The 461,373-nt window shown below is 42.9% G+C and carries 431 protein-coding genes, 7 pseudogenes, 1 riboswitch and 3 other annotated features (1 of these 442 cut by a window edge); of the genes and pseudogenes, 86 read left to right on the top strand and 352 right to left on the bottom strand.

What is annotated here, in order from left to right; translation table 11 throughout:
* Positions 1-79: 79 nt before the first annotated feature.
* The 6 genes from IGI84_RS02690 to IGI84_RS02665 all read right to left on the bottom strand — a co-directional run bounded on the left by IGI84_RS02690 (position 80) and on the right by IGI84_RS02665 (position 7,183).
* Entirely contained in the window at positions 80-898 is an 819-nt protein-coding gene (locus IGI84_RS02690) for a MerR family transcriptional regulator (RefSeq protein ID WP_252708162.1), read from the bottom strand.
* Positions 899-1,076: 178 nt separating this feature from the next.
* A complete protein-coding gene (locus IGI84_RS02685; RefSeq protein WP_252708163.1) occupies positions 1,077-1,976 on the bottom strand; it encodes a haloacid dehalogenase-like hydrolase in 900 nt (299 codons plus the stop codon).
* Position 1,977: 1 nt separating this feature from the next.
* Positions 1,978-3,258, bottom strand: a complete 1,281-nt coding sequence (celB, locus tag IGI84_RS02680; protein WP_077453683.1) for a PTS cellobiose transporter subunit IIC — start codon at positions 3,256-3,258, stop codon at positions 1,978-1,980.
* 707 nt (positions 3,259-3,965) lie between these two features.
* Positions 3,966-4,709 carry a hypothetical protein gene (locus IGI84_RS02675; RefSeq protein ID WP_074934368.1) on the bottom strand — a complete coding sequence of 248 codons (744 nt, stop codon included), beginning with the start codon at positions 4,707-4,709 and terminating at the stop codon, positions 3,966-3,968.
* A gap of 481 nt (positions 4,710-5,190) precedes the next feature.
* Positions 5,191-5,526, bottom strand: a complete 336-nt coding sequence (locus IGI84_RS02670; RefSeq protein WP_005227477.1) for a nucleotide pyrophosphohydrolase — start codon at positions 5,524-5,526, stop codon at positions 5,191-5,193.
* Positions 5,489-7,183 carry a DUF2075 domain-containing protein gene (locus IGI84_RS02665; RefSeq protein WP_430600697.1) on the bottom strand — a complete coding sequence of 565 codons (1,695 nt, stop codon included), beginning with the start codon at positions 7,181-7,183 and terminating at the stop codon, positions 5,489-5,491. The genes IGI84_RS02670 and IGI84_RS02665 overlap by 38 nt, the downstream gene beginning before the upstream one ends.
* An 893-nt stretch (positions 7,184-8,076) precedes the next feature.
* Here IGI84_RS02665 and IGI84_RS02660 point away from each other — a divergent pair.
* The gene (locus IGI84_RS02660; RefSeq protein ID WP_008377858.1) at positions 8,077-8,385 is read left to right on the top strand and encodes a hypothetical protein; all 309 of its coding nucleotides are present in this window, start codon (positions 8,077-8,079) and stop codon (positions 8,383-8,385) included.
* 270 nt (positions 8,386-8,655) lie between these two features.
* On the opposite strand, the gene IGI84_RS02655 is transcribed toward IGI84_RS02660, so the two are convergent.
* Positions 8,656-9,942 carry a hypothetical protein gene (locus IGI84_RS02655; protein ID WP_430600696.1) on the bottom strand — a complete coding sequence of 429 codons (1,287 nt, stop codon included), beginning with the start codon at positions 9,940-9,942 and terminating at the stop codon, positions 8,656-8,658.
* Positions 9,943-9,955: 13 nt separating this feature from the next.
* Entirely contained in the window at positions 9,956-10,471 is a 516-nt protein-coding gene (locus IGI84_RS02650) for a hypothetical protein (RefSeq protein ID WP_008377855.1), read from the bottom strand.
* Positions 10,472-10,861: 390 nt separating this feature from the next.
* Here IGI84_RS02650 and IGI84_RS02645 point away from each other — a divergent pair, with 390 nt between their 5' ends.
* Complete coding sequence (locus IGI84_RS02645; protein WP_430600695.1) at positions 10,862-11,932, top strand: MATE family efflux transporter; 1,071 nt, start codon at positions 10,862-10,864, stop codon at positions 11,930-11,932.
* 320 nt (positions 11,933-12,252) lie between these two features.
* A pseudogene (locus tag IGI84_RS02640) lies at positions 12,253-13,546 on the top strand (ISL3 family transposase).
* A gap of 318 nt (positions 13,547-13,864) precedes the next feature.
* Here the strand turns inward: IGI84_RS02640 and IGI84_RS02635 are convergent.
* The 4 genes from IGI84_RS02635 to IGI84_RS02620 form a co-directional block, all read right to left on the bottom strand.
* Positions 13,865-16,417, bottom strand: a complete 2,553-nt coding sequence (locus IGI84_RS02635; protein ID WP_008376024.1) for a DEAD/DEAH box helicase family protein — start codon at positions 16,415-16,417, stop codon at positions 13,865-13,867.
* 17 nt (positions 16,418-16,434) lie between these two features.
* Entirely contained in the window at positions 16,435-16,953 is a 519-nt protein-coding gene (locus tag IGI84_RS02630; protein WP_430600694.1) for a hypothetical protein, read from the bottom strand.
* 14 nt (positions 16,954-16,967) lie between these two features.
* Positions 16,968-17,924 (bottom strand): hypothetical protein, encoded by a 957-nt coding sequence (locus IGI84_RS02625; protein WP_430600693.1) that lies wholly within the window; start codon positions 17,922-17,924, stop codon positions 16,968-16,970.
* Positions 17,925-18,340: 416 nt separating this feature from the next.
* Positions 18,341-19,009, bottom strand: coding sequence for a DUF4767 domain-containing protein (locus IGI84_RS02620; protein WP_008376027.1), 669 nt, complete (start codon positions 19,007-19,009; stop codon positions 18,341-18,343).
* 156 nt (positions 19,010-19,165) lie between these two features.
* On the opposite strand from IGI84_RS02620, the pseudogene IGI84_RS02615 reads away from it, so the two are divergent.
* A pseudogene (locus IGI84_RS02615) lies at positions 19,166-19,441 on the top strand (tyrosine-type recombinase/integrase); the annotation flags it as partial.
* An 83-nt stretch (positions 19,442-19,524) separates the two neighbouring features.
* Here IGI84_RS02615 and sufB read toward each other — a convergent pair.
* The 15 genes from sufB to IGI84_RS02540 form a co-directional block, all read right to left on the bottom strand.
* Entirely contained in the window at positions 19,525-20,916 is a 1,392-nt protein-coding gene (gene sufB, locus IGI84_RS02610; RefSeq protein WP_005232103.1) for a Fe-S cluster assembly protein SufB, read from the bottom strand.
* Positions 20,917-20,945: 29 nt separating this feature from the next.
* A complete protein-coding gene (gene sufU / locus IGI84_RS02605) occupies positions 20,946-21,440 on the bottom strand; it encodes a Fe-S cluster assembly sulfur transfer protein SufU (RefSeq protein WP_005232105.1) in 495 nt (164 codons plus the stop codon).
* Positions 21,418-22,662, bottom strand: coding sequence for a cysteine desulfurase (locus IGI84_RS02600; RefSeq protein WP_368256538.1), 1,245 nt, complete (start codon positions 22,660-22,662; stop codon positions 21,418-21,420). Before IGI84_RS02600 ends, sufU begins: the two co-directional genes overlap by 23 nt.
* Entirely contained in the window at positions 22,659-23,963 is a 1,305-nt protein-coding gene (gene sufD / locus IGI84_RS02595; RefSeq protein WP_016619703.1) for a Fe-S cluster assembly protein SufD, read from the bottom strand. Before sufD ends, IGI84_RS02600 begins: the two co-directional genes overlap by 4 nt.
* A gap of 13 nt (positions 23,964-23,976) precedes the next feature.
* Positions 23,977-24,750, bottom strand: a complete 774-nt coding sequence (gene sufC / locus IGI84_RS02590) for a Fe-S cluster assembly ATPase SufC (protein WP_201705721.1) — start codon at positions 24,748-24,750, stop codon at positions 23,977-23,979.
* 305 nt (positions 24,751-25,055) lie between these two features.
* Positions 25,056-25,406: a type II toxin-antitoxin system PemK/MazF family toxin gene (locus IGI84_RS02585; protein ID WP_016611353.1), complete on the bottom strand. Its 351-nt coding sequence runs from the start codon at positions 25,404-25,406 to the stop codon at positions 25,056-25,058.
* A complete protein-coding gene (mazE, locus tag IGI84_RS02580; protein WP_371860490.1) occupies positions 25,399-25,623 on the bottom strand; it encodes a type II toxin-antitoxin system PemI/MazE family antitoxin in 225 nt (74 codons plus the stop codon). Before mazE ends, IGI84_RS02585 begins: the two co-directional genes overlap by 8 nt.
* A gap of 186 nt (positions 25,624-25,809) precedes the next feature.
* Entirely contained in the window at positions 25,810-26,352 is a 543-nt protein-coding gene (locus IGI84_RS02575) for a GNAT family N-acetyltransferase (RefSeq protein WP_008376042.1), read from the bottom strand.
* A 60-nt stretch (positions 26,353-26,412) separates the two neighbouring features.
* Entirely contained in the window at positions 26,413-27,069 is a 657-nt protein-coding gene (locus tag IGI84_RS02570; protein ID WP_430600692.1) for a DUF624 domain-containing protein, read from the bottom strand.
* Positions 27,070-27,080: 11 nt separating this feature from the next.
* Positions 27,081-27,953: a carbohydrate ABC transporter permease gene (locus tag IGI84_RS02565; protein ID WP_005232123.1), complete on the bottom strand. Its 873-nt coding sequence runs from the start codon at positions 27,951-27,953 to the stop codon at positions 27,081-27,083.
* A 13-nt stretch (positions 27,954-27,966) separates the two neighbouring features.
* Positions 27,967-28,869: a carbohydrate ABC transporter permease gene (locus IGI84_RS02560; protein WP_325907444.1), complete on the bottom strand. Its 903-nt coding sequence runs from the start codon at positions 28,867-28,869 to the stop codon at positions 27,967-27,969.
* A gap of 86 nt (positions 28,870-28,955) precedes the next feature.
* On the bottom strand, positions 28,956-30,227 hold the full coding sequence (locus IGI84_RS02555) for an ABC transporter substrate-binding protein (RefSeq protein ID WP_325907445.1): 1,272 nt from the start codon (positions 30,225-30,227) through the stop codon (positions 28,956-28,958).
* Between the two features lie 45 nt (positions 30,228-30,272).
* A complete protein-coding gene (locus IGI84_RS02550; protein WP_087626862.1) occupies positions 30,273-31,424 on the bottom strand; it encodes a glycoside hydrolase family 88 protein in 1,152 nt (383 codons plus the stop codon).
* A complete protein-coding gene (locus IGI84_RS02545; RefSeq protein ID WP_325907446.1) occupies positions 31,408-33,249 on the bottom strand; it encodes a DUF2264 domain-containing protein in 1,842 nt (613 codons plus the stop codon). The genes IGI84_RS02550 and IGI84_RS02545 overlap by 17 nt, the downstream gene beginning before the upstream one ends.
* Positions 33,212-33,634 carry a hypothetical protein gene (locus IGI84_RS02540; protein ID WP_325907447.1) on the bottom strand — a complete coding sequence of 141 codons (423 nt, stop codon included), beginning with the start codon at positions 33,632-33,634 and terminating at the stop codon, positions 33,212-33,214. Before IGI84_RS02540 ends, IGI84_RS02545 begins: the two co-directional genes overlap by 38 nt.
* A gap of 177 nt (positions 33,635-33,811) precedes the next feature.
* On the opposite strand from IGI84_RS02540, the gene IGI84_RS02535 reads away from it, so the two are divergent.
* Entirely contained in the window at positions 33,812-34,855 is a 1,044-nt protein-coding gene (locus IGI84_RS02535) for a LacI family DNA-binding transcriptional regulator (protein ID WP_005232137.1), read from the top strand.
* Positions 34,856-34,914: 59 nt separating this feature from the next.
* Here the strand turns inward: IGI84_RS02535 and IGI84_RS02530 are convergent, their stop codons facing one another.
* Both IGI84_RS02530 and IGI84_RS02525 read right to left on the bottom strand, forming a co-directional pair.
* Entirely contained in the window at positions 34,915-36,582 is a 1,668-nt protein-coding gene (locus IGI84_RS02530) for a hypothetical protein (RefSeq protein WP_430600691.1), read from the bottom strand.
* Positions 36,579-37,427, bottom strand: coding sequence for a hypothetical protein (locus IGI84_RS02525; protein ID WP_430600689.1), 849 nt, complete (start codon positions 37,425-37,427; stop codon positions 36,579-36,581). Before IGI84_RS02525 ends, IGI84_RS02530 begins: the two co-directional genes overlap by 4 nt.
* A gap of 169 nt (positions 37,428-37,596) precedes the next feature.
* On the opposite strand from IGI84_RS02525, the gene IGI84_RS02520 reads away from it, so the two are divergent.
* Positions 37,597-39,432 carry a DUF2264 domain-containing protein gene (locus IGI84_RS02520; protein WP_325907450.1) on the top strand — a complete coding sequence of 612 codons (1,836 nt, stop codon included), beginning with the start codon at positions 37,597-37,599 and terminating at the stop codon, positions 39,430-39,432.
* 248 nt (positions 39,433-39,680) lie between these two features.
* Here IGI84_RS02520 and IGI84_RS02515 read toward each other — a convergent pair whose 3' ends face one another.
* Together IGI84_RS02515 and IGI84_RS02510 are read right to left on the bottom strand one after the other, a co-directional pair.
* The gene (locus IGI84_RS02515; RefSeq protein WP_430600688.1) at positions 39,681-40,166 is read right to left on the bottom strand and encodes a hypothetical protein; all 486 of its coding nucleotides are present in this window, start codon (positions 40,164-40,166) and stop codon (positions 39,681-39,683) included.
* 91 nt (positions 40,167-40,257) lie between these two features.
* Entirely contained in the window at positions 40,258-41,025 is a 768-nt protein-coding gene (locus IGI84_RS02510) for a helix-turn-helix domain-containing protein (protein ID WP_086293929.1), read from the bottom strand.
* 101 nt (positions 41,026-41,126) lie between these two features.
* Between IGI84_RS02510 and IGI84_RS02505 the strand changes: the two genes are divergently transcribed.
* Positions 41,127-42,659, top strand: a complete 1,533-nt coding sequence (locus IGI84_RS02505; RefSeq protein WP_430600686.1) for an alpha-N-arabinofuranosidase — start codon at positions 41,127-41,129, stop codon at positions 42,657-42,659.
* Between the two features lie 242 nt (positions 42,660-42,901).
* On the opposite strand, the gene adhE is transcribed toward IGI84_RS02505, so the two are convergent.
* The 8 genes from adhE to IGI84_RS02465 all read right to left on the bottom strand — a co-directional run bounded on the left by adhE (position 42,902) and on the right by IGI84_RS02465 (position 52,206).
* Complete coding sequence (gene adhE, locus IGI84_RS02500; protein ID WP_008376050.1) at positions 42,902-45,493, bottom strand: bifunctional acetaldehyde-CoA/alcohol dehydrogenase; 2,592 nt, start codon at positions 45,491-45,493, stop codon at positions 42,902-42,904.
* 384 nt (positions 45,494-45,877) lie between these two features.
* Positions 45,878-46,396, bottom strand: a complete 519-nt coding sequence (locus IGI84_RS02495) for a GrdB-related putative oxidoreductase (RefSeq protein WP_368256799.1) — start codon at positions 46,394-46,396, stop codon at positions 45,878-45,880.
* Between the two features lie 17 nt (positions 46,397-46,413).
* Positions 46,414-47,769: a PTS cellobiose transporter subunit IIC gene (gene celB, locus IGI84_RS02490; protein WP_008376054.1), complete on the bottom strand. Its 1,356-nt coding sequence runs from the start codon at positions 47,767-47,769 to the stop codon at positions 46,414-46,416.
* Positions 47,770-47,837: 68 nt separating this feature from the next.
* Entirely contained in the window at positions 47,838-48,170 is a 333-nt protein-coding gene (locus IGI84_RS02485) for a PTS sugar transporter subunit IIB (protein ID WP_005227348.1), read from the bottom strand.
* 39 nt (positions 48,171-48,209) lie between these two features.
* Positions 48,210-49,157 carry a N(4)-(beta-N-acetylglucosaminyl)-L-asparaginase gene (locus IGI84_RS02480; RefSeq protein WP_411415710.1) on the bottom strand — a complete coding sequence of 316 codons (948 nt, stop codon included), beginning with the start codon at positions 49,155-49,157 and terminating at the stop codon, positions 48,210-48,212.
* 124 nt (positions 49,158-49,281) lie between these two features.
* Entirely contained in the window at positions 49,282-50,583 is a 1,302-nt protein-coding gene (locus IGI84_RS02475; protein WP_428219054.1) for a Sapep family Mn(2+)-dependent dipeptidase, read from the bottom strand.
* 25 nt (positions 50,584-50,608) lie between these two features.
* Entirely contained in the window at positions 50,609-51,337 is a 729-nt protein-coding gene (locus IGI84_RS02470) for a GntR family transcriptional regulator, LSA1692 subfamily (protein ID WP_016609636.1), read from the bottom strand.
* A gap of 26 nt (positions 51,338-51,363) precedes the next feature.
* Complete coding sequence (locus IGI84_RS02465; RefSeq protein WP_005227341.1) at positions 51,364-52,206, bottom strand: YitT family protein; 843 nt, start codon at positions 52,204-52,206, stop codon at positions 51,364-51,366.
* Positions 52,207-52,453: 247 nt separating this feature from the next.
* Between IGI84_RS02465 and IGI84_RS02460 the strand changes: the two genes are divergently transcribed.
* Entirely contained in the window at positions 52,454-52,885 is a 432-nt protein-coding gene (locus tag IGI84_RS02460; RefSeq protein ID WP_005227339.1) for an Hsp20/alpha crystallin family protein, read from the top strand.
* A gap of 131 nt (positions 52,886-53,016) precedes the next feature.
* Here IGI84_RS02460 and yajC (IGI84_RS02455) read toward each other — a convergent pair whose 3' ends face one another.
* Both yajC (IGI84_RS02455) and tgt read right to left on the bottom strand, forming a co-directional pair.
* On the bottom strand, positions 53,017-53,358 hold the full coding sequence (gene yajC / locus IGI84_RS02455; RefSeq protein ID WP_005232170.1) for a preprotein translocase subunit YajC: 342 nt from the start codon (positions 53,356-53,358) through the stop codon (positions 53,017-53,019).
* A gap of 83 nt (positions 53,359-53,441) precedes the next feature.
* Positions 53,442-54,587: a tRNA guanosine(34) transglycosylase Tgt gene (gene tgt / locus IGI84_RS02450; protein WP_005227333.1), complete on the bottom strand. Its 1,146-nt coding sequence runs from the start codon at positions 54,585-54,587 to the stop codon at positions 53,442-53,444.
* 198 nt (positions 54,588-54,785) lie between these two features.
* On the opposite strand from tgt, the gene IGI84_RS02445 reads away from it, so the two are divergent.
* Positions 54,786-55,496 carry a DUF975 family protein gene (locus IGI84_RS02445; RefSeq protein WP_010748743.1) on the top strand — a complete coding sequence of 237 codons (711 nt, stop codon included), beginning with the start codon at positions 54,786-54,788 and terminating at the stop codon, positions 55,494-55,496.
* 448 nt (positions 55,497-55,944) lie between these two features.
* Here the strand turns inward: IGI84_RS02445 and queA are convergent, their stop codons facing one another.
* Positions 55,945-56,976, bottom strand: a complete 1,032-nt coding sequence (queA, locus tag IGI84_RS02440; protein ID WP_428219052.1) for a tRNA preQ1(34) S-adenosylmethionine ribosyltransferase-isomerase QueA — start codon at positions 56,974-56,976, stop codon at positions 55,945-55,947.
* Between the two features lie 352 nt (positions 56,977-57,328).
* On the opposite strand from queA, the gene IGI84_RS02435 reads away from it, so the two are divergent.
* From IGI84_RS02435 to IGI84_RS02420, 4 genes are read left to right on the top strand one after another with little or no spacing between them, the layout of a single operon-like run.
* Complete coding sequence (locus IGI84_RS02435) at positions 57,329-58,504, top strand: betaine/proline/choline family ABC transporter ATP-binding protein (RefSeq protein WP_005227327.1); 1,176 nt, start codon at positions 57,329-57,331, stop codon at positions 58,502-58,504.
* Between the two features lie 3 nt (positions 58,505-58,507).
* Positions 58,508-59,143 carry an ABC transporter permease gene (locus IGI84_RS02430; protein WP_016609633.1) on the top strand — a complete coding sequence of 212 codons (636 nt, stop codon included), beginning with the start codon at positions 58,508-58,510 and terminating at the stop codon, positions 59,141-59,143.
* Complete coding sequence (locus tag IGI84_RS02425; RefSeq protein WP_060792624.1) at positions 59,143-60,063, top strand: osmoprotectant ABC transporter substrate-binding protein; 921 nt, start codon at positions 59,143-59,145, stop codon at positions 60,061-60,063. The genes IGI84_RS02430 and IGI84_RS02425 overlap by 1 nt, the downstream gene beginning before the upstream one ends.
* A gap of 4 nt (positions 60,064-60,067) precedes the next feature.
* Positions 60,068-60,730 (top strand): ABC transporter permease, encoded by a 663-nt coding sequence (locus IGI84_RS02420; protein ID WP_005227316.1) that lies wholly within the window; start codon positions 60,068-60,070, stop codon positions 60,728-60,730.
* Positions 60,731-60,860: 130 nt separating this feature from the next.
* Here the strand turns inward: IGI84_RS02420 and IGI84_RS02415 are convergent, their stop codons facing one another.
* From IGI84_RS02415 to IGI84_RS02395, 5 genes are all read right to left on the bottom strand, one after another.
* The gene (locus IGI84_RS02415) at positions 60,861-63,692 is read right to left on the bottom strand and encodes an endo-beta-N-acetylglucosaminidase (RefSeq protein ID WP_430600682.1); all 2,832 of its coding nucleotides are present in this window, start codon (positions 63,690-63,692) and stop codon (positions 60,861-60,863) included.
* Between the two features lie 191 nt (positions 63,693-63,883).
* On the bottom strand, positions 63,884-64,150 hold the full coding sequence (locus IGI84_RS02410) for a Txe/YoeB family addiction module toxin (protein ID WP_002294198.1): 267 nt from the start codon (positions 64,148-64,150) through the stop codon (positions 63,884-63,886).
* Entirely contained in the window at positions 64,150-64,413 is a 264-nt protein-coding gene (locus IGI84_RS02405) for a type II toxin-antitoxin system Phd/YefM family antitoxin (RefSeq protein WP_086293915.1), read from the bottom strand. The genes IGI84_RS02410 and IGI84_RS02405 overlap by 1 nt, the downstream gene beginning before the upstream one ends.
* Before the next feature lie 155 nt (positions 64,414-64,568).
* On the bottom strand, positions 64,569-66,509 hold the full coding sequence (locus IGI84_RS02400) for a glycoside hydrolase family 127 protein (RefSeq protein ID WP_430600678.1): 1,941 nt from the start codon (positions 66,507-66,509) through the stop codon (positions 64,569-64,571).
* Positions 66,510-66,559: 50 nt separating this feature from the next.
* A complete protein-coding gene (locus IGI84_RS02395; protein WP_140966214.1) occupies positions 66,560-67,459 on the bottom strand; it encodes a helix-turn-helix domain-containing protein in 900 nt (299 codons plus the stop codon).
* A 120-nt stretch (positions 67,460-67,579) separates the two neighbouring features.
* Here IGI84_RS02395 and IGI84_RS02390 point away from each other — a divergent pair, with 120 nt between their 5' ends.
* Positions 67,580-68,842 (top strand): glycoside hydrolase family 27 protein, encoded by a 1,263-nt coding sequence (locus IGI84_RS02390; protein ID WP_140966215.1) that lies wholly within the window; start codon positions 67,580-67,582, stop codon positions 68,840-68,842.
* A gap of 66 nt (positions 68,843-68,908) precedes the next feature.
* On the opposite strand, the gene IGI84_RS02385 is transcribed toward IGI84_RS02390, so the two are convergent.
* Genes IGI84_RS02385 through IGI84_RS02345 form a run of 9 tightly spaced genes read right to left on the bottom strand, consistent with a single transcriptional unit; the run spans position 68,909 to position 78,047 of the window.
* The gene (locus IGI84_RS02385; RefSeq protein WP_189372340.1) at positions 68,909-70,099 is read right to left on the bottom strand and encodes an arabinan endo-1,5-alpha-L-arabinosidase; all 1,191 of its coding nucleotides are present in this window, start codon (positions 70,097-70,099) and stop codon (positions 68,909-68,911) included.
* A gap of 51 nt (positions 70,100-70,150) precedes the next feature.
* Positions 70,151-70,417, bottom strand: a complete 267-nt coding sequence (locus tag IGI84_RS02380; protein WP_140966217.1) for a DUF6171 family protein — start codon at positions 70,415-70,417, stop codon at positions 70,151-70,153.
* Positions 70,418-70,420: 3 nt separating this feature from the next.
* Positions 70,421-71,866: an alpha-N-arabinofuranosidase gene (locus IGI84_RS02375; protein ID WP_430600675.1), complete on the bottom strand. Its 1,446-nt coding sequence runs from the start codon at positions 71,864-71,866 to the stop codon at positions 70,421-70,423.
* Entirely contained in the window at positions 71,867-72,850 is a 984-nt protein-coding gene (locus IGI84_RS02370) for a glycoside hydrolase family 43 protein (RefSeq protein ID WP_430600673.1), read from the bottom strand. It lies immediately after the preceding gene.
* A 3-nt stretch (positions 72,851-72,853) separates the two neighbouring features.
* On the bottom strand, positions 72,854-74,281 hold the full coding sequence (locus tag IGI84_RS02365; RefSeq protein WP_218193157.1) for a glycoside hydrolase family 43 protein: 1,428 nt from the start codon (positions 74,279-74,281) through the stop codon (positions 72,854-72,856).
* Positions 74,278-74,886 (bottom strand): DUF624 domain-containing protein, encoded by a 609-nt coding sequence (locus IGI84_RS02360; RefSeq protein WP_005232198.1) that lies wholly within the window; start codon positions 74,884-74,886, stop codon positions 74,278-74,280. Before IGI84_RS02360 ends, IGI84_RS02365 begins: the two co-directional genes overlap by 4 nt.
* Positions 74,887-74,890: 4 nt before the next feature.
* The gene (locus IGI84_RS02355; RefSeq protein WP_005232200.1) at positions 74,891-75,724 is read right to left on the bottom strand and encodes a carbohydrate ABC transporter permease; all 834 of its coding nucleotides are present in this window, start codon (positions 75,722-75,724) and stop codon (positions 74,891-74,893) included.
* 11 nt (positions 75,725-75,735) lie between these two features.
* Positions 75,736-76,650 (bottom strand): carbohydrate ABC transporter permease, encoded by a 915-nt coding sequence (locus tag IGI84_RS02350; RefSeq protein ID WP_034872060.1) that lies wholly within the window; start codon positions 76,648-76,650, stop codon positions 75,736-75,738.
* 56 nt (positions 76,651-76,706) lie between these two features.
* The gene (locus IGI84_RS02345; protein ID WP_015508887.1) at positions 76,707-78,047 is read right to left on the bottom strand and encodes an ABC transporter substrate-binding protein; all 1,341 of its coding nucleotides are present in this window, start codon (positions 78,045-78,047) and stop codon (positions 76,707-76,709) included.
* Positions 78,048-78,422: 375 nt separating this feature from the next.
* On the opposite strand from IGI84_RS02345, the gene IGI84_RS02340 reads away from it, so the two are divergent.
* Positions 78,423-79,313, top strand: a complete 891-nt coding sequence (locus tag IGI84_RS02340; RefSeq protein WP_195265337.1) for an ArsR/SmtB family transcription factor — start codon at positions 78,423-78,425, stop codon at positions 79,311-79,313.
* Between the two features lie 71 nt (positions 79,314-79,384).
* Here the strand turns inward: IGI84_RS02340 and IGI84_RS02335 are convergent, their stop codons facing one another.
* The 11 genes from IGI84_RS02335 to IGI84_RS02285 all read right to left on the bottom strand — a co-directional run bounded on the left by IGI84_RS02335 (position 79,385) and on the right by IGI84_RS02285 (position 93,277).
* Positions 79,385-81,208: an APC family permease gene (locus tag IGI84_RS02335; protein ID WP_140966222.1), complete on the bottom strand. Its 1,824-nt coding sequence runs from the start codon at positions 81,206-81,208 to the stop codon at positions 79,385-79,387.
* Between the two features lie 217 nt (positions 81,209-81,425).
* The gene (locus tag IGI84_RS02330) at positions 81,426-84,131 is read right to left on the bottom strand and encodes a YhgE/Pip domain-containing protein (protein WP_195265339.1); all 2,706 of its coding nucleotides are present in this window, start codon (positions 84,129-84,131) and stop codon (positions 81,426-81,428) included.
* Positions 84,132-84,146: 15 nt separating this feature from the next.
* Positions 84,147-84,371 carry a hypothetical protein gene (locus tag IGI84_RS02325; protein WP_223347157.1) on the bottom strand — a complete coding sequence of 75 codons (225 nt, stop codon included), beginning with the start codon at positions 84,369-84,371 and terminating at the stop codon, positions 84,147-84,149.
* A gap of 47 nt (positions 84,372-84,418) precedes the next feature.
* Entirely contained in the window at positions 84,419-85,093 is a 675-nt protein-coding gene (locus tag IGI84_RS02320) for an HAD family hydrolase (RefSeq protein ID WP_086293902.1), read from the bottom strand.
* Positions 85,094-85,139: 46 nt separating this feature from the next.
* Positions 85,140-85,940 carry a pyrroline-5-carboxylate reductase gene (proC, locus tag IGI84_RS02315; protein ID WP_430600670.1) on the bottom strand — a complete coding sequence of 267 codons (801 nt, stop codon included), beginning with the start codon at positions 85,938-85,940 and terminating at the stop codon, positions 85,140-85,142.
* Between the two features lie 61 nt (positions 85,941-86,001).
* Positions 86,002-86,703: a GntR family transcriptional regulator gene (locus tag IGI84_RS02310; RefSeq protein ID WP_005232219.1), complete on the bottom strand. Its 702-nt coding sequence runs from the start codon at positions 86,701-86,703 to the stop codon at positions 86,002-86,004.
* Between the two features lie 41 nt (positions 86,704-86,744).
* A complete protein-coding gene (locus tag IGI84_RS02305) occupies positions 86,745-89,183 on the bottom strand; it encodes an FtsK/SpoIIIE family DNA translocase (RefSeq protein WP_195265343.1) in 2,439 nt (812 codons plus the stop codon).
* A gap of 164 nt (positions 89,184-89,347) precedes the next feature.
* Entirely contained in the window at positions 89,348-90,151 is an 804-nt protein-coding gene (locus IGI84_RS02300) for an amino acid ABC transporter substrate-binding protein (RefSeq protein WP_005227273.1), read from the bottom strand.
* A gap of 13 nt (positions 90,152-90,164) precedes the next feature.
* Complete coding sequence (locus tag IGI84_RS02295) at positions 90,165-90,797, bottom strand: amino acid ABC transporter ATP-binding protein (RefSeq protein ID WP_005227272.1); 633 nt, start codon at positions 90,795-90,797, stop codon at positions 90,165-90,167.
* A gap of 12 nt (positions 90,798-90,809) precedes the next feature.
* On the bottom strand, positions 90,810-91,454 hold the full coding sequence (locus IGI84_RS02290) for an amino acid ABC transporter permease (RefSeq protein WP_010748717.1): 645 nt from the start codon (positions 91,452-91,454) through the stop codon (positions 90,810-90,812).
* Between the two features lie 307 nt (positions 91,455-91,761).
* Positions 91,762-91,996: a binding site (T-box leader), on the bottom strand.
* A gap of 126 nt (positions 91,997-92,122) precedes the next feature.
* Positions 92,123-93,277, bottom strand: coding sequence for a cobalamin-independent methionine synthase II family protein (locus tag IGI84_RS02285; RefSeq protein ID WP_195265345.1), 1,155 nt, complete (start codon positions 93,275-93,277; stop codon positions 92,123-92,125).
* A gap of 126 nt (positions 93,278-93,403) precedes the next feature.
* On the opposite strand from IGI84_RS02285, the gene IGI84_RS02280 reads away from it, so the two are divergent.
* Positions 93,404-94,324 carry a LysR family transcriptional regulator gene (locus IGI84_RS02280; RefSeq protein WP_005227268.1) on the top strand — a complete coding sequence of 307 codons (921 nt, stop codon included), beginning with the start codon at positions 93,404-93,406 and terminating at the stop codon, positions 94,322-94,324.
* Positions 94,325-94,452: 128 nt separating this feature from the next.
* Here the strand turns inward: IGI84_RS02280 and IGI84_RS02275 are convergent, their stop codons facing one another.
* The 5 genes from IGI84_RS02275 to IGI84_RS02255 form a co-directional block, all read right to left on the bottom strand.
* Complete coding sequence (locus IGI84_RS02275) at positions 94,453-96,819, bottom strand: phosphoketolase family protein (protein ID WP_005227267.1); 2,367 nt, start codon at positions 96,817-96,819, stop codon at positions 94,453-94,455.
* A gap of 196 nt (positions 96,820-97,015) precedes the next feature.
* Positions 97,016-98,440: an L-arabinose isomerase gene (gene araA, locus IGI84_RS02270; protein ID WP_142424148.1), complete on the bottom strand. Its 1,425-nt coding sequence runs from the start codon at positions 98,438-98,440 to the stop codon at positions 97,016-97,018.
* Between the two features lie 19 nt (positions 98,441-98,459).
* Complete coding sequence (locus IGI84_RS02265) at positions 98,460-99,155, bottom strand: L-ribulose-5-phosphate 4-epimerase (protein ID WP_008376133.1); 696 nt, start codon at positions 99,153-99,155, stop codon at positions 98,460-98,462.
* A 19-nt stretch (positions 99,156-99,174) separates the two neighbouring features.
* Positions 99,175-100,770 (bottom strand): xylulokinase, encoded by a 1,596-nt coding sequence (locus IGI84_RS02260; protein ID WP_220426287.1) that lies wholly within the window; start codon positions 100,768-100,770, stop codon positions 99,175-99,177.
* A 4-nt stretch (positions 100,771-100,774) separates the two neighbouring features.
* Complete coding sequence (locus IGI84_RS02255; RefSeq protein WP_081118302.1) at positions 100,775-101,881, bottom strand: GntR family transcriptional regulator; 1,107 nt, start codon at positions 101,879-101,881, stop codon at positions 100,775-100,777.
* Positions 101,882-102,046: 165 nt separating this feature from the next.
* On the opposite strand from IGI84_RS02255, the gene IGI84_RS02250 reads away from it, so the two are divergent.
* From IGI84_RS02250 to IGI84_RS02240, 3 genes are all read left to right on the top strand, one after another.
* A complete protein-coding gene (locus IGI84_RS02250) occupies positions 102,047-102,886 on the top strand; it encodes an SHOCT domain-containing protein (RefSeq protein WP_081118301.1) in 840 nt (279 codons plus the stop codon).
* A 331-nt stretch (positions 102,887-103,217) separates the two neighbouring features.
* The gene (locus tag IGI84_RS02245; protein WP_228078822.1) at positions 103,218-103,922 is read left to right on the top strand and encodes a helix-turn-helix domain-containing protein; all 705 of its coding nucleotides are present in this window, start codon (positions 103,218-103,220) and stop codon (positions 103,920-103,922) included.
* 107 nt (positions 103,923-104,029) lie between these two features.
* Complete coding sequence (locus IGI84_RS02240) at positions 104,030-105,139, top strand: ABC transporter ATP-binding protein (RefSeq protein WP_077453935.1); 1,110 nt, start codon at positions 104,030-104,032, stop codon at positions 105,137-105,139.
* Between the two features lie 132 nt (positions 105,140-105,271).
* Here the strand turns inward: IGI84_RS02240 and IGI84_RS02235 are convergent, their stop codons facing one another.
* The 5 genes from IGI84_RS02235 to chvE all read right to left on the bottom strand — a co-directional run bounded on the left by IGI84_RS02235 (position 105,272) and on the right by chvE (position 111,333).
* Positions 105,272-106,729 carry an alpha-L-fucosidase gene (locus IGI84_RS02235; protein ID WP_241508736.1) on the bottom strand — a complete coding sequence of 486 codons (1,458 nt, stop codon included), beginning with the start codon at positions 106,727-106,729 and terminating at the stop codon, positions 105,272-105,274.
* A 281-nt stretch (positions 106,730-107,010) separates the two neighbouring features.
* Positions 107,011-107,346 carry a PTS sugar transporter subunit IIB gene (locus IGI84_RS02230; RefSeq protein ID WP_008376144.1) on the bottom strand — a complete coding sequence of 112 codons (336 nt, stop codon included), beginning with the start codon at positions 107,344-107,346 and terminating at the stop codon, positions 107,011-107,013.
* 12 nt (positions 107,347-107,358) lie between these two features.
* Positions 107,359-108,555, bottom strand: a complete 1,197-nt coding sequence (gene mmsB, locus IGI84_RS02225; protein WP_005227258.1) for a multiple monosaccharide ABC transporter permease — start codon at positions 108,553-108,555, stop codon at positions 107,359-107,361.
* A gap of 1 nt (position 108,556) precedes the next feature.
* Positions 108,557-110,086: a multiple monosaccharide ABC transporter ATP-binding protein gene (mmsA, locus tag IGI84_RS02220; protein ID WP_005231476.1), complete on the bottom strand. Its 1,530-nt coding sequence runs from the start codon at positions 110,084-110,086 to the stop codon at positions 108,557-108,559.
* A gap of 146 nt (positions 110,087-110,232) precedes the next feature.
* Positions 110,233-111,333: a multiple monosaccharide ABC transporter substrate-binding protein gene (gene chvE / locus IGI84_RS02215; protein WP_005231478.1), complete on the bottom strand. Its 1,101-nt coding sequence runs from the start codon at positions 111,331-111,333 to the stop codon at positions 110,233-110,235.
* A 234-nt stretch (positions 111,334-111,567) separates the two neighbouring features.
* Between chvE and IGI84_RS02210 the strand changes: the two genes are divergently transcribed.
* From IGI84_RS02210 to IGI84_RS02200, 3 genes are read left to right on the top strand one after another with little or no spacing between them, the layout of a single operon-like run.
* A complete protein-coding gene (locus IGI84_RS02210) occupies positions 111,568-112,572 on the top strand; it encodes an ABC transporter substrate-binding protein (RefSeq protein WP_081118299.1) in 1,005 nt (334 codons plus the stop codon).
* A gap of 10 nt (positions 112,573-112,582) precedes the next feature.
* Positions 112,583-114,031: a sensor histidine kinase gene (locus IGI84_RS02205; protein ID WP_081118298.1), complete on the top strand. Its 1,449-nt coding sequence runs from the start codon at positions 112,583-112,585 to the stop codon at positions 114,029-114,031.
* Positions 114,009-115,562 (top strand): response regulator, encoded by a 1,554-nt coding sequence (locus tag IGI84_RS02200; protein ID WP_081118297.1) that lies wholly within the window; start codon positions 114,009-114,011, stop codon positions 115,560-115,562. The genes IGI84_RS02205 and IGI84_RS02200 overlap by 23 nt, the downstream gene beginning before the upstream one ends.
* An 81-nt stretch (positions 115,563-115,643) precedes the next feature.
* Here IGI84_RS02200 and IGI84_RS02195 read toward each other — a convergent pair whose 3' ends face one another.
* Together IGI84_RS02195 and IGI84_RS02190 are read right to left on the bottom strand one after the other, a co-directional pair.
* The gene (locus IGI84_RS02195) at positions 115,644-117,728 is read right to left on the bottom strand and encodes a DNA topoisomerase III (RefSeq protein WP_430600664.1); all 2,085 of its coding nucleotides are present in this window, start codon (positions 117,726-117,728) and stop codon (positions 115,644-115,646) included.
* Positions 117,661-118,038: a DUF1033 family protein gene (locus IGI84_RS02190; protein ID WP_005227251.1), complete on the bottom strand. Its 378-nt coding sequence runs from the start codon at positions 118,036-118,038 to the stop codon at positions 117,661-117,663. The genes IGI84_RS02195 and IGI84_RS02190 overlap by 68 nt, the downstream gene beginning before the upstream one ends.
* Positions 118,039-118,350: 312 nt before the next feature.
* Between IGI84_RS02190 and IGI84_RS02185 the strand changes: the two genes are divergently transcribed.
* Entirely contained in the window at positions 118,351-119,211 is an 861-nt protein-coding gene (locus tag IGI84_RS02185) for an AAA family ATPase (RefSeq protein ID WP_081118295.1), read from the top strand.
* A 56-nt stretch (positions 119,212-119,267) separates the two neighbouring features.
* Here the strand turns inward: IGI84_RS02185 and IGI84_RS02180 are convergent, their stop codons facing one another.
* Both IGI84_RS02180 and mnmA read right to left on the bottom strand, forming a co-directional pair.
* Positions 119,268-119,558 carry a hypothetical protein gene (locus tag IGI84_RS02180; RefSeq protein WP_241508735.1) on the bottom strand — a complete coding sequence of 97 codons (291 nt, stop codon included), beginning with the start codon at positions 119,556-119,558 and terminating at the stop codon, positions 119,268-119,270.
* A 197-nt stretch (positions 119,559-119,755) separates the two neighbouring features.
* On the bottom strand, positions 119,756-120,874 hold the full coding sequence (gene mnmA, locus IGI84_RS02175) for a tRNA 2-thiouridine(34) synthase MnmA (protein ID WP_081118293.1): 1,119 nt from the start codon (positions 120,872-120,874) through the stop codon (positions 119,756-119,758).
* A gap of 368 nt (positions 120,875-121,242) precedes the next feature.
* On the opposite strand from mnmA, the gene IGI84_RS02170 reads away from it, so the two are divergent.
* On the top strand, positions 121,243-121,956 hold the full coding sequence (locus IGI84_RS02170; RefSeq protein WP_081118292.1) for a C39 family peptidase: 714 nt from the start codon (positions 121,243-121,245) through the stop codon (positions 121,954-121,956).
* A gap of 86 nt (positions 121,957-122,042) precedes the next feature.
* On the opposite strand, the gene IGI84_RS02165 is transcribed toward IGI84_RS02170, so the two are convergent.
* The 25 genes from IGI84_RS02165 to IGI84_RS02045 all read right to left on the bottom strand — a co-directional run bounded on the left by IGI84_RS02165 (position 122,043) and on the right by IGI84_RS02045 (position 149,062).
* Entirely contained in the window at positions 122,043-122,561 is a 519-nt protein-coding gene (locus IGI84_RS02165) for an Asp23/Gls24 family envelope stress response protein (RefSeq protein ID WP_005232258.1), read from the bottom strand.
* Between the two features lie 56 nt (positions 122,562-122,617).
* Complete coding sequence (locus IGI84_RS02160; RefSeq protein ID WP_005232259.1) at positions 122,618-122,812, bottom strand: DUF2273 domain-containing protein; 195 nt, start codon at positions 122,810-122,812, stop codon at positions 122,618-122,620.
* Positions 122,813-122,823: 11 nt separating this feature from the next.
* Positions 122,824-123,387 carry an alkaline shock response membrane anchor protein AmaP gene (gene amaP, locus IGI84_RS02155; RefSeq protein WP_081118291.1) on the bottom strand — a complete coding sequence of 188 codons (564 nt, stop codon included), beginning with the start codon at positions 123,385-123,387 and terminating at the stop codon, positions 122,824-122,826.
* A gap of 205 nt (positions 123,388-123,592) precedes the next feature.
* On the bottom strand, positions 123,593-124,198 hold the full coding sequence (locus IGI84_RS02150; protein WP_081118289.1) for a metallophosphoesterase: 606 nt from the start codon (positions 124,196-124,198) through the stop codon (positions 123,593-123,595).
* A gap of 42 nt (positions 124,199-124,240) precedes the next feature.
* Entirely contained in the window at positions 124,241-125,086 is an 846-nt protein-coding gene (locus IGI84_RS02145; protein ID WP_081118288.1) for an aldo/keto reductase, read from the bottom strand.
* A 177-nt stretch (positions 125,087-125,263) separates the two neighbouring features.
* Positions 125,264-125,605, bottom strand: coding sequence for a DUF1831 domain-containing protein (locus IGI84_RS02140; RefSeq protein WP_005232263.1), 342 nt, complete (start codon positions 125,603-125,605; stop codon positions 125,264-125,266).
* 68 nt (positions 125,606-125,673) lie between these two features.
* Positions 125,674-126,813 carry a cysteine desulfurase family protein gene (locus IGI84_RS02135; RefSeq protein ID WP_081118287.1) on the bottom strand — a complete coding sequence of 380 codons (1,140 nt, stop codon included), beginning with the start codon at positions 126,811-126,813 and terminating at the stop codon, positions 125,674-125,676.
* Positions 126,814-127,012: 199 nt separating this feature from the next.
* Positions 127,013-127,966, bottom strand: coding sequence for a mannose-6-phosphate isomerase, class I (gene manA, locus IGI84_RS02130; protein WP_170920124.1), 954 nt, complete (start codon positions 127,964-127,966; stop codon positions 127,013-127,015).
* 45 nt (positions 127,967-128,011) lie between these two features.
* Positions 128,012-129,028, bottom strand: coding sequence for a serine hydrolase domain-containing protein (locus tag IGI84_RS02125; RefSeq protein ID WP_081118286.1), 1,017 nt, complete (start codon positions 129,026-129,028; stop codon positions 128,012-128,014).
* Positions 129,029-129,147: 119 nt separating this feature from the next.
* The gene (locus IGI84_RS02120; protein WP_081118285.1) at positions 129,148-129,849 is read right to left on the bottom strand and encodes a YesL family protein; all 702 of its coding nucleotides are present in this window, start codon (positions 129,847-129,849) and stop codon (positions 129,148-129,150) included.
* Positions 129,850-129,886: 37 nt separating this feature from the next.
* Positions 129,887-131,518, bottom strand: a complete 1,632-nt coding sequence (locus tag IGI84_RS02115; RefSeq protein WP_081118284.1) for an extracellular solute-binding protein — start codon at positions 131,516-131,518, stop codon at positions 129,887-129,889.
* Between the two features lie 62 nt (positions 131,519-131,580).
* A complete protein-coding gene (locus IGI84_RS02110; RefSeq protein WP_081118283.1) occupies positions 131,581-132,474 on the bottom strand; it encodes a carbohydrate ABC transporter permease in 894 nt (297 codons plus the stop codon).
* A 22-nt stretch (positions 132,475-132,496) separates the two neighbouring features.
* Positions 132,497-133,411: an ABC transporter permease gene (locus IGI84_RS02105; RefSeq protein ID WP_081118282.1), complete on the bottom strand. Its 915-nt coding sequence runs from the start codon at positions 133,409-133,411 to the stop codon at positions 132,497-132,499.
* A gap of 410 nt (positions 133,412-133,821) precedes the next feature.
* The gene (locus IGI84_RS02100) at positions 133,822-134,643 is read right to left on the bottom strand and encodes a VOC family protein (protein WP_081118281.1); all 822 of its coding nucleotides are present in this window, start codon (positions 134,641-134,643) and stop codon (positions 133,822-133,824) included.
* 175 nt (positions 134,644-134,818) lie between these two features.
* On the bottom strand, positions 134,819-135,580 hold the full coding sequence (gene argB, locus IGI84_RS02095; protein ID WP_081118280.1) for an acetylglutamate kinase: 762 nt from the start codon (positions 135,578-135,580) through the stop codon (positions 134,819-134,821).
* A 35-nt stretch (positions 135,581-135,615) separates the two neighbouring features.
* Positions 135,616-136,806 carry a bifunctional glutamate N-acetyltransferase/amino-acid acetyltransferase ArgJ gene (gene argJ / locus IGI84_RS02090; RefSeq protein ID WP_081118279.1) on the bottom strand — a complete coding sequence of 397 codons (1,191 nt, stop codon included), beginning with the start codon at positions 136,804-136,806 and terminating at the stop codon, positions 135,616-135,618.
* Between the two features lie 79 nt (positions 136,807-136,885).
* Positions 136,886-137,908, bottom strand: a complete 1,023-nt coding sequence (argC, locus tag IGI84_RS02085) for an N-acetyl-gamma-glutamyl-phosphate reductase (protein ID WP_220426289.1) — start codon at positions 137,906-137,908, stop codon at positions 136,886-136,888.
* Positions 137,909-138,054: 146 nt separating this feature from the next.
* Complete coding sequence (locus IGI84_RS02080) at positions 138,055-139,200, bottom strand: acetylornithine transaminase (protein WP_081118277.1); 1,146 nt, start codon at positions 139,198-139,200, stop codon at positions 138,055-138,057.
* Between the two features lie 205 nt (positions 139,201-139,405).
* Positions 139,406-141,286, bottom strand: a complete 1,881-nt coding sequence (locus tag IGI84_RS02075; RefSeq protein ID WP_430600656.1) for an ABC transporter ATP-binding protein — start codon at positions 141,284-141,286, stop codon at positions 139,406-139,408.
* Positions 141,283-143,010, bottom strand: coding sequence for an ABC transporter ATP-binding protein (locus tag IGI84_RS02070; RefSeq protein WP_081118275.1), 1,728 nt, complete (start codon positions 143,008-143,010; stop codon positions 141,283-141,285). Before IGI84_RS02070 ends, IGI84_RS02075 begins: the two co-directional genes overlap by 4 nt.
* Positions 143,003-143,671, bottom strand: a complete 669-nt coding sequence (locus tag IGI84_RS02065) for a TetR/AcrR family transcriptional regulator (protein ID WP_077453958.1) — start codon at positions 143,669-143,671, stop codon at positions 143,003-143,005. The genes IGI84_RS02070 and IGI84_RS02065 overlap by 8 nt, the downstream gene beginning before the upstream one ends.
* A gap of 265 nt (positions 143,672-143,936) precedes the next feature.
* A complete protein-coding gene (locus tag IGI84_RS02060; RefSeq protein ID WP_081118274.1) occupies positions 143,937-144,968 on the bottom strand; it encodes an LPXTG cell wall anchor domain-containing protein in 1,032 nt (343 codons plus the stop codon).
* Between the two features lie 128 nt (positions 144,969-145,096).
* Positions 145,097-147,097 carry a glucose PTS transporter subunit IIA gene (locus IGI84_RS02055; RefSeq protein WP_081118273.1) on the bottom strand — a complete coding sequence of 667 codons (2,001 nt, stop codon included), beginning with the start codon at positions 147,095-147,097 and terminating at the stop codon, positions 145,097-145,099.
* Entirely contained in the window at positions 147,097-148,005 is a 909-nt protein-coding gene (gene murQ, locus IGI84_RS02050) for an N-acetylmuramic acid 6-phosphate etherase (protein ID WP_081118272.1), read from the bottom strand. The genes IGI84_RS02055 and murQ overlap by 1 nt, the downstream gene beginning before the upstream one ends.
* On the bottom strand, positions 147,998-149,062 hold the full coding sequence (locus IGI84_RS02045) for a DUF871 domain-containing protein (protein ID WP_170920122.1): 1,065 nt from the start codon (positions 149,060-149,062) through the stop codon (positions 147,998-148,000). Before IGI84_RS02045 ends, murQ begins: the two co-directional genes overlap by 8 nt.
* 246 nt (positions 149,063-149,308) lie before the next feature.
* Here IGI84_RS02045 and def point away from each other — a divergent pair, with 246 nt between their 5' ends.
* Positions 149,309-149,872: a peptide deformylase gene (gene def, locus IGI84_RS02040; protein WP_005227211.1), complete on the top strand. Its 564-nt coding sequence runs from the start codon at positions 149,309-149,311 to the stop codon at positions 149,870-149,872.
* 93 nt (positions 149,873-149,965) lie between these two features.
* Here the strand turns inward: def and IGI84_RS02035 are convergent, their stop codons facing one another.
* The 8 genes from IGI84_RS02035 to IGI84_RS02000 form a co-directional block, all read right to left on the bottom strand.
* The gene (locus tag IGI84_RS02035; protein WP_430600652.1) at positions 149,966-151,174 is read right to left on the bottom strand and encodes a M20 family metallopeptidase; all 1,209 of its coding nucleotides are present in this window, start codon (positions 151,172-151,174) and stop codon (positions 149,966-149,968) included.
* A gap of 59 nt (positions 151,175-151,233) precedes the next feature.
* Positions 151,234-152,073, bottom strand: a complete 840-nt coding sequence (locus IGI84_RS02030) for a MetQ/NlpA family ABC transporter substrate-binding protein (protein ID WP_081118269.1) — start codon at positions 152,071-152,073, stop codon at positions 151,234-151,236.
* 52 nt (positions 152,074-152,125) lie between these two features.
* Positions 152,126-152,806, bottom strand: a complete 681-nt coding sequence (locus tag IGI84_RS02025; RefSeq protein ID WP_010748680.1) for a methionine ABC transporter permease — start codon at positions 152,804-152,806, stop codon at positions 152,126-152,128.
* Positions 152,807-153,883, bottom strand: a complete 1,077-nt coding sequence (locus tag IGI84_RS02020; RefSeq protein ID WP_081118268.1) for a methionine ABC transporter ATP-binding protein — start codon at positions 153,881-153,883, stop codon at positions 152,807-152,809.
* 359 nt (positions 153,884-154,242) lie between these two features.
* Positions 154,243-154,481 (bottom strand) — a binding site (T-box leader).
* A 53-nt stretch (positions 154,482-154,534) separates the two neighbouring features.
* A complete protein-coding gene (locus tag IGI84_RS02015; protein WP_077453965.1) occupies positions 154,535-155,053 on the bottom strand; it encodes a cysteine hydrolase family protein in 519 nt (172 codons plus the stop codon).
* Positions 155,054-155,064: 11 nt separating this feature from the next.
* On the bottom strand, positions 155,065-155,589 hold the full coding sequence (locus IGI84_RS02010) for a transcription repressor NadR (protein ID WP_081118267.1): 525 nt from the start codon (positions 155,587-155,589) through the stop codon (positions 155,065-155,067).
* Positions 155,586-156,434, bottom strand: a complete 849-nt coding sequence (locus IGI84_RS02005) for a chorismate mutase (RefSeq protein ID WP_081118266.1) — start codon at positions 156,432-156,434, stop codon at positions 155,586-155,588. The genes IGI84_RS02010 and IGI84_RS02005 overlap by 4 nt, the downstream gene beginning before the upstream one ends.
* Positions 156,435-156,447: 13 nt before the next feature.
* Positions 156,448-157,140, bottom strand: coding sequence for an NAD-dependent protein deacylase (locus IGI84_RS02000; protein WP_081118265.1), 693 nt, complete (start codon positions 157,138-157,140; stop codon positions 156,448-156,450).
* 157 nt (positions 157,141-157,297) lie between these two features.
* Between IGI84_RS02000 and IGI84_RS01995 the strand changes: the two genes are divergently transcribed.
* Positions 157,298-157,828, top strand: coding sequence for a response regulator transcription factor (locus tag IGI84_RS01995; protein WP_081118264.1), 531 nt, complete (start codon positions 157,298-157,300; stop codon positions 157,826-157,828).
* Here IGI84_RS01995 and IGI84_RS01990 read toward each other — a convergent pair.
* Positions 157,826-158,119 (bottom strand): annotated as a pseudogene (locus tag IGI84_RS01990) (ATP-binding cassette domain-containing protein); the annotation flags it as partial. The gene IGI84_RS01995 and the pseudogene IGI84_RS01990 overlap by 3 nt on opposite strands.
* Positions 158,120-158,435: 316 nt before the next feature.
* Here IGI84_RS01990 and IGI84_RS01985 point away from each other — a divergent pair.
* The 6 genes from IGI84_RS01985 (at position 158,436) to IGI84_RS01960 (ending at position 165,411) form a co-directional block, all read left to right on the top strand.
* Entirely contained in the window at positions 158,436-158,738 is a 303-nt protein-coding gene (locus tag IGI84_RS01985) for a hypothetical protein (RefSeq protein ID WP_005227198.1), read from the top strand.
* Positions 158,739-158,885: 147 nt separating this feature from the next.
* A riboswitch (Lysine riboswitch) is annotated at positions 158,886-159,059 on the top strand.
* Between the two features lie 115 nt (positions 159,060-159,174).
* Positions 159,175-160,764 carry an ABC transporter permease subunit gene (locus tag IGI84_RS01980; RefSeq protein WP_077453979.1) on the top strand — a complete coding sequence of 530 codons (1,590 nt, stop codon included), beginning with the start codon at positions 159,175-159,177 and terminating at the stop codon, positions 160,762-160,764.
* An 11-nt stretch (positions 160,765-160,775) separates the two neighbouring features.
* On the top strand, positions 160,776-161,510 hold the full coding sequence (locus tag IGI84_RS01975) for an amino acid ABC transporter ATP-binding protein (RefSeq protein WP_005227196.1): 735 nt from the start codon (positions 160,776-160,778) through the stop codon (positions 161,508-161,510).
* A gap of 204 nt (positions 161,511-161,714) precedes the next feature.
* Complete coding sequence (gene brnQ / locus IGI84_RS01970) at positions 161,715-163,067, top strand: branched-chain amino acid transport system II carrier protein (RefSeq protein ID WP_430600647.1); 1,353 nt, start codon at positions 161,715-161,717, stop codon at positions 163,065-163,067.
* A gap of 118 nt (positions 163,068-163,185) precedes the next feature.
* Entirely contained in the window at positions 163,186-164,691 is a 1,506-nt protein-coding gene (locus IGI84_RS01965) for a helix-turn-helix domain-containing protein (protein ID WP_081118263.1), read from the top strand.
* Positions 164,692-165,051: 360 nt separating this feature from the next.
* Positions 165,052-165,411 (top strand): iron chaperone, encoded by a 360-nt coding sequence (locus IGI84_RS01960; protein WP_081118262.1) that lies wholly within the window; start codon positions 165,052-165,054, stop codon positions 165,409-165,411.
* A gap of 64 nt (positions 165,412-165,475) precedes the next feature.
* On the opposite strand, the gene IGI84_RS01955 is transcribed toward IGI84_RS01960, so the two are convergent.
* From IGI84_RS01955 to IGI84_RS01895, 13 genes are all read right to left on the bottom strand, one after another.
* Positions 165,476-165,829, bottom strand: coding sequence for a hypothetical protein (locus IGI84_RS01955; RefSeq protein ID WP_077453983.1), 354 nt, complete (start codon positions 165,827-165,829; stop codon positions 165,476-165,478).
* A gap of 106 nt (positions 165,830-165,935) precedes the next feature.
* The gene (locus IGI84_RS01950; RefSeq protein ID WP_077453984.1) at positions 165,936-166,394 is read right to left on the bottom strand and encodes a low molecular weight protein-tyrosine-phosphatase; all 459 of its coding nucleotides are present in this window, start codon (positions 166,392-166,394) and stop codon (positions 165,936-165,938) included.
* 3 nt (positions 166,395-166,397) lie between these two features.
* Positions 166,398-166,967 (bottom strand): TetR/AcrR family transcriptional regulator, encoded by a 570-nt coding sequence (locus IGI84_RS01945; protein WP_430600643.1) that lies wholly within the window; start codon positions 166,965-166,967, stop codon positions 166,398-166,400.
* 210 nt (positions 166,968-167,177) lie between these two features.
* Positions 167,178-168,638 carry a helix-turn-helix domain-containing protein gene (locus tag IGI84_RS01940; protein WP_077453986.1) on the bottom strand — a complete coding sequence of 487 codons (1,461 nt, stop codon included), beginning with the start codon at positions 168,636-168,638 and terminating at the stop codon, positions 167,178-167,180.
* Complete coding sequence (locus IGI84_RS01935) at positions 168,616-169,107, bottom strand: hypothetical protein (RefSeq protein WP_077453987.1); 492 nt, start codon at positions 169,105-169,107, stop codon at positions 168,616-168,618. Before IGI84_RS01935 ends, IGI84_RS01940 begins: the two co-directional genes overlap by 23 nt.
* A 43-nt stretch (positions 169,108-169,150) precedes the next feature.
* Positions 169,151-169,945, bottom strand: a complete 795-nt coding sequence (locus IGI84_RS01930; protein WP_081118352.1) for a class A sortase — start codon at positions 169,943-169,945, stop codon at positions 169,151-169,153.
* Positions 169,935-171,017 (bottom strand): DUF916 and DUF3324 domain-containing protein, encoded by a 1,083-nt coding sequence (locus IGI84_RS01925; RefSeq protein ID WP_081118261.1) that lies wholly within the window; start codon positions 171,015-171,017, stop codon positions 169,935-169,937. The genes IGI84_RS01930 and IGI84_RS01925 overlap by 11 nt, the downstream gene beginning before the upstream one ends.
* A gap of 67 nt (positions 171,018-171,084) precedes the next feature.
* Positions 171,085-171,825 (bottom strand): WxL domain-containing protein, encoded by a 741-nt coding sequence (locus tag IGI84_RS01920; RefSeq protein WP_077453989.1) that lies wholly within the window; start codon positions 171,823-171,825, stop codon positions 171,085-171,087.
* An 11-nt stretch (positions 171,826-171,836) separates the two neighbouring features.
* A complete protein-coding gene (locus IGI84_RS01915) occupies positions 171,837-172,637 on the bottom strand; it encodes a WxL domain-containing protein (RefSeq protein WP_194194944.1) in 801 nt (266 codons plus the stop codon).
* Positions 172,638-172,674: 37 nt separating this feature from the next.
* Positions 172,675-173,397 (bottom strand): WxL domain-containing protein, encoded by a 723-nt coding sequence (locus tag IGI84_RS01910; RefSeq protein WP_081118260.1) that lies wholly within the window; start codon positions 173,395-173,397, stop codon positions 172,675-172,677.
* Entirely contained in the window at positions 173,330-173,698 is a 369-nt protein-coding gene (locus tag IGI84_RS01905; RefSeq protein ID WP_077453992.1) for an LPXTG cell wall anchor domain-containing protein, read from the bottom strand. Before IGI84_RS01905 ends, IGI84_RS01910 begins: the two co-directional genes overlap by 68 nt.
* Positions 173,699-173,712: 14 nt before the next feature.
* On the bottom strand, positions 173,713-178,584 hold the full coding sequence (locus tag IGI84_RS01900; protein WP_241508734.1) for a hypothetical protein: 4,872 nt from the start codon (positions 178,582-178,584) through the stop codon (positions 173,713-173,715).
* A gap of 1,025 nt (positions 178,585-179,609) precedes the next feature.
* Positions 179,610-179,999: a hypothetical protein gene (locus IGI84_RS01895; RefSeq protein WP_081118258.1), complete on the bottom strand. Its 390-nt coding sequence runs from the start codon at positions 179,997-179,999 to the stop codon at positions 179,610-179,612.
* A gap of 465 nt (positions 180,000-180,464) precedes the next feature.
* Between IGI84_RS01895 and IGI84_RS01890 the strand changes: the two genes are divergently transcribed.
* Entirely contained in the window at positions 180,465-181,358 is an 894-nt protein-coding gene (locus IGI84_RS01890; protein ID WP_081118873.1) for a hypothetical protein, read from the top strand.
* A 24-nt stretch (positions 181,359-181,382) separates the two neighbouring features.
* Here IGI84_RS01890 and IGI84_RS01885 read toward each other — a convergent pair whose 3' ends face one another.
* From IGI84_RS01885 to IGI84_RS01750, 28 genes are all read right to left on the bottom strand, one after another.
* On the bottom strand, positions 181,383-181,640 hold the full coding sequence (locus IGI84_RS01885) for a hypothetical protein (protein WP_430600638.1): 258 nt from the start codon (positions 181,638-181,640) through the stop codon (positions 181,383-181,385).
* Positions 181,641-182,097: 457 nt separating this feature from the next.
* On the bottom strand, positions 182,098-183,057 hold the full coding sequence (locus IGI84_RS01880) for a LacI family DNA-binding transcriptional regulator (RefSeq protein WP_081118872.1): 960 nt from the start codon (positions 183,055-183,057) through the stop codon (positions 182,098-182,100).
* A 13-nt stretch (positions 183,058-183,070) separates the two neighbouring features.
* Positions 183,071-186,361: a GH36-type glycosyl hydrolase domain-containing protein gene (locus tag IGI84_RS01875; protein ID WP_430600636.1), complete on the bottom strand. Its 3,291-nt coding sequence runs from the start codon at positions 186,359-186,361 to the stop codon at positions 183,071-183,073.
* Between the two features lie 15 nt (positions 186,362-186,376).
* Positions 186,377-188,527, bottom strand: coding sequence for a glycoside hydrolase family 3 N-terminal domain-containing protein (locus IGI84_RS01870; RefSeq protein ID WP_081118870.1), 2,151 nt, complete (start codon positions 188,525-188,527; stop codon positions 186,377-186,379).
* A gap of 6 nt (positions 188,528-188,533) precedes the next feature.
* Entirely contained in the window at positions 188,534-189,313 is a 780-nt protein-coding gene (locus IGI84_RS01865; RefSeq protein ID WP_081118869.1) for an endonuclease/exonuclease/phosphatase family protein, read from the bottom strand.
* Positions 189,310-190,224 (bottom strand): acetylxylan esterase, encoded by a 915-nt coding sequence (locus IGI84_RS01860; protein ID WP_081118868.1) that lies wholly within the window; start codon positions 190,222-190,224, stop codon positions 189,310-189,312. The genes IGI84_RS01865 and IGI84_RS01860 overlap by 4 nt, the downstream gene beginning before the upstream one ends.
* The gene (locus tag IGI84_RS01855) at positions 190,217-190,819 is read right to left on the bottom strand and encodes a DUF624 domain-containing protein (RefSeq protein WP_081118867.1); all 603 of its coding nucleotides are present in this window, start codon (positions 190,817-190,819) and stop codon (positions 190,217-190,219) included. Before IGI84_RS01855 ends, IGI84_RS01860 begins: the two co-directional genes overlap by 8 nt.
* A 369-nt stretch (positions 190,820-191,188) precedes the next feature.
* A complete protein-coding gene (locus IGI84_RS01850; protein ID WP_005227174.1) occupies positions 191,189-192,790 on the bottom strand; it encodes a sugar ABC transporter substrate-binding protein in 1,602 nt (533 codons plus the stop codon).
* 14 nt (positions 192,791-192,804) lie between these two features.
* Complete coding sequence (locus tag IGI84_RS01845) at positions 192,805-193,686, bottom strand: carbohydrate ABC transporter permease (RefSeq protein WP_005227173.1); 882 nt, start codon at positions 193,684-193,686, stop codon at positions 192,805-192,807.
* Between the two features lie 11 nt (positions 193,687-193,697).
* Positions 193,698-194,609, bottom strand: a complete 912-nt coding sequence (locus tag IGI84_RS01840) for an ABC transporter permease (RefSeq protein ID WP_005232388.1) — start codon at positions 194,607-194,609, stop codon at positions 193,698-193,700.
* 352 nt (positions 194,610-194,961) lie between these two features.
* Entirely contained in the window at positions 194,962-195,963 is a 1,002-nt protein-coding gene (ruvB, locus tag IGI84_RS01835) for a Holliday junction branch migration DNA helicase RuvB (RefSeq protein WP_005227171.1), read from the bottom strand.
* A gap of 14 nt (positions 195,964-195,977) precedes the next feature.
* Positions 195,978-196,568 carry a Holliday junction branch migration protein RuvA gene (gene ruvA, locus IGI84_RS01830; RefSeq protein ID WP_005232405.1) on the bottom strand — a complete coding sequence of 197 codons (591 nt, stop codon included), beginning with the start codon at positions 196,566-196,568 and terminating at the stop codon, positions 195,978-195,980.
* 181 nt (positions 196,569-196,749) lie between these two features.
* Positions 196,750-197,181 (bottom strand): peptide-methionine (R)-S-oxide reductase MsrB, encoded by a 432-nt coding sequence (msrB, locus tag IGI84_RS01825; RefSeq protein ID WP_008376288.1) that lies wholly within the window; start codon positions 197,179-197,181, stop codon positions 196,750-196,752.
* A gap of 88 nt (positions 197,182-197,269) precedes the next feature.
* Positions 197,270-197,668, bottom strand: coding sequence for a GFA family protein (locus IGI84_RS01820; protein WP_081118865.1), 399 nt, complete (start codon positions 197,666-197,668; stop codon positions 197,270-197,272).
* A gap of 2 nt (positions 197,669-197,670) precedes the next feature.
* Complete coding sequence (locus IGI84_RS01815) at positions 197,671-198,231, bottom strand: Maf family protein (protein ID WP_077453872.1); 561 nt, start codon at positions 198,229-198,231, stop codon at positions 197,671-197,673.
* Positions 198,228-200,336 (bottom strand): DNA mismatch repair endonuclease MutL, encoded by a 2,109-nt coding sequence (gene mutL, locus IGI84_RS01810; RefSeq protein ID WP_220426290.1) that lies wholly within the window; start codon positions 200,334-200,336, stop codon positions 198,228-198,230. The genes IGI84_RS01815 and mutL overlap by 4 nt, the downstream gene beginning before the upstream one ends.
* 15 nt (positions 200,337-200,351) lie before the next feature.
* Positions 200,352-202,904, bottom strand: a complete 2,553-nt coding sequence (mutS, locus tag IGI84_RS01805; RefSeq protein WP_430600631.1) for a DNA mismatch repair protein MutS — start codon at positions 202,902-202,904, stop codon at positions 200,352-200,354.
* Positions 202,888-203,277, bottom strand: coding sequence for a YlbF family regulator (locus IGI84_RS01800; protein WP_142424756.1), 390 nt, complete (start codon positions 203,275-203,277; stop codon positions 202,888-202,890). The genes mutS and IGI84_RS01800 overlap by 17 nt, the downstream gene beginning before the upstream one ends.
* A 7-nt stretch (positions 203,278-203,284) precedes the next feature.
* Entirely contained in the window at positions 203,285-204,082 is a 798-nt protein-coding gene (locus IGI84_RS01795; RefSeq protein ID WP_005227163.1) for a TIGR00282 family metallophosphoesterase, read from the bottom strand.
* Positions 204,083-204,232: 150 nt separating this feature from the next.
* Entirely contained in the window at positions 204,233-205,468 is a 1,236-nt protein-coding gene (pepT, locus tag IGI84_RS01790) for a peptidase T (protein ID WP_220426291.1), read from the bottom strand.
* A 37-nt stretch (positions 205,469-205,505) separates the two neighbouring features.
* Entirely contained in the window at positions 205,506-205,928 is a 423-nt protein-coding gene (locus IGI84_RS01785; RefSeq protein WP_081118861.1) for a methylglyoxal synthase, read from the bottom strand.
* Positions 205,929-206,045: 117 nt separating this feature from the next.
* Entirely contained in the window at positions 206,046-206,822 is a 777-nt protein-coding gene (locus tag IGI84_RS01780) for a Cof-type HAD-IIB family hydrolase (protein ID WP_081118860.1), read from the bottom strand.
* Positions 206,823-206,957: 135 nt separating this feature from the next.
* A complete protein-coding gene (locus IGI84_RS01775) occupies positions 206,958-207,707 on the bottom strand; it encodes a 5'-methylthioadenosine/adenosylhomocysteine nucleosidase (RefSeq protein ID WP_241508768.1) in 750 nt (249 codons plus the stop codon).
* Entirely contained in the window at positions 207,689-208,561 is an 873-nt protein-coding gene (locus IGI84_RS01770) for a MetQ/NlpA family ABC transporter substrate-binding protein (protein WP_081118859.1), read from the bottom strand. Before IGI84_RS01770 ends, IGI84_RS01775 begins: the two co-directional genes overlap by 19 nt.
* Positions 208,562-208,594: 33 nt before the next feature.
* Entirely contained in the window at positions 208,595-209,368 is a 774-nt protein-coding gene (locus IGI84_RS01765) for an SDR family oxidoreductase (protein WP_081118858.1), read from the bottom strand.
* An 8-nt stretch (positions 209,369-209,376) separates the two neighbouring features.
* Positions 209,377-209,850, bottom strand: coding sequence for an S-ribosylhomocysteine lyase (locus IGI84_RS01760; RefSeq protein WP_081118857.1), 474 nt, complete (start codon positions 209,848-209,850; stop codon positions 209,377-209,379).
* A 25-nt stretch (positions 209,851-209,875) separates the two neighbouring features.
* Positions 209,876-211,006, bottom strand: a complete 1,131-nt coding sequence (locus IGI84_RS01755) for a 5-methyltetrahydropteroyltriglutamate--homocysteine S-methyltransferase (protein WP_081118856.1) — start codon at positions 211,004-211,006, stop codon at positions 209,876-209,878.
* Positions 211,007-211,056: 50 nt separating this feature from the next.
* Positions 211,057-211,314: a binding site (T-box leader), on the bottom strand.
* Between the two features lie 98 nt (positions 211,315-211,412).
* Positions 211,413-212,210 (bottom strand): formate/nitrite transporter family protein, encoded by a 798-nt coding sequence (locus IGI84_RS01750; RefSeq protein ID WP_077453877.1) that lies wholly within the window; start codon positions 212,208-212,210, stop codon positions 211,413-211,415.
* Between the two features lie 368 nt (positions 212,211-212,578).
* Between IGI84_RS01750 and rpsD the strand changes: the two genes are divergently transcribed.
* A complete protein-coding gene (gene rpsD, locus IGI84_RS01745; RefSeq protein WP_005227158.1) occupies positions 212,579-213,190 on the top strand; it encodes a 30S ribosomal protein S4 in 612 nt (203 codons plus the stop codon).
* 155 nt (positions 213,191-213,345) lie between these two features.
* Here rpsD and spx read toward each other — a convergent pair whose 3' ends face one another.
* From spx to IGI84_RS01725, 4 genes are all read right to left on the bottom strand, one after another.
* Positions 213,346-213,795: a transcriptional regulator Spx gene (gene spx / locus IGI84_RS01740; RefSeq protein ID WP_010748641.1), complete on the bottom strand. Its 450-nt coding sequence runs from the start codon at positions 213,793-213,795 to the stop codon at positions 213,346-213,348.
* Positions 213,796-213,845: 50 nt separating this feature from the next.
* On the bottom strand, positions 213,846-214,247 hold the full coding sequence (locus tag IGI84_RS01735; protein ID WP_005227156.1) for an Asp23/Gls24 family envelope stress response protein: 402 nt from the start codon (positions 214,245-214,247) through the stop codon (positions 213,846-213,848).
* Between the two features lie 287 nt (positions 214,248-214,534).
* Entirely contained in the window at positions 214,535-215,989 is a 1,455-nt protein-coding gene (locus IGI84_RS01730) for a peptidoglycan DD-metalloendopeptidase family protein (RefSeq protein WP_081118855.1), read from the bottom strand.
* A 253-nt stretch (positions 215,990-216,242) separates the two neighbouring features.
* Positions 216,243-217,604 (bottom strand): citrate/2-methylcitrate synthase, encoded by a 1,362-nt coding sequence (locus tag IGI84_RS01725; protein WP_185932301.1) that lies wholly within the window; start codon positions 217,602-217,604, stop codon positions 216,243-216,245.
* Between the two features lie 234 nt (positions 217,605-217,838).
* Between IGI84_RS01725 and acnA the strand changes: the two genes are divergently transcribed.
* From acnA to IGI84_RS01705, 4 genes are all read left to right on the top strand, one after another.
* Entirely contained in the window at positions 217,839-220,535 is a 2,697-nt protein-coding gene (acnA, locus tag IGI84_RS01720) for an aconitate hydratase AcnA (RefSeq protein ID WP_220426292.1), read from the top strand.
* On the top strand, positions 220,528-221,778 hold the full coding sequence (icd, locus tag IGI84_RS01715) for an NADP-dependent isocitrate dehydrogenase (protein ID WP_081118853.1): 1,251 nt from the start codon (positions 220,528-220,530) through the stop codon (positions 221,776-221,778). Before acnA ends, icd begins: the two co-directional genes overlap by 8 nt.
* Before the next feature lie 104 nt (positions 221,779-221,882).
* Positions 221,883-222,737 carry a helix-turn-helix domain-containing protein gene (locus IGI84_RS01710; protein ID WP_081118852.1) on the top strand — a complete coding sequence of 285 codons (855 nt, stop codon included), beginning with the start codon at positions 221,883-221,885 and terminating at the stop codon, positions 222,735-222,737.
* A gap of 106 nt (positions 222,738-222,843) precedes the next feature.
* Complete coding sequence (locus IGI84_RS01705; RefSeq protein WP_086293796.1) at positions 222,844-223,383, top strand: biotin transporter BioY; 540 nt, start codon at positions 222,844-222,846, stop codon at positions 223,381-223,383.
* A gap of 91 nt (positions 223,384-223,474) precedes the next feature.
* On the opposite strand, the gene IGI84_RS01700 is transcribed toward IGI84_RS01705, so the two are convergent.
* From IGI84_RS01700 to IGI84_RS01675, 6 genes are all read right to left on the bottom strand, one after another.
* Entirely contained in the window at positions 223,475-224,041 is a 567-nt protein-coding gene (locus IGI84_RS01700) for a nucleotidyltransferase family protein (RefSeq protein WP_081118850.1), read from the bottom strand.
* A gap of 30 nt (positions 224,042-224,071) precedes the next feature.
* On the bottom strand, positions 224,072-224,821 hold the full coding sequence (locus tag IGI84_RS01695) for a 3-oxoacyl-ACP reductase (RefSeq protein ID WP_081118849.1): 750 nt from the start codon (positions 224,819-224,821) through the stop codon (positions 224,072-224,074).
* Positions 224,818-225,039: a DUF2829 domain-containing protein gene (locus IGI84_RS01690; RefSeq protein WP_005227147.1), complete on the bottom strand. Its 222-nt coding sequence runs from the start codon at positions 225,037-225,039 to the stop codon at positions 224,818-224,820. The genes IGI84_RS01695 and IGI84_RS01690 overlap by 4 nt, the downstream gene beginning before the upstream one ends.
* An 84-nt stretch (positions 225,040-225,123) precedes the next feature.
* Positions 225,124-226,017, bottom strand: coding sequence for a metallophosphoesterase (locus tag IGI84_RS01685; RefSeq protein WP_081118848.1), 894 nt, complete (start codon positions 226,015-226,017; stop codon positions 225,124-225,126).
* Position 226,018: 1 nt separating this feature from the next.
* On the bottom strand, positions 226,019-226,396 hold the full coding sequence (locus IGI84_RS01680; RefSeq protein WP_430600624.1) for an iron-sulfur cluster biosynthesis family protein: 378 nt from the start codon (positions 226,394-226,396) through the stop codon (positions 226,019-226,021).
* 15 nt (positions 226,397-226,411) lie between these two features.
* A complete protein-coding gene (locus IGI84_RS01675; protein WP_081118847.1) occupies positions 226,412-226,981 on the bottom strand; it encodes a GNAT family N-acetyltransferase in 570 nt (189 codons plus the stop codon).
* Between the two features lie 107 nt (positions 226,982-227,088).
* Between IGI84_RS01675 and IGI84_RS01670 the strand changes: the two genes are divergently transcribed.
* Entirely contained in the window at positions 227,089-227,541 is a 453-nt protein-coding gene (locus IGI84_RS01670) for a YueI family protein (RefSeq protein ID WP_081118846.1), read from the top strand.
* A gap of 14 nt (positions 227,542-227,555) precedes the next feature.
* A complete protein-coding gene (locus tag IGI84_RS01665; protein WP_005232469.1) occupies positions 227,556-227,975 on the top strand; it encodes a hypothetical protein in 420 nt (139 codons plus the stop codon).
* A 71-nt stretch (positions 227,976-228,046) separates the two neighbouring features.
* Here IGI84_RS01665 and gshAB read toward each other — a convergent pair whose 3' ends face one another.
* On the bottom strand, positions 228,047-230,311 hold the full coding sequence (gshAB, locus tag IGI84_RS01660) for a bifunctional glutamate--cysteine ligase GshA/glutathione synthetase GshB (protein ID WP_081118845.1): 2,265 nt from the start codon (positions 230,309-230,311) through the stop codon (positions 228,047-228,049).
* 246 nt (positions 230,312-230,557) lie between these two features.
* Between gshAB and IGI84_RS01655 the strand changes: the two genes are divergently transcribed.
* Complete coding sequence (locus IGI84_RS01655) at positions 230,558-230,926, top strand: BlaI/MecI/CopY family transcriptional regulator (RefSeq protein WP_077453891.1); 369 nt, start codon at positions 230,558-230,560, stop codon at positions 230,924-230,926.
* Between the two features lie 282 nt (positions 230,927-231,208).
* Here IGI84_RS01655 and ftsY read toward each other — a convergent pair whose 3' ends face one another.
* The 14 genes from ftsY to IGI84_RS01585 form a co-directional block, all read right to left on the bottom strand.
* Positions 231,209-232,501 carry a signal recognition particle-docking protein FtsY gene (gene ftsY, locus IGI84_RS01650; protein WP_081118844.1) on the bottom strand — a complete coding sequence of 431 codons (1,293 nt, stop codon included), beginning with the start codon at positions 232,499-232,501 and terminating at the stop codon, positions 231,209-231,211.
* A gap of 1 nt (position 232,502) precedes the next feature.
* Positions 232,503-233,321 carry a Cof-type HAD-IIB family hydrolase gene (locus IGI84_RS01645; protein WP_081118843.1) on the bottom strand — a complete coding sequence of 273 codons (819 nt, stop codon included), beginning with the start codon at positions 233,319-233,321 and terminating at the stop codon, positions 232,503-232,505.
* A 12-nt stretch (positions 233,322-233,333) separates the two neighbouring features.
* Positions 233,334-236,912 (bottom strand): chromosome segregation protein SMC, encoded by a 3,579-nt coding sequence (gene smc / locus IGI84_RS01640; RefSeq protein WP_081118842.1) that lies wholly within the window; start codon positions 236,910-236,912, stop codon positions 233,334-233,336.
* Between the two features lie 15 nt (positions 236,913-236,927).
* Positions 236,928-237,620 (bottom strand): ribonuclease III, encoded by a 693-nt coding sequence (gene rnc / locus IGI84_RS01635; protein ID WP_005227136.1) that lies wholly within the window; start codon positions 237,618-237,620, stop codon positions 236,928-236,930.
* Positions 237,621-237,834: 214 nt separating this feature from the next.
* Positions 237,835-239,619: an oligopeptide ABC transporter substrate-binding protein gene (locus tag IGI84_RS01630; protein ID WP_200125808.1), complete on the bottom strand. Its 1,785-nt coding sequence runs from the start codon at positions 239,617-239,619 to the stop codon at positions 237,835-237,837.
* A gap of 16 nt (positions 239,620-239,635) precedes the next feature.
* Complete coding sequence (locus IGI84_RS01625; protein ID WP_153883525.1) at positions 239,636-240,505, bottom strand: ABC transporter permease; 870 nt, start codon at positions 240,503-240,505, stop codon at positions 239,636-239,638.
* Between the two features lie 63 nt (positions 240,506-240,568).
* Complete coding sequence (gene opp4B, locus IGI84_RS01620; protein WP_005227132.1) at positions 240,569-241,525, bottom strand: oligopeptide ABC transporter permease; 957 nt, start codon at positions 241,523-241,525, stop codon at positions 240,569-240,571.
* Positions 241,525-242,469, bottom strand: a complete 945-nt coding sequence (locus IGI84_RS01615) for an ABC transporter ATP-binding protein (RefSeq protein WP_077453896.1) — start codon at positions 242,467-242,469, stop codon at positions 241,525-241,527. Before IGI84_RS01615 ends, opp4B begins: the two co-directional genes overlap by 1 nt.
* Positions 242,470-243,477 (bottom strand): ABC transporter ATP-binding protein, encoded by a 1,008-nt coding sequence (locus tag IGI84_RS01610; protein WP_060791587.1) that lies wholly within the window; start codon positions 243,475-243,477, stop codon positions 242,470-242,472.
* 323 nt (positions 243,478-243,800) lie between these two features.
* Positions 243,801-244,043, bottom strand: coding sequence for an acyl carrier protein (gene acpP / locus IGI84_RS01605; protein ID WP_005227129.1), 243 nt, complete (start codon positions 244,041-244,043; stop codon positions 243,801-243,803).
* A 110-nt stretch (positions 244,044-244,153) separates the two neighbouring features.
* Positions 244,154-245,173 carry a phosphate acyltransferase PlsX gene (gene plsX / locus IGI84_RS01600; RefSeq protein ID WP_077453897.1) on the bottom strand — a complete coding sequence of 340 codons (1,020 nt, stop codon included), beginning with the start codon at positions 245,171-245,173 and terminating at the stop codon, positions 244,154-244,156.
* Positions 245,174-245,218: 45 nt separating this feature from the next.
* Complete coding sequence (gene recG / locus IGI84_RS01595; RefSeq protein ID WP_081118840.1) at positions 245,219-247,249, bottom strand: ATP-dependent DNA helicase RecG; 2,031 nt, start codon at positions 247,247-247,249, stop codon at positions 245,219-245,221.
* Between the two features lie 111 nt (positions 247,250-247,360).
* On the bottom strand, positions 247,361-249,043 hold the full coding sequence (locus IGI84_RS01590) for a DAK2 domain-containing protein (protein ID WP_081118839.1): 1,683 nt from the start codon (positions 249,041-249,043) through the stop codon (positions 247,361-247,363).
* Between the two features lie 46 nt (positions 249,044-249,089).
* On the bottom strand, positions 249,090-249,452 hold the full coding sequence (locus IGI84_RS01585) for an Asp23/Gls24 family envelope stress response protein (RefSeq protein WP_005227125.1): 363 nt from the start codon (positions 249,450-249,452) through the stop codon (positions 249,090-249,092).
* 266 nt (positions 249,453-249,718) lie between these two features.
* On the opposite strand from IGI84_RS01585, the gene rpmB reads away from it, so the two are divergent.
* On the top strand, positions 249,719-249,907 hold the full coding sequence (rpmB, locus tag IGI84_RS01580; protein ID WP_003128045.1) for a 50S ribosomal protein L28: 189 nt from the start codon (positions 249,719-249,721) through the stop codon (positions 249,905-249,907).
* Positions 249,908-250,069: 162 nt separating this feature from the next.
* Positions 250,070-252,718: a YfhO family protein gene (locus IGI84_RS01575; protein ID WP_077453901.1), complete on the top strand. Its 2,649-nt coding sequence runs from the start codon at positions 250,070-250,072 to the stop codon at positions 252,716-252,718.
* Between the two features lie 202 nt (positions 252,719-252,920).
* Here the strand turns inward: IGI84_RS01575 and IGI84_RS01570 are convergent, their stop codons facing one another.
* Positions 252,921-253,907: a helix-turn-helix domain-containing protein gene (locus IGI84_RS01570; protein WP_430600622.1), complete on the bottom strand. Its 987-nt coding sequence runs from the start codon at positions 253,905-253,907 to the stop codon at positions 252,921-252,923.
* A 303-nt stretch (positions 253,908-254,210) separates the two neighbouring features.
* Between IGI84_RS01570 and IGI84_RS01565 the strand changes: the two genes are divergently transcribed.
* Entirely contained in the window at positions 254,211-255,524 is a 1,314-nt protein-coding gene (locus tag IGI84_RS01565) for an MFS transporter (protein WP_081118836.1), read from the top strand.
* 57 nt (positions 255,525-255,581) lie between these two features.
* Here the strand turns inward: IGI84_RS01565 and truA are convergent, their stop codons facing one another.
* From truA to thiD, 34 genes are all read right to left on the bottom strand, one after another.
* The gene (gene truA, locus IGI84_RS01560) at positions 255,582-256,328 is read right to left on the bottom strand and encodes a tRNA pseudouridine(38-40) synthase TruA (protein ID WP_010748617.1); all 747 of its coding nucleotides are present in this window, start codon (positions 256,326-256,328) and stop codon (positions 255,582-255,584) included.
* Between the two features lie 155 nt (positions 256,329-256,483).
* Complete coding sequence (locus IGI84_RS01555) at positions 256,484-257,281, bottom strand: energy-coupling factor transporter transmembrane component T family protein (protein ID WP_005227113.1); 798 nt, start codon at positions 257,279-257,281, stop codon at positions 256,484-256,486.
* Positions 257,271-258,137 carry an energy-coupling factor ABC transporter ATP-binding protein gene (locus tag IGI84_RS01550; protein WP_081118835.1) on the bottom strand — a complete coding sequence of 289 codons (867 nt, stop codon included), beginning with the start codon at positions 258,135-258,137 and terminating at the stop codon, positions 257,271-257,273. Before IGI84_RS01550 ends, IGI84_RS01555 begins: the two co-directional genes overlap by 11 nt.
* Positions 258,113-258,949 carry an energy-coupling factor ABC transporter ATP-binding protein gene (locus IGI84_RS01545; protein ID WP_077453906.1) on the bottom strand — a complete coding sequence of 279 codons (837 nt, stop codon included), beginning with the start codon at positions 258,947-258,949 and terminating at the stop codon, positions 258,113-258,115. The genes IGI84_RS01550 and IGI84_RS01545 overlap by 25 nt, the downstream gene beginning before the upstream one ends.
* A gap of 271 nt (positions 258,950-259,220) precedes the next feature.
* Entirely contained in the window at positions 259,221-259,601 is a 381-nt protein-coding gene (gene rplQ, locus IGI84_RS01540) for a 50S ribosomal protein L17 (RefSeq protein ID WP_003128038.1), read from the bottom strand.
* Positions 259,602-259,671: 70 nt separating this feature from the next.
* The gene (locus IGI84_RS01535) at positions 259,672-260,610 is read right to left on the bottom strand and encodes a DNA-directed RNA polymerase subunit alpha (protein ID WP_008376367.1); all 939 of its coding nucleotides are present in this window, start codon (positions 260,608-260,610) and stop codon (positions 259,672-259,674) included.
* A gap of 79 nt (positions 260,611-260,689) precedes the next feature.
* Complete coding sequence (gene rpsK, locus IGI84_RS01530) at positions 260,690-261,079, bottom strand: 30S ribosomal protein S11 (protein ID WP_005227104.1); 390 nt, start codon at positions 261,077-261,079, stop codon at positions 260,690-260,692.
* A 27-nt stretch (positions 261,080-261,106) separates the two neighbouring features.
* Positions 261,107-261,472: a 30S ribosomal protein S13 gene (gene rpsM, locus IGI84_RS01525; protein WP_005227102.1), complete on the bottom strand. Its 366-nt coding sequence runs from the start codon at positions 261,470-261,472 to the stop codon at positions 261,107-261,109.
* A gap of 17 nt (positions 261,473-261,489) precedes the next feature.
* On the bottom strand, positions 261,490-261,606 hold the full coding sequence (gene rpmJ / locus IGI84_RS01520) for a 50S ribosomal protein L36 (protein WP_002288710.1): 117 nt from the start codon (positions 261,604-261,606) through the stop codon (positions 261,490-261,492).
* 32 nt (positions 261,607-261,638) lie between these two features.
* A complete protein-coding gene (gene infA, locus IGI84_RS01515; RefSeq protein WP_002288695.1) occupies positions 261,639-261,857 on the bottom strand; it encodes a translation initiation factor IF-1 in 219 nt (72 codons plus the stop codon).
* Positions 261,858-262,045: 188 nt separating this feature from the next.
* The gene (locus tag IGI84_RS01510) at positions 262,046-262,690 is read right to left on the bottom strand and encodes an adenylate kinase (protein WP_005227100.1); all 645 of its coding nucleotides are present in this window, start codon (positions 262,688-262,690) and stop codon (positions 262,046-262,048) included.
* Between the two features lie 60 nt (positions 262,691-262,750).
* Positions 262,751-264,046, bottom strand: coding sequence for a preprotein translocase subunit SecY (gene secY, locus IGI84_RS01505; protein ID WP_081118834.1), 1,296 nt, complete (start codon positions 264,044-264,046; stop codon positions 262,751-262,753).
* Positions 264,046-264,486 (bottom strand): 50S ribosomal protein L15, encoded by a 441-nt coding sequence (gene rplO, locus IGI84_RS01500; protein ID WP_003128016.1) that lies wholly within the window; start codon positions 264,484-264,486, stop codon positions 264,046-264,048. Before rplO ends, secY begins: the two co-directional genes overlap by 1 nt.
* 40 nt (positions 264,487-264,526) lie before the next feature.
* A complete protein-coding gene (gene rpmD / locus IGI84_RS01495; protein ID WP_003128015.1) occupies positions 264,527-264,706 on the bottom strand; it encodes a 50S ribosomal protein L30 in 180 nt (59 codons plus the stop codon).
* A 13-nt stretch (positions 264,707-264,719) separates the two neighbouring features.
* Positions 264,720-265,220, bottom strand: a complete 501-nt coding sequence (gene rpsE, locus IGI84_RS01490; protein ID WP_003128014.1) for a 30S ribosomal protein S5 — start codon at positions 265,218-265,220, stop codon at positions 264,720-264,722.
* 20 nt (positions 265,221-265,240) lie between these two features.
* Positions 265,241-265,597, bottom strand: coding sequence for a 50S ribosomal protein L18 (rplR, locus tag IGI84_RS01485; protein ID WP_081118833.1), 357 nt, complete (start codon positions 265,595-265,597; stop codon positions 265,241-265,243).
* 57 nt (positions 265,598-265,654) lie between these two features.
* On the bottom strand, positions 265,655-266,191 hold the full coding sequence (rplF, locus tag IGI84_RS01480; protein WP_005227095.1) for a 50S ribosomal protein L6: 537 nt from the start codon (positions 266,189-266,191) through the stop codon (positions 265,655-265,657).
* 31 nt (positions 266,192-266,222) lie between these two features.
* A complete protein-coding gene (gene rpsH / locus IGI84_RS01475; protein WP_005227093.1) occupies positions 266,223-266,621 on the bottom strand; it encodes a 30S ribosomal protein S8 in 399 nt (132 codons plus the stop codon).
* A gap of 32 nt (positions 266,622-266,653) precedes the next feature.
* On the bottom strand, positions 266,654-266,839 hold the full coding sequence (locus IGI84_RS01470; protein ID WP_003128010.1) for a type Z 30S ribosomal protein S14: 186 nt from the start codon (positions 266,837-266,839) through the stop codon (positions 266,654-266,656).
* Positions 266,840-266,857: 18 nt separating this feature from the next.
* Positions 266,858-267,397: a 50S ribosomal protein L5 gene (rplE, locus tag IGI84_RS01465; protein ID WP_005227088.1), complete on the bottom strand. Its 540-nt coding sequence runs from the start codon at positions 267,395-267,397 to the stop codon at positions 266,858-266,860.
* Between the two features lie 27 nt (positions 267,398-267,424).
* Complete coding sequence (gene rplX / locus IGI84_RS01460; protein WP_003128007.1) at positions 267,425-267,736, bottom strand: 50S ribosomal protein L24; 312 nt, start codon at positions 267,734-267,736, stop codon at positions 267,425-267,427.
* A 35-nt stretch (positions 267,737-267,771) separates the two neighbouring features.
* Positions 267,772-268,140, bottom strand: coding sequence for a 50S ribosomal protein L14 (gene rplN, locus IGI84_RS01455; RefSeq protein ID WP_003128006.1), 369 nt, complete (start codon positions 268,138-268,140; stop codon positions 267,772-267,774).
* A gap of 60 nt (positions 268,141-268,200) precedes the next feature.
* Positions 268,201-268,467, bottom strand: a complete 267-nt coding sequence (gene rpsQ, locus IGI84_RS01450; RefSeq protein WP_003128005.1) for a 30S ribosomal protein S17 — start codon at positions 268,465-268,467, stop codon at positions 268,201-268,203.
* A gap of 24 nt (positions 268,468-268,491) precedes the next feature.
* The gene (gene rpmC / locus IGI84_RS01445; protein WP_002288664.1) at positions 268,492-268,680 is read right to left on the bottom strand and encodes a 50S ribosomal protein L29; all 189 of its coding nucleotides are present in this window, start codon (positions 268,678-268,680) and stop codon (positions 268,492-268,494) included.
* Positions 268,670-269,104, bottom strand: coding sequence for a 50S ribosomal protein L16 (gene rplP, locus IGI84_RS01440; RefSeq protein ID WP_005226918.1), 435 nt, complete (start codon positions 269,102-269,104; stop codon positions 268,670-268,672). The genes rpmC and rplP overlap by 11 nt, the downstream gene beginning before the upstream one ends.
* 2 nt (positions 269,105-269,106) lie before the next feature.
* Positions 269,107-269,763: a 30S ribosomal protein S3 gene (gene rpsC, locus IGI84_RS01435; RefSeq protein WP_005226916.1), complete on the bottom strand. Its 657-nt coding sequence runs from the start codon at positions 269,761-269,763 to the stop codon at positions 269,107-269,109.
* 13 nt (positions 269,764-269,776) lie between these two features.
* Positions 269,777-270,124: a 50S ribosomal protein L22 gene (gene rplV, locus IGI84_RS01430; protein ID WP_003127973.1), complete on the bottom strand. Its 348-nt coding sequence runs from the start codon at positions 270,122-270,124 to the stop codon at positions 269,777-269,779.
* Between the two features lie 23 nt (positions 270,125-270,147).
* The gene (rpsS, locus tag IGI84_RS01425) at positions 270,148-270,426 is read right to left on the bottom strand and encodes a 30S ribosomal protein S19 (protein WP_005226914.1); all 279 of its coding nucleotides are present in this window, start codon (positions 270,424-270,426) and stop codon (positions 270,148-270,150) included.
* Between the two features lie 42 nt (positions 270,427-270,468).
* Positions 270,469-271,302: a 50S ribosomal protein L2 gene (gene rplB / locus IGI84_RS01420; protein WP_005226912.1), complete on the bottom strand. Its 834-nt coding sequence runs from the start codon at positions 271,300-271,302 to the stop codon at positions 270,469-270,471.
* Positions 271,303-271,341: 39 nt separating this feature from the next.
* Complete coding sequence (locus tag IGI84_RS01415) at positions 271,342-271,635, bottom strand: 50S ribosomal protein L23 (RefSeq protein WP_005226911.1); 294 nt, start codon at positions 271,633-271,635, stop codon at positions 271,342-271,344.
* Entirely contained in the window at positions 271,635-272,258 is a 624-nt protein-coding gene (rplD, locus tag IGI84_RS01410) for a 50S ribosomal protein L4 (protein WP_005226910.1), read from the bottom strand. Before rplD ends, IGI84_RS01415 begins: the two co-directional genes overlap by 1 nt.
* Positions 272,259-272,287: 29 nt before the next feature.
* A complete protein-coding gene (gene rplC, locus IGI84_RS01405; RefSeq protein WP_003127967.1) occupies positions 272,288-272,917 on the bottom strand; it encodes a 50S ribosomal protein L3 in 630 nt (209 codons plus the stop codon).
* A gap of 22 nt (positions 272,918-272,939) precedes the next feature.
* Positions 272,940-273,248 (bottom strand): 30S ribosomal protein S10, encoded by a 309-nt coding sequence (gene rpsJ, locus IGI84_RS01400; protein ID WP_003127966.1) that lies wholly within the window; start codon positions 273,246-273,248, stop codon positions 272,940-272,942.
* A 339-nt stretch (positions 273,249-273,587) separates the two neighbouring features.
* Positions 273,588-274,418: a bifunctional hydroxymethylpyrimidine kinase/phosphomethylpyrimidine kinase gene (gene thiD / locus IGI84_RS01395; protein WP_081118831.1), complete on the bottom strand. Its 831-nt coding sequence runs from the start codon at positions 274,416-274,418 to the stop codon at positions 273,588-273,590.
* A 107-nt stretch (positions 274,419-274,525) separates the two neighbouring features.
* On the opposite strand from thiD, the gene IGI84_RS01390 reads away from it, so the two are divergent.
* Positions 274,526-275,971: a PLP-dependent aminotransferase family protein gene (locus tag IGI84_RS01390; RefSeq protein ID WP_081118830.1), complete on the top strand. Its 1,446-nt coding sequence runs from the start codon at positions 274,526-274,528 to the stop codon at positions 275,969-275,971.
* A complete protein-coding gene (locus IGI84_RS01385; protein ID WP_081118829.1) occupies positions 275,955-276,680 on the top strand; it encodes a nitroreductase family protein in 726 nt (241 codons plus the stop codon). Before IGI84_RS01390 ends, IGI84_RS01385 begins: the two co-directional genes overlap by 17 nt.
* A gap of 130 nt (positions 276,681-276,810) precedes the next feature.
* Here the strand turns inward: IGI84_RS01385 and tuf are convergent, their stop codons facing one another.
* The 4 genes from tuf to rpsL form a co-directional block, all read right to left on the bottom strand.
* On the bottom strand, positions 276,811-277,998 hold the full coding sequence (tuf, locus tag IGI84_RS01380; RefSeq protein WP_005226902.1) for an elongation factor Tu: 1,188 nt from the start codon (positions 277,996-277,998) through the stop codon (positions 276,811-276,813).
* Between the two features lie 148 nt (positions 277,999-278,146).
* Positions 278,147-280,231, bottom strand: coding sequence for an elongation factor G (fusA, locus tag IGI84_RS01375; RefSeq protein ID WP_077453910.1), 2,085 nt, complete (start codon positions 280,229-280,231; stop codon positions 278,147-278,149).
* A gap of 80 nt (positions 280,232-280,311) precedes the next feature.
* Complete coding sequence (rpsG, locus tag IGI84_RS01370) at positions 280,312-280,782, bottom strand: 30S ribosomal protein S7 (protein WP_003127957.1); 471 nt, start codon at positions 280,780-280,782, stop codon at positions 280,312-280,314.
* A gap of 70 nt (positions 280,783-280,852) precedes the next feature.
* Positions 280,853-281,266 carry a 30S ribosomal protein S12 gene (rpsL, locus tag IGI84_RS01365; protein ID WP_003127956.1) on the bottom strand — a complete coding sequence of 138 codons (414 nt, stop codon included), beginning with the start codon at positions 281,264-281,266 and terminating at the stop codon, positions 280,853-280,855.
* 303 nt (positions 281,267-281,569) lie between these two features.
* Here rpsL and rpiA point away from each other — a divergent pair, with 303 nt between their 5' ends.
* The 4 genes from rpiA (at position 281,570) to IGI84_RS01345 (ending at position 284,605) form a co-directional block, all read left to right on the top strand.
* A complete protein-coding gene (gene rpiA / locus IGI84_RS01360; protein WP_081118828.1) occupies positions 281,570-282,244 on the top strand; it encodes a ribose-5-phosphate isomerase RpiA in 675 nt (224 codons plus the stop codon).
* A gap of 151 nt (positions 282,245-282,395) precedes the next feature.
* Positions 282,396-282,977, top strand: a complete 582-nt coding sequence (locus tag IGI84_RS01355; RefSeq protein WP_077453912.1) for a recombinase family protein — start codon at positions 282,396-282,398, stop codon at positions 282,975-282,977.
* A gap of 192 nt (positions 282,978-283,169) precedes the next feature.
* Positions 283,170-283,856 (top strand): 2,3-diphosphoglycerate-dependent phosphoglycerate mutase, encoded by a 687-nt coding sequence (gene gpmA, locus IGI84_RS01350; protein WP_005226871.1) that lies wholly within the window; start codon positions 283,170-283,172, stop codon positions 283,854-283,856.
* Between the two features lie 101 nt (positions 283,857-283,957).
* Positions 283,958-284,605, top strand: coding sequence for an SGNH/GDSL hydrolase family protein (locus IGI84_RS01345; protein WP_077453913.1), 648 nt, complete (start codon positions 283,958-283,960; stop codon positions 284,603-284,605).
* Between the two features lie 53 nt (positions 284,606-284,658).
* Here the strand turns inward: IGI84_RS01345 and IGI84_RS01340 are convergent, their stop codons facing one another.
* From IGI84_RS01340 to IGI84_RS01280, 13 genes are all read right to left on the bottom strand, one after another.
* Positions 284,659-285,846, bottom strand: coding sequence for an iron-containing alcohol dehydrogenase (locus tag IGI84_RS01340; RefSeq protein WP_081118826.1), 1,188 nt, complete (start codon positions 285,844-285,846; stop codon positions 284,659-284,661).
* Between the two features lie 198 nt (positions 285,847-286,044).
* Positions 286,045-286,749, bottom strand: a complete 705-nt coding sequence (deoD, locus tag IGI84_RS01335; protein WP_005226852.1) for a purine-nucleoside phosphorylase — start codon at positions 286,747-286,749, stop codon at positions 286,045-286,047.
* Between the two features lie 25 nt (positions 286,750-286,774).
* Positions 286,775-287,593, bottom strand: coding sequence for a purine-nucleoside phosphorylase (locus tag IGI84_RS01330; RefSeq protein ID WP_008376402.1), 819 nt, complete (start codon positions 287,591-287,593; stop codon positions 286,775-286,777).
* Between the two features lie 10 nt (positions 287,594-287,603).
* Entirely contained in the window at positions 287,604-288,770 is a 1,167-nt protein-coding gene (gene deoB / locus IGI84_RS01325; RefSeq protein ID WP_005232555.1) for a phosphopentomutase, read from the bottom strand.
* A gap of 194 nt (positions 288,771-288,964) precedes the next feature.
* Positions 288,965-289,918, bottom strand: coding sequence for an ABC transporter permease (locus IGI84_RS01320; protein ID WP_005232556.1), 954 nt, complete (start codon positions 289,916-289,918; stop codon positions 288,965-288,967).
* Complete coding sequence (locus IGI84_RS01315) at positions 289,918-291,069, bottom strand: ABC transporter permease (protein WP_005226844.1); 1,152 nt, start codon at positions 291,067-291,069, stop codon at positions 289,918-289,920. Before IGI84_RS01315 ends, IGI84_RS01320 begins: the two co-directional genes overlap by 1 nt.
* Positions 291,062-292,672 (bottom strand): ABC transporter ATP-binding protein, encoded by a 1,611-nt coding sequence (locus IGI84_RS01310; protein ID WP_372443572.1) that lies wholly within the window; start codon positions 292,670-292,672, stop codon positions 291,062-291,064. Before IGI84_RS01310 ends, IGI84_RS01315 begins: the two co-directional genes overlap by 8 nt.
* 137 nt (positions 292,673-292,809) lie before the next feature.
* Positions 292,810-293,928 (bottom strand): BMP family lipoprotein, encoded by a 1,119-nt coding sequence (locus tag IGI84_RS01305; protein WP_077453918.1) that lies wholly within the window; start codon positions 293,926-293,928, stop codon positions 292,810-292,812.
* A 64-nt stretch (positions 293,929-293,992) separates the two neighbouring features.
* The gene (locus IGI84_RS01300) at positions 293,993-294,391 is read right to left on the bottom strand and encodes a cytidine deaminase (protein ID WP_081118824.1); all 399 of its coding nucleotides are present in this window, start codon (positions 294,389-294,391) and stop codon (positions 293,993-293,995) included.
* A gap of 52 nt (positions 294,392-294,443) precedes the next feature.
* Positions 294,444-295,106, bottom strand: coding sequence for a deoxyribose-phosphate aldolase (gene deoC, locus IGI84_RS01295; RefSeq protein ID WP_005226835.1), 663 nt, complete (start codon positions 295,104-295,106; stop codon positions 294,444-294,446).
* A gap of 13 nt (positions 295,107-295,119) precedes the next feature.
* Complete coding sequence (locus IGI84_RS01290) at positions 295,120-296,421, bottom strand: pyrimidine-nucleoside phosphorylase (protein WP_005226834.1); 1,302 nt, start codon at positions 296,419-296,421, stop codon at positions 295,120-295,122.
* Positions 296,422-296,544: 123 nt separating this feature from the next.
* Positions 296,545-297,564, bottom strand: coding sequence for a LacI family DNA-binding transcriptional regulator (locus tag IGI84_RS01285; protein ID WP_005226832.1), 1,020 nt, complete (start codon positions 297,562-297,564; stop codon positions 296,545-296,547).
* A 249-nt stretch (positions 297,565-297,813) separates the two neighbouring features.
* Positions 297,814-298,419, bottom strand: coding sequence for a class I SAM-dependent methyltransferase (locus IGI84_RS01280; protein WP_220426294.1), 606 nt, complete (start codon positions 298,417-298,419; stop codon positions 297,814-297,816).
* Between the two features lie 336 nt (positions 298,420-298,755).
* Here IGI84_RS01280 and coaA point away from each other — a divergent pair, with 336 nt between their 5' ends.
* From coaA to IGI84_RS01240, 8 genes and pseudogenes are all read left to right on the top strand, one after another.
* Positions 298,756-299,679 (top strand): type I pantothenate kinase, encoded by a 924-nt coding sequence (gene coaA, locus IGI84_RS01275; protein WP_005226828.1) that lies wholly within the window; start codon positions 298,756-298,758, stop codon positions 299,677-299,679.
* A gap of 80 nt (positions 299,680-299,759) precedes the next feature.
* Complete coding sequence (gene guaA, locus IGI84_RS01270; RefSeq protein ID WP_074934454.1) at positions 299,760-301,325, top strand: glutamine-hydrolyzing GMP synthase; 1,566 nt, start codon at positions 299,760-299,762, stop codon at positions 301,323-301,325.
* Positions 301,326-301,532: 207 nt separating this feature from the next.
* Positions 301,533-302,699, top strand: coding sequence for a DNA methyltransferase (locus tag IGI84_RS01265; protein WP_252704498.1), 1,167 nt, complete (start codon positions 301,533-301,535; stop codon positions 302,697-302,699).
* Positions 302,692-303,618, top strand: coding sequence for a Bpu10I family restriction endonuclease (locus IGI84_RS01260; protein WP_252704497.1), 927 nt, complete (start codon positions 302,692-302,694; stop codon positions 303,616-303,618). The genes IGI84_RS01265 and IGI84_RS01260 overlap by 8 nt, the downstream gene beginning before the upstream one ends.
* 1,076 nt (positions 303,619-304,694) lie before the next feature.
* A pseudogene (locus tag IGI84_RS01255) lies at positions 304,695-304,823 on the top strand (CsbD family protein); the annotation flags it as partial.
* 84 nt (positions 304,824-304,907) lie between these two features.
* Positions 304,908-305,084 carry a hypothetical protein gene (locus tag IGI84_RS01250; RefSeq protein ID WP_252704495.1) on the top strand — a complete coding sequence of 59 codons (177 nt, stop codon included), beginning with the start codon at positions 304,908-304,910 and terminating at the stop codon, positions 305,082-305,084.
* 419 nt (positions 305,085-305,503) lie between these two features.
* Positions 305,504-305,852, top strand: a pseudogene (locus IGI84_RS01245) (DUF6176 family protein).
* 21 nt (positions 305,853-305,873) lie between these two features.
* The gene (locus IGI84_RS01240) at positions 305,874-306,191 is read left to right on the top strand and encodes a MazG nucleotide pyrophosphohydrolase domain-containing protein (protein ID WP_430600617.1); all 318 of its coding nucleotides are present in this window, start codon (positions 305,874-305,876) and stop codon (positions 306,189-306,191) included.
* Between the two features lie 823 nt (positions 306,192-307,014).
* Here the strand turns inward: IGI84_RS01240 and IGI84_RS01235 are convergent.
* From IGI84_RS01235 to IGI84_RS01210, 6 genes and pseudogenes are all read right to left on the bottom strand, one after another.
* A pseudogene (locus IGI84_RS01235) lies at positions 307,015-307,379 on the bottom strand (transposase); the annotation flags it as partial.
* Between the two features lie 621 nt (positions 307,380-308,000).
* Complete coding sequence (locus IGI84_RS01230; RefSeq protein ID WP_252704493.1) at positions 308,001-308,510, bottom strand: thioredoxin family protein; 510 nt, start codon at positions 308,508-308,510, stop codon at positions 308,001-308,003.
* A 44-nt stretch (positions 308,511-308,554) separates the two neighbouring features.
* Positions 308,555-308,962 carry a thioredoxin family protein gene (locus IGI84_RS01225; RefSeq protein ID WP_252704492.1) on the bottom strand — a complete coding sequence of 136 codons (408 nt, stop codon included), beginning with the start codon at positions 308,960-308,962 and terminating at the stop codon, positions 308,555-308,557.
* An 11-nt stretch (positions 308,963-308,973) separates the two neighbouring features.
* Complete coding sequence (locus IGI84_RS01220) at positions 308,974-310,224, bottom strand: hypothetical protein (protein ID WP_252704491.1); 1,251 nt, start codon at positions 310,222-310,224, stop codon at positions 308,974-308,976.
* Positions 310,224-312,347, bottom strand: coding sequence for an ATP-binding cassette domain-containing protein (locus IGI84_RS01215; protein ID WP_429946958.1), 2,124 nt, complete (start codon positions 312,345-312,347; stop codon positions 310,224-310,226). The genes IGI84_RS01220 and IGI84_RS01215 overlap by 1 nt, the downstream gene beginning before the upstream one ends.
* Entirely contained in the window at positions 312,337-313,671 is a 1,335-nt protein-coding gene (locus tag IGI84_RS01210) for a glycosyltransferase (RefSeq protein ID WP_430600614.1), read from the bottom strand. Before IGI84_RS01210 ends, IGI84_RS01215 begins: the two co-directional genes overlap by 11 nt.
* 36 nt (positions 313,672-313,707) lie before the next feature.
* On the opposite strand from IGI84_RS01210, the gene IGI84_RS01205 reads away from it, so the two are divergent.
* A complete protein-coding gene (locus IGI84_RS01205; RefSeq protein WP_252704769.1) occupies positions 313,708-314,403 on the top strand; it encodes a MurR/RpiR family transcriptional regulator in 696 nt (231 codons plus the stop codon).
* A gap of 432 nt (positions 314,404-314,835) precedes the next feature.
* On the opposite strand, the gene IGI84_RS01200 is transcribed toward IGI84_RS01205, so the two are convergent.
* From IGI84_RS01200 to IGI84_RS01190, 3 genes are all read right to left on the bottom strand, one after another.
* Entirely contained in the window at positions 314,836-315,024 is a 189-nt protein-coding gene (locus tag IGI84_RS01200; protein ID WP_194193859.1) for a sublancin family glycopeptide, read from the bottom strand.
* A gap of 624 nt (positions 315,025-315,648) precedes the next feature.
* Positions 315,649-319,290, bottom strand: a complete 3,642-nt coding sequence (locus tag IGI84_RS01195; protein ID WP_430600612.1) for a hypothetical protein — start codon at positions 319,288-319,290, stop codon at positions 315,649-315,651.
* A gap of 60 nt (positions 319,291-319,350) precedes the next feature.
* On the bottom strand, positions 319,351-320,214 hold the full coding sequence (locus IGI84_RS01190; RefSeq protein WP_429946954.1) for a helix-turn-helix domain-containing protein: 864 nt from the start codon (positions 320,212-320,214) through the stop codon (positions 319,351-319,353).
* Positions 320,215-320,393: 179 nt separating this feature from the next.
* Here IGI84_RS01190 and IGI84_RS01185 point away from each other — a divergent pair, with 179 nt between their 5' ends.
* The 5 genes and pseudogenes from IGI84_RS01185 to IGI84_RS01165 all read left to right on the top strand — a co-directional run.
* Positions 320,394-320,723 (top strand): hypothetical protein, encoded by a 330-nt coding sequence (locus IGI84_RS01185; RefSeq protein WP_252704854.1) that lies wholly within the window; start codon positions 320,394-320,396, stop codon positions 320,721-320,723.
* Positions 320,724-320,970: 247 nt separating this feature from the next.
* Entirely contained in the window at positions 320,971-321,813 is an 843-nt protein-coding gene (locus IGI84_RS01180; protein WP_252704853.1) for a rolling circle replication-associated protein, read from the top strand.
* Positions 321,814-321,858: 45 nt separating this feature from the next.
* Entirely contained in the window at positions 321,859-322,053 is a 195-nt protein-coding gene (locus tag IGI84_RS01175; protein ID WP_252704852.1) for a DUF3173 domain-containing protein, read from the top strand.
* Between the two features lie 2 nt (positions 322,054-322,055).
* The gene (locus IGI84_RS01170; protein ID WP_252704851.1) at positions 322,056-323,258 is read left to right on the top strand and encodes a tyrosine-type recombinase/integrase; all 1,203 of its coding nucleotides are present in this window, start codon (positions 322,056-322,058) and stop codon (positions 323,256-323,258) included.
* Positions 323,259-323,503: 245 nt separating this feature from the next.
* Positions 323,504-323,622 (top strand): annotated as a pseudogene (locus IGI84_RS01165) (transposase); the annotation flags it as partial.
* A 342-nt stretch (positions 323,623-323,964) separates the two neighbouring features.
* Here the strand turns inward: IGI84_RS01165 and IGI84_RS01160 are convergent.
* Together IGI84_RS01160 and IGI84_RS01155 are read right to left on the bottom strand one after the other, a co-directional pair.
* Positions 323,965-324,177: a hypothetical protein gene (locus IGI84_RS01160; RefSeq protein ID WP_034859177.1), complete on the bottom strand. Its 213-nt coding sequence runs from the start codon at positions 324,175-324,177 to the stop codon at positions 323,965-323,967.
* Between the two features lie 796 nt (positions 324,178-324,973).
* Positions 324,974-326,749 (bottom strand): ABC transporter ATP-binding protein, encoded by a 1,776-nt coding sequence (locus IGI84_RS01155; protein WP_016609137.1) that lies wholly within the window; start codon positions 326,747-326,749, stop codon positions 324,974-324,976.
* A gap of 43 nt (positions 326,750-326,792) precedes the next feature.
* On the opposite strand from IGI84_RS01155, the gene IGI84_RS01150 reads away from it, so the two are divergent.
* Positions 326,793-328,001, top strand: coding sequence for a lanthionine synthetase LanC family protein (locus IGI84_RS01150; RefSeq protein WP_016609136.1), 1,209 nt, complete (start codon positions 326,793-326,795; stop codon positions 327,999-328,001).
* An 85-nt stretch (positions 328,002-328,086) separates the two neighbouring features.
* Here the strand turns inward: IGI84_RS01150 and IGI84_RS01145 are convergent, their stop codons facing one another.
* The 6 genes from IGI84_RS01145 to IGI84_RS01120 all read right to left on the bottom strand — a co-directional run bounded on the left by IGI84_RS01145 (position 328,087) and on the right by IGI84_RS01120 (position 336,165).
* Entirely contained in the window at positions 328,087-331,014 is a 2,928-nt protein-coding gene (locus tag IGI84_RS01145) for a thiopeptide-type bacteriocin biosynthesis protein (RefSeq protein ID WP_220426295.1), read from the bottom strand.
* A 1,800-nt stretch (positions 331,015-332,814) separates the two neighbouring features.
* Entirely contained in the window at positions 332,815-332,994 is a 180-nt protein-coding gene (locus IGI84_RS01140) for a hypothetical protein (protein ID WP_230472277.1), read from the bottom strand.
* A 9-nt stretch (positions 332,995-333,003) separates the two neighbouring features.
* Positions 333,004-333,126 (bottom strand): hypothetical protein, encoded by a 123-nt coding sequence (locus IGI84_RS01135; protein WP_259280098.1) that lies wholly within the window; start codon positions 333,124-333,126, stop codon positions 333,004-333,006.
* Between the two features lie 354 nt (positions 333,127-333,480).
* Positions 333,481-334,290, bottom strand: coding sequence for a PTS system mannose/fructose/sorbose family transporter subunit IID (locus tag IGI84_RS01130; protein ID WP_220426296.1), 810 nt, complete (start codon positions 334,288-334,290; stop codon positions 333,481-333,483).
* Complete coding sequence (locus IGI84_RS01125; RefSeq protein WP_005226797.1) at positions 334,274-335,062, bottom strand: PTS mannose/fructose/sorbose/N-acetylgalactosamine transporter subunit IIC; 789 nt, start codon at positions 335,060-335,062, stop codon at positions 334,274-334,276. Before IGI84_RS01125 ends, IGI84_RS01130 begins: the two co-directional genes overlap by 17 nt.
* Before the next feature lie 143 nt (positions 335,063-335,205).
* Positions 335,206-336,165 (bottom strand): PTS mannose/fructose/sorbose transporter subunit IIAB, encoded by a 960-nt coding sequence (locus tag IGI84_RS01120; RefSeq protein WP_220426297.1) that lies wholly within the window; start codon positions 336,163-336,165, stop codon positions 335,206-335,208.
* A 190-nt stretch (positions 336,166-336,355) separates the two neighbouring features.
* On the opposite strand from IGI84_RS01120, the gene IGI84_RS01115 reads away from it, so the two are divergent.
* Positions 336,356-337,063 carry a GntR family transcriptional regulator gene (locus tag IGI84_RS01115; protein ID WP_060791605.1) on the top strand — a complete coding sequence of 236 codons (708 nt, stop codon included), beginning with the start codon at positions 336,356-336,358 and terminating at the stop codon, positions 337,061-337,063.
* Positions 337,064-337,087: 24 nt separating this feature from the next.
* On the opposite strand, the gene IGI84_RS01110 is transcribed toward IGI84_RS01115, so the two are convergent.
* The 31 genes from IGI84_RS01110 to IGI84_RS00960 all read right to left on the bottom strand — a co-directional run bounded on the left by IGI84_RS01110 (position 337,088) and on the right by IGI84_RS00960 (position 370,575).
* A complete protein-coding gene (locus IGI84_RS01110; RefSeq protein ID WP_220426298.1) occupies positions 337,088-338,863 on the bottom strand; it encodes a glycoside hydrolase family 35 protein in 1,776 nt (591 codons plus the stop codon).
* Positions 338,864-338,876: 13 nt separating this feature from the next.
* The gene (locus tag IGI84_RS01105) at positions 338,877-340,040 is read right to left on the bottom strand and encodes a glycoside hydrolase family 88 protein (RefSeq protein ID WP_220426299.1); all 1,164 of its coding nucleotides are present in this window, start codon (positions 340,038-340,040) and stop codon (positions 338,877-338,879) included.
* 149 nt (positions 340,041-340,189) lie between these two features.
* A complete protein-coding gene (locus IGI84_RS01100; protein WP_220426300.1) occupies positions 340,190-341,017 on the bottom strand; it encodes a hypothetical protein in 828 nt (275 codons plus the stop codon).
* A complete protein-coding gene (locus IGI84_RS01095; protein ID WP_430600609.1) occupies positions 340,992-342,758 on the bottom strand; it encodes a DUF2264 domain-containing protein in 1,767 nt (588 codons plus the stop codon). Before IGI84_RS01095 ends, IGI84_RS01100 begins: the two co-directional genes overlap by 26 nt.
* A 445-nt stretch (positions 342,759-343,203) precedes the next feature.
* Positions 343,204-344,661 carry a glycoside hydrolase family 1 protein gene (locus IGI84_RS01090; RefSeq protein ID WP_220426302.1) on the bottom strand — a complete coding sequence of 486 codons (1,458 nt, stop codon included), beginning with the start codon at positions 344,659-344,661 and terminating at the stop codon, positions 343,204-343,206.
* Positions 344,662-344,680: 19 nt separating this feature from the next.
* Entirely contained in the window at positions 344,681-346,537 is a 1,857-nt protein-coding gene (locus tag IGI84_RS01085) for a beta-glucoside-specific PTS transporter subunit IIABC (RefSeq protein WP_220426303.1), read from the bottom strand.
* Positions 346,538-346,624: 87 nt separating this feature from the next.
* Complete coding sequence (locus tag IGI84_RS01080) at positions 346,625-347,440, bottom strand: PRD domain-containing protein (RefSeq protein WP_259280099.1); 816 nt, start codon at positions 347,438-347,440, stop codon at positions 346,625-346,627.
* A gap of 382 nt (positions 347,441-347,822) precedes the next feature.
* Complete coding sequence (locus IGI84_RS01075; protein WP_220426305.1) at positions 347,823-348,317, bottom strand: GNAT family N-acetyltransferase; 495 nt, start codon at positions 348,315-348,317, stop codon at positions 347,823-347,825.
* Positions 348,318-348,594: 277 nt separating this feature from the next.
* The gene (gene lacD / locus IGI84_RS01070; RefSeq protein ID WP_321205990.1) at positions 348,595-349,590 is read right to left on the bottom strand and encodes a tagatose-bisphosphate aldolase; all 996 of its coding nucleotides are present in this window, start codon (positions 349,588-349,590) and stop codon (positions 348,595-348,597) included.
* Between the two features lie 178 nt (positions 349,591-349,768).
* Positions 349,769-350,944 (bottom strand): SIS domain-containing protein, encoded by a 1,176-nt coding sequence (locus IGI84_RS01065; RefSeq protein WP_220426307.1) that lies wholly within the window; start codon positions 350,942-350,944, stop codon positions 349,769-349,771.
* Between the two features lie 179 nt (positions 350,945-351,123).
* Entirely contained in the window at positions 351,124-351,858 is a 735-nt protein-coding gene (locus IGI84_RS01060) for a GntR family transcriptional regulator (RefSeq protein WP_005226773.1), read from the bottom strand.
* A gap of 214 nt (positions 351,859-352,072) precedes the next feature.
* A complete protein-coding gene (locus tag IGI84_RS01055) occupies positions 352,073-353,101 on the bottom strand; it encodes a PTS system mannose/fructose/sorbose family transporter subunit IID (RefSeq protein WP_220426308.1) in 1,029 nt (342 codons plus the stop codon).
* The gene (locus IGI84_RS01050) at positions 353,091-353,897 is read right to left on the bottom strand and encodes a PTS mannose/fructose/sorbose/N-acetylgalactosamine transporter subunit IIC (protein WP_005226770.1); all 807 of its coding nucleotides are present in this window, start codon (positions 353,895-353,897) and stop codon (positions 353,091-353,093) included. Before IGI84_RS01050 ends, IGI84_RS01055 begins: the two co-directional genes overlap by 11 nt.
* 26 nt (positions 353,898-353,923) lie before the next feature.
* Entirely contained in the window at positions 353,924-354,406 is a 483-nt protein-coding gene (agaV, locus tag IGI84_RS01045; RefSeq protein ID WP_061053601.1) for a PTS N-acetylgalactosamine transporter subunit IIB, read from the bottom strand.
* Positions 354,407-354,425: 19 nt separating this feature from the next.
* Positions 354,426-354,701 carry a preprotein translocase subunit YajC gene (gene yajC, locus IGI84_RS01040; protein WP_016611533.1) on the bottom strand — a complete coding sequence of 92 codons (276 nt, stop codon included), beginning with the start codon at positions 354,699-354,701 and terminating at the stop codon, positions 354,426-354,428.
* Between the two features lie 2 nt (positions 354,702-354,703).
* Complete coding sequence (locus tag IGI84_RS01035) at positions 354,704-355,135, bottom strand: PTS sugar transporter subunit IIA (protein WP_220426309.1); 432 nt, start codon at positions 355,133-355,135, stop codon at positions 354,704-354,706.
* A 494-nt stretch (positions 355,136-355,629) separates the two neighbouring features.
* Positions 355,630-357,750, bottom strand: coding sequence for a BglG family transcription antiterminator (locus tag IGI84_RS01030; RefSeq protein ID WP_411415670.1), 2,121 nt, complete (start codon positions 357,748-357,750; stop codon positions 355,630-355,632).
* Positions 357,751-357,863: 113 nt separating this feature from the next.
* Complete coding sequence (locus tag IGI84_RS01025) at positions 357,864-358,910, bottom strand: 2-hydroxyacid dehydrogenase (protein ID WP_220426311.1); 1,047 nt, start codon at positions 358,908-358,910, stop codon at positions 357,864-357,866.
* Positions 358,910-360,331: a PTS transporter subunit IIC gene (locus IGI84_RS01020; RefSeq protein WP_220426312.1), complete on the bottom strand. Its 1,422-nt coding sequence runs from the start codon at positions 360,329-360,331 to the stop codon at positions 358,910-358,912. The genes IGI84_RS01025 and IGI84_RS01020 overlap by 1 nt, the downstream gene beginning before the upstream one ends.
* Before the next feature lie 32 nt (positions 360,332-360,363).
* On the bottom strand, positions 360,364-360,663 hold the full coding sequence (locus IGI84_RS01015) for a PTS sugar transporter subunit IIB (RefSeq protein WP_081117714.1): 300 nt from the start codon (positions 360,661-360,663) through the stop codon (positions 360,364-360,366).
* A 16-nt stretch (positions 360,664-360,679) separates the two neighbouring features.
* Entirely contained in the window at positions 360,680-361,513 is an 834-nt protein-coding gene (gene rhaD, locus IGI84_RS01010) for a rhamnulose-1-phosphate aldolase (RefSeq protein WP_081117738.1), read from the bottom strand.
* Positions 361,514-361,526: 13 nt separating this feature from the next.
* On the bottom strand, positions 361,527-362,000 hold the full coding sequence (locus IGI84_RS01005) for a PTS sugar transporter subunit IIA (protein WP_220426313.1): 474 nt from the start codon (positions 361,998-362,000) through the stop codon (positions 361,527-361,529).
* Between the two features lie 242 nt (positions 362,001-362,242).
* Positions 362,243-362,839, bottom strand: coding sequence for an alpha/beta hydrolase (locus IGI84_RS01000; protein ID WP_220426314.1), 597 nt, complete (start codon positions 362,837-362,839; stop codon positions 362,243-362,245).
* Between the two features lie 13 nt (positions 362,840-362,852).
* Positions 362,853-363,461: a flavin reductase family protein gene (locus tag IGI84_RS00995; protein WP_430600608.1), complete on the bottom strand. Its 609-nt coding sequence runs from the start codon at positions 363,459-363,461 to the stop codon at positions 362,853-362,855.
* A 15-nt stretch (positions 363,462-363,476) separates the two neighbouring features.
* The gene (locus tag IGI84_RS00990; RefSeq protein WP_430600606.1) at positions 363,477-364,370 is read right to left on the bottom strand and encodes a VOC family protein; all 894 of its coding nucleotides are present in this window, start codon (positions 364,368-364,370) and stop codon (positions 363,477-363,479) included.
* A 13-nt stretch (positions 364,371-364,383) separates the two neighbouring features.
* Positions 364,384-365,346: a ring-cleaving dioxygenase gene (locus IGI84_RS00985; RefSeq protein ID WP_430600605.1), complete on the bottom strand. Its 963-nt coding sequence runs from the start codon at positions 365,344-365,346 to the stop codon at positions 364,384-364,386.
* A 10-nt stretch (positions 365,347-365,356) separates the two neighbouring features.
* A complete protein-coding gene (locus IGI84_RS00980; protein WP_430600604.1) occupies positions 365,357-365,785 on the bottom strand; it encodes a MarR family winged helix-turn-helix transcriptional regulator in 429 nt (142 codons plus the stop codon).
* Positions 365,786-366,084: 299 nt separating this feature from the next.
* Positions 366,085-367,149, bottom strand: coding sequence for a bifunctional transcriptional activator/DNA repair enzyme AdaA (locus tag IGI84_RS00975; RefSeq protein ID WP_201705625.1), 1,065 nt, complete (start codon positions 367,147-367,149; stop codon positions 366,085-366,087).
* 295 nt (positions 367,150-367,444) lie between these two features.
* Positions 367,445-367,957: a hypothetical protein gene (locus IGI84_RS00970; RefSeq protein ID WP_015508786.1), complete on the bottom strand. Its 513-nt coding sequence runs from the start codon at positions 367,955-367,957 to the stop codon at positions 367,445-367,447.
* A 12-nt stretch (positions 367,958-367,969) separates the two neighbouring features.
* Positions 367,970-369,076 (bottom strand): glycosyltransferase, encoded by a 1,107-nt coding sequence (locus IGI84_RS00965; protein ID WP_220426316.1) that lies wholly within the window; start codon positions 369,074-369,076, stop codon positions 367,970-367,972.
* A gap of 11 nt (positions 369,077-369,087) precedes the next feature.
* The gene (locus tag IGI84_RS00960) at positions 369,088-370,575 is read right to left on the bottom strand and encodes a phytoene desaturase family protein (RefSeq protein ID WP_140965191.1); all 1,488 of its coding nucleotides are present in this window, start codon (positions 370,573-370,575) and stop codon (positions 369,088-369,090) included.
* Between the two features lie 310 nt (positions 370,576-370,885).
* Between IGI84_RS00960 and IGI84_RS00955 the strand changes: the two genes are divergently transcribed.
* The 5 genes from IGI84_RS00955 to IGI84_RS00935 all read left to right on the top strand — a co-directional run bounded on the left by IGI84_RS00955 (position 370,886) and on the right by IGI84_RS00935 (position 375,673).
* Entirely contained in the window at positions 370,886-372,292 is a 1,407-nt protein-coding gene (locus tag IGI84_RS00955) for an ABC transporter permease (RefSeq protein WP_220426317.1), read from the top strand.
* Positions 372,293-372,375: 83 nt separating this feature from the next.
* On the top strand, positions 372,376-373,005 hold the full coding sequence (locus IGI84_RS00950; RefSeq protein ID WP_185938618.1) for an ATP-binding cassette domain-containing protein: 630 nt from the start codon (positions 372,376-372,378) through the stop codon (positions 373,003-373,005).
* A 19-nt stretch (positions 373,006-373,024) separates the two neighbouring features.
* The gene (locus tag IGI84_RS00945; protein ID WP_220426319.1) at positions 373,025-373,693 is read left to right on the top strand and encodes a response regulator transcription factor; all 669 of its coding nucleotides are present in this window, start codon (positions 373,025-373,027) and stop codon (positions 373,691-373,693) included.
* Positions 373,674-374,999 (top strand): sensor histidine kinase, encoded by a 1,326-nt coding sequence (locus IGI84_RS00940; protein ID WP_220426320.1) that lies wholly within the window; start codon positions 373,674-373,676, stop codon positions 374,997-374,999. Before IGI84_RS00945 ends, IGI84_RS00940 begins: the two co-directional genes overlap by 20 nt.
* A 296-nt stretch (positions 375,000-375,295) precedes the next feature.
* Positions 375,296-375,673: a DUF7006 family protein gene (locus tag IGI84_RS00935; protein WP_096742070.1), complete on the top strand. Its 378-nt coding sequence runs from the start codon at positions 375,296-375,298 to the stop codon at positions 375,671-375,673.
* 234 nt (positions 375,674-375,907) lie between these two features.
* Here the strand turns inward: IGI84_RS00935 and IGI84_RS00930 are convergent, their stop codons facing one another.
* The gene (locus IGI84_RS00930; RefSeq protein ID WP_220426321.1) at positions 375,908-377,401 is read right to left on the bottom strand and encodes a helix-turn-helix domain-containing protein; all 1,494 of its coding nucleotides are present in this window, start codon (positions 377,399-377,401) and stop codon (positions 375,908-375,910) included.
* Between the two features lie 451 nt (positions 377,402-377,852).
* Here IGI84_RS00930 and IGI84_RS00925 point away from each other — a divergent pair, with 451 nt between their 5' ends.
* On the top strand, positions 377,853-379,340 hold the full coding sequence (locus tag IGI84_RS00925; protein ID WP_081117696.1) for a helix-turn-helix domain-containing protein: 1,488 nt from the start codon (positions 377,853-377,855) through the stop codon (positions 379,338-379,340).
* A gap of 143 nt (positions 379,341-379,483) precedes the next feature.
* On the opposite strand, the gene budA is transcribed toward IGI84_RS00925, so the two are convergent.
* From budA to IGI84_RS00910, 3 genes are all read right to left on the bottom strand, one after another.
* Entirely contained in the window at positions 379,484-380,200 is a 717-nt protein-coding gene (gene budA, locus IGI84_RS00920) for an acetolactate decarboxylase (RefSeq protein WP_081117695.1), read from the bottom strand.
* Between the two features lie 18 nt (positions 380,201-380,218).
* Positions 380,219-381,871 (bottom strand): acetolactate synthase AlsS, encoded by a 1,653-nt coding sequence (gene alsS / locus IGI84_RS00915; protein ID WP_220426322.1) that lies wholly within the window; start codon positions 381,869-381,871, stop codon positions 380,219-380,221.
* Positions 381,872-382,124: 253 nt separating this feature from the next.
* Entirely contained in the window at positions 382,125-383,084 is a 960-nt protein-coding gene (locus tag IGI84_RS00910; RefSeq protein ID WP_086293658.1) for an alpha/beta hydrolase, read from the bottom strand.
* 218 nt (positions 383,085-383,302) lie between these two features.
* On the opposite strand from IGI84_RS00910, the gene IGI84_RS00905 reads away from it, so the two are divergent.
* Positions 383,303-384,232, top strand: a complete 930-nt coding sequence (locus IGI84_RS00905) for a methyl-accepting chemotaxis protein (RefSeq protein WP_220426323.1) — start codon at positions 383,303-383,305, stop codon at positions 384,230-384,232.
* A gap of 79 nt (positions 384,233-384,311) precedes the next feature.
* Here IGI84_RS00905 and IGI84_RS00900 read toward each other — a convergent pair whose 3' ends face one another.
* Together IGI84_RS00900 and IGI84_RS00895 are read right to left on the bottom strand one after the other, a co-directional pair.
* Positions 384,312-385,070 carry a hypothetical protein gene (locus IGI84_RS00900; RefSeq protein WP_220426324.1) on the bottom strand — a complete coding sequence of 253 codons (759 nt, stop codon included), beginning with the start codon at positions 385,068-385,070 and terminating at the stop codon, positions 384,312-384,314.
* A 4-nt stretch (positions 385,071-385,074) separates the two neighbouring features.
* Complete coding sequence (locus tag IGI84_RS00895; protein WP_430600602.1) at positions 385,075-386,460, bottom strand: hypothetical protein; 1,386 nt, start codon at positions 386,458-386,460, stop codon at positions 385,075-385,077.
* A gap of 421 nt (positions 386,461-386,881) precedes the next feature.
* Between IGI84_RS00895 and IGI84_RS00890 the strand changes: the two genes are divergently transcribed.
* Entirely contained in the window at positions 386,882-388,018 is a 1,137-nt protein-coding gene (locus IGI84_RS00890) for a serine protease (RefSeq protein ID WP_220426374.1), read from the top strand.
* A 109-nt stretch (positions 388,019-388,127) separates the two neighbouring features.
* Here the strand turns inward: IGI84_RS00890 and IGI84_RS00885 are convergent, their stop codons facing one another.
* The 4 genes from IGI84_RS00885 to IGI84_RS00870 form a co-directional block, all read right to left on the bottom strand.
* Positions 388,128-388,628: a hypothetical protein gene (locus IGI84_RS00885; RefSeq protein WP_220426326.1), complete on the bottom strand. Its 501-nt coding sequence runs from the start codon at positions 388,626-388,628 to the stop codon at positions 388,128-388,130.
* 242 nt (positions 388,629-388,870) lie between these two features.
* Positions 388,871-389,299 (bottom strand): DUF1761 domain-containing protein, encoded by a 429-nt coding sequence (locus IGI84_RS00880; protein WP_081117688.1) that lies wholly within the window; start codon positions 389,297-389,299, stop codon positions 388,871-388,873.
* 105 nt (positions 389,300-389,404) lie between these two features.
* Positions 389,405-390,751, bottom strand: coding sequence for an amino acid permease (locus IGI84_RS00875; protein ID WP_081117687.1), 1,347 nt, complete (start codon positions 390,749-390,751; stop codon positions 389,405-389,407).
* A 295-nt stretch (positions 390,752-391,046) separates the two neighbouring features.
* Entirely contained in the window at positions 391,047-391,415 is a 369-nt protein-coding gene (locus IGI84_RS00870) for a YxeA family protein (RefSeq protein ID WP_081117736.1), read from the bottom strand.
* Between the two features lie 320 nt (positions 391,416-391,735).
* On the opposite strand from IGI84_RS00870, the gene IGI84_RS00865 reads away from it, so the two are divergent.
* The 6 genes from IGI84_RS00865 (at position 391,736) to IGI84_RS00840 (ending at position 397,757) form a co-directional block, all read left to right on the top strand.
* Complete coding sequence (locus IGI84_RS00865; protein ID WP_081117686.1) at positions 391,736-392,287, top strand: GNAT family N-acetyltransferase; 552 nt, start codon at positions 391,736-391,738, stop codon at positions 392,285-392,287.
* A 75-nt stretch (positions 392,288-392,362) separates the two neighbouring features.
* Positions 392,363-393,289, top strand: a complete 927-nt coding sequence (locus IGI84_RS00860; RefSeq protein WP_081117685.1) for an ROK family protein — start codon at positions 392,363-392,365, stop codon at positions 393,287-393,289.
* Positions 393,290-393,346: 57 nt separating this feature from the next.
* Positions 393,347-394,105: a MurR/RpiR family transcriptional regulator gene (locus IGI84_RS00855; protein WP_081117684.1), complete on the top strand. Its 759-nt coding sequence runs from the start codon at positions 393,347-393,349 to the stop codon at positions 394,103-394,105.
* 158 nt (positions 394,106-394,263) lie between these two features.
* Positions 394,264-395,574, top strand: a complete 1,311-nt coding sequence (locus tag IGI84_RS00850) for a PTS sugar transporter subunit IIC (RefSeq protein ID WP_081117683.1) — start codon at positions 394,264-394,266, stop codon at positions 395,572-395,574.
* Positions 395,575-395,606: 32 nt separating this feature from the next.
* Positions 395,607-397,046: a 6-phospho-beta-glucosidase gene (locus IGI84_RS00845; protein ID WP_279612815.1), complete on the top strand. Its 1,440-nt coding sequence runs from the start codon at positions 395,607-395,609 to the stop codon at positions 397,044-397,046.
* A gap of 207 nt (positions 397,047-397,253) precedes the next feature.
* Positions 397,254-397,757: a GNAT family N-acetyltransferase gene (locus tag IGI84_RS00840; protein WP_220426327.1), complete on the top strand. Its 504-nt coding sequence runs from the start codon at positions 397,254-397,256 to the stop codon at positions 397,755-397,757.
* 43 nt (positions 397,758-397,800) lie between these two features.
* Here IGI84_RS00840 and araD read toward each other — a convergent pair whose 3' ends face one another.
* From araD to ulaG, 7 genes are read right to left on the bottom strand one after another with little or no spacing between them, the layout of a single operon-like run.
* Complete coding sequence (gene araD, locus IGI84_RS00835) at positions 397,801-398,487, bottom strand: L-ribulose-5-phosphate 4-epimerase AraD (protein WP_081117735.1); 687 nt, start codon at positions 398,485-398,487, stop codon at positions 397,801-397,803.
* Positions 398,459-399,358 (bottom strand): L-ribulose-5-phosphate 3-epimerase, encoded by a 900-nt coding sequence (locus IGI84_RS00830; protein WP_220426328.1) that lies wholly within the window; start codon positions 399,356-399,358, stop codon positions 398,459-398,461. The genes araD and IGI84_RS00830 overlap by 29 nt, the downstream gene beginning before the upstream one ends.
* A gap of 6 nt (positions 399,359-399,364) precedes the next feature.
* Entirely contained in the window at positions 399,365-400,003 is a 639-nt protein-coding gene (locus IGI84_RS00825) for a 3-keto-L-gulonate-6-phosphate decarboxylase UlaD (protein WP_194195007.1), read from the bottom strand.
* A gap of 60 nt (positions 400,004-400,063) precedes the next feature.
* The gene (locus IGI84_RS00820; protein WP_008376531.1) at positions 400,064-400,357 is read right to left on the bottom strand and encodes a PTS sugar transporter subunit IIB; all 294 of its coding nucleotides are present in this window, start codon (positions 400,355-400,357) and stop codon (positions 400,064-400,066) included.
* Between the two features lie 23 nt (positions 400,358-400,380).
* Positions 400,381-401,847 carry a PTS ascorbate transporter subunit IIC gene (locus tag IGI84_RS00815; RefSeq protein ID WP_016609056.1) on the bottom strand — a complete coding sequence of 489 codons (1,467 nt, stop codon included), beginning with the start codon at positions 401,845-401,847 and terminating at the stop codon, positions 400,381-400,383.
* Positions 401,848-402,321 carry a PTS sugar transporter subunit IIA gene (locus tag IGI84_RS00810; protein WP_081117734.1) on the bottom strand — a complete coding sequence of 158 codons (474 nt, stop codon included), beginning with the start codon at positions 402,319-402,321 and terminating at the stop codon, positions 401,848-401,850.
* Positions 402,322-402,368: 47 nt separating this feature from the next.
* Positions 402,369-403,433, bottom strand: a complete 1,065-nt coding sequence (ulaG, locus tag IGI84_RS00805; RefSeq protein ID WP_074934297.1) for an L-ascorbate 6-phosphate lactonase — start codon at positions 403,431-403,433, stop codon at positions 402,369-402,371.
* A 329-nt stretch (positions 403,434-403,762) separates the two neighbouring features.
* Here ulaG and IGI84_RS00800 point away from each other — a divergent pair, with 329 nt between their 5' ends.
* On the top strand, positions 403,763-404,530 hold the full coding sequence (locus IGI84_RS00800; RefSeq protein WP_081117676.1) for a DeoR/GlpR family DNA-binding transcription regulator: 768 nt from the start codon (positions 403,763-403,765) through the stop codon (positions 404,528-404,530).
* A gap of 165 nt (positions 404,531-404,695) precedes the next feature.
* Here the strand turns inward: IGI84_RS00800 and IGI84_RS00795 are convergent, their stop codons facing one another.
* Complete coding sequence (locus IGI84_RS00795) at positions 404,696-405,718, bottom strand: YeiH family protein (protein WP_430600600.1); 1,023 nt, start codon at positions 405,716-405,718, stop codon at positions 404,696-404,698.
* Positions 405,719-405,783: 65 nt separating this feature from the next.
* On the opposite strand from IGI84_RS00795, the gene IGI84_RS00790 reads away from it, so the two are divergent.
* Together IGI84_RS00790 and uvrC are read left to right on the top strand one after the other, a co-directional pair.
* On the top strand, positions 405,784-406,635 hold the full coding sequence (locus IGI84_RS00790) for a LysR family transcriptional regulator (protein WP_194195009.1): 852 nt from the start codon (positions 405,784-405,786) through the stop codon (positions 406,633-406,635).
* A 233-nt stretch (positions 406,636-406,868) separates the two neighbouring features.
* Complete coding sequence (uvrC, locus tag IGI84_RS00785; RefSeq protein ID WP_220426331.1) at positions 406,869-408,659, top strand: excinuclease ABC subunit UvrC; 1,791 nt, start codon at positions 406,869-406,871, stop codon at positions 408,657-408,659.
* Positions 408,660-408,732: 73 nt separating this feature from the next.
* On the opposite strand, the gene IGI84_RS00780 is transcribed toward uvrC, so the two are convergent.
* From IGI84_RS00780 to IGI84_RS00770, 3 genes are all read right to left on the bottom strand, one after another.
* On the bottom strand, positions 408,733-409,473 hold the full coding sequence (locus IGI84_RS00780; protein WP_005226685.1) for a GntR family transcriptional regulator: 741 nt from the start codon (positions 409,471-409,473) through the stop codon (positions 408,733-408,735).
* A 186-nt stretch (positions 409,474-409,659) separates the two neighbouring features.
* The gene (locus IGI84_RS00775; protein WP_061053571.1) at positions 409,660-410,940 is read right to left on the bottom strand and encodes a PTS sugar transporter subunit IIC; all 1,281 of its coding nucleotides are present in this window, start codon (positions 410,938-410,940) and stop codon (positions 409,660-409,662) included.
* A gap of 246 nt (positions 410,941-411,186) precedes the next feature.
* Positions 411,187-412,575: a glycoside hydrolase family 1 protein gene (locus IGI84_RS00770; protein ID WP_371875328.1), complete on the bottom strand. Its 1,389-nt coding sequence runs from the start codon at positions 412,573-412,575 to the stop codon at positions 411,187-411,189.
* A 159-nt stretch (positions 412,576-412,734) separates the two neighbouring features.
* Between IGI84_RS00770 and celB (IGI84_RS00765) the strand changes: the two genes are divergently transcribed.
* Both celB (IGI84_RS00765) and IGI84_RS00760 read left to right on the top strand, forming a co-directional pair.
* Positions 412,735-414,006: a PTS cellobiose transporter subunit IIC gene (celB, locus tag IGI84_RS00765; protein WP_005226670.1), complete on the top strand. Its 1,272-nt coding sequence runs from the start codon at positions 412,735-412,737 to the stop codon at positions 414,004-414,006.
* A gap of 108 nt (positions 414,007-414,114) precedes the next feature.
* A complete protein-coding gene (locus tag IGI84_RS00760) occupies positions 414,115-414,831 on the top strand; it encodes a GntR family transcriptional regulator (RefSeq protein ID WP_081117671.1) in 717 nt (238 codons plus the stop codon).
* Positions 414,832-414,904: 73 nt separating this feature from the next.
* Here IGI84_RS00760 and IGI84_RS00755 read toward each other — a convergent pair whose 3' ends face one another.
* The 50 genes from IGI84_RS00755 to flgB all read right to left on the bottom strand — a co-directional run bounded on the left by IGI84_RS00755 (position 414,905) and on the right by flgB (position 460,738).
* Positions 414,905-417,367: a heavy metal translocating P-type ATPase gene (locus tag IGI84_RS00755; RefSeq protein WP_368255676.1), complete on the bottom strand. Its 2,463-nt coding sequence runs from the start codon at positions 417,365-417,367 to the stop codon at positions 414,905-414,907.
* 262 nt (positions 417,368-417,629) lie between these two features.
* Positions 417,630-419,066, bottom strand: a complete 1,437-nt coding sequence (locus IGI84_RS00750; RefSeq protein WP_005226667.1) for a glycoside hydrolase family 1 protein — start codon at positions 419,064-419,066, stop codon at positions 417,630-417,632.
* A gap of 167 nt (positions 419,067-419,233) precedes the next feature.
* Positions 419,234-421,000 (bottom strand): ABC transporter ATP-binding protein, encoded by a 1,767-nt coding sequence (locus IGI84_RS00745; RefSeq protein WP_216696215.1) that lies wholly within the window; start codon positions 420,998-421,000, stop codon positions 419,234-419,236.
* On the bottom strand, positions 420,966-422,708 hold the full coding sequence (locus tag IGI84_RS00740; protein WP_220426335.1) for an ABC transporter ATP-binding protein: 1,743 nt from the start codon (positions 422,706-422,708) through the stop codon (positions 420,966-420,968). The genes IGI84_RS00745 and IGI84_RS00740 overlap by 35 nt, the downstream gene beginning before the upstream one ends.
* On the bottom strand, positions 422,705-423,145 hold the full coding sequence (locus tag IGI84_RS00735) for a MarR family winged helix-turn-helix transcriptional regulator (RefSeq protein ID WP_087626720.1): 441 nt from the start codon (positions 423,143-423,145) through the stop codon (positions 422,705-422,707). The genes IGI84_RS00740 and IGI84_RS00735 overlap by 4 nt, the downstream gene beginning before the upstream one ends.
* A gap of 166 nt (positions 423,146-423,311) precedes the next feature.
* The gene (locus tag IGI84_RS00730; protein ID WP_220426336.1) at positions 423,312-425,063 is read right to left on the bottom strand and encodes a hypothetical protein; all 1,752 of its coding nucleotides are present in this window, start codon (positions 425,061-425,063) and stop codon (positions 423,312-423,314) included.
* A gap of 165 nt (positions 425,064-425,228) precedes the next feature.
* Positions 425,229-425,597: a flagellar export chaperone FliS gene (fliS, locus tag IGI84_RS00725; RefSeq protein WP_034859136.1), complete on the bottom strand. Its 369-nt coding sequence runs from the start codon at positions 425,595-425,597 to the stop codon at positions 425,229-425,231.
* 13 nt (positions 425,598-425,610) lie between these two features.
* Positions 425,611-425,940 carry a hypothetical protein gene (locus tag IGI84_RS00720; RefSeq protein WP_005232745.1) on the bottom strand — a complete coding sequence of 110 codons (330 nt, stop codon included), beginning with the start codon at positions 425,938-425,940 and terminating at the stop codon, positions 425,611-425,613.
* Between the two features lie 73 nt (positions 425,941-426,013).
* A complete protein-coding gene (gene fliD, locus IGI84_RS00715) occupies positions 426,014-427,435 on the bottom strand; it encodes a flagellar filament capping protein FliD (protein ID WP_005226644.1) in 1,422 nt (473 codons plus the stop codon).
* 4 nt (positions 427,436-427,439) lie between these two features.
* Positions 427,440-427,853 carry a flagellar protein FlaG gene (locus IGI84_RS00710; protein ID WP_368255672.1) on the bottom strand — a complete coding sequence of 138 codons (414 nt, stop codon included), beginning with the start codon at positions 427,851-427,853 and terminating at the stop codon, positions 427,440-427,442.
* A 102-nt stretch (positions 427,854-427,955) separates the two neighbouring features.
* Entirely contained in the window at positions 427,956-429,038 is a 1,083-nt protein-coding gene (locus tag IGI84_RS00705; RefSeq protein ID WP_005226642.1) for a flagellin, read from the bottom strand.
* A 136-nt stretch (positions 429,039-429,174) separates the two neighbouring features.
* Positions 429,175-430,095, bottom strand: coding sequence for a flagellar hook-associated protein FlgL (flgL, locus tag IGI84_RS00700; RefSeq protein ID WP_016619541.1), 921 nt, complete (start codon positions 430,093-430,095; stop codon positions 429,175-429,177).
* 3 nt (positions 430,096-430,098) lie between these two features.
* The gene (gene flgK / locus IGI84_RS00695; protein ID WP_269924188.1) at positions 430,099-431,622 is read right to left on the bottom strand and encodes a flagellar hook-associated protein FlgK; all 1,524 of its coding nucleotides are present in this window, start codon (positions 431,620-431,622) and stop codon (positions 430,099-430,101) included.
* A gap of 11 nt (positions 431,623-431,633) precedes the next feature.
* Complete coding sequence (locus IGI84_RS00690) at positions 431,634-431,990, bottom strand: hypothetical protein (RefSeq protein ID WP_016609029.1); 357 nt, start codon at positions 431,988-431,990, stop codon at positions 431,634-431,636.
* Positions 431,991-432,266, bottom strand: a complete 276-nt coding sequence (gene flgM / locus IGI84_RS00685) for a flagellar biosynthesis anti-sigma factor FlgM (protein WP_086293585.1) — start codon at positions 432,264-432,266, stop codon at positions 431,991-431,993. It abuts the gene before it with no gap.
* Between the two features lie 95 nt (positions 432,267-432,361).
* The gene (gene fliY / locus IGI84_RS00680; RefSeq protein WP_086293583.1) at positions 432,362-433,420 is read right to left on the bottom strand and encodes a flagellar motor switch phosphatase FliY; all 1,059 of its coding nucleotides are present in this window, start codon (positions 433,418-433,420) and stop codon (positions 432,362-432,364) included.
* Positions 433,417-434,427 carry a flagellar motor switch protein FliM gene (gene fliM / locus IGI84_RS00675; protein ID WP_008376586.1) on the bottom strand — a complete coding sequence of 337 codons (1,011 nt, stop codon included), beginning with the start codon at positions 434,425-434,427 and terminating at the stop codon, positions 433,417-433,419. Before fliM ends, fliY begins: the two co-directional genes overlap by 4 nt.
* A gap of 17 nt (positions 434,428-434,444) precedes the next feature.
* On the bottom strand, positions 434,445-434,834 hold the full coding sequence (locus IGI84_RS00670; RefSeq protein ID WP_005232757.1) for a chemotaxis protein CheW: 390 nt from the start codon (positions 434,832-434,834) through the stop codon (positions 434,445-434,447).
* Between the two features lie 19 nt (positions 434,835-434,853).
* Positions 434,854-435,216: a response regulator gene (locus tag IGI84_RS00665; RefSeq protein WP_003129084.1), complete on the bottom strand. Its 363-nt coding sequence runs from the start codon at positions 435,214-435,216 to the stop codon at positions 434,854-434,856.
* A gap of 14 nt (positions 435,217-435,230) precedes the next feature.
* The gene (locus IGI84_RS00660) at positions 435,231-435,818 is read right to left on the bottom strand and encodes a chemotaxis protein CheC (protein WP_005226634.1); all 588 of its coding nucleotides are present in this window, start codon (positions 435,816-435,818) and stop codon (positions 435,231-435,233) included.
* On the bottom strand, positions 435,815-437,866 hold the full coding sequence (locus IGI84_RS00655) for a chemotaxis protein CheA (RefSeq protein ID WP_195265578.1): 2,052 nt from the start codon (positions 437,864-437,866) through the stop codon (positions 435,815-435,817). The genes IGI84_RS00660 and IGI84_RS00655 overlap by 4 nt, the downstream gene beginning before the upstream one ends.
* 21 nt (positions 437,867-437,887) lie before the next feature.
* Entirely contained in the window at positions 437,888-438,661 is a 774-nt protein-coding gene (locus IGI84_RS00650) for a CheR family methyltransferase (protein ID WP_195265580.1), read from the bottom strand.
* A 5-nt stretch (positions 438,662-438,666) separates the two neighbouring features.
* Entirely contained in the window at positions 438,667-439,677 is a 1,011-nt protein-coding gene (gene cheB, locus IGI84_RS00645) for a chemotaxis-specific protein-glutamate methyltransferase CheB (protein ID WP_216682145.1), read from the bottom strand.
* Between the two features lie 15 nt (positions 439,678-439,692).
* Entirely contained in the window at positions 439,693-440,202 is a 510-nt protein-coding gene (locus tag IGI84_RS00640; RefSeq protein ID WP_005226629.1) for a chemotaxis protein CheD, read from the bottom strand.
* A complete protein-coding gene (locus tag IGI84_RS00635) occupies positions 440,174-440,677 on the bottom strand; it encodes a chemotaxis protein CheW (protein WP_010748543.1) in 504 nt (167 codons plus the stop codon). The genes IGI84_RS00640 and IGI84_RS00635 overlap by 29 nt, the downstream gene beginning before the upstream one ends.
* An 18-nt stretch (positions 440,678-440,695) precedes the next feature.
* A complete protein-coding gene (locus IGI84_RS00630; protein ID WP_005226627.1) occupies positions 440,696-441,991 on the bottom strand; it encodes a methyl-accepting chemotaxis protein in 1,296 nt (431 codons plus the stop codon).
* A gap of 154 nt (positions 441,992-442,145) precedes the next feature.
* Entirely contained in the window at positions 442,146-442,856 is a 711-nt protein-coding gene (locus IGI84_RS00625) for a cell division ATP-binding protein FtsE (RefSeq protein WP_077453115.1), read from the bottom strand.
* Between the two features lie 12 nt (positions 442,857-442,868).
* The gene (locus IGI84_RS00620) at positions 442,869-443,651 is read right to left on the bottom strand and encodes a flagellar hook-basal body protein (RefSeq protein ID WP_220426338.1); all 783 of its coding nucleotides are present in this window, start codon (positions 443,649-443,651) and stop codon (positions 442,869-442,871) included.
* Between the two features lie 10 nt (positions 443,652-443,661).
* Entirely contained in the window at positions 443,662-444,363 is a 702-nt protein-coding gene (locus tag IGI84_RS00615) for a flagellar hook-basal body protein (RefSeq protein ID WP_220426339.1), read from the bottom strand.
* Entirely contained in the window at positions 444,360-445,067 is a 708-nt protein-coding gene (locus tag IGI84_RS00610) for a sigma-70 family RNA polymerase sigma factor (RefSeq protein ID WP_220426340.1), read from the bottom strand. Before IGI84_RS00610 ends, IGI84_RS00615 begins: the two co-directional genes overlap by 4 nt.
* 30 nt (positions 445,068-445,097) lie before the next feature.
* Positions 445,098-447,173 carry a flagellar biosynthesis protein FlhA gene (flhA, locus tag IGI84_RS00605; protein WP_086293571.1) on the bottom strand — a complete coding sequence of 692 codons (2,076 nt, stop codon included), beginning with the start codon at positions 447,171-447,173 and terminating at the stop codon, positions 445,098-445,100.
* A 19-nt stretch (positions 447,174-447,192) separates the two neighbouring features.
* Complete coding sequence (locus IGI84_RS00600; RefSeq protein WP_368255666.1) at positions 447,193-448,260, bottom strand: flagellar biosynthesis protein FlhB; 1,068 nt, start codon at positions 448,258-448,260, stop codon at positions 447,193-447,195.
* Positions 448,261-448,290: 30 nt separating this feature from the next.
* Complete coding sequence (fliR, locus tag IGI84_RS00595; RefSeq protein WP_086293567.1) at positions 448,291-449,040, bottom strand: flagellar biosynthetic protein FliR; 750 nt, start codon at positions 449,038-449,040, stop codon at positions 448,291-448,293.
* A 12-nt stretch (positions 449,041-449,052) separates the two neighbouring features.
* Complete coding sequence (fliQ, locus tag IGI84_RS00590) at positions 449,053-449,316, bottom strand: flagellar biosynthesis protein FliQ (RefSeq protein WP_005226613.1); 264 nt, start codon at positions 449,314-449,316, stop codon at positions 449,053-449,055.
* Positions 449,317-449,341: 25 nt separating this feature from the next.
* On the bottom strand, positions 449,342-450,106 hold the full coding sequence (gene fliP, locus IGI84_RS00585) for a flagellar type III secretion system pore protein FliP (protein WP_086293565.1): 765 nt from the start codon (positions 450,104-450,106) through the stop codon (positions 449,342-449,344).
* A complete protein-coding gene (locus IGI84_RS00580; RefSeq protein ID WP_005231716.1) occupies positions 450,103-450,468 on the bottom strand; it encodes a flagellar biosynthetic protein FliO in 366 nt (121 codons plus the stop codon). Before IGI84_RS00580 ends, fliP begins: the two co-directional genes overlap by 4 nt.
* Before the next feature lie 14 nt (positions 450,469-450,482).
* Positions 450,483-450,986, bottom strand: coding sequence for a flagellar basal body-associated FliL family protein (locus IGI84_RS00575; protein WP_005472968.1), 504 nt, complete (start codon positions 450,984-450,986; stop codon positions 450,483-450,485).
* A gap of 11 nt (positions 450,987-450,997) precedes the next feature.
* Entirely contained in the window at positions 450,998-451,195 is a 198-nt protein-coding gene (locus tag IGI84_RS00570) for a flagellar FlbD family protein (RefSeq protein ID WP_005226609.1), read from the bottom strand.
* A gap of 35 nt (positions 451,196-451,230) precedes the next feature.
* Positions 451,231-452,127 (bottom strand): flagellar hook-basal body complex protein, encoded by an 897-nt coding sequence (locus IGI84_RS00565; RefSeq protein WP_010748537.1) that lies wholly within the window; start codon positions 452,125-452,127, stop codon positions 451,231-451,233.
* 78 nt (positions 452,128-452,205) lie between these two features.
* Entirely contained in the window at positions 452,206-452,568 is a 363-nt protein-coding gene (locus IGI84_RS00560; protein ID WP_368255663.1) for a flagellar protein, read from the bottom strand.
* The gene (locus tag IGI84_RS00555) at positions 452,565-452,996 is read right to left on the bottom strand and encodes a flagellar hook capping FlgD N-terminal domain-containing protein (RefSeq protein ID WP_003129052.1); all 432 of its coding nucleotides are present in this window, start codon (positions 452,994-452,996) and stop codon (positions 452,565-452,567) included. The genes IGI84_RS00560 and IGI84_RS00555 overlap by 4 nt, the downstream gene beginning before the upstream one ends.
* Positions 452,997-453,008: 12 nt before the next feature.
* On the bottom strand, positions 453,009-454,346 hold the full coding sequence (locus IGI84_RS00550) for a flagellar hook-length control protein FliK (RefSeq protein WP_430600596.1): 1,338 nt from the start codon (positions 454,344-454,346) through the stop codon (positions 453,009-453,011).
* Positions 454,347-454,411: 65 nt separating this feature from the next.
* Positions 454,412-454,831 carry a flagellar export protein FliJ gene (gene fliJ, locus IGI84_RS00545; protein ID WP_005226592.1) on the bottom strand — a complete coding sequence of 140 codons (420 nt, stop codon included), beginning with the start codon at positions 454,829-454,831 and terminating at the stop codon, positions 454,412-454,414.
* Positions 454,832-454,853: 22 nt separating this feature from the next.
* Positions 454,854-456,206 (bottom strand): flagellar protein export ATPase FliI, encoded by a 1,353-nt coding sequence (gene fliI, locus IGI84_RS00540; protein ID WP_005226590.1) that lies wholly within the window; start codon positions 456,204-456,206, stop codon positions 454,854-454,856.
* A complete protein-coding gene (locus IGI84_RS00535; protein ID WP_081117649.1) occupies positions 456,203-456,961 on the bottom strand; it encodes a hypothetical protein in 759 nt (252 codons plus the stop codon). Before IGI84_RS00535 ends, fliI begins: the two co-directional genes overlap by 4 nt.
* The gene (fliG, locus tag IGI84_RS00530; RefSeq protein ID WP_005226586.1) at positions 456,945-457,949 is read right to left on the bottom strand and encodes a flagellar motor switch protein FliG; all 1,005 of its coding nucleotides are present in this window, start codon (positions 457,947-457,949) and stop codon (positions 456,945-456,947) included. Before fliG ends, IGI84_RS00535 begins: the two co-directional genes overlap by 17 nt.
* Positions 457,950-457,959: 10 nt before the next feature.
* Positions 457,960-459,582, bottom strand: a complete 1,623-nt coding sequence (gene fliF / locus IGI84_RS00525; RefSeq protein ID WP_220426375.1) for a flagellar basal-body MS-ring/collar protein FliF — start codon at positions 459,580-459,582, stop codon at positions 457,960-457,962.
* A 27-nt stretch (positions 459,583-459,609) separates the two neighbouring features.
* Positions 459,610-459,933 carry a flagellar hook-basal body complex protein FliE gene (fliE, locus tag IGI84_RS00520; RefSeq protein WP_081117647.1) on the bottom strand — a complete coding sequence of 108 codons (324 nt, stop codon included), beginning with the start codon at positions 459,931-459,933 and terminating at the stop codon, positions 459,610-459,612.
* 7 nt (positions 459,934-459,940) lie between these two features.
* Positions 459,941-460,357, bottom strand: a complete 417-nt coding sequence (gene flgC, locus IGI84_RS00515; RefSeq protein ID WP_003129038.1) for a flagellar basal body rod protein FlgC — start codon at positions 460,355-460,357, stop codon at positions 459,941-459,943.
* A 21-nt stretch (positions 460,358-460,378) separates the two neighbouring features.
* Positions 460,379-460,738, bottom strand: coding sequence for a flagellar basal body rod protein FlgB (flgB, locus tag IGI84_RS00510; protein WP_017144455.1), 360 nt, complete (start codon positions 460,736-460,738; stop codon positions 460,379-460,381).
* Positions 460,739-461,358: 620 nt separating this feature from the next.
* On the opposite strand from flgB, the gene motA reads away from it, so the two are divergent.
* Positions 461,359-461,373, top strand: partial view of a flagellar motor stator protein MotA gene (gene motA, locus IGI84_RS00505; protein WP_005232810.1) — the start only. The gene runs 750 nt beyond the window's last position; 15 of the gene's 765 nt are visible here — the first part of the coding sequence; the start codon lies at positions 461,359-461,361; its stop codon lies off the right edge, out of view.

Genomic DNA, 461,373 nt, shown 5'->3' with positions numbered 1-461,373 from the left:
CCTCCATTTCCTCTTGGTGCTCTCAGAATAGTGCCTGACACAGTGTGAGAGTCAAGAAAAAACAGAAAAAATCTGCTACTCAACGTTTTATGAGCGGTATTTGTATTTCAGTCAAATAATTACGTTCTTCCTGCTCATTCCAAGGACCGCGATGCACGATTTGCCTGTCTGGTCCGTCCATTTGGTAATAAGGATGTTCTTGTAGCCACTCAGCCAAGGACAAATAGACGTTGGCTATGTTGGAGAATGCACCGTACACCATCGTGCACGCCATCATTGGCACTGCCTCCGTTTCGTAGATGGAAAATACTTTGGAATCTACTTGCAGGCCTGCTTTCACTTGCACACACAATTCAACATCGACATTTTTTTCTTTAAACTCTTGGTCGTGATAAATCGAAAATGATTGTCCGAAATTCTTTATTTTCTGATTTTCCATAAAAGTGGCTAGTTCTCTCCACAGTTCCTCTTCAGAAAAATAATTTGGTATGACTTTGCGAAGGGAGAGCACATGATAACTCGGGACTGCTTTCATTGTAACCTGATAATGGCGCTCTGTTCGTTTCTTCGTCAATTCTAATTTAGCCACTTCTAGTTTGATTAGTTTTTGTTTTTCCGCCTCAATAGTCGACTTAATCTCATCTCGTTTTCTTTCTAATTGTTCTGCAAGGAAGTCCTGCTCTTGGTTTTTCAGTAACACCGCAATTTCTGCTACACTAAAGCCGCTATCACGCAAATAGAGTATTTTATTGAGTTCAGGCAATTGAGCAGCCGAATACAGTCGATAACCAGTAAACGTATCAATCCTATCGGGCTTTAATAGGCCCATCTCATCATAGTAACGTAACATTCTGATACTCACTTGAGAGAGCTTTGAAAATTCACCTATCTTAAACATATGCACCTCCGATAGATTTATTATAAAAACACTTTAACCACACTTCAATGCTACTTACTATAAAAAACCGAAACAAAGAGTTCACTCTCTGTTTCGGTCTTGCTTCATTATTCAATATTCAACGAAAAATTCTTCTAACAATTCTTGCCTTTCATAGGCATATGCCGATTTGTTCCACCTATCGGTTCACTGAGACGGCCATTCGGTGATAGGTATGGCGCTTACCTCTGATGGCGATGGATAGTTGCAAGATGTTCTCGGGATCAGCGGTTCCAGAAAAACCAGCATCTCCGATATGGTGAAGGTCGCAGCCGGCACGTTTGCTAGTCAATGCCAAGGCACGGATCGTGCCTGTATCTGCACCTTCCTGTGTAGTGCCAATGGTGCCCATGACCAACTTCCCTTTTTGGTGGATAAAGGCCACTAGATCACTCATGTGTTGTTCACTCAGACCAGGAATCGTGCCCGCAATGGGTACAAGAATAACATCGGCCCCAGCTTGAATGAACGCAGAGGCAATTTCTTCATCTAACACGGGTTCATTGACACCAGCTCCGTGCATTTTTCCAGCAATAATGATCCCAGAGAAAACGGCTCTTGCTTGTTTGATTGCCGCTGTGATCTCTTTATTTGAAACGCCAGTGGAAGGATTTCCTGTCAGACAGATAAAATCAAATCCAAGTGCTTCTGCACGAGCCATGTTTTTCTTTGTTGCCAAACGCCCCGTAGCGATAGTTGTCAACTGTTCCATCTGCTCCGCACAATCGTCGACAGGCTCAAGATTGACCCCAACAGGCCGCCCCGTTAAGCACTGCAAAAAGCGAATGGGGTCATCCGTTGTCGGTAATCCTTTGATAGCCCCGTTTTCGCAATCAAATAGGTTCAGCAAAATCAAATCCGCCCCAAATGCAGCGACGAATTCAGCATTGGTGATTCCTCTAGACATCGGATCGATCTGGACGTCATTTTCTGCTACGATCGTCCGCCCCGCACTTCCTCGGATACTTTCCAATAGCTGGTCTTTATCAAATGATTTAAAATCAGCTGCCGTGCAATTCAATAATCGTTTTGTCTTCATTTTACGCCCCACTTTCTGAACCGAGTTCACTGGCTAATGTTCGATTATCCAGCATTTTGAAGAATGGATAATAGATGGCGATAGAAACCGTCAGATTCACCAGTTGTAAGATTGCCCCCGAAATATGTCCGCCTGTGGCTAAATAACCGCCGATGATTGGCGGCATCGACCAGGGCACCAAAACGACGGCAGGTCGGACGATCCCCATGGCAACTGTCGTATAAGAAATAATATAGCAAACGACCGGCGTCAGAATATATGGGAACAAAATCAATGGATTCATGACAACGGGCAACCCAAACATGATGGGTTCATTGACATTGAAAACCGTTGATGGAAATCCGAGTTTCCCCAACTCTTTTAAATACTTGCTTTTACTTCTGACTAAGAGCAAGATCGCCAAGCCCAAAATCACGCCACTCCCGCCAATCCAGACAAAGGTATTCATAAAGGTATAATTGATGATATGCGGAATCGTTTCGCCGTTTTGAAAAGCGATTCGATTTTCATCGATCATTTGAATCCATGTCGGCTGCAGGACGCTCAAGACCAAGTCCCAACCGTGGATACCCACTGACCAAAACAATGACGTAAACATAATGGCAAACAGACCGCCTATAAAGCCTCCGCCAATGATCGATAAAGGTTGTCCCACAAGACTGTACAGCAGATCATGAACATTCGTGTTGCCGAATGATTCCACTAATAAACGAATCACCCAGAAAAGCGAGAGGCAAAAGAATGAGGGGATCAATGCAATAAAGGAGCGACTGACCGCCGGGGGAACGTTTTCTGGCATGCGAATCACGATATTCTTTTGTACGAATAATCGGAAGATCTCCGCCGTGATCAGGCTGGTGATGATTGCTACGATCAGCCCGCGGCTACCAAGATAAGACATTTGAATGCCGCCATCTTCAATCGGAGTGACTAAAAGAAAAACCGATGCTGCCAATACACCGGCAGATAAACCGCTGACGCGGTAAGTGGTTGCTAAACTATACGCAATAGCAAAGGAATTGAACAGCGCCATCACACCAAAGGTCACTTGTACGACAAAGTCTAATTTGCTGCGCCATTCCCCGCCAAAAATACTAGTAACAAATAGGTTAAAGCCTTCCCATGGAACGTTGGATAAAATAACAAAAATGGAACCGATAATGATCAAAGGCATCGTGGTGACAAGTCCATCACGGATAGCAACTAGATGCTTTTCACCGCCAATTTTCATTCCCCATGGCAGCATTTTTTCTTCCATAAATTTCTTTAACGAATCCTTCATAAGCTTCCTCCTTAACCTTAAAAGATCGCTGAAAGAGTGCGTTCAGGTATCTTTTCGAAGTGTGAATAGAAACCAAGGCTTGCCACCTTCAAGAACCTAGGATTGAAGTGCTGATCGCCAAAACGCTATTGCTATGAACACAGTAAGAACGCAAGGCATTGGATTTCTCAACTATGACTGCCTATTTTCCATGCAACTGTTCTCAACTAATTTTCACATCTTTTATTTGCCGCAAACGATCCTGCGCATGAACCGTTTCAAACGACAAAAAAAGGCATTGGACAAAATTGTCCAATGCCTTTGGCATAGCAAAATAAGCGTCCAGCATCCCACGGTTTTTGCCCAAAAACCTGCCTAAATCTACTAGAAATCGACAAGGAAATCGGGTACAATAAACACGTTGATGCCTTTGGCGATCAACTATGGCAACTTGATTGGTCAACTGTCTATAGTGAGTGACTGATCAGGGCCTCGTAAGTCTGCGCCAACAGAATTACGGGGTGCCTATTTTTTGGTTTCTATTCGCTTACATTCTATAGAATGTTTTTCAGAAAAGCAAGCGAACATGACAATAAAATTGCAAATAATGATCATAAAATATAAAAAATTTCACAATTCGTTGTATTTATATAGAAAATAGTAATTACTTTGCGTATTTATCAAAAAAGGAGGACCGAATCATCCATGATTCAGTCCTCCTTTTCGCGCTAGACAAATACAAACAAAATTCCAGAGCAGATCGTGCCTACCAATAGCCCACGAATACTGCCTTCTCCTTCATTAGGTAACTCAAATTTGATGATATTCACCAGCAAAGCGCCGGTGATCAAGGCTTCAATGATGACCACCAAATAGTAGGGCAATGATACAAAGAGGGAGAACGCCGCTCCCGCGAAAATACTGAAGGAAAGCACAAAGCGGCCATATTTGTTATAAAGGGCACCATGATGGTGATAGAGCAACCAATCGTTCATGAGAAAGTGCAAACCAAAAGCGATAAAGTAGGTCAAAATGTAGAAACGCTCTGATAGCGTATTGGCAATCACGATATAGCCGATCATAATATTATAAATCACATGAAAAGCGATATCCGACCAAAAAAAGGCGTTTTTGGCACTGGTGATGTCTTTCTTTTCTAACACCATAAACGTCCGCTCATCGATTTTGTAGATCACGTAACTGAAGACTAAGCCAAACAAAACGATGCCATAGACCCCATGACTATAAAAAATCCCCGAATCCCAGCCAAATTCATCGATCAACACCGTTTGAAAATACGCCAAATGGGGCAATAGATGAACGATCGCATAGGAGATCCCTACACCAGCGGCAAAGGAGCTCATGTATTGCACGTTTAGTTTTCTGGATGAGATAACATTTGATGATAGATGGATGAAGATAAACCCTAAAGTGATCATGCAATTCACAAAATTGTTTGTTAAATACGTCATTGTTTTCTCCTTCTTACATTCCGTTTACAGCATCGTTTAATCGCAATTTTCAATAACAAAGTCTTTTTAATTAGTTATTTTTGGTTATTTTCATGAAATATTCTTGTTTACTATACAGTAAGTGGGCTCGGGGAGCAATAGGTTTTTTAGGTTTTTGGGGGAGAAGTATTTTTGATAGAAAACGCCCTTCATTGTTGCCGATTTTTTACCGATGATCTTGCTTTCATTTTCGGATAGGATAATCTTGTTTTTGCTCTAGCAGATACTAGGTCTAACTTCATTTTTTATCAAAAATTGCGCTTATTTGAAGTTAACTTCAAATTTCCGAAAAATTGTAACCAATTTGAAGTTATCTTCAACTTTCTCAATTATGACAGATTTTTGGCGTTCGTAACCAATCGAGATGAATTCAGAAAGCCGTTGCTGCTCCTATTCCATCAAAAAAAGAAGCAAGAACTTGCAGCGTCCTTGCTTCTTTTTGTCACAATTCATTATACTTCTTTTTCGAATCTTTACTTTCTTTCACCGGATACTTCATGTTGTTTTTTTCCAGCTTTTCTTTGATGATCTCATCAATATCAAGACCCAAATTGTCTGCCAGCATATAGGAATAAATCAGAACATCGGCAATTTCTTCTTTTAGATGTTCGAAATCTTGAGTGGCTTCTTCAGGTGTTTTCCACTGAAAAATCTCCAACAATTCGGCGGCTTCGATGGAGATAGAAATAGCTAAATCTTTTTCATTATGGAATTGTCGCCAATTGCGATCATCTCGGAATTTATTGATCCGTTCCATTGAAGAGGGGTGATTTTGCATGGTTGGACTGGCTCCTTTCGTTTTGTAGGGTTATGAGTTTTTGGCGGAGATTGGGATTGATTGCATAGATGTAAAGCCCTTTGATTGCTCGCTTCATTAATACATTCAATGAATTAAGGATGATCGTTTCTTTGGCTTTCTTCGTCAATTCTTGGTTCATATCGTCACGTCCCGTAAACGCCCCTTTGTCCTCATATTTATCGATATCGATGACAAGCTGGTCGGTCTCTGGATCGTAATCAACGGAAGGACCAATGACGACTCCTACATTGTTTAAATCAAAGCCTTGGACGGTGTAGATTGAACCGACTTCACTGATTGTATCTGGTCGCTCCGCCCATGTTCGCTTCGTATCGGTCGTATTCCATGGCAGGTTGATCCCGCCAGGATCTACAAGATATGAAGCTCCGTCTTTCTTATGAACATAATCGAATGTTGAGATGATCCGTGACAGACCTTCCTTTTTATCGAGAGAAAAGATTTTATTCTTCAACGCATCATGGGTTTCCATAATCTGAAGCTCAAAAGATGCTGTTGATTCTGGAATCGGTGTTACACGTTTTTCTACGATATCATCGATCCATTGAATTATTTGTGGACTACTTTTCATTCTTAATTGATCTTTTAGCTTAAAGCGAGAAGCATTGTACCTTTTCTGAAACTGATCCAGTTTGTCCTGATCCCAGTAACTTTTGATTTTCAATACTTGCTTCGGATCAAAAATGCAAATCGTGATTTTTGCTCGCTTGATAATCTCTTCTAGTTGGTTTTCATAGTGAAAACTGTTATAACTGTCTTTCTTCGTTAAAAGCAAATGGGCTTCATCCACAATAACGATGTCTGGATGCAACTTCTGATTATCTGTTTTATTAATAAAAGAAGTTGGCTTTAACATATGATTCTTTTTTAAATTTGGCAAACTTTCTGCCATTGTATGATAGGTTTTTAACATCTCTGAATGGTTGACCAGCAAATAGTTATCGGTGCCTCTTAATACAGACTCTGACTTTGTATAGTCTTGAAGGGTGTTATAGAGAGATCCCAATAGGACGCTCTTTCCCGTTCCAGCTTCTCCTTCAATCATTAAGACTTTTTGTGTTTCATCCTGCTGAATCGCTTGTTTACAGTACTTAATAATTTCAAGTTTTATATCTAACTGTTCTGGCGTCAATTCTTTAAAAGGGGATAATTTATATACATCTTTGTTGCGAATCGTATCGATTGAGTGCTTCGCCAATTGCCGCCTTTGCAATTCTTTCCATAACTCTTGGAAGACCACTTCATCATAATACTCTTTTTCATAATACTGATGCATCTGCACCTGTCTTGTTTGACTGACGTTTTGTAACTGAAACTGCTCATCCCCAATGAAGTGATTGATCAAATTGGTCTCGATATTGTAGGTCGCTGATTGATTGAATTTTTCATGACCAATCAGCAAGACTTCTTTAATTTCTCTGCGCTTAGAGTTATTCAAGTGCTGCTTCAATCGTTTGTTCACTTGAACCGTTTGACCAATGTACGCAACAGGTCTTTTCTTTTCATTTCGGTTGTAGAGTATGTAAACGACTGGGTACTGATCGATATATGCCGTCGTTATGCTAGATAGCTCACCTTTCTTGAAATGATGATCTTCTATGATTAGTTGGTTGGTCATATTTTAGAGTCTCCGTTTAGTGTCTATTCCATTAAGGTTATTTATTTTAGTATATCATTGCATATTTTGCTCTTAAAGCATTAAAGACAAAATTGGTAATTTTTTGTTTTAGCAAAATAACCATTATCTAAAAAAATCGCTATTGATTAATCTACTAATTTCGCCCAACGTGCATACTTTGCTAATGATTTAATAGACTAACTTATTATCCTGAAACTCTTTTCAAACGAATCCTCTCTAAGACGTTCTAAAATAAATAACTGAAAATCCCCTTTGATAATTCATCAAATATCCTCTGTTTAGGATATTTATAAATTGTTTAGTAAATCAAAAGAATTTATTTTGCAATCTGAAAATAAATAAATATTTTATAATTTTAATTTGACCAAATCATTCAATATGCGATAATCATTTACGAAAGGATGATTTGATGAACTATACAGTTACCAACCTAAGACATCTGCGGATCGCTCAAATTTCTTTGTTAACATACTATATTTATTTAGCCTTCCATGACAATATTTTCAAAGCTATTCCATTACTTTTTATCAGTGGCTTTTTAGATTCCGTATACCCGCCAGACTACGCAAGCCAGTCATTTTGGTTCCCTTATAAAAAGAAAACAATATTTTTAAAAAGCAACAATTTGTTTCTAGAAAGAGCATTGGAAATCTTAACCATAATTGTTCTTGGTGTTTTTTTATCGCTTGTTTTTTAAATTAAAGGAACAACTTGTGATTGCTGGTTCCCTTTTAGCCAACGACTGAATCCTTTTTCTATCGCTGACTACTATTTTATCCATTTGTCTATTAAAATGGATTTACCAAATGAATAACGAATCCTTGACTGTTGAGATGACGCTAGTATTTAATCGAAAGGAAAGGTGATTTTTTATGAAAAGAATTTGTTTTGTCTTAGTTTTGAGCAATGGATTATCTTACACACCATTAACTCCAGGTGTTCTTTATCAAAGAGACACAAGCCTCAAAGACTATTTTTCACCGTTTTACGACGTTTCAATCAATTATCTGAGAGATAAAGATACTGTTGATTACTTGGTCCTTCCTGAGCCATTTGCTCCTTTTGATAATGAAAATAACCTCCCTATCATAAAAGTTCCTTCAAAATTTTTTCTGACTAAGGACTTTGAAAAAATTAAGGATTACATTGATGACTACTTTAAAGAAAACGATGCTAAGTAATACTAATCTTCGATCGTTTTAAGCTCTTACTGATTGATACCGTTATCAATCAGTTTTTTTCTTCGATTTGCCAACTTCTTTTTGGACGAGAAAACAGTCCGAATATTCTAAAACTATTACTTTACGATAAAATTATTCCAATTATTAATAAGGTAGTATTTTGATGAACGAAAACAAAGGCATCTGTTACATCGTTATTATTCGTTTATTTTTTGCATATAGAAAAACAGACCAAATACTCAAATTTGGTCTGTCTGACGTGGCTATTCATTATTGCTTCGCATATCCGTTACCATGACCCGGACTATAACTCTGTGCTTCTGAATCTGTAATCAACGTGAAGTTCTCTGGAATCTTTACTTGTCCATAGGTCTTGCCACTTTCGACCTTCAAGAACTTATACCCTGCAGGTGCTTGGTACCATTCGCCAACCAATGAAGGAGATGGGGTGGCTTGGTTGGCATTCGCCTGATTTGCTTCCTCATTAGCTTTCGCTTGCTCTGCGGCTTCTGCTTGTTCTTTGGCCTGTTTCTCACGCTCAGCTTTTGCAGCCGCTTCGGCTTCTTTCTTCTTATCAGCGATCCGTTTGTCACTGCTTGTCTTTGCACTGTCATATTGACTATCCAATGCAGCAAAGTCATCTTTTAAGGTACCTGGTGAGTAATCTTTCAACGCCAATGAATCTTCCAGAGTTGTTTTCGCAGTTGTAAGCTCTTTTGTTTCATCCTTCGTAAGATCACCATCATCAAGCAATGATGTTGTTTCTTTAATCAGTGATTTGGCTTTAAATTCATAGTCTTTGAATTCTTTAGCAGTCGCTTCTTGCTTTTGCCTGATGTTTTCAATCAGCTTCGCCGAATCACTCTGTCGTTCTTCAACAGCTGTCTTTTCATCTGCATCTTCGAAAAATGTTTGGTTGACTGCTTTGTTTTGCGTTAAGTCTTTTTTATCGCGCTCTGACAAATAGTCTTTTTTCAGCAATGTATCTGTTGCTTTGTTATCTTCTTTGAGCTTATCAACTAGAGAAATCAGTTCTTTTTGATGCCTCTCGACTGCTTTAGCCAGTGTTGTTACTTCATTTGCTAAAGACCTGACAGGTGTAATCTCACTGGTTCCAAATACCGTTTGATACTTCTCTGTGATTTCATTGATTTGCGTTTGATCATCTTTGGTAATAAACGCTTCATCGCTTTTTTTAGCCAACGCATCTAGTTGTGTTTTGATTTGGCTAAGTTCTGTTTTAACGGCATTGGCTTCTGCAGATGACACATTCTTTTCAACTTTTGCGAGCGTTGCTTCACTTTGCGCAATCAAATCCAATAAACCTTGTCTATTTTCACGATCCTTCACTTGATCAAACGAGGTCAATTCATGTTCTAATGTGCTTTGTTCATCTTCTGAGATAAACACTGATTGAAGCAGTTTATTGATTTTTTGTTCTTGTTTTTCTTGCTGATCATAGACATCTTGGTAGGCATTTGCATTCACAGAGGTTGCAATGATCCCTGTCATTGAAAAAGCCAAAACAATTCCTAATAACTCTTTTCTTAATTTCATTCTTTCTCTCCTATTAGACCAACTCTTTATATTTGTTTATTCCTAATGCCCGAAATGTATCCAAAGTGATTTCCCCATTCTCTTCATCATCGGTCATATCGTTGAGGAACAAATAATACGCACGCAATTCATCCACTTTTCCATGGAAATATGACCGTTCCTTCTTGTCTTGCCATTTTTTTTCTTCTGCTAACCAATCAAAAAGACCACTTGCTTCTTCTTGAGGAAGTTTATTGAGTTGTTGGTCAATAAAAAAGACAAGCGCTTCTTGTTGCAATAATTTTGGATTTGCTTTTCGCAAATATTTTTTTAATTGTGCATATGATTTACTTTCAACACGAGTTTTATTTGCATAAAAAAGAGCAGTGCTCATTCCCACCAAATAAACAAGCAAAGGATTGATTCTTACCACATCTAAAAAAACGATGAGGCTTGCTAGTAGGATCAATCCGATAGATACTACTATGACTTTTTTATAGTATTGCTTTTGTTTCTGATATTTACCCATAATATCTTGGTACTCTTTCATTTTTTTACCACCCTTATTTTATTTATTAACAAGATTATAATAGCCTTTACTTTCAGTCGTAGCAAGGTATATTTTGCGTTTCCACTGTCTTTTTCATAAAACACCTAATCCTTTTTGTCAGGTGATAAAAAATCCGAGATAAACCTTTACAATTTCGCCAATTTGCACATCCTGCGACTTATTCCACATTGACATAAGCTACCATAAACGATAGCATAAAAATGAAACCGTGTGCAAAATTAAATATAAAGTGTGTCCTCGTTGAATATGATCACGTCTATCCTGCATCATAGCGGCAATTGGCTAAAGAATGTTTATTTCGGGCAAGATATTGCTTATCCGTTTATCCTCGCTCTTGTGTTACCCGTGATCCTCGATTAATTTTTTCTTGTGAGTTTTAATTTTGTCAATACAGCGATGATCAGCTCCGCTGGTACAGAAACAGTTAGTGTGGTCAGTATGGTTGGCAGTTTGCATTTCTTCTTGGTCAATACGTTTACTGCTGTCGGATTGGGTGGAACAGTCTTGATGGCACAATATTTCGCCAAAAAAGAGCGCAAACAACATAGCAAAGTGTGCAGTGGCACAGTCTACGGTACCGTCTTTTTGGCCTGTTCAGTCAGTATTTTGATTGCTGTTTTTCAGAAAGGTATCTTGCAGTTGTTATTCGGACAAGCAGAGTCGCTGGTTTTGGGCCATGCCAAGATTTATTTGTTGGGTCTATTGGCCTCATACCGATTGCAAGCAATATTAGAAGGAACCAATGGCAGTTTGAGATGGATTGGCCACACGAAGGCCTCATTTAAAATTGTCTTTGCTAATGAACTTTGTCTACATTGTCTTCAATATTCTCTTTTTGCATGTATTAGGCATGGGGATGATTGGGTTGCTCTTTGCTGTCTACACATTGGGCATCAATCGCGGGCTCTTTATATTAAAGAAAGAAGACTTATGCATATTCGCATGAAAGTCATCAGCAAAGTGTTAAAGATCAGTATTCCCTTTGCTGCTGACTCTTTGTTTTTTTATGGCGGAAAAATCATTATCCAAACAATGATCGTCAGTTTTGGAACCAATGTGATTGCTACCAACGCGATTGCGTCTTCAGGGATTCAGATTTTAGAAATCATTCCTAGCGCCTTGGCCACATCACTTGTGCCAATCGTGGGCCAAAGTATTGGACGGGGCAATATTGCAGACGCCAAGAAGTTTACGAAGGCCTTTGTTTTGACTGGTATGGTGGCGTTTCTTGTGATTAACTTAAGTCTGCTGCCCTTCTTTTCATATGGGATGCGCCTGTTCAATCCGCCGGCAGTTATTGTTCCAGCGATTTATCGGCTTTATTTGATTGCCATCGTGATGCACTTTCTAACTTGGAGCATTGTCTTCATTTTGCCTGCTGCATTGCGCGCTGCTGGCGATACCAACTTTACGACCATCGCTTCGCTGCTTTCGATTTAAATTTTCCGGATTGGTATGGGGTACTTGGCTCGTATCGTTTTGTTTTATGGATTGACAGGGATTTATGTCGTGATGACCATCGAATGGGGCGTTCGGGGCCTGATTTTCTTGCTGCGATTTTGAGGGAAGAAATGGTATCAGCATACGTTGACATAAGTGGTAATTGTTTTCACATGAAAAAAGGGCTCTATAATTTATGGGACTGATGAATCAGAATTGATTCTTCAGCCCCATTTTCATTTTAGATATTAAAAAACATATCGTTCTCTAGTATGATTAAATCACCACAAAATAAACAAACTGAGAGGACGATATGCTATATGAATGATTCTATCAAAAAATGCTGAGAATAATAGAGAAAGATTTGATGATTACAGAGGTCTCTTACGAGACCCTTCAGAAGAAAAAGACGTTGGTCGTCGATGCTGTTCTCTCGCCTACTCCTCGAGCTTGTAGAAGTTGTGGTTCTACTGTGGTAGATGGAAACGGGAAAGCAATTATAGTGAAAAATGGGAAGAAGGAAACGATTGTCCGTTTTGAACAATGCAATCATATGCCTTTGGTTATGCGCCTAAAAAAGCAGCGCTATACCTGTAAAAACTGCCGCACCCATTGGACTGCTCAAAGTTATTTTGTCCAACCCAGACATTCAATCGCAAATCATGTTAGATATAAAATTGCTTCTTTACTGACTGAAAAAGTATCTTTATCTTTTATTGCGAAAAGCTGTCAGGTATCTTTGACCACCGTTATTCGTACATTGAAAGAGTTTAAAAGCTATTTGCCAAAGCAATCTAAGAAGATTCTCCCCAGAGTATTGATGGTTGATGAATTTCGCTCGCATGCTTCCATAGAAGATAAAATGAGCTTTATTTGCGCAGATGGCGAAACAGGAAAATTAATAGATGTTTTGCCTATGCGTAAATTACCTCGATTAACAAGCTATTTCTTAGGTTGTACCAATCCAGAAGAAGTAGAATTCTTGGTGACAGACATGAACGCCGCCTACTTCCAGCTCACCAAACGTGTTCTGCCAAATGCGAAAGTAGTGATTGATCGTTTTCATATTGTCAAACACATGAATCAAGCGTTCAATGAGTTGCGTATCCGTGAAATGAATGAACTTCGTAAAGCAGGACAGAAAAGCCAGGCAGAAAAACTGAAAAAGAACTGGCGCTTTTTGCTAAAAAATCGTGCAAACATCAACCATTATGAATACAAAACATGGAAAAGTTTCCGAGCACCAAAATACCCATTTCTTACTGAAGCAATGATGATTGATCGATTGCTTGAGTTTTCTACGCCCCTAAAGGAGGCGTATCCCATTTTTCATGAATTAGTTGAAGCCTTTCGAGACAAAGACCCTGACTTATTTTTCTCCTTATTGGCAGAACTTCCAGAAACGTTAGATGGTGGCTTTAGGGAGAAGCTTCAAAACCTTCTGACCTATGAAGAAGGCATTACCAACGCAATGATCTAACCTTATTCCAATGGAAAATAGAAGCGAAGAATACCCACATAAAGACAATGAAACGAGTATCCTACGGATTTAAATCATTCGAGAACATGAGAATTAGAATCTTTTTGATCAATCAAATAATCAATGTAAGATAACAAAAAATCTGAGCCAGAATGAGGTTCATTCTGACCCAGATTTGATTTTGCACAACTCATCAGTCCTTATTGACAAAGAGCCCAAATAGGCATTTCTAGCTTATGCAATTCAATTACCCCACAGAACCTTCCATATTGGAATAGACTTCTCAACCAGTGTCAATCATTGTCAAACCAAACAATTACAATGATTCATAGTAGTTCAATGAATCAATAATTATCATTAATTGTCAAATTAAGATGGTCAAAATCTGGTCGATTTAAATATGTTATTGGGAGCATAAATAGATAGTTAGTTAAAAAAACTGATTATCTATTTTATTTTTGATAGGGTCTTGCTTCCTCAAAGTACTCTTGTTTCAAATCAATAATATTTAAGTTATGAATAGTCAATAATTCACTTATCTTAGAAGAGGCAATATCCTCAAAGTTTTCATTTTGAAACTCTTTCAAAAAATTCATAACATTATTCAATAATTTTTTAAATTTATTTTTTCTAATAATTTTTACATCTTCATTAAATCCTCCAGCTGCATCGTAATACTTAGTACCAACAATCATAAAATTAGTATGGTTACTATTACCATATTTTCTATTAAACCAAGCAATAGAGTTATTCATTTGACCACTTTCACTTTTATTAATATGTTTTCTTGATAGTAGAACTTTATTCTTACACTCAATAATAAAATAATCATTAGGAGCTACAGCCCACAAATTATCAGGTCCTTGTTTATAATCTTTTTCAGGTCTCTGAGTTTCAAAACCTAATAATTCACCTAGTAAATTTATACCTTGTTCAAACCTTTCAGAATCATCACCAAACTGCAATTTGCTTTGCAATTCCTTCATTACTAATAGCAACTCATCTTTACACCCTATTTCACATAATTTATCCTTAATATTTTCCGAACGTTGTGAAAAACTCTGTCCAGTTATCTGTTCGACTTTTATAGAATCAGTATAAGCTAATAATGCATTGTTTTTTTGATAAGCTACATTCTGAATTTTTATTGATTCTGAATGAGAATTTTTATATTGATATTTTGCTTTTACTTGTAAGTAGTAACCTCTTTCCAATTCATCATGACAGTAACTATCAATATATTCTTGTACTAACATTAAAGCTTTCTCAACATTTCCTTTAGAATATTCTTCCATAAATTTTCTTTCTTTAGTTAATCTATCCATATTGGAAATATCTACAATTTCTGTTGGAGTTTCATTCATTTGAGCTTCATAAAATTTTTTCCAACCAACATCTCTATCTAACAACTGATTGAGTAAATTGAATAATACATTTATAGGATATTTTACTTTGCCGTTTTCCAAATCCTCTTTACCAAATTGACTTATTAATTCTCCAATACGTATTTGTTGCTTTGTATATCGAGAAAAATATTCTCTATTTTTCTTACTACCCATAAAAGATATTAAATCGTTACCTATAAATACAATAGCTGAGTAATCTTTCTCCCCTCTAACACTTCTACCAATTCCTTGCTCAATTTTTTGAATTTTTCTCATTGACATTAAAGTTGAATCTGGTAACACATCAGAGATATATTTATCTTCTAATGATTCAAATTTTGGGAGTGAATCTATTATTAAAATCCTACATAAATCATCTGGTAAATCAATACCATCATATCGATTAGCAAAAACAATTGATAATGGTTTACTCTCTTGAGATAAATATTGTATACCCGCAGATAAGTTATTGCTATCCAAAATTCTAGAACCATACGCTTCCCAATCTTTAGTTCTAAGAAATGAAGGAGTTAATACAACTTTTCCAACTTTTTTGTTTTTTTCAGTAGGTTTTCCGAAATATTCTACGATTTTACTTCTATCAAGTTGATCTGATATGTTGCTCGGAGTAATCATCATCTTTTCTCCAGACCAATCCTCTAAATCTAGGGTTAATGGGTTTTTAACTACTTGTTGTTCAAGCCCTAACTCTTTAATCAAAATAGAATCTTCACTTATAGTAGCGGACATATATATTTTATGATCTGCATTACTATAAGTTGTAAATTTTTCAATTGGTAATATATATGGAACTATTTCAATACTTGAAGAAGATATATAACAATCCGCATCTACCAAACTGTCTTTTAAAATAGGCCAAGTATATTTTATTTCATTGTAGTCTTTGTTTTGAGACAAAATATTGGTAACTTGTTCTATACTATCCTTCCAAGCCCAATAAGGAACATATATATAGGAATCATCGTTATCACTATCATTTTTTATATCCTCAAATGTTCCTAACCCTTGTTTTTTCATTGGTTCTTCAAAAAGGGACAGAAATTTATTATATACAAGTTCTGATTTATTTTTTGTTATTAAAAATTTCATAGACTGTCTAATATTATCAATCACTGCATGTGAATCATCTATTACAATAGCCCCACAATCTGTGCTGAATCTATCATCTTCAAATTTTGAGTACCCATGAAACATATATTGGGATGTAATGACTAATATAGATTCAGCATTGATATATTCCATAGGAAGTTGCCTATCAGTTCCAATCGTGCATGTTTTAATGCCAAATTGCTTAGCTTGTGCAACTGTCTGCTCGACTAAAAAATTGTTTGGACACATATATAAAACTGGTTTATTTAAACTATTCATCTTAGATAATAATATTAATAAACCGATTATTGTTTTCCCCTTACCAGTATTTAGCTTTAAAATAGTGTTTTCATCGTTACTTCTTTCAGAGTACCACTTATTAAGAATTTCAATTTGTTCTGGTCTTAAGGGTCCTTTTTCAGTTGACCTATCTAAAGTATCATAAATTTTTTCAGGATCTGTTTCTAAAATTATTTTCCCTATCCCCATTTTTTCATTAAAATCTACCATTTAAACATCTCCTATTCTCATCTTGAAACAGCATGATAAATGTCATTTAACATAGTAACAACTAAATTAAATAAACCGAATAATCCTAACAATAAAACATTTAAATAAATCTGTATTAATCCTTTAGCAACAACTTCAGAAACATCTAACTTAATAAATGGAACAATTAAAGATAAAGTTCCAGTGATTAAAAAAATTAAGGAAGTAAATACAAATGGCGCTAAAAAATCTAATAGTGGTTTCCCCTGATTTTTCCCCTCCTCATCTAAATAATCTGCAAACTTTTTTAGTTCATCTACTTTAAAAACATTTTTTTCTGCAGTAAAAAGAGCTAAAGTAAATGTGAGTCCCGTTGTCGAAGCACTAAAATACTTATCTATATAGAAACTAGAAAAATCTACATAATTAAACACAAAAGTTCCTAAACTCAAAAATATAACAATTAGTACCCAAATTAATAATAAATAATTCGGCAATAGACTTCCACGAGCTATCCACACTAATTTAATCGGGTTATTATAAAAGTTTTTTTTCATTATCCAAACCTCTCTCAAACATCGGATTCTTTATTTTTTAAGATTCGAATTTTAGTAACAAAATCTTTTCCTTTTGCTTTAAATTGTTTTAAGTACCCCTTTTTTGCTTCTCCTTCTAACATTTCCTTTATGGGATCTTTTTTTAAAGGCTGTCCATCCGTGCCTATTAATTTTGAATGAATTTCTTTAGCCTGAGATTCCTGTAATATACTGTGTCTCTCTAAAGGAGGATTTCCATTAGGATAAACTAAAGTATAGCTAATTTCAGTATATTCACCTTCTAATTGGATACTCTCATATATAGGATTTATATTGACTTTTCCTATACGAGGCGTGATATCTTTTGATGTATTAATTAATTCTTCCAGTGCATCTATATAATTATTTGCCAACTCAATATCATCTGTTTCAACAAGTATATGCTCGGTCTGGGAATTGTAATAAGAAATTAAATCCAGCGGTTTGAGAGAGTTCTTTCCTCTGTCTGTTGACAAAAATTCTTTTATCTTAAAAAACTTTCTTATATGGGTTATCCCCGTGCCAACTTGATTATCACTTTCTATAGAATATATTTCATCTACCCTTTCGTCCGAAATAGTATCAAATGCTTTTCTTATACCTGTATACCTATGCTCTATATCTCTTCTTAAATCCATACATTCTTCATTTAACTTCAAAAATTTTTTTAGGTATAACACTTCTTCTTTTTCTCTATAATGATGTAATACTTCGTTATATTCATCAAGTAATTTAAAAGTCAGTTTCTCTAATTTTTCAAACAATTTAGTGAAATCTTGTGAAGATTGACTCTCCACTCTTATTTCAAAAAAATGACCAGACTGTGTTATTTCGGAGATGTTTTCTAAAACATTAGGAATTTCTTGAAGAATCAAGTAATCTAACTCATTTTTGTTTTCATACATACTTAAAACATCTGGTTGTAAATTCAGCTTGAATACGCAATATCCCATACACTAACTCCCCAATCAATAAAATACACTTTTTTTCTATTATATCAATATTTGTATACATTTATCCACATTTTCACAATACTTCAATTTAATATGTAATATTTGTAGGTCTGTTTCATCTGCAATAACTCCCACAACTATGTAGTACTTTTCAAGGATTTTCAGCCAAAAATTATTTTTCATTTCATTTACATATGAAATATGGAAACCCTTGTATATCAATGTTTATAAAGCTTTATTTCATTTCGTTTCATATATCAAAACTAATTAACCTTTTGCAAAAGTCAAAAAAAGAGTACCCCAAGTGAGCACTGTAGCTCATTTAAAGGGTACCCTTAGTACGGTCACAAAACAACGGGGTGGGGTTCTCTGTCCTATTCAGTTCCTTGTATGATTCTACCGAAAATATGATTAGCTTAAGTTGGTTGTCCATCAATCAGAGTAAGAGTGTACTCCGTTTCCAGCGGCTCTTTTAAGCTTACTGTTATCCCTTCTCCTACCTTCTGCTGAACAGATAGGCTAATTGCTTTCAGATGTTCAATTGCTTCTGATATAGCTTGCTGATCATTTGGAATAGACTCATCAACATCATAAGTAATCCTTGTACCATTGCCATCATTTTCAGTCGTTAGATAGCCTTTATAAGGTAATTGACCATAGTTGCTGATGAAGTAGCTGAGTTGTTCATCTTTGGTAAAATTTGATTTAGCATCATCAAGAGTTACACTACTATTCACAATATTATTAAAACCATCTCTAAGCTCTTTATTCTCTGTTTCTTTAAAGTATAAATAATTATTCGGATTCCCTTGATTCTGGCTAGTTATTAACACTTTGGGTGCTCCTGAATTAATGGTAAAGAAATAAACATGCTTCGATAAATGATCTTGTGCCTCTGCATCCGAATAAACAGCTACTAAAGAATAACCTGATTCTTCTTCACCACTTTCTGACCAGTTTAAAACTATTGGCGTATTACCAATAGCCGCCTGCCACTTATTGTTATTCAGAACCGAGTCAGAGAGTTGTAAACCGTATAAATCAACATTATTAATCGGACTGTATTGTTTATACGTCTGATTCATGGTTTGCCCCCCAAGTATTCATAAAGTCATTAAGCTTTTTATCCTTATCAGTATTCCATAACATTTCATCAACTATCTTATCTTCTGTTGAAGAATTACTGACAGAGCTCTCTTTTACAAAACTAAGACTGCCAGATGTCACTAAGAGCAATTTTTTTTACAACACTTAAAAACTCTCCATACATTCCAAATACAGTGAATGATTGGTTAAGATATATTTTGAAAAAGTATATCTTACCTCACATTACGCCTCATGGACTCAGACATTCCCATCCTAGTTTGTTATTAGAAGCTGGAGACTCTGTCAAGATAGTTCAACAACGATTAGGGCATGAAAATAGTAAAGTGACATTAGACATCTATGCACACATTACAAACAACGCCCCTAAGAAAACTGGTCAAGACTTTGCTGATATGATGGATAATCAGTAAAAAAACTGGTCATTTCTACTATCAAGACAAAACAAAAAAGCTAGAATCCTTATACATCAAGGGTTCTAGCTCATATAATAGGTTTACCCCACAGACCCTTCCATCTCATAACTAATCAACCGGTTCAATTCGACTGCGTATTCCATCGGTAATTCTTTGGTGAATGGTTCGACGAATCCCATGACGATCATTTCGGTTGCTTCGCTTTCGGAGAGACCGCGGCTCATTAGGTAGTACAGTTGTTCTTCTGAGATTTTGGAGACTTTGGCTTCGTGTTCTAGGGACACCTGGCTGTTGTGGATCTCATTGAATGGGATGGTATCGGATTTCGATAGGTCATCCATGATGATAGTGTCACACTCGATATGGGAGATAGAGCCTGCGCTCTTCTTGCCGAAGGTGACTTGTCCACGGTAGTTTACTGCACCGCCGTCTTTAGAAATTGATTTTGAGACGATGGAGCTGGAGGTGTTTGGTGCATTATGGATCATTTTTGCACCAGTATCTTGGATTTGGTTGGCACCTGCAAAGGCAATGGAAAGCATCGTGCCTCGTGCGCCTTTGCCATCAAGATACACACTTGGGTATTTCATGGTTGTTTTGGCACCTAGGTTGCCATCGATCCATTCAACGGTAGCACCTTCTAAGGCTTTGGCCCGTTTGGTTACTAGGTTGTAGACGTTGTCTGACCAGTTTTGAATGGTGGTGTAGCGGCAATAAGCGTCTTTTAGGGTAAAAATTTCAACGATGGCTGCGTGCAAACTATTGCTTGAATAGGTTGGGGCGGTACAGCCTTCAACATAATGGACGCTGGCGCCTTCGTCAACGATGATCAATGTGCGTTCGAACTGACCGGTATTTTCGGCATTGATTCGGAAATAGGTTTGTAATGGCACATCGACACGAACGCCTTTTGGTACATAGATAAAGGTACCACCTGACCAAACGGCTGAGTTTAAAGCAGCAAGCTTGTTATCGGTTGGTGGGACTAATTTTGAAAAGTACTGTTTGAACAGCTCAGGGTATTCCTTCAAGGCTGAATCGGTATCGGTAAAGACGATGCCAAGTTTTTCAAACTCTTCTTTCATGTTGTGGTAAACGACTTCTGATTCGTATTGGGCAGAAGCGCCGGCCAGGTATGCCCGCTCGGCTTCTGGAATACCAATGCGCTCAAAGGTCTCTTTAATTTTTTCTGGTACGTCATCCCAATCACGGGCAGGACGATCACTTGGTTTTTGGTAATATTTGATGGCATCAAAATCGATGTCAGACAGGTCTGGGCCCCAGTTTTGCATGGGCATCTTGTTGAAGGCTTCAAGAGACTTCAAGCGGAACTCAAGCATCCATTCTGGCTCTTGCTTGACCCGTGAGATTTCACGGACGATGTCTTCGGTCAATCCTTCGCCGGTACTAAAAACAGGCTGCACGTCATCGTGGAAGCCAAATTTATATTCTTCTAATTCGGGTACACCCATGGTTCTCACTCCTTTTGTAGTGCGGTTGTCTATTCGCTGGTTTCTTCAGTGTCAGATTCATTGGCGTGGCTGTGACTGACAGATGCTTGTGTACTGTCGGCAGCAATGGCTTTTTCTAATGCTTTCCAAGCTAAGGTCGCACACTTGATGCGTGCAGGAAACTTCGCCACACCCCCAAGCATGGAAGCATCGCCTAAGCGATCGCTTTGGGGAATGTCGTTTCCTTGGACGAGCTCAGAAAACAAGCCTGAAAGTTCACCAGCTTCGGCTAGTGTCTTACCGATAATCGCATCCCCCATCATGGATGCACTGGCGGTACTGATGGAACAGCCTTCGCCAGTAAAGGCGATGTCTTTGATGGTGTCTCCTTCGACAGCGAGCTCCAAGTGGATCACGTCGCCGCAGGTAGGATTATTCAATTCGACTTTGTACGTTGAATCATCCAAGGTGCCCCGATGATGTGGGTGGCTAGAATGATCCAGAATGACTTGTCGATACAAATTATCTAATTTCGTTAGTGCCATGTTGGAAAAACTCCTTCGTCAGCTTGATGGCGTCAACCAGTCGATCGGCGTCCTCTCTTGTATTATACAGGTAAAAGCTGGCCCGTGCAGTCGCTGGGACTTGCAAATAGGTCAAGAGGGGTTGGGCACAATGATGACCTGCCCGTACCGCGATGCCTTCCATGTCTAAAGCAGTAGCAACATCATGAGGATGGATACCAGCTAGATTAAAGGCGATCACTCCCGTGCGTTTTGCTGCTTCTTGGGGGCCATAGATGGTCAAGCCTTCAATGGCTTGCAGTTTTGGCAAAACGTAAGCAGCTAAGTCTGCTTCATGGGCGTGGATGTTTTCTAAGCCGATTTCTGTTAAGTAATCGACCGCTGCACCTAAGCCGATCGCGCCGGCAATATTTGGTGTGCCCGCTTCAAATTTCCACGGCAGTTCTTTCCACGTGCTTTCTTGCAGATGGACAAAATCGATCATTTCACCGCCAAATTCGACGGGCTCCATTTGATCCAGCCATTGCCGTTTGCCGTATAAGACACCGATGCCAGTTGGTCCGCACATTTTATGGCCAGAAAAGGCATAGAAATCACAATCCAGTGCTTGGACATCAACTGCCATATGTGGAACAGCCTGAGCACCATCCACCACCATGACGGCTTGGTGCTGATGCGCCAATTTGGTTAGCTCTGCAATCGGATTGATCACGCCTAAAACATTGGAAACGTGAGCGATCGAAACGATGGCGGTTTTGTCTGTGATCTGTTTCTTGGCATCTTCCATGTCCAAAGTGCCTTCTGGTGTCAACTGGATATATTTCAAGGTAGCTTTTTTTCGGGCTGCTAATTGTTGCCAAGGAATGATATTGGAATGATGTTCCATATAGGAAATCACGATCTCATCGCCTTCATTGACAAAACGGTCGCCGTAGCTGCGGGAGACCCAATTTAAACCAGTGGTCGTTCCTCGAGTAAACAGCACTTCCGCCGTTTCATTCGCATGGATAAAGCAGCGCACTTTTTCCCGTGCGCCTTCATAGGAATGGGTCGCCCGTTCTGCGAGTGTATGGACCCCACGATGAACGTTGGCATTGTCTTGATGGTAATAATCGGTGATCGCCTGCAGCACCGCCTCTGGTTTTTGCGTAGTGGCGGCATTGTCGAGGTAGATCAATAGTTCGTCATTTACGAGCTGATCCAAGATGGGAAACGCTTGTTTCACTTTTTGGGCATCGATCATGCGAGCAACTTCCCTTCGATAACGGCAACCAATTCTTGTTGCACTTCTTTGACTGGGATCGCGGTCAAGACGGAGCCTAAGAAACCACGAATTACCAAACGTTCCGCTTCTTCTTTGCGCAACCCACGACTCATCAAGTAGTACATTTCTTCTGGATCGACCCGTCCCACACTGGCTGCGTGTCCGGCTGTTACTTCGTGCTCATCGATCAAAAGGATTGGGTTAGCATCGCCACGAGCCTGGTCAGAAAGCATTAAGACTCGGCTTTCTTGTTGCGCGTCCGCTCCTTTGGCTCCTTTTAAAATGTGTCCGATACCGTTAAAGGTTAAGACGCCGCGTTCTCTGATAACGCCGTGTTGCAGGATATGACCAATAGAATGCGGTGCTTTATTGGTGACGCGAGTGTCTATTCCTTGTGTTTGACGCCCAGCACTGATTGCGACCGCTTTGACTTCCGAATGCGCGCCTTCACCTACAAGATCAGAATCAAAGTCTGCCACGACGTCGCCGTCATTCATGACTCCAATTGCCCAATCTACCATCGCATCTCGTAATACGTAGCCGCGACGATTCATGTACGTAGTGATGTTGACTCCTAACTGATCAATCGCAGAGAATTTGACCTTCGCGCCTGCTTTGGCAATTACTTCCACTACGATATTGCCTGACAGTTTTTTCGCTTGGTCGCCTTTGGTTTGGAAACGTTCCAAGTAGCTGAACTCACTGTGTTCATCGGCAACGATCAAAATGTGTTTGAAGAAATGCGCTTGGCTATTGCCATTGTGATAGAAAATCGCTTCAAGGGGTTCTTCGATCACCACGTTTTTTGGTACATACAAGAACATGCCGCTATTCATAAACGCCGCATGTGCTGCGGTCATTTTGTCTTCGTCCATTGGCACTGCTTTGGTCATGTAGTATTGATTGACCAACTCTGGTACTTCTTTCATTGCTGTAAACAAGTCGGTGAAGATCACGCCTTTGTCAATCAGCTCTTGCGGTAATTGCTCAAAGATGGTGGTGTCATCAAACTGAACGAGGGTCGGATGGTTATCCATCGCGTCAAAGGCGGGAACTGCGCCTGCCACTTCTTCTTCTGACAAAGCGTACTCACCAGCAAGTGCTTGTTCGTCAATATTGAACAAAGGCCAACGCTCGTAACGCACCCGCTCGATTTTTGGAAACGCAAGTTCATCCACTTTCGCAAGGGCTGCTTGGCGTAATTCCAACATCCATTCAGGCTCTTCTTTTAACGCTGAAAAAACGTTGACTTGTTCAAGATAATCCTGTAATTTTGCCATTTACCTTGCCTCCTTACGCTTCTTCTTCTTTGTAGTCGATCCCTAACTCTTTACTGATCCCAGCATAGCCTTCTGCTTCTAGGCGTTTGGCTAAATCTGCCGAACCGGTCATCACAACACGGCCTTCCATCATGATATGAACCACGTCTGGTGTGATGTAGTTTAACAGACGTTGGTAATGGGTGATGATCAAAGCGCCAAAGCCTTCGCCGCGCATTTCATTGACGCCTTTTGCTACGACTTTCAAGGCATCAATATCTAGACCAGAGTCGATCTCATCCAAAATCGCAAAGGTTGGCTCTAGCATCAACAATTGTAAGATTTCATTTCGTTTCTTTTCTCCACCAGAGAAGCCTTCATTCAGATAGCGTTCCGCCATTTCTTCTGGCATATTCAATAAATCCATTTTTTTATCTAATTTTTTCAAAAAATCCATGACAGAGATTTTGTCGTCTTCATCACGTTTGGCATTGATCGCTGCCCGCATGAATTCTGCATTGGTGATGCCTGGAATTTCACTTGGGTATTGCATCGCCAAGAACAGACCTAAACGAGCTCGCTCATCCACTTCCATTTCCAAGACGTTTTCGCCGTCGAACAAAATTTCTCCTTCTGTCACTTCATAATTCGGGTTGCCCATGATGGCAGCGGACAAGGTTGATTTCCCTGTACCGTTTGGTCCCATGATGGCATGGATCTCTCCAGTTTTTAACACTAAGTCAACGCCTTTTAAGATCTTTTTATCTTCGATTTGGACGTGTAGATTTTTGATTTCTAAAACTGACATTTCTTTCCCTCCAGTATCTTTTCTTTCTCACTATTTTAGACTAATTGAGAATGAACTTCAAACGCTATTCCCGACTTTTTTAAAATATTTCTAATCTGTACATTGGAATTATTATAAAGTATTACATAGAGATAGTACATGGTTATTGTTCAGAAAGTCGACTATTTTTGAAATTTTACTTTTATCTTTCCACTATCTTCTTTTCTCTATTGTTGAAACCTTGTATTCTTAGGAAATCAAAGTGAAGGACCCTCACTCGTTTTTTGTGAGGGTCCTTCACTTTTTCCATCCTGCTGTTTTTTTAACTATAATGGAAAATTAAAGTTCATCATAAAATGCTGTGCAACATTAATCAGTTCTTTTTTTGATAGTTTCCCTAAAATTTCAATCTTTCTACCGTCACGCTCGGAATAATCTAGCGTATAAACTTGCTTTGTATTTACTTTACTCCCAGGTTTCAATTTGTCGTGTTGAATATCGACAAAGTAAGGACGCTTCCTATCTGTACTCGTTATTGGACAAACAATGATCAAATTTGAGGTGTAACTGTACTCATCCCTGCTGATGACTAAAGCAGGCCTGCGCTTTTTGATTTCACTCCCTTTCGAGGGATCAAAATCAATAAATACAAGAGTCCCTTGTTCGAGCCTATTCATCAAGCTGCCTGCCTTCAACAATAAAATCAGCAGCTAGCATATCTTCTTCATCAACAAATTCTTTCTCTTTCGCAGCTAAAAAATAATCATCGATCTTAGGAATCAAGGAAATCGTACCATCGTTTTCTTTGCTGATAAAGTAGGTCTTACCAGCAGGAATCTCAAACTTACTTGCTAGCGTGACCATTACCGCATTTCCTTGCTTTCTTGTTTTCACTGTATCCAAAACAATCACCTTTCCTTCATAACATATATAGTCTATTTCACCACGTAATTACTGTAATTACAAAATACAGCTAGGAGATCAGCCCCTTTTTTACTAGGTACTTTACTATACGCAAAATGCATCTGATCAATCATCAACAACAAAAGAGGACACGAAAAAATCTCGTATCCCCTACCTTCACTTTTGCTGTGCCCATTCTTCTCGCAAGATGCCATACTTGATGGAATCATAATAGGTGCCTTCCCAGAAACGGACTTTGCGGATCTGGGCTTCTTTGGTCATCCCTAGCTTTTCTCCTAGTTTCATCATGCGGTGATTGCCCGACCACGTGGTATAACCGACACGCTGGATATGAGGCTGTGATTCAAACAACTCATTGATCCACTGGCGAATTGCTTGGCTGCCAATCCCTTGATTCCAAAGGGAAGCATCATAGATGGCTATCCCGAATTCCAACCACTGCTGCAAGGTATTGTCTTCCCAATAAGCGGTCGCGATCCCCACGATTCTTCCTTGATAGCTAATCGCTTTACGTAACGGGTTGTCGATACAGCTAGCGCCAAACCCCGTTCGAAATTCTTCCCACGTCAACACGGGGTCTTGAAAATACGGTCCGTCCCATTTTTTCCATTCTAAATCTGCCTTAGGTCCATAGCTGATCGACCAAAGTTCAGCAAGCATTTCTTCGGTAATCGGTTGAAGTGTGACTGTTTCTGCCATCTTCAAGCCCTCCTTTCTCCTAAAAAAAGTCGTCTCCTTTATTCGTAGACGATTTTCTTTCTATTTTATCTGAAATTCCCGTAAGTTTAAATAAAGGAGTCCGAAAAAAAGGACTGGAAAAAGAGTAAAGCCAAATTGCGGCTTCAAAATCAAGGCGACAAAAACGGCAACAAACAAACAGGTTGCTAACAAACTAACAGGCCATTTTTTCAAAGTGAAGAAAAGTGCGGTACGCAGGACATCTTTCTTAGCGGCTTTTGGATTACGCACTTGGAAGTACCAAGCGTTGATACTTAGAGCTATGGAAAGCATCCCTAACAAAAGAAAGAAAGGAACGAGCCATTTGCCACTTTCAAATTGAACCGCAAACAGAATATCCACGATCGCAATGACACTTCCCAGCCAGCCGATGAGCCAATAGAGAAACCCGCGCACGGCAAAGGTTCGTAAAAAGTAGCAGAAATCTTTTACTGGATCGATGTCTTTGTGTTCTGCAAAGCGATCGATCGCAGCCAGGAGGCTGATCATGCTTGGCCCAATCAGCAAGAGTGCCAATGCAAACCAAAGGAGGTTTCTAGGATCGACTGCCAAGAACATTGCCGTGAGGGTGTAGGGTGTATTCACGACCCAAAAACTGATATTCAGGGCAAAGCCAATATATAGCCAGCGGAAGATCCGCATGTAAAGATTGTTTTCAAAGGTAGGTTTGGTAAGCACGATTGATCACCTCAATTTTTCATTCCCGAAGTAGCGATTCCTTCTACGAAGTATTTTTGCATTGCTAAAAAGACGATCGCCACTGGCAAAATGGAGACCACAGATGCTGCCATGATCAGGGCGTACTCGGCATCATATAAGCCGACAAACATTTTCAACCCTAACTGAATGGTTTTGTTTTCGGTTGAGGAGAGGTAGATAAATGGTCCCATATAATCGTTCCATGTATTGACGAAGGTGATGATGGTCAGACTCGCTAAAGCGGGCTTCGTCAGTGGTAGAATGATTTTTCGATAGATCCCCCACTCACTCAAGCCGTCGATCCGCGCACTTTCACACAATGAATCAGGAATACTACTATAGTATTGTTTCAACAAAAAGACGCCAAAGGCACTGAAGGCTTGTAAGAGGACCAAAGACCAAAGCGTGTCTGTCAGCCCGAACTGGCGCATCATGATGAACTGAGGAATCATATAGGATTGCCAAGGAATCGCAATCGTACCGATGTATGTCAGAAACAACAGGTCGCGTCCTTTGAAATGCATCTTCGAAAACCCATAAGCCGCAAAGCTAGAGGTAAACAGTTGGATCAAGGTAATGATGACGCTCAAAAATGCTGTGTTCTTGAAAAAAGTCAGCAAAGGAATGCGATCCCAGATCACCGTATAGTTTTCAGGGTGCCAACTTTTTGGAATCCATTGGATCGGTACGCTAAAAACATCGTTATTGGTCTTAAAAGAAGCAGAGATCATCCAAAGAAACGGGATCAGTGTCACTAACGCGAGAAATGTTAATAAAAGAATCAAGGAGACACTGCCGACCGACAGCTTGGCTTTTTGTTTTGGTTTGGCTTGAACATTCTTTTTACTCAGTGTATTTTCCATCTGTACTCCCTCCTTACACCCGTTCTTGTCTTTGGTTCCACTTAAACTGGATCACCGTGATGCCCAAAACGATCACAAACAAGACCATGGCGATCGCAGATGCGTAACCAAAATTAAATTTCACAAACGCTTCGTTGTAAATTTGATACACCAAGACATTGGTGGCTCGACCGGGTCCGCCGGCAGTCATGACTTGGACCAAATCGAAGATCTTGAAACAGTTGATGACCAACATGATCGAAACAAAGAAGGTCGTTGGTCGCAAGGACGGCAACGTCACGTTGCGAAACTGCTGCCACTTGTTGGCGCCATCGATCGAAGCCGCTTCATACAATTCCTTTGGCACACTTTGTAACCCTGCCAAGTATAAGATCATGTAATACCCCATGCCACGCCAGACGCTGACTATGATGATCGCCGTCAAAGCCCAATCAGAGCTGGAGGTCCAACCAGGAGGATTTTCAATAAAAAATTTCAAAAACTGATTGATTGGTCCCATCGTTGGGTGAAACAACATGTTCCACACGACAGCGATCGCAACTAACGAGGTGACATAAGGAAAGAAGAAGGCAGTACGGAAAAACTTCATTCCACGTACTTTTTTATTCAATAAAATTGCTAAGCCTAAGGAACATATTAACGTCAATGGAACGACGCCAATCGTATAGAGAAAGGTGTTCTTTAACGAGATCCAAAAGGTGTCGTCCCCTAGCATTTTGCTGAAATTTTTCATTCCCACAAATTCAGGCGAACGAAAGGAATCCCATTCCATGAAAGCCAGAATCAATGAGAACACAACGGGCACTAAGGTAAATAAGAAAAAGCCGATAAAGTTCGGTGCAATAAAAGACAGTGCGGTTAGCGTATTTTTGCGTTTCAACTTATTGGCTGCTTTTGATTTTGAGGTTATTTCCATATTTGTCTCCTGCTGCTTGCCAGCAGGCCCCCTTTCATTAATAAAGAGAAGGAACTTTTTTGCCCAAGTCCCTTCTCTCGTTAGGACTATTCGGTTTCAGATTTCACCCTTTTTTCCATATTCGCAATGCCTTCTTTTGGTGTTTCGTCCCCTACAAGAATCAAGTCATGTTCTTCTTGCAAGATTTTGTCGATCGCTGGTCCATTTTCATCGACAGGAAACTCGATCGCGACGGTTTCTGGATTAAAGGCTTTTTTCGATACTTCATCGGCGGGCATGCCTTCACGGGAGAAGTAAAGTTCATCAATGGCGTCAGTCTTATACGAAGGAACGACACCGACTTCTGCTAATACTTTGGCGCCTTCTTCACCAGAACAAAAGTCTAAGAACTTTTGCGCAGCTTCTTGATGTTTTGAATTTTTATTGATGGCAAAAGCAGTCGGAGAACCAAATGTCGTTACTTCCCCTTTTTCATTTTGCGGCATTTCCGCAATGCCCCACTCAACATCTGTCTTGCCATCGTCGATATTGGTCATCAACGCTCCCATATACCAAGTTCCCATGTACATCATGGCTGCTTTTTCATTTTCAAATTGTGATTGATACGTAACTTTCGTTGATTTTGCTGTCCCAAAGTCCATTTGCGCTTTTTCGTCTTGCATCCGCAATGCACGATCATAGTACGCTTCCAAGTAGTCGTATTGAGGATCGATCAAGTTGGCGCCATTTTGGGCAGCTGCAATCGCTTGGGTAGTGGAACGCCACGTGTGTTGATACGCACCATAAATTTGTTCGTCTGGTTTTGTTAGCTGCTTGGCAAGCTCCTCATATTCGTCCCAGGTGATGTTTGATGGGTAGTCTAAGCCTGCTTCATCGAACATTTTTTTGTTATAATACAAGACCCAAAAATCCGTCCGATACGGTTGTGCATAGGTTTTGCCTTCTACGTCATACATGTCATAACTTTCTTGCGCTGGGGCAATATCCAATGATCCGATATGTTCGGTGAGATCCACCAATTGGTCCCGCAACGCATAATTAGAGTAAGAAAGTAAATTTTTCATGGTCAAAATATCTGTCGTATCTCCTGAAGAGAGCATCGTCGTCAGTTTGGTATCATAATCATCTGAAGCAATATCGACAGGTTCAACGGTAATGCCCGGATTCGCTTCTTCAAAGGCACGGAATAGTTTTTCGAATTCAGGTGTCGTATCGTAATTCCAAGTGGTTACGGTCAATTTGATGTCGCCATCTTCAGAAGCAGCGGAATCATCTGTCGCTCCGCCTCCACACGCTGCCAAGGCTGCGATTGTCCCAAACATCGTTGCTGCTAATAAACCTTTTTTCAAAAAGTGCATGTTCATTCCTCCATTAAACATTTTTTTAAAGGGTCGCCCCTAAAACTACCAATAGGAATACCAACTTTGTGACACCCGCATCAGCGCTTCCATATAATAATAATCGCCCCAGATCATGCATTCATCGACCCCTTTGAGGGAATTCTTGTCATAAACCCCATGCATCAAAAGTCCGTTTGATTCGGGATGGTCGATCGTTGTATAGTTTTGGGCTAACGACGCCAAGATCGCCAAGGCGTTTTCCTGATAGGCGGCTTGGTTTGGCTGCGTGATCGGTAAATGTTTCGCCAGTTCTAGCAAGCCACAGACTGCGATGGCGGCGGCCGAACTATCCCTTTCTTCCTGACTACCATCGTTAAACACTAAATCCCAATAACTGACCTTGTCCGCCGGTAATTCAGCAATAAAGTAATCCGCAAGGTCTTGAGCAGTCTTCAAGAAACTGGTATCACCGGTGTAAAGGTAACTCAGCGTAAATCCGTAGATTCCCCACGCTTGCCCTCTCGCCCAGCAGGAATCATCGGCATAGCCTTGTTGGGTATTGCCGCCGATCGCCGCTCCAGTTTCAACGTCGAAGTAATAGGTGTGGTACGTCGTGGCGTTGTCTCGCACGATGTATTTCTGGGTCTGCTTGGCATGAGCATAGGCTGCTTGTTTGTAGGATTCATCCCCCGTCATTTGGGAAGCAAAATACAATAGCGGCAAATTCATCAAGCAATCAATAATGATGCGCCCCCGTTGTTGCGGATCATCGAGATTGCCCCACGCTTGAATGATCTGGGCTTTGGGTGAGTAACGGGCCATCAATAGATCGGCGGCGGCAATCGCGAGTTTTTTCGAAGTTTCCCGTCCGTTCACTCGATAGTCGGCAATCGCAGTCAAACTATACAAAAACCCGATATCATGGGTTTCTAGTCCAATTCTTTGGTCCAATCGTTCTTGGAAAGAGTGCAGTTGTTTTTCGATGGTTTCATCAAATTCTGTTGATCCCGTCAGTTCTTTACTCAAAAACAACATGCCAGTCCAAAAACTCGCCGTCCAATCATGGTTGGCTTCTGGTCGATAGACAAGCTGTTCACTTGCTGCCGGTGGGACCAACGTGTCAAAGGTCTTAGTATTCTTTCTTACTTGATTAACGGTGAAGTCGATTTGCTCGGCTACCCATTGTGATAGCTGTACGTCATAGCTGGTTTCCATTTTTTCCTCCTATTCGCTCAACCTGGATCATATGTCCGGATTGATTGATCGTAATGTTGTTTGTTGTCACTTCGACGGTCACTGCTTGTTCTTGTTCTTGTGGAAGCAAGCCGGTGACGAGGGAAACGAACAGGTGCTTTCCCGCTTGTCGTTGAGCAGTTAGATACGGCAGCCACGTTGCAGGATACAAGAGGTTCGTATTTGGCTCCGTTCGTATGACATCGCTCGTTTCATAGCCAGCGATTGCCTCGATTTTCGAATAGCCGATCGATGTTCGTACCGCAGCGCTGCTTGCGGTTTTTTCAGTGATGGCAGTTGCCTCTTTCGGTGATGAAAACCCACCCTCATAGAAAGAAAGGGCGCGCTGAGAATTGATCTCGTGAATGCGAAGGTGACTGCCTATCAGTGGAATGATTGTTGTTTTTATCTGGACGTCTTCCCATGGATTCCATTCATGAATGATCCGATCAGGTAAAAGCTGATACTGGCGATCCAATCCTTTGGTGCGAAAGTAATGGTCATCTTCTGACAAAGCCAATGTGTTGTCATAATTTCCTTCATAAAACCAATAATTGCTCTTGGGCACGCTATTGCCAAACGTCGTTGAGTACACAAATTTGCTATACTTGCTGCTGGCATGACTTTGATAGTTGATACATTGTCCTGCAGGAAACATCAAGGCATGCGTCAAGTCTTGATTGTGTTGATAAAAGTTCTTACTGATGGGATGAGCCAGTGTTCTTTCAGTGATCACTAATGGCGTCGGGGTGGCTTGCCAATAGGGATGCTCCTTTGGTACCGCTAACAAAAGAAAGGTTTTTAACGCCCAATAAGGTGAACCTGGTGCATTGTAACCTTCGGCAAAGATCAGATTCTGGTACGAATAGCCGACCGTCAGTATCCCTTCGGAAGTAAAAACGTCTTGCTGCATCCACTGATGCAGGTGACGACTGATCAACCCTTTGATCTCTCCCCATGGCAATGCTTCAACATCCGCAAAAACCAATGCGCTGAAGAAAGAAACTTGCGCAAAGCGATACGTCAAACTTCGACCAAAAGGAACGGCAGCTCCACCTGCTGCAAACCAATGCTTGAAGGTTCCAGCAAAATCGGTGGCTCGTTGTTTGAACTTCGTTGCCCTTTCAAGATCCTCAGGGACAAATCGACAGTACAGAAGACTATAGTAGTGGATCGCAAAAGATACATAGTAATCGATTTGAGTGGCTACTCCGTCACAGTACCATCCTTCCCCTAAATAAAAGGTCTCGATCAATGCCAAGTCAGCATCGATCTTTTCTTGGGAAAAGCTGCTGCCACAACGCTTCATGGCTACATTGACGAGAACCCGAAAGAAATGCCAATTGTTTGCGGGAATTTCTCGTTGATTGACTTGGATCAGCCACGCATGGAGATTATCTTTTTGGCGTTGGGATAAAACATCCCACGTTTTTTCCTTGTTTAATAGTAAAAAGGTACTTAGCGAAGCCATTTCCACGATTCGTTGGTCGAAGTCTTCCACAACACCCCAATAATCGCGACTCTCTGGATCTGTACCCGCAATAATTCCTGAGAGATAGGTTTCCATGAATGAATCTTCTTGCTGGGTTAGATAAGGCGCGAGTCCCCAAAGCGGTCGCAAGAACGCTTCAAGTTCCTGTACCTCTTTCTCATAGACAGTCCCATGGCTGCCTAAAGCCAAATGACCGGGACGACTGCTTGCAAAAGCGGGTTTGAGTTGATCCATGATCGTTTTGAAGCCGGCTGCTACATCTTCATAACTTTCAAATTTATTCTTTTTCAATTGCTGCAGCTTCTGTGATTGCATCCGCATCCTTCCTTTCAATCAATGTCGCTTTAATAAAACCATAATATTCTCCGTAGATTGTCACCACATCTTGCAGTTTCAGTTGTTGACTTTGTTCATTGAATACTTGGTACTGTCCAGCCGCTGTTTCTAGAATAAATCGATCCCCTTTCTCAATGTCTGCTGTTTTCGCATCACTCTTTACAATGGTGCCAGATAGCTTCACGAATTCATGCAACGGGACGACACCTTGCGAAAAATCTTCGTCAGAATAACAAAGCGCTCGTTCTTTTAATTGCTTTTCGCTGCTTTGGGAAAATGCTTGCGTCTGCGTTGCTTCATTTGGAGAACAAGCAGTCAACCCCATAAGTAGCCCCAGGATAAATAACGAATTAATCCACTTCATTCATGCCACCCTCATTTTTAAAACGCTTTCTTCATTTCAAATCATACTTTTTTTTAGGAAAATAATCAATAGTTTTTCCTAAAAAAAGTAAAATTTTTACTTGAGAGCAATTTCTCTCTTGGTTTTTTTACTAAAAAGAAATATACTGAAGAGGAGAAGCATTGGAGGAGGGATTCTATGGCTACGATTACCGACATAGCGACCATAGCTGAGGTATCAATATCAACCGTATCACGGGTTCTGAACTACGATCCTAGTCTTTCAGTGACCGAAGAAACCAAACGAAAGATTTTTGAGGCAGCTGAAAAACTAAATTATACGAAATACAAAAACAAGCAAAAGCAGCGTGAACTACCAGTGGATGTACCAAAAAAACACAACAAATCGATCGGGATCGTTCAGTGGCGGATGGATGATGAAGAATTGGAAGACATTTACTATATGTCGATTCGTTTAGGTGTGGAAAAACGAGCCGCCGAACTGGGTTGTGATCTGTTAAAAATCTCCAACCTTGATGAGTCAGTGATCCAGTCCGTCGACGGCTTACTGGCGATCGGCAAGTTTACAGAAGAGCGGGTCAAAAAACTCCATGAGCTACACCCCAACCTCTGTGTGATTGGCAGTAACTTTCCCCTGGATGACTACGATTCTGTCAATACCGATTTTACGCAAGCAACGGAGTTGGCTCTTTCTCACTTAATGGGACTTGGTCATCAAAAAATCGCCTTTATCGGCGCCGAGGAAAGTCAAAATATGTATGGGTATCGGCGGTACAAAACGCCAACGGTCAACACCTATGTCGATATGATGCAGCATTATCAGCTGTTTGATGAGGATTATTTCATCGTGAAAGAAAATAGTCGGTTGGATGTCCAAACGGGGGAAGAATTAACGGAGCAGGCTTTGGCTTTGTGGCAAGACCGCTTGCCGACTGCGATTTTGGCAGCCAATGATGCCTTTGCGATCGGGGTCATCCATACGTTAACGGCTCATGGAATCAAGATTCCTGAAGACATCAGTGTTATGGGCATCAACGATATTTCGGTGTCCCGCTATGTCTCTCCACCCCTTTCTTCAGTCCAAGCATTTACTGAAGAGATGGGTGAAACGGGGTTAGAGCTACTCTATAACCGCATCGAAAATCCTGGGATCGCCAGACGCATCTTTTTAAGTACACAGCTGGTGATTCGTCAATCTACCGCAAAACCAAAAGAAGGCTGAGAAGCTGCGGTGTCTTCTTGCATTGATCAATGTCATTGCAAGGAAGCACCGCATCCTTCTCACCCTTTTTTTATTTTAATGGTCGTTTTGATTTCCCCTGTCTGCTCAAGCGCGTATTCGGCTTGAATCAAATACGCTTGTGCCTGTACACCATGGTGATCTTGATAAGTGACTGGCTGTATTTGGATCTTATCACTGGTAAAACCAAGAACACAGCGTGCTTTTTTTGTCATTAGTTGAACGGTCTTATCTTGCACCATTGGTGGTATGTTCGTAATAAAGTTTTCCACCACCAGATTCTTTGGTTGGTGCTCGTCAAAGACAAAATGGTCTTCGATCGTTACTTGTTGCTGCGAGACCACGAAGCGCCGCTGGTATCCAGTGACCGCTGCTTTCGGATAGAACGCACTGAGGTCTAAGTCAAATTGCTGGTCATCGACCTGTAGCACCGTTGCTTCCTCGGCTGTTGGGCGTTGGGTGTGCTGGTTGATGATCGGCAGCGAATGACTGATTGCGGCTGCGGGAAAGTAGTGATAACGCGTGTTCTCGTCAAAATACTCTTTGGTGTATTCCCCTGCACCAAGGTCCGTCAGAAACAACTCCTCTGTCGTTCCTAATACAAAATGACCGACATCGAGATGATTGTGGCTTTCTTGATTGCTCCCCCCTTTGGCAGCAAAAAAGAGATTCTGCTGCACATCTTTTGCCATGAACCACTGCGCTTGTTCAAAATAGTGATGAAACGAGGCATTCGTTTCTCGTGTGATCGCTTCGTTATGCCAATACAAGTTTCGATAGCTGTGGGCAAACCGGTAGCAAGGATCAAAATCTAACGGACTGACCCCCGATAATTGGGGAACCGCCACGCCCAAATGCTCGTAGCAATAACTGACCAAGCCACTAGGTAGTTCGATCGCCGAATAATCAGAAAAAGGAACGTAATGCCCTGGAGAAATCATCGTGTAATAAGGAAAAGCGGCAATTTTTCTGGTTTTAGGCTGCTTTAGGTAGGTATCTTCTTGCAATACTTCTGCCAACAATTGTGCATAATACAGAAAATAACCAAACCCATACGCCCAGTAACCGACACCTTCCACACAAGCCCCATCTTCGCCAAAGCTGTTGAGATAGCTTTGCATTGCAGTATCCAATCGTTTGATCATCCGCAATTGTCGCTCGCTTTTTTTCGGCAATACATAGAGCGCCGTCATTCCAAGACAGCCACCAATGACTGCGGACCAATTGTTCTCTTTTGTCTCCCACTCCCAGGTTTGCTCCTCGAAGGGTAAAAAAAGCCGTTGATCGATCTCATACAACACTCGTTCTGTGATGACTGGTGAAAGGTCTCCCCCAACCAACATAAACAACTCTGCTAAGGATTGCCCAGTTTCAGCTGCAAAAAGATCGACTGTGTGGCGCGCTTGCGAAGAAAACTGGCTATCGACAATCGGCAGATGCGCTGGCAAACACCATGTATATTCATTACAGATTTCCCAAACCACTTGCTCCAGCAGCACTTTGATCGCTGCCTTACGCTCCATTTCATAAGCAAATCCTAAAACCACCAACATCCGTCGGCGGGCAAAATAATGGGATTCGAAGGCAACACGATTCCCCGATTCGAGATACTCTTGATAACCTTGATAAGGCAAATAGGGAATCTCACCAGTGTCAAGGTAAGCCTGTGCCGCCTGTAAAATTTCTTCTTTTACATCTGCTGGATTCACGCGTTTTCCTCCTGAATAGAGCGTCCGAAGACTTCGATTTGGGTCAACGCTGGAAATGGTGAGGGATCGTCATTTTGGATCAGCTCATGCAATTTTACCCAAGTGACCGTTCGCGGCTGGAAAGAAAACCGTTGAGGCTGGCTGCTTTTGACCGTCTGCAAGATTTCTTGACTCCCATCGGAAAACGCCAACGTGACTTGTTGCCAATAGCTATCATGGGGAAAATCCGCCCGTAACGTAAGCGCACATTGGTCGATGCGGACCTCATGACCAAAGTCGATCGTCAAAGCGGCATCTGCTTGTTGATTGATCCCCCATGAGCCATAGGGATAATTGCCATGAGACGTATTGGCAAAAATACCATCAATGGCGTTACAAGCGAAAAACGTCGCATCATCTCTTGTTTCAACATTGGCATGGGCATGCGGATAGGCACCCAAGAATTCTTTTTGATCATGAGGGTTTAAGGCGACGTTGCGGTAAGCCGCTAGTTCTTCTTTTGTTGCTACCCGCACACTCAAATAATGGCTTTTCCCAGCAAAACGGCCTTCTGGCGCGGCTTCTTTGGCATTTTCACTAAGATGTACGGGGTAGATCCACTCGTTGCCTTTGATGTACACCAAAGTAGTCGCCAGCGTTTCATCGAGTGTGACCCACACAAATTGTCCACTGCGTGAGAGCGAGACAACGATTTTATCTCCGTCCTCGTAACAATACTCTTGGGATGCCAACGTGACAAAGTCTTCCGCCGTCGCTTGCAGAAGGGTAGGATCACTTTCAGGTGTTCGTTTGCCTTTTTTTACTTGATGCTTTTGGTCATAAATCGTTAAGGAAATCTGGGACATTGCATGTAGCTCCTCTCGTATTTTCTCCATTATAGCGATGTCGACAAAAAAATGTAACTGTTTCCAGCGATTTTTTACTATTTTTTTACTTAAAATCACGAAATGTAACAGTTTCCATTTCTTTATTTTACTAAATAAAGTAAAATAACAACTAAAAGGAGCTGTTTGCATGAGAAACTTTCAAGAAGCATTAAGTAAGAACCCTCTTCGAACCAAAACCGATCTTGAAGAAGCCCTAGTTGATCTGGTCACTCCCGTATACGAATGTATGGCACAACAAGGAACTCCCGGGAGGGTCCACCTAGGAAATTCAGGAGCGGTGTACACTCAGGAAAAGGGTGACATCGAAGGCTTTTTACGGACACTCTGGGGATTGGGCCCATTGTTCAGCCAAGAAGAAGCGTGTCTTCGTTACTCAAAACTTTTTCAACAAGCCAATGCCGGGATCGTTGCAGGCACCACCCCGACCTCTCAGGAATACTGGGGAAAACTGCATGACTACGACCAATTGTTTGTGGAAATGGGTGCCCTTGCTAGCTATTTGATTTTTACCAAACCCGTCTTTTGGGATCGCCTCACACCAAGAGAGCAAACGAATCTCTTTGATTGGCTCAATCAGATCAATCAGCACACGATCCCTAAAACCAATTGGCTCTTCTTTCGGATTTTAGTCAATACCTTCTTTGAAATGGCAGCATTGCCTTTTGTAGAAACCACCCTTTTGGCTGATCAAGAAGAGATCGAGAGGTATTACTTAGCAGACGGCTGGTATTTTGATGGCTATGAAAACCAAATCGACTATTATATTCCTTTTGGGATGCAATACTACGGACTCCTTTACAGTGTTCTTACCTGTCGTTCCCAATGCCCGTATCAGTTTAGCTACCGTCAAAGAGCCGCTACGTTTGCGCAATCCTTTAAGCAGTGGTTCACAAAAACCGGTGCGGCATTGCCTTTTGGTCGTAGTCTAACGTATCGGTTTGCGCAATCAAGTTTCTTTGCTGTCGGTGCTTTTGCTGATATAGAATATGAAGGCTTCACCAAAAATGAAGGAAAATACTTACTGTTACAAAACATGCGTTACTGGTTCCGTCAACCAATCTTTACGCAAGAAGGCTTTTTAAGTATTGGCTATGCCTATCCCAACCTAAATATGGCTGAAGGCTATAACGCACCAGGATCGCCTTATTGGGCTTTCAAAAATTTCTGTGTATTGGCCATCCCAGCGGATGCTGAATTTTGGACGCTTGAGGAGCAGGTGCCAACCTTTGCCACACAGGTGCGCAATCCGCATAGTCGCATGCTTTTGGTGCATAACCAAGAAGGGACAGAATTGCAAGCTTTCACTGCGGGGCAACATTCCCACGAACACGCTCACGGGAATGCCAAATACGAAAAATTTGTCTATTCGACAACGTTTGGGTTTAGCGTACCGAAAGCAACCGTTTTATTGAAACAAGGTGCCTATGATAATACATTGGCGATCTCAGAGGGGCAGACGGATTTTAAAACAGCTTTTGGTTACGAAGCCTTTGCGATTGAAGATGACTACGTCTATAGTCGCTGGCGCCCCTACGAGCAGGTCGTCATCGAAACCTTTGTGATTCCGATGTATCCTTGGCATCTGCGTTACCATCGGATTCAAACGGATCGAAGGTTGCAACTGGTCAATGGCAGCTTTGCAGCACCAGCTGATGGTGCTGCGCTTTCTAGTAAAGAAGGCACCTTTTATCAAAGCTCGGTTGGCTGTGTCGGTATCAAAAGCTTCCCAACGCATCAAGAGGGTACCCTCTTGATGCCAGAACCCAACACGAATCTACTTTATAGTCGAACAGTCATCCCTCAAGTAAGCAAAACCGTTCTCGCCGGACAACAGGAATGGCTCGTTGCGTGTTTAGGCAATGCCTTTTCTGATCAGATCCCACCCTTTGATGTCACTATCACAGCGGACAAAATAACAATGAGCCAAGGGGATCAGAGAAAAACTATTCAGCTTAACTACTAGCAAAAAATTACTAGTAAATGCTAGTAGAAAAGCTACCGAAAACACCTTTCTGATTTATGGGATTGAAGAATGTACCGCCTCCAGAAGTTCGCTTTCAGTCTAACGTTTCAGCGTTGGTACCTTCTGACCCCTCCGTCTCTATTGGCAAAAAGCAAAAAAATACTTGTACCCACAAAACGGTGCTTCACGCATTGTGAAGTGCCGTTTTGTGGGTACAAGTGATCCATGTTTTGATTGTCGATCAGTGCTTATTTCCCGAAAAGCTTTTGGAGAAACCCTTTTTTCTTAGAGACTTCCTTTGTTTCAGTCACCTGAAGTGGTCCAGTTTCCTTCACGACTTGCTGAAAGCCCCGATTGTCTTGCAGCAACAGACCGTTTAGTTCCAAAATCCCGGTCAGACTGCCAATCATCCGCCGCACTTCTCCCGCACTTTTGCCAAAAAAGCGCTGGTCGTCGTTTTCTTCGGCTTCTTCCAAAATGACCAGCAGCTGTTGGATGCTTTGATTTTGTTCACCTAAGACGTACGACAACTGGTCAACTTCCACTGTGGTAGTTGCCGCTGACGGTACTAAATCCGTTACGAGCTTTAAGCTATCTAAATAATCCTTTAAGTCAAAAATGAACGTTTGTGCTGCTTCATTATTCATTAATTGGCTTTGACTCATTTTGCTTTGTAGCGCTTCCAATTCGCTTGAACGTTTAGAAAGTTCGCTTACGATCGTTTCTGTATCCATACGCCACCTCCTAATGACATTGTCCCGTTTTCTCTTTCATCCGTCAAGAATTCGTCGGACTTTTTTCTGCGTTTTTACCGATCAGACCTGCCTATTGCTCCTGTTGGTACTTTGTCGGTGCACAGCCATAGCGCTTCGCAAAGAGCCGATTAAAATGGTTGATGTTTTGGAACCCAGATTGAAACGCCGCCTCTCGAATCGTCAGTGTTTCGTTGCTGCGTAAATAAAAAAACTTTTGAAACCGAGCTTGCAATAAATCTTCTTTGGGCGTTGTATGAAAAAATTGTTGATAGAGCTTATAGAATTGGCTTTTACCGATGGAAAGCTCTCGGCTAAACTGGTAAAAATCCCATTGCTGTTCGCAATTGACTAACATTTTCAACCGCATCGCTTGAAACAGTTGATAGTGTTCGTTTTGTGGTTGCGGGATGCTTTCTTCAAAATTGCGTTCAAGTAAGACCAATAGATTTGTCATATACGCCGCGATCAATTCTTTCGTGTGTCGTTGTGGCAACAAGGATTCATGATTGATCTTTTGGATCAATTTGTTGATTTGTTGAATATTTTTCGGCTGGAACAGTTGGTTACAAGGGATCGCATAGGTTTCTTCGATCACCTGATCCGTTTGAAACTCAACAAAGCTATTAAAAAAATCTTCTTTGCCACGATAATCTTGATAGACGGTTGGAGGAAAAAGAATGCAGCTACCTTTTTCACTAGTTTCTTGATGACCATCTTCAAAAGTGAAAACCATTGGAGACAACGTCAACACGAAAAGATAATGCTTTAAGCCAGAGGGGCGATAAATATGATCGGAAACAGCATTGTGCATTTGAAATCCTGAATAGGTTACGTTCAACTTCTCACTCCTTCCTCCTTGCCTTTAGTATAAAGAAAACGGACAAAACGTCAATAGAATAAGACAGAATGTAGTGTTTATTTTCATGGACTATCGCTACAATGAAAGAAAAGAAAGGGGTTGCAAAATTGAAGAAAACTACGATGTATTTAGACAAACACTTTATTTTGGCACCAGTCGACGAACGGATCTACGGCTCTTTTGTGGAGCACTTAGGGCGCTGTGTGTACAAAGGGATCTATCAACCAGAAAGTCCTTTTGCCGATGAGCAAGGCTTTCGTCAAGATGTCGCTGCCTTGATCAAGCAGTTGAATGTGCCGATCGTCCGTTACCCAGGAGGCAATTTCGTCTCTGGGTATAAATGGGAAGATAGCGTCGGCCCTAAAGAGCAACGGCCAGCAAAAATCGATTTGGCCTGGCGGGTAATCGAAAGCAATCAGTTCGGCTTAAACGAATTTATGGATTGGACCAAGCAAGTCAATACGGCACCGATGATGGCGATCAATCTTGGTACACGAGGAATCGAAGCAGCGAAAAACTTGATCGAATATACCAATTTAAAAGGCGGCAGCTATTATAGTGACCTCCGGCGTGCCCATGGGGTGGCCAATCCTCATGACATCAAACTTTGGTGTCTAGGCAATGAAATGGACGGTCCTTGGCAAGAAGGACATAAGACAGCCGATGAATATGGCCGTCTCGCAGAAGAAGCTGGCAAAGCGATGCGTCTGGTGGACCCAACGATCGAAACCGTCGCTTGTGGTAGTTCTTCTCTCACGATGCCGACCTTTGGCATGTGGGAAGATACAGTATTAAGTCATTGTTACGATCAAGTCGACTACATTTCCATGCACCAATATTATGGCAACCGTAACGGCGATAGCCAAGATTATCTAGCAAGCAATGTCGCAATGGATCAGTTCATCAGTCAAGTCGCAGCAATCTGTGATGCAGTAAAAGCCAAACGCCGAAGCAAGAAGACGATCAATATTTCCTTCGACGAATGGAACGTCTGGTATCACTCAAATGAACAGGATCAAAAAATTGAACCTTGGAGTCAACACCCACCACAATTAGAAGACGTCTATCACTTTGAAGATGCGTTACTCGTCGCAAGCATGATGATCACGATGCTTCATCACGCAGATCGCGTTAAAATCGCCTGCATGGCACAGCTGGTCAACGTGATCGCACCGATCATGACTTCCGATACTGCCGCTTGGAAACAAACGATTTTTTATCCCTATGAAATGATCAGCAACTATGGTCGCGGTCACGTGTTGCACAGCATTCTTCGAGGAGCTGATTTCGATAGCAGCCACGGAAAAGCTTCTTATGTGGATGCCATTGCGATCGAAAATGAAGATGACTATTTGACCTTTTTCTTGGTGAATAAGGATTTGCAGGATGCCAATGAATTCACTTGCGACTTGCGTCAATATGATTCATTGCAAATCGCTACCCATCAAGTCTTGCACCACCCAGACTTGCATGCCGTCAATACCGAAGCAACCCCGAACAACGTTGTGCCCGTCAATGGAAAAACAGCGGAATTGAATGACGGCATTTTGCGTGTCGTCTTGGAAAAACAAAGCTTCCAGATGCTACGCTTGAAGAAAAACGTCAGCAAGTAACGAGTATATCTGTTTAAGCAAAAAAAGCAGCAGCCTTGGTGACATCCTGAAAAAACGAGACTTTTACGGAGTGGAGAAATCCACTCCTTTTTTATGATCCCCCCTGTTCACTTGCTATTTTTCGCATTCTTAACTGATCTGGGCAAAAAGGCGGCAACTGCCAGCTTGTTTTTCAAAAAAAGAGACGACAAAAGAACACCCTGCGGCAGCTAAGATACCGCAGGGTGTTCTTGATTCATTGTTTAGCCGTTATAGGCATCAACGATGATTTGTTTCAATTCAGAGATTAGTGGTTCTTTTGGATTTGCTGTTGTACATTGGTCTTCATAAGCCAATTCAGCCATGCGATCAACTGTTGTATCTAGTGTTTGTTGAGTGACGCCTTGCGCTTTCAAGCTCATATCGATACCAACAGATTGTCCTAATTCGTAAACAGCTGTTGCCAATGCTTCAACCAATTCAGCCGTTGTTTTGCCTTTAAGACCTAAGAATTTCGCAATGTCTGCGTAATCTGTATCGGCACGGAAGAAGTCATATTTAGGGAACATTGCATGTTTTTGTGGGTCTTTGGCATTGTAACGGATGATGTGCGGTAAAAGAATCGCATTTGTACGTCCGTGAGGAATACCATATTCACCACCGATTTTGTGGGCTACTGAGTGACAAATACCTAGGAATGCATTGGCGAAGGCCATACCTGCCATTGTTGAGGCATTATGCATTTTTTCGCGAGATTCCATATCAGGTGTTTTCACGGATTTTTCTAAGTAGTCAAAGACTAACTTGATTGCTTGTAAGCTCAATCCACGAGTGTAATCAGATGCCATTACTGACACATAAGATTCGATCGCATGAGTCAAAACGTCCATTCCAGTGTCTGCTGTAACAGAAGCAGGTACTGACATTACGAATTGAGGGTCAACGATTGCAACATCTGGTGTCAATGCGTAATCAGCTAATGGGTACTTCACGTGTGTTTCACTATCAGTGATAACCGCAAATGGGGTTACTTCAGAACCAGTACCAGACGTTGTTGGGATACAAACGAATTGGGTTTTTTCTGGTTTGTCGATCTTGTATGTCCGTTTACGGATATCTAAGAATTTTTGTTTCGCGCCGAAGAATGAAGTATCTGGGTGCTCATAGAACATCCACATGCCTTTGGCAGCATCCATTGCTGATCCACCACCAAGGGCGATCACTGTATCTGGTTTGAAATCAACCATCATTTTTGTTCCAGCGTAAACGGTGTTTGTTGATGGGTTTGGTTCTACGTCAGAGAAGACTTCGATTTTCACGTCATTTTTACGACGAGCAAGTACTTCACGAACCGTATCGCAATAGCCAAATTGAACCATACCAGGGTCACAAACGATCATGACACGTTCAACGTTTTCCATTTTCTCCAAGTACATTAGAGAGTTCTTTTCAAAGAAGATTTTTGGTGGCAATTTAAACCATTGCATATTATTTCTCCGTTTCGCTACAGTTTTCACGTTGATCAAGTTCACGGCAGAAACATTTCGTGATACAGAGTTTTTCCCGTATGAACCACAACCAAGTGTCAATGATGGAATCATTTCGTTGTAGATATTTCCGATACCACCTTCTGCAGATGGTGTGTTAACTAAGATACGGCAAGCTTTCATGCGTAGGCCGAAGGCTAATTGCAAGTCTTCGTTTTCAGTGTGGATCACCGCTGTATGGCCTAATCCGCCTAAATCAAGCATTGCTTCACATTTTTCGAACGCGTCTTCTGTGTTGTTTGCTTTGATCATTGCTAAAACTGGAGAAAGTTTTTCTCTTGATAGTGGGTAATCAGCACCGACACCGTCAAGTTCAGCGATCAATAATTTTGTTCCTTCTGGTACGTTGATGCCTGCTAATTTCGCGATATCCATTGCTGAATGTCCAACGATTGCTGGATTTACGGCATATTTCCCTTCGTTCATCACGGCATCTTCAAGTTTTTGTAATTCTTTTGCTTTTACAACATAGACTTGATGTGCTTCAAATTCTGCTTTAACAGAGGCATAGACTTCTTTATCAACGATCACTGCTTGTTCAGAGGCACAGATCATTCCGTTATCAAAGGTTTTTGATACGATCAAGTCATTGACTGCTCGTTTCACTTTCGCTGTTTTTTCGATATACGCAGGTACGTTCCCTGGTCCAACACCTAATGCAGGTTTACCAGTTGAGTATGCTGCTTTGACCATGCCAGCCCCACCAGTTGCTAATACGATCGCAATTCCTGGGTGGTTCATCAATAAGCCAGTCGCTTCGATTGATGGATGCTCGATCCATTGCACACAGTTTTCAGGTGCCCCAGCAGCGATGGCTGCATCACGAACGATACGTGCAGCTTCTGCTGAACATTTTTGTGCAGATGGGTGGAAAGCAAAAACGATCGGGTTACGTGTTTTCAAAGCGATCATTGCTTTAAAGATCGTTGTAGATGTTGGGTTGGTTGTTGGTGTTACCCCACAAACGACACCAACTGGTTCAGCGATTTCGATCAAGCCTTTTTGTTTGTCTTCATTGATCACGCCGACTGTTTTGTCATGTTTGATACTGTTCCAAATATATTCTGAAGCGTACATGTTTTTGATCGCTTTATCTTCATAGATGCCACGGCCAGTTTCTTCTACTGCCATTTTAGCTAAAGGCATGTGTTTGTCTAATGCTGCCATTGCCATTTCATGAACAATGTGGTCCACTTTTTCTTGATCAAAGCTTTCCATTTCTTTTAACGCCACATTTGCCTTCGTTGCTAAATCGTCGATCATTGCTTGTACGTCGATTGTCACTTCTTTTTCCAATGTCTTAGCCATTGTATGTCCTCCTAGTTTTTAAACATGTTTTGTTTGTTAACTACTTCACATACAGATCATACAACATCTTTTTTTGTTTGTAAATAGTTTTTGTGATTTTTTTCACAGTTTTATTAAACTCCCCTCAAATTAAGCGTTTTCAAGAGCTTTCAAGGAAAAGAAGTGGACAAAAGTTTTGATTTTTCTTAAGAAAAATGTCATGTGTTAAGTTGAACAATAGGTTAAAAAAACTTTTTGTTCACTTTGGAAAAAAATCACTCTTCCTTCTACTATTTTATCTAAGATTGCCGTATACTCCCTCTAGTATTCTGTCCCTCCCTCAATGGCTATTAGTGTCTATTGAGGACAAAAAAAACGACCAGCCAACGCTGATCGTCTTTCTCTTTAAAACAAATCCTCTTGGTCTACTTCTGTTAGAGGCTTTCCGTGGGCAAGCTGGGAAACAACGTGCGCCATCTTTTTGTAGGAATCATTCAATCCAATCCCGCCTTTTTTCGGCATCTTCAAGATATAGATGTCTTTGGCATAGATTGCCACTGCTGGGTTTTCCTCTGACATCGCTGCAGCCCCTGGAATTCCTTGCGCATTGAATACTTTCGTCAATCCTGCTGCCATTTCGCCAAAATTAGGATAATGCATCGCAGGTCCGCAAAGAACGGCATCGGCATCAAATTTTTTAGCAAACTCCACAAATTTTTTGTTCACTTCTTCTTGGTGCTCGTGATAATATTGATCACCACAATAAAGCGTTGCAACGATTTGTGCGTCTTGCTCTTGAAAAAGTGGATTCAATGTTCGACCTGGACCAAGGGCAGCTTTTTTGCCGCTTGGCGGCAACTGAGCATTTTCATCACTTCCCATCCCTGCAGTGACATGATTGAGAATCAAAATTATTTTTTTCATGAGCGGTGCCTCTTTTCTTATAGATCATCAAAATCGAAATCATCAAAATTGATTTCCTCTTCTTCTTGTTCAACGGCATCCGCTTCTTCTTTTAGATATTGATTATCTAAGACTTTGATAAACGGATAATAAATAGCCATTCCTAAGAGGATCAACAAGACTTGTAAAACCGACGCCTGCCAACCACTGACTAAGAAACCAGAAATAATCGGTGGCGTGGTCCATGGCAGTTGAATTCCATTGGTATAGTTGACTAACCCAAGATCCATACAGAAGTAAGAGATAATAATATTGATCGTTGGCACTAAAGCAAAAGGAATCAGCAGAACTGGATTCAAGACGATCGGTAACCCAAAGATGATTGGTTCATTGATCCCAAAGATACCTGGTATCAACGATAACTGTGATAGTTTTTTGACCCTTTGGCTTTTACAGACTAAGATCATGACTAAAATCAAAGACAATGTCGAACCGCCCCCGCCAAAGGTCGCGAACATGTCTTGAAATTGACCGGTGATGATGTTAGGAATTTCTGCGCCATTCTTGAAAGCATCTAAGTTTTCAATAGATAATGCCCGTAAGATAGGGTTGAAGACAGCGCCGACCACACTGGAACCATTGATCCCAAAGAACCAGAAAAAATGCAAAAATAGGTAGGCTATGATCATGGCACCTAAAGTATTTCCTAAACTTAACAACGGTGTCTGTAAGAACTTAAAGAGGATCTCTTGCAGATTGCCATAAGACGTTAAGTTGGCTAACCAGTTGGCGATCATAAAAACCGTCACGATCACAAAGCTGGGAATCAATGCCTCAAAGGATTTCACCACGGTTGGGGGAACACCGTCAGGCATTTTGATCGTCCACCCTTTGCGTAATAACGCAACGAACATTCTGGTGGAAATCAAGGCAACGACCATCCCTAAGAACAAACCGCTAGAACCCATCCATCGTAATGGCAGGCTGCCAACTTCATATACTTCCGTAGAGCCTTCTGGTGTGAAAACGGTCGTAAATGGTGTCACGATAAAAAAAGAAACGAGTGAAATAATGGCTGCTTGCATGGCATCAACTTTAAACTGTTTTGCCAAACTATACCCGATCCCACCAACGGCTAAAATCGTCATAATGTCAAAGCTGGCTGTTGCTGGCATATTCAACATTGTTGCCCAGTTGTCTCCCAGCAAACCGCTCATCATCTCGTTCCAATTTGGAATCGGAAAATTGGTCAAGACTAAAAAGAGTGAACCCACGATCAACAACGGTGTGGACAATAAGAAACCATCGCGAATCGCAATCAAGTATTTGTTTTCACCGATCGTCTTTGCCATCGGTGTTAACACTTTTTCTAACCAGTTTAAAAATTTCTGCATTTTTCTTCCTCCCATCTGCGTGCTATCTAGCAGATAACACGTAGTCCCCTGTTACTCCAACACTTTTATTACTTTGCTTTGGCTTTTTTGATCAAGCTCAAGGCATCTTTCAATGCTCGTTCGCCATCCATCATGCCGTATGCTTCTGTCGCGATCGTGCCGACTGGAATCCCCATTGGCTCGAAAGTTGCTTTCATTTTGCTATCTAAGTGTCGTACTTGTGGACCTAACAAAATAGCGACTGGTTTTTCTTGTTCGACTTTTTCTTCTGCGTGGATCGCAGGGAATGCTTCGATCGTCAAAGGCATGTTGTGCTTTTTGACGACTTCCATCATTTTATTGACCATGATACTCGTTGACATTCCAGCTTCACAAAACAAATAGATTTTTTTCGTTGCCATATCCATTCCTCCAATGTTTGTTTTTCTCAATCGCGGTTGTTAGACCGGCGCTTTGATTCGTTTTTCATACGCCTCCAACCATTCTTTCGTGATGGGTTCGATTATGGTTGTCTGCTCAGGTCCTGGTGTTGCCATAAAAATAGCTGGCTCTTGATTGGTGGTTGCGACACTAAAGGTAAATTCTACATTGGTTGCCACCCCCCAGCGCCCCTGTTTATCTAAGGCGATCAGCGAGAAGGCGCCGGCTTTGCCGTAGCGCTTCTTCAATCGCGCTTCAAAGTCGTAAACGGCTTGATCACATGCTTCTTGCGGTGCTAGCCCTTCTCCCATCAAACGAACGATTTCGTAGGAAAGGCAGCCTTTCATCAAGTCTTCCCCTAACCCTGTGGCAGCGGCACCGCCGATTTCACTATCCACATAAAAACCAGATCCAGACAAAGGTGAATCGCCAACACGACCGCTTTTTTTCATAAATAAACCAGAACTAGAGGTTCCTGCTGCCATGCTTTGGTGTTCATCCAGCGCAACTACTCCCACTGTATCGTGGCCGTCATAGGGATCGAGGTTGTTGGCAGCGATCTCTGCTTTGCGCTTTTCCCAAATGGTTTTGGCTCGGGGTGTCAGCATCTCTTTGGGCTGGAATCCTTCGGCAAGCGCATAAGCGACCGCTCCTTGGCCGATCCGAAAACTATTGAATTTTTCCTCACTTAGGCTGCGTGCCACGGAAATAGGATTTTCCACATCGACGATCCCAGCGACGGCACCAATTTTGAAGGTATCACCATCCATAAAGGCAGCGTCCATTTCCAACACGCCTTCTTCGTTGGGCAGTCCGCCATACCCCACCGATTTATAAAATGGATAATCTTCCACTGCTTTAATGGCTGTTTCTACTGCATCTTGGCAGGAGCCTTGTTGCTCTAATATTGCTTTAGCAGCGAGCACACCATCGTGTGCCATCCGCCATGTAGCAATCATTCCCCACATAAATATCCCTCCATTTTTCATAGCGCTTTCAAGTATATTCTATACGGTATATACTACTATGTCTATACTAAAAAAAGAGTTTCTCAAAAAAATTGGAAAAACTCTTCTTCGTTCGTGTCTTCGCTTATTTTGTCAGTGCTTGTAAGCTGCGCAAATAAATTTCAAGATTCGTCCGTAGATCGGCAACCGCCATGTACTCATCTTGGTTATGAGCGATCCCTTTTTGCCCTGGAAAAGACGGACCAAAAGCAAGGATGTTTGGCATCTTGCGGGCATAGGTTGCTCCTGTAGTCGTCACGGGGGTTGGATCATTGCCCGTTACTTGGTGATAGATTGTCGATAGCGTTTGGATTTCGGGGGCATCTTTTGATCGGCAGAACCCTGGAATGCTGCGAAGGATCGTAAGACTTGCCCCTTTTGGCAATGCCTTTTGCACCCCAGCGAGCACTTGTTCCTCCGTTACCGATACAGGATAGCGGAAGGCCACTTCTAACGCTAGTCCACTGGCGGATTTTTGGAGAACCACAGGGGTCAAGATCAATTTTCCTGAGTCGGCATCTTCTAGTACCAAATCAATGCCTTCGCCATAGTGCTGCTGGTGAAAACTTTGGGTGATCCACTGCAAAGCTGCTTGCAAGGACGGTGTCGCCGCCAGTTGCGGTGCCGCTTGCTGCGCAAGTTTTGTAATGGCATTGTCCCCTAGCTCAGGGGCATTGCTAGGGGAGCGTTTGCCTAGTGCTTCAAAGGACTGGCTGCCTACGGTTACCGATAGGTGGTCTGGCACATGATCGCGGAATTGATCGCCAGAAAACGCCGCTAACAGCTGCTGTTCTTGGGTGGGCAATGGAAAATCAAGTTGCACATTGACGACACCCCGTTCGCCGTAAACCACTGGATACTTGCAGTCTGGCGTAAAACCAAAACGCGGTGGCTGCTCAGCCGCTAGATAATGCGGGATATCCGACATACCGCTTTCTTCATCTGTACCGAAAATGATCCGCAGCGGTAATTGCGGTTGATGACCAAGGTCTTTCAACAATTTCATGGCAAACAAACAGCTGATGATCGGGCCTTTGTTGTCTAAGATCCCACGGCCATAAAAGTTGCCGTCTTTTTCAGTTAGTGCAAACGGTGGGTAGCTCCAGTCAGAACCTGCCGGCACGACATCCAAGTGTCCTAACACACCGATATAGTCGGTATCCGTTGGTCCCCAATGGGCATAGCCGATTGCATCATCAATGACCGTTGTTTGAAACCCGTATGCTGCGCTTTTTTCCATGACGTATGCTAACACTTCTCGTGGTCCCTTGCCATAAGGCGCATGGGGCGCCGGCTCACCTTTGACGCTTGCAATCTGCATCACTTCGCTCAAAAGCGTGAGAAATTCTGACCAATTGGCTTCAATACTTGCTGTGAGTGGATCCATTGTCTTCACCTCTAAAGGATTGATTTTATTTTTGACGCACTAATGTATTTTTGAAGGTATATTTGTCTGCTCGGTAATAGGATGTATCGTATAAGATCGGTTTGGCTGATGCGGAATAGGTCATCGAATGGACCAAAAGCATCGGTTCCTCTTGAGGCACCTGTAAAAGTTTCGCAATATCGGCAGGACTTTTCACAGCTTCCACCTCTTGATGGGAATAACCAATCTCGATGTTGGCTTCAATGACTTGATACAAAGACGACTCTAATTGAGCTTTCGTGAGTTCTGCGGTGTCTTCTTGCAGATAGCGTTTCAGTACGTAAAGATTTTCCACCGTCATCGGCTCATCATCAAAGTAACGCAAGCGCACCAAATAAACGATCGGTTCCTTGGCGTAATCGCCAAACAGCTGACCAATCTCTATCGGGAGCTCTTTGACGGTTTCGATATGCAAAACTTCCGTACGGGTCTTTTTCCCTTGAATTTTGGCGGTCTCGGTAAAACTTTGGAGCCCGCCAGAGCCGCTTTGGATCTTGGGCTGTTTCATGACATAGGTTCCTTTGCCTTTTTCTTTCACTAACAAATTCTGGCCAATTAATAGATCGATGGCTTTGCGCACCGTTAAACGGCTGCACTGAAATTCCTCTGCTAAATCATAATCGGAAGGAAGCTTTTGGCTCGTCACGTACGTACCTTCATGAACCCGTTGCGCAATCTGCTGGGCAACTTCTTGAAATACTGCTTGTTTTTTCAACGTCTCTCCTACTTTCTTTCACTTTGCTACCATTCATAAAACGATCGATTGGCACTGACGCCAGAAGAAACACTGACAAACGCTTGTTCATCGATTCCTTGGATCATGCCTTCGACGGTCTTGAGTTCTCTATGGGAAATGACCAGTAATAATAGTTTTTTCTGTTGATGATCAAATCCACCTTCGACATCGTTGATGACCGTGATGCCTCTCTGCAAGGCACATTGCAACGTCGTAATGACGGGTTCTGCTTTTTCTGTAACGACCAGCAGCTGTACACGCCGCTGCTTCAGGTTGACGTAGTCGACCATCCGCCCACTGATGAAGAAGGAAATGGCACTATAAAAAGCATAAGGCCAGCCAAAGATCAGCCCAGCTGCTAGCTGCAAACTGACATTGAAGCCGATAAAGAAACTGCCGATACTTCTACCAGTGGCTTTTTTCACTAAAATCCCTAAAATGTCAAGCCCACCCGTTGAAAAATCGTCGTTCAATGTCAAGCCCACCGACACCCCGTGCAGCAATCCGCCAAACACGGCACAGATCACCGGATCGGTCGTTAAAGCAATGACCGGTACTACCTTCATCATAACAGAAGACAGGACGACGGTACAAACCGTCATGATGGTAAATTCTCGATCGATTTTGACCCAAGCAACCGCTAACAATGGCGCATTAAAAAAAAGCACCAAAAGCGGGATCGAAAGCTGCAGATTCAACTGCTCATCTAAAAGCTGCGACAACAATTGCGACAAACCAGTGATCCCACTCGCATAAATATTTCCCGGCAGCCAAAAGAGATTTAGGGCAATCGACGACAGCAATGCATAGATCAAAGCAACAAGCATTCGTTTTCTATAACGTGCCATGTTTTTCCTCCTCCACTTCGCTTTTAGTATATATCATTAAGTATATACTGTCACGCAGAAAAAGCAGTCGAAATGAGGGGAAAAACAGGAACGAAGCAAGGTAAAAACACGCCAAAATCAAGGAGTAAAACGTTGGTATCAAAGGTTTTTTAAGATTTTTTTAAAGCGAGTAAATCACTTGAAATTCGCTAAAAAACGAATAAAATAAAAAGTGTAAAAACAAAAGAATAAAGAAAGGATGATTCTTATGACACATGAGATTGTGCCACGCCGCTCAGATTCATACAGTATGACACCTTTTGATTTCTTTGAAGATTTTGGCCGCAGTTTTTTTGATGGGTTTCCATCGAACCTGATCAAAACCGATATTCACGAGAATGACAAGGAATTTCTCGTTGAAGCAGAACTGCCTGGCATCCCTAAGGAAAATATTCAAGTAACCTATGAAAATGGGGTTTTAACGATTACGGGACAACACCAGACGGATCATGCGACCGAAGATGAAAAAGGACGTCTGGTTCGCAGCGAGCGCAGCTTGACAAGCGTTCGGCGGCAATACCTGTTAGAAAACGTCAAAGAGGATGAAATCAAAGCCTCTTACGCTGAAGGAATTTTGAAATTGACGTTGCCAAAAGACCAAGGCAAACAAGCGTCAAAGAAACTGATTCCGATCGAGTAACGAAGGCAATCAAAGCACCGCAGCAAAACGAGCGATCTCTGTTTTGCTGCGGTGCTTGTTTTATTTTAGAAACTGTCCGACTACTAAAAAAATGCACCATCGCTTCTGAGAAAGCGACGGTGCGTTTGTGCTTATTCTTTGGTTTCGTCTTGGATGCTCGTTGCGTCTTCGACATCAGCTGGTTCGATTTGTGTTTCAACGGATGCAACAGTTCCAGGTTTCACTGTGCGGATCGCTGAACGATCAAACTCTAAGAAAATTCCTTCACAGTCGATGATCACGGTGCTTTTTTCTGTGTTGACTTCAGAAAGAACGCCGTGGAGTCCGCCGATGGTTACGACTTCATCGCCAGCTTTCATATTTTCTAAAAGATTTTTACGCTCTTGCTGTTGTTTCTTTTGTGAACGACTCATAAAGAACCACATTGCCACTAAAGCAACCAGCATAAAGAGCATTGGTAAAGATTGTGCCATTTTTTTCACCTCGATTTATTTTCTTTCCTATAAGATACTTTATCAGAATTCCTCTATTATTCCCACCATTTTAGTAGAGAATGTTAGAAATTCCTCGCATTTTCCTTGTTGAACCCATACTCTTCAATAAAATGCTCACGGAACTCCAACAAGTTGTCATCCATGATGGCTTGACGGACATTTTTCATCAGATTCAATAAGAAGTAGACATTGTGGTAAGACGTCAAACGCATACCAAAGGTTTCATCACATTTGATCAAGTGGCGGATGTACGCACGAGAATAGTTTTTACATGTATAGCAATCACACTTCTCGTCAATTGGTCGAAAGTCACGGGCATATTGCGCATTTTTCACGACTAAACGACCTTTCGAAGTCATACAGGTACCGTTTCTTGCGATCCGTGTTGGTAAAACGCAGTCGAACATATCGACACCGCGAATCACGCCATCGATCAAGGAGTCCGCTGCCCCAACGCCCATCAGGTAACGTGGTTTGTTTTCTGGAATCCAAGGAGTTGTAAATTCCAACACGCGATTCATTTCCGCTTTTGGTTCGCCAACTGACAGGCCGCCGATGGAATACCCTGGGAAGTCCATACTGATCAAGTCTTGGGCACTTTGCTTGCGCAAGTCTTCAAAGCCTGCACCTTGAATGATCCCAAACAAGCCTTGACGATCTGGATTGGCATGGGCTTTCAAGCCACGCTCCGCCCAGCGAGACGTCCGTTCCACCGATTTTTTGACGTAGTCATAGCTTTCATCAAATGGCGGACACTCATCAAAACTCATCATGATATCTGACCCTAATTTGTTTTGGATATCAATCGCTTTTTCAGGAGATAAAAACATTTTCGACCCATTCAAATGGTTTTTGAAATGGACACCTTCTTCGACGATGTTGCGCATTTCGGCTAATGAAAAGACCTGGAAACCACCTGAATCTGTTAAGATCGGTTGATCCCAATTCATAAATTTATGTAAGCCGCCTGCTTCTGCAACAATGTCTTCTCCTGGACGTAACCACAAGTGATAGGTATTGCTTAAAATGACGCCTGCACCCATTTCTTTCAACTCTTCAGGGGCAAGGGTTTTGACCGTTGCTAATGTGCCGACTGGCATGAACATTGGCGTTGGAAAGGTTCCGTGAGGCGTGATCAATTCGCCTAAACGGGCACCGGTATGCTTTTCTTTCTTTATCAGACGATAACGAATGGCTGGTTCCGTCATTCATTTCCCTACTTTCTCTCTATACTCGATTAACTGTGCAACGCTATCTATGATAAGGGTTGCCCTTACATTTTGCAAGGAAGTTTAAAGAAACTAAGAGTATTTTCTCCTAGTCATGCGAAACATCTATTACTTTTTTTTGAAGATTTAGCGAAAGTTTGCTATCATGTTATTTATATTGAAGGGAGGTTTTTTGAAATGAAATCAAATAGAGAACTAAAAGCAGAAGCAAAAGCAATGCTGCGAGGACGCTGGAAAGACAGTGTTTTGATGTGTATTGTACCGACTTTGATCTCGATCGCTATCGCATTCGTCATTATCGTCCTTACTGTTATTCCATTGTATCAAAGCGGTATGTTCAATGATCTTGGTTCTACCGATGCAGTCAATTCCGCTAGCGGCAGTGGTGGCAGTGGCGGCGGCGGTTTGATCAGCGGTCTATTTTCTGCCTTATTCGGTGCTGGGATCTCTTGGACTTTCCTTGATCTTTTACGCGGTAAAAAACAGTCGATCCAACCCTTTTCTGATGTCTTTCGTGGCTTCAGTGGTGCTTTCGTGTTAGGGATCATCGTCATTTATATTCTCTCGACTATTTTCACGACGTTGTGGACGTTCCTGTTTATCATTCCTGGGATCATTAAAGCTTATTCTTATTCTCAAGCATATTTTGTCTTTTATGATACCTATGAAGAAACGGGCATGCGGCCAGATTTTCTCAGCTGCATCACAGGTAGCCGTCATTTAATGAGAGGCTACAAAGGTCAACTGTTCATCCTTGATCTGAGCTTCATCGGCTGGCACATTTTGGCCATCATGACTGCAGGAATCGGCTACTTATGGCTGACACCTTACATCAGTGCAACCAAAGCAGCGTTTTATGACAATCTGCCTAAACGAGCACTTGCTTAAAAGATCGGTTCGCCGGTCTTTTTTTTTGAGGAAAACGACCTTTTTCTTTTGCAAACGCTTCCGTTTCGTGTTATAGTATAGGTGTAAGGAAGGTAGCAACTCTGTTGGTGGTTTTCGTAAATATCGCAAACTCAATCTACTAAAAGTTGTTGAACGTACAAGTTTCACCTAGTACCAAACGTGTAAAGTAACAAGAAGAAAAACGTAACAAGGATCGAACATTTCCATATCGAAAAATGATACGTCTCATTTTGTATCGGAATACACGAAACATGTGTAAGTTTGTAAATGAAAACAAATTTTCGAGAAACATTGCTTTGCATGGACCACAAAAAGCGACCACCACTTATACCTTCCTCTAGTAGTAAGCTGGGCGACAAAAAAGCAGTTCTAAAAGTTGAGAAATTGATTCAACTTAAAGAGCCGCTTACGTCGCTCAGTTTTTTATTTATTTTAAGAACATCGCATCGCCAAAGCTAAAGAAGCGATATCGCTCATCGATGGCATGCTGGTAGGCAGAAAGTGTTAGGTCGCGTCCTGCAAAGGCACTGACTAACATCACTAAGGTTGATTTTGGTAGGTGGAAGTTAGTAGAAAAAGCTTCCACGATTTTAAACTGATAGCCTGGCGTGATAAAAATACTCGTCCACCCACTATCGGCTTTGATTTGCCCATCAAACTTGGTCCCAATGGTTTCTAATGTACGGATCGAAGTCGTTCCGACTGCAACGATCTTGCCGCCATTTGCCCGAACCTCGTTCAATTGCGAGGCAGCTTCTTCTGTCAAACGGTAAAATTCGCTGTGCATCTCATGATCAGCGATATTATCGACACTAACTGGACGAAACGTTCCTAAACCAACGTGCAAAGTCAGATAAACCAGCTTAACGCCTTTTGCTGCGATCTGTTCTAGCAATTCTGGGGTAAAATGCAAGCCGGCAGTTGGTGCGGCAGCTGAGCCGTTTTCTTTGGCATAAACCGTTTGATAGCGGTCTGGGTCTTCTAGCCGTTCTTTGATGTAAGGCGGTAACGGCATTTCGCCAAGTGATTCCAGAATCTCTAAAAAGATTCCTTTGTATTGAAAACGAATGATCCGGCCACCGTGATCGAGCTCTTCTTCCACCACTGCCTCTAATCGTCCGTCGCCGAAGGTGATCTTCGTGCCGACTTTGGCTCTTTTGGCTGGCTTGATCAAGGTTTCCCACGTATCCCCTTCAATATTATTCAGTAAAAGGATTTCCAGATGGGCACCGGTTTCTTGTTTTTCGCCATAGATACGAGCTGGTAATACCCGTGTATCATTCATCACCAAGGCATCACCGGGTGCTAATTCATCAATGATGTTATAGAAGTGCTTGTCCTCAAATTTGCCAGTCTCGCGGTCAACCACTAATAAACGGGAACTTGAGCGATCACTTAATGGCGTTTGAGCGATCAGTTCTTCCGGTAAGTCAAAATCAAAATCTTCAGTTGTAAGCATGTTGTTCCTCTCTTTCCCTAAATTCTTCTCTATTCTAGCATGTTTTTATAAAAATTGAAAAAACAGCTTTTAATTCTGCCCTTTCTTAGAAAAAATTAAAGAGACTGCTGCCAAGGCGTTCTACAAAAAAGCACCCCTTTTCCCAATGAAAAATAACGAGGGAGCTTCGCCGTTTCTTTTCTCTATGCATCGCTCCTTAATTTGGACTTGCTTATGGCGCTATTTTCAGTTTTGTCTATACAATTATGAAAAAAATGGGCAGATTATTTGAATAACACGTGACTTTTCGGCATACTTAGTACAGATTATAAGCCATTATTCAGATTGCTTAAATAAAAATAGAGGTGACATCATGATTGAGTTTCAGCAGGTATCCAAAATTTACAAAGGTGGTAAAGTCGCTGTTGAAGATGTGAATCTTTCCTTTGAAAAAGGCGAATTCATTTGCTTCATCGGGACAAGTGGTAGCGGAAAGACGACTTGTATGCGGATGATCAACCGTATGACGGATCCTTCTAAAGGAAAAATCTTGATCAATGGAAAAAGCGTTACAGAGATCAACCCAGTAGAGTTACGCCGTCAAATCGGCTATGTGATCCAAAGCATCGGTTTGATGCCTCACATGACGATTCGGGAAAACATCACATTGGTTCAAAAATTGTTAAAAGTCAGCCAAGAAGAACGCAACAAAACTGCCGAGCGCATGATCGACTTAGTGGAATTGCCGCGAGAAATGCTCGACCGTTACCCCAACGAGTTGTCTGGGGGGCAACAGCAACGGATCGGTGTTGTCCGTGCCCTGGCAGCTGACCAAGATGTCATTTTAATGGATGAGCCTTTTGGCGCACTAGACCCAATTACTCGTGACTCCCTACAAGATTTGGTCAAAGACTTGCAAGAACGGCTTGGAAAAACTGTCGTCTTCGTTACCCATGATATGGATGAAGCATTGAAGCTTGCTAGCCGCATCGTGATCATGAGTGAAGGAAAAGTCATTCAATTTGATACACCAGAAAATATTCTGCAACACCCAGCAACACCGTTTGTGGAAGAATTGATCGGTGAAGACCGCTTGTTACAAGCAAAACCTGACACGACGCCAGTCAAAGACGTAATGTTAAATACCCCGATCGCTATCACACCAGAAAAATCCTTACAAGAAGCGATTCACTTGATGCGGGAAAAACGGGTCGATACCTTGCTGGTTACCGACAATAGCAACGTGCTAAAAGGCTACATCGATGTCGAATCCATCGACCGCAACCGTGGCAAAGTTACTAGTGTCGGCGATATCTTGAACAAAGATGTCTTTTTCGTTCGCGAAACCGCCTTGTTGCGGGATACCTTGCAACGTATCTTAAAACGCGGCTTAAAATATGTGCCGGTAGTAGATGCCGACAAACATTTAGTTGGGATTTTGACCCGTGCTTCCCTAGTTGATATCGTTTATGACGTGATTTGGGGCGATGAGCCATCGATCATGGAAGCCATTGAGTCGGCGAAACCTGAAGAAACTGAGGAGGTCTAGCGCATGCAAAGCTTCTTTAATGAATATGGCGGCCAATTGGTCACCAAAAGTCTCGAACATTTGTATATCTCCTTTGCGGCTTTGCTCTTAGGGATTCTTGTTGCCGTACCGATCGGTGTGATCTTGACCCGTTTCCCCAAAGCAGCAACGGTCGTGATCGGCATCACCAGTGCGCTGCAAACCGTGCCTTCTTTGGCCCTATTGGCATTGATGATCCCGATTTTAGGTGTCGGAAAAGTCCCTGCTATCGTCGCTCTTTTCATTTATTCCTTGTTGCCGATTTTGCGAAATACCTACATTGGAATGAAAAAAGTCGATTGGAATTACCGCGATGTTGCCAAAGGGATGGGGATGACCAACTTGCAGTCGATCATCAGTGTGGAATTACCCCTAGCGATCCCAACGATCATGGCAGGGATCCGCTTATCGGCCGTGTATGTTTTAGCCTGGGCTACCTTGGCTTCTTACATCGGTGCCGGTGGACTTGGTGATTTGATCTTTAGCGGACTAAACAACTACCAACCGCCTTTGATTTTTGCTGGGACGATTCCAGTGACGATCTTTGCTTTATTAGCTGACTGGTTGTTGGGTTTGTTAGAAAACAAACTAACACCAGCTGCCTTAAGGGGGGATGCGTAATGAAAAAAACTTCAAAATTAGCGCTGTTGTTTTCCTTAAGTGTCGCTTTACTGTCCGGCTGTTCCTTTCCCGGTTTAGCATCGACTTCTGATGAGAATACCGTGGCGATCACAGGTGGGATCACTTCCGAAGCCCAAATTCTTGGCGCGGTGGTTGCCGGTATGGTCGAACACTATACGGATAAAAACACAACCGTCATTAACAACTTAGCAACAACGACCATCAATCACCAAGCGATGATGAATGGCGATGCGTCGATCTCAGCTGCCCGCTACACAGGAACTGACTTGACCACGACGTTAGGGTTGGAGCCAGAATCTGATCCGCAAGCCGCCTTTGACAAAGTCAAATCAGAATTTGAGCAACGGTACCAACAGACTTGGTTCCCTTCATACGGCTTTGATAACACATATGTCTTTCTTGTCAGAAAAGACACTGCCGAAAAATACGGATTGGAAAAAGTCAGTGACTTGAAAGATGTCGCAGATCAATTAGTTGCAGGGGTCGATACCGCGTGGATCACACGGGTCGGTGATGGGTACGATGGCTTCCAGAAAGCCTATGGGTTCTCTTTCCAAAATATCCTACCGATGCAGATCGGTCTCGTTTATGATGCTGTTGATAACGGAAAAATGGATATCGTTTTAGGGTACTCAACCGACGGCCGGATCGGCAGTTACGATCTCGTGATGCTAGAAGATGATCTAAACTTCTTCCCGCCTTATGATGCCGCACCGATCGTCGATGACAAATTATTGAAAGAAACACCTGAAATCGGCGATGCCCTGAACAAATTAGCAGGCAAAATCGATACCGAAAAAATGCAAGAATTGAATTACCAAGTGGATAATGACCTTCTAGAACCAACGGTAGTTGCCGAACGTTTCTTAGAAGAAAATAATTACTTCGAAGGAGAGTGACGAAATGGCAGACATGAATTTATTCCAACAATTTCTTTTCTATTTTCAAGAAAATGGCGGCTATGTTTTTGCCCAGTTCATTCGTCACTTCTTGATTTCAATCTACGGGGTACTTTTTGCCTCGATCGTCGGCATTCCAATCGGGATCTTGATTTCTAAAAAAATGCGTTTGGCAGATTGGGTGATTCGTTTCGCCAATATCATCCAGACGATTCCATCTTTAGCGATGATCTCGATTTTAATGATCGGCATGGGCTTAGGTGTGAATGTCGTGATTTTAACGATTTTCCTTTATTCTTTGTTACCGATCATCAAAAATACCTATACCGGCATGCGCCAAGTCGACCGCAATACGTTAGATGTCGGCAAAGGGATGGGGATGACTAGCTGGCAACGATTGTATATGATCGAATTGCCATTGTCTGTTTCGGTGATCATGGCAGGGATTCGAAACGCCTTAGTCGTGGCGATCGGTATCACCGCTATTGGGGCTTTCGTTGGTGCTGGTGGACTGGGGGACATCATCATCCGTGGAACCAATGCGACGGATGGTGCATCGATCATCTTAGCCGGTGCTTTACCAACTGCCTTGATGGCGATCATTACGGATCTTGGGTTGAGCTTTATTGAACGCCGCTTAGATCCAGCCAGCCGTACGTCACGCTAAATTTATTGGGAAAAAGCAAAAGCCGTTGTGACCATTTATTGGTCGCAACGGCTTTTTTGGTTCGGTCATTTTTCAGTAAAGTATCGCTTCAGTCGCTTCCCTTCTTAGGGTTAACGCCCTGCTCTTTTCGCTATTTATCCATTCCGTATACTTCGACTTCATAGATTCGGGCTGCTGAGTCTGCTCCTTGTGTTGGTTTATCGATACTGATTTTTACATATTGCACCTTCTTGACGGCAAACGTATTGGTGCTAGTGCCAGCTTCATTTTTCAACGTTCGTGAAACTGGCTCATAGTCTTTGCCATCTTCACTGATGAGCACCGTATACGCCCGCGTATTCATGTCTGGACCTTCTCCACCAGCCTCCGCATGAGCGAGGCGTACTTCACTGACCGTTTGTGGTCGACCGAGATCGATCATCAACTCATGAGGCGCATTGCCTGTCGCACACCACTTCGTACTCAAATCACCATCGAGGGCAAAAGCCGGTGCTTCGGCATCATTGACAAACGATGAAGCAGTTGCTTCGGCATCTTTTGAAAGCAGCATTAACTCTTTTGGCGCATCAGCAGAAATCGTGATCAATCCCGCCATTTCCAGAGGGGTCTCTCCTGCTTCGTTTTTGGCAACAAGCGTGACTTTGTAGGTACCTGGTTCCGAATAGGTCACTTGGGGATTTTCTTCTGTACTGCTGGTGATATCGCCGCCTTCAAACGTCCATTCAAATGCTTCGGCATTCGCAGATGAGGTATTCGTGAAGGTGATCGTTTCCCCCGGTGCCGCTAAGGTTTTAGAGGCTGTAAAGGCTGCTTTTGGCAGCTGATTGTTCGGCCAAGTGATCTCCACCGTATCGGATAGCTTGCCGCGATTGCCATAGCGATCCACTGCCACCACCGCGAACTTGGTTCTCGTCCCTTTTGGTCGTTCAACGGCATTCAAATAGTGGTTGGTTGCTGGCGTAGCTGCTAAGAAAGAGCGTGAGCCGTCATCGTTCAATTGGTAGACCTCATAAACCGCAGCTGTCTTGTCCTTGGCAGCTTCCCACGTTAAACGGACACCCGCATAGTTGCCCTCTTCTTCATCAAAGAGCACATCCTCAACCGTCAATGCTTCGGCAGCGAATTTCTCCGCTTTCTGATCTCCGATCGTTAATTGCCCTAAATTCAATTCATAGACATCACTGGTTTCTTTCGTGGTTATGTCATAACCGATCGCTGTCACTTCTCCTTTGATGTCTTTCAATGAGTAGGTGATCGTCGTCCAGTCTGTTGCGACCTCTTTGTCTCCTTTGATTGTTTGTGTCGAACCATCGGCTAAGGTCACGACCAAATCAAGAGTTGTCGGTACCGTTGCTTTGACAGTCGTCGTCAGCTTCGTCTTTTTCGTCACAGGAAATGCTGTCTGATACAATGCCATGTGACTGGTACTGCCTTTTGTCATCTGTCCACGTAGTTTCAGTGCATTTCCGCCATTGTAGGCATCCGCATAATTGATTGATACAGCCAAATCATTGTCTTTTCCATGGTCAAAGACCCAACGATAGGTCGGCAAAACAGCTTGCAAACTCCGATTGTTCCAATTGCGGCTGGACACTTTTTCTCCCTCGATAAAATAGTTGTAGCCATTCCCCAGACTAAAATTCGTCACAAAAGGCAGCTCTGTGATAGCGGTCTGTTCCAGGGCATACGTGGAGATCCCAGGCCACTCTGTCGCTTCTGGCAGCTGGCTTTCCCGAGGATCACCCGTGTTATTGACCCAAAAAGCATTCTCTTTGCTTTGGAAGTCATCCGGCGTACTAGCAGAAGAATAGGTCCAGCTAGGCACATACAGGCCCAATGAAGTATAAGGAACGCCTTTTTCATCCGTAAACAGATCCCAGCGCACAGGCGTTGCATAGCCATTTTCTTGTACATCGATCCCAGCAAAAAGATCGTAAGGATCGACACCGATTTCACGGGCTTTTTCATTGGAGGCCTTCAACAGCTCCTTGTCCGCCAGTTTGTCAGTGGTCCACCAGAAATTCAAGAACATACTGTCTGCCAATGGGTTCATCTCTGCATCCACTAAATAGGCTTTGTTCTTATCCGTCAGAGCATTTTGCCAATCCATTTTCCCATCACTCGTCATGGAATCATACCACATGATCTCTAAATGATCGTCGGCTTGTTCTTTGAATTGGGCGATCAGTTCTTGCATCGCTTTGGCGTGGCTTTCATTTAGTCCTTTACCATCAGCCCCCGATTGTTCGACACCTTCCGCTGCATCATCAAAACTAGTGACCGCCGTATCGGTTTCTTGATTGATGAACCAGCCATCAAAGCCATACGTATTGGCAACTTCGATCATCTTTTCTACGATCGGAAAATTGCCATCCTCATCTTTAGCTAAAAACGTATCTAGCCATTCCAACTTCCCACCATGGGCAGTTTGCGGAAAGAAGATCGTTCCTAAAACCGGCACGCCATTCCTATGAGCAGCATCTGTCACATCAGGACTTGGCGGTACGATGATCCCTTCGCCTGAAGAGCCGCCCCAATAAACCAATTGATCGATGTATTGCCAATAAGAAAAGACATTGGCATCAAAGGTATTGATCCCTCGTGGTGCATTGCCGCTCGTACTGCTATTCATGATCGAAAGCGCCACGACTTTGGTTTCTGCCGTTTGCGTGTCATTCATCTTCGGCAACGTCTCTTTAGCTGCCCGCTGCGCTAATGGAACAACGCTGGTATTGTATTTCGCATCTGGATCTTTTTCAAAAGACCATGCCAACAAATCCTCTGGGAACCAATAAGACGACTCCGGTTGATTGTCCATCGCTTTTTCCAACGTACTTTTGGCTGTTTCCTGGTAAACGACTTTTCCCGTTGTCTTCGCCTCACTTTGGGTGCAGCCGCCGATTGCCGTTGCCGCTGCCAATACCAACAAAGATACGCCAACTTTACTGATTTTCCTTGTCACACTTCTTCCTCCTTGTTTTACATAAACCCGCCAACATTCCTATACTAAAACGATAACGCTTTCAAAGGTAGGAATATAGGAACAAATTAAAGAAATCATGCAACAAATCCAAGAAGGTTGAGTTTAGAAAAAAAGAGCCTCCTTTTTGGGAAGCTCTTGGTCAACTAGCTAAAAAATCAGCTCTTCACACTTCATTCATAATGTGTCCATGCAGAATAAATTTCCACAACTTTATTTTCCTCATCAACTTTGTAAACCACTCGATGTTGCCTATTCAGCCTACGTGAATATCTGCCTTCATGTGTAGGTCTCAGCTTTTCAAAAGACTGCGTGGGCATATATGGATCTTCCTTCAAGGTCTGAATCACTTCTTCAAACTGTTTCTTTAAATTCGATTGTTTGATTTTCCTTAGATCCACTTTCGCAGAGTTTTTGATTGCGACTGTATAGTTACTCATCAAAGAGCTTCCCAATCAATATCATCGATATCCGTAAAGCCACTGTCGTCTTTTTCGCGGTCTCGTACTTTGTCTAGAGTACCTGTTTGCTCAAGAAAAAGGGTTTCTTGAATCGCTCTCCAGTCTTCTAGCCCAATCAACACCGCATTGTTTCCACTACGATCACTAATAATCTCAATTTCAGTATGGTTTTCATTTACATCTTTCAATAACTGATAAAAATTTTTGCGAGCAGTGCTAGGATTCATCGTTGTATTAGCCATTGCCTCTCCTCCTTTTCTTGATATAATTATAGCGTACCTGATTGAGTACGTCAAAAATACAATAATGCACTTATATACAGCGAACTTTTCCCGCTATTTTTACATAGAAAAAAAAGAGCCTCCTTTTTGGGAAGCTCTTTGGCCCTGCTTACTTCTTACTCCTTTCCAACGAGCGGCAGCCAAACGCGCATTTCGCCTATGCCCCGATTGCCCCATAAATGGTATGGGATCAGTTGCCACGTACGAGGTATGACCGTTTCCGCTCGTTCTTCGTAAAGGGTTGTTCCCGACCATTCTTCGCTTTGGTAGCCTTTGATCGCCAAACGTAAAGTAGTTGGCAACAACGTATCCTCTTTCGCAAAGGTCGCCTCCAGCGCCTGTGGGTCGATGCGGCAACGCCAGAGTGCTTGACCATTGTCGGCTTCTTCTATGCAATACACGAAGGGGCCACGTTGCAATGCGACTTGATTGATAGCTTGAATAACTTGAGGATTCGCACGCAGGATTTGCAATGGTTGTTCAAAACGGATATTGGCCGTCACGTTTTCGACTGCCTCAAAGATGATTGCCTCGTTCGTCTCCTGCCATTCGTGTTCACTATCGATTTGAAACTTACTTAGTCCGTTAGGTTTGTGGATGATAAGCGTCTTTGGAATGCCTTGATAGCGAATCGTGAGGTCCTCTGTAAAAGGAAACCCGCCCGTTTGTTCAAACGTAAATTGATCAGGTTCTTCTAAACGGCTTGCTACAAATAAATTCACGTAAAGCTTCTCTTGATCGCAAGTGTAAACCAAGCGCTGCAGCGAAGCGACCATCCGTGCAAAATTCGGCGGACAACACGCACAACCGAGCCAATCGGGTCGTTGGGCTTTGACGTGACCTTTGCCAGGATTTTCTTGATCTCGTTGGGGATTGACCTCCAAAGGATTCACGTAGAAAAAGTGTTTGCCGTCAATTGCCGCACCAGAAAGGACGCTATTATACAACGCTCGTTCCATCGTCGCTAAATATTTTGGTTCATTGGTTAGTTTGAACAGCTCAAAAGAAAATTGGACCAATGCAATGGCAGCACAGGTTTCACAATACATCGTATCATTTGGCAAATCATAGGGACCGACAAAGGCTTCCCCGTGAACGGTTGAGCCGACGCCACCGGTCACATACATTTTCTTACAGGCGATGTCTTCCCAAATCGCTTCACAAGCGTCGATTAATTCTTGATCTTGGGTATGCTGGGCGACTTTTGCCATCCCGCTTGCCATATACAGCATTCGTACCGCATGACCTTTGGCTTCATGCTGCTTTTTAGGTTGATCGTAGGCTTGTAAATAGGTGAGGTCTACCCTTGGCGTTTCATCCGATAAGCCATCCGCTTGGTTTTTCAAAATTTCTTTTTCGTAAAAGGCAGGATCTTCCCCACGTACTTCAAGAAAGAAATCAGCTAATGTCAAATAGGTTTGTTTACCGGTGTATTCATACAAACGCACCAGCGCCAATTCGATCTCTTGATGGCCATCTGCACCTTGAATTTTTTCAGGCTCCCGCCCAAAATGCGTGCAAATATTGGCGATATTTTTCTCTGCCACGGTCAGTAATTTATCCTTGCCTGTCGCTTGATCATAAGCGATAGCCGCTTCGACTAAATGCCCGGCACAATAAAGTTCATGACTGAAATACAGCTGACGGTATTTTAACTTCGGTCGGGTCAATTGAAAGAAGGTATTTAAGTAGCCATCTGCTTCTTGCGCCGCAGCAACTAAGTCAATCACTTCATCTACTGTCTTTTCCAATTGCGGATCGCTAGTATTCAACAAGCTATACCCAGCTGACTCGATCCATTTGTAGACATCGCTATCTTGGAAAAACCAGCCGAAATGTTCTCCTTCCATTTGCCTTGCGGCGATGCGAAAATTCGCCAATGCATGGCTTTTCCCAGCTGGCAAATTGGGATCTTCCCGTTCTGCTTGAACATCTACATCGATTTCATCATTTAGGACTTGGTATTGGTAAGGAATCGTTTCTTTGCGAACAATCTCTTGGTATCCTTGCCAAAACTCGTCCGTGAGCTGGATCTTGTTTAATGCGAATTCTTTCATTACGTTCTCCTGTTCTTTTACTTTTTTATGCTTGATCATTCAATTCATATTTACTTCATTAATAAAAAGTTCGGATCATCTCCTGTGATATGTTGCCCTGCCTCCTCTTTGATCGTTTGCTTATATAAGAGCTGGTAGGCTTTAGGACTCATGCCTTTTTTCTGTTTAAAGGTATTGGTAAAGTGCTGCCTGCTGTTGAATCCTGCTTGAGCGGCAATTTCGACGATTGGCAGCTGACTATTGCTTAGTAAAAATGCTGCCTGTTTCAGACGCTCACTGGTGAGAAAATGGTTGACCGTCACTCCCAGTTGCTCATGAAAGAGTTTATGCAAGTAGGCTTTCGTAATCCCCACCGCCGCTGCGATTTGGGGGACTTGAATATCTTCATCAAAATGCTGTTGAATATAGTCGATCGCAGCGTTCACATAGCAATTGCCCCGTTTGGTTTCTTTCGTACGTAATGAAAAGGCTAATTCCATCAGCATCCGCTTAAACAAGAGCTCGATCGTAAATTGCCGTTCAGCAGACGATTGCTCTTGAGTATCATCGATCATTAGCAGCTGCAGCAATGACTTGATCGCTTGTCCAAATTGGCGGACATCGCGACTTTTCGCGTAAGGCTCATTCAATTGTACATTTCCTTTGATGTGTGCAAAAACATCACGAACACAAAGGGCGGACGGTGTCTCACTTAGAAGAAATTCAATATTCAGTAATGTGCAGGAATCTCCTTCAACGAGTAAGGCGTGTTCCACAAACGCATTTATGAAAACGAAATCATTTCTTTCCAGAACAATTACTTGATCTTGCACCTTTATCTTACACTTCCCTTTGGTCACAAACATGATCTCACACGCTGGGTGTTGATGTGGATCCATGGAAAAACGCTCAAGGGCAACACTATAGTATGCTGTAATCTTCGCATAGTTTGTTTCTTGTGGAAACACCATTGATCAACTCCTTTTTTATTCGTTGACGATTTCTTTCTTTTTTATTTCTAGTAGACAAAACTTTCCCTCTCTTTTTTATTGCTTACTATACTATAAGAAAAACGTACTAGGAGGAAATCGATGTCTTTTTTACATTTTGCACAAACACCCCCAATGGGATGGAATTCTTGGGACTGCTATGGCGCTTCTGTAACCGAAGCAGAAGTGATCGCCCATGCTGATTTTATGGCAGAGCATTTGAAAGCTTATGGTTGGGAGTATGTCGTCGTGGATATTCAATGGAGCGAACCAGAAGCAAAGTCTACAAGGTATAATGATTTTTATCCGTTGTGTATGGACGACTATTCTCGCTTGATTCCTGCTGAGAACCGCTTCCCTTCAGCAAAAGATGGCGCTGGTTTCAAAAAACTTGGTGACTATCTGCATCAAAAAGGGCTGAAGTTTGGTATCCATATCATGCGCGGCATTCCACGACAAGCAGTTCATCAAAATACGCCGATCAAAGGAACGGATAAACGGGCACGGGACATTGCTATGAATTCAATCTGTCCTTGGAATTCCGATATGTATGGGGTCGATGTTTCATTGCCTGAAGGACAGCTTTATTATGATTCTTTGCTCGAATTATATACTTCTTGGGGTGTTGACTTTATAAAGGTGGATGACATCGGCGATTCGAAAATTTACGGTGATGCCCATAAAGCAGAAATCAAAGCGATTCGCCGTGCGATCGATCGATCCGGTCGAGAGATCGTCCTTTCTTTGTCTCCCGGACCAGCTGCCCTCAAAAATGGTAGTTTCTTTCAAAATCATGCCAATATGTGGCGCTTGACGGATGACTTTTGGGATCATTGGGACGCCCTTTACGCCATGTTTGACCGAGCAGCAGAGTGGGCACCTTTCGTTCGTCCAGGTAACTGGCCTGACTGTGATATGCTGCCGTTGGGTCATATCGGCATTCGGGCAGTTGATGGTGGCGGTGGTGATAGCTGGACACGTTTTACGGAAGACGAGCAATACTTATTGATGAGTTTATGGACGATCTTCCAATCTCCATTGATGTTCGGTGGTACTTTACCAGACATCGATCCCTTTACCTTACGTTTATTGACGAATACTGAAGTCTTAGAAATGTATCGAAGAATTCATACGAAAAAAGAGTTCTATCGTGATCAAGAGTGGATCATTTGGGAGGCGTTGAGCGACACAGCAGTCTACTATGCCATTTTCAATGTTTCTGATCAAACGCAAACCATCCCAAAATCGATCGCTGCTTTACTACCAATTAAAAGCGGCACTGAGTTATGGCAACAAAAAGAACAGACAATTGCCGATGCTGAGGTTCCTACTCATGGTGTCCGATTATTAAAAGGCAATATTTAGTAAAGCCGGCAGCAGTATACGTTTATAAGCAGCACAATGCAACCTACTCATTGTGCTGCTTGTTTTTTATTCTTCGTACACTTTTCGACCAAGAAACGCTACGCCTTGATCATTGATTCCAGAAAAAAACAACCTTTCTTTTTGGTCGATGTACTCATAATATGGGACAAATTCGTTTTCTCCCCACAAGTAACTTCGTCCTTCTTTTTTTAATGCTGTTATTTCTTGCAGCTGAGAAGATATAACTTGAGATTCATGATCAAATTGGATGATTTCCCACTTTCCTAACAGAGTTTCCTGCTCTGGCATTCGTGAAATACTTCCTTGATAGATTGAAGTAGAGATTACTGGCCAGCCTGATTCCAGCCAATAGAGTTTACGTATCTGTAAATGGAATTGGTCACTGAATGGTTTTCTCCGTGCATGATGCACAACGAAGCTTTCTTTATTGGTTTGCGTAAAGATCGAATTATGACCAGGAGCGTATACAACTGGTTCTTCTGAGAACTGATAGCTCCCCAACAGTTTAGTCCCTACTTCGGTGGGCGTCTTTTCTTGATCCGTCATGGCCGTACCATGCCAGTCCAGATATGGCCCTGTAATTTCTTTTGCTCGGGCGACACGGATATTATACGAATCGTTAAGGGAGTCGAAAGAAACAAACAAATAATAATAATCGGTTTCAGGATGATAATAGATAAATGGGCCTTCAATAGCAGTATCAACTGTTTTCGGACGAAAAGCAATCCGTTGACCATAGCTCTTTTCTTGAAGTTTTCCAGTTTCTTTGTTCAATGGAGCAATATAGATTCCGCCAAAGAAAGAACCATAGACAAACCACTGTTCACCCGAGCGGTCAAAAGCAATATTGGCATCGATCGCGTTATGCTGTGCAAGAGTAGCATTGGTTTTAACAACCTCTCCTTGATCTTCCCAAGGGCCCAAAGGATCTGTTGCTGTAGCTAAGCCAATAAAAGAAGTGGTACTGCCGAATGTCGAAGCAGAATAATACATACGGAATTCGTCCTTGTAGCGGATAACTTCCGGTGCCCATAGTCCTTGAGCTTTGCTCCATTTTACTGCTGGTTCAGGCATTTCTGACAATGCCTGTTTCTCAAATTGCCAATGGATCAAATCTTTTGAACGACGAATTGGTACACCTGCCGTTTTGGGCTGTTGGGTGTCCGTTGAATATAAATAAAAGGTGCCTTCATGTTCAATAATCGTAGGATCATGAACCCCATTGATCGCTGTCATGTCTTCCCTCATCTCCTAATTGATTTATGCTATTTTATAAAAACAGGACAGCTACTTGACGAGCTGTCCTGTTTGTTCCCACATTCCTGCAGGACAGTTTTTCTTAGCTAAGTTTGCGCGAAACCGATAAAAGCAGCCGCATTTGGTACAGGTATGATTCAATCGCAATGGACAAGCCTCACAAACAGCGATTCTCCTACTGACGATCTCCGGCGAAGCCAAGTCGCTTTCTAAAGAAAGTTGTTCTGCAATCAAGGATTCAATGTCTTCCTGTGCTGCTGCAGCAGCATCTTTCACTTCGCACCCTTTACAAGTCATGGGTCAGACTGTCAATGAGATCGTTAGAACACTCATTGCTGGCACCCGCAAGCTGACTTTGTTCTCTTCAACATTGTAAGCGGTGAAGTCTTGGATCACCACATCTTCAGGATGATCAAAATCATTGTGTGCGTTCATTTTGTCCCCCACGATATAACGAGCTTCTTTCACTTCATTGATCGCTGTTTCAAGGGAGAAGGATAATTCTTCCGTGCCTTGGGTAGCAAAATTACAAACCGATAGATGGATCGTATCTTCTTTTTTCGAAATTGTATACGTAATGGTATCGCTGCTGGTTCCATGGCTATCAATGGTTTCAGCATCTTGATGGACTTTGTACAAATCAAATACATGATAGCTTGGGGTTTTCACCATTTGTTCGCCATCTGTCAAAATCATCGCCTGCAGGACGTTGACGGTTTGTGCGATATTTGCCATATGCACTCGCTTGGCATGTTTATGGAAAATATTCAAGGTGATCGCTGCGACCATGGCATCACGAATCGTATTTTGTTGGTATAAGAAGCCTGGATTCGTCCCAGGTTCTGCTGAGAACCAAGTGCCCCATTCATCAACAATGATTCCCACACGCTGTTCTGGGTCATACTGGTCCATGATCGCGCTGTGGCGGGTCAATAATTCATCCATGTAGGCTGCTTTTTCACAGGTCACTTGCCACTCTGCCTCATCAAATTCCAAGGCGCTACCTTTTTCTTCCCAGCCCTGCGGATGAACGTAGTAGTGCAAGCTTAGGCCGTCCATCAACCAATGGGCGTTTTTCATCAGCGTTTCTGTCCAATGATAGTCTGCGACATTCGCTCCGCCAGCAACTTTGTAGATTTTTTTGTCACCGTATTGGCGGACATAGGTTTGATAGCGGCGATACAGATCCGCATAGTACTCTGGCCGCATATTGCCGCCGCAGCCCCAGTTTTCGTTTCCTACGCCAAAGAATTTCATTTCCCACGCATCTTCGTGGCCATTTTCTCTGCGAAGATCAGCCATCGGAGAAATGCCATCCATCGTGATGTATTCCACCCATTCCGACATTTCTTGCACCGTTCCGCTGCCGACATTGCCGTTTACATACGCGTCACATTCCAGCTGCTTGATCAATTCAAAAAATTCATGGGTTCCGAAATGATTGTTTTCAGTCACGCCGCCCCAGTGCGTGTTGACCATCGTTTTGCGGTTTTCTTTAGGACCGATCCCGTCTTTCCAATGGTATTCATCGGCGAAGCAGCCGCCTGGCCAACGCAGCACAGGGATTTGAATGTTTTTCAGTGCTTCAACCACATCGATTCGCATCCCATTTTTATTTGGGATCTGCGAATCTTCTCCAACGTATAATCCTTCATAGATACAACGGCCTAGATGCTCTGCAAAATGACCGTAGATATATTTGCTGATCGTTGTTCCTGATTTTGTGTTTTGAATGTTAATCGTCAATCAGTTCACCTTCATCTCTAATTTATTGTTTGCGACCGGCTCGCCAAAGACTGGGAATCCTTTTTCATCCCAAGTGAATGGTTGTGCAACTGCATGTCGATTCGGGTTTGCCAGAGGATCGCCTGCCTGATTTTTTTCTGGTCTTGCATGATAAACTAAAATGTCCTCACCATCTGCCCCTTTTGTAAAAGAGTTATGTCCCGGTCCATATTGAGAATTCCGTTCTGACGTTTGAAAGACTGGCTCTTGGGATTTGTGCCAAGAAAATCCATTCAATAAATCACTATTTTCGTCTGTCCACAATAATCCCATAGCGTAATTTTCATCTGTAGCACTGCCAGAATAAGTGATAAAAATCTTACCATTTCGCTTAAGCACGGCTGGTCCCTCATTCACCATGAAACCAATCTGTTCCCAAGGGTATTCAGGGATCGATAGTAAAAGCTGCTTTCCTTTTAGCGTCCATGGATTTTCCATTTCTGATAGATAAAGATTAGAGTTTCCTGGAATTCTTGGATCTTGTTGCGCCCAAACATAATAAAGTTTCTCCTGATGTTCAAACACAGTTGCATCCAAACTAAAGCTTTCAAATTGCGTGATGACCTGTCCTTTTTCTTCCCATTCCCCTTCAAAAGGTTCACTTGCATTATTTTCGATCACGAACATTCGATGATGATGATTTTCATTTCTGATCTCTTCATTATCACTCGCGGCAAAATAGATATACCACTTATCAGCGATAAAATGAATTTCTGGCGCCCAAATCAATTCACTCATTGGTCCCGACTCATGTGCCTGCCAAACCGTCTTTCTTTCCGCATCTTCCAGTTCATTGAGGCTTTTCGCTCGTCTAAGTTCAATCGACTGATACCCAGGAACTGAACCTGTAAAATAATAGTAACCATCGGAATGTAAATATACCCAAGGGTCTGCTCGTTCATACACGATTGGATTTTGTATTGTCTCTGCATTTGCTTTTGCCATACCTTACTCCTCATTCCTAACAATAAATAATGGTACTCCTGTTTCGGAGGTACCTGTAAATGTCATTACTTGCTTTTGCTGATTTTCATCCCAGCCGGAAAGAAACTTCCCTTTGTAAACAGTGTCATCGATAACCACACTTGAATCTTCTTGACTATTCTTTTCTGCTAGTTCCCATGTTCCAGTGCGATCACCTTTGATCGTGCCATTTTTTTCAACTGTAATTTCCTGTGGTTCTTTCAAATCATCCGTTAAAAACTTGTCAAAGGAAATCAGCGTATAGGCACCCGTAACTTGATTCTTTGTATAGTCAGCAATCGTTTCTTCGCTGTATCTCAATGGAGAAACAACCGGCCAGCCTGCTTCTGTGAAAAACATTTGATGGACTCTCACAGAATGGTATTCTCCGCTATTTGGAAAACGTGTATGGAAAATCAGGTAATATTGATTGGTTTCTTCATCATAATAGGTCGAGTTGTGACCTGGCGAAACATAGCCCACCCCTTCATTGCTCGTATTTTCGGTATATAGGAAGTTCCCCATAATTTTAGTTCCGAAGTCTTGAATACTTGCGTCATCAAAAACCGTTCCAAATTTCCCTTTGACCTCAGCCATTGGATTTCCTTGGCTGTCTTCATAAGGACCATCGGGATTCTTTGACCGCGCGACTCGAAGGTTATATCCACCGTCTGCATCTAGCCCACCAAATGAAGTGAACAAGTAATAGTAGCCATTTTCTTGATTATATTGAATGTATGGTGCTTCGATGCGACTGTGATTTCCGCCCATCAAATGTGTTCCGTAAGAATTGCGATCTTTAGGCAAACCCGTTTCATCATCCATTTCTAGGATAAAAATCCCACCTGAGTATGATCCATAGACCATCCATAATTTTCCTTCATTGTCATAAAAAACATGAGGATCGATCGCATTTGGATGAATCGCTGCATTGTACGCTTCACCAAACTGCGGAGAGGTTCCTGAATAAAGAAAAGATTCGACTTTTTCATAAGGACCTTCAATAGAGTCAGATACCGCCACTCCCATTACGGAGAGCGGTGAAGTTCCTTGACACAAACAATAGTACAAATAGTATTTTCCATTCTTAAACTGTTGGATATCACTAGCCCATAACGTATCTGTCTGTGCGTACTCAAACTCTTCTGCCAATTCTTCTCGAATATTCTCAAATAGTGTATCTTCAGATACTGAATTAGATATCTGCTCCCACTTCATCAAATCCTGAGACTTGGCAAATTGCATATGTGATCCAATAATATAAAATGTATCATCCGCTTTGATCACCGATGGGTCATGGACACTAACATCGGCAAACTCAGGAGGGGACAAGACTTCTTCAACTGCAGAAGCAGTACAGCCAGATAAAAGAACCATTAGAGGAACACACGAGAAAAGAAATTTTTTGATCATGATTTTAACAATCCTTTCTTGCTATAGCCTGACAACAAGCACTTGCTGGCACTGTACAAAAAGATTGAAATTGCGACAAAAAAGAACCAATGATACGCCATGCTAACAATTGAAAATGTGAGAACCATCAAAAGGCAAAGAAACGATTCTTTTGGTAACAAGAATGGACTCGTCAATGAAAAAACGGCTTTTTTCCTCCACTTATCTTTACTCAATCGAGTGACTAAGGATAAATTGATCAATACTAAAATCACATAACTGAACAAAAACAAAAGTGGCCATTGGAAAAATGCTCTCATTAGATCACTTTGCTGCACAATCAGCAATTCCAAATAGAGAATGCCTAGAATAAGTGGAAATATAAAGACCCGCCATTTGTATAAGCGAATGGCTGACACATAGTTTTTCCAAAATAAAGTCAATACTTCTATATAAGAGTAATAGCCTGTAAATAGATCCTCTTTATTTAGAATCGTTAAGACAGCAACAGTACTGGGAACAAAGCCGACCACAAAAAAACCAGCTAAAATACCTAGAAGCCACAAAATATTTAGTTCTATCAGAAGTACGAATGCATTTAGCCAGTTCATTGCTTTTAGAAACATCTACTCACCCTTTCATTCCAGAAAGTGCAACTGATTCAATAATTTGCTTTTGGAAAATAATAAATACGATCAAAACCGGAAGTAATGAAACAACGGAAGCTGCCATAATCAACGGATAATCCGTTTGAATTGCATAGGCGGCATTTAAGTTTGCGATCACTACTTGCAATGTTTGTTTTTCTGGACTATTCAAGTAGATCAATGGTGCTAAGTAGTCATTCCAAGCGCCCATAAACCATAAAATAAATTGAGCAGCAACTGCTGGACGAATCAACGGGAAAATCAATTGGATAAAGGTTTGTAAATAGCCCGCCCCATCAATTTTTGCCGCCTCAACGATCGAATCAGGAATATTAGATAAATATTGTCGCAAAAAGAAAATCATCGTGATATTCCCAAACATTCCCGGAATGATCAATGGTAATAACGTATCAACCCAGCCAATTTGGGAGAACATCATAAATTGTGGGATCATCACCGCTGGATAGGGAATCATCAAAGCGGCTAAAAGAATTAGAAATAGCGCATCTTTATGCGGCATCCGTAATTTGGCAAATGAGAAGGCAGCTAAACTGGATGTCAGAGTACCTACAACAGTTACAGAAAGTGAAACGATCACTGTATTTTTAATCCCTGAGAACAAAGTGTCCAGCTCAGATAAACGTTTGTACGCATCAAATTGTACTGGGTCTGGAATCCATTGAGGTGGCAGCTGGAAGACGCCAGCTCGGTCTTTTAGCGATGTTGAGATCATCCAAAGTAACGGCCCCACCATAATAACTGCTCCAAGGGAGAGAATTAAAATAATGAGTACGTTGCTTATTTTCAGTTTTTTCATTCTTTTCCCTCCTAATCTAATTTATAGCTTGAACGATTGTTCATATAGAATTGGAATGCTGTTATCACAAAAACCAATACTGCTAGAATCAACGCCATACTGCTTGCATAACCCATTTGCCAATTTCTGAAAGCTTTTTGCCAGATATACCAAACGACCGTAGCACTGCTATATTGTGGTCCGCCAGTTGGTGTCATAATGTTTATTTCCGTAAAGATTTGTGAGCCGCCGATAATATTCGTAACGACTAAAAAGAAAGTGACTGGTCTAACCATCGGCCAAGTGATATTGCGAAACTTTTGAAAAGAAGAAGCACCATCTAATTCTGCTGCTTCATAAAAGGTTTTGGGTACACTTTGAATCGCTGCCAAGTACAAGAGCATCGAATAGCCCAAGCCTTTCCAAACAGACATAATAATAATTGCCGGTTTGACTGTTGATGGGTTTTGCAACCAGTTAGGGCCGCTGATACCGAAGATATCCAAGACCTGATTGACTAAACCAAAATCACCATTGTAAGCCCATTGCCACAAAATCGAAATGGCTGCTAATGATGAGATGACTGGAATATAATAGATTGTTCGAAAAATCGTCGTTCCTTTAATTCCTCTGCTCAGTGCTGATGCTAGCATAAATGACAAAATCAAACCGATTGGAATCCCTAACATCAAAAAGACGGTATTAAACATCGTCTTATAGAAGTACTCATCTCTAAAAAGCTTCTGAAAGTTCTCAAGACCGATAAAATTCATTTGCCCTAGACCGTTCCAATCTGTAAAGGCAGCATAAACCGAATAGCCCAAAGGTATCAATGAAAACAAAATAAATCCTAAAACTGGAAGTAGAACGAACAAGAAAGCAACTTTGTGCTCTTTTGCATAAAGACTATTTTTATTTTTTGTTTTTTTTATTTCCACTTGTTCCATTACGCGTCCCTCCATAAAAATCTTTGGGGTCACATAGATATGTGACCCCAGTGAGTCTATCTTGCTGTTTCTTGTTGGCGAATCGCTGAGTCTAGTTTTTCTTGCATCTTAGGTTGAACTTCTTTTAAATAATCCGCTGCCGTTTGATCTCCATCTAACACAGGTTGGATATTGATAAAGAATTCATCGTACCATTCTGCATTGTAGGTTGTTGCTACTGGCAAAGCGCGACCATAATCTTGGACGATGTCAATAAATTCTTGTTTATTATTAGGTACACTGTCCGTATCAGAAGCCCATTCTTCAGCCATATCAATCAGGTTAGGAATTTGAATCTGTGCATCTACTAATTGTTGTTGTCCTTCTTCAGATGCACTTAAATACTCAACTAATTTCACTGCTTCTTCTGGATGTTTGGTTTTGCTGGCAACACCAATTCCTAAAGAACCAATATACGTTGCAGATTCGCCTGTAGAGCCTGCTGGCCAAGGCATCAAGTCATACTCAAAATCTAATCCTGCATACGTACTCATATCCCAAGGTCCTACAGGGAAGAAAGCAATCTCCCCATTCATCCATCTTTGATACGTATCCAATGTTTGTGCATCAGAAATTGAAGGGGTGAGTTCATGCACATTTTGCAGATCCGCAAACCATTGCAATGCTTCCGCAAATTCTGGTGTATCGACTGTAACGGTATCTTTGGCTTCGTTGATCCAATCTGCTCCGTTACTCCAAACAAAAGCTTGTAAACTCCAGTTTACGTTAAATCCTGTTGCCCATTGGTCAAGATTTCCATCTCCATCAGAATCCTTCGTCAACTGTTTAGATACTTCAACGAATTCATCCCATGTATAAGGCGTATCTGTATCTGGCAAATCAATACCAGCTTCTTTAAACATGTCTTTGTTATATCCTAAAGCAAATGGTCCAACATCTTTTGGTAATCCATACAAAGCACCGCTACCAACTTTTTCACCATCATACCGATAACTGTTTACTCCATATTCCCAAATGTTTGAAAGATCAAAATCTGAATTCTCAATTTCATCCGTAATATCTAGCAAAACACCATTATCAACGTAAGCCATTAGATTGCTTTGTTCTACATAGAAAACATCGGGCATATTACCGCCTGAGATTGCCGCTTGCAGCTTTGTTGCATATTGATCAGCATCTGTGGCGATAATCTTAACGCTTACATCATTTTCTTCCTCAAATTGTTTAATTGCTGTTTCATAGGCTTTCTTCTCGTCCTCGCCGCCTCGAAACATAAACGTAATTTCTTTACTTCCGCTATCATCACCTGAACTATTATTACTGTTTCCGCAGGCCCCTAATACCAAACTACTTAAACCTAGAACTGCTCCCGAAAAAATAACCTTTTTGATGTTCATCTTTTCCATCCTCTCAAGTTTTATAGATATTTGCAGGTACGTTATCACATTTGTTCATTGACCTCTCTAAAAAAAGACCTTACTAACTGCTCATAATAATTCCTAACACCTAAGATATTTCCTATAAAGAAGCCTATAAACAATTCACAAAAACAAAACATAGAAATTGATGTTTGCAAACACTTTCAATTTACAAATAAATCATAACTTTATTTGTAATCGCTGTCAACAATATTTTGATTAATTTATTAAGGATAATATCTATGTTAATTAATAAATATATTAATAACTAGCGAAATAAACAACGCTATTTACACAAATTAGCAAATATGTTAACATTCAAGTAAATCAAACAGTTTAAGCGGAGGTGACACGATGCAATTAGAAATCAATCAAGAAGCATTGCCTGTCTATGAGGCACTTGCCAGTAACGTGCGAATCAAAATCATTCAATTGCTGGCTAAAAACAAGATGAATGTCAAAGAGTTGGCACAAGAGTTAGGCTTAAGCAGCGCTATCATTACGATGCATATCAAAAAATTAGAAGAAGCCAAAATCATCAAAACAGAGCGTGTAGGGCAAAAAAAGATTTCCAGTTTAAGAGTGGATCATATCGATATCAACTTTCCTGAGAAAATCTTTAATGCCTTTGATACGAAAGAAACGACGATACCGATCGGTCATTATACAAATTATTCGGTAGAACCAACGTGCGGGCTTGCTACTTCAGCTGATTTTGTGGGAATGGTAGATGAACCGAAGTTTTTCATGGATCCTCGACGAATGGATGCCCGCATCTTATGGTTTACGAAAGGATTTGTTGAATACCAATCGCCAAACTTCTTAGCAAGAGAAGAAAAACTTGAAATGATGGAGATTTCAATGGAAGTTTCGTCTGAATTTCCTTTTTCCAATAACAACTGGCCGTCAGATATCACCTTCAGCTTAAATGGTGTGGAGCTTGGTACATGGACTAGCCCAGGGGATTTTGCAGATATTCGCGGCAAGTATACACCGGATTGGTATCCAGACAATCTCAATCAGTACGGGTTATTAAAGACGATTCGCATCATGGAACATGGAACCTACATGGAAGGTGTTCCTCTTTCCGACATTACGATCAAGGATATACCTGCCTACGAAGATACGTGGCATTTAAAAGTGGAAGTCAAAGAAGATGCCGAGCATGTCGGCGGTTGTACCCTCTTTGGCAAGGGGTTTGGGAATTACGATCAAGATATCAAACTAAAAATGTTTTATAGCTAAAAAAAACGCTAGTCTTAGCGGCTGACCCAAACATTTCTTTTGGGAATCAGGTCGCTAAACTAGCGTTTTTGTTATTTCTTCAAATGGTAACTGTACGTACTTACAATGATGTTTTCACGCCAAGAGAGTCTGAAACGCAAGCGCAGGCTTGTTTGGTTGTGCAAAATATTTTGCCAGCGACGTCTTGGGACAAACTGTGGAATGATAACGGTCGTTGTGTAATTGTGTTTGGCTGCATTGCGGCTGACTAGATCCACATAACGCAAGATGGGATTTTCAATCGAACGATACGAAGAATGAACGACGGAGAAACGCACGTCTGGGAATTTTTGCTTAAATTCTTGTTCGATCTCTTTTTCTTTCTTCACATCTTCATCCAACGAGACGTGCATCGCCACGACATAATCACCAATCGATTGGGCATAGTTCAATGCGCCGATATTTACTCGGGTAACATTTCCGACGAGAACGATCACGGTGTTTCCTTCATAAACATGTAATGCTTCTTGTTTTTCCAATCGCAGCTGTTCTGCGACTTTTTTATAATGATCATGGATCTTGTAAAAGATATACAAGAGGATCGGCATGATAATAAAGAATGGCCAAATATCGCCTAAGCGATACACGAACAAGATGGCAATGATCGCAAAGGAAATCAAAGCCCCAATGATGTTGGCGATCGATTTAAAGAACCAGCCTTTGCCTTCTTTTTTCCATTTGACGACCATTCCGCTTTGGGATAGTGCAAAAGGAATGAATACCCCGATAGAATACAACGGAATCAAACGCTCGGTCGATCCTTGGAAGATAAACAATAGGACGATGGAACCAGCAGCTAAGGTGATGATCCCGTTTGAGTAGCCGAGACGATCCCCACGGTCTTGATACATGTGTGGCATATATTTGTCTTTGGCTAAGTTATACGCCAACACAGGGAAGGCAGAAAATCCAGTATTTGCGGCAACTGCTAAAATCAGCGCTGTGGCAAATTGCAAAACGTAGTACATAAACCCATGACCAAAAACAGCAGAGCCGATTTGAGATAGGACGGTCACTTCTGTTTCTGGTACGATACCGTACCAATAGTTGATAAAAGTGATGCCGACGAAAAAGAACCCTAAGATCGCAGCCATGATCGTCAAGGTCGCAGCTGCATTTTTCGCCCGTGGTTTTTTGAAAAACGGCACAGCGTTACTGATCGCTTCGACCCCTGTCAAAGAAGAGGAACCTGATGAGAAAGCCCGTAAGATCAAGGCTACGGATACCCCAGGTACCACAGCTCCTGGCAGTGCGGTTGCATTTAACGGTTGCGCACCCGTTACGATATTGTACAAACCGACCACGATCAAGACTGTGATCACTGCGATAAAGGTGTAGACAGGAATCATCAAGAAGCTAGCTGATTCTCGCAACCCTCGCAGATTCATCATCATGATCAAGAGCACGATCACGACAGAAATGGCCACTTGATGACCGAACAACGCCGGCACAGCTGAAGTGATGGCTTCTGCCCCTGCTGAGACGGATACTGCCACTGTCAGCATATAATCGATCAATAGTGAGCCGCCGGCAATCAGGCCCGCATTTTTCCCTAAATTTTCACTACTTACTACATACGCCCCACCACCGTGAGGGTAAGCATGAATGATCTGACGGTAAGACAAGGTCAATGAAATCAAAAGAATAATAACAAAAGCAGCGATCGGTAATGAATACCAGATAGCAGCAGCGGAAAGTGCCACTAATACGACAACGATCTGCTCTGTCCCATAAGCAATCGAAGACAAAGCATCAGAAGATAGCAACGCAAGGGCCGCCGTCCGGCTCAGTTTTTGTTCATCATTCTCTGCGGATTTCAATGGACGTCCGACCAACAAACGTTTCAAATACTCCACTTTTTCTACACTCCTTTTCATGAAAAAATCCTTCGTTAAACTTGTAACGATATCCTCACAAATATTGAATTATCAAGACTGTATGCTACTCTTGTAACCGCGAAAAGTCAATGAAAATCAGATGAAAAAACGACCCTTTTTCCCTCTTTTGATTATTAGAAATTTCACGTGATGGCACAAAAGCAGAAAGAACAAATGCTCTTTCTGCTTTAAGATTTTAGTGGAAGAAATGACTCTCTTTGGAAATGTCACTTAGTTTCTTCGTAGAGTTGACTAGATAAGGATACGCGTACGTACCGACGATCCCAAAGACTAGGAACAAAATCGTTAAAATGATCAACTGCGGGATAGCATTTGGCCAATAGATTCCACCGGCTGATTCTCTTAACAGATTGACTGCATGGGTAAATGGCAGCAGCGGATTAATGAATTGGAAGAACTTCCCAGAGACTTGGATTGGGTAGTTTCCTCCCCCACCTGAGATGGAGAGAACCAAAATGATGATGGCGATCCCTTTCCCGAGGTTGCCGAACAGTCCTGCCAGTACGTAAACGATCATCATAAAAGCGAGTCCGACGAGTAATGCGAAGAAGACACTGTACACTGGATTGTGGACATCAACGCCTAATAAAAACATATTTCCTAGGGTCACGATCAAACTTTGGGCGACTGCCATCGTCAAGAACGTCAGCATTCGTGCCACAAAGGTTTCACGTTGGGTAAAGCGTTTTTTGTCTTTCTTCTCTAAATGATACTCCGTTGTAGCGACACTTGACAACAATAATGCCCCTACCCACAAACACAATGCGGTATAAAATGGCGTACTAGCTGAACCATTGTTGGCGATTGGGTAGATTTCATTGCTTTTTAATTCCACTGGTTGTTTGAAGAAGTCAGCTTCATCCGTAGCATCAAGTTTCAATAATTTGATGACTTCCCCGAGATCGACTTCATTTTCTCCTGCTCGGATCGCATCAGCGGCTTTGTGGATGCCAGCTTTGATACTTGGCCAATCGTTATTGATCAAATCGACAGCCGCATCCAAGGCTTTTTCAACTTCTGGCAGTTTTTCATCCACCATCGCCATCGTAGAACTAATTTCTGATTTGATGGTTGGCCAATCGTTTTGCAAGAAGTCTACGGCCAGCCCTAATTTTTCTTCGACAACTGGCAATTCGTTGTTGTAAAGGTCGGCTCCTTTGTTGATGGCATTGACGATCTCATCCATGTGACCATTCAGCATCGTATTGGCATCGTGCAATTCTTGCTTGATAGCAGGCAATTCTTTTTGGTATTTTTCCAAAATCGTCACGGCATTGCTGACCACTGATTTGGTGGAAGACAGCAACGAGTCAAAATCGATTTCTTGGGCTTTTTTCAAGACATCTTCGGCAGTGGTGATGGTTTCGATTAGTTTGGTTAGGATGTCGTTGATGGTGGTGGTGATTGAATCAACATTGATGCTGTTCATAAGATCAGCGATGTTTTGAGCAGCTGCGGTAACTTGATCGAGATACGCTGTAATTTCATCAACAGACCCATTTTGAACAAGGTTATTCAATTGCGATAAGCGGTCAGATAAAACTCCTAGCGATGTTTTAGCATTGCTTAGTTGCGTAATGATACCTTCTAAATCGGCGTTACTACCAGAATTCTGAATATTGGTTAAAAAGGCAATCAAGGAATCCAAGGCTGATTGTTGTTGCTGGATGTTCTTTTGAAAGTCAGTGATCGTTGCACTGATCGCTTGACGCTCTTCATCCGTTAGTTCATTGTCAGCGAGTGCTTGGCGAATCGTACTTGTCAGCCCAGCAGTGGTGGTTGCCACTTGACTGATCGACTGAATCGTCACCTTCACACTGCTAGAAATACTTGGCAGGGCATCTTGCAACTGTTGCGCCCCATCTTTGGTCGCTGTGGCGAAGCTGGCGGCTTGGTCGCCTAGTTGTTCGATCTGTGGTAACGCGGCTTGAACTTGTTCGATGACTTGCAGTCCTTGTTTGGCGGTATCGATGCCGTCCGTCATGGTGCTGGCAATGTCATCAAAATCATCATCGATCATCTTCAATTGTTTGCCGGCATTTTGGATCTCTGGGATCTTTTCTTGCAAGGTCAAAATGATGCTGGCTTCTTTCTTCAATGTCGGCAGCTTATCGTTTAGGCCAATCAGCTTTTCCCCCATGGCATCCACTTGCGGGATATAATCGGTAAATTCTTCGGCTTTTGCGATCTTTTCTTTGATTTCTGGAAACTTATCGTGCAAGGTGACGATCTCTTTCGTATAACCGTCGATCGTAGCCAAATTGTCATCGGTATCTAAGATCATGGATTTGACTTTGTTGATGCTGACTAAGTTGGAATCAATGTCATAGCCGATTTCATTGAAGACTTTTATTAACGTGGAACTGGCAGTCTCAATAAAGTTTTGTGAGATTTCTTCTTGAAGACTGCTGGCTCCTTTTTCGGTGATTTTTGGTGCGATGGCATTGATTTTTTGGTTACTGTAATACTCGATCGTCGGTTTTTCAATTGTCCCGCTGGTAAAGCTGATCAGATCATCTGAAAAATCAGCTGGCAGATAAATACCGGCGTAATATTTTCCTGATTTGACCCCTTCTACCAAGTCCTCTTTTGAATCCACGAAACGCCAGCCTAACTGTTTGTTATCATGGAGGGTGTCGATGACTTCATCACCGATATCGATATGCTTGCCTTGAAATTCTGCCCCTTTATCCGCACTATACACGGCGATTGGCAATTCACTGGTGTTGCCATATGGATCCCAAAGTGCTTTGATATTGAACCACGCATAAAGCGAGGGTAAGATCATTAAGGCAATGATCAAAAATGCAGAGATTGGATTGCTGAAAATTCGTTTCCAGTCCAGTTTATATAAATAGAAAACATTCTTTAGTTTATTCATTTTTTTCTTCCCCCACTAGTTCTTCGTCGAAGGATAATTTACCATGTTTTTCCCCCGCCGCCAACGGCTACGATCGACCAAGAAAAGTCCTTTTGACAAATGGACGTTTTTGTCAAAATGAAACCCCTTTACTTTTTGTTTTTTTTCGCTTATTGTTAAACTTTCTTTAACTTTACCATGATGGCGAAAAACAAACCACTCATATCCTTTGAACTGTTTTTTTACCGGTCTTTTCTTCACAAAAAAAGCTTCCTTTTTCTGCAACGAAAAGGAAGCTTTTTTAGGTGTTATTTCAGTTGATCCTTTGCCAATAAATCATACACATATTTCAGTGAGGTGGCTTCGCCATATAACTGAAGTCCGGCCTTCTCTTCTGGGGAGTAGACTTGATCAAAACTTTGATCGGGAATCAACACGACATCGATCTCCGCACGTGTCGCAGCTGTTGCTCCCACAAGAGAATCTTCCATGACTAATGCTTTTTCTGCTGCGACTTGCGCTTTTTCTAAAGTCAGCAAGTAAGGTGCTGGATCAGGTTTATGGGCGGAGACATCATCGCCAAAGGTCTGATAGTCAAAGGCCTGCAACAAATCGAAATGCGCCAACAATTCAGAGGCTCTTTTTTTCATCGTCGAGGTGGCTAGTGCCGTTTGGAAGCCTTTCTCCCGAGCCAATGCGATGGTTTCTTTCGCATAGGGTTTGGTTTTGAAGGTGCCATCGGTTATTTGCTGGGCAATATAGACTTCCCGTTCTGCTCGTAATTCCTGCACCCGCTGCTGACCACCTACGAGGTCGGCTAGTTTACTAGCCGTCTGTTGCCAACTTTGACCACGCCAACCAAAAATATCAGCGGCTGTAATCGGAAGCTGATACTTTTTAAATAGAGCCAACCACCCATCAAAATAGACTCTTTCGGTATCGACTAACAATCCATCAAAATCAAAAATCAAAAGTTCTTTCATAAACGCTCCTTCGTTTTGCTAAGATTTTTTCCTCACTCACTGGGGATCAAGACATCTCCCGACTTTTATCAGCAGCTACTTGCACTGCTTTGATGACAGCCGCACGAAAGCCATTTTCCTCTAATGTTTTGACTGCTTGGATCGTTGTGCCCCCAGGCGAGCTGACACGATCCTTTAAAACACCTGGGTGTTCCTTCGTCTCTAGTACCATCTTCGCTGCGCCTAATACCGCTTGAGCAGCAAATTCATACGCCATCGGTCGCGGCATTCCTTCTGCCACTGCTCCATCTGCCAAAGCTTCAATGAACAAATACGTGTAGGCTGGTGAAGAACCACTGACACCAATGACTGCATCGATCATGCTTTCTGGTACTTGCTCGGCTTTCCCAAGGCTTTCAAAAAGCTGTTTGACTTCGTTGGCTTCGGCTTCCGTTACTTGGCCGTTGGGGCTGATAGAAGACATGCCTTCGCCAACAAGTGCGGGGGTATTTGGCATGACCCGCACGATTTTGTGCGCACCGATGATTTCTTCCATTTGCGCGATCGTCACACCCGCGGCAATGGATACTAGTAAATGATCCTCAGTCAATCCTGCTTTTAAATCAGCAAGCAAGCGGGGAAAGACAAAAGGTTTGACTGCTAAGACGAGGATCTCCCCTTTTTCGGTGACATCTACTAGCTTAGTTGTCCCAGTGATCCCGGTTTCTTTTTCTAATTGTGCCAAAGTCGGCTCGTAGCGATGGTTATAAACCAAGATCTCTGCTGGTTCATACAGCTTTGCTGCAATCAAGCCATTAATGATAGCTTTTGCCATGTTACCGGCTCCTAAAAAGGCGATTTTTCTCATGTATTTCACGCTCCACTTCTGATTTTGGTACCACTTTTTGCTAAAAAAGCCTAATCAATGACTAGGCTTCAAACTCGATCATATACGGATGCAAGGCGGTGTTATAGATCCCTTCTGTATATTCTACCACTTCTCCTTGTAGATCATACGAATAACGGGTTCGTTTCAAGGCAGCGACTTCCGGTGTGATCATAAACTTCTGCTGCTCTTCAGTCAACGTCGTCGCCACAAACGCATCTTGAAAGCGATCGATGATCATTCGATGTTCATCCAATAGGCGATACAATGATTTTTCTTCAAAGACCTCGATGGAGGTTCCCTTTAGTTGCTTTGGCAAATGGTACTCATAGTAAATAAAGGGTTGGTGGTCAAAATAGTACATGCGACGTAAACGCATGACTTCTTTGCCCATCAAAGAATACGCAGGGTGTTCAGGCGCAAGTTCGACTAATTCATAGCTGAGGTTTTTCTTTGTGTATTCCTTGCCGGTCTTTTCAAGCAATTGGCTAAACGTCGTGCCTTTTGACAGCTTGTTGTAGGGGCGATTGCTTAAAACCGTCGTCCCACGTCCGCTTCGTTTTTCCACATACTCATCTGCCGCTAACAATTCGATGGCTTTGCGGACAGTGATCTTGCTGACATTGAAGGTAGCTTCCAATTCTGTTTCCGTCGGTAAAAACGAACCAATCGGGTAGCGACCCGACATGATGTCTTCTTTGAGCTTATCGGCAACATCACGGTAAAGAATGTGTTTGCGTTTCATTGCTATCTCGCCTTTCTCTCATTGGATTGGTCTTGTTCTCCTTATTCATCAAAGGTAGGAATGTCTTCTGGTTGCGGCTCGATCAAGACTTTCCGTGGCTTGCTGCCTTCAGAAGGGCCAACGACGCCTTGATCTTCTAATTCATCCACTAACCGAGCTGCTCGGTTATAGCCGATGCGAAAACGTCGCTGCAAGAGAGAAACGCTGGCGGTCTGCATTTCCACCACAAGGGCTTTGGCATCTTCGAATAGCTCATCTTGCGGTTGTCCGCTGCTGCCAGCACTCGTTTCTTCCTCAGTGACCATCATTTTTTCTTCATAATTGGCTTCTTGCTGATCGGTCACGAATTCAACCACTCGTTCGACTTCTTGGTCGGAAATAAAGGCCCCTTGGACCCGAATCGGTTTGTTCTCACCCATCGGCAGATACAGCATGTCGCCGCGGCCAAGCAGTTTTTCGGCCCCGTTCCCATCAATGATGGTCCGCGAATCGACACCGCTGGAAACCGCAAAGGCCATCCGCGATGGAACATTGGCTTTGATGATCCCTGTAATGACATCCACACTTGGTCGTTGCGTTGCTAAGATCATATGGATACCTGCTGCCCGTGCCATTTGCGCCAAACGAATGATGGCATCTTCGACTTCGTTGCTGGCAACCATCATCAAGTCGGCTAACTCATCGACGATCACTACAATAAATGGCAAGATCGGACGATTTTCGCCGTCTTCTAAATTCTTATTGATCACTAAATCGTTGTAGCCAGTAATGTTTCGGACCCCAGTTGCCGCAAATTTTTCGTAGCGCTCTTCCATTTCCTTGACCACTTTTTGCAACGCTTGCGCCGCTTTGCGGGGATTTGTCACGACAGGTGTCAAAAGATGGGGAATCCCATTGTAAACATTTAATTCAACCATTTTCGGGTCGATCATCATCAGTTTGACTTCATGGGGTTTTGCCCGCATCAAAATACTGGTGATGATGCCGTTGATGGCTACGGACTTCCCGCTCCCGGTCGATCCGGCAATCAAGAGATGGGGCATTTTCGTTAAGTCTGCCGTTTGGACACGACCAGAAATGTCGCGTCCTAAAGGTACTTCTAATAGTTTATCTGGATGATCTGGTTGGGCTTCGATCACTTCTCGGAATGAAACCATGCTGACTGCGCTGTTTGGAACTTCGATCCCAATCAATGATTTCCCTGGGATTGGCGCTTCCATCCGGACATCTTTGGCGGCCAAGGCTAAGGCGATATCATCGGTCAACCCGACGATTTTGCTGACTTTGACCCCTACTGCTGGTTGAACTTCGAATTTGGTTACTGCTGGTCCTAAGCTGGCTTTGACGACTTTTGCGTCAACACCGAAGCTTTGGAAGGTAGTTTCTAACACACCGATATTTTGTTCGATCTTTTTGTACTCGCTGCTTTGATCCGTTGAAGGGATCGAATCGAGTAATTGCGCTGAAGGCAATTCATAATCACGATTTTCAGCTTCTTCCGAAATCTCAAATTCCAATACTTCACCATCGTCATCGAGGATCTCCCCGTCTTCATTGACCTTTTTGCTTGGTCCCGGTTTGTTTCCCGCTGGATGTGGTGCTTGAGCGGCCTCTGGTCCCGCCGCTTTCGGCAATTCTTGGAAGTGGTCGATGGGTACAAAGCTCAGCTGCTCTGGTTCAAAATCAGCTGGCGCTTGCATCTGCTGTTCTTTTGCTGATTTTTCGTCTTCTGTCATTGGTCGGACTTGATTCTTTTCTTTGATCTCCGCCATGACTGCTGCTCGCTCGGCTTCTTTTTTGGCTTCTTTCGCCGCTTGTTTCTCTGCTGCTCGTTCCGCTTTGCGGGCTTCTCGTTCGGCTTGCTTTTCTGGAGAGCCTTCTAACAACCGCTGCAGCTTGTCACCAGCTATTTGCAGGTGCTCCACTAACTCGTGGCTGCTCATTTGGCTGAACAAGAACGCCCCGATCAGCATGAGTAAAACAGCGATGATGTAGCTGCCGATCTGGGAAACAAGAAAATAGGTCGCCCCATAAAGCATGGCGCCAATCATTCCGCCCCCGACATTTTGGGTCACTTGGCTGCGCCGAATATCGCCTAACAGCGTCATCCATGTCGTTTGGAAGATATTGGCTTGTTCTCCCACCACATTACTAAAGATTTGCGCATGGAGGATGATCAGTAAACCAAAATACACCAATACACAGCCAATCACTCGCCGAATACTCTTAAATCGAGCATCGGTCGTTTTGATCGCTAACCAGACACCATAAGCGGCTAGGGCAACACTCAAAAATTGGTACGTGTTTCCGCCAACGATCCGAAACGCGTTGGCAATCAAGGTTCCTAAAAAACCTAAATGGAAAAAGCCAAATATCGAAAACAAGACAAAGAGCAGGCCGACGCCGACCAGCATTAATTTCTCTTGCTGTTTTTGTTGTTTTTTTGTTTTGCGTTTCTTTGCGCGTTTTTTTTGCGCCATTTCTATCCCTCTTTTCATCTTTCCCTATTATAACGAAAAAAGAAGGCGAACAAAAGTTTTCCTGTGAGAAATTTTGGTTAGGTGCTGGAATTTAAGCGAAAATTTCTTAAATGATGAAAAAAACACCAGCCGCTAAGCAGCCAGTGCCTCTTGTTGACTTGTTTTTAGTTTGGTGTGACGTCTTCGCCAAACCACTTTTCAGAGATTTCAGCAAAGGTACCATTGTCTTGCAATTCTTTCAAACCATCATTGATTTTATCTGCCATGGCTTGATCGTCTTTCCGCACACCTACAGCAAAATCTTCTGCTTCAAAGGGGCTTTCGATTTCGTTGAAGTCATCGGTTTTGCCTGTTTGAGTCAAATAATATTCTGCGTAGACGCGGTCGATCAAAAGACCGTCGATCCGACCGTTTTCTAGATCGATAAAGGCTTCATTAAAGCTGGCATACAAGGTTGCGTCATTGCCGTCTACGAGATCCTTCAAAACTTCCGGTTGGTTGTTGAAGGTCTCATAACCAGAAGAGCCTTCTTGGGCACCTAAGACTTTGCCCTCCATATCATCAAAGCTTGTAATGCCGCTGGCTTTTGCTGTGACCAAGACTTGTTTGTTTTCCATATAAGTATCTGTAAACAATACTTTTTCTTCACGAGCTGCGGTTTTGGTATACCCGTTCCAGATCATATCGATGGTGCCATTGCTTAGTTCGGTTTCTTTCATGGACCAATCGATTGGTTGAAATTTGACTTTGGTTCCTGTTAGATCCAAAATCGCTGTGGCTAAATCCACATCAAACCCAACGATGTTGCCTTGGTCGTCTTTAAAGCCCATCGGTACGAAGGTATCGTCTAGGCCGACGATCACTTCTTCTTTGTCAGCGGCACTGGTTGTGGTGTCATTGCTGCTGCCGCACGCCCCTAATAAAAATACACTTGCTGCTGCGATTCCCGTCAATAGTAATTTTTTCATTTTGTTCTCCCCCTTATTCTCCTGCTACTTTTAATAATTGATCGCCGATATTTTCGGCAAAAACCAAATCATGGGTCACCACGATCTGGGTCACTCCTTCTTTTTTCAGATCCAAGATCAGCTGTTCGACTTGCTGTCTCAAGCCTGGATCTAAGGCGCTGGTAGGCTCGTCATAGGCCAACACTTTGGGATTCATCGCCATCGCTCGTGCAATAGCCACCCGTTGCCGCTGCCCCCCGGACAATTGGAAGGGATATTGGGCTAGTAGGTCACTTAACCCTAGTTTTTCTGCCAACTGTTCGGCTTTTGCTGTATACGCGGCCTTGTCTTGTTTTAGCACCATTTTTGGTGCCAAAGTGATGTTTTCAAAAACCGATAAGTGCGGAAATAATTGGAAGTCTTGGAAGACAACACCGACGACTTGTTCTTGTTCCTTTGTGTCGGTGGGATCAAAGGCTTTGCCATCCAGTAAAAAGCTTCCAGAATCGATCGTTTCTAACCCTGCTAGTGTCCGAAGCAAGGTGGTTTTCCCGCCACCGGAAGGACCGACCACCGCTAAGATACTGCCGTCTTCGATCGTCAAGTCTAGCTGATCGATGACTTTTTTAGCGCCAAATGATTTTGATACTTGTTTTAGTTCTAACATACGTGGTTCCTCCTAACGGTAATAGTCCAGTTTGGTCTCGATTTGTTTTAACAATAACGTAAAGACGCCTGTCATCACCAAGTAGATCAAGCCGACCCCAACTAACGGAAGCAAGGTACTGTCTCGCTCCATGGCGATTTTTCCGATTCGCATCACGTCTGACAAGCCTAAGATGTAAACGAGAGATGTGTCTTTGACAAGATTGATGACTTCATTGCCGACAGATGGCAGGGTGATCTTGACGACTTGTGGGATGATGATTTTTTGGATCGTTTGGATCGGCGACAAACGCAAGACTTTCGCGGCTTCGTACTGTCCGGCTGGAATCGATTGGATCCCCCCACGGAAAATCTCAGCAAAATAAGCAGCGTAATTGATAATAAAGGCGATCAAGGCTGCTTCAAAGCGGTCAAAGACGATCCCTAAGATCGGCAGACCGTAGAATACGAAGATCAACTGTAGCAATAAAGGCGTTCCTCGCATCAACCAAACGTAGACTTGCACGATCAATTTCAAAATACGCAGGCGACTGGCTAAAACAAAGGCCAACAAAATGCCTAAGGGAATGGACCCGATTAAGGTCAGTGCGAACAATTTAACGGTGATTCCAGTTCCTGAAATCAGTTGGGGCATAACATTGACTAAATACTCAAACATGATGACTTCCTCCTTGATAGGTTTCAATTTCGATTAGCAGCGATACAGCTTAGCGACGGCTTCTCCGACGCTTATGTGACGCTGGGCGTTGGCTGGTGAGGGGCAACTGGCAAGTTTCATTTTTCTAAAAAAGAAAAACAAAAAAAGCGCACACTGGCATTTGCCAGAGGACGCTAGATACGTGGTTCCACCTCAATTTGCCTTTCCTTCACAGGAAAAGGCCTCGTGCAGTCTTTGTGATCCTTCCACTTTCGGTTTTCGGTGAGCCGCAAAAAAAGAGAAAAAAAACGTCCCCTAGCCATTACAGCTAAAGGACGTTATCAACGCGGTTCCACCTTTGTTTATCAGTGCTTCACAGCAACTGAACTCAGAAAGTCATCAATCAATGACTGCTGCTGTAACGGGCAAACCCGGTCTCTCCTACTTTTCTTTCGGAAAAACGACTCCAAGATGTGTTTCACAACCATGCGTTATCTCTTTGCACCAACCAGAGACTCTCTTCAAACAGCAAGCCTTGCTACTCTTCTTTTCGATGTCTGTTTCATTAAGTTGTGTCTTACTTTACTCGCTCTTAAAGAAAATGTCAAACATTTTTTCTGAAATTTTCGAAACTTTGTCGCATGCACCGATTTCGAGGGGAAGATTCAGGGAAAAGAAGACGCAACTGCTTAACCGAAGTATGCTTCAGCTAAGGTTTGCCCTTGCTTGATTTTTGCCCATTGCTGCTCAGTCGAAAGCTCATTGCCGCAGTCACAAGAGGCAAAGCCACATTGATGAGAAAGATAAAGCCGCTCCTTAGGAATGATTTGACTAGCTTTGTCTAATAAAGCGATCACTCGCTCTTCATCGTCTAATGTGGCGGTTTTGCTGGATAATAAGCCTAAGACAACCTCCACTTCTGGGCGATCTTTCAGCGCTTCTAAAGCCGAGATATCACCGGCACGGTCATCATCCCACTCTAGGAAAAAGCGGTCATAATGCTGATCACGTAAGAATTTTTCGGCGATCGCTTTGTAGGTACCACTGGCTGCCGCGCGGCTTTGGTAATTGCCGCGACAATTGTGGGTCCAGACTTTTAATCCTAATTCGTGGGCGTAATCAGCGACTTCGTTGTTGATCGCCACAAATTCATCGGCTAACGCTTCTAAGCCGTCATTGCCTTGGATGAAGAAGCTCTTGTCATTGTCTTCGGCGAATAATTCCCATAAACAATCATCGAACTGAACGATCTCACCACCGGCTTCTCGGTATTCCTGCAAGAATTCCTTGTAGGCGTTAAGCAGCCCTTCCCGCAAGGCTTCTTTCGTTGGATACACCTGACCTTCACCAACGAGGTCGTTAAAGACAGTCAGCTCGGTAAAGGCGTGGGCAGCCCCCCAGACGGTGATTTTGACTGGCAGGTCGCCAGCTTGGCGTTTGGTTTCTTTAAACAACGTCAAGTAATGATGGTTTTTGCCAGATAATGGTTCTGTGATTCGGATGCCGATGTCTTTACGCGTTTCAAAATGTCCACCGTCTAAATCTTCAAAGGCATACCCATGATCGGAGATATAGCGCTCAACGCCTTTTAATCCCCAGAGAAAATCCAGATGCCACATCGAGCGGCCGTGTTCGCCATCTGTGATGACTGTGATGCCGTGTTCTTTTTGCGCTGCAATGATGTCAGCAATCGCTTTTGCTTCCGTTTCTTGGTAGCCAGGAAACGCATCATAAAACGGGTACTGGATGTCCTCCCGATGCTCAATTTGATTTTTGTAGTCCAATAAATCTTGTGGTCGTAACAATGACCCCACAAGCTGAAATTTGTCTGTTGCCATATCCATTCCTCCTATACAAAGTTTTCAAAATTGTTAGATTTATTTTAGCAAACATCTTATACTATAGATAATACTTATAAACTTATATATTCCATAGGCAATACCTATAACACGAAAAGGAGGTTGCTTCCCATGCGTATCCAGCAGCTTGAATATTTGGAAAAAATCGTAGAGACCGGCTCTTTCAATGAAGCCGCCAAACAACTTTTCATCAGTCAGCCCTCCCTCTCTCAAGCCATGAAAGAGTTGGAAAAAGAGTATGATCTGCAGCTGTTTTACCGTAGTAAATTAGGGGTGACCTTGACCGATGATGGCCGTTCCTTTCTCAACTATGCTCGAAATGTTTTAGACCAAGTCAATCTCTTGGACGAACGCTTTCGCAAAGACAGCCATCGCAAGCATGTTTTCAGTGTTTCCGCGCAGCACTATGCCTTCGTCGTCCACGCCTTCGTGGAGCTGGTTAAACAGTTAGGGGAAGATGAATTTCAATTCACCTTGCGGGAGACCCAGACACAAAATGTACTGGATGATATCCAGACGTTTAAGAGCGAATTGGGGGTCATTTATCTGAATGATTTCAACACGACGGTCCTCACCCGTTTGATCCACGAAAAAGACCTGCAATTCATTCCTTTATTTGAAGCCAAACCCCACGTCTTCATCGGCCGAGAAAATCCACTGACTCAGAAAAAAAGCATCACATTAGCTGATTTGGAACCTTATACCTATTTGTCGTACGAACAAGGGGAAACCAATTCCTTCTATTTTTCTGAAGAGATTTTAAGCACTTTACAACGCAAAAAACACATTCGCATCAGCGATCGTGCCACGATTTTCAATTTGATGGTGGGTCTCAACGGCTATACCATCAGCTCTGGGATCATCAGCAGTGAGCTGAATGATGAAAAAATCGTTGCGATTCCTTTGGAAGTCGATGATGCGATGACACTAGGTTATCTCAAACACAAGAAAATGGAACTGAGCGAGATGGCTTTGGACTATCTCGCCTTGTTGAAACAGCATATCAAAAATTACGGTTTCGACGTCTTTTAAAAAAACGATCCGCAGACAGTCGGTCGGGCTTCCTTGGTAAGGCGTCCCGACCCTGTTGCGGATCGTTTTGTTTCTTTTGTGCTTTTTTTGTTCTTAAACTGTCTTACGTTGGTGTTGTGGAGAATAAATCAACGCAATGGTTTCCATTCCCACTCTTCGACTTCGGCGATATCATAGCCGTTTTCTCGAATAAAGTCATGGTGATACGCAACGGTGTCTGCCATTTTTTGGGCAAAGTCCGTTGCTTTTTCTCCATAGACCCATTCGGCGGCGTCTTTGGCTAAGTGGAAGCGATCCAATTCAGAAAGGATCCGCATATCAAACGGTGTCGTGATGTCGCCATTTTCTCGGTACCCGTGAATATGAAGCTGTTGGTTGCGACGGCCAAAGAAGATGTCGCGAATCAGTCCTTCATACCCGTGGAAAGCAAACACGATCGGTTTGTCTTTCGTAAAGTAGGCTTCGAATGCTTCATCGCTCAACCCACGAGGATCGACTTCTGGACGACGCAATTTCAATAGATCGACCACATTGATGAAGCGGACTTTCAACTCTGGGAAGGCTTCAATCAGCAACGAAACAGCAGCTAAAGCTTCCAAATTCGGTTCCGTCCCAGCAGCTGCGATCACAATATCGGGTTCTTGTCCTTCATCTGTCGATGCCCAGTCGATGACTTTCAAGCCATCTTTGACAAGCACTTTCGCTTCATCCGCCGAATAAAACTGCGGACGTGGGTGTTTTGAAGAGACCACTAGATTGATCTTTTCTTCAGAAGCGAGCGTTTCTGCCATGACAGCCATCAAGCTATTGGCGTCGGCTGGCAAGTAGACCCGCACAAAGTCGGCTTTTTTCTCTGCAATATGGGTCATGATCCCTGGATCTTGGTGGGTGTACCCATTATGGTCTTGTTGGAAGACCGTTGATGAAGCAATCAAATTCAATGAGGGGTACGGGTTGCGCCAGTCAAGATCATGGGCTTTTCGTAACCATTTGAAGTGCTGCGTGATCATAGAATCAACGACTCTTAGGAACGACTCGTAGCTGGCAAAGAAGCCATGACGCCCCGTCAGCACATAGCCTTCCAAGAAGCCTTCTGCTTGATGTTCTGATAATTGTGAATCAATCACACGGCCCACTGAAGACAGCCATTCATCATAATCAGGATGTTTTGGCTCCAACCATTGGCGGTCCGTGACTTCGAACACATGGTTCAACCGATTGGATTTGGCTTCATCTGGGCCAAAAATGCGGAAGTTGTCAGGATTTTCTTTGATGATGTCACGGGCAAATTTTCCGAAGACCATCATATCTTGGGCAGTCGTTTCCCCTGGTGTCTCAATCGCAATGGCATGTGCTTGCCAATCTGGCAAGCGTAGCGGTTGCGGATCGATCCCCCCATTGGTGATTGGGTTGACAGCCATCCGTTGCTCCCCTTTTGGCGCCAATTCTTGAATCTCAGCTTTGATGCGGCCGTTTTCGTCAAAAAGCTCTTCTGGACGATAAGACTGCAGCCAATCCGTCAAAGCATCCACGTGTTCCATGTGTTTCGCATTGACCGGGATCGGCACTTGGTGGGCACGGAATCCCCCTTCAATCGGCTCGCCATCCCAGACTTTCGGTCCAGTCCACCCTTTTGGTGTGCGAACGATCAAAACAGGCCAATGAGGCATAGCGGCTTCTTCCGCAGAACCTTTGCGGGCTTCTGCTTGGATCGCGTGGATCTGTTCGATGGCTTGATCCATCTTCTGTGCCAATTGCGGATGAACGGCTTCTGGATCGTCCCCTTCTACGAAATAAGGGGTCCAACCCATGCCTTCAAAATATTTCGTGAGATCTTGGTCGCTTTTACGAGCCAAAATCGTTGGGTTGGCAATTTTGGCGCCATTCAAATGCAAGATAGGCAAAATTGCGCCATCATTGACTGGATTGATAAAGGTGTTTGAAAACCAGCTGCCCGCTAATGGTCCGGTTTCGGCTTCGCCATCACCGACCACTACTGCTGCAATGACATCGGGATTGTCTAAAATAGCTCCGGTAGCGTGGGCGATGGAATAGCCTAACTCGCCGCCTTCATGGATCGAACCTGGCGTTTCAGGTGCCGCATGAGAAGCGATCCCACCTGGGAAAGAGAAGGTTTTGAATAGATGTTTCATCCCTGCTTCGTCTTGGGTGGCTTTTGGATAGATCTCGCTGTAGCTGCCGTCTAAATAAGCATTCGCAACCATGACTTGTCCGCCATGGCCCGGTCCTTCGATATAAAACATGTTTAAGTCGTACTTATTGATGACGCGATTGAGATGGGTGTAAATAAAATTTTGTCCGGCGATCGTTCCCCAGTGACCAATTGGATTCACTTTCAAATCTTTTTCTTCGATGGGGCGGCGCAATAAGGGATTGTCTTTCAAATAGATCTGACCAACGGAAAGGTAGTTGGCTGCTCGCCACCAAGCGTTCATTTTCTGATAATACTCTGGTGTATCGTAGGTTGTCTTCATTGTGCTCCTCCTTTTAGTCCATTGTTCCACTCTTACATAAAAGTCTATGCCCCCTATATTTAAAAGTCAATTTTGCTGATTGCTGGTGCTTTCAGGGGTCTGCTTATCTGCACTTTGCAGCTAGAAGGCAAGAAAGCTTAAGAAAAACGCAAAGAAACCGCCGGCATCGCCAACGATTTCTTTTGTGATTGGGTACTTATTTGATCGTTACGTATTCTAATCCTACAAGCTTCGCCCATGTTTCGATCTGGTCAGAATTTAAGACAAGTGAGACAACGGTGTGATGGCCACCGCCTGTTTCGATCCATTGTTTGACGCCATCGTGGAAGTTTGGTTTTGGCGTCCACATTACTCGTGCAACCGGTAGTTTTGGTGCTTCTTCAGTTGGCTCAAAGGCATCGACTTCATTGATCAATAATTTGTAGTGGGTGCCAAAGTCGGCCATCGAAACCACGACACCTTCGCCGCCTTGGCCGTCAAAGACGAGGCGAGCTGGGTCTTCACGATCCCCCATTGACAGTGGTGAAACCACGATTTTTGGTTTATTGGCTGCTAATACTGGATCGACTTCCATCATGTGGGATTGCAAGATGGCTTCTTTTCCTGGTGTCAGCTCATAGGTGTAGTCTTCCATAAAGCCAGTCGCTTTATTGTGAGCCATGATTTTCATCAAGCGGTCAATAGCGGCTGTTTTCCAGTCCCCTTCACCGGCAAACCCATAGCCTTCTGCCATCAAGCGTTGTACAGCTAAACCAGGCAACTGCTGCATACCATACAGGTCTTCAAAGTTCGTGGTAAATGCCGTATAGCCGCCTGCTTCAAGGAAGCGGCGCAGACCGATTTCTTGTTTGGCTTGGGCTTTGACATGACGTGCCCACTCTTCTTTGTCGTAATCGCCATAATCGAAATCATACAGCTGGCTGTATTCTTCAAAGAGTGCATCGATTTCTTCGTCAGTCACCGCATCGACAACTTGTACCAAATCGCCGATCCCAAAATAATCAACGGTCCAACCAAATTGGATCTGTGCTTCGACTTTGTCGCCTTCCGTCACCCCAACGTTACGCATGTTGTCGCCAAAACGAGCGACTTTGATTTGGAAGCTTTCATTGTAACCGACTGCCACGTCCATCCAAGCAGCGATTTCTTTTTGGATGGCTTCATTTTTCCAATAGCCGACAACGATTTTGTTTTGCTTTTTCAAACGGGCATTGATAAATCCATATTCTCGGTCACCATGAGCCGCTTGGTTCAAGTTCATGAAGTCCATATCGATGGTTTCCCATGGAATTTGTTCATTGTATTGAGTGGCAAGGTGCAGCAATGGTTTTTGTAATAATTTCGTGCCGCGAATCCACATTTTTGCTGGTGAGAAGGTATGCATCCAGGTGATCACCCCAGCGACTTCATCCCGATAGTTGACTTCTTTCATGATTTTCGTAATCGTATCGGCAGTAACAGCGAGTTCTTGTAAAACGACTGGATAAGGCAGCTTTGAGCTGTCATTTAAGCTTTTGACCATTTCTTCTGCATGGTCCCGTACTTCTTGTAATGCTTCTTCTCCGTATAAGTGCTGTGATCCTACGACGAACCAAAATTCTTTTTTCCCGATTTCTAACATTCTACTTGCTCCTTTTTCGTTATTTTTGCCCGTAATAGGCATTTTCTCCATGTTTGCGTAAATAATGTTTGTCTAAGACCCGCTGCGGCAATTCGGGTGCGTAACTGTTCAGCTGACGCGTGATAAAATTCATCTTAGCAACTTCTTCTAAGACCACTGCGTTCATCACCGCCGCATCCGCCGTTTTGCCCCAGGTAAACGGTCCATGACCGTGAAGCAAGACACCAGGAATTTCTTCTGGCGTGATGCCGCGTTCCTTAAAGGTTTCGACGATCACCTGTCCTGTTTGTGCTTCATAACCTTCATCGATCTCGGCTTGGGTCAAAAAGCGGGCACAGGGGACTGCTCCATAAAACGTATCGGCATGAGTTGTGCCCATCGCTGGCAGATCGAGTCCTGCCTGAGCCCAGCTCGTCGCCCAAGTAGAATGGGTATGGACGATCCCACCAATTTCTGGAAATGCTTTGTATAAAACGGCATGCGTTGGCGTATCGGAGGAAGGATTTTTCGCTCCTTCCACTACGTTGCCCTCAAAATCACAAACCACCATATCACTGGCTTGCATGGTTTCATAGTCAACACCGCTAGGTTTGATGACAAACAACTGCTGTTGGCGATCCACTGCTGACACATTGCCCCAGGTGTATTTGATCAATCCTTGCTTCGGCAATGCCAAATTGGCCTGAAAGACTTCTTCTTTTAATCCTTCTAACACAAAATTCCCTTCTTTCTTTTTAAATCAACGCATCGATTGCCGCTTGCTCGATCGGCAACCCTGCTTGGTAACGTTGAGTAAAGACGGTGAACCCCTGAATGTCGGCTTCTGTCGGGGCTAACGTCACGCCGTGGTCATTTTTAAATACTTGATCTGCTAAGAATGCTGCCAAGGATTGTTCTGGCGTGTGACGGCGAAGGTATGCTGCTAAAAGGGCGATCCCCCAGGCGCCGCCTTCACCAGCCGTTTCCATGACCGTGACTGGGGCTTCCATGACAGCTGCCAAGACACGTTGGGCAACTTCTGGCGTTTTGAAGATCCCCCCGTGACCAACGATTCGATCAATGGCGACGTCTTCGGCTTCCAGAATCTTCATCCCGATCTTCATCGCACCAAAGGCACTAAACAGATGTAAGCGCATGAAATTTGCTAAAGTAAAAGAACTCTCTGGCGATCGGACGAAAAGCGGCCGTCCTTCAGGGATCTTAGTGATATTTTCACCAGAATAATAGCCATAAGAAAGCATCCCGCCACATTCTGAATCCCCTTTCAATGCTTCGTTGAATAAGGACGCAAACAATTCTTCCGTGGAAAGTTTCATTCCAGCTGCGTCGGCAAATTCGCGGAAAATTTTGACCCAGGCATTGATCTCCGAGGTACAGTTATTCGTATGGACCATCCCCACCAAATCTCCAGAAGGCGTCGTGACCAAATCGATCTCTGGATACACTTTAGTTAAGGGTTCTTCTAAGACGATCATGGCAAAAGCCGACGTCCCGGCTGAAACATTCCCGCTTCGCTGTGCCACACTATTCGTGGCAACCATGCCAGTGCCCGCATCGCCTTCTGGCGGACATAACGGGATGCCAGCTTGCAAAGTACCAGTTGGGTCGAGTTTTTTTGCGCCTTCTGCCGTCAATGTGCCGGCTGGTTCGCCTGCTGTCAACACTTGTGGCAAAAGGTCTTTGATCTGCCAAGGATACCCCTGACTGCTGATTTGTGCATCAAATTGCTGCAGCATATTCGCATCATAGTTTTTTGTCGTACTATCTATTGGGAACATCCCAGATGCATCGCCGATTCCGATAACTTTTTCCCCTGTCAGCTGCCAATGGACATAGCCGGCTAAGGTAGTGAAAAAAGCGACCTCTGGGACGTGGGCTTCTTGATTCAAAATCGCTTGATACAAGTGCGCGATACTCCACCGCTGCGGGATGTTGTATTGGAACAATGCCGTCAAGGCTTTTTCTGCTTCTTCCGTGATCGCATTGCGCCATGTCCGAAAAGGTACCAACAGCGTGCCTTGCTGATCAAAGGCCATATAGCCGTGCATCATTGCAGAAAAACCGATACTGCCGATCGTCGTCAAAGGCACCTCGAATTGCTGCTGGATGTTGTGCGCTAACTCTTGATAGCTGGCTTGCAGTCCTTGCCAAATCGCCTCTAGTGAGTAGGTCCAAATCCCTTGTTCCAATTGATTTTCCCATTCAAAGCTGCCGGAAGCGATCGTCTGAAACTGCTCATCGATCAAGACAGCTTTGATCCGTGTCGAGCCTAGCTCGATCCCAAGAGACGTGCGCCCGTCAATAATTGCTTGCCTTACTTGTTGAGTCATCTTCTTACTCTCCTTTTTGGTTATTGACTGAACCGCGAACGATCAGCTCCGGTTCAAAATAAAAGCGTTGCGCTTCTGTTGCCTTACCTGTAGTGATCCATTGTGCCGCCAATTCCCCCATCGCTTCTTTCGGGTGAGTCAGTGTGGTGATCGTCGGTGTGGACAAGGTGCTAAGAGGCGAGTCATCGTTACCCACGATCGAAAAATCAGTAGGAACGTTCTTCCCCGCAGCCGTCAATGCTTGAATCAAGCGATGCGCGATCTCATCGTTGTAACAAACGATGCCTGTGACTTGATTATCGGCAGCCGTCAAGCGCTGGATCGCTTGTTCAATAACGGCTTCTTTTGACTCCGTCGTATACGTCAAGACGTCTTCTGCTGCAAACGTCCGCTTGGCTTGGGTCAACGCTTTGACAAACCCTTTCATCCGATATTTCCCTTGTAAGTCATCGATTTTCGTGATCATCATCAACTGCTGATGCTGTTGCTCTAATAGATAATTGGTTGCTAAAAACCCAGAACGTGTATCGTTGACACAAATATGCGGCAAGTCTAGTTCTTCGTAATAGGCATTGATCATGACGAGAGGAATCCCAGCTTCTTGAAGGGCGACATAATAGGCAAGATTCGGGTTGTACTGGCTGCTCTTCGTTGGTTCAACGATCAACCCATCTACCCCTTGATCCATCATTTGCTGCAAGCACGCTCTTTCTTGCTCATGGTCATTGTTGGTTGAGCCTAAAAGCAGTGAGTAGCCTTGCTCCCGCAATGTCTGCTCCACGCCGCGCATGATTGAGGGGAAGATATAATCAGACAAATAGGTCATGATGATCCCGATTGTTTTGCGATTTTTATGATTGACAGTCTCAGGTTTTGAAACGTAGGTGCCTGAGCCCCGTTCTTTTCTTAAATAGCCTTCATTGACCAAAACAGCGATCGCTTGGCGCACCGTGTGGCGGCTATAATGAAATTCTTCCTGTAAGGTTGCTTCTGAAGGGATCGCATCGCCTTCTTGATAGGTGCCTAAGCGGATCTTTTCTCTTAAGATATCCGCTAGTTGTTCGTACTTATTCGCCATTTTCATCCCATCTTTCAAAAGTTGTCCGTACATCTAAGATACCAAGAAACCGCTTCCTTGTCAATTGCTGCTATACTAATTTTTCTGAAAAAGTAATAGAGAAAAAATTCCAAACGATTATTCACCTCGATTTTAATCATAATAAAAATAAATAAGATTAAATTTGTTGTATAATTGAATAAATAGTTAGTTATTTCTATGAAGGAGGCAAACACTTTGACGAGAAATATGAATGAAAATCGTGAGGCGCCAATCATTCTTTATTCAAAAAAATATCGAGAGAATCGCAAACACGAGGCTAGTTGTCGCTGGTTTATTACCAGTAAAGGTGTTTTGATAAACCATACCCATCCAAAAATCCCAGATGAAAAGATTCCCATGGCAAAAATTGCCGATGTGGAATTACATATAGGCAAAGGTCTCTTAGTGGACTACCTCCGCCTGCAGGTACCAGGTGATCCTCACCTGCTTTATTTCACCAATCGAATCGATGCCCAAAAAGCCTATGATTTTTTAACCACTCGCCTTGCAATACTTGGCGGGCAATCAGCCAAAAGTTACGTGGATGAGGAGGCTGGTAAAATCAAATTACTGTCTTATCATTATCGTGAGGCTTGGGCCATCACAGAAGATACCCTCATGATCCTCGACTACAAAAAGAAAGAAAAGCAGGTTTTGCAGATTCCCCAGATCACCAGTATCAATCTGAAAGAAGTTGCCGAATCTGGTCTTTGGAAAGGCAATGGCTTCTTGGAACTGTATATTGGCGGCGGGGCAATCAGAGAAACCCATTCTCGCAGAAGGACGGAACCAAACCACTCCCTTTGCTTTGCCGAAAAAGACCTGCTGATTGCTCGGATCATACAGCGCTATCTCACTAACTTCCCCCGTGAGCATGCGATACTGCCCCCGCGATCAACTGTAAATCCGACGGCACAGGTCATTGCTGAACTACGTGAACTAAAAGTATTGGTTGACGAAGGAATTCTGACTGAAGAAGAATTTGCCTTCAAGAAAAAACAACTGTTAGGATTATAGAAGCAATCGCTTCGGGGAAAAAAGCAACCATCCTGCCATGCAAAGGCAGAGATTTCGGTGAAGGGCTGTGTTTTTTTCCTGAGAAAATTTTGAACGGTTTTTTTAGAACATGCTATACTAAATGAAGAATACGTAGAGCATCTCAAAGGAGGTCTTTCTCATTTTTTCTTTTAATGACATCAAAGCGCGTTTTCCCCAGGCAACGCTGCATGACAAAGTATCCACAACGAAGGACATCGAATCCATCGCTTTCGGCAATAAATATATTTGGCTGCCAACTGACCAATTAAGTGACAGTGAAAAACTGCTGATCCAACTGGGAAACGGCTCTTTGCAACCAGAAATCGATAACCGAAACCATCCATGGTATCCAATTTTATTTGAACATCAGCCCGTTCAAGACCAAACGTGGGTCCGAATGCTGCAAGTTCATTTCACCCGACCCATCGACTCCTTGCAATCCGAATGGCTCGCAGAGATCCAGCAAATGCTCCCTAGCGTGGTGGATCTTTTTTTCCTCACCGAAGACCATGCGGTGATCGTAGAAAAACAAGATGGTGCCAATTTGCCCATCGAAGATCTTGACGGCTTATTCGTGGCTTTGGATATGGATTTCGACTGCTATTCTCAGCTATTCGTCGGTCCCTTCCATCACCCACGCCACGACTTCACTACCTTATGGACGAGTGAATCTACCCTGTTCAAAAATGAGTTAAAAACGAAAACTACCAGTAAAAGTATGGATCTGCCCAAAGTGGTCTTCTCTCTTTTTCGCAATGGCTTTTCCGAGTATATTTCCTTGTTCCGTACCTTGTATCTAGATTGGTTTGAAGAAGAGACCGAAACGATCATTCAATCACTGTGGCGCAATCAAGGCAATGCGAGTTCTACTGCCAAAGAACTATTTATGCATCGGAATTCCCTTCTTTATAAGATCGATAAGTTTCAAACACTGACGCGCTTGAATTTAAAAAATATGGATGATCTTTTGCTTTGCTATTTACTGATCGACCAATTCACCCATCAGAGCAATTAAACAACCTGCACAAGAAAACGTTTTTTTCTTGTGCAGGTTTCCGTTGCACATTCGAAGCGTTTTCATTTATGCTATTCATGTAAACTAAATGGAAAGAGGTAATCCCAATGGTAGAAATGGCCTTAAAAAATATCCACAAAAAATATGACAATAATGATGCGTATTCGGTAACTGATTTTAATTTAGATATCGCTGATCGCGAATTCATCGTTTTCGTCGGACCTTCTGGTTGCGGAAAATCCACAACCCTTCGAATGATCGCTGGTTTAGAAGATATTTCTGAAGGCGAATTGAGCATCGGTGGAAAAGTAATGAACGATGTGGCACCAAAAGACCGCGACATCGCGATGGTTTTCCAGAACTACGCATTGTATCCCCATATGACTGTTTTCAACAACATGGCATTTGGTTTGAAATTGCGTAAATACGACAAAGAAGAAATCAAAAAACGGGTAGAAAATGCCGCTGAGATCTTAGGATTAACAGAATACTTAGATCGTAAACCTGCTGCCCTTTCTGGTGGTCAGCGTCAACGGGTTGCCTTAGGCCGTGCCATCGTTCGTGATGCCAAAGTCTTCTTGATGGATGAGCCGTTGTCAAACTTAGATGCGAAATTGCGGGTTGCCATGCGTGCGGAAATCGCAAAATTACACCAACGTTTAGAAACAACGACAATCTATGTAACCCATGACCAAACAGAAGCGATGACCATGGCTGACCGGATCGTTATCATGAAAGATGGCTTCATTCAACAAATCGGTTCACCAAAAGAAGTCTACAACACGCCGAAAAATATTTTCGTTGCCGGCTTTATCGGTTCACCAGCAATGAACTTCTTCAATGTTACGTTGAAAAACGGCATGATCTCTGATGGACAAAGCTTGAACTTACGTATTCCTGAAGGCAAGAACAAGGTTCTTGTGGAAAAAGGGTACGAAGGCAAACAATTAGTCTTTGGTATTCGTCCAGAAGATATCCACAGTGAACAAATCGCATTGGAAGCTTCTCCTGAAGCAACTGTACGTGCCGAAGTAGTCGTATCTGAATTATTAGGTGCAGAAACAATGCTTTATACACGTGTAGGTGCGACTGAATTTATCTCGAAAGTTGATGCCCGCGACTTCCATCGTCCAGGTGAAACAGTTGATTTGGCTTTCAACATCAACAAAGCACACTTCTTCGATAAAGATTCAGAAAATGTCATCACACTTCCTTAATTTGTAGTTACCATGCACTGTTCTCGGATTTGCCCCCTAGGCAGTCGCATTTAACTAATATCCACTTTTATTCCTTATTTGTATCCCCCAAAAACAGACAGTCAGCCGACTGTCTGTTTTTGGGTTGCTTTTTTATTCTTCCTGAGGCACATAGCGAGCGGCCATGGTTTGAATGATCGGTGTTTGCCGAACTTGAGTAAAAACGATTTTGACAGCAGACACGCCGACCGCTTCAAAGCTGATGATTTTTTGATAGCCGATCGTCACTATTTCGGTCAGCAACTGTGGTCCTTCTGCCGTTTGCAGAAAAATTTTTGCTTTTTCTACCCGTTGCCCATATTGAATCGCTTCCTTCAGTACAAGTGTATTGATGACGACCGGTTCTGCAAAATGTAGGGTCAGCCATGGCCGTTTGTCTTCCAGGTCCGGTTTCCAATACTGGCCAAACGCTTGAGATAGTTGGAGCTTATCCATTCTGCTGGACACACTGGTTGAAGAGCTCGCAAACGTGCCGGTCCTTTCAGTCGACACCTCTTTCAATTGTTTAATCGAGTGACCTAATTGCTGCAATGCCTTTTGATCCGTTGGATGGATCATACCATCCGGCATCGGCGGCACATTAAGTAGAAAAGAACTATTGCCCCCAACGCTCTGCTTGTAAAAGGACCAGAGCTCAGCGCCGCTTTTTACTTGTTGGTCTTCTGATGGATGATAAAACCAGCCGGGGCGAATTGATAAGTTGACCTCAGCAGGGTACCAAGCCAATTCAGCAGCTTCTTTAATGCCGTACTTTTTCAGCGCTTGTCGGCTTCCTAAATCCATTTCCATACTGGAGATCGATTGCCGAAACGCTGCGCTATCGGCTTTTTGCGAATGACTCGCTGTTTTTTCAGCATCCTTTAATGCTGCTGGCACCACACTCCATTCTTGAAGTCTGGTTTGCCCCGCTTCGTTTCCTACCCAACGGACATCCGGTCCGCAAATCGCAATCACCGCATTGGGTTGCAGCTCTCGAATCACTTGATAATACCGTTCCCAATCATAGTTTTGGCGTTTTCCATTGGGCCCTTCACCATTGGCGCCATCTAACCATATTTCGAATATATCACCATAATTGGTTAAAAGTTCTGTCAACTGCGCCGTATAAAAATCATCATAGGCTTGCCCCATTCCATAACAAGCTTCATGCTGATCCCAAGGCGATAAATAAATGCCGAATTTCAGGTCTGCTTGACGGCAAGCATCAGAAAGTTCTTTCACTAAATCACCTTGACCATTGCGCCAGGGCGTTGAAGCGACTGTGAAAGCAGTGTGCTGGCTTGGCCATAAGCAAAAGCCGTCATGGTGTTTGCAGGTCAAAATGATTCCCTGCATACCGCTTTGCTTCATTGTGGAAACCCATTGATGACAGTCTAAATTTTGCGGGTCAAATACCGTTGGCGACTCATTGCCGAGTCCCCATTCACGATTGGTCATCGTATTGAGACCAAAGTGGATAAAGCCATAAAATTCCAACTGCTGCCACTGTAGTTGTCGTTTACTGGGGCGAATCTGGGTAAGGTCTGCTGGTTCGATAATCTGTTCCTCCATTCTATGAGTTGTTTGCTGCTTAAGGAAACAGATACAAGATCGATTCTTGACTATTTCCTCATTGGAAAAGATCCGCCGCCTTTACTGTACTTTTGCCACCTGTCCACTCACTGGCAAACGAAGCACAGGAACTGACCGAAGCAGCATTCAATCGACGGTTCTTCCCTATCAGGTGATCAAACTACTTTACGATAAAAAGAGTAGTGCTTGCTTGGGGGATTCGCAAGGCACTACTCTAAACAACATATTCAAACGCTGAAACACATAGCTCTTTTTTGAGCCTAGCGATCGTTTTGTAAGAGGGTGAGGCTGTCTGTAAGGACAGCTTCGCCATCTAACAGCTCGTAATCTGTTTCTTTGATTAATTTATATGGCACCGCTTTGACCATGAGAAAGTCTTTTAATCGATTGACTTCGTACTTCGACTGCGGACCGATCAACAAAGCATCGACTGTTTGCTGCTGCAGGATCTGTTCAGCAATGATGGCTGGTGCCGAATAGATATGCACAGCTAGCCCTTTTTCATCTGCGGCCCGCTGCATATTTTTTACTAAGAGTCCCGTAGTGATGCCGGCGGTACAAATCAATAAAATCGTCTTTTGTGCTTGGTCCTCCATAAACAGGCCCTCCTACGAAATTTTCTTTTTCTTATTGTAGATATCCAACACGACAGCCAGCAGCAAAATCAACCCTTTGATGGCTTGCTGCCAATCGACACCGACTCCTAAGATCGACATCCCATTGTTTAAGACACCCATCACCAGACCACCGACGATCGCCCCCATCACGGTACCAATACCGCCTGAGGTGGAAGCACCGCCGAAATACACTGCGGCCATTGCATCTAATTCCATTGACGTTCCCGCTTGCGGTGTGGCTGCATTCAACCTAGCGGCTAAAACCAAGCCCGCCAAAGCTGCCATCATCCCCATGTTCACGAAGACCCAGAAGGTGATTTTCTTCGTCTTGATTCCCGAAAGTTCAGCTGCTTTCTTATTGCCGCCGGTTGCATAGATTTGACGACCAGCAACGGTTTTGTTAGTCAAAAAGCCATAAGCAGCCACGATCACCCCTAAGACAATCAAAATGATCGGATACCCTTGATAAGAGGCAAAGATATAGGTAGCGCCGAGAAATACGACCGCAGTAAAGACGGCTTTAAAGGCAAAGGCTGCCATTGATTCCACTTCAAAAAGATTTTTTTTGCGACGCTCACGGGTCCGCCATTGGCCTAAAATCAGGATGCCCGTGATCACTACACCTAAAATCATGGAAAGTAAATGGATCTGACCGCCTGCAATATCTGGCAAATACCCAGTAGAAATTTGTTGGAATGCCTTGGGAAACGGCGCCAATGATTGACCGCCTAAGACGACTTGGGTCAGTCCTCGAAACATCAGTAAACCAGACAAGGTCACAATAAATGCTGGGATACCGACATACGCGACCCAGAAGCCTTGCCAGGCACCGATCACTGCCCCCATCAGTAAGCAAAGAGGCACTGCCAGCCAAGGACTGATGCCGTTATTGACCATTAAAACGCCTGCAATCGCACCGACAAACGCCATCACAGACCCTACGGATAGATCGACGTGTCCTAACAAGACGACCAAAAGCATACCAGCTGCCAAAACGAGAATATGACTGTTTTGCAACACGAGGTTGGTGATATTCAGCGGCCGCCAGAAAATCCCATCGGTCATGAGCTGAAAGGCCACCAATAATACTGCTAAGATAATGATCATACTGTATTTACTAAAGATTTCCAGTGCCTTTTCTTTCAGCGAATGGCTGCGTTCTTTTTTTAATTTATTGGTTGTTTCCATCTCAAACCCCACTCTCTTCTAATGTCATTAGATTCATCAATCGTTCTTGATCCGCCTCTTCCCGTAACACTTCGCCCGTGAAGCGGCCTTCGTTCATCGTGTAGATTCGGTCGCACATGCCTAATAGTTCTGGCAACTCCGAGGAAATGATACAGATGGCTTTGCCAGCTGCTGCCATCTCTTCGATGATCGTATAGATTTCGTATTTCGCCCCGACATCGATCCCACGGGTCGGTTCATCTAAAAATAAGATGTCTGGTGTGGTCATCAGCCATTTTGCCAAAACGACTTTTTGCTGATTCCCGCCGCTCAAGCTGCCGACGTTTTGATAGATCGAATTGGTTTTCGTCCGCATTTTTTTGCGGAATTCTTCGGCCATCGTGACTTCTTTTTCTTTATCGATGACCCCTTGGCGGCTGATTTTGGCAAGACTAGCAATGGTGGTATTCTCGCGAATATCCATCAGCAGATTCAAGCCCAGCGCTTTTCTGTCTTCCGACACATAGGCTAACCCATTTTTGATGGCGGTTGGCACGTCTTTGACAGAAATCGGTTGGCCGTCTTTATAGACTTCCCCCGAAATCGAACTGCCGTAGGAATGACCGAAGACACTCATGGCAAACTCAGTCCGTCCCGCACCCATCAAACCGGCGATACCGATGATCTCTCCTTTGCGGATCATCAAGTTCAAATTTTCATTCACCACACGGGTATGGTCGATTGGATGATGGACCGTCCAATTTTTGACTTCAAAAAACGGTTCACCAATAGTGGGGTTCCGCTCTGGGTAGCGATTGGTCAAGTCTCGCCCAACCATGCCGCGAATGATGCGCTCTTCAGAGATTTCGGCACCACTCAGCGTCTCGATCGTTTGCCCGTCTCGTAAAATCGTGATGCGATCCGCCACATTGACGATTTCATTCAACTTGTGGGAGATGATGATCGAAGTGATCCCTTGGTTGCGAAACTCTTTGATCAGCTCTAACAGATTGGCACTTTCTTCTTCATTCAACGCCGCAGTTGGTTCATCTAAAATCAACAATCGGACGGATTTTGAAAATGCTTTGGCAATTTCCACCAGCTGTTGATGCCCGACACCGATTTGTGAAACCAGCGTATTCGGGTCTAATTTTAAGCCAACGATCTTTAAGAGGTTGTCTGTTTTCTTTTCGGTCAGATCCCAATCAATGATGCCGTGTTTGGCTTGTTCATTTCCTAGAAAGATATTTTCTTTGATCGAGAGGTAAGGACTTAAGGCTAACTCTTGATGAATAATAACGATTCCTTTGTCCTCACTGTCCCGCAAATCTTTGAACTTGCATAACTCCCCTTCATAATAGATCTCTCCGTCATAGCTGCCGTAAGGATAGAGTCCGCTTAAGACATTCATCAGCGTGGACTTGCCGGCGCCATTTTCTCCACACAGTGCGTGGATCTCTCCTCGCTCGATCGAGAGGTTGACGTTATCAAGGGCGCGAACCCCTGAAAACTCTTTGACGATGCCTTTCATCATCAAAATATTATCTGCCATGTTCTTTCACCCTTTTCCTTTTTATGTAAAAGTGAACCGATCCGTTTGTAAGAAAAGCGGAAAGAACGAATACTGGGGATGATTCGTTCTTCCCTACTGCTTTCGGGGAAACTAGCATCTTTTCTCGCTGGATCTGTACTTCTTGCTTAAATGCCTAGCTCTTCTTCTGTATAGTAATCGGTATCGATCAGTTCTTCTTTGTAGTTGTCGCTATCCACAGAAACGGGATTTGACAAATAGGTTGGTACGACTTTGACGCCATTGTCATAGGTTTCCGTATCGTTGACCGGCACTTCCTCGCCATTGGTGATGGCTTCGATCATTTCGATCGTGTTTTTCGCTAACACCCGTGTATCTTTGAAAATCGTTTGGGTTTGTTCACCCGCGATGATTGATTTCACTCCTGCCACCGTCGCATCTTGACCAGTAATCACAGGTAGTGGTTTATCGGAAGAACCATAGCCAACACCTTTAAGCGATGAAATGATTCCTAGGCTGATTGGATCATAAGGTGAAAGAACGGCATCCAATGTTTGATCCGTATAGTTGGCACTCAACAAGTTGTCCATCCGAGCTTGTGCAGTTGAACCATCCCAACGCAAGGTAGCGATTTGGTTGAAGTTGGTTTGACCAGAAGGAACGACTAGTTGTCCGCTGTCAAAGTATTGTTGGAAGACCGAAAGGACCCCATTATAATTGATCAGTGCATTGTTATCATCTGGAGAGCCGCCGAATAATTCAATGTTAAATGGTCCTTCACCGTCTTTGAGACCTAATTTGTCTTCAATATAAGACGCTTGCAGCACGCCGACCCCAAAATTATCAAAGGTGGCATAATAATCGACGTATTCCGAGTTCATCAGTAAACGGTCATAGGCGATGACTGTGATGTCTTCGTTATGGGCTTTTTCCAACACGTCCGTCAGTGCCGACCCATCGATCGAGGCGATCACTAAAGTATCAACGCCTTTGGTGATCATGTTCTCAATTTGTGCCACTTGGTTTTCTACTTTGTCTTCTCCATATTGCAGGTCAGTTTTATAGCCAAGCTTCTCTAATTCCTCTACCATATTGTCGCCATCTGCGATCCATCGTTCTGCCGATTTGGTCGGCATCGCGATCCCAACAAATCCTTTGTCTCCGTCACCGTTTGCCCCGCTATCTGATCCATTCCCACAAGCTGCTAACAATCCACCAACCAATAAGGTGGATGCTAGGACGACCAATTTACCAAAAGTACCTTTCATTGTGATCCCTCCATGTCTTTTTCTTACATATTCAGTATAGCCAGTTAAGGAATCGCTTACATTTAGATTTTTTCGAGGTTTCTTGGATTTCTTGAGAAAAAAACGGCCCAGTTGCCCCCTTTTCTCTTTGGAATCTTGGATTTTTTAAGATTCCCTTGGTTTTTATTTGATTTGATATTTTGTGTAAAGCGCTTCCGTATTTTTTAGTAGAATAGACTATAGAGGTGAAAAAAAATGAGGAATATAAAAATTGGGTTGTTCGTCTGTTTGTTTCTAGCTTGCTTGGCTGGTTGCCAAGCAAACAAAGAAACAACCACTGAAACATCGGAAGAAAGTATCGTGATCGGTTTTTCTCAATCGGGAACAGAAAGCAGCTGGCGCAAGCGCCATACGGAATCGATCCGCACTGAATTAGAGAAGGAAGGCTATGAAGTGCTCTATCGTAACGGCTATATGAATCAAGAGCGGCAGATCCAAGATATCCGCAGTTTTATCGTGTATCAAGTCGATGCCATCGTCTTTACCCCGATTCAGGAAAACAATTGGGAACCGATTTTGGAAGAAGCGGCGCAAGCGGGGATTCCCGTTTTCGTGGTGGATCGTCATGTCAATGTCAGTGACCCCTCTTTATTTTTGACCCATATCGGGCCAAGCTTCAAAGCCGAGGGCAATCGTGCGGGTCTCTACGTCAGCAATTATTATAAAGAACATCAAAATGAAACGATCAATGTTTTAGAATTGACGGGACTGGATGCTACGTCTCCGACGTATTTGCGCTCAGAAGGGTTCCGAGAAACCATCAAGCGTGATTATGCCCACAACAATGTAACGATCCAAGTCAAAGATGAGCTAAATGGTGACTTCATTCGCCGCAAAGGCAAAGAAGTCATTGAACAATACATCGCAGAAGGCAAAATGGAGCAGATCGATGTCTTGTTCAGTCACAATGACGAGATGACTCTCGGTGCTCTTGAAGCCCTCGAAAAAACCGATATTGAGCCAGGGAAGGATTTAGTGATCGTATCGATCGATGCCCAAAAAGAAATGATCGATAAATTGAAGCAAGGAGTGGTCAATTGTGTCGTTGAGTGCAACCCAGATGCTGGTGTGTTCGTCAAAAATGCCATCTCGCGCTACTTGGCTCGCGGCGCTGATGCCATTCCTCGTGAAATCTATGTCCATGAAACGGTTTTTTCCAGTGACATGGATTTCGATCAGATTCCGCCGAGAAATTATTGAGGGGATGAAGATGAAAACAAAAAGTATCAAGGGCATCTTTCAACAGACGAATAAACTGATGATCCTCGTCGCCTTTATCCCCCTCGTAGTAAGCAGTGTCTTTTACTCGCGGCAGATTTTCATTTACCAAAATACCATCAACAATATTGAAGAAGCCAATCAACTATCGGAAAAAGTCGATGCCATTGTCTTGGAAGAAATGTGGGATTTAGTCTTTGGTCAAAAAACCGTCGCACAAGTCCAAAAAACCAATGTGATCGATGAACTAAGGAGCGATCTGCAACACATCCAAGAAAATACCAGCACTGCCAAAGAGCTCAATATTTTAGCAGTCGCCTTTCGGACGCTCGATTCTTTAGAAACCTATCAGCAACAGTTGATCGATAATATTCTCAAGGATGAGCCGGTGGAAAAAAACCAATACGTCATGATCCAAGTGGATTCGGTGATCGATTTGCTATCCGATATTTTGCAGCAATTCGTCGGGGTAGAGATCAGCTTAGCCAGCCAAACCAATCACGAACTAGTCCAATCCGTGTTGCTGCTGATCCTTTTTCAAGTCGTGTTGCTTTTGATCATCTTTGCGATCATCAATAAAAACCGGCGCTTTGTTCGAGATAATTTGCAATACCCGCTGGATCGGTTGTTAGACCTTTCCAATGAACTATCCCAAGGACATTTGAGCTACCGAGCAGAACTGCCCGAGACCCCAGAGCTGCGGACTCTGACGAGTAGCTTGAATCGAATGGCAGATGACTTGACTCGGCTCTTGGAAGAAAATGCCTTGAAGCAGTATCACTTAGCCCAAAGTGAGGTGCGGGTCTTACAAGCCCAGATCACTCCACATTTCATCTATAATAGTTTAGATGCGATCGTTTCTTTGATCGAAGCTGCCCGTTATGAGCAAGCAACGGAAATGACCTATGCGCTGTCAGATTTTTTCCGCATCTCACTAAGCAAAGGGCAAGACTGGATCCCTTTGGAAAAAGAATTGCGGCATGTGGATGATTACTTGAAGATTTTACAGATCCGCTATGGCAGGATGCTGTCTTACACCATTGAAGATCAAACCGTCAGTCCAGAACTACAGGTCCTGAAAATGGTCCTGCAGCCCCTTGTTGAAAACGCCGTATATCATGGCACCAAGTTTGTCCGCCGTGTCGGTATGATTCGAATCACAGTGTCAGAACTGCCCCACCAGATTCAAATGACCATCAGTGACAACGGCGTTGGGATCGCCCCTGAGCGTTTGCAGGAGATTCGTCGTAACCTTAAAGAAACCACTGATCCCGCCTCTGAGAGCGGCTATGGCCTATATAACGTCTATCGCCGTCTCCAGCTGAACTACGGCAGCGAAGCGCAACTGACGATCCACAGTCAATACCAAGAAGGCACCACGATTACAGTCACAGTACCAAAAAGGGAGGAACCCAACCATGTACAAAGTGTTCATAGTTGAAGATGAACATCTGATTCGCGATAGTTTGCGTCACCAAATCATGACTCTTGCCAAACAATACCCGATCGTTTATAGCGATGAAGCCGCCGATGGCGAATTGGCGCTGGCTTCGATCCTTGATCTGCGTCCGGATATTATTATCAGTGATATCAAAATGCCGTTTATGGATGGGTTGGTCTTTGCGAAAGAAGCCAAAAAATTATTGCCGCAAGTTCGCATTATTTTTGTTAGCGGCTTTGATGATTTTGACTATGCAAAAACGGCACTGCAGCTGCAAGCAGACGATTACTTACTCAAGCCCATCAAAAACGAAGAATTAGAACAAGCCATCAAAACCGTCGTTCAACACTTAGATGAACAACAAACCACTCATCAGCAATTATCCAAAGAAGACGATTTATTCGAAATGGAAATCAAAAAAAATCACTTTCTTAATCACCTCTTTAAACAAAAGATCACGATCTCAGAAGCCTTTTTGCAAGCAGAAGAACTGGGCCGGCGCTTTTCAGGCAAACAGTTTTGTGTGCTGTTAGCAAAAACCCCCTTCAATCAAAGCTTTTCTGACTACACTCGCTTTAGCCAGCAGCTGACCAAAGCCTATGAGCAAGATGATGCCGTCTTGTTCTCCAGTGTGTCCAGTCGCTTCATCAAGTTTTTACTTTTTGACCACGACCGAGAACAAGTTTTAGAAAAAGCCTATCAGATCGCTCAAAGCCTCGTTCATGGTTCTGGGGAAGAAGTAGCAGTGGCGATCGGACCGGTAGCAGACCGCTTCTCGGGTATCTCTCTTTCTTATCAGAAAGCTCGCGACATGCTAAAAACCTATGGCAGCATCCGCAAGGAAAAAATCATCAGCTATGAAGATGACATTCGCGAAGGGGAACTGTCCCCCACCAATCCTTTCAAAACCGATCTTGCTTCGCGGCTGGCAAATGCTGGGAAACAGACGATCCCTGAGCTGATCGCTGAATTGATGGCGCCTCAAGGAACCGTTGAGCGAACGCAAATGTACCGTTTGTTCGTCTTAGTCGAACTGCTGGCATTGTTGAAGAAAAAAGACAGTCATTCGCTGCCCCAGATCGTTCAGCACGCCCATGACTTAGATTATCTAGCGGCATTGACCCATGAGCCAGAGAACTATCAAACGACTCTGGCAGAACTGTTGCCATTATTGACCAAACAACCCATCAATCCTGCAATGGCGAAATATCAAAGCGTCATCAATCAAGCCAAAGCCTTTATCAGTGAGCACTTTTCTGATCCCAATATTTCCTTAAATGTAGTTGCTGAAAAAGTTCATTTGAGTCCAGCACATTTTAGCACCATCTTCTCGCAAGCCACTGATTCTACGTTTATCGAATACTTGACCGAGCAACGGTTGACCTTAGCTAAGGAACTGCTGTTAACGACCAATCTGCGGCTATCTGAGATCGCCTTTGATGTTGGCTACAATGACCCAAATTATTTTTCCTTCTTGTTCAAAAAGAAAGAAAAAATCTCACCGAAAGAATACCGTCAAAAAAATGCCTAGATGAGTGAATGGATGGATGCAAAAAAAGAGCGAGGAACAGCAAAATCGTCCTCACTCTTTTTTATTTTCTACCTCATTCAGTTATTTCTTCTCCATAGCAGCTTTTAAAGCAGCTTTTAAAGCAGCTGCTAATGGGCTTTCTTGCGGTTCTTCTTGATTGATTTTGTTCATCAAGCGGCGTTCTTCGTGTTTCGACAGCTTTTTGCTGCGCTCTTTTTTATCCGCCATTTTTTCGGTGGTCCCATCGAATTTACAGCGGAAATAGGCGCCATTTTTGCCCTCAATGATCTCCATCTTTCGGTGACATTGCGGGCAACGTCGGTTCGAAACTTTCGGGTCTTTCCGACGACGGTACTTGCAAGTGCCACTGGAGCAAACATAGATCTTGCCATCACGGGTATTTTTCTCCCGCAATGGTTCGCCGCATTCGGGACACCGTTTTTGGGTCAATGAGAAATCTTGGTACTTGCTTTCGCTTTGCTTGATTTCTTTGACCAGTTGTTTGGTGTCCGCTTCGATTTGTGCGAGGAAGGTTTGGGCAGAATAGGTGCCTTTCGCGATGGCTTCCAGTTCCTTCTCCCATTTTTCCGTCAATTCTGGTGTCACCAAGGATGGATTGACTAAGACTAACAGCTGCTTGCCTTTTGGCGATACTTGCAAGCCGCTTGGGGTCCGCTCCATCAGCTCAGATTTGATCAGCTTTTCAATGATCTCCGCACGGGTTGCTGGCGTGCCAAGACTGTGTTTTTCCATTTTGCCTAAAAGAGTTCCTTCATTCAACGGTTTCGGTGGTGTGGTCAACTCTTTTTGGATGGTGAACTCAGGCTTGACGGTACTGCCTTTTTGCCAAGCCACATCACTGGTTTCTTCTTCAGAAGTCGTTTTCCATCCCGCTTCTAACACGGTATTGCGGTTGAACACAAAGGTCTCAGAACCAAAGGTCACGGTCACTTTCTGCTGCTGCTTTTTATGGGGTTTCGCAAAGAGCATCAAGAAACGACTAACGATCATTTGATAGATCCGTTGTTCATCGGTAGTTAATTTTTCATACCGTGCCCGCTGTTCCGTTGGCAATAAGGCATGGTGATCGGTGACTTTTTTATCATTGAAGACAGCTTGCTGCACCACTTGTCCACCATTTTTCAAGTATCCTTTGACTTCTGGGGCAAAATCCGCAACTGCCTGCAGACGTTCCTTCATGGTTGCCTTCATATCATTGGTCAAATACTTGGAATCCGTCCTTGGATAAGTGACGATCTTGTGGGTTTCATACAAGCTTTGAACAAGCGACAAGGTCTTCTTGGCAGAAAAACCATAACGCTGATTGGCTTCTCGTTGGATCTCGGTCAAATCGTAGGGCAGTGGTGCACTTTCTGTTTTGACCTTTTCTTCGATCGCTGTCACGCGACCATTCTGTTGACTCATCTGTTTGACCAATGCTTCAGCATCGCTGCGTTCTTTTAATTGATAAGGATTTTTTTGATGCAGGCGAGCCTTGGCATCACCTACGTTTAGGGTAATCACATGATAGGTTTGCGGACGGAAACTCTCGATCTGCATTTCCTGACTGCGCACCAAAGCTAAGGTAGGGGTTTGGACCCGACCCGCACTAAGATTGTCTTGATATTTGACCGTCAATGCCCGCGTGACATTCAACCCTACCAGCCAGTCGGCTTTTGCCCGCGCAAGGGCGGAGTAGTAAAGATTGTCGTAGTGCTTGGCTGACTGCAATTTTGCAAAGCCTTCTTTGATGGCTTTAGGGGTTTGCGAAGAAATCCACAAACGTTTGACTGGTTTGTCAAAACGAACCCACTCCAAAATCCAGCGAGCAACTAGCTCCCCTTCTCTTCCCGCATCGGTAGCGATCACAACTTCCCCAACATCTTTTCTTTGAGCCAATTGTTTGATGGCTTTTAGTTGATGACCGGTTTTTGGCAACGGTTTGATCCCGATGGACTTCGGGATCATCGGTAATGTTTCCATCTGCCATGATGCCCAGTCTTTATTTAGATCTTCAGGCATTTTCAAGCCCAATAAATGACCAAGGGCCCAAGTAACGATCGCCTTGGGTCCTTCGTAATAATTTTTATGTTTTTGCTCACAGCCCAAAACTTTGCTGAGGTCTTTGGCAACGCTTGGCTTTTCCGCTAGAATTAGTTGTTTCATAAAAATCTTTCCTGCTTTCATCGACGACTTGCTGATATTCTTTAAGCAATGCCAGTCCAATATATTGTTGGAGGTAATCGTCGCATTCTTCGCACCAGCGTTCGTCTTCTTCATTCCAAAAAGCCGTCATAAAGTTTGATTTTGCATTTATGTACGAATACTCTTCTCTGATTTCTTGCCATTTTTGTTCATAAAATGACTGCGCCTCGCTGAAAGTTGCAAATGTGAACGCCTCTTGAATATCTGACTGCCATCCCTCAAAAAACCACCACGGTTCATTGTCCCCATACATGACTACTACTTGATACATTCCATTGCTCCTTTCACGATTCCTTCCTCATATTAGTCACTTTTACTTAAACTTGCAAGGAATAAGTTTCAGCATTTAAACATCGCTTAAAGAATTCATTAAACCTTCGTTTTTTTGTACGTTTTATCAGTTGCTTAAGATTACATCATTTCTATGCCCTTATAGTCTAGCACAGAAGTTTCCTGTTGTGAATATAACAGTAAAAGATTAAAAAAATAGCAAACAAGATTTATTTTAACCTCGCAAAAAAATTTTTATCTGTGATGGATATGCTACAATAATGGCAACCACGAAACTGCTAGGAGGTGCCCCATGTATCTCGAACAAATCACTTTTCCCGATCAAGAAACCGAGTTTGATTTTTTCCTTTCTATCCAACGGACTGTCTATGATTCTTACTACCCTTTTCAGATTCTCAGTGCCCGCCGTTTTCAACAGATCGATTTTGAACCAATCACGATTTTATATGGCGGCAATGGTTCTGGCAAAACCACTGCATTGAACGTGATTGCCGAAAAGATCCACGCGCAGCGCTTTGCTGCGTATAATCGGTCGAATTTTTTCGAGGACTATCTATCCTACTGTTCTGCTCGTAGCAACGACGAACCGCAAGAAAAAGTGCTTTTGACCAGCGATGACGTCTTTGACTTCATGCTGGGTATTCGAAACTTAAATCAAGGGATCGATCATCGCCGAGAAGAAGTGTTTCAAGAATACTACCAAGCAAAGTATGCGGACTTTCGTTTCACAGGTTTTGACGACTACCATGAATTGAAGAAAATCAATCTTGCACGATCCAACACACAGTCCAAATTCACCCGCAAGCACTTGATCGACAATGTCCGAGAATATTCCAATGGCGAAAGTGCCTTTCGCTTCTTTCAAGAAAAGATTCGTCCCAACAGCCTTTACTTATTAGATGAACCAGAAAATTCTCTTTCTGCTGAGCGTCAACTGGAACTGGTGCAGTTACTGGAAGATTTTGTTCGCTATGAACAGTGTCAGTTCATTATTGCTACCCATAGTCCTTTCGTTTTGTCTTTAAAGGAAGCCAAAATCTATGATTTGGATCAAACGCCCGTCGATGTTCGGAAGTGGACGCAGTTAGCTAGTGTCCAGCAGTATTACCGCTTTTTTCAAGCACACCAAGCCGAATTTGATGATCGATCATGAGCAAAGCAACCCAGTTTCCGTCAAAGATTTCTTTTGGTGGCTTTTTTCCGTCGCACTCACACAAAGACCAAAATCAAATTGATCAGCGCAATAAAGAAGGCGACACCCCCCGCAATTTTGCCCCACTTGACTTCTGCTTGATTATACTGATCGGAATGCCCCGCAATCTGAGAGGACAAGAAGTAGAACTTTTTAAAAACAAGCAAATACCCGACTAAACCCAATAGTACGGCTAAGGCAAGATGGTTGATTTGACTTGAAATGACCTGAGTCTGATGAAGCATCACCACCCCTACGACACTAACGACAAGCCCCCATTTCATGAGATTGGCTTTGGTACGATTCATGATCCTCCCTCCTTCTTTTAAAAATGCCAATACATCAAAAACATTCATTTTCTGACTAAATTATAGCATATTTTGACTAAATTTTTGAAATAGAAAGCGTTCGCTCCAATCGGATTTTCGAATTGATTTATAAAAAGCCCTAGCTAAGTGCAACTGATTGGTTCAGTGTTCTTAGCTAGGGCTGATTGTGTTAGTGGTTAAACATATTGTAATTCTTTGGCTTCTTTGTAGGCTGCATCGATCAAACCGCCGCCCAAGCATTCCATGCCGTCATAAAAAACGACTGCTTGTCCAGGAGTGATGGCGCGTACTGGTTCGTCAAAAATCACTTCTGCCCGATCTCCCTCTAATAGACGCACCGTTACCGGTACATCTTGTTGACGGTAGCGGAATTTTGCTGTGCATGAAAATTCCGTTCCGCGATCTTGGTCTGTGGTAAAGTGGATTTGGCTTGCTTCCAAGCGATCTGCATACAATGCGGGGTGATGGAATCCTTGCCCCACATACAAAGTGTTGGTTGCTAAGTCTTTTCCAACTACAAACCATGGTTCTTGAGTGGCACCGCCGCCGCCAATGCCTAAGCCTTGACGTTGTCCGATGGTGTAGTACATCAAGCCATCGTGTTGTCCTTTGACTTCGCCATCTAATGTAACCATGTTGCCTTTTTTCGCTGGCAAGTAATTACTCAAAAATTGTTTGAAATTCTTTTCTCCGATAAAGCAAACACCAGTGGAATCTTTTTTCTTGGCTGTTGCTAGACCGGCCCGTTCAGCGATCGCTCGTACTTCTGATTTTTCCATACCGCCTAGTGGGAACATGGTTTTGCTCAATTGTTCTTGTGACAATTGGCTTAAGAAATACGTTTGATCTTTGTTGTTATCCACGCCTCGCAACATATGGGTCACGCCGTTCTCATCAACGGTCACTTGTGCATAATGGCCAGTGGCTACATAATCGGCACCAAGATCCATCGCATAATCCAAGAAGGCTTTGAACTTGATTTCCTTGTTACACATGACATCTGGATTAGGTGTCCGTCCGGCACGGTATTCTGCAAGGAAATATTCAAATACACGGTCCCAATATTCTTTTTCGAAATTCACTGAATAATAAGGAATCCCGATTTGCGCAGCCACTTTGGCTACGTCTTTGTAGTCTTCTGTTGCGGTACAAACACCGTTTTCATCGGTATCATCCCAATTTTTCATAAAGATCCCGACAACATCATACCCTTGTTCTTTCAGCAAAAGTGCTGTTACTGACGAGTCTACCCCGCCACTCATTCCAACCACCACACGGGTGTTTTCGTTAGACATGATTGTTTCACCATCATTTCAATTATAGATTCTGAAATCATCTACGATTTGAAGGTCGCAACTTTTCAGTAATTTGCATTATACAACAAAACACAAAAAACTTCACTGTTTACTGTCTTTTCTTAAAAATTCCTTTTTTAGAAAAGACATCTGGAGAGAAGTAACTGTTCGTTATTCCACCTACTCAGCCAAATAGAGGAAGTGCTGCTTTTGTGTCTGTCATCGACAGCTGTTCAAACAGCAACAACTTACTTTTCAAATGGTGGTTGTCATAAAATCGTATGAAATTCTTCAGGAAATGCAGAAATGCTCTTATTAGAAAAAGACTATACTTCTCTTAGATACTACTTTACGAGGAGGGGCATTTCATGCGATCGCACACAAGGACATCAAAAACTAGGAGAAACGATGGGAAGAAAAAGAAGAGCCTTGCACTGCTGCTTTTTCTCATCGGTGGTGTTTTTGTCATTCATTACGTGATTGATCAGGTCAGGGATGCTACGTTTGATCAGACAGCGCTTGTCTCAAAACAGTTCACTCGCCAAGCCAATCAAGCGATTCAACAAGCGATGGCAGACACGCAGCAAGTGCCGTTGATTGTACAAACCGATCAACGCTGGGGCAATAACCCGTATGGATATGGAGAAGAGCAAAATACGTTTGCGGCAAACGGGTGCGCTATTGCTTCTTTAGCCATGATCGATGCTTTTTGGACGGATCATCCGCCGAATCCTGACAAACTATTAAAGTGGGCTGGCGATCAATTTTATCTTCCCAAACAAGGAACCAGTTGGCAAATCTTTCCTCAATTTGCCGAAGCTTTTGGTTACCAATTTGCCGATTTAGGGGATTCATTTGAGGCTGCCTATGAGAAAATGACACAAGGCATCCCCGTTGTGGTCTCGGTTCAAGCAGGAACCTTTACGACATCCGGACATATCATGGTATTGGCTTTGAACAAAGAAGGAAATATCCAAGTATTCGATCCTAATGATTCCCCCGAAAAAGCCCATTATGAGAAAAGCTATCCTAACGATGTCTTTCAAGCAGAAGGAATCCATTATTGGAGCTTTTGGCTTTGATGTTCTGATCGGCTGAAGCTGCAAAAATACACCTTTTGTGGGACAAAAAAAGACTAGCCGAAGCTAGTCTTTTGCTGATCTTGCTATTATTGAACGCGTGGTTCGTTGTTTTCTTGAATACGCGTCGTTGTCCGGTTGAAGGCACCTTTGGCTTTACGTGTTTGTTTTGACGCAAAGTCGCCAGTTGTTTCTGCCGCACTGCTTACTTTGTCTTGAACTGTTTCAGAGTCTTTTTCGAATTGTTCACGTGTTTTGACATCTGCTACATTCACGTTTACTTCGATGACTTCTAAATTCGTCATTTTGTTGACTTGTGTTGAAACAACCTCTTTGATTTGGTCGTAGATCGTGGTCATGTCGCTGCCATATTCTGCAACGATATCAAGATCGACTGCCACTTGTTTTTTCCCAACTTCAACATTGATCCCTGAAGTCACATCATCGGTGTTGACTAATTTACCTGCAATATTTGAGAAGAAACCGCCATCGACTGTTAAGAGTCCGTCTACAGATTCTAATGCAATGCCTACGATTTTTTGAATCACTTTATCTTCGTAAGTTAATTCTCCTTTAACACCTGTTGTTGGTTTTGTTTGGTTTTCCATCGTACATTCCTCCTACTATAATCTTGATATAAATTAAACTAATAATGTTACCAAAGTTAACGGCGCGGTCTTTGAAATTGTTCAAAGAATCCGACTTCTTTGAGATAAAATCCCAGATACGTACCTAGTGCCGTAAATAGCACCAGCAGTATGGTTTTCAAAAAGCCGATCGTTAGAAACAGGATCGCTAGGATCAAACCGAAACCTGCAAAGATAAGCGGGATCTTATAGTGGTAGAACCATTCACTCATACCTGTTCCTCCTAAACTACACGCGGTTGGTCATGGGCTGCTGGCGTTTCTTGCGTATCTTTTAAAACAACTTCCGTTTGGATATTGCTTTCGATACCGAAAAGCTGCTGCAGACTGCTGCTGATCTCACCAACCAAAGCTTCTTGTTTTTGCGGGATGGCTGCTGTTTGTTTCATTTCTCCATCGATTTTTACCGCTACTTTATTCTTGACGATTTTGATTTTTACCGATGGCTGATGGATGAAATCTGCTTGTTTCACCCGCTCGAGCACAAAATGCTCTAAGGCCTTCTTCTGAATCACTAAATCGCCTGTCTTATGGGAAATGATCAAGCGGTCCGAACGTTTTGGATAAAACAAAACGACAAAGAGCGCGATCACGGTAAAAATGGCAAAGCCAACAGATAACCAAAAGAGCAGCATACTCATGGAAGATCCGACCCAAGGATATTCATCCAAAGGAATCAAGTAAACAGGCAATGAAGCCGCTTGCTGATTGGCGATGATCCCAAAATAAAAGACAAGTAAGAGTAAAAGTAATCCGATGATAAAAATCACTTTAGAAATCTTACGCATTGGCAACCTCCTTTACTGCTTTCTACTTAAAGCATACACATTTCTTAAATATCCATCAAATAATAACTCTTGGAATCGATTATTTTTTACATATAAAGTTTATTTTTATCAAAAAAATTTCCTTAATCAAAGCTTGCTGTCAAAGTCATCACAAAAAAAGCAAGCCACCCGAATCTGTTTGGATGCTTGCTTTTCTTGTTATCTGTTAACGAGCTAGCTTGGCAAGTTCTTGTTGTTTTGCATGATACAGCACCGCCAGTTCATTTTCGGAAACTGGTCGACCGAAGGGACGCGGCTGCGGCAGAAACGCCAATTCCGGCGCATCGACTCCTACGTTGAGATTCTCAGCAATTGGAACACTGTGATGATGGATATGCCCATGCAGATTGCGGCTGTTTTTGGTGATCCCCAGCAGCATAGGATAATGGGTCAGTATAAATTGCTGATGAGCAAACTTCAGCAAGACACCAACATCTTCAAACGCATACTTTTGGGCTCCCAAACAACCAGGATCATGCTTGCGCAAGTACGCAAAGAAAGCCCGGGTATCATGATTGCCTTTGATAAAAACGATTTTGCCCTGCAGCTGTGCTAACAGTGCCGCAATTTCTGGAAAGCCCGCTTCGTAATCAGGGTGCATCGCGACATCCCCTAAATGATAAACGACATCTTTATCCGCAACCACCTCATTCCAGCTGGCGATCATCGTTTCATGCATTTGTGTCACTGTCTCAAAGGGGCGTGGGGCAAAGTCATTGTCCCCGAGCAAGGCTGCATGAAAATAGTGGGTATCAGACGTAAAAAATTTCATAGTCGCTCCTTACTTTACTGCTTTTTTCTGTGATTAGGGTCTTCAAATCATCGCTAACGGCTGCTTTTTCGTCGGTGCAGGAAAACGCGCATCGATTGCTGCCAATTCGCTTTTGGAAAAAATGATTTTGGCAGCTTCAATGTTCTGCAGCATATGCAGCGAGTCACTGGTTTGGGGGATCGCTAAGACGTGGGGTTGTCGAAGGGTCCATGCCAAAAGCAGCTGAAAGATCGTGCAGCCTTTGGCTTCTGCCAGCTCTTTCAAGACTTCATCATTTTTGAAGTGGTGCCCTAGCCGATCGCCTTGAGCAATGGGTGAGTAGGCAATCACCGGAATCTCAGCCTCTGCCTGCCAAGGCAAAAGATCGTATTCGATCCCCCGGGCACCTAAATTATAGAGTACTTGGTTGGCGGCACATTGATCGCCGTTTTCTAACCGCAACAGCTCCTCCATATCTGCCACGTCAAAATTAGAGACGCCCCATGCACGAATCTTTCCAGAGGCTTTGGCAGCTTCTAGTGCGTCAACTGTTTCTGCTAACGGCACATCTCCTCGCCAGTGCAGCAGATACAGATCAAGATAGTCGGTGCCTAAACGCGCTAAGCTGCGGTCTAAAGCTTTTGGCAATTCATCGGCGGAGGCATTCCAGGGATAAACTTTTGAAATCAAATAAAGATTCCCTCGGGTAAAGGGTTGGATCGCCTTGCCAACTAGCGTTTCTGCGTTTCCCTCGCCGTACATTTCTGCGGTATCGATGACAGCCGCTCCAGCTTTGATGCCCGCTTGCAACGCATCGATCTCGGCTTTTTCCTTGGCAGGGTCATCCCCCATATGCCAAGTCCCCATGCCGACGGCTAGCACTGATTGCTTGTTTAAGGTTCGTTTCATCTTGATTCCCTCTTTCTCGTCTTAACTCATCCTGTTCCTGCGAACACCTAGGGTTTGTTTTCTATAGTATAAAAAGAAACCGCCAAAGATACAAAAGAAGTGTATCAATCCCATGCCTGATTGGCGGAGTGACACACTTCTTGCCCTTTGAACGGTATAGCTGCTTTTGACAAAAGCTTACGCTTTGACAAACAACCCGCGGCTGATAAAACCATCCATTAAAAAGTAAAATTTTTCTTGCAGCATTTTGTGCTGTTCATCTTTGAAAATATTGACTGCTTTTAACCCATTGGCTGTCGTGATGGACATCTTGAAGGTTTGCAGATCTTTTGCAACAGTGATTTTTAATTTAAAGCCTTCTTTGCTTTGGGGTGTTGCTTCAAGGCCGCGAATCAATTGGAAGTTGCCGCCGTTCGTTTCTGTAAAGCCATTATCCCGCAACGTATATTTTTTTGCTTCAGGAGCAATGCGGTATTGGGTTGCTGCGCCTAAAACGGTTGCTGTTGTTTCAAATGCCATGTTCTTCACCTCTTTAACATCATTTCTTTCATTATAAATAGTTTTCAGCGAGATTGCTAGCTGTTCTCCTACTTTTTCGTTGCTAAGACAGTTTCTGCTAATAGCTGAGCAAATGCTTCGATTTCCGCCAATGTGTTGCCATAGCCAAAGCTGACTCTGACCGATTCCCGGATAGCTGGATGCTCTTTGCCCACCATCGCTTCGAGCACATGGGAGGGTTCCACATTGCCCGCCGTACAAGCGCTGCCCGTGGAGATGGCGGCCCCTTTTAAATCCAATTTCATCAGCAGCAAGTCACTGCTGACACCTGGGAAACGTAGATTCAAAATATGCGGCAATTTGTGTGCTGGATCGCCATTCAACTGAACATCGACGCCTTGTGCTGCTAAGGTATCCATCAGTACATCGGCAAACGTTTGATATTGTTCTGCCGCTGCTTGCTGCGCTTCGGGGGTATGCAAAGAAACTGCTTTGGCCATTCCCATGATGGCTGCCAAGTTTTCCGTCCCTGCTCGCCGTTTTTCTTCTTGTTCGCCACCATGGAGTAGCGAAGGTAGCGACAAACCATCTCGTTTATACAAAAAGCCGATCCCTTTTGGTCCGTTGATTTTGTGAGCCGAAATGCTTAGGAGATCAATGCTATTTTCATTGATTTCAAGCGGGATTTTGCCATAAGCTTGCACGGCATCGGTATGAAAAACGGCGGGATGCTCCCGTAAAAGGGCGCCAATTTCTGCAATCGGCAACAAATTGCCCGTTTCATTGTTTGCCGTCATTATGGATACTAAAATCGTATCGGGACGTAAGGCAGCCTCAACTTCACTGACGGCCAATTGCCCCTTTTGATCTACGGGCAAATAGGTCACCTCAAAGCCTAAGCCTTCTAAATAGCGCATACTCTCAATGACCGCCGGATGTTCGATCTGGGTCGTAATGATATGTTTGCCTTGTGCTTGTTTGCTAAGGGCTGTACCGATGATCGCTGTATTATCACTTTCGGTACCTCCACTGTTAAAAATGATCTCATGTTCCTTGACCCCTAGCTGCTGAGCGATCGCTTGACGAGCCAATTCTAATTGAGTGTGGGCATCTCGACCATAATGATGAATGCTTGATGGATTGCCAAAAAATGTCTGCATCGTCTCACTCATCACTTTGATCACTTCTGGGTGCAGCGGTGTCGTTGCTGCATGATCTAAGTAAACCATTCTTTTCACCTATCCTTCATTACTGCCATTATAACAAATCTTCCTCAGACGTCTATCGTGAGTGTCCATACGAAAAAACCTGTCAGTCAAAAGCGGAAAAATCGCCAATGATGACAGGTAGCTGAACGCGTTCAGCCTTACGAAAAATCAGGAACGTGTGCTGTTTTGCTTGTGCGGCTCACGTCACTTACTGATCGTTTTATTTTTTTCCAGGTTCAGAGGCAATGACAGTCAATTCACCAACCAATTCCCATTTCTTGATCGGATTTGGCAAAATGCAGCTAGTGCCCATTTTGAGTTCATAGGAATGACCGTCGATCATCAAATGCCCATACCCATCGATCACGGTCATCAAGGTATAATCGGCCTTTTGTGCCAACGATAATTTCCCACGTACTTCCCATTCATACACATTGAAAAATGGCGTTTCAAGATAGGTAACGACTGCTGATTGTCCTTGTTTGACTTCACGGATCGATAATTCTGGCGTCCGTGCAGGAATCGTCGTCACATCGATTGATTGTTGGATATGCAGCTCCCGTGTTTGTCCTTGATCATCAGTACGATCATAGTCGTACACCCGATAAGTCGTATCCGAGCTTTGTTGGGTTTCTAAGATCATGATCCCTTTCCCAATGGCATGGATCGTTCCACTTGGCACGTAGAAGAAATCGCCTTTTTTCACAGGGACTTTTGTTAACAAATCATCCCAACGACCCGCTTCGATCATTTCCGCAAGTTCTTCTTTGGTTTGTGCGTGGTGGCCATAAATGATTTCCGCACCTGGTTCGGCATCAATAATGTACCAGCATTCCGTTTTCCCTAATTCCCCTTCATGGGCTAGCCCATACGTGTCATCAGGATGGACCTGAACGGATAGATCATCTTCCGCATCTAGAATTTTAATTAATAATGGAAAGACTGGTTCGTCTGAATGTCCAAACAGTTCTTGATGGTCTTGCCAAAGATCCGCCAATGTTTTGCCTTTAAACGGACCATTTTCAATGACGCTCACCCCATGAGGATGCGCACTGATCGCCCAATCTTCACCGATTTTGTCACTCGGTAAATCAAAACCAAAAACAGAATGCAGGCGACTGCCGCCCCAAATTTTTTCTTGAAAAACAGGTTTCATAAACAATGGTTCCATAATTGTTCCCCTCTCTAGTTGTTCGTGCATATTATAGCATGAATCCGCTTATTCGGCAGATTCTTTTAAGTAACATTGCAGGATTTCGTCACGATGACCCAAGTAGCTTTCTCGATGATCCACTGGATGGACCCGATTCGATAAGAAAATAAACGCTTTTTTGTTAGGGATATCTACTGCGAGAAACGTGCCTGTATAGCCTGTATGAAATAATTGGTACGGCGCACCCAATAAGTCCCAGCCATAGGTGCGGGGCTTTGTGCTTTCAGGCGTCTGCCTCTGAGCCAGCGCCTGCATCACTTTTTCTGAGAAAAACGGCGCCCCTTGCTGCTGACCATTTGCCAGTAACAGTTGAACGAACAGCGTCAAATCATCCACGGTAGAAAACAACCCGGCGTTGCCGGCATGGTTTCCCAGCACTCGTGCTTTTGGGTCATGGGTGATTCCTCTAAGGATACTGCCGTCTGGCTGCTGCTGGGTAGGCACGATCAATGGCAGCTGTGAAGGAGGAAAAGGCGGAAAGCCGCTGTTCTTCATGCCTAAAGGCGTCAAGACTTCTTCTTGAAAAATCTTGGTCACTGGTTTTTGATACAGCTCCTCCAATAAAAAGCCCAGCAAAATCGTACCAGTATCCGTGTAGTTGACCGTTTGACCGATCGTATCACTGCTTTCAAGCTGCAAATACGCCTTACGCAAGGCAGCAGCACCCAACTGGTCTCGATGAGGAATCCACGTGTTGATGGCTGCCGTATGCGTCAGCAAGTGCTTGATCGTTACCCGATCGTCTTTAAACGCTGGCAACCAACGAGTAAGCGGTACCTCCATCTCGATTTCCCCTTGATCCCAAAGTCTTAGCAGGACGGTGGTTGTACAAATGACTTTCGTCAATGAGGCTAAATCAAACAAATGCTCTTTCGTCATAGGTTCGGTTTTCGGAAGAAGCGCTGCCTGCCCGAATACATGGGTCTCTTGGGTTTCCCCGGCGATAAAACGCAGCACCGCTCCCGGGAAAACGGTCGGCATTTTTTCTTGTATGAGCTGTACTGTTTCTGGGTACATTGTCATCGTTCCATACTCGCTCCTTTCAGGCTTGTCTTGCTTCTAACTTTAGCACTTTTCGCCAATGAAAAAAACTACCCATTAAGGATAGTTTTCAGATTTTTTTCTAATCAGTATTACATAGATTACTCATCGGCTGGTGCAGCTTTTGCTTGCGCCTTTTGAATAATTCTCAAATAACTGTAACAAGCACATTGGCTGCCTAGTCCTCCTACGATCAATCCAGCGAGTAAGGGATGGATCAAGACAAGCAGTAAAGCGAGTCCACTCAACATTCCTAGCAACATCAGCGTCTGGAACGGTGCCCAAAAGATGATGAAAAAGCTTTTGATCAACGCAGTCCGCAAGGGTGCCGCCAAATGCACACTGTCGCAGATAAAATACAGTAACCACAGGAGCAAGATGATACTTAAAAACAAATAGCCGACAGCCAATAAGGGCAGCTGAAAGGAATCGATTTGCCGAAAAGAGCCTAACAGCAGCAAAGCGAGACTACCGAAAAAGAGGCCTGCGGCAACACTGCGCCGATAATTTTCCTGATAGAGCCGCCAAAAGGTCCCTCCGATGGCCTGTCGTGGTTCTTGATAGTACAACCAGCGCCGCATGACGCCAAATAAAGCAAAGGTCGCTGGCAAAAGAATGCTAGGAAAACTAATGATCAAACCAATCAAAGAGAAAAGAAACTGACGAGGAGAGCTGGGGAAAATCAGCCCCAAAGCTAGCAATAGAACGGGCAGATTGAACAGCAACCAGTAGCCATTCACAAGCAACATACTAGCTATCGCTTGACTGGCACCATACCAACGATACCATCGTTCATTTCCCATCAGTCCGGCTCCTTTCTCTACTCAGCTGATTTGTCCTCTAGCGGGCTAAGTTTTGTAGATTTTGCTGCCATTTCGCTGTTTGATAATCCAGCAATTCTTGATAACCGGCTGCTTGCGCTTGTTCTTCTGCCTCAGCAAAGATCGCTCGCACTTCTTCATCGCTATCAGCAAAGATCGCTGAAGCATTGGCTTCTTCAAAAATATCATTGATCCGTTGCTGAATAATTCCTTCTGGTGAGTCTGGCATCGGGTTGATCGCCGCAAATTCTGTGTCATCTTTTTGCGTGTCCCAAGTAATGGCATGCTGCCATTTCGTTGCCCAGTTCATTTGATCTTCGGGAAGATTTAATTCAAATTTTGTTTTAGTATTGTCTAAAAAGGCGGAGTTGCCGTTCCATTGGAAACTTGATGTTGCTTGCTCGATTTCTGAAACGCCGGCAGCATCTTCTGCGTAGGCATCTGTGAACTTTGTATAACCTTCTTCATCGAAGCCATCCCAATACTGCCCTTCTGGTCCAAACATCAGGATCGACTGACCCAATGGCCCTGTTAACCAATCTAAGAAGGCAAAGACTTTTTCTGGGTCTTCTGCATTTCTAGTGATGACACTGACATTCCACCCTAGCATTTCATAGGAACCTGGGAAGATATTGTCAGGATCCAGTCCTGGTTTAGCAATTGGTTCGATATAGAAATACCCCGCATCCGGGTTTTGCTCTTGCAAGATGTAGTGGGCATCGCGGGCATGATTCGATGGACTGGCAGCAGCATAAACTGCTACACGACCGCTGGTTACTTTTTCTGCCACCATATCTGCATCTTGCGTTAAGGTATCTTGGGTCATTAAGCGCTCACGGTACAATCTTGACGCATATTCAATCGATTCTACGTAGTTTTCATTGGCAAAGATCGAGGTCAAAGCATCGCCTTGAGGGACAGCCCGAATGCGGATATCTGCTGGTGAACGCCCTTCCGCAAAGGCGGAGTACAAGACATTGATCCCTTGTCCGCTGACATCTGTTTCAAATGGAATGATATCAGGAAACTCTGTTTGAACTTCTTTCAAATACTCATAAAGATCATCGGTTGTTTTCAATTCTGGCGCTCCTAAAGCATCATGAATCTCTTTATTGACGACATAACCCGCATTGCCAAAAGGCTCAGAGCTATACCAGTTTGGAAATTGATAAAGCTTACCATCTTCTGAACGCAACATGTTGAGGATTTCTTCGCCGGCCCATTCTTTCAAGTTCGGGTATTTATCCAAGTAATCATCAAACGGTACTAAGGCCCCCGCTTCTCGCAACCGTTCCACATCTGACCCACGATCAAGCCAGATAAAATCAGGCAGATCATCACCGGCGATCATTGTACTTAGCCGCTGTGCTGCATTCCCGCCGCCGTCGATCGCCCGGATATCTACATTGGTCAGTTCTTTGATGGCAGCAGTTGCTGGATCATCTCCCCAACGATCCATCGTATACCAATCATAATTACCAAACATCGTGATTTCCAGCGGTTCACTACCAAGCTCAAATACTTCCGAGCTGTCACGTTCGCTCGGTGCCGCTGCATCACTTTCTCTTGTTCCGGACTCGTTGCCGCAAGCTGCCAGCAAAAGACTCATTGCAGTCACTGACAGTACTCCTTTTAATAGCCTTGCTTTCATTCTTTTATCCCCTTTCAACTCTTACTGCTCTCCCCTTCTATCAAAAGGGGCCACCTGCTATGCTAATCTTTCAATGAACCAATCAAAACACCTTTTACAAAATACTTTTGAACAAACGGATAAACCATTACGATCGGCAAAGTCGCCACCATCATGATTGCCATTGATAAGGATTTTCCGGTAACACCAGTCATATCTGCCAAACGAGCAGCTGAGCCAGAATCGATTTGACTCATTTGCGAACTCACCGTGTTCGAATTCAAGACTCGCTGCAAAAACGTCTGCAAGGGAATCAGATGATCCGAAGTGATGTAGATACTTGGCATAAACCAATCATTCCAGTGTCCAACTGCGGTAAACAGCGAGAGTGTGGCAATAACTGGACCTGATAGTGGCAAAATGATCCGGAAAAATGTCCCCCAATACCCGCAACCATCAATTTTCGCTGAATCTTCCAACCCTTTCGGCAGTTGCTGGAAAAACGTTCGGAAGATGATCATATTCCAAACACTGATCAATCCAGGAATGATCATTACCCAAAAAGAATCCATTAATCCTAGTGAACGTACCACTAAGAAGGTTGGGATCAAGCCGCCACTGAAGAACATCGTGAGGATGAAGAAGATCGTAATGTATTTCCGACCAATCAATTCTCTTTTTGACATCCCATAAGCCGCCATCGCTGTCAGCATGATTGATGAAAATGTCCCGATCACGGTCCGCAAGACACTGATGAAAAAGGCATTCATCAAGCGCTGGTCTTGAAAGACGATTTGATAGTTCTCCAACGTAAATTCTCTTGGCCAAAAAGTGATGCCACCAGTTACCGTATCACGACCAGAATTAAAGGAAATCACTAGCGAATTCCAGAAAGGATAAAACGTTAGAAATGCAAGCGTTATCAAAAATACGTAGATGAAAACCATCATCGCTTGGTCGCCCCAATTTTTCCTCATTGCTCATTTCCTCCTCTGCTACTCACCATAGACTGTGACCGACTTTGCGTGCGAAAAAGTTTGCTCCGCTCAAAAGCGTGACACTAATGACTGCTTTGAACAAACCAACAGCTGTTGCATATGAATATTGAGAATTGCTGATCCCTACCCGATACACATAGGTATCAATGACATCCGCCACATTCCTAAGAGCTGGATTGCTCCCCAGTAAAAGCAAATCTTCAAAGCCCGCATTTAACAAGTTGCCAATTTCTAAGATCAAGAAGATCGTAATGATTGGAATGATCGAAGGCAACGTGATCAAAAAAACTTGCTGAAATTTCGTCGCACCATCTAAGGATGCTGCTTCATACAACTGCGGATCGATCCCAGCAATGGCTGCCATATAGACGATCGAGCCAAAGCCAATCGATTTCCAAAGATTCGTCGTAACGATGATCGTCCAGAAATAACGGGGGATCGATAAAAAGTTGATTGGTTCATCGATCAGGTTTAAACTCTCCAAAGCAATATTTAAGCTACCGTTATCCATCGATAAAATCGACATCGTAAACCCTGCCACGATCACCCATGATAAAAAGTGTGGGAGATAAGTAATCGTCTGCACCACACGCTTGAAGGCAACATTCTTGACCTCGTTAAGCATCAATGCCAGCAAAATCGGTGCCGGGAAACAAATGACGATCTTTAACACACTGATCATAATGGTATTGCGTAAGATTTCCCAAAAGCGTGGTTCACTAAAAAAGCGACGAAAATTGTCAAAACCGATCCAAGGGCTTCCTGCCATTCCCTCAAAAATATTGTACTGTTGAAACGCCATCAAAATCCCGTACATTGGGATATAACTAAAGATACCTACCAGTAAGATCGCCGGCAGCACCATAAGCTGAAGATCCCATTGAGCAAAATACCGCTGTATCCCCTTTTTTTTCATCACATCTACTCCTTGTCTTCCCGTTACTGCTCACCACCAAAAGAAACCGCATACATTAAAACAACAAACAACCTCTGCGTCCAGAGTCCATCGAATCTCGATTCTTTTTTATTATAAATTAAGAATAACCACAATTCAATATAATGTTTTCTTTTTTTGAATCATAATGGCTATTATATTAAGTTTTAAAGCAAGCACCTAAACTATTAAATAACAAAACAAGAAAATTCAAATAGATTGGACCTGCTCTGCTAATACAGATAAACTACCGTTTTTTCAATGATTGGTCTTCAAATCGATGTAACAGGTTTTTGCACTCTTTCGTGCGAAATAAAAACAAAAGTTTCTTTTTTTGACAAAAAAAAGAAAAAGCAGAGAATCGCCCTCTCTGCTTTTTCTTTCATAACCTATTATTTTTTAACGATAAACCACCATTCGATACCGATGGCATCGTAGGTCGTCAACAATTTCCGTTTTTTGTCGATGAAAAACGCTTGATTCTTCTCAGACAAGTGTTTTTCCAATGTATCGATATCTTCTTGACTGATAGAGATTTTCAAGAAGTCTAAGCCAAGCACCTCATGGCTCGGTAAGTCGATCGTACCACCTTGTGCTTCAGTCAAGCCAACTTGGAAGTCACCATCATTGAGGATAAATTCCTTTGTTTCGGCTTCTTTTGTTTTCAAGCCTAAGCTTTCTTCTAAGAAAAGCTGCTCTTTGGCTAGATCACTGACGTTTAAATACAGCTTGCCAAAATGAGCCTCTTTTGATAAGCCAGCCGCTTTTGCAGGTGCCGCTTTGATCAATTCTGCTTCGTCTTTTGGCAACGCAGTTCCTGCGGGTGCTGTAAATGAGACTTCAATTTTGTTCCCTTCTGGATCAGCTATCAGGAAGCCTAATTGATTCGCTTCATAACGAGCTTCTTCGAAAGCAATCGCTTTTTGTTGGGCATTGCTCGCGATAGTTGCCGCTTCTTCTAGCGAGGATACAGCTAAGACGATGCGCTGCATCTTTTTGATCTCACCGAAATGATCGTTGGCACGTGGGCTTTCTTCCAACCATAAAACTTCTCTATCTAATCCTTTTAGACCAAAAATGGCCAACTCATTTTCTTCTCTTTTCAGCTCAAAGCCAAGTACATCTCGATAAAAGGCAATCGCTTGATCGCGGTCTTTTACCCGAATTGCAACAGTCAGCAACTTCGTACTGCTCCCCAATAAGAAATCTGTCATTGTTTCTCCCCCTACTTACATATGTACTCATTGTACTGATAAAACGAAATTCTAGCAAATGAAATCCCTACCTCTTTTATTCTTTTTTTGGAGAAAACAAGAAGAAAAGCGCAGAAAAGTCAGAATTTTGCAATCTTACGAGGGGAAGACAGGCGTTGGATTGCCGCTAAAGGCTTTAACCGCAAACAGCTGCTGCTGGAGTTGCAGCTAAGATCTGAGTGCCCAAACGGTCGACACGATCCGTGATACAAACAGAGGCGACCCCTGCTTTCAACGCTTTTTCGGCGCTTTTTAGTTTGGGCAACATGCCGCCTGTGACTACTTCTTCGGCGATCAAGCGGGGGATCTCTTCAAAAGAAACAGCGGATAACCACTTGCATTCTTGTTTGATGCCAGGAACATCCGTCAACAAATACAGTTTTTCGGCTTGCAAGCTGGCAGCAACCTGACACGCTACTTCATCGGCATTGATGTTCAGCCATTGCCCCTCTGGGGTAATTCCTAGCGGTGCCAAGATCGGAACATGTTTTTTCTCTGTCAAGAGCTGCAGGAAAGCAGCGTTGATTTGTTGAACTTTCCCTACTTGCCCTAATTTCTCCTCATCGATAACTTCTCCTTGAATCAGTTGATCACAGCCGGCATTCAGTCCTACGGCATGGAAGCCGGCTTGCTGGAAAGCGGTCGTGATCAGCGGTTGAACTTGTCCCAAAAGGACCATTCTAGTTACTTCAAGCGTCTGGGGGTCGGTCACCCGCAGGCCGTCTTTGATCGTGACTGTCAACGCCATTTTCTCCATCATTTCTGAGATGTAGTGACCACCGCCATGGACGATGACCACTTTTTTGCCCGCAGCTTGCCAATCTGCTATAGTCTCAAAGAATGACGGGGTTAAATTGTCTGAGGCGACACCGCCGATTTTTACTACGATCGTTTCCATCTACTCGCTCCTTTTTGTCTAGTACCTGATTTGTATTAGGTATGATATAGTGCGTTGATTTTCACATAGTCATACGTCAGATCACAGCCCCAAGCGGTGCCAACACCTGCCCCTTCTTTCAGCTCAACAGCGACTTTGACTTCATTTTCCGCCAACTGTTCTTGCATGATGGTTTCGTCAAAAGCTACCGGTGTCCCTTGGACAAAGACGGGAATGTCGGCTAATGCGATCGATACCGTTGCTGGATCGATGGGTTGCCCACTATAACCTACTGCACATAAGATACGCCCCCAGTTTGGGTCTTTGCCAAAGAGGGCTGTTTTGACCAGCGGCGAACCGACGATGGTTTTGCTGATCATTCGGGCTGCTTCATCCGTCACCGCTCCACTCGTGTGAGCTTCGATCAATTTGCTGGCGCCTTCTCCATCCTTCGCAATTGCTTTGGCTAGTGCGGTCAGAACTGCTTTGAGCATCCCTTTAAACTCCTGATAAGCTGGCGTATCGGCTTCGATCGTTGGATTTTTGGCTAACCCGTTGGCTAAAACTATCACCATATCATTAGTGGATGTATCGCCATCGACCGTGATTTGATTGAAGGTAACGTCGGTCAATTCTTTCAGCAGTGCTTGCAAGAGTGCTGGAGCGATCGCCGCATCCGTCGTAACAAATGCCAGCATCGTGGCCATATTGGGATGGATCATACCAGACCCTTTGGCACAGCCCGCAACAGTCACCGTTTTGTCAGCGATCGTTGATTGGATGACACTGCTTTTTTCAGTCAGATCCGTCGTCAAAATCGCTCTTTGAAATCGGTGGGCATCCCCTTGCCTGTTTAGTTGCTGAATCCCTGCAGTGATTTTTTCCATCGGTAAGCTCTTACCAATGATCCCAGTGGAGGCTACCGCAAAGGCTTCGGGACTCGTATGTAGCTGGGCTGCTGCCAATTCTGCCATCTCTTGTGCATCTTTTAAACCTTGCTCCCCGGTACAAGCATTGGCATTGCCCGCATTGACGATCACGCCTTGCAAGGTGCCTGCTTGCATTTTTTCCTTTGTAACGAGAATGGGTGCCGCTTGTACTTGATTGGTGGTAAAGACTGCCGCAGCACTGGCTGGCACTTCAGAGACGATCCAACCAAGATCGACTTTCTCTTTCTTCAGACCGCAATGCAGACCGTCGGCAAAAAAACCTTTGGGGGTTGCGATCGTTCCTTCGATTTCTTTCATTTTCTTTCCTCCTACTTGCCACCTTTTTGCGGATTGTCCACTGGCTGACACGAGTATCCTCACGCGTCTGTTGGCTATTTTATGGATATAACGTTGCTTGCATAAGACCAGTCGTTTCTGGTATCTTTGCCCATCGATTGAAGTTTTGGATCGCTTGGCCAGCAGCCCCTTTGCCTAAATTATCGATCACTGCGACAACGGTCAACACTTGGGTCAGCGGATTGAAACATATGCCAATGTCACAAAAATTCGTTCCCGTCACTTGCCGCAGCTCGGGCAGCTTTCCTAACGGTTGCACTCGGACAAACGGATGGTCTTGATACGTTTTTACGTACTGCTCATAGATGTCCTCTTGCGAAATCGCGTCTTTGATAGGCGCATAAAGCGTCATAAAGATCCCTCTTTTGACAGGCAGTAAGCTGGTAGAAAATTGGATCGGCGGCATTGCCTGATCCCATTGCTGAAACTGCTGCATGATCTCAGGAATATGCTGATGCTGATTTGGCTTATACATCGTCATGTTATCCGCAGCGGTTGCAAAGTGACTGCTGTCGGTCAATTTCTTACCAGCACCCGACAAGCCCGACTTGCCATCAAAAATCAACGTACCGCTGAATAGTTTTTGCTGAACCAACGGCGCAGCCGCTAAAATGGCAGCAGTCGCATAACAGCCTGGATTGGCGATCAAATTGCCAGGAGTCGTTGCAAACTCAGGCAGCGAATAGGTCGCTTGTGCCAACAACTCGGTAGGTGCAGCTTCTTGGTGATACCATTTTTGATAGCTATCCCGATCCTTCAATCGCAGATCACCAGAAAGGTCAATCACTGGAAAGTCATTTGCGACAAAAGTCGCTGCGAGTTCTTTGCTGATTCCAGCAGGAGTCGCAAAAAACACGAGTTGATTTTCCTTTTGGATTTTTTCTGCATCAAAAGGTTCGATCAGCTGCTCTGTCAGTCCAATTAAATGAGGATACAAAACTGATGAATTTTCATGCATAGAATGACTATGCAAGGTGCCCACCTCCAATTGGGGATGCTGCTGGATCAAACGAATCAATTCAATTCCGGTATACCCTGTTACACCAACGATTGCTGCCTTCAAACACGTCACTCCTCAAAAGAATTTACTTAAGATTATAAGAAACTCCCATCGCTCTGTCAATGATTATTTATAAAATTATTCAAAACAAATTCGCTGTTATTCGGTTTTTATAAGAAAAAATGCCCAAAAAATCTATTTTTATACAATTATGCTAAGATCGCTTGTAAAATCGCCAATGCTGCTTTCGTTTCCTCTTGCGAGATCGTTAAGGGTGGCAGCAAGCGCAAAACCTTGGTACCCGCCTTTAATGCGAGGAGGCCTTGGTTCCGCAGTTGGGTCAACACGGATTGCAAGCTTTCCGAATCGGCTAATTCGATACCGATCATCAGTCCTTTCCCACGTATCGCCTGCACCTTAGATAGTCCTTGCAATCCGTCGAAAAACTGCTGCTGACGCAATTGAACATTGACTTGAATGTCCTCTTCTTGCAACACACTACAAACGGCACTAGCAGCGGCCATCGCTAATTTATTGCCACCAAAGGTCGAACCGTGACTACCGGGTCCAAAAGCCGTTTGCAAGTGGCTTTTGCCTAGCATCGCTCCGACAGGGATCCCGTTACCAAGCCCTTTTGCTACGGTAAAAAGATCAGGTTCAATGCCATATCCTTCAAAAGCAAACAGTGTTCCTGTCCGTCCCATCCCGGTTTGGATCTCATCCACCACTAGCAGTGCTCCCTGCTCCTGACAAAGGGCTGCCACCGCTTGGACCCATGCCACCTCAGCAGGGATCACGCCGCCTTCGCCTTGGATCAATTCTAAAAACACGGCTGCCGTCTGCTCATCTAAAACGGCTTGCAATGCCTCAAGATCATTAAAGGGTACATAAACCATCTCTGGTACTAACGGTCCAAACCCATCATGGATACTGCTTTGCCCAGTCAAAGACATCGCGCCAAAAGTCCGACCATGGAAAGATTGTTCAAAACTGATGACTTTGCTGCGACCAGTCGCTTTGCGAGCCAGCTTTAAAGCAGCTTCGTTCGCCTCAGCACCGCTATTACAAAAATAAGCCAGATACGGCTCGTCTGATGCGTTCTTTTGATTTTGGGTCAGCTTTTGGGCAACTTCTTCTTGCAGCTGGCTATCATACAAATTCGGCACATGCCAAATCTGCTCTGCTTGTGACATCAAAGCAGCTTGCACTTTGGGATGTCCATAACCGAGATTGACGACCCCGATGCCGCTTGTTAAATCTAAATATTGTTTGCCTTGCGAATCTACCACATAGCTGCCGCTGCCTTGCTGGATATCGATGGGCAAACGGCTGTAATTAGGAAAAAGATGACTCATTGGTTTCACTCCTTGTCTTGGTTCATTCGAAATTATGTATTAATATACATTTTAATCCAGTTAATTGCAATAAATATTTAAAATAAAGCGGCAAAAATTCATAAAAAAAAAGAAAGCAGTGACAATCACTGCTTTCTTTCAGTCAACCTTTGGCGGTCTGTTTATTATCATTTGGGGAAGAATTTCTTTCATTACAAACAGTGGATCACGCCACTTCTTCTGAAAATTGACTGTTATACAGGTCTGCATAGAAACCGTTTTGTGCCATCAATTCTTCATGATTTCCAGTCTCAACAATAGACCCGTGATTCATCACGATGATATTGTCAGCATCACGAATCGTAGAGAGACGGTGAGCAACCACAAAGCTGGTCCGATTTTCTAACAAACGACCCATTGCTTTTTGGATCAAAATCTCTGTCCGCGTATCGACACTGGAAGTTGCCTCATCCAAAATCAAGACATCTGGATCCGCTAAGAAGGCACGAGCGATTGTGATCAGCTGACGTTGACCTTGGGAGATATTGCTGGCTTCTTCATTCAAGACCGTATCATAGCCTTCTGGCAATTTGCGAACAAAATCATCCACATGGGCAGCTTTCGCCGCAGCAATCACTTGTTCTTTGGTCGCTTTTTCATTTCCATAATGGATGTTGTCATAGATGGAGCCGGTAAACAACCACGTATCTTGCAGCACCATCGAGATATTACTACGCAACTCATCACGAGTCAAGTCTCGAGTATCTTTGCCATCGTAACGAATGCTGCCGCCAGAAACATCATAGAAACGTTCCAAGAGATTGATCAGCGTGGTTTTCCCAGCGCCAGTTGGTCCTACGATAGCCACCATCTCACCAGCTTTGACATCCAGATTAAAATCAGTCATCAATAATTTGTCTGGGGCATAACCAAATTGAACATGATCGAAACGAACTTTGTATTCACTGTCTTCCACTGGCAGACCAGAAGGTTCATCATTCATTTCTTCTTCATCCAAGACTTCAAAGACCCGTTCGGCAGATGCAACGGTTGATTGGATGGTGTTTAGCAAGCTAGCGATTTGAGTGATCGGTTGAGAGAATTGATTGGTGTATTGCAAGAATGCTTGCACATCCCCTAACGTCATGTTCCCATTCGCCACTTTGATCCCACCAAGGACAGCCACGAAGACATAGCCCAAGTTTTTAATGAAGTTCATCAAGGGCATAATGATCGCTGAAATAAATTGGGCTTTCCAACCAGCGGAATACAGACGGTCATTTTCTTCTTCAAAAACGTCTTGATCGGCGGCTTCATGGTTGAAAGTTTTGACAACTGTGTGACCGCCGTAAGTTTCTTCGACTTGGTCATTGAGCAATCCTAAACTTTTTTGTTGTGCCGCAAAGAATTTTTGCGATTTTGGTGCGACGATCATCACGACGACCAAGCTTAAAGGAACCGTTGCTAAAGCAACCAAAGTCAGTTGCCAACTGATCGTCAGCATCATCCACAAAACCCCGATAAAGGTCACGACACTCGTAATAAATTGGGTCAAGTTTTGTTGCAAGGTACTTGCGATATTATCCATATCATTGATCGCCCGTGACATGATATCCCCATTTGAGTGAGTATCATAGTAAGAGATCGGCAAGCGGTTCATTTTTTCATCTAAGTCACGACGCAGCTCATAAACCGTTCGTTGCGAGACACGAGTCATAATAAACTGTTGTAGAAAGTTGAAGACGGCTGAAATCACATACATGCCGATCGCAATCAAAATGATTTGACCAACTTTCTCAAAATCGATAGGAAATTCTGTCACCTGTTGGCCGGCTTGCATCTGTTGTGCACCGATCATGACCCCTTTAAAAATTTCAGTGGTCGCTTCCCCTAAAATTTTCGGTGTTTGGATTTGGAAGATCACGGCTGCGATCGCTAAAACGAAGACGGCAATGATAGCGATAGAGCGTTTCGACATGTAACCGAAAAGCCGTTTGACCGTTCCCCAAAAGTTTTTGGCTTTTGGTCCTTTGGCACCGATGTTACGGCCCGGACCGCCACTCATTGGTCCGCCACGGTGTTGTGTTGTTGTTTTCTTTTCACTCATGCAAGATCCTCCTCTCTCAATTGTGAAGAAACGATTTCTTGGTAGGTTTCATTGTCTGCCATTAATGATTCATGGGTTCCTTTTCCTACGAGTTGTCCTTCATCCAATACTAAGATCGTATCGGCATCCATGACGGTGCTGACCCGTTGGGCAACCACGACCATAATGCTGTCTTGCATGTCGCGTTTCAGCGCTGCACGTAAGTTGGCATCGGTTTTGAAGTCCAGTGCGGAGAAGGAATCATCAAAGACATAGACATCTGCTTGTTTCACTAACGCACGAGCGATCGCTAAACGTTGACGTTGTCCACCAGAGAAGTTGCCGCCGCCTTGTTCTACACGGCTATCTAAGCCATCTGCCAGTTCGGAGACAAAATCTTTGGCTTGGGCGATCTCTAATGCTTGCCAGATTTCTTCGTCTGTCGCATCGGGTTTTCCGTATTTCATATTTTCACGAATGGTACCAGAAAACAGTACCGCTTTTTGTGGAACAAAGCCCACGGCTTCTCGTAGATTGTGCTGGGTAACTTCTGCAATATTGACCCCATTGATTTTGATTGCACCAGACTCCACATCGTACAAACGAGGCAAGAGATTGACTAGGGTCGTTTTCCCTGAACCCGTCCCACCGATGATGGCAACAAAATCACCAGATTTTGCTTGGAAGTCGATATCTTCCAACGCCAATTTCTCAGCGCCTTGGTAGCGATACGCCACATGGTCAAAGGTCAAGGTTGCTTGATCCCCTTGTAAGCTCAATGTCGCTGGTGTTTTTGGATCGAGAATTTCATCTTCTTCATTTAAGACTTCGTTGATCCGGTCAGCCGATGCTTGGGCTCTTGGCACCATCACGAAGATCATGGACAGCATCATAAAGCTGATCAAAATTTGCATTGCATAGGTCATAAACGCAATCAAGTTCCCGACTTCTAAGGTCATTTCTGCAATATAATGACCACCAAACCATGTGATGGCAATGTTCGTCCCACTCATGATCAACGTCATCAATGGCATCATCAAGGCCACGATGGTGTTTACTTTAATCGCGGTGTGGGTGTAATCTTTGTTGGCTTCATCAAAGCGATTCGCTTCATAATCCGTCTTATCAAATGCTCGAATAACGCGGACCCCCGTCAAGCCTTCACGAAAGACTAAGTTCAAACGGTCGGTTTTCTTTTGCATACTTTTGAATAAAGGAACGGCAAAATACATAATACCACCGACCAATACCAGCATGATAGGAATAACGACTAAAAAGATTCGTGTTAATTGGGCATCTTTTTGATAGGCCAAGAAGCTCGCCCCAATCAGTGTGATCGGTGCATTGATCATCATACGTAAAAACATTTGCGTCACCATTTGAATTTGGTTGACGTCGTTGGTGGTCCGTGTGATCAATGATGCGGTCCCGAATTTATCGAAAGAACGAGAAGAAAAATTCTCAACTTTTTGGTAAATGTCCGAACGTAGTTTTTGTCCTAATTTTTGTGATTCTCTTGTTGCGAAATACGTATTTCCTAAAGCGGCGATGATACTGATTAATGAAAAGCCGATCATGTAAAAGCCGGTTTTCCAAATGTAATCAATGTCGCCTGTCGCCACCCCATTGTTGATAATATTGGAAGTCAATGTCGGTAGATACAAATCAGAAACGACTTGGATCACCATAAACACCACTGCCATGATGATGGAAATGACGGATACGCGTTTTATCAGCTTAATCATAGGTTTCCCCTCTTTCTTTTTTTGCGCCCTCTCTTAACCAGCGGACTTTACTGTTGAAATCAGCAATCGCTTCGGCAGGATCATAGTCTGGATCAAACGCTGATTGGCGATAGGCTTCGGCAATCGTCGAAAAGACGGTATGCATCAGCAGCTGGATCAGCATTTTCAACTCATGGTCGTCTTTGACTTTCAATAAATCTTTGTCGATCTCTGACAAAAAGATGGCTTGCTGCTTCTGCCGATCGGCTTTGTGTTCTTGATGCATCTTGTGCTGCATCTCGGGCACGACTTTATGGAAGGAACGATAATCCATACTCATAAATAAATTGCGGTAAAAGTTTGCATTTTTGCCTTTAAAAACTTCGGCGATCATCCGTGAAAAGTACCATTCGAACCCCGCAAATAGATCCCCATTTTCATGTTGGATCGATTTCAGCAGGTCTCGCTGACTATTTTTTTTCAACGTATGGAAATAATAGTAGTAAAGATCTTCTTTGTTTTCGAAGTATTGGTAAAAACTCCCCCGAGGAATTTCGGCATCTTTGATGATATTGGCGATCGAGGCGTCTTTCAAAGGCAGCCTGGAAAATTCTTTTTTCGCCGCATTTAAAATGCGCTTTTGTTTTTCCGGCGGCAAGTGAAAAAATGTATCTGTCGGCATCACAAGCATCTCCTTTCTAATTAAAATAAATCACAGCTCTCAATATGACACGATGTCATATGACACTGTGTCATTATACACCCTTCACCAGAGAATGCAAGAATTTAAATTTGACTTTTTTATGAAGGAATCGATTCTGGTCTTTTTATAAAAGGCGTTATTTGAAAAGAAATCATAAATGAAATTTCTGAAAACAAAAAACCTTCGTTTCCCTGATGGAAAACGAAGGTTGCTATTTTTTCATTCTGCCTATTATAAATAACGTTCATTTTTTCTTTCGGCGCCATAAAATCAAGAAAACGATCAACAGCAGGATGATACCTGCGATCAATAAGGTATAGCTTGGCGCTTCATTGGTTTTAGGTAATGTTTTTTCGCCATCGGCAGTAGCGTTGGCCTCTTTCGAAGAAGTCGTTGTAGCTGTTTCTTGAGCGGTCGTCGATGTTGCGGTCGCTTCTTCAGTCGTACTCGTTTGCGTGCCTGTAGGCAGATACATGGAATCATTTGCCGCTTGAATGATATAAGAGATCCGTCCTGGAACAAAGGCACCTGGATCGACTTGCATCTCTTGTTCCATCTGATTCAAGTTGGTTAAAATCGAAATCATCCATTCGTTGGAAACGGCTTGATTCAAATGTAAAAAGACTCCGTCTGCTGGATAGACGACCCGTAAATATTCCTGCAACTGATCCACGACAGGAATCAAGTCAGCAAAACTGGCGTAGCTATTCGCATCAAAAGCCAGTTGTGGCTCAATGGCTTCCCAGGATAACGTCTGATCAACAAACAAGGCACCGATGATTTTTGCCAAGTAAGCAATATCAAAGCCCATCGCATCACTAGAATAACGTAGTGCTAGGCGATTGCCATTGGTCAATTCTTCATCTGTCAACTGGTCCAACTGTTCTTGGGTAAATGCGGTCACACTGCCTTCAGTGATCCCTTGAGTTAAGGCACTACGTAGCGAACTAGGTTCATCGGCTAACGTATTGATCTCATTGACGTTTTGCGTCCCTGTCTCTGCTTGGATCGAGGCAATAACGGCTTCGGAATCGACTGGCTCTTGATTCTCGTCAGCTGTAGTTTCTGAAGTAGCGGATTGATCCGTTTCTTGGTCTTCCGCTGTACTTTCTTGGGCAGAATTTTGGATCTGCTCACTATCTGTTTGCCCTTCTGATGAAAGCGTCTCGCTAACGGCAACCGGATTGTCACTTCCACTCGTAGCCGTTTCATCTGCATGAACCATCAATGGTGAAAATGCCAGCGTCATTAGTCCGAACCAAATTATTTTTTTCATCGTCATTGCCTCCTCGAATGGGATTTCTCCCTTTGTAACGAAACTGTAACATAAAGACCTCGTTTCCGCAATCAATTTAGTAACTTCTTAAAAAAAACCTCTATCTTTATCAGATAGAGGTTTTACCATTATTTTATCGTTGCCACATGCATGACTGCTTGACCTGCTTTTGTTTCCGCGATCGGTAACAGTTCAACGTTGGCTGCTTGGTCCATATTGGTGATAATCACGAGCATCTCAGTAGCTTTGCCTTTGGCTGTCAACTGCGCCAAATCGACTTGGGCAACTTGGGTGGCTGGTGTCACGGCTTGGCCTTCCTCCACCAGGATCTCAAAAGGTGCTCCTTGCAATTCGACGGTGTCGACCCCCATGTGCAGCAAAATCTCTAGCCCGCTGGCAGTCTTGATCCCCAATGCATGTTTCGTTGGAAAAATCGTCGTGATCGTTCCTGCTGCTGGTGCAAAGATCGCCCCATTGTCTGGCAAGACAAAATACCCGTCGCCCATCATTTTTTGCGAAAATACCGGATCACTTGATGCACTGATCGCTTTTGTCGTGCCTGTTGCTACTGCGTATAAGGGGGTATCGATCGTTGTTGCTGATGGATTTGCCGCCGTTTCACTCGTTTCTTTTGGTTGCGATTGCACGGAAGTGACGGTTGCAGCTGATTTTGCCTCCTCTGCCTCGCTTTCTTTGACTGCTTCTAAGCGATCTTTCGGAATCCCAAAGAAGTAGGTGGCAACGAAGCCGCCAGCATATCCTGCTAACAAGCCGAAAATATAGCCCATCCAACGGCCGTTGGCAATCAATGGAATCAAAGCTAACCCTGATGGTCCAATCGCCGTTGCGCCGATATTTGTCAAAGCGCCAATGACCGCACCACCGATCCCACCACCAATACAAGCAGTGATAAATGGTCGACCTAATGGCAATGTCACTCCGTAGATCAATGGTTCGCCGATGCCTAAAATCCCAACTGGCAATGCACCTTTGATCATTTCAGAAAGCTCTTTGTCTTTACGTAGTCGTACCCATAAGGCTAAAGCTGCTCCGACTTGACCGGCACCAGCCATGGCTAAAATCGGTAATAATTGCGTGCTGCCTGTTGCTTCGATCATTTGGATGTGGATCGGGGTCAAAATTTGATGCAAACCAAACATGACCATTGGTAGGAAGGCCGCTCCTAAGACAAACCCAGAAAAAGCCCCGCCCACATTCAAGACCCAAGTGATCGAACCGACTAAGCTGTCAGAGATCAGGCCGGCCAATGGCATGATCAAGAAAATCTCCGTCAAACCGATGATCAGCAAACACAACGTCGGGGTCACGATAATATCGATTGCTTCAGGAATCACTCGATGCAGCACTGCCTCTAATTTCGCCAAAAGCCATACAGCGAAGATTACACCGATGATCCCCCCTTGGTTGGCAGCTAACGCTTCGCCAGTGAACAAGTTTTGGATCGGGGCTTCTGGGTTCATACCTGTCAGCAAGATGATCGACCCGATCACTCCACCAAGGGTTGGATTGGCTTTAAAGACCTGCGCAGCATTGACCCCAGTAAAGATCGCTAAATAGGTGAACATCCCATTTCTGAGGACGTTTAAAATCATGACATAATAATTCCAAGTGTCTCCATCTAATCGGCCAGCCGTGATCATGTTGGTCAGAACGGAGGCGATCCCTGCAACGAGTCCTGCACCAACGAAGGCTGGAATCATTGGAACAAAAATATTTGAAATGTCTTTCAGCAGCGACTTCAATGGCGATGATTTTTGTTTGGCTTTTTGGGCTGCTTTCATCTCTGCCGTTTTTTCTGATAACGCCTCTTTGCCTGATTTTTGCTGCGGGATCTCTTGCCCTAAATCAACACCGGCTTTTGCCACCATTGCGTTAGCTACTTTGTTGACTTTCCCTGGTCCGATAATGACTTGCAGCTGCTCGTCATTGACGACCCCCATCACACCGGGAATCTCTTTTAACCCTTGTTGATCGACCTTGTCGTGGTCGCGGACGGTCATTCGTACGCGAGTCATACAGTGATTGACTGTTTCTACGTTGTCCATTCCGCCGGCTTCTTGAAAAATCTTCTCCGCTAACTCTTCTACCGTCAGTGTTTCTTTTGCCATTACTTTTCTCCTCCTAACGCCGTTTTGACAAACCCTTGTGCCGTGGCAAGTTTTGCTTGCGCTTCGCCTTTCGTGCTATCAGTCAACAGCATCACGATCGCCAATTTGACATTCTGATCTGCTTCTTCAAATGCCGCGGCGGCTGTTTCATAATCAGCTTCAGTTGCCTGCATGATGATCCGTTTTGAGCGTTCTACCAATTTTTCGTTGGTCGCTTTCACGTCGACCATCAAATTATTGTAGACTTTGCCGATCCCTACCATTGATAACGTTGAGATCATATTCAAAATCAATTTTTGGGCCGTCCCAGATTTTAAACGAGTCGAACCCGTCAGAAACTCTGGGCCACAATCGACTTCGATTGGAAAGCTGGCATGCTGAGAGATCTCCGCGTCTTTGTTACAAGCGATCGTAGCTGTTGTGACACCGAGCTCATTGGCGTAATCAAGAGCCCCAATCACGTAAGGGGTTCTGCCACTGGCAGCGATCCCGATCACCATGTCATTTTGGGTCAACTTCAGATCGACAAGGTCTTGTTTCCCTAGCGTTAAGGAGTCTTCTGCTCCTTCGACAGCGACCGTCATCGCTTCTTCGCCACCGGCGATCAGACCAACCACCATTTCAGGTGATACCCCAAAGGTTGGGACACATTCGGCCGCATCCAAGACGCCTAATCGACCACTCGTCCCAGCGCCAAGATAAATCAAGCGTCCGCCTTTTTTAAAAGCAGCGATAGTTTGTTCAATGACTTTTTCAATACTAGGAATTTCTTTCTCCACTGCATAGGCAACTTTTTGATCTTCTTGGTTCATTTTTTGGCACGCTTCTAAAATCGTCATTTCATCTAAATTGCTCGTTTCGCTATTGCGTCGTTCGGTCGTTAATTTGTCTAAATTGATTTTATTCATTGGAATCATCTCTTTCTAATTTAAATCGCATCCCTGCTTTGATTTGTTGGATCAAAGGCAGATCGGCTGGTATCACCTGAGCGGCGAGGTTGACTTTGGGGTCTGCAGGCAATGGTCGTTTGCACACTTGAATCTCTCCCATATAGCGCAAGTACTCTTGGTTATCGATCGTCACAGCACCCATTGGCCGCTCTTGACTAAGTTCAGGTTTGACTTCTGGAATGGCATTGAAACGGGCATCGGCGCTACGCAAGACATCTCGAGCTTCATCGTAACGATTTTGGTGATTCCCTAGTACGTGTTCAAAGTAAGTCGAACCAAGATCTTTGACCCGCAAAACGATCCGCGCTTCTTGCAGATACGTCGCAAACTGCTGCGCACTTTTTGCAGAAACCATCCCATCACCAATGTAAACAGCATCAACTGAACCGGTAGCCAACAAATCGATCGCTGCGGCAAACGGCGACCAGTTGCGGTGTCTTTCCAGTGTGGGTAATCCTTGAAATAACGGTCCGCGTTTCTTGGCATCTCCTGGAACAAAGGCTTGGACAAAAAAGCCTTGTGCTTTCAACCAGCGGTTCTTCTCCTGAAACCAGTCAGCATCCAGTCCCGTTTCTGGTCGAGGGTAATAATTGTGCCAAGCTTCCAATCGAGTAAAATCGGCTCCATACGCCTGCAGCTCTCGAATGTCTTTTTCCGTTAATGTACTGGCATTCAAACTGATGGTCATTTCCTTTGAAAAAGCGGCGATTTGCTGATTGTCGATGGCATAGTCCATTCGTAAACCAGTGACACCGATCTCCCTTAGTTCTGCCAGCTTGTCGATGGAAAAGCCCGCTTCTGCTAAGGCGTTTCCAGAAATATCTACCATTAAAGACAACTGATGGTCTTTTGCGAAACCTCCCAAGTCCGTCAGACGCTGCCGATAGGTACTGCGATCGTCTTCTGGTATGTGCATGGAGGTGAAAATCCCTTTAAAGCCTGATGCCATCGCAGTCATCTGCTCAAGTTCTGCTGCCGTCAAGTCTTCGTTCATAAATACAGAAAAGCCGAACATCTCTTTGCCTCCTTGGTGAGTCACTTTCGTGATACCGTTTTCTATAAAAGCATTATAACTGATTCTTCCCTCGTTCGCAACTATATTTCATAATTAAATCACAGATATAGAAATATCGTTTCATTTAATAAGAAAGCTTTACCCTTTAAACTTTCTTATGCCCTTCTTTCTGCACTTGTGGTACACTTTATTAGGAACGAAACTTGCTTTCGTCATTTTTACATAGTAGGAGGAATCACATCATCAATGATTACAATGGATGATATTATTCGCGAAGGCAATCCAACCTTGCGTGAAGTAGCAAAAGAAGTGCCTTTTCCTTTGAGCGAAGAAGATATCGCACTAGGAAAAGAAATGATGACCTTTTTAGAAAACAGCCAAGACCCAGTCAAGGCAGAAGAACTTGAATTAAGAGGCGGCGTTGGTCTAGCAGCTCCTCAATTAGATATTTCAAAACGAATCACAGCGGTCCTCGTCCCTAGCAGCGACCCAGAAAAAACAGAACCTGATTTTAAAGATGTTCTTTACAATCCCAAAATTTTAAGTCATTCCGTGCAAGAAGCTTGTCTGGGTGAAGGCGAGGGCTGTCTGTCCGTGGACCGTGAAGTGCCCGGCTACGTGGTGCGCCATGCCCGGATCACGATCAGCTATTACGACATTAACGGCAAAAAGAAAAAAGTTCGTTTGAAGAACTATCCTGCAATCGTCGTTCAGCATGAGATCGATCATTTAAACGGGGTCATGTTCTACGATCATATCAATCAGCAAAATCCTTTTTCATTAAAAGAAGGCATTTTAGTCATCGACTAACAAAAAAAGTCTCTACCGACATTTTGCGGCAGAGACTTTTTTTCTTCTATATTATTGAGTATCCTCTGGATATCTTCTTTCACGATTTTGGCATTAATTGCCTTTCGCTAAACTTTCTTGATGATCGGCTTTGATTTTTTCTAATAACGCCGGTTGCTCAAAAAGATCTAACGCTGTCAGGGCTAAAAGTTCAGCCGCGATAGCGATCGACTGCAAGCCTTTTTCACTCTTAGCAGCGGCTTTGAATTCTTCCGAATGCCCCGCAATGTAGTCATCTGAAATCGAAACGGTGGGTTGGATCGTCGGGATCACTTGACTGACATTGCCGACATCAGAAGAACCAAGACTTGCTTTTGCTTCCGTATCGATCTCATCGGCAGGTACGCCCGCTTCTTGGGCATGGGCGAAGAAAATCTCATCAAAACTTGGTGTCACGATCACATCATCGACGGAGTTTTGGAACAAGCCGAATTCATAGGTCGCTCCCGTGGCTAAAGCGGCTCCTTTGACGATGTTTTCGACTTTCTCGTAGACATCATTCAAGGTTGCTCGATTGGCTGCTCGTAAATAAAAACGACCGGCTGCATATTCTGGCACGACATTGGCTGCCACGCCGCCATCGGTGATCACACCATGAATATTGACGTCTTTTGGTAAATGCAGGCGCAACCCATTGATCCCGTTAAAGACTTGCAGCAATGCTTCTAACGCGTTGATGCCTTTTTCTGGTGCAGCTGCCGCATGGGAAGCCCGACCATAGAACTTGATATCCACTGGATCATTGGCTAATGACGCTGTCGTTTTGCCATAGCGATGGGCTGGATGGACACAAAGAGCGGCATCGACATCATTGAAGAACCCTTCACGGACAAAACTACCTTTAGCGGAACCATGTTCTCCACCTTCTTCTCCTGGCGTCCCATAGACTCGAATCTCCCCGCCTAGCTCATCGATGAAAGGTTGTAGAGCACTGGCAGCTAAGACGGAATAAGTCCCGAAGAGATTGTGTCCGCAGGCATGACCGATGCCAGGTAACGCATCATACTCGGCTAAAAAGGCAATCGTCGGACCAGGTTTCCCACTGACATAGCGGGCATCAAAGCCGGTGCGATGGCCTGCCACATCCTTTTTAACAGCAAAGCCTTCTTTTTCTAATTGGGCGATCAGGGCATCGGCTGAATAAAACTCATAGTTGCTGACTTCTGGGTGATTGTGGATATCTAATGCCAAGGCTTGATAAGCGGCTAAACGCTCTTGGATAAATGGTTTAATCGTTGCTTTTGTAATAGTTGCTGTTGTCATAATCAAATCTCTCCTTTTTTATACATGTTTTTTCAATTTTATATCAAATTACGTGGTACTTATTTTGCCCCAAAGGTTTCCCAAGCAGGAACACTTGATCCTTTTGACGTTTCCTCGATGACTTTTTTCGTATCCTCTGTTTGGTAAGCAGCGACCACTTTTTGGTATACTTCATTGTCTTCATCTTCTTTACGGGCGGCAATGATGTTGACGTAAGGACGGGCCGTTTCATCAACAGGCTCTAAAAAGATCGCATCTTCGGTTGGTACAAATCCTGCATCTACCGCCATGCCGCTATTGATGACCGAAACATCGACATCGGAAAGTGCCCGAGCGGTTTGCGCTGCATCAAGTTCTGAAATTTCTAAGTTCAAACGGTTTTCTGTAATATCCGCGACCGTTGGTGTTTGTCCGGCTGCTTCATCCACTTTGATCAATCCAGCTGATTGTAACAAAAGCAATGCCCGACCACCATTGGTCACATCATTAGGGATCGCAACTTTAGCTCCTTCAGCCAAGTCGTTGACATCCGTCACTTTGTCGGAATAAATACCTAATGGCGCATTGACTGTATTGCCGATCGATACGAGATCAGTACCAAATTCTTCATTATAGTTGTCCAAGAAAAATTGGTGTTGGAATGAATTGAGGTCGATGGAACCATCAGCCAAGGCTGCATTGGGTTGGTTGTAATCAGAAAATTGGACATATTCTAAATTGATGCCTTCGTCTTTCAAACGATCTTTGACATCATCCCAGACATCGGTGTCTGCACCAATCACCCCTAATTTCACCGTGACTTCTTCTTGATCATTGGCTGCGGCACTGCCATTGTTTCCGCATCCTGTAATAAATAATAATGCTGCCCCTAAGACGATTGATTGTACGAATTTTTTCATTTTTTCTTCCTCCATAGACTTGCTTGTTTTTTTATTTGTACGTAAGTGGTGGTCAGTGTGATACTCGTTTAATGAGTAGGTTGCTGACAAATTGACTGATAAAAACGAATACTAAGATGATCAAGGTCGCCATGATCGTAACATCGGTCTGGAATCGGTTGTACCCGCGGGTGATGGCTAAGTTTCCTAAACCGCCAGCGCCGACTGCTCCTGCCATGGCGGTCAATCCGATCACATTGATCACGGTCAATGCAGAGACCCGAATAATTCCCGCCACGCCTTCTGGCAAATAGACCCGAAAAATGATACCGAAAGGACTGGTGCCCATCGCTTCAGCTGCCTCCACGACACCGGGGTCAACTTCTAGCAAGGCAATCTCGATCTGCCGAGCAAAGAAAGGAATGATCCCAGCAATCAGAGGAACCAATGCTGCTGTTTCGCCGATGGTCGTTCCGACAAGGAATCTGGTAAAGGTTCCTAGTAACGTCAATAAGATAATGAAAGGGATCGAGCGCACCACATTGATGACTTTATCGAGAAATTCAAAGAGCGGTCGATTTTCTAAAATCCCATTCGGTCGAGTCACTACCAAAACGATCCCTAACAAGATGCCTAAGATGCCCGCGATCAAAGAGGTCCAAAAAACCATATACAAGGTTTGGATCGTTGCTGTCACAAATTCATCTTGGATCGCAACAACATTGGGAAAATATCTTTCTAATAAGGCAGCCATCTAAAATCCTCCTTTAATTACATTGTTTAATGGTTCTGCATGATTTTCTTTTAAAATATTGGTGTAAACCCCTTGAGACTTCAAATATTCTAAGGCATGTTTACGCTGTTGGTATTCACCGGATAAGCTAACGACTAAGCTGCCGATCGGCACTTCTTGCAAGATCTCCACGTTGCCGTAAAGAATATTGGTGGTCACTTTGTAGCGGCTGTACAATTGGGCGATCAGTGGTTCATTGGTTTGATCCCCCACATAGGACAGCTCCACCAGCCATTCGTTCGGTGCCAAGGAAGAAAATTTCGAACTGCCAAGGATCGTTTCTAAGGCTTGGTCGATGTGTGTCGCCGTTCGGATGAAATCTTTGGTCAAAGATTTTTCTGGTTGGCTGAAAATCTGAACGCTTGAGCCTTGCTCGATGACTTCGCCGTCTTCCATCACTGCCACTTTGTTGCAGATTTCTTTGACGACCTGCATTTCATGGGTAATGATCACGATGGTCAAACCGAGAGTCCGATTTAATTTTTTCAACAAAGCCAATATCTGTAAGGTCGTTTTCGGATCAAGGGCGCTAGTTGCCTCATCACACAACAAAATCTCTGGATCATTTGCCAAAGCTCTGGCGATGGCGACCCGCTGTTTTTGTCCTCCAGATAGTTGGCTAGGAAACGCTTGGGCTTTTTCTTCCAATCCAACAAGCGCTAGCAGCTCGGTAACTTTTTGATGACGTTCCTGTTTGGACCGTCCCCCATATTTCAAGGAAAAATCCACGTTATCAAAAACATTGCGACTGTCCATCAAGTTGAAGTGCTGAAAGATCATTCCGATCGTTTTCCGTTTTTCTCGCAGAGCTTTCGCCGAAAGCGTGGTCAGCTCCGTGCCATTGACGACGACGCTGCCGCTGCTTGGTCGCTGCAATAAGTTGATTACACGGACGAGTGTACTTTTCCCGGCGCCTGAGTAACCCACGATGCCGTACACGTCCCCTTTGTCGATCTCGATCGATACGTTTTTGACCGCTTGGATCGCGGGTTTCTTTGGTTGATTGAATGTTACTGATATGTCTTTTAATGAAATCATCGTCTTCCCCCTAGTTCTTGTCTTTTTCAATAAAAAAAGGCATCCTCAAACAAGTCACCTGTGACTTGTTTGAGGACGCCTTTTTGCGTGTTACCACCTCAGTTTAAGCTGTACTCGCATACAGCTCCTTTTCGAGTACGATCATACTCTAGCCAGATAACGGTCGCTACCGTCGTCGCCTTGCAAACTACTGCTCGGAACGAATCACTCCTTGGCCATTTTCTAAAAGTCGTTTGATGCTTCTTTTCAGCTACCGAAGCTCTCTGTTGAAAAAACGTGCTTTTGTACTTACCAATTCTTCGTGTGTGGTGCTATTTGATTTTTGGTATAAAAAAAGTCCTTTTACCAGCGTTTGCTAGTAAAAGGACGAATACTCGTGTTACCACCTTTTGTTTAGAAGGTTTCCCTTCCCTCAACCCAACGTCTAGCCGTGCTAGAGATTGGTGCACTTTGTAACGGTAGTGCGTATCCGTGATTGCCTACTTATCGACAATCAATCCTCCAAGGCCATTTTTCATCGCTTCTGACTTGACTCTTTCCACCAACCAGAGTCTCTCTTTAAAGTATCCGCGGTTACTTTCCTTCTCAACAGATTCATTATTCTTGTTGAGTTGTACTTTACTGGAAAATGAACGCCTTGTCAACAAAAAATCACAATTTTTTCATCTGAGGATTTGCCAAGACTTCCGCATAGCGTCCTTGCCAGATCATTTCGTACCAATCAATGATTTCAGCTGCTGATCGTCCTCGGCTTGGATACGTCGTTGTGGCTTGGGCATACACGACGTTTTGATAACCCAGACCATGCGCGAATTTGATCGTGCCATCAAGGCAATATTCCGTCTGAGCACCAGCAAATTCGATACTACGCACTTGGTTTATCTGTAAGACCGCTTGTAGATCTGTTTGAAAAAAACTATTGGCGTGTTTTTTTCGAATCAAACGATCCGTTGGTTCATAGGCCAATGCTGGGTGCAGTTGCCATGCTTTGCTGCCGTAGGGCAACGTCTCCTCTTCATGCTGAACAAAAATAACTGGTTTTTCTTCTTTACGATATCGTTGGATTCGTTGGTTGACGAACAGCAATAATTCCGACAAATGGTCAATTGTTTGGTCATTTGTTTGACAGACCCCATTTTGCAAGTCAATGATCAATAAGACATCTTGCATCACTTCACTCCTCAATTTTGGTAGAGCATGCCTTTTTCTGCTAACTGTTGTTTGGCTTTTTCCAAAGCCGCAGGATCGGTGTAGCGCAACGTATGCAAGTGTACCCCGTTGGTTAAATCTGAGAGCAAGCGGGCCTCTGCATGTTTGGTTTTGTTGATGAAATCAGTCACGTCTTGGTCTGTTTGGATCTGCAAATTGCCAGTGATCTCTCCATAGATCTCATGCTCAACGATGACATCGACCACTTCCACACCACAAGCGACAAAGATGCGCAATTCTTCTTCCGTTTGTTCAGGTCGATGCTGTACCGCTAGCTTGCTGACATGTCCTGCCTCATCCAACAGCGCTTGCAGCCGATAGCCGCGAGCCGTAGCCACAATTGCTTCACCAGCTGCTCGCAATAAGGCAATGTCCCCAACGATGATTTGACGGCTGACTCCGAGGGATTCTGCCAGTTTGCTGGCACTGATCGCTTTGTCCGCTTGCTTCAATGCCGCTAAAATGTTTTCTCGACGTGTTGCTCCATCCATACTCATTCCTCCAATTGATTCTCTTGATAGGTTTTTGAGTGGTTCATAATTGATTGAAACATAGCCAAAATCGTTTCTTCGTAGGCTTGATTAGAAATTGCCTGCCGAATGTTTTCCAGCACTTTCTCTTCACGATTTTCATCTAATACCGGCAGTTGACTGCTTTTCTTCAATTGCACGATTTCGTTGACCGTGCTCATACGTTTTTCCAAAAGATGCGTGAGTTGCCAATCAATGTCATCGATCGCTGCCCGCTGAACAGCCAAAGGATCTTGCTGATTGTTTTCTTCTTCCAAGTCAATCGTCTTGATGACCCGTGCCGGATTTCCCGCCAGCACAACATTGTCTGGGAATGATTTTGTAACGACACTGCCAGCCCCCACCACGACATTGTTGCCTAAGCGGACCCCTGGCAAAATCGTGGCCGCACCACCGATCCATGCGTTATCGCCAATCACGATCGGGGCCCCTAATTCTAAGCCGCTGTTTCGTTTGACCGGATGTAATGGATGCGTCGCCGTAAACAACCGAACATTGGGTGCCAGCATACAGTTGTCGCCAAAGGTAATGGGACAAACATCTAATAGCACACAGTCGTAGTTAGCATAGAAGTTTTTGCCCACAGAAATATTGTAGCCATAATCAAAGCGGACATTCGGTTCGATATAGATTCGTCCAGTCACAGAGCCGAAAGTTTCTTTTAGTAACTGCTCTTTGATTGTTGTATCAGTTTCTTGGTTGATCAGGTTCATTTGTTCACGGGCATACTTTCGATCTGCCACCAATTCTGGATCTGGGGAAAAGTACAATTCGCCAGCAATCATTTTCTCTTTTTCGGTACGTTGTGTCATATCATAAACTCCTTCATTCAATTTTCTGGAAAAACGTTTCGGCTGCTGCGGTCAACATGCCATATTCATTCGGGATCGCCAATGGTTCCTTATTGATGACCAACACCTGCTGGCTGTAATCGACTAACCCTGCAAAAGGATAGACTTGCAGCGAAGTCCCCACGACCACCGTCAGGTCGGCTTGAGCAACGGCTTGAATGGCTCCTTCAATGGTTTCATCCGTAAATCCTTCCCCATAAAGCACGATCGCTGGCCGGACCTGACCGCCACATCCTGCATGGTGCCAATCCTGCAAATACGCTTGCCAAGGTACCGGATTGCCGCATTTTCGGCAATAACAGTTGTACAAGGAGCCGTGAAAATCGATTCTTTGGTGACTGCCTGCTTTTTCATGCAAGCCATCGATGTTTTGTGAAACGACCCAGACGGTTTTCTTCGCTTGCAGCTCAGCCATTTTTTGATGAATAATATTAGGCTGTGCTTGAGGATGGTAGAGGTGCTTGACGAACTGATAAAATGTTTCCGGTTCGTTTTCTAAACAGTCATGGCTTAACAAATACTCTGGCTGGGCCAGTCCTTGATAGACCCCTTTTAAGGAACGGTAATCAGGAATGCCCGATGGGGTCGAAACACCGGCACCCGTCAAAAAGGTCACCGATGATGCGGCGGTGACCGCTGCGATTGCTTGCTCAATAGATACCTTCATCGTTCTAACTTCCTTTATGGCTTTTCTCTTATTCTAACCGAAAAAGAACCGTTTTTGCGAAAAATCAGCCATTTTCTTTTTTTAAAGCAACTAATGCTTTTTCGTGCGGAATTGCTTATAATAAATGCAATAAATGCAAGGAGACTGGGAAAACCAAATGAAAATTTTGATTATCGAAGACAACAATGAGATCAGCGAAATGTTGGCTACTATTTTAGCAGCTGACTATACCGTCCAGCAAGCCTATTCAGGCACGGAAGGTCTGCTGCTTTTTCAGCAAGATGCTTTCGACTTGATTTTGCTAGATCGAATGCTCCCCGGTAAAGATGGGACACAAGTCTTGCAAGAAATTCGCCAAACCTCCACGGTCCCCGTCATTATCTTGACTGCCTTAGATGAACCAGCCGATGTTTCCACCCTTTTGCTGGCGGGTGCCAATGATTACTTGACCAAACCCTTCAATGTCGAAGAATTAAAAGCCCGCATAATTGTTCAGTTGCGAACAAATAAACAAACCCCTCCAGTTGCCAGCAGCCACTCGTATAAAAACATTCAACTGTTGCCTGACTCGTTTCAGCTGCAACGAGGAGAAGCAACGGTTCAGTTAAAGAAAAAGGAGTTTGAGATTTTTTCCCTGCTCTTAGCCAACCCCAAAAAAGTGTATACGAAAGCAATGCTCTATGAATAGATTTTGTTTAGCGGTCAATTGGTCGTAAGCGACTGGAGTCTCAATCACGTTGCCGACGCGTTTCAGCATCTGGGTGTACGCTTTGCCGCCTTCGACACCAAACAACTGTAGACTGCCACCAGTGGGTTGGATCAACTGAACGATTGCTTTTAATAAGGTCGTCTTCCCAGCACCATTTCTCCCCACCAATCCATAAATATCTCCTTTCGCGATCGTTAGATCGACATCATGCAGCGCCTGCTGTTTGCCGTAACGTTTGTTTAATCCTTTGATTGTTAGAACATTTTCCATTTTTACTTCCTCCTTGCTTGCTTCTGTGATCATTCTAGCAAGCAGATCTAAATCAGCTATTAACTAATTATTAATTGATTCTTAACTCGTAGTTTTCTGCAAAAAACAGTTTATTTCTATTATACACAGCTGAAAATGAACCGATCTAGAAAGATCGTCCCTTTTTCAGCAAACCCACCAATAGCAATTGTAGCAGACGATCTTTTCATTACTGCTTTTGCGCTTTGTTTTTTGCCTCACAAAGAAAGAGATTCCTTCATGACAAGGAACAAAAAACGTGGTAAACTAGTCACGAATCAAAGTGAGGTGAAATACATTGGTAGCAGCTATTATTTATTGGGCAATGATCATTATCAGTTTCGGTTGGTTGGCAGTCAGCTTATATTTCTCTATCTTCTATTTAGCACGTAAAGAAAATGGCAATCTATGGGCATTTGGCTTTTTGAATGTCATCACAGCAATCATTCAAGCCATCGTCCTTGTGGTGTACCGTACCTTAGGACAAGATTGGGGCGTTACACAATACTCAAGCCTCATCTATCTAGCACTTGGCTTATTGCTTGGTTTGACAGTCATCCAAGCTGTTTTAGGCCGTGAACCAAAAGCGAAAGTCGCTTAAGGGTTCCAATAGACACTCGTAAAAACGATCCGCTTTCTCTTTGATAAAAATAGGGAAATGGTCGTTTTTTTGTTAAAAAGAATTGACATTTGGGTGCTTTTCTTCTAAACTCTGAGAAGAATCAAATTAAATACGAGTACCCTTTAACATTTAGGTAGAGGTCGCGAGGTTCATTAATCCTGCTGAGTGAAGCAACACGTTTACAGCAGAGCTAGGGAACATCGCCGAAACAAGATCGGTTTTGCTTGCATCGATTTTGTTGGGCCGCAAATGAATAATTTGCGGACTGTCTTAGCTTGTCTAAGTTGCGCTATGTTTTGTGAAAGGTTTGTCGACGATGACTTGTCAACAGCCGTTTTCCAATCATGGAGTACGGCTGTTTTTTTGCTTTTTCATCCTTACCTGCTTGTCCAACTCGTGAAAGGAAAGAGAAAAAATGAAAAAAAATAATTGGATCTGGGCGGTCTTCGCCCTCTGTCTAACCCTCATTCAGCTGCCCTTAACTGTGCAAGCGGATGACCAAACACCAGCAGAACAATTCCGTGTCGGCATGGAGGCGGGTTATGCGCCATTTAACTGGACGCAAACCACTGACGCCAATGGTGCCGTGCCAATTTCTGGGGAAGAAGGATCGGCATTTGCCGGCGGTTACGATGTCCAGATCGCCAAACGAATCGCTGAAGGCTTAGGCAAGGAATTAGTGATCGTTAAAACCCAATGGGACGGCCTGCCGCCAGCTTTACAAGCGGGGACTATCGATGCCGTGATAGCCGGAATGTCACCAACTGCCGAACGTCGCGAGCAAATCGATTTTACCGATCCTTACTATGAATCAGATTTGGTGGTAGTGGTTCGTAAAGATGGCGAGTACGCAGATGCCAAAAGTCTCGCTGATCTTGCTGGAGCGAAAATCACTGCTCAACTGAATACTTTCCATTATACCGTCATTGATCAAATCCCTGAGGTCCAAAAAGAACAAGCCATGCGAGACTTCTCCTCCATGCGCGTTGCTTTAGCTTCCGGAATCATTGATGGCTACGTCAGTGAACGACCAGAAGGCGTCACTGCCGTCGGTGCAAATCCTGATTTGAAGATGGTCGAGTTCGATGAAGGGGCCGGTTTTGAAACCAATCCAGAAGACGTCCAAGTAGCAGTTGGGATGCGCAAAGGCGATCCGGATGTTGAAAAAGTCAATGAGATCCTTGCAGGAATCTCTGAAGAAGAACGGGTTTCTCTGATGGATCAAGCAGTCTTGGATCAGCCTGCAGATGCCAGCGGAGAAACGGCGGATCAAGGTCTGATCGCTGATTTCAAAAAAATCATTGATGATTACGGCATGCTCTTTTTGCGAGGTGCTGGCTTGACCTTATTCATCGCGATCCTTTCAACGATCATCGGATTGATCATTGGTCTCTTAGTCGGTATCTTCCGGACATTGCCGCTTTCAGAAAATCCAGTAGGACGTTTCCTCCAACGGATCGTTAATGGCTTACTAACCATCTATATCGAAGTTTTCCGCGGGACCCCAATGATGGTTCAAGCAATGGTTATTTTCTACGGAACCGCTTTGGCTTTTGGCGTCTCAATGAATCGCACGCTGGCAGCCGTGCTGATCGTTTCTATCAATACCGGTGCCTACATGTCTGAGATCGTTCGTGGTGGGATCTTTGCTGTAGATGATGGTCAATTTGAAGCAGCTCAAGCCATCGGTATGACCCATTGGCAAACCATGATCAAAGTCGTGTTGCCGCAAGTGATGCGCAACATTTTACCTGCTACCGGGAATGAGATCATTATCAATATCAAAGATACTGCCGTCTTAAGTGTTATCAGTGTTGCGGACCTCTTTTTCCAAGGTACATCAGCCGCTGGAACGAACTTCCAATACTTCCAAACATTTGCGATCATCGGTGTGATCTACTTAGTCTTGACCATCAGTGCTACCCAGATCTTGCGCTTTGTTGAACGCAAAATGGATGGTCCCAGTGCGTATGTCAAATTAGAAGACATCAACCCGAACGAATAAGGAGGAAGAACATGTCAGCAATCATTGAAATTGACCATTTAAAAAAGAGTTTTGGCGACAACGAAGTCTTAAAAGACATCAGTTTGTCTGTTAATAAAGGAGAAGTTGTCACGATCATCGGTTCTTCTGGTTCAGGAAAATCCACACTTCTTCGCTGCATCAACTTATTAGAAAAACCAACCAGTGGACAAATCATCTACTTAGGTGAAAATGTGCTAGAAAAAGGCTATGACTTGCCGAAATACCGGACACATCTAGGGATGGTTTTCCAATCCTTTAACTTGTTCAACAATATGAATGTATTAGAAAACTGCGTGACTGGACAAGTCACTGTTTTAAAACGCGATCGCAAAGAAGCGGAAGCGACTGCCAAAGAAAATCTGGAGCAAGTCGGTATGGCTCAATATGCCAATGCCAAGCCTTCCCAGCTTTCAGGTGGACAAAAACAACGGGTAGCCATTGCCCGTGCCTTATCGATGAATCCAGATGTCATGTTGTTTGATGAGCCGACTTCTGCGCTAGATCCAGAAATGGTCGGTGAAGTGTTGAAGACCATGAATACGCTAGCTCATACTGGCTTGACGATGGTGATTGTTACCCACGAAATGGGCTTTGCCAAAGAAGTGTCTGATCGGGTCATCTTTATGGATCAAGGCGTCATTGCCGAGCAAGGAACACCAGAAGATATCTTTATTCATCCAAAAGAGCAGCGCACCAAAGAATTCCTTTCCCGTGTGTTGAATTAATTCTCTGTCTTGAAGCACTTAGTGTTCTTCTTCCGAGCTTTTTATCCTTTTTTCAGTAAGCTTGGAAGAATTCAATGCTAAGTGTTTTTTTATTACGGGAAACAGAATCGTCAGAATTTACCAAAAAATAACAAAAAAACATTGCTATTTGTCGGAAAATTTGTTATTTTTTTAAAAACTAAGGAATTATAGGAGCTTTCACTTATGGAAAAAAAGTTACAGTTTAAGGATTATATGTATGTTGGATCAATGCTTTTCGGTCTGTTCTTTGGTGCCGGAAATCTAATCTTCCCCGTTCACATGGGACAAGAAGCTGGTGCGAATGTCGGCTTAGCCAATCTTGGCTTTTTAGTGACCGGAATCGGCTTGCCATTTTTAGGAGTAATCGCCATTGGGGTATCCCAAAGTAGCGGAGTTTTTGAATTAGCTTCTCGGATCAATCGACGCTATGCAATGATATTTACGATTTTGCTTTACTTAGTGATTGGGCCTTTCTTTGCTCTGCCCCGTTTGGCCACTACTTCTTATGAGATCGGGATCGCTCCCCACGTTTCATCAGATATGCAAACTTGGTTATTGGCCTTGTTTTCTGCCCTATTTTTTGGTGCTGCCTGGTGGTTTTCACGTAAACCAAGCAAAATTCTTGATTATGTCGGGAAGTTTTTAAATCCCTTGTTTCTGGTCTTACTAGGTGTTCTGCTATTTTTCGCCTTTTGGCAACCCCTAGGAACGATCAGCGATGCGCCGATCTATCCTAGCTATCAAAACGATGCCTTCTTCACTGGTTTCACCAATGGTTACAATACCCTTGATGCATTGGCATCCTTAGCATTTGGGATCATCATCGTCTCAACGATTCGCAATATGGGGGTTGAGAAACCTACGACAGTCGCAAAAGATACGATTCTTTCCGGTTCTGTCAGTATCGTGTTGATGGGGATCATATATACCTTACTTTCTTATATGGGAACCAAAAGTTTAGGTCAGTTTTCCATCAGCGAAAACGGTGGGATCGCTTTGGCACAAATCGCCAACCACTACCTTGGCACAATCGGCAGTCTGTTATTGGCATTGATCGTCATCTCTGCCTGCTTAAAAACCGCCATCGGTTTGATCACGGCCTTTTCTGAGACCTTTGCTGGGTTGTTTCCAAAACAAAGCTACGGTTTCTTTATCGCATTGACAAGTATCTTACCAGCGATCTTCGCCAACGTTGGCTTGACCAATATCATTGAATTCTCCATTCCAGTCTTGATGTTTATCTATCCACTGGCGATCACCTTGATTTTGTTGGCGATCATCAGTCCATTATTTAACCATCGCGCCAGTGTCTATCGAATGACGACGTATTTCACGTTGATCGCTGCAATCATCGACGGCTTAAATGCTAGTCCTGCACTGATTACCAATAATGCGTTTGTGCAAGGAATTTTGTCTTTTGCGTCTAATTATCTGCCATTTTTCCAAATCGGGATGGGTTGGGTCGTACCAGCGGCGATCGGATTTTTGATTGGTTTGCTATGGTCATGGTTCAAAAAAGATCCTATTTCGGCCTAAATTAGTTAAAAAGACGAAAATAACCTACCTTTTTTTAAAAGGTAGGCTATTTTTTTGATTAAAAAGACTGACAGTTTCGTAAAAAAAAGATACAATAGAGCCACAAAGGAGGATACCTATGTTTTATGAAGAACTTATGATGGACCCGCAAACATTAATTAAATTTAAAATATTCCGGCGTATGCTAACTCTGCAAAACCCTAGCCACCCAATCGCACAATTGGCAAAGGAAATGGAGTTGAGCTACCAACAAGCTTTTATCGAGTTGACTGAGATCGACCAAGATCTAGCTGAGTTGACTCCGGATCATATGTCGATACTCGGTCGTGGCGGTAAATTACAGCCTCAGAATATCGCGGTAACGATCGATGAATACCGCTTCTATTTATTGAATAAAAGCGTTCCGTTCTTATATGTTCTTTACATGCTGAATGAAGACAATCCAACGATCACGGATTTTTGTGCAAAATACGATGTCAGTCGTTCAACGGTGTCTCGCAAATTTGAACATCTAAAAAAACATTTGAAACAATTCCAGCTTCGCTTTACTTACACTGAATCAAACTTAGTAGGCGATGAGCGTCTTGTGCGGCTCTCCTTATTCAACATTATTTGGTTAGGTACCCGTGGCATTGAATGGCCTTTTGCGATCGCGGAAAGCGAAGCAGAAAAAGTAGTGGATCGTTTCACGGAATACTTCCCCATGACTCACTCTTATCTCGGTCGACTAGAGTTGAAGTATTTTGCTGCTCTGATCCTTTTACGAATCAAAAAAGAAAATTTTGCCAAATACGACAAACGGTACAATTTCTTGATGAAAAATAATCCATACTTCGATTTTGAGCGTTTGATGCAAGTCGTTGATCCTGAAGTTTCAATGACGGACAAACAACTGAAAGGTGAATCTGGCTTTATTTATTTGATGGCGCAAATCTTCCCATTCTATTTAAGTCCGGAAGAAGAAGCCTTACAACAAACGATCCATTTCTTCTCAAACAAACAAAATCCGGTCTATCCGCTTGTGGCAGACCTTTTAGCAGAAATGAAAGCAACATTTTTTGCTTCACAACCTGGCCTGTTAGACGAGCCATTAGTTGTGGGGAATTTGATTAATGTGACCTTCGGCAACTATGTTTTTCGTCAGCCATTTCCTAACATCTATCGCTTGCTGACACCATCGATCAATCGCGGATCTGCTGAAGAACAGTTACAACAAAAAATCGACGATTTCTTGACCAGCTACCGTGAAGAATCAGCAGTAGATTATATCAATGATGAAAATCAAGAGCAGATGGCAACGATGTATACTCATGCCCTCTTGCCATTTTATGATCAAATCCGTTACTCGAATCGTCTACGGGTTGGGGTTGCCTTAGAAGATAATTTCTTAGTTGTTCAAGGTTTAAATCAATTCTTGCATGACTTGACCTTCGTAGCAGCAGAGCCTTATGATCTGAATCAGCAAGAAAATTATGATGTTATCGTTAGTTCCAACCAATTGATGAAAAAGCTTAAACCAGAAAAAATGAGTTATATTTGGGATTATGCGGCAGATGATCGGCAATACATTGATTTGTACCGTACCTTAAAAAATCGTTTTGATGAAAAGAATCTTTCCTTGTAATCAAACCGTTACGGTTTCTTAAGAACTTCCGAAAAGATTTGTCACAGAATATTCATATTTATCTCGTATACTTTATGTATACCAACAAACAACCCTAACTAACACTTTTTCATTTTTAACTCCTTCCCGTCGGCCACCCACCGGCGGGTCTTTTTTGGGGTATTTTCTTAGGTAGTAAACTTAAACACTTTCCAATCTTTTCTCCACAAAAAATTCATATTTGGGCAGTATAGTATACATAACCCAACAAACAACCCTAACTAACACTTTTCATTTTTACTCCTTGCCTGTCAGCCACCCACTGACAGGCTCCTTTTTTTCTTACGGAGTTTACCGTATACTAAAGGCAGGAGGTGTCCCATGACAAAAGACATTACGACAGTTGACCAATACATTGCAGCAGCTCCAGCAGAACGACAAGTGATTTTAAGAACTGTCCGCCAAACGATTAAGGCTGTCTTGCCAGAAGCGGTTGAAAAAATCAGTTACCAAATGCCCACCTATCATCAGGAAGAAACTATCGTGCATTTTGCCTGCGCCAAACAGCATCTCGGCTTTTATCCTACGCCTTCTGCGATCACGGCCTTCCAAGAGGCTCTACAACCCTACAAGACTAGTAAAGGTGCGGTCCAGTTCCCTTTTGCGCAACCGATCCCTTATGAACTGATCGCTATGATGACTGCTTGGCGACTCGCTGAAGTCAAAAACAAGCACGCTTAATTAGCAATTAAAAAAACCGCTATGTCTAATGACCCAGCGGTTTTTTTGCTATGCACAGGCTTGATTACAAGCCGGGTTTTGTATTCAAGGTGCTGACTTTCAGCACATGATTCAGGGGAATAATTCGCAGCTGCTGACGGTCACTTTGTAATTTCAAGACAACTTGTTCTTTTGCTACCGTTTTACCGACGATCCACCCGGTAACGGTTTCAAAACCACCCAATTTCTCTGTCTTTACTTGCAACACCACCAGATGCTTCGCAGCAGCTGCTTCTTGCAGCGTTCGCTGGATCTCTTTCACTTTTTCAGACTGATTCTTCTTGTCAGCATCATCACTGAAAAAGGTATCTAGCAAGGTTGTGGATGTCATCACAATGAGTTTACCCAACTGTTTAATGGGCGATGGTTTCTTTTCCATTGGACATTCCTTTCTGCGCGTTACAGCAGTTTATAAAACCACACATACGTTCGCATTTCATAATCCTATTTTAGCAAATTTTTGATAAAATACAAGCGAACACGTCTTATTTCTCCGAAGAAATACTCTCTAGCCAATAAGGAATTCCTTCTTGTAGCAGTTGGTAGGTCTCTTCAAAATCCCCTGTATAATAAGGATCTGGCACTTCCTCAGTCTCCTTGCCGGGAACGACACTCATATACGAACGGATCTTGGCTGTCGTATTGGCCGGTGCCAGCCCATGCAGGTTTTCAACATTGCTCTCATCCATGCCAATGATCCAATCAAATTTTGTAAAATCTGCCTCTGTGATCTGGCGGGAGATAAGACCTTCGCTTGATAAACCTACTTGACGGAGCTTTTTCTGAGTTCCTGGATGAGCTGAGTGTCCGACTTCCCAAGAGCTAGTCGCTGCCGAATCGATCTGCCAATCCAATTTGCGTTTTGCTATTTCTGCTCTATAAATGGCTTCTGCCATGGGGGAACGGCAGATATTACCTAAACAAACAAATAAAACTTTCGTCATCGCTCACTGCTCCTCTTTTTCATAGATTTGGTGGCCAAAAAATTCTACATCCTTCGCCAAACGAAACAATTGCGTTGCAATCTCTAATGGCGTCTCTGGAAAGTCGTTGTGAATCCAATTTTCCAAAATGCCTCCGCAGCCGTAGGAAAAGAACCGGCTATAGAATAGAATGTCTTGTTTCGTCAATTGCTGCTCTTGATCAACCTCCAAGAACAAGCGCTGAAAAAGCGGTTCTGTGATCTGTAAAAAATCGTTCATTAAGATCTCGCGGTCATAAGCCAGTGATTTGCGGTAAAAGGCCGGCGCTTGTTTCATTGCTTTCAGCATGCGTAAGGCGGCCTCTTCCCAATTATCAAGGGCGACATCTTCAGTCGTCAAAAAAATCAGCGCATCTTGCCGATAGATCCATTGGATCAAGGCTTTCTTATCAGGAAAATGATAGTAAAACGTCTGCCGATTGACCTGCGCTTTTTCGGCGATCTCCTGCACGCTGATCTTATTCACTTCTTTGGTCTCACAAAGGGTGATCAATGTCTGGCCAATCACAGCCTTCGTTTGTTTCCCATCCATCATAGGGCACCTCTTTTTCTTCTCTTTCTATCATACCAAATTTTCTAGCAAAAAAAAATCCTATCAAATGTTCCTTTTTCACAACCAATAAGTGATACATTACAAAGAAGACCGATTCATGATTGTTCTTTTGGCAATGTGATTCTCTGCAAAAAAAAACGCCTGCCTCCTTTAGAGGACAGACGACGCTTTATTATTAAAACGGCGAGATGCTTATTGTGCCATTTTGTTTTGAAACTGTTCCCTGCGGATCGCGCTGACTTTTTCTGTGAAATTGGCCCAATCAATAGGTCTAGGAGGGGCCAACCATAAGATATGGTCGATTCCTAAGGCACCATAAAAGGGGAGGTTTGAAAGAATCAAATGCGTATGATCATCTGGGTAACTCTGGAATTGCACATTCAAATCGAGAATTTTTTCGATATTCTTTTGGATCATCTGATTATAAGAATCACCAAAAGAAAAATCAACGCAGACATACAAGGGAACCAAAATCTCTTTTAAAGGAATCGTAGAAACTAATAAAATCAGGTATCTGAAAAACAAAAATTCCTTGTTGTTCCATAAGATTGGGCGATTGCGGTTTTCTTCTAAATAGTTGCGACAAAAGGCTGCATATTCGGGGTACGTCTCAAGAAAATACGTCACATCCATATATTGGTATTCATAGCGGGAACTAAAGGAAAACGATAAGAGCTGGTAATGGATCGTGGTCGTCTCGGTCTGAAGGAGTGTCAATGTTTCAGCCGTTAATGAGAACTGCTGTTGGACCGATTGAATAAAATCCGTGTTTAATTGCTGAATATAGGTTTGTTCTTGATCAATGTAGCTGTTATTGTCGATCAACCACCCTTCAACGATCAAAAAGCGTAAAATATCCCGTGCCTCACATTCTAGCACTTCTTGATCTGTGATGGCTAAAATCTCTTGTAACCAGCTTTTCAACTCATCAATAATCACCAAGTGCTTCGGCATGATCAGATCATTTTCTAGCGTATTTTGCATGTAATGCCCTTTATCCATGCGGGACAAAATAATGCCTAAATAGTGTTTCTTGCGAATTCGCATGCGAGCAGACTGTTCGTGATTAAGCCAATTACTCTCATTGAATCGCGCAAAAGACTTTTCTTTTTCGAGGATCTCTTTTGGAAAGGGAGAATGATCCAAATAATATTCCTTCATAAAAAAGAGAAAAATAAATTCTCTGATTTCACTTTCCTCCCCCACCAGCTGAAACTCTTTCGTCACATCAATGTCGTATTCCTTCAAAATCAGTTTAAACTGTTTAAATTCTTTATAGACAGGATTGTGACTCAAATAATGATTGGTGGCAAATTCATATAGCGAAGACAATTGTTCAAAAAAACATTCTTTCAACATGGAAAATTTTAACGCTTGATCCAAATAATAAGTCAATAGCGTATCGGAAGTTGCCAGCCCGGACGCATTGAGTTTAATGACCGTCCCATCGGTCACGATCTCAAATTCCTCATTCAACCCTAGTTCATAAAAATCAAGATTCAACTCTTGAACGGTTTTGTTGATTAGAAATTCCGACATGGTCAATTGATCCATCAAGGTTTCTTTCGTTTCAGAAAGAGCGATGGCGTTTTCCAAATATTGTAACAGGACCAATTTTCGTTTGTCCGCTTTATTCAAAAATGTCACAAACATGCGTTTTCAAGCCTCCATTGTTTTTTTGGCCATAAAGAACGTTTCCTGAAAATAAATAGCAGAGACTGGCAAGATACGAAGGTTTATCATCCCCATCGCCATCCGTATTATTTCCTGGGAGTGCTACATCCACTTTTAAACTATCCGATACGAAAACATCTTCTAGCATGACTCGTTGTCCAAAGTGTTTCTGTTTGTCCAAAAAATTACTTTCTGGAGATATGGATTGCTCCTGCTCTTTCTTCGGAACCGTTTCCGGTTCAGGAGCTGGTTGCTCTTCTGGTTCTTTTTTTTCAGCAGGTGGTTCATTCACTTTTTCTGGTACTTCTTCCGGAGGATCTGTCGGAACGATTTCTTCTGAGGGGTCCAGCGGATTATAGATGGTGGCAAAAACGACTTGTTCTGTAACAAGATCAATCAATCCAATAAACATGCAGGCACCAATGACAAAGCCAAATCTGCGTTTCATTTCTTCACCTTCCTTATCATCCGCGCACTTTCTGATGATCTTTCTATGACGCTGAACGTTCCAACAGTTTGTGAACGCTTAGCAGGCATCCACTAATTATAAATAAAATAACAAATAAAAGAAACCAATTTTTTTTAGATTGTTGTTTCCATTGCTTTTCTTGTTTTTCAATCATCCTATCCGATGATTGTGGCATACTGCTCGACGATTTTTGCGACTGCTGGGTAGTTGTCTGCTCAACAGGAATCGCTGTCAGCACTAAGCGTTCGTCCGTTCGCGTTGGTGTTGGACAAGTGATCAAGGTCAGCCTTGGCCCTTGGTCATCCGCTAAAACCGACAAGTCTGTTTCCTCCACGATTTTTTTATCGATGATGATATACTGTTGATTTTCCTCGAGATAGCTCACTGACACTTCCATCCCCACCTGTGCTTCTAGCAATTGACCAAATAACAAACTTTGTCTACCGAGATGATGCCCTAAAACGACAAAATTGCTATTTTTTAACAAACGCTGAGGAAACATCACGACACCGCCTTTCAGTAGCTGCTGATTGGTTATCCCCACCAATAGCGGCTGCTGGAACTCGATCGCTTCAATTGCAACAAAGCCGTACCCGGTGATCGTTGCTGGCTGTGGCGCTAAGGCGTCCCCCAGAGTCGGTATCTGAATGGTTTCTTCTTCTGGAATCGTTGTCGGCAGCTGGGTCGCTATCGTCAATTCGCTTGTGCGTAATTGCCAACTGACGATGCTTTCTTTTAAAAAAGGAAGTGCCAACAAGAGGATACCTGCGATGATCAAGCCATCGATCAAGTATTTCTCAAGGTGCTCACGCTTCATCCGTTTCATTTTTTTTCTTTCGTCGGTACCATAAAAGCAGCAAGAAGGCGAGCAATAACAACAGACCGCCGATCAAGAAGTAAAGCCACGTGTAATCTGTTTCGATCGTCACATCTTTCTGGTTCAGATCACGTGCGACATCGCCAGTCACTGTGAATTCTTTCTCAAAGGTCCACTTATAAAGATAGCTTTCTTCTTCGCCTTCTTCATTTTCAACTTTGTATTGTCCTTCTTCACTTTTCCCACCATAGGCAACGGAAGTCAACACGTAGGTCCCGGCTTCTAAACGTTGCCCTTCTAATGAGATTGGGTACGAGAAGTTGGAATTAGGTGCCATTTGCATCCGGGAAGTATCCGAAGAATACAAAACATCACTATCGCCTTTTTTCTTCACTTCATTGATCAGGCGTAATGAATTCAAGTACGCTGCTTCAGGATTTTGAAGGGTGACATTGATGGTGTTACGAGAATTGACTTGTCCCGGTCCAACATCTAGTAGTTTCAGATCCGGCGCAACTTCTGCTGTATTTTGACGCAATAAAATCGCAACGACATAGGCATACTCGTTCTTGATGGCTAAGCCTTGGTCTTCTTCACTGTCAGCCGTAGCATTTTCCTCTGTCGTTTCTTTTAAGGTCAAGCCACCTGCGATGACTCCTTCAAAGGATTCCGAAGGCATAGTGATCTTTAAAGGCAAGGTGATCTGGGATTGTTTCGGGATCGTGATTTCTTTCTCCACTTCAATCAAGTCAGCCATATCATAAGGCAATGTTTCATCTGCTTCGATGTCGTTTTCGCCATATTCCACGACTCCATTTAGGTTTGTGGTAGCTGAAGCGATCACTGGTGCGATGACTACCTCTTGATCGGTATCATTACGCAATTGGACTTCCACAGTTTGGACCGTCCCCGGCGCCATTTTCAAGTCAAAATAAGTCTTTTCTTTATCGATTTGGTTCTCTGGAATCACTGGATTGACGGCAAAGTTAAATTCAGAAGCGGTTCCTATAGTTGGTACGAAAAAGAAAATACTCGCGAATAGGAGCGCCAAAAGCTGGTTGATTTTTTTCATGATGGATGTCCCTTCTTTCTATGTATTCTCCTTGAACCTCGAAAGGGTTCAAGGAGAAAGCTGGTACTTATGGGTTGGTTGGTGTGTCTGTTAGTAACCAAGTAAACGTGGTGTTGTATTGGCTGGCATATTTCGTCGTTGAGCCTGGAACTTCCAACTCAATACTATCCATGGCTGCGGCTAAACTATCGCCCCAACTCATTAGATAGGTTCCTGCTCCTTCACCATCTTGGGCACTCATCACTAAGGATTGGGCACCGTTTGGATTCAATGTGATCGTTGTGCTCACATTTGATGGTTTTGGTGACAATGACGGTGTTACCACAGTTCCCTTTGTCAAACGAATTTGCGCAGCAGTCAATTCTTGGTCTTCCGCTGTTTTGAATTGGCCATTTTGGCGAACATTCAATGTCCAACCGCTCTCTGTTCCCCGATTGTCTGTTACTTGGACGAAGTTGGGGCCTTCTTGATTTTCATTTGCTGAATCCACGTATTTTTGGGTTTCCGCATGATAGACCTCTGTTTTCGAGGTGATTTTTTGTGTGCCAAAGTAAAGGCTTGAAGCAAAATCAATCGATAGCGGTCCGTTGGTTCCCGGATTTGGTCCATCTGGGTCTGTTGGATCAACTGGTTTGATTGGATTTTCTGGATCTGGATCCGTTGGGCTGATTGGATTGGTTGGATCCGTATTTGGTTCAAAGGTGATTTGTCCATTTGAGTTGTATTCTGCACTGTCTGCTGCTTGTGCCAGCACTGGTGCTGCTAGGCTTAAGCCTAATACTGAGAGAAATGCTAGTGTCTTTTTCATATCTATACTCCTTATCCTTCCGTTCCTGGTGTATCTGATAATACCCAAGTTAGTGTAGTCGTGTAGCTAACGGCATCTTTTGGTGTGCTGCCGGGTACAGAAAGTGCGACCGCTTTGGTAACATCTGCTTGTACTTCTTGGCCATCTTTATCTATTTCAGTGACCGTTTCAACGCTTCCCCAAGCATTGACCCATGTTCCAGCCCCCGTTTGATTTGCTGCAGTCATCACCACTGATTCAGCACCTGCTGCATCCAATGTGATCGTTGCTTCTGCCACTGGTTTAGTAACGCCAATTGCATTAGAATTAACCTCAGGATTTGTTAAGGTGATGACAGAACCTGTCAATTCTTGATTCAACGTTGACTCATTTTTGAACTGCCCATTTTGTTTCACAGACAACCGCCAACCGGCATTACTACCGCGATTATCTGTAACTTGGACATAATTGGCAGTTTTTAATGTAGAAGCTGTGTCATCGTCATTCAAGTATCCTTGTGCTCGTGCATAATAGACTTCGTTTTTATTTGAGATTTTATTGACACCAAAATCTAAGCTAGAGGCATAATCGATCGATAATGGACCATTCGTTCCAGGGTTTGGTCCATCGGGATCGGTTGGATCCACAGGATTGACCGGATTTTCTGGATCTGGATTTTCTGGATTGACTGGGTTCGTCGGATCAGTATTCGGAATAAAATCAACTGCCCCATTTGATGTGTAAGAAGCAGCTTCAGCTGCTGAAACCTCGGTTGCTGCACTCGCTGCTGCCAATACGGCAAGACTTACAAAGACCCACGCTGTTTTTTTCATTAATATATAACACTCCTTTTATTTTAAAGATCGTTTCTTAATTACTACCGATATTATCTGGGACATTCTTTAAATTCCAAGTCAATGTCGTCCGATACTCTTTGGCTAATTTTACAGAACTACCTGGCACGTTTAATTTTACTGCCGTTGCTCCTTCCGTTGCATCGGTCCCAAACTTGTAGATCCAAGTACCCATTCCTTTTCCAACAGGTGCGTTGACCAATGTGACTTCACTATCTGGTACAAAGGTATGACTTGTCGTAACCGTTGGTGCGTATTGCATATCGGTAACCGAAGTTGTAGCGCCAGAGGCGATCGATAATGAAGCGCCTACCAGTTCTTCGTCATCAGCCGTTTTGAATTGTCCATTTTGCACAACGCTCAATGACCAACCTTCTTGTGTTCCTCGTTTATCAGTTACTTGCACATAGTTTGGTCCAGCAGCGCCAGCTGTGAACTCTTGTAGCTGTGCGTAATAATCTTTTGTTTCAGAAGTGATCAGTTGGTTGCCAAATTGAAAACTTGAAGCAAAATCAATCGATAATGGTCCAGCTGTTCCAGGGTTTGGTCCATCGGGATCGGTTGGATCGACGGGATCCACTGGTTTTTCTGGATCGGTCGGATCAACTGGATTGGTTGGATTCGGGTCCGCTTCAAAAGTGATTGCTCCATTTGAGGTGTATTCAGCGGCATTAACGGTTGTTGGTAACAGAGCAGTGCTCATCAATAGAATGCCTGCCGTCAAGAAAAGTTTTTTCATTTTTTGTTCTCCTTTTGATTAAAATGATTCCTACTGCCAACAAAACGACAAGACCACTGCTTTGATAGCGATTAAAGTGATCTGACCCTGTTGCTGGCAAAATATTGTTGCCTTTTTGATTAACTTGTTTATTCCCTGGCTGTTCTTTTATGGGCTCTTCTGGCTCCTCAACGGGTTCTTCATAGACGCCGAAAAAGGAAGTGACACCATTGCTGTCATAGGCACCTGCTTCAGCTGCTGAAACGAGTTGAGGGAACAATAATAGATAGCCAGTAATAACACCGATCATGATTTTTTTCATTTGTTTTCCTGCCTTTATGGGTTGCCAGGTGCCGAAACCAGCTGCCAGCTCAAGGTTCCTTGATAGTCCCCAACTTTTTGCTGTTCGACTGGAACAGTAAGTTTGATGCCTTCATTTTCACTTTCGCCCCAGTGCTGATTCACGACGTAAGTGCCATTTTCTGTCAATTCCGTTTCCTCGATGATCATTTCCCCACTAGTTATCATCTGTTCTTGACCGTTTTTCACAAAGCGGAAGACATCGGTTAATTGATCTGTTCCATCCGTTAATGGCTGTTGCTCTTTGACCGTCAAGCGCCATGGACTTCGTTCGGATCCTCTGGTATCTTTCACCGCTAGTTCTCCTGTGATCGTTGGCCAATAATCTTGTGTTTCTGTGGCAACTTTTTGCTGCCCAAAATCAAAGGCTGTCGGCACACTGCTTAAAACAAGCTCGCCGGCAACTGCGACGTTGACGACTTTTTCTGCCCGTTGACTGCCTGCTTCATAATGGTAAGCCGTTGACACATTTTTCAACAACTCATCTTCCGTTGCTTGTTGGATCGCGGTAAAAGCTTGCGGATCGACAGTCGGTGGTACATTTTCGCGATTATCTGCAAAAATCGTGGTTGCTTGGGTATAGTCTGCCAGAGCTGCTTCATCGGTCAGCGCCGTTGCTTCCGGTAAGGTCAAACGGACATCTTTTGCATAGACGGCAAATTGCCGGTCGTCAGAAATGACACTCTCATTTTTGACCACCACCAAATTAACGGTGGTTTCTGCCTGATTCTGATCGTTTTCACCTACCGAGAAAGTGATCGCTTGTTTGCGATAGACCGCTGTTTCTAACGGTTCTTGAATTGCAGCTAAGACCTCTTCTGTCAGCGTGTCCTTAAAGAAAGGACGCCCGCTGGCTTCGAGATATGTCACGGCTTGTTCTTTGGTCAGCGATTGTGCCTCTTGTTCTGTAAGGATCACATTGCGGGCTTGAACTTCCGCCTTATTTGAGTAGCGTACGCTGATATCGTAACTATATTCCCCATCAGGACTCGTCCAATCAACTGGTTCTGAATCTGGTTGTTCCGTCAACTGCTGATCCGTGCTATCTAGCTTGCTGGATTTGATTTGACCGGCATATAACCATGAACCGGACGTTTGGGTTTCTGGTGTAAACGTCAATGTTGGCAATTCTGTGACCGTATAAGGAATCAATAAACGCCCTTTTTGCACTTGTGTCCCTGCTTGCTCCGTCCCCCAGGCTTGCAAGGTCAGCGGTGTATTGTTCTCTTTGACTGCTGTTACATTGTGACTAATAGCCCCGATCCCGTTCGCGACTCCCGGTGTTTCAACTTCGTAGTTAATGATCGACCCTGGTATCGCAATACCGTACCCGTTGGCTGCATTGGTCACATCGTTGTCCCCAATGAAGGTTTTCCCAGTCGCTTTTTCGATCCCACTGAAATTGATTGGGGTGATCGCTGCCGCATTAGCAGCAGTTGGATTTATGGTCAACACTTGGTAAGCACTAACCGCACCAAACCACGTTCCTTGACTATTGACTCGAGAACCTGCATCATTGGTCGTCGTTTTCAGCCACGTTAAGTGATCTTTATCCGTATCTGGTGTTGCGAAATCTGAGAGATTGATTCGCCCCGTTCCCGGCGGCGATTCGATCGTCCCTTCGTCTTCCACCGTTAACTTCGCGCCTGAAATCAAATTCGTTGCGGAAGAAATACCGATACCGGCATTTTTAGAAAGATGGATATCACCGAACTGATGATAGGTCGTTGCGTGATTGGCAGCAGTAGCTGAACGACCATTTTTGATGTCTCCCCCATTGGCCATTAGCTTGATGCCGTTTGTCACGTTCAATTCGGTAAAGTTGACGATCCCCAGACCCGTCACAGCGATCGGATCAGTTTGATAAGAAGCTGTCCCATCGACATTTTCACCAAAGTTCATCTTCACTTGATTACTGCTGTTGGCTACGATCGTGTTCGTAAAGTTATCTGACGCGTTTCCGCCTGAGATCCCATTGATACTTTTGGCTCCTTGAACCCGCATCTCGACATCTCTTAAAATTTGACTGGAAGAAATATTGGAATAGTACGTGGTGTATAAATTTCCGATACTTGATCCTTCCGCTTGGATATTCATATAAATTTTGCCGCTTCTCGTATTGCTAGCAGTCCGTCCACCATCGCCATAGATCGTTGCCCCATTCAGCGCATCTGACCCTGGTTTTGTGTATATGTTCAATGTAATCGTATTGGAGCTATCGGTCCCAACGATATTCGTACTGTTAAACGGATTGCCGCCTGAGATGTTTGTTCCAGAAGGAAGGGCAAACTCACCATCATAATTTCTCAAATCCAATGTCAAACTGGCATTCCCTAATAACCGTCCATTGTTCGTAACACCGCCTGAAAAACCATTAGACCCTGTACGCGGGGTACCTGAGAAGTTTCCACCAAACACTCGATTATCTGAGTTTCCGTTAATGGTGTGAGAAGAAGCGACACCATAAGAGGCACCGAGTGAGGCATTGATCACCCCATCATAAACCGTTACTGCGACATTGCCGGTCACTAACAAGTCATCCCAGCCGCCACCAGATAAAAACCAGTCTACTTGCCCATTATTTACGGTCGTTCGTCCATCTCCATAAACGCGGCGTCCAGTATACCCTGTTCCTTCTAGCGTATCGACGATCCCAGAGTTTAAAGTATTGGAAGAATTTCCCTCAATGACACCTGAGAAGGAACCACCGTAGGTCCAGCGAGCAACCGTGTTATTCAAGATCGTTTTGGTATTTCCTTTAATATAGATATCCCATGCTGTTCCTGGATAACCACCGCCACCAACGATATCCCATCCAGAGGCGTTTCCTCTTGTTTTATTGGTCGTTGAGTAATCTAGATTCGTTGGTCTGGTGCCTGTATAAGCAATCCCATCTCCACCAGGACTACCATCCGAAGTGATCGTGCCAACTTCAATCGTTGTGTTTCCTTCAATATAGCCGCCTCGACCAGCTGCCGTCGAATAACTCGCACCGTTTGAAAAGGAACCACTGACTAGATGAGAAGTGATATCGCCATAAACTTTAAAACTTGCCGCTGCTTCTGCCAATGCTGCTCGTTGTTCCGGAGTATAGTTGTCATACGTCGTCGTATTCGAAGCCCCCATTGAACTTTGAGATAAGGTACTGACATTGTTTCCTCCACCGCCGTTAAAATCACCAATTCCCCCGACGCTGGCACTCGGCCCTGCTTTCACGGTGTTAACGATGTTTCCTATGATGGTACCAGTATTCCGATTGCCACCTTCAAATTCACTACGTCCAGTGGAATAACTGCTGGCATCAAGGTTGGTCACGATGGCATCCTTAGAACGGTCAGAGCCGATGTTGCCATAAAATGAACCGCCTATGAAACGATTGGCTGTGCCTGACCAACCGCCAGCACCAGAAATCGTACTACGGATGGTGCCACCGATATTGCCGTATTGAACACCACCAGCAAAAGCACTTAAACGGAAGCTTGCATTAGTCGTTTGAATCGTCGTTTCAACATTGCCTGTCACATTGGCTGTATTGGAAGCGTTCGTTCCAAAACCACCGCCATAATAATTACTTAGGGTCCCATTCAAACGATTGATCGTGACACTGGTATTCCCATCAATCGTACCGATATTGGCACCTCCAGCGATCGTACTGATATTACCTACTGTATTATTTACGACAATCGCTGTATTCCCGGTCAAGGTACCACCGCTTTGATTCCCACCATAGATGTTCCAAGTTCCTGAACCTGTCGCATTTAGCGTAATCGTCGGGTTTCCAGTAAGGTCGCCATTGTTGCTTCCCCCATAAATCGCAAGGCCATTGCCGGTGGAACCACCGTTCAAGGAAAGACTATGCCCATTCATGTACATTCTCGTACCCGTATAGTTGAGGTTTCGAATCACTACATCAGAACCGAAGTAGATTTCCGTACCAAAAGGAACGGTTCGACTACCCGAAGTCAACGTTGTTGCATCTGTGATGGGATCATCACTATGTCCTGTGATGATCAAGCGACTGATTTTTCCTTGTAGTGCATAAAAAGTCATGTTTGTATTATCGACTGTGGCTGGAATTGTCTTTGAAGTCAGATTTGTTGGCAAAGTCGCTAAAGCTGAGCCAGAGCCGACATACAAAGCGAATTCTTGGCCATTGCCGTTTTGATACATATCAAACAACGCTTGACGAATCCCTTCAGCACTATTGGTATATTCCGCATATGCTAAACCATCTCCAGCTGGACTTGGTACAGCGATCACTTTCGTTTTATCGGCTTCTGCAATGATCTCTTTGATCGATTGTTGTGCTAACGAGATGTTCGCTGCTCTTGCCTTAACAGTCGGTTTAAAAACAGCAGTTAAGGTTTGATTCTCCGTGAAAATCAATTCAGTCAACGCTTGGCTCGTGTAAACTGTCCCGTCTAACGCCCATCCTTCAAAATCAGTATCATCCTCAAAAACTGGTAGTTCACTTTTTTCTATTGCTTCCCCTTTGTTTTTGCTGACCTGAATGCTGGTTTCCCCAGTAGCAAATACATGCTCAGTATCTGTCAAAAAAGTCAATTGTACTTCTTCTACGGCTTCAGATGACTCTTCGGTCTCTGACGAAGATGTCTTCGCAGTTGCTTCTGTAGAATCTGTCGAAGCAGGTTCGCTAGATGCTTGCATTTCCGTTCCGTTCGTCTCTTCCAGACTGTCAATCGATGAAACGACAGAGTCAGCAGAAGACGTACTTTGTTCTTCACTTGTTTTTGTAACACTTTCGGCTTGTGCCACTACCATTGCATATGAAAAACACGGACCTGATGTTAGTAGAAAAACAAGTAAAGATGTTAAAAACCGTTTCACTTTATCCCTCCTATCTTAAAAAATTAACGTATCGCGCAGTGCACGCCATGTGTTACAACTCTTAGTTTAGCGATTTGAAGGAAGAGAATTGTAATTCTTTTTTTCTCCCGTTCAAAATTATGATTATAATTGTTTTTTCATAATTCCAATTTTAGTAACTTCCACATCTTACAGCTATCTGTTACTCATCGATTGAAAAAATCGCAAATTATCAGGATGAATCATCGATTCTTTTCAAAAAACTGCTTTTCTCCTTCATAAATAATACAAAAAACGAGGGATAAATCAACACTAATAATTAAATTAAGATGAGAAAAATAAATAAAAAGATAAAATATTTGACAAAATCCCGTGAAGAAAAAAGCTTTTCTATCTCCCAAAAATGATAAGTTAAAAAAACGCTTCCCATCTTCTCTCTGTAGATAATGATAATGTTATAATCAAAAAATGAATAAAAAACGTTATTTAAAAAAATCAGTACATATAAAATAACAAAATAAAAAATATTATTTTTTTTATAAATCACTGTTTTTGATAAAATAAGTAAAGTTATTTTTGAAATAACGCAAAAAAGAGACTGTGACAAAAGCCCATAAAAGAAAGCCGCAAGAAAGGCTCTATAATTTATGGGACTGATGAGTCAAAATTGATTCTTCAGCCTCATTTTTATTTTCGGTATTAAAAAAACATATCGTTCTCTAATATGATTAAATCACGACAAAATAAACAAACTAAGAGGACGATAAGTGGTATGAATGATTCTACAAATATGAATACAAAACAAGGAAAGTAATATTCAAAAAAATCTGAGCTAGAATGAGTTTCATCCTGCTCAGATTTATCTTTTTGCATATTAGCCTCTATTGAAAATAGCTATTATTATCCAATGACTTGTGCGTATACATCGTTGCAAGATGTTGCCTCTCCATTAGCAAATGATACTGAATAGATGATGCCTCGGCTTCATTTGTTGCAGTAAAGTTTGTTGCTCTTATTGTAATTCCATCAAGTTCCTTTTCCATAATCTAATCTGGTGGAATTGACGTATAATTCGCAATAAATGAATCAATTTTTTCACTTAGATCTGATACTTTTGGAGAATCAATTGATGATGTCGTTTCTGATGAATGAGTTTCATTAAGCAAAGAACTGTAAGAAGTTTCTGTTTCACTTGCTATTAGACTTTGTGAGGTTGACTCTTCGGTTTTGTTATACGAATCTTCAAAGGATGTTTTATGTAGTTTTACATTATTCAAAAAACCATCTATAGCCACAAAGTACTCAATTGATTCTTCATCATCATTCAGGAAAAATGTCATATTGTTTTTATACTTAAAGTTTATTAATTCGGGAAAAATAATTTTTAGCTCATCATCAGACACTTCAATATAAAATCCATTTTCAGACTTTTTCACTGTGTAAGGAAAACCAGGTGAATTATAATCATCATTTCCATAATCGATTATTTTTTTCTTTATCTATTCTAAAAGAAAACTCTTATTCCCCTCGTTAGCAGCACCATACCAATCACCATAGAAGTCTTTAGCTGGATCTACAGATAGAAAATAGCCCCCTACAAATCCAATTATAACCAACAAGATAAACCCTAATATTTTTATACTTTTTTCATAAATACCCTATTATGTTCCTTTTTTAATAATACAGAATAACGAATATTATGCATTGAAAATCAAGTTTGTGCCGCAAAGAACGAAGATTTACTTGCATATTATTGTATTCAATTTTGTTCAATTTTACATCCTTTCCTACATATTACAAAATTGTAAAGATATAAATATAACTTAAAAATGTTTTTATATATTATAGTGTGGTATATTAAATTTGTTAGTAAAATAATAATTAAAAAGGAGATTAAAACAATGAAGAAGTTTTTAATTAGTGTAGTGTTTGGTATATCAGTTTTAAGTTTTGGTCAAATAAATGGTTATGCAGATGAGAATGGTTTTGAGATAAATGAAACTAATCAATCATTAATTAATGAGGCAATATCCAATGAAGAGTCCAATAGAGATTATATTGATGGTGTAATTAGAATGTTTGAAGATTCTGATAGTGCTGAAGAGTTCAACGCATCTTTAAATGAGAGTTTAACAGTTTTAAATTCCTATGATGCCGAACAAGATGCATTGTTGGAAGAGTATAAAGCGGACGTTGCCGAATCAGTTGATCCTTTTTATGTTGAACCAAAGTCTAAGATAGGTGCTAGATCATCGGTAACTCCTGCAAATCCAGTTTATGCGGCTGCAATTGCTGCATATAATAAAGGTATATCAATGGTTAAGAAAAAAGGTCACAATCAGACTGCTGCTTATATGAAGCACGCCATTATTTCTGCTGAGAATTACTATTGGAATCCAACATGGAAACCTTCGACATATGTTAATAAAAACGATAGCTGGGCAAAGACTGTAGACGGCGAGGAGTTAATGACCGCTTATTATTCTAGACTTAAAAAAGAAGCATTTTCTACAGGTAAAAAATCTGGTTCTTTCTCAGGAAGTTATACATTTCTAAGCGGCCAACTTCACACAGCATTACGTGGAGTTAGTTACACAGTAACTTATAAGAAACAAGCCAATGGAAATTATTGGACTCAAGTAAAGGTTACGGATATATTTGATTTCAAATGGGAGCTAAATGGTTATGATGGCAACTTCGAGGTGGGATTTGGAAACAATTATTGTTACGCAATGCAAAGAGCAGGATTTATCATTCCTTATAAAATCGAAGTGATCCACGAAGTTTCTAGATAGTATAAAAAGAGATGAGCTTTACGCTTATCTCTTTTTGTTTAAGATATATATAATGGATTTTACTAGTGCACCCAAGAAAAGTATCAGGGCTAATACCTTAAAAACTACACCAAGTACCCAGTTGATTGATCCTTCTCTTAAAAGCTCCTGTTTTTGGGATTTGCTTAGTCCTTCAACGCTTACAGGAATCCAATTTACACTTAAATAGACACCTATAAGTAGCGAAATCATTGAATATATATATAGGATTCTTATTTTTAAACCTTTTAAAAAGTTAATCATCTTAGCACTCCTTTACAAACTATTATATCAGAAAGCTAGCTTTAAATAATTATCGCTAATATAATTTAATAATTTGTGAGTACTTTTTATAAGAGGTTACTTTTGTCCGACCACTTGGTTATGTTAGCTATTTTAATATTCCTAATTTTATCATAGCCAACCTTATTACCACCAACATATATTTCTAGTTCATCATGCCCCCTAAATATGGCCAACTATATCAGGAAAGTAATTCCCATCTCGATCATGCGCTTCAATTTAGATAGCTACTGATTTGTTCTTGAGTGTTACCTGATTTAAAGTTTCGGCGATCTCATTAACATCCATCTAGAACTTTTGAATTGGTTTACTTCTTTCAATAGTTCTTTCTCTATCAATTGCTTTGGTATGTTCTGTAAGATAAAATCCTCCCCATTTCACCATTCCTTTTTCAACTATTTTTCCTTTATTGGATCGATTAAATAAATGATCCACCATCCACAAAAGTGGTATAAATATGCTCGTCCGCCACTGGTTCCCCTTGGATCGATTGGACGATTTTCTCAGCTGCCACCATGCCCCATCGATGTTTCGAATAGGAGATCGTCGCTAAGCGCGGCTGCACAAAAGCGCCTAATTCCGTGTTATCAAACCCGATGATGCGGATCTCTTTTCCGATGCGATAGTCGGTCTCGCGGACATATTTGTAGACCCCGATCGCCATTTCATCATTGAAGGCAAAGATATCAATGGGAAACTGAGGATCATTTGCTAAGAGCTGTTTTGCTGCGCGATAGCCAGAAGGTTCCGTGAAGTCACCAGGAATCACTTCATAAGGAATACCAAAGCGCGTCAATTCTTTCGTACTAGCGTCTAGCCGCTCCCGACTGTCGTAGCCTTTTTCCGGCCCTGCTAAGAGAAACACTTTTTGGCTTTGTCCAGCGATCAAGCGATCGATCGCCAGCGCCGCCCCTCCTTTATTGTCCAACAAGACTTGATGGATGTTTTCATGAGACAAGACACGGTCTAACACGACGATTTGATGCCCTCGTTGGGCGTATTGCTCGATTTCCTTTGCTGGAAACGTCCAATCCAAAATGATGGCACCGTCCACCATCCGCTCAGGAATAAACAAGTGTGACTTCTTGCCGCTGCAGACGATCATTTCATAGCCGAAAAGTTCCAGCCCTTTCTTGATGCCATCTAGCAATTCCCCATAAAAACTTCCGGCATAATCGGCTAGGTAAACGCCAATGATGTTGGTTTGTCTGCGTTTCAGTGTGCGAGCAGCCATGTTCGGAACATAGTTCAATTCGTTTGCGATCGCTTGAATCCGCGCGCGGGTTTCCTCGGTCACTTTTGGACTGCCATTCAATGCATACGAAACGGTGGATATGGAGACACCCGCTTTTTGGGCAATATCTTTGATTCCTACCATGGCTTCTCCTTTCTTAACGATAAATATCGATCGTATTGGTGTGGTTTTCGTTTAGTTTGGCGCAAAGTGCTGCTTTCTTCAGGACAAACGCACCTTGACGGTAGCGATTTTCCGCAAACTCAGTGGATATTTCTTCCCCGTTGATCAATACTTTCGGCGTACTTGCCGAATGATAGACGATTTCGACTGGCCGATCAAAGAGTCGATATGTCAGAGTCAATCCTGCTAACTCCGCTGGCAAGACAGGATCAAGTTCAACATGATCAACAAAGGTACGAATGCCTAGCACATTGCTGATCAACTGATTCATATAGATCCCTGGACCACTAGAATAGATGCGCCAGCCGCCTTTGACGCCGACTGCTGCCTCCTTAAGTTTACCAAAATTTTCTTGGGCTTCAACCCTTGTTTTGAAATCGCCATCAGAACTGCTGAAATACGCATTTGCTTGACGGATCTCCGCGTTTTCGACCCGTTGAGCGATCTGGATTGGATTGATGACCCCAAGCGCTTGCCAAGTCTCTTCTTCGCGACCTAATTTCGCCATCGCTTCGGTAAAGCGGATGTGGGCGTGAACGTACTGCAAACCGATTTCTCGTCCAAAGTTGGCTGCTTGTTCTGCTCGCTTGAAATTGGTGCTGACACCACCCGCATAAGTCGCTGGACGATTCATCAAACGCACCCCATCTGGAAATTGCAAATGCTCCTTGATGATCGCCACATGATGATCGGCTTGTTCGGGAGATAACAGCTCACCGATCATGCTTTGCTGCATCGGCAGCAAGCGGTATTGGATACCGGTTTTCTTGTCAGTCGGATGGACCATCAGTTCCACGTGCTCGCTATCTTCCATATAGACAAATCCTGGCAAAGTGCCATCAGCTAACATGTATTTTTCAAAGTCGTGTTTGATGCCCGCAGACAGTTCTGTTAAATGTTTGGCATACTCTGGGTCAACCGACTGCAACTGGCTGGCTAATTTTTTTAATACTTCGTAGGTCAAGGCAACGGTCCAGCTGCTGGCCATTTGCTTCTTCAACTTACTGTTATTTGGCTGCAAGGTGTCATCCCAATCGCCATCACCATAACAAGACAGGTACGTTCCTTCCAAGAAGTTCGCTTCGATATACGCCACTTCTTTTTTCAAATGATCAAACAAAGAAGCTTTGGTCTTGGTTTTCAAGAAGGTTGCGCGATCCGTATAAGGCAGTTCTTTTTCCAAAATCGCGAAATCTTTAGTTTTTTCGAGATAGTCACTAACGACTTTCATTGGCCAGACGATCACATCTCCGTGGCTCTCATCGGCTTTTTGTTTCTCATAGCGATCAAACATAAACCATTGTGGCCAGTTGCCGTCATCTGCAAATTGATTTTCAAACAAATGCTCGATGATGGACGCCACCATCTCAGGACGATTAAGTGCTAAGAAATACTCAGTCGGTCCTTGGGAAACGTCTCGAGTCCCCCAAGCAGCACCACCGTACTGTTCAAGACCATGAGGAGACAAGTAATGAACAAGCATATTGTGGGTGTACCAACGTGCCAAGTGATTGAAGGATGCGACGTCTGCCTGCGAATGTTTCAATTCAAACTGATTCAACAAATCATCGACAAAGGCCGTATAGGCAGTGTCTTCTTGCTGGCGATCTAACGTTTCGGAAACAAAGGGTTCACCAGTCAGTGTGCCTTGGATCACGAAGGAAACCGTCGCCTGTTCTGCAAAGGTCAATACGGTCGTGCTATCGTCGGCTGCCACATTGAAAATCGTTTCATCGGTCAGTTCAAAAGGTTGAGCCGCATGGAGATAATACGTCAATTCTGGATAAGTTTCCGCAATCGGTGAATCCGCTGTTCCTTTGATGGTGAGCAATTGTTGATCTTGCGAAATGATAGCAGTCGGTACCGCTTCATCGATCCCCATCACAAATTGATTAGTGATGGCCCAGGTGTAGGCACGACCTTGTTCACTAGTGATGGTCGTTGCAATCGTGCGTCCATTTGCTTTCGTGAAGGTCGTTACTTGAATGACATCATCGGCTGTTTTGTAGTACCATGTCGCCGAATTCAAGCCCATTTCAAAGGCTGATGGCATCGTTAAAATCCGCCATTGATCGCCGTCTTTCAAATAGATCCGCTGACCGGAACGTTTGAAAAGATTCAATGAGTTGCGGCTATTGCTCAACAATTTGTTCAGGTTCGTATTGCCTAATACGATTTGGGAGTTAAACATCCCCGTCATGTAAACGGTCGTGCTCAAAATGGGTTGATCGACGATCAGATCTTGTCCGCTCATCAAAATATGTCCATGGGAGCGTTCCATCTGTGCTTCCTTTTCCTTCAACACGACATGGTGATAGTCAGGGGTAAAAAAGGAATACAGCTGTTCGTCAACGATTTCCACTGCTTCTTGCTGAGCAAATCGCTCATTGATTTCTTCTGTGGTAAATGTCAGCCCTGTGAGCGGTCGACCAAAGCTTTTTCGTGGCTGCGCCGTTGCCTGCAACGAGTCGAAGGACAAGCCTTGATACGTTTCTTTCAACGTTTCAAGTGCAAACTGCGGTTCATTGACTGCCGTCGCTTGATTGGCTTTGACCGCTGCGTAAAAAACGATTTCCGTAGGCGTCTCACTTACCGTCAACCATTGCGTTTGTAGTGCCGTATAGGCAAATTCGTATTGATACACTTCATTGGCTAACGTTTCTTGGCTAAGTGCAGCTGGTTGATTTGTTTCTTTGTAGCTGCGACCGAAAAATTGATAGCCATCCGTCGAGAAGCCTTTTAAGGCTTGGAAGCTGCCCTGTTCCACCAATGGAAATTGACCATTTTGTGGTTGATTTTGACGCGAAGAAAGCACGATGCGATCCTTATCATGGCTAACATGATGGTCGATATATTGCGAAACATAGGCTTCATTGGATTGAACAGCCCCTTTGGCTGCATTACCAAGATCTTGTCCGTAAACCAGTTCCGCTTCCCCAGAACCACTCAATTGAACCCGCCAGAACCAGCAATCTTGTGCCAATTGGAAATCAACTTGGTAATTGATGGACTGATACGTCCCGGTCCAGGTCAGCTGTTTGTCTGAGTAGGCAAAGGCACTGTCGGCATTTGAACCGATCAAGGGAATAAAGGACAATTCCCCCGCTTCACGCAGTCGTAGATAGATTTGATTCAAACTGCCATCTAGCGCATTTCCGTTCAACTGATTGATCATCACACCGTGACTTTGGATCTCATATAAATCACCGTTTGGTAAAAACGTCACGGTCGTATTTGCATTATTCATCACTATTTTTTTCGTCATAGAAACCTTCCTATCTTACCTAACTAATTGCAGGGTTGTTTGTTGGGTGTCTCGGCTGTTCCCACCAATCATGATGTGGAATTTCCCTGGATCACTGCTTGCTTGTTGGTTGCTGTGAACATAGCGCAGCAGTTCTTCCGTGATCTCAAATTGAACGGTTGCTGATTCGCCAGCCTCTAGCCAAATTTTCTTAAAGCCTTTCAGTTCTTTCACTGGGCGAACCACTTCACCGACTAAATCGCGAATGTAGCATTGGACCGTTTCCCAGACCGCTGCTGTTCCTTGGTTCGTAACCGTGATGGAAGCCGTGACCGTTTGATCTTTGGTCATGGTCGGCTGATCCATCGTCACCGCAGAATACGCAACTGGGCTATAACTCAAGCCGAAGCCAAAGGGATATTTGGCATAATTGGAGACATCCAAATATTTTGAGACATATTTTTCATCCGGTGCACTTTCATAAGGACGACCGGTATTGTCAACGTTGTAATACACAGGAACTTGTCCAACGGTTTCTGGGAATGACATACTCAAGCGACCGCTTGGATTGTATTCTCCCCACAGGATCTGAGCAAGTGCGTTTCCGCCTTCGGTTCCAGGGAACCAAGCCTCGACGATCGCTTTGGCTGCATCCACACCTTGCAAATCAAGAGGACGACCGTTATAAAGAGTTACGATCAATTGCTCGTTGTATTCTTTCAAGGTTTCAACCAAGGACAATTGGGCTTGCGGCAAGCGAATGTCGCTGCGGCTGGCAGCTTCGCCGCTCATCCATTCCTGCTCTCCTAGTGCTAGGACCACTTTATCGGCTGCCTTCACTAATTCGATCGCTTCTTGGATCGCCGCTTCAGACGGTGCAAAATAATCAAAGGGCTCTTGACCAATCAACAGATCCGCACCCAAGGCTTGAGCACCCTCCACTAAGGTCACTACTTCTTCTTGTTTCCCTTGCCAAGACCAAGCCCCTAATAGATCACGGGAGTGAGCACCTGGGCCCACGATCGCCACTTTTTCGGTTTTCTGCAACGGCAAGACACCTTCATTTTTCAACAATACCATTGATTTCTTTGCGATATCGCTGGCGATCTCTCGGTGTTCTTGAGACAAAACAGTGGCTGCTTCAGCGGCTTCATTAGCGCCGCGGTATGGATTTTCAAATAGACCTAGTTCATTTTTTAAGGTCAAGATTCTTAGCACGGCTTCATCGACTAAGGCTTCCTCAACGGTGCCTTCTGCGATCAGCTCTTTCAAGTTATCGGTGTAACAAGTCGTCATCATCTCGATATCGACCCCAGCTTTAATGGCTAATTCAGCTGCATGTTTTTCATCCTCCGCTGCGCCATGAGCGATCACTTCTTTGATTGCAGCCCAGTCAGAGATCACAACGCCTTCAAATCCGAATTCTTCTCGCAAAACATCGCGGAAGAGCCAGCGATTGGCCGTTGCTGGAATGCCGTCTACCGTATTGAAGGAAGTCATCACCAGTTTGGCACCGGCATCAAGGGCTGCTTTATAGCCTGGCAAATAACTTTCTCGCAGTTGGCGTTCTGACATATTGACCGTGTTGTAGTCGCGACCGCCGATAGCCGCACCGTAAGCCGCAAAATGTTTGACGCACGCAGCCACGCGGTTGAAATCCGTTCGCAGATCATCCCCTTGATAGCCTTTGACAAAGGCTTCAGCGAAGCGACTGTTCAAGTAAGGATCTTCCCCTGTCGATTCCATGACACGGCCCCATCGTGGGTCTCTTACTAAGTCCACCATCGGTGAAAAGGTCACATGCAAGCCAGAAACAGCTGCTTCTTTGGCAGATACTTCCGCCATCTTCTCCGCTGCTGCCAAATCCCATGAACTGCCTAATCCTAATGGAATCGGGAAAATCGTCCGAAAGCCGTGAATGATATCCGCCATCAATATCGTCGGGATATTCAAGCGGTTATTGGCGATATACTCTTTTTGGACGCGGATCGCTTCTTTCGCACCAGAAACACCTAGCGTTGTTCCTGCATTGTTGATGTTCTCTTGTGTCAGTCCTAAGTCGCCCATTGGGCCGGTTTTCTCTTCTGCTTTATCTGAATAAAAAGCCGCTGCCAGTTGCAGCAACTGATCGATTTTTTCATCTAAGGTCATTTCTGAAAGTAGTTCGGTTAATTTCTGCTGTTCCATTTTTATTCATCCTTTGCTTTCTTCAAATTGGACTTCTGCTTCTAAAGGGAAATGATCGGAGGGAAAACGACGATCACAAGAATCCGTTAGACAGGCGGTTTTGACCACCGTGAAGCCTTTCGTATAGATATAATCAATTTCTTCTAATTCTTGCCATGGTAACGTATAAATAAAATTTTGATAGGAGCCTTTGGGTCCGTGATGCGGCTTTTGTCCGTGTTCTTTGGCATTTCGAAAATGCCGCTCTAAGTACCGATGCACCCGCTCGGTTGGCTCCGCATTCAAGTCGCCCATTAGTAATACAGGGTAGCGTTCGATCTGATCTGCCAGCTGCTCAAAGATCACTTTCATCCCTTCAAAACGAGCCATTTCTGAAATATTATCTAAATGGGTCGTGATGACAAGAAACGGCGGATTCTTTTTTTCCTGTAAGACTGCCCAAACACATAAGCGTGAATACGCAGCTTCTGGATGAATACTTGGTTCAGTCGGTGTCAATGACAACCAAAACGAACCTGAAGCTAATAACTCGAAAGTATCTTTTTGATAATACAGTCCGATGCCTTCGCCTAAGCCATCACCGTCACGTTCAGCCGTGACGGAAGCATACTGCGCTAGCTTTGCTAAATCTGCAAATTGACTAGGTCGGGCTTCTTGGATCGCCAGAACATCCCAGTCGTAGTAATCGATCAAGGAGCAGACCACCTCCGATCGATAGTGCCATTGCCATTCTTGGTCATAGTCGGTATCGACTCGTAGATTGTAGGTTGCTACTTTCATCTTCATTCATTTCCTTTGAGTAATTTTGTGATTTGCTGCATTTCACGACGGATTTGTTTCGCTTCGCCGCCGCCATGCCCTTTATTTAAGTAAATACGCAATTCTTTCGGTCCAGGAATCTTTTTATAGGAAACGAAGAAATCTTCCATGGGGCAGATCGGATCAGCACTGCCGACCGATGTATAAACAGGACCAGTTATCTGATGAGCAAAATACTTCAAATCAAAATAACTCATGACTTGATAGATCGTTTCCCGCGTTTCTGGAAATTGTTCGATATACTCTTGGATCACCTGGTAACTTCCTGTTTTTTGTTCGATCCGATGGACAAGATTGGAGTGGCTTGGCACATCGGCAAACGTCGCAAAAATCGGGACGTTCGTTAATGCGTTGACTAATAAGGCGATGCCGCCTCCTTGTGAGCCGCCTCTTAAAATAATGCGCTGCGGATCGATTTCCGGAATCTGTTGAAGGACTTCTAGTGTGCGCAGACTATCTGCGACCAATCGCTTCATATAAAAATCTTCTTTTTTCAAGATGCCGCGTCCAAAAGGTGCTTCATGCTGCGTGGTTTCATAAGGAACTTGATCTTTCGTGCGTCCTCCTTGTCCGCGATTGTCGATGACAAGACAGCCGCAGCCGATCAATAACCAATGAGCGAATTGGAACGGTTCTTGCACATGATTCATATAGCCTAAAAAATCAATCACGATTGGACAATCTGCCGCTTGTTCTGGCAGCAGCAGATGCCCATAGATCGTTTCATTACCAAGACTTTGAAAAGAAATCGTAAAACAATCGATCCCTTTTAGCAAAGGTGCTTGTTTGGTTCTTTCAAAGGCTAGCGGAAGGGCGTCAAGTTCTTGTTGGACCGAAGCCCAAAAACAGGATCGATCAGTCGCTGTGGATTCAGTCATTTGTCTCTTCCCCCTTCGCTAATACTTTATTGAAAAACAACACTTGGATAAAGGCTGAGCCTGAGATCCCTAAACAAACAAATAAGAATAGGTTCACTTTGCTGCACAATACAAAAACAATGATTGGGATCACCAATAAAATGATCGCATTCGCCGTACTGCTAAGAACCGCATACGCCGTTTCTTTCGCTGTTTCTTGCAATGATTGGGCAAACAAGCTGTACAAGAGAATGAACACGACGAGATACAGCGCAGCCAAGCTGACGAGGATCACGGCTAAAACGCCAAAGTAAGGTGTAATCATCATCAAGGAATAGATCAACCCAGCAAAGACTGCGACATACGCAATAACAAGACCTTCTAAGAAGAGCCCACGTTTGAGGTTGCTTAAGAATGCTTGCTTGTATCGCTGCCAAATCGGGACATCCCGTTCCTTGTACAATTGATCGATCGTCTGATACAGCGCGATCAATGCTGGTCCTGCGAGAATCAGCGTCATTGCTGGAATCATAAAGAGAAAACTAACAATGATCATATCTGCTAAAAAAGCAAAGACCCGATAGTACCATCCTTCATAAGAAAATAGTCGATTCATTATGATCCTCCAATCAAAACTTGCTGATTTGTGCTGCGGGTGCTGCGTAAACCTGTTTCTTACCTTCTTGTGATTTTGGGTCGTTTCTCAACGTACAGTTTTCTGGGTTGCAGGTCTCACTCAGTGAGCCAATCGCAGTGATTCTTTGTACGGTCACTACGCTCCCTAAGGTCGCCTAGTACTTTGAAACATCAGATTTTGCGCAAAGTGTGCGCAAAACCTGTGTTTCTTTGGTTGGTCACTACGCTCCCTGCGGTCGCCTAGTACTTTGAAACATCAGATTTTGCGCAAAGTGCGCGCAAAACCTGTGTTTCAAAGCAAAGGAGAGGAAAGGTCTTTTTTTTGGCTTCCTTTCCTCTCCTATGGGGGTTATTTTAGTCGTTCGCGGTTTTCGGCCATTTTTTCAGTTTTAATGTCTTTGATTGCATCCCAGTTGTTTGAATCTAAGAAGCTTTCAAAGTCGGTTAGTGTGCTGTCAAATGTTCCTTCATCTTTTGAACGGATCAATGAGATGATCGTGCTGTTGATTTTGGTTTTGATGGCTGTGTTTGAACGTGCTTCAGCAGTTCCGGCATCTGGATCCGTATTTTCGATCACAAAGTGTGGATACAATTTGCCTTCGCCCCATTCTTGCATTTGAGTCAACGCATTTTCGGTTTTGACTTTCAGTGCATTGACACGGTCATTGTTAAAGTAGTTGAAACGGCTGATACCATATTTTTTGTTGTAGCCTTCGTTGTCGGTTTGTTCCATTTCTTTGATTTCTGGCAAGTAATCGATTTTGCCTTCATCGTTGTATTCATACGTCACGCCTTCAACACCGAATTTTGTCAAAATTTGTCCTGGTTCATCGATCAAGTACGTGAAGAGTTGGGTTACTTTTGCTGGATCCGCTGCATCTTTTGTGATGTAGTTGATCAACCAGCCAGAGATTCCTGTTTGGTTCAAGGTTGCTTCACGACCAGACGTGCTGGCAGGGCCATCGATTGCGATGTAGCGTGTGTCAGAGTTTTTCATGAATTCAGTGAAGTTCCCACCTTGTCCACTCGTTCCTGCGACTAAGATCGTTGCATAGTCCCCTTGTTTTACTTTTTCATCATAGGTTGGGCCGTCATCAGTAAAGCTGTCATCACTGATGTTGCCGTCACGATACACTTGATTGAAGGTTTTCAACCATGAGATATATTCTTCATCTAAGTTACGGTCGTAGAAAGCACCATCTTCATCTTCTAATGGAACACCTAAGAAATCTTGCAATTTATCTAAGAATGGTCCTGCTGTTTCGCCGATCGTTGTGAAGCCCATCGGTGTCAAATCAGGGAATTTCTCGCTGATTTCTTTCATGACTTTCACATAGTTTTCTGGAGTCGAAACATCTGGTTTGCCTAATGCTTCATAGACATCTTCACGGATCACAAAGTTGTCGTTGACGGGAATATTGCCGCTTTCGTAGTCCGCTGCAGTGTTGGAATAGTTTGGATAGCCATAAGTTTTGCCATCATCTAAAGCAAACCATTTGAAGGTATCTTCGGTCACGACATTCATCAAATACGGATCGTATTGTTCCGCTAAATCGTTTAATGAGTATGCCCAGCTATCAGCTTTTGTGGCTGCTTGACTGGTTTTATCCATCAACGTCACGATATCAGGCATATCACCACTTGAAATCAAGGCATTTAATTTCGAATCATCCCCTGAAATAAATTCAATATCAATGTTCAAATCTTTTTTGATTTGGGCTGTCGTCACATCTTCACCAAATGGCAAAGCTGTCCAGTCTGAATTGATGTACCATGTGATCTTGGTTGGTTCTTCTTTGGTATCGAGTTTCCATGCTGGTGTCTTTTCATCTAACTCATACCGATCTTTGATAGAAAAATCCGAACTGCTGGCATTGTCTGAGCTGCCGCCACATGCTGCTAAGCTGAGTAATGCTGATGCTGCCAATAAACCGCCTACTACTTTTTTCATGTCTATCCCTCTTTCTATTCTTTTACTGCACCGGCCATCATACCGCCGATAAAGTGTTTTTGAAGCAATGGATATATAATTAAAATTGGCACTGTCGTGATGACGATCGTAGCCAACTGAACCCCACGGGTCGTTGCTTGGACGATAAAGTCAGTACTACCGCTTTCAGTCATCGTACTCAAGTTGGATTGGACGATGATTTCATAAATCTTCATTTGCAGCGGATAGAGATACTCTTTTGTGATATACAGTTTTGTCGTCATAAAATCATTCCATTGGCCAACCCCGTTGAACAAGATGATGGTTGCCAAGGCCGGTTTCGTTAATGGTAAGAAGATTTTATAGAAGATTTGGAATTCACTTGCACCGTCGATCTTCGCCGATTCTTCGAGTGAAGGCGGAATCTCACGGAAAAAGTTCATTAAAATCACGACATCATAATAGCTGAACAAAGCTGGAATAATGTAGACCCAGAAAGAATCCAGTAATCCTAGCGAGCGAATCAGCAAGTACGTTGGAATCATCCCACCACTGAAGTACATGGTTATGACCCCCATCGTTGTATAGATGTTGCGGCCAACCAAGCGTGATTTACTCAATCCGTAAGCCACGATCGCACAAAACAAGGTATGGGTCGCAGCCCCAAGAACCGTTTTTAACACTGAGATCAAGAAGGCACGAGGGATACTTGCGTCGGAAAAAACTTTCCGATAGTTTTCCCAGGTAAAGCCTTTGGGCCATAACACGAGGCCGTTGCCCGCTAATCCAGAACTAGAAGACACGGAGGAAACCAAGATATTCCAAATCGGTACGATGATCATCAATGAGAATAAAATCAAGATCACGGTATTGAAGAAGTAAAACCATGTGTTTTCTTTTGCTTTTCTTTTGATCATGTTTTTTCCTCCTATAAGATAACTGAATTGCCGTTGTTCAACTTGCGGGTCACTCGATCCGTGATCACCAATAAGATGACGGAAATGACCGCGATCCCCAAGCCGACAGCAGTTGCATAAGAGAAATCACCTTGCGTCAACCCCATTTTATAAACAAAGGAGTTGATGACTTCTGAACGGTTTTGGTTCTGTGAATTCATCAAAACTAATGTTTGATCTAGGTTTGACCCTAAGATACCGCTCACATTCAGAATCAAGTTTAAGGAGATGATCGGTGTCAGTAATGGCAATGTGATCGAGCGAATCTGTCTTAGCTTGCTGGCACCATCGATTCGTGCGGCTTCATAAAACGTTGGATCGATCCGCGACATCCCTGCCAAGTAAAGGATCGTTCCCCAGCCGACTTCTTTCCATAGATCAGAAAGGACCGCGATCCACCAATATTTGCTTGGATCCAATAGATGATTGACCCCTTTGTCCATCAATCCTACAGACATCAGCACTTGGTTGATAAAGCCGTTCGTTGACAGCCAAGAAATCATCATCCCACCTAGCACGATCCATGAGAAAAAATGGGGAATGTATGAAACCGTTTGAATAAATTTCTTCAAGCGGCCATCTTGCATTTCAAAAATCATAATGGCTAACACAATCGGGATCGCAAAACCTAATCCTAATTTCAATAAGCTGATGGCTAACGTATTTCTAACCGCTTCCCAGAAAAAACTGTCATTCATAATGATACGGAAATTCTCTAACCCGACCCATGGTGCTGATGAAATCGTGTCAATCACCGTATAGTTTTTGAAAGCGATTATAATTCCGTAGATCGGAATATAATTAAATACGATCATAAATGCCACGCCGGGAAAAACCATCCAGTGAAGCTGCCGTTGACTATAAAACTTTTGCAGTTTACTCATACACAAAATCTCCTTCTTTCTATCCTCGTAACACTACGTATATCTCCACACTTCGGTGAAACGTTTCTACAAAAAGATTATATCCGCTGCCATTCGAAAATGCAAGCCTTTCCAATTATTTTTTTCAGCTTTTCTTTTTTCACAAATCTTGTTGGGTTCCTCACAAATATAAAAGCTTTTATATCAATGTTTTAAGATGAAATTATTTCCCTAAGAACTTCTAATTAATCAAATTTCACAAATATCACATTTTCCCAACATCGATTACTCCTCAGAAATTATTAAAAAATAAAAAGAAACGTTTCACCAAATGCACAAAAAAGCAGCAATCATTGCTGATTGCCGCTTCCTTCTATTCGCTTCTTTGCGGATAGCCAAAATGGTCATACGCTAACGGTGTTGCGATCCGCCCACGTGAGGTCCGTTTCAAAAATCCTTTTTGGATCAAAAACGGTTCGTACATATCTTCCACTGTTTCGGTTTCTTCCCCGATATTGACAGCGATCGTACTTAATCCCACCGGGCCGCCTTGATACAATTCGATCATCGTCCGAATCAATTTCTGATCGATATAATCCAAGCCAGCATGATCGACTGCCAAAAGCGCCAATGCCTGATCAGCAACGGTGCGATCGATCAAGCCATCTGCTTGCACTTGCGCATAATCGCGAACTCGTTTAAGCAACCGGTTGGCGATCCGCGGGGTGCCTCGGGACCGACGGGCGATTTCGATCGCCCCTTCTTCCACGATATCCGTTTCAAAGATGGACGCAGTCCGCTGCACGATCTCTTTTAAATCATGGTCTTCATAATATTGCATATGCGAAATGATCCCGAAGCGATCCCGTAGTGGTGCCGAGAGCATCCCCGCCCGCGTCGTTGCGCCGACTAAGGTAAATGGCGGAAGCGGAAAATGAACTGGGTGAGCCGTTGTCCCTTGCCCCACCATGATATCCACATAAAAATCTTCCATTGCCGAATAAAGCATTTCTTCGGCGACACGAGGCAAGCGATGGATCTCATCGATAAACAGAACATCCCCTGGCTGTAGCTCATTCAAGATCGCAATCAAATCCCCTGGTTTTTCGATCGCAGGACCGCTGGTCGTCTTGATTTGCACCTGCATCTCGTTGGCGATCACCATTGCCATCGTCGTTTTCCCTAAGCCTGGCGGACCATATAAGAGGACATGATCCAACGCTTCTTCTCGATTTTTCGCCGCTTGGATATAAATCGAAAGCTCCTGCTTGACTTTGTCTTGTCCGATATATTGGGCAAGGGTTTGCGGACGCAAGGATTTTTCGATGATCTCTTCTTGTTCAGTACTTTCTGGCGAAACAATTCGTTCATCCATCGTCTACTTGCTCCTTACTTTTTCATCATCAATCGGAGAGCTTCCCGCAAGTACTCATCCGTCGATTTTGTCGTATTCGCCGCTAATTGTTTTTCGGCTTTCTTGACTTCTTTTTCGCTATACCCCAATGCTTTCAAGGCTTCCATCGCTTCATCTAAAGCAGTCGTTGCCACGCTTAGAGGAACGATCGCTTCTTCTCCCACCAGTTCAGCCACTTTGCCTTTCAAGTCTAGGATCATTTGCTGCGCCGTCTTTTTACCGACACCTGGGAACTTAGTCAAATAGTTGACGTCCCCATTTTCGACTGCCGTGATCAACCCCGTATGGTCTTCATTGGCCATGATTGCTAACGCACTCTTTGGTCCAATACCTGAGACACTGATCAATTTTAAAAACAACTGCTTGCCTTCGATCGTGGCAAAGCCGTAGAGACTATGGGCATCTTCACGAATCACTTGGTGCAGATAGATTTTTACTTCTTGGTTCAACTTGCCGCTAAATGAATACGGATTGCCAAAAGCGATCTGATAGCCGATGCCATGGGTCTCAACGACGATATACGCCGGAAAGATATCCGTTACTTTTCCTATGATATATTCGTACATGTGCTTTCCTTTCTGTACATACGTTCCCTTTATTGTAGCACAGACGAGAGGGCAAAAAAAGGACTGTGAACGAAGGAAAAGGCTTAGCAGGAAACAAACGGAGGAAAAACCGTTGTTTCAGTCGCATTTTTTCAAACGAGACATGCTGCTGCGTCTTTTTTTCGCACACAGTTCCTAATACTTACTCAACGAGTGATTTGAATTCGCCATAGCCTTTTTCATCCATTTCTGCCAAAGGGATGAACTTCAATGCTGCCGAGTTGATACAATAGCGCAAACCGCCTTTGTCCTGAGGACCGTCTGAAAAAACATGTCCTAAATGAGAGTCAGCTTCTTTGCTGCGGACTTCTACTCGATGCATGCCGTGAGAAAAATCGGCTTTTTCTTGAATATCTTGGCGACTGATCGGCTTCGAAAAGGACGGCCAGCCACAACCAGCGTCATATTTATCAGTAGAAGCAAACAATGGTTCTCCGTTGACGATATCAACATAGATCCCTTTTTCATAAAAATCATCATACTCGCCAGTAAAGGGGCGTTCGGTTGCATTTTCTTGGGTCACCGCATATTCGATCGGCGACAATTTTTCTTTTAATTCTTTTTTATCTGTCATTTTTTCACCTGCTTTTCCTCTAGACTCATCCTGTATGCTCTATCATGCCTTTTTTCTTAGCGAATGTAAAATGACTTGCTCAAATTATTTAAGGGTTTTGCAGCTTTTCCCAACGAGTCGTTGGTTCCGCAAAATGGTAAAACTGCGGTTGGTCTTTTGTATAGATTTCTTCGGTTAAGACAGCTTCTGGCAAGTTGCCAAATAACCCAGCCGCAAAAAAATAGGTGTGTGTTTCTTTGAGGTAAAAGAACAGACTCGAGCCGCATTGACTGCAAAATCCTCGCTGTGCCCACTCAGAAGAATCGTAACGTCGCAGCCACTTCGCTCCTTGAAGAGCCATCTGGTCCTCAGCGCATGGCGCAAGAGCAACCATTGGTCCGCCGTGAAATTTCTGGCAGAGACTACAATGACAAACCGTGATTTCTTTCGCAACTCCCGTCAAGTTGATCGTGACTTTGCCGCAAAGACAACTACCAGAAACATCCATCCTTATTCCTCCTCCGTAAACTCTTGCAACAACTGATAGACCGTAGCGACAGGAAACCCTACGATCGTATAAAAATCGCCGGTTATCGATGAGACAAATACTTTGGCCGCCCCTTGGATCCCATAGGCGCCCGCTTTGTCTTGGTACTCATCTAAGACAAGATACTTGTCGATCTCTTGATCCGTCAAAGGACGAAACACAACTTCCGTCGAAACCACTGCTTGGCGTTGCTGTTTGCCTTTTTGCAAAACGACGGCGGTATGCACCCAATGGGTCCGTCCGCTCATTTTTCGCAACATCGACCGAGCATCTTTACGGTCTACTGGCTTTCCTAAGATTTCTTCATCCACCACGACCGTCGTATCGCTCGCGATCACCAGATCTTCAGGATATGCTTGCGTAATAGCCGCCGCTTTTTCTGCTGCCATCCGTTGGACATAAGGGATCGCCGCTTCGTTCGGTCGGACTGACTCGTCGATATCCGCTGGTATGACCGCAAATTCCGGGACTAACTCCGCTAATAATTCTTTGCGCCGCGGCGACTGTGAAGCCAAAATAATCATTCCATGCCACTCCTTGCTCGATGAGGATCTTGAATTCGTTTGAACATCCGCTCCATGTCGCTGTTGGTGAAATGGATCAGCACCGGGCGACCATGGGGACAGTTGAAGGGATTCTCGCATTTCGCTAAGTCTTGCAACAAGATTCGCGCTTGTGCTTCATTCAAATAGTGATTGGCTTTGATGGATCGTTTGCAGCTCATCATGATCGCTGTTGCTTCACGAAACTTTTTGACACTGACACTTCCTGTGGTCAATAACATATCGATCATTTCGCGGATGATGGCTTCTTCTTCACCGCTAGGATACCACGTCGGGTGCGCCCGGACGATGAAACTATTGGTCCCAAAAGATTCCAGATGGATCCCGACTTCTGCCAGCTTGTCACTTTGTTCCTGCAATTGCAGTGCATCGCTGTTGGGATAATCCAAAACGATCGGCACTAACAATTCTTGCAGATCATTGGTCACTTCGCCGATTTTTTCGCGGTAATACTCATATTTGATTCGTTCTTGTGCCGCATGCTGGTCGACGATATATAGACCTGCCTCGCTTTGGGCAAACAAATAGGTCCCATGCATCTGCCCAAAATAATCCAGTTGGGGAAAACGCTCCTTCGCTGGTTCTTCTTCCAGCAACCGTTCGACCGTTTTCAGGTAGTTGCGGTCATCCCCATGCATTTCCGGGTGAAGAGTCGCTTGACTTTGCAGATCTTGCGCCGTAAGCTCTGGCGTCTCATCTGGAAGAAAGGCAGGCGCTTCTGGCAGCGGCGCTTTTGTTTCCGTCTGTTCTTCCATAAATGGTTTTCGGACAGGCTTATTTGGCAACGTCTCTTCCAAACTGCGAAAGGTTTCCTCAGTTTCTTCCAACAAGTTTTCGCTAGATTCCTGTGGCATTTCTGGAAGTTTTCCACCTTCCTCCACAGGCTTTTCCACAGAGTTATCCACAGTCTGTTGATAAGTACTGCCCTGCACCTCAAATTTCCCGGTTTCGCGATTATAAGACAACCCAGAAGTCGAATTTCCTGCTGACTCCAGTTCCAAGCCAAGCTGCTGGGCTTTTGGCTGATCGGCAACTTTTTTCTTAAACCGCAGATTGTCAGCGGCGTTAGGAATCAAATTGATTTCCCGCAGCGCCTCATTGATGGCTTTACTGATTAGTTTGGTCAGTTCTTCTTCTTTTGACAAACGAACTTCTTGCTTAGTCGGATGAACATTGACATCGACTAATAAGGGATCCATTTTGATTTCAAGGACAGCTAATGGAAAACGACCGACCATCAATTTTGATCCGTAACCAGCAACGATCGCTTTATTCAAAGCGAAGTTGCGAATATAACGACCATTGATGATCGTGGATAAATAGTTGCGGCTAGCTCGGGTGACTTCTGGCAGTGACACAAAGCCAGTGACTTTAAAGTCGAGGTCCTCAGTATCGATCGCGATCATTTTTTTGGCGGTTTCCACCCCGTAGATCCCGGCGATAGTTTGTTTTAACTGCCCACTTCCAGTGGTGCTCAACATCTTATTGCCTTCATGAACGAGACGAAAAGCCACTTCTGGATGGCTCAGGGCGATCCGATTGACGATATCGCCGATATTTGCTAGTTCCGTTTGCAGCGTCTTGACATATTTCAAGCGTGCCGGTGTATTGTAAAAGAGGTTTTCGACAGTGATCTTGGTTCCTTGCCGCAAGTTGGCAGGCAAATGCTCTTCAACAGCGCCGCCTTTTAAGCGCACAAAGGAGCCTTGTTGGGCGCCTTTGACTGCCGTTTCAATTGAGAGGATCGAAACCGAAGCGATACTAGGCAAAGCTTCCCCACGAAACCCAAGGGTACGTATTCGAAACAAGTCAGCTCGATTGTGGATTTTACTGGTGGCGTGGCGTTTAAAGGCAGTCAAGACATCCTCTTCTGCAATTCCTTCGCCATTATCGATGACTTGGATTTTACGCAAGCCTGCTTCTTCAATAAAAATATCGATTTGGGTACTGCCGGCATCCACGGCGTTTTCAACTAATTCTTTGACGACAGAAGCTGGTCGCTCAACGACTTCTCCTGCCGCGATTTGGTTCGCCAGACGTTCGGATAACTCTTGGATCTTTCCCATCTGCTGACCTTCTTTCTAAATTCGTTTTTGCAGCTCGTACAATGTATTCAGAGCATCCATCGGGGTCATTTCCAACAGATTCAATTTCTTCAACTGATCGATAACGCCGATTTCTTCCGTAGATACTTCGCTAAACAACGACAACTGCTGACTTTCTTCGACGACTGGTTTTGGCTGTACCGTCGGTTCATGTTCTTCCAGCGCTTTTAGGATCGTGGCTGCGCGCTGTAAGAGTGCACTTGGCAGTCCCGCGATTTTGGCTACATGGATCCCATAGCTTTTATCTGCGGGCCCTTCCATCATCTTATGCAAGAAGACAACTTCGCCTTCTTTTTCAACGGCACCGACATGGACATTGCGCAAGTGCGCCAATTCCTCATCTAAAACCGTCAGCTCATGATAATGGGTGGAGAAAAGTGTTTTGGCATGAACTTCTTTGTGGATATATTCAATGATGGCTTGTGCCAATGCCATCCCATCATAGGTCGCAGTCCCACGCCCTAACTCATCAAACAAAATCAAGCTGTTAGGCGTTGCATGACGCAGCGCTTGGTTGGCTTCCATCATCTCCACCATAAACGTACTTTGACCGGCGATCAGGTCATCGCTGGCACCGATGCGAGTAAAGATCCGATCGAAAATCGGCATCTCTGCAGATTGTGCCGGTACGAAGCAGCCGATCTGCGCCATAATGACTAGCAAGGCAAACTGCCGCATGTACGTACTTTTCCCAGACATATTTGGTCCTGTGATCAACAGGATCTCTGTTTCTTCATCCATCACGATACTATTCGGAATGTACTCTTGGTGACCAAGGACTTTTTCCACTACAGGATGACGGCCGTCGATGATCGATACCGCTCGTTTTTTCGCTACTGTCGGCCGCACGTATTGGTAACGTTCCGAAACCGTGGCGAAACTTTGTAAGACATCGACCGCACTGACGGCTTTGGCTAACTTTTGTAGACGGGTGATACTCTTTTTCACTTCTTCACGAACGTCAAGAAACAGGCGGTATTCCAAATCCACCGATTTCTCTTCGGCTTCTAAAATCAAAGTCTCCATTTTTTTCAACTCGGGTGAAATAAACCGTTCCGCATTGGCTAACGTTTGCTTGCGCTCGTAGCGAGAGGTATCTAAATTCACTAGATTGGCTTTCGTGATCTCAATGTAATAGCCAAAGACGCGGTTGAACCCAACTTTCAAGTTTTTGACCCCCGTCGCTTGGCGTTCGTTGGCTTCTAATTCCGCCAGCCATTGCTTGCCGTTACGCATCGCTGTACGGTATTCATCTAATTGTTGATGGAACCCATCTTTGATGATGTTGCCTTCTGTGATCTGCAACGGGGCATCTTCATCGATCGCCGCTTCGATCAGTGCAACCAAATCATCTAGGGGCGTTAATTCCAGCAGCAAGTCATTCCACTCGCCACGGTTGATGCCTTGCAGCAATTGCGCGATCAAAGGCACTTGCTCCAAAGAAGATTTCAACTGCAGCAAATCGCGGCCATTGACATTTCCGAAGGCGACCCGTCCGACTAAGCGTTCCATGTCATAGACTTTCGTCAACGCTTCTTGCAGATCTGCTCGCTCAAAGAAACTGTCCAGTAACGATTGGACCATTTCTTGGCGGGCAGTGATTTTCTTTGGCTGGATCAAGGGACGGTCTAACCATTGCTTTAACAAACGGCCACCCATTGCGGTCTTTGTCTCGTCCAACAACCACAAAAGAGTCCCTTGTTTTTTGCCGGTTCGAATCGACTGCGTCAATTCTAAGTTGAATTTGGAATAATGATCCATTTTCAAGGCATGATCCGGCTGATATTCCACGGCTTGTTGAATATGCGCTAAACTGCGTTTTTGGGTGATCGCCAAATAACTTAGCAACTTCCCTGTGACTACTTTTTCTAACTCTTGGGAGAGAGGTTCTGTTAAAAATTGAAATTCGGCATTTTCTTCCAACGTTTCTTGCTTAGAAAACACGACATTCAAGCGATTGGTCAGTGTTGTTTGCAATGATTCAGGGATCTCGCTGCACAAAACGACTTCTTTCGTTTGCAGAGCGGCTGCCTCATTGACGACAGCTTCTTCATCTTCCAATTGCGTTGCTTTTAATTCACCGGTACTTAGATCGACATAGGCAAAGCCAAAACGCTCCCCTTGCTGCAAAACAGCTGTCAAAAAGTTATTTTCTTTGGCGGATAGGCCTTTACTGTCCATCACCGTTCCCGGCGTGATCAGTTGAACGACTTCGCGTTTGACCATTCCTTTGGTGGTTTTTGGATCTTCCACTTGCTCACAAATCGCTACTTTGTAGCCTTGCTCGATCAAGGTATCGATGTAATTGCTGGCAGCGTGGTAAGGCACCCCACACATAGGGATCGGTTCCTCCGCATTTTTGTTGCGGCTGGTTAACGTCAGTTCTAAAATTTGTGCTGCCTTGACAGCATCCTCATTAAATAATTCATAGAAATCCCCTAAACGATAGAATAAAAAAGCATCTTGGTACTGAGCCTTGATGCTTAAATACTGTTCCATCATCGGGGTATTTTTAGTTTTTTGAGGCATTGGTTTCATCCTCCTCGATGGCTTTATTCATTTTCTTTTGGATCTCCGTCGTGACATATTGCAGCAATTCATCTGCTTGCAGTAACGCTTGACGATAAGCAACCACTAAAGGATGCTGCTCGTATTCGTTTGTCAATGACGCATAACGCTGCTCGGCAGCTTTTTTTGCTTCGGGTTTCTCATAATGCTCAAATTGAACGATCTCTTTTTGCGCTTGCTTCAGCGCTTCTTCCAGCTCCAATAGCCCTTGGTTTTGCAAGGCTCGTGCTTGGATTTCTTGAAATTCTTGAACGATCGGATGATCAGACAAGAGCTTTTGCAAAGCAGCCAGCTCTTGGACAACGTGTGGTTCTTTGACTAATTGCTCTTCCATGCTTCTCCTATTCTGTAAACGGGCGATCTTCACTGATTTGGATCGGACGGATCGATTTTGCTTTACCAGTGGCTTCATCAATCTCAAGCAAGCAAGCCGACAAAATACTGCGGCCTTTTTCAATCACTTCAAACCGTTGCGGCAACGCCGTCAAAAATTTCTCAATGACTGGTTCGCGTTTCATTCCCAAGATTCCATCATAAGGACCAGTCATACCGACATCTGACAAATAAGCCGTTCCTTGGGGCAAAATCCGCGCATCATTGGTCTGGACATGGGTATGCGTGCCGACGACTGCCGAAACACGGCCATCCAAATACCAGCCCATCGCTTGTTTTTCGCTGGTGGTTTCCCCATGAAAATCCACAAAGATAAACGGTGTACGTTTGCGGGCAATCGCAACCAGTTCATCCATTTTGCGAAACGGATCATCAAGGTCGACCATGAACGAGCGAGCTTGCATGTTGATCACCGCCAATTCAATGGTGTTGACTTTCACAAATACCATGCCGACGCCCGGTGTTCCTTCTGGAAAATTGGCTGGACGAATCATTTTCTTCGCATCGCCAATAAATTCAAAAATATCACGGTTGTCCCATGTATGATTGCCTAATGTCACGACATCGACACCATCTTGCAAAAATTTCTTATAGATTTTTCCAGTGATCCCACGACCCGCCGCCGCATTCTCGCCGTTTGCGATCGTCACCTGTGGTCGATACACCTTTTTTAATTTTGGAAGGTACTCCGTGATCGTTTCTCTTCCTAATGAACCAACTACATCTCCAATGAATAATACCCGCACACATTTTTCCTCTTCTCTTTTAGCTTCTTTTCTATTATAAGGGTTTTGGTCCAGAAAAAAAAGGTTCTTTCACTTGCGGTTCTTCCCTGCAACAAAACAAAAAAACACGCTAGACTCTTTCGCATGGGTCTAGCGTGTCGCTCGATTCTCTTAGGAAACAGTGGTGTCCTCTTGTCCTACATGTTCCACGATCGCCACGATCAAATCACGGGCTTTTTCCATCGCTTCCACGGTAATAAATTCATACTGGCCATGGAAGTTTTCACCACCGACAAATAAGTTCGGTGTTGGAATGCCTTTATAGGTGATTTTCGAGCCATCGGTCCCGCCACGAAACGGCGCTTCGATTGGCGTCACACCAATCGCTTGCATCCCTGCTCGGGCAGCTTCGATACTGCGGGGATCTTTCTTGATCAAATCCCCCATGTTGTAATATTGATCATACAGCGTATAGGTGATACGTTCTTGCCCATAAACTGTGTTCAATTCGTCAATGATCCCCACGATGTTGGCTTTTCGCTGTTCAAAAAGCGCATGGTCATGATCACGAATGATATAAGAAACTTCTGCTCGACCAATATGTCCCGTCAAATTGTGCAGTAGGTAAAAACCTTCATACCCACGAGTGCGTTCAGGAACTTCCTCTGCTGGTAATGCATCGTCGATTTGATGCGCGATTTTCAAAGCGTTGACCAAACGACCATAGGCAGTCCCAGGATGCACACTCGTACCATCGATTGTTATATCAATACGAGCAGCATTAAAGGTTTCATATTCCATATGCCCCACACGACCACTGTCCATCGTGTAAGCAAATGCCACTGGAAAATCCGCCGCATCAAAGCGATCAGCACCAGTCCCGATCTCTTCATCAGGACCAAAAGCAACCCAGACATCGCCACGTTTATGCGCATCCATCGTTTGTAAGATGCGCAGCGCGTCAATGATCTCTGCGATACCAGCTTTATCATCTGCCCCCAGCAGGGTCGTTCCATCCGTTGTGATCAACGTTTCGCCGATATAGTCTTTGAGGTTCGGAAATTCAGCAGTTGTCATATAAATGGCTTTTTCTTTATTTAAACAAACATCCTTGCCATCGTAATTTTCATGGATCTGTGGCTGAATATTTTCAGCTTCGAAATCTGCCGTATCTACATGGGCAATAAAGCCAATCGCCGTTTTTTCAGGATTACCAGGTAGACGTCCGATCACAAAACTATTCTTTTCGTAGTAAGCAACATCCGCTACCCCCATCTCGATCAACTGATCTTTCAATAAAAGAGCCAACTCAACTTGTCCCGGCGTCGTTGGGATGCTCTGACTCGTCGCGTCCGAGCGAGTATTCATTTTTGCATAGGTCAAAAAATCCTTTAAGATTGCTTTCAATTCTGCACGTCCTTCCTCTTCAATTATTTTGTTCTCCCTATAACGACAGGGGACGATTGTCCGTTTCGTGGATCACTTGTCGAAAATCAGCAAAGCCAGCTGCTAACCCGCGCAGCAAGATTTCTGCCGTTCCCATATTGGTGGCTAAAGGAATCTCGTATACATCCGACAAGCGAATCAATGCCGTTACATCTGGTTCATGGGGTTGTGCGGCTAAAGGATCGCGCAAAAAGATCACCATGTCCAAATCATCTTGCGAAATCATGGCGCCAATTTGCTGATCTCCTCCCAGCGGTCCTGATTTGTAGCGGTGGACAGGCAACTGGGTTGCTTCTTCAATTCTCTTTCCCGTAGTTCCTGTTGCAAAAAGTTCGTGCTGCACCAAAATTTCTCGATAGGCAGTCACTAACTTTACCATTACATCCTTTTTTCGATCATGAGCAATCAATGCGATTTTCATTTGCTGCATTCCCCCTTTTTTCTATTGTACCAATTTATTTTCTTTGCGACCGAGAAAAAACAAAAAAACATAGCACAGATGCCGCAAACCGGCTGTGCTATGTCTAAAGGATTCCTTTTAAATCAGTTGTAATTCTTTTAAGGCTAACCAGATGCCATCTTCATCATTGCTAGCGGTCACCATATCTGCGACTTGTTGGATCTCAGAGACCGCATTGCCCATGGCCACACCGACACCTGCGGCGGTCAGCATTTCACGATCGTTTTGGCCATCACCAAAACAGATCACATCTTCTTGCGCTATCCCTAATTGTTCCGCGACGCACAGGATCGTTGCTGCTTTGGAGCCTTCTTTTGGAACGACATCCACACTGTTTTCATGCCAACGCACAAAGCGCAGTTTGCTATATTTCTCGTCAAAGAAATGCTCATACTCTTTTCCGTAAAAAGCCAATGCTTGATAAACTTCTTTTTCTTCGGGAAAATCCATGTCCAACTCAGGAAGTTGGGCACCAAAAGAATGCATCGCTGCTTCCATTTTAGCAATATCCAACGAAGACGCTCGTTTCGCTGTATCCATCCCGACAAATGCCGTGTCGATCCCAAGCTCTTGGGCTTCTGCCACGAAAGCAGCCAATTGCGTTTCATCGAGTAAGTTTTTATACACCTGCTGATGCGAAAGAAAAGCAGCTGCCCCATTACATAAAATGTAATTATCAAAGGACAACGAACGAATAATATCTTGGGCGTGGAAACGACTGCGCCCAGTGGCAACGGTCACGAAATGGCCAGCATCTCGCAGAAGATCAAGGGCTTTTAGCGTACTGTCTAGTGGCTGTTTGTTCGAGTCAAGCAAGGTTCCATCAATATCAAAGGCAAAGAATTTCCGATTCATAAAAGGTTAAGGCTCGCTTTCTATTAAGAAGTAACTAAGATTTTGGTCTTGGTTGCGGTCATTTTTACAAAAAACAGCAAGAAAAACCGTACATACTTATTCTTAACACAAATAGGCGCTGATTTCAACGCTCCGTTAAGGGATGATAGCTTCTTTCAAGAGAAATTTCAGAAACTGCTGAACTTCTATGAAGGCATGTCTCGCAGCAGTAGCTAGCTGCTGCTCAAAAACTTGCGGTGCCTCTGCCCCCGCAAGATCGGAGATCCCACGAATATTCACTACAGGTACCCGATAAAATTTTGCTATTTGTGCAATCGCTGTACTCTCCATATCCGAAGCCAGTGCCTCAGGAAAACGCGTTTTTACTTGCTCAATAAAGGCAGGGCTACTCATAAAGGAATCCGCCGTCAAAATCATTCCTTGGTGGCGCTTATAGGTTGCAGTTGATTGCGGAGTGTCGAAGTACCTTGTGATTTTCTTTTGCCAGTCTGACGGTAAAGGATACACAGCAGGCATTTGCGGTACTTGTCCGAAATCATAGGAAAAACCCGTTGCATCCACGTCACTGTATAGCAGTTGTTGGGCAAAAACAACATCTCCTACAGCACACTTAGGATTCAGCCCACCTGCTGACCCCGTGTTGATGATGACATCCGGACGAGCCCCTTCACAGAGCAGGCCAGTCGCAAATGCGGCATTGGCTTTTCCAATGCCTGTTTCTATTAAAACCAGTGATCCTGTCATCGCCTCGTAGAACCACTGACTCTCAGTGATGCAACATTTTCCTTGTTTTCGTAACAGCTTTCCAGGATATATTTGATGAAAGGGTGCCAGCTCCTCCGACATTGCCGCCACAATTGCGATCGTTATTGGAGTTCTTGCCATAAGGGTTCAATCTCCTCTTGTACATCTACTTTCGTTCCACCAAAGTTCTCTTCAATATATTCTTTAACCGCCTGACTGTGGTATAATGCAGCCAATTTTTGGAGCGCTGGCTCTGCTTGTCTGTCTTTTGTCGTGACTAAGACATTGATGCTCGTTATCGTATTTTGGTCGATCTCTTCTTTATAAAGGGAGTCTGTCAGCACATTCAATCCTCCTTCAAACGCAACAGTGTTGCTGATCAATGCTAAATCAACGTCTTGTAAAATACGCGGTCCGGTTGTGTCATCGATCAAGCGAAACGAGAGATTTCTAGGATTGTCACTAACGTCTGAGGGTGTCCCTGTGCCATTATCAAAATCAGCAGATAGCGTAATCAATCCTGCCGTCTCCAACAAACGAAGCCCTCGTGCGGTATTAGCGGGATTGTCAGCTATTGCCACAGTAGCTTCTTCGGGAACTTCGGATAACGCCTCATATTTGTCAGAATAGATACCCATCGGTTCCATGTACGTCGTAGCAATCGGCACCAAAGCCGTCTCACTGTCTTGATTGAAACTCAGTAAATACCCTAATGACTGGAAGGCATTGACATCTACTTCACCATCAACTGTAGCAGTGTTAAGTTGGGGACCACTATCAATCTCCTTGACTTCGATCGTCAAACCGGCTTCACTAGTGGCATCCAGATCAGCGATAAATTTCCATATCTGAGCATCGCTGCCCACCGAACCAATCACAACTTTTTCTGTCTCCCCTTGCTCCTTTTGATCCTCTGTTCTTGTTTCTACTTGTTGCCCACAACCAACCAATAAAAGACCTGCACTCACTAAAGTTAGCCAAATCGCTTTTTTCATTACACAACCACCCTTTCTACTTTGATCCTTTTTTCATCCATGCATCGTCATTCCACCAGTAACGTTGATCGCCTGCCCTGTCAGATAACTAGCTAAGGGACTAGCTAGGAATAAAACCACATTCGCAACATCTTGTGGTGTCCCTGTACGTCTTAAGGGCACTTGTGAAGCATCTTCTGCTTCAATTTCTGCTACTGTGAGCCCCCTAAGCTTAGCACCGTCAACTCGTTCACGCTGTTTCATTTCCGTTTCAATGATCCCGGGGCAAACAGCATTGACCTGAATACCGTCAGCAGCTACTTCTAACGCCAAATTCTTCGTCAACCCAATGACCGCATGTTTAGAGGCTACATAGGCTGTCATCCCGCGATAAGGATTTTTCCCTGCTTGTGAAGCAATAACGACTACCCGGCCAGCTTTTTTGACCTGTTTCATCTCAGCAGTAAATGTTCGCAAAACGAGGTAGGCACCTCGCGTGTTGACAGCAAATACCCGATCGAAGTCTTCCGTTTGACTTGCTAAAAAATCATCCATGATCGAAATTCCCGCGACATGAATCAAAACGTCAGGAACCAGTTGCCGTTTAACTAATTCATCGCGCAGTCTCAAAACGGATGCTTCTTCACAAATATCGAGAAAACATTGGTAAGCATTAGCCGATGTTTGACTGAACGTATCTTTGTATTGACGATCCGCATCGATAACGACCGCTGATTCCGTCAAAAATGTACGCCGAACCGCTGCACCAATCCCTTGAGCACCACCAATGACAAGAACGATTTTCTGCTTTAATTGGGGAAATACCATATCGTCACCTAAACAACTTTCCGTTCAAAAGCATCTTCACTGATTCCTTGTTCGAGTACTGATTTTGCCCATTCTTTTGCAGAAAATAATGAATGATCTCGATAGTTTCCACAGCTTTTCGCATCTGTTCCTTGAACGTCTTCCCACTCGATCTCCGTTACGATTTGGGTCAATGTATCTTTTAATGCCCGTGCAACTTCAGCTGGCTCATAGCGTTCCCAAACAAGCAAATGAAAGCCGGTACGGCAACCAAAAGGAGAAATATCAATGATTCCTTCTAACCGATCCCGCAACAGTGCTGCTAACAGGTGCTCCAATGTATGGATCGCTCCAGTAGGGATCTCTGCTTTGTTGGGTTGAGCAAAGCGCAAATCGTAGTTGGTGATGGTATCTCCCTTTCCTCCAGTTTCTGTCGTGATCACACGAACATATGGTGCAATCACTTTGTTGTGATCCAGTGTAAAGCTTTCTACTTCTGCCATAGTTGTTCTCCTACTTTCTCATTTTTTAAACAGCGGGTACTCCCTGAAGCCCCCAAACTTCTTGGGCAACTTCCGTAATCAAGTTTATTTTTTTCCATTGCTCTTCTTCTGATAAAATATTGCCTTCTTCTGTTGAAGCAAAACCACATTGCGGGCTCAGGCTGAGACGATCAAGGGGGATATAGGCACTGGCTTCATTGATACGAGCAATTAGGGAAGCTTTGTCTTCTAATTGGCCGTCTTTGCTCGTCACTAATCCTAAAACAACCTTTTTGTCAGCCGGCACGTAACGCAATGGTTCAAAGCCACCGGAGCGCTCGTCGTCAAACTCTAAGAAAAAGGCCTCCACAGTCTCACGACCAAACAAAGTAGCCGCTACTGGTTCATATCCCCCGGAAGTAGCCCACGTCGAGTGATAATTGCCACGACAAATGTGGGTCGTCACATGAAGATCCTCTGGTAGATCTACTAACGCACGATTATTCAACTCCACGTATATTTCTTGTAATGCGGTTGGATCGAATGAACCATTGGTCATCGTTTGCCAGAAATTCTGATCAACTAGCATTCCCCACGTACAATCATCCAGTTTGATCTGTCGGCAACCAAGTGTATACAAGGCAAGGATCGTTTCTCGATAGGCACGACCAATATCCTCAAATAATACTTCTCGATCTGGATAAAAGCGGTCTACATAAGCTTCATTTGTATCACGAACCAATTCTGCATAAAACTGTGCAGGCGCCGGTATGCTTTGACGCACCGGTACTCCCTCGGCAACTTTGGCCGCAAACCGATACTCATCAAATACAGGATGCGAAGGATCAAAGGCAACCTTGCCAACAAGTCGCGCTGAATCTGCTCGAGTCTCTTCTCCCTGGAACAAGTATCCTTGCTCCATGAGCGTATGCTCGACCCCAGCAAGCCCCCAGAAGAAGTCAAGGTGCCAATAACTTCTCCGAAACTCGCCATCGCTTACCACCTTCAGGCCGGCTGCTTTTTGCTTAGCAATCAACTCCTTGATTGCTTGATCTTCCACTTCTTTCAACTCTTTTCCAGAAATAACACCTGCGGTATAGGCCTCTCTGGCTTTCTTGAGGGGTTCTGGCCGCAGAAAACTTCCAACGATTTCATGGTGATTGATTGATTGACACATCTGAATTCCTCCTTTTTTTGGGTAAAAAAAAATCCTTAAGAGAGTATTCTCCTAAGGATGTAATAACTTACATGGTACCACCTTTGTTTGTATCTGCCTTACAGCAAACACCTCTGCTCCAATGCGACGCTACTGCGTGATATTGGGATCCATGATAACGGAGATCGCCGTGCACCTCTAAAAAAATTTTTCTCGAAGTACCCACTCAAAAGCCATTTTCAGATTCGTTTTCTTCCGCCCCTTTTCAGCTGTCAGGGCTCTCTGTCAGGAATTCCGCAAAATCTTACTTTCTTTATCAACGTGTTTTCTGTTTGATTTTTAACAAGGATAGCAGAAGGTCGAAGAGCTGTCAATCCACTTTTTCGTAAAAAAAAGAAGCATCGCTGCTTCTTTTCCTTGATTATGATTAGTCGACATAGGTCGATTTTGAGTTGTTCAACCATGCGTAACCCAGCCCCATGACCAAGCCACCGCCGATATAGTTGCCGATAAAGGCAAAGACTAAATTATGGATCACACTGCCGACAGTCATACCTGCCAAGTGTCCGCCTGAAGCCCAGAAAGCTAAAGTAAATGCTGGGAAGTTAGCAATAACGTGTTCAAAGCCTAAGAAAGCAAAGATAAAGATGATGAAAATGATGGCCGCTATTTTTCCGGCGTCATCTTTCATCCGCATACTTACTAACACGGCTGTGTTTACCACGATATTGGCAAACATCGCTTCTACTAAAATTTGGATAGTGGATTTTTCTAATTTCGCAGTGATCGAGGTCAGCATAAAGTTATCTGCGGTCAGTCCTTGGAACGGACCTGTCAGCGCAACGATCGAGCCAAAGATCACCCCGCCGATCAAGTTGAATAAGACGCACGTAAACAAAATTTTCAATGCCAAAGGAATACTTAGACGTTTCCGGTAAACCCCAACAGTCATATACAACATATTCGATGTTCCTAATTCTGCGTTCATATAAAGAATCATGACTAAAGACCAACTAAACATAAATGCATACAAAATTTTTCCTAACCCGTGAACCATTGATTCACCTTTCATAGCGATCGCAAAAGCAATAGCTGTTCCGAGGGTCAAGAATAAACAAGCCATCATCGCACGTACAGCGTAACGCAAATAACTACTCTTGATCAAATCGATTTTCTTTTCTATGGAAGAATCGATCTTCTCAAATAATGGGGATACTGGATTCATTTTTTCTACTCCTTTTATGAATAATTTCACTTCGTTATCATTTGCACAATACTTTCATATTCTAATGACGAAAAGCTGTTTTGTAAAGAGATATTTGAAAATATAAGTAATTAATGAAAAATTTCAAGATTTGTTTTCATCAAATCCAAAGTCAGCTCCATCTTGACTTTTGCCCCTAGTTTGTCGTATACTATTCCTTGTGTAAAATAATGCAGCAGGAAAATAACAGCTCGTCACCAGTTCGTTGCCCCTCGGGTGCAATTGCGTAACCGCGGCTGCAAAGGTGAAGATTGAAGAACGAACTGCACGAATGTGAGTTTTTCAACGGATTATTTTACTCCAAACTATTTTATTGGAGGAACTAAATTATGTCTCGTTATACAGGACCATCATGGAAAATTTCTCGTCGTTTAGGAATTTCTTTATCAGAAACTGGAAAAGAATTGGCACGTCGCCCTTACGCTCCAGGTCAACACGGACCAAACAGCCGTGGCAAAAAATCAGAATACGGCATGCAATTAACTGAGAAACAAAAATTGCGTCATATGTATGGTATGAACGAACGTCAATTCCGTACATTGTTTATCAAAGCAAGCAAAATCAAAGAAGGTAAACACGGTGTTAACTTCATGATCTTGTTAGAACAACGCTTAGATAACGTTGTTTACCGTCTAGGTTTAGCAACTACTCGTCGTCAAGCACGTCAATTAGTAAACCACGGTCACGTTTTAGTTGATGGCAAACGCGTTGATATCCCTTCATACCACGTTGAAGTTGGACAAGTCATCAGCGTTCGTGAAAAATCACAAAACATCTCAACAATCAAAGAAGCAGTTGAAGCAACAGCTGGCCGCGCGTCATTTGTAAGCTTTGATAGCGAAAAATTAGAAGGTTCATTAACTCGTTTACCTGAGCGTGATGAATTGTCTGCAGAAGTTGACGAAGCACTAGTCGTTGAATTCTACAACCAAAAACTTTAAGATTTCAACCGACACGATTCCTTTTTGGAATCGTGTTTTTTTGTGGAATCAACGGATTTACGGATCCTCTTAAGAAGACCCTTGAAAAAAATACTAAAAAAACCGACAATGATACATCGCTGTATTCATTTGCCGGTTTTGTTCCTATTATTTTATTAGATAAAGTTCGCAACAGATTCGCCTTCTTCTTGCTTTTGGCGATAATTAAACATGAGCAGCTCTGTTTGGCGTCGTTTGAAAATGATCTTTCGTAAGTTTCGTGGCACGAATTTACGAATATCTTCTTCATTGTACCCCACTTGGAGCTTGTTCTCATCTAAGATAATTGGTCGTTTCAATAAGTTCGGGTATTTTTCGATCAATGAAAGCAGCTCTTCTAGCTTCAACTCTTCTAAATCAATGTCTAACTTTTGGTACACTTTCGAACGAGTAGATATAATGTCTTCCGTTCCATTTTTCGTTAAAGAAAGAATCTCCATTAGTTCATCACTATTTAATGGATCGCTAAAAATGTTTCTCTCTTTAAATGGTAGTTCATTTTCGGTCAACCATGCACGGGCTTTACGACATGACGTACAGCTGGGTGTTGTATATAGTGATATCATTTGTTCATTCTTCCTTTCTCTTTGATGTACTTCGATTTTTTGTCTGGTGCTCAACCTTCGATTTGATCGATCGTTTCCTGTTTGACGATATCGGCGATTCGAATATTGATCTCTTTGACTTTCAAAGAAGTCAAGCGGCTAATTTCTTCTAAGACCACTTCTTGGACTTGCGCAAAGAGTTTGGGGATATCTTTGCCGTAAGCCACGATTACTTCCAAATCAACTGCAACCTCTTCTTTGCCAACTTCCACATCAATACCAGACGCGACTTGCGGCTGTTCTTCAAGGTTTTCGGTCATATCTGAAAGAAATCTGCCATTTACACTAATCAAGCCATCAATTGACTGCAAAGCGACACCAACAATTGTTTCAATGACTTTCTCTTCAAAGGACAGTGGACTTGCTTGCGCTGCTTCATTAGACACATTCGTTGTTTGCTGATCGTCAGTCATTTTTCACACTCCTTGGTTAAATAAGAAAGGATACTAGAGACATCGCAAAGTCGCACATACGACCTTGTCTAAAGTGGACATTCCTCTTGGGAATTTTTTTCCCTACCTTTCTAGCATAAATTCTTTTTGTTTTTTTTACAAAGAAAAACACTTGTTTTCGGAATAAATTTATCATGCGAAATAAAATGAATGCGCTAAAAAAATCTCAAAGCATAATTTTCTTGAAATGATTCATTTTTCTTGACAAAAAAAAAGAAAGCAGCTACACCGCTCTCCTTTTTTCTTTGTTATTTTGACAAGGCATCTAATGGATCAATCAGTTGATGCCGGGCTAAACTAGGTGAAAGACTAACTTCAAAATGCAAGTGAGGACCTGTACTGTTCCCCGTACTTCCCATGGAAGCAATCACTTCGCCTTGTTCCACCGTCTGCCCAACCTCTACTAAATTGCGGTGATTGTGAGCATACAGTGTCGTCAAGCCATTTTGATGTTCGATCGCTACATAATTCCCCCAGGAAGCATGATATTCTGAGCGAATCACCGTTCCTGAAAGACTAGCCATGATCGGGGTTCCTTGAGGTGCTGCAAAGTCGACCCCACGATGGAACCCGCTACCCCGTGGACCAAACATTGATGAGATGACCGGATCACTAACCGGATAAATCATTTTTTCATTACCCGTTGGCAACTCTGCTTTCTCTTTGTCATAACTCGTCAACGCATAAGCTTCGATCAAAGCGTTCAATTTTTCATTGTATTGCGTATCTGATGCATACCGTCCCGTCAAATATTCCGTGGCATCTTCATAGGTTTCGGTTTCTGACTTCCAAGCGCCTTTATAAAAATTCGGATTGTGAGCCAATCCTTCTTTCAACAATTTCGCATAATCTTTTAAAGAAGATTCGATGCTGTCATACTGACGGAAGGTCGAACGGATGGTGTACAAATTGCCGTTTCCATCGTCTTCTTGTGTTGGGAAAGAAACCCCATTTCCTTCATATAGTCCTTTGATCCCAAAAAGATTATAGAACGGCTCCTGACTCAACTGACTTTGCCCACTACCGGATTCTAAGATTGCTTGGGCAATCATCACAGATGCGTAAAGATCTTCTTCTAAGCCGACTTTACGGGCATCCTCACCAATCTCCATAATAAAGTCCCATGTTTCTTTGACTGGGGTGACTTCAAATTTTGACGTGCCACCAGTCTGAGGTGTTGTGATTGTCAATTCAGGTACATTGGGCACTTCCTTGATCTCAGGCGTTGGCTGGCTCGGGTTCGTTTCTGGTTTTGTCGGTTGACTTGGTTCTCCCTCTGGATCTTGTTCCTCCGGTGCCGGTTCCGGAATTGGCGTAGGCTCGGGTTCTGGTGTCGGTTCCGGATCAGGCTCAGTTGGTTCTGACGGTTCTGGACTTGGCTCTGGTTCCGGTGTTGGTTCCGGTGTTGGTTCCGGACTCGGCTCCGGTTCTGGTGTTGGCTCCGGGCTGGGCTCGGGTTCCGGCGCCGGTGCTGGTTGCGCCGGAACAGCTTCATCATTTTCAGCTGGCGTTCTTGGCACGTCAGACTCTCCGGTCGATGCTTCTGTAGTTGCTCCTCCGTCTTCACTTGACACAGACATCAATGCACTCGTTTGATCAACATTTGATTCACGACTCACAGCAGAAGCCGCAGCAGAAACCGGCAATAGGGTCAACAATTGACTGGAAATGACAGAGATTGCCATCCATTTTTTCATTTTCATTAAATAAGTCATCCTCCTTTGTCACACCTTCTATCATACCTAAAAAGCACCTAATTTTATAATCATTTTTTGCATCTCTGTGTGAAAAAAAGGAAAACACTGATATAGTGACGTTTATAACAATTCTCTTCACCAAATCTAGCATTTTATTCTCTTTTCTTCTATAAAAAATACGCCAAAAACCTGCTTTATTTATGTAAAATGTGCTTTTCCTATGAAAAACAGCAGCGAGCGTCCTCCCTGCTGTTTTGCTCTACCTTGATTCAATATCGATATATTCGCGATCGCTGGACACTTCTTTATAGGCGGGGCGCATGATTTTTTGTGCGTTGACCAGCTCTTCGATCCGATGGGCGGACCAACCGACGATCCGTGCAATAGCAAACATTGGTGTATACAGTTCTTCTGGTAGATCCAACATGTTATAAACAAACCCGCTGAAAAAGTCGATATTGGCACTGACTCCTTTGTAGATTTTGCGCTTTTCATTGATGACTTGAGGAGCAATACGTTCCACCATCGTATACAATTGATATTCTTGCCAAGCTTCTGATCCTTTTTCTTGCGCCAGTTTTGCCACATAATTTTTAAAAATCGCCGCACGGGGGTCGTTGTCGCTATATACCGCGTGACCCATGCCATAAATCAAGCCTTTACGGTCAAACGCCTCTTTATCTAAGACTGCTTCCAAATAGCTGCGGATTGCCTGTTCATCGGTAAGGTCAGCAACGTTGCGCTTCAAATCCCCCATCATTTCCGTCACTTTGATATTGGCGCCACCGTGTTTAGGTCCTTTCAAAGAACCTAGCGCTGCAGCAATCGTTGAATAGGTATCCGTCCCACTGGAGGTAACGACTCGTGTCGTAAAGGTTGAATTATTCCCGCCGCCATGTTCCATATGCAAAACAAGTGCCATATCCAATGTTTGGGCTTCTTGGAAGCTATATTCTTTCGTTGGGCGCAGCATAGTCAAAATCGTTTCAGCTGTACTCAACTCTTCGGTCGGGCGGTGGATATACATACTCTCCCCTTGATTATAATGATTGTAGGCATGATAGCCGTAGATTGCCAAGAGCGGAAAGACACTGATCAGCATCAGACTTTGTTCCAATACATTTTCAATGCTGATGTCATCTGCTTGTGGATCATAACTTGCCAGTGTCAAGATACTGCGAGATAAACTATTCATGATATCAGAAGAAGGTGCTTTCATAATGACGTCACGAACAAAATTGGTCGGCAAAGTACGTTTTTCTGCTAATAGGCAATGAAACGCCGCAAGATCTGTTTTATTTGGCAGTTCTCCAAAAAGTAATAAATATGCAACCTCTTCAAAGCCAAAGCGTTTTTCATTGACGAAGCCTGCAACTAACTCGTTGATGTCAATTCCGCGATAACGCAGTTCGCCGCAAGCCTCGATTGGCTTCCCGGCAATGATTTTTTCTGGATAAATAGTCGAGATTGTCGTTAATCCAGCTAATACACCAGTTCCATTCAAATCCCTTAGACCACGCTTAACATCATATTCTGAATAAAGATTCACATCGATCAAATTGTATTTCTCACATTGCGATGCCAGATATGCCATTTTCTCTTTCTTTTCTAATCTTTCCACGGTGATGTTACCTCCAATCTTTCTCCGAACCAGCTACTTCAATGTTATTTAACCGTAAACAAACATCGTTAAAATAACCATCCGAAAGAATCGCTGCTTTTTAACAAACTTTCACACATTATAGCATGATGTCGAGAAAATGAAATATTTTTCATAAATTTAATTGATTTTTTAAATTATCAACGTATAATTATTCCTAATAAGTACGATTATCTTCGTAAAAGGAGGATTCTTATGAAGTGGCAAACTCAATTAACCGTCAATGACACGCAATACACGTATATTGACTTAGCGAAAATCACCCAAGACTTAGGGGCTGATTTATCTCGCTTGCCCTACTCCATTCGAGTTTTATTGGAAAGTGTTGCTCGTCATCAAGACGAGGAAATTACAGAGGATTATTTACCATTTTTAGCGAATTGGCAGGCAGAAAGCCCTACTGGCGTCGTGCCATTCAAACCAGAGCGGGTCGTCTTGCAAGACTTTACTGGGGTGCCGGCAGTCGTTGATTTGGCTGCCATGCGGGATGCGATGGTCGCTTTAGGCGGTGCCGCAGAAGACATCAATCCTGAGATCCCCGTCACACTCGTCGTCGACCACTCTGTGCAAGTCGATCAAGCTGGTACGCCTGGGGCGATCGCTTTTAATACGGAGCGGGAATTTGAACGCAACGCAGAACGCTATCAATTCTTGAAATGGGCGCAAGGTTCTTTCGACAATTTCGAAGTCGTTCCGCCTGAAACAGGGATCATTCATCAAGTCAACATCGAATCATTGTCTGATGTGATCTTGCAAAAAACACACGAAGATCAACGTCTGCTGTTTCCTGATACATTGCAAGGAACCGATTCTCACACCACGATGATCAATGGTCTGGGGGTTCTCGGTTGGGGGGTTGGCGGTATTGAAGCGGAAGCTGCGATTCTTGGCGAGCCTTCTTTCTTCCCTACACCTGAAGTCATTGGAGTGAAGTTTATCAACGAGATGCCTGCAGGTACCACCGCTACCGATTTAGCACTAAAAGTAACTGAAGTGCTGCGAATCGAAAAAGTGGTTGGAAAATTTGTCGAATATTTTGGTCCTGGCTATCGTCATTTAAGTTTAGCTGATCGAGCAACGCTAGCAAACATGGCTCCCGAATACGGTGCGACTTGCGGCTTTTGTCCGATCGATCAAGAGACCTTGAACTACTTAGCAACGACCGGTCGCTCCACCAAGCTGATCGAACTCGTTGCCGCTTACGCCAAAGCCAACCATTTCTTTTATGATGAAACGACCGTGCCAACCTATACTAAGACGATCACCATTGATCTAGCAGAAGTTCAGCCGGCATTAGCGGGCCCCAAACGCCCGCAAGATCGGATTTTGCTTCCAGCAGTCCAGCAGGATTTTGAGCAATCTGTCACGGCAGCCGTCGGACCCAAGGGCTTTGGACTTTCGGAGGACGAATGGCAAAAAGAAGCCACCGTTGCTTGGCCAGATGCTGCAGCAGACAAATTAGCGACCGGCGATATCGTTTTGGCGGCAATCACTAGCTGTACGAATACTAGCAATCCTTTCGTCATGCTCTCTGCAGGCTTATTGGCCAAAAAGGCCGTTGAAAAAGGTCTGACTGTTCCGCGTACGGTCAAAACCTCCCTTGCACCTGGCTCCCAGATCGTGACCACCTATTTGCAAAACAGTGGTTTATTGCCGTATTTAGAGCAACTCGGCTTTTATTTAGTGGGCTACGGTTGTACTACCTGTATCGGAAATTCCGGTCCTTTAGAAGCGCCGGTCGCTGAAGCAATTGAGGCAGAAAATCTATTGGTAGCATCGGTTCTGTCAGGCAATCGGAATTTTGAAGGAAGAATCCATCCACAGATCAAAGCCAACTATTTGGCTTCGCCGCCGTTAGTTGTTGCCTATGCGATTGCTGGCAACATTCGCAAAGATCTGACAAAAGAACCATTAGCTATCGTCAATGACGAGCCGGTGTATTTATCTGATATTTGGCCTAGCAATGAAGAAGTCAATGCTTACGTTCAAGAATACGTCGGACCAGAAGCATTTCGCGCTGCCTATGAGCATCTTTTTGATGCCAATGAACGCTGGAATGCGATCGAAACCACCACGAGCGCATGTTATGAATGGGAGGAACATTCCACTTACATTGCTCATCCACCCTACTTTGAAACATTGACCAAAGAATTGCCTAAACCAGATGTCTTAGCCGATCTGAAAGTCTTGGCAAAATTGGGTGATTCGGTCACCACTGACCATATTTCTCCTGCTGGCAGCATCAGTATGGATTCTGCAGCTGGAAAATTTTTACAAGAAAAAGAGGTTCCGTATCGTGAATTCAATTCCTTTGGTTCGCGGCGCGGCAATCATCAGATTATGATGCGGGGGACTTTCGGCAACATCCGTCTGCAAAACCAGCTGGTTCCTGGCAGCACTGGCAGTGTCACGCATTATTTTCCAACTGGGGAAACCTTGTCGATATTTGACGCCGCTATGAATTACCAAAAAGCCGGCCAAAGCTGTATCATTTTAGCCGGTAAAGATTATGGCATGGGTTCTTCTCGCGACTGGGCCGCCAAAGGAACAAAATTGTTAGGCGTTAAAGTCGTCTTAGCAGAAAGCTTCGAACGGATCCATCGCAGCAATTTGGTCATGATGGGGATCATTCCTCTTGAATATCTGGCTGGTGAAAGTGCCGCCTCGTTTGATTTGGACGGCAGCGAAGCATTCTCGATCGCTTTGCCAGAAGAGCCAATGGTCAAGCAGCTGATCGAAGTCACCGCTCAACGGACCGACGGAAAGACTGTTTCCTTTATGAGCCGCCTGCGCTTTGATGCCCCTGCAGATATTCGCTATTGGAAGCATCAAGGTATTTTGCCAATGGTCATTCGAAAAAAAGCGGAATTAGGAGGAGCTGCCCATGCCTAACCAAACAACCCATCAAGCAACGACGATCACCATTCCTTACATTGCAGGAGACGGCATTGGTGCCGAGATTTGGCAGGCTGCGCAACCTGTGATTGATGCAGCTGTGAATAAAGCCTATGACAATCAGCGCCACATCGAATGGCTAGAAGTTTTAGCTGGAGAAGCCGCCTTTGAACAGACGGGGGAATGGCTGCCGCAAGCAACCATCGATACGATCAAAGCCCAGCAATACGCCTTAAAAGGACCGTTGACTACCCCAATTGGCGAGGGCTTTCGCTCCTTGAATGTCACCTTGCGGCAAACGCTAGATCTTTATGCCTGTGTCAGACCTGTTCGCTATTTTACAGGAGTCCCTTCGCCTTTAAAACAGCCAGAAAAAACCGATATGGTGATCTTTCGAGAAAATACTGAAGATGTTTATGCTGGCATCGAATTTGCCAAAGACGACGACGCAACACAGCGTTTGATCCAGACACTGCAAGCAGACTTTGCCGTCAAGGCGATTCGTTTTCCTAAAACTGCCGCTATTGGCATCAAGCCGATCTCTTTAGAAGGCAGTCAGCGCTTGATCGCTGCTGCCATTGAGTATGCGATCACTCAAAAGCGTCCCACGGTGACACTGGTGCATAAAGGCAATATCATGAAATTTACAGAAGGCGGATTTAAAAACTGGGGCTATCAGCTTGCAGAGACCACGTATGCCGCCCAGTGTTTTACAATGAATCAATACAACAAAATCAAAGCAGAAAACGGCTCAAAGGCAGCCGAAGCCGCCCTTGCCTCGGCAAAAGCGGCTGGGAAAATCGTTGTTAACGACGTGATCGCCGACAACTTTTTACAACAGATCCTTTTGTATCCAGAAAAATTCGACGTCATTGCCACTTGTAATTTAAACGGCGACTACATCTCTGATGCACTGGCTGCACAAGTCGGCGGCATCGGGATCGCCCCCGGCGCCAATATCAACTACGATACCGGAGCAGCCATCTTTGAAGCTACCCACGGAACGGCACCGGATATCGCAGGACTTGGCAAAGCCAATCCTTGTTCCCTGTTGCTATCGGCGTGCATGCTATTAGAACATTTGAACTGGCCGGAAGCTGCTGCGATACTGACGCAAGCCATTGAACAAGCCTTGCAAAGTCAGCACGTCACTGCCGATTTCGCACAGTTGATGCCAGAAGCGGTCTGTTTAACGACACAAGCGTTTGGTGAACACCTCCTTCAGCTCATCCATTCGTAAACTCAAGCTGTGATTGAGTCGGCATTCGCCTGCTCAACCACAGCTTGATTGCGTTTCCACCTTCTGAGAAACTATACTTAGAGCATGAAAGGGGGAATTCATTTATGAGTGAATTCAACATGAGAAAAATTGGTCAGCAGATCGCTACCAAACGCAAAGAAAAAAATCTGACCCAAAGCAACTTGGCAGACCAGTTACTCGTCAGCTATCAGGCGGTCAGTAATTGGGAGCGGGGCAACTCACTGCCGGACATTGAAAAATTGCCGCAGCTAGCAGCGATTTTAGACCTATCCATCGATGAGCTGTTAGGGAAGCCCGCAGCTGCGGTGCAACATTATCAAGCAGGAACCGCACAGCCAGAAGAAATCGCCGAACTAGCTCCGCTGATCAAACCGCAAGAATTGTCAGCGTTGATTCAAGAAGAACCGTTTCAAGAAACTTCTTTAGATCTAGACTTATTGCCTAGGCTAGCACCTCATTTGACCAGCGCCGACTTACAACACCTGTTAAACGGCGCCGAGAATATCCCAGAAGATGTCATGGAAGAACTCTTGCCATTTTTGAAAAAGCCCCAAATAGAAGAGCTCCTTAAAGGCAACCACTATTCCATGGCTTTTTGGGAAGAGGCGGCGCCCTTTTTACCCCCCAGCTTTTTGGCGGGAGAAATCAAAGGCTGGCTTGAAAATCCTGACTTCCGCTTTTCTGAGATTGAAGAGCTGCTGCCCTTTTTACCTGCACCGTATCTGGATGAGCTCCTGCTGACCACCCTGGAACAGCCAAACGTTGCCGCAGCAGAACGCTTGGCTTATGATGAAATCGAAGAACTGCTGCCGTTTCTGACAGAAGCAACGATCTGCCGGCTCGTTCAAGTACTGCCCTTCTCAACAGATGAGCTGGAAGAGATCGCCCCTTTCCTCTCCTCAAAGAACTTACTTGTCCTATTAAAAAAAGGACACTAAAAAAACAAGATTCTTCTTTACTTTTGGTAAACCACCGTTTATAATTTCGTTAACCAAATAAATCTTTTTTCAGGTTAACGAAATTATTATGAGAGAGAAGGATTCGATGAAATTATCATTACGTGAACAAATCCATGCCGCATTATTTGCGATCATTATTGCTGGTCTTTCCCAATTGACGATTCCGTTAGGTTTGATCCCATTGACAGGACAAACCTTTGCGATCGGCCTGGCGGTGACTTTCCTTGGCACGCGAACAGGAACAATGGCGATCATCATTTACTTGCTGTTAGGATTGATCGGTTTGCCCGTTTTCGCTGGTTTTTCCAGCGGTATCGGTGTTTTGTTAGGACCAACTGGCGGCTATTTAGTCGGCTTCCTCTTTAACGGATTGCTTACTGGATTGGTCGTAGAAAAAACGGCGTTTCGCTACACAGGAGCAGTGATCGGCAACATTGTCGGTGCGCTGGCAACTTTGTTGTTTGGTACATTATGGCTGAAATGGAGCACGGGCATGGCATGGCCGGCTGCTTTTAACGGTGGTTTTGTTTTGTTTATTATCCCCGGGATCATCAAAGCCGTTGCCGCAGCTTATCTAGGTATCTTTTTAAGAAACCGCTTGGCGCAACCATTGGCTTTGCGTTAATAAAAAACACTCGCGTCATATGCAGCGATTCCCCTCAGTTAGCTTTTTCGTCTAACTTTTGGAAATCGCCGCATCACGCGAGTGTTCTTTTTTAGTTGTCGATCTCTTCAATCGACAACTGCGGCCAAATTTTCTGCCACTGCTTGATCGCTTGGCGTTGTCGGTAAACCGCAAGGTACTGTTCATTTTGGGCGAAATGCGGTGTTGGCCGCACCCGAAAACTGCAAACATCCTGCCAACCAAAAGGCGCCATCAATTCAAGCTTGCCTTGATTCATTCGTGCCGCCACCGCTGTACAACGCTCTGGAAATTTCGTTAAAGCATCGAAGGTACTTGTATAAGGCGGCTCCTCGGCAAAATTGTGCTGGTGCATCAACGCTTGGTTACGAACCTCCCAAGGAAATTCGGGAAACGAACGGCGCAGTTGCGCTTCGATCGCCGCTGTTTCTTCTAGGCTTACAGTCGGATCATAAAACACGACATCAATATCGGTTATTGGCACCTCCGCTATTTTTCCACTGAGAAAACCCCATAAATAATTCCGCAGGTACCCGGCACAGAGCCAGCAATCCGGCAGCTGCAACGCTTCAATGATCGTAAGCAGTTGTCGACATTCACGATTTTTTGCAAGCAAGTGCTGGATCGCTTGTTCCTTCATTGGCGTCCTCCTCTAATGGGTTCAGGCTAGTTATTTCAAGGTCCAACCACCGTCGATGGGCACGATCGCCCCCTGCAAGTAACTAGCTTGCGGACTGGCAAGAAAAAGGGTCAGTGCTGCAACTTCTTCTGGTTGCGCCCAACGCTTGACTGGCGTCTCTTCTGCCACCCATTGCGCCATTTTCCCGTCACCGGCAAAATCAGCCGCATTCATCGGCGTTTGAATCGCACCTGGCGCGATGCCCTTCACCGAGATCCCTTGATCTGCAACATCCAATGCCAACTGTTTGGTAAACCCGACGATCGCGTGTTTTGCGGTTGTATAAGCGATCCCACCTCCACCTGCGACCATTCCAGCGATCGACGCCATATTAATGATCGTTCCGCCGCCATTGGCTTGCATCAGTGGCAAGATTTCTTTCGTTAAATAAAACATGCTGGAGACATTGGTTTGAAATATCTCCTCCCACTCCATTGAGGTCGTCTCAGCGATCGTATGATAGCCGTCAAGTTTCCCAGCTGTATTTAACAAGACCGTAATACCGCCAAAGTGCTTCACACAAGCTTGGACCGCTGCAAAACAATTTTCTTTCACCGCTAAGTCACAACACGTGCCGAAAAAGCGGGGTTGGGCTAAAAGCGTATCAGGAAACGATTGGCAGTCAACACCAAATACTTGAGCACCTTCTGCAAGAAACGCCTCTGCTTGCGCTTTACCGATACCTGAAGCAGCGCCTGTGACAAACACAATCGTTTTGTCATCGATCCACGCTGCCGTCATTCCACGATTTTCCAATCTTCCGCAAGAATGTCGCAAACAGTCGGTGCGAAACTCGAGAATCCCTCATCTGCTGTTTTGATCAAAAAGTAAGGGGTGACTGGGGCATTGTCGTACACTTCGCCTTCAACGAATGTCACATAAAGTTCAAAGCCGCCCCAACCTTCGCGAATGATTTTTTTGCCGGCTTTTAATTCTGGTAAGATTTCTTCAAATGTCATGATTTTTCTCCTTTGTGTGTTTCTTTTGTGTTTTAAAATGCGTGGGAATTCAATTACGAAACCAAGCAGGACTCGGTTGCTGCGCTAATACGGCAGCAGCGTGATCGCTTGCGCCAATTCCTCTACAAGATGCGCCGTTTTATAGTCCTCAAATGCCTCATGATGGTTTCGCAGCAGCGTCCGAACTTTCGTTGGCGAATATGCTTCTGCTAAGTGGTTTTCCAAAACGAAGCGTCGGGTCAACTGCCATTCATAATAGTAGCCGAAGGGACGGCAATAGTAGCTGGTTCCCGCAAGCTCTTTTTTCTCAAAGCGTCGATGGGTATGCCCAAAGACGACTGCCCGCACATTGGCGTACCGATCGATCACTGCGCCAAAATCAGGCGACCCCAAAAACGCATTTAGGTGGTTCCAGCGGGCATACTTGCCGGTCTGCCGCACAATAAACGCTTCTTGAGGCACAAAATGGGTAGAAAGAAGAATTTCTTGGTCTTGCGGCAAATGGGCCAATGTTTCCGCTAAACGCTCATTGATGGCTTGGCTGATTTCCTTATCCGATCCCTTTCGTTGAATCATGCGGTCATACCAAAACAAATTTTTCAGCCGCAAGATCTCAGCTTCACTGGTCAAATCAGAATATTGGTAGTCATACCAGCCATTGATTCCCAACAGCAGTGTTTTTTCTGATAAGCGACACGTCTGAAAATTAAGAAAGGCGGGATCATCGAAAGCCTCGATCTCTTGTTCCGTCAAGTCCACCATTTCATGATTGCCCCAGTGAAAGGTCGTTGGCACCTGTCGACTTTGAAAAAAAGCGACCACGTCTAATAGCCGTTGCTTTTTATTCGCCACATCTCCTGCCAGATGCAGATGGGTCACCTGATTTTGCTGCAAATAATCAGCGATCAGCTGCAGATGGGGGTCGAATAATTGGTTGATATCGACGTGCAAGTCGCTAATAACCGCCAGCGTGCCCATATCAGCGGCCTGCCGTCTGCTTTTCGATCAGTAACAATTGGACATCATTAGCTAAGATCCCGCTATTTCCCACCAATTGCAACCGTTGATAGGTCGGTTCCACCTGCATCCGAGTCTGTTCTTCTAAATACACCTGAGCCCCTTGCTTCAACCAAATCGTGCCTAATGGTGTCGTTAAAGGGGTGTCGTAGATCGCCAATCCTTCTTCTGGATAGCTCTGTGGCACGATGATCAGGCGAAAATGGATGTCCAAACGGCAGGTGATCTCCGTTGCAGGAAACGGACCGACGCCGTCTTCAAAATCCAAATAGAGACGATCATCTGGCTGTACATAAGGGGTTATTTTTTCAATTGCTGCTGGCTCAATGTTCAGTTCCATGACGAGAGCCCTCCTTTACATGATACGTTTTTTCCATTCCTCTAGGGTGATGCCGCGCGTGACTTCATCGATGATTTCTTCACCCGATTTGCGGGCAGCTGGGATCGTTGCTTCCAATTTCATCCCAATTTTCTCCATGACCCGTCCAGACTTGGGATTTCGAGCATCATGACGAGCAAAAATTCGAATCAATTCGAGTGTTTCAAAACCAAAATGCAGCAGTGCCATTGCCGCTTCTGGCATGATCCCTTGTCCCCAATAATCGCGACTTAATGTATAACCGAGCTCAGCGATCTCTTTTTCTGATTCTACTCGCAAATCGATGGTCCCAATCATTTTGCCTGAGTCTTTTTCTTCGATCGCATATTTTCCTAAGGGTGCAGCAACAAAATACTCGGCAATGCGCAGTTTTGTTTCGTCAACCGACCCATGTCTAGCAAAGACGAAGGTCGTCGTTTCTTCATCATTTGCATAGGCAAACATGTCCGCTGCATCCGCCAAGGAAACGGGGCGCAAGAGCAGCCTCGGTGTCTCCAACCGTTGATTTTCTGCTAATAATAGCAAATGTCGTTCTTTTGTTGTCATAGGATCCCTACTTTCTATCAAAACTCTCTCACGATCGCACCCCTCTTTTGCTATTTGCTGGATATGCTATAATAAGCATAAGTAAACGCTTTGAGGAGGATACTTCAATGTCAGACGAATTAGAAAAACGCCTTGATACAGGAATGTATGGGACGCCTCGCGTCAACCCAGATGAACAGCGCAAGTATTTAGGCACGTTTCGTGAACGGTGTTATCTTAGTATGACAGTAACAGAAATGAAGAAGAAGGACAACCAGAAAACGCTCTTGAACGCCTTACCAGATTATCAAGGAGCGCTCGTGCTGCTTAACGGAAAATTGCCAGAATCGATCCAGACCGATTACATCACTTTACTGACCAAACAACAGATGGAATTTCGGATCGTCTCCGATGCCCAAGATGCCGGGCCAGACAGTATCGGCTTGCTGATTGCCGGGAAAGAAGCCGTCAATCAAGACGTCATCGATATCGAACAAAAATACCCTGCAGCTACTACGCAATCGGATAAAGAGCACGAACAACCAGAGAAAACGTCATTTTGGAAACGTCTTTTCCATTAAAAGGAGGAACTATCATGGAACAATCAACACCGCCCTACCTTTCATTAAAGAAAGAACTGCTTGATGCTTTGGATTTGCATATCGATTTGTTGAAAACGGCACCTACGATCGAATCGAGCCATCTGGATGGCGTATTGTTCATGATGCGCAGCTTGGGTTTTATGCTGGATCGCGCTCCGAAAGTACTCCTACTGGAGGATCAGAATGAAATGAACTTTATGATGTTTCAATATTATAGCCTCCTGTCGGAACTGAAGTACAATCTCGTTTTAAACTTTCCCTATGCCTCGATTCAAGGCGTACCGTTATTGACCTTGATCCAACGTTTTCCTACCACGTATGAAAAAGAAATGAAACAATGGTGGGAAGCCCGAACAGGTCTCAAGGTGGAAGAAACAAAACAAACGATTGAGATCGCTGCTTTTGAATCCTAATAAAAAAGACTGCACACTTTCGAAGGGAATCACCTTCCAGAGTGTGCAGTTCTTTGCTCTCTAAGCTTCCATCAGCTTTCGAAGACTTCAGGGAACAACAGGCGTAAAACAGACATAGTTAAGCGTCGGCCTTTCCCGCTGTATGGATAAACGTGCATATGCATCGCTGGGTTGAAATTGGCTTCAATGATTCCATAAGCCCCCGGTTCATTGGCTGGCTTGGTTTTATCTGGAATAATCAGATCGATTCCACTGATAGATGCTTGTAATGCGGCTACCGCATCGACTGCTACTTGTTTGTAGTCATCGTTGAAGTCATCCGTTACATCGATAGAATCACCGCCAGTACTGATATTCGAGTTTTCTCGCAAATAAACGATCTGCCCCTCTTCTGGCACTGAATCAACTTGATACCCTTGCTCTTTTAACATCAGTTGTTCCAGTTCCCCTAATTGAATCAACTCTAATGGGGTCCGATGATGGGTGCCGCGCAATGGATCGAGATTTTTCTCTGCGACGAGTTCCGTGATCGTACGCTTGCCGTCACCCACGACATTGGCTGGGATACGTAATAAAATCGCATCAACTCGCCCATCGATCACGAAGAACCGATATTCCGTCCCTGATAAAAAGGTCTCAACGAGGATCGAATCATCTTCCGCAAAGGCAATGGCGACCGCCGCTTGATAATCCGCTAAAGAGGCGCCTTCTTTGAAAATCGAGATACCGATCCCATAGTTGGTGGTTTTCGGTTTTACCACAAACCCGCTGTGGGCGATCTGCGGATAAAACGCGATCGCTTCTTCTGCCGAAGCGAATTCAGCACCACCTGGTACATGAAAGCCATTTTCGGCTAAGATTTTTTTGGTGACCGTTTTATTCGCCATGATCAATGGGACGATGTACTGATCCTTACTGGTCATATTGGCATTTTTAACATATTCAACGTGGTCTTTCACGGCTAATTTCAAGAACTGATCCGTTTCATCCAGTACCGTCACTTCGATACCTTTTTGGATCGCATCGAACAAGAGAATCTGGGTCGACAATTCCATTGCTCGAAAACCAGCCAATTGATACGGTTTTTCCCAAGCAGCATGATGATACTTTTGTCCCAGCAATGTTGCTGTCTGCGCTTGGCTGGTTGCTTGACTCGCTGAGAAAAGACGTCCCGCGAAGGTTCTTTCTGGTTCAGCCAGCATCTCAGAAAGCTGATCCAAAAATGGCGGATGCGGCAGCTCAAGGGCTTGGGCAAAGTCCATCATCTCAGCAATCAGTGCTTGCGCTTCTTGCTGATACGTTAATGGTGCTAAGGGATGCTCTAATGCCACCTGATCATTTTTCTGATTGCCTTCTTCGATCCACGCATCGGCATCGTTGCCTTCTTCTTTTGTACTTAAAAACAATAAGAAGAAATGTAAGAACGCGACTTGCTCTTTGGAAATGCCATAGCGGGCAAAGGGATCGATATCGATATTTCTTAACTCAATATAACGGATACCAGCTGAGGCTAGATCTGCGACCCGTTTTCCCCCACGTAAACGCACTGGCGCATAAAATTCTTTTTCTTCTGAAAGCTTTCCTGTCTCCACTAATTTGGCAATATCTGCAAGATAGGTCTCTAACGAAGCATAAGATACCTTGACGTCTTCGTGATTCGTGTAGCCATAACGGCTATTGCGAATACTGCGGACTGGTTCTTGCGGTCCGTTTTCTGTCGTAAAATAATTGGCTTCTGAAGCAGGGGTCGCCCCAAAGAAATACGTCAAAAACCAGCGATAATGCAAATAATTGCGAGTTACTTTCAAATAAAGCGCCGTTTTAAAGGCTTGATAGCTTTCATTCGTTTCAGATAAAGCATACAGTTGCTGCAAAAAGTCTTCCGCAAATTCAAAATTGAAATGTATCCCACTGACCATTTGCTTACGGCGACCATACGTTTTGGCCAAATAGCGGCGGTAGAGCACATCTTCAAATTGGTCTAATTTTGCAATGACGATGTCTTCTTCTTTTTCTGGTAAAGCTGGTGGCATGCTCAAAGGCCAGAGCATTTCTTCTGCTGCCATTGAACGATATGCCACATCGTGGATGGCCCCTAAGAAACGGAACAATTCATCCACTGAATCCGCGACCGGCGTGATCAGTTCCAGTTGATTTTCCGCAAAATCCGTTTGGATATAGGGATGGAAGCGACGATTACCTAGCTTTTCAGGATGATTCGTTCCAGCAAAGGTTCCGTCTAATCGTACCCGCTGTGCTTCTCGCTCAATCCCGTAACGCCCTTTCAATAAATAGGGAAAAAGCTCTTTATGTGATAATAATGTTTTTATTTTCATGCGAATGCCCTCTATGTTCTTCTACTAGATTTTTTCTTATAATCTGTTTCTTTCCATCCATTATAGTGAAAAATGGCGAAAAAAGCAGGAATTTGCTCTTCACTTGTAGTATCTCTGAATAAAATTACCAAGAATTTATAAAATACTTGAATAAATTTGATATTTACCTTCAAAATAAAGTATACTGCTTATAGAACAGTAAAATATTATGTCCATATTACTCTTTTTTGAAAGGAAGAATAGTGAATGAAGCCACTTAATCTTACCAAACGTGAACGTCAAATCATGAATATCTTTTGGAATTCAGACAAACCTCTTTCTGCAAATGACATTGCTGTCCAACAGCAAGATCTAAGCAAGAATACCATTCAAGCAGTCGTACGTAAACTAAAAAACCACGACTTATTGAAAGTAGCAGATATCGGCTACAGCGGTACTGTTTTGACTCGGTTGTATTCTCCGAATGTGACCCAAGAAGACTTCTTAGCAGCAGAGTTGTCTGATCAATCGTTATTGAATTTGATTACGAATTTTATCGAAACCAATAAAGATATCGATACGTTGAACAACTTAGAAAAAATGATCATCGAGCGCCAAGGGGAGCTAAAAAAATAATTTTTTGTAGCTGAGCTTTTCATTTTATTCTATCTGATACTTCCCAGACTTTAGAAGAACGAAAAATGTTAGCCACTCAAAAAAAATCGTTTTATACTTTAAGACAAATTCGTACATCGCTGTATCCGTATTTGTCCTAGCTAAACATTGTAACCTTTCCGCCCCAGATTGATCGGCAATAGCTGAACGGCAACTCGTTTGTTATTGCCTTCATTTGAAATAAAAGCAACAATAAAGGAGAGCCATGTGCAGGTATTTTACCTGACACAGGGCTCTTCTTTTTTATTCCTTGATCAAGCCTTTGAATAAGCCGACAACAAATTCATTTGGATCAAATGGCTCTAAATCATTGATGCCTTCTCCGAGTCCCACTAATTTGACGGGCAGCCGTAGCTCGTTACGGATCGCCAAGACGATCCCCCCTTTGGCTGTTCCATCAAGTTTCGTTAAGACGAGACCAGAAACATCCGTCGTTTCTTTAAATTGTTTTGCTTGATTCATGGCGTTTTGACCCGTTGTTGCATCCAACACAAGCAGGACTTCATGAGGGGCCGTTGGGTCCACTCGCTGAATGATCCGTTTGATTTTTTCTAACTCGTTCATCAAATTGACTTTGTTTTGCAAACGACCAGCTGTATCTACTAATAAAACGTCAGCATTTTCTCGTTTTGCGCGCTCCATCGCATCAAACACGACCGCTGCTGGATCGCCTCCGGCATTGCCACGAACGACTTCAACACCAGCCCGTTCACCCCAGACCACTAATTGATCGATGGCACCGGCACGGAAAGTATCCGCTGCAGCCAATAAGACTTTCTTGCCTTCGGCTTTGAATTGGTGGGCTAATTTCCCGATACTGGTGGTTTTTCCAACACCGTTCACGCCAACAAATAAAATGACAGTCAACCCCGGTTGCATATTCAACTCGTTGACTTCACCGACACCCGCTTCCCCATATAGGTCAACTAATTTCTCGATGATGACATTTTGGACATCCGCTGTTTTCTTTACATTACGTAGTTTGACTTCTTGTCTCAATGCATCCGCGATCTTCATCGCCGCATCAAAGCCAACATCTGCACCAATCAACGTTTCTTCCACTTCTTCGAAGAAGTCTTCGTCCACCGTACGGAAATTGGCGAACAATTCGTTCATCCGTTGCCCAAAGGTTTTTCGTGATTTCGTCAATCCTTTGGTGTATTTGTCCTGCACACTTTCCGTCTCTGGCGCTGGTTGAAGGATTGGTTCAGAAGCTGGTGCACCCTCTGATGGTGTGTTCTCGGTCACTTCTACTGGAACACTTGGTGCTTCTTCTCCTTTATTCGCTACCGTTGCTTCTTGCTGTGGGGACGCTTCGGCAGTTTCTTGCTCTGCCTTCAAATCACTGGCGTCGGCGGCATCTGTAGGTGCCACTGCTTCTGAAGCTTCTCGTTCAGCAGGTGTTTGTGCTGGCTGGCTTTCTTCTGAAGGCTGATTCTCTGGTGAATCAGCATCGACTAACGGTTTATCGGTTTCTTGCTCTGCTTCTTTGGTTTCTCCAATCAGCGCTTTTTTGATTTTGTCAAAAAATCCCATCTTACGCACCTCCTTTTAAGACATATTCTTCAATCACTGCTGCCACACCGTCTTCTTGGTTTGAAACGGTGACAACGTCAGCCGCTTCTTTAATGATTGGCACGGCATTGGCCATCGCTACGCCAATCCCTGAATAGCGAATCATTGGCAAGTCATTTTCTTCATCACCGATCGCCATCACTTCTTCTTGCTTGATCCCTAAATCTTGAGCCAATAGGCTGATGCCATAGGCTTTGGTGATTCCTTTAGGCATAAATTCTAACAGGTTATTCCGGCTTTTGATGATTTCATATTTCTCGCGGATCGCTGAGGAAATCTCAGGGATTTTAGGATCCAAGACTTCCTGATGGTAGGCGATCACCGCTTTATTATAGAGCATCGATTCATCCAGATCAGCTACAGCAAAAGGACGACAATCCAATAAAGGATTCAACGAGCCATAAATCGATGGATGCGCTGCTGAAGTCGGTAAACTCAAGACGATCTCTTCTGATACCACGTCTAGAGGCAAATTCAAGTCTTCCGCCACTGAAATCAATTCATGGATATCTGCCAGCTGCATCGCTGCTTTTTCAATGATCTCGCCAGTCTCATTTTTTTGAACCAAACCGCCGTTAAAGGTGATGCTATAGTCGCCGGGTTCTTTTAGCGATAATTCTTCTAAATAGGGACGGATCGCCCGCAATGGACGTCCGGTACAAATGACGATTTTTACGCCTTGTGCTTTGGCACGAGCAAGTACCTCTTTGTTGCGAGGAGTCACTTCTTTTTTGTCATTCAATAACGTTCCGTCTAAATCGATCGCAATCAGTTTAATCATATCATTCCTCCTCTATGCTTGATCTGCTGCAAAACTACCGCCTTCACGCACTTCTTCTAAGCGTACGGACACGGTCTTCGACACTCCAGATTCTTGCATGGTCACACCATACAACACATCTGCTGCCTCCATCGTTCCTTTGCGGTGAGTTACGACGATAAACTGCGTATCATTTTGGAAAGCACTCAAGTAATGACCGAAACGAGAGACATTGGCTTCATCCAATGCTGCTTCCACTTCGTCAAGCACACAAAACGGTACTGGACGAACTTGAATAATGGAAAACAATAACGCAATCGCAGTCAGCGCCCGCTCGCCCCCTGATAGCAAGCTGAGGTTTTGCAATTTCTTGCCCGGCGGTTGGGCTTCGATCTCGATCCCAGTGTTCAATAAATCTTTCGGATCTGTTAAGACTAATTCCGCATGACCGCCGCCAAACATATTAGGAAATACTTGTTTGAATTGCAGACGGATCGCATCGAAGACTTCGCCGAAACGGGTTTTGACTTCTTCATCCATTTCAGACATCGTATCAAACAGCTGTGCTTTAGCCGACAGCAGATCATCTCGCTGACTCGTTAAGAACAAATGCCGTTGATTGACTTGTTCATATTGTTCGATCGCATTCAAATTGACTGGACCAATTTGCTCGATCGCATGTTTTAGTTCCTGAATGTCGACTTTGGCTTGTTCTGCATCCTCGATTTCAGGGAAATCTTGCGCGGCCTTTTCAAAGGTGAGATTGTATTCTTCTTGTAAATACAACAAACGATTATCCATCACCAATTCTGCGCGATTTTTTTCGATCTCAACTTCGGTTTTTTCTGACAGCTTTTCTTTTTGCGTTAAGTTTTCAGCACTCAGGGCTTCGTCTAATGCGCCGATTTCTTGTTGAACGACTTGACGTTGTTCACGAATCACCGTCAATTCCGCTGTTACCTGCTGCTTGGTTGTTGTAAATGCCTCAATTCGCTGAAGAATGCTTTCTTCTGAAAACTCATGATCGCTGACGTTGCTTGTCAAGGCAGCTAACTGCCGTTCTAGGGATTGTTGACGCGCTTCGTTTTCTTCCAATGCTTGATTCGTAGCGGCAATTTTTTGCTGCAAATGCGCCACTTGTTCTTTTTGAACGGCGAAAGCTGCCTGCAAGCGCGCACTTTCTTGTGCTAAGGTTTGGCGTTTTTCCTCGATCAAGTCTTCTTCGGCATTCATTTGATGAATATCTTGATCGATTTTCGCCAATTGCGCCGCAATATTCTTTTGCTGTTCTTCCAAACTCGTCTTCTTCTCATCGTACTCTTCAAAGAAGGCTTGCACTTCGCGATGTTCAAAATCAAACACTTGCTGCTCTTGCTTCAAGCGGCTCAGGTCATTCTCAAGATTTTGTAAGCGGCTTTGCAGCTCATGCTCCGTCATGCGAGCCTGTTCGCCTTGGGTCCGCAATTCTTCTAGTGCTGCTTGTGCTTCTTTGGTCGCTACTTCAAAATGCTGGACTTGCTTTTCCGTTTTTAAAAGCCGCTCATCCAGTTGCACCGCTTGTGCCGTCAATTGTTGCAGCTCATTGCTTTGGCTAAACAAACTACCGGCATTTTTCTTCGTTGCGCCACCCGTCATGGAACCACCAGCATTCATGACATCCCCTTCTAAAGAAACGACCCGATAGCTATAGTTCAATGCTCGTGCTAACGCATTAGCACTTTGCAAGTCTTCGGCAATCAAGATACTGCCTAACAAGTTATCCGTAATGGTTTGGACGTGTTCCGGCGACTGGACCAATTCGCTGGCAACGCCGATAAAGCCAGACACTTGCTTGGCTTGATTGCGGGCATAATCTGGCAAATGACGGGCTTTGATAGTCGTCAGCGGTAAGAAAGTGGCACGACCGCCGCGATTTTCTTTCAGATACGTGATGGCTGCCCGTGCATCCCGTTCATTTTCAACGACGACATGCTGTGCAGCGGCGCCTAATGCGGTCTCGATCGCCACGGTATAGTCTTGTGGCACATCGATCAACTCCGCTACTGCGCCAACGATGCCGCTGATCTGCTGTTTGTTTTTCAAAATCAAGCGAACGCCTTGATAAAAGCCGCTATAATTTTCTTGAATGTCTTGCAGACTGCGCTGTTTCGCTCGTACCTGCTGCACTTGACTCATTAACTGATACATTTTCTTTTGTTCTTCATCAAAGCGTTTTTTGTTGGTCTGAGCTTTTTCTTGAAGATGGATGTATTGCTTGCGTTGTTCTTCTAAAATCACCTTAGCCTGTGTCAGTTGTTCTTCCACAATTTGCGCTTCCGTCGTCTTTTCTTTCAACGACGTATTCATTTGCGTCTGCTTGCTTAACGCCGTTTGATTTTTCGCGGCTTCTTGTTGGTATTGACGCTCCAAGTATTTCAATTCGTTTCCGATCGTTGCCTGCTCCTGCATGGCTTCGACATATTGGCTACGCAACTCTTCAATGATTTCTTTTGCTGAACGTTGGTACTTTTCCTGCTCTTGCTGACACGCCAGCATCGCTGCTTCAACTTCCTGCACACTACGATTCTTTTGTGAAAGCAAGCCGATCAATTCTGCTTTTTCTTCATTTAAAAGTGTGACCCGTTCCGTGACTTCCTCTAAGGTTTCTTGGTATTCCGCAGAACTTTTTTGCGTATGTTTTGATCGCTCATCCAAGACTTCTTTTTGTCCTTCAGCTTGCTTCAGTCCTTCGGTGACCTCTAAAAGCTGCTGATTCAAACGCTCCAACGTTTCATCAAAGGCGGTCCGTTGTTGCCGCAAAGAATGTAGCGACAGTTCCCCTTGGTTGATCTTTTCGGAAATCTGCGCCAGTTCTTGGTTAAAGGTACTCAGTTGAGCTTTGGCTGTCTCCCACGCTTCTTTTGCTTTCGTGATCTCTAAGACTGCATAGGCCACATCAACCGTCGTCAATTTTTCTTTTAACGCTAAAAAACGGTTGGCTGCTTCACTTTGGGCTGCCAAAGGCACCAACTGATCTTCTAGTTCATAAATGATATCTTGTAGACGGCTTAAATTGTCTTCTGTTTCAAACAACTTTTGCTCAGCTTTCTTTTTCCGCTGTTTGTATTTCAATACCCCCGCCGCTTCTTCAAAAATCCCACGACGGTCTTCTGGTTTGCTGCTGAAAATTGCTTCTACCTTGCCTTGGGAAATGATCGAAAATGATTCTTTCCCCAACCCAGAGTCCATAAACAATTCTTGGATATCCTTTAAGCGGCAAGCTTGTTTATTTAAGAAAAAGTCGCTTTCGCCGGTTCTTCTCAAGCGGCGAGTCACGCTGATCTCACTGTAATCCATCGGTAAATAATGATCGCTATTGTCTAAAACGATCGTCACTTCCGCTATATTTAGCGCTCTGCGGGTGTCAGAACCTGCAAAAATAACATCAGGCATTTTGCCACCACGTAGATTTTTGGCAGATTGTTCTCCTAAAACCCAACGAATCGCTTCGGTAATATTGCTCTTGCCGCTGCCATTTGGTCCGACGACTGCAGTCACACGATGTTCGAAATCAATGACTGTGCGGTCGGCAAAGGATTTAAAGCCGGCAATCTCTATTCGTTTTAAATACACTCCGCCAGTCCTCTCTTACTGTTCAAGATCTGCCAAGGCATTCGCCGCGGCGTCCTGTTCTGATAATTTCTTCGATTTTCCTTGTCCTTTTCCGATCAAGGTATCATCGCAATAGACTTCCGTCCAAAAAATCCGTTCATGGGCGGGGCCTGCTTCTTTGATCAAACGATAATTGATGGAAACATCGCCACCACGCTGCAAGACTTCTTGCAAGCGGGTCTTATGATCCATCTCATGGGAAAAAGCACCTGCTTTTACTTTTGGAAAAACAACTTTCGTCAAAAAGCCGCTGACACTTTCCAGTCCTTGGTCCAAGTATAACGCACCTAAAAAGGCTTCAAATAGATCACAAAGCAAAGAAGGTCGTTTACGACCGCCAGAGTTTTCTTCCCCTTTGCCTAGACGAATGTATTCATCGAATCGGCAATCTTTGGCAAACATGGATAAACTGTCTTCGCGAACGATTGCCGCCCGTAGCTTCGTCAGCTTACCTTCGGGCAGATCTGGCAATTCACGATACAAATACCGTGAAACGATCAACTCTAAGACAGCATCGCCCAAAAACTCTAAACGTTCGTTATCTGACAAGTGCAAGTTGCGGTGCTCATTCACATAAGATGAATGCGTAAACGCTTGTTCAAGCAGATCTACATCATGGAACACAATATCAAACTTTTCTTTTAGTTCTTTCGTTAATTGTGTATTCATTTGTCACATTCCTTCATTAGTTTATCGACACTTCCCTATTATACTGGTTTTTGCCGAATTATGAAATGTTTCCTCCAAATTCTTGGAAAGACTGTAATAAAAATTTATCTACTTAATCTTCTCCTGTATAAAAAAGCCTGTTTTCCTCAGATACCCGCAAAAAAAACAGAAAAAAAAGACGTCCCAGAAAGGACGTCTTTTCACCGATCATTGATTAACGAGATTCAGCTGTAACTGAAACTGTTGCCCATCTGTTGTGGTCAATGTCATAAGCCCATGAGAAGTCTTTGACACGGTTTGAAACAGGCATTACTTGGTTTCTGTAAAGAGTAGGAATAACAAACGCTTCGTCTGCTGCATACTCTTGCCAAGCATCAAATGCTTCTTTACGTTTTGCATCATCAAATGAATCTTTTGAGTCGATTGCATCTAGAAGTTTTGTATTTTCTTCAGATTCAAAACGAGTGTAGTTGAATGCTGCATTCGGCCCGTAAAGTCCACTTGGAGAAGGATCTGAACCAGTTCCCCATGCTGCTTGGAAGACATCGATCTCAGGATCATCATTTTTCAACTTGTCATAGAATGCTTGGAAGTCGATCAAACGACCTGTAGTGTATTGTACATCAAGGCCGATTTCATTCCATTGTTGGATATAGTAATCAGACAATGGTTGTGCTGTTTCGCCACCTGACATTGAAGCAAAGTTGATGGTCAATTTCTCACCATTTTTGTCTTCACGCATGCCATCGCCATCGACATCTTTGTAGCCAGCATCATCAAGTAATTGATTTGCTTTGTCGATGTTCAATGTGTAGCCTTCTACTTCCGTATTGTGCAATGTACCGAATACTGGTGGAATCAACGTCGTAGCATTTGAACGCAAGCCATTGTAGAAACGACTTCCGACTGCATCGTTATCGATTGCGTAGCCCATTGCTTGACGCAATGCTTTATCCGCCATTTTAGACTCAGGATTGTAGTTGACTTTTCCTTCTTCTTCATTCCAAGTACCTAATTTAAAGCCTAGGTAAGTGTATGCTTGTTCAGGACGACCTAAGATTTGGTAACCATCTACATCTTTGTAGGTTGGGTACGTATCTGTCGGCATTGAATAAACAACGTCATATTGTTTTGCATTCAATCCTTCTACGATTGATGCTGAAGGAACAGCTTTAAATGATAATTTATCCATTTTAGGTGCGCCGCCGTAGTAGTACTCATTCGGTACGTATTCAACAGACTCTCCCGCAACGATATTTGACATCACATAAGGACCAAAGACGATTGGATTTTTACGAACTGGATCGCTTGATTCCATATCTTTGACTTCGATACCTTCAAAGGCATGTTTTGGTAAAGCAGATTCATACACTCCACCACCAGCTTGCAACATACCTGGGTGAACTTCTTTGTATTGGATTTTAACGACTTTGTCACTTTCTTTGGTGATACCAGAAATTGTATCAGCTTTGCCATCATGGTAATCTTCCATACCAACGATATTGGTAAAGTTGTTGTCATAGCGGATACCTGTATAATCTTTATGACCGATTACTTCATAAGAGAAGATCACGTCATCAGCGGTAACATCTTCGCCATCTGACCATTTCAAGTTATCACGTAATGTGATCGTTGCTGTGTTGTTGTCTTCATCTAACTCAAGATTTGCTGCACCACCGTCAACGATTTTGAAGTCAGAATCGTATAAGAACAAAGTTTCATTACTTGGTTCCATGAAATAACTGTCATAACTGTCTTGATAAAACTCCGGTACGAATAACCCTTGGAACTGCGTATCCATCACTACTGCAACATCCAACGTACCACCTTCGATTGCATCCTCGTCATTCTTGACTTCGATTGGCATTGTGCTGATATCTTCTGTTTCTGTCGCTGCATTGCCGCCACCAGAAGAATCGGTTCCGCCGCCGTTGCTGCCACACGCTGCCAATGCTAACACTGACAAAAGAGTGACCATACCAAAAATATTTTTCTTCATCCTGTATCCTCCTTGTTTATCCTAGTCGTTGACGCGCATCCGCTGAACGCTTAAATGCTTGACCAACGTAATTGATACTCAACATCAAGACTAAAATTAGAATTGATGCGGGTAACCAGATCCACTGTCTGTTGACCAGCACATCACCGCTGCTGGCATACCCGATCAGTGTTCCCAAACTTGGAACATTGGTCGGCAGACCAAAACCTAAGAATGTTAGTGTCGTTTCAATACCGATATTCGCTGCAAAGTTCATTGTTAAGTTGGTGATGATCAATGAGCTAAGGTTCGGCATGATTTCGCGGAACATGATGACAAAGTCATTGGTTCCGAGAGTTTTCGATGCACTAACATAGTCGCGACGGCCTTCTGAAAGGGTCTTACTTCGGAAGAGCCTTGCTTTTCCGACCCAGTAAAAGGCACTCATGACCCATATAAAGGTCCAAACGTTATAACGAGGTACGATCGATACGATAACGATAATGATCAGCATGATCGGTAAAATCATAACGAAGTCAACGATACGCATCAAAATATTATCAATGATACCGCCATAATAACCTGAGATGATCCCTAGTCCGACCCCAACGATCGACGTAATGATCGTGATTGAAAAACCAATCAAGATTGAGTTACGCGCACCGATGATCAATTGTCCCCAAACATCACGGCCACCTTCATCCGCCCCTAAAAGGTAGGTGCCGCCGTTTGGTGAAATCGCGCCAGGTACAGCGTATTTATCAAGGATGCTGACACGCATCACTTGTGATTGATCGATAACTGCCGAGCCGATAAACACGAATAATAAAACTGCGACTAACAAAACTAATGAAAAGATCGCCATTTTATCTTTTAAGAATTCGCGAAAAATCATTTTCAATCCCATAGGCGGGATGCTCTCTTGTTTTAGTACTTTTTCTTTCTTTTCAGACACATTTATCCCCTCCTATTACTGGATTCTGATTCTTGGATCGACAATACTCATGATGATATCTGACAGCAGCGTACCGATCAAGGTCGCTAGTCCTAAGATCAATGTCAGTGAAGTGATCACGGCATAGTCCCGTTGGACGATACTATCGATAAACAGTTTTCCGACACCTGGGTAGGCGAAGATTTTCTCAATGACCACAGAACCTGCGATCAATGACGTGATCTCGTAGCCCATTTGTGATGCGATCGGCAACGATGCATTCCGGAAAACGTGACGTGAGAAGACTTTGTTCGTTGGTACCCCTTTTGAACGAGCGGTACGAACGAAATCCAATGATTTCGAATCAATGACTTCACTTCGCAAGTATTGGATCGTCACTGCTGTTCCTAATAATGCAGAAGTGATTGCCGGTAATAGTAGGTGATACAAGCGGCTCCAAAACTCAGCCATGCCGCTGACCCCCGGTGCAACGGAACCACCCGTTGGGAACCAAGCCAATCGGTAACCGAAGATGAACAATGCGATCAACGCAAAGATAAACAACGGTACGGCGAAACTGAAGAAGTTGTAAACAACGACGACTTTATCAAGCAATGAATTTTGGTAACGTCCTGCCCACATCCCTAAAGGAATGGCAATCACGTAAGTCAAAATGACCGTCAATAAAGATAACCACAATGTATTGCTGATACGTCCTGCTAATAATGTTGAAACAGGCAATTTAAAGATAAAGCTTTGTCCAAAGTCCCCTTTTAAGGCATTTCCGATCCAACGGAAATACTGGGTATACCATGGGTCATTCAAACCAGCTGCTTCACGCATCCGCTCAATAACAGCTGGATCTTGGTTTGGATTGATCAAACCAGTAAATGGATCCCCAGGCATTGCTTGTGCGATCAAGAAAATCAAGATACTCAAAATAATGACTTGCGGGATCATCAACAACAAACGACGTAGAATTGTTTTCCACATTATTCAGCACCCCCGTTTTTCAATGCGACTTGGTGCGACTCGGTGATTTTACGCAAGTCATACACTCTGCCAGATTCGTCGTAGTAATCTTTTTGATGGGTCACATATTCCAACTCGACCTTGCGGCGGTTTTCTTTGTGAGCATCGCGATTTTTTACGTCGATTTGAGGAATCGCTGATAATAAACGTTTTGTATAGATGTGACGCGGGTCTTGATAGATGTCTTCCCGTGTCCCGATCTCAACGAAGCGGCCTTTGTACATGATGGCGATATTGTCACACATGTGTTTTACGACCCCTAAGTCATGAGAGATAAATAAGAAACTTAAGCCAAATTCTTGCTGGATCCGTTTCATAAAGTTCAGTACTTGCGCTTGCACGGATAAGTCAAGAGCTGAAACCGGCTCATCGGCGACGATCAGTTTTGGATTGGATGCTACCGCGCGGGCAACCCCTAACCGCTGACGTTGTCCACCAGAGAACTCGTGAGGATATTTGTATAGGGCATCTTCTGGCATCCCAACGATATCCAACAAACTTTTCACACGTGTTTTCTCTTCTTGATCGCTTAAGCGTTCAAAGTTGCGCAATGGTTCGGCGATAATGTCTACCACGCGTTTTTTAGGATTCAAGCTGGACATTGAATCTTGGAAAATCATTTGGACATCTTTGTTGTAGTTCATTTTTTTGCGGACGGAACGTTTGGTCACGTCTTGCCCATCATAAATGATTTCACCGCTAGTGATTTTTTCTAACCCAACGATAGCTTTCCCAGTTGTGGATTTACCAGAACCAGACTCACCAACCAATCCGTAGGTTTTTCCTTTTTCAATGATGAAGTCCACACCGTCAACGGCATACACATGGTCCGTGACGCGGTTGAAGAATCCGCTGCGAATAGGATAGTGGACTTTCAGATCTTTGATTGTAATTAATTCTGTCATCTACACTTCTCCTTCTTCGTCTCTAAAATGAAAATGCTTGTAGCATGTGCAACGGACCAAATGATCAGGTGCTACTTCATGCAAGACTGGGTTTGCTTCGTGGTCGCTTTCAGGAATCCAAGGAATCCGTGCGGCAAACCGACAACCGGTCCGAGGCATATTTTTCAAGGAAGGAACCACGCCCTCGATCACATGCAGTTCACTGTCTTGTGAGTTTTCTTGAGGGATCGAGTTAAGTAGTGAGCGGGTGTATGGATGTTTCGGATTGGCAAACAACTCTTCGGCTGTTGCGACTTCCACAAACTGTCCCCCGTACATTACGGCTACTCGGTCGGCCATCTCTGCTACGACACCTAAATCGTGGGTGATCAAAATGATCCCCGTTTGCGTTTCTTCTTGCAAATCTTTTAGTAGATCAAGGATCTGTGCTTGGATCGTCACGTCCAACGCGGTCGTTGGTTCATCGGCAATAATGATTGGTGGTTTACAAGCAATCGCGATCGCAATGATGACCCGCTGACGCATCCCACCTGACAATTCATGAGGGTATTGACGTCCTACTCGCGGTGGATTCGGGATCCCAACTTGTTCTAATAATTCTAATGCCCGTGCTTGGCGCTGTTCGGCATTCATATCTGTATGATAAGACAAGCCTTCTTTGATTTGGTCTTCGATCCGCATCAACGGATTCAGTGCAGACAACGGATCTTGGAAAATCATCCCAATATCATTTCCGCGAATTTTGTTGTATAACGTTTCGTTTAAGTTTGACAAGTTTAAATCTTTATATAAGATTTCTCCAGTGATTTTCGTGTTGTTTGGGTCATGTAGCCCCATGATCGTTGTAGCTAACGTACTTTTTCCGCAACCAGATTCTCCTACGATTGCTAAGATCTCATTACGATCCAGTGTAAAAGAAATACCATCTACTGCGTCATAGTAATCGTCTTTGATACGAAAACCTGTGTGAAGGTTTTGAACATCTAGTAATTGATTATCTCTGGACAATCGAATACCCCTCTCTACTTTCTAAGATGTCTTGCGTTTTAATGTAAAAAAAGAAGGAACATGCATTTCATTTCCAAAAGCTTTCTTAACATTGTATAATATATTCTTAATAATTATATAGAAATGCTAACAATAATGCAAGTCCCAGAAAACTTAAAACACTGAATTTTCAGAAAATTTACATTACGCTTCCAACGCCGTTATGTCAGGTTTAACCATCGTTTTTTAGATTTTGATTTTAAAGAAAAGCCGCCCAAATCACGGCGGATCAATTATGAGAAAGAAAGAGCTAAGTCATCTAGGACTTAGCTCTTATGTCTGTCTTAAGCAAGATGGCTTGAAATATAATCAACCGCTCCACCGACTGTTTCGATCTGCTCGGCATCTTCATCAGAAATCTCGGTACCAAATTCATCTTCTAGTTCAAGGACGAATTCCATCACACTGATCGAATCAGCGTTCAAGTCGTCTTTAATGCTCATCGTATCCGTTACGTTCTCTGCGTCAATTTCAAAATGATTGGCGATCACGACCGCAACTTTCTTGAATACTTCATCTCGTGTCAACTGGCTTCACCTCCACGCGTTTGCACAAAACATAGAATGGCTAACAAACATTGTACTGCTTTCTATGCTTTTTGTCTAGATATTTTTGCAATTTCATTACAATGATTGCATTATGATTGCGTTTCGTCTTTTGCAGTCGGCATTTCTTCAAAGTGGGCGACTAATTGGGCCACAACATCTGTTGCTAGCATCGTATGGATCTGCTTGATGGTGTACGCTACCGCTTCTGGTCCTGTCGCCCCATGGGTTTTGATGACTGGTGCTTTCAAACCAAACAATACGGCCCCGCCATGTTTCGCATAATCCATCTCATTTTTTACTTTTCGCAACGCATCCTTCAGTAACAACGCCCCTAATTTCCCTTTGGTACCTGAATCAAGAATCGATTGCTTCAACAACGCCATTAAGTTCAAGGCAGTTCCTTCGATCGATTTCAAAACAGCATTTCCAGTAAAGCCATCTGTCACGACGACGTCAGCTGCACCATCCAATAATTCCCGAGCCTCGACATTGCCGATAAAATGGATCGTAGGGTCTTGCGAAAGCAGTTCAAAGGCTTTTTTCGTCAATTCGCTGCCTTTGGTTTCTTCCGTTCCGTTATTTAACAAGCCGACCCGTGGTCGATTGATCCCGCGAACTTTTTGGGCATAAAAGGACCCTAAGACGGCATAGTTTGCCAAATGTTCTGGTTTATTGTCGGCATTAGCGCCTAGATCCAGCATATCAAAGCCAGCATCTTTGCCGATCACTGGCATTGTGGACATCAATCCGGGACGGTCGATCCCTTTGATCCGACCAACGATGAACAACCCGGCCGCTAATAAAGCACCGGTATTTCCGGCTGAAAAAATCGCATCTGCTTCGCCATTTTTCACTGCTTGTGCCGCTAAGACCATTGAGGCCGTTTTTTTTCGTCTGATTGCTTTAACAGGTTCATCATCACTATTGATTTTTTCATCTGTGTGGATAATAGTGACATTTTTATCATCCGTCATGTATTTTTTGATTTCATTTTCTTTTCCGTAAAGGAGGAATTCAATCTCTGGAAAATCTTTTTTCGCCAGCATAACCCCTTCTACGATCGCTTTTGGGGCGTTGTCTCCGCCCATTGCATCAACAGCAATCCGCATCTCGCTGCCACTCCCTTCATTTTCCCAATCAGTATAGCATATTCTTTAATCAAAAAATTGTTTGTCTGCTTTTTTTGCTGCTAAATAGTTCGCCAACGCCGTGAATTCCGGCAATAGCTGCCAGCCATTTTTTTGCCAAAGCTGGGTAGCTTCGACTTGAGCCACTTCTAGAATGTGGGCATCCGCAACTAAATCGGCAGCCGCAAACTCTGGCAAGCCCGATTGTCGATTGCCGAAGACTTCTCCTGGCCCCCGCAACTGCAAGTCTTTTTCGCTGACTACAAAGCCGTTGGTGGTTTCTGTCATGATCTTCATTCGTTCGACCCCCGTCTCATTTTTCGGGTTTGCGATCAATATACAGTAAGAAGCATCGGCACCGCGCCCTACCCGTCCACGTAATTGGTGAAGCTGGGCTAACCCGAAGCGATCAGCGTCAATGATCAGCATCACTGTCGCATTAGGGACATTGACCCCTACTTCGATGACTGTCGTGGAAACCAAGATCTGCAGTTGATTTTCTTTGAAGGCTTCCATAATAGTGTCTTTTTCTTGATTCTTCATTTTCCCGTGCAGCATCCCTACTTGATAGGTTGGGGAAAAATAACTTTGCAGCTGCTCATAAATCTCCGTGGCATTCTTGACATCCAGCATTTCGGATTCTTCGATCAAAGGACAGATGACATACATCTGGTGCCCTTGGGCCAATTCTTTTTGCGCCCACTCTAAGATCGATTCAAACTGCGGCGGTCGGACCCAGCGCGTCTCTACAGGAATCCGTCCTGCCGGCATCTCATCGATCACCGAAACATCCATTTCGCCATAAGCCGTGATCGCTAGCGTACGAGGGATCGGCGTGGCGGTCATAAAGAGTACATCAGGAAGATAGCCTTTTTCCCTTAAGACTTTTCGCTGATTGACCCCAAAACGGTGTTGTTCATCGGTGATGACTAAGCCAAGATGTGCAAAGTCTACCCCTTCTTGGATCAGCGCATGGGTCCCAACGATGATGTCGATCTCCCCAGCTGCTAATTGCTCTAAGATGACCCGCCGTTCTTTTGGTTTGGTCGAGCCTGTCAAAAGAGCGGTGGTCACTTCTAAGGGGTCAAAGAGTTGATTTAAGCTCTCTAGGTGCTGTTGGGCCAAAATCTCAGTCGGCACCATCAGCGCCCCCTGAAAGCCAGCCGTCATCGTAGCATAGAGGGCGATCGCCGCCACAACTGTTTTCCCACTTCCTACGTCTCCTTGCAAGAGCCGCTGCATGTGCTGCGGACTTTTCAGGTCATGGCAGATTTCATTGGTCACGCGCTTTTGCGCATTCGTCAATTCAAAGGGCAGTTTACGAGTAAATTCTTTCAAGCGTTGCACATCGTAATCGATCGCCAAGCCGTTTTTCTCGGCTTTTTCGCTTCTCTTCAGTCCTTGGATCTGCATTTGGAACAAAAAGAACTCTTCAAAAATCACCCGACGCTTCGCTTGATGACTCTCTTGGGGATCTTTGGGAAAGTGCATCGCAAACATCGCGGATTTCCGATCCAACAAGCGATATTTTTCGATCAATGACAAAGGCAAGATCTCGGAGATCTGATCACCAAAATCAAGGAATGCCTGTTTGATCAGTTCGATCAACACACTTTGACGCACGGCTTTATTGACATGATAAATCGGGGCAAAGTCCTCGCCACTTTTGCTGCCAAGAATTTTCATCCCCGTCAGACCTTTGCGTTTGGCGTCCCATTTGCCATAGACGGCGATCTCTTCTGAGACCTCTACTTTATCCTTCAAATAAGGCTGATTGAAAAAGGAGACATTAAAGACATCGTGGTCTTGCATCATGCGAAATTGCAACCGACTTTTCTTGTAGCCAAAGCGATTGACGACCGGTGGGGAAACGACGATCCCCTTGATCGTTACTTTTTCTTGGTCTTGAATCTCCGCTAATTGCCGTTCTTGAATGTCTTCATAACGAAACGGGTAATACTTTAGCAGGTCTTCGATGGTTTCGATTCCTAAACTAGCCAAGTCTTGGGCGCGTTTTTCTCCGACACCCTTTAATACCGTAAGTGGCTGATTCAGCATAGGTACCCTCCTTTTCCAAAGTGATTTTATTTATTGCAGAGATTCCTGCATTCATAGAAAAAGACGGAGCCAAAAATCATCTACGATTTTTGCCCCCGCCGCCTAATTTGTTTATTCTGCTGAGAAAAGATACGGATAAACCGGCTGATCTCCTTGATGGATCTCTACTTCGATCTCAGGATGCAGTTCAACGATCGCTTCTTCGATTTTGGCTGCTTCTTTGGCTTTGCCTTCTTCACCGATAATGATGGTGACGATCTCAGTATCTTCTGTGATCATTTTTTCTAAGGTAGTCATAGAAGCAGAGAAACGATCAGGAACAGAAACAACGATTTTGCCGTCGACCATTCCTAAGAAGTCGCCTTCTGTGATTTCGATGCCATCGATTGATGTATTACGGATCGCATGAGTCACTGATCCGCTGACAACACTTGCTAAGACATCGGTCATGGCTTGCTGATTTTCAGCTAGCGTGGACTGCTCGTGGAATGCCAGCATCGCCGTCATCCCTTGAGAGATCGTCCGTGTTTCAACAACCGCTACTGGAATCTCGGAAACTTCCGCTGCTTGCTGCGCAGCCATAAAGATATTTTTGTTGTTCGGTAAGACGATCACTTGATCAGCATTGACTTCATTGATGGCCACCAAAATGTCTTCTGTACTTGGGTTCATCGTTTGGCCACCACTGATGACATAAGAAGCCCCTAGGCTAGTAAACAATTCTTTCAAGCCTTCCCCCGCCGCGATCGCAATGATCGCAAATGGTGTCCGCGGACGTTTTACTGGTGCTGGTTTTGCTTCTTGCTGATCGTGTTCCAAGATCGTTTCATGCTGAAGGCGCATGTTGTCGACTTTGATTTTCACCAATGAACCAAATTTTTGCCCATAATTCATGACTTCGCCGGGATGTTCCGTGTGAACATGGACTTTGATGATCTCATCGTCGTTGACCACTAATAAGGAATCTCCCAACTCGTTTAAGTAATTACGGAATGTTTCATAATCGAATTCACTATCAACGGTCGGACCTTCACCGATCTTCACCATGATTTCTGTACAATAACCAAAAGTGATATCTTCAGTCGCTAATTGCCCTTGGACACTGCGATGATGTTCCGCATTGACCATTTCATCCATTGCAGCTGGAGATGGTTCAAAAATTTCATCGGCTGGGTATTCCCCGGTCAATGCATTTAAGAAACCTTCATAGATAAACAACAGGCCTTGACCGCCACTATCTACCACACCGACTTCTTTTAAAACCGGTAATAGATCAGGGGTTTTCGCCAATGACCGTTTTGCGCCATGAACCACTGCTTTCATGACTTCGATACAATCATCAGTGGTTTTGGCTTTTTTCTCGCCATATTCAGCGGCGATGCGTGCCACAGTCAGGATGGTTCCTTCCACAGGCTTCATGACTGCTTTATAGGCGGTTTCTACTCCATGAGTAAAGGCTTGAGCCAATTCTGGTGCAGTTAGTGTTTCTACAGTTGGGATTGCTTTAGAAAAACCGCGGAATAATTGAGACAAAATGACGCCGGAATTCCCACGTGCACCCATCAATAGTCCTTTTGAAAGTGTAGCGGCAAGATCGCCGACGTTTTCTGAAGTCGCATCTGCGACCGATTTTGCTCCACTGGTCATGGATAGATTCATGTTTGTCCCGGTATCTCCATCTGGAACAGGAAACACATTCAATGAGTTGACAAACTCTGCATTAACTTGTAGACGAGCCGCGCCTGCCTGCACCATTTCTTGAAACTGACTTGCGCTGATATTCGTTACCTTCACTTAGATAGTCCTCCTTAAAATCATCCGCCATGAACGGATCCCTTGCCTAATCTGGCAGTACACGTACGCCTTGAACAAATACATTTACCGAGTTCGCAGATACACCTAGCATCGTTTCTAAGTTGTATTTCACTTTTTCCTGCACGTTGCGGGAAACTTCGGAAATTTTTGTTCCATAGCTGACGATCGTGTATACATCCACTGCAATGCCGTTTTCTTCTTGGCGGACAACGACACCGCGAGAATAATTTTCTTTTCGTAAAATTTCATTGATGTTATCTTTGATTTGCTTCTTGCTAGCCATACCAACAATGCCGAACACATCTGTTGCTGCGCCTCCGACCACTGTTGCAATGACTTCATTGCTGATTTCAATAATACCTGATGAGGTTTGAATTTTTACAGCCATTTTATAGCCTCCTTCAATGGGTATGACCCATCTTTCTTCTTACATATTTTATCATAGCTGTACCGCAAATAAAAGGATGAGACATATGAAAAGGGGCTTTCTGACCAAACGTCTTGCATTTCGACCTTGTTTAATTTACAATGTTTACCGGGAAAAGTCAATGTTTCTTGAAAATTACTCTTGCTTTTTTCACCTTTCTGTGATAAATTCAGATGGTATGAGCTGAAATAGCGCTCCAACATCAAGGCAAAGGAGGAAATAACCACATGGCTAAAGTTTGTTACTTTACTGGACGTAAAACTACAAGTGGAAACAATCGTTCTCACGCAATGAATGCGACAAAACGTACTGTGAAACCTAACTTGCAAAAAGTTCGCGTTATGATTGACGGAAAACCTAAAAAAGTTTGGGTGTCAACTCGTGCTTTGAAATCTGGAAAAGTTGAGCGCGTATAATTAGACCTTTTCGGCCGTTCGTTTTGAACGGCTTTTTTTGTGCCCTTTTTTCTTTGGTGCGCTTTCACTTAGGTTTTCATTAAAGAAAATAGGTCTTTGTTTTTTTAATCGATTCACCTGTGGTAAACTAAGAAAAAATTGATAAAGAACAGGTGACTTCTTGTGACGAAAATAAAAACATTTGCCAAACAACATTGGCCTTATATGCTTGCTAGTTTCTTCTTGCCGTTTCTTATCATGGCAGTGATCTATTTGACCATTGGCATCTACCCCGGCAGCAGCCGCAGCGTCTTAGCCAGTGATGCCTTTTCGCAATTCTCAAACTTTCATGCCAGCTTCCGCAATATGCTCTTAGGCAAGCAAAGTATCTTTTATACGTGGAACGCCTCCTTAGGCTTAAATTATCTGGCATTGATCTCCTATTACTTAGGCGGGATCTTCACTCCCCTGGTCTTGTTATTCCCGAATCAGCTGATGCCAGATGCGCTGTACTTTTTGACCTTGATCAAGATCGGCAGCGCGGGCTTGGCGTTTTGGTTTTATGCCAGCCAAACCTTTAAGATCCAACGTTGGCAACACGTGACCTTAGCCGTCTGCTATGCCTTGATGTCCTTCATCACCGCCCATTCGGAACTGATCATGTGGCTTGATGCCATGATCTATCTGCCACTGGTGATTTTAGGCATTGACCGTTTAGTGAAAAAGAAAAAACCAGTCGTGCTGTTTATCAGCTACTTGCTGTTATTTTTATCCAGTTTTTACATGGGCTTTATGATTGGTCTCTTTTCCGTGATGTATTTCTTGGTCCAATTGGGCCGCAACTGGAAACAAGCTCGCGGGGCGATCATCCCTTACGGCATCACCTCCTTGTTAGCAGGGGGCGCCTCAATGGTGATCATCTTACCTGCCCTGCTGGATTTGCGGTCGAACGGGGAAGAGTTGACGACGATTTCTTCCTTTAAAACCGAAGCCACCGATGTCTTTGACCTTGTAATGAAAAACATGATCGGCGTTTACGATACAACAAAATACGGCTCCATTCCCTTCATCTATATCGGCTTATTGCCGTTGCTGTTATGTATTTTATATTTTGTTTCGAAGAAAATCCGCTTGAAAGATAAATTCTTATACGCTGGCATGTTTGCTGTTTTGATTGCCAGTTTTTATATCGTGCCGATGAATCTTTTTTGGCACGGGATGCATGCCCCAAATATGTTCCTTTTCCGTTATGCCTATTTGTTCTCCTTCTTAGTGATCATGCTGGCGGGATACGGGTGGGAGCAGCTGCAGCAAAAAGATCGTGGATTGTTTCTCATTATTGGTCTTTCTACGATCGTGGTGTTTGCCCTCTCCTACGCATTGAAAGGACCTGGAACCTATGAATATGTGTCCGCTACTTCTTTTGCGCTAACGATCGTATTCTTTGTTCTTTACCTGTTATGTATTGGGTTCGGGCAATTAGGGCTTTTAACACAAAAACGAGTGACGATCTTGATGCTGATCTTCGTCTGCGGAGAAATGGCCGTCAATACCAGCGGCATGGTTCGCGGAATTTTGAATGATTGGAACTATGCTTCTCGCAGTTTGTATACAGAACCTTATCCGGACATCAAAAAGCTAGTCACTCAAGCCAACGAAGACAATGATACCTTTTTCCGATTAGAAAACCTTGATCCTGTTTCTTCCAACGACAGTATCAATTATGGCTACAGCGGTGTCAGCATGTTTTCTTCGATCCGTAACCGCAATTCCTCAAGCTACCTGGACAAACTGGGCTTTCGGTCCCGCGGCACCAATTTAAATATCCGCTATCCGAATAATACCTTGCTGATGGATGCTTTTACAGGGATCAAATACAATATCTCCAAGCCAAATCTCACCAAATATGGCTTTCAACGAGTCGGGGAATCTGGTGAATACAAGCTTTATGAAAATCAAAATGCATTACCTTTAGGTTTCTTGGCTGAACCGACCATCGAATCGATTGAACAGCCGCAAAACGACAACTTGACGAGCCAGAAAAATCTTTTCAACGGCTTGGCCGATTTAAATTTAGAGTATTTTGCCTTTCAGCCGATCACGGTGATCCATAGTAAAAATACAGATATCACCAATGACGGCATGTATATGAAATTTACCGAGCAAGAAAGCAATGTCGCAAAAGAAGTGACTTGGCAAGTGGAGGTTCCGGCGAACTCGCAAGCGTACTTGAGTCTCTTCCCTGCCAACTTCGGAGAATTGGAAAGCTCATCTGCCACCGTAACAGTCAACGGCCAGCAGCGAGAAACGCAAATCAGTATCAATGGTCAATACTACGACTTAGGGCACTACGAGACCGATACGACGGTTCAATTCACCGTCAGCTTCTACGGAACACCTGAGATCTCATTCCAAAACCCGCAAGTCGTCACCTTGGATACCAACGCCTACCAACAAGCAATTGATGCGATCCAAGATCGAGGGGTCGCTATGACTGTCGGCAAACGCAGTGCCAAAGCCGATATCACGACTGAAAAAGAGCAGCAGCTTGTGACGACCATCCCTTATGACAAGGGCTGGACTGCTACGCTTGATGGCAAAGAAGTCCCAATCACGGCCTTTCAAGACGGCTTTATCAGTGTGACGATCCCAAGTGGTAGCCATCACTTGGAACTGTCCTTCTTGCCGCAAGGCTTTGTTATCGGTGTTTTCTTGTTCTTCGGCTGCATCGCATTGTTTATCTTGTTTGCTTGGTTTTACCAGAAACAAGTAGCCAAAAAGCAAGTCTTGGCCGAACAACGTCAACTCATGGATCAAGCGCCAGAAAACTAATCGAAAAAGAACCAACTCGTCCCTTTGAGGTGATCCCCTTAAGTTAGAGCAAACGCTGACTTATGGGTGTCCCTCAATGATCGGTGAGTTTGGTTCTTTTTTTGTGCTGGGGTTCCGCAGCTGTTCGCTCTAGTGGTCTTAGCATCCACTATCGACTAGGTCCCCTTCGATTCGGGGGCCAAATACCTAGCCCTTAGAGCGTTTAGCGAAACATAAGATAACTGTTAGGTTCTTCCGCATTTTTCTTGATGGAGTGCAACGATCGCTCCCATAATTTAACCATTTTGGTTTGTTTCAAGACGCGAAAGATCGAAAGCCCTTGGTCGATTTTCAACAGTCCTTTTTCTTGATCGCCATAAATATACCAATACCATCCTTGATAGCAAAGGAGATGCGTGCTGTTTAGCATGTCTCCGCGATCTGCCAATAATTCCTCCGCAATGGTCAACACCTCTTTTGCCCACTCCAGACGGCGAAAATTGACAAACGTCGTAAAACAACTAAAAATCAAATCCATTTGTATTTCTCGCATCATGGACAAACCTTGTTCTTTTTTGGTCCGTGAAATAGCAACCTGCAGTAAGTGATAGGAGGTTTCGACAGGAAACAAGAATTGAAAATAGCGAAACAGCAAAATCTCATAGACGCCCCAGTTGTCTACTTTCATAAGGTAGGAGATGACGGGTCGGGTTTTGATGCGTAGCTTTTCCATATAGTCACCAGAAGAGTGATTGGGTTTAGGACCTGAGAGATTGATTTCATGTATCTCCTTTGTGATCTCAAGGTACAGAAAAACAAAAGAATGCTGTTTGGAAGCGGCGATCAGTTCACTGCGCATTTCCTCCAGCCCTTCTTTGCTTCGCTGGGCGTGGGCGTTACTCAAATAAGCTTCTTTGTTGATCCCTAAGATTCGATCCAGTAAATCCATAAATTCGCTCGTCATATAGCTGGGAAAGCTCATCAGGTTGTCGTGACTTTTTATGCCCTTTTGCTGTGCACGTAAATAATAAAACTCCTCCACCGTAACATGGATATTTTCTAATAGGCGTTCCAATCGATGAATACTGATACTTGAAGCACCTTGCTCAAATTTACTGATAAACGAGCGACTGTTTTGTTCATCCGCCACTTGAGCGATCGTATAGACGCGCTCTTTGCGCAATTGTCGGTACAATTTTCCTTCTTCCATAACCATCCTCCTCACAGCGATCGATCTGCAAACGCCAAACCAATCTTGCTTTACGAATGAAACTCTGCAATTAAATGCTACTATATTTAGATTCAAATTTAGATTCAACCTTATAAAATGTTGAGGAACAAAACCTACGGTACCTTATTTATATGCCACTCTTTTAGCTGTTAGCCACTCGTGACAGTAACCTCTGGTATGCTCCTGGTACATTTAAATTCCACTATAGTGGAATTTTTTCTCTTCCTAGTATAAAGCATCCTATACTGATTTTACAACGTAGAACGTGAAAGGATGATTTCGATGAAAGAATATCAACAAAACAAAGGCTATCGTGCCTTAGTCAACGCCGCCTTGCTCAGCGGCATCGGCATGAGTTTATTTAATATCGTCTTTGTAGTTTATGCCAGTACATTACCCTTTAATGCCCTTGCTGTTTCCTTAGCCTCCATGGCCCTGCTGGTCCCTGATCTCTTACGAATCCTGACCGGCTATCTAGCCGATCGTACCAAAAACAAAGTGCAATGGATGATCAGCAGTCGGCTGTTGCAAGGCGTCCTTTTTGTGGCACTCGCTTTTTTGATCCAACTACCGCCTAGTCTATGGTCTTTCTTCCTTTTGCTAGGCATCAATATTGTTTCTGATTGTTTGGGCGCTTATTGTTCTGGGTTACAGTTGCCTTATGTTCGCCGTCTTGTGCCAGCCGACGCCTTAGACAGTGCCATGGGTTTTCAAATGGCGTGTCAAACCACCGTTCAAATCGTCTTTCAAGGGATCGGTGCTTGGGGGATCGTTTTACTGAATAATAATTTTGCCGCTTTTGGTTTGATCAATGCCGTGACGTTTTTCTTAGCCACAATCGTGATTTTCTGGAACCGCTCGCTCTTTTATGCGGTGCCTGGGAAAATCAATCAAGCACCCACACCACTCTTTCAGAATTTCTCGGAAACCTTTAAATTATTGACTGGTACGGCTTTTCTTAAAAAGATGATCCTCTTTGCCTTATTGATCAATACCTTAGCCGCTAGTACGAGCGGTCTACTAAATCTCCAGTTGTTGGATGACCTTGCGCTTTGGTTTGCCACTTATGGTAACACCGTTGCGATGGCAGGTATCGCTACTTCGATCGGTATGGTCGCTGGTGCCTTGTTTGCTGCCGACTGGTTCAAGAATACCGGTCTGGTTCGTTTGATTGCGTATACCTCTTTCGTTTTATGTCTGTTGACCTTGAATTTTCTCTTCCTGCATAACCGTTGGCTCATGATTGCGCTGCTCTTTGCTGAAGGCTACCTGATTGGGAAAATCAATCCCCGCTTTTCGGCACATCTGATTCGTGAGATCGATGAAGAACATCTCGCCATCAGCAGCGGGATCTTTTCCACCATCGTGATGCTAGGGGGACCCGTCGGTCAAATGGTCTTTTTAGGCATCGGCAATCGCTATCACGTTGCTTGGAGCTGGCTGCTTTACTTGCTTTTCGCATTTTTAGTAGCCATCGCCGCCTTAGTCGCTGCCAGTACTTTAGAAAAAACACCCACCACTGCTGCGTCTAAAACCGCTGCGGAAAGGACTGAAGATTGGCAAGAAACTGCCCCTGTTTTGCCTGAGAAAAAATAAAAACACAAGCTTTCGCTTTCTCTTTTTGGACAAGAGCAGCGAAGCTTGTGTTTTTCCTTATTCATAGGCAACGTGAACCAAATACAATCCTTCTGGATGAGCTGTGGGACCTGCTGCATTTCGGTCTTTTTGCGCAATGATCGCAGGAATACTGTCAGGTGCGAGGCGTCCATTGCCGATTTTCAGCAATGTGCCCACCATGATCCGAATCATCTTATACAAAAATCCATCGCCGCGAAAGGTGAAAATCAACTCATCTCCAGCGTCATTGACTGCCATGGATGCTTCATGGATCGTCCGTGTTTTGTCATCAACGGAACTGCCCGTCGCACAAAAACTGGTAAAGTCATGGGTGCCTAAAAAATCTGGCAACGCTCGTTGGATTTTTTCCAAATCTAGCGGATACGGATAATAGCTGGCATAATGACGGCGGAAAGGACTGCGAGGTTTCCCAATGTCCACTCGAAACTGGTAGGTTTTTTCAACGACTAAGTAGCGGGCATGGAAGGTATCGTCAACGATCTCCACCGATTTTACCGCAACATCTTCTGGCGTTTGGGTATCTAAACCAAAGCGCATTTTTTCCAGTGGACGCTTTTGAGGGAAATCGAAGTGGATCACTTGCCCTTGCGCATGGACCCCCGCATCGGTGCGGCCAGAGCCATGAATCTGGATCGGTTGCCCATTGTTCATCTTCGTTAATGTCTTTTCAATCTCTTCTTGAACCGTTCGTCCATTGGGTTGACGCTGAAATCCTTGAAAATTCGTGCCATCATAAGCGATCGTCGCTTTATAGCGGACCATTGAATCACCTGTTTCTTTCTATTTTTTCAAAAAAAAGCCTATGAGAAAAGTCTGATCGATCGACAGGCCTTTTCGAACCAGCCACTGGGATCGCCAGCAGCCTCGTTGCTTCGTTAAGAACCTTTCGTGGGTTGACTTCAATCATAGGTCTTCGATTATCCTCTTAAGAACACTAACGCGACTGTAAAGAGCGCAAAAACGATGACAACCAATGTGTCCCGTTGATGCCAGTGCAAAATCCGATACTTCGTACGCCCTTCGCCGCCTTGATAGCCTCTGGCTTCCATAGCGGTAGCTAGATCTTCCGCACGGTTAAAGCTGCTGACAAATAAAGGAATCAATAAAGGAACGATCGCCTTCATCTTCTGCAACAGTCCCCCTTCGCCGAAATCGACCCCGCGGGCACGCTGAGCATTCATAATTTTTTCTGTTTCATCCATCAAGGTTGGCACAAAGCGCAACGCGATCGACAGCATCAGTGAGATTTCATGGACAGGGAAACGGATCGCTTTTAAAGGACGCAAAATGTATTCGATCGCATCTGAAAGCTCTAATGGGGGTGTCGTTAACGTCAACAAGGTCGACATGAAAATGATCAAAACAAAACGACAAAAAATAAAGATCCCGTTTTGGACACCAAATTCTGTGATGTTAAAGATCCACCAAGACCAGTAGACGTCGCCGCCGGTAGTAAACAAAATCTGTAACGCCACGGTAAACAAAATCAGCCAAATCAAAGGTCGCACGCCGCGAATAAAGAAGCCAAAATCGATTTTTGAAAAGGAGATACAAAAAAGCGTAAAAGCTCCCGCTAATAAATAGCTTTGCCAATTATTTGCCAAAAAGATAATCGCGATAAAATAAAAACTAGCAATCAATTTGACCCGTGGATCTAAGCGGTGGATCAAGGAGTCCCCGGGAATAAAACGACCGAAAATCAGTTTATTCATCATGGGCAGTCGCCCCCTTTGCTACTAAAACATCTGCCAGTTCATCAGCCGTTAGCGGCAACTGCTCAAATACCAATCCTCTGGCTTGGAGTTGTTCCGCAAATGCGGTTGCTGTCGGTACCCCCAACTGCTTTTCTTGCAGCCAGGCAGTGTCTTGAAACACAACAGACGGCGTGCCGGCTTTGACGAGACGGCCTTTTTCTAGCACATAGACATAATCAGCATAGTTCGCCACATCATCCATCAAGTGGGTCACTAAAATGATCGTCATGTTCTTTTCCCGATGCAGGCGATCAAACATTTCCATCATCTCTTTGCGTCCTTGCGGATCTAAGCCCGCTGTCGGCTCGTCTAAGACCAAAACTTCTGGTTCCATAGCTAAGACCCCAGCAATCGCTACACGGCGCATTTGGCCCCCTGAAAGGTCGAATGGCGAACGTTCCAGAAAACTTTCATCTAAACCTACCAATTGAATGTATTCTTGGGCTAATCCTTTGGCTGCTTCTTCGGAGACACCAAAGTTTTTCGGTCCAAAAGCGATATCTCTCGCCACGGTTTCTTCAAATAATTGGGATTCAGGAAATTGAAAAACGATCCCGACTTTTTTACGTAACGGTTTTAGATTTTTGTTGTCTGTCTCGGGTTTGATGACTCGCTCACCGATCGTGACCGTGCCAGTCGTTGGTTTTAATAATGCATTCAAGTGCTGCAGCAACGTAGATTTTCCGCTCCCTGTATGACCGACCAAGGCGGTATAAGAGCCTTCTTTGATCTCTAAATCGATATCGAACAAAACCCGTTGTTCAAACGGAGAATGCGGTTGGTAGGTGAATCCTACTTGTTCAAAACGGATGTCCATAGCCAATCCACCATCCCTTCTTCAGTTAAGTACGCTTGTGGTACCGTGATGCCCCGCTGTTTTAGTGCCGCCTTTAATTTTTCAGGAAACGGCAGATCTAAGCCTAGCTCAATCAGTTCCGGACCTGCAGAAAAAATCTCTGCGGGTGTCCCTTCGCGAACGAGCTCTCCTTGACGCATCACCAGCACCCGATTGGCGTTGGCTGCTTCATCGATATCATGGGTGATCGATAGCACGGTCAAATTGTTTTTCTCTTTGATTTTTTTGATCGTTGCGATCACTTCTTCACGGCCTTCTGGATCTAGCATACTAGTGGCTTCATCAAGAATGATGATATCTGGGCGCAATGCAACGACGCCGGCAATGGCTACCCGCTGTTTTTGACCACCAGAAAGACGCGCGGGTTCCCGAGTCGCAAACTCGCTCATCCGTACTTGTTCAAGAGCGTCTTTGACACGAACCAGCATTTCTTCTCGCGGGATTCCTTGATTTTCTAAACCGAAAGCCACATCATCTTCCACCGTCGAACCAACGAATTGATTGTCAGGATTTTGAAAGACCATACCGACCATTTTTCGAATATTCCAGATATTTTCTTCATTCAAAGGCAATTCGCCGACAGAAACACTGCCTTCTTGTGGCAAAATCAAGCCATTGATGGTTTTTGCTAAAGTTGATTTACCAGAGCCGTTATGGCCGATCAACGCTACCCATTCCCCTTTGTTGATGGAAAAGGATACGTTATTTAACGCGGCACGCTCTTCTTCGCTATAACGCACAGTAATAGCATTCAATTCAATGATTGGCTTCATGATAGACTCCTTCATTTGCGATTAATTCTTTCTAACACTACCAAAAAAGCGCACGTTTTTCAATGATTCACGCACGATTTGTCTCCAGATCTTTTTTTCACTTGCCATCACCTGTCTTGACAGGTAATCGAAAGTAAAAAAAAAGCACTTTATGATGAGTGCGTACACCTCGAAATACATCGAGGTGTAGGCGCTGAGCTAGACTCGGAAAGTTTCTTCCAACATCATAACACTCTTAGTAAACATCTATAAAGTGATGATAAGTGTGATTTTAAACAAGTTCTAGGATAACCATTGGTGCAGCATCTCCGCGTCTTGGTTCTGTTTTCAAGATACGAGTATATCCACCTTGGCGATCTGTGTAACGAGGAGCGATATCATTGAATAATTTTTGTAATGCTGATTCAATAACTACTTCTTCGTTTTCTTCACGTACACTTGCAACTTCATTACGAACGAATGCTGCTGCTTGACGACGTGCATGCAAATCACCACGTTTACCTAAAGTGATCATTTTTTCTGCAGTTGAACGAACTTCTTTCGCACGAGCTTCAGTCGTAACGATACGTTCGTTAATGAATAAATCAGTTGTCAAATCACGCAACATCGCTTTACGTTGGCTAGATGTGCGTCCTAGTTTACGATAACTCACGTGGTTTCCCTCCTTCACTTTCGAATGTTGTATCGGTCAGACGAACCGAACTAACGTAATCGAAAACGGTTTAATCGTCTTTACGTAGTCCTAAACCTAAATCATGTAATTTCACCTTGACCTCTTCAAGAGATTTACGGCCTAAGTTTCTTACTTTGATCATTTCTGGTTCAGATTTGTTTGTCAATTCTTGTACAGTATTGATTCCTGCACGTTTTAGACAGTTGTATGAACGAACAGATAAGTCTAATTCTTCGATGGTCATTTCCAACATTTTTTCTTTTTGTGTTTCTTCTTTTTCAACCATGATTTCAGCGTTTTTCGCTTCATCCGTTAGGTTAACAAAGATGTCTAAATGTTCAGTCATGATCTTCGCAGACAAACTCATTGCTTCCAATGGTTCGATTGAGCCATCAGTCCATATTTCCATCGTTAATTTGTCGAAATCATCCCGACGACCGACACGTGTGTTTTCTACTTGGTAGTTGACACGACGTACTGGTGTATAGATTGAATCGACTGGAAGAACGCCGATTGGCATGTCTTCTTTTTTGTTTTCGTCCGCTTGAACGTAGCCGCGGCCAGGTTTCACTGTTAAGCGAGCATGGAACGTAGCACCTTCAGAAACGGTACAGATATACATATCTTTGTTAAGGATTTCTACATCACTATCAACGATGATATCGCCAGCAGTTACTGTAGCAGGTCCTGAAATATCAATTTCAAGGGTCTTTTCTTCATCCCCGTACATTTTCAATGCAAGACCTTTAATATTCAAGATGATTTGAGCAACGTCTTCCCGAACACCCTTAACAGTTGAGAATTCGTGTAAAACTCCATCGATTTGAATATTGGTGATTGCCGCACCAGGTAAAGAAGATAATAAAATACGACGTAGGGAATTTCCTAGTGTAGTTCCGTAGCCTCTTTCAAGAGGTTCCACGATGAACTTGCCATAATCTTTGTCTTCATCAATCTTTGCGATTCTTGGTTTTTCGAATTCAATCATTCTTATCTATTACCCCTTTCAAAACGAAAAGTGTCTTGTTCAATGACGTTTTTGTTACACTCAAAATGAGCAGCACTCATTAAACACGACGGCGTTTTGGAGGGCGGCATCCATTATGAGGGACTGGAGTCACGTCACGGATCGCACTCACTTCCAAACCTGCTGCTTGTAATGAACGAATTGCTGCTTCACGTCCAGAACCAGGTCCTTTAACTGTTACTTCAACAGTTCTTAATCCGTGTTCCATTGCTGCTTTGGTAGCTGTTTCTGCTGCCATTTGAGCGGCAAAAGGAGTAGATTTTTTGCTTCCTTTGAAACCTAATGAACCAGCTGATGACCATGCTAATGCATTACCATGAGTATCAGTGATCATTACGATTGTATTATTGAATGTTGAGTGAATATGTGCAATACCCGCTTCAATATTCTTTTTCACACGGCGTTTACGACTCACTTTTTTTGCTGCCATGAAGTTTTAACCTCCTTCACTTAGGAATTATTTTTTCTTGCCTGCGACTGTTTTAGACGGGCCTTTACGAGTACGTGCATTGTTTTTCGTGTTTTGTCCACGAACTGGCAATCCACGGCGATGACGGATCCCACGGTAAGAACCGATTTCCATCAATCGTTTGATGTTTAAGTTCACTTCACGACGAAGGTCACCTTCAACTTTTAATTTATCAACTTCTGCACGGATAGCATCTGTTTGTTCATTCGTTAAATCACGAACACGAACTTCTTCAGACACGCCAGCGTCAGCTAAAATTTGTTTTGCAGTCGTGTTACCAATACCATAGATATAAGTAAGTGAAACGACCACACGTTTATCACGAGGAATATCTACTCCTGCAATACGAGCCATATTTGTTACACCTCCGATTATCCTTGACGTTGTTTATGTTTTGGATTTGCTGGGCAAATCACCATAACGCGTCCTTTACGACGAATTACTTTACAATGTTCGCACATTGGTTTTACTGATGGTCTTACTTTCATGATAATACCTCCTGTGGTTTTACGGAGTACAATTATTTAAAGCGATAAGTAATGCGGCCACGGTTCAGATCATAAGGGGATAATTCCACCGTCACTTTGTCTCCAGGTAAAATACGAATGTAGTGCATCCGGATCTTACCAGAAACGGTCGCTAGAACTTGGTGTCCGTTTTCCAATTCTACTTTAAACATTGCATTCGGCAAAGTTTCGACGACTGTACCTTCGACTTCAATCATATCTTCTTTTGCCACGCACAGTACCTCCTTGTACTTGTGATTTTCACACGATAAAATGGCGGAAACTCGGTTCCCACCTGATATTCTCAAACTATGCTCCTACTTAATAAAAAGTAGAAGTCGGACTGACATATTCTATCATATCCTGTCAAAGATTTCAAGAGAAAGTTTTAAGCTGCAAGTTGGACTCGGGCAATCTATGATTAGTCAATGATCTTTTGAACATCTTCGAATACAGCGTCGATGTCACGATCCCCATCAATCGATTGCAATAACCCTTTGTCTTTGTAATAAGTCAAAATTGGTTCACTGCTTTTGATATTGACAGCTAGACGATTTTTGACCGTCTCAGGCTTATCATCTTCACGCTGGTAGAAGTCATGACTTCCACAACGATCACATGTTCCTTCCTCTTTTGGAGGATTGAACAATTTATGATAAGTTGCCCCACAATTGCGGCACATGAAGCGGCCGGCTAAACGTTCTACAAGAACTTCTTCAGGAACATGAATATCAATAACGGCATCAAGTTTTTTGTTAAGGTCAGCTAGCATCTCATCTAACGCTTTTGCTTGATCCAATGTACGAGGAAAACCATCTAATAAGAAACCTTTCTCGGTATCAGGTTCAGCTAAACGTTCTTTAACGATCCCATTTGTAACCTCATCAGGAACTAATGCGCCTTGATCCATGTATGATTTTGCTTTAAGGCCTAGTTCTGTTTCGTTCGCCATCGCAGCCCGAAACATATCGCCTGTTGAAATATGAGGAAGACCGTATTCAGCAACGATACGTTCTGCCTGAGTACCTTTTCCAGCACCAGGTAATCCCATTAAAATGAAGTTCATTCTAATTCCTCCTGTAAGTTTTTGAATAGTGTTGAGGAAATCCTCAACACTTCAATAACTTTAATTGATGAAACCAGTATATTTCCGTTTCAGCATAAGCCCTTCTAACTGCTTGGCAGTATCAAGTGCCACACCGATAATGATCAATAGACTCGTTCCACCTAGTCCGATCGATTGCGGTAGATTCCAAGCCATCTGAGCGATGATTGGAAGTAAAGCAACCAATCCTAAAAAGATCGATCCAACCGTGCTTAATCGCATCAACAAACGTGATACATATTCTTCGGTTCCTTTACCAGGACGCACACTCGGAATGTAACTTCCTTGTTTTTGCAAGTTTTCCGCTAATTTCTCAGGGTTCACTTGAACAAATGCGTAGAAGAAGGTAAACGCAACGATCAAGACAGTATAGATGATCGCACCCGGTACAGTGTTGTAACTAAAGATCGTTTGCACCACTTCGTACCAAGTTTCTCCTTTATATGAACTACCTAATGCTTGAATGATCGCATTTGGTGTTGTAATAAAAGAACTGGCAAAGATAACTGGGATAACCCCGGCAGCATTTACTTTCAAAGGAAGGTAACTGCTTGTAGGCGCTCCTGCTACCCGTTTTGTATATTGGATCGGAATCTTGCGTTCCGCTTGTTGAACATACGTTACTAAAGTAATGACGATCAACACAGCGATCACAAGCAGCGCCATAAAGATAGCATTCAGCCAGATATCCGATTGATCCACGTTAATGAAGTAATCTTCAATCAATTCTTTGATGCTTGCTGGTAAGCGTGAAATGATCCCTGCAAAGATGATCATTGACACACCGTTTCCGATACCACGCTCGGTGATCTGCTCTCCTAACCAAGTAACTAACATCGTTCCGGCTGTTAAAATCAGACCGATCACGATATAGGTTGCCATATTAGGATTGTTTACAAACCCGAGTTGAGTGTAATAGTTAAATCCAGCCGTTAATGTCATGGATTGGACAAAGCCCAATACCAACGTCAAGTAACGTGTTGCCTGATTTAATTTCTTACGACCCACTTCACCTTGCTTCGACCATTCAACAAATTTAGGGACAATATCCATCTGCAACAACTGAATGACAATTGAGGCAGTAATGTAAGGCGAAACCCCCATCGAGAAAATCGAAAATTGTTGCATGGCGCCACCACTTACCAAGTTCAACATGTTTAAAAATGGTAGATCCGCGATGGTATTTAGGCGACTTGCGTCTACGCCTGGCACAGTAATATGTGTTCCCAGACGAAAGACAAACAAGATTAAGACAGTGAACAATATTCTGGATCTAATATCCTTAACCTTAAAGGCATCCTTCAATAGTCTGATCATTAGATCACCTCGATTGATCCACCAGCAGCAACGATTGCTTCTTCAGCTGCTTTTGAGAATTTAGCTGCTTTCACAGTCAATTTCTTCGTTAATTCTCCGTTAGCTAATACTTTGATTCCAGCTTTTTCGTCTTTGACGATTCCAGCTTCGTGTAAAGCAACAGGTGTTACTTCAGCACCGTCTTCAAAGCGGTTCAAGACATCAAGATTGATGACTGCATATTCTTTGCGGTTCACATTTGTAAAGCCACGTTTTGGTAAACGACGGAACAATGGTGTTTGTCCACCTTCGAATCCTAGACGTACTCCGCCGCCTGAACGAGCTTTTTGACCTTTTTGTCCACGTCCAGCTGTTTTACCGTTACCAGATGAAGTTCCTCGACCGACACGGTTACGTACTTGGCGTGAGCCTTCTGATGGTTTTAATTCATGAAGTTTCATAGGTTTGGCACCTCCTTAATCAAACTAGATCTGCTGATCCTTAGACCTCTTCAACGTCCACTAAGTGAGAAACAGTGTTAACCATGCCTTTGATTGCATCATTAGCAGGTTTTACAACTGTTGAGTTCAACTTTGTAAGACCTAACGCTTTTACAGTATCACGTTGGTTTTGGGGACGTCCGATAATACTGCGTTTTAAAGTAATTTTCAATTCAGCCATTATAGTGTCCTCCTTAACCGATTAATTCTTCTACTGATTTGCCGCGAAGTGCTGCCACTTCTTCAGCGCGTTTTAATTGTTTTAAACCTTCAACTGTTGCGCGAACAACGTTGATTGGTGTGTTAGAACCTAAAGATTTAGATGTGATATCAGCTACCCCAGCTAATTCCAATACGGCACGAACTGGTCCACCAGCAGCTACCCCAGAACCTTCTACAGCAGGTTTCATAAGGATGCGTCCGCCGCCGAATACACCGATAACTTCGTGAGGGATTGTAGAACCAACCATTGGTACTTCCACCAAGTTTTTCTTCGCGTCTTCGATTGCTTTACGGATTGCTTCTGGTACTTCTTGTGCTTTACCAGTACCGAAACCTACGTGTCCGTTTTTGTCACCGACAACAACTAATGCAGCAAAACGTAGACGACGTCCACCTTTAACAACTTTAGTTACACGGTTGATCGCAACAACGCGGTCTTCTAATTCCAAATGTTTTGGATCAATATAAACCATGAATGGTGTTCCTCCTTCTCTTAAAATTCCAGTCCATTTTCGCGAGCTGCTTCAGCTAAAGCTGCTACACGGCCATGGTAAAGGTATCCACCACGGTCAAAGACTACTTCTTTAATACCTTTTGCTGCTGCACGTTCTGCGACTAATTTACCGACAGCTTGTGCTTGTTCAGTTTTTGTTGCACCTGAAACTTCTTTGTCTAAGGCAGAGGCACTTGCTAGCGTCACACCCGCTACGTCATCAATTACTTGTGCGTAGATGTTTTTGTTCGAACGGAACACGTTTAAGCGTGGGCACTCAGCAGTACCAGAGATTTTGTTACGTACACGACGATGTCTTTTCTGACGTGTCTTGTTTTTATCTGGTTTTGTAATCACAATTTGTCACCTCTTTTAATTTTGCTAGCCTAAGCTGCTAGTCGTAAAGAATTACGACTATTTACCAGTTTTACCTTCTTTACGGCGTACAAATTCGCCAACATAACGAATTCCTTTGCCTTTATAAGGTTCTGGAGGACGAACGCCACGGATATTGGCAGCCAATTCGCCAACGACTTCTTTATCTGATCCTTTAACGATCACAGAAGTGTTTGAAGGAACTTCGATTTCGATTCCAGCTGGCGCTTCGATTTCAACTGGATGAGAGTAACCAACGTTCAATACAAGTTTTTTCCCTTGTAATTGAGCACGGTACCCAACCCCGATTAATTCTAACGCTTTTTGGAAACCTTCAGAAACACCAACAACCATGTTGTTGAAGTTTGCACGGGTAGTTCCGTGGATAGTTTTCATTTCTTTACTATCATTTGGACGAGTGAATGTTACTTCGTTTCCTTCGATATTCATTGTGATATCAGAAGAGAAAGTACGTGTTAATTCACCTTTAGGTCCTTTAACTGTAATGTCGTTTCCGTTTTGCTTGATTTCAACACCAGCAGGAAGAACGACGATCTTATTACCGATACGACTCACTTAGAGGCACCTCCTTGTGGAATATTTTAAATTACCATACATAAGCGACTACTTCGCCGCCAACATTTTTTGCTCTAGCTTCTTTGTCAGTGATTACACCGTCAGAAGTTGAGATAATCGCGATTCCTAGACCATTCAATACTTTTGGTACTTCGTCAGCTTTGACATAAGCACGCAAGCCTGGTTTAGAGATACGTTTTAAGTTTGTGATAACACGTTCACCGTTTTTACCGTATTTAAGAAATACGCGGATCACGCCTTGTTTGTCATCTTCAATGTATTCAACATCGCGGACGAAACCTTCACGTTTCAAGATTTCAGCGATATCACGTTTGATTTTTGAAGCAGGTACTTCTAGGCTTTCGTGTTTAACCATGTTTGCGTTACGCACGCGCGTTAGAAAATCTGCAATTGGATCTGTCATGACCATGGGATAATTTACCTCCTTTATGCGAGTATAGTTTACCAGCTAGCTTTCTTCACGCCGGGAATTTGTCCTTTATAGGCAAGTTCGCGGAAGCAAATACGGCAAAGATGAAATTTACGATAAACTGAATGTGGACGTCCGCAACGTTCACAACGAGTGTATTCTTGCGTTGAGAATTTAGCAGGGCGTTTGTTTTTAGCAATCATTGATTTTTTAGCCACGTAGTTCGCCTCCTTTTTTTATTTTTGGAATGGCATGCCTAATTGTGTCAACAATTCACGAGATTCTTCATCTGTGTTTGCTGTTGTTACAATCACGATATCCATACCACGTACTTTGTCGATCAAATCATAATCTACTTCAGGGAAAATCAATTGTTCTTTGATACCTAAAGTGTAGTTTCCGCGTCCGTCGAACGCTTTTTTGCTCACACCGTGGAAGTCACGGACACGTGGCAATGACACACTTACTAGTTTATCTAAGAATTCATACATTCTTTCGCCGCGTAGTGTTACTTTCGCACCGATTGGCATTCCTTCACGTAAACGGAATCCTGCGATAGATTTTTTCGCTTTTGTGATCAATGGTTTTTGACCTGAGATCAATTGTAATTCTTCAACAGCTTTGTCTAAGTTTTTAGCATTAGAAACAGCGTCACCGACACCCATGTTGATAACGATTTTATCAACTTTTGGTGCTTCCATGATTGAGCTGTAGTTAAATTTGTCCATTAATGATGGGACAACTTCTTTTGAATATTTTTCTTTAAGGCGGTTCATCTGTTAGCCCCTCCTTCCTTCATCAGATTATTTATCAAGAACTTCTCCGGTTTTCTTAGAAACGCGGACTTTTTTGCCGTCAACTTCTTTGTAACCGACACGCGTAGCTTCACCGTTCGATGGATCAACCACCATCACGTTAGAAACATGAATTGGTGCTTCCATTTCAACGATTCCGCCTTGAGGAGCAGTTTGAGAAGGTTTTTGGTGTTTTTTGACAACATTGACACCTTCAACAACGACTTTGTCTTTTTTAGGAAACGCTGCTAGCACAACGCCTTCTTTGTTTTTGTCTTTACCAGTGATAACTTTAACTTTATCGCCTTTTTTAACAAACATGTTTGTTTCGCACCTCCTTTAGATAAGAATCACTATTACAATACTTCTGGTGCTAGGGAAACGATCTTCATAAAGTTGCCTTCACGCAATTCGCGGGCAACTGGGCCAAAGATACGAGTTCCACGAGGGCTCTTATCGTCACGGATAATAACCGCAGCATTTTCATCGAATTTGATGTATGAACCGTCTGTACGACGAGCTCCTGATTTAGTACGAACGATAACGGCTTTAACGACGTCACCTTTTTTGACAACCCCACCTGGCGTTGCTTGTTTAACCGTAGCAACAATCACGTCACCAATATTGGCAGTTTTACGACCAGATCCGCCAAGGACTTTGATCGTTAGAATTTCACGGGCACCTGAGTTGTCCGCCACTCTTAATCGGCTTTCTGCTTGGATCACGATGTGTATCCTCCTTTCAGATTTTGCAATTCACAATCTATATAGGAAAATCTCGTGTGATTAGATAATCACTGCCTTTTCAACAATCTCTACTAGACGGAAACGTTTCGTAGCTGATAATGGACGAGTTTCCATAATTTTCACGATATCGCCAACTTTTGCTTCGTTGTTTTCATCGTGTGCTTTGTATTTCTTAGAATAGTTCAGACGTTTGCCGTAGATAGGGTGGTTTTTCTTTGTTTCAACGACAACAGTGATAGTTTTATCCATTTTGTCTGATACCACGCGACCTTGGTAAACTTTGCGTTGATTTCTTTCTTCAGTCATACGCTAAATGGCCTCCTTCCACTATTACTTAGCTTGTTCACGCAATACTGTTTTAATGCGTGCAATCGATTTACGTACTTCTTTGATACGTGCAGTGTTTTCTAATTGACCTGTTGCTAATTGGAATCTAAGATTGAACAATTCTTCTTTCAATTGTTTTTCTTGATCTAGCATTTCGGCAGTGGTTAATTCTCTGATTTCTTTAACCTTCATTCGATTCACCACCCATTTCCTCACGTTTTACGATCTTCGTTTTCACTGGTAATTTGTGAGAAGCAAGACGTAGCGCTTCGCGCGCAACTTCTTCAGGTACACCGGCAATTTCAAACATGATTTTACCACGTTTAACTGGTGATACCCATCCTTCAGGAGCCCCTTTACCAGAACCCATACGTACCCCGATAGCTTTGGCAGTATAAGATTTGTGAGGGAAAATTTTGATCCATACTTTCCCGCCACGTTTCATATAACGAGTCATTGCGATACGGGCAGCTTCGATTTGACGGTTTGTGATCCAGTGTGATTCAACAGCTTGTAAGCCGTATTCACCGAATGCTACTTCTTTTCCGCCTTTCGCTTCGCCACGCATTTTTCCGCGGAACTCACGACGGTGTTTTACACGTTTAGGTACTAACATGTTTATTTCCCTCCTTTCTCAGTGTTCTTTTTAGTTGGAAGAACTTCTCCACGATAAATCCACACTTTAACTCCTAGTTTTCCGTATGTTGTATCTGCTTCTTCCCATGCGTAATCAATGTCCGCACGTAATGTATGAAGTGGAACGGTTCCTTCTGAGTAACCTTCTGAACGAGCGATATCCGCACCATTTAGACGGCCAGAAACTTGTGTTTTGATTCCTTTAGCGCCAGAACGCATTGTGCGTTGGATCGCTTGTTTTTGCGCACGACGGAAAGCAACACGGTTTTCTAATTGACGTGCGATTCCTTCGCCTACTAATTTAGCATCTAAATCTGGTTTTTTGATTTCAACGATGTTGATGTGAACTCGTTTGCCAGTTAGGCTATTTAATTCTTTTCTTAGGTTTTCGACTTCAGATCCGCCTTTACCGATAACCATACCTGGTTTAGCTGTGTGGATTGAAATATTCACGCGGTTTGCTGCACGCTCGATCTCAACTGTAGACACAGCGGCATCAGCAAGTTTAGATGCGATAAATTTACGGATTTTCAAATCTTCATGTAGAAATTCAGCATACTCTTTTTCAGCATACCATTTAGCATCCCAGTCACGGATGATGCCTACACGCATTCCAATTGGATGTACTTTTTGACCCACTGATTGTCCCTCCTTATTTTTCTGATACGACTACAGTAATATGACTTGTACGTTTGTTGATCGGTGAAGCTGAACCTTTCGCACGTGGACGGAAACGTTTCATCGTTGGTCCTTCGTTTACGAATGCTTCAGAAACAATCAAGTTTTCAACATCTAAGTCAAAATTATTTTCTGCATTGGCAATAGCTGACATCAAGACTTTCTCGATGATTCCAGCTGCTTTATTTGGTGTGAACTTTAAGATCGCGATTGCTTCAGCAACGCTTTTCCCTCTGATTAAGTCAATAACTAGACGAGATTTACGAGGAGAAACGCGGACTGTTTTAGCAGTTGCTTTCGCTGATGTGATTTGTTCTGCCATTTTTGGATATCCTCCCCTCAAAATTAGCGTCTTGTTTTCTTATCATCGGCAGCATGTCCGCGATAAGTTCTTGTTGGTGCAAATTCACCTAATTTGTGTCCTACCATGTCTTCTTGGATGTAAACTGGTACATGTTTCCGTCCATCATACACAGCAATTGTAAATCCGATAAAATTAGGGAAAATTGTAGAACGACGTGACCAAGTTTTGATCACTTTTTTCTTTTCAGCGCCTTCTTGTGCTTCGACCTTTTTCATCAAATGGTCATCGACAAAAGGTCCTTTTTTCAAACTACGACCCATGGTGTACCTCCTCTCAAAATGTGCGACACACGGTCAAGTATATTACTTAGTTTTACGACGACGAACGATAAGTTTGTCTGATTTTGCTTTTTTGTTACGTGTTTTGTAACCAAGTGCAGGTTGTCCCCAAGGAGAAACTGGTGCTTTACGTCCGATTGGTGCTTTACCTTCACCACCACCGTGTGGGTGATCATTAGGGTTCATTACGCTACCACGTACAGTTGGGCGTTTGCGCATCCAACGAGAACGACCGGCTTTACCGATGTTGATCAATTCGTGTTGTTCATTACCAACAGAACCGATTGTTGCACGACATGATGCTAAGATCATCCGTACTTCACCAGAGTTCAAGCGGATCAATACGTATTTGCCTTCTTTACCAAGTACTTGAGCACTTGTTCCAGCTGAACGAATCAATTGTCCACCTTTACCAGGTTTCATTTCGATGTTGTGGATAACAGTACCGACTGGAATGTTTTCTAGTGGTAATGCATTCCCTACTTTAATATCTGCATCTGGACCAGAAACGACAGTCATGCCAACTTCTAATCCTTTAGGTGCTAAGATGTATGCTTTTACTCCATCCTCGTAATGTACTAACGCAATGTTAGCAGAACGGTTTGGATCATATTCAATCGTTTTAACCGTAGCAACGACGTTGTCTTTGTTACGTTTGAAATCGATCAAACGGTATTGACGTTTGTGACCGCCACCTTGATGACGAACCGTGATACGTCCGTTGTTGTTACGACCAGCATTGTTTTTCAAAGGAGCTAACAATGTTTTTTCTGGTGTTGAAGTTGTGATTTCAGCGAAATCAGAACTTGTCATATTACGACGGCCGTTCGTGGTAGGTTTGTACTTTTTAATCGCCACGTCTTTTTCCCTCCCATGTAAAGTTTATGCGTGAGTTGCTTATTCAGCAGCTTCGAAAATTTGGATTTCTTTAGAATCTTCAGTTAAAGTCACAACAGCTTTGCGACGTTTTTTTGTATATCCTGCATATTTACCCATGCGTTTGAATTTAGGACGAACGTTGATGATGTTCACGTTTGCCACTTTCACTCCGTCAAAGGCAGCTTCTACAGCTTGTTTTACTAAAGTTTTGTTAGCTTTTGTGTCCACTTCAAAAGTGTATTTCTTGTCATCCATGGCAAGCATTGATTTTTCAGTGATCACTGGGCGTTTAATAACGTCTAGTAAGTTCATTATGCAAGCACCTCCTCGATCTGAGTAAGAGCAGTTTGTGTCACTAACATTTTGTCGTTAGAAACGATGTCTAAAACACTAATGTTATCAGCAGTAACTACAGAAACTTTTGGCAAGTTGCGCGCAGATAAAGCGGCAAAGTCGTTTTCAGATTCTAAAACTACCAATACTTTAGAGTCAATTGTCAAGTTAGCTAAAACTTGTTTGAATTCTTTTGTTTTTGGAGCATCAAAGCTTAATCCTTCTACTGCTACCAAGTTATTTGAAGCAACTTTTTCTGACAATACAGATTTCATTGCTAAGCGACGAACTTTTTTAGGAAGTTTGTAGCTGTATGAACGTGGTGTTGGTCCGAAGACTACGCCACCTCCACGCCATTGTGGTGAACGGATTGAACCTTGACGGGCACGTCCAGTTCCTTTTTGGCGCCATGGTTTACGGCCACCGCCACGAACGGCACTGCGGTTTTTCACAGCGTGTGTTCCTTGTCTTAATGAAGCGCGTTGCATGATGATTGCATCATAGACAACTGATTCATTTGGTTCGATTCCGAAGATTTCTTCGTTCAATGTAATTTCGCCATTTTGGCTTCCATCTTGTTTGAATAATGCTACATTCGGCATTCCTTAGTTCCTCCTTTCTTCCTATCTACTTATTTAGCTTTCACAGCTGATTTGATTGTAATCAATGATTTTTTCGCGCCAGGTACATTACCTTTGATCAAGATAACGTTGCGTTCTGCGTCTACGCGTACGATTTCCAAGTTTTGGATCGTGATGCGATTTCCGCCCATACGTCCAGCAAGACGTTTGTTTTTGAATACACGGTTAGGTGCAACTGGACCCATTGATCCAGGACGACGGTGGTAACGAGAACCGTGAGCCATTGGTCCGCGGCTTTGTCCGTGACGTTTGATAACGCCTTGGAATCCTTTACCTTTCGAAGTGCCGGTTACATCGATGATGTCTCCTGCTTCAAAAATATCAACTTTGATTTCTGATCCTACTTCTAAGCCCTCTAGCTCTACATTCTTGAATTCGCGAATGAAGCGCTTAGGAGCCGTGTTTGCTTTTGCAACATGACCTTTCGCAGGTTTGTTAGACAAAACTTCACGCATATCTTGGTAGCCGACTTGAATTGCTTCGTAGCCGTCATTTTCGATTGTTTTCACTTGTAGCACTACGTTTGGTGTAGCTTCTACTACAGTTACTGGAATCAATTCGCCAGATTCAGTGAAGATTTGAGTCATTCCCACTTTTTTCCCTAAGATTCCTTTGGTCATGATTACACCTCCATCTTAATTATTATAGTTTGATTTCGATATTAACACCGCTTGGCAAGTCTAGCTTCATTAAAGCATCAACAGTTTTTGGTGTTGGATTCACAATGTCGATTAGACGTTTGTGTGTACGCATTTCGAATTGTTCGCGTGAATCTTTGTATTTGTGCGTCGCACGGATGATCGTGTACAAGCTGCGTTCAGTTGGTAATGGAATTGGACCAGATACGCCAGCTCCAGTTCTCTTTGCAGTTTCTACGATTTTATCCGCTGATTGATCTAAAATACGATGTTCATACGCTTTTAAACGGATACGAATTTTTTGTTTTGCCATTGTTTTCCCTCCTTCGCCTATTTTGAAAAGTAGACATAGCTCCACGAAAATTTTCCGTCACGCTCGTCCATGGCAAAGCGTCCGGGCGTGTCGCAACCTCTCGTTTCGTAGCCGGCAGAAAATTTCTTTGCTGCCAGTGTGACTTACGTATTTACGTAAACAGCACCTTTATGATTATATTACGGATAAACATTGATTGCAAGCTTTTTTTATGGAAAAACCGGGATTCTTTTGCATTTCTTTCAGAAAATTTTCTTTTAGTTTCGAAACAAAAAAAAGAAGCGTTGCCCGCTTCTTTTAAACGCTTCTTCAATTCCTATTTATATAGAAGAAAACCTGCTATTGCGGCGCTTCCTCATTCATACGGCTTTGGGCGTGGGTATAGGCACCATGCCACACATGGCCCACATAAGGATTGATGACCACGCCTTCTTTGATTGCCGCTGTGACAAAGGCTTTCGCCAAACGAACACTTTCCACGACGGGTTTGCCTTTTGCAAGACCGGCAGCGATCGCCGCTGAAAAGGTGCAGCCTGCCCCATGATTAAAATCAGTAGCGATTTTTTCACTTTCCAACAAGAGGAAGGATTCTCCATCATAAACAAGGTCGATGGCTTTTGCTCCTGGCAATCGATGACCGCCTTTGATCACGACGTATTTAGCACCTAATTGATGGATTTTTTCAGCAGCTTGCTTCATGGCTTCCACACTCGTCAAGTCCCCCAAACCCGAAAGAATCCCCGCTTCTACTAAATTAGGGGTGACAACATCTGCTAAAGGCAACAACTGCGTGATGATGGCATCGACACTTTTCGGCTGTAAGATTTCTGCGGTCCCTTTACAAGCAATGACAGGATCGATCACCACATTTTTGACTTGCTGCTGTTGGATCATCTTCGCTGCCTGTACAATATTGTCTTCATTGCCTAACATCCCCGTTTTAAGGGCATCCATCGGATCACCTGCAAAGGCGGAGATCAATTGTTTTTCGACAAGCGCTGGTTCCATTGCTGTTACTTCATGGCTCCAACCCGCTTGTGGATCCATCGTGACGATCGAAGCGATCGTAGCAAAACCAAAGACACCATACTCCTGAAACGTTTTTAAATCTGCTTCGATACCGGCACCACCGGTTGAATCCGACCCAGCAATTGATAGGACTTTTTCCATCTTCTTCATCTCCTTGTGCTTTTTGCTAAGTATAGTCAATCTTCCCCTTGACGAAAAGAGCCATTTGGCTTATTTTTAAACCATCCAATTGAAAAAGGTGGTGCAGGATGGCTTCATCAAGTATTGACAAACAAAAGAAACAACCGATTTACCAGCAGATCGTGACCCATTTTATTGAAGAGATCCAAGCAGGAACCTATGGGCCTGGGGATCGTTTACCACCAGAGCGCAGCCTTGCTCAGACTTTTGACGTCAACCGTTCCACCGTCGTCAAAGCGTTAGATGAATTGAAAAGCTTAGGATGGATTGAACGAAAACAAGGCAGTGGTTCTCGAGTATTAGAAGGCCGCTGGGGGAACCGCCAAACCCCACTTTCTTATTTACGCTCGTCTTTAAGCAGCCCTTACTTGCAGCAAGACCCTTACCTTCAACAAATCCAACATTTGCGTGCTGAAAAAGATGTGCTGGATCTGTATACAGGTGATCTACCTGCCGATCTGATCCCCGACTTCACGTTTCCTGCCTTTACCTGGGAAGAGATTCGCAAAGAAAGCACCAAAATTTTGCCAACTGGTTACGAGCCTCTGCAAGAAATCTTATTGCAGCACCTTGCGGATTCCTTCAATTTGCCCACTAGCGGTCAAAAACTAGTAATTACTGCCGGTTCGACGCAAGGAATTACGTTACTAATGCAAGTGCTGCTGCAAGCGGGGGACTGTATCGCGACAGAGGACCCTTCTTTCTTGTTCTCTCTCCCCTTGTTTTCCACGATGAATGTCCAGTTGATTGGGATCAAACAAGATAGCGAAGGGATGCGACCCGCCGCGTTGGAGAAAGTGCTGAAGGAAAAGAAGATCAAATTCGTCTATCTGAACCCCACCTTCCAAAACCCAACGGGGCATACTATGAGTGAGCATCGGCGTCAAGCGATCATCCGCCTTTGCCAGACTTACCAAGTACCGATCATTGAGGATGATGTTTTTAGTGAGTTGGCTTTTGATGAAGTGCCGTCCAAGCTAAAATCCATGGCTCCCGAAACCGTCATTTATTTAGGCTCGCTTTCAAAATTACTTGGGTCATCAATCAAAATCGGCTGGCTTTTGGTGCCAGAAGCGTTAGCCGACCAATTTGCCCAAGCGAAAAAACGGATGGCGATCGATACCACGATCTTCCCGCAAGTCCTTGCCAACATCGCCTTACGCTCCTCTGATTACCATCAGCAGCAGCGGACACTGCTTACAGAAATGGCCCAGCGCCAGCAAGACCTACATCAACTCTTGCAGGCATTTCAGGAGGATTGGCAATGGCAGCCGACGAAAGGCGGTCTTTACCTGTGGTTGACTTGGCGTCATCGCACATTGACCCGCAAAGATTGGTCGCTCTTTTTGGCGAACGATTGCTTAGTAGCACCTGCTTTTCTTTTCAGTAACGATACGAATGGCTTGCGTTTGAACTATACCCGCTTAGCCAAAGATGATTTACCACGATTTCAAGAACAATTCACAAAAATCACCCAACAGTTAAAGGAGCAAACCTATGAACGAAACCATTGAGCTTTTGCACAACCACCGCACTTACCGACAATTTGACCCTGACTATCGCTTGAGCCAAGAGCAAGTAACCGCGATTTTGACTGCGGCTCGTCAAGCACCTAGCTGGATGAACGGGCAAGCCTATTCGATCTTAGTGATCGACGACCCGCAGATCCGCCAGCAAATGGTCGAATGGAATCCTGGCAATCCTCATATCGCAGCAAGTTCGCTCTTTCTGCTGTTTCTCGCAGATTTAAACCGAACCAAAAAAGTTGCTGACAAAAAACAGACCCCCTATCCAATCGATGAGGGCTATCAGCCTTTATTGATCGCCACCACTGATGCCAGCATCGCTTTGCAATCTGGTGCGATCGCTGCTGAATCACTGGGCTTAGGCACCGTCATTTCTGGCAGTGTCCGCAAAGACAGCGCCAAAATCGCTGAATTGCTGCACTTACCGGAATACGTCTATCCTGTGGCTGGCTTGAGCATCGGTAAACCAATCGTAGAAATGAAGGTCAAACCTCGCTTGCCAGAAGAAGCGGTCATTCATTACAACCACTACCAGGACTATTCTTATGATGCGATCGAAGCCTACGATCAAACGATGACTGCTTTTGGAGAAGCCCGTGAGACCAAACCATGGTCAGAAAAATTTGCTGGTTTTTACAGCAATCGCCCTGACCAAGGATTTGACGCCTTCTTGAAGAAGCAAAAACTAATAAAATAAAAAGCACCGCTCTCTTTAGCTTCGATGAACCGTAACGGATTCATCAACGCTAGAGAGCGCGGCTTTTTTTCTACAAGAGTCGAAAAAAAAGAGCAAAAGCGCGTACGCTTTTGCTCTTCGATCAATCAAATTAAGCTTGGATTGAAGTTACAACGCCTGAACCAACAGTACGTCCGCCTTCACGAATTGAGAAACGAGTTCCGTCTTCGATAGCGATTGGGTGGATCAATTCAACGTCGATTGTTACGTTATCACCAGGCATAACCATTTCAGTTCCTTCTGGTAATTCAACAACACCAGTTACGTCAGTTGTACGGAAGTAGAACTGAGGACGGTAGTTAGTGAAGAATGGTGTATGACGTCCACCTTCTTCTTTTGTTAAAACGTAAACTTCAGCTTTAAATTTTGTATGAGGTGTGATTGTACCAGCTTTAGCCAATACTTGTCCACGTTGGATGTCTTCACGAGCAACCCCACGTAGCAATGCACCAATGTTATCCCCTGCTTCAGCATAGTCTAACAATTTACGGAACATTTCAACACCAGTTACAGTTGTTTTAGCAGTTTCTTCAGCAATACCAACGATTTCAACTTCGTCACCAACGCGAACTTGTCCACGTTCAACACGGCCTGTAGCAACAGTACCACGTCCAGTGATTGAGAATACGTCTTCGACTGGCATCATGAATGGTTTGTCAGTGTCACGTTCTGGAGTTGGAACGTATTCGTCAACTGCAGCCATTAATTCCATGATTTTTTCTTCGTATGAAGCATCGCCTTCAAGAGCTTTCAAAGCAGAACCAGCGATTACAGGAACATCGTCGCCTGGGAAGTCATATTCTGACAATAAGTCACGAACTTCCATTTCAACTAATTCTAGTAATTCTTCGTCATCAACCATATCCATTTTGTTTAAGAAAACAACGATGTATGGTACACCAACGTTACGTGATAACAAGATGTGTTCACGTGTTTGAGGCATAGGACCATCAGCAGCAGATACTACTAAGATCGCGCCGTCCATTTGAGCAGCACCAGTGATCATGTTTTTAACGTAGTCCGCGTGTCCTGGGCAGTCAACGTGAGCATAGTGACGTGCTTCAGTTTCGTACTCAACGTGAGCAGTTGAGATAGTGATTCCGCGTTCACGTTCTTCTGGAGCGCCATCGATTTGGTCGTAAGCTGAAGCTTGAGCCAAACCTTTTTTAGATAATACAGTTGTGATAGCAGCTGTAAGTGTAGTTTTACCATGGTCAACGTGTCCGATCGTACCAATGTTTACGTGGGGTTTAGAACGGTCAAATTTTTCTTTTGCCATTTTAAAATGTTCCTCCTAAAAATGCAGTTTATTTTTTATATTTGATAGGTAGGGAGCCGCAGCTCCCCATCCCTTATCATCGATAATATTGTACACGAAACTCAGAAAAAAATATAGCTTTTTACTTAATTTCCTATACTTCCATCAATTATTCAGCTTTGCCGCCGTTTTTCTTGATGATTTCTTCTTGAACAGATTTAGGTACATCTTCATAGTGATCAAATGTCATCATGAACGTACCGCGACCTTGTGTTGATGAACGAAGTGTTGTTGCGTAACCGAACATTTCAGCTAATGGCACGATTGCGTTCACGATTTGTGAGTTACCGTGTGCTTCCATTCCTTCTACGCGTCCACGACGAGCAGTTACGTGACCCATAACATCACCTAAGTAATCTTCTGGTACAGTGATAACTACTTTCATCATTGGTTCAAGAATTACTGGGTTTGCTTTCTTCGCTGCAGCACGTAAAGCCATAGAAGCTGCAACACGGAAGGCAGTTTCACTTGAATCGACATCATGGTATGAACCATCATAAAGTTTTGCTTTGATGTCTACTAATGGGTAACCGGCTAAGACACCGTTCGCCATTGAGTCTTCAAGTCCTTTTTCAACTGCTGGGATGTATTCACGAGGAACCACACCACCGACAATCGCGTTTTCGAATTCGAAGCCTTTACCTTCTTCGTTTGGTGTAAATTCGACCCATACGTGACCGTATTGACCTTTACCACCAGACTGACGTACAAATTTACCTTCCGCTTGTGTTGCTGCACGGAATGTTTCACGATAAGAAACTTGAGGCGCACCTACGTTTGCTTCAACTTTAAATTCGCGACGCATACGGTCAACTAAGACGTCCAAGTGAAGTTCTCCCATACCAGCGATAACAGTTTCGCCTGTTTCAGCGTTTGTTTCCACACGGAATGATGGATCTTCTTCAGCAAGTTTTTGTAAAGCAACCCCCATTTTATCTTGGTCAGCTTTTGATTTAGGCTCAACAGCGACTTCGATAACTGGTTCTGGGAATTCGATTGATTCAAGGATTACTGGTGCTTTTTCATCACATAGTGTATCCCCAGTTGTTGTGTCTTTCAAACCAACAGCAGCGGCGATATCGCCTGAGTATACTGTTTGGATTTCAGCACGTGTGTTGGCGTGCATTTGTAGGATACGACCGATACGTTCGCGTTTGCCTTTTGAAGCATTCAATACGTATGATCCAGAGTTCAAGATACCTGAATACACACGGAAGAATGTCAAACGACCTACGAATGGGTCAGTCATTACTTTAAATGCTAATGAAGCAAATGGTGCTTCATCGTCAGCCGGACGATCAGTTTCTTCGTCTGTTTTAGGATTTACCCCTTTGATCGCAGGAACATCAAGTGGTGAAGGCAAGTAGTCGATGACTGCATCCAACATCAATTGAACCCCTTTGTTTTTAAAGGCAGATCCGCAAAGAACAGGGAAAAAGTCAACAGTCAATGTTGCTTGACGAATACCAGCTTTCAATTCTTCTTCAGTGATTTCTTCACCGTCCAAGAATTTCATCATTAGTTCTTCGTCAGTATCCGCAACAGCTTCGATTAATTTTTCGCGCCATTCTTCAGCTAATTCTACGTATTCTTCAGGAATTTCAGTCTCTTGGATTTCAGTTCCTAAGTCATTTGTGTAGATTTCAGCTTTCATTTTTACTAAGTCGATAATACCAGTAAAGTCATCTTCCGCACCAATTGGTAATTGGATTGGGTGAGCATTTGCTTGTAAACGATCATGTAAAGTTGATACAGAGTATAAGAAGTCTGCACCAATTTTGTCCATTTTGTTACAGAATACGATACGTGGTACGCGGTAGTCTGTCGCTTGACGCCAAACTGTTTCTGTTTGAGGTTCTACACCTGATTGTGAGTCCAATACAGTTACAGCACCATCAAGTACACGCAATGAACGTTGAACTTCGATCGTGAAATCCACGTGTCCTGGTGTATCGATGATATTTACGCGGTTTTCTTTCCATTGCGCAGTTGTCGCAGCAGAAGTGATTGTGATCCCACGTTCTTGTTCTTGTTCCATCCAGTCCATTTGAGAAGCACCTTCATGTGTTTCTCCAATTTTATGGATTTTACCTGTGTAATAAAGGATACGTTCAGTTGTCGTTGTTTTACCAGCGTCAACGTGGGCCATGATCCCGATATTACGAGTTTTTTCTAGCGAAAATTCTCTTGCCATTCTAGGTTGTTCCCCTCTCATTCTTACTTAACTTAAGCTAAGGTTGTCTCAGTACCTTCCAATAAAAAGCAGTGAGGATCTTACCAACGATAGTGAGCAAATGCGCGGTTGGCTTCCGCCATTTTGTGTGTGTCTTCGCGTTTTTTCACAGAAGCACCAGTGTTGTTTGCTGCATCCATGATTTCTTTTGCAAGACGTTCTTCCATTGTGTGTTCGCCACGCAAACGAGCGTAGTTTACCACCCAACGAAGACCTAGAGTTGTACGACGTTCAGGACGTACTTCTACTGGTACTTGGTAGTTAGAACCACCGACACGGCGAGCTTTAACTTCCAATACAGGCATAATGTTTTTCATTGCTTGTTCGAAAACTTCCAATGGATCATTTCCTGTAGATTCTTTGATAATGCCAAAAGCATTGTAGATAATATTTGCAGCAACACCGCGTTTACCATCAACCATTACACGGTTGATCAAACGAGTTACTAATTTTGAGTTATAAATAGGATCTGGTAAAACATCACGTTTTGCAACAGGACCTTTACGAGGCATCCGTAACTCCTCCTTCCGAGATATCAGTTCTGATTTAAATAAGATTCATTTGATCTGTTTGTCTTAAAGATTAAGCTTTAGGACGTTTTGTACCATATTTAGAACGAGATTGTTTACGATCGTTAACACCGGCAGTATCCAATGCACCACGAACGATATGGTAACGTACCCCTGGTAAGTCTTTTACACGTCCACCACGTAACAAGACCACGCTGTGTTCTTGTAAGTTGTGTCCGATACCTGGAATATAAGCTGTCACTTCAATCAAGTTTGACAAACGAACACGCGCATATTTACGTAGAGCTGAGTTCGGTTTTTTCGGTGTCATAGTTCCCACACGAGTAGCTACCCCACGCTTTTGAGGTGAGTTAACATTCGTTTGAGCTTTCTTGAAACTGTTATATCCTTTGTTCAATGCTGGTGAATTTGATTTTTCAACCTTGGATTTACGAGGTTTACGTACTAATTGATTAATTGTAGGCATCCCTAGTTGTCCTCCTTCCTTGATTCGCTTTATAGTTCCACACATCCAGGTGGTTCTTTTTTTGCGATAAAAAATAATGCATTCTCTGCATTCATATCAACTATGCTTTGATAGACAGTCAGCACGTCTCCAACGAGAGACCTGTAGATAAAGCACCTTTGATAGAATATCATGCTTATTCTTACCTGTCAAGTATCCTCCCGAGCTTTTTTCAAAAGAAATCTGTTACGAAAAAATCCGCAATTTTTACACTTCTTCCTTTATAATAGAAACAAAGCATCTATTAAAAAAGGCGGGAAGAAAATGAACCTAAAAGAAATGGTCGGCATTGAAGCGGCTGGTTATGTAAAAGACGGCATGGTGGTTGGTTTGGGCACTGGCTCAACAGCCTACTACATGATTGAAGAACTGGGTCGACGTGTAAAAGAAGAGGGTCTATCGATCACTGGTGTCCCCACTTCTTGGGCATCGAAAAGACAAGCAGAAGGGCTAGGCATCCCGATTCGCACCATTGATGAAGTGGATGCTGTGGATCTTACGATCGATGGTGCAGATGAGATCAGCCAGGATTACCATGGGATCAAAGGGGGCGGTGCGGCTCTTTTGTTTGAAAAAATCGTGGCGTCTAACTCCAAGAAAGTCTTGTGGATCGTGGATGAATCCAAAATGGTCGAGACACTTGGTGCCTTTCCCCTTCCAGTGGAAGTGATTCCTTATGGTAGTCAACAACTGCTACGTCTTTTCGATAAGAAAAACTATCGTCCAAAACTACGTTTAAATGAAGAAGGCGAACCATTAAAAACAGATTGTGGCAATTACATCATCGATCTCCATCTAGAAACAATCACCGCTCCTACTGAGTTGGCACAAGAATTAGATGCTACGGTCGGCGTGGTGGAACACGGTTTGTTTTTGGATATGGTTCACACCATCATCATTGGTCTACCTACAGGACCAAGTACAAAGCAGGTCCGCTAAGAATAACAAAAAAGAAGAAGCCTCATCGCTTCTTCTTTTTTGTTATTTATCTTCAATCATACTTGTTTTTATGCTTTTTTGTGCAAATTACCCTATCATTTAAGAAGTAATTATGATACATTCAATAAAAAGGGAAAGGTAGGAGGGTTTTATGAAAATCATAGGTTATGCTCGCTCAACGATTACCGATAACTCCACAAGTGAACAAATAAACAAACTTAAGGAATTCGGTTGTAATGACTATTTCCACGAAACCTATAGCTTGGAAGAAAGTGAAGAAAATCATTCATTGGAGTCAGTGGTGGCCCAGATGCAGCCCGGCGACACTTTAGTTGTTACGGAACTGCATCGTTTAGGAAAAACGACCCGACAGCTGACCGAGCTTACTGATCTATTAAAGCAGCGAGAACTACATTTGGTTTCGTTAGCAGAAAACATCGACACGCGTGAACCGATGGGTGAAGTATACTTCAATTTGATGGAAGGACTTGCGATCATGGAACGCTCATTGATCAAAGAGCGCACGTTAGTCGGCTTAAACAAAGCCCGCAAAAAAGGCAAAATTGGCGGTCGTCCGAAGATTGATCCGAAGACGATCAAGAAAATCCGTCATTTGTACTACGAGAAAAAAGAAACGATTCAATATATTTCTGAGAAATGCGGTGTTTCTGTAGGTACCTGCTACAAATACATAAAATTATCCGAAGAAGAATGGCGCAAGTTACGTTCATAGTTGTCGACTCTCCTAGAACAGCATAAAACAAAAGCGGTCCGTTTTTTAAAGATCCTCATTTGTTTTTCCTTAAGAATGGCGTTTTCCCCAGCTTTTCCTCCAAAACCATGGAAATTCTTTGAGAAAGAGTGTACAATAAATACGGAATTGAAAATTTCAGAAAAATATCGAATATCTAAAGGAGAGTTTTACATGCCAAAATTAGTATTTTCTCGTCATGGACTAAGCGAATGGAACAAATTAAACCAGTTTACCGGTTGGGCTGATGTTGATCTAGCGCCAGAAGGTGTCGAAGAAGCAATCGAAGGCGGACGTAAAATCAAAGAAGCAGGCATCGAATTTGACGTTGCTTACACATCTGTTTTAACTCGTGCCATCAAAACTTGTAATTACATTTTAGAATATTCTGATCAACTTTGGGTACCAACGATCAAATCATGGCGCTTAAACGAACGTCATTACGGTAAATTACAAGGTTTAAATAAAAAGGAAACTGCTGAAAAATACGGTGACGAACAAGTACACATCTGGCGTCGTTCTTACGATGTTTTACCTCCATTGATGGAAGCTTCAGATGAAGGTTCTGCTGCAAACGACCGTCGTTATGCAATGCTTGACCCTCGCGACGTACCTGGTGGCGAAAACTTAAAAGTTACTTTGGAACGTGCATTGCCTTTCTGGCAAGATGAAATCGCCCCAGCATTAAAAGACGACAAAACTGTCTTAGTTGCGGCTCACGGAAACTCTCTACGTGCATTAGCAAAACATATCGAAGGTATTTCTGACGAAGATATCATGGATCTTGAAATCCCAACTGGTCAACCACTTGTTTATGAATTGAACGATGATTTGACTGTTGCGAAAAAATACTACTTATAAGCCTCGCTTATCGCTGTCCTTTTTTAAAAAAGGGCAGTTTTTTTATTGGCATTTGCTCCCCCCTCTCTTATAATTGAGGGCGTACTCGAAAGGAGCTTATTATGAAACTAGTCAAAAATGATACCGTTTTATTTTTAGGTGACAGCATCACAGATTGCGATCGTGATCGCCAAGATCCCCACGATTTAGGACATGGGTTTGCCCGTCTCGTTGCCGATCAGCTGGCAGAAACATTCCCCACTGCAGGATTTACCTTTTATAATCGGGGGATCGGCGGCAACAAAGCTGCCGATGTCTTAGCCCGTCTCCAAGAAGATTGCCTCCAATTAGCGCCTGACGTTCTGGTCTTTATGATTGGGATCAACGACACGTGGCACAATGCCGGTGGTCCCGATTTTGGTTCAGAAGAGGCCGCAACATCCTTTGAGGCAACCTACCGTCAAATTCTGGAACAAGTGACCCAACAGGGGATCACACGGATTTTCTTACTGGAACCTTTTGTTTTGCCATATCCTGAAGATCGCCAAACCTGGCGCATCGATCTTGATCCGAAAATCCAAATCGTTCGTCGCTTAGCTGCCGCCTTTCATTGTCAGCTGCTGCCGCTGGATGGCTTGTTTGCCGAAGCAGCCGTTGCTAGCTCCCCACAGGCTCTGACAGGCGATGACGGTGTGCACCCCACTCCTGCTGGACACGCCTTGATTGCAGATCAGCTAATGACCCGTTTGGCTTTTTCTTCTGAAGGGTAAATAAACAGACCGCTCCGCGACAACCAAGTCGCAGGAACGGTCTTTTTTTATGATTAGAGATAGGTTGAAGGAGTCAATGAATCTTGGTAGATTGCAATCACGTCTTCTTCTTGCAGCGGTACATAGGCATTTGTTGCAATCGAGCTGAATTGAACTGCTTGAGCCGCCATTTCAGCAAAATGAGTGTCATCGGCGATCCCTACTTCTGGCAAAGTCATCGGAATATCGCAAGAAGCAAAAAAGTCATAGAGTTTTTGAATCCCCATTCGGGCAGCTAATTCTGGCACTGCTTCTTGGACACCAAAGACTTCTCTGGCAAAACGCGCAAATTTCGGCGCCGTTTCTTCATTCAATACATGAAGCATCCAGCGTGGGGTCAGGATCGCTAAGCCGATGCCATGGGTAATGTCATAAAACGCACTCAACTCATGCTCCATCGCATGACAAGACCACGCTCCACCTTTGCCGCTTCCAGTCAAACCATTCAAGGCTAAAGTGCTCGCCCACATCAAATTCGCCCGTGCATCATAGTCTGTGGGGTCATTTAATGCGATGGGTAGATTTTTAATGACTGCTTTTAGCAATCCTTCTGCTACACCGTCTTGGACATCTGTTCCTTCTGTTTTACTGAAATAATTTTCAATCAGATGGCTCATGATATCCGCTGAGCCGGCAGCCGTTTGATAGCGACTGACACTAAAGGTCGTTGTTGGATCTAAAAAGGATACTTTCGGTAAAAATTCGGGTCCGTGAACGCCAAGTTTTTGTTTCATTTCTAGATTAGAGATCACTGCGCCGCGATTCATTTCACTGCCGGTAGCTGCAAGGGTCAAGATCGTTACTAATGGAATCGCTGGCCCTTGATAGCTTCTGGAAAGTACTAAGTCCCAAGGCTCTTGCTCACTGCAAGCCGCCCCGGCGATCACTTTGCTGCAATCAATGACAGAACCGCCGCCAACAGCTAAAATGACGTCGATCTTTTCTGAACGACAAAGAGCGGCTCCTTGACGAACGGTTTCGATTCGTGGATTTGGATCGACACCAGTCAATTCAGTGACTTGATTGCCGTTGGCAGTCAATTGCGCCATGACTGCATCGTACAAACCGTTTTTCTTGATACTGCCGCCACCATAGACTAGCAAGACGTTTTTTCCAAATGTATTCAGTACCTCTGGCAGCTCGTTCAGACGGTCTTTCCCAAAACGAATGTCCGTCGTTACATGAAACGTAAAATTATTCATTGTCTCGTCTCCTTTTCACACCTTTTCTTTTCATTAAACCATTTTCTGGCAAAAGTGCAACGCTTCTTCGTGGCTTTTTGCCAACAAAAAAAGATAACACATTCTCGGTTGCATGCAAACCAATACGATTTGGCTGCTTGCTCTATCAAAAGCAAGCAGCCTTCGCATCGTTCATGCACCGATCCTGCGGTATCTTTTTTACGCGATCGCTGTTTCTAAGCCAACTTTGATCATGTCGTTAAATGTCGTTTGTCTTTCTTCTGGCGTTGTTTCTTCTCCAGTTATGATGTGGTCGCTGACGGTACAGATCGCTAAAGTTTGAACGTGGAATTTCGCCCCTAAATAGTATAAGGCTGCAGCTTCCATCTCAACACCCATCACCCCAAGGTCTGCCAACTGTAACGTTTCCGTCATGTCATCTTTGTAGAAGGTATCTTCAGATAAGATGTTGCCGACGTGGGTCGTAAATCCTGATTCGATCGCTGTATCATAGGCTTTACGTAGCAGTGCAAAGTCAGCGATTGGTGGGAAATGGAAACTTTGGAAGTTTTTTGCCACCATCGATGAACTTGTTGCTGCCGCTTGGGCAATCACAAGATCACGCACGTGGACATCTTTTGAGATGGCACCACACGTACCGACCCGAATCAATTTCTTCACGCCGTAAGAGTTGATCAATTCATGGGCATAGATGCTCGCTGAAGGCATGCCCATGCCAGTTCCTTGGACAGAGACTCGCTCGCCCTTATATACGCCTGTATAGCCCAGCATCCCCCGAACATTGTTGTAACAGATCGGATCTTCTAAAAATGTTTCAGCAATATATTTTGCCCGCAGTGGATCACCTGGTAACAAGATTTTGTCTGCGATCTCGCCTGCTTTTGCTTCGATATGAACGCTCATTCGTTTTTCTCCTTTGGTCTGCTTTTTATAGTACTGCTAACGTTTCTTTGATCAACGCTTTAAATTCTGCCTTGACCCGTTCCGTCGTTTCCACGACTTCTTCGTGATTCAAGCTCGCTTGCATACCAGCAGCCAAGTTTGTGATGCAAGAAACACCTAAGACTTTCAAGCCACTGTGAACAGCAACGATCACTTCTGGGACAGTCGACATACCGACAGCATCGGCACCGATCGTCCGAGCAAAGCGGATCTCTGCTGGCGTTTCATACGTAGGACCTGAGAAGCCCATATAGACGCCTTCTTTTAAGTGCAATCCTTTTGATGCGCCAACTTTTTGTGCCGCTTCCCGATAAGGCAAATGGTAGGCTTGGCTCATATCTGGGAAACGTGGACCCATTTCTTCTTCGTTTTCACCAATCAGTGGGTTGTCCCCCATAAAGTTGATTTGATCGGTGATCAACATCAAGTCTCCAGGCTGGAAGCTTTCGTTCACACCGCCACAGGCATTGGTCACGACTAAAGAATGAGCTTTCAATGCCGCCATCACACGGACGGGGTAAGTGACCGTCTGCATCGAATGGCCTTCATAATAATGGAATCGCCCTTGCATCGCTAAGACTTTTTTCCCAGCTAATGTTCCATAGACCAATTGTCCGGCATGACCGACCACTGTCGAAACAGGAAAATGCGGGATATCGTTGTAAGGCAACACGATTGGGTTTTCGATCTCATCGGCTAATTCCCCTAAGCCAGAACCTAAAATCAAGCCAAATTCCACTTCACCGACGCCGCTTCCTTTGATAAATGCCGTTGTTTCTTGTAATTTCTCATGTAACGTTGTCATTTCATCACCTCTAGTTTAAATGTTTTAAAAAGCTAGTTCCGTTTTCTGTAGCTGAAACACCAAAGTTTTCAGCGATCGTTGCGGAAATATCCGCATAGTAGCCTTGTGGCAATTTTCCTTGGCCTTGGAATTTCTTGCTGTAGGCTAATAATGGCACATATTCTCTCGTGTGATCCGTTCCCGTAAAGGTTGGGTCATTGCCGTGGTCAGCTGTGATCAATAACAGATCCTCATCTCCCATTGCTTCTAAGAGTTCTGGAATACGCAAATCAAAATCTTCAATGGCGTGGGCATACCCTACGACATCGCGACGGTGACCATAAAGCGCATCGAAGTCAACCAAGTTCGTAAAGCTTAGACCCGTAAAGTCTTGTTTCATCACTTTCAGTAATTGATCCACACCGTCCATATTGCTCTTCGTCCGTACAGAATCGGTGATTCCTTGCCCGTTGAAGATATCATTGATTTTCCCAACGGCGATCACGTCTTTTCCAGCTTCTTTCAATGAATCTAACACTGTATGGCCAAATGGATCGAGTGCGTAGTCATGACGATTGCTCGTACGAGTAAAGTTTCCAGGCTCACCGACATAAGGACGCGCGATGATGCGGCCGATCATATACGGCTCATCTTTCGTGATATCCCGAACGTACTGACAAATACGATACAATTCTTCTAATGGAATGATTTCCTCATGAGCGGCGATCTGCAACACTGGGTCAGCCGAAGTGTAAACGATCAGATCCCCGGTCTTCATTTGATGTTCGCCAAAGTCATCAATGACTGCTGTCCCAGAATACGGCGCATTGCAGACGATTTTACGTCCTGAGAAGGCTTCGATCTGTTGCAACAATTCATCGGGAAACCCATCGGGAAATACGCGGAAAGGCTTTTGGATATTCAAGCCCATGATCTCCCAGTGCCCCGTCATCGTATCTTTCCCAACAGAAACTTCTTCCAATTTGGTTGCATACCCATCATGGTCAGCTACCGCCTTTACGCCTTCTAAAGGACGAATCGTACCTAGGCCTAATTGTTCCAAGTGAGGGATCGTTAAGCCTGCTTCTTTTGCAATATGGCCTAATGTATCTGAACCGACATCACCAAAAGCTGCCGCATCAGGTGCTTCACCAATTCCGACTGAATCCATCACGATCAAGTGTACACGTTTAAACATTCTATTCCCTACTTTCTTTATTTTATGCTTTTACAAGCGGATCTACTACCTCTATCATACTAAACTTAAGCAAAAATTGCGCTGGGTTGCTTTGGAAATTTCCTGATGCGTTCCTTTCACCCAGAGGATAGAAAAAGGGCAGGACACAGCAACACATTCATGTCCCATAGCCCCACCCTTTCATACTGAAAAAATTATTTAGATTTAATGTAGTTCTTCCCGTTAGCTTTCGGACCAGCGGCTTTTCCAAGGAAAAGAACGAGCACGATGATCGTCAAGGCATAAGGCGCAGCTTGTAAGTAAACCGCTGGAATGGAAGAGATGATTGGCAATTGGCCACCTACGATACTGATGTTTTGCGCGAAACCGAAGAAAATCGCTGCGCCCATCGCACCAAGTGGATTCCATTTACCAAAGATCATCGCAGCCATCGAGATAAACCCTTGACCGGCGATCGTTGTCACGGCAAAGCGACCCGCGATCGATTGAGCAAACAAGGCACCGCCCATCCCGCCAAGGAATCCAGAGATCAAGACGCCTGAGTAGCGCATCACGTAAACATTGATCCCTAAGGTATCAGCTGCTTGTGGATGCTCACCGACAGAACGAAGACGCAACCCAAAGCGTGTTTTGAAAATCACGAACCACGCGATCACTGAGATCAAAATAGCGAAGTACGCCGGTAAGAATGTTTGATTAAAGAAAATCGGGCCAATGATAGGAATATCTTTAAGAATCGGGAAATTGAAATACCCCAATGTCCGTTGGATGTTATCCGTTTGCCCTTTGTTGTAGATCGCTTTGACTAAGAACACGGCCAAAGCTGGTGCCATCAAGTTCATCACCGTACCACTGATGATGTGGTCGGCACGGAAGTTGATGGTTGCCACCGCATGCAGCAAGGAGAAAACCACACCGACAAGTCCGCCGACGAGCATCCCTAACCACGGTGTCCACGCACCGAATTGTGACGCAAATTCAATATTGAAAACAATCGAGCTAAAAGCACCCATAACCATGATTCCTTCAAGACCCACGTTAACGATCCCGCTTCGCTCTGAGAACACGCCACCTAGCGCCGTCAAAATCAGAGGAGACGCATAAATCAATGTTTGAGTGACGATCGAAGAAATTAAACTAATATCCATTAGATGGTTCCTCCTTCCTGATCTTGATCGTTTGGTTGGGCTTCAATCTCCTGTACGACCAGCGCTTCTTTTTTGCCGTCAAAGATTTTTGCCAACAAGAAACGAATCACAAAACTGATCGCTACGAAGAAAATAATAATTGCGATATTAACATCAACTAATTCAGATGGAATACCTGCAAACTGCATGCCTTGTCCACCTAATTTCAAAATACTGAACAAGAGGGCTGAAAGCAAGATTCCGATCGATGAGCCGCTTCCTAACAAGGATACAGCCATACCGTCAAACCCGATGCTTAATGATGACCCTTGAACGAAGAAGTTTTCAAACGTTCCTAGTCCTTGAACAACTCCACCTAATCCGGCAAGTGTCCCAGAGATGATCATGGAGATAATGATCGTCCGTTTGCTGCTCATCCCAGCATATTCAGAAGCGCTTGGGTTCAAGCCCACCGCGCGGATCTCATAACCAAGAGTGGTTTTTTTCATCAAGAACCAAACCAAAACTAAGAAGATCAAGGCTAAGAAGATCCCTAAGTTCAAGCGAGAGTTACTCGTGATGCTTGCTAGAAACGGCGTCTGCATGGAGGCATTTTCCCCCACCATTTTCGTGACCCCTTTTGTCGTGATCATGGATTCACTCATCACATTATTGACTAAATGGTTCCCCGTATAAAGCAAGATATAGTTCATCATGATCGTCACGATGACTTCACTTGTTCCAAAGAATGCCCGTAGGAAACCAGGAATCGCAGCTGCGATCGCCCCGCATAAAGCCCCTACGATCACGGCTAATGGCAAGACCACTAAACGAGGTGCATCCGGCATCGCCAGTGCGACCCAGATACTGGCAACCCAACCTGCTAGCGCTTGACCAGAAAGACCGATATTGAAGAATCCTGCTGAGTTTGCAACGGCAAATCCCAGAGCAGTAAAGATCAAGGGTCCTGCTGTAACAAAAATCTCACCAATGTTGCGGGCATTTAACCCACCTGTTTGTCCGTTGATAAAAACGGTCCGAAACATTTGTGTATACCCTGTGATTGGGCTGTAGCCGAAGGCCGCCATGATGATCCCGCCAAGGACGAATCCCAACAAGACAGCGATGATCGGCACTAATATATTGCGGATCTTTTCTTTGCGGTTATTCAACCGAACCACCTACTTCCTCCATTTGCAGCTCTCGTCTTGCTTCCTCCAAGGAGTACCCTGCCATCAACAAGCCAAGCTCTTTCTCTGATGTTTCTTTCGGATCAACGACCCCAACGATCTCACCAGCATGAATAACAGCAATGCGGTCTGATACATTCAAAATTTCATCTAATTCAAAGCTGACTAACAACACCGCTTTGAATTTATCCCGCTGTTCAATCAAGCGTTTGTGGATAAATTCGATCGCTCCGACATCCAACCCACGGGTCGGATTGGCAACGATCAATAGATCAGGATCGCGGCTGATTTCTCGTGCGATGATCGCTTTTTGTTGATTCCCGCCGGACAATGCCCGTGCTGGTACGATCTCGTTGACTGTTCGTACGTCAAATTCTTGAATCAAGTCACGAGCAAACTCGTTGATCTCTCCATAATCCAAGACACCTGCATTACTCAAAGGTTTTTTGTAGTAGGTTTGTAAGGCGATGTTTTCTGATAACATCATATCCAAGACAAGTCCGTATTTGTGACGGTCTTCTGGCACATGGCCAACGCCGGCTTCGGTGACTTTCCGAGGCTTGAAGTTGGTGATGTCATCGCCATTCAGCAAGACCCTGCCACTTTCGACTTTCCGTAAACCAGTGATGGCTTGTAACAGCTCTGATTGCCCATTGCCATCGATACCAGCAATCCCCAATACTTCACCTGCACGTACTTCTAAGCTTAAGTTTTTGACTGCTTCTAAGCCGCGGTTTTCTTTTACGACTAAGTTTTCAACAGAAAGCACGACTTCTTTTGGTGACGCCTCTTTCTTCGGTGTCTTGAAGGACACAGAACGACCAACCATCATATCGGCCAACTGTTGTGAACTGACGTCTTTGACATTGACAGTGCCGATCCCTTGCCCCCGACGGATAACTGTACAACGGTCTGCCACCGCTTTGATCTCATCCAGTTTGTGGGTGATCAAGATGATCGATTTCCCTTCACGCACCAATCCGCGCATAATCTCAATCAGCTCTTCGATTTCTTGCGGTGTCAAAACTGCCGTTGGTTCATCAAAAATCAATACATCTGCGCCGCGGTAAAGAGTCTTCAAGATCTCTACCCGTTGTTCCATTCCGACAGAGATGTCACGCACATAGGCATCTGGATCAACCGATAAACCATATTGTTCAGAAACCTTTTTGATTTCTTTGCGGGCTTTCTTGCGATCTAACACACCGAGATGATGGGGTTCGCTCCCCAAAATGATATTTTCTGTTACAGTAAAGGCGTCTACCAGCATGAAATGCTGATGCACCATACCGATCCCCAATTTGTTTGCTGCGGTCGGACTCGTGATATTCACTTTTTCACCATTCATCCAGATCTCACCAGATGTTGGTTCCAATAATCCTGACAGCATATTCATCAAGGTCGACTTGCCCGCTCCATTTTCACCAAGCAATGCGTGGATTTCTCCCGGCCTTACTTGCAAGTTGACATCGTCATTGGCTTTGAACGTTCCAAACTCTTTGGTGATATGACGCATTTCTACAACATATTTTTCCTCAGCCAAATTACTCACATCCTTACTTTCTAATTCGCTTATACAAACCATTCGTCATGTCAAAAAAATAATTGCTATTGCTTAGGATGATTACTATCCTCATGAAAACCCATAGCTTTCATCAACATAGTAATCCAACAACGATCATCTTGCCCTAAGCTAGGGCAAGATAACCGAAAAGCATAACTTTATTTTTCAGGTGTTTCTGGTACTTCTACTTTGCCGTCGATTACGTCTTGTTTCGCTGTTTCGATCGCTGCTTTGGCATCATCTGAAAGGAACCCTTCAGTAATGTCTACACCGCCATCTTTCAAGCCGTAAACAATGTGTTCGCCGCCAGGGAAGTTATCTTCTAACGCACGAGTTGAGATATCTTGTACCGCTGCGCCAACACCTTTCAATGTTGAAGCCAATGTGAAGTTATCTTCTTTGCCGTCAGCAGTTGTGAAATTACCTTCGTCTTGTTGATCGCTATCTACACCGATGACCCAAACTTTTTTGTCTTCTAGGTCTGCTTCGTTCAATTGTTCGTTGATTGCTTTTGCTTCTTGGAAGACACCTGCACCAGTACCGCCAGATGCATGGAAGATTACGTCAATGCCGCTTTGGTACATTGAAGCTGCCAATGCTTTCCCTTTTGCAGGATCACCAAATGATGCTGCATATTGAGGATCAACTGTGATTTCTTTGCCTAATTTTTCAGCTGCGTCTTGAACGCCCTTCATGAAACCAGCTTCGAAACGGTCGATAACGACGCCTTCTTCACCACCGATGAAGCCGACTTTGTTTGTTTTGGTTGTATAAGCTGCAGCAAAACCAGCTAAGTAAGCTGCTTCATTGTCTTTAAATGTTGCTGAAACGACGTTGTCTTTGCCTTCGATCACATCATCGATGATCCCGAATTGTGTATCAGGGTTTTGGTCAGCTGCTGCTGAGATTGCGTCTTTCAATAGGTAACCAACACCAAACACTGTTTTGAAACCATTTTGCACGGCACCATTTACGTTTGTTGTGTATTCTGATGCTTCGTTTGATTGCACGTAGTCATATCCACCAGCACCGCGAGCGATCCCGTGTTCTTCTCCCCATGCTTCTAAGCCTTCCCACGCGGATTGGTTGAATGAACGGTCATCCACCCCGCCGATATCGGTAACGATTGCGACACTATGCGCTGCATCAGTCGTACCGTCTGCAGAACCGCCGCCAGTTGAATCAGTTGAACCTGAATTTCCTCCGCCACAAGCACCAAGTAAAGTCAACCCAGCTACTGCAACAATACCTAAACTAAATAATTTTGCTTTTTTCATTGCTGTAAAGCCCCCTAAAAATATAGTTTTTTTTCAACAGCCGCATCGACTGAATGAACATGGTTTATAAATCTTTGTTCGTGAAGTAATAAGGCAATAGGCCTTCTACCGTGGTTTCTTTGATGACACCATCATCACCGACTAAGGTAACCGGCATATCTGGCGCACAAAATTCCACCATGACCTGGCGGCAAGCACCGCAAGGAGAGATCGGTTCTGGCGTATGACCCGCCACAACCAAATGTTGAAACTCTTTTTCGCCTTCAGAAACGGCTTTGAAAAAAGCCGTTCGTTCTGCGCAATTTGTTAAGCCATATGAGGCATTCTCAATGTTGATCCCTTGATATATCGTACCATTTTTGGAAACGAGACAAGCACCGACCGGAAACTTAGAGTACGGCACATATGCTTTATCTAAGGCGGAAACGGCGGTGTCGATCCACTCTTTTTTCGCTATTGTCATTGTCTTCCCCGCTCTTGTATTTAATTTTTGCTACTTTAACTTAATGCTAGGCTTAGTAGCCAGCACCTGTTGAGCCAGTCACGATGGCAACACTTGCGCTTGTTCCTAAGCGGTTTGCGCCCGCTTCGACCATAGCTGCAGCTTCTGCTTCGTTGTGGATACCACCGGAAGCTTTGACACCCATTTCTGGTCCTACTGTTTCACGCATCAAGCGAACATCTTCAACGACTGCCCCACCAGTTGAAAAGCCAGTTGAGGTTTTCACGAAATCTGCACCGGCTGCTTTGGCTAATTCACAGGCTTTGACGATTTCTTCGTTGTCTAATAACGCTGTTTCAATGATTACTTTGACAAGCGCTTTGTCTTTGGCTGCTTCAACGACTGCTTCGATGTCTGCTTGAACTTTTTTGTATTGTTTTGATTTTAAGGCACCTACGTTGATTACCATATCGACTTCATCTGCGCCGTTTTTGATCGCATCTGTTGTTTCATAAGCTTTGACCTCAGATGTGTTTGCCCCTAAAGGAAAACCGATCACGGTACAAACAGCCGTTGGTTCGCCTTGTAATTTTTCTGCTGCTAATGAAACCCACGTTGGATTGATGCAGACAGAATAGAAGTGATAGGTTTTTGCCTCTTCGATGATTCGTAAAACATCTTCCTCCGTTGCGTCTGCTTTCAAAATCGTGTGGTCGATCATGCGATTCAATTCCATTTTTATTCGCTCCTTATTCTGTAATAATGTCATGGATCAATGGCGGTTCTGCGCCATCTTCCCCAATTTCAATATTTTGGTCGATCAATGCTTTGACATCCTCGATTGCTTCGGTATTGCTATAGATCGTCAATAGCGATTCTCCTTTGCTTACGGATTCGCCAACTTTCTTATGCAATTTGATGCCCACGGCATGGTCGATGTCTTCGTCTTTGGTCTTACGACCTGCCCCTAACATCATCGCCGCGATCCCTAGCTCATTGGCAACTAATTTCGTCACCACGCCGCTAGTTTTCGCTGGGACTTCCACTTCATATTTCGCTGTCAAAATCTTGCTCGGGTCATCGATCACTGTAGCGTCTCCGCCTTGGTCTGTGATCATCTGTCTGAATTTTTCTAACGCTTTGCCTGAATGCAGGGCTTCTTCCAACAGTTGGCGTGCTTCTTCCAATGAATCAGCTTTTTTCGCTAAAACGACCATTTGGCTGCCCAGTGCATAGCACATTTCTTCCAAGTCTTTCGGTCCTTTTCCTTGCAGTGTCTCAATGGCTTCCACCACTTCCAAACTGTTGCCGATCGCTTCCCCTAGAGGCTGTGACATATCAGAAATGACTGCCATCGTTTGGCGATTTGCCAATTTTCCGATACGGACCATCGTTTGGGCTAAGCGTTTGGCATCCTCCAAGTTTTTCATAAAGGCGCCATCGCCTGTGGTTACATCTAACACAATCGCATCGGCACCTGCCGCGATTTTTTTACTCATGATCGAACTGGCAATCAATGGGATCGAACTAACCGTTGCCGTCACATCTCGTAAGGCATACAGTTTTTTGTCCGCAGGAGCTAAATCTCCTGATTGACCGATCACGGCCACTTTGCTTTCGTTGACTAATCGGATAAAGTCAGCTTCAGAAAGCTCGATTTTAAATCCAGGGATTGCTTCAAGCTTGTCTAACGTCCCACCGGTATAGCCTAAGCCGCGGCCAGACATTTTCGCAACCGGTACGCCAACACTAGCCACTAAGGGCGCTAAGATCAATGTGGTCGTATCACCAACACCACCGGTCGAATGCTTATCGACTTTGATTCCTTCAATTGAGGATAGGTCGATCACTTCGCCAGAATTTGCCATTGCTAGCGTTAAGTTCGTGATCTCTTCATCTGTCATATCTACATAAAAAATAGCCATCAACAAGGCACTCATTTGATAATCTGGAATACTTCCTTCAGTATACGCAGTTACAATGTAGTCAATTTCTTCCTTCGTCAATGACTTGCCGTCACGTTTCTTTTCAATTAAATCCACCATTCGCATCGAAATGACCCTCGCTTCCTTTAACATTATACAATAATTTTTCGTAGGGTAAACCACTTTAGTAAAACAGTTTACTAAATATCGCAAAACTATGAAAACACTTACAAGAAGAAATATACCGCATTATTTCTCGCTTGTCAATGTCTTCACGCTCTCACGAATAATTAATTTTGTATCAAAAATCTTATTTGGAATTCGCCGTGTCGGAAACTCAATGGCGTCCACTAAAAACTTCGCTGCGGTAAAACCGATCTCAAAGGTCGGCTGCATGACCGTGGTAAGCGGTGGTGTGATGTATTCCGATAATTTCAAGGCATCAAAGCCGATCACCGAGTAGTCTTCCGGTACTTTTTTGCCCGCCTCATAAATCGCTTGATAACAGCCGATCGCCATGGCATCGTTGCCGCAGAAGAACGCTGTGATCTCTTTATACTTCAATAATTCCTTCGTTGCTTCGTACCCACCAGTAACCGTTAATTCAGCATTTTCTACATATCGGCCTTTAAAAGGGATCTGATGATCTTTTAAGGCATGGCGATAGCCATTGAACCGTTCCTCTAATTGATAGTAGCCGGTGATTTCTTTGAGCATCGCAATGTTGCGGTGACCATTCTTGATCAAATAGCTGACGGCTTGGTAGGCCCCTTCGTATTCTTTCACGATCAAACGACCATTGTCCCGCTGATTGATCCCACGATCGACTAAAATAATTGGTCGGTCATCAAAGAACCCGCTCTTCAAGGAATAATCCTCTGGCAGCAAATGCGGCGTCGCTAATAAGATGCCATCTACCGAACGATGAGACAGTTCATTCAAATATTGAACTTCTTTTTCTTGGCTGTGGCGCGAATTGCATAACACTAGCATGTAACCTAGTGGATTGAAATAACTTTCCGCCCCTTCAATGACTTTAGAGAAAAAGAAATCCGTCACATCAGGCACGATCATTCCGATCGTTTTTGAATGGCGGTTGATAAGATTCGAAGCAAAAAAATCCGGCTTATAGTGATATTTATTTACGATATCTAAGACCCGCTTTCGGGTTTCTTCACTAAACCGGCTGCCTTTATTGTTTAGGATCTGCGACACGGTCGTGACAGAGACGCCAGCCATTTCAGCAATCTGTTTAATCGTCAATTTCATCTGCTTCTCTCCTCTCTTGCCTAAAGTGTAGCAAATTTTTCTCAAAAAAAATAGCACACTTTCAACAAGTGTGCGACTTTCTTTTTCGTTGATCAAAAATAGCCTGACGATACAGACAGGTGATTAACCAACGCTGCGATTGCTTGAAAGGCTGCTGACAACAGGCTTTTTGAGAAACCAACTGCCCAGTTGCTGCTAACCAACACTTGCCTTGGCGATGCCTTTGATCTGTTGAGAATCAAAGAGCAGCTACGCTTCTTTTACGCTTTGAATGATGTAATAGCCTTTGTCTTTTTTGATGATTTCGGCATTGCCAAAGGTCTCTTGCATTTTCTTTTGAGCACTCGGCGCCCCTTGTTTCTTTTGGATCACGATCGTTAAAGTTCCCCCTGTTTTTAGTAGCGGAAACGCCCCTGTCAAAATCTCATGGACGACTTCTTTTCCTGCCCGAATCGGTGGATTGCTGAGGATCGCCGCATAAGCAGGTTGATTTAATTGGGCATAGATATTGGATTGATGGATATCTACCTGTTCAATGCCGTTACGCTGGGCATTGCCTTTTGCCAAATCCACTGCCCGCTGATTGATATCGATCATCTCGACAGGCCGATGACTTGCATAAGCCAACGCTAAACCAACAGGACCATAGCCACACCCAACGTCTAGCAGACTTCCTTCTGGCAGCTCCGCCCACTCAAACGCATCGATCAGCACCCGCGAGCCGTAGTCCACCGTGTCACGGGAAAACACCCCGCTATCTGTCACAAAATGAAACTTCTTTCCTCTTAATTCAAACGACCACTGTTCAAAATCATGGGCCGTATCAGGATTTTCTGTATAGTAATGATTACTCATGGTTATGCCCCTTTCTTCTATTCCCTCTTCGCTTGTTTTTTCTACTGGCTTCTACTGGTTTTTCCTTGTTTCTTCTACTAGAACGAGTGACCGTAGTGAAAACACCAGTAAAAAAGCCGTGCAAGATTTGCCTGCTGCTTCTTTCTAATCATACCGAAAAACAGCCAGAAGTAAACGCCCAGCAAAAAAAACAACGAAAAAACAGTTTTTTGTTGTTTCTGCAAAGGAAATCATGTCTTTTTTCCAAGTTCCGCGGGTTTCTATGGTAAAATACTTTCGAACAGTGGCCTATCGCTTCTAATAGAAACCGATGATGCCGCAAAAAAGGAGCCTACTATGCAAGAAACCATGAATTTTTATCAAATTCCTCGTGAGCAATGGCAAGGGTTTTATACGAACGGCATGATGCCTTTCACTCAAGAAGAATTGGATAATATCAAAAGTTTGAACGACCGGATCTCGGTCCAAGATGTGGAAGATGTTTACGTGCCTTTATGCCATCTGATCCATCTTTATATGAAAGAGTTTGAATCATTGACCCTCAGCAAGGGACTCTTTTTACACCGCTACGTCAAAATGCCGCCTTTTATCATTGGCATCGCTGGAAGTGTCGCCGTCGGCAAAAGCACCACCGCACGGCTCGTCCAAAATTTGTTGGCCCGTTTGTTTCCCCGCAGAACCGTCCAACTGATCACCACTGACGGCTTTTTGTACCCGAACGAAGTCTTGGAGGAACGCGGCAGCTTGAATCGCAAAGGATTTCCAGAAAGTTATGACATGGAAGCCTTGATCAACTTTTTGAATGCGGTCAAGTCAGGAGAACCAGACATTCAGATCCCCGTCTACTCCCATGAAGTCTACAATATTATTCCTGATACGTATGAAACGATCAGTCAACCAGATATCTTGATCGTGGAAGGCATCAATACCCTGCAACTGCCTGCCAACCAACAAATCTATATCAGTGACTTTTTTGATTTTTCAATTTTCGTGGATGCCCAACCAGCACTGATCGAAAAATGGTATTTGGAACGATTTGAATCATTACTAGACACTGCCTTTCAAGATCCCAGCAATTATTATTACCAATATGCGATCGGGGATCGCAAGGAAGCGATTAAAATGGCAAAAGAAGTATGGAAAAATGTGAATTTAAAGAATTTACACGAGTATATCTTGCCTACACGCAGCAGAGCCGATATAATTCTTCATAAAACAAAGCACCATTTGATCGATGAAGTGTTCTTGCGCAAGTATTGACCGCTTCATTTTTATCATTATGCTGTTGAAAAGGCCCAGCCTTTTTTCAATAAAAACTAAAAGAATTGAGGTAATTTATTGTGACAAACGTTGACACTTTGCCAAACGTCGAAAAAATTATCGTACTTGATTACGGTAGTCAGTACAACCAGCTGATTACACGCCGTATTCGTGAGTTCGGTGTTTTCTCAGAATTATTGAGCCACCGCATTACCGCTGAAGAAGTAAAAGCGATGAATCCAAAAGGGATCATCTTATCTGGCGGACCAAACAGCGTCTACGACGAGAACTCTTTCGGCATCGACGAGAAAATTTTTGATTTAGGCATCCCAGTTTTAGGGATCTGTTACGGCATGCAGTTGATTACTTATAAATTAGGCGGAACAGTTGAACCAGCCAAAAACCGTGAATACGGCAAAGCAGAATTGGAAGTCACTTCTGATGCAGCGGCCCTTTTCCAAAACACGCCCGCAACCCAAACCGTGTGGATGAGCCACGGGGATTTGGTCACTCAAGCACCTGCAGGCTTTGACGTTGTGGCGACGAGCAAAGATTGCCCGATTGCTTCTATCCAAGATGCCGAACGCAAAATGTACGGTATCCAATTCCACGCAGAAGTTCGCCATTCAGAATACGGCAACGACTTATTGCGTCACTTTGCCATTGACGTTTGTCAATGTACAGGTGATTGGACAATGGACAACTTCATCGATATGGAAATCGCAAAAATCCGCGAACAAGTGGGCGACAAAAAAGTCTTGCTTGGTCTTTCAGGCGGGGTCGATTCTTCTGTCGTTGGTGTTCTTTTACAAAAAGCGATTGGCGATCAACTGACTTGTATTTTTGTTGACCACGGCCTCTTGCGTAAAGGCGAAGCCGAGCAAGTAATGGAAAGCTTAGGCGGCAAATTCGGCTTGAACATCATCAAAGTTGATGCCAAAGAACGTTTCCTATCAAAACTTGCTGGGGTTTCTGATCCTGAAGAAAAACGCAAGATCATCGGGAATGAATTCGTGTATGTCTTCGATGATGAAGCAACGAAACTAGCTGGCGAAGAAGGCGTTTCTTTCCTTGCCCAAGGAACCCTTTATACCGACGTCATCGAATCAGGAACCGAAACTGCTCAAACCATTAAATCACACCACAATGTGGGTGGTTTACCTGAAGACATGCAATTCAAATTGATCGAACCATTGAACACCTTGTTCAAAGACGAAGTCCGTGAATTAGGGACCCAACTTGGCATGCCAGACAGCATCGTATGGCGCCAACCATTCCCTGGACCAGGTCTAGGCATTCGTGTCCTTGGCGAATTGACAGAAGAAAAACTAACGATCGTCCGCGACTCAGACGCAATCTTGCGGGAAGAAATCGCAAATGCCGGCTTAGACCGCGACATTTGGCAATACTTCACCGTCTTACCAGGCATCCGCTCCGTCGGTGTCATGGGTGATGGCCGGACCTACGATTATACCGTCGGCATCCGTGCAGTCACTTCAATCGATGGCATGACCGCTGACTTTGCCCGCATCCCATGGGAAGTCCTACAAAAAATCAGCGTCCGCATCGTCAACGAAGTCGCACACGTTAATCGGATCGTGTATGATATTACGAGTAAACCACCTGCTACTGTGGAGTGGGAATAAAGAGCCAATATAATAAGGATGGGGAATGCCTATAAATCAACATTCTTCAGTTTTAAAAGAGCTTGATTTTCATTAAAAATGATATGATTCCCTACCATTTTCCCTACCAAAAATTGGTAGGGATTTATTCTTATAAACCAAGTCTATTTACCTATCATATAAAGATTGATTATTTAAAAATTCACATAGATTTTTGAGGTGAAAAAAATGAACCTATCTAATGTACCAATTGATAAAACCGATATTAATCAAAGTCTGCTAGATATATCAGATAAATCTAGAACAAGCAATTTTTCATGGAAAGGGCAGTTTTCTCCAGAATTCATTGAAGCTATACTAGAAAAATATACTGACAACAACAGTGTACTATACGATCCGTTTTTAGGATCTGGAACTGTAGTATCTGAAAGTTTAAACAGAGACCTAGAGGTCTGTGGAATTGAATTAAATCCAGCAGCTTACCATATGGCAAAATTTTACGAACTAGGTAACTGTTCAACTCGTTATAGAAATGAGTTAATAAATTATTATGATAAAAGACTAAATAATATAATGACAGAGAAAGACTTTACAGAATTTATTGACTTTTGCAAACATCCTAATCTTGAAACAACTTACAATAACATTGCTAAATTGCTGTTAATCCTAAGTGATCTTAATAAAAACGAATTGAATATAACTATATTGTCTAACAAATGGGGTAAATTGAAGGAATTAATTAAACGTTTACCCTACTCAAAAAAGAAAATAGATGTACTTTTAGGGGATTCAAGAAGAACAAAATTCAAAAGTAACTATGCCACTATAGTCCTAACTTCCCCTCCTTATATTAATGTGTTCAATTATCACCAAAACTATAGAAAATCTACCGAATTTTTGGGATATGATGTACTCAATATTGCAAAATCAGAATTTGGTTCAAACAGAAAACATAGAGGAAATAGATTCTATACTGTTATTCAGTACTCTATAGACATGGCATTGTCAATTTTAGAATCTCTAAGAATTAGTAAGATGGATGCAAGACTCATTTTTATAGTTGGAATCGAGTCAACGGTGCTAGGTCACAAATTTTGTAATAGTCAAATTATTTTCGATATATTTAACAGCATATTCAATTGTCCACTATTATTGAGACAACAAAGAGTTTTTAAGAATAGATATGGCATAATAATAAAAGAAGATATTTTACACTTTGCAAAAAAAGTAGATGTTACTTTGAGCAAAGAAGAAATAGTAACAATGGCTAGAAAAATTGGAGTACAAGAATTAAAAAAAGCACTTTCTGATAATGATCCTAAAAGAGATTTGATAATGGATGCTATAGAAAAATCTAATAATATAAATGAATCGGAGTTGAATAACCATGGTTAGAGGAGTACATGGGGAGAAATTGATTGCAGTTCTGAATAGTAAAAAATTACCCGAGGTAGACAAAGACAGGATATTGTTAGCTATCAAAAATTATGATTCTTGGATTGAATCTATGAACCTGATTTCTTCAGGCGACATTGGTGAAATTGTTGAATTGATGGTAGATTTGCTAAATAAATACAAGAACTTCTTAGATTTAAATATAATTTACGATTCTCCCGAAAATTTTCTTTATAGACAGAAAGGTCAATTAAAGATTGATAATACTGTAATTGAAGAATTCTTACCCATATTGGTTTCGAAATGTTTAGAAAGTAGAGATGGCATAAATAATGAGATTCAAATCTCTTCTCAAGCCAAAGTATATTCGTCCGTTCATTTTTCTTCTTCTTTAAATACTCCCAAGTTAGCCGGTGGAATGGAAATAAAATCTAAAGATCAAGATTTTTCCATGAGTCGGAAACTTTATTTAAAAGCTTCTTATAGTAATAATTTTCCAGATTCTGAAAGTGATATTTTATCAACAAACTTGGGATATATTTTAGCTGAAATAAAAACAAATTTGGATAAAACAATGTTCCAAGAAGCATCTGCAACAGCTAGAGATGTTAAAATGGCAGTTACTGGCGCACGATACTTTCTACTTTGTGATTTTTTGGATATGACACCCATAAGTTCATCAACAACCTATATTGATGAAATTATCATTTTCAGAAAAGCTAAAAGACTCCCATCAAATAAACGAAGTTCATTTGCAACGTATGAGGGAAGGATGTACAACAGAGATTTTTATGAAAAATATTTATACGATCATCCCTATGACACAGAACTAATGTTGCGTTTCGTTAACTATATTTTAAAAGAAATTGCTAACATTGATCTTGTTGAAGATGACGTCATTGATATCGGCTATTTCTAGTATATGACTATTCTTAAATAGGAATAAAGAGCCACCATAATATGTATGGGGAATGTCTATAAATCAACATTATTCAGTTGTTGAAGAGCTTGATTTTCATTAAAAATGATATGATTTCCTGCCATTTCCCCTACCAAAAATCCCTTGTCAGACTAACGTTTGACAAGAGATTTTTCTTTTTTCACTACTTTTCTTAAAGGGATTCTGTACTCCACAAATTTATTCGAATACTTTTCCATACCTTTCAACGTACCTTTTTTCTAATTCATCTTCCAGTAAGTACATCTGCTAATTCCATATTTACTAATCAATCCGTTTTCAAAATTCTTCATAATGTGGATCATTTTACATTTTTTTCAAATATACCACCATACATATAATAAGATGCAGACCAAAATGGTATCAACAAAAAAAGACGCTTCACAAACAGTGTTGTGAAACGTCCGAAACATTGATATATAAGAAATATTAACGGTTGAACAAAGAACCTTTACGAGCCTTTTTGAGACCTGGTTAGCCCAACTATTTTTTCAATCAGTTCAAAATGCTTTACTAGTAACAATTTAAAGAGTTTTAAACATGAAAAACTTTAATGACTTTCAATTTGTTTGAAAGCAATATTGTCAATTACTTGCAAGCCAAACCGACACTGTTGAATGCATACACATAAAGCATTGGCTGGGAATAAAGAGCTAACATATTATGGATGGAGAATTTCTATAAGCCAACATTGAGTAGTTCTTGGAAATTTGATGGTATCTGATTTAACACAAAACGCTTTACATCAGTATTTTTGAGTTTGTTAAAAAGCTGATAATTGTTAATAAAACTTGTTCGAGAAGGTCAAAAGTATGGTCAAAAAAATACTCGCCAGTGTATCATCTCTCAATAATCATCACTTCTATAGTTCATCGTTACTTTCTAAATTAGCAGAATAGCCATATACTGACCATCTTAACGCAAAACATAACATTGCATTTTCTAATATTGACATACACTATAGGCGGCTCATTTGGATTAATATCACTTATTTTTAAGAGGTGATTTGAATGAAAGATAAATGAACAACAGATAAAATGAAAGGCAAAGCGAAAGAAGTTGCTGGTGATGTAACCAATGACAAAGAAACAAAAGTAGAAGGACTTTTAAATCAAGCCATTGGTAAAGTTAAAGAAGTTGCTTCTTATGTAAAAGAAAAAACAGAAAAGTAATTGAAGACGTAAAAGACAAAGCTACACAGGTTGTATCTGAACAATTTGACAACCTAAAAACAAAAGATAATCCTGCCTATGAAGAAACCTTTTACAAAACAATTAGAATCAATCACCTTAAAACGAGATGTCAATGATTATTTTTATGTTTCCAAAAAATATGATCCAAATACCATCAAATACAAATTCGAACGATTCGAATGGAGTGGTAGTACAATTGCCCAAGAAACAACAAATACAGGGAATATAAAATAAAAAAGGTCAAACAGGACAAACTATTGCCGGTACGGCAATATTAGGGTCTACAGGAGGAATTATTAGCAGTTCTGGAAAACGGAAAAGTAAAGTTAAAACTAAATCAATCACAAAGATAAAAGAAATCGGCAGCGAGGGAACAATATTTTTACAAAATTTAGAAGATAACTCTATAAAAGAAGTAAAAGTTTTTCTTTATTCTTCACAAGCAAGCAATCTAGAACGCTTTATTGTAAATGTAGATTACAGAAAAGATACTAATGTCGGAAAATCAAATGAACATTCTTCTACACAACAATTAAAAGAACTGAAAGAATTACTTGATTTAAGGATTATTACACAAGAAGAATTTGAATCAAAGAAAAAAGAAATTTTAGGAATTTAACTATATCCTAAAATGATGAAAGAAAAGTGATATAATGATCCAAACCAAACTTACAAGATTCAAAGTAAAAACAGGAAAAACTGCTACAGTTGATGAATAGATGACTTTTTTAAATGATCATATTAAAGAAACTCTGTTAACCTTAGAGAATGAAAAAATGTTTATTGAAACTATCTTTAGAGAGCAATTTGATGGCATAGAATATCTTTACTGGTATTCAGTTCAAGGAAATGGCGGAAATCGTGTTGAGAATTCAGAAAATTGGATTGATAAAAAACATTTAGAGTATTGGGATGAATGTATAAGATTCATCATATAAACCAATTGACTTGGCTGCAGAAGTTGTAACGATACCTGATAAAATACGTATTAATTTGAACTAAAAATTTAAAGAGGAGACTTTTATGGTGAATTTGGCAATAGAAGATATTCAAGATTATCTATTCAATAAATATAAAGATAAAGTGTCACCCGAGAGTTTATTCATGAAATTAGTCGAAGAGATTGGAGAAGTAGCTGAAGCACTAAATCAGTTAAATGGAAGAAAAAATGGAAATAATACATCTCTCGAGAAAGAACTTGCTGATGTTGTTCACTACACTATCGCTATTGCAAGTGTTAGTAACATAGATTTAGCAGCAGTAATCTTAGAAAAAGACAAGAAAGCAGCTATAAAATATGAAAGCACAAGCAATCTTGAAGAATTTATTTCAAACAAATAAAACAACCACTCCCGGAGAGGAGTGGCATAGTTAAATGAAAAAGTTTTTATAAGGTAGTTTAATTGTATTAACTATTTGAAATCGTTCAAATCATTTGCTCAAAAATAAACCACCCTCAAGGAGGGTGAGCCTGAAAAAAAGATATAAAATGAAATAGCCCCGGTCAAGGCTATACTTATATTCTACAAAATATCTTTTATTAATTCAACAAAAAGCCACCCTACTTTTAATAGGATAAAACAAAAAAATAAGTATGAAACAAAAAATATTGATCGGGTATGAACCTACACTGCACTTTTTATTAACCAAACCCAACCGATTATGACGATTTTCTAATCAATAATATCTAGTGAATAAAAATGATGATACAATAAATAGGAAGAGTATCAGGTACACTTCCCCAAGCTTCCCCCCGCCTGATACTCTTCATTGACGATATAATATCGCCATAAAAATTTTATATTAGAAGCTTTTTATAAGCAAGTAAAGAGAATACTCGTATATATTATGTATAAGCCCGCAGAAGCGGGCTATTTCTATATAAAAAAACTACCCACTCCGAAGAGTGGGAGATTTTGAAATAAGAATAAAGTTTTTGGATGTCATTATTTTAAAATACAAAATAAATTTTTCAGTTGTAATAATTTAAAAAGATTTAGACGGAAATTGATAATAAAAAGGTGAACTATTTTCTTTATCCCATGAATGAAAAATAAAATTAGTTGCATTTTTCTTATAAAAGAATCTCACGTATTAAAAACCTACAAACTGTAGATAAACCTTATATAAAAGTGAGGTTTGTCTTTTTTCTATGTAATATTCTTTAAACAAACGATAGGTTAGGCTCTTTGCCTTCAGGAAAACACTTTTTTTCTGTTCTGATCTTTTTTATTTTTGTTAACATTTTCTTATTAAGACACGCAAAATTAAACCCAATTTCCATGTGCATTTTTTCAATTTCTATTTAATTAGTATAGCGTAATCCATAAAATTCTTTTGCTGTCCCAAAAATTCGTTCAATGGTTTCCCTTTTCTTTTTATAAAGTTCTTTAAGCCAACTTTGATGGCGTATCTCTTTGTAGGTCTCTAAATATTCAGCCCAAATATATCTAGTGATTACTTTGCAAGATTTTTTGAGTTAGTACACTTAGATAACAAAGAAAAATTTTTGCCATCCTTTGGGTTGCTTTAAATATGGAAACAGATAAGCTTTGGAGGTTAATTACCCTATACTTATCCTTAAACCCATTTTTTTAATTCAAGATAAAAATCAAAAACTTTTTGGTTGATTCTAGACCACATATTTAAATGTTTTAATAAGTTGTGGTTTATCTCCTGATTCAGGGAAACTATTATTCTTCCAGTGTTTAATCAAAATTAGAGTGTTATTAATTTCTCCATAATTTCGGTTGAATATCCAAACACAACCTTGAATTACACTTTCGTAATTCTGAACATCGCTTGGACAGGATATGAGTAGATTGTATACTTTCATGTTTTTCAACATTATAACTAATCACTTCCTCGGAACTAAATATTCAAATCTATTTTCGTATCTATTATTTACTGATAAAGATAGATAGCAAACATTCTATCAAATTCCCCCTCTCTTTCCGGACATAAGTTTTTAATGCCTATTAATTAAAGTATTTTATAAAAGGGGCAAAAATTTTTAGTTTCTGCCCCTTTTGATTCCAATTTAAATTACGCTGATTTTATTATAAAATACGTATCTTTATGGTTATTAGATTTTACAATTTTTCTGGTGCATATCTTGAATAGTTTGCATTATAAATATTTAGCTATTTCTTAGTTTTCTAAACTTCTTACCCAATTATCTAAAATCGTTACTGAATAACCCTTTTCAACAGTCCAACTACTACTAGATGAAATCGTTCCATCTTTAATATAAACAAAGGAAGGCGTTCCATTAATCTTATTTTCTAATTTAAAGTTTTCCCATTCATTTTTATCATCAAAAATAGAAGTTATATCTACAAAGTATACTTTGTTTTTAAAATCTTTATTTTCATCCATATATTTAAGTAGATCTGGCTCAAAAGCATTACAATCTGAGCAATCTGGTCTTCTTATATAAGCTATGAAGTTTTGTTTTTTTTCACTAGATTTTTGTTTAAATTCCTGTGGAGATAGTTTTTGTATATTTGTTAGATCAATATCTCCTGATTGTTCTGTAATGCTTGATTCTTGTGAATTTTTACAACCAACTAGGAATGTTAAACAAAAAACAATTACAATTATTATTTTTTTCATTATACATTTAGTGAAGATTATTGAATATTCCATTTCAATCTTCACTTTCCTCCTTTTATCAAAATAAATTAGTTTTTGTGTAAATATATTTAATTTTTATTAGTGAAAAAATCCTTTAATTCACTTGAGCTTTTCTGTCCCTCTATTCTCGCTACAATTTTTCCTCTGTTAAATTCTAATATTGTTGGAGTTACCTGGATACCATAAGATTCTATTATTTTATCGTAATTATTTGAAGCGTCCTTAATATTTATAGCATAGACGTTCAAATCATTATCATCAATCACTTGATTCAGTGCGGGAGCCATTTTTTTACAAGCAGGACATTCCGGGTAATAAAAATAAACATAAATACTTTGTTTATCCATTATTTTTTCTTCTATAAATTTATCGGATTCAGTTAAATAGTTTTGACTATTTTTTGAGGCAAAGGCTATAGTAATAATCATCAGAGCGATCACAACAGTAAAAAAAGTAATATCAATTTTTTTTTTCATATAATAGTCTCCTATTTAAATAATAACTTTACACCGTAGCTGTCCAAAAAAACATCACTAATTATTGATTCATCAATTGATAACTCATGTTTTATAATCATTAAATCTTTCTCAAATAAAATATATCTTAATAATAAAATCTTATCTCTTAAATCAAACTTATCTTTATCTTCCTCACCTATAAGCGTGTCATAATTGTAAGAATATTTACTCAATGTCTCCTCAAGTCTTATTTTAGAACTTATGCGTTCAAAATAATTACTATCAATATCTTTTCCTAATGTCACATTAATCTTGATGGACACCCCTGATATCAAGTTGGGCCCATCCTCAATAACAATCCAGTCGATTTCTTTAGCTATTGGCTCATTCCATTTATCTAAAAATAGAAATGAATCAAAATAATTTTCGTTCACTAGATATCTTAAGCTTTTTTTTAATTCTTGGTTTTGATTAATAATATGATATGACGGATTTTTTGCGTATAATATATTTTGACCTTCATTACTAACAATACTCAAAGCGTAGAAAAAACTATTTATTTTTTTTCTTTCCGACGTTCTCTCTACATCTTGGCTTTCATCAAAATTTATAGTTGGGAAAAAAATGTAAGGTGTAATTAGTGTAAAAACAAACATGCTTAATGATGTACTTAGGGTCAGTTCATCATTTATTATCAAATAAGAACTCAAAAGCACGTAAAAGAGTACTGTAGTAATAGTAGTGAGAAAAAGAAGAACTACTAAATAAAAATTCTTAGAAACTATTTTATCTACTTTTTTCATTATATGATTATCGAAAAAAGATATTTCTCTATAATCATTAAACTTTGAAATCTTTAGTAATATATCTTTTTTTTCATTGCGTATTCTAGGAATCACATATTTCTGATAATCTGATTTTTCAAATTGAATTCTCAAAAATAAATAAGTACTTGCAATAAATTCAAGTGATATAAGCGTAAATAGATAGAAACTTTGATTCATTACTATAAAAATTATCGGAGAAAAAAAAAGTATTTCTAAATAAATTTTTTCTCTAACATTATATAAAGTTTTGTTTTTTAGTTTGAAGAAAAAAAAGCATAGTAACATAATAGTTCCTATTGTTATAATCAACCAGTTTACAAGTAAAGATATTTCCAAGTTAAAATAAATAGAATAGTCAAATAAAAAAATGAAATTATAATATATTATGAAAAATAAACATGGTGCTGCTATCATTACCGTATATTGTCCAAATATTTTTTTGTTTTTTTTCATTAATTTAACTTCTCCTCATTAACTTCTCTAATGAAATTTAGATCTACCCCAGGATAATTTGTTGAATTAATTCCGTGGTTAATAACTATGAATTTTGTTGTTAAGCCATTTAAGTTTTGCATAATTGAACTAAATAATTTTTTTTGAACATTCGATAAGGCTTCATCTATAATGATTAATTTGGGCTCTTTTAATAAAGCTTTTGCTAAAGTTAGTCTCTGCAGTTCGCCATGGGAAAATATAACTTCGTTATTGGAAATATTCTCATTAAAAATATAAGGATTGCACAATAATACATTATCTAATTCAACTATTTCCAGTATCTTTCTTATTTTTAGTTTTTCATAATTTCTTCCACCTACTAAATAATCATAAACCGTAGACTGGGGAAATTTGTCCTTGTTAGATAAGTATAAGATTTCTTCCCGCAAAAATACTTCACTATAATCTATTATATTATGGGAATTTATTTTAATTTCCCCTTTGTATTTTTTACTTGGTATAAATAAGTTTCGAACTAAGGTTGTTTTTCCAATACCGCTATCACCATTAAGAAAAACTATGTTTGATTCTTTAAAATCAATTACTAGATCCAAATTATTAAAGACAGCTTTGTTATCAAAATTTTGAGTGAATTTTTTAAAAGTGATCTGCTCAATGTGATGCGCTTCTTCAAATAAATCTTTGTTTAATTGTAAGGTTTCTAAAGGTTCTTGTATTTGTAACTCAATTACTCGATCAAAAATAGATTTGAATTTAAATAATTGTATTTGATTACTGCTGATGCTCAAAATTGTACTGACAAATAAACTACAAAGTGTGAGCCCCATTGTAAAGAACCCTATTTCAAGTTCACTGTTAAAAACCATATTCAAGCATATATAATATAAAACTCCTGTAGATAAAACTGAGACTAACTGCTGTGTACTACTTAGCGATAAGAAAAATTGAAAATTATATTTAGAGAGATTCAAATAATTCTTGAACATCGAGTTCATTCTTTCTCCTACATTATTACTATCTGAAAAATTAACAATATTTTCTTTACTTTCTTGAGTATCAATTAAATAGGTATTAAACTCGCTATAAGATTTTAAAACATTAAATGATTGGAATAAAAGTTTGTCTTTATTCATTATAGTTAATCCATATATCAAAACCGAGGAAATAATAAGAACTGGAAAAATGGATGCATTAAAAGAAATCATAATCATAGTAACTCCGATTAATGTGATTATACTTGCCAAGAGTGATAATACTAGTGAAACAAAGCCATCAATAGAATTTAAAATATCAGTAAGTCTCGACGATACATCACCAGATTGAAATTTCAGATTTCGAGCATTTAAGATACTGATAACGTAGTCTGAATTAATTTCTTTTTTTATTTTTTGTGATAAAACAAACGATTTTTTCTGTGATATATAATTTGTAATTAAGTACCCAAAATCTATAAATACAAATATGAACAGGTATTTAGGAATTAAATACTTGAGATTCTCAAGATCTGACAAATTAGCTGCAATTTCATTGGTTAGCATACCAATCATTCCGGCATTAAAGATTGAAAAGCTCGAAATCACAAAGGTTAACATTAATAGACTGATTAAGCTAGATTTGAACATCCAAATATTCTTAAAAAAGGGACTGTCTAGATAGAATCTCTTACTACTAAACTTCTCTGCATTTATATTTTTTTTAAAATCTAAACTCAAAATCAATCTCACTTTTTTGAATACATCAATACTTTCCTCCGATAAGGTTTGCTGAGCTGGATCAGATATTAAAATTGAATATCGACTTATTTTATAAATAATAATAAAGTGATTTACTTCTGAAGTCTCTTCTAAAAGAGCAATACATGGACAGTTGATATTTTCAAAACCACTATTCTCTTCTAAATCTTCTTTAAATTTGGTCTGAAATAATTGTGTGGATATTCCTAAAGTTTCTAAATAACCTATAAAGCTTTCTATCGTTACTCCTCGATCGTTCATATCTAGTTCCGATTCAATGCTCTTTTTTTTTTGATAATATCCTAATGAACGTAATAATGAGTAAATAACTGTTGGTCCACAATCATTTCTATCTTCCTGCATTAAGTGAAAAGGTTTAATTTTCATTATTCTCATCACCTAATTTCCACACATAGCCATTTAAAAAATTGATATAACTTAAAAACAATTGGCTATCGTATTTTTGGTTCATTAATTCTTTCCAGAGCCTATTTGCTTCTTCATAATCCATTGTTTCATAAGACAAAATACCTTTAATTAGCTCTAAATGTCGCCCCTCCTTATCCATTGAATTAAGAAAATTATAATTTTTTTCAATATTTAACTCATATAACAGATCTATGAACTCACTTTTTGCCTTTAATATTGTAGATAGTGAATAATAATAGAATAGATCTGAGTTCTTTTTCCATTCAAAGGATAAGCTATTTAAAAATACCTTTATTTTATCAAATTCTTGAATTGAAAATAATATTTTTATATAGTTTAAAATTATCCCTTCAGTATACAAATTTTTTCCAGATTTTATAGAATTATTTGTATCTAACAATTTAAGTTCGATTAATTTTTTCAACTTTTCAGAATCCTCAACTAACAAAGCATCTCGTGTATAGAAATACAGCCACCTAAAATTTTCAGGCTCAATTTCCAGACATTTTTTTAAAAGAAATGTGTTTCTCATTTTTTTTTCTATAAGTACTTCTGGCTCATCATATCCTGTGTGTATAATTTTTATTGGCAAAGATATATTAAATCTCAGAAAATTTCTAGTTCTTAATTCTTCATGGCAATTACCAAAGTAATAAACATTCGACTTATTAAATATTCTTGGCATCAAATTGGTTTCTTCGTCACTACTAATAATTGTGGGATAAAAAGCTGCAGTATAGCCTTTAAAATTAACCGTATATAAATCTATATAATCCCTAATTGTCTGCTCTTGTCCTTCTAATAAAACTTCATCAGAGTCTAACATCATTATCCAATTTGTAGTACAATTTTGTATAAGAAAATTTCTTATAGAACTAAAATCATTATCCCAATCCTTATCTATAAGAACTATTTTTTCTGAATTTATATTTTTTATTATCTTTTTTGAGGAATCTTTTGATCCAGTATCTACAATTAAAACTACCTCACTTATTGACAAGGCAGACTTAACTGTTTTTAAAATTGTCTCTTCATTATCTTTAATCATGATGCAGGTGGTTAATTTTTTTATAGTTTTTGGAACATCCAACAATTTTCTTATATTTAAAATAGCATCATTACAAACGTCAAAACTCTTATTTTCAGAGTCAGCTATGTTATACTTCTCCAATAATTCAATACGGTTATAAATAATATCTCTATTAGTACAATCAGTTTTATCCAATATTTTACAAAGATAGTTTTTATTAAAAAGAAGATCCAAATTTTCGCTTTTAAACAATATTTTCAACTCCAAACTGAAATGAGGTATGTATAAATGGATATTTTATCAAGAACAAATTTGTTAGTTAATGATTTACCTTCCCAAGAAAAAAAAGTTGCTCAATATATATTAAATAATTATCAACTTATTCCTAGGCAAACAATACACGAACTAGCATGTAAAGCTGGAGTGTCTTCTCCCACTGTATCCAGACTTGTAAAGAGAATGGGAATTAACTCCTTTTCTGAGTTTAAACTACGTATTTTAGAAAGCAACACAGAAAAAGTTTTTACGGATATGCATAAAGAGTTAAATTCAAGCGTGATAACAACTTTACAATTAATAATAGATAAGATTAATTTACAAGAAATTAAAATATTCCAAGATCAAATTCTTGCCGCAAAAAGAATACTAATATATATCAAGTCTGATAATATTACCATTGGAAAAAAAATTCAGAGATTTATGTTTGAAAATAACATTCCTGTTGTATTTCTTAGTGAGGAAAAGTTAGAGGATCTTTCGAACGAAAGTGACAGTTTAATCTTGACAATAGGTACAGCAGATAGAGTAAACTGGCAATTCCTAAAATATATAGAAGATAAATCACTTCAACAGTTAATAATTTCAAATACAGTTCCTCGTGCATTTTCTCCGAATGCTATTTTATCAAAACTAAATAGTATAGAAATTGATTTTGATTTATTTGTTTTAATACTCATAGAATTGCTTATTAATGAAATAACTTAATATTTGTTTTTAGGTAAAAAAGATAGTATTCACTTTCTGTAAGGATATGGATGATTTGAAGGCATATATCCGAGTTTTTCAACAAAAGAAACAAACGAATAGAATACGTACTATTCGTTTGTTCCAACAAATATTTTATAGCATTATATTTGAACTTAAAGGTCCCATCGGAGCAGTGATTTTTTCTACTGCAAAATAACAATCTTTCGGTAGCTTAAAAGAAAGTAACTGCACAAAATTTTTTATAGTATTGAGATTCGATTCTTTCTTCAATACTACTGTCCAATGTTCTCCTTTCTTTACGGTCCACGTTCCTATTGAAAGTAGGTCAGGGTAATCTCGAACATCACGAACTTGATCAAACCTTACTGTATAACCTTCATAGTAAGCGGTATCATAAATGCTATTAAAAATACTTTTGCATTTCATTTGCTATTTCATGCAATACTTTTGATAGATTGTGCAGGCATTACCACCTGGATCAGAAGTACCTAACCCGCCTAAAGCGGCATCATGTAAACAAGAGGCCCAAGTAATAGCACACTGTGCTTTTGATAACCCAGCTCTGTTTAAATCTTTTACTGAATCTAGCGTGACTTTCTTTAACTCAATTTTTGACATGATTTATCCTCCTTTTTATTGCTACCTTAATATAATGATATCATTCATATTCCTCATGTCAATTAATAAAAGTGAAATTATATCGATATTACCAATAAAGTAATTATCGAATCAAAAAAATCCGATGTAAAATCATTCATTTAAAAATTTTTTCATATATGATCACTCAGCTTTCGTTAGCCACATTAATATTCATCCTGGTTGAACTATTAGATTTTTCCGTTCTACTTGAATCGCATCCAACACTTAGGAGGTTAAAAAAACGGACGTGCAAAGTACGTCTGTAGAAGAGCAAGTGGACATATCCATCAAGTTAAGGAAATGTATAAGGATATCTCATATTAACAAATGTCAAAAATTATTAAGTTTCTGCCCCCTTTATTATTCCCTGAATAGTTTACAAAGTATTAAAAACTCAGCTATTCTTGTTTACGGTATTTTTCCTTTCAATTATAAAGTTGGAATAAAGAGTCCCTATAAATTGAAGTGAGAAAGCCTACTTTCCAGCGTTTCTTAGCATGTAGAACGGATTAAAAACACTAAAAAACAAACCCTGCCAAGAAATTTCTTAGCAGGGTTTGTTTTTTTAATATTTATGATATTGAAAAATCTCGTCCAGAAATTTTATTCCAAATAATCTGATAGCAACTCTTTATCTTTTTGCTTTTTAAGTGAGTCTATACATGTAGTGATAATTAATGAATGGGAAATAAATTTTATTCCTTCGAAAATATCAAGTAACTTATTTAAAAAACTAATTTCTTTATCTAAAAGAGGTACTAAACTTCCAGACCATCTATTAGTGCGCATAGTTAGATATAGCTTTTCAAAAAAATTTGTAGTAATTTCTTTATCTTTGAGTAATTCGAAGATATGTAGCAATATATCATCATCGAATATTTCAAGAGACAAGTTGTATAAATTAACTAACCTATCCTCGTCCTCAGTATTTATTACTTCTGCTTTTATAAATTCAATAGAACGCTCAATGTTGGCTTTGAAAATTTTTTCCAAAAATGGGTCTACTCCTACATAAATCACACGATTCTCTTGAATTAAAAAATTTAGATATTTTCTAATCCCTTCCTCTGCGAATGCTGATTTCCATATACATTTTAGTTGAACATCATATTCACTATAATTAAAATTTAATCTTTGAGTGTTTAGCTTAACAAGGAATAAGTATATAAAATTGATATCATTTTCTTTTAATAGACACTTAAAAATTTCTCCTGATCCATCAACATCTCTGCTACCAAGAAGACTTAAATAGATTTCTTTTAATTCTTTATATCCAATTATATTTAAAATTTTTTCAGCACCATCCTCTGGCACATAGTTTGGTACAAAAAAACTACTTAATACCTTATTTTCTGAATACATATTTTTTAAGATACCTAAAATATTTCCGTCATACTTGATATATTTTTCGAATGACAAGACATTAAAATAATTCATCACTTCAAAGTTTTTAAGATTCTCTAAAAAGGATATAAGTCCTTCTGTCTCGCTATCACGAATGTTTCTACATATCAAAAAGTTTGAAAGATACCATCCTTCATCTATTTCCTTTTCAACTGAGTTTAGAATATTTTTGCCTTCTTCAAAAGACAACTTGTCTATATAATTTACATAATTATTAGGAGAAACAACAAAATTACTTTTTAGCAATGCTGGTAAAAACTTTATTTGATCCTCTAAATCTAGGTCAGAATACAATAGAAGTAAAGAATCTTCTATTTCATACTTATTTAACAATACATCTGATTGAAATATTCCGAGGATATTGAACAGCCAAACTAAGTCATTAGAATGCTTCTCAAAAATCTCACGAAGACTTACCTTTCTTAACTTTTGAATCTTTTCATAATCAAATTTTCCCATGTGATAAGCCCATATACTAGTTGAAAAATCTTTATAAATTTTTTGACTGCTTGACGGTTCATATTCAAAAAAAGGCTGTGATTTTATTTTTAGCTTTTTTGATTTTGAAAACAATTCAAATACTATAGCTTCTTGTCTAAAATTTAAACTATCTAAATCTTTAAAAAAAAGATTTTCTATACAAGTTAAATCTGAACTAACAGTTTCTAAGAATCCATTTTCAACTTCATAGACTGGATAATTGATTAATAGTTTATCTATATAATTATTCACTTCTACGTTACCATAACTATAGACTTTAGAGAGTATATCAAAAATTTTTTTATGGAGATTAATTAGATAGTCTCCATCAACTAGTGTATAACGATTAATAACCCCATTCTTGCCGTTAAAAGTATATTTTTCTCCTGAAAACTTTAAAAACTCATCAGCAATATTGGCAATAAGCAGAGCTGTTGTTTCATTAATATTTTCTTGAACTGAAAAAGTTTCAATAATACTGAATCTTTTTTCTAAATAAAGATTCCATCTAGCTTCAATATCAAAATTATTTTTAATTGCAGAGAAAATTTCAAAGATTTTATCCTGCCTTTTTCTGAAATAATACATAAGAAGTATACCTGCATCCTTAAATCTTTCACTATTTGATAATGAACAAAGAATACTTATAATCGGATCATTAACTCCTTGATTTCTCTTTTTTTCTTCAAATTCTTTTTGAGATGTTTGAAATTCAGTGTTATCAGCATCTTGTACCTTCTCATGAACATACGCAAGAGATTCGACGGGAATTATTACCCCGTATTGTGTTAAAAAAAGTTCTTTATCAATATCTGCAATAATATTATTGTAAACAAACTTTATTTCATTGGTTAGATACTCTATCCAGTCCTTGGAAGAATTAAAATTATTAACAAGTACAAACATTTCAACAATCTCTTTTTCATGAATAGGATAAAGATTAACAAAAAAATCTTTTATCTTGAAAATTTTCTTATTTGCAACAAAATCTACTATTACAAAATCTGATAAACTTTGATCTCTGACTTTAACAGCTTCATCCTGAAATATATCACAAAGTTCTTTATCATGTAATTCATTTAATGCAGATAAAAAGCTATCAGAATCAATTTTAAAATATTTTAAGATGTCCTCTAATGATTCTTTATTTGATAAATTCAGCTTGTGTTTGAAGCTTAAAATGAACATACTAATTTTTTCATTTGAAGAGAGGGAATTCTCTTCAATGATTTGACTATAATAACTATCCAATATCTCCTTTCCATTTTCAATAAAATCAAAGTTTTTCTCTTTAACCATAATTGCTGCAATTACAGCTATTCTCGGATTATTATGAGATAATTTCATAATCTTCCTAAGATAAAAAGGAGAAATATCTTCTATACTGTTAATCAGCGTTTCAATCTGATCATCGCTCATTAAAGAGAGTTTTTGCACTTTGACTTTAAACGGTGTTATTTGATTAATGACTCCTGAAAGTGCATAGTCTCGAACAGTCATAATAATTTTCAGTTTTTGTTCAAAGTCCTCTAAACTCAGGAGGCTGACAACTGCATCAAAATTTGTGACCGTATTAGCATCATCTAAAAACAAATAATTTATTCTTCTTATATCTAATGCATCTTTAATATCTTGATAAACAGGCATGCTATTGCTCTTAACACAAATTATGTTGCTATCCATAGGTAATTTCTTACATATCTCGATGGCTAACCTAGTTTTTCCAGTTCCAGGTACTCCAGATAGCAGAATAATCTGATGACTATTTACTTCATCCTTCATCCTATCAACTATATGTTTTTCATCTATATATTTTGTATCCAAGGGCGCATTGGTTCTACTTTTATCATGTATAGATATAAATTTCTCTAAACTCCAAACCTGTTCAGTTGATTCTAATATACCTAAAAAGTCTTTTACAATATCTTGATACTCAAACTTAAGGAGGTCATTAGATAATGTATCTATTCCTATGAGAGTCAGCTTTATTGAGCCTGATAAACTTCTTAGTTCCTTATCTTTCTCAACAGTTAAATTTGAAGAAGTGTGACAGCAGATTATTTCTTCAATATCTTTTTTATCAACTTTGGATTTCTCGATAGCTTCTCGAACATCTGTCTCTAATTTTGCAGTTGCATCCTTTCTAGTACCATACATAACCAAAATGTATGTATTAGAATGGTTATCAAAATAATAAGTGTCAGGTATTCCTTTAGTAGTCTTATCTGTTCCATCCATAGAACCGAGAGATACAATATTCTCCCAATTTCTTTTACGATAAAGGTAAACATCACATAAATTTTGGAAGCGTCCTCCTTCTAATTGTTTGATTTCATTTTGAATACTATTTAACTTAGACATAATATGTTTTCCCTCCTTTGCCGTCTAAAAAAACTTCAAAGTATCTTTAGTAACTTGTCTTTATTTCTCAAACCAATCATACAGCTCATCTCTGCTCTTTTCCGAATACAACTTCATCAAAGCCGGACGCATTGCCTGAAAAATCTCAATCAACTCTTTTCCACCAAAAAGCGGTGAAAAAGCTTTTCCTGTCAGATTCAATGATAAAGTCGAAATGATTTTTGCTGTCTCGACATCATCATCAAGAATATTCACTAACCTTCCTACCAAATATTCTTCTGAGAATTCTATTTTTCCTCTTTTCACCAGATTACTGATCGAATCTTCGACTAATCCGATAACCTTCTCCTCTTCACCGTACTTAACCTCACCACTCATTTCAACAAAGTCCATCACTTCATGATAGACAAATGCCAGTGCTTCACCCTTTTCCTTATCTGAAAAGTTTTTCAATTTCTCCGATTTATCGATCTGCTGCGTAACGATTTTGCCAATATACCTATCTAAAATACTTGGAGAAAAATCCGCGAAACAATCATCGATGAATTCTTCCATTGGATAACCGACTTCATTTTCCCAACTAGGATTTTTAAAATCACCACTAAAGAATTCTTCTTTGATCTGCTTTACCACGTTCGGATATTCCTTAACTAACTCGCCTTGTCCCGTGAGAGTTAGATAATCCGCGATATATTCCTCTATCTCCCCAAAGTAAAACCAACCAACAGACCTTCCGCTGATCTTAGCCACTTTTTCAATCACATCAATCGGTGCCAAGTTATATCCTTGAACATACGAACTTATCGTCGGCTTCTTTAATCCAAGGCGGCTACCAAACTCTGTAAAAGAGATATTCATTTCGTCTTTGATTTGTTTTAATCTTCTTCCAACTTTTTCTTTATTCGGTTGCAATAATCCAAACATTTGTGATCCCTCCTATATGATTTCATATACAGCATACCACACGTATATTATTCCGTATATACATTTTACAAAAACTATTGACAACGTATTTAAAATCGTATACGATAAAAATGTAGAGGTACCTTACATTTTTATACCAAACGTATATCAAAACGTATATCAGAAAAGGAGAGAACATTATGCCAATCAAAATCAGTGATTTAACTTTACCAAAAGAAAAACTAGAAAAGGAATACCAAGTCGTTAATGTCTCACGGTGGCAAAAGGATGGAGAAATTTTAGGATGGAGCTACGAGTGCGTCTTACCCAAACTTCGCTTTGAAAAGATGAGCGTAAAAATTGGAAGCGCTGAACCAGTTGTAACAGAGGATGAACTTGATAAAAACGGGATCGCGACAGTTACTTTTAATAATCTTGTGATCAAACCTTGGGGACGTGCAAATGGTCAGTTTGTCAGCTATGGGTTATCCGCAACTGCAGACTCAGCAGTTTTACTGACAAAGCAATAAACAGATACTCTTAGCAATCATTCAAAAGATTCACGAAACTAATATTCCTGCTTATTTGTTGGGTGGTTTCGTTGAGGCCGGATGGGCATCAAGCTCAAAGCCGACCGCAACGAAAAAACCGCACAATAAATAAGCAGGCTAGCAGAGCTGCGTAGCAGTTCTGCTCCTTTACTTGATTTATAGAACAACATCAGGAGAAAATGACTGGTTCTTTGACAATTGAATACGTACCAAGGAGTGGGGATTATTGAAAGCATATAATCAGAAGATCATTGAAACTCCCACGTACCTTGAAATTTATGATTATGAAACCATCATTACTCCTAAAAAAAGAAATGAAGAAACAGAACCAAATCCAAACCGAAAAAAAGAATTAGCTTGGCTTTATACAGAGGATATTCCCACGGAAACAAGAAGAACTTATGACGAACTCTCTGCTCAAGAACAATACGATAGCTTAAAACGAAAACAAAAATACTACAAAAATATGCGTTTTGAAATCGCCCGACTCGTGGATATGAACTTTGATGATCAGACAAAATTTTTAACCCTCACTTTTAGAGAAAACATACAAAACATTGCCTATGCAAATAATGAATTCAAAAAATTTATCAAGCGACTAAACTACGAACTCTATCATACAAAAAAAGCAAACCTAAAATATCTCGCCACGTGGGAAAAACAAAAACGAGGTGCGATCCATTATCACATCATCTTATTTGACTTCCCTTTTCTTTCTGTCGATCGTCTTACCACGATCTGGGGACATGGATTTGTCAAAATAAATAGGATCGATGTGGATCGTATCGAAAATCGCGGACGCTATATCAGCAAATATTTCGATAAGGACTTGAATATGAAAGAACATAAGAAAAAAGCGTTCTTCAGATCGCGCAATCTCAAAGTACCTACTGTTACAAAAAAACTCGTGGATCAACCCTATGATCCCACCAATCAAGATGTGCTTTATACCCATGAGTATCTCGTAAGACGCCCGATATTTTACAGGGATATAAATGAAGGTGGAAATCCTGAACAAATGATGGATTTTCAAGAAAGCATTGTTCACTATACCAAAATAAAGAAATAACACTGCAATCAATTGTGTGTTTTCTATGAAAGTGAGTTGAAAAAAATGAAAAATATGATTTGTCGAAAAGATTTAGAACAACTTGGATTTAAAACACATCAAGCAGCTACCATAATTCGTCAGGCAAAAATAAGAATGGTAAACCAGGGATACCCATATTATAATAATAAAAGAGTCGGGGTTGTACCCCGACAAGTAATTGAAGAAATTATAGGCATTCCTCTTGTGCAGGAGGAATAGTTATGAAAACAAAATATCCATGTGTCTACCAAGACAAAAACGGTCGTATATATTATCTTGTAGAATTAGGTACAGACCAAATAACTGGAAAAAGAATCCAAAAAAAAGGAACAAAAGATTCTTTAGGAAAACGATTTTCATCTGTTCGTGAAGCCCATAAAGAAGTTATGCGCATTAAAAATGAGTATATGATAGCAAATGGATTTGCAAATTATGATTTAACCTACAAAGAATTTATGGAGCAGTCTTATGTCCCTCACTACAGAGCTTGTGTTCAAAAAAGCACTTGGAGTTCTCGTGAATGTGGACTCACTCAAATTATTAAATACTTTGGTGATAAAAAACTACGCGATATCAGGGTACTCGATTGTGAGAATTATCGAATCTGGCTGTTAAACGAAAGTGGGTATTCCCAAGCATACAGTTCCCTTTTATACGGTATGTTTCGCAAATCACTTGATTATGCTGTTACCCTTCAATTCCTTAATGAAAACATCTCCAAGCGGACAAAAGCAATTCCCAAAGGAAAAGCAATTGTTCCATACTGGACGAAAGAAGATTTTGAAAGGGTCTTATCAAAAATCTATAAAAAAGATTTCTATGAACATATGTGTTTTGTTCTAATTTGGTTGTACTATATGACTGGAATTCGAGTAAGTGAAGGACTGGCATTAAATTGGAATGATATAGACTTCAAGAGAAAAAAACTCAAGGTTCATCATACCTTAGAAATGATCAATCAAAAGGATTTTATTAGAAAACCCTATACAAAAACCGAAAGTGGTCTAAGAATCATTTCTTTGGATGATGATACAATTCAAGTTCTTCAAGAGTGGGAAAAAGTTCAAAAAAATCATGGAGTAAAACAATTTATTCTTAGTTACACTGATCTTCCCCTCTATCGTTCAACTGTTCAAAGAATTATACAGCGATATGCCAAGTTAGCGAATGTGCCATTGATTCAAGGAAAGGGTTTGCGCCATTCTCATGTTAGTTACTTAATCAATGAGTTTAATGCTGATATTCTTGTTGTATCACAACGATTAGGACACTCTAGCCCTGAAATTACATTGAGACACTACGCTCATCTTTGGAGTCGTAATGATGAAAATATTGCTAAACAGATGACTGGTAATATTAATTTCACCTATGCCACAGAATCAAGTGTTGCAAACTTTAATGGAAATCAAGCAGTAAAGATCTAACCCTACCATTTTCCTACTCAAATGTAGATTACAATAAAAGAATGTTGCTATATAAACATTTCTATGAAGCTACACATATTGAGTGGGAATAAAGTGCTAACATAATATGGATGGGGAATCCCTATAAACCAACATTCTTTAATAGCTAAAGTGCTTGATTTTCATTCAAAATAAGATGGTTCCATATCTTTTACCGACCCAAAAACCTGATTAACACGATTAGGTTTCTGGGTTTTCTTTTTGCGAAAATAGAAGCGAAAAATACCACATAAAGTCAATGAAACGAGTATTCTACGGATTTAAATCATTTGAGAACATGAGAATTAGAATCTTTTTAATCAATCAATTAATCAAAGTAAGGTAACAAAAAAAATCTGAGCAGAATGAGGTTCATTCTGACCCAGAATTGATTTTGCGTAATTCATCAGTCCGTATTGATAAAGAGCCTTGATTTTTTAAATATCTACTTGACAGGGGGCAATTTACAATAATTTTGTGGACACTCTTTTTTATAGACTGAGTATCTCATATAGAAACTTAAAAGAAATTACAGTTTGTGGTTTAACTAAATTGGGCCCTGCTTAACATTTAAAAAATTTGAATATTACACATTTTCGCTTATTATAACGTGAAAAGAAAAATTTACTAGGATAACCATTAGCAAATGACTACGTTTACAATTGTTTAAAAAATTTTAAATTATATACTATTTCTTTAAACTACTAGGTAAAATAGCACATGCACTTTGAGTACCTGTACATCGAGTTGCTGAAGTCATGCAAGAATGAGAACCGGCACCTGAAGAACACATGACACCTTGACCTGTTGTGAAACAATATACCCCTAAAGTTCCAATACCACTTCTGGCTTGAGTATTTGTCTTAACAACCTCTACATCTAAATCAAACAACTTATCCATTCAAATATCCTCCTTATCATTTCTTAATTTTTAAATCAAAAAACAACTATAACACCAATTGTTTACTAAATTATATCAAATCATATTAAATTATACAATCATTATTTACACATAAACTAAATAAACAATATAATAACAGAAAACTCATAAGCAATGAACAGTCTTATATTTGTGTTTATTCTATATAATAATTGGATTTTTACAAATTGTTGGTGTAAAATTACATGTGAAAATGAAATTTGAAGAAATTTATCAAACTATTTTTTAGGAGTGTGGTTTCTACGAGAAAAAATATTTTTACCTCTTTCGTTATTATATTAATGAGTATACTGTTTTTTAATTTAACAGTAATTAAATAGGGTTTCCTACCTGTGATAAGCCTGTATCTTTTTCAATCTTTCAACTAAATGATTCTTTAAAGTTGCGTTATATATAATAGATAAATATAGAGTCTACTTTAAAAAGACTAATTTTGATAAAATGATTCCTGAGCAAATTTATACGGAAGACGAAGATAATTCTTATGAAGACGTAATTCCTATTTTTAACACCGCAATTAAAAAAGCAGTTAGAATTACTCTTCTACCATCGTAGTAGATGAAGACTATATTTTAGAAAATTTTAACTCATCTTTACTTACTTTACCAAGATCTGTATGTGATAGTAATATAAATACTTTTATTTTACCTCTATTCTCTTAAAATAATGAGAAAGCCTACGAAACCTGTTATAGAAACAAATACCCTTAGGCTGAATACAAAATTATGGTTAGAAAATAATGCTGAAAAATAGCAAATTATTTTTCAGCATTATAAAGTTCTGCAAAGCTTTTATTTTTATTTAAAAGATCTACTGTATTACCTTGATCACAAATCTTTCCATCTTCCATAAATAAAATAACTGAGTTCAAAGGATCAATATTTTTTAATCTATGTGTAATAATTAATGAGATTTTATCTTCTGTGGCATTCTGTATTAAATTCAATAATTTTTTTTCAGATATATTATCTAAAGATGCATTCGGCTCATCTAAAATTAATAACGATGGATTTCTTTGTAATGCTCTCGAAATTGCTATTTTAATCCACTGCCCTCCTGACAATTGAACACCGTTATCAAACCAAAAACCCAATTGTTGATTCAATGGTAATGTTATCAGGAAGTCATTGTCTAACTGACGTAAAGTTTTTATTAACTTTGAATCTTTAGATTTAGAAGGTTTTTCGCTAAATGTTATATTTTCTCTTAATGTCAATTCGTACTTTGTATAATCTTGAAATAAAATACCAATCTTTTCCCAATAACTTGAAAAAGCTATCGTTTTTAAATTTACGCCATTTATTTCAATAGTCCCTTCATAATCGTCATATAAATTCAGTAAAATTTTCGCTAAAGTAGATTTTCCGGACCCGTTCCTTCCAACTAAATAATATCTACAGTTACTATCTAGCGTCATGTTAATATTTTTAAGAGTAAATTCATTTGAACTTTTATATTTATAACTAACATTTTTAAATTCTATTTTTTTAATTGGTTCACTAAGCTCAACTCCTCTTTTGTTAGGAATTTCAGTTTCTAAATCTAAGAAATCAAAAAGTTGTTCCAAATACAATGATGAAGTTACAATGGTTGCTAAAGTTGTCATAAATCCGTCTGAGCCATTTCTAATGTTATTTCCGCCTTGAATAAACGAAATCGCATCTCCAATTAATATTCTTTTAAGAGCTGCATCATATGTTCCAAAAAATATTAGTAGAATTTGAATAATGGCACCTACGAGGGATAGAAAAAAATCAACTATATCCATTTTAATCTGAATTTCTCGGTCTTGAATAAAAAAGTCGTTAAAAATTTTTTTATATTTATTTAGAAAAGATTTATGTAATTGATAAATCTTAATTTCTTTAAACGAAAGATCATTTTTCAATAAATAGCTATAATACCACTTCCTTCGTTCATTGGAAGTTCTACTAGTGTGTATAGTGAATTTCTGTCTTCCATATTTTATCATTACAATAGATCTAAAAAATGATACTAGCAATATTAAAATAACAAACCACCATCTCCAAAATATTATCAAAGCTAAGCTTGACAAAATGGTTATAGCAGAACCGATTAAAGATAAAAAATTTAAAAAGTAATTGAATAAAACTTCATCACTTTGTGCTTCAGCTCTTTGGATTTTATTATATATATCAGGATTTTCAAAATCAGATAATGACATGCTTTTTGTTTTATTGAGAATTTGTATATTTATATGGTATGAAATACGATTAGAGAAGCAAAAAGTCATGTATTCGTTATACTTGGTTAAAAGTAGTGTAACCAAAGATATCATAAAAAAAAATATTATATACATGTACATTGGGAATCTTGTATCAGGGTAAACTTGAATTGCATTTGTCAGTTCCTTCAATGCAATAATGTTAAGAGTAGGGGATAGAGATAAAAGCATAGTGATTAACATTGTAAAAAAAAGATAGTACTTGTTTATACGCTTTAAATTTTTTACTGTTCTAAAAAACAAATAAGCTATTTTCTTGTAAGTAAATTTATTCACAACTAATTTCAAATTATCACTCCTTATAAATATAAAAAGATCGGAAGGTAAATATATGTCTTCAAATGAAATTTTAAATGCCAGTTTAAAAGATTTCTTTCAAACAACTGTGCCTGAACTAATAACACAAAAAAATTGTAAAAAAATAACTTTTTTAGAAGGAGCATTATTAATAGCAAATGGCAAAAACTATGAAACCGAAAACGATTGGGAGTACTTAACACATGAATTTATTAAGAATTTCTTTCCTAAAAAAATTTATTCTAAAGATTTATTAAGCTTTTTATCTGGACCATCAAATTATTTAATTGGTTTAGAAATTTTATACGGGAAAAAATCTAGAGAAATTCCTGCCTATATTACAATCAAAAAAAGTATAGACCAATACATTATAGCTGAATTACCTTTGATGATTGAGTGCGCTAAAAATAGTAACATTAAAACTTTCCATTACGATTTATTGTATGGTATATGTTCTTATTTAAATTTTCTATTAGAATTTTATTCTCCTTTAGATGCAGAAGATTTGGAAAGACAAATCATATCCTATTTACTTTTAATCTGCACAGAAATTAATGGAACTTTTCCATTTTTAGTAATCAAAAGAAATAACGAAATAAATGAACACATAAATTTAGGGGTTTCACATGGATTAGCAGGTATTTATTATGTTTTAAAAAAGTTTTGTTCTAAAAGAAAAAGTTCTAATATGAATTTAAATATAATTACTACTTTGGATTCAATTGAGAAGTTTATTCTCAAATGTTCGATAAAAGAAGACGGATATTTATCCATACCAGGAATAGTTAATTATCCTGATTTGAAACCTTTAAAAACCGAAACCAACTTTAGCTGGTGTTACGGAATGTCCGGATATACATTTTTGTATTCTTTCAATCTTTTAGAAAGAACAAATCACTTTAATAAACAAGGAAGACTTTTTGTAAGTAGTTTACTTTACTTGGTTGATAAATATAAAAACAATAAAAATAACATTATTTTCAAATCATCAACGTTTTGTCATGGATTATCGGGCTTAATCTATGAGTTATTCTTGTTAGGTGAAGAATCAGCATCATTAAACTTACTAGACCTTCTTTTACAAATGAAATCAAATGACAAGATAGGATTTTATGATATTCATCATGAAGATGAATTGAGATCCGACTTCAATATGCTTGATGGGAGCATATCCACATGGCTAGTTATACAAAGTTTATTAACGAAAAAACGCTTTATCGGAGATTTTTTGTTCGGTAAATAGTTATTAGAATTATGAAAAATGAAACCTTTAAGAGATAAAAAAATATTCTCTCTTAAAGGTTTATTTTTTAAATTTCAAAAACCTATTACTCCTTATTTTTAAATTTTTTAATTCGTGCTAATTCAAACAAAAGTTTCATTATTCTGTTCTCATTTTCTCTATCAATATCATGATAACGATTGATAGTCATATGAATAATTGATAGGGCGATACTATTTCGTTCTTGATTTTTCTTAACTGAAAAAGTTTTTTTTAATGTGCCTCCATTTTCTCTGTTGAATTTAAAACTAATAATTTTTTTTTCGTATTCTTCAATACTTCCTAAGCAATCACTAATCTCTTTCTGATGGACAGATTTATTAACTTTAAACGGCAAGAGAAGACTATAAATATCATCAATTGAATTAAAAAAATTTTTCAAATAATTAAAAATGTATGCAACTAAAAAATTATTAATATTTTTAGACTTCAATGATATTGCAAGCGGATTTTTAATCAGTACATTGGTTTCGTTTACAAAAAAATCTAATATATCATTGGTCATTAGATTGCCACCGTATCTATGATACTCTGGATAGAAACTGGTAATACAAAAATCGTATATCTCTATGGGGTGAATAATCTTTCTAATTTCAGATTGCACTTCATTTACATCAATCATGTGGTTCTCAGTTACTTGCATTCTAATACGTAAATGTGGATCAGGATCACAATAACGAATAAAGAAAAAATTACTCATTCCTATACTACTTAAATAATTGAAAACATGAACTAAATGCTCCTCAATCACATCATTTTGCTTGCGTTCATTAAAATATATTTTATAACTAATCCATTTCAAATTTAATCCATTGTTGTGAACATCATATCTGTTTCTCTCGAATATATTAGGTAAAGAATTGTGAATTGTATTATTAATAAAAGAAAATACAAATTGATTTGAATGATTTTCTATAAGGCTTTCTCCAAAAGCCGAATCACATTCAGTTACTGTTATCTCTCCATACTTTTTTAAATTTCGATATAATAATTCTAGATGATAGGGATTATCAATATTATAATTTGTATTTTCATCATTACTAGCCATCTTAAGCATTTTAGGTACTTTTATTTTTTCAAGAAACATCTTAAAGTTCTTGATATCAGTATTCTCGCCATGAAATTTTAAAAAATGATAATTTAATTTCCAATGGCGTTTTAAAATGATGATGTTTTTATATCTTATTCTAGGTATATAATAAAAATTGTCTATAATTAAACTTAAAAAATCTGCCTTAGCTTTATAGAATTGCATTCTACTAAAATATAAAAGTATATACATCCTGTTATATATCATTGGAATATTTATTAGGTTTATTTGCCTTGGTAATAATACTTTGCCAGACTTATCATCAATTATAAACAATTCATTATTTATCAACTTAATAAATAACTGATTAATATTTATAGATTTATCACTATTCAAAGTAAAATCTATTACTTCTAAGTTATTAAAATTTTTATGAGAATCTACTAAATCAAATGTTCTTTGTTTTGGTGATCTACTGAATAATTTTGTCGGAAGAAAGTTATCAGCAATATCTAAGTAAAGGTAATCCTCATTTTTATATATCTTACTGTTCTTAAAATTTTTTTCAAATCGTGAGAAGTAACCTCCAATTTGTGCCGACATACTTTGAAGATTATAAATATATACTTTTTCCTGCTCTTGTTTTTGAATCGTAAATATAAGCTCAAATTCATTAACAAAGTCAAAAGAATTTTTAGAATCGTGGTATCTTTCTATATAGTTAATATCATCTTCATTCAACTCGACATCACTTTTTGTTAGTAAGGAGAATCCAATTTTGGACATCAAGTATTGATACGATATGTTATCGCTAATAAATGTAGTCGTATCTGGATTTGTTTTTTTCTTGTTCAAATCAAATGTTTTATTAAGTAAATCAACTAGTTTAGTTTCTTTTTCCGCATCTGGAATCTTTCCTAAAAACTCAATATAGTCAGTTAGCATTCCCCCTGTTCCAGAATCCTCCGTTAACAGAGCTATGATGTTCCCTGCTTGTTGCACTTCTTTTTTTGCCTTTTTATCTAGAAAGAAATAAGATTCATCAATTTGATTGATATAAAGATAGCTTTCAGCTTCGATTATCTTTTTTTGTAGCGAAATTATTTTTTTTAAATTTTCATAAATATAATCATTAGATCCTTCAAGATTTGTAATAGATTCGCGTATTTTTTTTAGATCTTCAGCTACCTTCATATCTTTAGAATCACAAATATCAATAATTCTATTTAACTTGTCTACAGAATAAAAAATATTTTCAAAAAAATCAGTGACTAGTATTTTTAAAGAAATCAATTTTCTTATGAATAAAATGGTTTTTTCAAGATCATTAATACAAAACTTTTTTCCTACCAAATATGCTAGTTCGGTAACGCTTTTCTTTTTTTGAGTATTTTCAAGAATAAATTCTAATATAGGCGTTTTTTTTATTTTTGTTTGTTGTTCATCCGAAATACTAGAATAGTTATCAAAAAGAACTAAATCTCCATCATATAATGAAATAAATGGTGAACTAGTAACAAATAAATTTTTAACAATCATATTATTTACTTCTAGTTGTCTTCTTAAATTTTCTAACCATAAATGAGATATTTCAATAGACGTTTTTTTTATAAACTTCTCATTATTTTTATTTTGAAAGCTTCCCAATTTGACTGTTGAAAAAAAACCAAACGGTGTAGGTCTGAAAAAATACCTTGATAGATACTTAAATGTTGTTTCCTCTACAGATTTTTTTTCTTTCTCACTTAATGTTGAATAATAAATTATTTTGTTTAAAATTTCATCATTTGCATAGAATATAGATTCAGATATTAATCTGAAATTTTCAATACACCATTCAATTATCCCCTTACCATCTAGATGTTCTAAATTGTTATAATAGACTTCAGTGTTTAAATTATTGTATCTCAAATGAAACTCATCCAAAATTTTAAATTTATTCATATGCTATAAGTTATCCTTTCATTTATTTAACTATTATTTATCATTATACCTCAATTTCCCTCTATTTGTATTTATTTATTATAAAAATCTAAATACAACTTAAAAATTTATTGAAACACATACAGTCAATTAAAATAAATAGATATACAATTATACGAAACGTTAAATTATTATCTATTTTACAATTATTTTTAGAATTGATTATTTCACAGCAAAGTAAGTCTTCTATCCAATGTCACCAAAGGTCTAAACAGCTTTTTCATTTTTCATAGCTCCTCCTTTTAATTTGCTTGATAAAAAAGTAGCTAGATTTATATAACTTAACAACACTTTAACCCTCGTCCTACAATATAAAAATGGGCCCATTTCCGGTGAATATCAATCAATATATTCCCAGGACTTTTCACTGATCATTAAATACGAGCTTTCTATCATATAAGAATGAGAATACCTCTTTTAATCTCAACAGTCGTCCTGATAAAACAATCATCTTTGCCTCACTTTGTTGAATTGTGATCGTTTGCTGCTGACTTTCAAAGTTCTTCATGCATGTGAAATATGTTAATACTGCTATAGCTAAAACCGACATGAACGAGAGAAAGAATTTCTTTATTCATCCTTTTTATCCGTTCTCGATTCAATTAATTAAATTATGTTACATCTTCAACCAAATTTTTCAACTCGTTGTTACAAGTTACTTTTTACATATAATAACCAGTCTGACTATTGCCGGTAGCAGTAGAAATTTCATAATCACCGACCACAATCACTTGTATCTGAGGGCTATTGTAGTAATACATAAAACCATAGTCTGATCCAATACAAAGTTAACCGCGGCAGTGGATTTTGAAGAATCTTCGAGAAATAAATAGTCCCCCACTTTGTCTGTTGCACATCCTTTTGCCATGACTTTCCAAACAATCACATTGCCGTAATTTTTTCCCCTATCGTAATCATAGATAGAAGCAAACAATATTTTCACTGTCATAATCAGCACGTCAATGATGATCCCATTCTTTTCCTTGTACAATGCATCAAAAGCTGCTTTTCAGATTGATAGTCTTTCACTTGTTCCTTCAATTATATAATTTGAAATCACAAAAAAAGACTCGTACCCAATATTAAAATGAGTATCTTACCTTCGATAGTTCGCATTCGAGTGTCTTTCACTTTACCTCAGCACTTCTTGCTTCATTTTCAAATTTAGAGATATTATTGTTTATAAAAGATTGATCCTTGCTGTTAGAAAAGTATTCAATCGATTTTCTATTTAGAACGATTTTCTTCAAGCTTGATAGACAATATTGCCCATAGGGATTCGTTTTACCTCCCCCTAATTCTTTCCTCCTTGAAGAAATACGATTATCGTAACTGTAAGCTTACTGATCACTCGCAAGGAACGAGTCTCTGGCTCAGATTAACAACATTTATTTTACTGACTAACACCCTAGAATCTGCATTTTCTTTCAAGATGTCTTCAAAGTAAAAAAATATTGAATAACACATTCCTAACGTAATTTATTTCGTTATTGGGTAATTTCTCATAGTCAATAAACGTCTGAAAAGGATTTAACAGGAATTTGCTACTTCCTCCTGTAGGTTTGTCTTCATTTATAAGTCGGTTACCCGAACCACTTTGTTCAATACCAACTAATTAGCTATTTCGATAATAGATTAGACTTTCAAATAGCAATTGAAAGGCAACTTCTAGCTGTATTATCTCTGCATCTGTTAGGCGAGGTTATTTACACACAGTGAGATTATAGGGAATCCCAAAATATCGTAGTATTTTCAGACATTCTACTTAAAAGGCGACCCTTGTTCAATAAAATTATTTGTTGATATTGACGTTAGCTCTGAAAAATTAGATGTTTCTATTCTAATAGATAACAAGCAAATGTCTGTCATTATAACTGTCGATTTAGTATATTTTTTTGCCAGATAAATCCCTGCAAACCTATACCCGCATCCAAGATCCAAAGTTCTATCTTAGTCATTGATAACTGCTTCTTTTAACATCGCTTTCGTTCCTGCATCTAACCCTTTGGGGGAAAATACGCTTTCATTTGTTTCAAACTCTAATGATAGTTCATCATATCTGACTGCAAGCAAGTCCTCCCCACTTCTTTGGCTGTTTTATGAATTGCTTGGTGGCGGTTTTATCACTAATAGTAGATTATCACCATAATCACCGTAAGACCCTTGTGAATTGGTCAATTAGTTACCAAGCAAAGATCCTCATTTTTCTAGTGCACTGCCCAAATAAAAAAACAGATTTTCTATCATTATATAATAAAAATAATTAAAATATTTGATTTATAGGAGTAAATATAACGGTTTTTTGTTAAAATCAAATTATTTATGAGTACAAATAAGAAAATTATTTTATAAAAAAAGAGTGCGGAAAAATATTCCACACTCTTTTTCTATTTACGTATTCTTATCTATCAGTTGTTACTGCTAATCCTAACCCAAAATACCAAACGCACTCAAAACGATCGACAAGATCAAGATGATCCAAATCACTCGAGTGGAATTTAGTTTCTTTTGGCCTAACATCCAGTAGGTCAGCAAGACGAGCAAGATAGGTACAAAGGATGGCAAGATGGCATCCAACGTGTCTTGGATCACTAATTCGACGCCGTCTTTTTTATAGACAAAAGGAACGGTCGCTTTAACGACAGAGGGAATCAAAGCACCAATCACTGTGACCCCTAAAACGGTTGCGGCATTGGTGAAGGCAGATAATTTGTCTTTCAAGGTCGTCACTAATTTGACCCCTTGTTTGTAACCTAGGGGAAGCAACGCTGCCCGACCAAAAAGTAACGCGATGTTGGCGATGATCCAGATGACACAACCAACAACGGAACCATTTTGCGCCAATGTGCCAGCAACAGAGCCAAAGATCGTTCCCCAAATCACGTGGAACAAGGAGTCACCGACACCGGCCAAGGAACCCATCAAGGCCGTTTTCAAGGCGATAATCGTTTCTTTGGCTTTGTGTCCGTCTTGTTCTTCGATAGCGACATCGATCCCCATGATCAAGTTCCCAAAGATCGCATTGGTATTGAAAAATTGATTGTGGGTCCGCAACATATCTTGCAGCTGGGTCTCATCATGGCCATAGAATTTTTTCAAGACGGGCAGGATGCCGTAAAGGTAGCCCGAACTCATCATTCGCTCATAGTTCCAGTTTAATTGGCTTGCCAAAATATAACGCCAGCTAATGGTATTCAACTCTTTTTTTGTCAGTTTTTGATCATTCATCGCCATCATATCCTCCTTCAAAATCTCCGGCAGCTGCCGTTGCAACGGTGCCTTTTTCGCTATCACGTTTAAAGACTAACATTGCTGCTACGAGCCCAATGATGGAAACGCCGAGCATTGGGACTTGTAGATACGCAGCTAAAAAGAAGCCTAATAACAAATAAGGAATATAGTGCTTTGTTGGCAAGTAGCGCAATAAGATCGCTACCCCGACGACTGGCAAGACGCCACCAGCGGTTTTTAGTCCAGTCATTAGCCATTCTGGTGTGTTATCGGTAATCGTCGTAACGACTGCATCTCCAGCTAAAAGCATCAATAAAATCGGAATCGCCCGTGACAATCCCCACAAGAAAGAACCCGATAAAACTAACCGTGGGATTCGTTTGACTTGCATGTTGTCGATGGCTCTATCGATCCGGTGTAGTAGAAATACGTTACAAAAACGAGCCACGACATCCAGTTGCAGCATCAGCAAGGACACTGGAACTGCTAAGCCGATGCCATATTCCGCGCCGTTTCCTGAGATCACGGCAAACGCTGTTCCCAGTACTGCGCCGGTAAAATAATCCGGGACGGATGCACCACCAAATGCGGCGATCCCCAAACGCATCAACTGTAAGGTCCCACCGACCATCAAACCGGTCTTTAAGTCCCCCATGATCATTCCAGAAATCATTCCAGCGATCGCTGGTTGGGTCAACGTATTGGAAATAAGTGAATCATTAATAGCAATAAAAGCATAAACAGTAATAAGAATGATTTGATACGCTGCTAAATGCATGAATTTTCCTCCTAATTGTATGAACGAGTCTTAACTGGCTGGTTATCGATCGTTATGTCGCCTCAGATAAATTGTGAAAAACACTCGTTTTTTGACAAATCTTCCGCTACATATTCTCCTCGATCGAAGCGCTGCCTGGTTTATCATCGTAATTTCTTCATAAAGTCGATCGATGGTTCATTGGGTACAAGCTGTGCCGTGACGGTGATGCCTTTTGCGGCGATCGCTTCAAAAATCGGCTCTTCTTCTGGCAGCACTTGAATGCTTTTGGTTACTTCCCGTGCACCATCTTTGTAGCTCATGTTGCCGACGTTGATCGCTTTGATCGGTCCATCTGCTTCAATATAACGCAAAACATCTTGGGGATTTTTGAAAAGTAAAAACAACCGTTGCTTTCCATAACGACCGGCGCGAATATTTTTGGCTGCCGTTGCCACTGGAAGGACGGAAAGTCGCATCGAAGTTGGCGCTGCCATTCGTAAAGAAGATTTTTGTAATGGGTCTGCGGCGGCTTCATCATTGGCTACGATGATCCGTTGCGTGTTTAAACTGGTGGACCAGATACCGGCGACTTGTCCATGGATCAAGCGCTCATCGATCCGACTATTGACGATATTTTCTTGCCCAGCATACGCACTGTAATCCCCTAATTCCTCTTGCTTTTCTTCTAGAATTTCTTGTTCTGCTTGGTTCATCCCTGCTTTGACATCAACGATGTTTTCTTTGGCTAAGCAAAGCAGCTCTTTGATCGTCGCTCGTTGATTGACGACTGCCTCGATCACTACGGACAATGTCATTCCAGCTAAGATTGCCACTTCGTCATCCTCTAAATAATTCTTGACTGCAACGTTGCACGGGGTTCCTCCTAATAGATCCGCAATAATCAATGTTGAACCGTTAAGGGCTTTCATTTTCTCGTTCAATTCTTTCTCAAATTGCAGATTGTCACTATCTGTTCGTAATGAAACGGTGTGAACGTTTGCTTGCTGGCCTACGATCATCTCGAGACTACTTTTGACCCCTTCTGCCATGCCGCCATGGCTGATCAATACAATGTTTTCCACTAATTTCCCTCCTACTCCGCAGGTCGCCCCACTTAACATGTTATGTTCCTTGTAAGCATACTATACCACATGGCAAGCTATTCGTAAACCTAATATCTTAACATATTGAATTTTATTTTTCAGGCCTATACGGACTGGAAAACAACGAATTTTCTACACTAATTAAGTGGCAGGAAAGGATTTAACATGTTATGCTTGATGTATTCATATGGAATGGAGGGAAACCACTGTGTTGCCAAAGTATGAGCAGATCAAGCAAGATCTTTTACAAGAAATCAAAGACCATAAATTCATACCTGGGGATAAGTTTTATTCAGAGGCGGATATCAAGCGAATGTATTCTGTTAGTTCGATCACGGCAGTCAAAGCATTGAATGAATTGACGAGTGCTGGCTATCTGTATCGCATCCAAGGCAAAGGGACCTTTGTTTCAAAAGCAAAAGTATCTCAGAGTGTGAAGTTTTCCGACATTGAGCTGCATTCACTGGACCAAGAAAAGGTCAAGGTCCTTGCGGTGGAAGAAGGAAATGACCCAGAGATTTTGAAAGAATTAGGATTGGCTGCCAGTGCTTCCTACTACCGAATCAAACGAGTCCGCTATTTTGGCGACGTTCCTTTCTTGGTTCACATCACTCATTTGCCGAAGAAGCTGATGAAAGAACCGATCGCCAAAAACCTCAACCGATATGCTAGTGTTTATGAGCGGGTCCGAAAAGACTTTGCGATCGACCTTTTCTCATTGGCTTCTGTTGAAACCAACGAAATCGTCTTTCCTGATGACGCTGAATTGTTGAACTTATTGCAACTGAGCTTCCGAGAGCCTGCGGTCAAACAAGTCAAGCACTCCTATTTGGCAGATGGAAGTGTCGCTGAATACATCGTCAGCTACAAGCACTGGAAATATTTCAAAACAAAAATAGAAGTAGAGCCCGCGTAAATTTGGGTCTCTACTTCTATTTTTTTATTCTACGACAGGTTGATCACAGAAAACGAGTTCCTTGATCTCAACGCCATCGATTTCAAATACCACGACGTCGTTGCTGCCTTTTTTCAAAAATTCTTTCGGACAGTATAAGGAATGCACGGGGCCACGTTGCCAATAGCGACCAAGATTGATGCCATTGACGATAACGACGCCTTTGCCATACCCACGGCAATCGATAAACGTATCTCCTACCTCTGTCAGCCTGAAGGTCGTTTGATAAAAGGAGGGGTGTGTCGGATTTTTTCCTGCTTGATAATCGATGGCTTGTAGCTGCTCTGCGGAAAGCGTCACTGGGTAATGACGATAGCCTTGGTGGAAATGAATATCTTGCATGATGCCCCCACGGATGCCTTTGGTTTGCGTAGGCCCATTCAATTTAAACCCGTAATTCACACGCCCCATGTTTTCCACTAAGACATCTAGCTCGATGGTTTCTTTATCTGGTGCCCCTTGGATCAACAACTCCTCGCCTAGCGTCTCTTGGTATTGGATCGCCTGTAATTGGCCGTCGGTAAAAATATGCAGCCGATCGCTAGCTTCTACCACTTTTAGTTTGTTTTCTCGATGATAATTTTTTAACTGAACCGAATAGAGCAAATAGCCGTAGCCTGTGCTGACAGTTTCCATTGTTAGTGGATACATGTTTTCTTGCGGTGCCATCAGCTGATCTTTGATAGCCAATAATGAGACACTGTTTTCGATGGGAAAGGTTCCTAATGCCGCTAATTGCTTGGTCCGTGGTTTGGCTTGCCACACTTCGGGACAGGCTTCTTTTATGGCTTTTTGTACCTGATAGTATTTGTCGGTAGGTTCTCCTGCTTCTGTCAGTAAAGCATCGTAATCATAGCTGGACACTTGTGGTAGATCCAGCGCTCCCCGAGCGGAACAGCCATTGTAAAAGCCAAAGTTCGTGCCTCCATGGAACATGTAGAGATTCAAGGAGCCGACCGCTAACATCTCTTTGACTTCATTAGCTAAGTCTTGACCGTCTCGCTTGATGATCGGCTCGCCCCAGCGGTTGAACCAGCCATCCCAATATTCCATGCACATGATGGGCCAATTTTTGCCATGTTTTGCCATAAACTCTTTCATCACAGCCGCATTTTCCTTGGAACGACTGCCGAAATTGCCTGTGACAAAGATGTCGTCTTCAATCAATGTCCCAGCGTCCAGTACTTCTTCCCATGCCCCATCTGAGGTAAACAAGGGTACATCGATGCCGTATTCTTCCATCAACTCCTTGGTCTGGCGCAAATACGCTTTTTCCATTCCATAAGAGCCGTACTCATTTTCCACCTGCATCATGATCACTGGTCCCCCATGGGTGATCTGCAACGGCACAAGCTTTGGCAACAAGACCTGGAAATAGTTACGCACCTTTGCCATGAAGCGTGGGTCGGTTGAGCGCAACCGCATCGGTTCGTTTAACAGCCAAGCTGGCAACCCGCCAAATTCCCATTCAGCACAAATGTAGACGGAAGGCCGCAAAATAACCATCAAGCCAAGCGTTTGGGCTTGCTTTACAAAAGCACAGATGTCTTTCATTCCTTCAAAGTCGTAGACTCCTTCACGAGGTTCGTGGAGATTCCAAGGAATGTAGGTCTCAACTGTGTTGGCTCCCAGTGCTTTTAGATTGTAGAGGCTATCTGTCCATTGCGCCGGTGTCATGCGGAAATAGTGGATCGCTCCGCTGATCAATTTGATTGGTTTTCCATCTAACAAAAAATCTTCTTTTATCTCAAACGTTCGCATGTCGTCTTCCCCTTTACCAGTATCTTTGCCAATCAGGCAATGCCAATCGGATCAATCCTTCTAAATAGAAATAGTCCCCCCAAAGATTGGGTTCATCGATGCCTTTGCCTTCCGCATGAGCATACACACCATGCAGCAATAAGCCTTCATTTTCTGGTACTTGGCTCGCTGCATACTGCTCGCCTAATTGGTAAAGCATTCCTTTAGCGATTTTTTGGGCATCGGGATATGCACCCATTTTCTCTGCTTCCAACAAGCCACAAGCCGCAATCGCTAAAGCAGAGCTGTCTTTTTCAGCAGGATGTTGGTCGTTAAAATCAAAGTCCCAATACGGCACCAAATCTGCTGGCAAATGAGCCAAAAACACCTCCACGATCTGCGGATAATTGTCTGGAAAAGGCTGGCTATGCAGGTAGCTTTCATTCAAAGGAAGCCCTAAAATCGCCCAGCTCTGTCCTCTTGCCCAAATCGATTGGTCGCTGTTTCCTTGATGCGTCGCACCGTGACTTGGCTGCCCCGTCTCAGGATCGAAATAATACGTATGAAAGGTGGTAGCGTCATTCTTGATGACGGTCTTTCGGACTGTCTGATAATGCTTACTCGCGGCCTCTGCGTAACGAGGCTCTCCCGACAATTGAGTTGCTGCAAATAAAAGCGGCAAGTTCAGTAGCGAATCAATAATCAAGCGATATTCTTGTGGGTCGCCATAAGTGCCCCATGCTTGAATAAATTCCCCCTTTTCTTGAAACCGTGCCAGCAAAACATCCGCTGCTTGAATGACTTCTTGCTTGCAGTGTTCATCGCCAGTGATCTTGTAGCCCGCACCGGCAGATAAGCTATATAAAAAACCAATATCATGATGATCTAATACAAAATGGTCGTCTAAGCGCGTTTGAAAACTGTCGATATTTTCCATAGCTCGAGTCAAAAAGTTCTTTTCTTTGGTCCACTCATAGGCGAGCCACAACATCCCCGTCCAAAAGCCATTGGTCCAATCATCGTTGCCTTTCAGCCGATATTTGCCATTGGTGGCACAGGCTGAAGGAAACTGTGTGCCAAAGCGCTGACTATTTTTTTCGATCTGTTGGATGCACGCGGTGATTTTATCCGCTAACCACACATCGGTCACTTTTTCTCCTAACAGGATCAAGCGTTGTTTGTTCTCTTGCAGACGCATGTTTACCCTCTCCTTAACTTGTTAACATATTAACTGAAATCATTATAACGTAAATGCATAAAAAAAGCGACCTTCCTTCATTGATTCCTAAAAAAAGAGCATGACAACTGCCCACAAATGCAGACCTGTCATGCTCTTGTCCTCTTTTTTTAAAAGTTCCAACCAAATACTTCGATTTGTGTAAGAGCTGGGAAGGGGGAATTATCCTCTGCTTTTTGCAGCTCTTTATAGGTCAGCTTGGTCGTTTCTTTTTTCGGAAAACGAACTTCTTGAAAAGACGCCGTATTTGTCGTTTCCACCACCAGCTCTTCTCCATCAGCAAAGACCAAGATCCCTTTGGTCCAGTAGCTATCATGGGGATAATCTGCCCGCAATAGGAAGCGAACCCGATCAATCAAGACGGGACGACCAAAATCAATGGTCAATGCAGCATCGGCTTGCTGATTGATGCCCCAAGAAGCAAACGGATACGAACCGTGGGATCGGTTGCCATATTTTCCATCAATCGCATTCTTGGCAAAAAAGACGGAATCATCTCGCGTTTCCACATTCGCTGAAGCATGAGGATACGCCCCTGTCGCTGACTTTTGATCATGGGCATTGAAGGATAAATTTTGATAATTTGTGATCTCAAACGCCTGGGCTTTACGCACCATCAGGTGATGGCGCTGCGAGGTAAAGGCCGTTTCCACCGAGGACTTTCGAGCGGATTCCGTCCAAGGGATCTGATACGCCCAAGTGGATTGGGAAAGATAGATCAGTGATGGTGCTAAGGTTTCATCAAGCTGAAGGACATAATACGGATTTTCCCCTGTCACCTCAACGACGATCTTATCTCCTTCCTCATAGAGATAGTTTTTAATGGCTAATACGGCCAAATCATCACCAGAAACTTGAAATGGCGCGGGTTCTTTTTCATGGTCGATGCGACCGACGATCACCTGGTCCTGCTTATTTTTTATTGCTAGCGTAATCATTTGGATCGATCCTTTCTTTTTCTACGATACCACCGACTAAACAAATCAAACGGTGCTTCCCTGGCGGAATATGTTGTGCTAAGTATGGAAAACTGGTTCTTGGAAAAAAGACGGAGGTATTGGCTTCTGGCTGAACAATACTGGCTTGTTGATAGCCTTCGATGTTGATGATTTGAGAACAAAAGCCCCCTTCACTGACTCGACTCCAGGTCGGTCCTGTTTGGGCCTGAGGCAACCGTCCAGTTAGCGGTACACTAAATCCGCCCTCACGAAGGTCCAACGAAATCGTCGTCGTCAACTCGTGCACGCGCACATGCCACTGACCAAATGGATAAATCTCAGTTTCAATCACTACCTCCTCAAAGGGCGCCCATTGGTAAAAGACGCCTTTTTCCGTCACTCGATAATCCATGACTGTGCCCTTCGTGCGAAAATAGCTGCCATCTCGAGCAATAGCTAATGTGCTATCGAAGGCGCCTTCGGCATACGTGACGCCGGCTTTCGGCACACTGAAGCCAAATTTGCTCGAATAGACGAATTTGCTGTAATTTGCTTGAGCATGGGCTTGCTGTTCAAGTATCAAACCTGCAGGATACCCCAACAAATGATGGCTTTTTTCATTGTGCACCAGCAACATATTGCCTTTTTTAATCCGTTTTTGCGGCTCTCTTTTGATTGGCTCAGGTTCGGCCGTCCAAAAAGGATGCGTTTCTGCGACCGCTAAAAGCAAAAAGGTCTTCAGCCCCCAATAAGGCGAGCCTGGTGCATTGTACCCTTCTGCCATCACATGATTTTCATAGTGGTAGCCGATGGACAAGCGACCATCGAAAGTGAAAATCTCCTGCGCCATCCAATTGCGCAAGTGCTTCGCCAGTAGTCCTCGCACCTGTCCCCATGGGATCGCTTCGACATCTGCAAAAACCAGCGCCGAGAAAAACGCCCCTTGCGCAAACCGATAAGTCAGGCTGCGGCCATAGGGCAAGGCTTCGCCGTCTTCATCAAAATAATAGACGAAGTCTTGCGCAAATAGCGTGGCTCGCTCTTTAAAACGCTGTGCCCATTCTGGGTCTTCGTCTTGCATAAATGTAGCGTAAATCAAGCCATAATAATGAAACGCAAAAGGAATGTAGTAGTCTCGTTGCGTGGTTTTTCCATCTACATACCAACCATCGCCAATGTACATGGAATCGATCAATGCCAACTCCTGGGACAATGCTTCTTTTGCCAACGGTTCCCCACAGTGAAACAGGGCAACGCGAATCAACACTTTGAAGAATGTCCAGTTGTTCTTAGGAATCTTGCACTCAAGTGCTTGGGATAGCCAAGCCACTAGCTTTCGCTGGTTCTTCTGCGGCAACGCTGTCCAGAAAGCGTCCTTTTGCAACAATAGGGTCAATGACAATGCGGCTGCTTCCACGATGTATTGATCATAATCCGTGATCCTTCCCCAGTAAAACGCGTGTTCAGGATCTGTCCCTGCTATCACTTTTTCCACATAAGCTGCTCGTAACGGATCATCTGAGCAAATCCTCCAATAAGGCGCCAGCCCCCACAAAGGACGCACAAGCGCTTCCATCTCAGCCCGTGTTCGGTCATACACGGCCCCACTGCTACCTAGATTCAATCCTGGATAGTCATCTGTCAAGATCGCTTCTCGCAAAGGAGCGATCATGTCTTCCACTGCCCGCCGATAATCCAGACGCGTCAAAAACGGATTCTCTTTGATTGCCATTTGCTTCATACGCCATCTCCTTCTGTCAATTTACAGAACAGAATAGCAAGCCACGGCTTTTTTATCAAGCGATCTTCTGCTGGCAATACTGCTGAAAAATGAGAAAAGATTTTTGGGGATTTTTGACTTAACCTGTTAACAAAAAAAGAGGAATTGAAGCTATGGGAAAGTGATTGGAGAAATGGTGAAAGTTAACTGATTTAATATTAAGAAAATATGATAATCAATAGGAATATTTATTAAAAAAATCATAGAAAAGTTTTAAACTCATTTACTAATTAACACATACAAACACCCTTGAAATACAAATACGCGACAGCAGTTGAAACTGCTGTCGCGCGCTTTGGGTCTTATGCTTTTAAAAAGCCAAGCATGAGGCCCCCCCCTACTTGCAACGATTGTCTGAGTTTTTCTGTTTCTATATTTTTGCTCCCCTGCTCATTCACAGCCTTTTTTATAATTCATCTCCATTAGAAGCAATCACTTTCTTGTACCAATAAAACGAGTCTTTCCGATAACGAGCCAAACTTCCTTGTCCTTGGTCATCTTGATCCACATAGATAAAGCCGTAGCGTTTTGACATTTGAGAAGTTCCGCAACTGATTAAATCAATGCAGCCCCATGGCGTGTATCCCATGAGATCAACACCGTCTTTAACGGCTTCGCGCATTTGTTCAATGTGTTTTTTTAAATAATCGATTCGATACGCATCGTGGACTTCCCCATTGACTAACTCATCTTTCGCTCCTAACCCATTTTCACAAACAAATAAAGGTTTTTGGAAACGATCATATAATTTGATCAATGATATTCTTAACCCAATTGGATCAATTGGCCAGTCCCATTGAGAGAGCTCTAAATATTCATTTTTAATTGGGCTATCAAAAGTACCTGCTAATTTAGAAGCATCTTCTCTAGCCTCCGCAACATGAGACATATAATAACTAATGGCCACAAAGTCCACTGTCCCCTCTTGAAGGATATCCGCATCTTCTGGTCGGATATCGATGGACAAGTCATTCTCTGAAAAGTAGCTATAAATATAGCTAGGATAATACCCCCGTGCTTGAACATCTGGATAAAACATATTCAACTGGTTGGATTTCACCGCTTGCAGTTGATCTTCTGGCTTTGTTGTATGTGCATATGCTTCTATTTGATTGATCATACACCCGATCTCTACATCAGGAATAATTTCTTTCGCAGCTTTTACAGCCAATGCGCTTGCCAAGAATTGATGGTGAGACGCTTGATATGCCGCTTGCAATGAATCATCCACTAAATCTTCTAAGATCCCCGCCCCTGTATATAAGCTATTAAGATTCATATTCATTTCATTGAACGTGATCCAATACTTCACCTTATTTTTATAGCGTTCAAGAATGACTCGGGCATACTTCTCAAACAAGGGAACTAGCTCACGACTGATCCATCCGTTGTACTTCTTCGTCAGTTCGATCGGCATTTCATAATGTGACATCGTTACCAAAGGCTCAATGCCATATTTCGCACACTCATCGAAAACAGCATCATAAAAAGCTAGACCTACTTCATTCGGCTCATCTTCAAGTCCCGTGGGGAAAATTCTCGCCCATGAGATTGATAAGCGAAAACATTTAAATCCCATTTCTGCAAATAAAGCAATATCTTCTTTGTACCGATGGTAAAAATCAATGCCCCAACGTTTTGGGAAAAGATAATGTTCAGGATGCATCGCATACTCAGCTAACTCTTTTGAAGTAACGTTAAAAGTAAAATTATTTACTTTTCCAGAAGCATAAGGGTCTTTGTATGCGGCAAAATCTGAAGTTGATAATCCTTTTCCGCCTTCTAAATAAGCACCTTCGATTTGGTTAGCAGCGGTAGCTCCTCCCCATAAAAAATCATCTTTAAATCCTGTAAATTTTTTCATTATTTTCTCTCCTTTTCTATTATTGAATGCACATCATCAAGCGCGATGTCGTTGACTCCACATGCCTATCTCCAGTAATGATCACGTCTAAAAATTCTGAGCTATTGGTCACAATGATCATTGTTGTTAGATCATACCCACTTCTAGCTATTTTTTCTAAGTCAAACCTAATGATGGGTTGTCCTTTTTCTACTGTTTCGTCTGCTGCAACAAGATAATCAAAAGATTCGCCTTGCAGCTTGACAGTATCGATCCCAACATGGATCAAAAGATCGACACCTTCTTCTGAACGTATTCCTACCGCATGCTTCGTCGGAGTCATCATCGTGATTTTCCCGGAAAATGGTGCGTAGACTACGCCTTCTTCTGGAAAAATTGCTACCCCTTTCCCCATTAGCCCTGTTGAAAATGTCTCATCTGCAACGGTCGCTAAATCTCTGACCTCGCCTTCCATAGGAGAATAAACTTCAATTGGATATTTGGTTTCAACTGCTGTATTGGTCGTTTTTTCTGATGCTTTTTCTGATGCTTCTTCTTCAAATCCCAAAAACATTGTTAGAACAAACGAAACGACAAAACTAGCGATATAACCGATCAGCGCATAAATAAAATTATTCGAATCCTGAATAATGTATGTTGGTAAAGCAGTAATACCAGGAATAGAAAATGCGGTCACTTTGACAGCAAAAAAGCCAAAAATCGTTCCTCCTACAGCGCCCCCTGCCAATGAGGCATAGAAAGGTTTCTTCAAGCGCAACGTTACGCCATAGATAGCTGGTTCAGTAATTCCGAAAAATGCAGGAATCAGAGTAGAAAATGCCAAAGATTTCGTGGTCGCTTTTTTCGCCTTCAAAGCTACCCCTAAAACAGCTCCAGCCTGTGCACTATTCGCAACCAAATTCATCGGCAAAAGCATAATATCGTAGCCTAATTTTTGAAGACTAGCAAATGTTCCAGGAAAGAAAGCATAATGCATACCTGTTATGACGATCAGCGGCATCAGTCCTCCCATCAACAAGCCCGCTAAAGGACCTGCAACGGTGAACAACGTGGTAAAGATCTCTTCTAAATATTTACCTAAAAAATTTCCTAGTGGTGCAACGATCGCTAATAGAATCGGTGCCGTGACTAGTAAGGTCAACATTGGACTAAAAACGATGTTAACTGTTTTAGGAACTACTCGATCCATCCATTTATTGATATAGCTCATAAGAAGTACACCTAAAATAATCGGTAATACCGTAGAAGAATAGTTATTTAATGGAATGGCTAGACCAAATAACGATAATGCACTTCCTCCTTCTGCCGCACCATTGATCAGCGTGGGATACATGAGGATCGCTGCTAACGCAGCAGCCAGCGACTCTTTCGTCTGAAATTTTCTAGCTGCTGTGATAGCAACAAAGAAAGGCAAGAAGTAAAATACCGCATCTGAGAAGATGTTCAATACTTCATAGGCTGAGCTCTCTGGTGAAAGCCACCCAACTACAACGAATAATGCCATGAGACCTTTGATCAAACCTGACCCGATGATTGCAGGCATCAGTGGCGTGAAGATTCCACTGATCACATCGAAAATTTTATCTAAGAAGTTCATTTTCTTATTCGAAGACCCTTCCTTAGTAACCTCTTCCCCTAATTGATCGGCAACTTCTTTGTAGACTTCAGCCACCTTGGCACCAATGATCACTTGATATTGCCCCCCACTAAATTGACTGCCGATCACTCCTGCTAATTCATTGATCTCATTCTTTTCTACTTTCGAATCATCTATCAAATTAAATCGTAAACGGGTGATGCAATGCCAGCTTTGGGATATGTTACTTTTTCCACCAACTAAGGCAATGATTTTTTTCGCTAATTCTTTATTTTCCATTGTTGCTCCTCCTTTACTAAAGAAAAAGCCCAAGTGAAAAAACTTCCACTTAGGCTTATGCTCTTTTCTAGATAACACACCTTATCTTTATTTAGTTGTAATTCGTTCAATATGAATGACTAAATATACCAATTCATCCTCAGAGATTTTCCAATGATAATCTCTATCTAGCATATCTTTAATGAGCAGACCACAAGCATAACTTTTCATATATCGTTCCTGAATCAGTTCACGTATTTGCTCGTCCATCTTCAATGACGTTTTTTTGTTTTTTTGGCGCATAATGAAATAACGAATATGAGTAATAAATCGTGAATAATCTGCTGTTGTTTTATCTAAGACTGTTCCATAAAGGGTTTGGACGATTTTAACGATTTTTTTGATCACTTCTGTTATTTGCAATGTATCCGCCATATTCGACTGATCAATCTGTCCATTCACAAAATGAAGCGCAATAAATGCTGCTTCCTCTGGCAATAATTGCACAGCTAACTCTTGTTGAATAAGTGCCAACGCTTGCTTACCGATTTGATATTCTTTGTAATATAGATGAGGAATCTCCCATTTGATGGGATTTTCATTTTCTACCGAATTGTTCAACGAAAAAGTTAAATGGTCTACTAAAGAAAACAACAATCCGGTACCAAACTTTCGGTTTAATTCTGCTTCCCCAATATCAATGATTTTTGCTGCAATACTTAATACTTCCGGCGTATAATTCTCTATCTTATGGCTATTCTGCTCTTCTTCATTGGGAGTAAAAATTTTACTGATCAATGTTTCATCAACCATGTCTCCACGTTTCTTTTTAAACCCAATTCCTGTCCCAAATAAAACTTTCTCAGTCCCTTGATCATCTCGTACCAAAACAATATTGTTATTCAGTGTTTTTACTATAGTCATCATTTCCACCTCCTTAAAGACAAAAAAACACCAAACCTAAAACGAAGCTCCTGCGCTGTTACGCGAAGAATAACTTTGTTTTTGGACTTGGTGGTGCCTGACTTGTTTATCAGTAACACTCCTGCATCTTTGACAACATCGTACTATCTACAAAAGAAAATGTCAACCCTTACATTTTTCTTAAAATCGATGATTATGCAAATCGATAAGGACACTAAGACGCTGTGTTAGTTATAAAAACTAACGATTTTTTATAACTACTTTTTCGTAATGTTTACTCATTTATTTAGGATTATTTTCGAAAAAATCTAATTTAATAAGGAGGTTTTTTTAATTTTTATAACCGAATGATTTGTTATTTCATTCTTGCTTCACCTGTTGTTTAAGAATTTCTGATCTTTTTCTCAAAGCAGACCACACTTACCTCCTGATCACTGACTGTTGTCACGGCTTTTCGTGTCTCTTTAAATCCTTGACTCTCCCAGAAAGATCTACCGGCTGTGTTTTCTTCAATAACAGCGAGAGAAACGAGAGAAATCCCTTTTAAGCGCCAGTCTTGTTCTACTTGCTGATAAATAGCTTGCCCGTGTCCCTTACGCCTTTCGCCAACCAGCAGCAAGCCAATATAAGCAGTGCCCTCTTGCGGATAATCAACAAGATAATCCATAACAGCAATTGGTTTTTGATCATAATAAATGATAGAAAATACCTTTTGCTCTTGAACCACGGATGGCGGTAGAACAGTCATGTCTCGCATGAGTTGTTCAATGGAAGGTGTCTCTTTCGTTAAAGAAAAATAGGCCTGGTTTTTCTGATAAATGCTATAGGCAGCTTGTTGGTTTTCTGACGTGACGGAATGAAACGTATACTCGTTCATGAATGCTCCTTTATTGTAGGTTTATTGAACCTTTTTTCGACCAAAAGTGAAGCAGATGGATTTGATGGCTTTTACTGCTAGTTTATCCTATTCAATTCCCCTTGTAAATTACTCTCGAAACCTCTTCCTGTTTACGTTTCATTCATACGATGATAACCGAACTTGTCAAGGTATAAAAAGACACCCTAAAGCCTTAAGTCAGAAGCCTACCACTTCTTCTCAAAAGCCCTTAAGATGTCTGATCATTGGCCATTTCTCTTATCAAACAGCGAAAAAACTATTCTTCGACCGCGACTTTGTCCAACCAAGAAGTGGCGGTCTTTTGGATCACTTCATTCAAGTCTTCGATGTGCTGTTTTCCAGTACTTGCTAGCCATTCTTTGGCTGCTTCTGTTCCTTGTTTTACAAAGGGTTCAACACCATCTTTCCACGTTGCCCGGCCGCACAAGACGCCATTGAAGGTGGAGCCAGCTTCTTTGGCAAAAACCAGCGTTTCTTGGAATAAGCTGGCCGATACCCCTGCACTGAGAAAAATAAACGGCAGATGCGTCGCATCGCTTTGCGCTTTGAAATACGCGGCGGCTTCTTCCTTGGTATGCACGGCTTCTTCCTTGGCAAAACCTGCCACATAATTCATATTGACTGGTACTTCCACTTTTAACACATCGACTTTGTACTGTGGTTTTGAAAATTCCTTCATCAATCCGATGACTTTTTCTGGTTTGCGTTGCGCATATGCTTTTGAGTCGACTTCAGGCAACTTAGCATCATAGGAAAGAACTTCTAAAAAGAAGGGCAGATCAGCGGCTTGGCATTCGCTGCCGAGTCGTTCCACAAAGACGTGTTTCAACTGATTGATCTGGGTAGCTTCATCTACATCATAATAAAGCAAAAATTTGATGGCATCGGCGCCAGCTGCTTTTAATCGCTCAACTGACCATTCCCCTAATAAATCAGGCAAACGTCCCGGCGTAGTCGCATCATAGCCGGTTTTTTCATACGCCAGCAAAAGCCCCGCCTCTGGATCACGACTTTGCGCAGCTGCCAACCCATATTCGGGATCTAATAAAATGGAAGACGCGTAAGGGGTCAATTCTTGTGAGACTAGCTTTTTAAACTGGCTGATTTTTTCTGCATCAGCCTCCACGCCAAGTGCTGCCATCATTTTTTTCAAGGCACCTCGTTGGTCGATTGCTAAAGCTGCGATCACTCCTTCTTTCGTTGACAGGCGATCCATCGCTGCTTTTTTGGCTTTCGTTACGGTTGCTTTCATTAAAATTCCTCCTTTTTTGTCCATGCCAAAGAATCAACCGCTTTCACTTTTTCAGCGTTGGCGAAACGGTTGTCAGCACGTATAAAAATGTCTATTGATGAAGCCGTTCGACTGATTGACCACCGCACGTATCGACTTCGTACACGAAAAGATACGTGCTCGTGGTGGGCTTTCTCAGTCATCGTTCGTTGTTATACGGATGAATCGTCACGCCTTTGACCACCCGATTGACGGTACGTGTTGGCGAAGGAGTATCCGGTGTATTCCCGACTTTGATCGATGCCAACAGTGCGATCGTTTGCGCAAAAACAATGTCTGCTAGGGCAAGATAACCGTCTGGCAATAATGTGTCATCTGGAAAGAAAAAGTTTGTTCCTGAAAAATTCACAGCTGCCGGCTGTCCGATGGCGGTCACTGCGGCGGCGATGCCGTCACTTTTTAACTCTTCCAACATATCAAGATCATACTGCCGCGTGTAGGGCGTATTGCTGACAAAAACAAAGACGAGGGTTTGATCATCTACGAATGATTTCGGTCCATGACGGAAGCCCATCGAAGAATCGAACACGGTGGCGATTTTTCCCGCAGTCAGTTCCAATACTTTTAGCTGTGCTTCCCTGGTCAACCCCGACAACGTGCCTGAACCAAGGTAAACGATTCGCTTAAAGGAACGGTCCGTCAGTACTTGGAGTTCTGTTTCTCTGTCGATCACTTCTTGCCCCAACCGGCTAAGGGTTTCAACATAATGCCCCTTTTCTGTCAGAGGCGTCTGGTCAAAAATCAGCAGCGCGGAAAGAGCCATGCAAGAAAAGCTTCCCGTCATCGCAAATCCGGCATCATTTGACCTCTCAGGCATCAATAGCAGATAACTCGCTTCATCAGCGGCAGCTTGTTGTGCCAAAGATCCGTCGGCTGCACAAGTGATCGTCAAATGATAGCTGTCGGCAACGAATTGATCGACGATTTTGACCGCTGCTAAACTTTCTGGTGAATTGCCACTTCTAGCAAAAGAAACGAGCAGTGTTGGCTCATCCGCAAATAAAACTTGTTCTGGAGCAGCGACAATATCCGTCGTAGCGATACTTTCAAAAAGATAATCCGCCGTTGCACCGGTCTTATTCAAATAAGGAACGATCGTATCTCCGACATATTGCGACGTCCCCGCTCCCGTGAAGACTACCCGGATTCGTTTGTCCGTCTTTTGCTTGATAGTACGTAAGAAAGTCGCAATCGCCTCTTGCTTTTCTTGATAGATCGTCAAGGTTTCTTGCCAAAGTTCTGGCTGTTGTTTGATTTCTCTTGTTGTAATTTCCGCACCTAATTCTGCTAATTCCTTTGTTGACAGTTGAAACATCTTTCTTCCTCCTAGCTACTGTTTTTCCAGTATGTATTCCCAGTGACGGTACGAGGAGCGCTTGTCTTGGATGAAGGCTTAGCGATCACCCAAATGGCAAACTTCCTTGACTTCACTGGTTTTGAATACACGCCTTTTCTTTGCTCGAGTGGATCATTTCAGACTGTCTAGGAAATGCGCTACTCGTCGTTACGCAAGTGGCGGACTTTGTATCTAAATTGGTCTGCTCGAGCAACACTCAAGGTGTATTCGATCACTTCATTTTCAATATTGAACGTGCTGCGTACTAGGTTCAACACCGGCGCACCTTCGTGGATTTTTAGCAATGCCGCATCTTTTGCACTGGCAATACTGGCAAAAAATTCTTCGTCCGCGAGGCGGATCACTTGATGAAAGTCTTCATGAAATATATCGTACAATGGTTTTTGCTCGATCATCTCACTCGTTAAATGCATGAAGCGTTTGACAGGCAGATAAGAACGCTCGATCATCATCGGTTGGCCATCAGCAAGACGCAATCGTTTTAACTTGTAGATCGGCTCGCCGATGGAAACTTGCAACTGAGTGGCAAAATATTTTGTCGCTTCCATTTTTTTGAATGCCAATACTCTAGTTTCTGGTTGTTTCCCTAGTGCTTTCATCTGTTCGGTAAAACTATACGAACCTGATAAATTGGTTGCCTGCTTGCGGATATCTGAAACAAAGGTGCCCTTGCCATGTTGGCGATAAATATAGCCTAATTTTTCTAATTCCTGTAGTGCCAAGCGAACGGTGGTCCGACTTAATCCGTAGCGCTTTGACAGTTCTCTTTCTGAGGGAAGCATCGTGTCTGCTTCCATTTCATTTTCGATTTTTTCAATCAGTAAATTTAACAATTGATCGTATAATGGTTGTCGATTTTTATTGATATTCATAAGCCCCTCCAAACTGGTTACTACCACATAACGAGTGTACTATTTCCCGATAGGCGTGTCAAACAATCGTCTACAGGGGCTCTGTTTCCTGAATTTGCGTCTTTTCACGCAGGAAAATGAACCAATTGCCAGTACGAGCTAAGCTGAAAAGTCAGCTGTTGCTTGCTTAGCAAAACTCCTCCTACGTGTTGCGCCGTTTCTTCTGCTAGCTTGCTTATTGCGGCCAAATGGATGGATACAGACCAAAGCCAGAACCGATCAAGCCGATCACTAGCAGCAAAGCGATACATTTCAACGGCGTCCAGCCGCGTTTTGATAAGAAGAAATACAGCATCAGTGTGATGGTCAATGGAATCACTTGCGGCAAGATCCCATCGAGGATTTTTTGAATATCGATCGTCACGGGCACTTCGTTAACTTTGTTAAACGTCAATTCATATTTGCCGTTAGCCAGTTCGTTGACCGTTGCATTTTCTTGCAGTGTGTCGGTCAATTGACCATTCTCATCCGTGGTATACAGCATATCTCCATAAGCGGCAATGGCTGCTTGATCATCCACGATCGTCGTCGCTTGTGTCACTTCATTGGTAGTGCCGTTAGGGATCTGAATATCCAAAGACGTCGCTCCATACACGCAGGTCAAGGAGCCAACAACAAAAATCCCTAAAATACTCGCTGCTCGGGTGAACTCTTTGGCATTTTCCGTTAAGATCCCAATCGCATCTGTCCCTAAACGATAAGACCAGTGCATCAAGAAGAACCGTAAGCCGAATTGGGCCGCATTGAATACCAGTAAGAAAATAAACGGTGCAGCGATGTTGCCGTTGATCGCCATATTTGCTGTGATACCAGCTGTTATCGGTACCAGAGTGAACCAGAATAACGCGTCACCAATCCCGCCTAGCGGACCCATCGCGGCGACTCGCACTGCCCGAATCATGGGAATATCGGCTTTGTTTTGTTCCATCGATAGAATGATCCCCATCACAAAGTTCACGAGGAATGGATGGGTATTGAAAAACTCTAGGTTATGGCTCATTGAAGCAGCCAAGTCCTTTTCATTTTTATGGATCTTTTTCAATCCCGGTAAAATACTGAATAACCAGCCTCCTGCTTGCATTCGCTCATAGTTGAAAGAGGCTTGTAGAAATAAGGAACGCCAGACCATATTGTTCAAGGTCTTTTTATCCAGTTGTTCTGCGGGCGCTTGTTCGCTATAAGAATCAGGAATATTATATGCCATCTTCGTCGCCTCCGAAATCATAGGTATTGGCTGCTGCTACTTTAAATTTGGACTGGATTTGATAATCCCAAAAGGCTAATGCAAAACCGATAAAGGCTAGAATGATCAAGGCTGGTCCTTGCAAGGAAGGTGCCGCCATTACGATCGTGGCTAAACCAAACCCCATAAAGAAGAAACCCCACATTTCTTTGGAAACCATCACTTTTAGTAAAATCGCAAAACCGACATACCGCATCATGCCCCCAGCTGCGCCAAGCCCACCCATCAACCATTGAGGGATCGCTGCGACCGCCTGATTCCCGAAGGCAGCACCGCCGATAAAGAATAAGACCACGATCAAGCCAAAGATCGTTCCAAGACCCGCCATCGCTAAATAATTGATTCGATCAATGCCCTTCGTATTGGCATCATGGGCGTAGCTGTCGGCTTTTGACATCACTGGTGACATTAGTGAGAAGATAATCGTCACCCCATATTGCCCCAGCAAAGAAAACGGAATCGCCGTAGCAACCGCTACTGTTGGTTCTAGCTGCAGCGTGATTGCTAGGATTGCTGCCATAATTCCGCCAATCACCGCATTTGGCGGTTGCGCGCCGCCCACCGGCATATTGCCGATCGTCATTAACTGATACGTTCCGCCAACGATCAAGCCGGTTTGAAGATCTCCAAGAATAAGTCCGATAACCATCCCGGTAACAATGGGTTGGTACAATGATTCTAAAAAACTAAATTGATCGATTGCGGCAATGAATGTAACTATGAAGACTAAAATGATTTGAAAAATCGTGTAATCCATTTTCTTTCTCCTTCCTTACCTCTGCATTACTGAAATAATTTCTTTTCATCTTCAACAGGTGTCGTTGGAACCCGCTGAATCACTAATTGCACCCCCATTTCCTTCAGTTTTTTAAAGGCATTGACATCTGCTTCATCGACGGCAACTGTTGTAGCAACCTGTCTTTTCCCTTCTGACATATGCATATTCCCAATGTTCAGTTTCTTGATTGGTACTCCACCTTCAGCCAATTTCAACGCATCTTGCGGATTTTCAACCACCATGAAAATCTTTTGTTTTGGCGATGCTTTATGAATGATCTCGATGGTTTTTTGAATCGAGAAATACCTCGTTTGGACGCCAGCTGGCGCCGCCATATCCATCAACCCTTGTCTGACTTTGTCTTTGGCGACCTTATCATTTGCCACTAAAATTAGATTTGCCCCCAACGTACCGTTCCATTGGGTGGCAACTTGCCCATGAATCAATCGATTGTCGATTCGCGTCAATAAAATATTTGGTTCTCCCATAAATATGTCCTCCTTCTATTTACTGCATGATTTCTGCAACCGCACTACGTTCTACTTCGATCACCGTTCCCGATTTCACCCTTAGATCCACTGTCTCTTTCCCCAGTGCTTGAATCTCCCCAATAATGCCGCCGTACAATTTGATTTTCTGTCCCTTTTTCAAGGACTGCTGCAATTCAGCGAAATAGCCTTTTTGCTTTTTCAGATTTTTCCCATTCAAGAAAGAAGAGACCGCCAAAAAGAGAAAGAGAAAAACAAGCACCACGATTGAGGCTGCTAAGATCATTTCCCACATCGTTAAATCCCTTCTTCCTCATTGATTTCCTCATGGCCTTTGATCTTTCCGTGAAAAATACCGCTCTTGCCAATCTCTGCCAGTCCTTGACAAAAACCCTCTGGATCAGTTGCCGTATATCTAGTCAACGAACCTTCTACTAGCATCAGTAGATTGCTGCCGCCGATAACCTCGACTTGTGGGTCCTCATTGGCAGCAGTCATCGCAACATTAAAAGGGGTTCCGCCCACAAGGTCTGCACAAATCACGACCCCATCACAGGTTTCCTTTAATTGATCGATAGCTCCTTGCAACTCTTTTTCAAAGTCAGCTAACGGATTTTCCTCTAAAAATGGCACTGCTAGAAATTGTTCTTGGGGTCCTGCAATCATCGCAAGCGCATTTTCCATCCCTTGCGCAAATCCTCCATGACCTGTTAAAACCAAACCAAGCATCTTATGTCCTCCCCTTATTCTCAACTGGTAGTAACCACATACCCAATATAACCGCTTTCATTTTGTCTGTCAATAAAATTTTTGTTTTTATATAAAAATGTCTTTGTTATCTTTAAATACGCAAAAGAGCGTAAATATTGTGTTTATCAAACATAATAATCTATTATTTTTAATGACAAGCAAACTAGACATATATGGGATTGTTATTTTTCACAAATTTTAACATCTGCTTTCAGATACTGGTATTAAAAGAACCATACGCTCATTTTTTTCCGATGAAAACCTCTATTTCCCCTTGAAATAAACGATCCTAAGAATACCATGCTGAATAAAAAAAAAACCAGTCAGGGTAACTCCGTGACTGGTTCTTTATTTTCGCTCGAAGATGTTTTGAACTGCCGCATGATAAATATGGTAAATCACTCGGGAAATAAATAATGAAAAACGCAAATCATCTCGATATGAAACGGTCATTTTTTTATAGTTCATGTGAATCATTCCCTATCCCTGATTTCGCTATTTTCTAATCTTTCCTTCAGTAGTTGATAAATATCTTTCTCATAGGTTGCCGAAAGGAGTTTTTGTCTAAAGGTAGTGTCACTCACCAAAGCATGTAGGGTCGTTACTGCGTTTAAGTGGCTCTTCTTGTCCTTCGGCGCAATCATAATCAATAGTTGAACACCTAACTGCTTAGAAAATTTCACTGGTTTTTTTACACGAAGTAGAGACATCCCTAACTCGTACACTCCGTCTTCCGGTGCAGCATGAGGAATAGCAACACTCGGTGCAATAACAAAATATGGATACTCACTATTATAATTTTTGATGATTGTCTCGATGTATGCTTCTGAAACGAATCCTCGTTTTAGTAACGGCTTTCCGCATTGTCTAATCGCTTCTTCAAAGGACAGCTCGCCTGTATCGTAAGTCTGGATATGGGCGCACGGCAACAGCTCTAACAATTGACTTTCTTTTTTGGGATTATATGGAACTTGCTTTGATGAGGTTTTGTGAAAAATATGTTTTTGCAGTTCTTTTCTCAACTGTTGTTTTGAATGGATCTTTGCATATTTTCCGATCAAAGAAATAAGCTCATCTATTTCATGCTCACTGCTAGTTCTAATCAAGTTACGGTTCTCGAAAGCGTCTATTTCTACTTTTTCTCGTAATAACTTCTTCTCCGAGTCTGTTAAAAAGTGCTTAATTAAATAGAATGGTTGGTCTGTGTCAATTTCAACAGTAGAGAAAATAAGGTCTACTTGGGGGCCAACATCATAGTATTCTCTTAACGACATAAAGCGAATAAAATTTATTTGAGGAAACAGTTCTCGCAAGCTTTTCAATAAAAGGTGTGACACAGAAATGCCGTGCATACACACGACAACTGCGGTCTTCTTTTGATCATTTCTTTTTTTCGCTTCATGTAAGAAGCTCATAAATAGAATCACTATGTACGAAAGCTCCATTCCTGTGAAGTTAATATTTAGCTCGATCTCAATAAATTTGATCGATTCTTTTACTATCAGTTCAAATGCTTTATATTCATTTTCTATTTTTTCCGATAGTGTATTTTCATCTGGCACCCCAAATCGAATTCGATAACTCGCTGGTACAATATGCTGATACAACACATCTTTCAATTCTTCCTTATTTTCAATCACGGTAATACTACACTCTTCAAATCGTTGGATACTTTTCATGATTGCTGTATCTAATTCTTGATTGTATCGAAACATCATTCTTTTTATAACGTTCATGCTGAGTATATGCATGGTGATGTAGTAGATTTCTTTCGTAACGAGTGTTTTGGGGCTGTCTTTGTATAAGTCTTTAAAACATTTTTCTGCTGTTTCATGAGTTTTCTTATCCAATAATCTATTAACCGTACGAATCGTCGACTCTTCAATCGACTTTTTTTGTTTTGCCCGCTGAATAGATAGATAAATGATCATACTTAAAAAAGATACTTTAATTTCAGAAAAAGATACATTCATCTTTTTTTCTAATTGCTCAACTCTTAGGGAAACTTCATTTATAAGGTCGTGCTCTATCATAAGAACTGATTTAGACTGTAGAAGTGTAGGATCTTTTTCTTGTTCTTTTTTCAATAGGTTCGTCCATAGCTTTCGGATCTCTATTTCTTTCCCATGCAAATAATATCCTGTTTGACGCGCCGATCGAATACCTACGCCGTTTCTGTTAGCTAGTATTTTCAAATTTTTGATATCTGTTAAAATCGTATTTTTACTTACTCTGAATTTTTGGGCTAACCCGCTTAAAGTGAACTTCTCGTATAACGTGATCAAAAGCAAAATATATATTTGTCTTTCCTCAGCAGTATAATAGACTGGTGCTTTTTCTAAGGCTAAAATTTCTTGTCTATATTTCTTTTTTATGTCTAACACATAGTAAGAACCGCTCTTGATAATTACCGGAAATCCTTTTTCTTGTAAAAATTCGTTTACTTTTCCGATTCGATAGTCTAACTGATTTTTACTCAAATAGAATTCTTCCATCAAAACATGTGCAGAGATACTTTGATTGTTCAAAATAAATAGCAATATCCGATGCATCATCGAGTCCATTTGTCCCCGCCCCTTTTCACCTAGATCCATTCAAACAACTTTTGCCGATTCTCCCTAAGTACGTTCTGTGTACTATTAGAAGTCAAGGGCTATAAGAGTTCATCTTATAGCCCAGTTTGACTTTCTTTTGTTACACAACTTGTTTATAATTTAATTAGCATATCACTTATGCCAGTTTCTAAATACGCATTGATCACATCTCTTAAAAGATAAGGAGATTTAGGTATTGCATCGATTGTGTCGCCAGCTATATGTGGGGTGAGAGTCACATTTTCTAGCTGTAAAAGAGGATCATCTTTTTGAATTGGTTCTTTCCATATGACATCTAATGCCGCACCTGCAATTTTCTTTTCTTGGAGTGCTTTGATCAATGCGTCTTTTTCTAAGACTGCCGCTCTTGCCGTGTTGATTAAGTAAGCACTTGGTTTCATCAACGAGATCAACTGCTCATTCACTAAGTTTTTTGTTTCAGGACTTGCCCGTAAATGCAACGATACAACATCCGCTTCTGAGAATGTCTCCTCAAGTCCTCTGAATTCAATTGCTAATCCCTCTTGTCTTATTTTCTCTTGATCAATAAACGGATCGTACGCAATTACTGAAATACCCAAGTGATTCAGCCGTTTAGCAACAAGTTTGCCAATATACCCTAATCCAATCAAGCCCACCGTCAAATGATTCAATGTGGTTTTATATGGGTCGTTCGAAAATGATTTCGACCACTTGCCATCCATGACATCTCGATGACCTCTGGCAATGTTGCGGGTTTCCGCGTAAATTAACCCTATGGTAAAGTCTGCTACAGGCTCAGCGTTTCTTATCACGTGAAGCAAAGGAATATTTCTGCTTTTAATCTCCTCCAGTGCGACATGTTCTAATCCGCCCCGACAGGTACCGATTAATTTTAAGCAAGACGCATGATCGAGCATTTCTTTCGAGATCGGAGCGATATGAACAAATAGATAGTCTGCATCCCTCATTGATTCAACCAGTCCTTCAGGAATCTCTACAGCCTCAGGGCCACCTTTTTCAATCAGTAAAATCTTTTCCTGAAATTGTTCTTTTGTTAAATCCGAGTACCATTCAAACCGCTCAACTTGGATAGAATCTCCTAAATTCATTTGATAGGCCGCTTCTTCTAATGTCTTACTTGCTACCAGCCGATCACCAACCACAATCACTTTCGTCATTAAGTCGCCCCCTCATTTAACGTAATTTGTACATTTGATTCTAACTCTGCTTGCTTCTCTAAATAATTATGGATAACCTCTCTCTTCGTTCTTACAAAGAAATACATGCCGATATAAACTATCACTGACAAGCCGATCAAAAATGGATTCTGAGTTAAAAAGATCAGGAAAAGACCACCCATAATATGGTTTGTCATTACTGCAAAACTACAAATCAATAACGCACCTTCAGGAAGGTTTACACCGACTTCCATGGCAACTTCAGTAAAGATAGGCGCAACAGCTGTAATCATATACAAACCACCGATACACCAAATGGTTCCAGAAATCAAAGATTTAAAAATATTGCCATTTGAAATACAAATAATCAACTCGATCATATAAGGGATTGCAATCAGATCGACCATCGGTAACGTTTCGTTTCCTGGTAAAATGATTGCTAAAATCAAGACGATCGGCATAAGCAGCATTCCTGTTAACAAAGTAGACGTTTCACCATAACCAGCGGCATCATTGATTGCAAGAAACCAAACACGATTTTTACCTCCACTTTTTGCAGTTTTTTTCGAAGCGTCCGTGATGGTCGTAAACGCTGAAGCAAATATACCCGCAATTTTTGGAAAGATCGCCATAATAGCAGCCGTTGCGATACCAACAGTGGCAATTTCTCCCCAACCTTCAAGTGTATTCAACCGCATAAAGTTTCCTGCTAATCCCAACAGAGAACCAAGTACGAGTCCTAATGAAGTCGGTTCACCTAAAAACCCTAGTTTTTCTTGGATTTTTTCTGGATTCAATTGCACCTTATTAGCTCCCAACTTCGTTAATATCCAATCGATGCCAATTGCTAAAGGAACTGAGCAAATATGGTGTGGTGCGGTGATCGTGCAGCTTGGATAACCATAATACGTCGACCATCTTTTGGCGACGATCTCTGAAAAAACAAAGCAATACAGATTTGAAAGGACCATCAAACCAATTGAGAGCCATAAATTTCCCGTTGCGATGTAAAGCATCGAGCCCCAAAGCATAAAGGAATAATTATTCCATAAATCAGAAGGCATGAAAATATTGGTAAATTTCAAAACGAATAAAATGAGCTGCATAAGCAATCCCAAGCCTAAGAAAATCATCCCAACTTGTGTAGAATAGGCAACAACACTCGTAGCCTGCCAACCAGTATCTAAGATTCTTAAGTTTACTCCTGTTTCTGCTACCATTCTTTGTACGACTGGCGTAACGATCGGCGAATATGCGCCGATAATCATATTGAACCCGGTTAAGCCGATCCCTGCATTCAGTGCCGCGTTAAATGCTTTTTTGGGTTTTACTTTCATCACTAAAGCAATAAAGAAAATAATCACTGGAACGACGATCGCAGCCCCAAACGAATCCATAATATTCGATAAAATCTCTAACAAAGGTTCCCCCTCCTCTTCTTAGTTCTCTCGAATTACCCAACAATCGCTGCAACTGTTTTTAGCAGCTCCTCATAGAATTCTTCTTCCCCCATTCCTGTCAACAATCCTACAGAATTAATCGTTGGAATCTCATACTTTCCTTTCAAAGGACTTGTATGGACAATCACATCCCATTGACCAGAAGTCAATTCTCCATCAACTCCCCCTGGATTGACTTCTACCGTTTTTGCCTTATAACCATTTTCTTCTAAAAAATCTTTAACTTTGCCCGCAACCATCGAACTTGTAACAGTTCCCGAACCACATACTGAAATGACATTGACCTTCTTCATAATTCTTTCCTCCTTTTTATTTTCTTTCGTTTAAGATGCCAGCTTTAGGCGTTACACCAAAGCGATCGGCTAGATCCCAAAGTTGTTGATCCGTAATCTTTTGAACGATTCCTGTTGGTGCAGCAATTGCTCGCATATAGATATCAGCTGCTTTTTCAGCAGTTTCAACCAATCCAAAGGCATCGTCCATGGATTGTCCGGCACCCATAATACCGTGGTGCGGCCAAACCACGATTCGTGAGTATGCCATTTTCTCTGCTGAAGCTTCCCCAAGCGCAACTGTCCCTGCGACCATCCACGGTAAGACAGCAACTCCATCTGGAAAAACGACTAAACATTCTGTGATCATTTCCCACAATGTCTTTGTAAAGCGATTTTCATCTAAATCATGAACAAAAGTCATCGCCGAAATAGCAATTGAATGAGTGTGTAGAATCACTCGATGTTCCGAATCTTGACGAAGACGCACTGCGTGACACTTAAGATGAGAAGCAAGTTCACTCGTAGGAATCCCGCCCGTTTCAAGTCCCCACAAAACTTGATAGTGCTTCCCTTCTTTATCGATTTTTAAAATGACCAAATTATCTGCTGGATTTTGCCAAACATTTTTAAAATATTTACCTGATCCTGAGACTAAAAAGATCATACCTGCCAGTTCAGGAATTTCAAAACCTAATGCCGCTTCATAAATCACTCGATTCGTATCAAGATAAAACTGAACTTCCGCTTCATCTATACGATAACTGATGTTCCCTCCATTTCTTTCTGCCCACCCGTTATTCCATAAGTTCCTTGTTGCTTCACACATTTCCTTGATAAACGGTGCTTCATAAATATTGTGGATCTTCATCATTACTTCTCTCCTATCTATTTTTAAAATATTGTGTAACTAATTGATACATTTCATCTGCAGTGATATCTTGAGACAGCTTGTTCATAGTGCTCTCATCAGCGAACATCGCCATTAAATTCTTTAACAAAACTAATTGCTGATCACCTTTATCAAATCCTAAAACAAAAATATAACGAACTTGCACGTATTCATCACACGAACCCATCTGTCCAAACTCAATGGGGGTTTTGAGCTTTGTTAAATAAATAAACGGTTTTTTGATATGTTGTGGTTCTGTATGAGGTATTGCAATTCCCATAAATTGGGTCTTTAATCCCGTTGGGTAATCTTTTTCTCTATTGGTGATCGCCAGCAAGAAACTATCTTGAACATATCCTTGTTCTTTTAGCTTTTGAAAGATGCAGGTAAAGTATTCTTCTTGATTCCCATTGGTTTCAATCACATCTGTCAATTTTGTGTCAAAGAATTCTTCCATAACTCCCATATTCCCTCCTTTCCGTTGCGACTGTATTTATAGTTTAAGTTATTTCACAAACTTTTTGTTATCGCTTTCATCACAATTTTTATTTTTATATGAAAAAAAATTGGGTTACTAGAGATAATTCAATGTTTCAGCAAATACTCTTGCCTCGGTGTAATTAAAGTAAGTCTGTTTCCTGTTTTCACGTGAAACAAAAAAACCTAACCAACCAGCAGGATCACTGATTGATTAGGAAATAGACTTCTTTATTGTTCGGTCAACCACGTGCGCGAGTGTTCGACTTCTTCATACGTTAACTGATGACTCGGGGTCCAAATGGTTGAAAGGACTGCGCCCCGGGAGGTGAAGATCTCTTGGACGTAAGCACTGTCAGCTAGGGAAACGATCGGGTCGTTTCTGCCAAAACTCAGAAACACATGAGTGTCAGGCAAGGAATTCGTCGGTACATTCTCGACTGGATACATGGCGTGGTAGAGGATCGCTTTTTTGAAGTGGTCACTATCATTTAGTAATAAGCGAATGGCAATGTTGGCGCCATTGGAATAACCCACTAGTACCACTTGCGCTAACGAAAAGTTGTATTCTTTGGCGGCTTGCCGAATGAACTCGGCTAATTCGTCGCCGCGAAGTGCTAAGTCGGCTTCATCATACACCCCTTCAGCTAGGCGTTTGAAGTATCGGGGCATGCCGTTTTCTAAGACATTGCCGCGAATACCTAATAGTGACGCTTGGGGGTCAAGGGCTTTGCCTACTTCTAGCAGCGACTGTTCGTCGCCACCGGTGCCGTGGAGCAGTACCAAAACTGGTGCGTCAGCTGCTCCTTGTTGGTAGATTGCTTTCATCGAAGTTCCTCCTTTAACTTGGTCGTTTGATATCGAAAATCTCCCCAATCGTTGCGTAAAAATTTCCCGCTAGCCGGCTGACTGCTTGTAAGGCACGGGGATCGATCTTGCCATCTTGATAGACATCCTCTGCAATCTGGTAGCCGACGACTTCCAACAATAAGAGATCGGCAGTGGTCTGCTGGTCTTTTTTGATGGGTACGTGTTGATGCAGAGTCGTTTCTAAGCGTACATTGGCTTCTTTCAAGCCAGGAACGGCAATTGTTTTCGATGTCGTTGTCGTAAATCCAGAAACCGTCAACTCGCTTTGGTCTGCGGGCAATAATGCCGCAGTTTTATTGGCCTCTTGGACATTTGTTTGATCCAAAATATGCACGACGGCTTCTTTCGTCGCCAACAGATTGCGGGCGGTGTCTTTCAGTTCTCCCCCTTTACGCTGGATAGCCAACGAGAGGATCACGGGTTCTGAGCTGACGATGTTAAAAAAACTGAATGGGGCGATGTTGACGATACCATCGGCTGATTGCGTACTGACCACTGCCACTGGCCGTGGAATGATGGAGCCAATCAGTAGTTTATAATTTTCTCGTTGGGTCAAATCCTTGGGATCTAAATAGTGCATACAGCGTCTCCTTTTCTAAACCGATAAATCTGGCAAGCGATCCTCGATCTCTGCACGGCGGCTTTCAAATTGGGCTGGCAGCATCAACTGCTCTCCCAGCGTTTCTAATGGTTCATCAACTAAAAAACCTGGGGTTTCTGTTGCGATCTCAAAGACGATGTTGCCCCGCTCTTGGAAATAGACGGCTTTGAAATAGTTACGGTCCTTGATTTCAGTGACGCCGTATCTTTGATCGTACAAGTATTCTTGCCACTCTTTTTGCACTGCTTCCGTTGGCACGGACCACGCGATGTGATGGACGGTGCCGACACCCCAGCGCCCTGCTGGCATTGCTTCATGGGGCACGACGATCTCATGAGCGAGGGTACCTGCGGTATGAAGATGGGTGCTTTTCTCTGTTTTGTTAAAAATGTTCAGTCCTAGATCATCTGCCAACGTTTGAATGGTCGCTTCTGGTTGTGCCGAAAGCAAGACGGCCCCATGAAAGCCTAAAATTGCTGGTGTTTCTGCCGATTCTTCGGCTTCGACTAACGCCAAAGACAGGTCATGCTGATCATGAAGTTCTAACGTTGGCCGATCAAACAATGTACTTTCTTGGACAGTTACTTGATGTTTCGCCAGATGTTCTTGCCAATAGGCACTGCTGTCTTTTGGAATGCGAAACGCGATCGTGCCGACTTGTCCGCTTCCTACTCGCCCAGGATGGGCCTTTGCCCAAGGGAAGAAGGTGATGATGGTCCCATTTTCTAACGCTTGATTGCTGTAATAAAGATGATACGTGTAGGGATCATCAAAATTGACGGTTTGTTTGACGAGGCGCAACCCCAACACGTCGCGGTAAAAGGCAACGTTCGTTTGCGGATCGCCTACGATGGCTGAAATATGGTGGATCTGTTGAATGGATTGCATACTGTGTGCCTCCTTAGGCGCGTTTTGTATTGAAGGGTTTGATGACTCCTTCGATGTATTCACGGCGATTTTCTAAAAATGGTGCCAATGATAAGGACTCACCCAATGTTTCGTATGGCTCATCCCCCATGAACCCTGGTTCATCTGTTGCTAGTTCAAAAAGAATATGGCCGATGCGCACATACAAGGATTCAAAATAGTAGCGATCCACATAGCCGGAGTTGGCCAATCCCAAGTTATCAAAGATTTCTTGCCAAACTGCTAATGAGTCGTGGTGAGCTAAACGAAAAGCGACATGATGCACTTCGCCATCGCCTTGTTGTGCTTGCGGGCTCGTGGTATCTTCCACTAAAACGACTTGAGCGCCATTGCCGCCTTCACCGACTTCTAGCAAATAGCGATTGTCTACTTGATCAATGGTTTTGAAATCAAAAACGGATTCCAGCAGCCCTTTGAAATCTGCCAAGTAAGAAACAGACATTTCGACAGGACCTAAGCCATAAATCGCAAATTCAGTAGGAACCGGTCCTTTTTTCCAAGGGGTACCAGCTTTCACGCCAGTATTGTGTTCATCAGAGATCAATTGATAGGCTTGCGTATCAAAATCCCAAAAGCGCAACACTTTTTTCCCAAATTCGGTGGTGATTGCTTCGTGTTTTACCTCAAATTCATCAAAGCGTGCGGCATAATAATCAAGGGCTGTGTCACTGGGCACTCGGAAACTGGTGCGGGTGATCGAGTTGGTTCCTTTGCTACCACGAGCGGTATTGGGAAAATCAAAGAACGTCATGGTCGTTCCCGGTGTCCCTAAATCATCCGCAAAGTAAGTATGATACGTATAAATGTCATCTTGATTGACGGTTTTTTTCACTAAACGCATCCCTAACACATCTGTAAAGAAATGGTAATTCCGTTCCACATCACTTGTCATAGCCGTCACATGGTGTACCCCTAATAATTGGTCTTGTTTTCTCATTTTCTTTTCCTCATTTCTGATCGTAAGTTATTTTTCGTAAAATTGTTTTTAATTCTTGCAATTCTTCACTGCTGAGTTCGGAAAAACTCGCCGCAATCTTTTGTGCATGACTGGGAAAAATTTTCTCCATCAACGCCCTGCCTGCTTCCGTAATACTGACGTATGTTACCCGTTGATCTTCTTGGCTAGGTTCCCGTTGCACGCAGCCTTTTTTGACTAATTGATCGACTACATAGGTTGTCGAGCTGCTGGCGATCAAGATTTTTTCCTTGATGGCTTGCGTCGTATGGGTGCCTTTATGGTAAAGCAATTCCAGTACGGAAAACTCCGTGATGTTTAAGCCATAACAACGGACATCTTTTTTTGCCACTTGTTCCAAACGACTCGCCGTGCGCAGCAAACCGATGTACGCTTTGAGCGCTTCTTCTTGATGCGCCATTTTCCTCACCTCTTTATTTCGAATTCGAGATAATCATAACTTACTTTTTGTAAGTTGTAAAAAGATATGCTTTGGTTGTTTAAGAAAATCATTCAATGCTTATTTTTATAGAGGTTAAGAACGGTTAGACACTAACGAAGGTCCCACCTTTTCTCTATGTCCCCTTCAAATCTAATAAAAAAGCAGAACTCATGAAAGATTCCATAAGTTCCGCTAAATATATATTTTACTGAAGAGGATTCGATCCATTCCATGTACTGATCGATGAAGCGCTGATTCCTACGCATAGTTATCTCTTTTTAGATCATTGTGGTCGGCTGCACCTGCTTTTCCAAAGCCAGTAACCACTTTTTGCGTTCGACACCGCCGCCATAGCCGCCGATGCTGCCATCACTATTGATGACACGGTGGCATGGAACAATCAACGCCAATTGATTTTTTCCGTTGGCATTAGCAACAGCTCGGGTGGCTTTTTCATTGCCGATTCGCTGTGCCAATTGTTTGTAAGAGTATGTTTCTCCAATCTTCATTGTCAACAGCTGCTGCCAGACGGCTTTCTGAAAATCAGAGCCGATCAATGCGATGGGTATCGTGAAGGCAGTTCGATTTCCTGCAAAATATTCCGTCAGTTCTTGCTTGAGTTGCTGAATGATTGCTGTTTGCTGGGGAATAATCACTGCATTCAAGCGGCTTCTCAAAACAGCAATCTCCGTTTCTAGCCCTCTGCGATCCACGAATTCTAACAAGTAAAGCTGCTGCTGGTCGCTGATTGCCAACATCGACCCCAGCTTGGTCTCAAGCCAAGCAGAAGAAAGAATCGTTTTTTCGCGGCTGTTGGAAGGCAACTCCCCCATAATCCGAGAAAACGCATCTCGAAAGCCGTTACCAGAATCGAAACCGGCTTCTAATTGTGCTTGGATCAGCGGTTCTCCTTCACGAATCTGCTTAAACGCTAACCCTAAACGGCGTGCACGGGAATATTCGATAAAGGTCATGCCAAAATATTTTTTAAATTGTCGACGCGCAGTATTGGGATGGATCGCTAGCGCTTCAAAATCTTTGTCGGTCCACTTTTTCTCTGGGTTACTCTCCACCGCTTCCACTAGGCTTTTCACGTCAGGAGATAAGTGGCTAGGCGAGCTGAGCGGGCGACATCGTTTGCAGGGTCGATACGCCGCCAGCAGCGCTTCTTGTGCTGTCTGAAAAAACTCGCAATTTTTTTTGAGCGGTTTTTTCGCTGGGCAGGTGGGACGGCAAAAGACGCCGGTGGTTTTTACCCCAACGTAAAAAATCCCTTCATATTGGGAATTTTTTTCAATCAGCATGTCGTAATAGTGGTCCCGTTGTCGGCTATCTTCAATCATCTTGCGCATCCCTCCCTCTTTTCTACACTTACAAAAATACTTTGTGCTTGTACAAACATATGACCGACCAATGCAGCAGCCTGCATCGGTTGGTCGAAAATTTGCCCACATCCTTCTGATGACATACGATCACCCTTTCCTCTGAATGACCTTAGTGTACAAAAAACGGTCTTGGCACATCCCATAAAAATTAACACCAATTTTTTAAAAAGGATCGAAGGTAGTTATCCTCCGATCCTTTTGATTTCCAGTTTGCCTATTTTTCAGCGAATCTTAAAGCGGCACCTACAGGAACCTAGACCGTCGCCTTCTGCTTGACTTGCAGGGCACTTTTTTTCCGCAAGACTCGCTCTAAACGGGGGCGATTGTAGCGTTGGATCATGATGAATGGGCAGTTAGCCAATAACGCATAGACGATCATCACCCAGCCCGCCCACGCAGGATTCCAGAGGAAAAAGAACGGTGCTGGAACCATCAGCAGCCAATGGGTCAGCTCTGCTCGGCGTGTCTCGATGACGAATTTTTCCAGATAGTCCTTTTGCTGTTGAGCCAAGCGGGATTTGTCAAAGCCTTTTTTGGCAATCACAGTACCGTCGGGCAATTTGTCTTTCCACTGACGAATACGAAACACCTCCGACCAGATCCTACCGCCTTTTTCAAAGGCAAAAGAACGGAACCAGTTGGCATGACGTTCAAAAAAGGCATCGCTGACTTTGCGCAAGCCAAAGGAGATGCCTAGATGAAACAGCAGCCAAGCCAAGCTGTCTGTAATGAGCAAGAGCAGTGGAGATAAGGTGATCAGCGGCATGTGCATCGCCTCCTATAAATTGATTTTGCGTCCTTTCCAGGTCACGGATTTCAACAAATGGGTTTGGATCCATGACCAACCAAATAAGCCTAGGAAAAAAAGAAAGTAACATGGAAAAAAAAGCAGCAAGACTCGGTTGAAGTTGCCGACACGGCGGGCAAAGCACACGGTTTGTCCAAAATAAGTAGCATAAAAAAGCAGGCCTAACCAAAGCGGTTTCATCAGAAACGGTGCCGCCAGTACCCCAATGCCGCCGCTGATCCACAAGATGACCCCTGCCATAATCAAAGGGTGAGTGAATTGCGAAGCAGTGGCAAAGTCCTTCGTCCAGCCTTGAACAAGTTGACGAACACCAGCTGGATACATCCGAAAGGCCAACAGGTCTTTTCCACCATACAAGGCGATCGGCAAGCGTTTTTTCTTAAAACGTCTCGCTAGTGCTAGATCATCTAAGATTCCTTGTGGCATGTCCTGATGCCCATTGGCTTGAAGGTACGCTGTTTTGCTGCACAAGATACACGGACCAAAGGCGCCGCCGGCTGAGAGTTTTTCGCCTACGATAGAAAAGCGGTTCAACCCGACAGGTAAGATGACATTAAAGACGGCAGACAGTTGTTCATACAGGCGCTTCGTTTGATGATAGGGCTGCACCGAGAGCAGGCCTTGTCCCGATCGCTCCTCATACGCAGCGAAAAGGCGCTCTAAGCCATCTTCTGCTAGAAAGAAGGTATCGGCATCCAAAAATAATAGATACTTGCCCACCGCTTGTGAGGCGCCTAACCAGCAAGCCGCCGCTTTCCCAGCAGAATCAGCAGCGGTTTGCAAGACCGTCACACCGAAGCCCTTGGCACAGGCGATCGTCTCGTCTTCCGATCCGTCATCAACCACCAAAATCTCCACAGGATGGAGGGTTTGCTGCTGCAAGGATGCCAACAATTGCGGCAAATTTTCTGCTTCATTGCGGGCGGGGATGATGATCGACAATTCTGCCCTCTCCTTCAAGTCTTTGGATGCGGCTGTCTCCTTGCGGGTGGGTATCGTCGGCAGGCGGAAAAAAATCAGCCAGCCTGCCAGCCAAGCAGCGCAAATACCAGCGAGCAGCAGATACACAGTCATCATCCTTTCTTGTCTTAGTGTTCTCTTTTGGTGATCATCTCACTGACTTGCTGTCCACTGAGGGTCACCATCGGCATGCCGGCACCGGGATTGACCGTACCGCCAACGAAGTATAGATTGTCGTAGCGTTCGCTGTGTTTCGGGTGTTTAAAGCCATGATTTTTCTTGCGATTAGAGACCGTGCCGTAGATGGCGCCGCGATGTGACAAATAATTCTTTTGGATGTCTTCAGGTGTCCAGCGGTCTTCATACACGATGTGCTTGCGTAGATCCGTTAAGCCCATGTTTTCCAGCTTGATCAAGATCCGTTCACGAAAGGCATCGTATTCCGCTTCCGTAAAGGGTTTATCCTGCAAATAAGGGATATGAGGCAAGATTTTGATGTTTTCATGCCCTGCCACTGTTTGCGAAGGATCGGTTTTGTTGGCATTGACCAAGTAGATCGTTGGGTCTTCCGGCAGCTGATGCTGATGGAAATTTTGATCAAAGTTTTCTTTTGAGGCATTGGAAAAGAAAAAGTTGTGGTGCGCCAGTTGCGGATAGGAGGTTTTGACCCCTAAGTGCAAGACGAAACCAGAACTTGCTGGTTCAAATTTTTCTTCCAGTTTTTGAGTAAAGGTCGGCGCTTCTTCTAACAGCTCTTCATAAGCCGGGATCACTTCCATGTTGGAAACAAAATAGTCGGCTTCGATCAACGTACCATCATCCAAACGAGCGGCACGGATTTGTTCCTGTTCAACGATCAATTTTTCCACTTTGTGTCCCGTGTGGAAGGTCACACCGATCTCTTTTGCTAAGCGAACGATGCCTTCGGCTAAACGATGCATCCCACCTGGCACGTACCAGACACCTTGGGCATGCTGCATGTAGATCATCATGTTCAAGACGGCTGGGGCGTCATAAGGAGACGAGCCGACATACTTGATAAAATAGCTCAGCATATCTTGCAGCTGCGGATTGCTGACACGTTTTTGAATGGCATCATGCATCGAAGAGAAATAATCAAAGCCTTTCAGCGCTTTGATCACGCCGTGATACTTCAAGATTTCTTTCGTGGTATCTAAGCCTTTCTCGAAATAGCCTTTTTCCGTGATTGCATAAATCTTTTGCGCATAGTCCAAAAAGTCTTGGTACTCGACCATGTCTTTTTCCGACAAGTGCGGGTTTTCCTTTGCCATGCGGGCAAGATCGCCATAGAGATCGATCTTGGTGCCGTCAGGAAAAAAGGAGCGCCATTCCAATGGCAATCGGCGAATCGCAACATAATCCGCCATATCGCGATTGCTGCCAGTAAATAATTTTTCGAAAATCTGCGGCATCGTCAAAATCGAAGGACCTAAGTCAAAGCCGAAGCCGTTTGTTTCCAGTCGGTTCAACTTGCCGCCTAAATGGTGATTTTTTTCATATAATGATACATCAAAGCCATTTTGGGCTAATGAGACCGCCGCTGATAGACCACCAAGTCCGCCGCCGATCACTACAACTGTTTTTTTCTCTTTCATTGAATTGCTCCTCGTTTGCTTTAATGAACGTCCCTATTTAGCCAAACCTTCTCGTCAAAACAGACGGTTGTGTCTCACTGCAACTGCGTGTCTTGACACTGTTTTGGTATTGACGACTTAAATCAAAGGATCGTTTTTCTAGATAATTCTATAGTATCACACCTTTGGAAAAATGACGGGGATGAGCCTAGCGCCCATGGGATGACAGGAAAGCCTTCAAGCGTTCGCCAACTTCACACGAAACACATATTGGCCACATATTCGGCTAACCTTCTTCCTGTATACTTTCGCATATCAAAGGAGGAATTTTATGAACTTTTTTACTCGTATCATCAAAAGTATCACCAGTCTCAAAAAACGGACCGCAATCATTGGCGGGTTGTTTCTGGTCGTCTCAACGTTTTTGATCACGGCGAGGCTGACCCAATACGAACTGCAGAAAGTATTGGAAAATGTCCAACAAGACTTGAATTCAATAGTAACCATCGAGCTGGATTATGAGAAGATCCTTCAGTCCATGTATTCCGGCGATCTGCAATCTGGTACCGATGTGTTGAATGAAGAATTGCTGGAGAAAATTGAAAAATCCAGTTATGTCGAAGATTTTTCCGTCAGCGCTGCGACCCAGCTATTCACCCAGTATGCTGACCGGACACCAAAACATGAAGACAAGGTGCCGGGAGGTATAATCGAACCTTCCAATGAAATCGAAATTTATGACAGCAACGATCCTGAATTAGCAAAATACAATCTGCAGATCATTGAGGGCGATCTTACTACCAATAACAAAGAGACTTATCCAATCATGGTCTCGAAAAAGTATGCGGAAAAACACAACCTAAGCATTGGTGACCCTTTAACGTTGGATTTCAATTCGGGTTTCGATGAAGAACAAGAAGCTTTGAAAAAAAGCGGAGTTATCACTGGTATTTATGAGTTAGCTGCCAATAGTCCTCGCCCCCACAAAGATAATGAAGAGCGGTTATTTTTTTCGACACGAAGGGTTCTCAAAGAAGTCAAAGAACTGCAATTTGGTGAAAACACTCCTTTGATGGCGGGTTATGACAAAATCAAAGTCAGCTTGAAAGATCCGATGGATACTCAAAAGTTCTTGAATGAATTAGATGCTGAAAACAGCAAATACCAGCAGGTCGCATTCAAAAGCTCCTACGAGCAATACAAAACGATCCAATCAATGATTACAGATTTTTCTTCGATCTTGAACTTCATTCAGCTTTTCTTGATCCTTTTTGCCTTGATCGTCATCGGGTTGATTATGATGCTCTCGTTACGAGAGCGTAAATACGAAGTCGGCTTGTTACTGTCATTGGGAGAAACAAAAATCAACATCCTTTTGCAGATGTTCTTAGAAGTCGCAATCGTTTTGGTCGTCAGCTTCGGTATCAGTTTCGCCTTATCCACCACAGTGATCGCACCTCAAGCAAGTGCAGTCGTCAATGAACAAATGCAAGCTTCTATGGGGGAACTTAGTGACAATAGCAGCTTGAGCATGCCGCGAGGAGACAATTATGTGGAAGATGAAAGCACCAAACTCAACACCGAGGTCTCTATCCAGCAAACCGATTTCAAAGAGTCGCTCATTTTTTCTTCAGTCATCTTTTCATTATTGGCAGTCATCACTTGTGTCACAACGATCCTGCCAACTATGAAGATCATTAAGAGAAGTCCCAAAGAGATCTTGTCCAATAACGAATAAGCAAAATGTTAAAAAAAGTTAAAAATACCTATTTTTTTAAAGAAACCTTCACAGATTTGATGAATACTAAAGGAGAAGATCAAATGCTCAAAATTACAGATATCAGTTACTCATACAAAGATGAGACTATTTTGCAAAATGTCAGTCAAGTGTTTGACGCTGGCAAGATCCACACGATTATTGGTCAATCTGGTGTCGGAAAAAGCACTTTTTTGTCTTTGATTTCCGGTCTTGAATTTTTGCAAAGCGGTTCAATCGAGTTCAAAGGCCAGTCAATGACGAATTTAGTCTCCTATCGCCGGCAAATCAGTTACATTTTCCAGTCCCTCAACTTGATCCCTTATTTGTCACCGTTGGAAAACATCACGATCGCCACAAATATCCACAAAGTTAAAAACCCTCAGTCTCCCAGCAGCTATTTAAACAAAGTAGGGATTTGTGGCGATATACAGCACAAAAAATGTCACCAGTTGTCTGGGGGACAACAGCAGCGGGTGGCAATCGCCCGAGCTCTCGCCTTAGATTCTGATCTGATCATCGCCGATGAGCCGACTGGCAGCTTGGATCTGGCAAACAGTGAAAATGTCATGACGATCTTTAAAGACTTGCGGGATGCAGGCAAGTGTATCATCATCGTCAGCCATGACTTAACTTTTAAAGAAATCTCAGACTATGTATATACGATCAAAAACGGACGATTGACCCTTCTTTAGTAATAGAAAGGAGTAATCCATGGCCACAGAAATTCTTCTTATTGAAGATACCGATGAAATCAGAAGAGGCATCCAGTTGAGTTTACAAAAAGAAGGCTATCAAGTCACAGCCTTTGATGAAGCGGAAGCTGCTTTGAACGCCCTAGAGACAAAAACTTTCGCTTTGATTTTACTCGATTTGATGTTACCTAAAATGAGCGGAGAAACGTTTTTAAATGAGTTAGGCGAAAACAACCCGATCCCGGTGATCGTGATCAGCGCATTGAACGATGAATTCACTCAGATCAACCTTTACAACAAGCGGATCGATGATTATGTAATCAAACCTTTTTCTACCAACATCCTCGCTTTAAAAATCGATGCGATTTTGCGCAGAGTCGGTCACAAAGAAAATGCGGCGGTCACGTATAACGACTTGACATTGGAGATCAATAACTATCAAGTTCACAGGCAAGGCCAGCCGGTCGAATTGACTTCAAAAGAATTTGAGCTCTTGCAAATGATGCTCTTAAGTCAAGGAAAAGTCTTTTCCCGTGAAGAATTTTTAGACACAATTTGGGGCTATGACTCCTTTGTCGACTCTAGGGCGATCGATGTTCACATTAAAAACCTCCGCAGCAAATTAGGCAAAGACATCATCCAAACTGTTAAAGGGATCGGGTACCGTATTGAAAAAGAAACGAATTAAATGGAAAACGACTCGCATCATCTGCTTCTTTACATTGACAATGTCATTCGTGACTTTTGTGAGCGTGATAGGTTTTTTCTTACTAGATATCGGTCCTCGGATCGAAATGAAACAACAAGCGGTCTTTGACACTGTAGTCCGGGAAATTTTTGATATTGTCAATGACGATGAACTTTCTTTCCAACGTTTGGACAGTTATCGAATCGATGGCTATACCATAATCATTTTTGATGCCCAGCAAAATACCATCTATCCCATCCAGCAACCCATCACCGCGAAAAATGGTGAGCTGATCCATCTCACCAATGGGTATCAATCGACGTTTGACACTAATGGCTACAAAGTTTACGTTAGTTACCCTGTCCAAATCAGTGCCGTCGATGTAAAAGAGATCATTTGGCTAGCAACGCCTTTTGTTTTGCTGCTAGTTAGCCTATTGACCTTGGCTGGAAGCGGCTTGTATACCTACTTATATCGAAACGAAAAGAGCAAACTGGCGTCTGTCTTCCACATGATGGAAAAAAATATTCCGTATGAGGAGATTCATGACGTAAATACCATGATCAAATTGCATGATTATCTAGTGATCGAAACTCAAGTAACTGCCCTATATCAACAACTCCAATGTGCCCAGCGGGCCGCCTTGGAACAAGTTCAGCAGATCAAACAGCTGGAGTTAGAGAAAAAAACATTGCTAGAAGGATTCACCCATGAGATGAAAACACCGATCATGGCAAGCCAACTGCTATTAGCGAATGTCAGAGATGACTCTTTATCTGAAGAACAGCAAGAGTCCCTTCTAGCCACAGAAAATGAATTGAAAAAGCTGCAGCAGTTGATCAAAGAAATCCTGTTCGTTTTTCACAACCAACAGGCCCATGACGACCAACCACTTTCTGTGCGGGAAATGATCGATCACTTGATCGAAGAATATGAAGTTTTATGGAGTGATAAAGGTTTGCGGATCGAAATTGATCAACAACAAGAGCTGACGTTTTTCTACCACCCGAAATTGGCAAAGAAAATTTTCTCAAACCTTTTGAGCAATGCGATTTTTCATTCCCCACCCAACAGCGTCGTCACGATCATTCTTACTAACAAACAATTAACGATCAAAAACCCTATCAAAAAAACTGGGCCGCTGAAACACTCAGATTTGGCCAAACCCTTCTTCTCTTATGGAGAAGAGGCTGGTACAGGTTTAGGTCTGTATATCGTCAAAACAATGCTAAAACACTCGCACTATGGTTTTACATTTGATTGTCAAAAAGATTTCACCGTATCCATATATAAAAAACAGGACTAAGCCGCTATACTCGTCCTCTTTTATTTTTTATAACAAAAGATATCGTATATTCTCGACTTTATTGACTGATTCATCAACGAAAAAAAGTTCTTCGTATGGATGCGAAAAAACGCGTTTGAGACTCCATGAGAAATCAAGTACATTGGATGTAACGAAAGTCCTCGTTGATACTGCGACTGCAAAACGCTCCTGTAAATACGAGTGCCTCCTGTCAGATACCCAGTTGCCGCAAATGCTTTCGATGATCGAATCAAATAGGTTTCACTACAAGTCAACTACAATGAAGGAGTATCGATATGAACTTAAAAACGATTCAATCAGCTGAAGAATATTTAAACTTTTTCGATGAAGAATTTATTCATTCTAGCTGTTCTAGCGAAGACCCTAAGATCTTTAACTTTTATTTATCCTTGCGCCAACGTTTTCTAAACATCTACAACGACTCCGATAATAGTTTTTTCAAGAAGATGTCGTTGTTGCTGGACATTGATGCTCAGTTGCAGATCTTAAAAGAGCTGTACAACTTAAAAAAAAGTGCTTTAAACGAATACACGCAAGAAGAGATCATTCAGCTGACTGTCAAAGACAAAACCTGTTTTTATCGGGAATTGACCGGAATTCAACTGAATCAAAAAGCTCCTTGGAGCTTGATTTATTTAAGCGAAGCACAGTAAATAGCTAAACTGGTTCTCCCTAACTCATTTGTTTTAAAAGGCTTGTACTCACTATCATTGACACTTCCCCATCCCCAAAATCGATGTTTTTTGTGTAAAAACAAGCCTTTAAAACCAAAGCCCAATTCCTTGACTGCTAGATAGTTTGAAGGAACTGGGCTTTGCTTATGCTCTTCGTATAGAATTGGAATAGACCTTTTCTAGCGACTCTTCATAATTGCAGATGAAGAGAAATTAGAAGAGGTCTTTTAGCGCGAACGGTCGCGTGACATCCGGGTTGATTCTTTCCAATAGCCGATTCCAATCAGAGGAAGAAGGAATCGTTTTGAAGACAATGCATTCGATGGTATCGCGAAAAGCGGACGCATGCTCTGCATAGTTCGTTACTATCAGGTCGATCTGATTTTGCTTCAAATAGTGGGGGGTGACTTCGCCAGAATCCGGATAAAATACTCGGTGAGAGCAGCTGAAATACCGATTGGACCACCCTTCAATGTACTGAACGATATGGTGATTGCCCTCGAAAATAAAGGCAATGTTTTTTCGGGGAAACCAATAGCGCTCACGAACAGACTCGATATAAATAACTAAATTCGCGCAAAAATCCGGCAAATATTGAGGAGAATACAACTCTTGATAAAAAGGATTGTTCTCTAAGAATCGTTGATAAAAAGCAAATTCTTTCGGAAATGTTTTACGAATAAAAGTATTGACGTCCCAAATATTGCGATTCGCTGAAGTCGATAAGCATTCCCTCAATTTAGCAGTAGTAAAAAAAGATTCAATCAAAATCAAATCATTTTTTTGGTTTGGACTGGTGACATTCAAGAGTTGATAAAAACTGTTGGTCAATTCGCGAATTTTTGGCCAGTGATTATACGAGAGACAGAATTTTTGCTCTACGATGACATTTTGCAATTTCCTTTTAGTGATAATACTCACAAACAAAAAGACCAACTCATCGTGAGGAAACTGAAACTCAAAATACTTGTCTATCACTTCATTGATCCGTTGAAAGTGCATCAGTTGGATACTATGTCTCAAAGCATGGTATAACTCTTCTTTTACCTGAATCCTTTGCCCTTGTAAAAATCGCTCGATCGAAATATGCAGCAGATAACTGTATTGAGAAAATGAGGCGGTATGATAGCTATTTTTTTCAAACATCCCACTGATTTCAGTGACTGCCTGTTGAACCGCTACCGTCGGAAAAACCGTGTGAGGGGTAATGTCTGTCTCGTAGAAAAAGGTACAGAAGAAATTCCGAATATCTGCTTCCTCGCCTACGATATTCACAGGATCCAGTGTTAAGGTCAAATCAAAATGAGTAAGCTGTTGATGGATACGCCGCAAATATTTCGATAAGGTGCTTTTAGATAGAAAAAGACAGTCGGTCCACTCATCAATAGATTTCAACTCACCCATAAAAATATTTTCCAGCATAAGAAACAAGGGCTCATTCGCTAGCAGGGATGCTTTTTTCTTTTCATAACTTGGGTAGTTGTTCAATTCAAATAAATACCCTTGATTCGTCGAAGAGATTTGCAATAAGCCAGCAAAGTACTCATTGATTCCGCCAATATCTTTTCCAATCGTTCTTGTAGTACTTTCTGTGACTTCTGCCAAGCTACTCGCACTGCAGATCTCACTTTTTTCAAAGGCATTGAGAATCTGGAACCATCTAGCCGTTGATTTATTTGTGACAAAACTTAACTGGAAATTCTTCAAAAATAAGCTCCTTACTGAAAAACATCGTTTTTACTGATTTGCGCAAGAAGGCGCCTAGGAGATGTCATTATACCGGGTTTTCTTTCAGCTAAAAAATTTGTTTTTTCATAGACGGGTGAAAAAAGTTGCTTTCCCCATTCTGTTGTACAACAATAATTGTAACTATTGATTAAAATAGTGCAAGGAATTTGCGTTTATTTAAGAAAAATAGTAAATTTCAGGATGGTTCTTTGATTTGACAGTCGAAACTCTTTCAGTTGATACATATCTGACAACGAAGGAGGCATCTTTTGGCTATCATGGAAATTGCATGATAGCTCCGTTTTAGCGTCAGATTGTTTCCATGAGTCGCTTTGCGTTATTCTTGCTAAAAGGCCATCGATGACCGACACAAACCAAAGGATTGCACACCTTTTTTATAAACGGCTATTTTATATGATGGGAGACTACTATGAAAACATTTCAATTAAAATTCATGAAAAATCGTTCTCTTGTTCGTTGGTTACAATTATTAGATGAATTTGAAAAAAATCCCACTTGTACTCTTAACGACTTGGCTAAAATAACCAAAAGTAGTACGCGGACGGTTATCTCAGATATCGCCAGTATTCGGAACTATTTTAGTGACTCAATCGAAATCCATGCGGCTAAAGTCGGGTATTTCTTCGAAGAGCTTGATCACGAATCTTATCGCAGAAAAAAACAAGCCATGGTCAAGGATGAACCAATTTTTTTGATTTTCGAAAGTATCTTTTTTAATGAGGTCCAATCATTGATGGATTGGAGCCTTTCACTCAACCTTTCTGAGCAGTCATTGCTTAGTTATTTTAAAAAAATCGAAATTTACTTACATCCTTTTAACCTTCGTCTTAAGACTAATCCAGTGACATTTGCAGGATCTGAAATTGATATCCGTAAATTTTTTTGTCTTTTTTACTATGAGTCTGACATCAACATCAACACGATATTTCCTTCAATCAATGTACAAGAAGCGATCAAGGAGATCACTACTCTTCTGCAAGCAAAACAAATGCAGTCTTCTTCCTTCTCCTATTTTGCCTATGTTCTTTACATCAGCATCGAGCGCAGCAAACGAGGTCTTTTGGCAAAACCATCTTCTGAGCTCTATGAATTGATCAAGAAAAATAATTTGTTATCACAATATCAAGAGTTGCAAAAAATCATGCAACGACATTTTAATTATGAACTTCCTAAGGCGGAAGCTGTTTATATTTTCACCTGTATTATTTGCCGTCGTAAAATCAATAGTCCTTCTTGCGAAGAATTTTGTCGAACATATAACTATTGGCCTGAAATTAAACAGATCGTCAGCGATTTTTATGCAGAAAACCAAGGCAACAGTCTCGATGAACGAAAAGACTTCCTTTGGCTTGAGTCTTTTTTCATCGTAGTAAAGTTACGAGAGTTGCTCTCTTTGACGATGAACATAAACATTGATGATTTAAATCAATTTGTCAAAGAGAAGTTCGCAAAAGAGTATCAAAAAAATTATGATTTCCTCTTTACACACACCTTAGTGAAAAAGCTCTATTCTCGAAAATACTTAGATGACTTTTGTGCCAGTCTCACTATGTACATGGAATCCATCAAGGAAGCAAACTGGGGCTCCCCACGGACGATTGCCGTGATTTTTGAAGGCAATGAATATGTCTGCGAGTATGCTGAAAATATTATTCGTCGCTACCTAGGTGCCTATCATACGATGTACTATCCTGATTCGAATGAACTGTCACACGAATATTTGAAGGAAAAAAATATTGAGCTTTTGATTACTAATTACTCTGAATATGCCACAGAGTATTTATTGGACGTCGAAAGCATCTTGCTAAAACCGATCCCCGATGCCTCCGACTGGAATCGATTATTGAATAAAATCAACACACGAATATTACGCTTAGTCGTATTAGATAACAATTGATTTGCGATTTCTGAATCAAAGGAGATCTCAAGGGAACACGGGTAGCTTATCATGCTACAAAAAACCGTCCATAACAAAAAGCAAGCTAGAATGCGATTCTAGCTTGCTTTTTATCGTTTGTCTATTAAGAAATCTACCGTTGCTTATTCCGCTGATTCAATATCTTTGGCGATTTTTGCAACATCGATCTCCCGCTGCAAGTAATCTTGATTATCAATAGGAAAATGCTGACGAAATTCAGCTAGTTCCATCAATTCGACTTCGCCTGCCGCCACTTCAAAGTCCAAGACATGACCAGCAAATGTGCGGTCATCACTAATAAAATGCAGGTGGAAACCGGCGGCCGCAGCACCGTGGAACAACAACGGGGTAAAGAACCCGACGATCGTACCACTGATATCTTCTGCTTGAAATTCCGGCTGATGCTGGATGATCTCAATGAATTTTGGGTATGGTTTTTCTTGCTTTGGGGCAACGCGGACGTGCATCTTGGCAAATACCCCATGGATTTTGACAGCGGAAAACAAATTCGGACTGACTTCTGTCAGGACGTGATTTTTCACTTCTTCATCGGTCATCTCTTGACTGATCTGTAGGTGCTTCGCCGCAGAAAAATCAACGACTGCCGCATAAGGGGTTCCTTCATTTCCTTGGAGCACTTGCACCTTGCCCGATTCGTCTACATGGTAGATTTCACCATCTAAAATGATTACTTCCCCATTGGAACCAGCCAACGTACCGATCCCAAAATTGCCATATTCAAGCATTTTGCCGATTTGCTCCGTGCCATCCATTAAATCCTGCATCAACCCACCTAGGGTGCCATGCTGATATAAATAACTTTTGTTTTTCACTTTCATTTTGCTGCTCCTTTGGTCTTAATAAAATTGATCAGGTAGGATCGTTTTGCCTAGATCGGCATTGTCAGAATAATCCACAGGGATATCAATGATCAATGGACCATCCGTTGCAAAGCCTTCTTCGATGGCTGCCATCAATTCTTGTTTGGTGGTTGCCCGTAAACCTTTGGCCCCAAATGCTTCGGCATATTTTACGAAATCAACTGGTCCAAAATCAACCCCAGAAGCACGATCATATTTCATTTCTTCTTGGAATTTCACCATATTGTAGGTACCGTCATTCCAAATCAAGTGAATGATGTTTTGTTTCAAACGGACGGCTGTTTCTAACTCTTGGGCAGAAAACAAGAAGCCACCATCGCCAGATACAGAGATCACTTGAGTATTTGGTCGCACGAGCGCTGCAGCGATCGCCCATGGCAAAGCGACTCCTAAGGTCTGCATGCCATTACTAAAGAGCAGGTGCCGTGGCTCATAGCTGCGGAAATGACGGGCCATCCAAATGTAGTGGCTGCCGACATCCACCGTCACCGTCATGTCATCGGTCACTTCTTGTTGCAAAGCATCGATGATTTCTAGGGGATGTAAGGTCTTGTTGCTGCCTTCGACATCCGCTGGTTTTTCATTGAGTTTGGTTTGCAGCGTCGTTAAATAGTTGTGAGCGTCTTCGCTCAAGTGATACTGATCAATCGCTTTTGATAGCTGTTCAATAATTTTCGCGATACTGCCCATCAGTTCAACTTCGGGCTGCATAAATGGATCGATCTCCATCGGTACTTCATCGATGACGATCACGCGGGCATCTTTTTCCGCATTCCAGTTGCGAGCTTCGTATTCGATCGGGTCGTACCCCACAGCGATCACTAAGTCGCTGCGTTTCAACAGCATATCACCGGGCTGATTGCGGAACAAGCCGACGCGGCCAAAGAAATGCTCTTCTAATTCACGAGAAATGATCCCAGCGCCTTGGAAGGTCTCTACGACAGGCAACCCAGTTTTTGCAACTAAATGACGAATCGCTTGTGTTTCTTTGACGCCTGAAGCCCGCATCCCTAAGAGTAAGACAGGCAGTTTGGCTTCTTTGATCCGATCGACGAGTGCCTGGATATCTTCTGCATCGGCACTGCCTAATTTAGGCGAAGATAGAGGTTTGATCGCTGCCCCTTGGACAGTTCCGTCTGTCACATCTTGAGGAATGGATAAAAAGCTCGCCCCTTTTTTGGCTGTTTTTGCGATGCGAAAAGCGTTGGCAATACTTTCAGAAAGGGTTTCAGGATCTTGGACTTCACTGCTGAATTTCGTGATCGGCGCAAACAATGCCGCATTATTCATGCTTTGGTGGGTCAATTTTGAAAGGTCAGAACGCTTCACTTGGCCTGCTAGTGCCAAGACGGGATCGCCTTCGGCAGTTGCCGTGACCAACCCAGTCGCTAAATTACTGGATCCTGGTCCACTTGTTGCAATGACGACTCCTGGCTCTCCTGTCAGGCGACCGATTGCCTGTGCCATAAATGCCGCGTTTTGTTCATGTCGTGCCAAAACCAACTCTGGTCCCCGATCACTCAACACGTCAAAGACGCCATCGATTTTTGCACCAGGAATCCCAAAAATATAAGGCACCCGATGATTTTCTAAACTTTCAACAATGATTTCTGATCCTTTTGCACTCACTGTATTACCTCTTTTCAAAAACTGTATTAATCACAATACATATAATAGCACTTTTTATTTATTTATCAACGAAAAACACTTATTAATATCTGTACTATAAAAACGCGGTTTTTTAGAGAGCGTTTGCATTTGCTTCAGACTGCAGGTGTATGTCTTTCCATTTTTCCGACAAAAAAAGGAGTGGATCGCTCCACTCCATACATCCTTTTCTGTATCAGAACACCGCTTAAAAAGAAGTTCTTTCGTCGGTTTCTTATTCTGCGGGGACATTTTTTTCCGTCAACCAACCGACAGCCAGTATCATGGCAGCTCGTGCGGCTTGGGTCTGATCCATCGCATTGACCATCACAAAATCATGGATGATCCCTTGCATCCGTGCTTGGGTGACTTCCACGCCAGCTGCTCGTAAATGCTGCGCATAGGCTTCCCCTTCATCCCGCAAGACATCTGCTTCGCCTGTAATGATCAACGCTGGCGGCAGATCGGCTAACTCCTCTTTGGTCGCGCGTAGAGGAGAAGCGGTAATTTGATTCCGCTGTGTTTCATCCGTCGTGTATTGATCCCAGAACCATTGCATCCCTTCTTTGGTCAGAAAATAATTTTCACCGAATGCTTCATACGAAGGCGTATCAAAGCGGGCATCTGTCACAGGATAGAACAATAATTGTTGTGCGATCGGAATGCCACCACGGGCTTTCGTTAACAAGGTCATAACGGTCGCCATGTTCCCACCTACGGAATCGCCAGCCACGGTCAAACGGCTAAGGTCTAAGCCTTTGACATCGACAAATCCCGGTAATTGCTGCAAGACCGCATAATTTTGTTCGATCGCCGTTGGGTATTTTGCTTCTGGTGAACGACTATATTCAGGAAAAATGACGATCGAGTTGGTTCGTACCGCCAATTCACGGATCAATTTATCATGAGTCGCGGCACTGCCGAAGACCCAACCCGCGCCATGGAGATAATAAATGACAGGGAGAATCGCATGATTTCCTTCAGGACGAACAAAACGAACATTGATGGTCCCCCATTCGCCTGTATCAACGGTCTGATCTTCTATCTCAACCGCCAATTTATTGACGGGTGACTCTTGGACTTGTTCCAATAATGCGCGCCCTTCTTCTGGCGGTAATTCATAGATCCGTGGGTGCGGTGCATTTGCCTCACTAAATTCAACGGCTGCTTTTTCCAACGAAATTCTATCTGTCATACGATTCTCTCCTTTTGTTTGAAATCGTTCGTGTTGACCTTAAGGGTACCACCAAGTCATTCTGATGCAAAGAATCTTGCTTTCTTCTGTTTCCAAGCATTTTGTTCGACAAAAAAGGTGGTTTTTGCACTCTTAACTGCCTTACCTTCATGACCGATAACTGTAAGACACTCGCTGTGTAAACTTCCCAAAAAACTGAAAGGCGTAGGTAAGTACGTATGAAATTCACATTAGATGAAACACAAAATAACCGTCTGCTCGCTGCTATTTTTCAAGAACTCGCTGTCATAGTCTTTGATCCGCAAAAAGAAGTTGTTTTCGCCAATGCCAACATGACTGATATCCTAGGGTACAGCCAAGAAGAAATCATTGGCTTACCGCATCGGACCTTTTGTTTTGACCATTATGCTGTCAGTACGGATTACCAAGCTTTCTGGAATCAACTGCTTTACTCAAAGCAACGGTTTCAAGACAAAATCATTCGGAAAAACAAACAAGGAGAAAAACTGATTTTAGAAGGGATCTACTTCCCTGTCCTCGATGAGCAGCAAGAAGTCGTCAATGTCGTCAAAATCGCTTTTGACATTACCCAAAGAGAACAAGCCTTAGCGGTCACTATCAAAAAAGTGCAAGAAAGTGCTGCCTCCCTGACACGACTTTCTGCCAACGGGCACCAGCAAGTCGATCATTTGTCAGAGAACTTGGCGCAAGTCAAACAGCTGTCTGATCAAAATCAAGCAACGACCCATGCCTTAGAAATGGATAGCCAACAGGTGACAGCGGTGCTGCATGACATCGACCGCATTGCACAACAAACCAAACTGCTGTCCTTCAATGCTTCCATCGAAACAGCACGGATCGGCGAACAGGCAGCTGGCTTTCGGGTAGTTGCGGATGAAATGCAAAAATTAGCCGAACAGACCAAGCTGTTGACCCAAACCATTGCCGCAACCATGCAAGCCATCAACCAACAAGCCTTAGTCGTGTTAGATAGTGCCGATTCGACGATCGTGAAAATCAGTGATTCGCAAAAAAGTCTCGCTGCCGTTTTGCATTCTTACGACACGCTGCGAACGACTGCCAGTCTTTTAAACGATGAAGCCGAGTATTTATCAGAAACCAACGACGCTGAGTTGGAAACCACATGAAGTGAAAAAGAGCTCCGCTGTTTGCGACGCTCTCTTTTTTTGACCAATAAATTGATTCCCTATTTGATTTCATTGATACTCAGCACTCGCCAGCCTCCACCGCTTGCAACAACTGCTGTAATTCTTGCAAAAATGATTGGGTCGCAAAGCCCAATGCTTGGAGAGGAATGCGGTATTCCTGCTGAATCACCAAAAAGCTACTAAACATTTTATGCTGGACCTCAAAACTGAGGTTTTTCCAAACACTCCAGGAAAAACTGGCTATTCGTTTTTCTTTCTTTTCGTACGTGCACAAATACACTCGTTCAACGCCAAAAAGCAGCCCCGCATTCGCTTTCTTGCCAGTCATCTTTGCCGTTAGCAGCGCAAGAGGGGTCTCCGTTTCAGGCACTTGAAAACTAGCAAGGACTTGGCTTTGCCATTGCCGTGGCAGCACTTGTCTTTCTCCAGAGAAATAGAACAAAAAATTTTGTTTTTGAAAAAAGGCAGTCAAACGGTTTTGTCGCTGGTTGTGCTGATGGATGGGCGCCCTTTGAATCGGAGACGTCTGGTTTCTTGACGTTGGTTTTGGCTGCTCCCGTCCAACGAAAACGTCGGCTGATGGTGCGTTTTCCCTAGGAGCAACAGATGACAGACTGATTTTCTTCAGGAGAGCTGCCAGCTGGGTTAGCGCAAGCTGTCTATCCGTCAGGGGACTGGACTGGGCAATTTTGGCGTGGTCAAAGGGCAATTTGATGACCATTTTGCCGCGGCAATACAGACAGATTGCCGTGCCAACACCCCAGTTTACTTCTAGTTCCCCTAAACAATGGGGACATTGAATGGGAATGATATCCATAGGATCATCCTTTCGTTTCGATGCATCGATCAGAGCTATTCGTTGTAAAAATACGGATCGTATTCCAGCTGACAAACGCCAGCAGCACTAGAAGCGATAAGCCATAAAAACCGAAATACCAAATCAGGAATGCTAAAAAAAGGATCAAGGCGAATTCATACGCCATGTTTTCGAGACTGCTGTAAAATACTGTCTTTCGGACGAGTTTCTTCCTGCGCGCTTCAAAAGCTTTCTTCACGGCAGCCGTTGATGCATCCGGCTGACTCAATGCTTGAGAAAGTTCCGCTTTGAATCTGCCGTATTCTGAGAAAAACTTGACCTCTGGTACGAGCAAGAAATACCAAGTCGCAAGACAAGCAGTCAGCAAGATGACCGCTGAAGCGAGCAGACTAAAGGCAACAGCCGGTAATAAAAACCCATCAAATAGAAGATTCGAAGTAATTCCAGAAAAAAATCCCACAAAAAAGAAGGTATAGCAGAACCGCCAAAGAACACTGCTGGTCCTAGAAAAACTTTTCTTGACTTGCACCAGCTGTTCACATTCAGGAAGCTCGGTTGGAAAGAGCCGTTCAGCATCGGTACCATCAGCCACGAAAGAATAGGTTTGGTTTCCGTACCTGAATTCGCCAAGATAATAAGGAAAATACAGTTTTTCCGTATCGCAATGCTTAGGAAAAAGAGTTAGTTGAAGCTCGCTTGGGGTTTCTGTTCCAATCAAATAGTCTCTCGCTCCCGCTTCAAAGGCTTCCAATAAATGGGGAGCAGCGAGTGCCGTTTCCCTAGAAATATCAAAAGGTAGCACTTGGACGTCTTGGTTATGTGCCGAAAACTGCTGCATCTCTGTGCAATAAGCGGCTCCTTTTTTAATATGGAGCGGCAGTTTGCCATTGATACTGTAGTCAGCCTCTTTTTGGGCATCCGTCGGAAACACTTCACTGAAAACCGTGGTGTTGCCACTGCTATGTAAATGAATGCTGGCACTGATACGCCCCTGTCCCCTCTGCTGTTCCTGATGCACATAAGCCCCTCTTACTTGGGCTTCATAGCCGATCTGAAAATAATACAGGGGGATAAATACACGTTTCAGCTGAACTAATTCGAGCTCAAAAAAGACACTTTCCGAAATGGTGTCCTGCCAAGCCAGCTGCTTTTTCAAGGCCTGGAGACACCCCTCTTCGTCATAGGCAAAGGGATAGAAGCCTTCTTTGACTGATCCTTGAATGTGCGCTAAATCTTTGAGTGTGGCATCAGGTTTCTTTTGTTCCGTTTTTTGAAGTTCCGGTTTGATCAGCAACTCGTTCAAACAATACTGACAGACAGCTTTTCCTGAGTCCCAATCAACTTCTAGACGTCCCAAACAGCTGGGATATTGAATTTGGGTGATTTTCATTTTTACTCCTTTTTTTGAATACATATTTTCTTGTTGATAACCTAGTTGATTTTTTAGAGGGGAGAACCGTCTATTTTTATGGCGGCTTTTGGGGGAAGATACCACAGGAACCTGCTGATTTACAGATGTTTGCTCGTTTCATTATGTATGATCTTAACGTCTTTTTTCAGTGATGAAGCAAAAAAACGTACTGAAACTAAGTGCCCTTTCGATAAAGACAATACAGATAAAACAGCCAGTTACGTATCATATTATAACAAAAAATAGAGGAAATCTATTTATTATTGATAAAAATAGATATTGATTTGCGATTGCTACTCCCTTCTACTCTTATCAGCATTGATTACCGGTTATGAATGGCTTATAAGTTAGCAAAAATGTTATAATTAAAATATTCACAAGAAAGGAAATGAAGAAAGTTATGGGGATGTTTATTTTTGTTATTGGTTTTTTGACAATGGTTGTAAGCGGAATCTTTTTTGTTCTTAGTTTGATCAAGAAAAAGCCGCTTCGCAACAAGATTGTTATTTTTATGGGTGGTTTTCTCTTATTGATTGGCGGGGCATTATTGACTCCTGCAGCAACACCGGAGCTTCACGTAGATGAAGCAGAACTGGTTACCAACGAGCAAGGCGAAGCGGCGATTACGGGTCAAACCAACCCAGAAGCGCAACTGACGATCAACGGGGTGGAGGTTTCGCTGGCGGACGAAACATTTTCTTACACCGTGCAACTTCAAGATGAAGAGGAACAGGAATTTTCTCTCCAAGCCTCCATGGGTGGAAGCACCAAAGAAGAAGTCGTCACCGTCAAACCTTCTCGCGCATTTCTAGCGAGTTTGCAAGCTGAAAGACAAGAACAAGCAGCACTGGAAAAAGCTGAGACGGCACTGGCTCTTGCCGAATCCCAGCCAAACCAAAAGAATTACGACGAAGCCGTGACGCTGATTCATGCTTTAAGTAAAACCTACGAAGATCTCGCTACTCGGCTAGCTGTAGTTGAAGAACACCTTGCCATCAGCAAAGCCCTCGATGCCGCTGAAGCTTCTCTTGAACGCAGTGATTTCGATCAGGCAAAAGAATTGGTCGCACAAGCGGTTTTGAACAAGGAAACGTTTGAAGGTCGGTTATCCACTGTAGAAACTAAGATTTCTGAGAAAGAAGCAGAAGCACTCGTTGCAGAAGCTGTCCAAGCGGTGGAAGCGGCAGAGGCGGAGCCGACAAAAGATACCCTTGCTCGTGCAGAAGATGCTGTCGCTCGTCTCAAGACCCCCGATGAGGAATTAGCTACTCGAACAAAAACAGTGGCGCAAACAGTCGCTGCCAACGAACAAGCAGCCGCTCAAGCCAAGGCGGAGGAAGAACGGCAGGCAGCCGCCGCTGTGCCAGAACAAAGTCAGCCAGCCGCTGCTAGCAATCAAGCCCAAACGTCGGTCCTCGTTACACCAACAGGTTCGAAATATCATACGAGAAAATGCGGCAACGGTACCTACACGCCTGCCACTTTAGCAGAAGCGCAAAGTCGCGGACTTACTCCTTGCGCAAAATGTTTTCCGTAATAGTCACTAATATTTTGCAACGAAAAAAAACAAACCTCATTTTTGTCTAAGGTTTGTCTACAGTCTGAAGCGGTTGTCTCGTCGGAGACAGCCGCTTTTCTATCACTTGCTATTTCTCATCGTAAGAAAACTCGTACTCGTTTTGTTCGTCATCGATCAAACGCTTGTCATTGTTGTCCGCCATTTTGAATACTTTCTCAAAATCATCACCAGTCATGCGCACTTCCTTTTTCTCTTGATCAATGATCACTTGGGCATTTGTCACTTCAAAAGTGTGCATAGGACCAATGTCTGCCGCAGTCAATTCTTTACTTTTGGGGAACTCTGCTTGCAGATGTTCATTGATCTGCGCTAACTGTTCTTCTTGTTCCTCCGCGATATCCGCAGGTGATTGATTCGGATTGGTAAAAAAAGTCAGCGTTTTATTGACAGTGATCTTTCCATCTTCAAATAGATACAAAGCATATTGTTGATGACTGTTGCTATTGGTCAATACTTGATTCGCAGCTGCAGAGTCAACCCCTGAGCGGCTGCAGCTTGCCAAAAAAAATAACGCCGCTAAACAAACGGTAGCAAATATTCCTCTACCTAACTTGCTTTTCACTTTCATTTCCCCCTCCTCGTTGTGCCTCAGTTTCCTTCTTTCATGATTTTTCGCAAACCCGTGGGTTTGTGTTTCCTGTCAAATTGAGTTATTTTCAGTATAGCATAAACAATTTGCTTTTATAGCTTTTTTTTATAATGAAATTAATTTATCGCGCAAAAAAACCAACCTTGTTGAGACAAGGTCGGCTTTCTTTAGGATTGATTCGTTGAGATCTTTGAACGTTCTCGCTGGGATATGATCGCTGCCTATTGTCCAATTAGTCCGACAACAAGCCCTAAAACGATCACTCCTAGAAACCCATTCACAAGGTGCAGCCCAACTAATTTACGGGACTGTCCCGAGTAAACAGCCATCACGAAGGTGGCGACCCCATACACCCCTAGCCATAATAAGCAAGCGACTTGCAAGGAGGTCATCAGCCAGCCATCATGATCGAATGTGGCAAACCAATAGACGACTTGATAGGTCGCTGCCGATAAGAGAATCCCACCAACGATCGTTCCGCCAAAGGTAAAGAGCATGTCTCCGGTCGTCATCTGCTGACCGTTCCTCTTCTCTGCCATTCCTGATTCTTTCGCCCAAAACTTGCCCCACTTATGCATCGGATTGTAAAGCAGACTTTCCACCACGACCCAGCTGAGGGTACCGAAAATCAATGTCCAAAAATTAACCATTATCGTTTTCTCCTACACTTATTTTTAGCCATGTTCCTGAGAAGCGAAAAAATAGCCAAGCGGGCTGTTCCTTCTCCCTCAGTTTATGCCTTAAGAGAGGTTTCTTCAACCTTTTCCACTAGTGTCCCCTATTTTTCGCTGGTTCCAATAAAAACTAAGAAAAATGATCGTATACAGCAATGCGGTGAAACCTGTAACCGCTAATGGGTTAGTGATCAAGATACCGGCAAACAGCAAAAGCAACGCAAGGATCGCCCCACCCAAAAAAATCGTATAGCCCATTTTCTTCTGCTTGCGTACCAAAACAAACGCCGCCACACTGATCAACAACCAAATCAGTAATACAGTATACGACAGGGAGCCTGCCAGATAATTGAAGAGTTTGTCGCCTAAAAAGTAAGAAAGAACGACCCCAAGATATAAGGTGCCGCTACAAAACATGATCGCTCGTTGAGGCACGCTGTTTTTATTCAGCATCGTGAAGCGGCTTTTTTTCTGGCCATTGTTGCTTAACCGGAAAAACAACGTTCTTGAAGAAGCATAGACCCCAGAATTGATGGAGGAAAACAAAGCCAAAATGATCACTAAATTAACGATGTCGGAAGCAAAAGGCACATGGATTTTTTGAAACACCATCACAAAAGGACTGACATTTGGATCGGCTAATTGATTCCACGGATAAATGATCAGTAAAAGAAACAAGGGAATGATGTAAAAAGCGGCAATCCGAGTCATTACTCCTTTGATTGCTTGAGGGATCGCTTTTTTGGGATTTTCTGCTTCACTGATCGTGATGGCTACTAACTCAGAACCGCCATAAGAATAGATTACGACCAATAAAGAATTGATAAATCCTTTGAGACCATGAGGGGCAAAACCGCCATAGTCTGTCATTTGTCTCATCGTCGGGAAAAAGCCCAAATCAAAGACTTGCGTGGCAACCAGATAGAGACCCACCAAGATCAACGCAATCACCACACTGATTTTGGCCCAGGAAAGCCAATATTCCGTTTCTGCAAACAAGCGAACCGAAAACAAATTGATGATAGTCGTAAGTAGTGCCAAAATCAAAACAAAGATCCAAGCTGGAATATTGGGAAACCACAACTGCAAAAAGCTTGCGGCGGCAACTGCTTCGGCGATGATGTTGATCATCCACATCGACCAGTAGATCCAATCAATGAAATCAGCTGTATGCACGCCAAGATACGGCTGGACTAAGCCCGAAAGGCCATGTTGTTTTTGGTCAGATAAAACCAACTGACCCAGGCCTGTCATGACGACAAATAAGATCAGCCCGCAAAAAATAAACGCCAGCAAGACCGCAGGCCCCGCTAACTGGATCGCTTCCCCACTGCCTTTGAATAGGCCGGCACCGATTGCACCACCTAGCGCCAACATAGTGATGTGTCTGGTTTTCATCTGTTTTTTTAATTGATTTTTTTCTGTCATACGTTCCTCCTCGAAAACCGTTGATCCTTCATACATGGTGCTTCTCCCACCGTAATTATTTTTAATTATATGAATGATTTTTTTTAACTACCTCATAGAGAATACCAGACGTTTCTTCTATTGCAACTAAGAATTGAAAAAATTATCTATTTTTTCTGAAAATTCTATCTTCCTCTAATCTTTTTCACCTAAATCAAATATTGGCGAGCTTTTCTTTAGGCGAAGGCACTAAAAAAAGCCATCTCCCGACTTGTGGGAATGACTTTCTGTCCGTTTTTTCAAGCAGGCTCTATGATCAATGGGTCGTAAGCAACTTGTCTTTGATAGCGTCAGGGAGATCCTGCTCAGTCACCTCTTGATACGACTCCACATGTTTACCTTTTGCATCAAGCTCTAGGTAGGCATTTTCTTTTAATTTTTGTGGTGCCCAAAACGTGATTTTTATTTTTTGTCCATCTTCATTGATTCCTTCTTGCGTATATTCATAGGCGTCGTGTTCTTGCGGCACGCCGTATTCGTCTGATGTTTTGACATAAACCTTTTTCTCCGGTACGAAAGGATTGAAACGATCCACCAGCTGAACCAGTTCGCCGGAATCATCTTTCGTAAAATAAGACCATGTAACCAATGTGACGGTCCCGATCGTTAACACGAGCAGGATCATACTAATTGCTTTCTTCAAGTGATTGTCCTCCGTTTTTTCTATCTACCTTCAGTATAAAAAAACAAACGATAAATATAATCAAACTTAAGGCGTATTTTTCCGTCGGTCATTATAACTAAGGTATCAATGGAATATTTTTTGCTTTTCCACCTAAAATGTATAGACAAACAACTAAGTTACTCCTACAAAAACGTCCCTTCTCACAGGAAGACCAGACTGCTTAATAAGTATCGTGATTTTTCATTCTTTGTAGTAAACTAAACTGCAACAACTTACTTTTAAATACTCATGATTGAAACTATAGAAAACCGAGGTGCCTCATGCTAGAAATCAAACTGATCGATCAAGAACACCAAGCTGACATTCGCTTGAAAAACGAACCCTTCTCCTTATGGGGGAAAATGCTGCCGACTTATAATGAGGGCAACTGGCAGTACACAATCTGTAAATTTGCACCTGAAGACATTCAGACGATGCGTTTCCCAGATGAAAATTATTGCTATGATGAAATGAGCCGAAACAGTCTGTTTATCGGTGCTTATGATGATGGAAAATGCATCGGCTTAGCAATCGTTCAAGACGCTTTTTTCAAGTATCTGTACCTCTATGACTTAAAAGTCAACACAGACTACCGCCAGCAAGGAGTCGGTCAACTGCTGATCCAACAGGCACTGAAAGCGGCCCTTGCCAAGGGCTATCGCGGCATCTACACGCAAGCGCAGGACAACAATCCTTCTGCCTGTCTGTTCTACTTGCGGGCAGGCTTTCACATCGGAGGCCTGGATACGGAGGTATACAAAGGCACCAATCAGGAAGGCAAAAGTGACATTTTGTTTTATTTGGATGCAGCGGAAACGGCAGGCAAAAAATAGCTGAAAAAAGAAAAAAATTCCTCCTGCCAGATGGTACACTTAAGGCAACAATGTTTTAGAAGGTGAGGAAGAAGAATGTACGTAGGATTTGATATTGGCGGAACAAGTATTAAATATGGGGTTTTAGATGAAACCGGCGTGATCCTTGAAAAATCAGCGATCCCCACAAGTTATGAGCCAGCTCAGTTTTATCAGGATCTACTCACGATTATCGAAGATGCCCAGAGCCGCCACACGATTGATGGCATTGGGATCAGTGCCCCAGGGATCGTTCAAAAAGACGGGTTTATGTTAACGGCAGGCGCTATCAAATCGTTATATGGTGAAAATTTTAAAGCAGTCTTGGAAGCGCGTACAGGATTGCCTGTGGCGGTGGAAAATGATGCCAATGCAGCAGCGATTGCTGAAAAATGGATCGGCAATGCGCAAGAGGCTGCCAACTATTTGTGTCTTGTCCTAGGCACTGGTGTAGGCGGTGGGATCGTGATCAATAACCAAGTCTACCGAGGTGCTCATGGCATGGCTGGTGAATTTGGCTGGATGGTGATCGATCAGCTGCCAGAAGAAGGCAATATCGAGGAAAGTTCCATCAATAAAAAAACTGCCGTCGTGGGCGGCTTGATTCGCCTCTACAATTTAGCTGGCGCAGCAGTTCCTGGCTTTGAACCCACCCAAGACGCCAAAGAAATTTTTGACCGCGCGCAGCAAGGCGAAGCGTTGGCGCTGAAGCTGACGGACCAATTTCTAACGGATTTGTCTGTAGGGCTGATCAATTTGATTAGCTGTTTTGACCCAGAATTGGTGTTGATCGGCGGCGGCATCAGTGCCAATCCTTATTTCTGGGAACGCCTGCAGGCTCGCTTGACGATCACGGAAACACGGCATGAAGCGATCAATTATTTGCGCGGACAAACCATCGCACCTGTTCGTCCAGCGAAACTGAAAAACGATGCTGGCTTGATCGGCGCAGTCTATCAGATCCACCAACAGCTGCACCGTTAAAAGTTCGGATATGCTATACTGGTGTAAATTGATTATCTAGGACAGCGAGGAACCAGCATGGCGCTTTTTGAACAATTAAACTTGAACAAGCTCTCTGCGGTAGAACAAGAAATCTACCGTTTTATCGTCAATCACTTAGAAAAGATCCCATATATGCGTGTGCGCGACATTGCCGATGATGCTCATGTCTCTTCGACTTCGGTCTTTCGTTTTATTCAAAAAGTCGGCTTTCAGTCGTTTCCAGAATTTCGCTTCTATATCAAAAATCATTTAGAAAAAGCCCATTTTGACGCGCATCCTGAACACTTAGGTTTAGAAGCGCGCATCAAAGGCTTGAATATGCAGATCTTCCACCCTGATGCGGAATACCAAATACGAAAACTTGCCGAAGCGATGCGGGATGCCGATTTGATCTTATTTATGGGGATGGGGGCATCCGGTGCGATCGCGCAATACGTTGCCCGCAAGCTAGCCAGTCTCGGTTACTTTAGTATCAGCATTGATGAGCTGACCTACCCAATCAAAAGCTTTTTGCGAAAAGATCAAAAAAATGTTTTGGTTTTTCTGAGTGTCTCTGGTGAAACCAAAGAACTGATCGAAGTCATTACTGGCTTAGAGAATCAGGCAATCGTGCAAAAATATTGCATTACCCCCAATCGGGAAAGTACGTTGGCACGCCTGTGCGATTATTCGATCGAGTATGCGATCAAAGAGGAACGCAAAGACATCTTTCTTGATTTGACTAGTCAATTGCCTTCAGTAGCGATTTTAGAAACACTGATCGGCTATTTGCAAGATTATCGTTCCAACCCTTGATGGTTCAGTTTACTGAACCATCTTTTTTGTAACACTGTGTTCCGGCTGCGGAATTTTTTTCATTTCTTGAGAGATATGTACGGAATCCGTATCCGCTTACTTTCAGCCGCTTTCATTCGCTATAATGATGGCATCAATTAATGAAAGGTGTTATTATTATGCAAAAATTCAATGACCTGTTAGACCGCTCGTTGGTACCAATCGCAACAAAGTTGAACAATCAACGCCACGTAGCAGCGATCCGGGATGCGTTCATGCTGATTTTCCCACTGACCATCGCTTCTTCTCTCGTTATTTTGGTCAACAATATTTTATTTTCCAATGAAAGTTTCATCGTGCAATTATTTCAACTGAATCGGCTTTTCCCTAATCTGGAAAGTGCTCAGCAAGTCCTAGCTTCCGTGGCGAACGGGACCATCAACATCATGAGTTTATTCATTGCGTTTCTTGTTGCCCAACTTTTAGCTAAACATTTTCAAGCAGATGCTACGCTAGTTGGTTTGACAAGTGTCGCTGCCTTTATGATCTTATACCCGACCTCCTTTGCAGTAGATGATGTCAATGTGATCTCTACACAATATTTAGGCGCCCAAGGGTTGTTCGTAGCTATGATCGTGGCTTGTTTGGTCGGTGAATTCTTACCGAAGCTTTTCAAGGTCAAACGATTGCAGATCAAAATGCCTGAAATGGTACCACCAGCTGTTTCCCGTTCCTTTTCTGGCATGATTCCGATCGTGATCATCGTGGCAGTCACTGCTTTGATCAATTTCTTAGTTTTGATGATCGCACCAGAAGGCATCAATGAACTGATTTACAATGGGATCCAAAGTCCATTGCGGGATCTGGGGGGCAATGTCGTCGGTGTCTTGATCTTGGCGTTCTTGCAAACCACGTTGTTTGCGATCGGGATCCATGGACCAAATACTTTGAATGCGGTTCGTTCAGCGATTTTTACCGAACAGGACCTAGCTAACCTAGACTTTATCAACCAGGGCGGCTCCTTGTGGGACGTTCCTTACAAAGAAACTTGGGGCGTTTTAAATGATATGTTCGCAAATATGGGCGGAACTGGTATGACATTGGGCTTGATCATTGCGATCTTCATCGCTTCAAAACGTCCAGAACAACGTGAGATCGCTAAGATGTCCTTAGTTCCAGGGATTTTCCAAATCAATGAACCGATGATCTTCGGTCTGCCGATTGTCTTGAATCCAATCATGATCATTCCGTTTATTTTGACGCCAATGGTCAATATTTTGGTGGGTTATTTTGTCACCGTTATCTGGCCGATCATGCCGACCCCAGCGATTGGGGTACCATGGACGACCCCAGGAATCATTAATCTCTTTTTAGGAACTGGAGGAAATGCGATCGCTGCGGTTGTCGGTGTCGTTTGTCTTGCGATTTCGGTCTTGATCTATTTGCCTTTCGTGATCGCCTCTAACCGTTCCCAGAAAGTAGAATTATAAGCAAACGAATGAGTCGAGGAGGAATGAAATTTATGTCCGCAAAAATGCCAAAAGATTTTTTATGGGGCGGCGCGATCGCTGCCCATCAAGCGGAAGGCGCTTGGAATGTTGCTGGTCGTGGAATGAGTACCGCCGATGTCATGACGGCCGGCGGCAACGGTATTCCCCGTAAAATCACCAAAGGCGTCATTGAAGGGGAATATTACCCGAACCATGAAGCCATTGACTTTTATCACCGTTACAAAGAAGATATCCAGTTATTCAAAGAACTGGGCTTGAAATGTCTACGGACATCGATTTCTTGGAGCCGGATCTATCCAACGGGAACAGAAGAAGAACCAAATGAAGCCGGTCTCCAATACTACGATGATCTTTTCGACGAATTGCAGGCAAATGGCATCGAACCCGTGATCACTTTGTCCCACTTTGAAATGCCCTACGCCCTCTATGAAGAATTTGGTGGGTTTGCTAACAAAGAAGTGATTCCCCTCTTTGTCAAATTCGCTAAGACTGTTTTTCAACGGTATCGTGACAAAGTGACGTATTGGATGACTTTCAATGAGATCAATAATCAAGCAGATGGGCAAGAGCCGCTGCACGTTTGGACCAATTCTGCCATGATCATCGAGGATGACAGTCAAAAAGAAGCACTCGTCTTTCAAGCGGGCGTCAATGAGTTGATTGCCAGTGCGGCAGCCGTGATCGAAGGCAAAAAAATCAATCCAGAGTTTCAGATTGGCTGTATGATGGCCTATGTCCCGGTCTACCCCTACTCTTGTGCGCCAGCTGATTTGATGGCATCCGTCAAAGCCAATGAACGGCGCTATTTTTACAGCGACGTCCACGTACGAGGCAAGATCCCAACCTATGTGCAAAAATATTGGGCAAAAAAAGGCATCACGATTGAGATCACGCCCGAGGAACAAGCGCTATTAAAAGGGGGAACCGTTGATTATATTGGGTTCAGCTATTACATGTCAGGAACGATCTCAACCCTTGATGAAGTGGCTGGCACACCAACTGAGGATATCCCGGGAGCAAAAATCGTGAGGAATCCTTATATTAGTGCTTCTGATTGGGGCTGGCCTATCGATCCAGTCGGGTTGCGCTATGTGTTAAATACGATCTATCAACGCTATGACTTGCCGCTATTTATCGTAGAAAATGGCTTTGGTGCTTACGATCAATTAACCGATGAACAGCAAGTCCATGATGACTACCGCATCACTTACCTGAAAGAGCATATCGAACAGATGGAAAAAGCGGTGGTTGAAGATGGTGTACCGCTATTAGGTTATACGCCTTGGGGGATCATTGATATCGTCAGCTTCGGCAGCGGCGAAATGGAGAAACGCTATGGCATGATCTATGTCGACAAAGACAATACCGGCAAAGGAACCTTGAATCGTTTGAAAAAAGATTCCTTTGCGTGGTACCAGCAAGTGATCGCCTCTAATGGTGAAACGCTCTAATTACTGCTTCCATGACTAACACAAAAACCGCCCCTCGTTGCGCCATCCTCCTTTTTACATTAGGAGCCTGGCAACGAGGGGCGGTTTTCTTATTCTAGAATGAGGTGCGCCATTGCGAGGATGGCTTTTCTTATCATCACTAAACACTACCTCGATGCTGTGGTACACTATAGCTATTCATTTACTTTTACGTTAAGGAGGAACTGCATGAAGCCGATATTTCGTCCGATCCAATCTCAAGATGATGCCCCATTAGCTGCTATCATTCGCAAAAGCTTGACCGACCACCAGTTGGCGGTTCCAGGAACTGCCTATTTTGATCCCGAGTTAGACCACTTAAGTGAATTTTATGCAGCAGATCCTGCTAGCCGCCATTATTTTGTCGTCACCGATGAATCGGGTACCCTTTTAGGTGGCGGTGGTCTTGCCGCTTATGATTCAGAAGGGCAAATCGCCGAGCTGCAAAAATTTTATCTCAGTGATGCCGCCAAAGGGCAGCGTCTCAGCTATCCCCTGCTGGCGAAAATCGAGGCCAAAGCTTTTGAACTAGGCTATCGGCAACTCTATTTAGAATCCCATCATTCTTTAGAAGCTGCCTTGCATGTCTATCAAAAAGCCGGCTATCGCGCATTGTGCCAGCCACTATTGGCAGCACAGCATACCACGATGGATCGCTTTTATGTGAAAACACTCGCTGAAGAAAACGAATAGAAAAGCAGCCGTTCCTTGATCGCTAGGAATAGCTGCTTTTCCGTTATCCTTGTCCATAATAAGCATGTTCGCCATGCTTGCGGAAATAATGTTTATCTAGCAAGTAATCAGCGATCGGTGTTCGATCCAAGGTCAAAGCTTCGGTACCTAATGCCATTTCTGCAACCTCTTCTAAAACAATACTAGTGCTGACCGCTTGTTCCGCAGATTGCCCCCAAGTAAAAGGACCGTGTCCCGCTGTGAGGACAGCTGGGCATGCAAGCGGATCTAATCCCCGCTTTTCAAACGTCTCGACAATGACTTTGCCGGTTTCTTTTTCATAGTCTGCCGTTACCTCAGAGGCCCGTAACGGTCGTGTACAAGGGACACTACCATAAAAAGTATCCGCATGCGTCGTTCCATATGCAGGAATGTCTCGCTGTGCTTGCGCCCATTTTACCGCATTTGTCGAATGCGTATGAACGATCGCCTTGACGCCTTCGAAGTGCTTGTACAATAGCGCATGGGTTTTGATATCCGAGGAAGGCTTCAACGTCTTCGCCTCTTTCGGTGTTCCCGCTAAGTCGCAAACCACCATTGAATCAACCGTCATCGTCTGATAATCAACACCGCTGGGTTTAATGACGATGATCCCTAAATCTCGATCAATCTCACTGACATTTCCCCAAGTCAGCTTTACTAGTCCTTCCTCAGGCAGTCTCTTATTGGCTTGATAGACTCGCTCTTTCATCAATTGAAGCTGATTGATCAAGGTATCCGACCTCCTTTAGTTTTGGTAATAAAAATGCTTTGGCTTGTTCGATCTCCCCAATCGGGTCAGCGCTCGTCTCACTCCACATCTCGATGACAAAAGAACCGTTATAATTTAACCGCTTCAGCGTGCGTAAGCAGCCATCAAAATCAACACACCCAGTACCAAATGGTACTTCTTTAAACTTTCCTTGAAACTTATCTGAAACCGCCAATGTATCTTTCAAATGAATCTGGGTTATCTCGCAAATGCCTTTTTCTAATTCATAACCGACATCATTTTCTGGCCAGGCCGATAGGTTCCCGACATCTGGATAGACTTGTAGATAGGGCGAAGGGATCTGCTCCTTGATCCGTAAATACTTTGAGATAGAATTTAGAAACGGATCATCCATGATCTCTAGTGACAAAACGACCCCCTTTTCAGACGCCCTGGCGACGGCTTCTTTTAGATTGGCAATGAACCATTCTCGGCTACAAAGACTTTTTTCCTCATAATACACATCGTATCCGGCTAATTGGATGCAGCGAATACCCAAATCTGAAGCCAAGTCGATGGCTTTTTCCATCAGATGCATCGCGTGCTTGCGCTTTTTTTCATCGATCGAACCGAAGGGAAACCGCCGATGTCCACTGAGACATAAAGACAAGATTTTGATCCCCGAGGCATAGATTGCCTCGACGATCTCTTTGCGTTGCTCTTGGTCCCACTCTAAGCGTGCCAAGCGCTCATCGGATTCATCGATGGACATTTCAATGAAGTCGAAACCTCGGTCTTTGACAAACTGCAATCGTTCCGGCCAAGAAAGGGCTTTGGGTGTTGCTTTTTCATATAGACCGATCAAACTCATAGAAAACTACCCCCAAATCCGTAAAATCTCTTGCTTGAAATCAACTGCTGCTTGTTGCGGATCATCAGCGGCAGTGATGCCTCGTCCTGTGATAAAGGTATACACATCAATGCCAGCAAACAGAGCCAACGTCTCGACGCTCAATCCTCCCGTGACTGACACTCGAAACCCCATATCGATCAATTTACGGACTTTCGTTAAATCTTTTTCTCCCCATGTTTCACCAGCTAACAGTGCGTCACGACTTTGATGATAGATAGCTTGTGAGATGCCGGCATCTAGCCACTGCTGTGCTTGCTGGTAGGTCCAGTCACCGTATAATTCTACTTGGATCTCAGCAATTTCTTTTGCCGCTGCCTTCATTGTTGGGATCGTTGCTGCACAAATCACGGTCATATAATCCGCGCCAGCTTGCTGGCAGTTTTTGGCGACCGTCCCACCGGCATCGGCACATTTTGTGTCTGCTACGATCAACTTCTCCGGATACATTGCTCGGAAACAGCGTAAAACCTGTGCTCCTTCTTGCAACAATAAAATAGTCCCTGCTTCAATAATATCCACCACATCGCCGACTTTTTTGATATCAGCCAGTGCACTAGCTAAATCGGAGTGATCGCAAGCGATCTGCAGTTTTGGTATACTCATGAAATTCCCCTCTCTTTTGTTTGACCAACCTTTTTGTTTTGCCACATCCTGTTACGCTGACTACTCCTTTGAAAGACCCGCTTCTCTGACCCGCTCAATAATTTCTTTGGGGGACATCACATTTCTGACCCCGATCACTGTTACGCCCTTTTCTTTGGCTTTATCGAACATATTGACAAAGTTCATTGGCGTAAAGACCACATCGTAATTCTTGGCGGTGCTTTTGCCTTCAGAAATCGCGCAATGATGAATAGAGGTGATCGTAATCCCTTCTGACTTCAAAGCTTTTTCGACACTCCGCATCATCATCAAACTTGTTCCTGATCCATTTGCACAAGATACCAATACTCTCATCTTCTTTTCCTCCTAAGAATTCATTATTTTTGTTTTTCTACATACGCATCATAATCATCTACGATCAAGAAATACCCTTCTGGATCTCTGCGGTACTGCAACTGTGGAATCACTAATAAGATCACCACTACAAGAACCACACCAATGATGCCTAAGAATTTCATCAATACTGTAAAGAATGGCCAGACGGTCGCCCAGTCGAACATCCCAAGATAGCCGCCATATTGAGACAATCCTACCCAAGTAGCGATCAATGCCGAACCACCGATCTGAATAATGCCTGATAAGAATGGGAAAAGACAAGCCGCCTTGATGCCCCCACGGTTGTTGGCAAAAACAGCGATCGCAGCATTATCAAAGAACAGTGGGATAAACCCGGCAATCACGATCGTTGGTGAACGGAACAAAATCAGTAAAGCAATCATTAAGAATTGTCCTAGTGCACCGAATAAAAAGCCCACCGTCACAGCATTTGGTGAACCAAAGGCAAAGGTTGCGGCGATATCGATCCCTGGAACAGCACCTGGTAAAATCGTATTCGAGATTCCTTGGAATGACTCGGTCAATTCAGAAACGAAGGTGCGAACACCTAATTGAAGAATTGCTAAATAGACGGCAAACATTAGTGATGTTTGTAAAATATAAAATAAGAAACTTTGTCCTTCTGCCATAAATCCTGCTGTTATTAAATAATCTTGTCCAAGCGTTACTAAAATGATACCGAAGAAAAAGAGCATCAAAATCGAAGTCGATACCATGTTTTCATTGAAGACCGATAAAAAACCCGGCAGTTCGACATCTTCTAATTTCCGGTTGGATTTGTTCTTTTTGAACCGTTCCGCAAGTCGTGCAAAGAAGTAAACACCAAACATTTGTTGATGGGCAATCGCAAAACCAGCACCTTCCGTTAAATCTTGACAGATGCCAACGGTCAAATTGGACCCAACCGCCCAATAGCAGCCTAAGATCAAGCCCATGACAAGTAAGACTTCGATTCGACCCAAGTCTGGAAAACAGAATAGCAGCAGCCAAAAGGCCGTTGCGGCTTGCTGTACTTGCACATTTCCAGTAGTGAAGACGGCCCGCAGCTTCGTATATTTTTTAAAGCGAACGAGTAAGATATTAAAAACAAAGGCAATTAATAATAAGAGCATCGTGTCACCAAAGGTGCGTCCAAATCGTTCTTCAATGCCGGCGGTGATCGCATTTTGACCAAAATACGGGTCAGTGACCATCGCATCTAATTCAAAACGCTCCTTAAGCCCCACCAGGATCGGACGGAAATTATTGACCAATCCACCAGAGCCAATCGTCAAAATCAAGTAACCAACGGTGGCTTTTAAGAAACCTGCGACACATTCAACAAACGGCCGTTTCAATAGTAAGTAACCGATCAGTACAATAAAACCGATCAAAAAAGCTGGCTGCATCAAAATATTCTGAGCAAAGTAATCCCAGCATCTCAATAAGAAATCTCCTACCATTTCCATCTAATCCCTGCTTTCTTTTTGGTCATATTTCTCCATCACCGCTTCAAAATCTGCCATCGTTTTTACACCTAGTAAATCTTCCACCAGCCCATCTTCCATTAGCATCTCGGATAAACTAGCGATATTGTTCATATGTGCTTCAGCGTTTTTGGCAGCGAGCATAAAGAACAACTGCGCCTCTTTGTCGGGGTCATCATCTTGAAATGAAACGGGGGCTGGAAAAATCGTCAATCCGATCCCCGTTCCTAAGACGCCTTTACTTTCTGCTGAAGAATGGGGCATGGCTACTTTGGGAATGATCACAATATAAGGACCGTATTGATGAACATCCCGAATGACATCTTCAATGTACTGATCCGTGATCAACGCCTTTTGCTTTAATCCTTCGCCACTCGCCCAGATAGCGGCTTCCCAATCTTCGGGCTGTTCATGATTGATCGCAACCAACTCATTTTCATAAAAATAACGCAGCATTACCTTTGCTCCTTTCAAATTTGGCTTTTGCAGCATCCCCCCTTCTTTTATAAAAAAGAAGGGAATGGCGTATCATTATCGACCGAAAATACATCTTTGAAACCTCGATAGAAATTAAATTCAAGATCATCTTTATTCGTTGGGTAGGTAAATTTGCCGCCAACTTGCCAAATGTACGGTTTAAACTCATAGTTCAAACGATCTTTTTTAAACTTCCAAATCTCAGTGATCTCCTTTGGATCAGCCATAAAATTGGACCAGATATCATAGTGTACAGGTATCACTACTTTGGCATTGAGGGATTCTGCCATCCGCAACATATCGACTGAAGTAACCTTGTCGGTGATGCCCCGCGGGTTTTCGCCATATGCACCTAAGCAAACATCGATCTTGTACTGATTTCCATGCTTGGCAAATACATTCGAATAATGAGAATCTCCAGCGTGATAAATCGCCCCACCGGAAGTCTCAAACAAGTAATTGACTGCGATACGATCCATGTCCTGTGGCATTTTTCCTTTCAAGCTAGTATCCGGATCTTCACAAGTAATCAGAGCGGTTCGATCGAATGCTTCTAAAGCGACGATTTTCACCTGCCCAATGGTCACTTCATCCCCTGGTTTGACCACGATGGTTTTTTCTTCTGGTATTCCCCATTTCAACCAAGTTGCAACGACTTCATGGGGACCGACGAATTTTGCTTCTGGACAATTTTGATGGACTGCAGCTGCGGTATTGATGTCTAAATGATCGGAATGAATATGGGTCACCACTAACGCATCCACTCCTTTGATTTCAAATGGATCGATCACAAAGGGCTGCGTCCGTAAGTTAGGCTGCATTTCCTGTACACCACTCATCCGCATCATTTGATGGCCTTTTTTCATTTGCCCATTCCCATGGCTGCGCTTGCCAGTGCCGCACCAAAGGTCGCATAAAATGTTGGTTCCTTCCGCACTCTTTAACCAAATACCCGTACAGCCTAGCCACCACATGGAAACTGTGCCTTCTTTCACAAGTTCACTTTCGATCTCCTCGTTTAAATAGGTTCCCCATTCTGGAAACGTATTTAACAGCCAACTCTCTTTCGAAACATCATTTACGTGTACCATCTTTGTTCCTCCCTTGCTTATTTACACCTTGATTCTAACATATAGAAAAACGCTTTCAATCAAGTTTTATGTTAATTTATCTTATTATATGTTAATTTACCGAGAAATAAATGTGATTATTTAATATATATGGTAATGTTTCTGTGATATGTTAAAATGAGTTCGAAAGCAGAAACGATAAAAAAATGGCAGTTTCTAAACGACAGCTGTGCGATTTTCCCGCGAATTCGTGAGAAAGAGACACGTGATTTTGCTGCACAGGATAATTGCAAGCTGGACAAATGATAGAAGACAATAATAGAAAAAAGCGCATGTGAGGAGGAAGTATCGTGAAACGTTCCAATGAAGAAGTGAGGCAAAGAAGAAAACAATTGATCGATTTGATAAAAGCATCTGGTCTTTCTGATGTGAGGACCCTCAGTCATCAGTTGGGAGTATCAGAGATGACGATCCGCAGAGACTGTACTGTCCTCAGTGAGATGGGTCAGATCAAACAAACCCACGGAAAAATCGAATACTGTGAAGCTTATGAAGATGAAGCGCATCCCACCGACTCGATCGAGTACATCAAAGATCGACTGGCCAAAGAAGCGGCTCGCCAAGTAAAAGATGGCGATACCCTTTTCGTCAATACGAGTACCAGTGCGGCTCAAACGTTGCGCCATCTCACAGACAAACGAATCAGTTTGCTGACAAACAACACGAGTGTGATCCAAATGGAACACCATCCAAAATCAACGATTGTTTTAAGTGGCGGCGAAATACGTTACCCTAAAGCGGCATTGTCAGGAGACATCGCCGTGGAGTCATTTTCTCACGTTCGTTCTGATGTTACGATCATTGGCTGTAGTGGGTTAGATTTACAGACCGGCATTTCCACTTCAGTAATCCACGAAGCCAAAGTCAATGCGAAAATCATCGAAAATTCTGGCAAGTTGATCGTTATCGCGGATTATCGCAAAATCGGTAAGCAATCCAATTTTACGATTGGCGCAATTGCGGCTATCGATCTGCTGATCACCGATCATTATTCTGATCCCAAAGTCATCGATTTGATTGAGCAACAAGGTGTTCAAGTCATCCAAGTACCCGTCTAACCTTCTTTGCCGCTAAAAAAAGCCCGACAGTTGATCTGAAAAGTCACGCCTTGCTGCCTCTTCCAACAGAAACAGCAAAGCGTGCCCTTCGATCAACCGTCGTGGCTTTTTTCGTTAAACAATCGTGCACTTCAAACGTGCTTTATGGGTCGTGCCTCTTGTGAATTAGAGCCGCAGCAACCAAATCAATGCAACAGCACCCACGGTTTGGACGGCGCCAACGGAAAGACCATAGAATAAAAAGCGCGGGCCTTCTTTTAAAAACTTGCGGAAATCCAGCCGCAAACCGATGGCTGCCAACGCCGTCGTTTCAAACCACGTACTGATAAAATGAGCCCCCTCATTCAACCAGCTAGGCAGCGGCAAGAAGCTGTTCAAGATACAGATGGTCAAGAAGCCCAACACATACCAAGGGATCGGCAGCCGTAGTTTGCCTTTTCCTTTGGTTTTGGTGGGGGGCTTTGTCGTCATTCGTTCAAAAACAATGACGACGCCTGCCAACATGATGATGCGCGCGATTTTAAAGAGCATCGCGTATTTGACGGTGTCGGCATCAATCAAACTAGCCCCTGCCACGACTTGCCCGACGGATTGCAGCGTGCCACCAAGTAAGGCGCTTTTTTGCAACAGATCATCGCCGTATAAGGCCAAGCCTAAAAACGGCAGCGTCAGCATCATCACCGTTCCTAAAAGATTGACCAAGGTGATGATCTGCCCTTTTTCTTCATCATCGGCATCAATGGCTGGTGCGATCGCCGCAATCGCAGAGGACCCGCAGACAGCGTTGCCGCCTGCCATCATCAGGCTCATCTTTTGATTAAAGCCCATTTTTTTCCCTATCAAATAAGCAGCGGTAATGACCAAGCTCATCATCAGCAAAATAAAGAGAAAGCCCCGAAGGCCCATTTCACTGATGGTCTGGAAAGTGACGGTAAAGCCCAGCAAAACCACCGAATATTCCAAGAGCCGACTTTCCGCAACCTTCGTCCCGACTTGATAGCGTTCTTGCTTGAACAGTGTATTTCCTAAAATGATTCCTAATAAAATAGCAAGGGTTGCTCCCCCTAATTTTGGCACAGCCAAAGCCATGATTCGGGCGATGACGGCTACCGAAAAGGACAGGAACAAACCGGGAAGTATCAAAGCTGTTTGTCGTTGCTTCATTGCTTTCATCCTTTCATATAACATCCATTATACACAGATTGACCGATCAGTAGGATTTATTGGTATAATAGTTATGATTGAATTTTCTAATGGAAGGGATTGCAATGTTAAAATTACTGGAGACCTTTAAGATGGTCTATGAAACGAAAAATTTTTCGAAAGCTGCCGAACTGCTGTTTATTTCGCAGCCCACGGTTTCTGCTCAAATCAAGCAGTTGGAACAAGACCTGGATACACCGCTTTTTTTACGCAATGGTCGCAAAAACGTGATCGCCACGCCCCAAGCAGAGTACCTTTACGAAAAGGCACTGAATTTATTGGATGAGTGGTCGACGATCGCCAGCGAGATCCATACCAACACACAGCATCAAAGCCACTGTGTCCTAGGCATCTCTCATACCTATGCGATGGCCTTGATGCCTGACTTGATGATTGCTTTATACAACGCCTTTCCCACGGTGCGTTTTCGGGTATCGATGATGAACTCCGCTGAAGTCTTAACAGCGCTTGAACAACATCAACTAGATCTAGGGATCATTGAAAAACCCTTATCTGCACCAAGTATTTTACGTTTCCCGATTTTGAAAGATCAGCTCGTCTTAGCCGGTGATCCCCAAGCCGGTCCTTGGCTCGTCCGTGAAGCGAGTTCTGGTGTCTACTATTACACTAAACGCTATCTGGAGGAACAGAATATTCAAGGACCGATCATTGAGATCGCCAGCAATGAATTGATCGTCGCTTTGCTGAAACAAGGCTTCGGCTGTTCGATCCTTTCCAAGCGAGCCGCCCACGGCATTGGCTATCAACTGCTGGATAAAAACTTTGAGCGCCAATTTTACTTAATCCAGCGCAAAGTAGTCACAGAACCAGCCATTGAGGGATTGCGGACCTTCATTCAGGAGTGGTCGCAAGAGGATTCCTTGCAAGCAGAAAGCAAATAAATCCACTTGTTTTTAAGGGAGAGAACCACCGCCTCGTGGGATTTCTTAACCTTTTCTTACGATTACGCTTCCTCGCTGCCGATCTGGTCCGTTTGATTGTTTCTTAAGAAATTTGTGCTAAAATGAAGAGTACTGGCTATGGGCTCTAATGTTCCCCTTTTTGAGGAGAGCTTAGACCACCCTTTGACTACTTTTGCAGTTCGTGAAGCAAACCAGTAAGAAAGGATCTTGAAATGAACGAACAAATCAAGAACAAATTAGCGCTGCTTCCTGATCAACCTGGTTGTTATTTAATGAAAGATAAAAATAACAAAATCATCTATGTTGGGAAAGCCAAAATTTTAAAAAATCGTGTCCGTTCGTATTTTACAGGCAGCCACGATACGAAAACCGAACGGCTCGTTCAAGAAATCAATGATTTTGAGTACGTCGTTACCGAATCAAATACGGAAGCCTTGCTGCTGGAAATCAATTTGATTCAAAAAAATAAACCAAAATACAATATCATGTTAAAGGACGACAAGTCGTATCCTTTTATTAAAGTGACTAAAGAGCGCTATCCGCGTCTGATCATCACTCGTAAAGTTTCAAAAGACGGGGCTTTATATTTTGGCCCTTATCCTGATGCACGAGCAGCCAACGAAACCAAACGGGTGCTGGATCGCCTCTTTCCTTTGCGAAAATGCGGTCCTTCTCAAAAGCGGCCTTGTCTTTATTATCATTTGGGTCAATGTGTCTGTCCTTATGTCAACAATGTAGACCCTAAGGATTATCAGAAGATCGTGGATCAAGTCAAACACTTTTTCCATGGCGGTCATGTCGATATTTTGAAAGATCTGAAAGAGAAGATGGGCGAAGCCATTGAAACGTTAGAGTTTGAGCGAGCGGCTGAGCTGCGGGATCAGATCCAAGCGATCGATACCGTCATGACGCGACAAAAAATGACCCTGACCGATCTAATGGACCGTGATGTCTTTGGCTACAGTGTCGACAAAGGCTGGATGTGTGTCCAAGTCTTCTTTATCCGTCAAGGAAAGCTGATCGAACGAGAAGTCTCTTTGTTTCCTTTCTACAATGAAGCGGATGAGGATTTCTTGACCTTCGTCGGCCAGTTTTACCAAAAGAATGAACACTTCATTCCCAAAGAAGTCTTTGTTCCGCAAAATGTCGATGCTGCCCCATTAGAAGCGCTGCTGGAAACCAAAGTCCTGCAGCCCCAACGAGGCGACAAAAAGAAATTAGTCGATTTGGCCAATAAAAATGCCCGCATCGCCTTGGCACAAAAATTTGCGTTGATCGAGCGTACTGAAGAACGGACGATCGGTGCAGTGGATCGTCTAGGCGAAGCCATGGGGATCGCGACACCTTATCGGATCGAAGCCTTCGATAACTCCCACATCATGGGGACCGATCCGGTTTCTGCAATGGTGGTTTTTGTCGACGGGAAGCCGTTTAAAGATGATTATCGGAAATATAAGATTCGTACTGCACAAGGCGGCGATGATTATGGCTCTATGCAAGAAGTCATCTACCGCCGATACTCTCGTGTCCTAAAAGAAAACCTGCCTTTTCCTGATCTGATCATCATCGATGGCGGGAAAGCCCAAGTCGGTGCTGCCCAAGAAGTGCTGCATAACCAGCTAGGTTTAGATATTCCCGTTGCCGGGTTAGTGAAGAACAACAAACACAAAACCAGCGAGTTGATTTTCGGAGAATTTTTAGATCCAATTCAGCTGGAACGCAATTCTGTAGAATTCTTTTTGCTGCAACGGATCCAAGATGAGGTCCATCGTTTTGCGATCACCTTCCATCGCCAACTGCGTAGCAAAAATAGCTTTTCTTCCAAACTGGATGAAATTCCTGGCTTAGGACCAAAACGCAAGCAACAGCTGATGAAAACCTTCAAGTCGTTAAAAAACATCCAAGCAGCTTCCGTGGAAGAGATCCAGCAAGCTGGTATTCCCAAAGCCGTTGCGGAAACTATCTTAGCCAAACTAGGCGATCAAAACCAACCCACTTCTTAAGTCAAAACAAAAACGCTCCATAGCCAACAGTAGCTATGAAGCGTTTTTCGTTGAAGAACCATTTTGTAAGCCGTTACTTTTTGCGGTGCTGTAACAGATCAGGCTTCATGTCTAACATGGAATAGCCACGAACATCATACCGATTGCGGCTGCAGGAATAGTCCACTGGCCGTCCCGATTCTAAATAGATGATCTGTTCTAATTCCAATACTGGATCATCTACTTGGCACGCTAAATAGGTTTGATCGTATTCATCACTTTTGGCGGCCTGAAAGGTCCGATAAGCACCAGCAAATTTATAGCCTAAATCTTGCAACAGATAGTCATAGACGGATTCTTCCAAGATCTCTTTCGTCAAACCGCTGACCAGATCCAATGGCATATAGGAATGCTCAAGTATGTATGGATTACCTTCTAAGATCCGCAAACGGATCACATGGTAGATTGGTTGTTCAGCAGTGATCTGAAGCATCTCTTGAATTCTTGTTGTAGGAAAACAGACTTCAAAGGTGATGACTTGGCTAGTCAACGTCCGTTTTTCTTGTTTCATTTGATAGCTCAGGCCTTTGTATTCTGTCACCGATGAGGTATCTTTGCCCCAAAAGGAATGATTCAAAACTTTGGTCCCTAAGCCGCGCTTTGTCAGCAGCAAGCCTTCCATAATCAGGATATTCACCGCATTTTTAATCGTCATTCGGCTGACGCCAAACTCTTCCACTAACTCTGTTTGATAAGGTAAAAGACTGTCTTTCGGATAAGTCCCGTCCTTGATTCTTTTACGCAGAACATCTGCGATCTCCATATATTTGGGCATTTTGCCACCTCCAAAACGTGTGTTGTATTACTTGAAAAACGAGAAAAGAACCGGCCAAACGAAAAGAGTGTCATCACACCACTACACCTTCCAATGAAGCAGTGTGATAAGGGGTATTGCACTCTGATCGCGGCCGGATAAGGTCTATTACGTTTGGCGCTTGTTTCTAATCGACTCGATCAGACATTACGCATTTTTTAAACGGCGTGTTTCTTGAATTTGCGCCATTTTCACGAATGGCAAGTAGATAACGACCGATAAGATCAAGTTAACAGCTGCCAAGATTCCGCCAGCAATACTTTGTGTCGACAAAATACCGCCGATGATTGGTGGCGTCGTCCATGGTGCGATGACGGTACTTGCAGGAACTAAGCCGGTTGCAGTTGCAAAATAAGCAGTCGTTACTAAAACAAGTGGTGTCAACACATATGGGATGAACAAGATTGGGTTCAAGACAACGGGTAACCCAAACATCACTGGTTCATTGATCATGAACACACCTGGTGCAACGGATAGTTTTGCGACAGTCATATACGCTTTATGATGACGAGCAACTAAAAAGATCGCAATCAGAAGACCTAGTGTCGCGCCTGTTCCGCCGATGTTCACGAAAGAATCAAAGAATGGTTTGTTGACGATATAAGGCAAATCTGTGCCTGCTTCTAATGCTCGTGCGTTTGCTTCGATCGCTGGCACATTGATCGTTTGCATGAACGGGTCGATGATGTTGGCACCATGCAAACCAAAGAACCATAAGAATGCAGAGATAAAACCTAATAGCAAAGCAGCTGGGTAAGAGTTTGCCAAGCCCATGAATGGTTGTTGCACCAATTCATAGAAGGACAATACGATACTTGTCACACCAAATGCTTGGAAAATTGCTGTAAACAAAGCAAAGATCGATACGGTGATCATTGCTGGGAATAACGCAGCAAATGAACGTGATACTGCTGGTGGTACACCATCAGGCATGTTGATGACTAAGCGTGGGTTGCCAGCTAGACGACGGAAGATCTCAGTAGAAATGATCGATACGATTAATGCTAAAAATAATCCTTGAGAACCAAGTCCGGCAGCTGTTAACAAACCATCTGGGCCTGTCGCCATTGCACCTAATGCGAAGAAACTTGCAACTGAGATCGCCCCAGCACCTAATGCGTCTTGATTGTAGCTTTTAGCTAAATTATACGCTACTGTGAAAGCGATTAACAGACCAAGTATTGAAAAAGTACCTGCTGACAAGTTGTTCCCAAAGGCTTGCCATGTCCCTTCACCAAAAATGCCATTCATAAAATCAATATAGGCAGGAATTGGTAAGTTGTTGATCAATACCCCAAAAGAGCCTAAGATCATCAACGGCATCGTTACGATAAATCCGTCACGAATGGCCACTAGATGTCTTTGAGAGCCTATTTTAGAAGCGATCGGAATAAAGTGCTTCTCCATAAATCCAATAAATTTATCCATTGTTTTTTCTCCTTTCAAACCCTAAACAAAATAATGAAACCGATTTCTACTAAAGAATACCACGAGAACGTTTCCATGTCTAGTCTTTTCTTTATCAAAACTGTTCTTTTATTTAACCCAGCTTATCATTTGCAAAAACAGGTGGTTTTTTAATAGAATCCCCCCTTTGAAATTAGACAGAAAAATCCGCGATTTTACACAAAAAAAGCAATGCTGATTCCTACAGCATTGCTTTTTTCATTGTTATTAAAAGCCGTTATTATCTGAAACTTCTTTAAACCAACGACCTGATTTTTTCACCGTTCGTTTAGCATCATTTGCTAAGTCAACGGAGATAAATCCGTAACGGTTCTTGTAAGCATTGGTCCATGACCAGTTGTCCATGCAGGTCCACATATGGTAGCCAACACAATTGGTTCCTTCTTGGATCGCTTGGTGGACATACTTCAAGTGGTCAGAGACAAATTCGATGCGGTAATCATCTTCGATCACGCCATCAGCATTGACGAAACGTTCTTCTCCTTCGACACCCATGCCATTTTCAGAAATGTAGCACTTGATATTGCCATAGTTTTCTCGCGTGTTCGTCAAAATATCATAGATCCCTTTTTCATAGATTTCCCATCCACGATACGGGTTCATTTTTTTGTTCGGCATATCATAGTTATCAAAGTAATCATCAGGCATTGGACTTTTCGCTTGATCGATCGGTGATTCTTTCTTCATGATACGACGAGGTTGATAATAATTGATCCCCAACAAGTCGATCGTATTTTCGCGAATTGTTTGTAAATCATCAGCTTCCATCGCTGGTACCATATCTAATTCCTTGACGATGGTCACTAATTCTTCTGGGAACGTCCCTTTGACCGCAGGGTCTAAGAAAGAGCGATTAAAGAAGGCATCTGCGATTTGCGCTGCTTTGACATCCTCTGGATCGTTCTCATCTCTTGGATAGCTTGGCGTCAAATTCAAAATAATGCCGATCTCCCCACCAAGGTTCATCTCATGGTAAACTTTGATGGCTTTAGCACTCGCCAACGTTTCGTGGAACCCAACTTGGACTGCATGTTTCATGTTGATCTCATTCGGATAATGGAATTGGTAAAGATAGCCGCCTTCAACAGGGACGATCGGTTCATTATGAGTGAACCATTTCTTGACACGATCACCAAATAACGTAAAGCAGGTTTGCGCAAACGCGACATAGGCATCCACGGTCTCTCGGTTCAACCAGCCGCCTTTTTCTTGCAGCGCCATTGGCATATCGAAGTGGTATAAATTCATGAAAGGTTCGATCCCGTTGGCGATCAGCTCATCAATGTAGGCATTGTAAAAATCAACGGCTTTTTGATTGACTTCTCCTTTGCCTTGCGGGAAGAGACGACTCCATTGGATCGACGTCCGAAACGTCGTATGGCCGGTTTCTTTCATGAGTTGAATATCTTCTTGATAGCGTGTGTAGACTTGCGAGGTTTTTTCAGGACCTACCCCATTGAAAAATTTCTCTGGTTCCTGCTGATACCAGTAATCCCAGATGCTTGCCCCTTTGCCATCGCCTTCAAATACACCTTCTGTTTGTGGGCCACTAGCGGCTGACCCCCACCAAAAGCCTGCTGGAAATTGATAATCCATCTTCATTCACTCCTCATTTTTTCTTTGCTGCCCTAATCATAAAGGAAGCAGTTACAAAAATCAATCTTTTTTAAAATAAATGTATAGACATTTAAAATAAAACATGATACATTATCAATGTAATCGATTGCAAAAAGAAATTTAAGGAGTGAACTAATAATGAATGGTTTTATGGACAAGTTATCTGAAAAGATTTTGCCCTTGGCGAATGCCTTAGGACAAAATCGCTACCTGACCGTCTTGCGGGACGCGTTTATGCTTTCGTTCCCAATCACTATGTTTGGATCGATCGTGGTCGTTTTAAACAACCTGCCCTTCTTCAGTGATGCCACTAAAGGGACATTAGGAACACTGTTTGGCAATGGGCAAAATGCAACAATGAGTATCATGACTGTTTTCGTTACTTTCGGTATCGGCTATTATTTATCAAAATCATATGATGTGGAAGGGATTTTTGGCGGCGCCGTTTCGTTTGCCAGCTTTTTGATCTTAACTCCTTTCTTTATGACTACTGAATCTGGCGAAACGATCTCCGGCGTGCTGTCTCTTGATCGTCTTGGCGCAAAAGGGATGTTTATCGGGATGATCGCAGCATTTTTAGCAGCTGAAATCTATTGCCGCATCACAAAACGCGGCTGGCAGATCAAAATGCCTGATGGGGTGCCACCAGCAGTTTCTAAATCTTTTGCCGCTTTGATTCCAGCAATTATCACCTTAACGGTATTTTTAGTGATCAATGCCATCATGACGGGTGTCTTCAATGCCAACTTGCATGACTTGGTTTATGAATTGATCCAAAAACCATTGACTGGACTAGGCAGCAGCTTGCCAGCAACTCTATTGGCTTTGTTCTTTGTCCAATTCCTTTGGTTCTTCGGTCTACATGGTCAAATCATCGTCAACTCTGTGATGGACCCGATTTGGAATACATTGATGTTAGACAACTTAGAAGCGTATCAAAATGGGGATGCACTGCCGCATATCGTCACAAAACCATTTATGGAAACCTTTACTGTTGGATTAGGCGGTTCTGGTATGACGTTAGCCGTTGTTATCTTGATGGCTTTTGTATTGAAGAAAAAACAATACCGCGATGTGGGTCGTTTGGCTTTAGCACCAGGGATCTTTAACGTTAACGAACCAGCAATCTTCGGTATGCCGATCGTCTTGAATGCGACGATCCTGATTCCTTGGGTCGTGGCACCTCTTGTGGTAACGACCTTCAACTACTTAGTGATGGCGGCTGGACTTGTTCCTGCACCAACTGGTGTTTCTGTTCCTTGGACCGTTCCAGTGGTCTTCAGTGGTGTCTTAGCAACCAACTCTTGGTTAGGTGGTTTACTGCAAGTCATTGACGTGGTGATCGTCGGCTTGATCTGGTATCCATTCTTACGTGTTTTAGATCGTCAAGCAGAACCATCGATCGATTAAGCGCAACGGCTGGCTGAATTTTTTCAGTCAGCCGTTCTTTTTATAAAAAAACCAAGGTTTGATTGTCGAAACCGCTTTTTTCAGCTATACTTCTTGCGAGGTGATCAGATGCCAAAATACCAAGAAATTGCCAATATTTTACGCACACGTATCAAAAACAAAACGTATCCGCCTGACAGCTTACTACCGAACCAAACTGATTTGGTCGAGGAATTCGGAGTCAGCCGGATGACCATCAAAAAAGCCATCGGTATTTTAGCCATGGAAGGACTGGTTTATTCTCAGCGGGGCGCTGGAACAAAAATATTGAACCACCCATTCTTAAAAAAAGACACCACTGCTTTAACGGTCTATGAAGGCTTGTCAACGGAAATGGGCAAAGCTGGCCGCAAGCTAGTCAGTCAGGTCATCGATTTTCAAGTCGAATTTCCTGACCAAACGATCCAAGAAAAGTTGATGTTGACGGAAGAACAGCCGATCTATAGTATTGTCCGCTTGCGGATTCTTGAAGACCAACCGTTTATTTTAGAATATACCTATATGCCCGTCCATTTGGTGCCCAATTTAACTCGTGGCCATTTAGAAAGTTCTATCTACCGTTATGTCAAAGAGGAACTAGGGGTCCAGTTTGCTGGCGCTTACCGCACCATCGCCGCTGATAAAAGTACCGCGTACGATCAACAGTATTTGGACTGTAAAGCCGATGATCCGGTCTTAGAGATCGAACAGATCGTCTATCAGAAAAATGGCTCACCCATTGAATTTTCCCGTAGTCGCAACCGTTATGATGTGCGGGCCTACTCTTATTTAGATGTCCAGCACTAAAAAGACCTACCCACGGTTTCTGATGGAAGAAAACCGTGGGCAGGTCTTTTTGTTGTTTCATTCGTTACTTCGGTTATTTTTTCGCTGAGGGTTGGAATCGTTTCAGCCGCAAGGCATTTAATAAAACGGATACCGAGCTGAAGCTCATGGCCGCCCCAGCGATCATTGGATTGAGCAAGGGGCCGCCGAAAAGATGCAGCACACCCATTGCAACAGGGATGCCTAAGACGTTATAAGCAAAAGCCCAGAAAAGATTTTCTTTGATGTTTTTGATGGTTGCCCGACTTAACTCGATCGCGGATGGGACGTCCATTAGATCGCTGCGCATCAGTACGATGTCTGCCGATTCGATGGCGACATCGGTACCAGAGCCGATCGCGATCCCTACATCCGCTTGGGCTAACGCGGGCGCATCATTGATCCCGTCACCTACCATCGCAACCTTTTGGCCTTTGGCTTGCAGGCCAGCTACTTTGGCGGCTTTATCTTCTGGCAAGACGTCACTGATCACTTCATCGATACCGACTTGTTTGGCGATGGCTTGGGCCGTTCGGGCATTGTCCCCCGTGATCATTGCTACGTACAAGCCCATTTGATGCAACCGTTCAATAGCTTTTCGACTGCTTTCTTTGATAGTATCTGCCACAGCGATGATCCCGATCGCTTCGCCGTCTTTGGCAACATACATCGGTGTTTTCCCTTCGTGAGCCAATTGTTGGGCTTGCTCAATCATGCTATCGATGGCAACGTTTTGTTTTTCCAACCATTTCTGGTTGCCTAATAGGACTGGACTGCCAGCGATCGTTCCTTGAATCCCATGACCTGGAATCGCTTCAAACCCGTCAACTTCTTGTAGGGCGAGGGCTTGCGTGCAGGCTTCGATCACAATGGCTTCGCCTAATGGATGTTCTGAGCCTTTTTCAACAGAAGCCGCCAGCTGCAACAATTCCGTTGGCGTGTGATTGCCAGTAGGCAGGAGATCGGTTACGACTGGTTTGCCTTCTGTGATCGTGCCGGTTTTATCAAAGACGATCGTCGTCACGTTTCTAGCTGTTTCTAACGCATCGCCGCTTTTGATCAAGACGCCATTTTCTGCCCCTTTGCCCGCACCCACCATGATGGCGGTCGGTGTCGCTAATCCTAAGGCACACGGACAAGCAATCACTAATACAGAGATCGTAATGGTCAATGAGAAGATCCAGGTTTCTTGTCCTAAGAAAAACCAGGCAAGTCCTGCAAAAACCGCCAAGACCATGACGATCGGGACAAACACACCCGAAACTTTGTCAGCCATGCGAGCAATTGGCGCTTTGGAGCCTTGGGCATTTTCTACTAACTGAATGATTTGCGCTAACGTTGAATCTTCTCCCACATTGGTGGCTTCGTATTGAAACGAGCCATTTTTGTTGATACTGGCGCCGATCACCCGATCACCGACTTGTTTTTCGATAGGTAAGCTTTCTCCGGTGATCATTGATTCATCGATGGCAGAGCGGCCTTGGGTAACGATCCCATCCACAGGAATCTTCTCACCAGGTCGTACGACTAAGATATCGCCAGCTGCGACTTCTTCAATACCCACTTCGACTTCTTCGACTTGATGCCCGCTGCCGCGAAGCACGCGGGCTTTTTTCGGTGCGAGATCCAACAACTTCTTGATGGCTTCGGAGGTTTTGCCCTTCGAGACCGACTCAAGGTATTTTCCTAAGGTTACTAATGCCAAAATAACGGCGGCCGTTTCATAGTACAAGTGCATCGCATAGTGGGTCGTGCCCAGGTAGACCATCACGGTCCCATAAATACTATAAAAGAAGGCAGCACTGGTTCCCAATGCGACGAGGGAATCCATGTTGGGATGGCCTTTCCAAAGCGCTTTGAAACCAGCAATGTAAAAGGCGCGACCGAGGACCATCACCGGTAAGACCAAAAGCAATTGAGTGGTAACGAAATTGACTGGATAGGCCATCGGATCTAAAAAGCCAGGGATCGGCAAACCGATCATTTCCCCCATCGTCAAATAGAACAAGGGGATCGTAAAGAGCGCTGAAAGCCAAAACCGTTGCCATAAAGCACGAATCTCTGCCTGTTTTGAATCCACCTTGTCGGCAGAAGCGGTCGGCAGCTGTGCATCATAGCCCGCCTCTTTCACGGCAGCTGCGATCTTCGCGGCGGTCACTTGATCTTGTTGATAGCTGACCGTCAGTTTTTCTGTCGCCAGATTGACGGAGGCTTGCTCCACACCCGCTAATTTTTGGACAGCTTTTTCTACTGTTTGGGCACAAGACGCACAGGTCATGCCCGAGATGGCAAAGGTCTCTTGTCTTTGAGAGCCGATCAGTTGATAGCCCGCTGCTTTGATGGCCGCAGCGAGTGTTTCTTCGGTGAGCTGCTGCTCATCATAACGAATATGTAATTTTTCAGTAGCCAAATTGACCGCTGCTTGGTCGACCCCCACCAGCTTGCTGACTGTTTTTTCGACGGTCTGGGAACAAGACGCACAGGTCATCCCTTTTACCCCATAATTCTTTTCGATCATTGTTTCCTTCCTCCTTGCTTGCTATGCAAACCCATTAACCTTTTATGTTTACGGTTGTAATCTTCTTCTACTTTACAATTATCGTTTACACTTGTCAACGATAATACTCAAAAAAAGGACGTTCTCCTTTGAAGCGGCCCAAAACGCGAGACTTTTGGTCTACCTTTGGGCGGTCGCTACAGGTGGAACGTACTTTTTTCTAAGAAACGATCACTGCCGTTGCAGGGGTCGTTTCGCTTATTCAGGTATTGGTTTTAGGAGGCTAGCACTCTTGCCCGTTGGTTTTGATCAGCTCTTGGTACCAGTAGAAGCTGTCTTTCTTGTAGCGTGCCAAAGATCCTTCTTGCGTTTCATCTTGGTCGACATAGACAAAGCCATAGCGTTTTTGGTAGCCGTTCAACCAGCTTAGCAAATCAGTGAAGGACCAGGTGCAATAGCCAAGAACTTCCGCGCCGTCGCTGATCGCTTCTTTGATGGCATGGACATGCCCTGCTAAATAATCGATGCGGTATTGGTCATGGATTTGATGATCGTCGGTTAGTTTGTCGTATTCACCAAGTCCGTTTTCTGTAATGATCACAGGCACCCGATAACGGCTAGTGATTCGTCGTAAAGCGATTCGCAGCCCTTGAGGATCGATCTCCCAATCCCAATTCGTCCGTTCCACAAATGGATTTTCGGCTTTTTTGAACATTCCTGGTGTCCCGGTTTCTTCGGAGCTGCCTTTTTTCCCAGTGGTGTTCATTTTCCCCGCACCGACACCATCTAATGGATTGTAGGCATTTGTTGCTGTTTGGTAATAGTTGATCCCTAAGAAATCTGGTTTTGCTGAACGCAGCAAGTCCATATCTCCTGGTTCGATCGTTGGCGCGATCCCTTGCTCTTTCAAGTAATTCATTGCAGCAATCGGGTATTCGCCCCATAGATAGACGTCTAACCAATAATGCGCCATCAAGTCTTCCGCGTTTTCAGCTGCCAAAATATTTTTCGGGTCGCTGTTGATTGGGTAGTTTGGTGAGTAGGCGAAACTTGGTCCGATTTTCCCTGGGATTTTCATCTCATGGAACTTGTTGATCACCGAAGCATTCGCCAAGTTAGCGATATGATTGACTTCATACATCCGTTTAGGATCGGTCACTCCTGGTGGATGGGCAGCTAAAAGATAGCCTAAAGAAGTAAAGATATTTTGTTCATTCAAGCTGACCCAATAGTGGACTTTGCCGCGAAAGGCTTCAAACAATACGGCCGCATAGTTGGTGAAATCTTCAATGATTTTGCGAGATTCCCAGCCACCGTATTCTTCTTGCAAAGCTCGTGGCAGATCCCAATGGTACAAGGTCACCATCGGTTCGATCCCTGCTTTTATCAGTTCATCGATCAATGCTAAATAAAAGTCTAACCCTGCTTGATTGACTTCTCCTCGTCCTTCTGGAAAAATCCGTGTCCAAGCAATAGAAAAACGATAGGTTTTCAATCCTTGTTCTTTCATCAAGGCAACATCTTCTTTGAAGCGGTGGTAATGGTCGACTGCGACATCTCCGTTCGTTGCTTTAAAGGTTTTTCCTGGAATGCGGACAAAATCGTCCCAAACCGAAGCGCCTTTGCCGTCTTCTTGCCATGCGCCTTCTACTTGATAGGCTGCTGATGCTGAACCCCATAAAAAATCATTGGGGAATTCTTTTAGTTGTTTATGATCCAATTGTTTCCCTTCTTTCTGTTTGATGATACCCCTTTCTTAAGTATACCGATAATTGCCTGATTTGTCATAAGAAGATTTTGTACCTATGCCAAGAAAGCCGATGGCACGCAAAAAACATCCTTGCAAGCAGTGGCGTTCTCCTTGCAAGGATGCAGGCTAGCTATGGATCATGCGTCAAATTGTGCCTGATAGAGTGCGGCATAACGCCCCTCTTTAGCTACTAACTCTTCGTGGGTCCCTTGCTCTACGATATTGCCCTGTTCCACCACGAGGATCGTGTCGGCATGTCGAATCGTGGACAAGCGATGGGCGATCACAAAGGAGGTTTTGCCTTTCATCAGTTTGGTCATCGCTGCTTGGATCAGCAGCTCTGTTTGCGTATCGACATTCGATGTGGCTTCATCAAGAATCAATAGATCGGCATCCAACAGCATCGCTCGTGCAATCGTCAACAGTTGTTTTTGTCCTTGTGAAATACCGGTTCCGTCTTCAGAAATCAAAGTATCATAGCCTTTTGGCAGGCTCATAATAAAGTCATGGATATGGGCGGCTTGTGCAGCAGCTTGGACTTCTGCCAACGTCGCATTCGCCTTGCCGTAGGCCAAATTGTCGAAAACCGTTCCCGTGAACAACCAGGTATCTTGCAGCACCATTGCATAGCTTTGCCGTAAGCTGCGGCGTGTCGCTTGGCGGATATTTTTGCCGTCTAACCGAATCGCTCCTTGGTCAGGGTCATAAAACCGCATCAAGAGGTTCACAATGGTGGTTTTCCCGGCTCCGGTCGGTCCGACGATCGCGACCAAGCTGCCAGCCGGCACTTCCAGCGAAAGGTCTTTGATGATGGGCTGCTGTGCTTGATAGCCGAAGGTCACATGGTCAAAGGCGACATCACCAGACACCTCGTGGTATTCGTAGGCTCCAGGAACATCAGAAACTTCCGGTTCTTCATCCAGCAAACGGAAGATCCGTTCTGCCGCCGCCAACGCCGATTGCAAATCGCTGAAGATATTGGCTAACTCATTGATTGGTCCTGAGAATTTTCTGGAGTATAAGACAAAAGAAGAAACGTTCCCGAGTGTCAGATGACCGAACAAAAACAGCAAGGCGCCAAACATACTGATCAAGGACAAGGACAGATTGTTGATAAAGTTGATGGAAGGACCAGTCATACTACCGTAGTACTCGGCATTGTAATAGGCATCCACCGCTTCTTGGTTTTTTTCGTCAAAACGGCTGATGATCGCTTCTTCTTGGTTATACAGCTTGATCGTTTGCTGACCAGAAATAATCTCTTCCACAAAACCGTTCAGTTCGCCTAATTTGCGGGAACGACGGCGAAACAATGGTTGAAATTTGCTCATCAAAAAGCGGGTCAAAAAGATCGAAGCGGGAACCGTTACGACAAAAATCAGCACCAGCAGCGGCGAAATCAAAACCATCATCACAAACGAACCAATGATCGTCACAAGACTGCTGAGAACTTGAATGGCATCGCTGGCCAATGACGTATTGATGGTATCGACATCATAACTGATGCGGCTGATGATATCCCCAGTGGCGACTCGGTCAAAATACCCCACCGGCAGTTCGGAGATTTTATCAAAAATCGCCTTACGCATCGCTGCCACCACCCGCTGACTCAAGCGAATCATCATGAGCGAAATCAGATAACTAAGAAGGGAAGACGCAAGATAAAACAGCAGCATCAGCCCACAATAAAAGAAGACTCGGTCAAAAATGACCTTACCGGGACCCGGTTGAATGGCATCAATGGCGTACCCTGAAAGCAAAGGGCCCACCAAGGCGAAAATATTGCTGGCCATCATCAATACAGCGGCTGCCAGCAGGAGACCTTTGTACTCGTAAAGATAGCCCCACAAACGCCGTAGTGTTTTCTTACTATCCTTTGGTTTTTCCGTTTTTTTCTTCGGCATCGTCGGCACCTCCTGTCTGACCTTGATAAATGGCTTGGTAGATCGCATTTTCTGCTAATAATTCTTGGTGACTGCCAAAGCCGTTCATTTGACCGTTTTCCAGTACCAAAATTTTGTCGGCATGCTGGATCGAGCTGATCCGCTGCGCGATCAAGACCGTCGTCGTCTGTTGAAACTGCTGTTTCAGGACCTTGCGCAACTGAGCGTCGGTCCGATAATCCAGCGCACTAGCAGAATCATCCAAAATCAAAATTTCCGGATCCCCCGCCAATGCCCGCGATAACAAGACCCGCTGCTTTTGACCGCCGCTTAAATTGCTGCCTTTGGCATGCAGTGGATGAGCTAAGCGTTTGGGTAGTTGATTGATAAACTCCTTGGCTTGGGCGCGAGCCGCCGCTTCTTCGATCTGTTCTTTGGAAAACCGCCGACCAAAAGCGATATTTTCTTCGATCGTTTCCGCAAAAAGCACGTCTTTTTGTAAGACGACACCGAATAACTGATGCAACTCCGTCGGATCGATGGAGCGAATGTCGCGACCAGCGATGCGGATCATACCCTTCGTTGGGTCATAGAGCCGCAGCAGTAGTTTGACGATCGTTGATTTTCCACTACCAGTCGCACCGATGATCCCTAAGGTTTTTCCCGGCTGCAAGGAAAAATCGATGTCTTTCAGCACCCGAGTGCCATTAGGATAGGTGAAGGAAACTTTTTCAAAAACGATATGCGCCGACTCTTCTTTGACAGGCGCCTCAATGACTTGCATATTTTGCGGCAGGCGCAAGACGGATTGGATCCGATCGGCAGAAGCCAGCCCCTTCGACACGATTACAAAGATGCGCGTGATGCTGAGCATGGCATTCAAAATGATCGTAAAATAGGTCAAAAAGGCGATGATGACCCCTGGTTGGGTCAACCCTTGATTGACGCGAAAGGCACTGACGACGATCACTAGCGTCAGTCCGATATTCAAAAATAGGTCCATCAGGGGTGGTGTCGCAGCCATCGTTCGATTAGCGGTAGTTTCCGCAGCTACTACGTCTTGGTTGACGTGGTCAAAGCGCTTTTTCTCGTAATCTGCTTTGGACAAGGCCTTGATCACCCGAGCCCCAGTCACATTTTCACGGACAGTTCGCACCAACACATCCACTTGCTTTTGTAATGAGGCAAACAAGGGGATCCCCCGTTTCGAGATCGTGACTGCCGCCACTAAAGTGAAGGGCAAGACGCCCACTAAGACCAGCGTCAACACGGGATCTAATGTGGCAGTGATCATGATCCCCCCTAATAACAGAATCGGGGCACGAATCCCCATCCGTTGGATCATGCCTACCGTTTGATGGATGTTGTAAGTGTCTGTCGTCAAGCGAGACACCAAGGAAGGGATCCCGACTTCTTCGACTTGCGGAATCGACAGATAGGAAACTTTTTCAAATAAATCATGGCGTATACTGCCGGTGGTATCGCGAGCAACACTGGAGGCCATCCGATTGGCGATGATATTGGTGACGACTGCGATGATGGAGCAGACCACCATCGCCCCACCCCAAGCAAAAATCGCAGATACCTGCTTCGTGGGGATCACAGAATCGATGATATACGCCAAAATCCAAGGCAATAGCAAGTCCATCAGGGAGCCGAAGAATTTGATACTGACGCCAAGGGAGATGCGGCCGATATAGGGTTTTAAATATTGAGTCAAAAGATTCATTCCATCGCCTCATCTTTCGCTAAAAGCCGCTGGGAATTTTCTTTGACGATTTCCAGATCGGCGATCAACTGCTGCTGTTGGGCAGCAGAAAAACCTGCTACGACTTGTTCATTCCAGCTTTGAAGCAGCTGCTGGATCGCTGGTTGGACGCCGAGTGCTTTTTCGGTTGGATAAACCAGTAATTGTCGTTTGTCGGTGGGACTGCTGGTTCTAGTGACAAATCCTCGTTCTTCTAGGATTGCTAGTTGACGGGCAACATTGCTTTTATTCACAAAAATCTTCTTGGCTAAGGCTTCTTGACTGATCCCCGGTTGGCGGCAAATGTTTAAGATATAGGTATGATGCATCCCGCCTAAACCAAATTTTTTCAGTTCTTTTTCCCGATAAAGGGTGGCGAGACGGGCAATATGATTGATTGAGCGGATAATGGCTTCCATGAGCACTCCTGCCTTTCTTGGTTCTTCAAAGTGTCTTATCTATTATACGGAATAATCGTTGCGCACGCAACGATTATTGTTTCTCTCGGAAAAAAATAGGTACACTGTTGCTGATCAACAAAAAAAGAACTTCAGCCCTCTCGCTGAAGTTCTTTTTTGATTCATTTTATTCAGATTCTTTCAATAAAGCTTGTACGACCTTACGACGACGGTACAGCTGTCTTGTTTTCCAGCTGATAAAGCCGATGAGTAAAGCGAGCCAAGAAATGATCGTCAGCCATAAAGCTCCGTCGAAAAACCAAGGTGCGTCGTAATCAACGACTAAGACATTCTCCCCTGCTTGCTGTTGGACAGAAACGGCACCAATAGCACTCAAAGAGACATCTTTCTCAGTTAGTGGCTGCTGATTGAGGGTCAATTCAGTATAGCGGTAATTGATGATCGGTAACGCCTTCCACGCCTCTTGATCACCTTGCCAACGTAAAGTAAGTTTCCCGTTTTCCACGGTTTTTGCCACGGTATCATTTTTTTCAATGATTTCTTCCCCGTACAAATTGTACTTGTTCTTCTTGGTCTCTTGATAGAGGGGCAGATAATCTGGGGTAGAACGTTGATACAGCGCTAAGGCTAAGGACTTGTCTTTACTAAAATAGGCTTCCTTCAATTGCGCTTCAGATTCCGCCGACAGATAGGTGTGGTTTCGCAGTGAAACCGCCGCTTCATCGGAGTGCCAGTCCTGCATTTTGACCGTGTTTTGGATCAGGATTTGACCAATACTCAAAACTAAAACGAGGACGAACCAACGCGGATTTGCCAATGGCTTGCCCCGATAATAAGGAACCAGCAGGCACAAACCGACTAAGATCAAAATCGTGGCAGGAACAAAGAACCGAAAAGGGAATTGAAGTAAATTAATCACACCATTGTCAAGACTGCCTAGCCATTGCCAAGGAATAGCGTTCGATGATAAAACGAAAAAGACCGCTGCAGCTGCTGTCATTAATTTGAAGCCGCCAGATAGACGCGGCCAGACACGGATCGCACCGCAAAAGAACAAAGCACATAAGATGGGCAGCAGGTACGGAGTCGTCCACCAATAGCTGCTGGTTCCAGTAATGGTATTGTTCTGCATGTTGCGATTCACAAAAGGCGCGATCAACGTGTTACTCGTATAAAGATCCAACATCCCTAACCAAATATTGGCGGTCAGCAGCAAGAAGATCCCGATCGCTCCTGCTAAGCGCAGCACCAATTGTCGTTTTTCTTCGCCGGAAGTTCCAACAAAAAAGGCGCGTAAGAAAAAGGGCACATATAAGAGCACTAACAAGATGCTTGAAAACACATGGATTTGAAATAAGACCGCCACGGAAACTCCTACCGCAAAAGGCCGCAACCGTTTATGTTCCCCTAGTGCGATCAGTGGAATCAGGCACAGCGGCAGCACAGCCGCCCCCCAAGCAGAAAAGCCCTGCCGCTCAATCCAATACTGGACAGAATAGGTCGCCATAAACAGGATGCTCATCCCCACTGACAGCCAGCCATTGACTCGTAATTTCTTTAATAAGCCAAACATCGAAAACCCTGCTAGCAGATAGAGCAGCCCATTAGCGAGCAGCTGGTAAGAAAACCACGAAGGACTCAGCAAGACCAGCAGTCCTTGGAAGTAGGCAAAAAAGGGACCATATAATGCATTGACGATACGAGCAGATTGCTGAAACCCGTAGATAGAAAGAAAATATTGAAAATTGCCCTCTTTGATCTGCTGGCTAGTCTCATAAAAACGATTGAAGTGAAAGACCACATCAGAGCCCAAAATCATGCCTTGGCCTAAGATCTGCGGTAATAAAAAAACACCACTCATTGTAATCAGAATCACCACTTGCCAGAAAAGCGGCTTTTGTACTATTTTTTGTTTCAAAAAAAAACCTCCTTGCACCTTTTCGGTACGCTCATAAAAAGAGTACCAGATAGGGACGAGGAGGGGAAAAAGAAAGCTTAGTGAAAAGGGATACATGGTAAAAATTTAACCAATTACTAAACTTTTCTAGGTTTTAGGTGGTCGTTTCTTTGCTTTTTCTCAAATTTATTGGGTGATCGTTTGCCAACTTTCCAGTAGTTCGCTTAAAAGTGGGACGACCGTTTCTGCAGGGGCTGCCTCTTTTTGGACATTGGCACTGACTAGCTGATCGTACATATAGCCATACAGAGAATCGAGATCTTCAGCGATAGCGCCGCCTTGCTCACGGTCTAAAGAGACCCGTAATTCCAATAAAATATTCTGCGCCTTGACAAATTGCTGATGAGCTTGGCTCAACTCTTCTTTTTCCAATGCGATCACTGCTAATTTGATATTTTTGATCGCTGCTTGCAACAGCATTTCAATCAGTTTGTTGGGGGAGGCACTCATTACTTGGTTCTGCAAATAGTTGTTTTGCATTTTTTGATAATTCATCTTTTTTTCCTCACTATAAATCAAATTCGACGAAGGCGGCACTGTCTTCTTGCTGCAAATACGTTTTGACAAGATTGTTTTTGCGGTTCAAACGCCCCAATTCTTGTTTGATCTCTTGCTGCTGGGCTTTGACCTGGTCTAAGAACGCTTGATACGCTTGGATCACTTGTTGCGCCAATGCACTGGTTTGTGGACTATGGCTCTGTGCTTCTGCTTGCATGGCTGCTATGACCGCTGCATTGGCTGCCATCAAACGACTGGCTTCTTCGCTGTCGCCGCGCCATTGGGCAAAACCAGTTAAAATCTGATTCAAACGTTCATCTAATGATACGTGTGGCTCCATCGGTTGTTTCCTTTCATGTTGACGAGGGTTTCTTATGCGAATGAAAAATGACTGCTTTAATCGGCTATCCTGCCTAGTTTGACGTATTGGCAAACTGATTGCTTAGGTAGCTCAGCTGATTTTCAGCCTCCATCATCACGGAGTCTAACTTGGTAAACATTGTGATGTAACGCTCTTTTTTCATTGCTAAAATATCATCAAACCGTGTGATCTGCTTGTTTAAATCCTTGATGGTACTGTCATAGGTCGCAGATTTGGTGGCAATGATCCCTTTATTGGCTGAAGTATTGACGACATAGCTGTTGGCTAATTCTTTTAGGGCTAGTGTATAGCCAGTCTCTTTCGTGCTCGCAGTGCCATCAGCTTCTTTAGTTTTCGTACTTGCATAAAAGAAAGACTTCACAGCAGCGGGATCTTCCGCTAAGGCTTCTTTTAACTTTGTCGTATCCAATCCCAATGTACCATCATTATCGACGGTGGAGATGCCTAGCTTATTGGCGGTCAGCTTTGAGCCGCTGACGGCTGGAATGGTGATCAAATTTCGCAATTGGGTCTGTAGACGAGTCAATGCACTGTCTCCCACCAAGGTCCCCGTCTTGTTGTTTTCACTACTAGGATCTCCCACGGTCAAATTGTCGCCGATAAAACTCATCAAGCTATTGTATTGATCCACTAATCCTTGCACTGCATCAACGACTTTCGAGGTATCATTGGCTAAAGAAAGCGTCACATGCTCCTCGCTTTTTTTCGCTAACGTCAGAGTGACACCATCGATAACATCCGTCACACTGTTGCTGTCGCGAGTGATCTTCATGCCGTCTAGCTCAAAAATAGCCGGTTGGCCTTGCGTCGTTGTCGCAGTTGAACCGATCCCTAACCCTTCGGCAGCATTGCCGTCGATCAAGAAATTTTTGTCGCCCATTTTGGTGTTCGTTAAAATCAAACGGTTATCCACGATGCTCGCCGCGACGAAGGTCGTCTTGCTTTGGCTATTGATCTTGGCTGCCACATCTTTTAAGCTGTCTTCGGCCGTGATCTCGATCGAAGCGGTGATCGGTTTGCCATCTTCATCGACTTCCGAACTGGTCAATGACAGCTGACCACTGACATTTAGGGCCGTTTTGCTGCTTTGAGCTACTTGACTCCCCGTCACCTTCGTGGCTGTTGCTAGTTGGTTGACTTTTAGATCATAGGTGCCTTCTGGAGCTTCCGTTGTTCCTGCAATTGAAGCGATGCTGCTATTGGTGGTCGTCGCTTTTTTCGTTTGATAAGCATCATCTTTTTGTAATGCATCGACTTTTGACAAAAAGTTAGTCAAGCGAGTGCTGATATCACTCCATGCCGTTTTTTGTGCTTTTAGCGACGTGATTTTATTCTCAGCGCGGGTCTTGTTGATCGCATCTGCCGCCAATAATTTTTCAATATCTTCTGAAGTCACGCCAGAATAACTCCCTAGCGTTGTACTGATTCCTGAACTGCTGGTTACACTTGCCATGTTTTCATCCCTTTCGATCGACCGCGATGCCCATGTCATCCCATATTTTCCCAATCACGTCTAGCATGTTGGCGGGCGGGATCTCTTTGATCACTTCGTTGGTCTGCATATCCACTAAACGCACCATCGTACGCCCTGTGCGCTCATGTACTTCATAAGCCAATTTCATATCTTTGCCAAGTAGTCGCTGATTCACTTCCGCCACGGAGGCTGCGATCTTGTGCTGATCGGCTACTGAAAAATAGTGGATCGGCGGTTCAGTGGCCACTGTCTGTTCCTTTTTCTCCGCCAGTTTCCCCTCTTGGTGTTGCGGCTGAAGGTTGGCGTTCTCTTGATTTAGGGATTCGATCGGACGTGCTTTAGCGACCGACGCAACGGCTTCGATCGGGTGTATTCCTGACATTGGCTGAATATCCATCAGAGCTTCCTCATTTCTAAGCGTTTTTGTGCTGCTATGTAAAACACAAGAACTGCGCTTCCCCTAGGCAGTCCTTGTGTCAGTGGTTCACTTGATCAAAAATTATCCTTGTAACAAGCTCAATACGCTGTTAGGCATTGAGTTTGCTTGTGCCAACATTGAAGTTGCTGCTTGAGAAAGGATGTTGCTCTTCGTAAAGCTCATCATTTCTTGCGCCATATCAACGTCACGGATACGTGAGTTTGCTTCAGATAGGTTTTCTTGCGTTGTACCTAAGTTGTTGATTGTGTGTTCTAGACGGTTTTGCGCCGCACCAAGATCCGCACGTTGTGCAGAAACTGCTTTGATCGCTTCATCGATTTTTGTGATTGGGTTGTTTTCAACGCTGACAGTTGCCGCTGCTGCTTTGCCTTCATCAGAAGCGGTAAATGTTGCTAAAGCATCATCGTATGTTTTTTGAGCTGTTGCTTTTGCTGTATCATCCGCTGCTGTATCGATGGCTGTTTGTAATTCAGCAACTGTTTTACCAGCTGCCGCATCAACTGTGCCGTCCGCTGCATATTTTGTTGTAGCATCTGCTTTGAAGGCAGTCGCTACTGCTTTATCTTTTGCTGCAGCAACAGCTTTAGCATCGCTTGTGTCAATGGCTTGTGTTAAATCTAAGCCTTTTACTTTCAACGCAGATGAGCTCATGTTGTTGATTGAAACGCTCATTGTTTGGTTTGCGTTGGCACCGATTTGGAAAGTGAATGATTTCGCATCATCGCCTTCACCAGTTAACAAGCTTTTTGTATTGAATTCAGTGGTATTGCTGATACGGTCGATTTCATCAGACAATGCAGTGTATTCTTTGTTGATCGCACTGCGGTCGTCATCACTTAACGTACCGTTTGAACTTTGAACCGCAAGATCACGCATACGGCCTAAGATGCTGTGGGTTTCATTTAATGCACCTTCTGCTGTTTGGATCAATGAAATACCATCTTGTGCATTGCTTTTTGCTTGTGACAAACCGCCGATTTGGCCTTTCATTTTTTCAGAAATTGCTAAGCCAGCTGCGTCGTCCCCAGCTTTGTTGATGCGTAAGCCTGAAGATAATTTAGACAAAGAATTGCTTTTAGAAGCATTTGCTGCCGTTAGGCGTGAGTAAGTATTCAATGCTGAAACGTTTGTATTGATTCTCATGTGTAGTTCCTCCTAATTTTTATTCGCTAAGGTTTCCCTCTGCTACTATTTATCGGAAGAAACCGTTCAGGGTTAAGCCTTTTTTCTAAAAAAAATAAAAAACTTTTGCTCTCAGCAAAGAACAAAAGTTTTTGGGTTAATTTAAATAATCTAGAATGGACATCTGCATGATCTTTGTTCCCATTGCTAATGTTGAGCGGTAGGCAGTCATTTGATTTTGATATTCCATATACTTTTCCGCAATATCGACGTCTTGTTTGTTGGACAGTGTTTCGGTCAAGTTCAGCTTTTCCGTCTCATTCCGATCAGCTGCCGCCTCCAAGCGATTGTAGAGGGTGCCGATCTGCGCCCGTACATTCACCACATTAGTGGCATGCTGGTCATGAGCGGTTAAAAGCTCGCCCCCTAAGGCATCTTTATCATCACTGCGCAACGCAGACAATAAATCATTGAAGTAGGTGCTTAAATTTTGGGGATCCGTAGCGGTACCCGTCTCGTTCATCAGACGATCACCGCTGGCTAACAGATCCACCGAGACCCCGTTTGCGATTTCTCGCGGCAAGTCTTCGCTGGTGCCATTGTATTTGATACCGACGATGGCGTCATTTTCTTTGACGATCTCAAAAGGCGCCGTCGTTGTATTCGTTCCGCTAAATAGATAGCGGCCATCAAAGTTGGTGTTTAATGATTCAACGATGCCTTCGATCTCTTGCTCGATCTCTGAACGATTTGCCCCTAATTCCTCACTGCCAGCTGTCGCATTGGCAGAAGATTGAACCAATGAGCGAATCCGCAGCATCGAGGTACTGACGCTTTCTAAAGCAGAATCTTGGGCTTTTGTCCAAGAAATACTGTCTTTGATCGTATTATTGTAAGTTTTGTTTTGATTTAACGACACATTGAGATCCATGATTTTTGAAACCAGCAGCGGATTATCCGAGGACTTGCTGACTTCTTTCAAGCTCGATAGCTGATTCAACGTGGATTGGACTTTGGAGGCGTTGGTTCCTAGATTTCGTAAAAAATCATTGTAGGTGATGGAATTGGAAATACGCATGGTCTACACTCCTGTTCGATTGATCAATGTGTCTAACATTTCAGAAACGACCGATAATATGCGGGCATTGGCCTGAAATCCTTGTTGGAAACGAATCACATCTGACATTTCTTCATTTAATGAAACCCCAGACACCGATTGATTTTTGTATTCTAGTTGATTCAGCAGCGACAATTGGGCACTGACTGTATTGTCGGCTTGCTGTTTTGAGATCCCGTTTTTGGTGACGATGCTGTTAAAATAGCTGCTGACACTCATGCCAGATGCTGCATTGGCAAACGTCAATGTCTCAGAATCAAAAGAAGCGATCGTCTTTTCTGACAACGGGAAATCCAATTTGGCACTGCTGAGTTTCGCCATTGCAGCAGCTCTTGAACCATCTCCTGCTGCATTGCTCGTTCCGCCGGTCACCAGACTTGGGTTATCTAACAGTGCTTGGCTGACCCGAATCGTCGTCGCTGTGCCGGTATCATCTTGGCCGATCTCAAATAGTCCGCTTGTACGAGAAGCGCCGCCGGTAAAGACCATGTTCATGGCTTGCGCGATCGTCGTCGTAAAGTTGTTCAATTCCGTCAAGCGGCTGCCGATTTCACCAGATGATGCTTGCAGGCCCCCGATCGCGCCTTCTTTGATCGGCAATTCTGTATAGGCGGTGTCGCCATTGTCGGTGGTTTTCGTCAACAAGACGGTTCCTGCTGGATAAGACCCTGTGATGGTTTCGGCAGGATTCAAGGCGTTGCCGTCTTTGGAAACCAAGGCGCCTGTGTCGCTTTGTCCCACCACCACACTAAGGGTATTGCGTTCCTCCGCACTTAAAATCGTCTGTCCGCTCATGGATACAAACCCACGGCCATATTGATCGGTCTTGGTTTCGATCCCTGCTAGACCCGAGAGATCTTTCAACAGACTGTCCCGACGATCTAAGAGATCATTGGGTGTTTCACCACTTGTCGTCAACCCATAGATCTGTTCATTCAAGGATTGCAGCTGCTTGACCTTCTCATTGAAGTCCAGCGCGGATTTTTCGATGGTATCCAGCGTGTCGCTTTGCAGCTGTGTCATTTGTTTGCCCATTTGGTTGATGGTATCGGCAAACGTACTGCTGTTTTCCAGCACAAGGGTCTTAGACGTATCCAGTTCAGGATTGTTGGCTAATGCGGTCCAAGAATCAAACATCGTTGCCAGCTGTTTGGACAGTCCGTTGTCGGAAGGCTCATTCATTAAACTTTCCAGCTGTCCTAATATGTCTGCTTTTTGTTCATAATATGTATAGGTAGAATTGGCATTGCGTACTTGTCCAATGACAAAATCATCGACGATCCGTTCGACACTGCCGACTTTCACCCCCATACCGATGCTGCCGACACCCGCTAAATGATAAGACGCTTCGGCTTGCAAGTTGACTCGTTGTCTTGAGTAGCCGTCTGTATTGGTATTTGCAATGTTGTGGCTGCTGGTTTGCAACGCTGCTTGATTGGCGGTCATGCCCCGGGTTGCGGTGCCTAATGAACCGAATAGTCCTGTCATAGTAGTACTCCTTACATTTTTTGATCGATGATCGCTGTTGAGACTGCTTGTTTTTCTTGATATTTCGAATACGTATTTGCCGGTGTCTTGATATTTTCTTTGACTGCATCCATCAAAACAGTTTGGAAACTAATGGCTTGTTCCGTCAGCAGGAGATTCTCGGCTTGCTGCACTTGGATCTGGCGGATGAGTTCTTTGATCGCCACTGAAAGAGTTCCTTCATACGTGGAAAAAACGGGTACGAAGGCGGTTTTTTTCTCGACGAGTTCTGGTAATTTTTCTGCTTGATTTTTGATCAAGCAGGTCTTTTCTTTTTGCAGCAACCGCAAGAACTGCTGTAGCTGACGCTCAAATTCCCGTTCTGTCATCTAGTCGACCTGCTTTTCATCTTGTTGCAGCATTTTATCGGCGATTGTTTCGGCAGATACTTGGTAGGTGCCTTCTTTGATCGCTCGTTTCAATTCTGCCACTCGTTCACTGCGACTGGCTATTTGATTGGCACTCTTTTGAATGGCTTGAGCTGTTTCGGACAATTGAACATCGACGGTTTTTTCTGTCTGAGCAGCAGTTGGCTTTTCTTGTTTGACCGCTTCACGTTTGATGGCCTTGTCGCTGTATTCTGCGTAACCTCTTTCGATTTTCATAGGTTCTCCTCCGTTCTCATTCTTCTACCCTCTACTATCGGTCAAATCACAAAAAAGTTAAACCCATATGTTTAACTTTTTGCGATTTCTTCAAATTAATGCAAATTGTGGATGCGTTGTTTTTGCGAAAGAATGTTGGTGATCCGCACACCGAAGTTTTCATTGATGACCACGACTTCCCCAGTGGCGATCAGTTTGCCGTTCAACAAAATCTCTAGCGGTTCATCCGTCAGTTTTTCCAGTTCGATGACGGACCCTGTATTGAAAGATAAAATGTCCTTAATGGTTTTTTTGCTGCGGCCTAACACGACACTTAGATCCAATGGCACATCAAGGATCAAGTCCAAATTATCCCCATCGCTCACTCCGCTGGAGGTCAATGTTTGAAACGCCGGTTTGCTGACTTCTACGGGCTTTGATGCAGCCGCTGGTTCTGGCGTAGGTGCAGCAACGGGTGCCGTTGGCTGCGGTGTTGGTGTTTCCCGAGTAACGACAGTCGCTTCATCGGACAGCATCGCACTGGCGATATCGTTGACCACCGGATCCGTAAAGATCTGCATGATTTTGCTTTCGATCAAACCTTCGACGCGCAAAGAAAATGAGATACAATAAATCTCTTCCTCTGCCTCGATCCCGCTATACTCAATGTTTTCTGGCGTCTCCCATAGTTTGACGATCGGCGGTAAGATATCCACTTTGCGGCTGATCATCGTTGCCATCGAAGTCGAGGCCGTCCCAATCATTTGGTTCATGGCTTCGGCCACAGCACTTAGCTCTAATTCTGTAAATTGAGTGTTGCTGGTTTCACCGGTTCCACCCATCATTAAATCAGCGATCACGATGGCATCCTTGACTTCTAACAGCATCAAATTACTGCCTAAAAGGCCTTCTTTAAATTCAACTGTCGTCGCTACTTTTGGTGCAACGAGGTCGTTTAAGATCTCACCAAATTTGATTTTAGACACCCGGGGAGTCGTGATGCTGACCCGACGATCAAGAATGGAAGACAACGTCGTCGCCGCTTGCGACATGGAGATATTGCCAACTTCGCCGATAATGTCGACTTTGACTTGCTCTTCTAATCCTTGCGGCTGAGTTGGGGCACTTTGATTCAACAATGCATCGATTTCTGCTTGGGATAAACGTTCACTCATAGTTCTTGCTCCTCTTCTAACTTGTCTAATAATTCAATGGCTAAATGGTCCTCTTGCTTCCCAGGTTTTGCTCGGAAGTAAGGTTTTCCATCGATGAAGGTCTCTAATGGTTCAGTAATTTTTTTGTCTAGTTTGATGACATCGCCTTCTTCTAAGTGGAGAAACTCTGAAAGACTCATTTGAGCATGACCCAGCAGAACTTCTAGATTCAATCCGACCCCATTCAAACTTTTTTGCAACTCGCGGCTATCGTCTTGGTTGACTGGCTGATTGCTATCAAACCAATTGCGGAAACTTAATTTATCAATGATCCCTTCAAAAAAGACATAGGGGATACATAGATTGATGAAATGTTTCACTTCAAAAATTTTGATAGTAAAGGTCACTAATACGACGGGTTCGTTGGGCGACATGTTTTGCATCAATTGCGGATTCGTATCGATTCCATCCAAAACTGAATCCAAGGCAACGATGTCCTTCCAAACATTTTGGTAGACCCGTACAAATTGTGCTACTACTTCTTCCAAGATCGCTGTTTCAATATCAGTAAAACTTTTTTTCTCGCTAAAATCCATTTCGATCGGCTTGTTTTGATAAACATCCAAGCCGCCGCACAACAACTCCACCAACATCATACACAGTTGTGGGTTCATCTCGATCATCTGGATCCCGCTCAAAGGCTGAGAATGAAAGAGCCCCAACAAAGTAAATTTTGGTATCGAATGGATAAATTCGTCATAACTGACTTGTTCGATAGCTGCCAACTGCAAAGAAACATTGGTTCGCAGTTGGGTAGAAAGCATGCTGCTGCTCATCTTCGAGAAATCCTCGAAGATCATGTGCAGGGTATTGACGTATTCTTTCGACAGCTTTGTTGGTCGGCGAAAATCGTAGGCTTTCACTTTGGCTTGTTTGTCTTCTATCTCAATAATTTCTTGATCGATCTCTCCGCTGCTCATCGCATTCAACAATAAATCAATCTCTTGCTGCGTCAATACCTGATCCACACTAATCCCCCATTTTTTTAAAAAATCATGTGATCGATTTGAATCACACTGGCTACTTTTTCACCGATCGTCACGACCCCAACGGCATGTTCTGTCTCTTGATTGCCCAGTTGGATATCGTCTTCAGTGATATCAAGTACTTCAATTACTTCTTCTACGAGGACCCCTTTGGTCTCCTCTTGCTTCTTCATGATCAATATGTTTTTTTCGTAGGCTGGTTCCATGATGGGAATCAATTTTGCCAAACGAATCACCGTTACGACAGACCCCCGCAGATTGATCAACCCTTCCACCCACTCCGGTGCTAATGGCACCTTCGTAAAGGAAGGGGCATCAATGACCTCGTCCACCGAGTCCGCCGAGATCAAATAGTACTGCTGGGCCATTTTGAAAAGAATCATCTGCATGTCGCTATCCTCCTAGGCATTAGGCAAAGGCTTTGTCGATGGCAGTGATTACGCGGTCCGTGTCAAAGGGCTTCACGATAAAGTCCACCGCACCGGCGCGAATCGCATCCATCACCATTCCTTGTTGTCCCATGGCACTGCACATTACGACTTTGGCCTGCGCATCAAACGTGCGGATCATTTTTAATGCCTCTAAGCCATCCACTTCTGGCATCGTGATATCCATGGTCACTAAGTCTGGTGTCGTTGCTTGGTATTTTTCAAAAGCCTCTTGGCCATTTTGGGCTTCCCCCACGACTTCATAGCCGTTTTTTTCTAAAATATCCTTTAATTTCATGCGCATAAATACCGCATCATCAACAATCAATACTTTTTTTGACATTGTATTTGCCCCTTTCAAATTCCTAATGAATCAAATATGTTTTCTAGTACACCGATTTCTGGAATCAAAAATAACGATGCCTCTAATGTTTCTTTGGCGTAGACGAACTCATTACGGATCACCATCACCTGCTCATCATACTGGGCCATCGCCAAATAGATGGAGCTGATCGCTGCGCCAAAGAAATCATAGCTGGCGCTTGGTAAAGACGCACTCAGTTGGGTTTCCAACAGTTGCCCGATCGCGATCAAAAAAGAATTGGTAAGGATGTTGGTCAACTCGTTGATGACCGATTGCTTCAATTCTTCAGACGGATCGCTTTCTTGGATCATCAACTGACGCAATTTTGCGGCGGATTCATCCGTTAAGACAAACAAGAAGATCCCTCGAAATGCCCCTTCGATCTGGCTCATCACCACATGAACTTCTTTGTCTTCCGCCATGATCTGCTGATACAGGTCCTCATAAGCTAGAATCTCGACTTCCGGTACCCGCATATCGATCGGTTGTTGGACGAGCTTTGATAAACTAGTCGCAGCGTGACCACCGCCGATATTGATCAGTTCTTTTAGGCCATCGATCTGCAGCGCTGTATAGCTCATAAGCGGTCATCCTTTTTTTCCTGACAGATGGCATGAATGTCTAGGATCAGTGCGATCGAGCCGTTGCCCATAATCGTTGCCCCTTGATAGCGATTCAGCTTTTGCAGCAATGGATCGATTTTCTTGATGACGATTTCTTGCTGGCCGATCAGCTCATCTGCCAAAATGCCGTGAAACTGCTGGTCATTGTTGACGATGATGGCGAATTTTTTCTCAGATGGATCGCCTTCGATCGCTAAGAGTTGATCGGTCCGAACCAAGGGAATCAACTCCTCTTGAAAACGATAGACCTCATCTGAGACCGTCTGGATGATCTCTTCTTCTTTGACCATCACCACGCGTTCGACGAGATTTAGTGGGATCGCAAAGGTTTCTGCTCCGACGCGAACCATCAACGCTTGAATGATCGACAGAGTCAATGGCAATTTGATCACAAACTGCGTGCCTTTATTTGGCTGGCTCTTCATTTCGATCGTACCCCCTAGTTGGGTGATCTTGGATTGCACGGCATCCATCCCGACACCGCGCCCAGAAATGTTAGTCACTTCTTGTGCCGTTGAAAAACCAGGATGGAAAATCAACTGCTGCAACGCTTCATCGGAAAGGCCTTCCGTTGCTAAGCCTTTCTTTTCAGCACTTGCTTTGATTACTTGCGGATCAAGGCCTTTGCCATCATCCTCTAAAGTAATGATCACGCGATTGCCTTCTTGATAGGCCGCCAAGCGAATCGTGCCCTTGCGCGGTTTGCCCAGTTTTTCCCGAACATCGGGTGCTTCGATGCCGTGATCGACAGAATTACGTAACAGATGGACCAGAGGTTCGCTCAACTCAGAAACCACTGTTTTATCCAATTCCGTTTCTTCCCCAAAAATGACAAGTTCCATTTCCTTTTGCAGTTCATTGGATAAGTCCCGAACCATTCGTGGAAAGCGACTAAAGACGACATTGACTTGCTGCATGCGGATCCGCAAGACCAAATCTTGCAGCTCAGAGGTCAATCGCGAAACTTGCTCTAAGGGGTCTTTGACTGCTTCGATGTTTTCCCGCTCACTGACATCTTCCAATTGATTGCGATAGACCACCAATTCGGACACGAGATCCAAGAATGAATCTAAGCGATTCAAGTCGACTCGGATCGATTGATTTTGGGCGGACGCATGATGCGCGGGCGCCGGCGATTTTTCTTTCGTTTCTGTTGTCGCTTGTTGAAGAGCAGAAGTCTCTGACTCTGGGGTCGGCACTGGTTGAAGCAGCTCTTCTGCCTCCTCCAACACAGCGGCTGATGGATCAAACGGTGCCACCACGAAGGCTTCGATCTCACTATTGCTGGCGATGTTTTGCTCGACATCAGCCAGTGTTTGCTGCGTCAAATACAGCAGTGAAAAATCTGATTCAAAGGTGCCTTCTTCGAGTGTTTGGGCATCTGGTTCTGTATAAAGAACATCCCCTGCTTGGCCAAGCTTTTCCATGATCAAGAAGGCACGAGCACCTTTTAACATGGATTGGGCATCTAAGCGAACAGCAATTTGGACCGCTTGATAGCCATCTCCAGCCGCTTGCTCGATCACATACAGATCAGAAGGATCGATCTGTTGAAGCTGTGGGGTTAACGCGCCTACTGCGGTGGGTTTTTGGCTTACTTCTGTCTCGGTTGATATACCGCCAGAATGTTCCGTTTGGTCAAGTTCGGCCAATAAATCGGCAATTTGAGCTGGCTGCAGGTCTCGTTCTTCCCGCAAGTCCTCCACAAGTTCTGACAGGCGATCCAGACATTTGAAAATCAATGAGATCGATTGCTGGGTCACTTGCAAGGTCCCAGTTTTAAATAACTCAAAAATATTTTCCATTTTATGGGTCAGCTGCGTCATGACGTCATAGCCCATCGTTGCCGCCATCCCTTTAAGGGTATGGGCAGAACGGAAAATATCATTCAGCAAGGCGCTATCTTGTGGATCGTTTTCCAATTGCAAGACATGATCATTCAACTGCGCTAAATGATCGTCTGTTTCTTCAAAGAAAAGGGTACGATAGACACTATTGTCATCCAAATGGGTCCCTCCTTTACAAAATTATACTTTTTGATAGATAAACGAATCGATTTTCTTGAGACCGAATTGTTCCGCAAAATTGATCGTTTCTGTCGCTCCCGTAAACAAAATGCCCCCTGGGACCAATGCATCGCTGAATTTTTGATAGACGGCATCCCGAGCATCACTTTTGAAATAAATTGTCACATTACGGCAAACGATCACATCAAAAGGCCCATTGTACGGGTCTTTCAAAAGATCGTGTTGCTTAAAATGAACCCGCCGTTTGATTTCTGGTTTGATCTGAAACTGGTTCTTTTCTTTTGCATCAAAAAAACGGGTACGTTCTGCCGCTGAGACATTCCGCAATTCGTGGTCTCGATAGAGTCCTTGCTTGGCTTTTGCCAAAATTTGCGTATCGATATCGGTAGCCAAGACATTGGCTGTGGCAATTTGGTTTTTTTCTAGCAGCATCGCGATCGTATAGGGTTCTGCCCCAATCGAACATGCGGCACTCCAGATTTTGGGCAGCGTGGTTTTCGGGAGAACAATGGTTTTCAAGACGCGTTCAAAGGCGTCAAACAGTTCTTTGTTGCGATAAAATTCCGTTACGTTAATGGTGATATGGGCTAAAAAAGCCGCCCGCACCCCTTCATCGCCTTCGATCAATTGCTGGTATTCCCTCAACGTCTTTGCCCCGCTGTTTTCCATGATCGTAAGGATGCGGCGCTGCATTTGATTTTCTTTGTATGCGGCTAAGGGAATCCCTAATCGGCGATCCACCCACGCATTAAATAAGGCAAATTCTTCTTCCATCTTCTTCACCTGACCATCTGTGCAATTTTTGCTTCAATGCCCTGCAATGGCAGGACTTCATCCACGACTCCTTGTTCAATGGCATACCGCGGCATCCCAAAGACTGTACACGTTTCTTTGTCTTGAACGATCGTATAGCCCCCAGCCGCTTGGATCTGTCGTAAGCCAGCGGTGCCGTCTTTTCCCATCCCCGTCAAAACCACTGCCGCTAGTTGCGGGCCATAGTAGTCAGCTGCTGAGGAAAAAAGATAATCGACGGTTGGCCGCGTCCCATGCCGTTTTTCTCGCTGGTCCAGCTGCAGGTGCCCTTGTTGGACCGTCATGTGGTAATCCCCTGGACAAAGATACACTTGATTTTCGATCCGCATGCCGTCGACTGCTTCTTGTACTCGGACAGTTGTCTCTGTGTCTAAGCGCTTTGCAAAGGAAGCCGTGAAGCCCGCCGGCATATGCTGAACGATCAAAATCGGGCAACGCAAACGTGCAGGCAGACGGCGAATAATTCCCAGCAAAGCACGTGGTCCGCCTGTTGAAGCACCAATGACTAGCGCATCAAGTGATACCGGCAAGCTGTTTTGTGTCAGCTTAGTGGTCTGGGCTATCGTTGGTACTGGCGGGTGAACCGTACCGACTTCATGATCCATCGCCAAAATCTTTTGATGAAATTCAGCGATCCATTCTTTTTCGATCATCGATAGACTGACGGGTTTTTCCACAAAATCTCGGGCGCCAAGCGCCAAAGCCTCAATCGTGGTTTCTTGATTGGTTAATGAACTAAGCATGATGACGGGAATGGCTGATTGCTGTTTCATCCTCCGCAAGGTCTCTAATCCGTTCATCACTGGCATCTCCACATCCATTACTACCAAATCGATCGCTTCTTTGGTCAGATAGTCCAATGCTTGTTTGCCATTGCGGGCAGCGACGGTCACCTCGATATCAGGCAGCTGATTCAATAAATCTGTCACTACTTTCCGCATGAATGCCGAATCATCGACGATCATTACTTTTTTCATGTCCCTGTACTCCTTTTACAAATAAACGATTTCTTGTTTGACTTGCCGAACCATGGTCTTGAAATCCTGAAGATCTACGATCATCGTTCGACCAGCGCTGCCGCCAACATGTTTGGCTACGATCGGAATGTTTAGCCGAGCCAAGACTTCCTCGACGGCTTCAATATTGCGCTGACCAATATTGCTGGCAGCGTTAAGCGTCTGGAACTGAAACATATTGGCGCCGCCAACGATTTTCGCTTGAAAGCGAGGCCGACGGATCTTTTGTTCCAGCTCAGCCACCATCGCTGGCAATGCCAAATCCGCAAACTTCTCGGGCTTGATTTCCCGCTTGTGCAAAAAAGGCTGACTATCTGGCAGCATAATATGACTCAAGCCGCCGATATGACTGGCTTCATCGTAAATGATCGTGCCGATGCAAGAACCTAAACCCACCGTGATCAAACGCGTTGGCGCTTGGGCGATCTTATACTCCGAGATCCCCACATGCAGTTCCTCATTCACGGTCATCATTGTCATGGTCATTGGCGGCTGCCAATTCCTCTGTCTGATAGGCGTCTAACTCCGCCGTCATCTCAGCGGCTTGTTCATAGCTGAAGAGAAACGGCAGCTCCAATGCCAGCACAAGTTCATCGTCTTTTTTCAGAAAGGCTTCGATATAGTTTTGCTTGAGTCCTGATGTATTTAGTTCCGCATTGCTAGGACTTTCAACGAGCGGTAAAATGCCGACGATCTCTTCCACGTATAAGCCGATCGCCTGCTCTTGCCAGTGACACAACAAGACCACATTTTGCCCGGTTTCCGGTGTAAATTCATCAAACAGCTTTTTGCGGATGTCAATGATCGGCACCATCGCCTCTTCAAAAGGCTGGATCCCCAGCACGAAATCCGCCACTTCTGGCAGCTGTGTAAAAGAAGCAGCCTCAATGACCCGTACCACATAGTCGATACGCAAGGCAAAGAGTTGTTGATGACTTTTAAATACAACGTATTGTTCCATTGGCGTCACTGCTCCTTTTTAGAATTTGAAACTATCCACTTGGAATTTAAGGATAGTGGCGATCGTTTCGATCTCTTGCACATTCCGTTCAAAGTCTTCGATGACTAAGTAGAAGTCTTCTAAGTTTGCCGTTACTTCTTGGGTGCCGGCAGAGGTTTCCGAAACAGCAGCCGAAATGTTGCTGACGGAAACTTGAACCATGTCTTTTTTCTCAACGATCCCGGTAATATGGGCTTCCACGGCTTGAATACTTGAAACCAATTTTTCGACAATATCAGAGATCTCATTGGCTGACTCGATCGCTTTGTTGATATTGTTGGTTTGTTTTTCCCCGCTTTCAAAGGAATCCGTCACTGCAGAGACCACTTTTTCCGATTTTTTGCGGATCGTTTCAATGATCGAACGAATGCTTTTCGTTGATTGACTACTTTGTTCCGCCAAGCTGCGGACTTCTTCCGCAACGATGGCAAACCCTCGGCCCGCTTCTCCAGCTCGAGCTGCTTCGATGGATGCATTCAATGCCAGTAAGTTGGTCTGATCAGAAATGTCATTGATCAGCTGAACGATCTTACCGATGCTTTGGACATCTTCGTTCATGTCGTTCATGCTTTCCACTAATTCCGCTTGGTTTTGCCGTTCGATCTCCCAGCTTTCAAATACATGGAACATCATTTCCGAATTGTGAACATTGCTGCTTTGGGATTGACCGACATAGCCATTCATCAATTCGATCTCTTTGTGGATCTCTTCGATACTTAAGGCTAGCTCGTCCATATCAAAGGAGGTTTGTTCCGCTTCGGAGGCTTGTGAACTAGTGGCATCTGCGATGGCATTCATCGTCTGACGCACATTTTCAATTGAATTTTTGGCATTTTTTGAGGTTGTCGTTAAGCCGCCTACCATTTTTTCCATTCGGCTGCTTTCTTCGTGCATGCCAACGATCACCGCTTTGAAGGTGTTTAAAACCCCTTGAAAACGATTTTGAACTTGCCCAAAAAGGGAAGTTTGGTCGCTGCTGCCGATCTCATCGATATGCGACAGATCGCCAGAACCGACTGCTTCTAGTTCTGTCAACAACGTATCCATGCCCGAGTGAGTCTCTTTTTTTACCAAATAGGTCATTCCTACTAACACTGCGATTTCTAGCAGCAGTACGATCACTGAAAAAATAAAGAAACTTTTTGCTGCTTGTCCGTCTCCGTGGGTGCGGATCACGAAGAAATAGCATCCTAATAATACGATCAGGGTAAATCCTAGCGGAATCAACGCCGCCAAGCGGATTTTTTTGATGATAGCTTGTACCTTCTTCTTCATAACAGTATCCTTTCCTATGCAAAATGATCAGTCGTGCTGTTTATCAAGATTCGCTCTTCACTTGATAATCGTTGGGTCACTCCTTCTTTATCCGATTATGAAAACAATCTTCTAGTTATTTAATCGGATCTTTTGCTAGAAAAGTTAAGCATCTTCACCAGACATATGTATCTTTTGGATCAGCAAAGCGCGTATAGCCGCCTTGGTATTCATCACGAACCAAACGACCGTTTTGCAGCTCGACCACCCGATTACGGACTGTATTGACCATCGTGCTGTCGTGGGTCGCCAAGAGGATCGTGGCACCGACTTGATTGATCCGCAAGAGTAGTTTCATGACTTCGACGGCTGATTTGGCATCCAGATTGGCGGTGGGCTCATCGGCGATCAAGACTGCTGGCTCTGTGACGATCGCCCGCGCGATCGCTACTTTTTTGCGCTGTCCCACGGAAAGCTCTTCAGGATAGTGATCCTTTTGAGGAAACATGCCTACCAGTTGCAGTGCTTTGGCGGTTTTTTCCTGACGCATCTTGCGGGGAGTGCCTAGTACTTGCAGCGCATAGTCGACGTTTTTGGCAACCGTCAGATAAGGAAGCAAAAGGTCTTCTTGTCCGACGATACCGACTTGTCGTCGAACCATATAGAGATGACGGTCTTTGAGTTGTTCCAACAAGACATTGCCGACTTGGATAGAACCAGCCGAAAGCTCTTCTTCTTTCAAGAGCAATTTGAATAAGGTCGATTTGCCCGCACCGCTAGGACCCACCACATAGATAAATTCTCCTTGAGGGATCGCAACAGAAATATCGGCCAATGCCAACGTACCATTGCTGAATTTTTTACTGACCTTGGTTAAGCGAATCATGTTCTTTCTCCTCTAATCTGTAAAACGATTGATCACGGACCACATCTCATCGGCTGTCTGCATGGCTTTCGTATTCAATCCATACGCACGCTGAGTCGTTAACAAGTCTGTCATGGACGTCGCTAGATCCACCGTCGACTGTTCTAACTGTCCTTGCAAGACGCTGCCAAAGGCTGCCGGATTGGTTTGCGAAGTAAGCAACGCTTGATCACCGGCACGGTACAGTTGGTTGCCCACTGGTGTGATGTTTTCTGTATTCGTCGGCTGATAAAGGGTCAGCTGTCCCAACACGCGAGTCTGACCATTTTCTTCCGTCGTCAACTGACCGCTGGCATCTATTGCGATTTGCTGCGCATCTGGCCACTGCGCGGTTGGTACGTTTGTGGTCATTACCACAGGGTACCCTTCACTATTGACTAATTGCTTGTTCTCACTTAAATGAAAATTGCCTGCTCGACTCAGCAGCAATTGACCAGTTTGGTCCCGAACCCCGAAAAAGCCATTGCCTTGAATCGCGAGATCTAATGGCTGAGCAGTGCCCGCCAGATTGCCTTGGGCAAAACTGGTAGTCGTAGTCGCTTTTGCCCCCATTGACGCACCATATTGGGCGGCGTTGCCATTAAACAGCGTTTCTTCTGCACCGATGGCATTTTCCATCAATGCTTGAAAGTGCGTCGTTTGTGCTTGGTAGCCATTGGTATTGACGTTGGCAATATTGTTGGCTGTCGTGTCTAAGTTTGTCTGCAAATGATTCAACCCAGAACGGCTGATTCCTAATAATCCACTGATATTCATTGACTCATCCTCAAATCTTTCCTAATTCGTTGACCGCTTTTTGCAATGTCTGATTCGTTGAACTCAAGACTTTCTGATTGGCTTCAAATTCCCGAGAAGTCTGGATCATCGCCACCATTTCATCGGCAACCGCTACATTGGCTTGTTCTAAGGCACCTTGCTGGATCACGGGTGCATTCACCGTGGTTCCTGCTGCGTTGCTAGTCACATAGTTTTGACCAGCTGTAGTCAATGCTTCTGGGGGGAATGTTTGGATCTGAAAGTTCGCTGATCCTAAGGCGCTGACTGCTTGTCCATTGGCACCCAAGACAAGATAGCCTTCTTGTGTCACGTATTGATTCTGCTGATTGACGGTAAAGTCGCCATTTCTCGTATACAACCGCTGACCCGCATTGTTTTGAACGACAAAGTAGCCTTCGGAAAGCAGTGCAAAATCGCTGGCTTGTCCCGTCTGTTTGACGGCACCTTGGTCTTGACTGATCGTACTGCCTGCCAATTGGGTCCCTAAAGACAATCCACCGATGTCACGGCGGGTATCCGCATTGGGCCCGCTTTGGTAATTATGCAATGCCACTTCATCTAGCGCCGACTGGAACAAAGTTTTTGCTTGATACCCTGTTGTATTGACATTGGCAATATTGCCGCTCGTCGTCTCTTGTCGCTTTTGTAATAATGAAATGTTCCGTGATAAGACATCCAATCCTCGAATCATGCCAGTTCCTCCTCAATCAATGTGCGCAATTTGGCAATCGTTTTGCCGTGAATTTGTGAAACTCGCGGAATCGAGACTTCTAAGATTTCAGCGATTTCTTTTAACGTCAGTTCTTCGGTATAGTACAAACTTAAAATCAATTGTTCTCGTTCCCCTAATTTTTTGATGCACGCCACCAAGGCGGTGCGTTTTTCTTCGGCGACCAAGATATCTTCGACATTCTCGGCAGGATCCCGAACCATATCTTTTAACGTCATGCCTTCTTCTTGGTAAGCAAACAAGGTATCTTCCAAAGAGACGCTGGCTAAGTAGTGCAGACTCTCATAAATATCCGCTAGTTGACTTTGGTTGATTCCCAACTGTTTGCAGATCTCGGTGTCGGTCGCTTCTCTTTTGAGGCTTTGCTCCAACTCTTGCCGCGCTTGATAAAACTGATTGACTGCCGCCATTTTGTAACGGGAGATTTTAGCGTGCTTGCGTACTTCATCAATGATAGCCCCTTTGATGCGAATCGCTGCATAGCTTTCAAAAGGAACTTTTTTTGAGGGATCGAATTTCCGCAAGGCATCCATCAGCCCAATCACCCCAATATTGTAGAGATCGCCTGATTCATAATCGGCGGTTTTGATAGACAGGCGCTGAACCACCCGTTCCACTAGCGGCAGATACTTGATGATCTCCGCTTCTCGATCGACTTCATACATCGGCGATGCCCCTTCCTAAGAAAATTCTGCTTAAATGTCAATACTGCCCACCGTTTCGATCGCAATTTCATTGGGAATCTCATTTAGAGAAAGAACGGCGATATCTGGAAAATTAAAAACGATCATTTTTTTAAATGCTAACCGGATCTTAGGCGATGCCAGAATCACGAAATTGATATTTTGAGCGATCGCTGCATGTTGGATCCCACTGATGGCATCCAACAGCTTGGTCACGGTATCTGGTTTTAAGACCGGGTACGAGCCAGTTGCGGTTTTTTGGATACTTTGAGCGATGATTTCTTCTAGTTTCGGCTGGATCACCGCCACTTGCAGCTCGTGGTTCTCATTGGCATACTTGGCAGCGATCGTCCGTTTCAGTGCTTGGCGAACATATTCTGTCAAAACTTCTACGTCTTTCGTGACAACGCCGTAATCGGCTAAAGTTTCTAAGATCGTTGCTAAGTCATTGATGGGAATTTGTTCATCCAATAAATTTTGCAAAACTTTTTGGACCTCGCCGAGCCGCAAGATATCGGGGATCAATTCATCGATCACGACATTGTACTGCTCTTTGATGCCCTCCAATAATTTCTTGACTTCTTGGCGACCTAACAGCTCTGGTGCATGGGCATAGATGATTTCTTTTAAGTGTGTTGCGATCACGGTCAACGGCTCGATAATCGTAAACCCTTGCAGATCCGCCATTTCCTTATCGGATTCATCGATCCACATAGCATCCAGATGAAAGGCTGGTTCTTTTGTTGCGATTCCTTGAAAAGGAAACGGCTCTTCATTCGGACTGATCACCATGACTTTATTCGGGTAAATATCGCCGCGGCCGACTTCGTTGCCGCGGATCTTGATCACGTAATCGTTGGCATCCAAATAGAGATTGTCGCGAATACGAACGGGACTGACTAAGATCCCTAATTCTCTAGCACTCTGTTTACGGATCGCCACGATGCGGTTCATCAAGCTGTTGTCGATCGAACGATCCACGATAGGGATCAGACCATAACCGATTTCCACTGAGATTGGTTCCACTTGGAAGGAAGCCACGGAATCGTCTTCTTCCTGTGCTTCTTTTTTGCGCTCCAGTGCCAATTTTTGTTCCCATTGTTTTTGTTCCACTCGCTGCTTTTCTTCTTTTTGCGTAACCAGAAAGCTGGCTGCGAAAAGACCTAAGCCAATCAACACAAAAGGCACAAAAGGAAACCCAGGAACTAAGGCTAAGACGAAAAGAATCGCCCCCACGATCCGAAAAAGTTGGGGATTACGCATCACATCTGCCGCAATATCCAAACCAAAGGAACTATCGTTATCGGAACGAGTCACGATCACCCCAGAAGCAATCGAAATCAATAAAGAGGGAATCGAGCTGACCAAGCCATCCCCGATCGCCAGTTTCCCGAATTGGGCGAAGGCTTCCATGACGGTCATTTGTCCGCCCATGGAGAAAATGATCGCCCCACCGACTAAATTGATGACAGTGATCAAAATCCCTGCGATCGCATCCCCTTTGACAAACTTGCTGGCACCATCCATCGAACCAAAGAAATCAGCTTCTCGCTGCAGATCTTTTCGTCGTCTGCGGGCATCCGCTTCCGTGATCAATCCGGCATTTAGGTCGGAATCGATCGCCATTTGCTTGCCGGGCATCGCATCTAATGTGAAGCGAGCAGTTACCTCGGAGACACGCCCTGCACCATTGGTCACGACGACTAGCTGAACCACCATGATGATCACGAACAAAATGATCCCCACGATGTAATTGCTGCCGGCAACGACATTGGCGAAGGCATCGATCACGTGTCCGCCATTTCCTTGGGTCAAGATCAACCGAGTGGAAGATAGGTTCAAACCTAAACGAAACATCGTTGTGATCAGCAGCAAGGTTGGAAACGTAGTGAATTCCAATACTGATTTGGTAAACAGGGTGATCAGTAAAATGTTGATCGCAATCGTCAAATTGATAATGATCAGAATATCTAATAGTGCACTCGGTAATGGAATAATAATCAAACCAATAATAGCTAGGACGATCACCGAGATTAAGATATCCGCCAGACCAATGCCTTTTTTCGGTTTTGAGGCAGCCTCATTCATTTTTGTTCCTCCTGTTTCCTTAAATCTTGCCGCGTTGGCTTTCTTCTAACTGATAGACCAAAGCGATGATTTCGGCAATGGCTTCATACATCTCAACAGGGATCAGATCCCCGGGTTCTACTTGGCGATAAAGGGCTCGTGCCACTTCACGATTTTCGATCTGTGGAATATTTTCTTTCAGGGCTTCTGCTTTCATCCGCTGCGCCAGCTGATCTGCTCCTTTGGCTAGGACCCGCGGCACCCCTTCACTGCTGGCATCGTACCGAATCGCAATGGCGAAATGGGTAGGATTGGTGATCAAAACCGTCGCTTCTTTGACGTTGGCGATGGCATTTTGGGTCATCGCACGGTACTTCGCTTTGCGCTGTGCTTTGACTTGCGGATCACCTTCCATTTGCTTGAACTCTTCTTTGACTTCCTGCTTGCTCATCATCAAGTTCTTACGATGGCTATAGCGTTGGTAGCCGTAGTCGACTACGGCCAATATGATCAAGAAAATCGAGATCTGTAAAAACAATTCTTTGGCTCGCAGCAGCATGAACAGGATCGTTTTTTCCAACCCCACTTCACTCAAACCCAGTAAAACAGGGAAGGCGGCTAAAAATTGTTGGTAGCACAAGTAGACGATCACGCCGAATTTCGCCAATGTTTTGCCTAAATTCATCAACGAGCGCAAACTGAATTGCTGCTTGATCCCGCTGATAGGGTTCAGTTTTTTAAAGTCTGGTTTGACGGCCTTGCCAGAAAACAACAGACCAACTTGGGCATAATTCGTGAGAAGCCCGACTCCGAGCGCGACCAGAAAGACGGGCGCACACAACAAAAGCAGCAGCAAGATACTCTGCACCCCCAGTTTCGGCAGATCCGCCAAACTGGTTTGATAATCAGCCAGCTGCGCCAAACTTCGGGAAAAATAAGGCAAAAAAGAAGCGGCGAAAAACTGCCATAAAGACAGGATCAAAAACGAGAAGACCAATAGCGAAACAGCTGCTGCTAATTCCTGGGTCTTAGGGACCTCCCCGCGTTTGCGGGCATCCCGCAGCCGCTTGGCACTAGGTAGTTCGGTTTTGCCATCTTTTTCTGCCATCTTCTCACCTCCTGCTGGCTACCTGTTACTTTATTGAAAGGACTCGATAAACTCCTGCAAATAGCGGACCGTATCTGGCAAGTGTTTGCCTAAGTACGAAAGAACATTGGGTAGTAGCAAGAGAAACACCACAAAACTGATGGCGGTTTTCATCGAAAGACTCATCATCAAAATATTGATCTGGGGAATCGACCGAGAAATCACACCTAGCACCAGGTCCACCAACAGCAGCGCAATGATCATTGGTGCCGCAAGATTGACTGCCATCACCATCATTTGGCTGAAAAGTTTGACGATGCCTTCAACCGTCGTTCCTTGGATCACCACAGAGCCTAAGGGCACGATCCGAAAAGACAACAGCAATGCTGTGATCAGTCGATGATGCAGATCAAGTCCAAAAAACACAGCGATCGTCAGCCAATAGTACGTTTTGCCATACTGGGAAGAGGCGATTTGCAACGTCGGATCATAGGCTTGCGCCATCGAAAAGCCTACTTGAAAGTCGATCAGTTGACCCGCAATTTCCACACCAGTAAAGACCAGCTGACTCAAATAGCCCATCGCCATCCCAAACAGTACTTCCTTGATGACGAAAACCGTCAGCATAAAGAGGGAAAGCTCGGGAATCGCAGGTGTCGTCGGCAGACATAGGACCGTCAACGCCATGCCGATCACGATTTTTGCCAGTGACGGAAAATTTTGCTGTGAGAAGATCGGACAAAGGACGACAAACGCCAATATTCGACAAAAAATCAACACCGTCGCTTGAATCGGCGCCATCAGGTTTCCTCCTTACATTGCCGCAATCATCTTGAAAATCATTTTGGTAAAATTCAACAAGAGATTCAGCATAAAATTCCCCGCCAAGATCAAGGTCAAAAAAATCGCTAATAGTTTCGGCACAAAGCTCAACGTTTGTTCTTGGATTTGGGTAGTGGCTTGAAAAATACTGATCACCAATCCAACGAGCATGCCGACCAATAAGGCGGGGCCAGATATCGCTAGAATTCGAAGAAAGGCTTCCCTTAGCACATCAAGTACCATTTCTACTGTCATTTCCTCTTGGCTCCTTTCTTAGCGGCTATTGAAAGCTCTTGATCAGCGACTCCACGATCAGATACCAGCCATCCACTAAAACAAAAAGTAAGATCTTGAAGGGCAGTGAGATCATGATCGGCGACAGCATCATCATCCCCATCGACATCAAGATACTAGAGACGACCAGATCAATGATCAAAAAGGGGATAAAAATCAAAAAGCCGATACTGAAAGCCGTTCGTAACTCACTGATAATAAACGCCGGTACCATAACGGTCAGAGGAACATCGTCAGAAGAATGATACTTTTCGGTCTCCCCATCAGCTTCCGCAAACAAGGCAATGTCTTTTTCCCGTGTCTGTACCATCATAAAGGCCTTGATCCGTTTTTCTGAGCGGTCAAAGGCTTCGGCTTGGCTGATCTCTTGTCGATCAAACGGTTCAATCGCTTGCTGGTAGACGTCGGTATACACAGGTTTCATAATAAAAAATGTCAAGAATAAGGCCAACCCGATCAACACTTGATTGGGCGGGTTTTGCTGTGTACCTAACGAACTGCGCACAAAGGACAAAACCATGATGATACGAGTAAAAGAAGTCATCATGATCAGCAAGACTGGTAAAAGGGAAAGCAGCGTCAGCAACAAGAAAGTATTGATCGTATCACTTGAGCCATTCCCATTCGACAATAAATTGTTGATGGTGGAACTGACGTCTTCCGTGTCTAAGGCAAACGCCGTCTGCGGAAGCATCAGACTGCTGAAAAGGACCGCAGCCATGATCTTGATATTTCTGCCTTTGCTCTTCATTTTTGCTTGCCTCGTTTTCCAGCAATTTCCGCCTTGGCTTTGTTTAGCCATTCAGAAAAGTCTTTGCCAGCTTGCACTTGGGTGCTTTCTAGGCTTTGCTGTAAAAAAGCGGCCGTTTCTTCTGGCGTCAACTCTTTGATGATTTGGTTTTGCTGTTCAGAAAAGCTCATGACATAACATTTGTCCATGATTTGGACGATCCCGATCGAAGACGACTTGCTGACGGCGATTTTTTGCAAAATACGCAGCTGGTGATTGTGCTGGTTCGTGTAACGATTCAAATATTTCAAACTGATGTTGATCAAATAAAGAATAAGCAGCAAAAACCCAATCATTTTGACCAGCGATAAAAATGTTTCCATCAACATGCCTCTTTCTATTGGATCACTAAATCCGTCACATAAACATCCTTGGCGATTTCTGATCCGTATTCCTGATTAATTGTTTCTTTCAATGCTTTTTTTAAGTTCGGTACACTTTCGGCGGAGCTCAAAATACCGCTGGCCTTTTGTTGGCGCAATAAATTTACGACGCTGTCACGAATGACGGCCACATTTTTCGTGGCTTCCGCGCTTTTTTCCTCATCCGCCACTAAAATCGATAAATTGACCTTCATGTATTGCTGCTCTTGGTTGTCTTCTTTGGCCAGATTGACTAAAAATTCATCCAATGCCACGATCGCTTCGTCTGAGGAGATTTTGCTGCTGTCTTTTGCTGTTTCAGCAGCTGCTGTTTTTTCCCCCGTCAAAAAGTGATTCGTCACTAAGGTCCCGCCGATACTGCCGCCGACTACCACGATCAAGAGGATCGGCAGTAAAACAACCATACTCAAGCCTTTTTTCTCTTTTTCTGCTTTTGGTGCTTTTTCTTCTTTTGCCATCTTTCCCACCCTTACGTTTTCACTTGGTTCGAATGGATCACCGTATGATACTCGATCACCCGCTGCGCAACTTCTTGCGCAGCTTCCGTCACCACTAATGTTTTGCCGTCTGTCAGTGTGATCAATGTATCCGGCATTTCTTCGATCCGATAAATCAATGTTGGATTTAAATAGAATGGCTTACCATTCAATGCTGTCACTAGAATCATGGTCAAACTCCTCTCAATGGTGAAGCGTCACGTTCTTAACGTTTTAGATTCAATAATTCTTGCAGCATTTCATCAGAAGTCGTAATACTTCTTGAATTTGCTTGATAGGCACGGCTCGCAATGATCATTTCGGTAAATTCTGTCGAAAGATCGACATTGGACATTTCCAAGGCACCTGCTTGCAGCGTTCCTGCGCCATTGTTGCCAGGTCCTGCAACGATCGGATTCCCTGAGTTGCTGGTTTGGATATAGTTGTTGCCGCCGACTTTTTCTAAGCCTTCTGGGTTATTGAAGGTTGCGACACCGACTTTTCCCATCACAAAGGTTTGATTGCCGTATTTTGCCAACACTAAGCCATTGGCATCGATCGCCATGGAGTTATAGGTCAAGGTTTCCCCATTGACGGTCAGTGTGCTTGGGATCGACAAGGGAGATACCGCATCTTGTCCGCTCAATGCCGTGTTTTCATCAAAGTTGTCATCATAGACAACTGGTTGACCGCCATTGACTGAACGACCTAAGACTTGCATCCCATCACTATTGGTCAAGGTTCCGTTGCTGTCGCGCACGAATGCGCCATCTCGTGTGTAATAGGTTTCGCCATTTGCTCCTGGTCCTTGTACCATAAAGTAGCCCTGTCCGCTGATATAAAAATCCATGCTGCGACCTGTCGATTGCGGGGCACCGACTGTATTGATAGTATCGATGGAGCCCGTCTGAACCCCTAAACCGATCTGCGTTGCGTTGATCCCGCCTAAGCCATTGCCTGGCGCAGTTGCGTTAGACATCGTTTGGCTCATCATGTCTTGGAAAAGGACTCGACTTGATTTGAATCCAACCGTATTGACGTTGGCGATATTATTGGAAACCACGTCCATTTTCGTTTGAAGATTTTTCATTCCACTGACACCTGAATATAATGATCGTAACATGCTTGTTTTCCTCCTTATGGTTGGCGTATTTTCCTCTGTCATTCAGAAAATACTTGCAGCCCCTTTTCAGTCCAGCTGCTATTTGATAAATGTGGCGCTGTCAATATTGGTGACGGTGTGAAGCTCATTCATCCCCATCGCCGTAATGATGGTTCGTGAATGGACATCGGCGATCAAGCCCATATCTTTGTACACGAGCAGTGATTCTTTGCTGCCTTTTTCCGCGAGCTCACTAAGCGCCGTTGAAAGGGATTGATAATCATCGTCTTGTAAGGTCAATTCTCTTGCGGTCAAACGCTTTTGCGCATGATGGGAGACTTTGATGTCGTTTTGTTTTTGTTCAAGCATTGCAGAAAATGCTTGTTTGTCCACGGCTTTGCGGGGATGTTGATAAGGCTCTCCGGCAACTTTTTGCAGCCCCTGTTGAATCGTCAAACTCATTTTGCTTCGCCGCCAATCTCTTGGATCGCACTCATACTGTATTCTTTGCCATTTACGACGATCGTGGCGTAGCCATTGGCAAAACGGACCTTTTCGATGGTTCCTGACAATGTTTCTGTGCCGTCCATCAGGGTGACTTGTTTATTGATCAAGCTAAAGGCTTGCTGCTGTTGCTGTAAAATCACCGAGGTCGTCAACGTTTCGCTCAATTCATTCAAGCTCTCTAAGGTCGTAAATTGAACCAGTTGCGAGATATAGTCGGTGCTACCACCACCAGAAGAATCGCTGCCTCCCATCGATGGGTTGCTCATAGATGCGGCTAAGATCTTCAAAAAATCATCCATGGAGATATCTGAAGATTTTTTTGTTTGCGTTAATGCCGATGTATTGGCAATACCGGCCGCAGCTGCTGTAATTTCATCTGCCATAGGTCTCCTCCTTTACACTAAAATACTGATCGCATGATCGATCGGTGCTAATTGCGGCTCTTCTTCAGCCGTATTGCTTTGATGAAATGGCTTTTTGCTTTGTCCTTTTTGAGCCTGTAAAAAACGCTGTTGGTTTAACTGACTGTCACTTGCCATCATACTGCTGGCAAAGGATTGATTTGCCAGCGGACCAGCCTGCTGGACAGAAGCTAACGTAGGTTCTTTGATTGCTAGGATCGGCTGCTCTTGCTTTTGCAAAACTTGCTCTAGCTCATGCTTGATGGACAGCAATAATTCTTTGGCTTGTGGCTGCTGAACGGTCAGTTCTAAGCGGCTGCCTTGGTCATTCGTTTCTAGGGAAAGCTGGATCGTGCCTAATTTTTCGGGAACGAATTGCAGCGTGATTTTTTTCTCGCTTGCCGTGCTGCTCGTTTGGACGAGTTGGGTAGTCGCTTTTGCTAAGGGCAGGACCGCTTGTTCCATATTCGCTTTTGTTGGCGTTGGTCCTTGCTTGGTCAAAAGGGGAGAAACATCAAGCAGTTGCAGTGCTGGTGCCGCCATTTCATTGTCAGTTACTGCTGAAGAAGCAATGGCTTGTGCAGAAACAGCTTCCGCTTTTTTGGCGACTGTTTCATTCGTGCGTTGCAAGGTGCTAGTCGTATCCGTCGCTTGGTTGGTCACTGGCGACACTTGATTTAATGGTCCCGTTTGGCCCAATTGCGCGGTCCCTTCGTTGGACTGTTTCAGCTGTGCTTCTGTCGTCTGCGCAATCGCGGCTTTTGTTACTAAATCGATTTCCTTGAAAGTCGCGTTCCCTTTTGCCGTGGACTGCTCTTCGCTTACTAAGTCTTCTGGCAAAGGCGTTTCAAGCGTTGGTGCTGCGGCTTCACTTCTGTCATTTGTCATCAAATCCAGACCTTCAAGCGTAGACTCGGAGGGGTCGATGACTGTGGTGGCTACGTCTATTGGTGCTAAAGTTGCTGTGGCGCTCGTTTGGTTCTGCTCCGTCGTTGCCATTGATGCCTGTGGCGCTTCTTGAACCAAGCCTGCAAAAGGTGCCTGGCTGATCTGGCTCATTCCTGGCGCTTGTGTCGTTGCAGGTTGTTCGACTGCTGGAGTGATTTCTGGCTCCTGCGGCAGATGTTCCATACTGCTGGCAACCCCCATTTCTGGTGCGGCGGCGGTTTGCTCCGTCATCCCTGATGGTTCGATAGGGGCTGGCAGGTTGTTTTCGCTCTGTTCCGTCAGCTGTTGCATCAGCAAACTGAAGACTTCTGGTGACGCCTCCGTCTTTTTTGATTTGCTACCGACAGGTACAGCGGTTACGGCACTTGTTGTGATCTCTTTCATTGTTCACCTCCTCTCAGCTGATGCTTTGAAACCAAGGTCGTCTCATCACTAAAACCATTAGTGCTTTAAGAAAATAAGGCGCGATTGCCGAACTCATCCAATTGTTTTTGCTCTTCCAATTGCTGTTCATAGGTGTATTCAGCAAATTGTTTTTCTCGCAGTTTTTCCACGATCTTGCGTTCCTGCTGCGCTTCTACCACCACCGATAAAGACTCTGCCAATTCTTGCTTCACGTGAAACATTTTGTTCTGAACCTCATCGATGGTGGCATTCAAAGCAAGCAAATAGCGTTGCTGCACTTGCATCCGCCCAATGGTCATCTCATTGACATCAAAAAGCTGGGCTTTTTCCTGTGTCAGCGTATTCAGGTGCTGTTCTTGCTGAATCAACAATTGTTGTTTTTGGGCGTACGCCCGTTTGGCTTCTTGCTCAATGGTTTTTCGGTGATCCAATACTTTTTCTAAGGAAAAGTGAAATGCTTGCATAGCTGCTCCTTTATGATCTGTTTTACATGGTCGAACGCTGGCGCTCGATCAGCGCTTCTTCACTGAACAAATGCGCCAGTTCAAAAATCGTTTGTTCAAATGGGATCCGCTCATCCACTTTTTGCTGTAAAAACCGCAGGATGGGGTGATGCAGCGCGATCGCTTGGTCGGTCAACGCATTACTGCCGCTTTTGTAAGCACCGATATCGATCAAATCCTTGGCCTCTGCATAAACGGCCATGTTTTCTTTTAGTTCCCCCGCATGTTTATGCTGCTCCTCAGAAACGAGGGTCTTCATCAAACGGCTGAGGCTGTTTTGAATATCGATGGCAGGATAATGATTTTGAGCGGCGATTTTTCGGGACAACAGAATATGACCGTCAAGAATCCCCCGCACCGCATCAGCGATCGGTTCATTCATGTCATCCCCTTCTACCAAGACGGTATAAAAGGCCGTGATCGAACCTTTGTCCGACATCCCACTGCGTTCTAACAACTTCGGTAAAGCTGTAAACACAGAAGGGGTATAACCTTTGGTCGTCGGCGGCTCACCTGTCGATAGACCGATCTCCCGCTGCGCCATCGCAAAACGGGTCACCGAATCCATCATCAATACGACTTTCTTGCCTTGATCGCGGTAATACTCAGCGATCGCCGTTGCCACATGAGCCCCTTTTAGTCGTACGAGGGGTGGCATATCGGAGGTAGCACAGACAACGACCGACTTGCGGTAGCCTTCTGGTCCTAGATCATTTTCAATAAATTCTTTGACTTCTCGTCCTCGCTCGCCGATCAGGCCGATCACGATGACATCGGCTTCGCAATAACGAGCCAGCATCCCCAATAAGGTACTCTTACCGACCCCGCTGCCGGCAAAAATGCCGATCCGTTGGCCAAGGCCGACGGTCAAGAGACCATCGATCGCCCGGACACCTGTCGGCATGATCTCAGCGATTTTTTGACGACGAAAGGGGTCAGGAGAATCTTGACTAACTGGATATTCTGGCGCACTTTCCAGCTCCAGCGCCATATCTAACGGTCGCCCTAGTCCATCTAAGGTGTGCCCTAGCAGCGTATCATCGATTTTTACCGTCAACGATTTGCCAGTTGGCCGCACCAAACAGCCCGGTCCGATGCCTTCTAGCTGATCAAGGGGCATCAGGAGCACGGTTTTTTTCACAAAGCCCACGACTTCGGCTAAGGCTGTATGTGTCTTGTTTTGCAGTGCGACTTCACAGATTTCTCCTATGAAAACCGCCAGCCCTTCGACTTTGATCAACAGACCTACGACTTCGCTGACTTTGCCGTAAGTGGTAAAAAACGGCTGTGCTTGCGCTGTTTTGCGCAGCGCTGTGATCGGTAATTCAAACGTCATTCCTTCACACTGCTTTCTAGAAATTGGCTCAAAAAGCGAGCGATTTCTTTCCTCAGTTCAAAAACCACCAAGGCATTTTCAGATTCGATACAAAAATCATGTTCCGCCAAGCTGTCATCTGCCATGAGTAAATAGCGAAACCCGCTGATCGTCTGCTTTTTGGTTTCCAACAATTCTCGCAACCCTGCAAGATGCTGCTCTTGGCTGCGAACAGTCACAAATTGATCGGGTTGTTCAAATTGCCATAGCACAGACTCCACAAAAGGCAGGAAGCCTGCTTGCTCGTCTGTAAAACGTTGATTGATCAAGGCTTCGGCGATTGCCGTGCCGTAAGCGATCATTTCTTGCTTTTTCTCTGAGCGAAAGGTGTTGATTTCAGACACGGCTTCAGCGACATTGGCTTGGGCTTGTGTCATCAATGCTTGCGCGGCTTCTTTGCTGGCATTGAGTCCTTCTTGATAGCCTTGCTGAAAGCCATCTGCTTGTCCTGCTTGAAAGCCTTCCGTTCTCGCTTCTGCTAGAATTTGAGCTGCTTGCGCTTGTGCATCGGTCAAAATCTGCTGCTTCAAGGCTTCCATTTGCTGCAGATGCCGTTCCTGCTCCAACTGGCGTGCACGTCTAGCCGCTTGCAGTTCTGGATCCAAGCTCGGTTTCTCAATCGGCGCTTTGATGGTCGTATCCGTCAAAATACTGCGCGCAGCTTCAGTCGTTTTGACCGCCTGCTGCTTCAATAAACTGCTATTTGACCACTGCATCTTGGTCGCCCCTTCCGATGTAGATCTCACCGGTTTCATCTAGCCGTCGAATCACAGCCACCACACTTTGTTGGGCTTCTTCTACAGCAGACAAGCGGGTAGGACCCATAAATTGAATTTCTTCTTGCAGATTTTCCACCGCCCGTGATGAGAGGTTGGAGAAAATAAAGTTCTTGATGTCATCGGTCGTGCCTTTAAGCGCTAAGACTAACACATCGTTTTGAACATCTCGTAAGACTTTTTGAACATCCAAGCGATCGAGGGTCACGATATCCTCGAAAGTAAACAAGCTGGATTTCACTTCGTTGGATAGTTCCGGTTGCCGCTTTTCTAAGTCGTTCAAAATGTTCTTTTCGGTGCTGCGGCTGACTGAGTTCAAGATTTCTACCAGTGTGTGCACACCACCGACATTTTCCGTATCGTTCTCAATGTAATTCGAGAATTTGTTCTCGATCACTTTTTCGATCCGTTCGATCACCAAAGGCGACGTACTGGAGATCGTTCCGATCCGTTCAGCGATCTCCACTTGCAAATGATCGGGAAACTGTGACAAGACGCTGGCCGCTTTGTCCGGCTGCATGTAGCACAAAATCAACGCTACCGTTTGTGGATGTTCGCCGATCAACAGATTGGTCAACTGTTGAACATCGGCTTTGCGAGCGATATTAAAGGGCCGTTCCCGCAGCTGGATCTGAGTCAATACGTCAATGACTTCTTTGGCTTTTTGAGGGCCTAATGCTTGGTTCAGCAAATTTTTGGCATAATCGATCCCGCCGTCTAAGACATATTTGCGGGCCGTTGCGGTATGAGAAAATTCCTCCAACACTTGATCCCGCTCTTCGGGACTGACAAAGTCGATATTGGCGATCTCATAGCTCACCTTTTGTATAAATGATTCTGGCAGCAGCTTCATGATCTTTGCAGAGGTATCTGATCCTAGAGAGATCAGAAGAATCGCTGCTTTTTTTACCCCGTCTATTGTATCCATGGCTGCCCCCTTATTTTTCTTTCATCCAAGCTTTGATCAATTCCGCCGCTACTTCAGGATTGCTTTCGGCATAATTTCTAGCCGTTTGATCCAATGTTGGTTCTCCTGAATGTTCTGCTGCGGCTTCTTGTGTGGATGCTTCTGGCACCGCTGGTTTCGTTTCAGCAGACCGATTGCCGACACCGCCAAAAACGACTTCTTGTGCAACTGGGTTACTCGCTCCGGTGCTGACTGCGGACGGTTGTGCAAAGGAGACCATCTCCTCCGTCACATCGACTTCCAGCTCGTCTTCTTTGCGTCGGCGTCGGATCACGCCAACGATCATTAAGATCACCAAGAACAAGGTCAACACGATACCGCCGATGATGGCGTACTTGAGATAACCTTTGGCAGCTGCAATCGGTTCATTCCCTTGCGGATCAGCGGCTGGATCAACCTCTGCTTGGGCAAAGTCAAATCCTTGGATCGCGATTTGATCACCACGGTCATTGTCATAGCCGACGGCACTAGCAATCAACTGCTGCAATTCTGCTTGATCCGCTTGCGAAAGGTTCGCATTGATCACGATCGAGCTGGTCATTCGTTCGATCATGCCAGGGGCCGTAATGGTCGTGGTGGTCTCGGTATCCAATTCGTTTTCCACCGAACGGCTGTAGGAATTGTTTCCCTCTCCATCCGTGCCCGTCACATTGGAGACATTGTCATCCACCGTCCCTGATTGGGCTTCTTGGACGGTCCCTTGCGAACCAGCAGCCTGCACTGTCTCACTCTTGATCTCTGGGTCATCATAAGTAACTTTCTTCCGCTCGATCGAGTCAAAATTCAAGTCTAAATTGATCGACACTTGGAATTTGTCTGCACCATAGATCGGTGTCAGCAACTTCGCTACTTTTTCTTCTAACGTTTTTTCATAGGAATCTTTGATGGCAATGTATTTATTGTTTAAGCCACTTAATTGACTGGCTTCATCTTCGGTTCTCGTCAAGGTATTGCCCGCGCTATCAACGACTTTTACATTTTCAGGCTTCAGCTTTTCCACTGCGCCGGAAGTCAAGGTAACGATTCCTTGCACGGACTCGTCTGAGATCTGCTGATTTTTCAAGGTCAACACGATAGAGGCGGTTGGCGCACTTTCCTCCGAAGAAAAGACACTTTCTTCTGGCATCACGAGTAAAACTTTGGCGGATTTGACCGCATCGATCGACTCGATTGCTCGTTGCAGTTCGCCCGTTACTGCCCGCTGATACATGATCTTGCGGTCTTCGTCCGTTGTCATCATGTTGGCATCATCAAATAATTCAAAGCCTGTACTGGTATTTGGTAACTTATTGTCCACGGCAAGATTGATGCGGTATTCATCGACTTGGTCTTTATCGATCAAAATCGTCGTCCCATTGTCGGCTAATTTGTAGGCGATCTGCTGTTCCTCCAAATCCTTGCTGATCGTTCCCGCATCGGCATCGCTTAGATCCGTAAACAAGATACCGTATTCAATTCGCGTATTTAAATAATAAACAGCTGCTGTGATTCCGAGAACGCTGATAACGGAAAGAACAACGATCATTTTCTTTAAAGAGCTTTGCATTTGCCAACGGTCTTTGAGTTGTTCTGTCCATTCTTTCACTTTATCCATCATTTATCCTTATTCCCTCACCCACTGCTAAAACTGCATATTTTTCACGTCATTGTAAGCTTCTAAACACTTGTTTCGTACTTGAACGGCTGTTTGTAGCGCCAGTTGCGCCTCCGTCATACGAATCATCACATTGCCTAGATCGCTTTCATCGCCGGTGATCAAATTTACAGTATCTTGATCCATGACCGCCGTTTTTTGATTCAACTGATCGACCGCATGGGTCAAGTAAGAAGAAAACTGATTTTCCTTGGCGCCTGCAACACTGGTCTCGTTTGAAGCAGCCCCCGTGCCTAGTGTCCGCAAAACGTTTTGGTAGTCTGTTAATCCTGTCGTTAAAAGTCCATCCATTTTCTCGTTACCCCTTTGATATTTCTAATGCTTTTTTCAAGATCGTTTTATTCATTTCTGAAGCAGAAACATTGGCTTCGTACGTTCGAACCGCTTGCAACATTGCCACCATTTCATCGGCAATATCCACATTTGATTGACCGACATATCCCTCGTCGTTGGCAGCGGGATTGGTAGGATCATAGGTCAGCTTTTCTGTCTCATCGGCAGCGATCCCCGTCACTTTGACACCGTATGTAGCCGGTGTACCTTCACGGCTATTTTTTAAATTTTCTGAAAAAAGAATACTCTTTTTTTGATAAGCCGCGGTTGTTTGTGTTTGATTCGTATTTACATTTGCGATATTGCTGGAGATCGTATCTAGTTTTAACCGTTCCAATGCTAGACCGCTCGCGTTGATCGTTAGTCCGTTAAACATACCCATTTATTTTTCCTGCGCTTTCTATCAATTACTCAATACAAGGTTCATCATTTGCAAGCGTCCGTTGACTTGTGCGGTCAATGCACTGTAATATAACCCATTGGCTGCTTGATCCAACATCTCCACTTCAAGATCCACGTTATTGCCGTTGTCTTTGATGCTGGTAGTTGCATTTTCAGTGATTTTCGGTTTTACTTGAGAAACTGACGCTTCGGTTGCAGCGTCGGTCCCTGACGAAGCGAGTGCCTGCTTTAATTCGCTTTCAAACACGATGCGTTTTGCTTTGTACCCATCCGTGTTGACATTGGCGATATTAGACGAAATCAATTCTGCACGTTGTGCAGAAACGTTCATGGCTGTTTTTAATAAATCATAGGTATCCAACAATAATTGCTCCTTCCACCTTCTGTACCAAACGTTTTTTTCATCGATGGAACAGAAACAAATATATTTATTGATTTTTTTGTTATAGATTAAAAAAACAAGAAGACGTGATGTCATTATAGTAGAATTGTTTTTATTTTACAATTTGATTTTTGCAACTTTACGGATATGACATTTAAGTTACAGGTATGTTATGTTATTTGTTAAACACTGTTTCATCGCAATTTCGTCCCCAGTTATAAAAAGTAAATGATCGATATAAAGCGTTTTACAAGCATATCTATACTTTTTGATCAAAATCATTTTTTTGATAAAAAAACAAGCATTATTCGAAAAATTGATTAAAATATTTTCATTTGTGTTTGATGGTATGACAAACCCTGAGAAACACTTCACGAAAAAAAACGGTACCATCTATAAATATTCACAAAAATTGCAAGCTGTACCATTTCAAAAATTTGACGAAAATTTTCAAAAAAAGAACAAAAAAAAGAGAAGCAGAAAATTTATTTTAGTTATTTTTTGGATTATTTTTTTTTGCTATTAAGAATGATTTTAATTCACCGATAAAATAAATGAGGGTTTAAAACCTGGAAATAGAATTTAGGAGGACGCAACAAATGGATTTTTTCTTG

This window comes from Enterococcus sp. DIV0008 (assembly GCF_050542615.1).
GTDB classification, from domain to species: domain Bacteria; phylum Bacillota; class Bacilli; order Lactobacillales; family Enterococcaceae; genus Enterococcus_D; species Enterococcus_D innesii.
Note: the sequence above shows the minus strand (reverse complement) of the source record. Positions and strands in the feature narration are given on the sequence as shown.

Bases quoted from the DNA above. Each gene is read 5' to 3' on its own strand.
- IGI84_RS02690 (WP_252708162.1), bottom strand. From the start codon at position 898: ATGTTTAAGATAGGTGAATTTTCAAAGCTCTCTCAAGTGAGTATCAGA.
- IGI84_RS02685 (WP_252708163.1), bottom strand. From the start codon at position 1,976: ATGAAGACAAAACGATTATTGAATTGCACGGCAGCTGATTTTAAATCA.
- celB (WP_077453683.1), bottom strand. From the start codon at position 3,258: ATGAAGGATTCGTTAAAGAAATTTATGGAAGAAAAAATGCTGCCATGG.
- IGI84_RS02675 (WP_074934368.1), bottom strand. From the start codon at position 4,709: ATGACGTATTTAACAAACAATTTTGTGAATTGCATGATCACTTTAGGG.
- IGI84_RS02670 (WP_005227477.1), bottom strand. From the start codon at position 5,526: ATGCAAAATCACCCCTCTTCAATGGAACGGATCAATAAATTCCGAGAT.
- IGI84_RS02665 (WP_430600697.1), bottom strand. From the start codon at position 7,183: ATGACCAACCAACTAATCATAGAAGATCATCATTTCAAGAAAGGTGAG.
- IGI84_RS02660 (WP_008377858.1), top strand. From the start codon at position 8,077: ATGAAAAGAATTTGTTTTGTCTTAGTTTTGAGCAATGGATTATCTTAC.
- IGI84_RS02655 (WP_430600696.1), bottom strand. From the start codon at position 9,942: ATGAAATTAAGAAAAGAGTTATTAGGAATTGTTTTGGCTTTTTCAATG.
- IGI84_RS02650 (WP_008377855.1), bottom strand. From the start codon at position 10,471: ATGAAAGAGTACCAAGATATTATGGGTAAATATCAGAAACAAAAGCAA.
- IGI84_RS02635 (WP_008376024.1), bottom strand. From the start codon at position 16,417: ATGGTAGATTTTAATGAAAAAATGGGGATAGGGAAAATAATTTTAGAA.
- IGI84_RS02630 (WP_430600694.1), bottom strand. From the start codon at position 16,953: ATGAAAAAAAACTTTTATAATAACCCGATTAAATTAGTGTGGATAGCT.
- IGI84_RS02625 (WP_430600693.1), bottom strand. From the start codon at position 17,924: ATGGGATATTGCGTATTCAAGCTGAATTTACAACCAGATGTTTTAAGT.
- IGI84_RS02620 (WP_008376027.1), bottom strand. From the start codon at position 19,009: ATGAATCAGACGTATAAACAATACAGTCCGATTAATAATGTTGATTTA.
- sufB (WP_005232103.1), bottom strand. From the start codon at position 20,916: ATGGGTGTACCCGAATTAGAAGAATATAAATTTGGCTTCCACGATGAC.
- sufU (WP_005232105.1), bottom strand. From the start codon at position 21,440: ATGGCACTAACGAAATTAGATAATTTGTATCGACAAGTCATTCTGGAT.
- IGI84_RS02600 (WP_368256538.1), bottom strand. From the start codon at position 22,662: ATGATCGATGCCCAAAAAGTGAAACAAGCGTTTCCCATCTTGGATCAG.
- sufD (WP_016619703.1), bottom strand. From the start codon at position 23,963: ATGGCAAAATTACAGGATTATCTTGAACAAGTCAACGTTTTTTCAGCG.
- sufC (WP_201705721.1), bottom strand. From the start codon at position 24,750: ATGTCAGTTTTAGAAATCAAAAATCTACACGTCCAAATCGAAGATAAA.
- IGI84_RS02585 (WP_016611353.1), bottom strand. From the start codon at position 25,406: ATGAATAGGCTCGAACAAGGGACTCTTGTATTTATTGATTTTGATCCC.
- IGI84_RS02575 (WP_008376042.1), bottom strand. From the start codon at position 26,352: ATGGCAGAAACAGTCACACTTCAACCGATTACCGAAGAAATGCTTGCT.
- IGI84_RS02565 (WP_005232123.1), bottom strand. From the start codon at position 27,953: ATGGAAAATACACTGAGTAAAAAGAATGTTCAAGCCAAACCAAAACAA.
- IGI84_RS02560 (WP_325907444.1), bottom strand. From the start codon at position 28,869: ATGGAAATAACCTCAAAATCAAAAGCAGCCAATAAGTTGAAACGCAAA.
- IGI84_RS02555 (WP_325907445.1), bottom strand. From the start codon at position 30,227: ATGCACTTTTTGAAAAAAGGTTTATTAGCAGCAACGATGTTTGGGACA.
- IGI84_RS02550 (WP_087626862.1), bottom strand. From the start codon at position 31,424: ATGGAAACCAGCTATGACGTACAGCTATCACAATGGGTAGCCGAGCAA.
- IGI84_RS02545 (WP_325907446.1), bottom strand. From the start codon at position 33,249: ATGCAATCACAGAAGCTGCAGCAATTGAAAAAGAATAAATTTGAAAGT.
- IGI84_RS02540 (WP_325907447.1), bottom strand. From the start codon at position 33,634: ATGAAGTGGATTAATTCGTTATTTATCCTGGGGCTACTTATGGGGTTG.
- IGI84_RS02535 (WP_005232137.1), top strand. From the start codon at position 33,812: ATGGCTACGATTACCGACATAGCGACCATAGCTGAGGTATCAATATCA.
- IGI84_RS02525 (WP_430600689.1), bottom strand. From the start codon at position 37,427: ATGTCCCAGATTTCCTTAACGATTTATGACCAAAAGCATCAAGTAAAA.
- IGI84_RS02520 (WP_325907450.1), top strand. From the start codon at position 37,597: ATGAGAAACTTTCAAGAAGCATTAAGTAAGAACCCTCTTCGAACCAAA.
- IGI84_RS02515 (WP_430600688.1), bottom strand. From the start codon at position 40,166: ATGGATACAGAAACGATCGTAAGCGAACTTTCTAAACGTTCAAGCGAA.
- IGI84_RS02505 (WP_430600686.1), top strand. From the start codon at position 41,127: ATGAAAGAAAAGAAAGGGGTTGCAAAATTGAAGAAAACTACGATGTAT.
- adhE (WP_008376050.1), bottom strand. From the start codon at position 45,493: ATGGCTAAGACATTGGAAAAAGAAGTGACAATCGACGTACAAGCAATG.
- IGI84_RS02495 (WP_368256799.1), bottom strand. From the start codon at position 46,396: ATGAAAAAAATAATTTTGATTCTCAATCATGTCACTGCAGGGATGGGA.
- celB (WP_008376054.1), bottom strand. From the start codon at position 47,769: ATGCAGAAATTTTTAAACTGGTTAGAAAAAGTGTTAACACCGATGGCA.
- IGI84_RS02485 (WP_005227348.1), bottom strand. From the start codon at position 48,170: ATGGCAACGAAAAAAATCTATTTGTTTTGTGAAGCTGGAATGTCAACG.
- IGI84_RS02480 (WP_411415710.1), bottom strand. From the start codon at position 49,157: ATGTGGGGAATGATTGCTACATGGCGGATGGCACACGATGGTGTGCTC.
- IGI84_RS02475 (WP_428219054.1), bottom strand. From the start codon at position 50,583: ATGGATCCACTCACAGCAAGTATTGAAGCCAATTGGTCAGAATTTCTC.
- IGI84_RS02465 (WP_005227341.1), bottom strand. From the start codon at position 52,206: ATGGCACGTTATAGAAAACGAATGCTTGTTGCTTTGATCTATGCATTG.
- IGI84_RS02460 (WP_005227339.1), top strand. From the start codon at position 52,454: ATGACACATGAGATTGTGCCACGCCGCTCAGATTCATACAGTATGACA.
- yajC (WP_005232170.1), bottom strand. From the start codon at position 53,358: ATGGCACAATCTTTACCAATGCTCTTTATGCTGGTTGCTTTAGTGGCA.
- tgt (WP_005227333.1), bottom strand. From the start codon at position 54,587: ATGACGGAACCAGCCATTCGTTATCGTCTGATAAAGAAAGAAAAGCAT.
- IGI84_RS02445 (WP_010748743.1), top strand. From the start codon at position 54,786: ATGAAATCAAATAGAGAACTAAAAGCAGAAGCAAAAGCAATGCTGCGA.
- queA (WP_428219052.1), bottom strand. From the start codon at position 56,976: ATGCTTACAACTGAAGATTTTGATTTTGACTTACCGGAAGAACTGATC.
- IGI84_RS02435 (WP_005227327.1), top strand. From the start codon at position 57,329: ATGATTGAGTTTCAGCAGGTATCCAAAATTTACAAAGGTGGTAAAGTC.
- IGI84_RS02430 (WP_016609633.1), top strand. From the start codon at position 58,508: ATGCAAAGCTTCTTTAATGAATATGGCGGCCAATTGGTCACCAAAAGT.
- IGI84_RS02425 (WP_060792624.1), top strand. From the start codon at position 59,143: ATGAAAAAAACTTCAAAATTAGCGCTGTTGTTTTCCTTAAGTGTCGCT.
- IGI84_RS02420 (WP_005227316.1), top strand. From the start codon at position 60,068: ATGGCAGACATGAATTTATTCCAACAATTTCTTTTCTATTTTCAAGAA.
- IGI84_RS02410 (WP_002294198.1), bottom strand. From the start codon at position 64,150: ATGAGTAACTATACAGTCGCAATCAAAAACTCTGCGAAAGTGGATCTA.
- IGI84_RS02405 (WP_086293915.1), bottom strand. From the start codon at position 64,413: ATGGCTAATACAACGATGAATCCTAGCACTGCTCGCAAAAATTTTTAT.
- IGI84_RS02400 (WP_430600678.1), bottom strand. From the start codon at position 66,509: ATGAAAGAATTCGCATTAAACAAGATCCAGCTCACGGACGAGTTTTGG.
- IGI84_RS02395 (WP_140966214.1), bottom strand. From the start codon at position 67,459: ATGGTGTTTCCACAAGAAACAAACTATGCGAAGATTACAGCATACTAT.
- IGI84_RS02390 (WP_140966215.1), top strand. From the start codon at position 67,580: ATGTCTTTTTTACATTTTGCACAAACACCCCCAATGGGATGGAATTCT.
- IGI84_RS02385 (WP_189372340.1), bottom strand. From the start codon at position 70,099: ATGACAGCGATCAATGGGGTTCATGATCCTACGATTATTGAACATGAA.
- IGI84_RS02380 (WP_140966217.1), bottom strand. From the start codon at position 70,417: ATGACTTGTAAAGGGTGCGAAGTGAAAGATGCTGCTGCAGCAGCACAG.
- IGI84_RS02370 (WP_430600673.1), bottom strand. From the start codon at position 72,850: ATGGCAAAAGCAAATGCAGAGACAATACAAAATCCAATCGTGTATGAA.
- IGI84_RS02365 (WP_218193157.1), bottom strand. From the start codon at position 74,281: ATGATCAAAAAATTTCTTTTCTCGTGTGTTCCTCTAATGGTTCTTTTA.
- IGI84_RS02360 (WP_005232198.1), bottom strand. From the start codon at position 74,886: ATGTTTCTAAAAGCAATGAACTGGCTAAATGCATTCGTACTTCTGATA.
- IGI84_RS02355 (WP_005232200.1), bottom strand. From the start codon at position 75,724: ATGAAAAAACTGAAAATAAGCAACGTACTCATTATTTTAATTCTCTCC.
- IGI84_RS02350 (WP_034872060.1), bottom strand. From the start codon at position 76,650: ATGGAACAAGTGGAAATAAAAAAAACAAAAAATAAAAATAGTCTTTAT.
- IGI84_RS02345 (WP_015508887.1), bottom strand. From the start codon at position 78,047: ATGAACATCAAAAAGGTTATTTTTTCGGGAGCAGTTCTAGGTTTAAGT.
- IGI84_RS02340 (WP_195265337.1), top strand. From the start codon at position 78,423: ATGCAATTAGAAATCAATCAAGAAGCATTGCCTGTCTATGAGGCACTT.
- IGI84_RS02330 (WP_195265339.1), bottom strand. From the start codon at position 84,131: ATGAATAAACTAAAGAATGTTTTCTATTTATATAAACTGGACTGGAAA.
- IGI84_RS02320 (WP_086293902.1), bottom strand. From the start codon at position 85,093: ATGAAAGAACTTTTGATTTTTGATTTTGATGGATTGTTAGTCGATACC.
- proC (WP_430600670.1), bottom strand. From the start codon at position 85,940: ATGAGAAAAATCGCCTTTTTAGGAGCCGGTAACATGGCAAAAGCTATC.
- IGI84_RS02310 (WP_005232219.1), bottom strand. From the start codon at position 86,703: ATGAAACGCAAACACATTCTTTACCGTGATGTTGCCGATAAGCTCAAA.
- IGI84_RS02305 (WP_195265343.1), bottom strand. From the start codon at position 89,183: ATGGCGCAAAAAAAACGCGCAAAGAAACGCAAAACAAAAAAACAACAA.
- IGI84_RS02300 (WP_005227273.1), bottom strand. From the start codon at position 90,151: ATGAAAAAATTACTATTGACGGGAATCGCAGCAGCAAGTGTATTTTTA.
- IGI84_RS02295 (WP_005227272.1), bottom strand. From the start codon at position 90,797: ATGTTAGAACTAAAACAAGTATCAAAATCATTTGGCGCTAAAAAAGTC.
- IGI84_RS02290 (WP_010748717.1), bottom strand. From the start codon at position 91,454: ATGTTTGAGTATTTAGTCAATGTTATGCCCCAACTGATTTCAGGAACT.
- IGI84_RS02285 (WP_195265345.1), bottom strand. From the start codon at position 93,277: ATGGATATGGCAACAGACAAATTTCAGCTTGTGGGGTCATTGTTACGA.
- IGI84_RS02280 (WP_005227268.1), top strand. From the start codon at position 93,404: ATGCGTATCCAGCAGCTTGAATATTTGGAAAAAATCGTAGAGACCGGC.
- IGI84_RS02275 (WP_005227267.1), bottom strand. From the start codon at position 96,819: ATGAAGACAACCTACGATACACCAGAGTATTATCAGAAAATGAACGCT.
- araA (WP_142424148.1), bottom strand. From the start codon at position 98,440: ATGTTAGAAATCGGGAAAAAAGAATTTTGGTTCGTCGTAGGATCACAG.
- IGI84_RS02260 (WP_220426287.1), bottom strand. From the start codon at position 100,770: ATGACTCAACAAGTAAGGCAAGCAATTATTGACGGGCGCACGTCTCTT.
- IGI84_RS02255 (WP_081118302.1), bottom strand. From the start codon at position 101,881: ATGTACGGACAACTTTTGAAAGATGGGATGAAAATGGCGAATAAGTAC.
- IGI84_RS02250 (WP_081118301.1), top strand. From the start codon at position 102,047: ATGAAGGAGGCAAACACTTTGACGAGAAATATGAATGAAAATCGTGAG.
- IGI84_RS02240 (WP_077453935.1), top strand. From the start codon at position 104,030: ATGGTAGAAATGGCCTTAAAAAATATCCACAAAAAATATGACAATAAT.
- IGI84_RS02235 (WP_241508736.1), bottom strand. From the start codon at position 106,729: ATGGAGGAACAGATTATCGAACCAGCAGACCTTACCCAGATTCGCCCC.
- IGI84_RS02230 (WP_008376144.1), bottom strand. From the start codon at position 107,346: ATGGAGGACCAAGCACAAAAGACGATTTTATTGATTTGTACCGCCGGC.
- mmsB (WP_005227258.1), bottom strand. From the start codon at position 108,555: ATGGAAACAACCAATAAATTAAAAAAAGAACGCAGCCATTCGCTGAAA.
- mmsA (WP_005231476.1), bottom strand. From the start codon at position 110,086: ATGGCAGATAATATTTTGATGATGAAAGGCATCGTCAAAGAGTTTTCA.
- chvE (WP_005231478.1), bottom strand. From the start codon at position 111,333: ATGAAAGGTACTTTTGGTAAATTGGTCGTCCTAGCATCCACCTTATTG.
- IGI84_RS02210 (WP_081118299.1), top strand. From the start codon at position 111,568: ATGAGGAATATAAAAATTGGGTTGTTCGTCTGTTTGTTTCTAGCTTGC.
- IGI84_RS02205 (WP_081118298.1), top strand. From the start codon at position 112,583: ATGAAAACAAAAAGTATCAAGGGCATCTTTCAACAGACGAATAAACTG.
- IGI84_RS02200 (WP_081118297.1), top strand. From the start codon at position 114,009: ATGTACAAAGTGTTCATAGTTGAAGATGAACATCTGATTCGCGATAGT.
- IGI84_RS02195 (WP_430600664.1), bottom strand. From the start codon at position 117,728: ATGAAACAACTAATTCTAGCGGAAAAGCCAAGCGTTGCCAAAGACCTC.
- IGI84_RS02190 (WP_005227251.1), bottom strand. From the start codon at position 118,038: ATGTATCAAGTAGTAGTCATGTATGGGGACAATGAACCGTGGTGGTTT.
- IGI84_RS02185 (WP_081118295.1), top strand. From the start codon at position 118,351: ATGTATCTCGAACAAATCACTTTTCCCGATCAAGAAACCGAGTTTGAT.
- IGI84_RS02180 (WP_241508735.1), bottom strand. From the start codon at position 119,558: ATGAATCGTACCAAAGCCAATCTCATGAAATGGGGGCTTGTCGTTAGT.
- mnmA (WP_081118293.1), bottom strand. From the start codon at position 120,874: ATGTCTAACGAAAACACCCGTGTGGTGGTTGGAATGAGTGGCGGGGTA.
- IGI84_RS02170 (WP_081118292.1), top strand. From the start codon at position 121,243: ATGCGATCGCACACAAGGACATCAAAAACTAGGAGAAACGATGGGAAG.
- IGI84_RS02165 (WP_005232258.1), bottom strand. From the start codon at position 122,561: ATGGAAAACCAAACAAAACCAACAACAGGTGTTAAAGGAGAATTAACT.
- IGI84_RS02160 (WP_005232259.1), bottom strand. From the start codon at position 122,812: ATGAGTGAATGGTTCTACCACTATAAGATCCCGCTTATCTTTGCAGGT.
- amaP (WP_081118291.1), bottom strand. From the start codon at position 123,387: ATGCGTAAGATTTCTAAAGTGATTTTTATCATCGGATTACTTTTACTC.
- IGI84_RS02150 (WP_081118289.1), bottom strand. From the start codon at position 124,198: ATGAAATTTTTTACGTCTGATACCCACTATTTTCATGCAGCCTTGCTC.
- IGI84_RS02145 (WP_081118288.1), bottom strand. From the start codon at position 125,086: ATGAAACGAACCTTAAACAAGCAATCAGTGCTAGCCGTCGGCATGGGG.
- IGI84_RS02140 (WP_005232263.1), bottom strand. From the start codon at position 125,605: ATGGCATTTGAAACAACAGCAACCGTTTTAGGCGCAGCAACCCAATAC.
- IGI84_RS02135 (WP_081118287.1), bottom strand. From the start codon at position 126,813: ATGGTTTACTTAGATCATGCAGCAACGACACCGCTGCACCCAGAAGTG.
- IGI84_RS02125 (WP_081118286.1), bottom strand. From the start codon at position 129,028: ATGACAATGTACCCAGAAACAGTACAGCTCATACAAGAAAAAATGCCG.
- IGI84_RS02120 (WP_081118285.1), bottom strand. From the start codon at position 129,849: ATGGGAAATGAACGATGGTATCGTTGGTATGGTGCCAGTCAAGCGATA.
- IGI84_RS02115 (WP_081118284.1), bottom strand. From the start codon at position 131,518: ATGAAAGCAAGGCTATTAAAAGGAGTACTGTCAGTGACTGCAATGAGT.
- IGI84_RS02110 (WP_081118283.1), bottom strand. From the start codon at position 132,474: ATGAGGAAAAATTGGGGCGACCAAGCGATGATGGTTTTCATCTACGTA.
- IGI84_RS02105 (WP_081118282.1), bottom strand. From the start codon at position 133,411: ATGAAAAAAAAGGGGATACAGCGGTATTTTGCTCAATGGGATCTTCAG.
- IGI84_RS02100 (WP_081118281.1), bottom strand. From the start codon at position 134,643: ATGACAGATTTCTTATTGGGGAGCAGTACGAAGTTGCTGACTGTTGCA.
- argB (WP_081118280.1), bottom strand. From the start codon at position 135,580: ATGGAAACGATCGTAGTAAAAATCGGCGGTGTCGCCTCAGACAATTTA.
- argJ (WP_081118279.1), bottom strand. From the start codon at position 136,806: ATGAAAGAAATCGAAGGAACGATCGCAACCCCCAAAGGTTTTTTTGCC.
- IGI84_RS02080 (WP_081118277.1), bottom strand. From the start codon at position 139,200: ATGAGTCATCTTTTTCCTAATTACAGCCGTTTGCCCATCGATATCCAG.
- IGI84_RS02075 (WP_430600656.1), bottom strand. From the start codon at position 141,286: ATGAGTGAAAAGAAAACAACAACACAACACCGTGGCGGACCAATGAGT.
- IGI84_RS02070 (WP_081118275.1), bottom strand. From the start codon at position 143,010: ATGATTAAGCTGATAAAACGCGTATCCGTCATTTCCATCATCATGGCA.
- IGI84_RS02065 (WP_077453958.1), bottom strand. From the start codon at position 143,671: ATGCCGACAGATACATTTTTTCACTTGCCGCCGGAAAAACAAAAGCGC.
- IGI84_RS02060 (WP_081118274.1), bottom strand. From the start codon at position 144,968: ATGAAAAAAATAATTTGGTTCGGACTAATGACGCTGGCATTTTCACCA.
- IGI84_RS02055 (WP_081118273.1), bottom strand. From the start codon at position 147,097: ATGGCAAAAGAAACACTGACGGTAGAAGAGTTAGCGGAGAAGATTTTT.
- murQ (WP_081118272.1), bottom strand. From the start codon at position 148,005: ATGAATAAAATCAATTTAGACAAATTAACGACCGAACGACGCAATAGC.
- IGI84_RS02045 (WP_170920122.1), bottom strand. From the start codon at position 149,062: ATGTTCGGCTTTTCTGTATTTATGAACGAAGACTTGACGGCAGCAGAA.
- def (WP_005227211.1), top strand. From the start codon at position 149,309: ATGATTACAATGGATGATATTATTCGCGAAGGCAATCCAACCTTGCGT.
- IGI84_RS02035 (WP_430600652.1), bottom strand. From the start codon at position 151,174: ATGACAACAGCAACTATTACAAAAGCAACGATTAAACCATTTATCCAA.
- IGI84_RS02030 (WP_081118269.1), bottom strand. From the start codon at position 152,073: ATGAAAAAATTCGTACAATCAATCGTCTTAGGGGCAGCATTATTATTT.
- IGI84_RS02025 (WP_010748680.1), bottom strand. From the start codon at position 152,806: ATGGCTGCCTTATTAGAAAGATATTTTCCCAATGTTGTTGCGATCCAA.
- IGI84_RS02020 (WP_081118268.1), bottom strand. From the start codon at position 153,883: ATGATTTCATTAAAAGACATATCAGTAACATTCAATCAACCAAAGAAA.
- IGI84_RS02015 (WP_077453965.1), bottom strand. From the start codon at position 155,053: ATGCAAGATGTCTTATTGATCATTGACTTGCAAAATGGGGTCTGTCAA.
- IGI84_RS02010 (WP_081118267.1), bottom strand. From the start codon at position 155,589: ATGAGTATGGATGGAGCAACACGTCGAGAAAACATTTTAGCGGCATTG.
- IGI84_RS02005 (WP_081118266.1), bottom strand. From the start codon at position 156,434: ATGACACAACGTACCGAAAAAGAGAAAATGATTGCTGGCGAATTGTAC.
- IGI84_RS02000 (WP_081118265.1), bottom strand. From the start codon at position 157,140: ATGAAGGTATCTATTGAGCAAGCAATCGCAGCGGTCACCGCCGCATCA.
- IGI84_RS01995 (WP_081118264.1), top strand. From the start codon at position 157,298: ATGAAAATTTTGATTATCGAAGACAACAATGAGATCAGCGAAATGTTG.
- IGI84_RS01980 (WP_077453979.1), top strand. From the start codon at position 159,175: ATGAAAAAAAATAATTGGATCTGGGCGGTCTTCGCCCTCTGTCTAACC.
- IGI84_RS01975 (WP_005227196.1), top strand. From the start codon at position 160,776: ATGTCAGCAATCATTGAAATTGACCATTTAAAAAAGAGTTTTGGCGAC.
- brnQ (WP_430600647.1), top strand. From the start codon at position 161,715: ATGGAAAAAAAGTTACAGTTTAAGGATTATATGTATGTTGGATCAATG.
- IGI84_RS01965 (WP_081118263.1), top strand. From the start codon at position 163,186: ATGTTTTATGAAGAACTTATGATGGACCCGCAAACATTAATTAAATTT.
- IGI84_RS01960 (WP_081118262.1), top strand. From the start codon at position 165,052: ATGACAAAAGACATTACGACAGTTGACCAATACATTGCAGCAGCTCCA.
- IGI84_RS01955 (WP_077453983.1), bottom strand. From the start codon at position 165,829: ATGGAAAAGAAACCATCGCCCATTAAACAGTTGGGTAAACTCATTGTG.
- IGI84_RS01950 (WP_077453984.1), bottom strand. From the start codon at position 166,394: ATGACGAAAGTTTTATTTGTTTGTTTAGGTAATATCTGCCGTTCCCCC.
- IGI84_RS01945 (WP_430600643.1), bottom strand. From the start codon at position 166,967: ATGATGGATGGGAAACAAACGAAGGCTGTGATTGGCCAGACATTGATC.
- IGI84_RS01940 (WP_077453986.1), bottom strand. From the start codon at position 168,638: ATGTTTGTGACATTTTTGAATAAAGCGGACAAACGAAAATTGGTCCTG.
- IGI84_RS01935 (WP_077453987.1), bottom strand. From the start codon at position 169,107: ATGAAACGCAGATTTGGCTTTGTCATTGGTGCCTGCATGTTTATTGGA.
- IGI84_RS01930 (WP_081118352.1), bottom strand. From the start codon at position 169,945: ATGAAGCGTGAGCACCTTGAGAAATACTTGATCGATGGCTTGATCATC.
- IGI84_RS01925 (WP_081118261.1), bottom strand. From the start codon at position 171,017: ATGAAAAAAATCAACCAGCTTTTGGCGCTCCTATTCGCGAGTATTTTC.
- IGI84_RS01920 (WP_077453989.1), bottom strand. From the start codon at position 171,825: ATGAAAAAGACACTAGCATTTCTCTCAGTATTAGGCTTAAGCCTAGCA.
- IGI84_RS01915 (WP_194194944.1), bottom strand. From the start codon at position 172,637: ATGAAAAAAACAGCGTGGGTCTTTGTAAGTCTTGCCGTATTGGCAGCA.
- IGI84_RS01910 (WP_081118260.1), bottom strand. From the start codon at position 173,397: ATGAAAAAACTTTTCTTGACGGCAGGCATTCTATTGATGAGCACTGCT.
- IGI84_RS01905 (WP_077453992.1), bottom strand. From the start codon at position 173,698: ATGAAAAAAATCATGATCGGTGTTATTACTGGCTATCTATTATTGTTC.
- IGI84_RS01890 (WP_081118873.1), top strand. From the start codon at position 180,465: ATGAAGAAGTTTTTAATTAGTGTAGTGTTTGGTATATCAGTTTTAAGT.
- IGI84_RS01885 (WP_430600638.1), bottom strand. From the start codon at position 181,640: ATGATTAACTTTTTAAAAGGTTTAAAAATAAGAATCCTATATATATAT.
- IGI84_RS01880 (WP_081118872.1), bottom strand. From the start codon at position 183,057: ATGGTAGGAATCAAAGATATTGCCCAAAAAGCGGGTGTCTCCATATCC.
- IGI84_RS01875 (WP_430600636.1), bottom strand. From the start codon at position 186,361: ATGACGAAAAAAATAGTGATGAATAATGCAAATACGACCGTGACGTTT.
- IGI84_RS01870 (WP_081118870.1), bottom strand. From the start codon at position 188,527: ATGGAACAGCAGAAATTAACCGAACTACTTTCAGAAATGACCTTAGAT.
- IGI84_RS01865 (WP_081118869.1), bottom strand. From the start codon at position 189,313: ATGAAGATGAAAGTAGCAACCTACAATCTACGAGTCGATACCGACTAT.
- IGI84_RS01860 (WP_081118868.1), bottom strand. From the start codon at position 190,224: ATGACTGAATCCACAGCGACTGATCGATCCTGTTTTTGGGCTTCGGTC.
- IGI84_RS01855 (WP_081118867.1), bottom strand. From the start codon at position 190,819: ATGAATCGACTATTTTCTTATGAAGGATGGTACTATCGGGTCTTTGCT.
- IGI84_RS01850 (WP_005227174.1), bottom strand. From the start codon at position 192,790: ATGAAAAAAGTAGTAGGCGGTTTATTGGCAGCATCAGCATTACTCAGC.
- IGI84_RS01845 (WP_005227173.1), bottom strand. From the start codon at position 193,686: ATGATCAAAAGAAAAGCAAAAGAAAACACATGGTTTTACTTCTTCAAT.
- IGI84_RS01840 (WP_005232388.1), bottom strand. From the start codon at position 194,609: ATGAGTAAACTGCAAAAGTTTTATAGTCAACGGCAGCTTCACTGGATG.
- ruvB (WP_005227171.1), bottom strand. From the start codon at position 195,963: ATGGATGAACGAATTGTTTCGCCAGAAAGTACTGAACAAGAAGAGATC.
- ruvA (WP_005232405.1), bottom strand. From the start codon at position 196,568: ATGTACGAATATATCATAGGAAAAGTAACGGATATCTTTCCGGCGTAT.
- msrB (WP_008376288.1), bottom strand. From the start codon at position 197,181: ATGACAGATAAAAAAGAATTAAAAGAAAAATTGTCGCCGATCGAATAT.
- IGI84_RS01820 (WP_081118865.1), bottom strand. From the start codon at position 197,668: ATGGATGTTTCTGGTAGTTGTCTTTGCGGCAAAGTCACGATCAACTTG.
- IGI84_RS01815 (WP_077453872.1), bottom strand. From the start codon at position 198,231: ATGATTATTTTGGCTTCACAGTCGCCGCGGCGCAAAGAATTATTAGCG.
- mutL (WP_220426290.1), bottom strand. From the start codon at position 200,336: ATGGGAAAGATCCAAGAGTTATCCGAACGTCTGGCGAACCAAATCGCG.
- mutS (WP_430600631.1), bottom strand. From the start codon at position 202,904: ATGCCTCAAAAAACTAAAAATACCCCGATGATGGAACAGTATTTAAGC.
- IGI84_RS01800 (WP_142424756.1), bottom strand. From the start codon at position 203,277: ATGGAAGAGCAATTAGTCAAAGAACCACACGTTGTCCAAGAGCTGGCT.
- IGI84_RS01785 (WP_081118861.1), bottom strand. From the start codon at position 205,928: ATGAAAATCGCATTGATTGCTCATGATCGAAAAAAGGATGTAATGGTA.
- IGI84_RS01780 (WP_081118860.1), bottom strand. From the start codon at position 206,822: ATGAATCGGAAATTCTTTGCCTTTGATATTGATGGAACCTTGCTTGAC.
- IGI84_RS01775 (WP_241508768.1), bottom strand. From the start codon at position 207,707: ATGGCAAGAACTCCAATAACGATCGCAATTGTGGCGGCAATGTCGGAG.
- IGI84_RS01770 (WP_081118859.1), bottom strand. From the start codon at position 208,561: ATGAAAAAAGCGATTTGGCTAACTTTAGTGAGTGCAGGTCTTTTATTG.
- IGI84_RS01765 (WP_081118858.1), bottom strand. From the start codon at position 209,368: ATGGTATTTCCCCAATTAAAGCAGAAAATCGTTCTTGTCATTGGTGGT.
- IGI84_RS01760 (WP_081118857.1), bottom strand. From the start codon at position 209,850: ATGGCAGAAGTAGAAAGCTTTACACTGGATCACAACAAAGTGATTGCA.
- IGI84_RS01755 (WP_081118856.1), bottom strand. From the start codon at position 211,006: ATGTGTCAATCAATCAATCACCATGAAATCGTTGGAAGTTTTCTGCGG.
- IGI84_RS01750 (WP_077453877.1), bottom strand. From the start codon at position 212,210: ATGAATCCAGTATCCCCATTATTTGAGAAGATCGATTCTTCCATAGAA.
- rpsD (WP_005227158.1), top strand. From the start codon at position 212,579: ATGTCTCGTTATACAGGACCATCATGGAAAATTTCTCGTCGTTTAGGA.
- spx (WP_010748641.1), bottom strand. From the start codon at position 213,795: ATGATATCACTATATACAACACCCAGCTGTACGTCATGTCGTAAAGCC.
- IGI84_RS01735 (WP_005227156.1), bottom strand. From the start codon at position 214,247: ATGACTGACGATCAGCAAACAACGAATGTGTCTAATGAAGCAGCGCAA.
- IGI84_RS01730 (WP_081118855.1), bottom strand. From the start codon at position 215,989: ATGAAAATGAAAAAATGGATGGCAATCTCTGTCATTTCCAGTCAATTG.
- acnA (WP_220426292.1), top strand. From the start codon at position 217,839: ATGAAGTGGCAAACTCAATTAACCGTCAATGACACGCAATACACGTAT.
- icd (WP_081118853.1), top strand. From the start codon at position 220,528: ATGCCTAACCAAACAACCCATCAAGCAACGACGATCACCATTCCTTAC.
- IGI84_RS01710 (WP_081118852.1), top strand. From the start codon at position 221,883: ATGAGTGAATTCAACATGAGAAAAATTGGTCAGCAGATCGCTACCAAA.
- IGI84_RS01705 (WP_086293796.1), top strand. From the start codon at position 222,844: ATGAAATTATCATTACGTGAACAAATCCATGCCGCATTATTTGCGATC.
- IGI84_RS01700 (WP_081118850.1), bottom strand. From the start codon at position 224,041: ATGAAGGAACAAGCGATCCAGCACTTGCTTGCAAAAAATCGTGAATGT.
- IGI84_RS01695 (WP_081118849.1), bottom strand. From the start codon at position 224,821: ATGACGGCAGCGTGGATCGATGACAAAACGATTGTGTTTGTCACAGGC.
- IGI84_RS01690 (WP_005227147.1), bottom strand. From the start codon at position 225,039: ATGACATTTGAAGAAATCTTACCAGAATTAAAAGCCGGCAAAAAAATC.
- IGI84_RS01685 (WP_081118848.1), bottom strand. From the start codon at position 226,017: ATGGGCACGCTGGCGGTTATTAGCGACTTGCACGTCGATATCAACCAA.
- IGI84_RS01680 (WP_430600624.1), bottom strand. From the start codon at position 226,396: ATGGAACTGAACATTGAGCCAGCAGCAATTGAAAAAATAACCCCTTAT.
- IGI84_RS01675 (WP_081118847.1), bottom strand. From the start codon at position 226,981: ATGACAACAAAAGAACGACATTTGCTATTATTAGCAGAAAATCAACGG.
- IGI84_RS01670 (WP_081118846.1), top strand. From the start codon at position 227,089: ATGTCAGACGAATTAGAAAAACGCCTTGATACAGGAATGTATGGGACG.
- IGI84_RS01665 (WP_005232469.1), top strand. From the start codon at position 227,556: ATGGAACAATCAACACCGCCCTACCTTTCATTAAAGAAAGAACTGCTT.
- gshAB (WP_081118845.1), bottom strand. From the start codon at position 230,311: ATGAAAATAAAAACATTATTATCACATAAAGAGCTTTTTCCCTATTTA.
- IGI84_RS01655 (WP_077453891.1), top strand. From the start codon at position 230,558: ATGAAGCCACTTAATCTTACCAAACGTGAACGTCAAATCATGAATATC.
- ftsY (WP_081118844.1), bottom strand. From the start codon at position 232,501: ATGGGATTTTTTGACAAAATCAAAAAAGCGCTGATTGGAGAAACCAAA.
- IGI84_RS01645 (WP_081118843.1), bottom strand. From the start codon at position 233,321: ATGATTAAACTGATTGCGATCGATTTAGACGGAACGTTATTGAATGAC.
- rnc (WP_005227136.1), bottom strand. From the start codon at position 237,620: ATGAATACACAATTAACGAAAGAACTAAAAGAAAAGTTTGATATTGTG.
- IGI84_RS01630 (WP_200125808.1), bottom strand. From the start codon at position 239,619: ATGAAGAAAAATATTTTTGGTATGGTCACTCTTTTGTCAGTGTTAGCA.
- IGI84_RS01625 (WP_153883525.1), bottom strand. From the start codon at position 240,505: ATGGGATTGAAAATGATTTTTCGCGAATTCTTAAAAGATAAAATGGCG.
- opp4B (WP_005227132.1), bottom strand. From the start codon at position 241,525: ATGTGGAAAACAATTCTACGTCGTTTGTTGTTGATGATCCCGCAAGTC.
- IGI84_RS01615 (WP_077453896.1), bottom strand. From the start codon at position 242,469: ATGACAGAATTAATTACAATCAAAGATCTGAAAGTCCACTATCCTATT.
- plsX (WP_077453897.1), bottom strand. From the start codon at position 245,173: ATGCGGATTGCTGTTGATGCAATGGGCGGAGACAACGCCCCAAAAGCG.
- recG (WP_081118840.1), bottom strand. From the start codon at position 247,249: ATGCTGAATCAGCCACTTACGGTATTAAAGGGTGTCGGAGAAAAACGC.
- IGI84_RS01585 (WP_005227125.1), bottom strand. From the start codon at position 249,452: ATGGCTGTAAAAATTCAAACCTCATCAGGTATTATTGAAATCAGCAAT.
- rpmB (WP_003128045.1), top strand. From the start codon at position 249,719: ATGGCTAAAGTTTGTTACTTTACTGGACGTAAAACTACAAGTGGAAAC.
- IGI84_RS01570 (WP_430600622.1), bottom strand. From the start codon at position 253,907: ATGGAAGAAGGAAAATTGTACCGACAATTGCGCAAAGAGCGCGTCTAT.
- IGI84_RS01565 (WP_081118836.1), top strand. From the start codon at position 254,211: ATGAAAGAATATCAACAAAACAAAGGCTATCGTGCCTTAGTCAACGCC.
- truA (WP_010748617.1), bottom strand. From the start codon at position 256,328: ATGGTCCGCTATAAAGCGACGATCGCTTATGATGGCACGAATTTTCAA.
- IGI84_RS01555 (WP_005227113.1), bottom strand. From the start codon at position 257,281: ATGATGAATAAACTGATTTTCGGTCGTTTTATTCCCGGGGACTCCTTG.
- IGI84_RS01550 (WP_081118835.1), bottom strand. From the start codon at position 258,137: ATGGACATCCGTTTTGAACAAGTAGGATTCACCTACCAACCGCATTCT.
- IGI84_RS01545 (WP_077453906.1), bottom strand. From the start codon at position 258,949: ATGAAGCCAATCATTGAATTGAATGCTATTACTGTGCGTTATAGCGAA.
- IGI84_RS01535 (WP_008376367.1), bottom strand. From the start codon at position 260,610: ATGATTGAATTCGAAAAACCAAGAATCGCAAAGATTGATGAAGACAAA.
- rpsK (WP_005227104.1), bottom strand. From the start codon at position 261,079: ATGGCAGCAAAAAAAGTGAGTCGTAAACGCCGTGTGAAAAAGAATATT.
- rpsM (WP_005227102.1), bottom strand. From the start codon at position 261,472: ATGGCTCGTATTGCAGGAGTAGATATTCCTCGTGATAAACGTGTGGTC.
- rpmJ (WP_002288710.1), bottom strand. From the start codon at position 261,606: ATGAAAGTAAGACCATCAGTAAAACCAATGTGCGAACATTGTAAAGTA.
- IGI84_RS01510 (WP_005227100.1), bottom strand. From the start codon at position 262,690: ATGAACTTCATTTTAATGGGATTACCTGGTGCTGGAAAAGGTACTCAG.
- secY (WP_081118834.1), bottom strand. From the start codon at position 264,046: ATGATCAGACTATTGAAGGATGCCTTTAAGGTTAAGGATATTAGATCC.
- rplO (WP_003128016.1), bottom strand. From the start codon at position 264,486: ATGAAACTTCATGAATTAAAACCATCAGAAGGCTCACGCCAAGTACGT.
- rpmD (WP_003128015.1), bottom strand. From the start codon at position 264,706: ATGGCTGAATTGAAAATTACTTTAAAACGCAGTATTATCGGACGTCCC.
- rpsE (WP_003128014.1), bottom strand. From the start codon at position 265,220: ATGGTTTATATTGATCCAAAACATTTGGAATTAGAAGACCGCGTTGTT.
- rpsH (WP_005227093.1), bottom strand. From the start codon at position 266,621: ATGGTCATGACAGATCCAATTGCAGATTTTCTAACGCGCGTGCGTAAC.
- rplE (WP_005227088.1), bottom strand. From the start codon at position 267,397: ATGAACCGCCTTAAAGAAAAATATTCAAAAGAAGTTGTCCCATCATTA.
- rplX (WP_003128007.1), bottom strand. From the start codon at position 267,736: ATGTTTGTTAAAAAAGGCGATAAAGTTAAAGTTATCACTGGTAAAGAC.
- rpsQ (WP_003128005.1), bottom strand. From the start codon at position 268,467: ATGACTGAAGAAAGAAATCAACGCAAAGTTTACCAAGGTCGCGTGGTA.
- rpmC (WP_002288664.1), bottom strand. From the start codon at position 268,680: ATGAAGGTTAAAGAAATCAGAGAATTAACCACTGCCGAAATGCTAGAT.
- rplP (WP_005226918.1), bottom strand. From the start codon at position 269,104: ATGTTAGTACCTAAACGTGTAAAACACCGTCGTGAGTTCCGCGGAAAA.
- rplV (WP_003127973.1), bottom strand. From the start codon at position 270,124: ATGGCAGAACAAATCACATCAGCGAAAGCAACTGCTAAAACAGTCCGC.
- rpsS (WP_005226914.1), bottom strand. From the start codon at position 270,426: ATGGGTCGTAGTTTGAAAAAAGGACCTTTTGTCGATGACCATTTGATG.
- IGI84_RS01415 (WP_005226911.1), bottom strand. From the start codon at position 271,635: ATGAACTTACTAGACGTTATTAAACGCCCAGTGATCACTGAAAAATCA.
- rplD (WP_005226910.1), bottom strand. From the start codon at position 272,258: ATGCCGAATGTAGCATTATTCAAACAAGATGGAAGCCAAAATGGCGAA.
- rplC (WP_003127967.1), bottom strand. From the start codon at position 272,917: ATGACCAAAGGAATCTTAGGGAAAAAAGTGGGAATGACTCAAATCTTC.
- rpsJ (WP_003127966.1), bottom strand. From the start codon at position 273,248: ATGGCAAAACAAAAAATTCGTATCCGTTTAAAAGCGTATGAACATCGT.
- thiD (WP_081118831.1), bottom strand. From the start codon at position 274,418: ATGGAAAAAGTCCTATCAATTGCTGGGTCGGATTCAACCGGTGGTGCC.
- IGI84_RS01390 (WP_081118830.1), top strand. From the start codon at position 274,526: ATGGCTTCATCAAGTATTGACAAACAAAAGAAACAACCGATTTACCAG.
- IGI84_RS01385 (WP_081118829.1), top strand. From the start codon at position 275,955: ATGAACGAAACCATTGAGCTTTTGCACAACCACCGCACTTACCGACAA.
- tuf (WP_005226902.1), bottom strand. From the start codon at position 277,998: ATGGCAAAAGAAAAATTTGACCGTTCTAAACCCCACGTAAACATTGGT.
- fusA (WP_077453910.1), bottom strand. From the start codon at position 280,231: ATGGCAAGAGAATTTTCGCTAGAAAAAACTCGTAATATCGGGATCATG.
- rpsG (WP_003127957.1), bottom strand. From the start codon at position 280,782: ATGCCTCGTAAAGGTCCTGTTGCAAAACGTGATGTTTTACCAGATCCT.
- rpsL (WP_003127956.1), bottom strand. From the start codon at position 281,266: ATGCCTACAATTAATCAATTAGTACGTAAACCTCGTAAATCCAAGGTT.
- rpiA (WP_081118828.1), top strand. From the start codon at position 281,570: ATGAACCTAAAAGAAATGGTCGGCATTGAAGCGGCTGGTTATGTAAAA.
- IGI84_RS01355 (WP_077453912.1), top strand. From the start codon at position 282,396: ATGAAAATCATAGGTTATGCTCGCTCAACGATTACCGATAACTCCACA.
- gpmA (WP_005226871.1), top strand. From the start codon at position 283,170: ATGCCAAAATTAGTATTTTCTCGTCATGGACTAAGCGAATGGAACAAA.
- IGI84_RS01345 (WP_077453913.1), top strand. From the start codon at position 283,958: ATGAAACTAGTCAAAAATGATACCGTTTTATTTTTAGGTGACAGCATC.
- IGI84_RS01340 (WP_081118826.1), bottom strand. From the start codon at position 285,846: ATGAATAATTTTACGTTTCATGTAACGACGGACATTCGTTTTGGGAAA.
- deoD (WP_005226852.1), bottom strand. From the start codon at position 286,749: ATGAGCGTTCATATCGAAGCAAAAGCAGGCGAGATCGCAGACAAAATC.
- IGI84_RS01330 (WP_008376402.1), bottom strand. From the start codon at position 287,593: ATGACAACGTTACATGAGAAATTACAAGAAACAACGGCATTTATCAAA.
- deoB (WP_005232555.1), bottom strand. From the start codon at position 288,770: ATGTTTAAACGTGTACACTTGATCGTGATGGATTCAGTCGGAATTGGT.
- IGI84_RS01320 (WP_005232556.1), bottom strand. From the start codon at position 289,918: ATGGATATTAGTTTAATTTCTTCGATCGTCACTCAAACATTGATTTAT.
- IGI84_RS01310 (WP_372443572.1), bottom strand. From the start codon at position 292,672: ATGGTTTGTATAAGCGAATTAGAAAGTAAGGATGTGAGTAATTTGGCT.
- IGI84_RS01305 (WP_077453918.1), bottom strand. From the start codon at position 293,928: ATGAAAAAAGCAAAATTATTTAGTTTAGGTATTGTTGCAGTAGCTGGG.
- IGI84_RS01300 (WP_081118824.1), bottom strand. From the start codon at position 294,391: ATGACAATAGCGAAAAAAGAGTGGATCGACACCGCCGTTTCCGCCTTA.
- deoC (WP_005226835.1), bottom strand. From the start codon at position 295,106: ATGGAATTGAATCGCATGATCGACCACACGATTTTGAAAGCAGACGCA.
- IGI84_RS01290 (WP_005226834.1), bottom strand. From the start codon at position 296,421: ATGCGAATGGTGGATTTAATTGAAAAGAAACGTGACGGCAAGTCATTG.
- IGI84_RS01285 (WP_005226832.1), bottom strand. From the start codon at position 297,564: ATGAAATTGACGATTAAACAGATTGCTGAAATGGCTGGCGTCTCTGTC.
- IGI84_RS01280 (WP_220426294.1), bottom strand. From the start codon at position 298,419: ATGAGTAATCATTACTATACAGAAAATCCTGATACGGCCCATGATTTT.
- coaA (WP_005226828.1), top strand. From the start codon at position 298,756: ATGCAAGAAACCATGAATTTTTATCAAATTCCTCGTGAGCAATGGCAA.
- IGI84_RS01265 (WP_252704498.1), top strand. From the start codon at position 301,533: ATGAACCTATCTAATGTACCAATTGATAAAACCGATATTAATCAAAGT.
- IGI84_RS01260 (WP_252704497.1), top strand. From the start codon at position 302,692: ATGGTTAGAGGAGTACATGGGGAGAAATTGATTGCAGTTCTGAATAGT.
- IGI84_RS01250 (WP_252704495.1), top strand. From the start codon at position 304,908: ATGAAGAAACCTTTTACAAAACAATTAGAATCAATCACCTTAAAACGA.
- IGI84_RS01240 (WP_430600617.1), top strand. From the start codon at position 305,874: ATGGTGAATTTGGCAATAGAAGATATTCAAGATTATCTATTCAATAAA.
- IGI84_RS01225 (WP_252704492.1), bottom strand. From the start codon at position 308,962: ATGAAAAAAAAAATTGATATTACTTTTTTTACTGTTGTGATCGCTCTG.
- IGI84_RS01220 (WP_252704491.1), bottom strand. From the start codon at position 310,224: ATGAAAAAAAACAAAAAAATATTTGGACAATATACGGTAATGATAGCA.
- IGI84_RS01215 (WP_429946958.1), bottom strand. From the start codon at position 312,347: ATGAAAATTAAACCTTTTCACTTAATGCAGGAAGATAGAAATGATTGT.
- IGI84_RS01205 (WP_252704769.1), top strand. From the start codon at position 313,708: ATGGATATTTTATCAAGAACAAATTTGTTAGTTAATGATTTACCTTCC.
- IGI84_RS01200 (WP_194193859.1), bottom strand. From the start codon at position 315,024: ATGTCAAAAATTGAGTTAAAGAAAGTCACGCTAGATTCAGTAAAAGAT.
- IGI84_RS01195 (WP_430600612.1), bottom strand. From the start codon at position 319,290: ATGTCTAAGTTAAATAGTATTCAAAATGAAATCAAACAATTAGAAGGA.
- IGI84_RS01190 (WP_429946954.1), bottom strand. From the start codon at position 320,214: ATGTTTGGATTATTGCAACCGAATAAAGAAAAAGTTGGAAGAAGATTA.
- IGI84_RS01185 (WP_252704854.1), top strand. From the start codon at position 320,394: ATGCCAATCAAAATCAGTGATTTAACTTTACCAAAAGAAAAACTAGAA.
- IGI84_RS01175 (WP_252704852.1), top strand. From the start codon at position 321,859: ATGAAAAATATGATTTGTCGAAAAGATTTAGAACAACTTGGATTTAAA.
- IGI84_RS01170 (WP_252704851.1), top strand. From the start codon at position 322,056: ATGAAAACAAAATATCCATGTGTCTACCAAGACAAAAACGGTCGTATA.
- IGI84_RS01160 (WP_034859177.1), bottom strand. From the start codon at position 324,177: ATGGATAAGTTGTTTGATTTAGATGTAGAGGTTGTTAAGACAAATACT.
- IGI84_RS01150 (WP_016609136.1), top strand. From the start codon at position 326,793: ATGTCTTCAAATGAAATTTTAAATGCCAGTTTAAAAGATTTCTTTCAA.
- IGI84_RS01145 (WP_220426295.1), bottom strand. From the start codon at position 331,014: ATGAATAAATTTAAAATTTTGGATGAGTTTCATTTGAGATACAATAAT.
- IGI84_RS01130 (WP_220426296.1), bottom strand. From the start codon at position 334,290: ATGATGGCGATGAATGATCAAAAACTGACAAAAAAAGAGTTGAATACC.
- IGI84_RS01125 (WP_005226797.1), bottom strand. From the start codon at position 335,062: ATGCATTTAGCAGCGTATCAAATCATTCTTATTACTGTTTATGCTTTT.
- IGI84_RS01120 (WP_220426297.1), bottom strand. From the start codon at position 336,165: ATGTTAAGTGGGGCGACCTGCGGAGTAGGAGGGAAATTAGTGGAAAAC.
- IGI84_RS01110 (WP_220426298.1), bottom strand. From the start codon at position 338,863: ATGCGAACGTTTGAGATAAAAGAAGATTTTTTGTTAGATGGAAAACCA.
- IGI84_RS01105 (WP_220426299.1), bottom strand. From the start codon at position 340,040: ATGCGTCTGCAAGAGAACAAACAACGCTTGATCCTGTTAGGAGAAAAA.
- IGI84_RS01100 (WP_220426300.1), bottom strand. From the start codon at position 341,017: ATGATTACGCTAGCAATAAAAAATAAGCAGGACCAGGTGATCGTCGGT.
- IGI84_RS01095 (WP_430600609.1), bottom strand. From the start codon at position 342,758: ATGAAGCAAATGGCAATCAAAGAGAATCCGTTTTTGACGCGTCTGGAT.
- IGI84_RS01090 (WP_220426302.1), bottom strand. From the start codon at position 344,661: ATGAAAAAATTTACAGGATTTAAAGATGATTTTTTATGGGGAGGAGCT.
- IGI84_RS01085 (WP_220426303.1), bottom strand. From the start codon at position 346,537: ATGGAAAATAAAGAATTAGCGAAAAAAATCATTGCCTTAGTTGGTGGA.
- IGI84_RS01080 (WP_259280099.1), bottom strand. From the start codon at position 347,440: ATGACTATAGTAAAAACACTGAATAACAATATTGTTTTGGTACGAGAT.
- IGI84_RS01075 (WP_220426305.1), bottom strand. From the start codon at position 348,317: ATGAACGAGTATACGTTTCATTCCGTCACGTCAGAAAACCAACAAGCT.
- lacD (WP_321205990.1), bottom strand. From the start codon at position 349,590: ATGAAAGCAACCGTAACGAAAGCCAAAAAAGCAGCGATGGATCGCCTG.
- IGI84_RS01065 (WP_220426307.1), bottom strand. From the start codon at position 350,944: ATGTTTCAACTGTCAACAAAGGAATTAGCAGAATTAGGTGCGGAAATT.
- IGI84_RS01060 (WP_005226773.1), bottom strand. From the start codon at position 351,858: ATGAATATCAATAAAAATCGACAACCATTATACGATCAATTGTTAAAT.
- IGI84_RS01055 (WP_220426308.1), bottom strand. From the start codon at position 353,101: ATGGCATATAATATTCCTGATTCTTATAGCGAACAAGCGCCCGCAGAA.
- IGI84_RS01050 (WP_005226770.1), bottom strand. From the start codon at position 353,897: ATGGATTACACGATTTTTCAAATCATTTTAGTCTTCATAGTTACATTC.
- agaV (WP_061053601.1), bottom strand. From the start codon at position 354,406: ATGGGAGAACCAAATATTTTATTGACGCGAATCGACAATCGATTGATT.
- yajC (WP_016611533.1), bottom strand. From the start codon at position 354,701: ATGTGGGAAATGATCTTAGCAGCCTCAATCGTGGTGCTTGTTTTTCTC.
- IGI84_RS01035 (WP_220426309.1), bottom strand. From the start codon at position 355,135: ATGCTTGGTTTGGTTTTAACAGGTCATGGAGGATTTGCGCAAGGGATG.
- IGI84_RS01030 (WP_411415670.1), bottom strand. From the start codon at position 357,750: ATGGATCTAGGTGAAAAGGGGCGGGGACAAATGGACTCGATGATGCAT.
- IGI84_RS01025 (WP_220426311.1), bottom strand. From the start codon at position 358,910: ATGACGAAAGTGATTGTGGTTGGTGATCGGCTGGTAGCAAGTAAGACA.
- IGI84_RS01015 (WP_081117714.1), bottom strand. From the start codon at position 360,663: ATGAAGAAGGTCAATGTCATTTCAGTATGTGGTTCGGGAACTGTTACA.
- rhaD (WP_081117738.1), bottom strand. From the start codon at position 361,513: ATGAAGATCCACAATATTTATGAAGCACCGTTTATCAAGGAAATGTGT.
- IGI84_RS01005 (WP_220426313.1), bottom strand. From the start codon at position 362,000: ATGGGAGTTATGGAAGAATTCTTTGACACAAAATTGACAGATGTGATT.
- IGI84_RS01000 (WP_220426314.1), bottom strand. From the start codon at position 362,839: ATGAAAGCAATCTACCAACAAGGAGCAGCTGACGCACCAGTTTTGGTA.
- IGI84_RS00995 (WP_430600608.1), bottom strand. From the start codon at position 363,461: ATGCACTATTTAGATCCCAAGGATTTGACCCAACGAGAAAATTATAAA.
- IGI84_RS00990 (WP_430600606.1), bottom strand. From the start codon at position 364,370: ATGCAATCCATTCAACAGATCCACCATATTTCAGCCATCGTAGGCGAT.
- IGI84_RS00985 (WP_430600605.1), bottom strand. From the start codon at position 365,346: ATGAGAAAACAAGACCAATTATTAGGGGTACACCATGTGACGGCTATG.
- IGI84_RS00980 (WP_430600604.1), bottom strand. From the start codon at position 365,785: ATGGCGCATCAAGAAGAAGCGCTCAAAGCGTACATCGGTTTGCTGCGC.
- IGI84_RS00975 (WP_201705625.1), bottom strand. From the start codon at position 367,149: ATGATTGAAGATAGCCGACAACGGGACCACTATTACGACATGCTGATT.
- IGI84_RS00970 (WP_015508786.1), bottom strand. From the start codon at position 367,957: ATGCCGCTGATCACCTTATCTCCACTGCTCTTGCTCATTACAGACAGC.
- IGI84_RS00965 (WP_220426316.1), bottom strand. From the start codon at position 369,076: ATGATGACTGTGTATCTGCTGCTCGCTGGTATTTGCGCTGCTTGGCTG.
- IGI84_RS00960 (WP_140965191.1), bottom strand. From the start codon at position 370,575: ATGAAAGAGAAAAAAACAGTTGTAGTGATCGGCGGCGGACTTGGTGGT.
- IGI84_RS00955 (WP_220426317.1), top strand. From the start codon at position 370,886: ATGAACTTTTTTACTCGTATCATCAAAAGTATCACCAGTCTCAAAAAA.
- IGI84_RS00950 (WP_185938618.1), top strand. From the start codon at position 372,376: ATGCTCAAAATTACAGATATCAGTTACTCATACAAAGATGAGACTATT.
- IGI84_RS00945 (WP_220426319.1), top strand. From the start codon at position 373,025: ATGGCCACAGAAATTCTTCTTATTGAAGATACCGATGAAATCAGAAGA.
- IGI84_RS00935 (WP_096742070.1), top strand. From the start codon at position 375,296: ATGAACTTAAAAACGATTCAATCAGCTGAAGAATATTTAAACTTTTTC.
- IGI84_RS00925 (WP_081117696.1), top strand. From the start codon at position 377,853: ATGAAAACATTTCAATTAAAATTCATGAAAAATCGTTCTCTTGTTCGT.
- budA (WP_081117695.1), bottom strand. From the start codon at position 380,200: ATGAAAGTGAAAAACAAAAGTTATTTATATCAGCATGGCACCCTAGGT.
- IGI84_RS00910 (WP_086293658.1), bottom strand. From the start codon at position 383,084: ATGACAGATAGAATTTCGTTGGAAAAAGCAGCCGTTGAATTTAGTGAG.
- IGI84_RS00905 (WP_220426323.1), top strand. From the start codon at position 383,303: ATGAAATTCACATTAGATGAAACACAAAATAACCGTCTGCTCGCTGCT.
- IGI84_RS00900 (WP_220426324.1), bottom strand. From the start codon at position 385,070: ATGGATATCATTCCCATTCAATGTCCCCATTGTTTAGGGGAACTAGAA.
- IGI84_RS00895 (WP_430600602.1), bottom strand. From the start codon at position 386,460: ATGAAAATCACCCAAATTCAATATCCCAGCTGTTTGGGACGTCTAGAA.
- IGI84_RS00890 (WP_220426374.1), top strand. From the start codon at position 386,882: ATGGGGATGTTTATTTTTGTTATTGGTTTTTTGACAATGGTTGTAAGC.
- IGI84_RS00885 (WP_220426326.1), bottom strand. From the start codon at position 388,628: ATGAAAGTGAAAAGCAAGTTAGGTAGAGGAATATTTGCTACCGTTTGT.
- IGI84_RS00880 (WP_081117688.1), bottom strand. From the start codon at position 389,299: ATGGTTAATTTTTGGACATTGATTTTCGGTACCCTCAGCTGGGTCGTG.
- IGI84_RS00875 (WP_081117687.1), bottom strand. From the start codon at position 390,751: ATGACAGAAAAAAATCAATTAAAAAAACAGATGAAAACCAGACACATC.
- IGI84_RS00870 (WP_081117736.1), bottom strand. From the start codon at position 391,415: ATGATCCTGCTCGTGTTAACGATCGGGACCGTCACATTGGTTACATGG.
- IGI84_RS00865 (WP_081117686.1), top strand. From the start codon at position 391,736: ATGCTAGAAATCAAACTGATCGATCAAGAACACCAAGCTGACATTCGC.
- IGI84_RS00860 (WP_081117685.1), top strand. From the start codon at position 392,363: ATGTACGTAGGATTTGATATTGGCGGAACAAGTATTAAATATGGGGTT.
- IGI84_RS00855 (WP_081117684.1), top strand. From the start codon at position 393,347: ATGGCGCTTTTTGAACAATTAAACTTGAACAAGCTCTCTGCGGTAGAA.
- IGI84_RS00850 (WP_081117683.1), top strand. From the start codon at position 394,264: ATGCAAAAATTCAATGACCTGTTAGACCGCTCGTTGGTACCAATCGCA.
- IGI84_RS00845 (WP_279612815.1), top strand. From the start codon at position 395,607: ATGTCCGCAAAAATGCCAAAAGATTTTTTATGGGGCGGCGCGATCGCT.
- IGI84_RS00840 (WP_220426327.1), top strand. From the start codon at position 397,254: ATGAAGCCGATATTTCGTCCGATCCAATCTCAAGATGATGCCCCATTA.
- araD (WP_081117735.1), bottom strand. From the start codon at position 398,487: ATGAAAGAGCGAGTCTATCAAGCCAATAAGAGACTGCCTGAGGAAGGA.
- IGI84_RS00830 (WP_220426328.1), bottom strand. From the start codon at position 399,358: ATGAGTTTGATCGGTCTATATGAAAAAGCAACACCCAAAGCCCTTTCT.
- IGI84_RS00825 (WP_194195007.1), bottom strand. From the start codon at position 400,003: ATGAGTATACCAAAACTGCAGATCGCTTGCGATCACTCCGATTTAGCT.
- IGI84_RS00820 (WP_008376531.1), bottom strand. From the start codon at position 400,357: ATGAGAGTATTGGTATCTTGTGCAAATGGATCAGGAACAAGTTTGATG.
- IGI84_RS00815 (WP_016609056.1), bottom strand. From the start codon at position 401,847: ATGGAAATGGTAGGAGATTTCTTATTGAGATGCTGGGATTACTTTGCT.
- IGI84_RS00810 (WP_081117734.1), bottom strand. From the start codon at position 402,321: ATGCTGCGTTATTTTTATGAAAATGAGTTGGTTGCGATCAATCATGAA.
- ulaG (WP_074934297.1), bottom strand. From the start codon at position 403,433: ATGGTACACGTAAATGATGTTTCGAAAGAGAGTTGGCTGTTAAATACG.
- IGI84_RS00795 (WP_430600600.1), bottom strand. From the start codon at position 405,718: ATGTTATATGAAAGGATGAAAGCAATGAAGCAACGACAAACAGCTTTG.
- IGI84_RS00790 (WP_194195009.1), top strand. From the start codon at position 405,784: ATGGAAGGGATTGCAATGTTAAAATTACTGGAGACCTTTAAGATGGTC.
- uvrC (WP_220426331.1), top strand. From the start codon at position 406,869: ATGAACGAACAAATCAAGAACAAATTAGCGCTGCTTCCTGATCAACCT.
- IGI84_RS00780 (WP_005226685.1), bottom strand. From the start codon at position 409,473: ATGCCCAAATATATGGAGATCGCAGATGTTCTGCGTAAAAGAATCAAG.
- IGI84_RS00775 (WP_061053571.1), bottom strand. From the start codon at position 410,940: ATGGATAAATTTATTGGATTTATGGAGAAGCACTTTATTCCGATCGCT.
- IGI84_RS00770 (WP_371875328.1), bottom strand. From the start codon at position 412,575: ATGGATTATCAATTTCCAGCAGGCTTTTGGTGGGGGTCAGCCGCTAGT.
- celB (WP_005226670.1), top strand. From the start codon at position 412,735: ATGAATGGTTTTATGGACAAGTTATCTGAAAAGATTTTGCCCTTGGCG.
- IGI84_RS00760 (WP_081117671.1), top strand. From the start codon at position 414,115: ATGCCAAAATACCAAGAAATTGCCAATATTTTACGCACACGTATCAAA.
- IGI84_RS00755 (WP_368255676.1), bottom strand. From the start codon at position 417,367: ATGATCGAAAAGAATTATGGGGTAAAAGGGATGACCTGTGCGTCTTGT.
- IGI84_RS00745 (WP_216696215.1), bottom strand. From the start codon at position 421,000: ATGCCGAAGAAAAAAACGGAAAAACCAAAGGATAGTAAGAAAACACTA.
- IGI84_RS00740 (WP_220426335.1), bottom strand. From the start codon at position 422,708: ATGAATCTTTTGACTCAATATTTAAAACCCTATATCGGCCGCATCTCC.
- IGI84_RS00735 (WP_087626720.1), bottom strand. From the start codon at position 423,145: ATGGAAGCCATTATCCGCTCAATCAATCATATTGCCCGTCTCGCCACC.
- fliS (WP_034859136.1), bottom strand. From the start codon at position 425,597: ATGAATTATCAAAAAATGCAAAACAACTATTTGCAGAACCAAGTAATG.
- IGI84_RS00720 (WP_005232745.1), bottom strand. From the start codon at position 425,940: ATGGAGCCACACGTATCATTAGATGAACGTTTGAATCAGATTTTAACT.
- fliD (WP_005226644.1), bottom strand. From the start codon at position 427,435: ATGGCAAGTGTAACCAGCAGTTCAGGAATCAGTACAACGCTAGGGAGT.
- IGI84_RS00710 (WP_368255672.1), bottom strand. From the start codon at position 427,853: ATGGATATTCAGCCAATGTCAGGAATACACCCGATCGAAGCCGTTGCG.
- IGI84_RS00705 (WP_005226642.1), bottom strand. From the start codon at position 429,038: ATGAGAATCAATACAAACGTTTCAGCATTGAATACTTACTCACGCCTA.
- flgL (WP_016619541.1), bottom strand. From the start codon at position 430,095: ATGCGTATTTCCAATTCCATCACCTACAATGATTTTTTACGAAATCTA.
- flgK (WP_269924188.1), bottom strand. From the start codon at position 431,622: ATGACAGGACTATTCGGTTCATTAGGCACCGCAACCCGGGGCATGACC.
- IGI84_RS00690 (WP_016609029.1), bottom strand. From the start codon at position 431,990: ATGACAGAACGGGAATTTGAGCGTCAGCTACAGCAGTTCTTGCGGTTG.
- flgM (WP_086293585.1), bottom strand. From the start codon at position 432,266: ATGAAAATCGAAAGAGGTTACGCAGAATACAGCGACAAGGCCATCAAA.
- fliY (WP_086293583.1), bottom strand. From the start codon at position 433,420: ATGAGTGAACGTTTATCCCAAGCAGAAATCGATGCATTGTTGAATCAA.
- IGI84_RS00670 (WP_005232757.1), bottom strand. From the start codon at position 434,834: ATGCAGATGATTCTTTTCAAAATGGCCCAGCAGTACTATTTGATCTCG.
- IGI84_RS00665 (WP_003129084.1), bottom strand. From the start codon at position 435,216: ATGTCAAAAAAAGTATTGATTGTTGATGATGCGGTATTTATGCGCATG.
- IGI84_RS00660 (WP_005226634.1), bottom strand. From the start codon at position 435,818: ATGAGCTATACAGCGCTGCAGATCGATGGCCTAAAAGAACTGATCAAT.
- IGI84_RS00650 (WP_195265580.1), bottom strand. From the start codon at position 438,661: ATGGAAGAAGAATTTGCCTTATTTAATGCGTGGGTGGATCGCCGATTA.
- cheB (WP_216682145.1), bottom strand. From the start codon at position 439,677: ATGAAAAAAGTAATGATCGTCGATGATTCGGCATTCATGCGGAAAGTA.
- IGI84_RS00640 (WP_005226629.1), bottom strand. From the start codon at position 440,202: ATGACCATGACAATGATGACCGTGAATGAGGAACTGCATGTGGGGATC.
- IGI84_RS00635 (WP_010748543.1), bottom strand. From the start codon at position 440,677: ATGGAACAATACGTTGTATTTAAAAGTCATCAACAACTCTTTGCCTTG.
- IGI84_RS00630 (WP_005226627.1), bottom strand. From the start codon at position 441,991: ATGAAGAAGAAGGTACAAGCTATCATCAAAAAAATCCGCTTGGCGGCG.
- IGI84_RS00625 (WP_077453115.1), bottom strand. From the start codon at position 442,856: ATGATTCGCTTAACCAAGGTCAGTAAAAAATTCAGCAATGGTACGTTG.
- IGI84_RS00620 (WP_220426338.1), bottom strand. From the start codon at position 443,651: ATGAATATCAGTGGATTATTAGGAATCAGCCGTTCTGGGTTGAATCAT.
- IGI84_RS00615 (WP_220426339.1), bottom strand. From the start codon at position 444,363: ATGATTCGAGGATTGGATGTCTTATCACGGAACATTTCATTATTACAA.
- IGI84_RS00610 (WP_220426340.1), bottom strand. From the start codon at position 445,067: ATGTATGAAGTCGATCGAGAAGCGGAGATCATCAAGTATCTGCCGCTA.
- flhA (WP_086293571.1), bottom strand. From the start codon at position 447,173: ATGAATGAGGCTGCCTCAAAACCGAAAAAAGGCATTGGTCTGGCGGAT.
- IGI84_RS00600 (WP_368255666.1), bottom strand. From the start codon at position 448,260: ATGGCAGAAAAAGATGGCAAAACCGAACTACCTAGTGCCAAGCGGCTG.
- fliR (WP_086293567.1), bottom strand. From the start codon at position 449,040: ATGGCGCCGATTCAAGCGACGGTGTTGATTTTTTGTCGAATATTGGCG.
- fliQ (WP_005226613.1), bottom strand. From the start codon at position 449,316: ATGACAGTAGAAATGGTACTTGATGTGCTAAGGGAAGCCTTTCTTCGA.
- fliP (WP_086293565.1), bottom strand. From the start codon at position 450,106: ATGAAGAGCAAAGGCAGAAATATCAAGATCATGGCTGCGGTCCTTTTC.
- IGI84_RS00580 (WP_005231716.1), bottom strand. From the start codon at position 450,468: ATGGAAACATTTTTATCGCTGGTCAAAATGATTGGGTTTTTGCTGCTT.
- IGI84_RS00575 (WP_005472968.1), bottom strand. From the start codon at position 450,986: ATGGCAAAAGAAGAAAAAGCACCAAAAGCAGAAAAAGAGAAAAAAGGC.
- IGI84_RS00570 (WP_005226609.1), bottom strand. From the start codon at position 451,195: ATGATTCTAGTGACAGCATTGAATGGTAAGCCATTCTATTTAAATCCA.
- IGI84_RS00565 (WP_010748537.1), bottom strand. From the start codon at position 452,127: ATGTTACGATCATTATATTCAGGTGTCAGTGGAATGAAAAATCTTCAA.
- IGI84_RS00560 (WP_368255663.1), bottom strand. From the start codon at position 452,568: ATGAGTTTGACGATTCAACAGGGGCTGCAAAAAGTTGCCGGAGAGCCT.
- IGI84_RS00555 (WP_003129052.1), bottom strand. From the start codon at position 452,996: ATGGCAGATGAAATTACAGCAGCTGCGGCCGGTATTGCCAATACATCG.
- IGI84_RS00550 (WP_430600596.1), bottom strand. From the start codon at position 454,346: ATGAAAGAGATCACAACAAGTGCCGTAACCGCTGTACCTGTCGGTAGC.
- fliJ (WP_005226592.1), bottom strand. From the start codon at position 454,831: ATGCAAGCATTTCACTTTTCCTTAGAAAAAGTATTGGATCACCGAAAA.
- fliI (WP_005226590.1), bottom strand. From the start codon at position 456,206: ATGACGTTTGAATTACCGATCACAGCGCTGCGCAAAACAGCGCAAGCA.
- IGI84_RS00535 (WP_081117649.1), bottom strand. From the start codon at position 456,961: ATGCAGTGGTCAAATAGCAGTTTATTGAAGCAGCAGGCGGTCAAAACG.
- fliG (WP_005226586.1), bottom strand. From the start codon at position 457,949: ATGGATACAATAGACGGGGTAAAAAAAGCAGCGATTCTTCTGATCTCT.
- fliF (WP_220426375.1), bottom strand. From the start codon at position 459,582: ATGGATAAAGTGAAAGAATGGACAGAACAACTCAAAGACCGTTGGCAA.
- fliE (WP_081117647.1), bottom strand. From the start codon at position 459,933: ATGGATGGACTTTTAACGACAGGATTAACAGACTACCAAAACGTTTTG.
- flgC (WP_003129038.1), bottom strand. From the start codon at position 460,357: ATGGGTATGTTTAACGGACTAACGATCAACGCGAGCGGTCTAGCATTG.